Genomic DNA, 461,373 nt, shown 5'->3' on the forward strand with positions numbered 1-461,373 from the left:
GATCGGCCTTCAGTGTCCATGGGGAGAGAGTGGCGAGTAATGCCAAATATATGTAGAACATTCTGTGCCAGTCGATGAATGGTGCGGCCTGAGTACAGGAAAGTAATGATAGTTCATTTGTGTGTCTCTCAACGTTTGTTGTGGCTAAATAATCACCTGTTTCAAAAACTCAGAAGATAGGAACACCTGAGAGCCATGTTCACTGACACGATGCTTTTTTTGTTTCCTTCACCGCCTCTGTTCCCCACTCTGCCCCGGCGTTGATAAGGAACTTCACACAGTCGCTATTGCCCATCTCGATTGCTATGGACAGTGGCGTGGCGCCGTCCGAAGTCCGACAGATGTTGAGATCAGCCCCGGCGTTGCTCAGGAGTTCCACGCAGTCGGTATTGCCTTTCGCAACAGCAACGTGCAGCGGGATGGTGCCAGTCTTAGTTCGAGCGTTGAGATCCGCCCCGGCATTGATCAGGAGTTTCACGCATTTGGTGTTATTTTCGTGTGTAGCGATGAACAGCGCAGTGGTGCCATCCGGCAAGGCGGTGTTGAGATCAGCCCCGGCGTTGATCAGGAGTTCCACGCATTCGATGTTATTTTCTTGGGCAGCGATGAACAGCGGGGTGGTGCCATCCTCAATATGCGCATTGATATCCGCCTTGGCTTCGATCAGGATTTTCAGGCTGTCGATGTTATTTTGCTGAGCAGCCATGAACAGCGGGTTGGCACGATCCGTAATCCTGGCAGTGTTGAGATCCGCCCCGGCGTTGATCAGGAGTTTCACGCAGTCGGAATTGCCCCTCAAGGCCGCGATAAACAGCGAGGTGGAGCCATCCTCGGTCCGTGCGTTGAAATCCGCCCCGGCGTTGATCAGTATTTTCAGGCAGTCGGTATAGCCCTTCAGGGCTGCGATGAACAGCGAGGTGGCGCCATTCTTCGTCCGGGCGCTGACATCTGCCCCGGCGTCGAGAAGGAGTTTCACGCAGTCAATGTTGCCCTTCTGGGCTGCAATGAATAGCGCTGTGGCGCCATCCGACAAGGCGGCGTTGAGATCCGCCCCGGCGTTGATCAGGAGTTCCAGGCAGTCTGTGTTATTTTCCTGGGCAGCGATGAACAGCGGTGTGGCGCCACCCGACATGGCGGCGTTGAGACTCGCCTTGGCTTCGATCAGGGCTTTCACGCAGTCGGTATTGCCTTTTGCCGCAGCTACTAACAGCGGGGTGGAGCCATCTATAGTCCGAGTGGCGTTGAGATCCGCCCCAGCTTCGATCAGGGCTGTCAAGCAGTCAATGTTATTTTCCTGGGCAGCGATGAACAGCGGGGTGGAGCCATCCGACAAGGCGGCGTTGAGATCCGCCCCGGCGTTGATCAGGAGTTTCACGCAGACTATGTTATTTTCCTGGGCAGCGATGAACAGCGGTGTGGCGCCACCCGACATGGCGGCGTTGAGATCTGCCTCAGCTTCGATCAGGATTTTTACGCAGTCGTTGTTATTTTGCTGTGCAGCGATGAGCAGCGGGGTGGCGTTATTCCAAGTCCGGGAGGCGTTGACGTTCGCCCCGGCTGCTATCAGTCGTTGAACGACGGCATTGTTCCCGTTATTGGATGCCAACATCAAAGCAGTGTAATCATAAGCCATAACCGCATTGACATTGACTCCTACTGCCAGTGACCTCTCCACCTGATCCAAATCCCCGTTTAAACAGGCATGATAAAACGTCAGATCGGGGAAAAATGTATCCGGGTGAGATTCACTGGTGTTCTCATTCACCACAGGCATCGGGTCTTGCCGACACATCGCGCAGCGGCGTGAGCCGGTGGGCTGATCAACAAAATACCTCGAAATACAGTCCAGATCGAAGCGGTGACCACAACATTGGGTTTTGACGACCACAGGCGCTACATGACGGTCATGGAAGTGAACTAAACAAATAGGACAGGGATCGGCTTCCAGCGTCCATGGGGAGAGGGTAGCGAGTAATGCCAAAGATAAGAAGAACATCTGTGTTGGTCAATAAGTAGTGTGGGTTGGATACAAAAAAGGAATGCTAGCTCATTTATATGGCTATCAAAGTTTGCTGTGGTCAAACAATCACCTGTTTCAAAAACGCAGAAGATGGGAACACCTGAGAGCCATGGTTACTGGATAGAATGAGGCCTTTCTTCTGTTCTCTTCCCTGCCTCAGTCCCCTTCTTTGCCCCAGCCTCGATCAGGGCTTTCATGCAGTCGGTATTGCCCATCCTGGTTGCGATGGACAGTGGGGTTTTGCCATTTGGAAAGGCAGTGTTGAGATCTGCCCCGGCGTTGATCAGGAGTTTCACGCAGTTGGTATTGCCCTTATAGGCTGCGGCGTGGAGGGGGGTGGCGGCACTCTTAATCCGGCTGTTGAGATCCGCACCGGTATTGATCAGTAGTTTCAAGCAGTCGATATTGCCCTCCCGGGCAGCAACGAACAGAGGCGTGGAGCCATCCGACAAGGCGGCGTCGGTTTTCGCCCCGGCGTTGATCAGGAGTTTCACGCAGTCGGTATTGCCCTTATAGGCTGCGGCGTGGAGGGGGGTGGCGCCACTCTTAATCCGGCTGTTGATATCCGCACCGGTATTGATCAGTAGTTTCAAGCAGTCGATATTGCCCTCCCGGGCAGCAACGAACAGAGGCGTGGAGCCATCCGACAAGGCGGCGTCGGTTTCCGCCCCGGCGTTGATCAGGAGTTTCACGCAGTCGGTATTGCCCTCCTGAGTTGCGATGTATAGCGGGGTGGCGCCATTTTTATTTGGGGCATTGATATTCGCCTTGGCTTCGATCAGGGCTTTCAAGCAGTCGGCATTTCCTCTCGCAGCAGCGGCGAATAGCGGAGTGGCACCATCAGCAGTCCGAGCGGCGTTGACGTCCGCCCCAGCATCGATCAGGAGTTTCAGGCATTCTGTATTGCCTCTCTCAGCAGCGGCGTACAGAGGGGTGATGCCATCCGAAGTTCGGGGATTGATATCCGTCTCGGCGTTGATCAGTATTTTCACGCCGTCGGTGTTATTTTTCAGGGCAGCGATGAACAGCGGGCTAGCGCCATTCCTGGTTCGGGCGTTGGGCTCTGCCCCAGCGTTGGTCAGGAGTTGTATGCAGCCGGTATTGCCTTTCGCAGCAGCAGCGAACAGCGGGGTTGCGCCATCCGAAGTTCGGTTGGCGTTGAGATCCGCCCCGGAGCTAATCAGTATTTTCACGCAGTCGGTGTTATTTTCTTGGGCAGCGATGAATAGCGCGGTAATGCCATCCGACGAGGCGGCGTTGAGATTTGCCCCGGCCTTGACCAGGAGTTTCACGCAGTCGGTATTGCCTCTCAAAGTAGCAACGTGCAGCGGGGTGGCGCCAGTATTAGTGTGAGTGTTGACCTCCGCCCCGGCGTTGATCAGGCGTTTCACGCAGTCGGTATTGCCCTCCTGTGATGCGATGAACAGCGAGGTGACGCCATCCTCAGTCCGAGCGTTGACGTCCGCCCCGGCTTTGATAAGGCGTTCGACGACCTCGTGGTCCCCAATGGATGCCAACATCAAGGGAGTGAAATCATCAGTCATAATGGCATTGACATTGACTCCTTCTGCAAGAGACCTCTCCACCTGATCCAGATCCCCGTTTAAACAGGCAAGATAAAAGGTCTGATCGGGGAAAAATCTATCCGGGTAAGATTCACTGGTGTTCAGGTTCACCATAGGCATCGGGTCTTGCCGACACATCGCGCATTGGCGTGAGCCGATGGGCTGATCAAGAAAACACCTCGAAATACAGTCCAGATCGAAGCGTTGACCACAGCATTGGGTTATGACAACCACAGGCGCTTCACTTCGGCCATGAAAGTGAGCCAGACAAACAGGACAGTGATCGGCCTTCAGTGTCCATGGGAAGAGGGTAGCGAGCAATGCCAGACATAAGTAGAACATCTGTGTTGGTCAAAGCAGTGTGGGTGAGATACAGAAAAGCATATTAGTTCATTTATGTGGCTATCAAAGTTTTCTGCGAATAAATAGTCACTCCTTTGTATGACTCTGAGTCTGGGAACACCTGAACGCTGTTTTTACTGGATAGCAAAATGCCTTTCTTTTGTTCCCTTCCTTTCCCTGGCCTCGATAAGGGCTTTCACGCAGTCGCTATGGCTGCGATAGACAGTGGGGTGGTGCCATCCAAAGTCCTGGCGACGCTGAGATCTGCCTCGGCTTCGATCAGTGCTTTCAGGCATTCGGTATTGCCTTTCTCAGCAGCGACGAACAGCGGGGTGGCGCCATTCGTAGTCCTGGCGGCACATCGCACACCGTCGCGAGCCGATGGGCTGACCAACAAAAGACTTTGAAATACAGTCCAGATCGAAGCGGTGTCCACAACATTGGGTTGTGACGACCACAGACGCTTCACTTCGGGCATGGAAGGGAGCCAAACAAATAGGACATATATCGGCCTCCAGTGCCGACGGGGAGAAGGCAGCGAGCAATGCCATACATAAGTAGAACATCGTATTATCAATGAGTTGTCCGGGTCAGTCACAAAGGAGGTATGATAGTTCATTGGTATGGCTATCAAAGTTTGCTCTGGCTAAATAACCACGCATTGCAAAACTCGGAAGGTGGGAACACCTGAAAGCCCTATTTTGCTCCAGCCTTGATCAAGGCTTCCACGCAGTCGATATTGCCCAGCTCGGTTGCGATGGACAGTGGAGTTTCGCCAGTCAGCATGGCAGCGTTGAGATCCGCCCCGGCGTTGATCAGGAGTTTCAAACAGTCGATGTTATTTTCCTGGGCAGCGATGGACAGCGGGGTGGTGCCATCCGGCAAGGCAGCGTTGAGATCCGCTCCGGCGTGGATCAGGCGTTTCACGCAATCGGTATTACCATAGTTAACAGCGAAGAGCAGTGCAGTGGGACGAGTCGAACCGGCAGCGTCGAGGTTCGCCCCAGCGTTGATCAGGCGTTCGACGACGTCTATGTGCCCCAGGCCGGATGCCAACATCAGGGCAGTGTAATCATCAATCATAACCGCATTGACATTGACTCCTTCTGCCAGAGACCTCTCCACCTGATCCAGATCCCCGAATAAACAGGCACGAAAAAATGTTCGATCGGGGAAAAATGTATCCGGGTGAGATTCACTGGTGTTCTGATTCACCAAAGGCATCGGGTCTTGCCGACACATCGCGCACCGGCGTGAGCCGATGGGCTGATCAGTAAAATATCTCGAAATACAGTCCAGATCGAAGCGTTGGCAACAACATTGGGTTGTGACGACCACGGGCGGTACACTTCGACCATGGAAGGGAGCCAGACAAATAGGACATTGATCGGCCTCTGGTGTCGATGGGAAGAAGGCAGCAAGCAATGCCATACATAAATAGAACATCTGGATTGGTCAAAAGTGTTAAGGGTTAGATACAAAAAAAGTATTTTAGTCCATTGGTATGGCTACCAAAGTTTGCTAAGGCTAAACCATCACGAATTTCAAAAATCCAGAAGATGGGAACACCTTAAAGTCGTGGTTACTGGATAACACAACTCGATGCTTTCATTCCTTTCCCTTGCCTGGCCTCGATAAGGACTTTTTCGCAGTCGTAGTTGCGTCAAATATCCTGAGCCAGTTGCCGTTCTGCCGGATCGTTGCTTGCGCTCAAAAACAGTCAAATAAAATTGCAACAATCGCAAAATCAATTACGCCAGACACAAGATAAATCGTCAAAAGGTGAATTTATCTTGTGGGGTTCAACTACAAAGCTAGCCAAGATTGAAGGCGTAACCAGCCAAACTATGAGGCGCAAGATCGAAAGCGGTCACTACGAAAAAGTGAAGCAAACAAGTGGTGGTCACTTCCGCATATTCATTAACCAGCAGAGGAAGATATGCTATACGAGAGTGAGTTCTGGAAAGCAAAAATCCAGCATCGACACGCAAAAGCGTATCTTACTCAAAGAGCACCCTGATGCAGAATTTATCAGCGACATTGCCAGTGCTTTCAACTTTAAGCGAAAAGGACTGCAAACCATTCTGGAATCAGCGGTGTGCGGAAATCCAACCCATATTGTGGTTGCCACAAAAGATCGCCTTGCCCGATCAGGGTTTGAACTTATCAAGTGGCTTGTTGAATTATCGGGAGGACACATCGAGGTTTTGGATGACCCGGATAACGCCTGTGAGCCATTCGACACCCAAGAGCTTATCGGTTTCATTACCTCATTCTGCAATAGCCACTACGGGAAGCGATCTGCTAAAAGACGCAAAGGACGCAAAGGACGCAAAGAGAGTAGCATCAAAAAAGACCAGGTTTTACCCAGAGAATAAGCAAGCCTATCACGATGCCCTGATGCTCTATCGGAGGTCGTACAACCTTGCTGTTGAGCGTTTCCGCAATGATGACTATAAAGATGCCAGCGGAAAATTCATCAACATGCGACCTGCCATTAAAGCTCAAGTGAAGCAAGAGCAAAAAGGGAGCTAAAGAGGGCTTTGCAGAAATCAGTTTCAAAAGCCGCAAAGGTAGCAGGCACTCATTCTCTATTGACCGTTTGCCAAAGGGATTAAATCCCTGCATACAGGCTCTTGGCAAGATTCACCTGACAGAAGATGTGCCAACAGAAGCGATTGGCAAGTCTTGTGTCATAACCTACGACAAAGGTCGCTGGTTCATTCAGGTTCAACAACATATTGAGCTAAATCCCGAAATCCAAGGGAAGGTTAGATGCGTTGGAGTTGACCCCGGAGTTCGCACCTTTGCCACTTGCTACAGCGAAAAAGAGGCGTTGATAGCGGGTGATAACGTTGCAAAAACAAAGCTGTTCCCACTGATGAAACAAGTGGACTGCTTGATCAGTCAAAAGCAAAAAATCCTGAACACGCGGAAGGGCGTTGAGTTCCACGATATGCCCCAGTGGGCAAGAGATCGGATTATTCATTTCAACAGGGAAATTGACCGGCTGAAATGCAAAAAGGATGACATTGTTCTTGATCTGCATAACCGGCTGGCGTTCGAGTTGGTGTCGAACTACGACGTTGTATTTTTGCCAACCTTTGAGACAAGAGGTATGGTCACACGCAAAGATAAGAAGGTTCGCACCATTCGCCGTAACACCTGCCGCCAGATGCTTGACCTCAATCACTACCAATTCAACAGGCGTTTGACGACATCCATATGACCCTTGCTGGACGCTAACATCAAGGCAGTGAAGCCACTAATCATAACGGCATTGACATTGACTCCTTCTGCCAGTGACCTCTCCACCTGATCTAGATCCCCGTTTATACAGGCACGATAAAATGTCTGATCGGGGAAAAATGTATCCGGGTGAGATTCACTGGTGTTCTGATTCACCACAGGCATCGGGTCTTGACAACCACAGGCGCTAAACTTCGGCCATGGAAGGGGGCCAAACAAATAGGACATACATCGGCCTCCAGTGTCGACGGGAAGAAGGCAGCGAGCAATTCCATACATAAGTAGAACATCTGGATTGGTGAATAATTGGTAAGGGTTAGATACAAAAAAGCATTAAAATCATTCCATCGCTTCCATGATGAATGGTGGTGCTTCCCTGCTCCAAACTATCTGTAAAATATCGTTGAAAGGATATTGCAGCAGAAACCGTCATCAACACTGCAACCAGAGAAATGGTATGTAGAGAAACGCAAGGTCATTTTTATAATGGCGTTCCATGAAGTGTCTTCGCCTGAGGATGGCCACAATGATTGACTGCAAATGCTGATAAAAGCATAGCGACTACAAGAAAACCGGCAACTCCTCCGAGGAATGCGTACAAGGCGGTGTAATCGTTATCAGGACGCACTGGAAAGAATACATTGTTCCAGTTTTCGTTCGCATATTCATTTTTAGTGTGAATTTTAGTCAGCTGATGAATCCCGGCCCCATCAATTCTGTACTCGAGTAAATAGCCATTGCCATCACTGAGTGAAAAATAACCAGGCTCCAGTTCAAGATTTAATATGGCAAGAGTCATGCCCTCTTTATTTTTGATAACAATTTGAGTGCCGACATTTTCGGGAATGGCTTCCGAAGCGTCTGGCATGAATCGTCTCGTTGAGGACAGTATGGATGAGGATGGTGCCGAAGAAGACATTGTTGCTGAAGGGCTGATTGTTGTATACGCCATACCATTATTATCAGACATTGCAACTGACGCTATTGCATCCTCTGATTTCCAAGCCACTTCGATTGAATATTCAAGCTCTTTTTCCAAACTCAGAATGGGTTTGAAGGACTTAAACTCGCGCCCTTTTGGCATTAAACCCTGTAGTCCAGTTGTATTACGGGAAGTCAAATTAGTATTTATAAGAGTGTCGTTTGCAGACAGATCTGAATGAGGTGGTAGAGCCGTGCTATTGGTAGCAGTACCATTGATTGCAGAAGCTGATGTGTCAGACTTGTATAAAACGTCTTTCAACAAGATGGGTGCTGGCGTTGAACTGAAAACAGTATTATCAATAACACTGTCTTCATTGTCCTCATAGTAACCAAGATATAACTTTGAGGAGTCTTCTGGATTTTCGATTAAAATGAGATGAAACAAAGTTTTCAGTGATGCATGCCCCCTGAGTGTGTAGTAAAGAAAATCAGACTCTTTAGTCTGAAAGCGGACTTTTGATTCGATTTTGTTTATTGGCTGACTCCCTCGAGCGGACTTCCCCAGCGGGTTTATGGAGACAGATATTTTTTTAGAGGTGGACAGGGAGTAGCCTTTCATGAATTTTGCAATTTTAACTCTGGCTCTTGATACTGATGATTTTATGTAGCTTGTCACTTTGTGACCGCTTTTTTTTGAACCGCCACCCTTGTGACTGCCACCCTTGTAACTGCCACCCTTGTAACTGCCTCCTTTTGAACCGCTACTTCTTCCACCTCCTGAGGAACCTCCGCCTCTGCGGGCCTCTCTTCTGTCTCTTTGAGAAACTACACCGCCCTTTTCAGGAGCGGCATACTCCTGAGGATCGTATTGCAAAAAGCCATCTGCACTGATCTCATTATTCACAGCCCAAAGGGAAGAACAAAATGGAAGTATCAAGGCCAGAAAAAGGCTTGAAAGTATTTTCATGATTCTATGGACCGCCTGTAGGATAAATACCAAAAGAAAAGGGTAATCCCCGTACCTAACCGATTGCTTGAGAGACCGCCGGAGCAGAGGGAAGCTTAGACATCACATTTTTACCTGTCCAATCAAAACACTTGTAGATTTCCATGGAGTTTATTGAATGGTGCTAATGTTCAATTTTTAAAAATATGATCGTTCGCACAGGTATGGTCGATAAAGCTTGATAGTTCATCTACATCGCTTACAAAGTTTGCTGTGGCTAAATAATCACGCATTGCAAAACTCGGAAGATGGGAACACTTGAAAGCCTTGTTTGTTGGATAGCACAACGCGTTTCTTTTGTTGCCTTCCTTGCCTCAGTTCCCTATTTTGCTCCAGCCTTGATCAGGGCTTCCACGCAGTCGATATTGCCCAGCTCGGTTACGATGGACAGCGGAGTGTCCCCAGTCGGCAAGGCAGCGTTGAGATCCGCGCCGACGTTGATCAGGAGTTTCGCGCAGTCGGTATTGCCCTTCAGGATTGCGATCAACAGCGGAGTCGCGCCCTTCTCATACCGGGCGTTGAGATCCGCCCCGGCGTCGACCAGGATTTTCAGGCAGTCGATGTTATTTTGTTGGGCAGCGATATACAGCGGGGTGGCGCCATTCAGCAGGGCAGCGTTGAGATCCGCCCCGGCGTTGATCAGGAGTGGCAGGCATTCGGTGTTATTTTTTTGGGCAGCGATTAACAACGGGTTGGCGCCATGTTCATTCCGGGCGTTGAGATCCGCCCCGGCGTTGATCAGGAGTTTCAAACAGTCGGTATTGCCTTTTAGAGCTGCGGTATAGAGCGGGGTGGCGCCATTCCTTTTTCGGGCTTCGAGATTCGCCCTGGCTTTGATCAGGGCTTTCAAGCTGTCAGTATTGCCATTCACGGCAGCGACGAAAAGAGGGGTGGCACCATCCGTAATCCTGGCGGCGTTGAGATCCGCCCCGGCTTCGATCAGGATTATCACGCAGTCGGTATTGCCCTCCTGAGCTGCGATGTATAGCGAGGTGGCGCTATTCCTGATCCGGGCATCGGGATTCGCCCCGGCGTTGATCAGGAGTTTTATGCAGTCGGTATTGCCTTTCATAGCAGCAATTTGCAGTGGGGTGGCGCCATCCGAAGTCCTGGCGGTGTTGGGGTCCGCCCCGGCGCTGATCAGGAGTTTCACGCAGTCGATGTTATTTTCCTGGGCAGCTACGAACAGTGCGGTGGCACCAGTCGAACAGGCGGCGTCGAGGTTCGCCCCAGCGCTGATCAGGCGTTCGACGATGGCCTTGTTCCCGTTATTGGATGCCAACATCAAGGCAGTGAAATCATAAGTCATAACCGCATTGACATTGACTCCTTCTGCCAGAGACCTCTCCACCTGATCCAGATCCCCGTCTAAACAGGCACGAAAAAATGTCTTATCGGGGAAAAATGTATCCGGGTGAGATTCACTGGTGTTCTGATTCATCACAGGCATCGGGTCTTGCCGACACATCGCGCAACGTCGCGAGCCGATGGGCTGATTAAAAAAACACCTCGAAATACAGTCGAGATCGAAGCGGTGTCCACAACATTGGGTTTTGACAACCACAGGCGCTTCACTTCGGCCATGGAAGGGAGCCAGGCAAATAGGACAGTGATCGGCCTTCACTGTCCATGGGGAGAGGGTAGCGAGCAATGCCACATATAAGTAGAACATCTGTGTTGGTCAATAAGCAGTACGGGTTAGATACGAAAAAGCATGTTAGTTCATTTACTGAATATCAAAGTTTCCTGTGGCCAAATAATCACCTGTTTTAAGAACTCAGAAGATGGGAGCACTTGAGAGCCGTATTGACTGAACAATATAATGCCTTTCTTTCATTTCTTTTACTGCCTCTGATCCCTACTCTGCCCCGGCGTTGATCAGGAGTTCCACACAGTCGGTATTGCCCATCGCGGTTGCGATGAAGAGCGGGGTGGCGCCAGTCTTAGTCCGGGCGTTGAGATCCGCCCCGGCGTTAATCAGGAGTTTCACGCAGTCGGTATTACCCTCCCCGGCGGCGATGTAAAGCGGGGTGGCGCCATTCTTGGTTCGGGTGTCGAGATTCGCTTTGGCCTTGATCAGGGCTTTCATGCAGTAGGTATTGCCTATTGCAGCGGCGATGAACAGTGGGGTGCTGCCATCCGAAGTCAGGGGGGTGTTGAGATTCGCCCCGGCGTCGATCAGGAGTTGCACGCAGTCGGTATATCCCTCCTGAGCTGCGATGTATAGTGGGGTGGCGCTATCCTCAGTCCGGGCATCGAGATCCGCCCCTGCCTTGATCAGGATTTCCATGCAGTCGCTATTGCCCTTCCAGGCAGCGATGAAAAGCGGTGTGGCGCCATCCAGAGTCGGGAGGGTGTTGACATCTGCCCCGGCATTGATCAGGCGTTTCACGCAGTCGGTATTGCCTCTCGCAGCAGCGGCGAACAGTGGGGTGGCAGCATCCGTAATCCTGGCGGCGTTGAGATCCGCCCCGGCTCCGATCAGGGTTATCAGGCTGTCGGTATTGCCTTTTTGGGCTGCGATGAACAGAGGGGTGGAGCCATTCTCGACCCGGGCGTTGATGTTTGCCCCGGCGTTGATCAGGAGTTTCACGCAGTCGGTGTTATTTTCTTGGGCAGCGATGAAGAGCGGGGTGTCGCCATCCGGACTCAGGGCGGCGTTAACGTCCGCCCCGGCGTTGATCAGGCGTTTCACGCAGTCGGTATTGCCTTTTGCAGCAGCGGCGAACAGTGGGGTGGCAGCATCCGTAATCCTGGCGGTGTTGAGATCCGCCCCGGCTTCGATCAGGATTTCCACGCAGTCGCTATTGCCTTTCCAGGCTGCGATGAAAAGCGGGGTGGCGCCATCCGAAGTCCGGACGCTGTTGACATCCGCCTTGGCGTTGATCAGGAGTTGCAAGCAGTCGGTGTTATTTCTCTGGGCAGCGATGAAGAGCGGGGTGTCGCCATCCGACGAGACAGCGTTGACATCCGCCCCGGCTTTGATCAGGAGTTTCAAACAGTCGATGTTATTTTCCTGGGCAGCGATGGCTAGCGAGGTGGCGCCACCCTCAGAGCGGGCGTTGAGATCTGCCCCGGCGTTAATCAGGAGCTTCACACAGTCGATGTTATTTTCCCGGGTAGCGATGAACAATGGGGTGTTAGCAGTCGAACAGGCGGCACCGTCGAGGTTCGCTCCGGCGTTGATCAGGCGTTCGACGACGGCCTTGTTCCCGTTTTTGGCTGCCAACATCAAGGCAGTGAAATCATGAGTCATAACCGCATTGACATTGACTCCTTCTGCCAGAGACCTTTCCACCTGATCCAAATCCCCGCTTAAACAGGCACAAAAAAATGTCAGATCGGGAAAAAATGTATCCGGGTGAGATGCACTGGTGTTCTGATTCACCAGAGGCATCGGGTTTTGTCGGCACATCGCACACCGGCGTGAGCCGATGGGCTGTTCGACAAAAGACTTTGAAATACAGTCCAGATCGAAGCGTTGACCACAACATTGGGTTTTGACGACCACAGGCGATTCACTTCGGCTATGGAAGGGAGCCAGACAAATAGGACATTGATCGGCCTTTAGTGTCCATGAGAAGAGGGTAGCGAGCAATGCCACACATAAGTAGAACATCTGTGTTGGTCAATAAGCCGTGTGGGTTAGATACAAAAAAGCATGTTAGTTCATTTATATGACTATCAAAGTTTGCTCTGGCTAAATAATCACGCATTGCAAAACTCAGAAGATGGGAACGGCTGAAAGCCGGGTTTACCGGATAGCACTACTGGATAGCACTACTGGATAGCACAACGCCTTTCTTTCGTTGCCTTCCTTGCCTCAGTTTCCTACTTTGCTCCAGCCTTGATCAGGGCTTCCACGCAGTCGATATTGCCCTTCTCGGTTGCGATGGACAGCGGAGTGTCGCCAGCCTCAGTGCGGACGTTGATATCCACCCCGGCGTTGATCAGGAGTTTTACGCAGTCGGTATTGCCAATCAGGGCTGCGATGAACAGCGCAGTGGCGCCATTCTCATTCCGGGCGTTGAGATTCGCCTCGGCTTCGATCAGGATTTTCAGGCAGTCGATGTTATTTTGTTGGGCAGCGATAAACAGCGGGGTGGCAACATTCATGGGAGCGTTGAGATCCGCGCCGGCTTTGATCAGGAGTTTCACGCAGTCGGTATGGCCTTTCCAGACTGCGATGAGAAGCGGGGTGGCACCATCCGTAATCCTGGCGGCGTTGAGATCCGCCCCGGCGTCGATCAGGCGTTTCACGCAGTCGGTATTGCCCTCCTGTGCAGCGATGAAAAGCGGGGTGCTGCCATTCTCACTCCGGGCATTGAGATCTGCCCCGGCGTTGATCAGGAGTTTCACGCAGTCGCTATTGCCCTCCCGTGCAGCGATGAACAGCGGGGTGCTGCCATCCGAAGTCAGGGAGGGGTTGAGATTCGCCCCGGCGTTGATCAGGAGTTTCACGCAGTCGGTATTGCCCTCCTGAGCTGCGATGTATAGCGGGGTGGCGCCATCCTCATTCCGGGCGTCGAGTTCCGCCCCGGCCTTGATCAGGATTTCCACGCAGTCGGTATTGCCTATCCCGGCAGCGATGAAAAGCGGGGTGGCGCCATCCGAAGTCCGGACGCTGTTGACATCCGCCTTGGCGTTGATCAGGAGTTGCAAGCAGTCGGTGTTATTTCTCTGGGCAGCGATGAAGAGCGGGGTGTCGCCATCCGACGAGACAGCGTTGACATCCGCCCCGGCTTTGATCAGGAGTTTCAAACAGTCGATGTTATTTTCCTGGGCAGCGATGGCTAGCGGGGTGGCGCCACCCTCAGAGCGGGCGTTGAGATCTGCCCCGGCGTTAATCAGGAGCTTCACACAGTCGATGTTATTTTCCCGGGTAGCGATGAACAATGGGGTATTAGCAGTCGAACGGGCGGCACCGTCGAGGTTCGCCCCGGCGTTGATCAGGCGTTCTAAGAGGGCCTTGTTCCCGTTTTTGGCTGCCAGCATCAAGGCAGTGAAATCATGAATCATAACCGCATTGACATTGACTCCTTCTGCCAGAGACCTTTCCACCTGATCCAGATCCCCGCTAAAACAGGCACGAAAAAATGTCAGATCGGGAAAAAATGTATCCGGATGAGATTCACTGGTGTTTTGATTCACCATAGGCATCGGGTTTTGCCGACACATCGCGCACTGGCGTGAGCCAATGGGCTGACCGGAAAAACATTTCGAAACACAGTCCAGATCGAAGCGATGGCCACAACATTGGGCTTTGACAATCACAGGCGCTAAACTCCGGCCCTGGAAGGGAACCAGACAAACAGGACAGTGATCAGCCTTCAGTGACCATGGGGAGAGGGTAGCGAGCAATGTCACGTATAAGTAGAACATCTGTGTTGCCCGATAAGCAGCTCGGGTTAGATACAAAAAAGCATGATAGTTCATTTATGTGGCTATCAAAGTTTTCTGCGAATAAATAGTCACTCCTTTGTATGACTCTGAGTCTGGGAACACCTGAACGCTGTTTTTACTGGATAGCAAAATGCCTTTCTTTTGTTCCCTTCCTTTCCCTGGCCTCGATCAGGGCTTTCACGCAGTCGGTATAACCCAACCTGGTTGCGATAGACAGTGGGGTGGCGCCATCCAAAGTCCTGGCGACGCTGAGATCTGCCTCGGCTTCGATCAGTGCTTTCAGGCATTCGGTATTGCCTTTCTCAGCAGCGACGAAGAGCGGGGTAGCGCCACCCGAAGTCGTGGCGGCGTTGAGATCTGCCCCGACGTGGATCAGGATTTCCACGCAATCGGTGCAGCCCCTCCAGGCTGCGATAAATAGCGGGGTGGCGCCATCTATAGTCCTGGCGGCGTTGAGATCCGCCCCGGCTTGGATCAGGATTTCCACGCAATCGGTATAACCTCTCCAGATTGCGGCGACAAGCGGGGTGGTGCCATCCGAAGTTCTGGCGGCGTTGAGATCCGCCCCGGCGTTGCTCAGGAGTTGCACGCATTCGGTGTTATTTTTCTGGGCAGCGATAAACAGCGGGGTGGCACCATTCACCAGGGCAGCGTTGAGAGCCGCCCCGGCGTTGATCAGGAGTTTCACGCAGTCGGGGTTATTTTCCCGGGCAGCGAGGAACAGCGCGGTAGCACCGGTCGAATGGGCGGCATTGAGGTTCGCCCCGGCGTTGATAAGGCGTTCGACGACGTCCGTGTGCCCCCCGTAGGATGCCAACATCAAGGCCGTGAAATCATCAGCCATGACGGCATTGACATTGACGCCTTCTGTCAGTGACCTCTCCACCTGATCCAAATCCCCGTCATAACAGGCATCATAAAACGTATGATCGGGGAAAAATGTATCCGTGAGAGATTCACCGGTGTTTTGATTCAGCAAAGGCATCGGGTTTTGCCGGCACATCGCGCAATGGCGTGAGCTGATGGGCTGATTAAAAAAACACCTCGTTATACAGTCCAGATCGAAGAGTTGGCCGCAACATTGGGTTTTGACGACCTCAGTCGCTGCATCACTGCTACGGAAGTAATCCAGACAAATAGGACATTGATCGGCCTTCAGTGTCCAGGAGAGGGTAGTGAGCAATGCCATCCATAAGTAAAACATCTGTGCTGGCCAATAAGTAGTTCGGGTTAGGTACAAAGAAGCTATGGTAGTTCATTTGTATGGCTATCCAATGTTCCCTACTTTGCCCCGGCCTTGATCAGGAGTCCTACGCAGTCGGTATTGCCATTCAGGGCTGCTGCGGACAGCGGGGTGGCGCCATCTGAAGTCCGGAGGGTGTTGACATCTGCCCCCGCGTCGATCAGCAGTTTCATGGTGTCGGCGTTACCATACTCAGCAGCGATGAACAGTGCGGTGGAACCATTCAAACGGGCCACTTCGAGGTTCGCGCCGGTGTTGATCAGGATTTCCACGCAATCGGTATGGCCCTTCAGAGCTGCAAAGATCAACACGGTGGTGCCATCCGTAGTCCGGGTGTTGAGATTCGCCCCGGCATTGATCAAGAGTTTCATAGAGTCGGCGTTATTTTCCTGGGCTGCGACAAACAGTGGTGGCACACCATTCGGAGTGGCGGCGTTGAGATTTGCCTTGGCTTCAATCAGGAGTTTCAGGCTGTCGATGTTATTGTGTCGGACCGCCACGAGCAAAGCATTGGAGCCAATCTTGTTCTGGGCGTCGAGATCTGCCCCGGCATTGATCAGTATTTTCACACAGTCGGTGTTATTTTTTTGTACAGCCATGTGCAGTGGGGTGTAGCCATTCTGGGCCCGGGCGTTGAGATTCGCCTCGGCTTCGATCAGTGCTTTTACGCAGTCGGTATTGCCTTTTCCGGCAGCGATGAACAGCGGGGTGGCGCCATACTCAGACCGTGCGTTGACATCCGCCCCGGCGCTGATCAGGAGTTTCACGCAGTCGATGTTATTTTCCTGAGCAGCGATGGACAGTGCGGTGGCACCAGTCGAACAGGCGGCGTCGAGGTTCGCCCCGGCGTTGATCAGGCGTTCGACGACGTCCTTGTTCCCGTCACTGGATGCCAACATTAAGGCAGTGAAGCCACCAATCACAACGGCATTGACATTGACTCCTTCTGCCAGTGACCTCTCCACCCGATCCAGATCCCCGTTTATACAGGCTAGATAAAACGCCTGATCGGGGAAAAATGTATCCGGGTGAGGTTCACTGGTGTTCTGATTCACCAAAGGCATCGGGTCTTGCCGACACATCGCGCACCGACGTGAGCCGATGGGCTGATCAGTAAAATATCTCGAAATACAGTCCAGATCGAAGCGTTGGCAACAACATTGGGTTGTGACGACCACGGGCGGTACACTTCGACCATGGAAGGGAGCCAGACAAATAGGACATTGATCGGCCTCTGGTGTCGATGGGAAGAAGGCAGCAAGCAATGCCATACATAAATAGAACATCTGGATTGGTCAAAAGTGTTAAGGGTTAGATACAAAAAAAGTATATTAGTCCATTGGTATGGCTACCAAAGTTTGCTACGGCTAAACAATCACGAATTTCAAAAATCCAGAAGATGGGAACACCTTAAAGTCGTGGTTACTGGATAACACAACTCGATGCTTTCATTCCTTTCCCTTGCCTGGCCTCGATAAGGACTTTTTCGCAGTCGTAGTTGCGTCAAATATCCTGAGCCAGTTGCCGTTCTGCCGGATCGTCGCTTGCGCTCAAAAACAGTCAAATAAAATTGCTACAATCGCAAAATCAATTACGCCAGACACAAGATAAATCGTCAAAAGGTGAATTTATCTTGTGGGGTTCAACTACAAAGCTAGCCAAGATTGAAGGCGTAACCAGCCAAACTATGAGGCACAAGATCGAAAGCGGTCACTACGAAAAAGTGAAGCAAACCAGTGGTGGTCACTTCCGCATATTCATTAACCAGCAGAGGAAGATATGCTATACAAGAGTGAGTTCTGGAAAGCAAAAATCCAGCATTGACACGCAAAAGCGTATCTTACTCAAAGAGCACCCTGATGCAGAATTTATCAGCGACATTGCCAGTGCTTTCAACTTTAAGCGAAAAGGACTGCAAACCATTCTGGAATCACCGGTGTGCGGAAATCCAACCCATATTGTGGTTGCCACAAAAAATCGCCTTGCCCGATCAGGATTTGAACTTATCAAGTGGCTTGTTGAATTATCGGGAGGACACATCGAGGTTTTGGATGACCCGGATAACGCCTGTGAGCCATTCGACACCCAAGAGCTTATCGGTTTCATTACCTCATTCTGCAATAGCCACTACGGGAAGCGATCTGCTAAAAGACGCAAAGGACGCAAAGAGAGTAGCATCAAAAAAGACCAGGTTTTACCCAGAGAATAAGCAAGCCTATCACGATGCCCTGATGCTCTATCGGAGGTCGTACAACCTTGCTGTTGAGCGTTTCCGCAATGATGACTATAAAGATGCCAGCGGAAAATTCATCAACATGCGACCTGCCATTAAAGCTCAAGTGAAGCAAGAGCAAAAAGGGAGCTAAAGAGGGCTTTGCAGAAATCAGTTTCAAAAGCCGCAAAGGTAGCAGGCACTCATTCTCTATTGACCGTTTGCCAAAGGGATTAAATCCCTGCGTAGAGGCTCTTGGCAAGATTCACCTGACAGAAGATGTGCCAGCAGAAGCGATTGGCAAGTCTTGTGTCATAACCTACGACAAAGGTCGCTGGTTCATTCAGGTTCAACAACATATTGAGCTAAATCCCGAAATCCAAGGGAAGGTTAGATGCGTTGGAGTTGACCCCGGTGAACACGCGGAAGGGCGTTGAGTTCCACGATATGCCCCAGTGGGCAAGAGATCGGATTATTCATTTCAACAGGGAAATTGACCGGCTGAAATGCAAAAAGGATGACATTGTTCTTGATCTGCATAACCGGCTGGCGTTCGAGCTGGTGTCGAACTACGACGTTGTATTTTTGCCAACCTTTGAGACAAGAGGTATGGTCACACGCAAAGATAAGAAGGTTCGCACCATTCGCCGTAACACCTGCCGCCAGATGCTTGACCTCAATCACTACCAATTCAAAAAGCGGCTTAAGTGGTACGCAAAAAAGTATGGAAAGCATGTGGTTGATTGCAACGAAGCCTATACATCCAAGACTCGATCATGGAGCGGGACCATTGACGAAAAATTAGGTTCTTCCAAAATTATTAAGGGTGAGGGCTTCATCGTTGATCGTGATATCAACGGTGCCAGAAATGTCTTTCTTAAGTGTTTGACAAGGTAGCTTGAACCTTAGCCATAACAGCGAGTGTTGCGCTCGTTGCGGTTTTAATCAAGAGTAAAGCCCGAAGCGCATTAACTTTATTGTTCATGTCCTCTCTCTGAATCTTGCGATCATAGAATTCTTTCTGCATCCCCATCATTTCCTTGCGATACTGACGGTTCTCTTTGGCATCAATGGCCGAATTGACCAGCCCAAAACCACGGGCAAAGCCCCCGACAAAGGCATCTGTGCTTTGGTAATTCATTTTGATTCCCTTCTGTTATTTGCCTACAGTGGTAGGGCAATGGAGGTATTTTTATGAATAATTTATATAACACTGATTATCATCAATGGCTGAGTCAGCAAGTAACCCTGTTGAAAACTCAAAACTTTAATCAGTTGGATTTAGAAAACCTGATTGAGGATTTAGAGTTGAGCATTAAGCAAGACCTTCGTGTACTGGACAGTCACTTGGTAATTCTTATACTTCATCTTCTCAAAATAGACTACCAAACCAGTGTGTTGAGAGACAGTATAGCTACTGAAAGAGTACTTAAGGGTTGGGTGGTTAGCATATGCAATGCAAGACGTGATATTGATAAATTAATAGAAAAAAATCATTGTCTTACAGCAAAAATTGAAGAGGTTTTAAGTGAGGCTTATCCTGATGCCAAAGAGAGAGCCGTTAAAGAAATGAACATCTACGCCAGTAGCGAAACGCAACGACTGAATGACAGTAGTTTCCCGCCTGAGTGTCCGTGGTCATTTGAACAGATCATGACTGAAGACTGGTATCCCCTTAATGGCGTCAATCTCTACGACAGAAGACTGGCTGCCGGAGGCTGACCATGAGTAACCTATACAATACCGATTACCACCAATGACTGACCCAACAGCGTGAACTGCTGACCAAACGACAGTTTGACCAGCTTGACATTGACAATCTGTTGGAGGCTGTGTAGCACGAAATGGGTAGTATTACAGGCACCATGAAATGTCCAATCGGGGAAAAATGTATCCGGGTGAGATTCACGAATTTCAAAAATCCAGAAGATGGGAACACTTGAAAGTCGTGGTTACTGGATAACACTCCGACTTTCTTTTGTTCCTTTCCTTACCTCATTTCCCTACTTTGCCTCAGCCTCTGTAAGGACTTTCACGCAGTTGGTATTGCCCATTTCGGTTGCGATGGACACTGGGGTGGAGCCATCCAAAGTCGTGGTGGCATTGAGATCCACCCCGACGTGGATCAGGATTTCCACGCAATCGGTATTGCCTTTCCAGGCTGCGATAAAAAGCGGGGTGGCGCCATCCAAAGTCCTGGCGGCGTTGAGATCCGCCCCGGCGTTGATCAGGATTTCCAGGCAATCGGCATTGCCCTTCAAAGCTGCGAGGAAAAGCGGAGAGGTGCCATCCAAAGTTCTGGCAGCGTTGGGATTCGCCCCGGCGTTGATCAGGCGTTCGACGACGTCCGTGTGCCCCCTGATGGATGCCACCATTAAGGCAGTGAGACCCTTAACCATCACGGCATTGACATTGACTCCATCCGCCAGTGACCTCTCCAACTGATCCAAATCCCCGTCATAACAGGCATCATAAAATGTCCAATCGGGGAAAAATGTATCCGGGTGAGATTCATTGGTGTTCTGATTCACCACAGGCATCGGGTCTTGCCGACACATCGCACACCGGCGTGAGCCGATGGGCTGATCAAGAAAACACCTCGTAATACAGTCCAGATCGAAGCGTTGGCGACAACATTGGGTTGTGACGACCACGGGCGGTACACTTCGACCATGGAAGTAAGCCAGACAAATAGGACATTGATCAGCCTTTACTATTGACGGGGAGAGGGTAGTGAGCAATGTCACCCATAAGTAGAACATCTGTGCTAGCCAATAAGTATTATGGGTTAGGTTCAAAGGGAGTATGTTAGTTCATTTTTACGGCTATCAAAGTTTGCTGCGGCTAAATAATCACGAATTTCAAAAATCCAGAAGATAGGAACACCTGAAAGTCGTATTACTGGATAACACAGCACTTTTCTTTTGTTCCCTTGCCTTGCCTCTGTTCCTCATTTTGCCCCAGCCTTCATCAGTGCTATCGCACACTCGTTATTGCCCTTCAGGATTGCGATGGACAGCGGGGTGGCGCCATCACTGGTTCTGGCAGCGTTGAGATTCGCCCCGGCTTTGATCAGGACTTCCAGGCAGCCGGAGTTATTTTCCTGGGCAGCGAGGAACAGCGGGGTGGAACCATCCGGCAAGGCGGCGTTGAGATCCGCCCCATTTTTGATCAGGAGTTTCGTGCAGCCTCTATTGCCCTTAAAGGCTGCGATGAGAAGCAGCGTGTTGCCATCCATAAACCGGGTGTTGAGATCTGCCTCGTCTTTGATCAAGAGTTCCACACACTTGACATAGCCTCTTGAAACAGCGATGAACAGCGGGGTGGCGCCATCCGAAGTCTTGGGGATGTTGCGATCTGCCCCGGCCTTGAGCAGGTGTTTCACGCAGTCGGTATTGGCACTATCAGTAGCAAAGTACAGTGGGGTGACGCCCATAACCGTTCGGGCATTGATATCCGCCCTGGCCTTGAGCAGGCGTTTCACGCAGTTGGTCTTGCCCTGCTGGGCAGCCATCATCAGCGCGGTGGCACCGTCCTCAGTCCGGCTGCTATTGACGTCCGCCCCGGCCTTGATCAGGCGGTCGACGATCACTTCATCTCCCTCATTGGATGCCAACATCAAGGGAGTATCCTTCTTCATGACGGCATTGACATTGACTCCTTCTGCCAGCGCTCTGTACACCTGTTTCCGGTTCCCCATTGAACAGGCATTATAAAACGTCAGATTGGGGAAAAATTTAACCTGGTGAGATTCACCGGTGTTCAAATTCATCACAGGGAACGGGTCTCCCCGGCAATACGCGCACCGGCGGCGGTCTATGGCTACTTCAAGAAATAGCTGCGTAATACAGTCCACATGGTAGCGGTGGCCACATTGGGTTTGAAATACAGGATTGACGCTCACAGCCGTCACATCGCGACCATGGAAATCTTCCAAACAAATAGGACAGGCATCGTTCGTCGACGTTACGTCAGTTCCCACGGGGAAAGGGGAGTGAGTAATGGCATCCACAAGTAAAACCTCCTCGTTATTTTATTCAATGAGTTATCCACATAAGTCTTGGACACCAAAAAAGTACGATAATTCAGTTTTATGGCTAATAAATTTGCTGTGACTAAATAATCTCGCATTGCAAAACACAGAAGCAGGGAATACCTGAAAGCTGTGTTTACCGGGAAACACAACGCCTTTGTTTTGTTCTCTTCCTTGCTTCAGTTCCCTACTTTGCTCCAGCCTTGATCAGGGCTTTCGCGCAGTCGGTGTTGCCTTTCCGGGTTGCGACGGACAGCGGGGTAGTGCCAAGCTCAGTCCGGCTGTTGAGGTTTGCCCCGGCGTTGATCAGTAGTTTCAAGCAGTCGGTATTGCCATTCTGAGCAGCGATAAACAATGCGGTGGCGTCATTCGTGTTGGCGGCGTCGAGATCCGCGTGAGCATTGATCAGGAGTTTCACGCAGTCGGTATTGCCCATCTGGGCAGCGACCATCAGTGCGGTGGCGCCAGTCACAGTTCGTGCGTTGATATTTGCGCTGCCTTCGATCAGGGCTTTCAAACAGTCAGTATTACCATTCTGGGCTGTTATGAACAGCGGGCTGACGTCACGCGGCGTGGCGGCGTTGATATCCGCCCCAGCGCTGATCAGGAGTTTCGCGCAGTCGGTATTGCCCTCTTGGGCAGCAATCCACAACGCAGTGGCGCCACCCTTAGACCTGGTGTTGAGATCCGCTTTGGCTCCGATCAGGGCTTTCAAGCAGTTGGTGTTATTTTTCTGGGCAGCCTGGAGCAGCGGAGTGCCGCCATCCTCAGACCGAGCCGCGTTAAGGTCCGCCCCGGCCTTGATCAGGCGTCCGACGACGTCTATGTGTCCGCCAATGGATGCCAACATCAAGGCAGTGAAGCCTTCATTCATAGCAGCATTGACATTGACGCCTTCTGCCAGTGACCTCTCCACCTGATCCAAATCTCCATTACAACAGGCATCATAAAATGTCCTATCGGGGAAAAATGTATCCGGGTGAGATTCACTGGTGTTCTGATTCACCACAGGCATCGGGTCTTGCCGACACATCGCGCACCGGCGTGAGCCGATGGGCTGATCAGCAAAACACCTCGATATACAGTCCAGATCGAAGCGTTGGCCACAACATTGGGTTTTGACGACCACAGGCGCTTCACTTCGACCATGGAACTCAGCCAGACAAACAGGACATTGATCAGCCTTTACTGTTGTCGGGGAGAGGGCAGTGAGCAATGCCATCCATAAGTAAAACATCTGTGCTAGCCGATAAGTAGTACGGGTTAGGTGCAAAGAAAGTATGGTAGTTCATTTATATGGCTATCAAAGCTTGCTCTGGCAAAATAATTACACATTGCAAAACTCGGGAGATGGGAACACCTGAGAGCTGTGTTTACTGGACAATATAACGCCTTTCTTCTGTTTCTTTCACTGCCTCTGTTCCCTACTCTGCCCCGGCGTTGACCAAGAGTTCGACGCAGTCGGTATTGCCCTTCAGGGCTGCTGCGCAGAGCGGTGTGGCGCCATCCGAAGTCCGGCAGATGTTGAGATTTGCCCCGGCGTTGACCAAGAGCTTCACGCATTCGGTATTGCCCAACTCGGCAGCGATTAACAGTGGAGTGGCGCCATCCAAAGTCCTGGTGGCGTTGAGATTCGCCTCGGCTTCGATCAGTGCTTTCACGCATTCGGTATTGCCTATCGCAGCAGCGGCAAACAACGGGGTGACGCCATTTGGCAAGGCAGCGTTGAGATCCGCCCCGGCGTTGATCAGGAGTTGTATGCAGTCGGTGTTGTTTTCCTGGATAGCCATGAACAGTGCGGTGGCGCCATTCTTCTTACACCGGGCGTTGAGATCCGTCCCGTCCTTGATCAGGGCTTTCACGCAATCGGTATTGCCCAACTGTACTGCCATGGACAGCGGGGTGGCGCCATCCATAGTTCGGGCGGCGTTGAGATCCGCCCCGGCGTTGATCAGGAGTTTCACGCAGGCGATGTTATTTTCTTGTACAGCGATGAACAGCGGGGTGGCGCCATTCTTATTCCGGGCGTTGAGATCTGCTTCGGCTTCGATCAGGATTGCCACGCAATCGGTATTACCCTTCCGGGCTGCAATGTATAGCGGGGTGGTGCCATCCGCAGTCGCGGGGGTGTTGGGGTTCGCCCCGGCTTTGATCAGGATTTTCAGGCAGCCGGTATTGCCCGTCAGGGCCGCGATGAACAGCGGGGTGGTGCCATCTTCATTCCGAGCTACGTTGACGTCTGCCCCGGCGTTGATCAGGCGTTCAACGATGTCCATGTGCCCCTTGCTGGATGCCAACATGAAGGCAGTGAAGCCATCATTCATAGCAGCATTGACATTGACGCCTTCTGCCAGTGACCTCTCCACTTGATCCAAATCTCCATCACAACAGGCATCATAAAATGTCCGATCGGGGAAAAATGTATCGGGGTGAGATTCACTGGTGTTCTGATTCACCACAGGCACCGGGTCTTGCCGACACATCGCGCACCGGCGTGAGCCGATGGGCTGATTAAAAAAACACCTCGATATACAGTCCAGATCGAAGCGTTGGCGACAACATTGGGTTTTGACGACCACAGGCGCTTCACTTCGACCATGGAAGTCAGCCAGACAAATAGGACATTGATCAGCCTTTACTGCTGACGGGGAGAGGGTAGTGAGCAATGCCACCCATAAGTAAAACATCTGTGTTGGTCAATAAGTAGCTTGGGTTAGATACAAAAAAAGTATGGTAGTTCATTTGTATGACTATCACAGTTTGCTGTGACCAAATAATCATGAATATCAAAAAACACGAAGATGGGAACACTTGAAAGCTGTTTTTACTGGATAGCAAAATGCCTTTCTTTTGTTTCCTTCCTTTCTTTGGTCGCAGTAAGGGCTTCCACGCAGTCGGTATGGCCCAACCTGGTTGCGATGGACAGTGGGGTGGCGCCATCCGAAGTCCTGGCGGCGTTGAGATCCGCCTCGGCGTTGACCAGTGCTTTCACACATACGGTATTGCCTTTCTCAGCAGCGGCGAGCAACGGGGTGGCACCATCCGAAGTCCTGGCGGCGTTGAGATCCGCCCCTGCGTTGATCAGGATTTTCATGCAATCGGTATGGCCTTTCCAAGCTGCGAAGAAAAGCGGGGTGGCGCCATTCGAGGTCATGGCGGCGTTGACGTTTGCTCCGGCGTTGATAAGGCGTTCAACGACGTCCGTGTGCCCTCCGGAGGATGCCAACATCAAGGATGTGAAATCATCGGTCATAACGGCATTGACATTGACTCCTTCTGCCAGTGACTTCTCCACCTGATCCAAATCCCCGTCATAACAGGCATCATAAAAGGTCTGATTGGGGAAAAATGTATCCGGGTACGATTCACCGGTATGCCAATGCAAAACAGGGAGAGGGTTTTGTCGGCAATACCCGCACTGGCGAGAGCCTGTGGGCTGAATAACAAATTGCCTCGTAATGCAGTCCAGATGGTAGAAGTGGCGACATCGGGTGATGACGAACACAGTCTCTCTACTACGGCTATGGTAGCGGTAGCAATCCAGACAAATTTCAAGTAGATCGGCCTTCAGTGTCCATGAGAAGAGGGCAGCGATCAATGTGACCTTTAGGTAGAACATCTGTACTAGCCAATAAGCAGCGCAGTTTAGGTCCAAAGTAATCATGATAGTTTATTTGTATGGCTATCAAAGTTTGCTGTGACTAAATAATCACGAATTTCAAAAACTCAGCAGATGGGAACTCCTTAAAGCCGTGTTACAGGATAATGCAGTACCCTTCATTTGTTCTCTTCGGAGTCTTGGCCTTGATAAGGGCCAATGCGCAGTCGATGTTGTCCATCTCGATTGCGATAGACAGCGGGGTGGCGCCATCCGAAGTTCTGGCGGCGTTGAGATCCGCCCCGGCGTTGATCAGGGTTTCCACGCAATTGGTATTGCCTTTCAAAGCTGCGATGAAAAGCGGGGTGGCGCCATCCGAAGTCCTGGCGGCGTTGACATTCGCCCCGCAGTTGATCAGGGTTTCGACGCAATCGGTATTGCCTTTTAAAGCTGCGATGAAAAGCGGGGTGGCGCCATCCGAAGTTCTGGCGGCGTTGAGATCCGCCCCATGTTTGATCAGGAGTTCCATGGTGCCCTTACAGGCTGCAATGAGTAGCAGCGTGTTGCCATCCCTGAACCGGGTGTTGAGATCTGCCTCGTCTTTGATCAAGAGTTCCACGCACTCGACATAGCTTCTCGAAACAGCGATGGACAGAGGGGTGGCGCCATCCGAAGTCTTGGGGATGTTGCGATCTGCCCCGGCATTGAGCAGGAGTTTCGCGCACCCGGTTCTGCCTTTCTCAGCAGCAAAGTACAGTGGAGTGGCGCCCGTCACATTTCGGGCGTTGACATTCGCCCTGGCCTTGAGCAGAAGTTTCACGCAGTTGGTCCTGCCCCGCTGGGCAGCTACCATCAGCGCGGTGGCGCCGTCCTCAGTCCGGGCGGTATTGACGTCCGCCCCGGCCTTGAGCAGGTGGTCGACGATCACTTCATCCCCCTCATTGGATGCCAAGATCAAGGGAGTATCCTTATTCATGACGGCATTGACATTGACTCCTTCTGCCAGCGCCCTGGACACCTGTTCCCGGTTCCCGTTTGAACAGGCATAATAAAACCTCAGATTGGGGAAAAATTTAACCTGGTGAGATTCACCGGTGTTCAAATTCATCACAGGGAACGGGTCTCCCCGGCAATACGCGCACTGGCGGCGGTCTATGGCTACTTCAAGAAATAGCTGCGTAATACAGTCCACATGGTAGCGGTGGCCACATTGGGTTTGAAATACAGGTTTGACGCTCACAGCCGTCACATCGCGACCATGGAAATCTTCCAAACAAATAGGACAGGCATCGTTCGTCGACGTTACATCAGTTCCCATGGGTAAATGAGAGTGAGTAATGGCATCCACAAGTAAAACCTCCTCGTTGTTTTATCTAATGAGTTTTAGACACAAAAAAAGTACGATAATTCAGTTTTATGGCGAATAAATTTGCTGTGACTAAATAATCACGCATTGCAAAACTCGTAAGATGGGAACACCTGAAAGCTGTTTTTAGTGGATAGCAAAATGCCTTTCTTTTGTTTCCTTCCTTTCTCTGGCCTCGGTAAGGGCTTTGACGCAATCGCTATGGCTCAGCATGGTTGCGATGGACAACGGGGTGGCGCCATCTTTAGTCAGGGCGTTGAGATCAGCCCCGGCTTCGAGTAGTGCTTTCAGGCATTCGGTATTGCCTTTTTCAGCAGCGGCGAACAGTGAGGTGGCACCATCTGAAGTCGTGGCGGCGTTGAGATCTGCCCCGACGTGGATCAGGATTTCCACGCAATCGGTGAAGCCCTTCCAGGCTGCGATGAATAGCGGGGTGGCGCCATCCAAAGTCCTTGTGGCGTTGAGATCCGCCCCGGCGTGGATGAGGATTTCCAGGCAATCGGTATTGCCTTTCAAAGCTGCGATGAAAAGCGGGGTGGCGCCATCCGAAGTTCTGGCGGCGTTGAGATCTGCCCCGGCGTTGATCAGGAGTTTCACGCAGTCGGGGTTATTTTCCTGGACAGCGAAGGTCAGCGCGGTAGCACCACATGATCGGGCGGCGTTGGGGCTTGCCCCGGCGTTGATAAGGCGCTCGACAACGTCTGTATGCCCCCCATAGGATGCCATCATCAAGGCCGTGAGATCATCAGAGGTAACGGCATTGACATTGACTCCTTCTGCCAGTGACTTCTCCACCTGATCCAAATCCCCGTCATAACAGGCATCAAAAAAGGTCTGATCGGGGAAAAATGTATCCGGGAGAGATTCACTGGTGTCCAGGTTCACCACAGGCATCGGGTCTTGTCTGCACATCACGCACCGGCGTGAGCCGATGGGCTGATCAGCAAAACACCTCGATATACAGTCCAGATCGAAGCGTTGGCCACAACATTGGGTTGTCACGACCACAGGCTCTTCACTTCGGCCATGGAAGGGAGCCAGACAAACAGGACATATGTCGGCCTCCAGTGTCGTCGGGAAGAAGGCAGCGAGCAATGCCATACACAAGAAGAACATCTGTGCTAGCTAATAAGTAGTAAGGGTTAGGTTCAAAGGGAGTATGGTAGTTCATTTGTATGGCTATCACAGTTTGCTGTGGCTAAATATTCAAGCATTTCAAAAACTCAGAAGGTGGAATCACCCTAAAGCTGTGTTTGCTGGATAACACGATGCCTTTGATGTGTTCTCCTCCTCTCCTCAGTTTCCTACTTTGCCCCAGCCTTGATCAGGGCTTTCACGCAGTCGGTGTTGTCCTTCCGGGTTGCGATGGACAGCGGGGTGGCACCATCCGAAGTTCTGGCGGCGTTGAGATCCGCCCCGGCGTTGATCAGGGTTTCCACGCAATCGGTATTGCCTTTCAGGGCTGCGATGAACAGCGGGGTAATGCCATTCGGCAAGGCAGCGTTGAGATCCGCCCCGGCGGTGATCAGGAGTTGTAAGCAGTCGATGTTATTTTCATAGGCAGCCAAGAACAGTGGGGTGGTGCCATTCTTACCCCGGGCGTTGAGATCCGCCCCGGCGTTGATCAGGGCTTTCACGCAATCGGTATTGCCCATCAGCGCTGCGCTGGACAACGGGGTGGCGCCATCCTTGGCCCGGGCGGCGTTGAGATCCACCCCAGCGTTGATAAGGAGTTTCACGCAGTCGATGTTATTTTCTAGTGCAGCGGTGTACAGCGGGGTGGCGCCATTCTTATTCCAGTCGTTGAGATCTGCTTCGGCTTGGATCAGGATTTTCAGGCAGCCGGTATTGCCCTCATAGGCAGCTATGAATAGCGGGGTGGCGCCATCCGTAGTCCGGGGGGTGTTAGGGTTCGCGCCGGCTTCGATCAGGATTTTCAGGCAGCCAGTATTACCCAACAGGGCAGCGATGAGCAGCGGGGTGGTGCCATCCTCATTGCGAGCGATGTTGACGTCCGCCCCGGCATTGATCAGGCGCTCGACGACGTTCATTTGCCTATAACAGGATGCGAGCATCAAGGCGGTGAAACCATTAGTCATAACGGCATTGACATTGACGCCTTCTGCCAGTGATCTCTCCACCTGCTCCAGATCCCCGTTGGAGCAGGCGATATAAAATGTCTGATCGGGGAAAAATGTATCCGGGTGAGATTCACTGGTGTTCTGATTCATCAAAGGCATCGGGTTTTGCCGACACATCGCGCAACGGCGTGAGCCGATGGGCTGATCAACAAAACACCTCGAAACACAGTCCAGATCGAAGAGTTGGCCGCAACATCCGGTTTTGACGACCACTGGCTCTTCATTACGGTTATGGAAGTTAGCCAAACAGATAGCGCATTGATCGGCTTTTAGCGTCCATGAGTAGAGGACAGCGATCAATGTCATCCATAGGTAGAACATCTGTACTGGCCAAGAAGTCGTGCGGGTTGGGTACAAAGAAATTATGGTAGTTTATTTTTATGGCTACAAAAGTTTGCTGTGACTAAATAATCACCTATCTCAAAAGCTCAGAAGACAGGAACACTTGAAAGCCGTGGTTACAGGATAACGCAGTACCCTTCATTTGCTCTCTTTGCTGCCTCGGCCTTGGCAAGGGCTTCTGCGCAGTCGTTGTTGCCCTTCTCAGTTGCGATGGATAATGCAGTTGCGCCATCCCTATATCTGGCGGCTTTGAGATCTGCTCCAAAGTTGAGCAGGAGTTTCAGGCACTCGACATTGCCCTTCTCGGCTGCGATGAACAGTGGAGTGACACCCTCTGGCAAGGCAGTGTTGGGATTCGCACCGGCGTTGAGCAGGAGTTTCACGCACTGGGTATTGCCCTCTTGAGCTGCCATGTAGAGCGGGGTGGTGCCCTCTGAAGTCCCGGCGGCGTTGAGATCCACCCCGTGTTTGATCAGGAGTTTCACGCACCCGGTGTTATTTTCTTGGGCAGCGAGAAACAACATGTTATAGCCACCGTTAGTCCGGACGTTTAAATCCGCCCCGGCTTTGATCAGGATTTCCGCACAATCGGTTTTGCCTTTCCAGACTGCGATGGACAGTGGAGTGAAGCCATCCGAAGCTCTGGCAGTGTCAAAAGCCGCCCCTTTTTCAATCAGAAGTTGTAAACACTTGGTATTGCCCTTCAGTGCTGCGGTAAACACTGGGGTGGTGCCCCACAAGTCGGTGTTGGGGTCTGCCCCATCGGCAATCATGATTCGCACCTTTTCGGTATTGCCCTTGAGGACTTCGATGAGCAGTGGAGGGATGCCTTTGAGATCCGCCCCTTTGTCGATCAGGAGTTGCGCACACTCGGTATTGCCCTCCAGGACTGCAATAATAAGCGCGGTGGCACCATCCTCAGTTCTGGTAGCGCCGACCTTTGCCCCAGCTTTGAGCTGGCGTTCGACGACTGCGCTGTTCCCACTACAGGATCCCAGCATCAAGGCAGTGAGACCATATTTCATAACGGCATTGATATTGACCCCCTCTGCCAGTGACTTATCCACCTGATCGTAATCCCCTTGAAGACAGGCATCGTAAAACGTCTCGTCGGGGAAAAATTTATCCGGGTAAGATTTACCGATTTTCTTACCCACCACAGGCATCGGGTCTTGCCGGCACATTGCGCACTCGCGTGAGCCGATAGGTTTTGTAAAATACTGACTCGTAAGACAGACCAGATGGAATGTGTGGCCACAATGGGTTAGACATTCGGTTTCGTCGGCGTCCACTGGCGCCATATCGTGGCCATGGAAATTTTCCAAACAAATAGCACAGACATCGTCCTTCGAACTTACGTCAGTACCCATGAGGAAAGGGGAGTGAGTATTGATATTCATAAGTAAAACCTCTGTGTTTTTTTAAGAAGCTATACAGATTTAGATACAAAAAAAGCACGATAGTTCAATTTTATGACTATAAAGTTTGCTGTGACTAAATAATCACCCATCTCAAAAGCTCAGAAGATGGCAACACCTGAGAGCTGCGGTTACCGGATAAAACAACGCCTTTTTTTGCTTCCTTCCTTGCCTCAGTTCCTTACTTTGCTCCAGCCTTGATAAGGGCTTGCGCACACTCGCTATTGCCCATCTCGGTTGCGATGGACAGCGGGGTGGAGCCATCCGAAGTTCTGGCGGCGTTGAGATCCGCCCCGGCGTTGATCAGGATTTCCAAGCAACCGTGATTACCTCTGCGGGCTGCGACGTGAAGCGGGGTGGCGCCATCAGTCCTGGGGAGGTTGAGGTCTGCCTTGGCTTCGATCAGTGCTTTCACGCATTCGGTACTGCCTTTCCAGGCTGCGACGGAAAGTGGTGTGGCGCCATCCGACGTTCTGGCGACGTTGAGATCTGCCCCGGCGTTGATCAGGTGTTTCACGCAGTCGCTATTACCCAAGTAAGCAGCCATGAGCATTGCATTGGCGCCACTCGAAAGGACAGTGTTGACGTTCGCCCCGGCAATGATCAGGCGTTCGACGAGGTCTGTGTCTCCTATAGTGGATGCCAACATCAATGCCGTAAAATCATTAGTCATAGCGGCATTGACATTGACTCCTTCTGCCAGCGACCTCTCCACCTGATCCAGATCTCCAGATAAGCAGGCAAGATAAAACGTCTGATTGGGGAAAAATGTATCCGGGAGAGTTTCATTGGTGTTCTGATTCACCAAAGGCATCGGGTTTTGCCGACACGTCGCGCAACGGCGTGAGCCGATGGGCTGTTCAGAAAAACATTTCGAAATACAGTCCAGATCGAAGCGTTGGCCACAACATTGGGTTGTCACGACCACAGGCTCTTCACTTCGGCCATGGAAGGGAGCCAGACAAACAGGACATATGTCGGCCCCCAGTGTCGTCGGGAAGAAGGCAGCGAGCAACGCCATACATAAGAAGAACATCTGTGCTAGCCAAGTGAGTAGTAAGGGTTAGGTTCGAAGGGAGTATCGTAGTTCATTTGTATGGCTATCACCGTTTGCTGTGACCAAATAATCACCCATCTCAAAAGCTCAGAAGATGGGAACACCTTAAAGCCGTGTTTACAAGATAACGCAGTACCCTTCATTTGCTTTCTCGGCCTCAACAAGGGCTTCTGTGCAGTCGTTGTTGCCCTTCTCAATTGCGATGGACAATGCAGTCGCGCCATCCCTATATCTGGCGGCTTTGAGATCTGCTCCAAAGTTGAGCAGGATTTTCAGGCACTCGACATTGCCCTTCAGGGCTGCGATGAACAACGGAGTGGCACCAGTTGGTAAGGCAGTGTTGGGATTCGCACCAGCGTTGAGCAGGAGATTCACGCACTGGGTATTGCCCTCCTGAGCTGCCATGTACAGCGGGGGGTGCCATCTTTAGTCCTGGGGGTGTTGAGATCGGCCCCGTGTTTGATCAGGGTTTCCGCGCAATCGGTATTGCCTCCCCAGACTGCGGCTAACAGTGGGTTGAAGCCGTCCTGAGCCCTGGCGGTGTCGAGAGCCGCTCCGTTTTCGATCAGAATTTCTACGCACTCGTTATAGCCCTTCATGGCTGCGATTAACAGTGAGGGGGTGCCATCCAACAAGGCGGCGTTGGGATCTGCCTTGTAGCAATCAGGAGTCGCACCTTCTCGGTATTGCCCATCATGGCCGCCATGAAAAGCGGTGTGGCACCATCCGCAGTCCGGGCAAAGTTGACCTTCGCCCCGGCGTTGAGCTGGCGTTCGACGACTGCCCTGTTCCCACTGAAGGATCCCAGCATCAAGGCAGTGACACCATATTTCATAACGGCATTGATATTGACTCCGTCTGCCAGTGACTTATCCACCTGATCGTAGTCCCCTTGATAACAGGCATCGTAAAACGTCTCATCGGGGAAAAACTTATCCGGGAGAGATTCACTGGTTTTCTCTTTCTCCACAGGCATTGGGTTTTGCCGACACATTGCGCACTGGCGTGAGCCGATAGGTTTTCTAAAATATTGACTCGTAAGACAGCGCAGATGGAATGTGTGGCCACAATGGGTTAGACATTTGGTTTCGTCGGCGTCTACTGGCGCCACATCGTGGCCGTGGAAATGTTCCAAACAAATAGCACAAACATCGTCCTTCGAGCTGGCGTCAGTACCCATGGGGAAAGGGGGGGAGTGTTGATATTCATAAGCAAAACCGTGGTTACTGGATAACACAACGCCTTTCTTTCGCTGCCTTCCTTGCCTCAGTTCTCTACTTTGCTCCAGCCTTGATAAGGGCTTGCGCACATTCTGTATTGCCCATCTCTGTTGCGATGGACAGCGGGGTGGCGCCAGTCTTGGTCTGGGCGTTGAGATCTGCCCCGGCGTTGATCAGGAGTTGTACGCAGTCGGTGTTACTTTCTTGGGCAGTGATGAACAGTGCGGTGACCCCACGCTCAGTTCGTGCGTTGAGATCTGCCTTGGCTTCGATCAGGGCTTGCAGGCAGTCGGTTTTATTTTCCTGCGCTGCGAAGAACAGCGGGGTGGCGCCCGTCTTGGTCGGGGTGTTGAGATCCGCCCCGGCGTTGATCAGGGCTTTCACGCAATAGGTATTGCCCATCTGTGCTGCGGCGGACAACGGGGTGGCGCCATCCTCGGTCCGGGCGGCGTTGAGATCAGCTCCGGCGTTGATCAGGCGTTTCACGCAGTCGATGTTATTTTCTTGTGCAGCGGTGAACAGCGGGGTGGCGCCATTCTTAGTCCGGGCGTTGAGATCTGCTTCGGCTTCAATCAGGATTTTCAGGCAGCCGGTGTTGCCTGTTTGGGCAGCTATGAATAGCGGGGTGGCGCCATCCTCATTCCGGGCGATGTTGACGTCCGCCCCGGCGTTGACCAGGCGCTCGACGACGTTCATTTGCCCATAATAGGATGCGAACATCAAGGCGGTGAAACCATTAGTCACGACGGCATTGACATTGACGCCTTCTGCCAGTGACCTTTCCACCTGATCCAGATCCCCATTGGAGCAGGCGCTATAAAACGTCAGATCGGGGAAAAATGTATCAGGGAGAGATTCACTGGTGTTTTGATTTAACACAGGCATCGGGTTTTGCCGACACATCGCGCAACGGCGTGAGCCGATGGGCTGATCAACAAAACACCTCGAAACACAGTCCAGATCGAAGAGTTGGCCGCAACATGCGGTTTTGACGACCACAGGCACTTCATTACGGTTATGGAAGTTAGCCAGACAAATAGCACATTGATCGGCCTTTAGTGTCCATGAGGAGAGGGCAGCGATCAATGTCATCCATAGGTAGAACATCTGTACTGGCCAAGAAGTAGTGAGGGTTGGGTACAAAGAAATTATGGTAGTTTATTTTTATGGCTATAAAAGTTTGCTGTGACTAAATAATCACCTACCTCAAAAGCTCAGAAGATGGGAACACCTGAAAGCTGCGGTTACCGGATAACACAACGCCTTTTTTTCGCTCCCTTCCTTGCCTCAGTTCCCTACTTTGCTCCAGCCTTGATAAGGGCTAGCGCACACTCGGTATTGCCCATCGCGATTGCGATGGACAGTGAGGTGATGCCATCCGAAATCCGAGGGATGTTGAGATCCGCCCCGGCGTTAATCAGGAGCTTCACGCAATTGATGTTATTTTGTTGAGCAGCCATGAACAGTGCGGTGAGCCCATCCTCAGTTTGTGCGTTGAGATCCGCCTCGGCATTGATCAGGAGTTCCAAGCAGTCGGTATTGCCTTTCACAGCAGCGGCCAACAGTGGGGTGGAGCCATCCGAAGTCCGAGGGATGTTGATATCCGCCCCGGCGTTGATCAGGAGTTTTACGCAGTCGGTGTTATTTTCTTGTGCAGCCGCGAAGAGTGGTGTGGTGTCAGTCTTGGTTCGGGCGTTGAGATCCGCCCCGGCGCTGAGATCCACCCCGGCGTTGAGATCCGCCCCGGCGTTGATCAGAAGTTTCACGCAGTCGGTATTGCCTCTCATAGCAGCGGCGAACAGTGGAGTGGCGCCATCCGAAGTCCGGGGGATGTCGAGATCCGCCCCGGCGTTGATCAGTATTTTTACGCAGTCGGTAAAGCCATTCATAGCAGCCAGGAACAGCGAGGTGGTGCCATCCCCATGCCAGGCAGTGTTGACGTTTGCCCCGGAATTGATCAGGCGTTCTGCGACTTCAGCGTGCCTCCAGCGGGATGCCAACATCAAGGCAGTGAGACCATTAGTCATAACAGCATTAACATTAACGCCTTCTGCCACTGACCTCTCCACCTGACCCAGATCCCCGATAGAACAGGCAAGATAAAACCCCTGATCGGGGAAAAATGTATCCGGGTGAGATTCATTGGTGTTCTGATTCACCACAGGCATCGGGTCTTGCCGACACATCGCGCACTGTCGCGAGCCGATGGGCTGTCCAACAAAAGACTTCGAAATACAGTCCAGATCGAAGAGTTGGCCACAACATTGGGTTTTGACGACCACGGGCGCTGCACTTCGGCCATGGAAGTGAGCCAGACAAATAGGACAGTGATCAGCCTTCACTGTCCACAGGGAGAGGGTAGCGAGCAATGCAACACTTAAGTAGAGCATCTTTGTTGGCCACTAGGTCCACTAGGTGGTCCGGGTTAGGTACAAAGAAACTATGGTAGTTCATATATATGGCAATCAAAGTTTGTAGTGACTAAATAGTCACCAATTTCAAAAACTCAGAAGATGGGAACACCTGAAGGCCGTGGTTACTGGATAACACAACGTTTTTTTCCGTTCTCGCATGCCAGCATCAAAGCAGTGATACCATTATTCACAATGGCATCGACATTAATTTTTTCTGCCGATGATTGCTTCACCTGATCCAAATACCCCGCAAAACAGGCTTAAAAAGCGCTCGATCAAGAAAAAAATCATCCGCATAAGATATACCACTGACCTCATTCACCACAGGCGCTGCATCATAGCTCTCGACCATGAAAATCAACCGAGCAAACTGAAGGGAACATGAACAATAGTTGACATTTACTGTAAGCGAACGTAACTTTCAAACGACTGTTTGAAACTGTTGCTATACTTTTGCAATCTGTTTCATGAATAAATATAAGACAACCCAGAGGTACCGTTATGCCAGACTATAAGGCCCCCCTGCGCGATATCCGGTTCGTTCGTGACGAGCTCCTGGGATATCAGGAACATTACGCCAGTCTCCCCGGCGGAGAAGAAGCTAGCCCTGATATGGTAGACGCCATCCTTGAAGAAGGTGCCAAGTTCTGTGAACAGGTTCTGGCCCCTTTGAATCAGGTCGGTGATGAGCAAGGCTGCACCTGGTCCGAGGACGGTGTAAAAACACCAGACGGTTTTAAAGAGGCTTACCTGCAATACGTTGAAGGCGGCTGGCCTTCACTGTCCAGTGATCCAGAATACGGTGGCCAGGGTCTGCCTTACTCTCTGGGTCTGGTTCTCAGCGAACTGATGGGAGAAGCCAACTGGGCCTGGGGCATGTATCCCGGACTCAGTCATGGTGCCATGAATACTTTGGAAGCCCATGGTACTGAAGAACAGAAGCAAGCTTACCTGACCAAGCTGGTATCCGGTGAATGGACAGGTACCATGTGTCTGACCGAGCCTCACTGCGGTTCTGACTTGGGTATGCTGCGAACCAAAGCCGAGCCTGCCGCTGATGGTACTTATAAAATTTCAGGTACCAAGATCTTTATTTCTGCCGGTGAACACGACATGGCAGACAATATTGTCCACATCGTTCTGGCGCGTCTGCCGGGTGCTCCAAAAGGTACCAAAGGAATCTCGCTGTTTATCGTTCCCAAATATCTGCCTGGCAAGCACGGTGAGAGCAATGGCGTAAGTTGTGGTTCCATCGAGCACAAGATGGGGATTCACGGTAACGCCACCTGTGTCATGAACTTTGACGAAGCAACCGGCTTCCTGATTGGTCCGGAAAACCGTGGTCTGCACTGCATGTTCACCTTCATGAATACTGCCCGCCTGGGTACGGGTATTCAGGGCCTGTCCCACGGTGAAATCGCCTTCCAGGGTGCTCTGCGCTACGCCCGCGAACGTCTGCAAATGCGCTCCCTGAGCGGTGCCAAGAACACTGAAGGTCCGGCTGACCCAATTATTGTGCACCCTGACGTACGTCGGATGCTGCTGACCATCAAATCCTTAACCGAAGGCAATCGTGCCCTTCTTTACTACACAGCCAAGAAAGCAGATCTGCTGCACAGTCCTGATGAAGCAGTGCGTGAACAGGCTGATAAGGAACTGGGCTTCCTGACACCTATCGTCAAGGCTTTCCTGACCGAAACCGGTTTTGAGTCCGCCAACCACGCACTTCAGTGCTACGGTGGCCACGGTTATATCAGTGAATGGGGTATGGAGCAGAACGTTCGTGACTGCCGTATCTCCATGCTGTACGAAGGAACTACCGGTATCCAGGCACTGGACCTGCTGGGAAGAAAAATCTTCCAGAGCGGTGGTGAAACCATGAAGCCATTTACCAAGGAAATTCACAAGTTCTGTAAAGCTCACGCTGAAAACGAAGACCTGAAAGCCTTTGTTGAGCCACTGGCTGCCTTGAACAAGGAGTGGGGCGATCTCACCATGCAGCTGGGCCTGAAGGCGATGGAAAATCCTGATGAAGTGGGTGCGGCTTCCGTCGACTTCCTGATGTATTCCGGTTATGCGACTCTGGCTTATATGTGGGCTGATATGGCTCGCCTGGCCAAGGAGAAGCTGGCTGAAGGTACAACTGAAGAAGGCTTCTACAAAGCCAAGATTCAGACTGCACGTTTCTACTTTGAACGTATCCTGCCAAGAACACAGGCTCACAAATCTGCCATGTTGTCAGGCACAGCGAATCTGCTGGATATGGCTGAGGAAGATTTCGGTGAACTCTAATCCCGGATAAGAGTTTTCTGACAGGGGGTTGCTTCGGCAGCCCCTTTTTTTATGTCTGAACACTAGGAGCCTGACCGAGAATAGCGCCCGTCTAGGCGACCCCGTAGCGAGGACGGCAGAAAATTGAGGATGAAAATTCGGTTTTGTGAGGAGAATAGCGAGCTATTTGACGAACAAAAGCGGATTTTCAGACCAATTTGCTGCCGCCGCACGACTGCATGGATGCAGGAGCTAGAGCAACGCAGGAGCAGTTGCCGTGTAGGGCAGTCTATTCTCGGTCTAATGGGATGGTCCGCCCCTCCTAAACGGCTTCAAATGAGCCAAAATGGAGTTAACCATTTAAACAGGATTAACCGGAGCGAACCACCCATGACTATTTCAGCACTTGGTATCGATATTGGCAAGAACAACTTTCACCTAGCATTGAAGGCAGCCGTTGGTGATGCGACGTATTTTAAATCTGGTCGACACCTTGCCGCATGGTTGGGATTAGTTCCAAGACAGCATTCCACAGGCGGTAAGTCAGTCCTGCTGGGCATCAGTAAACGGGGTGATAAATACCTGCGCACATTATTGATACACGGCGCACGTTCGGTACTCCACTGCCTCAAAAATAAGGATGACCGCTGTAAAAAATGGGTTAGCCAACTTAATGAGCGCAGCAATCACAACGTTGCCGCCGTTGGTCTGGCTAATAAAATGGCTCGGATTGTCTGGGTCATCATGACCCGAAATGAAGTTTACAAGGCTGCATAATGAGGTAAAGGCGGCAGCGGCAAAGTAAAGCATAAGCTTAATCAAAGGGGAACCCCCCCGCAGATTGCGATGAGCATGTACAGTTGATGGCAAACAGGTAAAAACCGGCAACCTGAAACCTGATAGGAGTCTTGGCCCTTGAGGCCGTCGGACTGATAAGGCCAGGTTGCGCGGATACCCATCAGGGCCAGAGGGTTAGACCTCATGAATAGGCCGTATATATGATTGCAGTTATCTTTGTTTGCTAATTAACAAAACAGGCTCTTGCAAAACGGGGCGGACCATATAAGGCTCCTAGGAAGTTTCATCGAGAATAACAAAGCTGAGGAGGGTAACGGGAAGAGCGATTAGCATCACAATGTGTATAACCGGATTAATCAGCATTAACAGTCCGGCTGCGATCCAGATGTTTTTGACAATCTTTTTCTTGGCTCGATAAGAGCCAGTCAAGGTTCGACGATAAAAGTGACGGTTATCGGGCAGCTGATCCTGCATCCAGTCTGGCTGCCATGTGATTTTCAGCATCATGCTGATCAGGGTTATAAGATACCGCATAAACATTCCTTTGAAATATGCGCAGTTATTTAATAAAAATGCAGTCTGGTGATTTTTCCAGACACTGTTTTGAGTCTAATGTTTTTTGCCTAACCTCCAACGCTGGTCTATAAAAAACACGGCATTGGTCCTTTTTCAAAGTCCGTGGAGATATAAGTACCTAACCGGAGCTGTATTAGGCGAGGCGATGAGCAAGCAGAAAACACTAATAAATCCCTTATCGGGCTTTTTTAAGCAATCCATTAATTCTTTCTTACAGATATTTCTTCTTTTGATACCCTGCGGCTTGAAAGTGCAAGCGGCTGAAAATAATGAAATGAACTACGAGCTTCGGGCTCATCAGGGGCATTTGCAATGGTTAGAGCCGACAGACATTCTATTGGCTGTTGACACAGACCTTAAAAACTTGCAGATCAGGGATGAGGGCTCGCATGGGAAAGAAGAACTCGTTTCAGTCACTGCAGACACTTCTTTGCCTTATGACAGTTTTAACAAGGAGACAGATTGGGTCGATCAAATTTGGGGTCGTCCTTCCAGAGATCATCTCTACCTGGGCATGTGGACCTTTCATCTTGAGGGTGGTGATGATCAGGAAAGCAACAATAAGCTGATCGCTTTCTCCTATAAAGGCTATTACGGCGCAACTCTCATTAATACCCACTGTGACAGAGTCTGGTCTGGAGGTGTGCAGCGAACTCTGTACCAACAAAAATATGGAGCCTTTGATATAGAGGCAGGGTATCGCGCAGGGATTGTCTATGGATATAAGGAATATCTAAGCCGTGTCTTCCCTCTGGTTCAGGCCGTACTCGACATCGACTATAAGGGGTTTGGTGTTGAGTTATCCTATGCGGCGGTGGTTTTCTCTGCGGGTTTTTATTACCGTTTCTAATGCCCTGAACGTTTGCCACCCTTATCAAAAAATACCACAAATTGGAGATGTCGTTTTTTTGTAGTTAAAAATTCAAACGTTAGTTTAAAACATTCCTTTTAGCCCCTGTTCCTCTGGGGTAAAATGACCGGACACTGATTAAAAACATTAAAATTTCAGGAGTGTCCCCCATGGCAGACTATCAGGCACCTCTCCGTGATATGCGCTTTGTAATGTACGAAGTGTTCAACACCGACAAGCGATGGAGTCAGTGGCCTGCTACCCAGGAAGTGGTTGATCGTGAAACGGCTGATGCTTTCCTGGAAGAAGGTGCCAAACTGGCTGCGAGAACAGTGGCTCCTCTCAACCGGGAAGGTGATGAGGAAGGTTGCCACTGGAGTGAAGAAGGCGTTACCACTCCGAAAGGCTATAAAGAAGCCTATCGGTTGTTTTCAGAAGCTGGTTTGACAGGCATCGCCGGCAATCCCGAGTATGGTGGTATCGGGATGCCAAAAGCACTGAGTGCACAATTTGATGAAATGTTCAGCAGTGCCAGCCTGGCCTTTATCCTCTACCCGAGCCTGACATCCGGTTCTGCGCTGGCGATTGATGCCCACGCCAGCGAAGAGCTTAAGTCCCTTTATCTTCCCAGACTCTATTCCGGCGAATGGACGGGAGCTATGTGCCTGACTGAGTCACACAGTGGAACAGACCTGGGTATAATCAGAACCCGGGCGGAAGATAATGGTGACGGTTCCTACAACATTACCGGCACCAAGATTTTCATTACTGCCGGTGAGCATGATCTGACAGAAAACATCATTTATCTGGTTCTGGCCAAATTGCCCGATGCACCTGCCGGACCCAAAGGTATTTCCATGTTCCTGGTACCCAAGGTAAATGTGAATGAAGATGGGACTCTGGCAGATAGAAACCAGGTTCACTGTGGTTCTCTGGAACACAAAATGGGGATCAAGGGTTCAGCCACCTGTGTCATGAACTTTGATGGCGCCAAAGGTTACCTGGTGGGAGATCTTAACAAGGGTCTTAACGCTATGTTCACCATGATGAACTATGAGCGACTCTTTGTGGGTATTCAGGGACTGGGCACCAGTGAAATGTCTTATCAGTCAGCCCTCGAATATGCTCTGGACAGAGTTCAGGGCCGGGCAGCTACCGGTCCGCAACAGCCCGAAAAGGCTGCCGATCCGATCATTGTGCATGGCGATGTTCGAAGAATGCTGCTTAACATGAAAGCTCTGAACGAGGGTGGGCGAGCTTTTTCAACCTATGTCGCGAATCTGCTGGATACAGCCAAGTTCAGCCCGGATGAAACAGAAAGAAACCAGGCTTCAGATCAGGTGGGCCTGTTGACCCCCGTTGTGAAAGCGTTCCTGACCGATATGGGCCTTGAAAGCTGTGTTTCCGGTCAGCAGGTATTTGGTGGTCATGGTTACATCCGTGAGTGGGGCCAGGAGCAACTGGTCAGGGATGTTCGTATTGCCCAGATTTATGAAGGTACCAATGGCATTCAGGCACTGGATCTGCTGGGTCGCAAGATCGCTATGAATGGTGGTGCCTCATTCAAACAATTTGCCGCTAATATCAGGAGCTTTATTGCTGAGGGACAAAGCGATGAGTTCACTGCTCCTCTGGAAACAGCTCTGGTCAAACTTGAGACCCTGACAGATGATCTGCTGAGTCAGGCTGCCAATGATCCGAATGTGATTAACTCCAGCTGTAATGATTATCTGCATGCATTCTCGTACGTTGCTTACGCCTGGATGTGGGCGATGATGGCAAGAGAAGCTCAAGTCAAGTTGTCAGCAGGCACTCAGGAAGATGATTTTTATCGGGCAAAGATTATTACTGCCCGATACTTTTACCAGCGTTTATTGCCCAGAATGGAAGGTTTACTTGTTTCTGCGGCTTCTGGAACAGAAGCGCTTTATGAATTGTCGGCTGAGCAATTTTGATAGCGAATAATTCCCTTATTTAACCAATAAATAAAGCCTTTCTTCACTCGGGTGTTGAAAGGCTTTTTCATATTAATTCAAGTTTGTAAATCAATTGAAAGACCCATAACGCTATTCTTTATTTCAGCTGATTTTGCATTCTTGGGTAATTGTCTATGATTAAAGTACTGGGCCATTAATCTACATGGAATGTAGATGCAGGGACGCAAAATAATGAGCAGGATGCTCACACGGAGTCAGCCCGGAATTCATTAACCTCGCATTGCGAGGTTTTTTTCTTTGGTGCGCCGAGTATGGCGCGTAGCGCCAACTGGCAGTCGATTCCGGAAAAATTGACTATGGCTCAGAGTGATTTAAGTGCCTCAGTGGTTTTAATCAAAGCCTCTTCGAGTTCAGGGATTAAGTGAATGGCATCGGATAGCTTATTATCTTTACCCATTTTTTCGATTTCCAGTGCAATACCAGCCAGCAAGGATGCACCAAAGTTATTACTACTGGATTTTAAGGTGTGAGCCGCTCGAATCATAATCTGTAAGTCTGCTTCTTTTGAAGCATTTTGAATGTCTTTCAACAGTGATGGGGCGTCTTCAAGATAGCTTTCAACAAGGGTGTCAAATTCCTCTTCCATGATGTCTTTCAGGGTATTCAGGGTGGCCATATCCAGAATCGGGTCTTGATCTTCTGTTTCAAGGCTGTCTTCTGGCTCAAGGCTATCTTCTCGCTCAAGGCTGTCTTCTGTTTCTATCTTTTTGGAAACAGGTTTAATATCTGATTCGAAATCATTGTCATCAAGATCATTAATCAGCCATTGGCTCAGTTTCTCTTTGAGGGTATCGGTCTTAATGGGCTTGCTCAGATAATCGTCCATGCCGGATGCCAGACATTTCTCTCTGTCTCCCTGCATAGCATTGGCCGTCATGGCAATAATGGGAGTGCGTGGCAGGTTATGAAGACTTTCTCGCTTTCTTATCAGACCGGTGGCTTCATAGCCGCTCATTTCCGGCATCTGGCAGTCCATGAGTATCAGATCATATGCCTGATTATGGCTCATACTGACTGCTTCATTGCCATCTGCTGCAATGTCAGTTTGATTTAATCCAATTTTTTTAAGCATACTGACAGCGACTTTCTGGTTAACCTGGTTGTCCTCAACCAGAAGAATTCGGATGTGATGACTGAAGGCATTATCCTCGACAGTCACTTCTGTGTAGTCTTCCGGAGCATGACTGATATTTTCAGGCTCGAGTGTCTGAGAGTCAGATACATTCAGATCCAGAACAAATGAGAACGTGGAGCCCAGGTTCAAGGCACTGGATACTTCGACGTCACTGCCCATCAGCTCCAATAACTGTCTGGATATAGTGAGCCCCAGACCTGTTCCACCAAACTTGCGGGTGGTGCTTCCGTCAGCCTGGGTAAAGGCTGAGAACAGATTGGTCAGTACATCGGGTGCGATACCAATACCGGTGTCTTTTACTGAAAATTCCACTTTGACCCGGTTTTCCCTGGCTTCCAACATATTCAGTCGGACAATCACCTCACCTTCTTCAGTAAACTTGACAGCATTACCCACAAGATTGGTGAGTACCTGTCTCAGTCGTACCGGATCTCCCTGCAAAATAGCAGGTAGATCTACATCGGTATAACAGCTTAAATCCAGACCTTTTTCTCTGGCTTCTCCTGCCAGAAGGGCACAGATATCCTCAGCGATCTCTGCAGGGTTCATGTTAATGGATTCAATATCCATCTTTCCTGCTTCAATTTTGGAAAAGTCGAGGATGTTGTTAATGATCAGCAGCAACACATCTGCGGAGTTATAGGCAGTCTCCAGAAAGTCCTGCTGTGCTGGATTAAGGTGTGTATCTTTTAACAACTCCAGCATACCCAGAACGCCATTCATAGGCGTGCGGATTTCATGACTCATATTGGCGAGAAAAGCGCTTTTAGCCTTGGCTGCTTCAAGGGCTGCTTCCTTGGCTTCATGCAGTTCAGAAATATTATCTTTAAGTTCACGGTTGGCACTGTGTAACTCTCTGGTTCTTTCGGCAACAGAAGCTTCGAGATTTTCGCGATGTTGTTGCAGTCTCTTGTCCCGTTCTTTTATCTGCATCAGCATTTCGTTGAAGCAGTCGTACAGCTGACCAATCTCATCGTTATCAAATTTTTGAACCTGATGATCATACTGTTCGTTTTTGGTCATCTGGGAGATGGTGTTGGCTAGCTCAGTAATGGGTTTAGCCAGTAATCTCTGCAGTTTTGAGGCAAGCATCGAGGTCAGAATGATAGAGATCAGGGCGGCTAACAAGGCTAAAAAAAGATTTTCAGTCAGTTCTATATACAGAGGAGACAGATCACCCTGAATGTAGATAGCGCCAATCAATTGTTGATCGAGAACAATGGGGCGGTACAAGTGCAGACGGGTACTGGTGAAAAGAGTAACCGGACGTTCAGGCTCTTTTATTGAGAAGGCCCAGGGACTTTGATTGGAACGATGATAGGCAGCAATCTCTTCACCGTCAGCACTTAAAAGAAAAGCAGATTGAACATGGGGAGCGCTGCCAAAACCGGTTAACAGTTTTTTGGCAGAGTTTTCATCCCCAAAAAGCAGAGCGGCATGAGCATTGGAACCTACAACTTCTGCCAGGGTTTCCATATGTTCAACCAGAGAGGCCCGAGACTTCATAAGATCGCTGATACTTTGAATGGACAAAGTTACCAGAAGTACCGCATACGCCGTGATGAGCATGGCATAACGCAGTTTTCGCTTGATAGGCAGATTTCTGAACGTCACCATGACTGATTGTTTGACTGAAAAAGGTTTTCATCCCGAATGGGATGAAAACGAGTGATTAATTTTTTTCGTTTGGCTTTTTTACTCAATGACTTTGGCCAGACTTTTTAGTTGAGAGCTGATCTTCAGACCCGATTTATCCACAGAGGATTTGTTGATGGTGAAGTTGATCTTCTTTCCCTTCCGAGCCAAACCAATTAATCCACCCTGCTCAGCAAATGAACGACTGTCACTGATGGTTAGAATAGGCTTGCCATTAAGACTACGGGTCATTTTTGTAGAGGATGCCTGGTCAATGCTGTGGATATACAGAATATCGCACAGCTTATCCACAGGCGCATTCAAATCTTTTCGGGTGACAGAAAGGCGTCTGCCCATACTGTTTTTACGGTTAATTTTTACCAACTCACTATTAATCGAACCTTCTCCAATAATACAGAGAGTGAGGCTTTGCTTTTTCTTCGGCCAGCTCACGAATTTGGTAATTTTATAAACAATGGCTGTTTTGACCCTGTCTTCTGGTGTGCCAGCTTTGACTGCAGTGCTAAAGAACATCCCCGACAAACTGGCCGTTATCAACAGCAGTCTTATGTTTGATTTGATCATGTTGATTGGCATCGGCATGAAGTTATCCTCCTTCATCCGATTAAAATTGCCAGCGAATCTGGGCGTACCATGATTCCTGGGTTTCTGTTGGTGCCATACCACTTAGTGGTTCGTAGAACTCCCGGTGGTGATTCCTGAAGAGATTCTGTCCCACAATTGAGAACTCAAGACCATCCCCAAACTTTTTCGCGACTCGCATATCCAGCGATGTGTTGGCGCCGATATTGGCATTCTTCAAGTTGTCCATGTAGCGGACCCAGAAATCAAAATACCACTGATTAGGCAGGTTCATCGTGGATCGAATGTTTGCTGTGTGGGAGGCGCTCAGATCTTCGACAATTACTTCATTGACTCTCAGGATGCTGGTTCTTTCCTTATTTGGCCATGCATCGACCTGGAGCCAGCTGTAATTAAACTGAAGTTTCCACCAGTCTTTTGCCTGCCAGTCCGCTACAACTTCCATTCCGTAGGTTCTTACATCAAGTCCATTGATGAGAGTGGCCGGGATTTCGAAGAAGCCGAGGGAAGGATCAGTGTTGGAGCACAGGTTTTGCAGTGAAAGGAGTGGAAAGGTAGAGCTACCGTTGGGGCACTGATTAATGTCAACATAGGCAATGATATCTTCGTACTGATTGTAAAACGCAGTAATATCGAGACGAAAGCTATTACTAAATTGTTCACGGTAACCTACTTCCAGAGCGGTCAGTTTTTCTGACTTCAGGTCTGGATTACCTTTGATCGGAATCACGTATTTAACAGGACTGGTATCATCAATCGTAATACCGTCAGTCTGTAATGCGGTCTCACTGATGGAGGGGGTTTTTACCGCCTGAGACAGAGCCGTCCAGAAAGTCCTGTTTTCAGTGGGCTTCCAGGTTAACCGAGCGTTAGGCTGAACCTCATAGCCTGTGAAACTGTTGTGCTCGAAACGTGAGCTGAGGGTGAAGGTCCACTGGTCATTGAGCGTGATGTCATCCTGGATAAAGGCACTGAATAACTCTGTTTTTTTCGAGTCTTTGCCTTCAAGCAGAAACATATAGGGGGTGTTTTCTACCTCGTACCAGGTGGTTCTGTAGCCGAGTCCCCAGACCAGATCGTGCTTGCCCCAGAACTGATAGTAGTGCTGAAACTCAAAATCAACCGTGTCACGTTTTTCAGCAATCCGGTAATCAAAGTTCTGGTAGTTATCGTAGATCGCTCTGAAGGAGAAATCATGAGTTTCACTCAGAGTTCTTTTCCAATAAGCGCCCAGATTTCCACCACGTTGATCCCGACTGAGCCCCTCAACAATAAATCCGTTAGTCAGTTGAGGGAAGAGTGCCTGAGATTGGTCTAACAGGCGCAAGGGAGGTCGGGTGGTTCCCTCGTAAAGGTCTCCCTGAACTGTCATCTCTGAGTCAGAGGTTGTTTTCCACTCTGATTTGAAACCGGCTCTGCGCATATTCCAGTCATCAGAGGTATCTTTACCTTCAGCATCAACCTGACCATCTCGTTCGAAGGCTTTCGCATAAACACGGTAGAAACCGGTTTCCCCAAACTCGCCACCATGACGATAGGCTCCGAAGGTCTTTTCCTGAGTGCCTGCGCCGGCTGAAATCAGGTTCCCCTGGGTGTCTGCTGCTTTCTTGGTAATGACGTTAATGACACCGTTGACGGCATTGGCTCCCCAGAGAGCTGCACCGGGTCCCCGGATAACCTCGATCCGGTCGATGTCTTCCATCATAGTGTCCTGAACATCCCAGTTCACTCCAGAAAACAGCGGCGAGTAAACGGTTCTGCCATCAATCAGAACCAGCAGTTTGTTGGCGAAGATGTAGTTAAATCCGCGGGTACTGATTGACCAGGTATTGGCGTTCAGTTTTGCCACCTGCATGCCCGGCACCATTCTCAGGGCTTCTGGAATGGAAGTGACGCCGCTGCGACGAAGGTCTTCATTGGTGATGACATAGATAGCGGCAGCGGAATCCATCAGACGCTGCTTTTTTCGGGATACCGACGTGACATCTGGAATCTCCATGGAAATCAGCTCTTCAAGGCTGAGTTCAAAAAGATCCTCGTCTTCCTGTGATTCGGCGATAGCCTGACTGCCTGCGAAAATACATGAGGCCAGCAGTGTGGGTAGAAATTTAGTGTTCAAGGTTCCGCTCCGTGGATTTAAATCCCAACACTGCTGAAGTTGAAGATTCAAAAAAAAGGTCTTCTTTAAACCCTAGCTGACCTGTAGAAATTTGAATTGGAAAAGCCGGATTCTACACATTGGGCAGACAAAGGTGCTTTCTAAGGGATAAAGGGTACAGGCCCGACAGGGCCTGCAATTGGCCATTTATTCGTCTCTGGCATCCAGTACAGCAGCACCGGCATTCAGGATACCTGCGCCACAACGACGGGTATTACAGGTGCCACCAGAAAAAGGACGAGCATTGAGTTTAATGATTTCTTCCACTCTGGCCGGTGTGATACTGGGGTTGACTGAGTAGATGAGCGCTGCGACTCCGGCAACATGGGGGGTGGCCATGCTGGTACCCTGATAATACTCGTAATTATCCCGGGTAGCCGATGTGGCACCCGCATTGGCTGTAGAAAGGATACCGTTTCCGTAATAGCGAGTCTCTCCACCAGGTGCTGAAATATCCACATGACTGCCAAAGTTTGAATACCAGCTGCGGTTGCCGCTGCGATTAATAGCACCCACTGTAATCACATTTTGACAGTTGGCTGGCGTGACATAAGCGGCGTTGGTGTTTTCATTACCCGCTGCGACAACGACGGTCACCCCGGCATTGACCACTTCATTGATGGCATTTTGATAACTGCGGGGGCAGCCGTAGGAATAACCACCCAGACTCATATTAAGGACTTTTACCGGGTTGTTATTACGAGTCATGCCGTAAACATCCAGTCCGGCTGCCCAGCGCATGGCATCAATAATATCTGAGGTGTAACCGCCGCATCGGCCCAGGGCGCGCAGAGGCATGATTTTGGCATTCCAGGCAACACCCGCCACGCCAGTGCTGTTGTTTGATTCTGCCGCAATGGTGCCGGAGACGTGGGTTCCATGCCAGCTGCTCTCGGTGGGAGACGATGGCACCGGTTCTCCATTGGCATAGCCACAGGCTCCGGCTGAAGTGACAGCATCGCCTGAATCAGTGGCATTAGTGTCACGGCCGCCACCGTCATTGGCCATCCACGCCTGTGATATGAAATCATGGCCTGATACTACATTGCCATCCAGGTCCTTGTGATAGACGATGCCAGTATCTATAACGCCCACAACAACATTCGCACCTGTTGTCGTATTCCAGGCGGCGGGCAGATTAATGCCTGCTGTGGATTCAAAATAATGCCATTGCTCGTTGTAGCGTGAATCATTGGGCACGCGCATGATTTGCATAATGTAGTCTGGTTCAGCGAAGGCAATCTGAGGATCGTCTTCCAGACCCTCTGCCAGTGCCTGGACCTCATTAATGTTCAGGCTGCTGCCAATCTCAAGAATGTCTTTCTGCTTACCCGCAGCAACACCAAAGGAGCCATAACTGACTCCCTGCTTGATGAATGCCATGGCATTGCCTTCGGTGGGTTTGGGGTGATATTTAACAATGATTCGGTCGGTAACCTGACGGGGAGCTGTCGCGTTTTCTATTTCCTGGCTCGAGGCCATCAGGGGAGTGAATCCGAGAAAAGTCAGTATTAAAGCAATCCTTGCTTTCATGGCGAGATATCCTTACCTCTGGTTATTATTGGCGTGGTTCAAATCAGTATGGTTGAAGATAAACAGCACGACACAGTATCTTCAAAAGAAGTGTCAGCCGCTCTGTAGTTATCTTCATTAATTTCTACTGAGCTTGGAGAGGCCGTTGATAAAGTGGCTGAAGGTTAGCCGACTATTTTTGTAGCTCCATAGATATTCGATTTAGAGATATAAATTCTCCAATAAATGGCAAAAATTACTATATAATTTAACTGAACGGTGCCAGCAGAAAAGCAGCCTTTATCTGGGATTGCAGAAGTTCTCTCAGAGAAGTCTATCGAGTTCTTTTTATCAGTATCTACTCTTTCGACTGGGATGGCTGAATCGGTGCCAGCGATTTCGCTCAACTTTCTTCCTGGTGTTGTATCAACAATGGAAGCATGAGCGGAAGCTTTTCAGGCAATATCCGGATACGGAGTCATTGTCCGCAGGGAGGCGAGGATGATCCGCACTGCTTATTATGAAAATGCCACTGTTTCTAATCCTGAAGCTATTTTTATAGCCTGGTGTGAACGGCATTTTTTGCTCATGGCTGTATTAGCCCTGATGTTACTGTTCAGTTGCAATGCCATTGCTGACAAGAACATTTATACCGGCTGGTTCAGTAATAAAGCCGTCAGTGGTTACGATACGGTAGCTTACTTTACGGAAGCAAAAGCCGTTAAGGGCAACGCCCGGTTCAAATACAAGTACATGGGGGTAGAGTGGTACTTTTCCTCAGAAAAACACCTGAAGATTTTCAAGAAATCGCCCGATAAATATCGGCCTCAATACGGCGGTTACTGTGCCTGGGCTGTCGCTGAGAAAAAGCAAAGAGCACCGGGTGATCCGAATTATTGGAAAATTGTGGATAATAAGTTGTATCTGAATTATGACGCAGACATTCAGGGAAAGTGGCTGAAGGATATACCGGGCTTTATCAAGCTGGGTGATACGAACTGGCCAACAATGATGGCTCATTAATCCAGGCAGCGCATGATTCAACAGCGAGGTCCTGGTATCTCGCTCATTTCTCAAATGCATATCGTCACAGTGTCTTCACATTCTGTTCACTGAATTGTCATCTGCCCTACGGGTGTTGTGAATCAGTCATTGCTTTGGTGGATTCTTCAGTGCGGGCTCGATGCTGTCTGGTGGAGGTAGCTACACCAAAATTGACGGGCAGGCTGACCCCCTCCTGCGTCAGTATCAGGGCGATCAAGGCGAGATGATGGGTGGTATGATTCTGCAGAAAGAGCAGCTCTCTTATAATGCTGCTGCTGGTTTCAATGGGACTTCCCGAGTTCGTGACAGCCACCACTGACACGGTTTCGGGATAATGTGACATATCCTGGCTACCGAGCAGGATGTGGAGATTTTTCAGGTAGTCCATGGCCTGTTCTATTGACTCTTCCAGCAATTGATTCCGGGGACGATTGTCATAATCAATAGCACCGTAATCGAGCCCTTTGAAAAAGCAATGATAGAACTCAATAATGTGCCTGACATGGGTACCTACTGAACTCGACGATAGAGATGTGCTCTTTTTATATTGCTCTACGGAGAGATGGAGGAGCACTGACTCCAGCTCAGAGAGCGTGTTGATATTAAACTGGCGGGCATCGGTCAGTGTCATGATGATTCCAGATTATTTTTATCGCAGATTTGGTTAGTCTGTCATAGTGTCAGGTTCTTTGTATAGGTTCTAAACATGAGTCATGTCAACACAATGTGTTCGTCTTGAATGAAACATTGGCGAAGCCATAGTTTCTGGTTAGAATGCCTACCTTGATAAAAACTACAGCCTTTTCGACTACCTTCCAGATAATTGTGCGTTGCCGTCAGTCAGTGGCCGGCCTTGCGACTGGTAGCCGCTGAAAAGAATCAAATTGTTAAGTGACCAGAGGAGTTTTCGATGAGCAGCATTCCATCCGAACTGCGTTATGTACGTTCCCACGAGTGGATCCGAATCGAAGAAGACGGTACTGCCACTGTCGGTATTACCGATCACGCCCAGGAAGCTCTGGGTGATGTTGTGTTCGTTGAGCTGCCAGAAGTGGGGTCTATTCTGGCTGCTGAAGATGAAGCGGGTGTGGTTGAGTCCGTAAAAGCCGCTTCTGACCTCTATGCACCCATCTCTGGTGAAGTTATTGCCATTAACGAAGCGCTGGAAGAGGCACCTGAAACAGTGAACGGCGCACCCTACGATGAAGGTTGGTTCTTCAAGGTCAAGATCACCGACGAAGGTCAGCTGAGCGAACTTTTGGACGCTGAAGCCTACTCAGAATTCGTAGAGTCCGAGGCCTGATACAGGGCCGGGTTTGACGTTTCAAAATGAATGATGATCAGCTGCTGCGCTACAGCCGACAAATACTTTTGCCTCAGATCGATATTGAGGGGCAGGAGCGCCTGCTCAACGCCCATATAGTGATTGTTGGTATTGGCGGGTTGGGCTGTCCGGCAGCCATGTATCTTGCAGCAGCCGGAATCGGAAGACTGACTCTTATTGACCCGGATGTGGTGGATGCCACCAACCTGCAAAGACAAATTGCCTTCTCTACCGATGATATCGGACAATTTAAAGTGCATGCAGCGGCGGCAAGAATCAGCGCCATGAACCCGGGTGTTGAACTAGACCTCATTCCCAAAAAGCTTACAGAGCAGGAATTACTGAGTCTGCTGGAGAACAGCGATCTGGTTCTTGATGCTACTGATAACTTTGACAGCCGATTCATGGTGAATCGTTGCAGCGTTCGTTTGGGAGTGCCACTGGTCACGGGTGCAGCTATTCGCCTTAATGGCCAGTTAACGGTATTTGATCGCTGGCAGGAAAATGCACCTTGTTATCGTTGCCTTTACCCAGAAAAAGTAGCTGAAGAACTCAGCTGTTCGGAATCAGGCATTCTGGGACCTGTAGTGGGAACGATCGGTACCATGCAGGCACTGGAGGCGGTCAAGCTTCTAACAGGAGCGGGTAAGACATTGAATGGCAGACTGTTGATGTTTGATGCTGCCAGTATGGAATGGCAAAGCCTTCAGCTGATTGCCGATCCGGATTGTCCGGTGTGTGGCCAGGGAGAGAAGAAGGGCTGAGAGTTTCAGCCCTGATAGTTTTTCACTTCACTGAGCAGACGTTTTTTGTGCTCATTGTCCAGTTCATTCCAGTGGGCCCCGATTAAAGCACCTTCCATTGCATAAAGCAGTACTTTTGATACTTTAAAGCCTCTGTCTCTGACTTTGCAGTAGGCTGCCACGGCGCCTACTTCATGAAGCTGTTCAAGAGTTCGAATACCCACAGCGTTAAGCCACTGCACTGAAGTTTTACCAAGATTTTTTAATTCGATCAGGTCAGTTGCCATACCGGTTTTCCAAATCGTCCCAAGCGTCCATGGAGGGTGTGCTTGATATTTTTCTGAAAGTCAGAGGGAAATTTCTTTTAATGAGTTTAATGATAGACGAGTCTTTGAGGCTGCTCAGAAAACGGCAGCCGAAGAGGGAAAAATAGATCAATTCAATTCAATTGAATCGACAGGTCAGTGAGCAGTTTTTCACGCCAATGCTTACAGGTTGTATTGAGTACTATAGTGTGCTCTTTTTCCTGATCCGAGAGCGGTTCCTCCCACTGACGCTGCTGTTTGATCAGACCCAAGGTCGCCTCGGAAGCGTCGGTGTTGTTGAATTGACGTTTAATAATTCGGCGTTTAAGAACATCGTCGGGTGCCATACATTTGACAATAAAATAAGGGTATTGAAGTTCGATGGCAGGCTGGCAACATAACGCCCTTTCCTGAAATTTGAGAGAAGCGCCATCAATAACAACAGAAATACCCTGATTCAACAGAGAGCGAGCGGCTTCCTGAATGGTCAAATAAGTTTTTTGGGTGGCGTCCTGTGTATAAATACTCAGCCCGGCTTCATGGCTCGATGCTTCAGGCTTGAGACCAAATAATCTTTTCCGCTCGATATCTGTTCTCAGCATGATGCAGTTGGCGTGTTTCACCAGTTCCCGACCTGCTGATGTTTTTCCGGAACCCGATAGTCCCTGCATAATGGCAAGAAATGGTTTTTTAGTCTGGCAATAGCTTTCAGCCAAATTGGCATACAGGCGATATTCAGCAAGCGCTTGTGATGTCAGTTGATCGTTAAGATCATCATACGATCGGAGCAAGACGATCCTGGCTTGAACCAGCGCTTGGTAGACCCTGTAAAAACTTAATAAACCCAGGCCCCGAAAGTCCCCGCTGATATCCATATATTTATTAACGACAAAAAAAGTTAACTCAGAGAGCCCTCTGGCATCCATATTCACACAGAGGAAGCCAAGATCAGCCATGGAGTCGGTGCCGCCCTCCCGTTCTCGAATCAGGGGCCGCAATGCTTGATAGCGGTCCGAGGACCACTTTTCCACTCTGGCAAGCTGCGCAATATCTTCTTCCTGATCCAGCAAAGGTCTTATCTGATCGAAGTTTTGAGCTACCGGAAACCAGACGTGCTCTTCAGAGCCAGGGTGCTGATGGGTGGTAATGACTTCAATTTCCTGATGAAAATAAGCCAGTTGCACGGCCATATCCAGCAAAGGTTCGAGAGTTAATTGTCCCGATAAGCTGAGGGCGTCCAGCCAGTTCTCCTTTAGAAATGGGGGCATCGCTATAACATTCGATAGATTGGGAATGGTCACTGAGTATAGACAGAGGGCTTGACTAAAGCCTCAATAAAGGAAAATTAAACGCAGGGGTTGTGGTAAACATCATAACTGGAAGCAATACTTTTTACTGATTGCGCCGTGGGAAAGTAATCCGAGATAAAAACACGGCAAACCATAGAGCTATTGCGGAAAGCTATGGCGTATAATCTCGCACCATGGTCACAAAGAAAAAAACACCGTCCCGAGGCAAGCAGTCGTCAGGACGAAAGAAGAAAGCCCAGAATGCAGGGGGGCTCAGGCGCTGGTTTCCGGTTCTGGTAAAGCTGGGAGTAGTCGGCCTGATTTTGCTTGCTGCCTATTCGGTTTATCTGGACGCTGTTGTTACTCAAAAGTTTGAAGGCAAGAAATGGGCGATTCCTGCCCAGGTGTATTCTCGCCCTCTGGAGCTTTATGAGGGACAGCTCCTCAACCCGAATGAGCTGCAGGCTCAACTTCGCCGCCAGGGTTATCAGGCCGTCAGAGATGTCAGGCGACCCGGTACCTTTGCCCGCTCCGGGAATCGTTTCACTATTTACAGCAGGGGTTTTCATTTCCCGGATGGTGCTGAACCTTCCCGTTATGCCAGTGTCGTATTTTCTGGTAATGAAGTCGTCAGTCTTAGAGGAAAAGCCGCCGAAAATATTCCATTGCTAAGATTGGACCCTCAACTGATAGGAGGCATTTATCCCTCAACCTTTGAGGATCGCATTCTTATCCGAGAATCCCAGGCACCAAAGCATCTGACCAAAGCCTTGTTAGCGATAGAAGACAAGAATTTTTATGACCACTGGGGGATTTCACCGAGCTCGATAGCCAGAGCATTTCTGGTCAATCTGAGAGCAGGAGGGGTCGTACAGGGCGGCAGTACACTGACTCAGCAGCTGGTCAAAAACTTTTATTTGAGCAATGAACGAACCCTGACCCGAAAAATCAATGAAGCGATCATGTCGGTGCTACTGGACTTTCATTATTCTAAAGATGACATTCTGGAAACCTATTTGAATGAAGTATACCTGGGGCAGCACGGTCGGCGGGCTATCCACGGCTTTGGTCTGGCCAGTCATTTCTACTTTGCCCAGCCCATTCAGGAGCTGAGCACTGCCCGTGTTGCTCTGCTGGTGGGGTTGGTGAAAGGTCCCTCCTATTACGATCCAAGACGTTTTCCCGAAAGGGCAAAGGAACGCAGAAATCTGGTACTCGATGTGATGGCAGATGAAGGCGTTGTGTCTCGCTCTGAAGCTGAACGATCCAAAAAACTGCCTTTGGGCGTTGTGACCCGTGAACAGCTTAATACCAGTGCTTATCCCGCGTACATTGATATGGTGAAAAAACAGCTCAGGGAAGATTACGACGAACGTGATCTTACTTCGGAAGGCCTCAGAATTTTTACCAATATGGACCCCATTATCCAGCGTTTTGCCCAGGCAAGTATGACTGATACTGTGGATCAACTTGAAAAAGATAATCCTGATCTGCAGGGAGCCATGGTGGTGACCTCCGCCCAGACCGGCGATCTTCTGGCGGTAGTAGGCGACAAAAATCCGGGTTATGTCGGTTTTAACCGGGCTCTGGATGCACGGCGCCCTGTAGGCTCATTGCTTAAGCCAGCAATCTATCTGACGGGGCTGGAGCAGCCTTCGCGCTATACGTTAACGACACCTGTCAATGATTCTCCTATCCAGGTAGATGACGGACAGGGCGGACTCTGGAAGCCTGCCAATTACGATAGCAAGTCCAGAGGCATAGTGCCTTTGCAAGAGGCACTGAGCAGGTCTTACAATCAGGCGGCAATCCAGACCGGTATGGCTCTGGGTCTGAATAATGTTCTGAACACTATTGAGCGTTTGGGGATTGAGAAAAACCTGCCACCCTATCCCTCCGTCATGTTGGGAGCCGCATCCCTTTCCCTTATGGATGTTGCCTCCATGTACCAGACCATCGCCAGTGGCGGCTTCAGGATGCCATTGCGGGCCATTGATGCGGTAGTGGATGCCCGTGGTCAACCCCTGAGGCGCTACAGTCTCTCGGTTGAGAGAGCTTTCGACTCTGCTCCTATGGAGCTTTTGCGACATGCCATGGGTCAGGTCATGAGAGAAGGTACCGGGCGTCGTGCATACTGGAGTATCAGTCAGGATATTCAGTTAGCAGGAAAGAGTGGCACCACCAATGACCTGAGAGACAGCTGGTTTGCGGGTTTTACCGGAAATCTGATGGCAGTGGCCTGGTTAGGGAATGACGACAACAGTCCGACCAACCTGACTGGCAGTAGTGGTGCTCTCAGAGTCTGGACACGTCTTATGCAACAGGTGCCAATCAAGTCGGTGCAGCCTTTGAACAGTGAACAGATTGAGTACGTCTGGACAAAACCAGCAGAAAATGTAAGAACAGGGAAGCGCTGTGAGGGAGCGGTAAAAGTCCCTTACATTAAGGGTTCAGAGCCTGAGGATTATCAGGGTTGCGGTCGAACCGTGATTGAGCCCGCCAAGACTCTGTTTGATTCTATAAAATCATGGTTTGAGTGAATGCCTGTAGCGAGACAAAAGTGAAACGATTAATACCTCTGCTCTTTGCAGTAATCTTAACAGGGTGTGCTGGTATAAGTCAGGTGACGTATATGCCACCCTCAGATGTAGAAACTACTTCTCCTCATGGGAGTCGAACGGATGCTGTTGGTATTCTGCTGGATCAGGCATCGAGTGCCATGGCGGAAAATGATCTGAACACTGCTGAAAGTTCCCTGTCCAGAGCCATGAGAATCAGTCCAACCGATCCATCGGTGTATTTCCTGTTGGCGCAACTCAGGAAAAAACAGGGACATTATGGTCAGGCCCGAGAGCTGGCAGACAGAGCTCTGAGTCTGGGGCCGGAATCAGGTCTTAGACGACAGATTAGTAGCTTTCTGACTTCACTCGATTAAAGCGAACGTATTCAGGGAAGTCGCGTGCACTTATCGTTTGAATCCACCGTTGCATAACCCTCTTTGGAGCGGAGAGGATGTCAATCAATTTTCATAGTAAAATACGGTTTGGGTTTTCATGGTAAAAGACAGTTGATGAGTACAGAAGTAAGAGAACTATTGATAGCTCTTGAAGCAGAGTTAAAAAGACTGGACTGCTGGCAGGCTTCGCCACCTTCAGCTCAGGCGCTGGCCAGTACAACGCCTTTTTGTATGGATACCATGGGATTTACTCAGTGGCTGCAATGGCTGTTTATTCCCCGGGTCCATGCCATTCTTGATCAGGGGGCTGACTTGCCGAAAGGCTCGAACATCAAGCCTTATGCAGAAGAAGCTCTGATGGTGGAGAAAATAGAAGCCACTCATTTACTGGTGCTGGTGGAGCGGTTTGACTGTTTGATGAATTGATTTGGATCGCAGGTCAGATGAATACAGACAAAGCGGCAGACAGTATTCATCTGAAGGACTTTACACCGTCATCAGTCGTCTGACTTCCTTTTCATTCATCTCACTGCCTGCTCCTGACAGTACCAGTTCACCACGATCCAGTACGGCATATTGATCTGCCAGATCCCGGGCAAATTCAAAGTATTGTTCTACCAGCAGTATGGCCATTTCTCCCCTGTCCCTGAGCATTCCTATGACGGATTGAATATCTTTGATGATGGAAGGCTGAATACCTTCGGTTGGTTCATCAAGAATTAATAACTCCGGTTGGGTGACCAGTGCCCGGGCAATAGCCAGTTGCTGTTGTTGGCCACCCGAGAGGTCGCCTCCACGACGATGTCTCATCTCCAGCAAGACAGGAAAAAGGTCGTATATTTCCCGATCAACTCTACGCTGAGGACGCGGCAGACAGGCAAATCCTGTTTCCAGATTTTCCTGAACCGTGAGCAGAGGGAAAATCTGTCGACCCTGGGGTACGTAAGCAATTCCCTGACGGGCCCGCTGGTGTGAAGTCAGATTATTGATGGACTGACCCTTCCAGAGTATCTGCCCGGACGAGGCTGAAACTCGCCCGGCAACAGTATTCATTAATGTGGTTTTACCCACACCGTTGCGACCCATAATACTGGTGACCTGACCTTTATCCGCTGTCAGGGAGACAGACTTCAGTGCCTGACTGGCACCGTAAAAAACATCTATGTTCTGAACTTCAAGCATATTATTCTCCAGCACAGCGCTGCTTTTTGGCCTCAGGCTATCTCCCCAGATAGACGTCGATGACTTTTTGATCTTGCTGAACATGATCCAGCGACCCTTCTGCCAGGACACTGCCTTCGTGGAGTACCAGAACCTTACAGTCAAGCGCTTTGATAAAGGCCATGTCATGCTCGACGACCACGACGCTTCGCTCTTCAGACAATTCTCGAAGCAGGTCAGCGGTTCTGAAGGTTTCTTCATCTGTCATACCGGCTGCAGGCTCATCAATCAGAAGAAGCTCGGGGTCCTGAAGCAATAACATACCGATTTCAAGCCACTGCTTCTGACCGTGAGACAGGGATGCTCCAATAAAGTCACGGCGATCCTGAAGGCGGATTCTGCCGAGTGTTTTGTCAATCTTTCTATGACCCTCTGCAGAAAGAGCTTTGAACATAGACTCAAAAGGTGAACGACGACCTTTAAGAGCCAGCTCCAGATTTTCCCAGACCGTCAGGCTCTCGATGACAGAAGGTTTCTGAAACTTTCGGCCAATTCCCAGATTGGCCACTTCTGCTTCATCGTGTTGGGTGAGATCGATAGAACCTCTTGAAAGCCTTGAGCGGCTCTTGTTAAGCAGTCTTGAGCGGCTCTTGTTAAGCAGCCTTGAGCGGCTCTTATTAAGCAGCCTTGAGCGGTTTTTATTAAACAGCACCTCTCCGCTATCAGGTCGGGTTTTACCAGTGATGACGTCCATCATGGTGCTTTTACCGGCACCATTAGGGCCAATGATGGCCCTGAGTTCACACTGGTTGATTAAAAAAGACAGGCTGTTCAGGGCTTTGAAGCCATCAAAGCTGACTGTCACATTGTCAAGATAGAGAAGAGTGTTATCCGATATATGTTTATCAACCACGATCGGCTACCTCCTGTTCCCGAGTCCGGGCTGATGGTTTCAAAAACTTTTCACGAACTTGACTGAATAAACCAACAACGCCCTTGGGTAACCAGAGTGTTGTGACGACAAACAGTGCACCCAGTGCAAACAGCCAGGCATCGGGCATCGCTCCGGTAAACCAGGTTTTGGCATAATTAACGAGCAGTGCGCCTATGATTGCACCATAGAGTGTTCCTCTGCCACCAACGGCCACCCAGATCACCAGTTCAATAGAGTTGACGGGGGAGAACTCACCCGGATTAATAATGCCTACCTGTGGCACATAAAGTGCGCCTGCAATGCCGGCCAACACAGCAGAAACCACAAAAGCAACCAGCTTGTAATGTTCAACCCGATAACCCATAAAGCGGGTTCTGCTTTCGGCATCTCTGACAGCCATCAGAACTCTTCCGTAACGGGAATTCACCAGCCATCGACAAATCAGGTAGCCCAGTCCCAGGGCCAGCGCTGAAAACATCAACAGAGCGACACGGGTTGTATCACTTTGCAGGCTGAAGCCCAGAATATCTTTAAAGTCGGTCAGGCCATTGTTGCCACCAAAACCGAAATCATTCTGGAAGAACATCAGCATCAGGGCATAAGTCAGTGCCTGAGTAATGATGGACAGATAGACGCCGGTGACCCTGGAACGGAATGCCAGCCAGCCAAACAGGAAAGCGAGAATGCCGGGAACCACAGCCACCATCACAATAGTAAACAAGAAAGAATCAAAACCCTGCCAGTACCAGGGCAGTTCCTGCCAGCTTAAAAACACCATGAAGTCCGGCAGCTCAGGATTGCCATAGACACCACGGTCACCAATCTGACGCATCAGGTACATCCCCATGGCATAGCCACCGAGGGCAAAAAAGGCACCATGGCCGAGACTGAGGATGCCGCAATAACCCCAGACCAGATCGAGAGCCAGGGCCAGAAGGCCGAGACAGAGATATTTTCCAAGCAGCGTGACGGTATAACTGCTGACATGCAGGGCAGAGCCTTCAGGTGCCAGAAGGTTGAGTCCACAGACCATGATGCTAATGACAAAAACCGCGATCAAAAGCCATTTGCCTGCTGGATCGTCGAGAAGAAAACGACTAAGAGGACCTTTTCCATGCATCTTTTGCCTATGGCTGTTTTTTGGCTCATGGCTCTTTGACGACAATGTTACAGAACTCACGGATCAATCCTCCACCGCACGACCCTTGAGGGCGAACAGGCCTTTGGGTCTTTTCTGAATAAACAGAATAATGAAAATCAGTACCAGGATTTTGGCAACGACTGCACCTGCCCAGGGTTCCAGCAACTTATTGACGACACCCAGGCTCATGGCTGCCACCAGTGTGCCCCAGAGATTTCCAACACCACCAAAGACCACCACCATGAAAGAGTCGATGATGTAGTTCTGGCCGAGATTTGGACCCACATTGGTTAACTGGGACAGGGCAACACCAGCAACGCCGGCAATACCGGAACCAAGGCCAAAGGTCAGTGCGTCAATACGGTGGGTGGGAATACCCATAGAGTTGGCCATGGCGCGATTCTGGGTAACTGCCCGCACATTCAAACCAAATCGGGTGTAGCGCAGGATAAACAACAGAGTCAGAAAGACGGCCAGACTGAAGCCAATGATGTAGACCCGGTTCCAGGTCAGAGATAAAGCTTCATTGATCACCCAGGAGCCGCTTAACCATTCCGGTGTTGAGACTGCCTGGTTCAGGGGAGAGAAGACGGTTCTTACGGCCTGTTGCAGTATCAGACTGATACCAAAAGTGGCTAGAAGCGTTTCCAGTGGGCGACCATAAAGGTGACGTATGACCAGTCGCTCAATCAAAATACCGACGGTACCAGCAACAACAAAGGCGGCAGGAATGGCAATAAACAGAGATTGTTCCAAGAATGATGGAAAAGCTGATTGAATGACAAAAGTCGTATAAGCGCCAAGCATCATCATTTCGCCATGGGCCATGTTGATAACCCCCATAACACCAAAAGTGATCGCCAGACCAATGGCAGCCAGAAGTAATACCGAACCCAGACTCAAGCCAAAGAAAACACTTTCTATTGCGGAGTAGTACTCCTGTCTTCGATCCATGTCGGCCAGTGCGGTGTCTATGCCCAGAAGAATTTCTTTGTTCTTAGTCTCTGTTTTCGCTGATTCCAATACTGAACGAACGAAAGGGTCATCAGACTCAGACAGAATTTCAAGGCTTTGGAGCTTGAGTTCATCACTACCCTGTTGGATCTGATATAAGGCAACCGCTGTTGTCAGAGCTGAATGAACATCCTCATCGGACTCCTTCTCCAGCATGGTTTTGAGAATGGCCAATGTGTCAGCCTGAAGGTTTCTGGATGTTTCCTTAACTGCCTGAAGGCGCTTTTCCGGGTCTTCAGACTTGAGGTCCCAGAGAGCCAGAGCGGTTCTGATGGAGTTTCGCAGCCGGTTATTGATTCTGATTTTTTTCAAGCTGCGCTTTTTGACTTCACCCAGGGCTTCATCGGTAATCGGGTCAGCAATGAGATACAGTCGACCTGACTTATTGCCCGTGACCAGACGACCCGTGCTCTTTTCAATAAACAGTTGGCCAGATAACCAGAGGGTTAACAGTTTCTGGCTTTTATCATCACCTTTGGCAGAGAGATGGGTTACGGTGGTCTCCAGTTTGTCCCATGACTTCTCACTCAATTGTCTGGCCAGCTCTTCATTGCTTGTGGTGTTGCTATTGGCCAGAGCCTGTGAGGATGAGACAAAGACAAAAAGAAGACAGAGGCATACTAAAGGCAATACTTGCCAGAGTCTCCAGGTCATAAAATTTCCAGTGAATAACTATGTGTTGGCCTGTCTTGTATTGGACAGGCGTTTGGTGATGGCATGAAAAAACTAACTTCTCATGCCATGTGATACCAATCGAACTTTCTAACTCCCTATTGCGCTGAAGATTTGGGCTTTAATCCTGCGTTGGCGATCGTCGCCTTGTCTTAAGGCTCAAATCTCCATGCTCATTACGGGAGTTAGAGAGCACTATTGCTATGACTTCAACAAAAGACGACTAATCAGTAGTTCTGACCAGAGCAGACACCTGATTCCAGGTTGTAGTTGCCGCACTTGATCGGGGCTGACCAGTCAGCAACAATTTTCGAGCTTTCGGGCAGATATTGAGTCCAGGCATCACCAATGACGCCCCCTTTGGTTTCCCAGACAATTTCAAACTGGCCATCGTCCTGAATTTCGCCAATCAATACCGGTTTGGTCAGGTGATGGTTGGTGTTCATCACTGCAATACCACCCGTCAGGTTGGGAACAGTGATGCCATACATGGCCGAACGGACGGCATCAACGCTGGTGGTTCCTGCTTTTTCAACGGCTTTTGTCCACATGTTGAAGCCAATATAAGTGGCTTCCATTGGATCATTGGCAACACGCTCTTCATTCTTGGTAAAGGTCTGCCAGGTTTCGATGAACTCATCGTTGATATCACTCTCGGCGCTCATAAAGTAGTTCCAGGCTGCCAGGTGGCCTACCAGAGGTGCAGTATCTATACCTGACAGCTCTTCTTCACCAACAGAGAAGGCAATCACCGGAATCTGTTCAGCAGCAATGCCCTGATTAGCCAGTTCTTTATAGAAAGGTACGTTGGCGTCGCCATTAATGGTGGAAATAACCGCCGTTTTTTGACCAGCTTTACCAAACTTCTTGATATCAGAAACAATGGTCTGCCAGTCAGAGTGACCAAAAGGCGTGTAATTGATCATGATGTCCGACTCTTTGATACCCTTGCTCTTCAGGTAGGATTCCAGAATCTTGTTGGTGGTTCTCGGGTAGACGTAATCAGTACCGGCCAGAACAAAACGTTTGACGCTGCCGCCCTCTGAACTCATTAGATAATCAACCGCAGGAATAGCCTGCTGGTTAGGCGCTGCGCCGGTGTAGAAAACGTTTTTGGATGACTCTTGTCCCTCATACTGAACCGGGTAGAACATCAGGCCGTTTAACTCTTCAACCACTGGCAGAACTGATTTTCTGGATACGGAAGTCCAGCCGCCAAAAATGACATCGACTTTTTCTTTTGCCAGCAGCTCACGCGCTTTTTCTGCAAACAGAGGCCAGTCAGAGGCAGGATCAACAACAACCGCTTCGAGTTTCTTACCCAGTAGTCCACCTTTCTTATTCTGCTCGTCCACCATCATTAAAACAGTGTCTTTTAATGTGGTTTCACTGATCGCCATGGTGCCTGACAGAGAATGTAAAACACCTACCTTGATGGTCTCTGCAGCCTGGGATATGACCGAAAAAGAGAGGGCGGCGGTTGCTGCAGAAGCTACAACCAGGCCCTTCGAGAGTTTTTTGAGGGAGCTCTTCATAGTTTTTATTAATCCTGTTTTTTATCCTTATGTGCGACAGTGTGACAGCAATGTGCATGCCAATATATTAAGTAACTGTCGTTCATTAGGAAAAGCTCTCACTTCTAACAGTTGAGTTAGAGTTAATTTCTTAATATCGTCTTGACAGTAGATGCCTTATTTCAGAACATCCTCGATCACCAATATGGTGCCTATGTATTTTTTTGGTGCTATTTAAGCTGACTTTATGGTCAAGAATGTCAGCAGTCGTATAAAAATAAAATGGAACATCTTTTGCAGGCCAGAGATGACCTTTAACAGTAAGGGCAGAAGTATGGGGCTGGCATTCAATCGACACTCTATCCCGCGATCCAACCCGGATACTGATTCCAATCAGGGTGACGTTGCGTCCGGAGACAGCGGCTGGCGTGCCGGAATTGCTGTGGAGCTGAAATACATGGACGGCCATACCCGCATGGGCCGCACGCGCCATTATGGTCCCCTGCGGATTCAACGTCCGTTCTGGCCAGAAGGTAAAGACCTGGCGCATCTCTATATTCTTCACCCGCCAGGAGGGTTGGTGGCCGGTGATGAGCTGATTCAGAGTTTTGAAGCCCACTCTGGTGCATCCGGACTGGTGACTACTCCTGCTGCAGGGAAAGTCTACTTTAATGGTAATGGCCGTCTTCAGAAACAGCTGACGTCCATGGTCGTTCAAGACAATGCCTGTCTTGAATGGTTGCCTCAGGAAACTATTATTTTCAATGGTGCAGAAGCGGAACTGAATACATCCATTGAGTTGGACGGCAATGGCTGCTACGCAGGCTGGGATATCGTTTGTCTTGGTCGTAAAGCCAGTGGCGAAGCCTTTGAGCAGGGCAGGGTGATCCAGAATCTTCACCTCACTCGTAACGATCAGCCACTTTATCGAGAAAGGCTGGAGCTGGCAGCGGGCTCACCTCTTGCTCAGTCCGTTCTTGGTCTTAATGGCCAGCATGTATTCGGTACACTGCTCATGACCTTTGAACAAGACCCCGGTTGTGATCATCTGCATGAAAGGCTGGAAGCCTGCGGAGGCTCTAAATGTACAGCCATTACCTGGCGAAACGGGGTTTTTATTGCTCGCTATCTGGGCAGCTCACCTGAACAGGCCAGAACACTGTTTACCTGGCTTTGGAATGAGCTCCGTGGCCAATTGAATGGCCGGAAAGGTTGTAAGCCCAGAATCTGGAATACCTGATTGTTGATGCCTATAACCTACCAATAGCGCATTAAAAGACCACAAGGATAAATTGGAGGGCTCTCATGGAGCTGACCCCCAGAGAAAAAGACAAATTGCTGTTATACACAGCGGCACTGGTTGCTGAACGTCGCCTTGGCAGGGGAGTAAAGCTGAATTACCCGGAGTCCATTGCGCTGATTTCGATGCACATAATGGAGGGCGCCAGAGACGGCAAGACAGTTGCTCAGCTGATGAATGAAGGGCGTGAAATCCTGACTCGTGACCATGTCATGGAAGGCATTCCCGAGATGATTCATGAAGTTCAGGTAGAAGCCACCTTTCCGGACGGCACCAAACTGGTGACGGTTCACAATCCCATTGCGTAGAGCAGGAGGTTTTATGATTCCAGGAGAGGTCATTGCCTGCGAAGAGGCAATCGACATTAATAAAGGGCGTGAGACCTGCGTTGTCTCCGTGGCCAATACTGGCGACAGGCCAGTACAGGTTGGTTCTCATTATCATTTCTATGAAGTGAACCCGGCACTGGCTTTTGATCGGGAATCCACTCTCGGTTTCCGGTTGAATATCCCGGCAGGAACCGCTGTCCGTTTTGAGCCTGGTCAGGATCGACAGGTTGAATTGGTGCGTTTTGCCGGAGCAGGCAAAATCTATGGTTTCCGTGGTGATGTCATGGGTGAGCTTGAGCAGGGAGATAAATAATGGCCAGAATGGAACGTCAAACCTATGTGGACATGTTTGGTCCGACTGTAGGCGACAAAGTACGTCTTGGTGACACGGATCTGTTCATCAGTCCGGAGAAAGACTTTACCGTTTATGGCGACGAAGTGAAGTTTGGAGGCGGCAAGGTTATTCGTGACGGTATGGGCCAGAGTCAGAGAACAGGGGCTGATGTTGTGGATACGGTCATTACCAATGCTCTGATTCTGGATCACTGGGGCATCGTAAAAGCGGATATTGGCATTAAAAACGGCCGGATAGAAAAGATAGGCAAGGCCGGCAACCCCGACGTGCAGGCCGGAGTCGACATCATTATTGGTCCCGGCACCGAAGTGATTGCTGGCGAAGGTCAGGTTGTCACTGCGGGGGGGATTGATGCCCATATCCACTTCATCTGCCCCCAACAGATAGAAGAAGCCCTGGCTTCCGGGGTCACCACCATGCTCGGTGGCGGCACCGGACCTGCTACAGGGAGCAATGCGACAACCTGTACACCCGGTGAGTGGCATATGAGTTCCATGCTGCAGGCTGTGGACAGTTTACCTATGAATATCGGTTTTCTTGGCAAAGGCAACGCCAGCATACCCGCAGCACTGGAAGAGCAGGTTCTGGCGGGAGCCATGGGGCTCAAGCTTCATGAAGACTGGGGGACCACTCCAGCCTCTATTGACTGTTGCCTTGGAGTGGCAGAGAAATACGACATTCAGGTAGCTATTCACACCGACACCCTAAATGAATCCGGCTTTGTTGAAGATACTATTGCCGCATTCAAGGGCAGAGTTATCCACACCTATCATACCGAGGGTGCCGGAGGCGGACATGCTCCCGATATTATCAAGGCCTGTGGTGAAGACTTTGTGCTTCCGTCGTCTACCAACCCGACACGTCCATACACCATCAACACGGTTGATGAGCATCTGGATATGCTGATGGTTTGTCACCATCTCGATCCGAACATTCCTGAAGATGTGGCTTTTGCCGACTCCCGCATTCGTCGAGAAACCATTGCAGCAGAAGATATTCTACATGACCTGGGCGCTTTCTCGATGATTGCTTCGGACTCCCAGGCCATGGGGCGGGTCGGTGAAGTGGTTTGTCGTACCTGGCAGACGGCTCATAAAATGAAAGTTCAACGGGGATTATTGCCTGAAGACTCATCGGCGGGTGTGGATAACTTCAGGGCACGCCGTTATGTGGCGAAATACACCATGAATCCGGCAATAACCCATGGTATTTCTCATGAAGTGGGCTCTGTCGAGCCGGGTAAGCTGGCTGACCTGGTGCTTTGGAAACCGGCATTCTTTGGCACTAAACCTTCTCTGGTATTAAAGGGTGGAGCGATTGCCATGGCACCTATGGGTGATCCCAATGCGTCTATCCCGACACCACAACCGGTTCATTACCGACCCATGTTTGGGGCTCTGGGTAAAACCGTTTCTGCTACCTCTCTTTCGTTTGTTTCGCAGGCCGCTTTTGAAAACGACATTGGCCGTAAACTAGGATTGAATAAAGTCGTTTCTGCGGTAAAAAATACCCGAACGATTCGCAAGAAAGATATGTTGCTGAACACCTGGCAGCCCCATATGGAAGTGAATCCAGAGACCTATGAAGTGCGTGCCGATGGCGAGCTGCTGGTCTGTGAACCGGCCAAAGTCGTACCTCTGGCACAGCGCTACTTTCTTTTTTAATCATTTTTTACAATAAATAGCCCAAAGCCAATCAAGCAAAGGAAAATAAGAAATGCTGAAGTTAACCAGGCGCCTGCAGGAAACTGATGTTCAGCACAATGATGAGCTATTGCTGCCATTTGATGAGCGCAAGAGAGGTCGTTTAAAAGCGACCACCCAGGGAGGAAGAGCAGCGGGAATATTCATCGAGCGCGGCGATGTTTTAAGAGACGGCACCCTGCTTCAGGCAGACAGCGGTGAAGTCGTATTGATTCGAGCCAGCGATGAAGAGGTCACAACCGCCAGTTGTGAGAATGCCCTGACGTTTGCCAAAGCCTGCTATCACCTTGGCAATCGCCATGTTCCGTTACAGATAGGTAATAACTGGCTTCGATTCCAGAAAGATCACGTTCTGGATGAAATGGTGATTTTACTGGGGCTGACGGTAGATCACACGGAAGCTCCTTTTGAGCCCGAAAGCGGTGCTTACGCCAGGGGGCATAGTCATCACCATCATCATCACTCTGGTGAGCACAGCCATGAGCCGGTAGAAAACCATGAATACTGAGGCATTACTTGGCCTTTTGCATCTATCCAGTCCAGCCCTGCCTGTTGGGGCTTTTGCTTACTCTCAGGGTCTGGAAACCGCTATTGATCGGCAATGGTGTTTTGATCGTGAGTCCACCTGCCATTGGGTCTCTCAGTTGCTCGGGCAGGGAATGGGTCGTCTTGATGTTCCGGTATTCTTTCGACTTTACGACGCTTTCCGGTCTGACGACAGGCCATCAGTTGAGCACTGGAACCGTCAATTGCTCGCCTTTCGAGAAACTCGAGAGCTTTATGATGAAGACTGTCAGGTGGGCAGGGCATTCAAAACCTGGCTGAAGTCTTTATTCCCGGAAGAATCCAGAGCGGACTGGCTGGAGATACCCTCCCAGGCAGCTATGTTTGCTTTATCGAGTTTATGTCACGGTATGGAGAAAGACATTGCCGCTATCGGGCTGCTTTGGTCATGGTGCGAAAATCAGGTGACAGCAGCAACCAAGGCGGTGCCTCTCGGACAGACCGATGCCCAGAAAATTTTGCACCATCTGGCCAGTGAAATTGGCCCTGTGATCGAGAGCGCCAAGACGATTCATGATCACGAATTGGGGAATAACCTGGTGCATTTCGCCATGGCCAGCAGCTGGCATGAGCACCAGTATTCAAGATTGTTCAGATCCTAGGAAGAAGAAATATGACTAGCAAGCAGACTCAAACCCTCCGCGTTGGTGTCGGTGGTCCTGTGGGGTCCGGTAAAACAGCACTGCTTACCAAACTCTGTGCATCCATGCGCCAGCATTATAATCTGGCAGTGGTGACTAATGATATTTATACGAAAGAAGACGCGCAGTTTCTGATTCGTCATGAGGCGTTGGAAGAAGATCGCATCATTGGCGTTGAAACCGGTGGATGTCCTCATACGGCTATTCGTGAAGATGCATCCATGAATCTGGCAGCAGTGGATGAGCTTTGTCAGAGACATCCGGGACTGGAAATGGTTTTGGTGGAGTCTGGTGGCGATAACCTCAGTGCAACCTTCAGCCCTGAACTGTCCGACCTGACCATCTACGTCATTGATGTTTCCGCAGGAGACAAGATTCCTCGTAAGGGAGGGCCGGGTATTACCCGTTCTGATCTGTTGATCATCAATAAAACCGATCTTGCACCTATCGTTGGAGCCTCTCTGGAAGTCATGGACAGGGATGCAAAAAAGATGCGCGGAGATCGTCCTTTCCTGTTCACCAACCTGAAAGCGGAGCAGGGTGTCCGTGAAGTGATCGACTTTATCGTTGACAAAGGCATGTTGGAAGCGAAAATGCCTGAAAAACAGGATCACGAACCCACTGCCGTGAGCGTATAATTTCGCATATTCACCGTTTGCGGTAATAAAAATAGACAGGAGTAGTACGATATGAAAAAACTGAGAGCTGTTTCTATAGCCACTGCCGCCGTGTTGGTCTCTTCTCAGGCGTTTGCTCATCCGGGAGACCATTCAGAGGGAAGTGTTTTCTCATTGCTGATGCACTTTCTAACTGAGCCCGATCATATGGTCTTTATCGGCGTCACCGGTGCCCTGGCGTGTTTTTCCTACCGTATCTATAAAAAGATTACAGCTAAAAAACGTCAGAGTTAATCAACGAAGCCGGGCAGTTAAGCCTGCCCGGTGGTTATTGTGGCCCTGCTCAGAAACAGAACTGTTTCATTTGCTGATGAATTCTCTCCTTCTCCCTTTCCCGGTCTTCGTCATTCAGTATTTCAAAACTGCCATCGGCTTTGTCCAGACGTACCTGATCATCACTGTCGAGTGTCTCGAGGTTGGCTGAAAGAGTATTACAGTAAGCCAGAACTTCTGGGTTTTGACGGGTTTCAGAAGGATTCTTCGGGGTGGACTCAGATTCAACGGAAGGGGGCGGGTCTTCAGGCTCTTCTTTATGCTCGTTCACCGTTGAAATGATCTCGGTATCAACATTAACCAGTGGCGGTCTGGAGGAGTAGTGAGCTGTGCCCTTTTCATCAATCCACTTGTAAATTTTTTCTGCCTGAACGGGTAGGCTGAGGCAAGCCGTCAGAAGCAGCAAAACCAGGGCTTGTATTGCTTTCATGCTGATTATCCTTAAGTGTTTGATTTATTATTGGAAACATCACCGAGCCCGGCTTTTAGCCTGATGATAGTGAGCTAAAGCTGTTTTTCTGGCTCATGATTGTTTGCAGTCATTACTCTAAATGTAAGCAATTTCTGGCAGAATATTGAAAAAGCTTTAACTTGTTGATTTATTTGAATTGTTTTTATTAAGTAAAACTGTATTTCTATAAATACCCCCTCTGATATACCCTGAAAACCCTCAAAATAGCTCCAAGCCTTTAGAGGCTGTCGCAAAGCTCTGGTTCTCACGCTCCAGAGCGTGTCGCAAAACTCCAACAGCCCGTTTCCATGCTCTGAGGTCGTCATTCCCGCGAAGGCGGGAATCCAGGGCCAACTGTGGATCTCTGCCTTCTCGGGGATCAAGGCCAGGGGGGCACCGGGCAGTGGGGTTCTGGTGGTGAGTCAGTGTGGATTCCCGCCTTCGCGGGAATGACGAGAATGAAGCCGGGAATGACGAGAATGAAGCCGGGAATGACGAGAATGAAGCCGGGAATGACGGGAGTCAACTTGTTCCCACGCTGGAGAGAGTTTTTCGACACCCTCAGAGCATGGGAACGAGTTGTATCTTTGGACTTGAGGTCAAAAGAAGTCGTGAGTTCAAAAAAGTTATAAATCTCTGTGGCCATAAAAAGCTCTTCTGGTAGTAGGAGCTTCTTTGCTGGGGCTTTTCTTGATCTGTCAGTAATATTCCGAGGAATATTCCTGTTTGAGACGGTAAAGCTTTCGGATCGGTTGATCTACCCTTGAACTTTTGGCAGTCAAACTTGTTAAAATTAACCTAATAGGTTATTTTTAGGCTATGGAAAAGAGAACGCCTCACTGTAAGCTCCCTGTCGTTAAATCGTTAATTGAGCCGACTAAAGTACGTTTTACCGGGAGCGCTCTCTCTGGAGCCGCAGGTCTGGGGCTTGATTCCAGTGGTATCATTGATGTGGTGTTAACCCTGAACCCTCGGGATTTCTATAAAAGCATGACAACTTATGGGGATCATCGGGTCTGGCAAGATGTTTACAAACCCATCATACCAGCCGATGAGGTTTGTCTGAAACTGACGGTTACTGATGATGTACTCGTCGTGTCCTTTAAGGAGCTATAGACGATGAAATGTCCAATATGTTCTGGGGCCGATCTGGTGCATGACACTCGTGATTTGCCGCACACTTACAAAGGTGAAAGTACCTCTATCCCGGAGGTTACCGGAGGTTATTGTCCGGCTTGTGGAGAGGTCGTTCTTGACGCCAGAGAATCAGAGCGGGTTAGTGCGGCGATGGTTGCTTTTAATAAACAGGTAAACGCTTCCATAGTCGACCCGGGCTTTATTGCGAATGTCCGTAAAAAGCTGACTCTTGACCAGAAAGAGGCCGGAGAGATTTTTGGTGGAGGGGTTAACGCATTTTCCCGATACGAAAATGGCAAAACCAAACCACCACTTTCACTGGTAAAACTGTTCAGACTGCTGAACAATCATCCAGAGCTTTTGTCTGAAATTCGTAGCTGAAATACTTACTAGTTACTGTGAGACAGCCAAACGTCTTTGCTGGAAACAGGATTTTACCTGGCCGTCACGCAGGATCTCTTCATAGAGCTTTAGGTCACGGCCTCGCTGCTGTATGACACTGTCAGGGTGGGCTAGCAATGTCGTATAAGCTTTGGCCATGCGTATGCTATGGTCGGCCTTTGTGATTTCTCCGAGAGTTGCTTCCCTGCCATGATAGTATGCTTCGTGGTACGGTTGTTAATGATATTATACCGAGTGTGCAGTATATCCCTCAGCTTCGGACGCCGACCGAAGGGCGGTCGGGTGGCAAAGCCACGAATTGGAAGCGTTTGGTATGTTGCGTTTGCACTGTACCCCAAATGATCTACAATGACACTGTACAGAACAATATGACGCATGGGGTACTTAAAAATGAGCAAAAGCGCAATGATCCGAGCCAGAATAGAGCCTGATGTGAAGGAACATGCAGAAGCGATATTCAGGAAACTGGGGCTGAACGCAACAGATGCAATCACCTTGTTTTATAAGCAAGTAGGTTTGTGCAATGGATTACCTTTTGATGTTCGTATACCTAATGAAGAAACCCTTAAAGCCTTTGACGACACAGAGAAAGGAGTAGGTTTAACGCACTACGAAAACGCTCAGGAAATGTACGATGACTTGGATATTTAATGATGCTAAAGCCAGTCAGTACGAATCAATTCAAAAGGGACGTTAAAAAAGCAAAGAAGCAGGGTAAAGATTGCTCAAAATTAAAGAAAGTCACAGATCAGCTCATAGAAGATAGACCACTTCAGCGAGATACAAAGACCATTCCCTGACTGGTAACTATCGCGGCTATCGAGAATGTCACATAGAGCCAGACTGGTTATTAATCTATGCAGTGGTAGAAGATAAAATATTCTTTGAGCGTCTGGGGTCACATTCTGAATTGTTTAGGTAGCAACATAACCTTATGTTAGGTGTCTCTGTGCCAGTCTCTGCTATGCTGGTTACTCCATTCACAACGAGAGTAGTACCGATGTCGTTAGAAGTTAGGATAGAGCAACTTGAGTCACATTTTGACTCTCTGGATAGTGCAGTTCGTAGTCTCATTGAGATCACTGGTGATACACACCAAGAGATACTGGCAACAAGACGGGAGATGCGAGAGTACCAGCAGGAAAATCGGTTGCGCTTTGCACAGCATGACCGTGAACTCTCAGAAATTAAAGCTGCCATTGGTGCTCTTACTGAAGCCACCTATGCAGGCTTTAAACGTAGCGACGAAAAAATAGAACAACTAGAATTACTCATCCGTCAACACCTCCCCAACAACTAACACGCCACCTAACAATAAAATCCAGTGGATTGCATGTCGGCAACTACTGATTTAAGGGGTTATGCGGCTATACTGAGCCCGGCAAGTCAATCCTGTTTATTTTTCATGGCTTGTTTGTAGTTGATCAGGGCATTTATTATGAAAACTTCTTGCCTCTATGTTTTATTACAAATTGTAATTATTAGCTCACAGGCAGTTACCTCATTGCTGCTGATGAGTCTTACCGATCTGTCAATACTACCAAAGATGGAGTTGCAAAATGTCCATCTAACATTTCATTTAGTTTTGAAGGCACTGCTAATGTTTTTTTTGATTGTAAAGATCTAGAGTGGATTGACTGTGAAATGGAATATGCTACATGTTTTGTTCCACGCACACAGACAATATGCGACATATATGTTGATGAATATGGAGTATCTACGAATTGCCCGTCTGGTTGTGTCGGTGTTTCTCAAGATGATTGTAACTGTAAAATTGATTATGGATCTGACAATTTTCTGCCTACGGATCCATGCATTCCGTACGTTAATGACAAAAATTGCCCTGTGTCTTTTTTATACATTAGACATGAAAAATTGACTTGGACGGCTTGTCATGAGGGTAATGCGGTTGGCAATTTTACTAACCCAAAGAATAAAGAAGTTTGTACTGTGGCTGTTGACTCTTGGGGAAGCAGCGGTTGGTTTGTATGCCCATCTTGGGGCGACACTGATTGTCGTTATGGTAGGGGCTATGATGGGTTTCTTGGAATTACTGTAACAAGCGTTACTCGACCGTTGTTACCTAATGACGGATCATGTGTCATTCCGCACTTCATTGAGGTTGAACGTTCGCAGTCGTTCGAGTCTGGATGTTGAGCTAAAGCCAGAGGGTGAGTGACGGGGTGGTGATTATCTTGAATACTTATCTTTACCACTAAAATGTAAGCAATTTCCGTAATTCTGCTCTGTCGGGCTATTGACTCTGCTTCATTGAAGGTAAAGAATGTGTCCTCCTGGGACTACCTGATCAGGTGAACTCAGGGGTTTATGCGACAATCCGGGGGACTTATCCATTCCCTGATAAGAGCATTCCTTGGAATGCTGGCAGATGAGCCTTGCCGGGCGTCATCTGTCAGATTCCTGACCCTACCCATACAGGAATGTTGAGGCCTTGAATACAGTGTGTACTGCTTTGTACGCTGTCAAAAAAGAGAGGCCGGAGTCCCTAACCGCTCAGGCAGCATGGGCTGTAAATGAGCATTAGCTCAGCGGCGTCAAGCCGATTCATTTCTAATAATTAGTACTGCCGAGGGTAAGCAAACGTGGAGCTTTTATCCGGCGCGGACATGGTAGTCCGTTCATTGGCTGATGAAGGGGTAGAGTACATCTATGGGTATCCTGGTGGAGCCCTGTTGCACGTCTATGACGCGATTTTCAGACAAAAAGCAGTCACCCATATTCTGGTGCGCCACGAACAGGCGGCTACCCATATGGCTGACGGCTATGCGCGGGCTACAGGTAAGCCCGGAGTAGCACTGGTGACATCCGGGCCGGGGGCTACCAATACGATTACCGGTATTGCCACAGCCTACATGGACTCTATTCCCATGGTGGTGATTTCAGGTCAGGTGCCATCCACCTTTATCGGGACTGACATGTTTCAGGAAGTGGATATGGTGGGTATTTCCAGACCTATCGTTAAACACAGCTTCCTGGTGAAGAAAGCTGAAGATATTCCGGAGGTTATCCGCAAGGCGTTTCATCTCGCCCAGACTGGACGACCCGGTCCTGTGGTGGTTGATATTCCCAAGGACATCACCGACCTGACTAAAAAATACGAATACAAGTATCCGGAAAAGGTCAAAATCCGTTCTTACAACCCGCCCGCCAAGGGTCATAACGGGCAGATCCGCAAAGCGGTTGAACTGCTTATGAAGGCTCGCAGGCCGGTTATTTATGCCGGTGGTGGAGTGGTTCTGGGTCAGGCTTCAGAGTTGCTGACAGAATTGGTCAAAAAGCTGGACGTACCGGTAACCAATACTTTGAATGGTCTGGGAAGTTTTCCGGGGTCTGATCGTCAGTTTGTCGGGATGCTGGGAATGCATGGCAGCTATTGTGCCAACAAAGCCATGCATGAGTCCGACCTGATTCTGGCGGTGGGTGCCCGTTTTGATGACCGGGTGACCAATAACACTGAAAAGTTCTGTCCGAATGCCAAGATCATCCATATTGATATTGATCCGGCCAGTATTTCCAAAAACGTTGTGGCTGACATCCCCATCGTGGGTCCGGTCGATGCTGTTCTGGAAAACATGCTTGCCCAGATAGACGAATATCAGGGCTCTCAGGACAGTGTTGCTCTTGCCGAATGGTGGGCAAGCGTTGATTCCTGGAGAGAAAAAGGTCTGTTCACTTATGAAAAAAGTGACGGCATTCTCAAGCCCCAGCAGGTCATTGAGTCCCTTTATCAAGTCACCAAAGGTGATGCCTTTGTGACCACCGACGTAGGTCAGCATCAGATGTTTGCTGCCCAGCATTATCGGTTTAACAAGCCAAATCGCTGGATCAGCTCCGGTGGTCTTGGCACCATGGGCTACGGCCTGCCAGCGGCCATGGGTATCAAACTGTCCTTCCCTGAAGAACAGGTTGCCTGTGTGACCGGTGAAGGCAGTATCCAGATGAATATTCAGGAACTGTCAACCTGCCTGCAATACGATTTACACCTGAAGGTGATCAATATCAATAATCAGGCACTGGGTATGGTACGACAGTGGCAGGATATGCAGTATGACAGCCGTTACTCTCACTCCTACATGGAGTCTCTGCCTGACTTCGTTAAACTGGCGGAGTCATACGGCCATGTGGGTATAAGAGTCACCCGCCCGGAGGAGCTGCTGCCTGCGATGGAAAAAGCCTTCTCTCTGAAAGATCGTCTGGTATTCATGGATATTCAGGTAGATCCCGATGAGCATGTCTATCCGATGCAAATCAAGGATGGTGGCATGTGTGACCTCTGGCTCAGCAAGACGGAGAGAACCTGATGAGACGGATTATCTCTGTACTGGTAGAAAACGAACCGGGTGCTCTGTCACGCATTGTCGGGTTGTTTTCCCAGCGTAACTACAACATTGAAACCCTGACCGTTGCACCTACGGAAGATGCGACACTGTCTCGTCTGACAGTGACCACTTCCGGTAATCCACAGGTGATTGAACAGATTACCAAGCAGCTGAACAAGCTCATTGATGTGGTCAAGCTGGTGGATTTGACCGAAGGTCACCATGTTGAACGTGAGCTGATGCTGATCAAGGTTCGTGCAAGCGGTCCGCTGAGAGCTGAAGTGAAACGCACAGCGGATATCTTCAGAGGTCAGATAGTCGATGTCACCAGCTCGGTTTATACCATTCAGCTGGCCGGTACCCAAGAGAAACTGGATGGCTTCATTGCCGCCATCGGCCAGGCTCAGGTGCTGGAAGTGGTTCGTAGTGGTACTACGGGCATTGCCCGTGGCGAGAAAGTTTTGAGTTTGTAACCTTTCTTTTAACTCCTCTCATATTGATAGCTCTCCGGCTCTGACCGGAGAGACTTTCTCTTCTAACCTGTCTTCTTTTTAAAAGCAGCGGTTCTAAAGTTATCTATACTGTCTAGCGTTATAAATCACGAATTGGACCTATTGATGGTCAGAGACCGAATTGGACGGCTGAATATTTTAAAGGTACTTATCGAATGAGCGTAAAACCCCGTACTTTGAGGACGGGGATGAAAGCTCGGCTTGCAGAGCAAACCCCTTGTGCTATTTTGCTATCCGTCAGGTGTTTTTAGCGATTACGCTACCTGACAGGAGAAGTAAAATACCTTCCGCTTTCTGCCCGTGTTTCTTAACAATCCGAAAGGTAGAGCAGATTGTCGAATAAGGTGTATGCCGATATTGGGTAAGGTGTACACTGCGGTCGGGCATGACCGTCTAGCTGTAGGAATCCCCGTCGTTCAGAGGCTGTCGCAAAACTCTAAGGACTCGTTCCCATGCTCTGAGTTCGTCATTCCCGCGAAGGCGGGAATCCAGCGCCAAGTGTGGATCTCTGCCTTCTCGGGGATGACAAGGCCAGGAGGACACCGGGCAGTATGGTTCTGGTGGAGAGTCAGTGTGGATTCCCGCCTTCGCGGGAATGACGAGAATGAAATCGGGGAATGACGGGGGTGAAGGCGGGAACCAGAGTTTTGCGACAGCCTCTTCACGGCGGGGAGGATGTCAAATTTCATCATAGTGAGACCCTTGTCGCCTGGCATCTGGGTACACCCTGGTCATCCAAAAATAAGGTGGTTTCCAGGCGAGTAAAAAACAATCGATTTGAGCTGAACCTGACCGAAGCGTTTGACCTCGACACGACGAACTCAGCCGTTTATAACATCCCCCAGTCGGGATGGTCTGCTCAATTTCAGAGACTCTTTTTCGAGTAGCATTCCTGAACCGTATTCTTTAAACAGAAGTTGTTCTGTAATTATCTATACTGGATGGCATTCTAAATCATGCACTGGAAATATCGATGGCTGGATATCTGGTTGGACGGAAGAATATTTTAAAGGCATTCGTCGTGTTTTTTGCGCTTTCCGGGCACTCTCATCTTCAGGCCGGGATGAGGTTATACAAAGACACTATCGTGGGGCTGGCGATTCTGGCAGGAGTGACAATAGGAATATCGTATTATGTGTTCAGGGAAGATGAATTCATTTTTTATGTCAGTAAAAAACAGGCAGCTACGGGCCACCCTGCCCACCCTTTATTTATAGGCGTGGTAAATTATCAAACTAACCGTTGGATTGTTACCAGTAAGCTGATCGGTAATACAGAAGAACCAGAGTTCGTTAAGCTGTCTGATGTAGAGTACTGGGGGAATGGCCCTAAGGCAGTGATTGAGCAGAGACTGAATAGCCTGTTCAGTCATCTTGAAAAGGATTTTCAGAGATGGAAGAATCTCACTCAGGCCAAACCGGCAGATGTGCCTTCTGGTTTTCTGCACTACTCATCCCTGATCGCCAGCAACTGTGAAGCCATAAATACTGGTAGCAGAACCTTCAAGGCATTCCATAAATCTGCAGACGATTATCTTGATAGCCGCGCGGTCTGTCAGAACTGGCTGGACCGCTTTATTGACTGGCATTCCTATTTTGCCGCCTACTACAATAGCTCAATCCCGGTGGTTCTGGTGCCCGACTGGCGAGAAGCAAAAGGAATTACCTCCGACGAATCGACACCAAGTACAGTCATTGGTGGTCATTTACAAAGCAGTGTCGCTTATCTATTTAATGCCAATTATGACTTTCGCATGTTGAGTTCTCTTTATGGCGACTCTGATCAGGAATTAATAGTGGTAACGGATCAACCCGGTTATAAACTGAAGAGGATTAGTTGGTGGCAGCCGCGGCAATACGACATCTTCCTGCCAGAACATCAGAAGCTTGTCTGGACTGAGCATGTACCTTGCGACTCAGTGACCGGGGGCTGTCGTTTCAAAAATTTTTCCTGGAGTGCAGGACAAGTGACTCCCTACCTTCTGAGTAACCATAATACAGGAAGCAAGATTCTTATATTTCATCACGGAGAGACCCTTGTAGCCTGGTGTCTGGGCAAGCCCTGGATTGCCGAAAATAAAGTGGTCATGAAGAAAGCAAAAAACAATCGATTTGAACTGGACCTGATGGAGGCTTTTGATCTGGACTCAGGCGGGACATCGAACTGATAGGGCTGTTCTCAGAAAATCGACTAAAGCAGCTCCCAGAAGGCCCGAATCAATGGACTTTTGAGTTTCTTGTCCAGCACACAGAGTCCCACATCATAAGCAGCCAGCCAGGGGGTGATATTCAGAATCTTAACCTTGTCAGACAGTGGGCTATTATCCAATACAATCTGCGGTACTACGCCGACTCCAAATCCCAGGCTGACCATGCTGACAATGGCTTCATTACCAGCGACCTGGGCATATATTTTTGGCTTGATGCCTTTGGCTGAAAACCAGTAATCAACCCGCTGTCGCCCAATACCTTTTTCTGACAGGATCATGGGCGTTCTGCTCCACTCTTCAACCGTCCCTGGGGTAGAAATTTCTCCCGAAGCAGGGCCTATGAAGACCAGCGGGGAAAGTCCGATGCTGTGAAACTGAATCTCCGAGGATAAATTATCCGGGCGGGCAGAAATGGCTATATCTTCTTTTCCAGAGGTGATCAGATCAATGGCTGAGTCAGGGTCGCCGGTATGAAGCTTTATTTCAATGCTCGGATAGCGTTGTCGAAAGCGCTTGAGAATGTCATATAGAAAGCTGTAGCTGGCGGTTACGGAGCAATATACACTGATCTCACCCTTCAACTCTTTCGATTCGGCTATCAATTCGTTGCGAATCGCTGACCACTGAATCAGGGTTTCCCGTGCATATCTCTCGAACTTAATGCCTTCTGCGGTAAGGCTGACACTGCGATTGTCCCGTTCAAACAGGTATACCCCCAAATTATTTTCCAGATGCTGAATGCTTCGGCTCAGGGTAGATGGGCTGACATGGCAGGCTGCGCTGGCACGGCCGAAATGGAGCGTTTCAGCGAGACTCAGGAAATGCCTCAGTGGTTTCAGATCCATAATGATCGTTTTTCACCCTCACTTATGGCGGTTTTTCACCTTTGCTCAAGGCTGTTTCGTAATATGAAACGTTATATTGCAAATATATCATTTTACGAAATGATCTGTCTGCTTTAATCTCCAAATCAACGTTTTCAGCCCGGACAAGAAAAGATAATCCAGGGCGTTTTATTCAGGAGTCCATCATGAAAGTTTATTACGATAAAGACTGTGATCTTTCCCTCATCCGTGGTCAGAAAGTATCCATTATTGGCTATGGCTCTCAGGGTCATGCCCATGCCAATAACCTCAAGGACTCCGGGGTAGATGTCACCATTGGTCTGCGTAAGAGCTCCGCTTCTGTTGCCAAAGCCGAATCTGCAGGCCTAAAGGTAATGGACGTGGCTGCTGCAGTCGCCCAGGCTGACCTGGTCATGATCCTGACTCCGGATGAATTCCAGTCTCAGCTGTATAAGAGCGAAATTGAGCCTAACCTGAAGCAGGGTGCAACCTTGGCATTTGCTCACGGTTTCGCTATTCACTACAACCAGGTTGTTCCTCGCGCTGATCTGGACGTTGTCATGATTGCCCCTAAAGCACCGGGTCACACTGTGCGTTCCGAGTTTGTTAAAGGCGGCGGTATCCCTGATCTGGTTGCTATCTATCAGGATGCTTCCGGAAAGGCTAAAGATCTGGCCCTGTCGTACGCCTGTGGCGTAGGTGGTGGTCGTACCGGTATCATCGAAACTACTTTCAAAGATGAAACCGAAACCGATCTGTTTGGTGAGCAGGCTGTGTTGTGTGGTGGTGCGGTAGAGCTGGTTAAGGCCGGTTTCGAAACACTGACCGAAGCAGGTTATGCTCCTGAAATGGCTTACTTTGAATGTCTGCATGAGCTGAAGCTGATTGTCGACCTGATGTACGAAGGCGGGATCGCCAACATGAACTACTCCATCTCCAACAATGCTGAGTATGGTGAGTATGTAACCGGCCCAAGAGTCATCAACGATGAATCTCGTAAGGCTATGCGTGAAGCCCTGAAAGACATCCAGAACGGTGAGTACGCCAAGAAATTCATCACTGAAGGTGCAATGAACTATCCGTCCATGACTGCTTATCGTCGTAACAATGCTGCTCACCCAATCGAAAAGACCGGTGCCAAGCTGCGTGAAATGATGCCCTGGATCACCGAGAATCAGCTGGTTGATAAAGATAAGAACTGATTGTTAAAATCAACTTTTCAAAAAAGGCGCCTTGTGCGCCTTTTTTAGTTTAAAAAGCACAAGTTTTTCTGATTGATGACGCTGTTCGTAAACTAGTCTACTTCGCGACTATGGAAGCTCCCGGGAAACGAACAATGTCTGCCAGGCATAGGAAGCCAGCCATAAATCGATTCATGATCGAATTTTGAATAATGGCTAACGGATGATGATTATTTCGGGCAGAGATACAGTTAAAGCTCTAGTCTCTTTATTTCCGGAGCGCATTTTACAATAGTTGCGATGGTTGTGAATTAAGAGACAGTCGGCAAATTTTCTGGAGCGGTACCTTGAGAAAAAAAATTGCCCATTTGAAGACCCAACCTAACATTGTGGCAATACTGGGGTTGGTCTTAGCGACACTCTGTTGGGGGGGTAACCTGGTTGCGGGCCGGATTAGTGTGGGAGATATCCCTCCCGTCGCGCTGTCATTCTGGCGGTGGGTTCTGACTCTTCTGATCCTGTTTTCGTTTACCGGAAAGAAACTGATTCAGCAGAGAAAGCTGATTTTTCAGAGTCGTTATCAATTACTGATCCTGGGATTCTTCAGCATTACCTGCTTTAACACATTGCTTTATATCGCAGCTCAATCCACACAGGCGGTAAACCTGGGCCTGATACAAATAGCACTGCCCGTGATTACTATGATTCTCGCTATTCCTCTGTTGAAGACTTTTCCTAAAAAAAGGCAGTTGTTTGGTATGGGAATGGCTATTCCGGGACTGTTGACGATTTTCAGTAAGGGAGAATGGTCATCGATGGCCAGCCTGGACTTTGGCAGGGGAGATTTAATCATGCTTTTCGCTACCTGTTGCTGGGGCTCTTATACGGTTTTGCTCAAGCGTTTTGAATTGCCTTTGTCCGGGGCTCATCTGTTGACCATAATGGTCGGGATTGGGGTGGTGATCCTCTTGCCTTTTTACCTTTGGGAGCTATCGATGAGAGGTGGCTTTACCGTGAGTCCGAAAGCACTTTTTCTGATCAGTTACTCAGTTCTTTTTGCTTCATTGGTCGCCTATATGTCATGGAATTTCGGCGTGTCTTTACTCGGGGCAAATAATGCGGCTATGTTCAACTTCCTGATCCCTGTGTTTTCAGCCATGTTCGCTATTCCCATCCTTGGAGAGACGCTTTACCAGTACCACCTGATAGGGGCAGGGTTGATCTTTACAGGATTGTGGATAACCAACAGGAAATATTCTTCAACAGACAGTCCGGGTTAGACTCCCTATGTGAATAGATAAGGGCTTAAGCCAGTGCCAATGATTCAAGAGGTTTAAAAGATCACAGACATATTTTTTTGGAGCAGTAACTTGAGAGAAAAAATCGTCCATTTGATTGCTCATTCTAACATTCTGGCAATACTGGCGGTGGTGTTAGCGACTCTCTGTTGGGCGGGAGAGAATCTTGTTGCAAACCAGATGAGTGTAGAAGGCATTCCTCCCATCGCATTGTCATTCTGGCGGTGGACTCTGGCTTTTCTGATCCTGTTTTCGTTTACCGGCAAGAAACTGATTCAACAGAGAAAGGTAATCTTTCAAGGTCGCTATCAACTGCTGGTCCTGGGGTTCCTCGGCATTTTCTGCGCTAACACACTGCTTTACATCGCTGCTGAATCCACACAGGCAGTGACTTTGGCCTTGATTGAGATGATTCTGCCCGTCATTACAATGATCCTGGCGGTTCCTCTGCTGCATGTTTTTCCTAAAAAAAGGCAGCTTTTCGGTATGGGAATGGCAATTCCCGGACTACTCACGATTTTAAGTAAAGGAGAGTGGTCAATGCTGGTCAGTCTTGATTTTGGCAGAGGAGACATGATCATGTTTCTTGCTATGTGCTGCTGGGGTCTTTATACCGTTTTGCTCAAGCGTTTTGAACTGCCTTTATCCGAGGCTCAGCTGCTAACCACACTAATCGGAATTGGGGCGATGTTCCTTTTGCCCTTCTATCTCTGGGAGCCTGCATCTGAGCGCAGCTTCTCCATTAGCCAGGATGCACTTTATGTAATCATTTACGAGGTTTTGTTTGCTACTCTGGTCGCCTTTCTTTTCTGGAACTTCGGCGTGTCTGTGCTGGGACCAAGCACTGCAGCCATGTTTCACTTTTTGATACCCGTGTTTTCAGCTATGCTCGCTATTCCCATTCTTGGGCAGACGCTTTATCAGTTCCACCTGATAGGGGCAGGATTGATCTTTATGGGGTTGTGGATAAGCAGTAGGTAATATTCTTCAACAGACAGTCCGGGTTAGACTCCCGAGCAATCTTTCCCCACTCAAAGTGAAGCAAGATTGCTTCGATCACTCATGACTGTTGCAAGGTGGCAACGAACTTGCGTGACTCATCAATGGAGCGCTGCATATCTCTTAGCAGGCGATCAATGTCCAGCTTAATGGCACCAAATTCACCCTTGAGTGCCGCAATAGCCCGTGCATTGAGGTTGTGTTTCAGATACAAAACCTGATCCCGGAAGGCATTCAGAACCGGTTGCATGCGCTTTTCTGATTGTTCCATGCTGGCCAGCATTTTTTTGTACTGATGACGGGTTTCATTCAGCTGCAGTTGACTGGCACGACGAAGACTGCCGCTGGAATAGAGTTCCAGCTCTGCTTCCCACTCTTCAAAGAGTGCTTCCGAGACATCTTTAACGTCCCGGATGCGCTTACGAACCTTATCTGCAGAAGCTTCGCTGTCCTCGAACTCAGCATTAAGCTGATCATAAAGCGCCTCCAGATCACCACCATTAAAATTGACGACGCTGCGAAACTGTTCCAACGCTGAGCTGAATTGCTCTTGAGCTTCTTCCTGAGCGGCCTGAGAGCTCTTGATGCGGTCCACCAAAATCTCGCGCTTGTAAACGCCTACCTTTTCCATGGCGCTGTAATAAGTACTCTGGCAGCCTGTCAGAAAGACCGACAAAATAAGCAGCAGGACGGGTATTCCTGCCCGGAATGCTGAGAACATAGCGCTAATCTTCCTGATTTTTAATGGCGTCAATGACTTTCTGGTTGCGCTTGTCTGCCAGGTGACTGTTAACAACAAACAGGGCATGAATGATTCCGGGAATCCAACCCAGCAGGGTCAGAATAATATTAAGGATCATCTGACCCGGCTTGCCACATAAAAGAACGGCTATCGGTGGCAAAAGTATTGCCAGAAAATAACGCATAACGTCTCCCTGAGTGTGTTTTGGTTGCAGCCAGAATATGCGAAACCAACTGGCCAGGTACTTAGTAGTTTATTGCTGAGCAAGAAGATCAAGCAGTCTCAGCACTTCTTCCTGAAGATTTCTGGAGGCCAGGGCCAGGTTGGAAGCGAATTCTTCTGCTGTGCCATGCTTACTGTCCATCAGGTCTGTCACCGATTTTACCGCAACCACTGGCGTCTGGTAATGGGAAGCTACCCAGGCAATGGCTGCGGCTTCCATCTCTTTGTTGACCATAGGTTCCTGACGCAGAATGGCTTCATCGGTCGGACTCATATCGAGAGAGTTGCCGGTGCAGACAACAGAGGTGGGCAAATCCAGTTTTCGGGCCAGATCCACTGCCACTTGGCACTGAAAATTACCGTCGCCGTAGGCTTCGTAATGTTCGCCCATGGGGATACGACGGTCAAAGAAACGAATACGCTCGCCAATATAAACGTCACCAACTTTACAGCCCTTGTCGGAAAAACCTCCACAGGTTCCGGCATTGATGACCAGGTCCGGTGACAAGAGGCGAAGTGCTTCGTATGCCGCCAGGGTTGCTGGCTGGGTACCGACATTTTCTACACCGTGAACTGAGTCGGAACCGTTGGTAATCAGATTGATGTTCAGATTCTTATACTCACCCGCAAAGGTTTTGCAGGGTAGCAGGGGATTTGTGTCGTCTGTTTCGGCCAGGCCCAGTTTCTCAATGAGTGGCGCTGCTTCCTGTTTCATGGCCACAACCATTGTAATTCTTTTCATAGCTATCAATTTGGTTGGTAATGGAATTCTATAGTTTCCTGTTATAAGAAGTTAATTCCAATAAGTAAAACCTTATATTTTTATCTGCCTTCCTCCCCATGCCATTTCGGCATTAATCCTTCGCTTTAGGCATTTCACAAGCTCCCTGGGAGTCGTAATTATATGACCATAGTTTCTAGTGATATTGCTAATCTTGCAGTCACCAATTAAACGGAGTATGTCGTGTTAGGAGTACTGGGCGGAATGGGGCCTCTGGCTACCGTAGACTTTATGCAGAAAATCATTGCTTTGACACAAGCCAGTAAGGATCAGGAGCACCTGCCCATGCTGGTGCATAATGTCCCTCAGATTCCAGATCGCAGTGCCTGCATTCTTGAAGGTTGCGAGGACCCTTTTCCGGCCTTGCTGAGAGGTTTGAGAAGTCTTGAGCGAGGCGGTGCCCAGTGTGCAGTGATTCCCTGTAATACTGCACATTTCTGGTTTGATAAGCTGCACAAACAGGCTCGGATTCCAATGATCAGTATCCTGAGTTGTGTTGAACAACATATCCGACGAAATAATCTGCGCAAAATAGGTGTTATGGCGACCAGCGCTACGGTTTCAGCCATAATGTACCAACGGCAGATAGAGAACGATGGTCGTGAATGTCTGATACCTGAGCAGGGAATGCAAACGCTGATGATGGATGCCATCTACGATATTAAGGCAGGGCGTCTGGAGCAGGGCAGTCAGTGTATGAAAATGGTTTTTGATGATCTGGTTAGTCAGGGCGCTGAAGCGGTTATTCTGGGCTGCACAGAAATTCCTGTAGGTCTTGCCGACGTTGTGAAAACAAATCCCGGACAGTACATTGATGCAACAGCGCTGTTAGCCGGAGCCTGTGTTGACTGGTACAGTCAGCAGGAAGAGAAAGAAGCTGCTTGAGGAGCGGGGGTAAGTTGAACTGAAGTCTGGGAGTCGTGCCTGAATGAATCTGGAAACCAAGTGGCTGGAAGATTTTCTGGCATTGGCCGAGCTGAGAAATTTTTCCCGTGCTGCTGATTTTCGAAACATCACACAACCTGCTTTTGGTCGAAGAGTTCGTTCTCTGGAACAGACGGTCGGTTTTGAGCTGGTAGACAGGGGAACGGTTCCCATCAAACTGACTCCGGAAGGGCGTTTGTTCAGAACAACGGCCAGGAACCTGCTTCGTCAAATGGAAGAGGGTCTGGGTCAGTTACAGGGTGTCGTCTCCGGGCAGGCCATTGACTTTGCTGCAGCTCATTCCCTGTCGGTGACTTTGTTACCGGAATTGATTCAGCAGGTGAGTGAAGATGAGCAATTACTGCAAACCAGAGTAGAAAGCATTGATGTTGATCTCGCGGTAGAGGCGCTGCAGGAAGGTAATTGTGATTTTCTCCTGGCGTTCAATGTTGACGCTTTAATGCAGCCGCCCTTTGAATATCTGAAACTGGGGATGACGCGTCTTTTGCCCGTTTGTCTGCCTGATGCTCAGGGAAAACCAATGTTTTCTGATAGTGATCCTGGCACTGTACCCTTACTCCGATATAGCCCCAATGCTTTTATGGGGCGCAAGGTCAATAGTCTGTTGAGTGCATCGGACGTTCCCGTACTCTTTCAGACGGTAATGGAGTCTTCCCTGACCAACCTGCTCAAGGAAATGGCTCTTAAAGGCAAAGGGGTTGCCTGGTTACCGGATTATTCCGTACAGGATGAGCTGAAGTCTGGTCAGCTGGTTCCCTATTCTGAAAGAGCTGACTGGACGGGCTCTATAGAAATTCTGCTTTACCGAAACACAGTTCGGCTGCATGCCAGAGCTGAAAGGTTATGGACTGAGTTGAGCCAGCGTTGTGAGTCAGGATGGCAACTGATGGAAGTCTATTCCCTGTCAGGCTCCTAGCGGTTATGCAGTATCCATACCTTTCATGATAGAGTGTGTTTTTTTCACCTTTATGTCGATGAGCAGATGCTGAAATGAGCGATAAACCGAAACGACCCGAAAATGAACAAGATGCTGTGGACGGTCTGTTTCCCGTCGATGAGCACTTTGAAGAGGTGGTCGAAGGTGGGGAGACAGTTCGCCACAGAGGCATTTATATACTGCCTAACCTGTTTACAACAGGTAATCTGTTCTGTGGCTTTTACGCCATTATCAGTGCCCAGGCGGGTTTTTTTACCCAGGCTTGTATTTCAGTCTTTGTTGCTATGATTCTGGATGGCCTCGATGGTCGTGTTGCCCGGATGACCAACACCCAGAGCAAGTTCGGTGCGGAGTACGACAGTCTGGCAGATATGGTGACCTTTGGTGTAACGCCTGCCATGGTCGCCTACAGTTGGGCCCTGAATGATCTGGGTAAAGTGGGCTGGATGGTTGCCTTCATTTATGCAGCCTGTGCTGCTTTGCGTCTGGCCCGTTTCAATACTCAGCTGGAAGTAACAGATAGCCGCTATTTCACCGGTCTGGCCAGCCCCGCTGCAGCAGCACTGGTCATTGGTATGGTATGGGCGCTGAGTGATTTTGGTATCGACGGCAACATGATGGGTATTGCATTGCTGGGCGCTCTGATTACAGGTCTGGCTGGTGTGCTGATGGTCAGTAATTTTCAGTACAACAGTTTCAAGAAACTGGACCTGAAAGGACGGGTGCCTTTCATTTTTATGATTGTCATGGTTTTGGCTTTTGCCGTCGTCTTTACCGATCCACCCAGAGTGCTGATGCTGATTTTTCTGAGTTATGCCTGCTCCGGACCCATTATGTTCCTGGTAGGAAAAACCAGAAAACAAACGGCTCCTGAATGACTCAAGAGCCACGCGGTTTTACTCTGGTTCCCATCCTGCAGAGTGTGGCTACAAGTTGATCAGCGCACAGTGGTTCCTTTTCTCTGTCTCTCCTGCCATTGAGTATCCAAATCGACTCGGGCAGAAGACGGAGGCAAGATATCTGCCTCCCGGATGAGGTCTGCCGCCCTCTCCGCCACCATGATCGTAGGGGCATTCAGATTGCCATTGGGAATGGTTGGGAAGATGGAGGAGTCCACTACTCTCAGTCCTTCCAGTCCTTTAACTCTTGTCTTTGGATCGACCACAGACATGTTATCCGTTCCCATCTTGCAGGAGCAGGATGGATGATAGGCACTTTCAACGGATTCCCGAACAAAGGCATCAATCTGTTCATCGGTTTGAATGCTTTCTCCCGGCTGTATTTCTGAGTCTCGGTATTCATCGAACGCCGGTTGGTTGATGATTTCCCGGGTCAGACGAACGCATTGTCTGAAGCCTTCCCGGTCTTCTTCGTGGGACAGATAGTTGAACCGAATACCGGGGTGAACATCTGGATTGGCTGACACCGCTCTCACCCAGCCGCGGCTTTTGGGTTTGTTGTGGCCGATATGAACCTGGAAACCATGTCCGTCAAAAGCACTCCTGCCATCGTAGCGCATCGCAGCTGGCAGGAAGTGGTATTGCATATCAGGCCATTCAACGCCTGCTTTTGAACGGATAAAACCACAAGATTCAAAATGATTGGTCGCACCCAGCCCGTCTCTCATGAACAACCAGCGAGCACCAATGAATAATTTACTGAGCGGGTCGAGTTTGCCGTTGAGAGTAATGGGCTTTTTGCAGCGAAACTGAAAGTAGAATTCCAGATGATCCTGCAAATTTTCACCTACACCAGGCAATTCGTGTTGAACTGCTATATCTGCGTCTTCTAATACCTTGCGAGGGCCTATTCCTGATAATTGAAGAATATGAGGTGAGCCAATAGAGCCTGCCGAAAGAATGATTTCTTTAGTGACCAGCACTTTTTTGATGAGACCTTTATGTTTATATTCGACGCCTGTAGCCTTTTTGCCTTCCAGCAGGACACGCTGAACCTGGGCATGGGTAACCACCGTTAAATGACTTCGTTTCATTGCCGGGCGAAGATAGGCGTTGGCAGTGGACCAGCGTATACCGTTCTTAACAGTCATGTGCATGGCTCCAAAACCTTCCTGTCGAGCACCGTTGCAGTCAGTGGTTTCCAGGTAGCCTGCTTCTACCCCGGCCTTTATAAAGGTGGAGTAGAGAGGGTTTTTCATTTCATTACCATTATTGACCGCTAATGGACCACTGCCTCCCCGATAGTCATCGGCACCGAAAGCCCAGGTTTCTGCTTTACGAAAATAGGGCAGGCAGTGGCGGTAATCCCAGTTGGTAGCTCCGTGCTGATGCCATTCATCAAAGTCTTTAGCGTGGCCCCGAACATAGACCATGCCATTGATGGAAGAAGAACCACCCAGCACCTTACCCCGGGGGCAGTGCATACGACGGTTGTCGAGAAAGGGTTCAGGCCGGGTTATAAACTGCCAGGCATACTTTTCGGTATTCATGGGAATGGACAGAGCCGCAGGCATTCGAATAACGATGCTCTTGTCACTGCCACCGGTTTCAATTAGCAGAACACGACTTTTGCCGTCTTCTGTCAGGCGATTGGCCAGAACGCATCCGGCAGAACCGGCTCCGACTATGACATAGTCATATTTTGTCATGCTCGTGCACCTTGAATGCGAAGTTAAAAAGGACTCTCCAGAGGTGTCATACCGACATACACTGCTTTGACCTGGGTGTAATGCCTCATTGTTTCAACACCATTTTCACGACCTATACCGGACTGCTTATAACCACCTACTGGCATTTCAGCCGGTGAGGTACCGTAATGGTTGATCCAGCAGATACCTGCCTGAAGCTGCCGAATAACCCGGTGGGCACGGGTGATATCCTGAGTAAAGACTCCGGCTGCAAGGCCCAGTTCGGTGTCGTTAGCGCGGGCAATGACCTCTGCTTCATCTTCGAAGGTGAATACCGTCATTACGGGCCCGAAAATCTCCTCGCGGGCAATGGTCATATCATCGTGGCAATCGGTAAAAATGGTGGGTTCAACAAAAAGGCCATCGGCTGCTGTCGAAGGACTGGCTGCTTTGCCTCCGGTCAACAAAGTGGCGCCTTCCATAATGCCCTGGTGGATGTAGTTAAGAACCCGTTGATGGTGTTTTTCTGATATTAGCGCACCCATGTTGGTGCACGGATCCATAGGGTCGCCCAGCACAATATTGCCTTCAGTACGCTGCCGTAGTTTTTCTATAAATTCGGGATAGATACTCTTGTGAACATAAACCCGTGTAGCGTTTGTACAGACTTCGCCCTGGGTATAGAAGTTACCGAGCATGGCTCCGGAGGTGGCATTCTCAAGATCAGCATCCTCAAAGATAATCAGAGGGGACTTTCCGCCCAGCTCCATGGTGACCTCTTTCAATGAAGAGGCCGCACCGGTCATGACTTTTTTACCGGTGCTGACCTCTCCTGTGAAAGAGACCTTGGCAATCTCCGGATGATGAGCCAGCCAGGCACCGACTTCCCCGTCGCCCTGAATGACATTGAAGACGCCAGCAGGCATGCCTGCCTCGACAAATATCTCAGCCAGTTTCAAGGCACCCAGAGGCGTCTCTTCAGAGGGTTTGAAAATCATACTGTTGCCGCAGGCCAATGCGGGTGCAGCTTTCCAGCAGGCAATTTGCAGAGGGTAGTTCCAGGCACCTATTCCGGCACAGATGCCCAGTGCTTCGCGGCGAGTGTAATAAAAGTCATCACCCAGGCACTGCTGATTGCCTTCAAGGGAAGGGGCCAATCCAGCAAAAAACTCAATGGAGTCTGCGCCTGTAACCACATCAACTACGCTGGCTTCTTGCCAGGGTTTACCGGTATCGAAAACTTCAATTCGAGCCAGTTCATCGTTGCGCTCACGCAAAAGACTGACAGCACGTTTCAGGATTCGACTGCGCTCCATACCCGTCATTTCTGACCAGATTTCAAAGCCTTTTTGAGCACTGACAACCGCAGCCTGGCGAATGCTGTTATCGGCTTTCTCCACGGTATAAATGGTTTGACGAGTTGCGGGATTGATCACCGGAAATGTTTCTCCGGTCTCATTGGCCAGGTATTGGCCGTCAACAAAATTCTGATAGCAGGGTGATAACACAGCTAACTCCCTTGTTTATGCAGAGGTGCAAAGTTAAGGACTCTGTAATTCTCAGGGAACGACAGTAGAAACACCGATTTAATTTTATGTGAAAATGACAAAAAAGCTGCTAAGTGATCAAGTGGCTATGGGAATGGAATATTTGCAGCTGATATGACGTCTATATTTTCATTTTCGAAATGTGAATCTGCGCCATTGAAACCAACGTAAATGGTAAAAAAGAGAATTTCCCGGGAGAGTATCGATGCTGATCAAGACCAGAAAGTCAGGAGACATTCGCAGCAGCGAAATAACTTCAGAAAGTGTTTACAGGGAGCGTCGCCGTTTTTTGAAAATGGGTGGGCAGTTTGCCTTTGCCGGTATGGGGCTGGCTCTGACTGGCTGCACTGATGCTGCAGATCCCCGGTCAGCCAGGAAACCAGCGTTTGCAAACCATGATAAGGTTCCACAGCTCTCTGCCCCGGATTGGCTGCAAAAGAAAGTAGCCAGCTATCAATCCAGTCGTTTTACCACCGATGAAGCTTTAACCCCTTATGCCAGCGTGACTGGCTACAACAACTTTTACGAGTTTGGCTATTCAAAAGACGACCCTGCCAAACACGCTAAAAATATGAAAACTGATCCCTGGTCGTTAGTGGTTGACGGAGAGGTTGAGAAACCCGGGAAATACACGCTGGAAGATATGCTCAGACCCCATGATGTTGAAGAGAGAATCTACCGTCTTCGTTGTGTAGAAGCCTGGTCTATGGTCATTCCCTGGATCGGCGTGTCACTGGCCAACATGCTGAAGCGTTTTCAACCTACATCCAGGGCAAAGTATGTTCAGTTCGAAACACTCTATGATCCTGAACAGATGCCGGGTCAACGCTCCCGTTTCAGTTCCATCGAATACCCTTATGTCGAAGGACTGAGAATGGATGAAGCTATGAATCCACTGTCTTTTATGGCGATTGGTGTTTATGGCAAGACTCTGCCACCGCAAAATGGAGCCCCTCTAAGACTGGTTGTCCCCTGGAAGTATGGCTTCAAGAGCATCAAGTCCATTGTCAAAATCCGTTTTACTGAAACCATGCCACAAACCACCTGGGTTAAATCAGGCCCCAGCGAGTATGGCTTTTATGCCAATGTCAATCCCGAAGTCGATCATCCGCGCTGGAGCCAGAAACAAGAGCGCAGATTACCTAACTCCATCTGGGAGCCAAACCAGATTAAAACTCAAAAGTTCAACGGTTATGGCGAAGAAGTGGCCCATCTCTACAAGGGAATGGATCTCAGGAAGTTCTATTAAAGGTGGCGTTATGGACTGGGTTGCAAAGTTAAAGTGGTTTGTTTTTCCACTCTGTCTGGCGCCATTGGTCTGGCTGATCAATGCTGTTATCACTCATCAACTGGGACCCGACCCGGCAAATACGCTGACCCGAGATTTGGGGGAGTGGGCTTTAATCTTCCTTTGCATCAGTCTGGCGGTGACTCCGGCAAGAAAAATCACAGGTGTTAACAAGCTGATCCGGTTTCGAAGAATGTTCGGGCTCTTCTCGCTCTTTTATGCCGTGTTGCATGTGGTGGCTTATGTTGCATTCATGCTGGGCTGGCAGTGGCAAACACTGTTGGAAGATCTATATCAGCGTCCCTATATAATAGTGGGTGCTTTTGCGATTCTGATTCTCTCGGTACTGGGTGTCACATCCACCAGGGGCATGATGCGCCGGTTAGGGAAAAAGTGGGTGAAGCTGCATAAGCTGGTCTATCTGGCTGCAGGTTTGGCGGTTCTGCATTTTGTCTGGCTTTCAAAAAGTGACTATACCGAAGCGGTAATATTTGGTTCTGTAATGGCAGGCCTGATGCTGTTTAGATTGCCCGTCAGGGGCCACCGCTAGTAGCAGGCTTTATACCTTTTATCAATGAAGAAATTTCGCACAGGTCCTTTCGCTATATTGAGAGTTACGGTTACAAAGGATACAGGTGTGATGAAACAGAAATCTCTTCTTGTGCTTCTGATGGTTCTATTCAGTCCTGTTTGTTTGAGTCATCTTATGCCAGGTGACTATGGTCTGACCGAAGAAAGCATCACAAAACCTTATCAGGCGAATGACTTTCTCTGTGGTTCTATTATCGTAGAAGTTAAGGATGGCTGGAGTATTGAGCAGGTAAGGCTCAATAAAGGTACTATTCAAAATCAGTTTCAATTTGCCGAGCAGCAGACTAAAGGGCTGTTTTTTCCAACACAACTTGGAGGTGGATTACTGCACGTCAGGCAATCCACAGGCGTTAACGAGTTCACAAGGTTGTATCCGTTTTCGGATCCTGTCGATTTCGAGTTAACCGTTTCCCAGGCAGGTCAGGTGAATCAGACTAAATATAGAATTACCAAAGGAATCTGCAGCGAAATAAAGCTGGGAGAGGTTAAGGTTGAGTTAAAGGAGGGTAACGATATCAGTTACTACGTTCAACCTGTCGTGCAAGATGATACAACGGGCCGGTTCTGGCAGGCCTGGCGTTTTGAATACTACACACCGGCCTATATGGTCATCCCATCTCCAGAGTGAAAATTAGTTTCTGGCAGCTTCCAAACTTACTCTATATGATTTTTGTCGTGTAGGTAGTTTACGAAGCTTGTCAGCCTCCCTCATCTGCGTATAATGCGCCTCCACTGATCGGGGCATGGCTCTCAAAGAGTACGCAACGATCCATTGCAACAACGTTTAAAACGGTGATTGACAATCGGATCGAACAGCGTAGAATGCACCGCCGCTGAGACAGAAACGCAACGCTCACTGAGTGAACGAATGCGGTCCCGGCAAGTTGAAAAGTGGCTTGAAAAACAGGTGCTTGACAACAACCGGCGCCAAGGTAAGATGAGCGCCTCGCTGAACAGCGCTGACTGCTGGTTCAGCCGGTTAAAACCTTCTTGTTTTAATCCAGTTCTTTAACAAATTATCAGACAATTCGTGTGGGCGCTTGTGTGAATAGCATCGGTCAACAGAGCTTTGCTCTGAAATGATTTAAATGCTGATCAAGCAAGCGAACATACCCTTAAATTCTATGAGAATTTATCTTCTCATAAAGAGTTTCATGTACGTTTAATTGCAAATGATTGAGCAGCGGACTGTTTTCGGACAGGAAGCAAAACGATTTAAACTGAAGAGTTTGATCATGGCTCAGATTGAACGCTGGCGGCAGGCCTAACACATGCAAGTCGAGCGGTAACATTTCCAGCTTGCTGGAAGATGACGAGCGGCGGACGGGTGCGTAACACGTAGGAATCTGCCCGGTAGTGGGGGATAGCCCGGAGAAATCCGGATTAATACCGCATACGTCCTACTCTTTTTCGGAAGAGGGGGGAAAGCAGGGGACTCTTCGGAACCTTGCGCTATCGGATGAGCCTGCGTCGGATTAGCTGGTTGGTGGGGTAAAGGCCTACCAAGGCGACGATCCGTAGCTGGTCTGAGAGGATGATCAGCCACACTGGGACTGAGACACGGCCCAGACTCCTACGGGAGGCAGCAGTGGGGAATATTGCACAATGGGCGCAAGCCTGATGCAGCCATGCCGCGTGTGTGAAGAAGGCCCTAGGGTTGTAAAGCACTTTCAGCGAGGAGGAAAGGTTCAAGGTTAATACCCTTGAGCTGTGACGTTACTCGCAGAAGAAGCACCGGCTAACTCCGTGCCAGCAGCCGCGGTAATACGGAGGGTGCGAGCGTTAATCGGAATTACTGGGCGTAAAGCGTGCGTAGGCGGCTTGTTAAGTTGGATGTGAAAGCCCCGGGCTCAACCTGGGAACGGCACCCAAAACTGGCAAGCTAGAGTGCGGAAGAGGAGTGTGGAATTTCCTGTGTAGCGGTGAAATGCGTAGATATAGGAAGGAACACCAGTGGCGAAGGCGACACTCTGGTCTGACACTGACGCTGAGGTACGAAAGCGTGGGGAGCAAACAGGATTAGATACCCTGGTAGTCCACGCCGTAAACGATGTCTACTAGTCGTCGGGGATCTTGCATTTCTGGTGACGCAGCTAACGCGATAAGTAGACCGCCTGGGGAGTACGGCCGCAAGGTTAAAACTCAAATGAATTGACGGGGGCCCGCACAAGCGGTGGAGCATGTGGTTTAATTCGAAGCAACGCGAAGAACCTTACCTGGCCTTGACATCCTGCGAACTTACTAGAGATAGTTTGGTGCCTTCGGGAACGCAGTGACAGGTGCTGCATGGCTGTCGTCAGCTCGTGTCGTGAGATGTTGGGTTAAGTCCCGCAACGAGCGCAACCCTTATCCTCAGTTACCAGCACTTCGGGTGGGCACTCTGGGGAGACTGCCGGTGACAAACCGGAGGAAGGTGGGGACGACGTCAAGTCATCATGGCCCTTACGGCCAGGGCTACACACGTGCTACAATGGTGCATACAGACGGTTGCCAAGCCGCGAGGTGGAGCTAATCTGAGAAAGTGCATCGTAGTCCGGATTGGAGTCTGCAACTCGACTCCATGAAGTCGGAATCGCTAGTAATCGTGAATCAGAATGTCACGGTGAATACGTTCCCGGGCCTTGTACACACCGCCCGTCACACCATGGGAGTGGGTTGCTCCAGAAGTAGCTAGCTTAACCTTCGGGAGAGCGGTTACCACGGAGTGATTCATGACTGGGGTGAAGTCGTAACAAGGTAGCCCTAGGGGAACCTGGGGCTGGATCACCTCCTTAAACGAAGACCGACCTTCCATAAGCGTTCACACGAATTGTTTGATTATCAGTTGTCAGTTGACGGTGGTCAGTTGGCAGTTGTTAGTTTTGTTCTTTAACAATGTGGAATCCAAACTTAAATAAGCTGAGTTGATTTAAAAGACTTTGGTCTTTTAATGAAATTCTTGCTGAGACACTCTCAAGTGTAGGGCGTATCAGTGGCCGGTTGTCAGTTGACAGTTGCCGGTTACTGAAGATCGTTTAAAGGTAGTTATTGCCTATAACCAACAATTGCCACGAATCGACTGACCACTGGTCACCGACAACTGACAACTGCGATCTCGAAGAGATCGCTTTGGGTTATATGGTCAAGTGACTAAGCGTACACGGTGGATGCCTTGGCAGTCAGAGGCGATGAAGGACGTGGTAATCTGCGAAAAGTCTTGGGGAGCCGATAAACAGGCGTTGATCCAGGAATGTCCGAATGGGGAAACCCACTCACACAAGTGAGTATCCTTAACCTGAATACATAGGGTTTAGGAGGCGAACCCGGGGAACTGAAACATCTAAGTACCCGGAGGAAAAGAAATCAACCGAGATTCCCCCAGTAGCGGCGAGCGAACGGGGAGTAGCCCTTAAGCAATTTTTGGTTTAGCGGAACACTCTGGAAAGTGTGGCCATAGTGGGTGATAGCCCCGTACGCGAAAAGCCAGTTATTGTGAAATCGAGTAGGACGGCACACGTGAAATGTTGTCTGAACATGGGGGGACCATCCTCCAAGGCTAAATACTCCTGACTGACCGATAGTGAACCAGTACCGTGAGGGAAAGGCGAAAAGAACCCCGTTGAGGGGAGTGAAATAGAACCTGAAACCGTGTACGTACAAGCAGTGGGAGTCAGTGGTCAGTTGTCAGTTGTCAGTTGCCAGTAGGCAAGCGACAGCAGATGACTGATTACCAGGTCGTCAAGTTGGAAAATACGGGCAGATTTGCAGAGGTGTTGAAATTGACGCTGAACAAAACTGACCACCGACAACTGACAACTGACAACTGGCCACTGATGACTGCGTACCTTTTGTATAATGGGTCAGCGACTTATTTTCTGTGGCAAGGTTAACCGTATAGGGAAGCCGTAGCGAAAGCGAGTCTTAACAGGGCGTCCAGTCGCAGTGAATAGACCCGAAACCGGGCGATCTATCCATGAGCAGGTTGAAGATCAGGTAACACTGATTGGAGGACCGAACCCACTGTCGTTGAAAAGCCAGGGGATGACTTGTGGATAGGAGTGAAAGGCTAATCAAGCCCGGAGATAGCTGGTTCTCCTCGAAAGCTATTTAGGTAGCGCCTCGTGTCTCACCATCGGGGGTAGAGCACTGTTTGGGCTAGGGGGCCATCCCGGCTTACCAACCCCATGCAAACTCCGAATACCGATGAGTGCAATCACGGGAGACACACGGCGGGTGCTAACGTCCGTCGTGGAAAGGGAAACAACCCAGACCGTCAGCTAAGGTCCCAAAGTAATAGTTAAGTGGGAAACGATGTGAGAAGGCCCAGACAGCCAGGAGGTTGGCTTAGAAGCAGCCACCCTTTAAAGAAAGCGTAATAGCTCACTGGTCGAGTCGGCTCGCGCGGAAGATGTAACGGGGCTCAAACTATTCACCGAAGCTACGGGGTTCAGTTGTCAGTTTACAGTTGTCAGTTGGCAGTATGAGAAGTAAGTATGCAGCGATTTGAAGATTTAGAAGTATTTCAACGGGCCTATAAGCTTTCTTTGAAAGTTCACAAGCTCTCGCTGGAATTTCCGAGAATTGAACAAATGCATGAACTTGCTGATCAGATGCGCAGAGCCAGTAAAGGAATCTGTGCAAATATTGCTGAAGGACATGGGAAACTGATCATCTCAAAAGCAGAGTTTCGAAGGTTCATATTGATGGCTATCGGATCATCTGACGAAATGAGAGTTTGGTTAAGGTACTGCCTTGATCGTCAATTACATTGACGATCAGCAATGGCAAGACCTCAAAACCGAATACAACCAAGTCAGTAAGATGTTGGTTAGTTTGCACGAGAGTTTTAAATAACTCAGTTCAAACTGACAACCGACAACTGCAAACTGACAACTGAACCGGTAGAGGAGCGTTCTGTAAGCCGTTGAAGGTTCACCGGGAGGTGGGCTGGAGGTATCAGAAGTGCGAATGCTGACATGAGTAACGATAAAGGGAGTGAGAGGCTCCCTCGCCGGAAGACCAAGGGTTCCTGCGCAACGCTAATCGGCGCAGGGTGAGTCGGCCCCTAAGGTGAGGTCGAAAGACGTAATCGATGGGAAACAGGTTAATATTCCTGTACCCCTTTTGACTGCGATGGAGTGACGGAGAAGGCTAGGCCGGCAGGGCGATGGTTGTCCCTGTTTAAGGTCGTAGGCTGTGGACCCAGGCAAATCCGGGTTCACAAAGCCGAGAACTGATGACGAACCCACCAAGGTGGGGAAGTGGTTGATGCCAGGCTTCCAGGAAAACCTTCTAAGCTTCAGGTCAAGAGGGACCGTACCCGAAACCGACACAGGTGGTCAGGTAGAGAATACCAAGGCGCTTGAGAGAACCTGGGTGAAGGAACTAGGCAAAATGGCACCGTAACTTCGGGAGAAGGTGCGCCGGCTTTGGTGATCGGGCTTGCCCCGTAAGCTGAGGCTGGTCGAAGATACCAGGTGGCTGCGACTGTTTATTAAAAACACAGCACTGTGCTAACACGTAAGTGGACGTATACGGTGTGACGCCTGCCCGGTGCTCGAAGGTTAATTGATGGGGTTATCTTCGGAGAAGCTCTTGATCGAAGCCCGAGTAAACGGCGGCCGTAACTATAACGGTCCTAAGGTAGCGAAATTCCTTGTCGGGTAAGTTCCGACCTGCACGAATGGCGTAACGATGGCCACGCTGTCTCCACCCAGGACTCAGTGAAATTGAAATCGCTGTTAAGATGCAGTGTATCCGCGGCTAGACGGAAAGACCCCGTGAACCTTTACTACAGCTTCACAGTGGATCTTGATGTTGCTTGTGTAGGATAGGTGGGAGGCTTTGAAGTGTGGACGCCAGTCTGCATGGAGCCAACCTTGAAATACCACCCTGGCAATATTGAGGTTCTAACCCAGGTCCTTTAGCAGGATCGGGGACATTGTGTGGTGGGTAGTTTGACTGGGGCGGTCTCCTCCCAAAGAGTAACGGAGGAGCACGAAGGTTGGCTAAGCACGGTCGGACATCGTGCGGTTAGTGTAATGGTACAAGCCAGCTTGACTGCGAGAGGTACATCTCGAGCAGGTACGAAAGTAGGTCATAGTGATCCGGTGGTTCTGAATGGAAGGGCCATCGCTCAACGGATAAAAGGTACTCCGGGGATAACAGGCTGATACCGCCCAAGAGTTCACATCGACGGCGGTGTTTGGCACCTCGATGTCGGCTCATCACATCCTGGGGCTGAAGCCGGTCCCAAGGGTATGGCTGTTCGCCATTTAAAGTGGTACGCGAGCTGGGTTTAGAACGTCGTGAGACAGTTCGGTCCCTATCTGCCGTGGACGTTGGAAGTTTGAGGAGAGCTGCTCCTAGTACGAGAGGACCGGAGTGGACGAACCACTGGTGTTCGGGTTGTGTCGCCAGACGCATTGCCCGGTAGCTAAGTTCGGACGGGATAACCGCTGAAAGCATCTAAGCGGGAAGCCCCCTTCAAGATGAGACTTCCCTGGCCGCAAGGCCCATAAGAGACGTTGAAGACTACGACGTTGATAGGCGGGATGTGTAAGCGTTGTGAGGCGTTGAGCTAACCCGTACTAATGACTCGAGAGGCTTGACCATATAACGCCAAAGCGATTTGCGCAGCGAAGCTGCCAGCAAAAGCTGGAAGCCTGAAGCTGGAAGCTTGAAGCCGTACACAGTGAACGAGAGTGTTGAGCAAGAATAGACGACACAGCTTAAAAGAGATTTGGATTCCAGAGCCTTAGTTTTCGAGAAACAGCTTCAAGCCTCCAGCTTCAAGCTTCCAGCTCGAGAGCCAACGGCTCGACCAGTTTTGCCTGGTGACCATAGAGTGTTGGAACCACCCGATCCCATCCCGAACTCGGAAGTGAAACGACACATCGCCGATGGTAGTGTGGGGCTTCCCCATGTGAGAGTAGGTCATCGCCAGGCATTGAATATAGCAAAACCCCAGTTGAGAGATCGGCTGGGGTTTTTGCTTTGCCCTATAAAGTTGCAAAAGAACTGGTCGTTGAACGACACATGCCCGGGCTGCATTACCGATGGTAGCGCGAGACTTCCCCATGTAACATAATCGTCGGGAACAATCTGGAAGCCGGTGTTCAGAACCTGTTTGTTGGCACCTTTTAAAAGTAAAGGGCTTTCGTTTATTCGATAAAGCCTGTTCCTAGCATGTGAACCTTGCCAGTCATAATCCATTCTATCCCGGTGCAAAGCAAATCAATGGGTTCGGAAGAGAAATTTGGGTTGCCATTCAGTATCTGTTTTAGTTGAGCTGAGCCAGACTATCCGTAAAAAAACGGATTGTCTGGCTATTCTTTCCGCTCAAACAGTTCATCCATGTCTGAGTTGCTGAGATCCCGGTCTCTGAAAGGATAATCAGAGCGCCCAATCAAGATCGTGTCTGTATGTCAGTGCTTAGATGTACGATTCACTTTCAAGGAGTTAGCCATGAACCTGAACGACTCTGGTCTTTTTAAACAGCAGGCTTACATCAATGGAAATTGGCTCAGCGCCATAGAAACGCTCCCCGTTGATAACCCGGCTACAGGCAAGGTGATTGCCCACATTCCGATGCTGAGCGCTTCAGATGTTCAAAGTGCAATAAAGGCTGCAGAAAAAGCCTTTATTGAATGGCGAGCAAAAACTGCAGCAGAGCGTTCGGGTTTACTTCGCAAGTGGTACCAATTGATTCTGGATAATAAGGAAGATCTGGCCACATTGATGACCGCAGAACAGGGTAAACCGCTGTCAGAATCCAGGAGCGAAGTGGCGTACGGGGCTTCTTACGTAGAATGGTACGCCGAAGAGGCCAAACGAGCTTATGGTGATCTGATTCCTGCTACCAAAAACAGCCAGAGAATTATGGTCAAACGGGAACCGGTAGGCGTGGTCGCTGCAATAACGCCGTGGAATTTTCCCAATGCCATGATCACCCGAAAAGCAGCTCCGGCCCTGGCTGCAGGCTGTACCATTATTATCAAGCCTTCCGAGCTGACGCCTCTCTCGGCTTTTGGCCTGACAGAACTGGCAGAGCGCGCGGGTATTCCAGCAGGTGTCATTAATATTGTCACAGGAGATGCCAAAGCAATTGGTGCTGAGTTAACGGGTAGTTCTGTAATACGAAAACTGTCGTTTACAGGCTCGACAGCTGTGGGCAAGTTATTGATGAAGCAATGCGCCGATTCTGTTAAAAAAATCTCAATGGAGCTGGGTGGTAACGCGCCTTTCATCGTTTTTGATGATGCCAATATTGATCAGGCGGTTCAGGGGGCCATAGCCTCCAAGTATCGAAATTCAGGCCAGACCTGTGTTTGTATGAATCGTCTCTTTGTGCAGGACGGTATCTATGATGAGTTCATTGAAAAGTTTTCCGAGGCAGTCTCCAGACTTACAGTAGGTTCCGCAACGGACGGAGACTTTGATCTGGGGCCATTAATCAACGAGGCTGCAATGCTGAAGATTAGGAGTATTGTCGATGATGCATTGGCCAAAAAAGCTCGATTGCTCACAGGTGGTCGCTCTCATAATCTTGGTGGCCTGTTCTACGAGCCAACTGTTCTCACAGATGCTTCCATAGAGATGAAGTGCTATCAGGAAGAGGTGTTTGGACCCATAGCCCCTGTCTTCCGGTTTCAGTACGAAGAGGACGTGGTCAAAATGGCTAACGATAGTCAATATGGTTTGGCTGCGTACTTTTATGCCAGTGACATTAGTCGTGTATTCAGGGTAGCCGAGGCACTGGAGTATGGTATGGTGGCTGTTAATGAGGGTGTGTTATCCACAGAGGTAGCTCCGTTTGGGGGCATCAAGGAGTCAGGTATTGGTCGGGAAGGGTCAAAGTATGGTCTGGACGAGTATCTGGAAATGAAATATGTACTGTTAGGAGGCATCAACGCTTCCTGAGAGCAGTCAGAAGCCTTACATCATCAAAGGTGGTTTAGAGAAGATTAAGGTGCCAGATCAGGAAGCCCGAGGTTGGCGGTCGGGCTTAAGCCCGATCTGGCAAGAAGTGATTGAATGGATTAATCCATAGTCAATCATGCGGCCACAGCAGCATCGCCTTCAAAACTGTTTCTGATCAGGTAATCAAAAGCACCCAACGAGGCGTTGGCGCCGCTGCCCATAGCAATAATAATTTGCTTGTAAGGTGCGGTTGTCACGTCACCGGCCGCAAAAACACCTGGAATCGATGTTTCGCCCCGGCCATCAACAACAATTTCGCCGCGTGGGGTTAATTCCATTGCTCCTTTAAGGAATTCGGTATTGGGTACCAGACCAATCTGAACAAAAATACCTTCCAGTTCTAAACTGACTTCGTCGTCAGTATTACGATCTTTATAAGTCAGGCCATTTACTTTATTACCGTCGCCCAGTACTTCTTTCGTCAGTGCGCTGGTAATGATAGTGACATTCTTTAGAGAACGCAGTTTGCGCTGGAGTACTTCGTCAGCTCTTAACTGGCTGTCAAACTCAATCAGAGTGACCTGGGCAACAATGCCTGCCAGATCAATAGCCGCTTCAACACCTGAGTTACCACCGCCAATCACCGCAACACGTTTGCTCTTAAAGAGAGGTCCGTCACAGTGTGGGCAGTAAGCGACTCCTTTGCCTCGGTATTCCTGCTCGCCGGGCACATTCATTTCTCTCCAGCGGGCACCGGTTGCCATCAGTACCGTTTTACTTTTCAGGCTTGCGCCACTTTCCAGTTGGATTTCTACCAGTTCTCCGGCACTGCGGTTGTTTTCAATCAGGGCGCTGGCGCGCTGGTTACTCATAACATCCACATCATAGTCAAGAACGTGCTGCTCCAGATTGGCCACCAGTTTCGGGCCTTCTGTTTCCTTAACGGAGATGAAGTTTTCAATGGCCATGGTATCCATAACCTGCCCACCAAAGCGATCGGCCACCAGACCGGTGCGAATGCCTTTGCGAGCGGCATAGATAGCGGCAGCCGCTCCGGCAGGACCGGCGCCTACAATCAGCAGGTCATAAGGATCTTTATTGTTGATGGCCTCTGCTGCAAGTTTTTCAGCGTTCACGTCCAGTTTGGCAACGATTTCTGCGGTACTCATACGACCATGACCAAATGGCTCGCCGTTAACAAATACAGCAGGTACGGCCATTATCTGTTTTCCATCCACCTCATCCTGAAACAAGGCTCCGTCGATCATGGTGTGCTGGATACCAGGATTCAGCACAGCCATCAGGTTGAGAGCCTGCACGACCTCAGGGCAGTTCTGGCAGGAGAGGGAAATATAGGTTTCAAAATTGAAATCGCCTTGCAATTGTTTGATCTGCTCGAGCAAATCAGCTTCCAGCTTGGCTGGATGACCGCCGCTCTGCAGAATCGCCAGTATCAATGAGTTAAATTCGTGGCCCATTGGTAGCCCGGCAAAGCGGATTGCAGGGCGATTGTCCTGACCTTGAATGGCCATGGAAGGTTTTCTTACCAGATCGTTGTCGTTTTTACTTAACGTGATCTGGCTGGAGAGTGATTCTAGGTCTTTAGCCAGTGAAGCCATTTCCTGTGATTTCGCAGAGTCATCAAGAGACACAACGATCTCAACAGGCGTTTTCAGGTTCTGAAAGTAAGCTTCCAATTGCTTTTTGATATTTGCATCTAACATGATTGACTCGCTTGATCGTTTCGATTGGGTTCAGGCTCCCTCTGTTGAGTGATGGCAGGGAGCCCGGGCGTTTTAGATTTTGCCGACCAGGTCCAGGGAAGGTGCCAGTGTTTCTTCACCTGGTTGCCATGCAGCCGGGCATACCTGACCAGGGTTCTCTGCGATGAACTGAGCCGCCTGAATCTTGCGAACCAGGTCTCCAGCGTTACGGCCAATACCTGAATCGTTGGTTTCAACGACTTTGATTTCACCTTCGGGGTTCATAACAAAGGTGCCCCGCAGAGCCAGACCTTCTTCTTCGATCATGACTTCAAAGTTGCGAGTGATCTGACCTGTTGGGTCGCCGATCATTGGGTATTTGATCTTGTTGATGGTCTCAGAGCTGTCGTGCCACGCTTTGTGAGTGAAGTGAGTGTCTGTGGAGACAGAGTAAACTTCAACACCCATGGCTTGAAGCTGTTCGTAGTGGTCGGCCAGGTCGCCCAGTTCAGTGGGGCAAACAAAGGTGAAGTCTGCCGGGTAGAAGAAGACAACAGACCACTTGCCTTTCAGGCTCTCTTCGGTCACTTCAACGAAGTCGCCATTGTGAAAAGCAGTGGCTTTGAACGGCTTGATTTGAGTATTAATGAGAGACATGGTTTATTCCTTCTTACTGATAGTCATTTTGTTTTTTAGTCAGCCGTTTTCGGTGGCGACATGGAAAGAATATGTTGATCTGATTGATTGGTATAATTAATCATTCAAATTTTGTTAATAGTCTTAATCTATTATACGGCTGGCGGGTTATATTTCTTCGCCCGTTCCAGTATCTTTGAAGGAGTCGATTTAAAACAACTCAGGGAAGGCTATGGTGCGACAGGGATGCATGTTGACGCTGATATTGGGATCAGTAAGCGTACTCGGTGCTCAAGATCATCAACCTGGCGAGGTACTCAAAGACTGGCTTAAAACTTATCAGCTATCAGACAGACCCATTGCGGATATTGAAGGGCCCGGGATTCATTCAGACCTCAGTCAACTTGGGAAAAAACTTTTCTTCAGCCCCGATCTCAGCCTTGATGGCAAAGTGGCTTGCTCGACCTGTCATCACCCGAGGCTGGCTGGGGCAGACAGTCTGGCTCTGCCCGTTGGAGTGACCGTTGATGATCCTTTTCTGACCGGGCAGCAGAGATTGGATCAATTAATTAAGCTCAGCCCGGACGACTATGTTCGTCATTTGATTCCACGTAATTCTCCTACGGTTTTCAATGTCTCTCTTTATCGAAAGAATTTGTTCTGGGACGGTAGGGTCCAGTATGTGGATTCTGACGTTTCCAGTCGAAAGATAAAAGTCGGTGGTGGTTATTCCGAACTTCCCACCAGTCGTTATCAGACCCATAGCCTGCTTCAGGCTCAGGCCAGGCTGCCGATGGTGTCACCTTTTGAAATGAAGGGGCTGTCCGATGCCAGTCATAATAACCTGGAGATACATCAGCTCATTGTGAGTCGGCTGGCTTCAAGTGATGAGTGGTGCAGACAATTCAAAAGCGTTTTTTCTCCGCAAGACGCCAATGTTTCCTGTGAAGCGGTGGTTCAAATTGACACATTGACAGAGGCTCTGGCGGCTTTTCAGGCAGACTTGGTATTGATTGAAAACCGCTTCTTTGGATTCCTCAATAATAAAAATAAGCTGTCAGAATCTGAAATGAAGGGCGCCCGACTGTTCTTCACAGCGGTCAGTGAGGGTGGGGCTGGTTGTTCAGGCTGTCATTCAGGGAGTCATTTCTCGGATGAACAATTCTACAATCTGGGCATAGAACCTTCAGGTCCTGGGGTGAATGGCAGGGGATTGGACTACGGTAGAAGCAATATCGAACCTGACACTGACACTTTTTCATTCAGGACGCCGAGCCTTTTGAATATTTCACGGACAGCCCCTTATTTTCACAACGGCAGTGCAGCGACCCTCTCTGAAGCCATTAAAGCTCATATCAGAAACAAGCCTGAAAAGAGCTTGTCTGACAGCAATAAGGGTGACAGTAATAGGAGTGATGTCGCTTATATGAAGCGTTCATTGACGACGATTCGGGAAAAAGCAGCGCAATCTCCCTTTCAGAAGCTTTTACCCGAAGCGCTCTCCGATCAACAAGTAGATCAACTATCAGCCTTCCTGGAGACGCTGACGGACCCCTGTTTGCTCTATGAGTCCTGCTTTCAGGTGTTTATTGATGATCAGCCGATCGTGACGCCTTTTACCAGGCCAGTTTCTTTAGAAGAGTCTTCAGCAGAAAAGTTATCAGCTTTACCCAGACAGACCGTTGAGAAAATCGAAATTCGTACTCCGTCGTTTGAGAAGTGTGTTGCCACTCCGGCGGTTATCCCGGTAGCAAAAACTAATCAGAACAGACTCTGGTTCAGAGAAGCAGGTGCTGAAAAGGGCATTGACCACAGGCGCAAAGTCGGTCTGATAAAGCCTGGATGGATCATGGATGTGATTAACTGGGGAGGAGTGAGCGCCGCAGATTTGAATCGAGACTGTCTGGATGATCTGGTCTTCGCTGATAACGATAATAGAGTTTGGGTTTATTACCAGCAGTCCAATGGCCAGTTCAAGCAGCAAAACATTCTTTTGAAGGGGGCAGAGCTTAAGGGTGTGATTACTCCACTGGTAGGGGATCTTGATGGCGATTACCAACCGGATCTTTTCCTGGGTAATGATGGACGATTTTATCCACAGGTGGTTTATGATTTTACTCGAGCCCCTGAGTCTCTGGTCTTTTCTGACGTCTCGGGACCGACACTGAATGCCAGTTTTGGTGATCTGGATCAGGATGGTGATCTGGATGCCGTGATGGCATTCTGGCGCACTTACAAGTCGGTCAGGCAACCGCAAATATGGCGCAATTCTGGTTATCGTCAGATGCAGCCCGCTGATTCTAAAGTTCCTGAATTAAGAGAAAGTTATGGGCCGATTACTTTAAATGATGGTCTGATTCATCAGAAACATGAAGCGCCAGTATTCGGTGGGGACGACTTTACCTTTACCCCTAATTTTGCTGACGTTAATCAGGATGGTATTTCTGATATTCTGATGACAGCCGACTTTTTTACCACGCAGCTTTGGAAGAATACCGGCACTGAGTTGCAGGATGTCACCGATATCAGGGAGGTCCATGGTAGTTTTGGTATGGGAGCAGCGATTGCGGATTTTGATAATGATGGCGATCTGGACTGGTTTGAAAGCAGTATTTTCAGCCTTAGTCAAAGCAGCAGTTATACGGGCAACCGCTTGTATCAGAATGAAGGTGACTATCAATTCCGGAATGTCACGGAAAATTCCGGCCTTCGCGAAGGCGGTTGGGGCTGGGGAAGCTGTGCGGCGGATTTTAATAATGATGGTCTGTTGGATATCTTTCATGCCACTGGCTACGGTAATATTCCGGAAACAGCGACCTATCCCAGCCAAGATTATAAGACACTGGCCACGCAAATTCTGAATAACCACAGTGAATTTCAACAATCCAGAGCACGACTATTTATTAATTTGGGTGAGATGACCTTTAAAGAACAGGCTCTGGAAGTCGGGCTTGAAAAGGCTATAGATGGCAGGGGAATCAGTTGTTTTGATTACCAGCAAGATGGCGATATTGATATCGTAGTGAGTAACTGGGAAGGTTCTCCCGATTTTTTTGTCAATTCAAATCCGGACAATCATCACTGGCTTTCTGTGCGACTCATCGGCCCTCCCGGTAATACGGAAGCGCTTGGGGCTAAAATAAGGCTGTATAGTCAGGATGGAACACAGTTCCGTGAAGTCCGTTTTGAAAATAACTTCGTTTCTACCAATCCCAGGCAGCAGCACTTTGGATTAAAACAATTAGAAAAGGTAGATCGGTTAGTCATTGACTGGCCAAAGCCTTATTCAGCCAGGACGGTTCTGGAAAACCCCCGAATTAATCAGCGACACCTTGTTTTTCATCCAGTATTAAATCAGTAGCCTCCATCGGGCACGAACAGGTACCCGAGAGACTCAAAAACTTTTCCAGTTATCTTATCTCTCGGTATTCTTTTTAAAAGCAAGTCTAAGAGCAAGTTTTGCGAACAAAAAGATAAGGAAACAACTTTAATTTCTCATCGGCAGTCAGGTTATTCATCTGTTTAATATTTCTATCGGGAATGCCATCGGGGTCCGGGTGGCTGGCCAGGGCCTTTTCAAGACTGTCTTCCCGGATAATATGCAGAAGAGGGTAGGGTGAGCGGTTGGTCAGGTTCTCATCATCATCCGGGTCGGTATCGGCGAAGCAGTAGTTTGGGTGAAAACTAGCTATCTGGAACTGACCTTCCCAGTGGAAGCCGCGAAGCAGGGCATCCACATGATGTAGAAACTGGTTATAGTCATCAAAATCCTGAAGCATGTCCGGAATGACAATCAGGGTGGTTTCCAGTTCACTGGCCGGTGTTTCGGCGGCCAGCGTCAGTTCAGACTGCAACGTCTCCAGCAGGGCTTCTTCCGAGGTATCCCTTGAGAGGGTGATACGAATCTGGTTGTGCTGCTCTGGCCAGGCCGCAAAGGGGCAGAGATCCAGGCCGATCACTACCTCTTTAAGCCACTGGCTGACTGCTTCAATCTCTTTACTCATAAGGTGAAGTCCGGGTTAATGTGTTACGAAGTATGGCAGAAAGCGCGTTTCGGAGCACGAAAGTGGCAGGGATAGACAACAGTGCTGCGCTGTTGATTTCAGTAAAAATACCGTAATGTTGACCAGTAATTATCTAACCTGTGCTGATGAGAGAGCGTGCATGTCTGCAAGTGAAATGGCTGTGGCCATTCTTTTGGTCCTGATCTGTTCTGCATTATCCTGGCTGTTTGCCAGACAGAGAGCGGCTGCCGAATTGGCAAAGCTGGCTGCACAAATGCAGCAGCAGGATCACAGAATTTCTGAACTTGTCGCAGAGCAGGAACAGCATTCCATTGCGAGAGAAAAGCTGCAACAGGACAATCGTGACCTGCACATTTTAAAAGGAAAACTGGAAACTCTGTTGAGTAATGAAAAGCGCAGAGCTGAAGAAAAGGAAGAGCTGCTCAGGAAAGGTCTGCTTAAACAGCAGGATGAGCAGGAGGCCCGGTTCAGTGCAGAAAAGCAGGTCAGGGAGCTGAAGGTCAGGTTGGAGGAGCAGCAGTTGCAAAATGAAAAGTCATTGCGGCAGCTGGAAGACAATAAACAGGCGCTCAAGGAAGAATTTGGCAATCTGGCTAACGAGATTCTGGAAGCCAAGAGTCAATCGGTTTCACAGCAGCATCAGGCAGGTCTGGAAAATCTGCTAAAACCTTTTAAAGAACAACTGGGTGAGTTTCGCAACAAGGTCGAAGAAGCCAGAAAAGCGGATAATGAAGGTCGCGCTGCGCTCAAACAACAGCTGGAAACTCTGCATAATCTGAACCAGAAGATCACCAATGAAGCAGGCAACCTTGCCAGAGCCCTTAAAGGTGATAAAAAGTTACAGGGCAACTGGGGGGAATTGCAGGTTGCAAAGATTCTGGAAAGCAGTGGCCTGATTAGAGGGCAGGAGTTCGAGCGGGAAGCCAATTTCAAGGATGAAGAAGGCCAGAACAAGCGGCCTGACTTTATCGTCTATCTACCGGAACAAAAGCATCTGATCATTGACTCCAAAGTTTCGCTGGTGGACTATCTGAGTTATGTTAATGCCGAAACCGATGCTGAGCGTGAAGTTGCTCTGAAGCGACATATACAAAGCATCCGGAATCACATCCGGAGTCTTAACGAAAAAGATTATCCCTCGCTGCCAGAGGTTAAAGCTCCTGACTTCGTCTTTATGTTCATGCCTGTTGAACCCGCTTTCATGGTGGCCTTCCAGCATGACCAACAACTATTCAATGAGGCTTTTGAGAAGCGTATTGTGGTTGTGACACCCACCACGCTGCTGGCCACGCTCAGGACAGTGTCTAATCTCTGGACGATAGAAAGACAGAATGCCAATGCCCGAAAACTGGCTGACAAGGCTCGTCAGGTGTACGACAAGCTTCGTGTTTTTGTTGAAAAGATGGAAAAGCTGGATCAACAACTGACCAGTGTCAGAAGCACTTATGATGACGCTATGGGAAACTTGAAGCATGGTCGGGGGAATCTGATATCTCAGGCGGATCAGTTCCTAACCCTGGGAGTGCGTGTTAAAAAAGAGCTGCCCAGACAGACGCTGGAAACAGCTGACCTGGGAAGCGATAGAGTCATTGAGTCTGATCAGCAATCTATTCAGGGTGATGAACTCTGATGAAACTGTTTATCGGTTTTCTGCATCGACACCGGATTCGAAAATGCCCAATGTCTGCAACTTTTCATATTCCTTAAGCTGGAAGTTTGCAGGCACGACCAGACAGGCTTGTTCGGTCATGACATCAAGTTGTTATAGATGACCTGCCCGAGATGATTGTTTTCCTGTGGCCGACAGCCGTTTAATAGACCAGAAGCCCCGGTTTATGGAGTGAAGCAATGAAAAATGTACTGATTACCGGCTGTTCATCCGGCATTGGTCTGGCGTTGGCCCTGGAGTTGGATCAGAGGGGTTATAGGGTCTGGGCCACAGCAAGAAAGCTGGAATCAATCAGACATCTGTCAGATAAAAGTATCAGGACAGCAGAGTTGGATGTTACCGATGAAGACCAGGTTGGCAGGATACTGGCAGAGATTCAGGATGAAGAAGGTAAGCTGGATGTTCTGATCAATAATGCAGGCTATGGCGGAATGGGAGCAGTGGCTGAGTTACCCAGAGAAGAACTTCTGAAGCAATTTGAGACCAATGTATTTGCTCCGGTGTTGTTAGCCAATAAAGTTATCAAGGAAATGTGTACTAATAAGGAAGGAACAATCATTAATATTGGCAGTGTTTCAGGAGAAGTTACCACGCCCTTCTCAGGGCTTTACTGTGCTTCAAAAGCTGCCTTCAACGCCTTTTCAGATGCTATGAGGATGGAGCTTCAGCCGTTTGGCATAAGAGTTCTGACCGTATTGCCCGGAGCCATCAAATCCCGTTTTGCAGAGAATGCCAATGAAGCTCTTGACCGGGTTTTTTCAGAAGGCTCTCTGTATTTTCCTATCGAAGAGGGAGTCAGAGCACGAGCGAATGCCTCTCAGGATAGGCCCACCCCTGCCAAAAAAGTAGCATCAGAGATTGCTGCATGGCTGGAGTCATCAAGCCAGCAGGGCATTTTAAGAGTGGGCAATGGCAGTAGGGCGCTGCCCGGGCTCAAAAGATGTCTGCCTGTTTCATGGTTTGAGGCTATTCTCAGACGCAAGTTCGGACTTAGCCGTTTAACAGTTAAGTAATTGTCCTAAAAGTAGAAAAAAAGTGCATTTTGGCTTTGCCTTTCAGACGGTCCTGCTATAAAGTACGGCTCCGTTCGCAGCAACAGATGCGGGCGACGACAATGGTGAGGTGTCCGAGTGGCCGAAGGAGCACGCCTGGAAAGTGTGTATACGGAAACGTATCGAGGGTTCGAATCCCTCCCTCACCGCCAGTGAACAACTTAGTATTACGCGCTCGTAGCTCAGCTGGATAGAGTACCTGGCTACGAACCAGGCGGTCGTAGGTTCGAATCCTACCGAGCGCGCCATCTTCAGAAAGCCCTATTTTTATAGGGCTTTTTGTCGTTTTGGGGATGGGTTTTTCTGGCTCTCTGTTTGTTTGATAATCATCCCCTGTCTTATAACTGCGTACTTGGAAAATTCCTGAAAAAGCCGATTTTTGGCCATTTTTGGGCCGTTTTTTCTCTCTCCTCTCTAAATAACGTACTTCGGCTACTTTGAAGTACGTTACTTGATTTCCTCTTTATAATCAGTGATTTGCAGGTGTTTTTTAGTTTCTGGGACGGGTGTTGGGTTTGCACTTTTATAGCGGTGTGGGCGGGGTGTTGTCGGCGAACTTTTTGATTATTTTTTACTGCTTTTTTTCTCCACAGAGGAACTGTATTTGTTCTAAAGTGTACAATATTTTATACAGAGTGCTAAGCTGTTGGATAACGAAAAGCAGATTTTCTGGATGGGTAGCTCCCTGGAAGACCTGCTTGAATTCCTGGGTATGGCCAAGCGAGAAGCGGGTTATCAATTAAGCCGGGTACAGCATGATCTCGACCCTGAACACTGGAAGGATTTCAAGACAGTGGGAGCGGGTGTCAGGGAAATTATCATCTCGGAAGAAGGTGGTGCTTTTCGAGTGATGTATTTGGCCAAGTTTGAGGAAGCTGTATACGTGCTTCACAGTTTTCAAAAGAAAACCCAACAAACCAGTAAGCACGACAAGCAAGTAGCAGCTCGCCGTTACAAGCAGGTTCTGGCAGAACGGAGCAAAAGGAGGAAGGACGGATGAGTATTAAGAACATCGGACATACGACACCAACAGGTGGCAACGTTTTTGCCGACCTGGGCTTTTCCCCTGAAGAAGCAAAGAAACTGAAAGAGGAAGCTGAGGGTAAAATTAAAGCGGATCTCAAGATTCAACTGATGGTAGAAATTACAAAGGCCATCAGAGATCGCCAGCTGAAGCAGGAAGAAGCTGCACGGTTGTTGAATGTGAGCAGACCCAGAGTCTCTGATGTGATGACAGGGAAGGCCAGCAAGTTCACCATTGATGCATTGGTGGAAATGCTACAAAAACTGGGTCTTTCAGTGACACTCAAAGTCGCTTGAGGCAGGGAGGGAGTGAATCAATCTTCCGATACCCCCAAAGCCTTCTTCTGCTCAGACCAGAGCAAGGGGAAAGGGCTTCATTTTCTATAGAAGTCTGCGCCTATGCTGTATGCCTTTTCGATCACAGGGGCAAAATCCGGCTAAGGCGTTGCCTCATATACTTTACGATTATCTTGAGCTGGTTGACTGGAGTGGGCTTGCAGTCCGATCCGATAAGAAAAGTTCAATCCGATCAGATATCCCACCCATTCTGAGCCGACTGGAAATTGATTCAAATGAATGGCTCAAAACCATGAGATGGAATAACCGCTTCTATCGGGCAGTGGGCAGGCTAGAAGTCATGAAAACTTTTGCTCGGGAAATGGGGCAGCAATGGGTACAGGGGTTGTTTACCTGTAGTCGTTTATTTTCATGGCGTAAGCTGATTGTCCGACTTTTCCGTTGTTAGTTTGTTGCTCCTGTCATCTGGGGAACTCTGCTATTTCTGATTTTTCCCCTTTTTAAGTGATTCGCTTGTTGTTTGTTATGGTAAACGATTAATATCCTCATTTGAGAGGCTGTCAGGGCTTAATGGACTGCTGGGCTCGCGGCTTTTGGGTTGTTGCGGAACATAATCAGCCTTAACCTTCGAGATATAGCTTCACATTTGCTTTTTTTGCAGCTTTCGCCAGTGCATCATCCAGAGTAGCAAGTGGCAGTCCTTCACGAATAGCCAATTCTAAATAGGCTGCATCATAACTACTGAGATTGTAATTTCTGGCAAGCCCCAGTGTTCGACTAAACGCCTGATTAGACGTTAATGGATCGGCGAAAATAGGCAGATTTTCCAGTTGAGCAAGAAAACCTTCAGACAGGGCAATGTCTATATCACCTCTGCGCTCTGACCGAGACACTACATTACACACTTCCAGATGCCAGAGATTTGGGACAATTGCATCAACCGAAGCCAGTGCTGCCATAACATCTTCGGCATACTGCTGATCAGAAGTATCTTCTGTTTTCAATAGCCAGCGCATTGTTACAGAATTGTCCAACACGAAGTCTGTCTTCATCTGCGACCTTCTTCACGAAGAGCTTTCAAATCTACATCAGATATTGTTGGCTTCTTCATCTTTAGTAGATTATTGATGGCTGCTTGAGCCTTCAAACGACTTTTTGCTCGACTGGGGATGAGGTCAGCAATCGGTTTGCCACGGTTTGTTATAGTAAAAGCTTCTCCAGCCTCAACACGGCGAAGAATTTCTGGGAGTTTGGTTTTGGCATCATAAGAGCCAATTTCTTCAAGCATTTGAGTAGCCTCTTTTTTTTGGTTTATATAGACCAGTATACTAGTCTATTAATGTTATGCAATAAAGAAAAAAGAACACCCTTATATTTGACAAATAAGCCAGCTTGCCCAGTTTTTCCCTGTCGCTGATATTTAGTTCCGGCAGGAGAGGTTATTTCTGTGCACGAAGTTCTTTGATCGACCCAGGTTCCACGCCTTATTATCACTGTACAGCTTGATGCGTGTGCAGAGCGTATTTGTGTGGAGAGGATTATTTGACGGGCAAGAACTACGAGCATCGTCGGCAGTGGGTTGTAGATAAGCTGAGGGAACTGGTTTCAATCTTTTCTATAGAAGTCTGTGCCTATGCTGTTATGTCTAATCACTACCATGTGGTTTTGCATATCAATGAGAAACCTGCCAGAGAGTGGGCAAGAGATGAAATTTTGAGTCGATGGACAAGGCTTTTCACAGGGCCGCTTCTGGTTCAGAGGTATCTTGCTGCTGACCAGCTGAGTCACTCGGAACTGACTCGTGTGGACGAATTTGCTGAAGAATATCGAAATCGTTTAACGAATATCAGCTGGTTCATGCGTTGCCTGAACGAATATCTTGCCCGTGAGGCTAACCAGGAAGATGACTGCAAAGGTCGCTTCTGGGAAGGACGGTTTAAAAGTCAGGCGTTGTTGGATGAGGCAGCATTGTTAACCTGCATGGCCTATGTTGACCTGAATCCGCTCCGTGCCGAAATGTCGGAAACTCCAGAAGGATCAGACTACACGTCGATTCAGGAACGAATTGAAAATTTGGCAGGTTCTGATACCCGAAAGCAGCCAGTCACCCTTATGCCTTTTCGATCACAGGGGCAAAATCCGGCTAAGGCGTTGCCTTATATACTTCACGATTATCTTGAGCTGGTTGACTGGAGTGGGCGTGCAGTCCGATCTGATAAGAAAGGTTCAATCCCTTCAGATATCCCACCCATTCTGAGCCAACTGGAAATTGATTCAAATGAATGGCTCAAAACCATGAGATGGAATAACCGCTTCTATCGCGCAGTGGGCAGGCTGGAAGCCATGAAGACTTTTGCTCGGGAAATGGGGCGGCAATGGGTACAGGGGTTGTTTACCTGTAGTCGTTTATTTCATGGCGTAAGCTGGTTGCCCGACTTTTCCGTTGTTATTTGTTGCTCCTGTCATCTGGGGAGCTCTGCTATTTCTGACTTTTCCTCTTTTTGAGTGATTCGCTTGTTGTTTGTTTTGATAAACAATTAATATCCTCATTTGAGTGGCTGTCAGAGCTTAATGGACTGTTGGGCTCGCGGCTTTTGGGCGGTGTTTATTACGGTTTATTTTATATGGATGTCCTATTTTTTTTATATGGATGTCCTATTTTTTGGATGTCCTATTTTTTATTTTTTATCACAATGTTATCAGTCGGGTCTCGGGCATTACTGCCAATCTGGTAGCTCATGATTTTACCGCTGGTAATATCTCCCTGGCACTTCGAGGCAGTGTTATTGAGGCTTCTCGCCGGTGACTGATGAAGCGCAAGAAACCTTTGGTGTGGCGGGTGAATTGATTCCTTTTGAGCATTTACCTGATTTGGATCAGACCATTACGGTAAAAGACAGCCCGGATACCGTATTGGTAGAAGGTGACGACCACCAACTGATGAAATCTGGCATTCAGGTCATTGAAGGTGGTGGTATTGATGACCAGGGCATCAAGGTCAGTTACACCCCACTTAAGGCTAATACGGTACAAGCCCTCGTAGAGTCCGGGCGAGAGTTTACCTTGTTTATGAAAGGGTTGAATGATGCTCAGGAGGGGTTGCCCTTCAATATCAGAGTACATCGAGTGAAGTTCTCTCCGGTACAGAATCTGGGCTTTATCTCGGATGACTTCGCCAGCATTCCCCTACAAGTCGATGTGCTGGCGGATACGTCGATTTCAGGGAATGGGCTGAGTTCTTTCATGCAACTGGATCTGGCGGGCTAGTCGCTAAAATTTCCACGTGTTCCTTTTTGATGGGCAATACAAAATCTGTGTGATAAACGAGGTGCACTTTTCTTTTTTGGTGCTAATATGGTGCATATATGAACCAAGGAGAGAGTCTCATGCCCAGACAGAGCATCACGTTTACCGAGCCCAACGATGAGTGGCTCAAGGCTCAGGTTGACAGCAAAGAATACAGTAGTAAAAGCGATGTCATTAATGACCTGATCAGACAAGCCCGATCCAGAAAAAGTGAACTTGAAGCGATTCGTGAAGCACTGATCAAAGGAGAAAACAGTGGTATCAGCGAATTAACTCCTGAAGACATAGTGACCCAGGTACTGGAGCGAAAACGTAAAAATGGCGAGTTATAAGCTATCAAATGAAGCTGCTTTGGATATAGGACGTATCCTTGAGTTTGGCATTGATAACTTTGGTCTGGATCAGGCAATTCATTACCACGATAGCTTGCAGGCCCGTTTGACAGAATTAGCGAGTTTTCCACTTCACTACCCGGCAGTGGAGCATATCCGCAAGGGATACCGTATGAGTGTGTACGGTTCTCACTCCATTTATTACCAAATTCAGGAAGATTATGTCCTGATTGTTCGGATTATGGGGAGACAGGATATCTCTGAAACATTTCAGGCGTAAGACGGCTATCAGTCTGCAGATCCACACCCACCACCTTTTCACGACACTGATGTCGCTCCTCTAAAAAAAAAAAGATAAAAAATAGTGTTAAAAAATAGGACACCCTTATATTTGACAAAGATAAAAAATAGGACACCCTTATATTTGACAAACAAGCTAGCTAGTCTAGTTTTTCCCTGTCGCTGATATTTAGTTCCGGCAGGAGAGATTATGACCCGTGCACGAAGTTCTTTGATCGACCCAGGTTCCACGCCTTATTATCACTGTATAGCTCGATGCGTACGCAGGGCGTATTTGTGTGGAGAGGATTATTTAACGGGCAAAAACTACGAGCATCGTCGGCAGTGGGTTGTAGATAAGCTGAGGGAACTGGTTTCAATCTTTTCTATAGAAGTCTGTGCCTATGCTGTTATGTCTAATCACTACCATGTGGTTTTGCATATCAATGAGAAACCTGCCAGAGAGTGGGCAAGAGATGAAATTTTGAGTCGATGGACAAGGCTTTTCACAGGGCCGCTTCTGGTTCAGAGGTATCTTGCTGCTGACCAGCTGAGTCACTCGGAACTGACTCGTGTGGACGAATTTGCTGAAGAATATCGAAATCGTTTAACGAATATCAGCTGGTTCATGCGTTGCCTGAACGAATATCTTGCCCGTGAGGCTAACCAGGAAGATGACTGCAAAGGTCGCTTCTGGGAAGGACGGTTTAAAAGTCAGGCGTTGTTGGATGAGGCAGCATTGTTAACCTGCATGGCCTATGTTGACCTGAATCCGCTCCGTGCCGAAATGTCGGAAACTCCAGAAGGATCAGACTACACGTCGATTCAGGAACGAATTGAAAATTTGGCAGGTTCTGATACCCGAAAGCAGGCAGTCACCCTTATGCCTTTTCGATCACAGGGGCAAAATCCGGCTAAGGCGTTGCCTTATATACTTCACGATTATCTTGAGCTGGTTGACTGGAGTGGGCGTGCAGTCCGATCTGATAAGAAAGGTTCAATCCCTTCAGATATCCCACCCATTCTGAGCCAACTGGAAATTGATTCAAATGAATGGCTCAAAACCATGAGATGGAATAACCGCTTCTATCGCGCAGTGGGCAGGCTGGAAGCCATGAAGACTTTTGCTCGGGAAATGGGGCAGAAATGGATACGGGGGTTGTTTACCTGTAGTCGTTTGTTTCATGGCGTAAGCTGATTGCCTGACTTTTCCGTTGTTAATTTGTTGCTCCTGTCATCTGGGGAGCTCTGCTGTTTCTGATTTTTCCCCTTTTTGAGTGATTCGCTTGTTGTTTGTTATGGTAAACGATTAATATCCTCATTTGAGAGGTTGTCAGGGCTTAATGGATTGCTGGGCTCACGGCTTTTGGGCAGTGTTTATTAGGGTTTATTTTATATGGATGTCCTATTTTTCCAATGACCCGTGCACGAAGTTCTTTGATCGACCCAGGTTCCACGCCTTATTATCACTGTATAGCTCGATGCGTACGCAGGGCGTATTTGTGTGGAGAGGATTATTTAACGGGCAAAAACTACGAGCATCGTCGGCAGTGGGTTGTAGATAAGCTGAGGGAACTGGTTTCAATCTTTTCTATAGAAGTCTGTGCCTATGCTGTTATGTCTAATCACTACCATGTGGTTTTGCATATCAATGAGAAACCTGCCAGAGAGTGGGCAAGAGATGAAATTTTGAGTCGATGGACAAGGCTTTTCACAGGGCCGCTTCTGGTTCAGAGGTATCTTGCTGCTGACCAGCTGAGTCACTCGGAACTGACTCGTGTGGACGAATTTGCTGAAGAATATCGAAATCGTTTAACGAATATCAGCTGGTTCATGCGTTGCCTGAACGAATATCTTGCCCGTGAGGCTAACCAGGAAGATGACTGCAAAGGTCGCTTCTGGGAAGGACGGTTTAAAAGTCAGGCGTTGTTGGATGAGGCAGCATTGTTAACCTGCATGGCCTATGTTGACCTGAATCCGCTCCGTGCCGAAATGTCGGAAACTCCAGAAGGATCAGACTACACGTCGATTCAGGAACGAATTGAAAATTTGGCAGGTTCTGATACCCGAAAGCAGCCAGTCACCCTTATGCCTTTTCGATCACAGGGGCAAAATTCGGCTAAGGCGTTGCCTTATATACTTCACGATTATCTTGAGCTGGTTGACTGGAGTGGGCGTGCAGTCCGATCTGATAAGAAAGGTTCAATCCCTTCAGATATCCCACCCATTCTGAGCCAACTGGAAATTGATTCAAATGAATGGCTCAAAACCATGAGATGGAATAACCGCTTCTATCGCGCAGTGGGCAGGCTGGAAGCCATGAAGACTTTTGCTCGGGAAATGGGGCGGCAATGGGTACAGGGGTTGTTTACCTGTAGTCGTTTATTTCATGGCGTAAGCTGATTGCCCGACTTTTCCGTTGTTATTTGTTGCTCCTGTCATCTGGGGAGTTCTGCTATTTCTTACTTTTCCTCTTTTTGAGTGATTCGCTTGTTGTTTGTTTTGATAAACAATTAATATCCTCATTTGAGTGGCTTTCAGAGCTTAATGGACTGCTGGGCTCGCGGCTTTTGTTTTCTCTATTTTTCCATGATTTTTCTATTTCTCTATTATATGGATGTCCTATTTTTAATTGTAAATTTATGGAAGTGCTTTCTGTTGTTAGTGTTTACAGTTTTACTATCTGTTGCTAACGAAAGATTTAGTAAGCCAGATATGTCATTTGTCACTGATGACTATAGACAGTACTACCGTGATATAGAAAAAAAAGATTCTCTTACAGAAGAGGAATTTCAAAAACTTACAGATAGGTCTAACGCTTTTATCGAAGAGTTGAATAAAAAAGAGTCAGTAAATAAAGTTGTTGGCCAAACAGTATTTGTAAAGCTGTTAATTATTCCAATTTCTGCATTATTGTTCTTTTTTGCTCCTTTAGTCCTTAAACTAAGAGGGAGGGGGAGCTTACTTTTTGCAACCATCCATATAGTGGTTATTGTGAGCCTACTAGTGAATATTTTTGAGGCAGTGCTCTATCTAGCCGCTTTCTTGATGGGTAGTAGATTTCAGAATAGAAGGGCTAATGATGGGTTATGATTATTTCTGGTTCTTGAGAAAATAAAAAGGTGGCGGGGCACTATCAGAAAAATATGCTGAAGGTTCCCCGCCCACCGCCAGTGAACAAGTTAGCATTACGCGCTCGTAGCTCAGCTGGATAGAGTACCTGGCTACGAACCAGGCGGTCGTGGGTTCGAATCCTACTGAGCACGCCATCTTCAGAAAGCCCTATTTTTATAGGGCTTTTTGTGGTTCATGGAGTGATTTTTACGGCTCCTTGCCTGTTTGAAAATAATCCAAAGACCTACTCTGTCAACTTTCACCTTCCACGGGTTCTGACCAGGCCTGTTGCATCATTTTTACCTTAATCATCCCATCAGAATAGATATCGCTTTCCACGGGAGCTTTACTTTTTAATTGCTCACTGACTTTGTTGAGAATATTGTCGCTCAAAGCATTCAAGTCATCACGATAGGAAGCTGTCAGGGTTTTAAATGCATTTTTCAGATGGATATCATTTCCAGATAAATCCGGAGCGTATAAAACGATTCTAACCAGTGCTGAAGCGATCAGGTCAGCCGCTTTGTCTGTTTCTTTGTCAGCCATTAAAAAACGGGCTTCTGAAAAACAATGAATGACAGATGTAATAATTTGTACGAGCTGGGTGCGGGCATCCAGCTCTGGTTTTCCAAAGTAGAATTTTTGACGTCGATAAGACTGCGTTAACTCTTCATTGGCAGAATCTGCTGCCATTTGCTCATCCTCGCTATGGGATGCCGCAACATTCAACATGGCCTTGCGGGAATGGGCATAAATTCTTTTTCTGAGAGGATCTGTTGTTCCGAATTCAAAAACATTGGCCAAAAAGTTAGCTATAGACCGCGAAACCAGATCCATGCTGTGGAAATAAGCTTTAATGGACGCCTGCACTACAAAGCCTGCTATACCAAGCATATATTCACCATAAACTGCCCAGGAATCCAGGACATCCTGAGCATATTCTGTATCTTCCTGATCACATTTAATACCCCAGTTATTTAATATATCCAGATAACTATCCTTAATGGCTTTGTCACCATAGTTTGAATCCAGCTCGGCAAGATGAAGTAAAACCTGTCTTGCATAAAGGGGCATCAGATTTTTTTGTTGTAACATGTTCAGAGCATTGCCCAATCGTGCGTTGGCCAGGGCAGAGATGACCTTACTGCTGGTTTTAAATTCCGGATGATAATATCTGAGAGCGTAAGCAGAGTATGCGACAACTCTGGCTGAGTCAGTGTAATTTTTCTCCTGATCCGTCAAGAGGGTGTTCGCCAGTAACCAGCATTTTACCAGCATGGCTTCCATCGTCATCTTATAGGAGCGACTGGTTTGGGCTTCAATACTGAGTTTCCGGTGTACAACATTCACCTTGGCAGCAAGCTCGCTCTGAATCTCCTGATCTTCCGGGTCAAGAATGCCGGTTGTGCTGCCTATCCCGTTTTTAACGACAGTTTGCAGATGCACAATGGCAGGTTCACCCACTGAACGAAGTCCGAACTCTATCATTGAGAACAGGAAATAATAACTAACCAGTCGCCAGAAATGTTTTTGCCCGGTTTTCTTTGGATCAACTTTATCAATGGTTAAAGGTTTGATTAGCCCCATTATCATTGAGTACCCGAGAGCGGCACCATGTATTGTTGCGGTAGTCACGGTCTCTCTGCTGGGCAAATATTGGTAATAAAATGGAGATTCTTCTTCGGGTTCAGTCAATCCCTCGGGTAGACACTCTTCTGCAGGGCAAATGTCAGTCTGGTTGTTGGTTGCCACTGAATGGGATGTAACAGGTTTTGCGCCATCCAAAGAAATCTTTGCCCAGCTTTCGCTGAGTTCCTTGTACCCTTCACAATCAGAACAGGCAGGGTCGAGAGTTATAACCTGTTTATAGATCTTGTTAACCTCTGATACCGATTTAATGGGCTGGTAAGCTATCAAAAGGCTTCTCATAAGTGTGTCCTGGGCGTTGACTTCAACGATCTCCCGATAATTCTGCACCAGGGCACCGGCTAAAATAGGGGCTTTTTCAGAGGGGGTTCTGTAGGCATCCGCAAAGTGAATAATCAGTAACTCCATTGCCCTTTGACTATTTGATCGGGCGAAATTGGGTTGCTCAGCCAGAATCATCCCCGCTTTTTTTTGCAGGGTACTGAAATACTGGTTGCTATAATCGGCGATGCCGGATGTTCTGTTGACCGATGAGCCGGTATTAATAGCACCCCAGTTTTCAAGGGAGCGCCTTGATTGGGAAGCAAAGCGTTCCATATTTTCTTTTGTGGTTGACAGCCCGACTATTTTGGAAAAATGTTTAGTTATCACCTGAATAGCGATATGTTTTTTATCAGCGAAATAAAGGAAAGTTCCGGGTACAGAAACCCCTAAAATAAAAATACTTGTTCTGATTTGATCCTTCGAAACACTTTTTAGCAATGACTTAATAAGCCCTGTTTCCTCAAGGTTAGAATGAGAGGCAAGCACTTTTAACTCATCTATCGCATCGTTTTCATATTGAAGGCAATCAATACTCCCAACTTTCCACTGATTCAGCATATCGCAATACCTGAGACCCATAGTGGCCGAATGTTCCATCAGTGGATCCATAACCTTCAGGTAGTGCGTTACTCGAGATCTGAAGCCAGGATGCTGACGCCAGTCAATCGCCCGGCTGAAGCTGGCGTAAACACTGTCGAAAACATCAAGGGCTGTCGCCTCCGGATGAAGGTAAACCATAGATAGAGCACTAAATGCCATCAATGCTGCAGCGTGATCTTCATCGCCTCTGGACATAGCCAGGCTCGCAGAAGAAGACACTGTATCAATAATGTCGAGTAGCCGGAAATAGGTTTTTCTGGCCTTTTGCGCATGAAGGCTCAATATTGAAAATGTTGATAGTGAGCGGTAGAGCAAATCAGATTGCAGTTCGTCTGTCTTTTTAGTTATATGACTGTCCGATAAAGCTTTATAGCTGATACTTTCGAGGCGGGCACTGATATTATCAGTGAGGTGTTGGCTCATAGCTCTTTGTACATTATTGCTGTGAATCTTTAGTAGCTTATAGAGAAAGTTATAGCCTTTAGAATCCAGATACTTATCAAGAGAAGTGATCGCTACCTCTGAGCCAAGGGGGACCAGCCCCCAGGCGACACCTGTCTTTAAATGATCTGTTATGTAAAATTGATGATTGTCATCATCCTGCTTCTCTGTGCCTAAAGCAGATTGACCAAACAGCACGAACGTGATGATCAAGTTCACCGTGATTTTGTTCATTAGTCACCTGATAGGTTGAAAAAACCAGTTTTAACCATTGGCTGTTGATATTCATAGTAACGTGACTGCCCCCCTACCCTCTCGAAAGTGTTGCGTAAGTTCTGGTTCCCATGCTTTCAAGCCCTGTGGGTTCCATCGGGGAAGCCCATACCTTCACTGAAAGGAATAAAAAATGCGTTCCCACAGAGATCATATTAATGAGTTTTCGAACTTTTGCGAAAACCTCAATTGAGCGAGGGTTTACGGCACTTTTGCAATAACTATAGTTAGAAAAAAGTTGTCGTATTTAACCTTTTCGTCTAGATAAAGTGAGTTTGTCTCAGAATTCACCAGTCACAAGGCGATAAAATGTCAGATAATACTGAATTCAGTAAATGGAGAGCGAGGCTTTGGCCCGTCTACGTTTATGAGCTTAAAAAGCTACTTCCGATGATCCTGATGTTCTACCTGATACTCTTTAACTACACCATATTGCGAGACACGAAAGACACTCTGGTAGTTACTGGTGCTGGTTCAGGAGCGGAGATAATACCTTTTTTAAAATTATGGGTGAATGTACCTTTTGCAATAATATTCACAGTTACATACGCAAAGCTGAGTAATATATTTGAGAGGAGAACTTTATTTTATTTAGTTATATCCAGCTTTCTGTTGTTTTTCTGTTTTTTTTCTCTGGTTCTTTATCCCGCTCGGGATATGCTTCATCCAACAGAGTTTGCAGATTACTTGCAGAGTATTTTGCCGCCCGGATTTATGGGATTGATCGCTGTTATGCGTAACTGGACGTTTTCTCTTTTCTACGTCATGTCTGAGCTTTGGGGAAGTGTCTGCCTCTCTCTGATGTTCTGGGGCTTTGCCAACCATATTACCCGAGTCTCAGAATCCAAACGATTTTATGCGCTTTTCGGCATGATGGGTAATTTGGCATTACCAACGGCAGGACTGTTTGTCTACTTTGCTTCACAGACTCGTGAAAACCTTGCTGAAGGTGTTGACCCCTGGGGTTACTCCCTGAATTTAATGACGGGTGTCCTTACTATTGGTGGCATTTTGATTATGGCGACTTACTGGTGGATCAACCGGTATGTGATGACAGATCCAAGGCTTTATAAACCTGATGAGATAGCAAGCTCCAATAAGGAAAAATTATCCTTATCCCTGAAAGAAAGTTTTATGCATATTATCAATTCAAAATATCTGCTTTGTATTGCCCTTTTGGTTATTGGATATGGTGTCTGTATCAATATTGTTGAAGTCACCTGGAAAAACCAGCTACGCATGCAATATCCAAACCCCCATGAATACAATCAGTTCATGGGATTATTTTCCACCTGCACAGGCATTGTGACTATTTCCATGATGCTGTTTTTTACTAACAATGTTATCCGTCGCTTTGGCTGGACAATAGCTGCACTTTGCACTCCGGTGGTTTTATTAATTACCGGAACTTTGTTTTTTTGTTTTGTTTTATTCAGGGATATCGTACCCGATATTTTATTTCTGGCGCTGGGCACCACTCCATTGATGCTAACCGTCATATTGGGGGGTGTACAAAATATCATGAGTAAATCGACCAAGTACTCCTTGTTCGATCCCACCAAGGAAATGAGCTACATCCCACTTGACCCTGAAGAGAAAGTGAAAGGTAAGGCGGCAGTTGATGTTATTGGCAATCCGACCGGTAAATCAACAGGCTCAGTCATACAGCAAATATTAATAATTTATTTGGGTTCACTGGCGGCTATTGCTCCTTACGTAGCTGTTATCGTTCTGCTTTTTTTTGCTATATGGATTGCCGCAGCCCGCTCATTAGGGCGCCAATTTAATGAACTCTCGAGGGCGAAGAAAAAGCCGCCTGAGGCGCAATCTCAGGAAGCTGCCCCCAGCTCGCAAGCACCTTTGGGCAAAAAACTGGGTCCGGCTGATTACTGAGGCATCTTTCAGAGTGCCTTAGCACCTGACCAATCTTGGCGAAGGTGAAATTGATCCTGGTCGGTCAGTCCGTATTGCCATTAAGCAGGTATGACCGTAATCAAAATGTCAAAAGGTAGCTATTGTGCAATCCACAGTGGCTACATAGCAGGTTTTTATATGCACTTAAAATCAGGTTTGCAGCCATTAATGCTTTTTGCTTCAGGATTTTGGAATACTGCAGTTTTATCGGGTGAATCATTATCAGATAACTCGCGCTTTATTAATAATACGACACTGGGCGGAAAGCTTCGGACTGTCTATTACGATGTACACAACACGGTAAAAGACTCGACATCAGGAGCCTGGACGGGAGGCTTATCGCTTGATTTGCGTTCCGGTTTGGGTGAAATGGTAGGAATAGGAGCCAGTTTGTATAGCGCGGTCAAGTTGTACATGCCCGAAGAGAATACTAATTCATATCAATTGTTGAATAATGCTAACGAAGGCTTCAGTAAGCTGGGGCAAGCTTATGTCGAACTAAAATTACCGTCAACGTTCGAAAACCGATCACTCAGCTTTAAGGCGGGACGACAGAATTTACGTACCGGACTGATTTCCGGCTCCAGCTCAAGAACCGTTCCCAGCAACTGGAATGGGTATAATCTCAAAGGCACGATTGAAAACCTGGAAATCGGTTTTGCTCTGGTTGATCAAATGTCACTTAGAAATCAGGCAGGTTTTCATAGTCTGATGAACTTTTCCGGTGAAAAAATTGATTACATCATAGGTGCTGAAGCGATCTATACACTTCAGTTTTCCAAAGAGCGTGAATTGCAGCTTAAATATCGCAATGCTTTTGCCAAAGAATTTTTAAAGGCACACAATGGCGATATCTTGTTTACCACATACACAGGACAGAATCTCAAAATTAACCTGGGGGGTAGTTATTATCAAACCCAAAAAAGTGGTCGTCTCTGGCAGGGTGCAGGCTGGGGTGGCTCGCCATTATTTGACGATAAAGCCAGTGTTATCAACCTTCACGGGGGCTTGGCTGCTGGTGCATGGCATTTTCGTGCAGGAGTCAGTCATTTTAAGGCACCATCCAGCGTAAAAGCTTCAGGCAATGCTTACACTCCACCCGGTGCTTATTATTATGATTTCGGAGCAAACACCCATGGGTACTGGGATATTAACACTTCAGGTTCTGCAGAAGATATGTTGTATGACGGTGAAACCGCATGGATGATGGGTGTTACTTATCATTTTTCAGAATCCTGGCTCAAAGGGCTGAAAGCAGGTTATTCATTTCATTATGGCTCCGGCATGAAGGTCATCACCCCCGGCGGCCAAAAAATAGCTGTCGCAGAACAGGAACACGACATTCATCTGGTTTATGCCTTTCCGAAGACTGTATTGGAAGGGTTGAAATTTAAACTGAAATACGGTCTTTATCGAGATGATAAGGCATTACGAAAAGCCATTCACAAAGAAGAAAACGATCTGCGTGTCTGGCTTGATTATGATTTCCGGATTTTCTGATTTCAGCCGGAGGTGCTGTCGCCTTATGGAGACTTAATGGCTGCATAAAAGAACCGACAACGTTCCATTTCAGCCTGATATTTTCTTTTAAAGGATGGACTAAGGGCTGACAGCCTTTTCCAGCTCGCTGAAACCATTACTCTGGGATCAACAACCCGGCAACGAAGATTTTCAAAGGTTGTGCTAGCCTCATTTGCATCAGTCGTCTCATAAACCCGGTACCAGGCTGATTTTATTTTTTCGACAAGAGCGGCAACCTTTGTATCTTCGCTGCTTAGCATGGACTGCCATACTTCTCTATCTCCCATCTGGTATTTGATATCTTCCAAAGTCAATTCATTTATAGATATCATGCGTCTGATTGCCTCTGTCGTCCATTGGTAAAGTGTCCGTCCCCAGGCGGTGACAAATATATTCTTGTTGAGCTCCAGGCTGGCATCTGCAAGTAACTGGGCTGAATCCTGACTGCTAAAATACCAGTGGTTAGTTAACGGATCATGGCGAAGGGACTTTATGATCTGATCGACCTGTTCCCGGGTTAAAGTCTTCCTTCTGACTGAGCCTTGTAATATGTAATCCAGCCGATCTGCGCATATATCCGGCAGCTCTCTTTCAAGCATTGTGAATTGAATATTTTCAGGGGCTACGTCGTCAGGCGTTAGACCATGATTTTTCAATATCAGGGCAACCCCGTGCTTTTCTAAAAAACCTCTGAATAGCGAATCATGGTAATCAGGATTCCCTGCAGAGCTTGTAGTAAAAAGGTAATCTGAGACATGACTGAATGTAGTGTGAGATATATCGTGGAGCAACCCGCTGACCTGCTCCTCAAAGGGAGCCCCGAAATAATTCAGAAGATAAAGTACCCCAAGGGAATGGTCATAACGGGTATAAGATTCATTGTTATGCCCCTGAGAGTCAACCAGCTGAATAATTCCATACTGGTTAATGTTCTTCAGTCGTTTAACAGGTTGACTGTTCAACAGTTCTGACAATAAAGGAAACTGGGCACGATTAAACTCCAACAGGCCATAATAGGTTTCTATCTGCTCATGGTCGTTGCTATTGGCTTTGGTCAGGAATCCCAAAACACATAAATGAGCTAAAAGCAGGTACCACGAGAAGCGTCGGAACTGCTGGTGGCCGGACTCAGACAGGGTATGACAGGTTATCATTTGATGCACCTTAAAACACTGGTAAACCAAAGTTAGCTCTAAAGCGGTGTTTGCCAGTATAGTCGCCAGTTCTGCCCTTTTTATCTAAACTGGCTGTTAGTTAAAGAGAGTGTGCAAGTAATCCAGGGGAGCGTAAAATTTCTTCCATAGATTCCATTCCGACTCCATGAGATTTTCTTCAAGTGAGATACAATAAACTGCATTGTTTGAAACGCCATTGATCAAAGCAAGAGCCAATGCAGAAGCGAGGATAATGTCGAGGTTTTTCAATAAATGTTTTGAGTCCAGTTGTGAGCTACCGTTGTAGACTCTTCGTTTATTGTGATTATTGATCCAGTCCGGCTTTCATCGTCTTTAACGGAATTGCAGTCGTATTTGCGACCTTCTACCTGTATTACGGTTTGAGTAGAGCGCGTGATTTGTGCGACAATGCTCTTGCCAATGAGATTAAACAAGAATTATACGAGAATGGACTTCAAGCATGGCAGCATTACTTTTCTATAAAGACCCTGCACCACTCAATCGTGATCTTCACAAGGCACTGAGATACCAATCTTCCGGAGATTATTCATTTACCGATAGTGTAAATTCTGTACCTCTGACGGGTATTGAGTTTTTTGAAGCCAGTCGAGATATGCCTGTGCTTTTCAGCAAAGATGATGAAGGACGTTTTTTTCCTCTGGCGCTGCTTTCACTGATGGATGCCGGCCATAAACAACTGGATGGCGAAGGACGCTGGGAAGACAGTTATGTTCCAGCCTTTGTCAGACGCTATCCTTTTGCTCTCACCGATGAGGGAACGGTTTGTTTTGACAAGGAATCTGCTCAAATTGGTGGTGAAGAGGGTGCGGCACTCTTTAATGACGAAGGTGAAAACTCCGAAACCCTGAACAACATCATCCAGTTTTTGAACAACTACGACCAGCAGTACAAAAACACTCGCGCCTATTGTGATGAATGCAGTGAGCTGGAGCTGTTCTCACCTTTTAATCTTCAGGTCATGGCCGATAAGGATAATCCCCTGAGGCTGGAAGGGCTGTATGTCATCGATGAGAAAAAGCTGGCCGGGTTGCAGGAAGAAAAAATAAACGACTGGTTCAAGGCTGGCTGGCTGGCCTGGAGCTATGCGCACCTGCACTCTCTGGGAGCGCTCAAGCGGTTGCTGAAAAAACAACAGTAAAACTGCAGTCATTGAGAGTTAAAACAGACGGGGGCTTGCCCCCTCTTCTTCGTCTGGGGCGCCTGAAGGACAGCGTCAGGAATAAAAAGAAAAAGGAAAGGGATTCTATGACATGCTTTAATCGCACGCTGTTGTCGACCTCTATTGGCCTGGCTAACAGAGCAACATTCAACAAGGTTCCCTGGCCGGTAGTGACCGGTGCCCTGTTTTCTGCGCCGGCAATGGCAGTGGATAACGACATTCGTGCCGTAGATGGAATCACCTCGGTGTCCAGTTCCGGTAATGTCCATACCATTACTTCCACAAAGCGCTCCAATGCTTCCGCCATCAATGTCTTTGACAAGTTTGTAGTCGGCACATCCCATACCGCTAACCTGACAGTACCTGCTGATGCCAGTAATCTGGTCAATATCGTCAGGGGCTCTGATGCGCCGGAAGTACACGGTATCCTGAACAGCTACAAGAACGGCTCCCTGGGCGGCAATGTGGTATTCGCCAGCTCTGCTGGCTTCATCGTAGGTGAGACCGGTGTCGTCAATGTCGGCAAGCTTTCTATAAAAACACCCGATAGCAGTGAAATCGCTGCGCTTCTGTCCAATGGCGCGCCGGTAGACAGTGAGGTCAGTGATCTCCTCGGTAACAGTTTCAGCGTCTCTTCCTCTGGCCTGGTGAGAATCCAGGGCAAGATCAACACAGCTTCAGGCATAGACATCTACGCCAACACCATTGATGTTGATGAAAAGGCTATCATCATTGCCGGCAATGCAGCGGCTGCCAGCGGTGTCAGCAACTATGGACAAAACAACGATTACACGGCGGTTAACGTCGATGACCTGACTATTCCAAACGAATTAAAGGTCGATGGCGGCACTATTGTTCTCAAGGCTTCCAGCAGCGCAGACGCTGCCATTAACCTTTCCGGTGATCTTTATGCCGATGGTGGATTTACCATCACGGCTGAGAAAATTTCCGTCAACTCGGGTTCCACTCTGGATACAAGAGACGGCGCCAGTCTGGCTTCGTCCGGCAGTATTCAGTTTCAGGCTGACGGTAATACATCTACGACACTGACTCTCAATGGCAGTAGCAATCGTGTACTTCTCCAGAGTGGTTCTGCCGCTTCTCCGGAAACCAATGATTCCGGCATTAACCTGATTGGCAGTGTTCTCTCTGATGGATCAGTGACAGTTGCCGGTGACAAGGTTCAGATGAATTCTGGCAGTTCTCTGGATGCAGAGGGCAGTGTAACGGTCACGGCTGCTACTCAGGCCAGCGTCAGTGGCACTTTGGCTGCGGAATCGGGCATCAGTATTGACTCCAAAGATATAGATCTGAACAGCGGCAGTGTTCTCGATACTCGAAACTCAAGCGACACTGCCCGGGGTGATGTAACACTCACGGCCTCAGCCAGTCAGGATGTCAGCCTGGCTTCCGCCAGCGCGACAACCAACATTGATTTCAGCGGTCAGGTATACGCCGGAAGTCTGACCGCAAGCGCCAAATCGAAAGCTGCCAGCAGCATCAAAGAGGAACCTGGCGTAGCCATGGGCTCCGTGGTGGGTGGTGCCCTTGCCGGAGCGTCATTTTACCTGATGGACGCCGATGCTGAAGCAACAGTCAACGTCAACAGCGGCGCCAATATAAACGCCAGTGGTAATGTTTCTCTGGCATCAGAATCCCATGCCGTTTCCGACGCTTCCGCCATTACCCTGGGCAATGCTCTGCCCGGAGCACTGGCAGCAGTTTACGCCACCAGTGACGCCACCAGTACCACCCACGTGAAGTCAGGAGCTACGATTCAGGCGGGAGGAAACCTGGACGTTTCTGCCCACAACGAGTCCTATGTGGCGGCCACAGCATTCAACCTTATTGCTGAAGATGCCAACAAGGTAGTGATTGCTGCCGCCGTCGGGGAATCCGATGTTGACGCAACCGCCAAGATTGACAGCGGAGTTACCCTGGACGCCAACAACTTGGTGGTCGCCGCAGAGAACCAGAATTACTACCATATCTCTGCTTCTGCCTATGGCCTGAAAGCAACCCGCTATGGTGTTGCGGTTGCTGTGGGTGATTTTGATACCAATGCTACGGCCGAGCTGGGCAGCAGCCTTGGAACCGATCAGGATAAGACGGGAAATGTTACCATCACAGCCCTGGACCGGACTCTGAACCAGAGGGTTCACTCCGGTGTGACAGTGGGCAGTAACCTGTTCATGCGCACCATCGGCTCCAAAGCCATCAGCGGGGTTTCTGCGTTGCAGAATGGTGTCCACAACTTCACCACCAAATACCTCCCGATAGGGCACTCTGCTCCCACCGATGAAACGGGCAAGGTCAGCTTCAAAGGCGGCCTGGCATTTTCCCTCAACCTTTCGGATCACGATGCCTACAGTTTCCTCGGCACCAATGTATCAGGGCAGACGGATGCACCACATATTATTGCGACTGGCAATATTCTGGTTGCCAGCCAGACCGATCTGGGCAGCGATAATCAGGCCGTTGCGGGTGGTAACAACAATGGTGCCCTGGGAGGCGACCAGGGCGGTTACAGAACTTCGGCAGAAGCGGCTGTATCGGCTCCCAAAGAGAATTCCAGTGGCAGCAACCAGACTCCGGCATCGGACAAAAGTCTGGCGCTGGCCCTTAACCTTGCCATTAACGACAGTGACGCGGTAGCAGAAGTCGGCCAGTCGGTACAGATCGATGCGGCTAATCTCGGTGTCATTGCTCTGCAACATATGCCTATTGTCTCCACCTACGACAAGTGGGACACCTTCTCTGATGTCGTCGGCAAATTTAACGGTATCGGCGGGTTACAGAACAATATTCTGACCGGTTTCGCCAATGCCGGTGCGGCTGCAGATAAGGAAGCCTACGGCGGCAGCTTTAATGTCCTGTGGAACGATATGGACACCAAGGCCTGGGTAGGCGACAAAGCCAAAATAACGACGACCGGTACGGGCAACTGGAGTGCGAGCAGAGAACTGAAGGCCAACAGTGAAGTTCCCGGAATTCTGGGTAGCAGCAAGGTCTTTAAAGACGTCACCTATACCTTCTCTTTTGATGATTCGGTAGCGGTCAGGGCCTATAACCTGATGGAAACCGCTACTGTTGCTGGTAATCTCGGTAGTCTGGGGCTGATACCGAACGCCAACGGCACCAATGAGAAAGGTAAGTCGGTTGGCGGCTCCATTTCCTATATCCAGCAGTCCGGTTCAGCCGTGGCGGGTATTGGCAAAGCCACGGTCAATGCCAGTGGCAATGTGGGGGTTTATGCAGAAACAGACGAACGTCACTTCCTGGTGACGCCTTCCTCCGGGCAGTCCAGTGGTATTGGCTTCAGTGGAGTTCTCGGCTTTCTCAATTCGGAAGTGTTGACTCACGCATCCCTGCACAATCAGGCTCAGCTGAGCGCTGATAATCTTGTTATCATTGCTGACCATGAATTTGGCAACTGGGCGGCGGCTGGTGCCTTCAGCTGGTCAGACCAGTCAGCGGTTGGCATCGCTATAGCGGCGAACGTTTCCCAGGGCGATACCAAGGCGTTTATTGGTGACAATTCAAAGGAATACAATAAGGTCAAGTTTCAGGACAAGAACAATAGCGAGACCGATAAGCCTTCCCCAAGTTCGCCAACGGCACCTGATCCAACAAAAGGCATCGTCGTTAATTCGGTAAGCGTGCGTGCCCGTTCAACAGGCACCAACGGATCTCTGGCGGTTGCCGGAGCATTAACCACAGAGCCCAGTGATGAGCCCGGCATTGGCGCCAGGTTCGAGAATTGGTACAACGGCTTGTCTTCAAAGCTGGCTGCGAATTACACCGGCGCTACCGGAAGCAGCAGTGATTCATCGATAGGCAAATCTTCAGAAAGCGGCAAGAACGACGACAGTGGCTCAGGTTCTGGCAAAAGTTCTGCGGAAGTCTCCAAGGAGCAGCTGGGCCTGACAGGGGCGGGCAGCTTTACTGTCTCCGTCAACAATATGGACGCCAAGGCCATTATTGATGGTGCTGCCATCAGCGGTCACCAGAACGGTAACAGCTACAACGATGTCGATGTTGACGTTCAGGCTCTGGAAAAAGTGATCTCGGCTTCTGCGACAGGTTCAGCAGCGCTGTCTATGCTGGGAGCAAATTCGCCTACCAATCAGGATACTATTGCCGGGGCTATCTCCTATCAGATCAGTTTCAATGATGCCCTGGCCTGGATTAAAGACTCTGTCATCACTTATGCCGATGACGTAAATGTTCAGGCATTGCACGGTGGTGAACTGACTTCCGTCGCCCTGGCGCTATCTGTCACCAGGCCGGACTCTTCCTCTGGCCAGACACGTAATGGTGCGCTGTCCATCTCGGGTGCCCAGATATACGACGGCACATCAGCACGGATTGAAGGTTCGTCCATCAGCTCAAATCAGGGGGCGAATAATGATCTTGAAGTCTCCGCCTATAACAACAGTTATGTTGGCGTAGGGGGCGGTACCCTTTACGGCGGCGGCAAGCAGGGGGCCGGTCTGGCCATTACCTTTGCCGAGATTAATGATCCGTCCGCCATTCCCGGAGACGCCAACCCGGATGGCAATAATGTTCTCAGTACCGCCTATGATGAGGATGTTTATGACGGTGCAGCCACCGAAGCCATCGTTGACTTCAGTGGTTCCAACCGGTCTTATCTCAATAACTTTGACCGGGTCGACATCAGTGCCCGCAGCCTGAACCGGATCGGTATTGGCGCCGCAGGTATTGGCTATAACAATAATCAGGAAGATTCCCTGGGCTTCCAGGGCAGCTTTGCCATAGGTTCCATCGGTGCGGACACCAAGGCGCTGATGAAAGGCACCAACATCACTGGGGCGGGTGTCGTTAATCTTAATGCCAGTGGTGAGAAAGACGGCGATCTTGACAAGATTCTCAGTGACCTCGGCTCCAGTAATACTAACAAGGATTACGACTTCAGCGGTGCTGAAGCCATGGACAATACCAACGTCCACACCAGTGAAGACGGTAGCGGCTCGACTTACAACTACTCCTCAGAAGGCAAGCGCATCATTGCTGTGGCTGGTGCTGTTCAAGCTGGTAAAAAGAATCTGGGTATTTCCTACGCCCATGCGGATGTGAAAAGTGAAACCAAAGCCCGCATGGAAGACGTCAATATCAATAAGTCAGGAGCCGGGGCAGACGTTAATATCAATGCCCGTGACAACTCCCTGCTCTACAGTGTTGCCATTGGTGTGGGTGTAGGCACTGGCGGCTTCTCCGGTGTCGGCTCTGTTGCGGTTAACCGCCTGAATAACCAGGTCCTGGCTGAAATTGGTGACTGGAACGGTTCCGATAAGGGGACCATCAACGCCAGTGACTTGTCTGTGGTCGCCCAGAATGACATGGATCTGATTAACGTCGCTGGTTCAGTAGCGGTGGCCAGTGGTCAGGGTGGCGCTATTGCCGGAGGTCTGGCAGTAGCCCTGAATCTTGTAGGTACTGACGAGCATTCAACAAAAGCCAGGGTCAGCAACACCAGCCTTAAGGTGGATGAGGATCTTACCGTCAGGGCGCTCAGCGGAACATCCAATGATCATAATCTGCTGGTGGGCAACGCCATCGCTATAGGTGCCAATCTTGGGCAGAGTGGTATTGGCTTTGCCGGCGCAATTTCTACCAACAATGTCGATCAATCCATCGAAGCCGGTATTAAAGACACCGCCACCAATCGTTCCAGCGCAGCATCTTCAACCAGTGGCGGTGATGTCGTTGTCCAGGGTCAGGATTACAGTGATAGCGTAGCCACAGCCTGGATGGGTGCTGGCTCCGGCAATGGTTCCGCCGGTGGTGTCGCCATTGCTACCAACCGTGTCGATTCAGATGTCACGGCAGAAGTGCTGGGTAACAAAGGCAACCCTGGCAGTACAACGCTCAAGGCGCAGAACGTTACTGTTGACGCTTTCCGCCGTAACTGGCTGTTGACCATCGACGCCGGTGTTGCTGCTTCCAAACAGGTATCCCTGGCGGGCTCAGTGGGAACCGGCGTTATAGACGGCAATGTGACAGCAAGAATTGCCGACGATGCCCGAATAGATGCCTGGAACAATGTCTTGGTCAATGCTGATGCGATGAGCGTCAATCTGGTGGGCAGTGGTGCTGTCGGCATTGGTGTCGATGCAGGCGCTGGTGCTGTCGCCATCTCTACAGCGATGGAATACGGCAAAACAGAAGCCTACATTGACGATGCAGTTGTGATTGCCAGAGGCAAGGGCAGCACTATGCAGGTGGATACCGGTGATCTCAAGGGCTATGGTGATCTGCCGGATCTTTCTACTGCCGGTGACAGTTCCAATCCGGATGCTGTCTCCATGGGTGACCTGACTTCCGGCTTCAACACGTTATCTGTGGAGCGCACCAAAGAATCGGTCAATGGTCTTGTTGTTAATGCAACGTCCAGAACCAAGCAGCGCGCGATTACTGTCGGCGGTGCTGGTGGCAAGGCCGTTGCTATCAATGTCAATGTAGCAACTAACGGCACCTATAACGCTACCAGGGCTTATATCAAGGATGCCACCATTAACTCCGGCGTTTCCGGTGAAGATGGTGCAGATGTCTATGTTCGTGCCAATGCTCATGAAGCGGGACTGGCTGTTTCTGCAGGTGTTGCCGTTTCTGGTGGCGGTGAAGCCGCTGGCGCGGGAGTTGGTGGTTTTGCCACCAATGACCAGAAGCGTTCCAGTGAAGCTACGGTTGAAAACAGTACTGTTAATGCGGATAAAGTAACCATTGACGCCAATACCTCGAAACTGGCTCAGGCCGTTTCAGCGGGTGTGGCAGCCGGGTTAGGCGCAACCGGTGGCCTGGGTGGCGCTGCTTCAGTGGTTATCACTGAACAGGCCGGTAACACGCGTGCCTGGTTACGAGGTGGCACAACCAATGCCAGAGAGGTAGTGGTTGTCTCCGACAGACGTCAGGAAGCCAATGTCGCCGCCGGTGCAGCCGGTATCGGTACGACAGTGGGCGTTGGTATTGGATTGGCCGTCAATATTGTGGGTGGTGATTCGAAAGCCATTATTGGCAATGATCTGGACGATAACGGCGATACCCTGACTACCGCAGTGAACTCAGATACGGTTACAGTGGATGCTGATCGGGTTTCCAGTGCAAAAAGTTATGTCTTTGGTGCTGGACTGGGTGGCGGCTATGGTGTCGCAGCGATGATCAATACTACGGAATTCCGTGGCGAAACACGTGCTGCAATTCATGGTTATCTCAAGAATAGCAACCTCACCACAGACATTCGTGGCAGTGACGGCAGTTCTGCCGCCACTAACGTGACCGTTAATGCTCAAGAACTTCAGGATGCTGATCAGTGGGCTGCGGGTATCGGTGCTGGCGCCAGTTTGGGTGTGGGTGCTGTGGCGAATGTGGTGCTGGGACGTTCCCAGGTCTACAGTGAAGCGGTTGGCTCGGACATTGAAGCGGGCACACTGGATATTGACGCCAATGCCCAGCGCCAGTCCAATCTGATCAGTGTTGCTGGTGCTGCATCCACTAACGCAGCCGCAGCGGTCAGTATCGGTCTTGCTCTTTATGGTCAGGGTGATACGACAGCCGAAGATGGCACCAACGCTGAAGATGAGTTTGATCCAAGCCGAAACGAAGCCAACACGGTTCTGGCTACGGATACTGCCAGCTATAACAGACATTTGTCTGATGAAGAGATCGCTACGCTGGAAGCCGATAACAATGTCACCATAACCCGCAGTCAGACGCCTTCTACTTCAACGACGACAGAATCAGGTAAGTCTCTCAAGCTCAGTGGTGAAAGTGTCACTGCTGCCCGGATCAGTGGCGGCAAGATTGATGTCGATACGCTTAACGTCAACGGTCGTACGCTGCAGCACAGCTACCAGGGGCTGGGCGCAGCTCAGGCCAGTTCTGTGGGTATTGCAGGCGTGGTGGGTATCAGTCGTTCCTATGAAATGAACATCGCCACCGTAGACAGCAATGTCAAGGCAGACAATGCGGTGATCGGCGCAAGCCTGGAGAATGCCAGCAGCGATGACGGCGCTCTTGAAATGAAGAGCTTTATTGTTGGCCTGGGTGGAACCAGCGTCGTTATTAACTACACCGATGCGCGCAGTGAAAACCGGGTTGTGGCCGGAATCAACTCAGCAGAGGGTAACGACACCGGAGATCTTGAAGTTACCGCTACCGATTCCACCGATATTCGTCTTGGGGATGTCAGCAGCGGTAAGCCCTCATCGGTTACCGATGGTTCCCTGAACATCAATATTGGCGCCGGGGCTCTTGGGGTCAGCATTGGCTATGCAGAAAAGGACAGTGACATTGATGCCTGGGTGGGTGAAACAGGCAAGCTGATAGACGGCTATAACAACATCACCGTTTCTGCCCTCAACGAAGGTATGGTGAAGAGCACAGGCTTCGCTCTGGCAGGCGGTTTGTTGGCAGGAGTTCAGGGGGTTGTGACTGACGCCCGCGATGATTCCGATGTAAAAGCGACAGTTTACGGCACCATTGATACCGGCTCTGATTCCAGTGCCGTTAATATCAATGCCCAGTCTGCATCGGAACTTTACTCCAGTGCTTATGGTGTCACCGTTGCGGCGGGTGGTTCCATGGGCGGCTCTTTTGCTTATGCCATTGCTGATACTAAAGCGGAAGCCGAAGTGGCTGACGGAACGGTATTTAACGGCAGTGGTGAAGTTATTGTTCGCTCAGAAACTGGCAGCGGCGCTGACGGTTATCAAAGTGCCTATGCTGCAGCCTTTGCAGCTTCCGGTGGTTTGCTCCTTGGTATTGCAGGCAGTGAAGCCAGGGCCACTAATAAGTCTCAGTCCATTGCCAGAGTGGGCGATGGTGTTTATCTGCCGTATTCTGACTTCACTGTGAATGCCCGTCATACCGGGGTGCAGATTGCTGATGCCGACGGCTACTTCGTTGGTCTGGTGGCCGGAGGCTATCAGACAGGTGTTGCTCAATCTTTCAGCTCAAGCCGGGTTGAGTTTGGCAAGAATCCGATAGCTGCCCTGGAACGTCCGGGTGACCTGACTCTGGACGCCACCAGTTACAACCAGAACCAGAGCTTTACCACCGCAGGCGGTGGCGGCTATTACTCTGGCAGTGCTGCAGAATCGGTTATGGATGCTGGTGATCACAGCAATGGCAATGAGTCCGCTGCGGTCAAGATTGATGACTGGTCTGGCAACTATCGGATTGTTCCTGTCGATGCCGGTGGTGTTTATATTTCTGCCAGCAGTGAGACGGAGTTCTTTGCCGGAACCGATGCTACCACCGTTTCTGTAGTGGGTGGTTCAGGCGCAACTTCTCTGGTCGAGGTGGATACCAATGCCAGGGTGGAGCTGGGCGAGAATGTCAGCTTCTCGGCGCTGGATATTGATATTGACGCCTTCAACAGCGCTTACCAGATTCAGAATCCTTACTTCAATGGCTTTACCTCTTCTATTCACGGCGCGGGCGGTGGTGCCGCCAACGGTACTGCGGGGCTTTCCTACCAGGATCTGAAAAACCTCGCCGCCGAAGTGGTGGTGGGTAAAAACGCTGTGCTGAAGATTTCTGACCTGGCCTGGATGGACAGCACTTACGACCACAACATTATGTTGGACGCCAACACGGATTTCTTTGTCTACGACGAATCCAAGCTGGAAATCGGTGGTGCCTTGCAGGGGGCAGGCGCTGAATCCGATGTGGATGTCAAAACCCGCAACAAAATCTCATTGGGTGAAGGGGCTGAACTTTATAACCCGAGGGGAGAGATTGGTATCGGCACTTACTCCCGGGGCAGTGCCGTGTCCCAGGCTAATGTAACCGTCTGGGCGGCAGCGGGTGTTGCCGGTGGTGTCAGTACCGTTGATCTGGATGTTCTTAACCAGATTGATATTGGTAAAAATGCCATTATCAATGGTTATGGTAATGTCGGAATCTACAGCGGCCGTGGCAGTAATTACTTTCAGGAGAATCAACTGACAGGTAATGCCCTGGCCAACGTCTATAACTGGACAGCTATTCCTATTCCGGCTGGCAACAAGGCAAAATCCAACATCACCCTGAATAACAAGGTGAACTTTGCTGATGGTTTTGACATTGGTTCCGACAGCCATGTGTTTATTGAAGCCAATGAAGGACAGGTCAGTTCCACGCACCGTGGCATTGAAAAGAACCCCTACCTGGAGCTGTTCAGTTCTGAAACCAGCTTTGGCAGCAGTGACTCCAGCACCAGTAATATTCTGACCTTTAACGGCAATGGTAAGGTAGTTGCCGGGCAGTACGCCTATCAGTGGGTGGAAATAGAGTCCGACGGCACCATTAATAAGCAGCTCTACCGTTATGGTACGGCAGCCCGGATGAATGAGAAGTACTCCAGCCGGGCAGAACTGGAAGCCTACATCAAGGATCTTCAGGATCGCGTTGACCTGCTGGAGTCCTGGGACGGTTCCAGCATCCTTATCGATGGGATTACAGTGAGTGATGGCGATGGCGAAGATACCGGCAGCTCATCCGGCACCGGCTCCGAGAGCATCGTCGATGGTGGCACAAACCCTTACCAGGATGAGATCAATGAGCTGAAGTCAGAAATTGTACTGCTGTCGGCTATCGTCAATGATCTGTCTGCGAATCCGAACGATGCCATCAGGGTGGCGGATGTTCAGGCTACAGCAGGGAATATCAACCTGGTGGCAGACACCATTACACTGGCTGGCAGTAACAAACCTGACTTTACTGCCAAAGGCGACGCCTACATCAAAGTGGAGAACAAGACCGATGAACATTTGCTGCTGGAAAACCTGAGCATTACCAATCAGACCGGCGGTAACGTGTTTGTCACTGGCGGTGCCTCGCTGGGCAGCAATTATATCTTTGAGCAGTCCGGCAGTGATTTCACGTCGAAGACTGGCATTGATATCAGCCATGCGCCAACCGGCGCCAACTACCTTGACTCTGACGTTATTATTAATGGTGATATCTCTAACCTGCTGTCCAGTGTCAATATTGATGTGGCAGAAGGCGATCTGATTCAGCAGGCTACCATCGAAGCTAACGCCATTAACCTGAACGTAGAGAACGGCAGCCTGCTGCTGAATTCCAACAAGCCACAAACTTACGGTCGTGATCCCAAGGCGCTGGTCAACTACACTGCTGGCTGGAAACCCTCCGCTGAAGGTTTTGTGCAGCTTTATCTCAACGACAAATACAGCACAGCCATCAATGCTACTGGTATTAATGACTTCAATAACTGGTTTACAGGCCGTGCAATCCGTCATACCGACGACCAGAAGAGTTATTACCAGGGCGGTAGCTACGGCTACGACGAGATGAACATCTACTTCAACTGGGGCTTCAGCGACAGTAAAGAATACAACGGCAGCGATGCAGTAGTATTCGAAATGCGCACCAACAGCAGCAGTCGTGGCGGTAGCAAGTGGAAGTTCAAGCCTGTTCAGAATTTACAGTCCAAACTTGAGCAGAGCGCTACCTACTCTCAGGTGAAAAGCAGTCTCGGCGGCACTGGCACTTCCATTATTGGTGAGAAAGTTGTTATTAATGCCGAGCGTCTGGATATTAACGGCAAGATCATTGTCGGTACCGATAACTCCTGGTCTGTGGATGTGGGTTCAGGCTTTGATGCGACCGTCGCCGATTACATCAGGGACGCCGGGCTTTCTGCCGGCGATGTGATTAATATCAGGCCCGGTGAAACCAAGGCTCTCTGGGTCAGACATCCGTCTCTGCCCGGCCTCAAAACCCTGAAATACTATAACTTTGATGTGTCGTCCAGTAATGGCACCTCCGGCATCGGTCTGACTTATGATGTTGCTACCGGTAAGCTCAGGGCTGATGATATTCCGGTCAGCGGCGGTGGCTATGTGGCTATCAGGGCTAGAATTTCCTCAACCGGCGAAGAAGGTAATATTACCGTTAAGGACGGTCTTGGCCAGATTGACATCAATAACGACTCCAGCAAGCAGCTGGTGCTCGGTACTATCAGTGCCGGAGACGATGCCACTGGTGTTATCCGCATTACCGACCTGAACAAAAGAAAAAATGGCAGCTATTACAGTGAATGGTTCGTTCACTCGCCCGGCAACAAAATCAGACAGTATGAGACCGACGCCTGGGCGGTCAGCTATGACGAATCCAATTATGTGAAGAGCCTTGGCGGCACCGGAACAACGTCGACCATGACCTACAACCCCATGGCCGGACAGCTGTTTTATATCCGTGAAGGGGCGACAGTGGTGCGTAGCTTCGATCCGCCCGGAGACAGCTCTGCGCCTTATGACGGCAAGTCTATTGATGGTTACTTTGCGAAGTATCCGAACACCCTGGGGGACTGGTATTACGAAACCAACTGGAACACTGAAACCAGCTATTACACCACCTGTTCCTACAAGCCGGAAGCCTGTTCCAATGGCACAGCCAGTAATTACCTGACCCAGGTCTATGACCGTGGTGGTGAGTACGTCTGGGGGGTGAAGTGGGGCCTCAGCTACGACAAGTACTACGGCAGTAACATGACCAATGTCGATCCCGTGGTTTACGTTCCCTATCGTATGTGGATGGATGCTCACACCTATGTGAAGGCGGACAACGCGATCAGCTTCCAGTTCACTGGTTCGGCTAATGGCTTTATTGACCTGACCTCAAAATCTTCTATAGAGCTGACCGGTAACGTTTATAACCCCAGTGGCACCACGAATATCAGCACGCTCAATAATCTGATCACTTCGGGGTCCACCGCCATTACCTCTGACGTGACCACCATTGCGGCCAGAGGCAGCATTGGCAGCCAGGATAATGCACTGGCGATCATTACCGACGAGTTGGGCCTGAGCTCCAGTCATGGTTCTCTTTACTTCAACGTGACAGGCGCCGATGGTGATGTCGAACTTCGACATCTGAAAGCCAAATACGACATTGTTGGTGTTGTTGACAAAGGCATTGTGGCCAAAGACAGCAGTACGATTATTCAATCTGACCGTCTGGATCTGACCAGCTCCACCGGTGGCATTGGTAAGGTCGGAACCATTGGCAATACCGGTACCTACCAGTTCGTCAATATTTCCACCACCGGCACAGTGAAACTGAATGCCGCTACTGATATTGCTGTTAATCAGGCCAATGGCGACCTTGAGCTGTACAGCGCCAATGCTAACGAAGAAGTGGTGATCAAGCTGGGTAATGGCCGGATTACCAACGGTATTGGCCGACTGGACAAGACCGATGAAGAGCTGGCTTATGATGCTGCGGTATGGGACAGCCTGAACCTGCTGGATGATGACGCCGGTGCTGTGACTGTGTCGTCTTACGAAAACCAGTTCACGCACAAGTACCATACCTACTGGATGATCAAGCAACGTCTGTCTGACGACAGCGATGCCGGTTTCACCATCGATCCCGCCTTTGTTGAAGCCCTGAAAGTGCGTTACAACACCACTGACGAAGTGGAACTGACCAGTCTGGTGAAGGCCGACTATCAGGGACTTGAACAGTGGTTCGCAGATCAGGTTGCTGCCGCTGATGTTTACGACAAGGCTGAAGACGCCATTGGGATTGAGCAGAAAGGTACTCTCTTCGGTTATGACTATGGCAATCTGCTCACTGGCAGTTACGATCAGAGCTATCGCCTGACTCTGGCGAAAGACTCGAGCTGGTACACCGGCATGGTGGATGGTGCAAAGTGGAAGCAGAGCCAGCTGGATATCAGTATCTCTGCAACAGCGCTGAATGGCGATGCTTCAAGCCAGCTGACCAACAGGGAGGCCAACATCAAGGCTTCCGACATTCACCTGATTGCCAATGGCGGCAGTGTCGGTGAAAACCTGAATGACCTGGTCTTCAGTGTCAGCCGTGATGGTTCCGGAACCATTACCGACGCCCAGAAAGCGGCTCTGCTGGCTGCCGGTGCCGGTGATATTTCAACGACAGTGACCCAGAACAATGTAACGTTCAACGTCAAGCAGGTTGACCCGATCAAGATCGATATGTCCGGGGAGCTCTACGCATCGGCCACCAAAGAGATCTACATCGAGTCCAAATCCGGCCTGACCCTGGGCAGTCTGGCTTCTTCCGGTAACGACATTCGTCTGGTGGTGGATGGTGCCATTGAAGCTAAATCAGGGCTGACCAATATAACTGCCCGTGACCTGTTTATCGCTAATACCCGTGGCGATATTGGCTCGCAAAGCAATGCCGTGAAGCTCAATCTCACAGGAGCGCTCAGACAGGCGGGTGCTGCATCGGATATGTACCTTCAGGGTGTGGGTGGTGATCTCTATCTGGGTTCAATCAGTGCTGGTGGCCTGCTCTCCATAGCCAACGGTAATGATCTTCTGTCGTACAACAACGACAGCTTCCTTGCTGCTGAGTCATTCAATCTGGACGTCAACAGCCACGATCTGGGCAGCAGTTCCGGGGCGTTGAATCTGATTATGACAGGTACGGGTACTTTCCGTGCTGACGCAGGCAATGCCTGGCTGAACGTGAAGGACTCCAGCCTGTTCTCGCTGGGGCAGGTTGATATCGACAAAACCTTGTCCCTCAGCGCAGTGGGCGCCCTGGCTCTGCAGGGGAATATTGACGCTACTGACCTGACTCTGGATGTGGATGGCGCTCTGACCAGCGGTGGTTACACAATGACCGTTGGGAATGACGCTGACATAGATGCCGACAGCATTGACCTGGGCGCCATGAACGTCAGAGTGGGCAGTGCGAATATCTACGCCCAGTCTGGCGGCCTCACTCTGGGTGATGTCACTGCATCCAAAGGTTTGTTGACGCTTCTGGCTAATGGTCAGCTGACTCTGAATGGTGACATTGTCACTCAGGGTGGAAATCTTCTGGCTGACGCCAACAGGATTGCGATGGATTCTCTGGCCTCTGTGACCAGCTCCGGCAATATCACCATGACGGCGTCAGACAGCATGAACCTGTTTAATCTGACAGCCCGCAATGGTGTGATTGACCTGACTGCCAGCAACGGTTTTGATGCTCAACTGGGTTCAATTACCGCGACTCGTCTGGATGCCCGTGAGGTAGACATCGAAACCCAGGCTGACCTGACTCTGATTGACACAGTCGCAACCTCTGCAGGCAATATATTGCTCACCTCAGGTGGCGATATGTTCCTGAATGCGGATATCACCAGTGACCAGGGCTCCATTATTCTCGATGGACAGAAGGGACTGTATGCCACTCGTCGTATAAAGTCTGGCCAGGATCTTCAGATCACCACCAAAGGCAACCAGGAGCTGAGCACTCTGGAGGTTGGCGGCAACCTGGATATTGATCTGGAAGGCGGTTCAACCCTGAGTATTGCCTCTGCTACCGTTGCCGGGCTTGTGGACATTCTCTCCAGTGGCGACCTGACGCTGTCCGGCTCTCTGGCTGCGAGCGATGTGAGTATTGAAACAACCGGTGGCCTGACCTCTGGCGGTTCCATCAGCTCTTCAACAGGTTCCATGACCCTGAAGATGGGCAAAGGTCTGAACGTTCAGGGTGACATCGGTGCTTTCAGCAACATGAATATTGTTGCCGTTGAAGGTGTCACTATGGCAGCCGGCAAGAGTATTACCGCCGGTGGTTACATGGACATTAACGCCGCCTTCATCAATATGAGCGACAACAGCCTGATAAAATCCGGCGCTGACATGAAGCTCTATACACCGGGCTCCATGCTGCTGGGCACTCTGGAAGTGGGTGGTAACCTGGATATCGATATTGAGTCGGGTGCCGAGCTTGCTATCAGCAGTGCGACGGTTGCGGGTATCGTCGACATTCTTTCCAGCGGTGATCTCGATCTGTCCGGCTCTCTGGCAGCCAGTGACGTCACCATTGAAACCGCAGGCGAACTCACTGCCGGTGGTTCCCTCAGTTCTTCAGCTGGTTCCATGACCCTGAAGGTAGGTAAGGGGCTGAATGTTCAGGGTTATATCAGTGCCTTCAATGATATCGACATTGTTGCTGCAGATGGGCTGACAATGGCCTCTGGCCGAAGCATTACCGCTGGTGGCTACATGGACATCAATGCCGCCTTCATCGATATGGGCGACAACAGTCTGATGAAATCCGGTGCTGACATGAAACTCTACACACCGGGCTCCATGTTGCTTGGCGTTCTGGAAGTAGGCGGTAATCTCGATGTCGATATTGAATCAGGCTCCGTGCTTGCCATTGATTCTGCCACAGTTGCGGGAACCGTCGATGTACTGTCCAGTGGCGACCTGACACTGTCCGGCTCTCTGGCTGCAGCGGACGTGAAAATAGAAACCGCAGGTGATCTGACTGCCGGTGGTTCTATCAGTGCTTCTGCAGGCGCCATGACGCTGAAGATGGGCAAGGGGCTGAATGTTCAGGGGGATATCAGCGCTTCCAGCAATATGAATATAGAAGCGGTTGAGGGTGTCCTGATTGCTTCAGGCAGAAGCATGAGCGCGGGTGGCAACCTTGATCTCAAGGCTGCTTTCCTCGAGATGGCAAGTAGCAGAATTCTCTCCGGCGGCAACATGCAACTGACCACCAACGGTCTGATGGATCTTTCCGAACTGGTGGCAGGAGGTAATCTGACCCTGTTCAGTGGATCTGGACCGATTCTGTTCAACAAGTCTGTTACTGCTGGTGGACATACCAACATCAGAACAGGCAGCCCGGTTGTCTTGAGACTGTCTGCGTTTTCAGAGCCAGGCGCAGTGAATCTGGCAGCGGGAGAAAGCATTACCTCAGCCGGTGGCATCTCAATAGACACAGACACTCTGGTGCTGGGTGACAACAGTCGTTTGAATTCCGGGGATGGCGTCACTGTGTTGCTCAACACTTTTGAGATGGGCGACGATGTGGAAATTTCTGCTGTCAATGACATCGACATGACGGTTCAAAGTCAGGTCGTTCTGAATGGCCCGGTAAGTTCCAGCGCGGGTTCCATTCGAATTACCGGCGCTGAAGGTCTCGATATTCTGCACAGCCTCAATGCGGGTCAGGATATTGTTCTGACTGTTCCTGAAACCGTGGTTCTGCCTACCGAAAAACACCTGCTGGCTGGACGCAGCATCCGTGTGACTTCTGACTGGCTGGATCTGCAGGGCAATAACAATCTGCACGCAGGGGCAAACCTGACACTCAGCAATAATGGTATGAGCTTGCCTGACACGACCAGCCTGAGAGCGGGCGGTGATATGGCATTGCTGACCAGTGGTCTGGTCAGATTGAATGGTCAGGTGCAGCAGACAGGAGGCTCTTTCCAGGTCAACACTGACAGTGACATCCAGCTTAAGCAGGACATCAATGCCGGTCGACATATTCTGTTGACTACGCCTGAAGATGTTTATCTGGAAGTGGGTCGCAGCCTGATTTCCGGAGAGGACCTGCGGGTTGAGTCCGACGGCCTGTATCTGGGACGAAACACTGTGCTTGATGCCGGTGGCAACCTGGCGCTTATTAATAATACGCTGTCACTGCCTGACAGTGTGCAGATCAGCGCGGGTGGCGATCTTGAGCTTGAGACCGATGGAAGGCTCTATCTGACCGGTACCATTGGTGATATTGGCGGCTCTCTGCGGATTCGCACCGATGAACTGTATCTCTATCAGGATCTGAATGCCGGCGAGAGCATCGAGCTTGATACCAGCTACCGCATTTATCAGCAATACCGCAGGAATCTGGTCGCTGGAGAAGATATCAGTCTCAGTACTGACCGTTATTACACCGGCTATCGTAGCAGCCTGACGGCCGGGGATGATATTTCTGTGTCTACCCGGGATGGACTCGACTTTTACTACGTCAGCGCCGGTGGTGATTTCGCTGTTGACAGTGCATACGGTGATGTTCACTTCAAGGAGTCTGTCACAGCAGGTGGAGACATGAGTGTTGAGTCTGGCCGTAGTGTCTATCTCTCGTCATGGAAAGACATCACTGCGGGCTCTCTCGCTGTGGGAACGGCCAATCAGTCCGGAGCTTATCGTTTCTCGGTGGGGTATGGCAGCACCATCGAGACAGAGGGCGACCTGCTGGTGAACACCACCTACAGCCAGGACTATCAGGAACTGATCGTTGGCGGTGATTTCACGGCAAGGGCTGAATATGGCTCTATCCATTTCCGGGACTCTGTGACGGCAGGTGGTGCTGTGAACCTCCACTCGGGAAGGGATATCTACCTGTCATCCCACAATGACCTCACAGCGACCTCTCTTTCCGTAGGGTCAGAGAGACAGGTGGGAGCCTACAACTTCTCGGTTGGTCACAGCAGTACCATCAAACTTGATGGTGACCTGTTGGTTCATACCAGACACGATCAGCAGTATCAGGCAACAAACGTCGGTGGCAGTGTTAATGCTGTGGCTGAGCAAGGGCGGATTTACTTTGCTGACTCCGTGATTGCTGCAGGGGATATGCAACTGCAGGCAGGACGTGACATTGACCTTTCAGGCCGTAGTGTCCTCAGCGCCAACTCTCTGACCATTGGCAGTCAGGAGCAGGCCGGGGCATACAACTTCTATGCAGGGTACGACAGCCGTATTGAGATTGCTGACGACATGTTCATACACACCACAAACTACCAGTCTTATCGTGATGTGACGGCTGGCGGTGATTTTGACGCCATTGCACATAGCTGGATCAATTTCAATGGTGATGTAAACGTCGCAGGAGCGATGAATCTTTATTCCGCAAGGGATATCCATCAGGCTTCACACACTGATTTGAAAGCAGGCTCCCTTACCGTTGGTTCAGAAGATTCGGTCGGTGCCTATCGCTTCAGCACGGGCTATGACAGTGTTATAGAAACCGACGGTGATCTTTTCATCAGCACCACGTCTTCCCAGAATTACCGTGCGCTGACTGCAGGAGGCGACTTCACCGCCAGGGCAGGATGGGGAGATATTGACCTGGGTGGATCAGTCATTGCTGAAGGTGCTGTAAGCTTGTTCTCCGAGAGGGACATTAGTCTTTCGGGCTGGACAGACCTTAAGGCGGCCTCACTGACAATAGGTTCCTCTGAGCATTACGGAGCTGATCGTTTCTCAATGGGCTATGAGAGTTCCATTGAAGCCAGTGGCGCGGTAACCATTCATACCCGCGGTAACCAGTATCTCGGCAGTCTGACATCCCACGCTGATGGATTGGCCTTTGCTCTCACCTCTGCACAAGGCGGCATTTACGGAAACAATGAATACAGATTCAGTAAGTGGCGTGATGCCAGTCACCTGACAGCCAGCAACGGAGAGGCTGTTCTTCAGGCTGCTACAGGTATCGGGCATCCGCTGGTGGTTGATCTGCCATGGCTTTCAGCAGAAACTGAGAGTGGCAATATCAACATTCTGGCCCGTGCCGATCTTCAGGCCAGTCTGCTTAAGACGACTGGTGGCAATATCTACATGACAACTCTGGGCTCACTGTCCATTGATGAACTGGAAGGTAACGCCTGGCTGGTGGTGGGTGATCTCCTGTTTGCCGGCAAAATGACCATGGAGCGTGGCTCGATTCGTGCTGAAAATGGCGTGGAGGTTGAAGAACTCAGTCTGACTGGCAGGCATGGCGTCAGCTTTTACGCACCTGATATCCGGGTGACTCAGGTCGATGACGAGGGCACCAGCACGGAAGTCGATACACAGCACTATGCGTATATCAAGCCTGCCTCTGAAAGCCGCAGTTGGGGATGGGGGAGATTTTTCTAGGGTGTAATTGGCCTGTCCAGTGATGGGCAGGCCTGGGAGTAGATGTACTTGGACGGGTATAACAAGAAAAATAATGCTTGCAGAAAGCGACTTTTCTCTAAATTCCATTTCTCGTTGAATGCAGCCGGACTGGCTTTATGCAGTCTCTGGCTGCAATCAACGGTCACTTTGGCCACACAACTACCGCTGCCAGATCCTTCGGGAAATCTCAGCAGAGACATTGAGAAGCAGAAAGAGCGCCTGGTTGAGCCTGAACTGAGAAAAAAGACGCCAACTGTGAAGAAGGATCAGGAGCCGGAAGCGGTTCAGGAAAGCGGTGGTCCAATGCTTCTTTTGCAGGGCATTCGCTTCACAGAATCTAGACACCTGTCCCGAGAGGAATTGCAGTCGCTGGCGGAGCCCTGGCTGGGCAAAGAAGTCAATTATCAGGATTTGCAAACCCTGCTTGGAGCTGTCAATACACTCTACAAGAGCAAAGGCATTTACACGGCTGCTGCAGTGTTTCCGGAACAGAAAATAGAGAACGGGTTGGTCAGTATCAGACTGGTGGAAGGTCGCTTTGGTGAACTGGTTTTTTCTGGCGAAGTGGAAGAGGATGACAGAGCGTATTTTCAGAAGTGGATCAATACAGACTGGCAGAAAGACTCCATCGATGTCGAAGCGCTGGAGCGGGATATCCTGTTTTATAACCGGGTTCACGGCCAGAGATTGCAGTCAGAGCTTAAGGCCGGTCAGGCGTTTGGATTGACCGATGTCGTTGTTCAGATTCCTGAATCGGAAGAAGGAGCGTCGCTCTATTTTGATAACCACGGCACTGAAAACGCCGGAGAAGAGCAGTTAAGTCTGCTCTACCAGAAAACGTCGGTGTTCAGCCACGGCGACAAATTATTGGGCTATGGTCTGACGTCTGATGGACTCAAGTCATTCAGCGCCAGCTACAACCGGGTCTTGGGCGAAGAGGGCTGGAGACTGGGAGGCAGTTTCCAGTACACCGACAGCGAGCTGGAAATCACGACAGTTGACGTCGACGTTACCGGTGACACGACACGTTACACTCTGGATGCCAGTTACCTGTTCTGGTCCGACATTGATGGCTGGCTGAACCTGCTTTTTTCAGCCAGCAGTACTCGTTCGGAAAACGCTGTTGCGGATGAACCTTTGTCGGACTACCGTAATGATCAGCTGCAGTTCGGGCAGGAATTGAATCTGCTGGACGACAACTGGCAGGTTAATGGCCGACTGCTGTTCAGCAGACTGCGCAGCAAGTCCATTCTGAATGACGATGTGCGCTACCTGAGTTTGTTGAACCCGAGCCTGACCCTGATCTACAACTTTGACTCGCCACTCTATGTGCTGTCTTCATGGGAGGCTCAGTGGGCCAGTGAAGCAACTCTGCCTTCGAGCCTTGGCTTTGCTCTCGGAGGGTTGTACAGCATTCGAGGCTATAACAACAGTGCTGTGACCGGCGACAAAGGCTGGCGTCAGCAGACAGAGCTGCACTACTCTGGCCTGTCCTATCGACAGAGCGCAATCGAACCTTTTGTCTTTCTTGATCATGGCGAGACAAGGATGCCCGGTTCCCACGAAAAACTCACCTCCGCTGGCCTGGGGACAAAAGTCTCTGCCGAATGGGGCGCTGTTGAAATCACTGCCGCCCAGACGCTCGAGCCGGTGGGTGTCTCAGGGAATGACTTTCGGGTTTATGCGCGGTTTAGTCTGACCAGCTGGGATTGAGGTGCTCTGATCATCAAACAGGTTGCCACGAGGTTGCCACGCTTGAGCATGGGAGCGAGCCATTATGACTGAATGGTCAGCAATCCATCATTAGTCTCTGTCAGAAATTGATTGATACGACTCCTGTTATTACTGATCAGGGATTCAAGAGCGGGTAGACGAGCGTTACCGATTTTAATGTGGATGACTTTAGGCGGTGGCCCGAACCGACTCCAGAAATCTACGAAGTCTTTATCTTTGGTTAATATGGCCTTATTGTGTGCTTTTGCGTATTCCCAGACCAGCCGATCCGGGGCTCCTTCACCCAGTGATTCGACTCTTGAGACAGCCTGCGTCCCTTTGTAATCAGCTTCTATTCTTGCTGCCAGTTTGTAAGACAGGTTTTCATCAATCAATATCACTACGCAGCATCCCCCTTAGCCAGATTTTGGGCGGCATAACCCAGGGCAGCTCGTATCTTGGTTTCATTCAGGCTGGGAAAGTCCGATATGATTTCGGCGAAGGACATGCCGGAACTCAGCATTTCAAGAATGCTTTCTACAGTGATCCGGGTGCCTTTAACGCAGGGCTTGCCTGTCATGACTTCAGGGTTGCATACAATCCAGATGTTACTGTCAATCACGTTGTATCTCCATTTATTGTGATTTTTCGGTAATTTTAGGCGTTGGGGGCGCTTTCAACAATGTGGCAAGCCATTTGACCCTGTATCCATGCCAACTTACTGAATTTTGAGCATAACAAACCAACACGCTGACCTACATGCCTCCGTTGCTAAGTGCCAGAATCTCAGGACTCCAGCACAGAAACCGACACTGCTTCCTCCGGGCCAATGCTGAGAAACCGAAAGCGGTATTCACAGTCTGCTGCTAACTGATAATTGGCTATTCCGTCTTTTGAGACAGTGTCTGCGTAAGCCATTGGCAGGCTGTCCTGACTGACTTCGGACGACAACTGGCAGGTTAATGGCCGACTGCTGTTAAGCAGACTGCGCAGCAAGTCCATTCTGAATGACGATGTGCGGTACCTGAGTTTGTTGAACCCGAGCCTGACACTGATCTACAACTTTGACTCGCCACTCTATGTGCTGTCTTCATGGGAGGCTCAGTGGGCCAGTGAAGCAACTCTGCCTTCGAGCCTTGGCTTTGCTCTCGGAGGGTTGTACAGCATTCGAGGCTATAACAACAGTGCTGTGACCGGCGACAAAGGCTGGCGTCAGCAGACAGAGCTGCACTACTCTGGCCTGTCCTATCGACAGAGCGCAATCGAACCTTTTGTCTTTCTTGATCATGGCGAGACAAGGATGCCCGGTTCCCACGAAAAACTCACCTCCGCTGGCCTGGGGACAAAAGTCTCTGCCGAATGGGGCGCTCTGGAAATCAGCGCCGCCCAGACGCTTGAGCCGGTGGGTGTCTCAGGGAATGACTTTCGGGTTTATGCGCGGTTTAGTCTGACCAGCTGGGATTGAGATGCTTTGATCATCAAACAGGTTGCCAGGAAGCCTCCCAAAATAATAAGAGGGTGTCACAGTAAAAAAAGCAGTGATGGAAATGAGTATCTATACTTGAGCGTTGGGTTAATTCGGGAATCTGATAAAGCGGAGTACTTCTCTTTCTTCTGCTATCTGATTGACGACATCTTGTCGTTAGTGTCGAGTGAGCTGGTAAAAATCCGACTGGTGACGTTCGTTTGTTTTTCTACAGATGGATAAATGGTGACTGGAATTTTTTATGTGACCTTGGTCTGGTTAAAGCAGCTTCATGATATTCCCGGGTTATAACATCAGAAGAGGCTTTTTTAGTTATGAAAGTTTTAATGGCTATTCCTGTTGGTTTACTCCTTTCCGGTTTCCTGTCCACAGCATCGGCAGCAGAAGTGACATTCAGAGATGAAACGGTGGGGTTAGGCTATGGCTTTAGTGCAGTAGCTGCAGGTTTTCAACATAATGCTTTTAGATATTTCAGGAAGGTGGGTGGCTTGAAGGCCACTTTGGACAGTTTTATTAAGTCTGGTGTTTATCTTCCCATCAGTACCAGTATCAGTCTCCAGAATGTGAACAATGACCTTCATCCCACTGATGCCAGGTATCCCAAGGGGACTGTGGCCTGGTCCCTTGATAGCCCCGATGTTTATAAGCCCACCTATACTTTCTCTGTTTTTGCAGGTGGCATATTTTATTATCCTGATGAGCAGCCGTATATGATTACACTGTCAGTGGATGGAAGGGATTACGGTCCAGTGAAAACAAACAGGGAGAGTAACTGGTCTCCCACTCGCTTTGAGAGAGTACCTTTCTCAGATAGCAGTGATGTGGTTATAACCCTGTCCCCGATAGCTCAAAACGAGCCTCAGAATAATGAACTTTGAGTCTCAAACATTCCGGACAGTTTTTCACTATCGGGTTCATTTCTTCAGGGTGTAGAGCCTGATTATCTTCACGGATGCATAACGAGCCAGAACCCTCGCAGCCTGTAGGACAGTCTTAAGTCCGACAGGCTGCTCGCCCATAACTAAGCGTGATGGGCGGGGAATGGCGCTTAACGCATTTCCGGAACAGCGCTGAGCAGCTTACGAGTGTAATCATGCTGAGGTCTGGTCATTACATCTTCGGTATGGCCCTGTTCGACAATTTTGCCTCCCTTCATCACCGCGACCCGGTGAGCGAGATGAGGAATGATTGAAAGATCGTGAGTTATAAACAGGTACGAGACTTGCAGCTCTCTTTGCAACTCCAGCAACAAATCCATGACTTCTGAGCGGATAGATACATCCAGTGCGCTGGTAGGTTCATCACAAATGATCAGGTCAGGTTCAACCGCAAGCGCCCGGGCGATGGCTATGCGCTGACGCTGACCACCAGAGAACTCGTGGGGATAGCGATAGCGGTGCTCAGGCTCCAGCTGGACCCTCTTTAAAAGCGATTCAACACGTTGCTCCCTTTCAGCTTTGCTCAGACCCATCTGCAGGCTAATCATACCTTCTTCGATAATGTCACTCACCGTCATACGTGGGTTCATGGAAGAATAAGGGCTTTGGAAGATGACCTGGATTTTTTTGCGAAGGGGCAACATTTCCCTGCGGGAAAGCGCGTGAATTTTCCGGTGGTTGTACCAGATCTCACCACCGGTCGCTTTTTCCAGGTTAAGAATGGCACGACCAGTGGTGGATTTGCCACAACCCGATTCGCCTACCAGGGCCAGCGTTTCACCTTTGGCGATGGAGAAGCTGATGCCATTAACCGCTTTGGTGTAATCGTGAACTCTCTGGAGGATTCCCTTACGAATGGGAAAGTGAACTTCCAGATTATCTACCTTCAACAAGGGAGTGGGATGGGTCTGAGGCCGGTAAGCGTCCATGTCAGGCAGGCTGTTAATCAGACGACGGCTGTATTCTTCACGAGGATTCTCAAAGAAATCATCACAGCTGCCTTCCTCAATGATCTCACCCTGATACATAACACCAACACGATCAGCGGTTTCACGAACTACGCCCATATCATGGGTAATCAACAATACCGCCAGGTCACGGCTAATGGTTAATGCTTTTACCAGCTCCAGAATCTGCTTCTGAATGGTGACATCCAGGGCGGTGGTGGGCTCATCCGCCAGCAGAATATCCGGCTCACAGGCCAGAGCCATAGCAATCATAACCCGCTGCTGCTGACCTCCGGACATCTGGTGGGGATACCAGTCTACACGTTTATCCGGGTCAGGAAGGCCGACTTCTTCAAACAGTTGGACAGTGCGTTTTCTGATCTCGTCACCGGTCAGATTGGTGTGTATTTTCAGGGTTTCTGCAATCTGGTCACCCACTTTTTGAACCGGATTCAAAGAGGTCAATGCATCCTGAAAGATCATGGCGATCTTTTTACCACGAACGGAGCCCATTTCCTGCTCGGTCAGGGCAAACAGGTTGGTATCATCTTGCCGGATTATTCCCTGAGTGATTTTCAGAGCATCGGGCAGCAGACGCATGATTGACAACGATGTTACCGACTTGCCACTGCCTGACTCGCCAACCAATGCAAAGACTTCACCCTTGTTCAGTTGGAAACTGACGCCTTTTAGAATCCGGGTATCGGGTTCATGTCTGAGGACAACATTAAGATTGGATACCTGCAGTGCCGGTTCTTTGCTCTCGGCCGTTTTGGCCATGTTCTCCCCTGAGGATTCTGTAATGCTCATATCAGGCAGCCTCCAAATGGGTTTTGGGGTTAAAGGCGTCACTGACGAGGTCCGAGAAAAGGTTGGCTGCCAGCACCAGAACAAACATCAGGGTAAAAGCGCCTGCAAGGTTCCACCAGACGGCGGGTACCCGACTGAGTTCTGCGCTGCTAGTGCTGATCATATTACCCCAGCTGTGCATTGAAGAGTCGACTCCCACACCGATGTAGGCAAGCAGTGCCTCGGCCATTACCAGACCACTGAAGTCGAGAACAAATATGATCAGAATGATATGGGTAACATTGGGCAGAATGTGTTTGCTGATGATTCTGGCATGACTGACGCCGAAAGCATGGGCAGCCTGGACATAGTCAAGTTGACTGATTTTCAAGGTTTCCGCTCTGAGCAGACGACAGAGGGTGGCCCAGCTGGTAACTCCGAGAATAAAGCATAGGCCGATGAATTTGGCATCACCTTTTTCGAGTCCGGTACTAAAGTAATCAGGGTTCAGGTCAATCCATATCTGGAACAGCAGAGCGGAGGCTGCAATCAATAGAAGACCCGGAATAGAACTGAGAGTGGTATACAAATACTGAATAATGTCGTCTACCCAGCCTTTGAAATAACCAGCGGCTATTCCAAGGGAAATGGCAATAGGCATCATGATCAGAGTAGCCAGAGTGCCAATCAACATGGCGGTGCGAATACCTTTGAGGCATTTGTAGAGAACATCGTTACCTCCTTTATCTGTGCCCAGGATGTGATAAAGGCAGCCGATGTGAATCATCCAGGTGAGCAGGCAAATAATAATTGCCAGGGTTATATAGGCCGTTTTCCACGGGTAGATGCTGTTTTTACCTTTCATCCAATAGGCATGGGCAGCAATCAGAAGAGCACTGAACAACAGGCCAGTGAGAAGCGCCTGAAATGATTGCAGGGCAATATCCACAAGCCTGTCATCAGAGGATTCCAGATGCTTACCTGCATGTTTCAAGCTGGCATAATCCCGGTAAGTATTGCCTTGTTCATCTTGCATATTTTCCTTGGAGTATGATTTCAGTGAGAAGGGGGCTGAATAGGTTTTTTCCTTGTCCTCCCCCATTTCGCCCAGCACCAGATCCAGAACACTGTTTATATGACTGGAGTAATAAACGTCACTTTTATACTGACCTTCAAGAGGTTCGATCGCCTTGCGAAAATGCAGTGAATCCAGAACACCTATGACAATGTAGGTAAGAATAATCAGAAAGCAGGACATGCCCAGTCGGGAACGAAAAACTCTGCTCCAGCGTTCACGACTCTCGTTGTTGCGAATGATACTGACAATGAATGCGATCATGGCTGCCAGTAGGATAAACAGCAATGCATCACTCCATAAAATAACCGGTTTCATGGATGTTCTCCTAATTCAGCCTGACACGGGGATCGACCAGTGTGTATGAAATGTCAGTGGCAATCAGGCCTATGATGTAGAGTACTGAGCCAATAAACACCATTGTTCTGACAATGGCGAAGTCCTGGGATTTCAGGGCATCAATCATGTAACTGCCCAGGCCCGGGATGCCAAAGAAGGATTCCATCACCAGGCTGCCCATAAACAGCATTGGAATGACAATCACGATATTGGTCAGAATCGGGATCATGGTGTTGGGCAGAATGTGCCGGAACAGGACGCTGACTTCGCTTACCCCTTTTGCCCTGGCCGTGCGGGCGTAATCCTGATTCGCTTCCTCCAGGAACAGTGTCCGGTAGAGTCGGGCTCCGGCTCCGGTACCGGCAATGACACCAATAACAACCGGAAGAATCAGAAACCTGAAGGAACCCAGTCCGGGCTGGAAACCCGACACAGGCACCAGGTTCCACAAACGGGTGACCAGATACTGGCCACCAATGATGTAAAACAGGTAAGAGACAGACATCAAGCCAACAAAAGAGACCACAAACACTTTCTCAAGTCCGGTATTGCGGATCATAACCACTAAAAGGGCTATGCTGATATTGACCCAGAGTCCGATGAGCAGTGTTGGCAGGGCAAACATGACGCTGGGCCACATGCGCTGGGAAACATCGCTGGTAATATCCCGACCGCTCTCCGACCGTCCAAAGTCGAAGCTGAAGAGACTGATGGATTTGTTGAAAAAGATGGTTTCTGTCAGTGCTTTCAGACCTTCTTCTTCGTGATTGAAAAACAGTGGCTGGTGGTAGCCATTCGTCTCTTTCCAGAGTTCAATGGCTTCCTCGGTGACGTATTTATCCCCCAGCTGAGCTCGTGCCATATCGTCAGGGCTGTTCACCACAAAGAAGAGTAAAAAAGTAATCAGATTGACACCAATAAGAATAGGAATGGCGTAAATCAGTCGTCTGATAATATAAGCAAGCATGGTAGAACGTCCTTAAACCTGAAAATTATTCTTCAGCTTTTTATTAGCTGTCGGTATTTATGACCAGCTTCTGGCGTCGTCTATAGGCGCGAATCGCAGGAATAAACAAAGCGACAAAAACCCCCATGCCTGCCACCAGAGGGACAAGATTGGGTTGGTTCCATTCAGCCTGTTTTTGTTTTCTCACTTCTGAATCGATCTTCAGGTATTTAAGGGTAGCCTTGGAGATGCCATGACGTTTGGTATTAGAAACCCACTGGTTATTCAGGTAATACTCTTTCGGGTATTCGCCAGTAAACCAGGGAGCATCAGCGCGAACCTGATCCAACATTTCGGCGATTAACCGATTTCGCTCAGGACCGGGCTGCATGGTCTTCATCTGCTTGAAAAGCCTGTTATAGCGAGGATTGTTATAGTTGGCATTGTTGTTGCCGTCACATTGACAGGCGACAGGGCTTTGAGGGCCATAGAGCAAGAACAGAAAATTCTCGGGATCAGGGTAATCGGCCAACCAGCCATAGGAGAACATTTGGTGGTTCCCTGTGCTCATTTTCTCTTTATAGCGATTCCAGTCTGTCGCTCTGAGTTCTAACTCTATGCCGAGTTTTTTGAGCTGGCGTTTTTGCCAGTCTTCACGGCTTTTGCTGGTGGCTTGGGCCTGGACATCCAGATAGAGCTTCAAAGGCTTACCTGTTTCAGCATCACGACCATTGGGGTAGCCCGCTTCAGCCAAAAGCTGTTTGGCGTATTCAAGGTCTTTGCGAACGGCCTTGCCATTTTTCCAGTCGTGGGTGAAGGGATTGATGCCTGCCTCTGCTTTCAGAGAACCTTCAATACCGGGAGGAATGGGCCCCATGAAAGGAATGGCGGAGCCGTTTCGGAATATTTCTATATATTCTTCAGAATTCCAGGCAATGGAGATGGCCTGACGCAGCTTTTGCTTTTTCGGGGAGTAACCACCCACCACATTGTCCAGCATATTGAAGCCCATATAGTAGACCGCAGGCTTAACATCCTGGGACAGAGTGATCTGTCTGTCTTGCATTTCGTCGGTAAGCTCTACACCCTCGGGGCCGATGGTCAAGGCCTGGTCAAAGTTTTGGGTGACGTTGCCGTGGTTTTCTCCTGAGCGATCGTAATATCCCTGCAGGAATTTGGTCCACATAGGCAAAACTTCTTTGTCCAGGCTGAAAATGGCTTTATCTATGAAAGGTACCTTTGCTCCGGCATCAGCAAGCAACCCTGCCTCTTTATCACCGGGGGCTCCTTCAGTGGGATAAAAATCATCCCTGAAGTTAGGATTTCGTTCCAGAATGATTTCCCTGTTAGGGTCATTTCTGGTCATCATGTAGGCACCTGTGCCGACTGGATACCAGTCCAGAGTCAGGTTGTTGTCTTTGAACCCGGGGTTGTTATAGAAGCGATCCGCCTCCCAGGGGACAGGTGCAAAAAAGTGCATGGCCAGCCAGTAAGAAAACTGGGGGTAGATGCCTTTTATAGTAATAGAGAAAGTCCGCTCATCAACTCTTTCCAGTCCCCTCATTTTGAATTCACGAAGATCCAGCCACCCGTCTCTTTCAACAGTTTTTAATTCCTCGGTCACTTCACTCATGCCGTCTATATACTGAGCAAGGAAGCCAATTAAGGGTGCTTTATTGTGAGGGTCGGCAATCCTTTTGATCTGATAGAGAAAGTCGTCTGCGTCCAGCCCCCGAGTTGCTGTTTGACCAAAGTCGGAAAGAGCTTTGTAGTTTACGGTTTCACTTTCATCGTTAAAGAGATAGACGTAATCGCCTTTACCGTTTTTGGCGAACGCCGGGTGAGGCTGATAAACAATACCTTCCCTGAGGGTGATGGTGTATCGACTGAAGGCAATGTCAGGGCTATCAAAAGTGGTCTCCTCGTGGTTGGCGTTAAGAAAACGAACCTCTGGCATGGATTCAGCCACCAGAGGTTGCAGTTCATAAGGCCTTTTCAGAAAGTGATAACCAAGAGGAGGCTCGTAGATCTGGTCGATCAGCATACTTTCATCAGTGCTGTACGAAATAGCCGGATCAAAGTGCTGGGGGGGGAGTTGAAAATTGGTGTAGTAGACAGTCTGGTTCTGATGACCAGAACTTTCCTGATGAGGATTATTCCAGGGACCTGAACAGCCCGTCAGCTGAGTGGTAGCTATGAGTGTGGCAGCCAGATATCTGGTTGCTTTCTGGTTCATAATAACTTCATCCCCGTTTTCTAATAATTGTTCGTCGATGTCAGAGTTACTGAGTCATTTTCAAATCAAGGCAGAGACCGCCCTCTGGAGGCGATATAAAGCTTGTACCAGTCTTCCCTGCTTAGATGAACTTCCATCGCCTGAGAGCATGCACGAATACGATCTTTATCCGTTGTGCCAATCACAGGCTGGATGCTGGCCGGGTGCCTCATCAGCCAGGCCAGAGCAATGGCTTCTCCGGAAGTCTGATAGTCTTCAGCCATCTCGGCAACCTGTTTTGCAGTGGCCTGAACGGCCGCTGGTTCCTTACTGGTATCTTTTCCGATGAACAGTCCCTGATCCAGACAGCCCCAAGCCTGAAGCTGAACGTTATTTTTACGACAGTAATCAATCATTCCCGGCGTAAAGCCAGTGTCGGCACTCTCACTCATGGCGACCAGTATCCCGTCTTCCACAAAGTCACAACGGGCAAGACTCATGGGCAACTGGTTGACGATCAAAGGTTGTTCGATGCAGGAGTGAAGGTAGGCGATTTGATGCTGGTTCATATTGGAAACACCAAAGTGTCGTACTTTTCCGCTGTCGTATAAGCGAGTAAACGCTTCGGCGATTAAATCGGGTTCCATCAGCGGGTCAGGGCGATGCAGTAAAAGAATATCCAGATACTCTGTACCCAGCCTTTCGAGAATGCCATTGACACTGAACTCTATCCATTGGGGAGAAAGGTCGTATCGACCGGGGTTGTCGTCGTCGGCAAAGCGAATGCCACATTTGGACTGGATGATCAGGTCCTGGCGAAGTTTTGGCTCCGCTTTAATAACGTTGCTGAATGCCTGTTCTGCTTTGCCCATGGTATAGATATCAGCATGGTCAAAGAAGTTAATGCCACACTCCAGTGCTGTATTCACGGCATTATGGGCCAGAGTGTGGTCGTGATCGGAAATAGGATTATTGTTCCACTCACCTCCCAGGCCCATACAACCATAAATCAGTCGGCTGGCTTTAGGAATGTGAATCTGAAGCGGGAAACGATTCATACTCAGCTCCCTTCTTAAGGACTATTCGGACAGCTCAAGGCTGTTCGGAAAAACTCATGGCTGTGTTGGCATTACTATGGCTGTTTGTTGGGTATTCAGTCAGTATTCAGAGCACTACTTCTTTTGTCTGGCTTCAAAAGCGGCCAGCTGTTCCTCCGATGCGGGCTGCTGATGCTTTTCTTTCCATTGGGAATAGGGCATGCCATAGATACGTTCTCTGGCTTCATTGTCGGACACTTCAACACCCAGATCGTCAGCAGCCGTTTTGTACCACTTGCCCAGGCAGTTCCGACAAAAGTTCGCCAGAATCATCAGGTCAATATTCTGCACCTCTTTATGATCATCGAGGTGCTTCAGCAGGCGGCGAAAAGTAGCTGCGTCGAGTTTGTCCTGAGTTTCCTGATCAATCTGTGTATTCATCACATCTTCCTTATAAGGTTGTCAGGCAGTGTAAGAAATTGTGGGTCAATAAAAAAGCCCCAGAATCTTCGGGGCTTTCTTCCCGATTATTGCTACCAGCTCCGGCACCATCGCACCATCTCTAAGCTGCAAGATTGGCTTGGAATAAACCACCAGAGGTAGCACACTTTTCGTGACTTCACGAAAAGGGTCAGGGCTTTTGACAGGCTTGATGCATATGACTATATTTGTAGCAATTTGTTACAAAAAGTAGGTTTTGAAACATGCCAAGCAGACCCTTACGACTGGATGAAGAGCTGGTGACCGCTGCAACCCTTGTTGGCAAGGTCAAAAAACGCTCGGCGGCAAAACAGGTGGAATATTGGGCCTGCCTTGGCAAGATTGCCAAGGAAAACCCTGATCTGCCCATTAATTTCATTGAAGATATTCTGGAAGCCGAAGAAGAGCGCAAACAGGGACTGGTCTCGGAGTACCGTTTTGGCTAAAGCAGAAACGATACTCCAGACAGCCCGGTTTGCAAGAGCCGTGAAAAAACTCAAGCCCAACCAGAAAGCGGATCTTGATACAGCTATCAGAGCCGTAGCCAATAATCCCGATATTGGCGATAAGAAGAAAGGCGTCCTGAGCCACCTTCAGGTTTATAAATTCAAGATGGCAAAACAATTGACCCTGCTGGCTTATTATTTTGACGACGGCAAGCTGTTACTGGAGCTGATCTCCTTTGGCTCCCATGAAAATTTCTACCGGAACCTTGAGCGGCATGAGCGCCAGTGATGCGGTTAAAAAAATATTGGCTATATGTAGCAAATATTGGCAAGGCCACTTTTTGCCATCCCCATCAACCGAGCAAGGGTCAATAAAAAAGCCCCGAAGAATTCGGGGCTTTTTTTTAGGGGTTATCTGGACTTTTTATTAGCTGAAGGCTTTTTCCGGGCTACCGGCTCTTTGCGGGGTGCTCGGTTATCCCACTGACCACCACGGGCCTTCTGGAATTTTCCCGCAGGCTTTTTGTTGTATGGTCGGCGGTTGTCTTTGCTCTGTTCTTCCGCAGGTACCAGTTGATTGGGGCCATCGCCAATCAGTTCGGAGCGGTTCATCTTTCTCAGGGCGTTACGGAGGACATCCCAGTTTCTGGAGTCGTGATAACGCAGGAAGGCTTTTTGCAGACGACGTTGTTCCAGCTCTTTGGGAATATAAAGTCTGTCACCCTTGTAATTAAGCTTCTTGAGCGGGTTACGACCGGAATAGTACATAGCCGTTGCCAGAGACATAGGCGACGGATAAAAGGTTTGTACCTGGTCGACACGGAATTTGTGACGTTTCAGCCAAAGCGACAGGTTCATCATATCTTCGTCTTCACAACCCGGGTGGGCGGCAATGAAGTAAGGAATAAGATACTGCTTTTTTCCGGCTTCTTTGGAGAACTTGTCGAACATTTTCTTGAAAGCGTCGTAGGTGCCCATGCCGGGTTTCATCATCAGGTCCAGAGTACCTTTCTCGGTATGCTCCGGCGCAATCTTCAGATACCCACCGACGTGGTGCGTGACCAGCTCACGGACGTATTCCGGATCTTCTACTGCCAGGTCATAACGAAGACCCGAAGCAATGGCGATTTTCTTGATGCCGGGAATGGCACGGGCTTTTCTGTACAGCTCTGTCGTTTGCTTGTGTGAGGTTTCCAGATTTTTGCAGATACCCGGGAACACACAGGAAAGACGGCGGCAACTGGCCTGAATCTCTGCACTCTTGCAGTTCAGGTGATACATGTTGGCGGTTGGGCCACCGAGGTCAGAAATCTGACCGGTAAAGCCAGGCACCTTGTCCCTGATCTCTTCCAGTTCCTGCAGGACGGATTCCTGGGAACGACTCTGGATGACCCGACCTTCGTGCTCGGTGATGGAGCAGAAGGTACAACCACCAAAGCAGCCCCGCATGATATTCACGGACGTTTTGATCATGTCGTAGGCCGGAATTTTTGCATCACCATAGGATGGGTGTGGCCTGCGCTGATAAGGCAGGGCAAAGACACCATCAATCTCCGGCGTTTCCAGAGGAATGGGAGGCGGGTTTACCCAGATTTCCCGGTTGCCATGTCTCTGCACCAGCACCCGGGCATTATGGGGGTTGGATTCCTGGTGCAGCACTCGGGAGGCATGGGCGTATAGCGCGGGATCTTTACGCACTTTTTCAAACGACGGCAGACGAATACAGCTTTTGCTGGTATCAAAGTCAGTCTTGCGGTGCAGCGGAAGTGGAACAATGCGGACAGGCTGAATATCCGGCTCCTGTCTTTTTTTGGATTCGCACTCTTCTTCTTGCACATATTCGTATGGGTTGGTGCCATAGGCTTCTTCCAGAGATCCCGGATCTCTTGGCCAGTCGATACGGGTAGAGTCTATTTCGGTCCAGCCTTCTGGTGTGCCAGGCTTAACGACAACCGTACCGCGAATATCATCCATATTTTTGATATTAACGCCCGCAGCCAGTTTGTCCGCCACCTCGGCCATGGCTCGCTCAGCGTTGCCATAGAGGAGGATATCTGCAGTGGAATCCATCAGAACAGAACGGCGCACTTCATTACTCCAGTAATCATACTGGGCAATCCTGCGAAGGCTGGCTTCAATACCGCCAATAACGACGGGCACATCGTTATAGGCTTCTTTACAACGCTGACTGTAAACAATCACCGAGCGATCAGGCCGTTTGCCCGGCTCTGCATCCGGTGTATAAGCATCGTCATTTCGAACTTTCAGGTCGGCGGTGTAGCGGTTGATCATGGAGTCCATGTTGCCACCGGTGACACCGTAAAACAGGTTGGGCTTACCCAGACGCATAAAGTCTGCTGTGTTGCTCCAATCTGGCTGGGCAATAATGCCCACCCTGAAGCCCTGGGATTCCAGGAAACGGCCAATGACTGCCATACCGAAGCTGGGGTGATCTACGTAAGCATCGCCTGTGACAATGATAATGTCGCAGGAATCCCAGCCTAACTCATCCATCTCTGCTCGGGTCATGGGGAGGTAAGGCGCTGTGCCATAGCATTCAGCCCAATACTTTGGGTAGGAAAACAGTTCCTTGGCAGGCAACGGTTGCTGCAGGGAGGAGTGACTCATGAATGTTCTGGTTTTATCTGCTCTTTCTGAAGGGGCACTATTTTTTCAAAAAATGCGTCGCTTTGATAGCACGAATTGCAGCCAGGGGATGAGATGAAACCGAAGTGATGTGGTGATAAACCATCCCTGCCTCGGTATGAACATCATTGATTCATGGCAAAGGCAGGGTGGTCAGGTACTTACACAGAGGTGAAGCGCTTGATCAGGCTCAGTTCACCGTCTGCATCCTTCATGGAAGAGAGCACCTCGTCAGGAACACCGGATATGTCATCGACAAACCTCTTAATATCCTTTGCCTCTGTAAGCTCTTTATCACCGGTTGACGCACTCATGCTGTCTCCGATACTGCTATCCAGTCCCTGAGAGCCCAGAATCTCTTCTGCCAGAGCAGGGTCTCCGCCTTGCAGTGCGTTGATAGCTGCCTCAAGCTTTTTCTTGGCTTCTTCCGATTCAGCCTGTTGCTGGAGAGTCTGGAGCAGAGCCTTTCTTCTCTCAAAGTGATCAAGACCTTCGCTGGCAATCTGAAGGCCTTCAGTGGCATCGCTCACTGGAGAGCCCGATTCATCAAAGGCTTCTTTGCGCTCTTGGGTATCATCGGTTTTTGATGGGTGATTATCGGTTCGTTCAGAGGTGCCGATTTCCACCATGGAAGCTGGCATAATGGGGCTTGCATGTCTGATTAAACTCGCATCGGCCTCCCCGGTCTGCTGCAGCATAAAGTCGATTTCATTTTTAGAAAATATACTTAGATGAGAGTTGTCTTTGCCGGGGTTGACCTCCCGGTCAATCATCAGTGCGGTTTCCCACAGCATGACAGGCGGGAACAGGAAAGACAGGGCTTTCAGGAAAATATTGTCAGGATTGGCTGTAGCTTCGGCACTGGCGCTGTTAGCCTCTTCAATGTGTTCCCGAATACGCTCGATATTACTATCATGCCGCTGTTGAGCATCAAGGGAAGCCATCTCAATCTTGTTTTCAGCGTATTTAACCGAGCTGTCTTCCAGGCTAGCATTGATCTGAGCCAGTATTTCTTCGAGCTTGTCGGCGGTCAGTGTGCCCTCAATATGCTCCATTTGAAGTTGATCTACGGAATCACCAATGTGCTGCATGACCCGAGGAGGGGCTTCCGCCACCCGTGACAGTTTGGCTTCGGTATCCAGAACAGTCTCAGATACCGCCACAGTCATTAACTCTGGTCGGCTACTGGTAATTGAGTTCGGGCTTTCACCAAACATGCCGCCAATCTCGCCTCGCAGTTTGGCTGTGGTTTGTTGGGTTAAATGCTTTTCAAGGTCATCCAGTTGGCCCGCATTCATTGAGTCGGGTTCTGGAATGGAAGGAGCCTCTGAACCACCGGGAGGCAGATCAACCTGACCTTCCCCGGTTCTGACTGATGCCGAGTTCTTGTACTCATAGCCCTGTGAGACCGTGTTAGTCTTCTCAATCTCTTTTAGAGCTTCTGCCTGCGTTGGGACTAAAATAGCTTCATTGCGATTAACTGAATCGACCATCAGGACTGCCCTCCCTTTTCGTCCTCAAAGGTCTGGAGCAGATTCTCGACTCTTTTCAGCTCCAGATGATTAAACTGATGTTTTCTGGCATCTTTCAGGGCGCTTTTATAAATCACTTCAGCAATGCCTCCTTCCTTCAGAGCCAGGTAGCAATCAGCCATATAGACTTTGGCCAGTGGATTACTGATATCCATTCGCGCGGCGTATTCGAGGGTTTTGATGGCCTGACCGTAAGTTTTCAGCATCATCTGACAGGAACCCAGGCAAAGAAAGTTGCGGGCATTCCAGTGGTCATAAAAGCAGAGATATTGGAAGATTTTGGCAGCCTCTTCAAAATGACCATTCTGGTACTGGTTGTAGCCATGGGAATAAATGGACTCAAGGGCCTTCTCACTCATCTGGTTGGCTTCTGCCAGTGTTCCTCCAGTGAGCAGGTATTCGGTGATAGTGGCCAGTTCCTGACTGTGAGGGGCCTGAAAGAGCTGTTTCGACATCGACGGCATCCTTGCTGGTATTTCAAATGACTGTTTCTAAAGGTATAGCATCTGCTTTCAGGAGACTCCTGCCTGTGAAGACGAAAGTTATAAAAAGGCCTAATGAGTGGTTCACGATCGTTTCTTGGACTTATTGCCTGCCTTTTTGGGTTTGGCTTCCTTGGTAAACAACTGGTAATCCTCCTCAAAACCGGATTGAAAGTAATGCTCCATAGAAGCAAACCATTGGTGTTCTTCTCCGGAATAAGTGGGGTATTCCAGATGCAGGTGGGGTTCCGGGTTTGTCCAGAGGTCGAGTTGCTGGGGCCTAACCAGACCTGGCCGAAAGTAGAGCCTGTTGCTCAATGGCAGGTTAGCCTGAACAGGAATGTTCAGAGCATCTGACAGAAAGGTAAAGTCAACGCCAAAGTACCCGGAGTCTTTCAGAAAAGTACCCTGCTTCACTCTTGCCAGCATTGCTTTTACATTCAGCTTCTCAGGCACAGCTTTGCCATCAGGTGTTTTTCCGGTCTCATTGAGCACTTCAAGATAGTCACAGAGCCTTGTCTGGAGTTTCAGGCCCAATTCACCGGGATCGGCATTTTCCTCTTTAACAGCGGTGGCTTGAGGTTCTGTTGGAGCTTTTTCTCTTTGCCCCTGCCGCTTCCCTTTTTTGCCTTTTCTGGATTTTGCAGCGGTCAGATTTTTTTCCTGAACGCTTTCTGAATCGTAGAGTTTCATGGGTGCAATGAGCTTGTGCTCTATGATCGAAAAGCCCAGGGCGACCATCATGTTCTCGGGAATAGGCAGCTTCAGGGGTAGCAAAACCCCATGAGCTTCTTCAATATCAGCAACTGGTGGGGTTTCTATCTCCCCTTCGTCGGAGTCCTTTGAAAACTCAGCAGTAGCTACCGGAGGGGTTGCCATGGATGAGGTTGCCGGTTCGGGCAGAGAGCCCTGTGCAGAATCATTACTAATTTCAGGCGCAGGGCCCGGATCATCAGGGTTCAGGGTCTGCTGCTTGTCTTCAATGGAACCAGGGCTGGTTTTTTCATCCGGCGTCGGGGTGTTTGTTTTCGCGATTGAAAGCGTCTGTCGGAATTGAGCCGCCTGTTCACATGTAAGGGTTTTTTCCAGCATTCCCATACTGGTATCGAGCTTTTTGCCGAGTGCTTCCAGATCCTTGATGTGATCGCTTAGCTCGCGATGTCGTTCTGAGTCACTTCTTAACTCGCTGCGCCGCTGTGAGCCAACTTTTTTAGACAGCTTGTAATGCTGAATCATTTGACCCCGTCGGGCATAAATATCTGGAATGTCCTTGCAGCATTGAATGACGGCTTTTCCCTGTGCAACCAAGTACTCCATGTCATTGTGAAGGTCCACCAGTGCATCAACAAACTCTGGCTGATCTTCATTAAGGCTAAAGAAAATCTCCTGTGCTTCTGTGACGGCCTTATTCATGATCAGGGTGTTGATACTGATTTTCTGCATATTAAGCTTGAACTGCCTCAGTGCTTTCCTGAATTTGATGTCTTTCTCCAGCTCAGGCGGACCCTGATTTTCCAGAGCTTCACTGAAGGCATAAACGGGCTCAATCATTTTGTGAACAGACTCCAGTTGACGCCGAAGCCTGGAAGTCACCATGTCTGCATAACTGTAGTGAGCCTGAGCCTTGTCAAAGCCGCTGACCCGGGGATGTTGAATCACTTTCTTGAAGATGTTGTTCAGAACGCCAATAGGCTCTTTTCGGGCAAACGCCTCGGTAGCCTTGCTCAGAGTACTTTCCAGGTCATAGGGCTTTGGCTCAGGGGGCTCCGGCTTCTTCTCTGCGGCTGCGGCCTGTGTGGCCTGCTTTTTCTGCCATTGGGCCTCCTGTCTCTGTTCTTCTTTTTCCCGACGTTTTTTTGCTCTGGCCTCCAGTTTTTCTTTGATCTGCTTTTGTTCCTCTTCTTCTTCTCTAATCAGGTCGGAAGCTATCTGAACGACCCCTGCTTCGCGCTCACGAAGATCCTTTATTACTAATTGGTAGTCGTTGTTGATCCGCTCAAAAAGGTACACCAGCGCAGCCCATAGGTTGTCAGTTAGCATTTTTTTCTTGTTAATGGTTCTGATCAGGGTTACTAACTCAGTTAACGGAGCTAAAGTCCCTTCCAGCCGTGCTTTAAAGTGGGCCAGTGGTTCAGGGCGGTCATAAAGATAGGCTAGCGATGTAATTAGGGAATGGCAGAGTGAGAAAACATCCTGTGGGGCAAAGTCAGGATTATTTGCTTCCATCTGTTTCCGGAAGAACTGTAAGAAGCGCTCAGCTTGTTTGGGGTTGTCTGCCAGAATGGCGGCATTGATCAGATGCTTGACTCTCCAGCTACACAGCTTCACTACTTGTGGCTGCTCCGGGTCGAAGTCAGTCAGCCACTGGATGAAGCAGCAGGAATGGGTCGCCAGCATTTGACGAAGTTTATCCTTACCGTCAGTGGGCATGTAGTCATCCATGGCCAGATCAGCCAGCATGGCTGCCCCGAAGGCCGCTCTATCGTGGGCATTAAGGCTTTCTTCAAGTTTTGAATATTGTTCAAGCCCCAGCTGACATTGAATGACTTCCTGGTACATTTTCATGCATTCAATGGACTGGGGCAAAAAGTCTTCTATCCTTTGGCGGAAGGTTTCGCTCCCTCGTATGGCATCAAGTTTAGGAATCACTTTGAGAGCTGTGCTAAGGCGTATTCCACAAAGACTGGCATAAAGGAGTATCCGTTTTTTCTCTTGCCAGTACTCCTTGTAGCGTTTGTCAGAATTTCCCAGAATGACGAGGTCTTTCAGGAGATTCTGTTCCTCTTCGCTGACCCGTCGCGATCTGGCAGCTCTTCTGGCGGTGCTTTCCAGTTTTCCATACGCTCTGTAATCCGACTGGAGCACTTGGTACATCCGGTTCACATTAGAAAAATGCGCATCCAGTAACCGTTTCATCTCTACGAACAGGACCTGAGTGGACTCTTTGTAGCCATCGTAAAGTTCACATTTAAGTTCGGGTACCCCTTCATTTAAGCCATTCTCTATTAGAAATGCTGCAATGGCTTTCCGGGACTTTTCGACCTTATAGCCCATTTCGGCCATTTCATCCGGAGTGTATTTCTTCCTGCTGACGCTTCGTTGTGACAACTGCTCGTCCTTGCCAGCTGCAACAGCTGCTCTGGCTACCAGATTTTCGCCGCTGGTGGGAGTGATAGCACGATGATGATGTTCACCTGTGACTTCGCTTTCCTGCTCAGAGCCCATTAAAGATTGAGGAGGGGGAATATTCCCTGTTTGGGGAGAGGGCTCACCCCGGCTTGTTCCGTCCACCGTAACCTGCCATTTTGTTAGTTAGTTTTCTTCAATCAGGAAAGTCTAGCAGATTTGTCAGAATAGGCAGGAAGCTGGCTCACAGGAGCCAGCTTTACGTGAGGGATAGGTCAGATATCCCAGTGCAGACCCAGATTAAAGCCCTTGATGCTTTCATCGTTATAGATGCCCTTGGTGCCATCCATATCGATTTCGTAGAGGCGGTAGCCAGCCTGCAGTTTCAGGCCGACAAACAGGTAAAAACGGGCACCCACTTCCAGATCGTTAAAGTCAGTATCTTCAGAGCGACCTGCGAACAGCTTGCTGTAAAAGCTGATAGTGCTGGCCTGAAACAGCTCCACATCGGCAGTTAACATGGGGATAGTATCGCTGAATGAGGCGTCCCGGTATTTACCGCTGTCAAAGCGACGAACCCCCAGACCCAGGTCCAGGGCAATATTGCCATTATCCAGAATTTCGTAGTAGCCGGAGGCATCGTAACTGTCGAATTTCAGCTTGTCATGATTGAGTTTGCTGTAACCTGCCGCGAGATTGGGGAGCAGTGGGATGGGGTGCTCTATCTGTCCGTAAACAGTGTGAAAGTCACCGTGATCGGCAGTATTCCAATAGTTGTAACCCAGTTTTGCGCCAATAATATCTGCCTGGGCAAGGGTAGAGCTGGCCGCCAGGATGACAGCCGTCAGAATCGATTTTTTCATTTGTCGTTATTGCTTAGATAAAAATAACAAAATTACCGTTTGTGAGCACTGGCTCCCATGCTGACTTTTACCTATAGCCAATGCTCAGTGATATTTCATGTCCCTGAGGGAGAGGATGTGGCGATAAATCCTAACTTCGTCTATATAACTGTGTCTAGAAAAAGATAACTCCAAAAGTTCTAAGGCAGCCGATTCTGAATTATCAATTTTTAGCAGTGGTGAACTCTGATGCGTTTAGTTCGAATGGCTTTATCCAGTCTGACTGGGGCTTTCCTTTCACTGTCTATGGCACATGCGGAAGCAAATAAAGCGTGTTGGCTTTCTACCTATTCCAGCAGCTCGTATAACGTCGATGCCCTCTCTGAAATCATTGAGTCTATTGACGATGTGCCACTTTGTGTGACGAATTCGCCGACACGCTCTGGCATTGAGGTTGGGCATGTGTCTTTTGAGGGGGTAGAAGGCGGCGAGGTTCTGGCCTGCTTGTATATGGATTCCAACGGAAATAGCTCTTACGGTTATGAGTTTCAGTGGCTATTGGCCAATTACACTCAGTTACAGGAAGCAGAAACCTCTAATCCCTATTTGAAGGACCCTGCGGGAATTAGTACTGAACTTTTTCTATCAAAACGTGTTTTTGAGTTTTGTGATCTACCGACAGGTGAGCCCGAGGTTGATGCTAAGGATGGAGAGTATCAGGGAGAATCAACCCCCGGTGGTGGAGACAAACCTACCCAGGAACACGAGCCTGCCACGCAGGGACTCAGGTTCTGTACGGGTAGCGGAACTGAAGAAGTTCGTGGAGAAGAGCGCCGTTACTTCTCTTTTGGTACTAAATCAGCCGATGGCGAGCGCTGTGAGCTGGGTGAGTCTCGTTATTACGAAAATCAGGTTTTCTCAGACCTGGCATCGGAAAATCAGGTATGCAGGTTCCCTGAATATGTTAAAGGCAACATTGATGTCTGCAAGTTTGATATAGGGACTCATAACGGCCATTACTGGATTCGGGACGGTCAGGAAATGAAGCATTCTGCCAGGGATCTGGGTGAGTGTGCCCGTTTCAACTACGAACCAAGGTTCTGCATGGATATGAAGGGTCACTGCATTATTGGCAGAAAAGTCAAACACGATAGTGATCACAACCGCAACTACTGTTATGTCTGCAATGAACAGATAACTCAGGAAGCGAAAAAACTGGACTGGAGCAAGGTCAAGTGTATTACCCCTTGATTTAGGAGGCGGTTTCCAAAGATCCCGGCTCATAACACAAATTGGATGTGTTATGGGCCGTGAGCACTTAAAACACGGGAGTTATCAGAGTCTGCGAACTTTAAACTTCCGGCCCTTAATTCTGCCCTGTTCAAGGCGAGCCAAGGCTTTTCGGGCATTTTCTCTTTTAATGGCCACATAGGCGACAAAATCAAAGATATTGATTTTGCCAACTTGATCTCCCGGAATGCCAGCGTCACCAGTAAGAGCACCCAGAATATCACCAGGGCGCACCTTGTTCTTTTTTCCTCCGTCAATAGCCAGTGTCACCATTGGGGCTTTTGAGGGTGGCTGTGTTGCTGGCTTCAGTGCTCTGTGATCACCAAAAGTCAGTTTCGTCCGCAAGATATCGGCAATAGCATCCAGCTTGTATTGCTCACGGGAGGTGTGCAGGTTTAAGGCCAGCCCCTCCTTGTCGGCACGACCTGTTCGCCCGATTCTGTGGATGTGGACTTCCGGATCCCGACTCAGGTCATAATTGATGACGGCGGCCAGATCATCAATATCCAGACCCCGGGCTGCGACATCAGTAGCAATCAAAATGTCGGCACTCTGGTTTGAAAATCTTACCAGCATCTGGTCTCGTTCTCGCTGTTCCATATCACCATGGAGTACCAGTGGCTTGTAACCCTGATCATAAAGGTATGTTCCAACTTCTTTACAGGTCTGTTTGGTATTACAGAAGATAACAGTAGAAGCGGGCTGATGATGGTTGAGCAGTTTGCGGAGGGTTTCTGATTTATCACTATTCTCAGCTTGATAGAAAAACTGTTGAATGTGCTGGTGAGTATGCACTGACTCAACGGTGACCTCTTCAGGTTCAGACTGGAACTTTTGGCTCAAAGTCCTGATCTGTCTGGGGTAGGTGGCTGAATAAAGCAGCGTCTGCCTGTCTGGCGGGGTGTGATCCAGAATGTTTTCAATGGCATCAATAAATCCCATATCCAGCATACGGTCGGCTTCATCCAATACCACCGTCTTTAGATGCTCGATAGTCAGTGTTCGCTTACGCAAATGATCCTGAATTCTTCCCGGTGTACCGACGACGATATGGGCACCATGGGAGAGTGAGTTGATCTGTGGACCAATAGGTTGCCCACCACACAAGGTAACGACCTTGATGTTCTGGCGGTAGCGAGCCAGTTTTCGAATCTCGTTGGCGACCTGGGTTGCCAGTTCACGAGTCGGGCACAGCACCAGTCCCTGGCAACCAAAAAAGCGTTGATGAATGCCCAGTAGCATAGCAATGGCAAAGGCTGCCGTTTTACCACTGCCGGTTTTGGCTTTGGCAATCAGGTCTCTGCCAGCCATGGCCAGAGGTAAGCTTTTTTGTTGGATAGGGGTCATTTCCCGGTAGCCAATCTGCTCCAGGTTGTGCAGCAGCGCTTCGGGCAGCGGCAAGTCGGAAAAAGGTTGTGTACTCAAGGTTTACTCTCTACCGTGAAAAGTCTGCATCATTCAAATCTGTGCGGCAATGCAGTTTGGGCCCGGATTATAACAGAGCTGAGGAAAAAGCGCGGACGTGGGCTTAGAGATAGATAGGTGCCAGAATAAAAATCTGTATCAGCGGCTTAAACTGGTTGATGATCCAGTCAAACAAGGCACCTATCTCTCTCCTGTCTATGAGGAAGTGCTGTCCTGACAGGCTCAGCATAACATCGCCCGATGCTTCAGGCTGAAAGTTAATCACAGTGACCTGTTGGTCCGGGGTTATCAATTGAGCGATAAAGGGGGTTCGTGCTTCGGTCAGAGCCTCGACATTCTGCAAAGCATCACCTTCAGCTGGATTTTGCTGGAAGCCATAATCTGGCATTGATAGCGCAAGTTTGGCCTGATCCTGAGTCTTTTTAAGTTCCCGTATAGCGCCGGTATGTTCGATAGGAGGATATTCTTGTGAAGAAACCCCCAGTCGTTGGATATATTCGATGATGGCGACTGTTAGAGATTGAGTCAGTATAGCCCCGGCAGTAGCGCCTTCTGATGACGGGGCGGGATCGTCTGGGACAGCCTCGTGAGTAAAAACAGCCAGTTCTGTCACCCCTTCATGGTACACAAAAGCACTTAGAAGGAGGGGCAGGTTTTCGATACAAATGGGCGAACTCTGCAGACCCAGCTCTGTAATAATCAGAGCCTGCTGGTTTTCTACAGGGTGAATATGGATAACCGTGATCATCCCATCTTTTTGGGTCATCCGGATAATAAGGTATTTACTTGAAAGCAAAAGCGACTTGAGATTCAACAGGGATTGAGCTGCAAATTCGATATTAAAATGCGACAACAGTGGGAGCAGGACAGGCAGTTCCACCTTGTCTCTCAGCAGCAACATGGCTTCCCCGGGTGGAAGGGCTGAAGCATGAGTGCCTGATATTCCATAACCTCTCTTTTCAAGTCGTTCAATAAGGTTGTAAGCAATAGATGAACCTTCTGAATCCTGCACAGAAGTCCGCACGGTTTGAAACTCTTCATGACCTCCTTGTTCGGCGGGTTCAATAATATTGTGAGCAACAGATGGAGTGGTTGTCGTTATCATTTCAGCAGGCAATGATTCGACGGCCAGATTTTCGCGGGGGTCATCGTGAGTGGGTAAGCTGGTCTTGTGCTCTGCCGTCCCTTCAAAGCTGTATTTGGCAGTGGCTGGCAGCGATAAACCGGAACGTGAACTCACCATGGCAGAAGAAGAAATATAGCCGCCTGTTGCCTGCCCCGGATCGAGTAACAAACGGGCCCTTTCCATCAGGTCCGCCAGTGAAGAGGTATGATCTCTAACGTTGTAATAGGGGCTTTGTTCAGCTTCTGTCGAAACCGTTTCAGCAGCATAGCCATAGGTTAGCTGAAACTCCATATCATCTTCCAACTTATTGATTTCATCTGACATGCACTGAAGACAGAAGTGCCCCCCGCTGCCGTCCGGTTCCATAGCCATGCTGTGTTTCGAACACACAGGCATGTCACAGGAGGGCCTGTCAGCTGCTTTTGCCTGATACGTTGATGCCGCTAAACACAGCATCAGTACAAAGCTCATAAAGAAAGCAATTCTGACTGAAAAGAGTTTGACAGAAAATAAGGAGTCCATTGCCGTAGTCATTCATAATTTTATTTTGATAATCCGACAAAGCGTAGAATAAAAATTGTCATATTGCTCAGGTAAAAATTGGTCAGAATGACCGTTTGCACACTATGGAAGAGGGCGGTATCTGGATTTTTGGAGGTAGACGGGTGAATAAATCAGGGAATTGACCGACTTATAAACAGAATACTTCCAAGGAACAGACCATGAGCAAACAACCCTCCTCAACAGAGCTGGAAGCGGGGGCTAACCCTTACATCTGGCTGACTGGGCTGATCTCAGGGGGGGCATTGTTTGTGATGACCCTGGTGCTGCCTGCACCTGAGAATATGCCTGTTGCTGCCTGGCAGTGTGCTGGTCTGGCACTGATGATGGCGGTCTTCTGGTCCATGGAAATACTCCCTATTTCAGTGACCGCACTGTTACCTCTTCTGCTGGCTCCGTTAGTTGGCCTGTTATCTCTGGATAAGGTTGCTTCGGCTTATGCACACCCTGTCATCTATCTGTTTATGGGAGGCTTCATGCTGGGTCTGGCTATGGAGCGCTGGAACCTGCATCGGCGGATTGCGCTTTTGACCATGCTGGCTTCTGGCACCGGTGAACGCCGGCAGGTCATAGGGTTCATGCTTACCACCGCCTTTATCAGTATGTGGGTGTCCAATACTGCAACGGCCATAATGATGTTACCCATTGGTATGTCAGTGATCGCAATGATGAAAGAAGAACGGGGTTCTCACGGACACTTTCCTGCGGCTCTGCTTCTGGCTATTGCCTATGGCGCCTCCATCGGCGGCTTTGGCACTTTGATCGGAACACCACCCAATGCCCTGTTGGCAGCTTTTCTCAGCGAACAATACGGCATTGAAATTGGCTTTGCTCAATGGATGCTGGTAGGTATGCCTGCGACGCTGTTAATGCTGCTGGTCACGGGCTGGTGGCTCAGTTCCGGGGGCTATGAGCTTCGTCCGGGAGAAAATGAATCTGTACGCCTGTCTTTAAAAGAGCAATTAGCTGAAATGGGTTCCTTAAGCAGGGCTGAAAAATGGGTGGCAGTAATTTTTACTACGACCGCATTATGCTGGGTTTTCCGACCCTGGCTGTCCGGCTTTTTACCAGACATAAAGCTCACTGACACTGCCATAGCCCTTACTGGTGGGCTGCTGATGTTTATCATTCCCGTCCGCTGGGGTGAAAAGCTCGACTTTCTTCTTAACTGGAAAGATATTCGCAGGTTGCCTTGGGATGTTTTGCTGCTGTTTGGAGGCGGTCTGAGTCTGGCGGCAATTATCCGTAAAACAGGGCTGGCAGAATGGATTGCCAGCAACTTCCAGGTATTGGATGGACTGCCTACCATTGCCGCCATAGCCCTGGTGGTTTCTGTGATTATCTTCCTGACTGAAATTACCAGTAATACAGCGACTACGGCTGCCTTCCTGCCGCCTCTGGGTGCGCTGGCTGTCTCCCTTGGCCTGGACCCGGAAGTTCTGGCTATTCCGGCAGCCATAGCCGCCAGTTGTGCCTTCATGTTGCCCGTTGCCACTCCCCCCAATGCAATCGTGTTTGGTTCGGGGCTGTTATCGATTCGTCAGATGATTCGAAGTGGCCTGATTCTGAATCTGGCGGGTATCGTGATTATTACTGTTTTGTGCGCTCTGCTGGTGGACAGGGTCTTCTAGCCAGAAAATCTGAAGTTTTAGACTTCAGACGCAAAAAGGTAAGCGGTAAATGCTGCCCAGCTCAGAGCCAGTAAAAGCCAGGGCAGCCAATGCTGTCTATAGCGGGTCAATTCCTTAGTGATGGTTTCAGTTTCTGCGGCAGGGTTCTCTACCTGCCTTTTAACTTTTTTCAGGTGTTTGTCGAGTTCTCTGGCTTTGGCTTTTTGCTGCTTTTTATAGTGCTCAATGCCTTTCTGGATGCCCTGGGCGATCAGCCTGGTCTGCTCTTTGCTCTGGCCGGGTCGCTGGGTGGCCCTGGCTACAGACATAGCCTCTTCACGGGTTTTGGATGAATCGGTTTTCTTCCGGGGGCTGGCCATATCGTATAACAATCTCGGGGAAGGGAGAGACGGATAATAGAGCAAGACCCCGACGAAATCAGCTCAGATTTCTATCTTTTGTGTGATGCGCGTTGGATCACATAGAGTTTCATATCAAAGCGGCACTGCAGAGCACCCAGGCTGGCCAGCTTTTCTTTCTGGGAAGGTTTGACATGCCAGTAATGCGGGGTCATTGCCAGTAAGTCCATGATATCTTCTGCTGAGTTCAGCTGCATAATGCCCTGAACCGCTTTTGTTTCTGTCAGGTTAAAACTTTCAGGAAGTTGATCAAGCAGTTTATCCACAGGGTAAGGTCTGACCGTTTCGTAGATAACCTGACGAAGTTCCAGCAAGTGCTTCTCTCCGGGAGACAGTAGCAGAACATGCCCGTCAGGCTTTAACAGTCGCACAAATTCGTTCCAGTCGCATCGTGAAAATACACTTACAATGACGTCAACTTCATGGTCTTTAACGGGAATGTCATTAACACTGGCAACCAGCCACTGGACAGTTTTGCTTCTTTTGCAGCAGGCCATTATGGCAGGCCTGGAGATGTCAATGCCGACTACTGCGGCTCCCGGAAACGCCTGTTGCAGCCTTTCTGTGTAATAGCCTTCACCGCAACCGGCATCAAGAATAGACCGATTACTTTCTGAAAATTTCTCAAGGCTGTCCAGAGTTTTGGCAAGTGAATCAGCCACCGGCTGATAGTAGCCTTTGTCCAGAAAACGGGTTCGGGCCTGAACCATTGTTTTGTCATCGCCGGGGTTTTTGCTGCGTTTTTTATGCCCCGGAAGAAGATTGAAATACCCTTGTCTGGCTCGATCAAACTGGTGATTCCGGATGCAGCCCAGACCCGCACCGGAGGTATGGAATGACTGTGTCAGAGATTCGTGGCAGACGGGGCAGCGCAGAGTCAGGGTCATGATTACCAGTAAAGGTTTTTTTGATAATGCAAATGCAGCGCATCCGGACCTTTAAGCCACTTCCACGATTTGCTGGGAACTGGATTTAGCTCAGAGCTGCTCGAGCCGGGAAGTTTACTGTAATTACTGCTTTTTGCCATGAAAAAAATGTCCGCAGCGCCGAACATTAAATCAGCTATGACTTCTAATGGCCTAATTCAGGGCGCTTATTTCAACAGCGGATGATTTTCTGGCAGTTGGCGAGATATCCACAGCGCCAGTTTGCGCTTCATGCTTTGTTCTGACTCTTCCCCTTTCACCAGAGGTTGTATCAACTTGTCATGAACCAGCAGGCGGTATAGATATTCAATTTTTTGCTTGGCGGAATCTGTCGGTTCAAACTGAGCTACTTTGCGTTTTTGGGCATAAATGGCTCCGACTCTCAGAGCTTCTTTGACCAGTTCGCTTTCATTTTTGAGTTTTTTCATTGGCTTCCAGGTTTTGTTCTCTAAGCAGCCTGTCGGACTTAAGCGTCCGTAGCGAGGATTGCAAGAAATTGAGGATAAAAATCTCTGTTTCTGAGGAGAATAGCGAGCTATTTGACGAAGAAACAGGGATTTTTAGACCAATTTATTGCAACCGCAGTAGGACAGTCTTAAGTCCGACAGGCTGCTAAGGTTCACGGTAAAGGGTACATCATAATAGCTCAAGCGATCTCATGCTCCCGAGTAGTTTGCACTGAGGATCTGCCTGAGGTCAGCAATTCCAGAGTTAATTTGAGTACTATTGGCTAAATCCGGCACCAGACCCTGTTGTTTTTTCTTACCATGGAATAGCCACTCAATGGACTGCAAAGAATGTTTTGGGTTTTTAGAGGGTGTTACCGATAAAAACACCCTGTCAGACCCTTAAATTCCACTTCTTAAAAAGAAAATTCAGACACCAGAGTGGCCCGACCAGCAGAAACTGAATGTCTTCAAAGAAAGAGGGTTTTTTGCCCTCTATCTTGTGGCCGATAAACTGGAAGATCCAGGACACCGCAAAAACAGTAATGCTCAGGGTCAGTAAATACTCACCAAGGCTGGCGGCGATGCAACTCATAACTGCGTATAAGGCAATGATGGCCAGAGATAAAGGCAGAGACAGCATAAAGTAGAAAATCAGGGTCATGGCCATGACCACAATGACCGCAGCAGGGCTGAAAGACCAGACAATGCCAATAATACTGAACATGATTGCCGGAACGCAGATCCAGTGAATCTGTTTGTTGGTGGGGTCCTGGTGACTTTCACCATAGGCTTCGAGCCATTCAGTCAGGGGTCGTATTTGCATAGGGGGCCTCATTCTAATGAAACCTGCTAAAGCAGCGTTTTTGTTATTCTTGTCTTTATTCTGCGTAATGCCTGCTACTGAACCCAGTGGCAGGCATGTCAATGATACCTCGCACCATGGAGTTGTTCACAATGATTTTAAAATGCGTCAGTGTTTTTCAGAGTTAGCCAGTTATCAGGAGCACTGCTTGCCTTACTGACAAGGAGTGTTTCCTGCTGATTCTGATTCATGGCTGCGATCAACGGTTGTGTGGTCTTTTTAAATCGCTTCAATGCATCACCTTGCAAAGGTTCACCGGTTGGCAGTCTCGCGGTCATAGGATCCACTGCCTTGCCATCGATAAACAGTTCGTAATGCAAGTGGGGACCAGTGGACAAACCGGTATTTCCGGTTTTACCAATCAAATCGCCTTTGCGAACCTTTTGCCCTTCTTTCACATGCAGTTTGCTCAGATGAAGGTACCGGGTGACATAGCGACTGCCGTTTCGCATTTCGATAAAGTGACCGGCTGCCGGGTGATTGGTTTTTGCTTTGACGATGACGCCGTCAGCTGGAGCATAAATGGCAGTTCCTACGGGCACAGCCCAATCTGTTCCATTGTGCGGGCGAATCTGGCCGGTGATGGGATGCTTCCTGGCTGGATTAAAACCGGAACTGACCCGGCCCTTTTTACCCAGAGGGTACCGGGAGAAAGAGCTGCCGAGTATTTTTCCTTCCGGTGTATAGTACTTCCCATCGCTGTAGCGAACCGCCGTGTGGATTTCGTCCTTCTGATAGAGTCGGGCAGCCAGAATGACACCGCCAGCTCCCTTCTTGTTTTTCAGGGAATTGTCAGTCAATAGTTTAAAGCGATCACCAGCCTTCAGATCTTTACTGAAATCAATCTTATATCGGAAAATGGCCGCAAACTTATGAATGAATGAGCTTGAAACACCCGCTTTTCGCGCACTCCGGTAAAGGCTCCCCTGAATTTCGCCGGTAAAAGTTTTGAACAGTTCAAAAGCAGCGGGTTCATGCCTGTCAGTGGAATGAGCAAAAGCAATCTTTGAGAAAGACACTGAAAGTATCAGAGCGGCAGGCAAACTGCGTCTGACTTTGATGGTGAATGATTTGCTGGTCGAGCGATGAGGCCTGTCAAACAGTCTGGTGCAGGCTTTATAAAATGAATTGGCAGGCATTCATCAGGACCCCCTGTGGAAAACTGCAGGCAGTATCACAGCCCTCGAAAAAGTGGACTATGGAGGCTTCTCCTTAATAGGTCTGTGATCAGGATAAGCGATAACACTGGCTATCGGGATTTTTACCAGGCCGACATCGGACAGGAAAATAAAAAGGGAACAAACGAAGTGATCGAATGTGGACTTTCGTACAATCGGTTGTTCTTTCCGAGGTTTCTACTTAGAACAAAATCCATCTATCAGTATTTTTATATATCAGTAAGCAATAATTCTGCTTTTCTAACATTTGCACGTCTGTATCATGTGGCCGCTTTAATGGGTGAACGCACTCATCAATAGGCGTTTTCGCCCGTTACCCTGTTGTTCTGGCTCCCGCTATGGGCATGAATCCCTTGTTTACTTTTTTCCTGTAAAAACTCAACTCCGCCAGCCCTCAGAAAGGAGGCTGGCTCTCAAATCTCATGGTTTCTGACGTGGCAGGGTGTTTGAATGTCAGAAGGCTGGCGTGCAGGCGCAAACGGTCAGACGCTGCTCTGGCTTCATCATGAGCGTAAAACTCACAGCCCAGAATAGGGTGTCCCAGCTCAGCCAGGTGAACCCTGAGTTGGTGAGACCGGCCTGTCACGGGCTCCAGCCAGACCCTGCCGTGTTTACCATCACCGGCCATGGAGTAATACCGGGTCAGGGCCTTTTTTCCCTGCTCATGATCCACCTTTTGTCTGGGTCGGTTAGGCCAGTCGCAAATCAATGGCAGGGATATCTCTCCGGAGTCTTGTTCCGGCGTTCCCCAGACTTCTGCAATGTACCCTTTCTCCACTTCCCGATCCTGGAACTGTCGGCTCAGTTCTCTGTGGCTGGCTGCATTCAGGCCGAACACCATGAGCCCGGATGTGGACATATCCAGCCTGTGGACCACCCGGGTTTCCGGCTCAATGGCAAGCAGGCGGGCGTGAGCACTGTCCTTATTGTTGGGTGGACGGCCGGGAACGCTTAACAGTCCCGCAGGTTTAACAACGACCACCAGTTCGGAGTCACGGTACAGCTCAGTCAAAGGTTCCTGACAGTGAGGCGCAATAAAGGTCATGCAAAAAGGTCAATAATGAATGTGCGGGCATTATGCAGGGATTGAGGAGGGGATGAAAAGCAAGACTTCTAATCACTGCTGCTGACACCGGAAAAGCTGACGTTCGTAGTATCCAGCTGAAGGAATCCACCCGATGAAGTAGAACCTGATGTTAAGTTTTCATAGCTCATCTTTTCTTAGTATTATATCTCTTTCACTTGAGCAAATGCTTGAATCTGTCGAGGGCCAAATTTTTTTGTTTTCTTTTAAATTGGAGTCTCTAAAAAATAATCTCTGATTGTGAAGGTAGTAATCAAAATCTTCCCAGCAAATGACTAATTTCCCAGTAGCAATTTTTTTTAACCGTATGTAAGCGGTCATTCTTCCAGGCATTTTTCTTAATTCTTCCAGATTGGTTTCTTTTGTTAAAAAAACACCATTCAAGTCGGGATTTTCAGGGGGAGAAGCTGAAATCCATAAGGCGCTATGACTTAAGATTCCCTCATCTGTTGTTACATTCATAGTGTAGGTCCCATAACTACCATCTCTCATTACATGGCCGATCTCGGTACGTTCATCTTCTTCAGTTCTGTAGAGTATGAACAGTTTTTCAGAAGCGAAGGTGTTTAGTCCATGAAATTCCAGATTGATATGGTCAAGGCTGGCACTCTCACCATTCCATGAGCCCAATAACTCAAAATAATTAATGGTTGGTCTGGCGTAAGAAACCGATGTCAAAAAGATCAATATAGAAAGAAGCTTGATTCTTATCATAAATAAACCTCATTACTTCGAATGCAATTCATTGTAAAAAAGAATTTGCATAATTCCAGAAAACATAACAAAAAAAATCCAGCGGACTGCCAATGGTTATGCACAGGATCAATAATGAATGTGCGAGCATTATGCAGCCCCCCGCTACAACATAGTTGTCGTTTCATGTCACGATACGGCAGTACCGACAATGAACTCAATCACTGGCGACTTTCTTAACGAAGCGAGCGACAAAACGTTCTATAAATTCCGGCACTTTTCTGAAAATAAGGGCACAGATCAGCAGGTTGAGTACACCAAGTGTCAGGAAAAACTGTTCAATGGACAGCTCCAGGAACCCCAGGAATACCATGCCAGACAAGGCACTGACCACCATATAGAGTGCATTCTGAACATTCAGGGCAGCAATCGTCTGTGCACGACGGTTCGCAGGTGTTCTCTGCTGAACCATGGCATACAGAGGAACGATAAACAGGCCGCTGAAAAAACCAATCATGCCCAGATCCAGCAAAACTCTCAGATTCTCACTGTTTTCCATAAAGGCATCAATGGTCAGTAAGTTTGTCGTTGTGGCAGGAGTGACAGCGAAATACAAATCAATTCCGAACAGGCTCAGACCCAGGGCACCAATGGGTACAATACCCGGCTCAATATGACCTTTGGAAAGTCGTCCACAGAACAGCGAACCGGCAGCGACGCCAATGATGAATATCGCCAGCATGACACTGACGACTTGTGGACTGCCTTTCAGGGTCTCGCTGGCCAGGTTGGGAAGCTGTGTCAAATAAGCAGCCCCCAGAGCCCAGAACCAGGAAATGGCAATAATGGATTTGTGAACGCTGTCGTTTGATCGGGTTTTCCGGATTATAGTCAGGGTCTGCTGAAAGAGGTTCCAGTTGATTTTCAGGTCGGGATCAGCCGCTGCAGCCCCGGGTATAAATAGAGACGCCAAATAACCCAGAACGGCAAACAGAACGACAGAAACGGCCACCCAGGCAGTAGCATCAGTCTGTTCAATCAAAATACCTGCACCCAGCGTACCCGACAGTATGGCAACAAAAGTACCCATTTCTACCAGAGCATTGCCGCCAATCAGTTCATTTTCATTCAGGTGCTGGGGAATAATGGCGTATTTAACCGGCCCGAAAAAAGCGCTTTGAACCCCCATCAGGAACAGCAGAACCAACAGGATCAGGTAGTTCTGGGTAATGATAAAGCCGGAAGCGACCGCCATGGTGACAATTTCCAGCAGTTTGACCCGGCGGATAATCATCGACTTTTCATATTTGTCACAGATCTGCCCGGCAGCACTGGAAAAAAGAAAGAAAGGAAGAATAAACAGGCCAGCAGCCAGGTTGATGTATAGATCTGAGTTAAGTGGCAGGTTTTCTGCTGCAGCGAATGCCGCCATCAGTAACAGGCAGTTTTTATAGAGGTTGTCGTTAAAAGCACCCAGAAACTGGGTCAGGAAAAAAGGTAGAAAGCGTCTTTTATCCAGCAGTGCCAGCTGACTCTGTTGCCTCATGTTAAAGCCTCGTTATTTTTTATGACAGGCTCAATGAGTCATAAATTGAGCTCAAATTCACGCTTTTCAAAAACTCATCGGCAATTATCGTCATCTTATCAGATCTGAGTACCAGAGCGTTATTGGCGTTGAGAACCTGCCTTAAGTAGGAGTCCTCAATAGAAGAGTTTGCGGAAGAGCCTTGAACCCTGGACATCATGGCACAGAGCTCTTCTGGTGAAGATGGGGCATGAGAGCCACAGTGGTAATCATTCTTGGGCATGATGGCAGCATCGTCCCAACAATACGTCAGGCAGCCGCCTTTCGAGTGTGTCAATTCATACAGGTAATGGCTGAAGGCCTGCTGAATCGCTTGCCTGCATTTGTCTTTTAAGATGTCAGGAAGATTTTTCTCTTCATCCGACAGCTCTAATGACTTCAGGCTAGCTTGGTAACTCCTGCGAATGGATTCGTGCGTTCTTTTGATAGCAAGCATTCTTCTCCTATATTCTTCTTTTTGAGCTTGATTTTGTTGTTGATCCATGGATGTTTCAAGCTCTTCAATCCTATTTCGCTCAGAGTTGGTGTAATCTTCAAGCGCTGCCGCAGTTTCCTTATATTGATTGATTCTTTCCAATTTTGCCTTCAAGTCCGGATTGTTCTTAACTTTTTGTTGGAACAGAGCCTTGACCTTTTCTTTAATCACTGTGTCGCACCAGAAAGATCCCCCTATGATAATCACCGGACGGTGATTCTTCTTGCCTGAGACTGATTGTGGAAACGCGGGACGGTGTGCCAGCATTCGTTCTATATTGGGAATGCCCTCAGGTTGGTCTGTCCAGGCGTTCTGTATAGATGAGCTGATAATGCTATCTTCCAGGTATCGTGAAAACCCGTCATGACAATGAGTGATGAAAAAGCCATAACCTTCCCTCTCCCGGAAGTGCTCATAAGCCAACCGCCATACCTGACTATTTTTTTCTCTGGACCATAATTTCCTATACCACTTTTTCAGGCAATGGGTAGCTTCGACCTTCAGTTCATCGAACTTTGCCAGCTCCCTCAATAGATCATAATAATAACTGGCCTGTTCAGTATGGCCCCCATTGGTCGGCACTGGGTCCAGCCAACCTGATTTCAGGGCTTCATGGGCAAAGTGAATAACCGCAGGGTCGGTCAAGATACTGCGTTTCAGAATCTCCACTATTGATTTAAACCATTCGTAAGGGTCTGCACCGCCCTGAACAATCATTTTTGAGTACAATAACTTGAGTTGTTCAGTGACCTGATCTCCATCATTATTGAGCAATATTTCTCTGACTGTCGCCGTCATCGGGGACTCAATCCGGGCTAAAAAATAGAACTCTTCGATCAATTTCTTCTCTGCATCGCCCAATGCTTCTTGCTCCAGTAACATTGAGACACCCATGGAAAAACTGGTTAGATCTTTTTGTTTCCAAAGTTTCAAGACCATTTCGGCGGTGCCTGGATTGGTTTCCGGCAATTCACAGTCTGCCTCATCGGCGTTGTCCAGTTCTTCGAGGCTCTCAGCATAGGCACTTTGATGTTTTGCTATAACAGCATCTTTCAAAAGACCTATAAAATTCGCTAACGCAGCGCTGACAGCACTTTTCATTCTGGTGGGCGTGCCAGAAGCATTTGCCATTCTGGTGGAAGTGCCGGAAGCATTTGCCATTCTGGTGGAAGTGCCGGAAGCATTTGCCATTCTGGTGGAAGTGCCGGAAGCATTTGCCATTCTGGTGGAAGTGCCGGAAGCATTTGCCATTCTGGTGGAAGTGCCGGAAGCATTTGCCATTCTGGTGGAAGTGCCGGAAGCATTTGCCATTCTGGTGGAAGTGCCGGAATCATTTGCCATTCTGGTGGGCGTGCCGGAAGCATTTGCCATTCTGGTGGAAGTGCCGGAAGCATTTGCCATTCTGGTGGGCGTGCCGGAAGCATTTTCCTTTCTGGTGCCTGTACCGGAAGGATTACCCTTTCTGGCGGGCGTGCTGGGAGCATTTGCCTTCCTGACAGGCTGGAATTCAGGTTTGATTTCCTTTTCCTCTACAGGTTGCCCGCCAAAAGACTCAGACTCCCAGGTTCGACCTCCATCCACTGAATACTCACCAAAGCCGTGGTTGAGGCTATTTGTTTGCCGACATGGAATCCCGAAATAACGGCAAAAAGCAATAAAAACAGGCACTCGATGACGACAGGAGCCTTGCCGCTGCGTGACGAGGAAGTGAAAGAGATTTTTTTTGCGTTTCGGTTTAGCTTTACCGGAAAACTGTCGGCAATAGTCCGAGATCGCCTTAACTCGTTGTGTTGTGGTTTCTGCGTTTTTTATTGCCCGCAAAATCTGCTGTATTTCCGGCGGGTGATCGGCAATGGTCTTGAACAGTTCGTTCAGTACGGTTTTCATACCTTCTGAGCAGTGGGCATCAAAACGTGCTGATGGATCTGATCCTTCGGATTGGGCTTCATTAGCCAATGTTTTTTTGCCCGGTTTTCTGGATTCCACGACATAGTCGAACTGAATACTCTGATTGGCTCCGGCGCCGGGAATAAACACTGTGTGAAGCCCGGTATACCGATCCCTGATCAGTTTATATGGCAAATTGGGTTCCATACGCAGTGCCACAATATAGTCGTCAGGTGTCAGGCTGGGCAATACATATTGGCCTCTTTGTGGTGGTGTTTTATAGCTTGCCAGTGTTTGATCACTGGTTAATGTCACTGTCTGGTCATGCCCGGGTAACGGGGCTGGTGTGAGGATTTCGACTCCCTTAATGTGTTGATCATTAATATCGATACATTCGATATCACCCTTAGCAGTCACACGAATATTTATCACCTCGTAGCGATACATACTGGGAGGAGGGTTCTCAGTATTGAAGATTTTATGCTCTTCCACTGTTGGCTTCTTTAGTCTCTCAAAGTCCGTTTCCCGACCCAATGCCCGATTCACCGTCGTTTTGTTACCATCATTCGCAGCCAGGCCGCAAAAGTCCGTTTCTTCAGCCAATGCCTTAACCTGCGTCTCTTCGTTAATAGAATCGTTCAACATTTGGTTCGGCAGGTCACTCATCTGATGCCAGAATGCAGGCCAAAATTGAATGTCACGGGCATTCCATGTCTCTATCAGCTTATCAGCCTCCCGAAGATAAGGCTGGCAGGCCGGTGTTTTCAGGGTTTGTTCCTCTTCTTTCGTCATGGAGAATACATCATCGGCCTTCACGCCGGTGCGGCCAAACTCATCATTAAACCAGCGTTGCTGCCAGTGTCGGTAAAGTGCCCGGGTGAGAATATCGCCGGACTGATACGGCTTCAGGGAGAGACCAGATGCCTGCCATTTAGCCTGAGCCACCCTCCTGATGATTTCCGCTTTGACTTCCTCTTCATTCGGACGCGCCTTAATACGAATTTCGTGGTTTTTTTCATCAATACTGTCGAGGTTACTTTTTCGTATCAACCACGGCCGATCAATGTTGGGTACGCTTTGGATGAACCATTCGCAAAGTCCGGAATCAAACTTACTTTTACCCATGGCGAGAGCGGGTGGTTCTGGCAGTGTCTCCAGCGACAGTTCGGCTGCCATCAGATAAAGCCGGTAGTGCTTATCGAGGCATTGAAGCAGTGCTTTTTCGGTAAAATCGCCCCCTTTGTCAACCGCTCTGGCGACATTCTGTAAATCAAGGCTGGTCGGTTGCAACGGCAGGTTATCCCGTTGCAGGCAGGCCCTTAATCGACAGTGTTGCTCAGTCAGCTTTTTAGCTGCGGTTTTCCCTTCTGGAGTCAGTGGCAACACTTTCTCGGCAATGGTCTGCAATTCGGTCTGATTGTACTGTCGGATCGGCAAATGTCGAAAACGCCCTTTCAGAGCCGGTGATAAGGGTTTTCGTCCGCTGTACTCGGGTGGGTTGATGGTGGCAAACAAATGGAAACCCGGATGGGCATCACCGGCCAGAATATCATTTAACTCACCTTCCAGATGCTGGCTGTCGATCAGATTCATTTCCGAAATAACTACGATGCCGCCCTTTACTTTTGCTTTCTGGATCACTTCACACAGTTGCTCCCAGGAACAATCACAGGCATTCAGGGGAAAGACCTCTGGCATGGTTTTTCCCCGTTCTTCAGCTTGCTGTTTAACACTTTTGATCAGCAGGTTCAGCGTGGCATCCTTACCCCGTCCAGCCGGGCCTTCAATCAGCGTTGCCTGACGGCCGCCGTGTTTTCTGTCGTGATGATAAGCCTGCTGACAGCGGCTTAAATCCTGTCCCAGATGTTGCACCAGATCAATGACTGCCGATCCGGAGGTATCAAACTCAGGTCGGAATTCTTTGGTGAATGCTTCGAAGTCCCGCTGAATATCCGGCAAGGTGTGGTTATGAACTCTGTCGCGCAGGGTGTGGTCCGGTTGGTAGCGGGCAGCAAACCAGATTTCCAGTGCCGAAAGGGCATCCTGTTGAGTCTCGCTGATTTCGGGACCCAGTAGATCCCGGAAACTTTGCTGGATCAAACTGTTCACTTGCTCACAGCTGGCACTGTCGCCTTCGGACAACGCTCGATCCAGATACCAACCCACCCAGCTGCAGATATCGGTTAAATCCCTGGGGGTAAACTCATGGTCGGGCAACAGCTCCTGATAATATTGCCACAGTGCCATCACACTTTTGCTGGCCCTGTGTGCAATGTCGTTTATTTTGTGGCGCTGTAAATGATTGAGCAAAGCCGGTTCTACTACTCTGTCCCGAAGGAAAGCCTGATCCAGACGTGGGTAGTAAGCCTTGGGCAGTTTCTCTTTCAGGGTCGGGTCCATTTGGCGCCCGGAGTAATGATCGGGGTTGCCGGTGAGAATTACCCGGTGTTTTTCGCTGACTTTGGCAGGATGACCATTCACGTAGATGCAGGGTTCCGGTTCCCATAAGCCGTTCAGTGACGCCAGCAATCCGGCTTCGGCCAAGTTAGCCTCATCCAGCACCAGGGTAATGTATTCTCCGTCTTTGTCGGATTTGGTATTGGCCCATTCCATCAATGCCCGGTTTTGTTCCGCCATAGAGCGGTCGCCATCGCCGTGTTGTTGCCACTGCCAGCGTTTCATCAGGGTCTGTTCGCTGTCGGAAGGTCCAAGGGAAATGACTGAAGCTTGTCCCGAAGCCTTGGCCAATTTGGCAGAAAAGTAACTTTTCCCTGTGCCGGTTTCCCCCTGCAGGAATATAACGGGAGAGTCTGTCAGCCGGTCATGGAGCCGGGATAAACGACGGCTTTCACGATCTTCCTGACTCATCTCGCCATAATAAAGATCCCTGGCCAGTGCAGACAGGGGCTCATCAGCGGAACCCTGCCATTTCAGTAATTCAGAGAGTCGATGTTTTATACGTTCAATGCCTTCTGCCTCCGCATTCGCTGTTTTGGATATGTGAAAACAATCGGTGGCCAGCGCGTGAATGGTATTGGATCGGGTCTGCCCCGATGGCAGAAGTAACTGCCAGCCAGAAGCCAGTGCATCTTGCAAACGTTTAATCTGTCTGGTTGGCTTGATGGCTAGGGATTGCCAGGGCTTTGTTGCCGCCGGATCGACTGCCAGCTGATAGGCTATAGCATCCCGTTGTTTTTCAGGCGCATGGGCCAGGATCATGGCACAGAGCCTGTCCATAACGTCTTTTTCACCTTGCTCTGGAAATGGACTTTTATAGGACAGTTGTAATTGGATACCTTTAAAGACTGCCGGGTCAAAGGCTCGGGCCAGTGGCCACAGGTTCTGTTCCACAAACACTCTATTCAATGGCAGGGCACTGTTGATGATGGCGTTTAACCGATCCGGGTCTACCGAGGCGGCTTGATCCTGGTCCGGCGTCTTATCCGGTAACAGGTGCCAACAGGCTACTTTCATAAAATCCCGCACTGAAGGATGCTGTCGGGTGCCATGGGTGATGACGCTATTGATGGCCTTGCGCCAGTGGCAGGACAGGAGCTGTTTGGAGTGGTCAACCTGCTGTGCCCGGCGGGCAGCCAGTATCAGGTTATTCAACAACTCTTCGGTTATTTCAGGCAGAGGGTTACAAAGGTGGGCAGGTACGCTTTCAAACGCTTCGTAAAGTTTAGCAATTGCCTGTTCTGGCAGCTCAGTCTGCGGGATTTGATGCTTGCGAGCATTAATATGCCAGAGATCGACCTCAGGACAGGGTTTACCCATGGCGACCATCAAATTGACTACTGAAGACGGACTCTTCGCAGACTCAGGCCAAAGCAGGGTGACATGTGCTTGTGGGTACGCCTGTAATTGGCCATTCACTAACAGAGGTTGCCCTATAATCAGGGGTTCCAGAAGCTGCGCAAGTGTTGGACTAGTCTCCATTCCCAGGAATACAACCGGCTTGCCAGAGGTTAATGCCTTCTGCAACTGACTCTGACGTTGTCCAAAATACGCCTTTTGTTCGGAAGTAATATGAATGTTATCAAATAGCTGGCTGAAGCTGGTCTGTTCATTGACTTGAATGACCAGAGGCACTTCCTGCTGACTATTTATCCAGTGACTGGTCTGGGCATGATGCTGATACGTCAGGGTACTAAAAGCGCGTTGATCTTTGATTTTTTGCTGCAGCTGACAGCTGCTGGACGAAGAGTGCTTATCGTTTTCTGCCAATCCCAGGGCTTCTGGCTGCCGTTTTGAATCAGCCACCTGAAGCCGGGGCTTCAGGCCTGTTGTTTCGAGAATAGTTTGCAGTGAGCCCAGCAAACGGAACCAATCTGCCTCAGTGAGGGCAGACGTTACGGTGACTGCACCACCTGCCTGAATTTGTTCCAACAGACGGATGTTAGGGACTGCGTAGCCTTCCGGGGCAATGGCAATCGGGCTCAGCCAGTCCCTGATATTACTCTGGTTAATAATGATCGGTTTTTCTGATGTGCACTCGCTATCGTCACCCTCTTTGACAGAAGAGTGGGACAGACTTTGGAACAGTGAATGAAGCTCGTTATCCCCTACCGGCATCTGATAAAACTGAACATCGTCGGGTAACGGACAGATCTTCCCATTGCTCTCAAAGCACTGTTGCGCCAGCATCTGACGAATGCTCTGTTCAAAGGCCAGATCTTTCCAGTCAGCCCCCTTCAGAATCACCCGTTGCCCGGTCTTCAATGACTCAAGCCTGCCGGGGATGTGCCGGATTCGCCCCTGTTTATCCACGCCAGGGCCGCCGAGCAGCAACGGTCGCCAGTGACTGTGCAGGTGGCAGTCAATAAGAACGGTATTGTCGTCATCCGTGGTACTTTCAGCAGAGGGGAGTTCAGCCAATAGCGAAGGAAGCTCGTCGATCTCTATCGATGAGTCATAGTCGGTCTGTGCTTCGAACTGCCAGGTATTGCCCGGTCGATTAATTCGCCGCCAGAAATCAGCACCGGGTGCGTCTTCACGCCGGCCAACCAATGCCAACTGTTCAGGGTCTGCCAACACCAGCAGAGCAACGTGTTCGCCCAGAGGGCGTTTCTTCTGGCTGACATTATCGAACAGACAGGGGTTATCCGGGTCCAGTAGATCGTTAAGTTTAGGCAGTTCCTCACTGGTGAGCTTTCGGATATCGATCACCAGGGTCAATGGCTGTGAACTTTCAAAGAGCTTGCCCGGACTCAGAGTGTGGCGGCCCTCTTCGGAAATGCTCAACCGGCTCACCAGGTTGGCCTGTGAGAGGTCGTCGGGGTGAGAAATAACCGTAACATCCTGATGTTCATCGCAGGTTCTGGCAACCAAAAGCTGTCGAACCTCGTCATCACTGTCGACAAAACGAAAATCGAAGGAATGAGTCGCCTTTTGGAGCGAGGAATCCGTTGCGGAGATGGTTCTCACTTTATCAGGCAAGGTCTCCGAAGAGGGCGATCTATTTAGTCTGGACCTTACTTCAGAGCAGATTTCTACATCCTGCTTTTCCTTTGACGATACATCCAGCTTTGCCATCTTGGCTGCCATGCCATCATCAAGCAGGCCAGGATCAGAAACGCGTTTTTTGGTACTTCCAGCAATCTGGCCATCCATAGTCAATCTCCCTCTCAACTGTCATTTGAAGTTATTGAAATTGTTTAGTGGTTAGACCTTAAGGTGTGATTAAAGTTCCATTTTAACGATCTCGAAAAACTGATCATGACCAAACGGTTATCAGGTATCCAGTGACTCAGAGAGTGAATTCAAATTCACGCTGTTCAAAAACTCTTCGGCAATGGCTGTCAGCTCAGCGGATTTGAGTATCAGAGCGTTATTGGCGTTGAGTGCCTGCCGCAGGTAGGCATCCTTAACAGAATTCTGAAACGTTAAAGAGCTATGAAAACTACACATCATGACTAACAGCTCTGCTGGTGAAGACGGATCATGAGCGCCATAGTAACGTTGATCCTCGCAGTCCCCGAAGAGAGCATCTCCCCAACAATAGGTTAAACAACCACCTTTCGAGTGTGTTACTGAATACAGGTATTGAATGAAAGCCTGCTCAATCATGGGCTTGGATTTAGTTTTTATATCATCCAGAAGCTTTTGGTCATCCCACGACACCCCGTGGGGATTTAGTTTGATTTCTTCCAATAACGGTTTCAGGTAAGGGCTGTTATTGATTATTCGTTGATACAGGGTATCAGCCTTTTCATTAAACACCGTATTGCCCCAGCGAGGTTGCCCCATGATAATCACCGGACGGTGGTTCGCCTTGCCTGAGGTTAGCTTCACAAACGCAGGATGATGCACCAGCATTCGTTCTATATTCGGAATGCCCTCAGGTTCGTCTGTCCAGGCGTTCTGTAGAGATGAGCTGACAATTTTATCTTCCAGAAATGCTGAAAAACCTTCATAACAATGAGTGATGGACAAGAAGGCATTACCATTTTTTTCCTGGTAGCGTTGATAAGCCATCCGCCACTTCTGGCTATTTTTTTTCAACGAAAATAACTGCTTATACAACTTTTTCAGGCAATGGGTGGCGCCGACCTGCAATTCATCGATACCTTCCAGACGCACCAAAAGGTCGTGGTGTATATTGGCTCCCATAATCTTGCTATCGTAGTCCGGCACAGGATCCAGCCAACCCCATGCCATGGCTTTACGGGTCAATTGAAGAATCGAAGGCCTGGTCAGGTCACTTTCATGAAGTAGATGAACCATTGTAGTCAGCCAATTGTAAGGGGGGAGGCCGACCTGAAGAATAATTTTTGAATGGAGTGACTTGAGTTGTTCACTGACCTGATCTTCATCACTGTTGGACAATATTTGATGGATTGCCTCCGATATGGGTTTAAATTTCAAATTGAAATGATCCAACTCTTCTCTCCCCAGTGACTCGATCACTGAGGCAGCCATGGAAAAAGCGGATAAACTTTTTTCCTTAAAAAGGTTATTTAATAATTCGGGAATACCTGGATTGCTTTCTGGCAATGCACTGTCTGTCTCAAGGTTTTTTTTCAGTTCCTCAAGGCTTATTCCAGAGGCTGCAGCCAACGTTTGCTGTTGTGCTAAATCAGCTCCTTTCAGGAGATTCTTAATCTTCTTTGATGCAGTGCTGGCACTACGGACCTTCCTGATGAGCTGGAATTGAGGAGTGATTGCTTTTGGCCGTATTGGCGCTCCGCCTAAATCCACTGATTCCCAGGTTTGGCGTTCATCCACCGAGTACTCGGCAAAGCAGTGGATACGGTTATTAATTTGCCGACATGGAATCCCGAAATAACGACAAAAAGCAATAAAAACAGGCACACGATGACGGCAGCTACCTTGCCGGTGTGTTACGAGGAATGCAAAGAAATTTTTAGCACTCTCTGGTTGAGACGCACCGGAAAACTGTCGGCAATACTCAGTGATTGCCTCAATGCGTTGCCTGGTGTCTCCAGCATTTTCTATTGACCGCAAAGGCTCCTGTATTTCGATTGGTTGTTGTTCAATGCTCTTAAACAGTTTCTCCAGTACAGTAATCATACCTTCTGAACAGTGGGTGTCTAACCATGTTGATTGTTCTGGCCGGGCTTCTTTTCCACCCGGTTCTCTGGGTTCTACGATATAAGCAAATTGAATACTCTGTTCAGCATTGATCCCGGAAACAGACATCCCGGAAACAAACAGTGTGTGTAGCCCGTTATATCGGTCTCTGATCAGGGTATATGGCAAATCGGATTCTATACGAAGGGCCACGATATGGTCGTTGGGCGTCAGGCTGGGCAATGCAAACTGGCCATTCTTTGATGACAGGGTAAAGGTCGCCAGCGTTTGCTTGCTGGTTAATGTCACTTCCTTGTCAGGCCCCGGTAACCGCGCAGGTATGAGGGTTTCGACCCCCAGAATGTGTATACCATCAAGACTGATCTGTTTGATATTACCCTCAGCAGTTACGTAGGTATCCACTGCCCGCCAGCGATACATCGCAGCAGAATGGCAGCGCGAATTAAAAACCTCATAAACGTCAACTTTTGGTTTCTCCAGACATTCATAGTTTGTTATCTGGTCCAGTGTCTTAGCCTCTTTCTCGAGGACTTCTGGATTGTATTTTTCAGAATTGTCCATCCAATGGTTTGGCAGATCACTTATCTGATGCCAGAACGCAGGCCACCATTGAACTTCATCGGCTTTCCATGCCGTTATCTGCTTATCAGCCTCGCGCAGATAAGGCTGGCAAGTCGGCATTTTCAGGGTTTGTTCCTCTTCTTTCGTCAGGGGAAATATAAGATTAGCTTTCACGCCCGTCCGGCCAAACTCACGATCAAACCAGCTTTGCTGCCAGTGTCGGTACAGTGCCCGGGTGAGAATATCGTCCGACTTGTCTGGCTCCAGGGAAAAACCGGATGCCAGCCATTTTGCCTGAGCCACCATCCCGATAATTTCTGTTTTGGCTTCGGCTTCATTCAGATTGGCCTCAATACTTATTTCATGGCGCTCTTCATCAATGCTTTTGTGATCAGAGTTTCGTATCAACCACGGGCGGTTAATTCCCTTTACTGTCTGGTTGAACCAATTGCAAAGTTCAGAAGCAGGCTCTCCTTTACCTGTGGTCAGAGCCGATGGCTCTGGCAGTTTCTCCAGCGACAGGTCTGCTGCCATCAGGTAAAGCCGGTAGTGCTCATTGAGGCATTGATGAACGGCTTTTTCGCTAAAATCGCCTCCTCTGGTGATAGCCCTGGCAACATTCTGTAAATCAAGGCTGGTCGGTTGCAATGGCAGTTTTTTGAGTTGCAGGTGAGCCCTTAAACGACAATGTTTTTCTGTTAGAATCTTGGCGGCGAATGTCCCTTGTGAGGACTCTGGCAACACTTTTTCGGCAATGGTCTGTAATTCGGTCGCGTTGTACTGCCGGATGGGCAAATGTCGAAAACGCCCTTTCAGTGCCGGTGATAAGGGTTTTCGCCCGCTGTACTCAGGCGGGTTGATGGTGGCAAACAGGTGGAAACCCGGATGGGCTTCACCGGCCAGAATATCGTTCAATTCACCTTCCAGATGCTGGCTGTCGATCAGATTCATTTCTGAAATCACCACTATGCCGCCTTCCAGCTTTGCCTTCTGGATCACTTCACACACTTTGTCCCAGGAACAATCACAGGCATTCAGGTAAAAGACTTCCGGCATGGATTCTTGCCGTTTTTCAGCCTGCTGTCTGACACTTTCAATCACCAGGTTCAGCGTGGCATCCTTGCCCCGTCCGGCCGGACCTTCAATCAGTGTCGCCTGACGACCGCCGTGTTTTATTTTGAGATGATAAGCCTGCTGACAGCGGTTTAAATCCTGCCCAAGCCGTTGTGCCAGTTCACGGACTGCCGATCCCGAGGTATCAAAGTCTGGTCGGATTTCTCTGGTGACTGCACTGAAGGTTTGCTGAATATCTGACAGGGTCTTGTTATGAACTCTGTCGCTCAGGGTGTTCTCCGGTTCGTAACGGGTAGCAAACCAGGTTTCCAGTGCCGACAGGGCCTCCTGATGAGTTTCGGTGATTTCCGGCCCCAGTACATCCCGAAAACTGTGTTGAATCAAACTGTTTATTTGCTTACAGGTCACACTGCCGCAAGCGGGCAGGGCACGATCCAGATACCAACCCACCCAACTGCAGATATCGGTTAAATCCCTGGGAGTAAACTCATGCTCGGGCAGCAGTTCCTGATAATATTGCCAGAGTGTCATCACAGCTTTGGTGGCACTGTGTGCAATGTCGTTTATTTGCTGCTCCAGCAGATGCCGTTGTAAATGCTTGGCCAGAGCCGGTTCCACCACCCTGTCCCGAAGGAATGCCTGATCCAGGCGGGGGTAGTAAACTCTGGGCAGTTTCTCTTTCAGGGCCGGGTCCATTTGGCGCCCGGTGTAATGACCCCCGTTACCGGTGAGAATCACCCGGTGTTTCGGGCCGACCTTGACAGGATGACCATTCACATAAACGCAGGGTTTCGGTTCCCATAAGCCATTCAATGAAGCCAGCAATCCGGTCTGGGCCAGGTTGGCTTCATCCAGAACCAGAGTTATGTACTCTCCTCCAATACAGCCTCTGTCTTTGTCGGATTCGGTCTTGGCCCATTCCATCAGCACCCGGTTTTGCTGCACCATAGAGCGGTCGCCATCGGCGTGTTCTTGCCACTGCCAACGTTTCATCAGGGTCTGTTCGCTGTCGGAAGGTCCAAGAGAAATGACTGAAGCTTGTCCTGAAGCTCTTGCCATTTTGGCGGAAAAGTAACTTTTCCCGGTGCCGGTTTCTCCCTGCAGGAATATAACGGGAGAGTCTGCGAGCCGTTCGTGGAGTCGGGATAATCGGCGACTTTCACGATCCTTCTGACTTATCAAACCGTGATAAAGATCCCGGGCCAGTGCTGACAAGGGCGAACTGATAGAACCCTGCCATTGCAGTGATTCAGCCAATCGGTGTTCTATGCGTTCAATGCCTTCTGCCTCAGAATTCGCTGTTCTGGCTCTATGAAAACAATCAGTGGCCAGAGCGTGAATGACCTCGGATCGGGTCTGCCCGGATGGCAAAAGTAACTGCCAGCCAGAAGCCAGTGCATCCTGCAAACGTTTAATCTGTCTTGATGGCCTGATGGCTGATAGTGAGTAAGGCTCTGTTGATTCCAGATCGACTTGCAACTGATAGGCTATGGCATCTCGTCGTTTTTCAGGTGCATGGGCCGTGATCATGGCACAGAGCCTGTTCAGAAATTCTTCTGCACCAAACTCCGGGAATGGACTTTCATAGGACAACTCTAATTCTTCATTAAATAATCCCACGTCAAAAGCTCTGGCCAGTTGCCAGAGGTTCTGTATTACAAAGCCTCTATCCACCCACAAGGCACTGTTGATGATGGCAGTTAAGCGATCCGGATCTACCGAGGCGGCTTGATCCTCATCCGGCTTGTTATGAGCATCCGGCGTCTTATCCGGCAACAAGAGCAAACAAGCCACTTTCATAAAATCCCGCACTGGTGGACACTGCCGGGTGCCGTGGGTGATGACGCTATTGATAGCCTTGCGCCAGTGGCAGGGGCGGAGTTGTGGCGAATGGTCAACCTGTTGTGCCTGCCGGGCAGCCAGTATCAGGTTATTCAACAACCCTTCGGTTATTTCAGGCAAGGGTTTACAAAGGTCGGCAGGTACGGTTTCAAATGCTTCATAAAGTGTGTGAAGCGCTTGTTCTGGCAGCTTGGCCCGGGGGATACCATGCCTGAGGACATTGATATCCCAGACACCAACCTCAGGACACGGGTTGCCCGTTTCAACCATCGAATTAACTATTGAAGATCGACTTCTCGCAGACCTGGGCCAGAGTATTGTGATATGAGCTTGTGGGTACGCCTGCAATTGGCCATTCACTAACAGAGGTTCGCCAACAAACAGAGGCTCCAGAAGCTGCTGAAGCGTTGGATTAGTCTCCAGTCCCAGGAATACAACCGGCTTGCCAGCGGTCAATGCCTTCTGCAACGCACTCTGACTGCGTTCAAAATGTGCCTTTTGTTCCGAGGTGATATGGATATTATCAAAGAGTTGGCTAAAGCCGGTCTGTTCACTGACCCGAATCACCAGAGGTGCTTCCTGCTGATTATTTAGCCAATAACTTGCCTCGACATGTTGCTGATAAGTGACAGTATCAAAGGCTGCGTGATCTCTGACTTTTTTCTGTAGCTGAAGGCTCTTGAACAGAGATTGCTCATGGTTTTCTGCCAATCCCAGGGCTTTCGGCTGCCGTCTTGAATAAGCCACCAGCAGTTGCGGGTTCAGGCCTGTCGTCTCGCGAATAGTCTGCAATGAACCCAGCAAACGAAACCAATGTGCCTCAGTGAGGGGAGACGTTACGGTGACTGCCCCCCCCGCCCTAACCTGCTTCAACAGGCAGGTGTTAGGGACTGCATAGCCTTCCGGGGCAATAGCAATAGGGCTCAGCCATTCCGAGATATTACAGCGGTTAATGATGATCGGGTTTGCGTGTGCCTGCTTTTTATCAAGTTCTTTGTTACTTTCTTTGTCAGAAGAGTGAGACAGACTTTGGAAGAGTGAATAAAGCTCGTCATTCCTCACTGGCATCCGGTAAAACTGAACATCATCGGGTAACGGGCAAATCTTCCCATTGCTCTCAAAGGACTGTTGCGCCAGCATCTGCCGAATCGTCTGTTCAAAGGTCAGGTCCTTCCAATTGGCCCCTTTCAGAATCACCCGCTGTCCGGCCCTCAGAGATTCAAGCCTGCCGGCGATGTGCCGGATTCGCCCCTGTTGATCCACACCGGGGCCGCCCAGAAGTAACTGTCGCCAGTGACTGTGCAAGTGGCAGTCAATAAGAACCGTATTCTTGTCATCCATGGCGCTTTCGGAGCAGGGCAGTTCAGTCAATACCGGGGAAACTTTGTCGATCTTCTTCGATGGATCATTGCCGGTCTTTGCGTCGAACTGCCAGGTATTTCCAGGTCGATTGATTCGCCGCCAGAAATCAGCGCCCGGAGCATCGGCCCCGAAGGCGTCGTCATGCTGGCCAACCAATGCCAGCTGTCTGGGGTCTGCCACGACCAGCAGGGTAACATGCTCCCCCAGAGGGCGCTTTTTCTGGCTGACTTTGTCGTAAAGACAGGGGTTAGCCGGGTCCAGTAGATCGTTAAATTTTGGCAGATCCTCGCTGGTGAGCTTTCGGATATCGATCACCAGAGTGAGTGGCTGGGAACCTTCAAACAGCTTGCCTGAACCCAGAACCTGGCGGCCATCGTCGAAAATGCTCAACCGGCTCAGCAGATTAGCCTGCGAAAGGTCATCGGGATGGGAAATAAGGGTGACATCCCGATGTTCATCGCAGGTTTGGGTAACTAAAAGTCGTCGAACCTCATCATCACTGGCGACAAAACGGAAATCGAAGGCATGGGAAGCCTTTTGCAGCGAGGAATCCGTCAAGGATACGGTTCTCGCTTTCTCTGGCTTCATCATTTGAGTTGACGATATATTGAGTTGCTCATTGAGACCAGAGCAGATGGCTATTATCTTTGAAGATGAATCAACCAGCTTTTTTGTTTTCTTGGCTGGCACGCTAATTTCGCTAATTTTTAGAGCATTGGCATCAATTTTTCTATCAATAGGATAACCATCCATAGTCAAACTCCCTCCTGTCAAATTAAGGACTGCATCGAAATTGTTATATCATTCGACCTTCAGACAGGATGAGAGTTCAAAAAAAATAATAACGAAAAAAAAGACACCCATTAAAATGAAAAAGACACCCATTGAAAAAGAAAAAGACACCCATTAAATAATTAAGACATCTAAAAACTGTATTCCCAAAAAGGATCTAAAAACCTATCTTCGAATAGCCTATCAGCGAGCCATACAGAAGCATCCCAAGAACAGAGGCTGCTCAGGCCATGATTCAGACAACACAAACCTATTCCGACTTAAAGTCGAAGAGAGATGAAGAGAAAGTGTTTAATTTCTTAACTGCCTTCTACACTAACCTGTCAGGTACAAACGACTACAGACATTTAAACCTCGAAGCCACTTCTGTCCGGCTTCAAATGCATAAGCCTTCATCGCCTCCAGACGGCCAACTGCCCGATAAAAACGATTATTCCATTGCATGGTTTTCAGCCACTCATCCGGATCAATTTCCAGTCTTTCAAGAATACGAGGGATATGCGACGGGATGGAACCTTTCTTATCTGTTCTGACAATGCGACCACTCCAGTCAACCAGTTCCAGATAGTCGTGAAGAAGGTAGGGAAGGGCAACGTCCGTATTCTGGCCCTGCGAACAAAAAGGTTTCAGGGTCAGCGGCTGCTTTTTAGTCTCAGAATGTGTAACCTGCTCCACGCGTTCCTGAATCGACGTGTAGTCTGATTCTTCCGGTGTTTCCACCTTTCCAGCCCGAATCGGATTCAAGTCAACATAGGTCATGCAGGTCAGTAAGGCTGCTTCGTCCAGCAATGCCTGGCTTTTAAAACGACCTTCCCAGAAGCGTCCTTTACACTGGTCTTCTTTGTTGGCCTCACGAGCAAGATGTTCATTCAGGCAGCGCATAAACCAGCTGATATCCGTTAAACGACGCCGGTATTCCTCAGCATATTCATCAATACGGGCCAATTCAGCGCTGCCCAGTTTGTCAGCGGCCAGATGCCTTTGCACCAGAAGTGGACCTCTGAACAAGGTCGTCCAACGATGCAGCACTTCATTCCGTGACCAGCTCCTGGCAGATGACTGATTGATGTGCAAAACCACGTGATAATGATTCGACATGACAGCGTAAGCGCAGACTTCGATAGCAAAGACTGAAACCAACTCCCGGAGTTTATCCACCACCCATTGGCGGCGATGCTCGTAGTTCTTGCCAGTCAGGTGGTTCTCTCCACAGAGGTAAGCCTGACGAACACATCTTGCCATGCAGTGGTAATAAGGCGTTGAGCCGGGGTCAATCAGAGTATTGCGGGCCTGAGCCATGAACTCACCTGTCTGGGTAAAAAATCAGTGATGGGTGAAAAAGTAGACCAGGTTGATGGTAAAAAAAATTTATGGGTGTCTTTTTTTATTTTATTATGGGTGTCTTTTTTTCTCTTTTTTTCTTTATCAGGTCTCTAATGACTCATAAAGCGAGATCAAATTCACGCTGCTCAAAAATTCTTTGGCGATGGCTTCCAGCTTACTGGGTTTGAGCACCAGAGCATTACTGACGTTGAGTGCTTGCCTTAAGTAGGCATCTTTAAACCTGTGCTCACATTCGCGAGAGCTATCAATTTCAGACATCATGGCGTATAGCTCTTTTGGTGAGGATGGAGCATGAGTGCCATAGTTGTCGCTCTCCTGAGTCTCAGACCCTACGCGAGCTTCGGCCCAACAATACATTAAGCTACTGCCTTTCGAGTGTGTTACTCCATACAGGTAATGACAGAAGGCCTGTTGAATCGCTTTCTTGCATTTGTCTTTTAAATGATTCAAAAGTTCTTCGTCCTTTGATGACGAATTAAGGGTCTTTAAGCTAAGGGTGTATTTATCCATGAGTTCATCCCGTTTTTTCTCATATTCCTCTTTTTGAGCCTGAGATTGCGTATTGCCCCCAGCTTCCCTGAATGCTTTGCCCAATGCTTGCAGGTTATGGGCGCATTGATCACGGTTTGCATGATTTTTATTGATTCTTTCCAATGCCGCCTTCAAATCGGGGGTGTTCTTGATTTTTAGTTGAAACAGGGCTTCGATTTTTTCATTACTCACACTGTCTCGCCAGGAAGGTTGCCCCAGGATAATTACCGGACGGTGGTTTGTCTGCCCTGAGATGAACTTCGAAAATGCGGGTTGTTGCGCCAGCATTCGTTCTATATCAGGAACTCCCTCAGGTTGTTCCGTCCAGGCACTTTTTACAGATTGACTGGCAATGTTCTTTTCAAGCAGTCGCGAAAACCCGCCATGACGATGTTCGACGAACATGACATCACCTTCTCTCTCCAGGAAGTCTTTATAAGCTAACTGCCATACCTGGTTATTTTTTTCCCTGGACAAAAGTTCCTGATACCACTTTTTCAGGCAACGGGTGGCTTTAACCTTCAGTGCATCGATATTTTGCAGACGCACCAACAGATCGTGATGTTCATGAGCCCCCACCATATCGGTCGGCAGTGGATCCAGCCAACCCAATGTCAGCGCTTCATGGGCAAGGCGAATAGTCGAACTATTTATACAAGGGAATTTCAGTATATCCACTATTGCACTCAACCACTTTTGTGGGCTTACTCCGGCCTGATCAATCAATTTTGAATGGAGTGACTTGAGTGGTTCAGTGACCTGATCTTCATGCCTGTAGATCAATAATCTTTTTACTGCTTCTGACACAGGTTTAGGGTTATGCCTATCGCCGCGAATAATATGACTGGGAGGCAGATCCTCGTGACCAGTCCAAAGACTATTAATGAGAGATTTATCGTCGTAGTCGAACCAAGGCTTACTATCGGGAAATCCATTCTTGCGATTGGGGTGAGTCTCACTACTGAGCAATTCATGCTTGACATCGCTCAATTCTTTTGTATCCAGCGACTCAATCATTGCGACGCCCAATGAAAAACTGGCTAAATCTTTTCGCCTCCAAAGTTCCTTTAGTACTTCGAGAGTGTCTAGTTGGGATACCGGCAATGTAGTGTCTTGCTCAAGGGCTTTGCTCAATTCCTCAGGGCTCAAACCAATGGCTTGAGCCAGAGCTGCCTTTTGTGCTAAATCAGCATCTTTCAGGATATCCTTGATTTTCTTCGACTGAGTGCCAGAACCACTGACCTGCCTGCGAGGCTGGAACTTGGACAGGATGTTTATATCCCGAGTAGGCGCTCCGCCCAAATCCACTGACTCCCAGGTTTGGCCTCTATCTGCGGAAAACTCTGCAAAGGCATGGGTATAGCTTTCAATTTTCCGACATGGAATCCCAAAATAACGACAAAGAGCAACAAACACAGGCACACGATGACGACAGCGCCCCTGCCGTTGTGTTACCAGGAAGTGAAAGTAATTTTCCGTTTTTTTCGGCTCAGCCTTACCGGAAAACTGTTTACAATAGTCCCTGATCGCCTTAATGCGTTGCTTTGTATTTTTGGCGTCTTTTATGTTCTGCAAAGGTATCTGTACTTCGGTTGGTTGCCCCTTAATGTTATCAAACACTCCCTTCAGTACGCTTCTCATCCCTTCTGAACAGCGGGTGTCAAAACGTGTTGATTGTGCGGGTCGGACTTCTTCAACAGGTGTTTTTTTGCCCGCTTTTCTGGATTCTACGATATAAGCCAATTCAATATTCTGGTTGTCTTTGGCTTCCGGAATAAACAGTGTGTGAAGTCCGGTATATCGATCCCTGAGCAGGGTATATGAAAAACCGGGTTTTATACGCAGGGCCACGATATAGTCTTTAGTCGTCAGGCTGGGCAATTTAAGTTGACCATTCTTTGATGGCCAGGTAAAAGTTGCCAGCGTTTGATCTCTGGCCAATATCACTTCCTGGTCAGGCTCTGGCAACCTTGCAGGTACGAGGACTTCGGCTCCCTGTATGTGTTGATCATTAATACTGATCTGTTTGACATTGCCCTCAGGAGACACATAAACATCCTCTGCCCACAGGCGCATCATTGCGGAAGGAAACTGCGTCGTATCAAAAATTTTATATTCCTTAACGGTTGGCCTTTCCTGGTTCTCATAATTCGTTTTCTGGTCCAATTTCGGAGCCTTTTCCAGGTGGGCCTCTGGAAGGTATTTTTCAGGAGTTTTATCAGCGCTGGCAGCCAACGTTTTGTTAACAGGTTGTGGTTCATGGTTCGTTCTCTGATCCAGTGCCGGAGCCTGTTGCTCCTGAACTTTTGGCATGTTTTGTTCAGGCGCTTTATCAGAGCTGATAGTCGATACTTCATTAACGGGTTGTGGCTCACGGTTCGTTCTCTGATCCAGTGCCGAAGCCTGTTGCTCCTGAATTTTTGGCAAGTTTTGTTCAGGCGCTTTATAAGCGCTAACAGCTGGAGTTTCGTTAATAAAATCGTCTACCAAATGGTTCAGCAGACCACTGATTTGACGCCAGAATGCAGGCCACCATTGAACTTCACCGGCTTCCCATGCTTCTATCCGCTGATCAGCTGTCTGAAGATAAGGCTGGTTAATAGACAATTTCAGCGTTTGTGACTCTTCTTCCGTCAGGGGGAATAGGCTACTGGCGTCCACGCCCGACTGGCCAAACTGACGATCAAACCAGCATTGCTGCCAGTGTCGGTAAAGTGCCCGGGTGAGAATGTCGTCCGACTCGTCCGGCTTCAGGGAAAGACCGGATGCCTGCCATTTTGCCTGAGCTATCCCCTTGATGATTTCCGTTTTGGCTTCCTCCGGAGTCAGTTGGGTCTTAATACGAATTTCATGGTTTTTTTCATCAATACTGTTGCAATCACTTTTTCGTATCAGCCACGGACGACTAATGCCCGATACCGTTTGATTGAACCAACGGCAAAGTCCGGAACTAAATTCACTTTTCTCCATGGCAAGAGCCGGTGACTCGTGCAGTTTCTCCAGTGATATATCGGCGGCCATCAGGTAAAGCCGGTAGTGCTGATTGAGGCATTGATGAACGGCTTTTTCGCTAAAATCGCCTCCTGCGAGGACGGCCCTGGCGACATTTTGTAAATCGAGGCTGGTCGGCTGCAATGGCAGTTTTCTGCCTTGCAGATGAGCCCTTAAAAGACAATGTTTTTCTGTTAGCTTTTTAGCGGCGGATGTCCCTTCTGAGGACTCTGGCAACACTTTCCCGGCGATGGTTTGTAATTCTGCCGGGTTGTATTGCCGGATGGGCAAATGTCGAAAACGCCCTTTCAGCGCCGGTGATAAGGGTTTTCGCCCGCTGTATTCTGGCGGGTTGATGGTGGCGAACAGGTGGAAGCCCGGATGGGCGTCACCGGCCAGAATATCGTTTAACTCACCTTCCAGATGTTGGCTGTCGATCAGGTTCATTTCTGAAATCACCACGATGCCGCCTTCCAGTTTTGCTTTCTGGATTACCTCACACAGTTGCTCCCAGGAACAATCACAGGCATTCAGTAGATGGACCTCTGGCATGGGTTCTTGCCGTAGTCTGGCCTGCTGTTTGGCGCTTTCAATCACCAGATTCAGCGTGGCATCCTTACCCCGTCCGGCCGGGCCTTCAATCAGGGTCGCCTGACGGCCGTCGTGTTTTATCTTGCGATGATAAGCCTGCTGACAGCGACTTAAATCCTGTCCAAGCTGTTGCGCCAGTTCAATGACTGCCGATCCGGAGGTATCAAACTCAGGTCGGTTTTTGTCGGTGTATTCCATGAAGGGCTGCTGTATATCATTCAGGTTCTGTGTACGAACTTTGTCGTTCAGGGTGTTGTCCAGTTGATAACGGGCAGCAAACCAGATTTCCAGTGCCAAAAAGGCATCCTGATGAGTCTCGGTGATTTCGGGACCCAGCACATCCCGAAAACTTTGCCGGATCAGACTGTTCACTTGCTTACAGCTAACACTGTCTCCTTTAGATAATCCACGGTCCAGATACCAGCCCACCCAACTGCAGATATCCGTTAGATCCCTGGGGGTAAACTCATGCTCGGGCAACAGTTCCTGATAGTACCGCCAAAGTGCCATCACACTCTCGGTGGCTTCATGTGCAATCTTGTTGATTTGGTCGTAGTCCTGCAGATGCCGTTGTAGCTGCCTGACCAGAGCCGGTTCCACTACTCTGTCCCGAAGGAAAGCCTGGTCCAGGCGGGGATAGTAAGCCCTGGACAGTTTCTCTTTCAGGGCCGGGTCGAGCTGGCGCCCGGCGTAATGATTCGGGTTACCGGTGAGAATCACCCGGTGTTTTGGGCCGACCTTGACAGGTTGACCGTCTATATAGATACAGGGTTCTGGTTCCCATAAGCCATTCAATGATGCCAACAACCCTGCTTTGGCCAGGTTGGCTTCATCCAGTACCAGGGTGACATAGTGTCCGTCTTTGTCGGACGGGGTATTGGCCCATTCCATCAGAGCCCGGTTTTGCTGTGCCATAGAGCGATCGCCATCGGCGTACTTTTTCCAGTACCAGTGTTTCATCAGGGTCTGTTCGCTGTCGGAAGGTCCAAGGGAAATGACCGCAGCCTGTCCTGAGGCCTTTGCCATTTTGGCGGAAAAGTAGCTTTTCCCGGTGCCGGTTTCTCCCTCAAGGAATAGAACGGGAGAGTCCGTAAGCCGGTCATGGAGCCGGGATAATCGACGGATTTCACGATCCTCCTGACTCATCTCGCCGTGATAAAGATCCTGGGCCAGTGCTGACAATGGCCTATAAGCAAAACCCGGCTGTAGCGAATCGGACAGTCGATTTTCTATGCGTTCAATGCGTTCTGCGGGATTCTCTGTGACATATTCTCCTCTGGCAATGTGGAAACAATCGATGGCCAGGGCGTGAATGGCATCGGATCGGGTCTGCCCCGGTAGTAAAGGTAAGTGCCAGCCGCAAGCCAGTGCATCTTGCAAACGTTTAATCTGCCTTGCTGGCCTGATGGCCAACGATTGCCAGGGCTTTGCTGCCGCCGGACTTATTTCCAACTGATACGCTATGGCATCTCGTTGATGTTCGGGCACATGGGCCAGAATTATGGCAGAGAGCCTGTCGAGAACGTCTGCTTCACTCCACTCTGGAAATGGACTTTTATAGGACAGTCGTAATTCGTTACCTTTAAATACTGCCGGGTCAAAGGCTCTGGCCAGTGACCACAGGTTCTGTTCCACAAACACTCTATTCAATGGCAGGGCACTGTTGATGATGGCGTTTAACCGATCCGGGTCTACCGAGGCGGTTTGATCCTTATCCGGTTTCTCATCAGCATCCGGCATCTTATCCGGTAACAACTGCCAGCAAGCCACTTTCATAAAATCACGCACGGACTGATGCTGGCGGGTGCCATGGGTGACGACGCTATCGATGGCCTTGCGCCAGTGGCGAGGTAAAAGCTGTGAGGCATGGTCAACCTGCTGTGCTCGTTGGGCTGCCAGTATCAGGTTATTCAACAACCCTTTGGTCATTTCAGGCAAAGGGTTACAAAGGCCGCAAGGGACGGTTTCAAACGCTTGGTAAAGTTGCTTAAGCGCTTGTTCTGGCAGTTCAGTCCGAGAGATACCATGCTTGTGGGCATTGATATCCCAGAGATCGACCTCGGGACACGGCTTACCCGCAGCAACCAGCGAACGAAATACTGGCGATGGGCTTATCGCAGACTCAGGCCAGAGCAGGGTGACATGAGCCCGGGGGTAGGCCTGTAATTGGCCATTGACCAGCAGAGGCTGCCCCATCATCAGAGGTTCCAACAGCTGCGCCAGGGATGGATTTTGTTCGAGCCCCAGGAATGCCACTGGCTTGCCAGCAATTAATGCCTTCTGCAAGTTACTCTGGCGTCGTTCAAAATACGCCTTTTGTTCTGAGGTGATATAGAGATTATCAAATAGCTGACTTAAGCAAGTCTGTTCATTGACCCGGATGACCAGAGGTGCTCCCCGGTGATCATTGATCCATTGGCTTGCCTCGGCATGTTGCCGATAAGTGACTGCTTCAAAGGCATCATGATTTTTGATTTTTTTCTGTTGCTGTTGGCTCCCGGACCAAGGGCGCTCATCTTGTTCTGTCAATCCCAGGGCTTTCGGCTGCTGTTTCCAGTGGGCTACCTCAAGTCCGGGCTTCAGGCCGGTGGTCGCGCGAATAGTCGCCAATGAGCCCAGTAAACGAAACCAGAGTGCCTCAGTGAGGGGAGAGGTTACGGTGACGACACCACCCGCTCGAACCTGTTCCAACAGACAGGTGTTAGGTACTGCATAGCCTTCCGGGGCAATGGCAATGGGGTTCAGCCATTGGGCAATATTACTCTGGTTAATAATGATCGGTTTTCCTGGTGCGTTCTCTCTATTGTCATCTTCTTTGGCGCCTTCTCTGATACGAGAGTGGGACAGACTTTGGAACAGTGAATGAAGCTCGTCATTTCCTACCGGCATTTGATAAAACTGAACATCGTCGGGTAACGGACAGATCTTGCCATTGCTTTCAAAACACTTTTTCGCCAGCATCTGCCGAATCGTCTGTTCAAAGGCCAGATCACGGCAGTTGGCCCCTTTCAGAATCACCCGTTGTCCAGCTTTCAAACACTCAAGCCTGCCGGGGATGTGCCGGATTCGCCCCTCTTGATCCACTCCGGGACCGCCCAGGAGCAACTGTCGCCAGTGACCGTGTAAATGACAGTCAATTAAAACGGTATTGTCGTCTTCCATAGCACTTTCGGCAGAGGGGAGTTCAGTCAATACCGGAGGAACTTTATCGATATCCATCGATGGATCATTGCCGGTCTGTGCCTTGAACTGCCAGGTATTTCCCGGACGATTAATTCGCCGCCAGAAATCGGCACCCGGAGCGCCGGCCGCCGATGCGCCGTCAAGCCTGCCAACCGACCTCAACTGTTCAGGGTCTGCCAGGACCAATAGAGAAACATGCCCGCCAAGGGGGTGTTTTTTCTGGCTGATTTTGTCGTACAGACAGGGGGTATCCGGGTCCAGTAAATCGTTGAATTTGGGCAGTTCTTCGTTGGTGAGCTGTCGGATATCCATCACCAGAGTGAATGGCTGTGAACCTTCAAACAGCTTGCCCGAGCGCAAAGTATGACGACCCTCTTCGGAAATGCTCAGCCGACTCACCAGGTTAGCCTGTGAGAGGTCATCGGGGTGGGAAATAACAGTAACATCTTCATTACAGGTTATGGCAGTCAAAAGCTGCCGAACTTCATCATCACTGGCGACAAAACGAAAATCGAAGGAATGAGTCGCCTTTGGCAGCGAGGAATCCGTTAAAGAAACGGTTCTGACTTTGTCAGGCACCGTCTCCAAAGATGGCGATCTTTTTAGTTTGGACCTTACTTCAGAGCAGCTTCTTACAGTCTTCTCTTGTTCTGATAATAAATCCAGCTTTGCTCTCTTGGCTGCCACGCCATGCCCGCCATGATCAAGAAGGTTAGGATCCAGAGCGTGTTTTTTTGTACCTTCATCAATCTGACCATCCATAGTCAATCTCCTTACTGCGATCTGAAGAACCAAGTTGAAGTTGTTATATAATTTGACCTTAAGATTAAACGTAAGTTCCATTTAAATAGAGAGCCGCAACCATGGCAGATGCGACGGCCTCACCTGATTCAGTGCAGCCGAACAGCAGGCTGGGCAACCCTATAGAGGGGTAACAGTCAAAATCGAACTTTAATCCCATCCTAAGGTCAAACAATCAATCAGTTTCAATACAGTTCTTCAAAAGACATCAGGAAGGGAGATTGACCATGGATGGTGGAATAAGGGAAATAAACAAATCGGTTTTTGATAGTGGCTCTGATACTGGCGTACCATCCAAGAAACCAAAGCTGGAATTATCAGCAAATGATGTCGGGATCTGCTCTGATGTCATGGCCAAACTCAATGTATCATCACCTCAGATTCAGTCACCTGACACGGCAAGAACCGTATCCTCAACGGATTCCTCATTCTGCAAGACCCCTCATGCCTTCGATTTTCGTTTTGTCACCAATGATGATGACGTTCGTCAGCTTTTAGTGGCCCGGACCTGCGATGAACATCGGGATGTCACCCTTATTTCCCATCCCGATGACCTCTCACAGGCTAACCTGGTGAGCCGTTTGAGCATTTCCGGCGAGGGTCGCCACACCCTTTATCCGGGCAAACTGTTTGAAGGTTCGCAGCCACTCACCCTGGTGATCGATATCCGAAAGCTCACCAGCGAGCATCTGCCCAAATTTAACGACCTGCTGGACCCGGATAACCCCTGTCTGTACGACAGAGTCAGCAAGGAGAAGCGCCCCCTGGGCGAGCATGTTGCTCTGCTGGTGCTGGCAGACCCTGAACAGTTGAGGTCGGTTGGCAGGCTTGACGACGCACCGGGGGCTGACTTCTGGCGGCGAATTAATCGACCGGACAATACCTGGCAGTTGGACGCAAAAACCGGCAATGACCCATCGTTGGAGATCAACGAGGTTCCACCGCTACTGGCTGAACTCCCCTCTGCCGAAACTGCCATGGACGACAATACCTTTCTAATTAACTGCCACTTGCACAATCACTGGCGACAGTTGCTGCTGGGCGGCCCCGGTGTGGATAAACAGGGGCGAATCCGGCATATCCCCGGCAGGCTTGAGTCATTGAGGAGCGGACAGCGGGTGATTCTGAAAGGGGCCGACTGGGGAGACCTGGCCTTTGAACAGACCATTCGACAGATGCTGGCGCACCAGTGCTTTGAGAGTAATGGGGAGATCTGTCCATTACCCGACGATGTTCAGTTTTATCAGATGCCGGTTGGCGATGACGAGCTTTATTCACTGTTCCAAAACCTGTCACACTCTCATGAAAAAAACTGTGAAAAAGAACTTTATAAAAAGCACGCACCTCAAAACCCGATCATCATTAACCGGAATAATATCAGGGACTGGCTGAGCCCCATTGCCATTCACCCGGAAGGCATTGCAGTTCCTAATACCAGCCTGCTGGAACAGGTTCGGGCCGGTGGTGCAGTTACCGTCACCTCTCCCCTGACTGAGGCTCTCTGGTTTCGTTTGCTGGGTTCATTAAAGACGATTCGCGAAACAACCGGCGAAGAGCCGCTGCTTCAGGTAGTTCATTCAAAACGTCAGCCGAAAGCTCTGGGATTGGCAGAAGATGAGCAGCCTCTGTCTTACCTGCAGGAAAAAATGAGGGCTCACTCCGCCTTTAATACCTTTACCTATCAGCAAGCTGCCCAGGCCAGTCACTGGCTCAATAATCATCCGGAAGCCCCTTTGGTGGTTCGGGTCAATGAACAGACCAGTTTCAGCCAGCTATTTGATAATATCCATATCAGCTCGGAACAAAAGGCCTATTTCGGACGCCGTCAGAGTAAATTGCAGGAGGCATTGACCGCTGGCCAGCAGGTGCTATTGCGGGGGCTGGAAACTAATCCAATTCTTCAGCAGCTTCTGGAGCCTCTGGTTGCTGGCCAACCTCTGTTGGTCAATGGCCAATTACAGACCTATCCACAAGCTCATGTCACAATGCTCTGGCCTGAGTCTGTAAAAAGCCCATCTTCAATATTTCGTTCGATGGTTGCCAAGGGTAAGCCCTGTCCTGAGGTGGATCTCTGGGAGATCAATGCCGTCAAACATAAAATCTCCCGGGCTGAGCTGCCAGAACAGGCGCTTAATAAACTTTACCAGGCGTTTGAAACCGTACCTGCTGACCTTTGTAACCCGCTACCAGAAATGACCGAAGGGTTGTTGCATAACCTGATACTGGCTGCCCGGCGGGCACAGCAGGTTGACCAGTCCTTACAGCTTTTACCCCGCCACTGGCGCAAGGCCATCGATAGCATCCTCACCCATGGCACCCGGCAGAACCCATCAGTACGGGATTTTATGAAAGTGGCCTGTTGGCACTTGTTACCGGATAAGACGCCAGATGAGGATCAAACGGCTTCGGTGGACCCGGATCGTTTAAACGCCATCATCAACAGTTCCCTGCGGTTGGATAGAAAGTTTGTCAGGCAGAACCTGTGGCAACTGGCCAGAGCCTTTGATCAGGCAGTATTTAAAGGCATCGAATTACAACTGGCCTATGAACATCCATTTCCAGCATGGGGCGAAGAAAACGTTCTCGACAGGCTCTGTGCCATGATCCTGGCCCATAGGCCTGAAAAACAACGAGATGCTTTAGCCTATCAGTTCGAAATTGATCCGAAGGCAGCAGAAGAACATCCACCGTTAGCCATCAGACCATCAAGACAGATTAAACGTTTACAGGATGCACTGGCTTCTGGCTGGCAGTTAATTTTGCCATCGGGGCAGACCCGATCTGATGCCCTTCATGCTTTGGCCAGCGATTGTTTTCATGGGGCCAGAACAGCGAATTCCAAGACAGAAGACATTGAACGTATAAAACGTCGACTGTCTGAATCACTGATATGGCAAGGCTCCGCCGATATGCCCTTGTCAGCACTGGCCCGGGATCTTTATCACGGCGAGATAAGTCAGAAGGATCGTGAAAGTCGTCGATTATCCCGACTCTATGACCGGCTTACCGACTCTCCTGTTATCTTCCTGCAGGGAGAAACCGGCACCGGGAAAAGTTACTTTTCCGCCAAAATAGCGAAAGCTTCAGGACAGGCTTCGGTGATTTCTCTTGGACCTTCCGACAGCGAACAGACCCTGATGAAACGCTGGCAGTGGCAACAACATGCCGATGGCGACCGCTCTATGGTGCAGCAAAACCGGGCGTTGATGGAATGGGCCAGTACCGAATCCGACAAAGACGCAAGCTGTATTGGAGGAGAGTACATTACTCTGGTTCTGGATGAAGCCAACCTGGCCCAGACCGGATTGCTGGCATCATTGAACGGTTTATGGGAACCGCAACCCTGCATCTATGTGAATGGTCATCCTGTCAAGGTCAGCCCAAAACACCGGGTGATTCTCACCGGTAACCCCGATCATTACGCCGGGCGCCAGATGGACCCGGCCCTGAAAGAGAAACTGCCGACAGCTTACTACCCTCGCCTGGACCAGGCATTCCTTCGGGACAGAGTGGTGGAACCAGCTCTCGTCAAGCATTTACAACGGCACCTGCTGGAGCATCAAATAAACGACATTGCACACAGAGCCAGCAACAGCTTGATGGCGCTCTGGCAATATTATCAGGAACTCTTGCCCGAGCATGAGTTTACCCCCAGGGATTTAACCGATATCTGCAGTTGGGTGGGCTGGTATCTGGATCGTGCCCTGCCCGCTCGCGGCAGTGTGACCTGTGAGCAAATAAACAGTTTGATCCAACACAGTTTTCGGGACGTACTGGGGTCGGAAATCACCGAAACTCATCAGGATGCCCTGTCGGCACTGGAAATCTGGTTTGCTGCCCGTTACCAAACGAACAATACCCTGAGCAACAAAGTTCATGACCACACCCTGCAAGATATGCAGCAAACCTTCAGTACAGTCAGCAGAGAAATCCGACCAGACTTTGATGCCTCCGGATCGGCAGTCTGTGAGCTGGTGCAATGGCTTGGACAGGATTTAAGCCGCTGTCAGCAGGCTTATCACCTCAACAGAAAACACGGCGGTCGTCAGGCAACACTGATTGAAGGCCCGGCGGGACGGGGCAAGGATGCCACGCTCAACCTGGTGATTGAAAGTGTCAGACAGGAGGCTAAACGACAGGGAGAGTCCATGCCGGAAGTCTATTACCTGAATGCCTGCGATTGTTCCTGGGACAAAGTGTGTGAAAAGATCCAGAAGGCCAAAATTGAAGGCGGCATCGTGGTGATTTCGGAAATGAACCTGATCGACAGCCAGCACCTGGAAGGTGAGTTAAACGATATTCTGGCCGGTGACGCCCATCCGGGTTTCCACCTGTTTGCCACCATCAACCCGCCTGAGTACAGCGGGCGAAAACCCTTATCACCGGCGCTGAAAGGGCGTTTTCGACATTTGCCGATCCGACAGTATAACCCGACAGAATTGCAGGCCATTGTTGAGAAAGTGTTGCCAGAGACCCTGAAGGGGAAAGACTTGGCTGAAAAGCTGACTCAACAACATTGCCGATTAAGGGCTTGCTTGCAAAGGTACAACCTGCCGTTGCAACCAACCAGTCTTGATCTGCAGAATGTCGCCAGAGCGCTTAACAGAGGAGGTGATTTTAGCGATAAAGCACTCCATCAATGCCTCAATCAGCACTACCGGCTTTATCTGATGGCCGCCAACATCTCTCTGGAGGAACTGCCAAAATCATCGGCTCCTGCCATAAGTAAAGGATCGCTTGATCCTGAGCTGAGCGAATGGTTCCACCAAACGGTATCAGGCGTTGATCGTCCGTGGTTGATACGACAAAGTGACCGCAACAGCATTAATGAGAAGCGCCATGAAATTCGTATTAATACCCTTCTGGATAAAGAGGACGCAAAAACAGAACTTATCAAGAGGGTGGCCCAGACCAGGTGGCAGGCATCCGGTCTTTCCCTGAAGCCGCGTGAGTCGGACGATATTTTCATACAGGCACTTTACAGACACTGGCAGCAATGCTGGTTCGCTTGTGAGTTTGACCTTACGAACGTGGACGTTAATAGCGTATTTCCCCTGACGAAAGAGCAGGCACAAACGCTGAAAATGCCGACTTACCAGCCTCATTTTCAGGAGGCCGATAAGCAGATACAGGTATGGAATGCCCATGACGTTGAATGCTGGCCCGCATTTTGGCATCAGATCAGTGATCTGCCGAACCGTTGGGTAAACGATTTTATTAACAAAGCATCCGCTATTAGCGGTGACGACGCTCCTGAACCATACGACCCGGAAGTCGAGGAACAAAAAGCCCCGGCATTGGACCGAAGCACGAACTATGAGGATAAGGAGATAACAAAGGTTGAATATTGTAAAATTTTTGATTCGCTGCATCACCCTAAGATGTATCGCTGGGAGGCATGGGATATTCGTGTCACTGCCAGGGGTGAAATCAAAGAGATCAATCTTGATGGTAAGCACCTTCTGGGAGTCGAAACCCTCACACCTGGGCGGTTGCCAGGGAATGACAGGAAAGTGACATTAACCAGAAATCAAACGCTGGCAACCCTTGAGATATCACCAAAGAACGGTCAATGTCCATTGCCCAGCCTGACGGCCAGTGACTCTATCGTGGCCCTGCATATAGAACCCTGTTTACCATTTAAACTGATCAGGGACCAGTATACCGGGCTTCATACACTGTTTATTCCTCTGGCCGCAGTCGGCCAGAGTTTTCAATGTACTTATGTCGTAGAACCCGCAAAGCCGAGCGGTAAAACGGGTGCTAAAAAAGCCCTTTTTGACGTCCAGTGTTCAGAAGGCATGAAGTCCGTACTGAAGGAGCTGTTTGATAACATCAACGAACAACCCGCCGAAATACAGGCACCGTTGCACACAATAATAAACGCTAAAGACGTCAGGCAACGAATTAGCGCAATCACGGAATACTGCAAACAGTTCTCCGGTGCAGCTAAACCGGAAGAGAGTGAAAATTTCTTTCGATTCCTGGTAACAAAGCGGCAAGGTAGCTGTCGTCATCGTGCGCCTGTTTTTGTTGCTTTTTGTCGCTATTTCGGGATTCCCAGTCGGCAAATAGAGAGCCTCACGCACGTCTTTGCCGAGTATTCCGTGGATGGAGGCCAATCCTGGGAGTCAGTGGATTTGGGCGGGGCGCCCGTGGAGGCAACAGTAATTATACCTCGCTACAGGAAGCTCAATGATTGGAGCATTAAATCAGAGAAGCTTAAGGATCTCCTGAAAAGTGCTGATTTAGCCCAACAGCAAGCTCTGGCCAGGGCCCTTGAGATGAACCTTGAGGAACTGAAAAAATCCCTTGAGACAAATCGTGCATTACCGCAAGCCAATCTGACTGTTTCCGAAATGGTAAGTAAACTTTTTAAGCAAAAAGATTTAGCCGGTTTTTCCATGGGCGTGTTAATGGTGGAGTCGTTGGATACAGAAGAATTAGGCGCTGACGAGAAAGCATTGGCCTGTTCCGGGTCTGAAAACTTATTTACCAGAAGTCAGATGTGGGAAGCAGTAAAAGCAATATTGTCCAACAATGATGGAGATCAGGTCACTGAATCACTCAAATCATTACACTCAAAAATGATTGTTCAGAGCGGAGTGAGCCCACACCAATGGCTGAGGTCAATGCTGAATATATTGAATACCAACTTAACCGGACCTTCGGTTATTCGCTTTGCCCGTGAAGCCATGGTATCGGGTTGGCTGGACCCACTGCCGAACGATAAGAATTATTCTCATCTGGATTCTGATCTTCATCGGCTATTGGTGCATCTGAAAGGCATCGATGAACTGAAAGTTGAAGCCGCCCATTGCCTGAAAAAGTGGTATCAGGCGTTCTTGTCCAGGGAAAAAAACAGCCAGTCATGGCAATTCTTTTATAAAAGCTTACAAGAGAAAAGAAGTGATACCGCTACCCTTTTCATCACTCACGGTCATGAAGGGTTTTCGTCATTCCTTGAAGGTAAAATTGCCAACTCCTCTTTAGAGACGCACTGGACGAATGAACCTGAGGGCATTCCGAATATAGAACGAATGCTGGTACACAACCCTGCATTTGCGCAGTTCATTTCCGGCAAGGCAAACCATCGTCCGGTGATTATCATAGGAAAACCTGAGTGGTACAACAACGTGATCCATTACAAGGTCGAAGCTCTTCTTAAACAAAAAGTTAATAAACGCCCAGACTTGCAGCCGCTAGAGAAGGAAACACCTATGGATAATTTAAACAAGTGCAGGCAAGCGATTCAGCAGGCCTTCAGTCATTATCTGTATGAATTAACGCACTCGAAAGGCGGTAGTTTAACGTATTGCTGGATCAATGCTTTCAAATGGGGGACCCTGGACAGAGGCAACCATGGCGCTCACGATCCCTCTTCACCGGGAGAGCTCTACACCATGATGTCAGAAATAGATGCCAATTCCCTCATACATGAATGTATTGAGGTTACCTACCTGAAGCAGACATTCAACGCCACTAACGCTCTGATACTCCAATCCAATGAGCTGACAAAAATTGCCGAAGAGTTTTTAAACAGCATGAATTTAAATTCGCTCTGTGACGCATTTGATATCTGAATGATTCCCGGCTTCACTCCCGTCATTCCCGCAAAGGAGGCTGGACAACCCTACAGAGGGGTAACCGTTAAAATGGAACTTTAAACCCATCCCAAGGTCAAATGATTAAGTAATTTCAATACAGTCCCCAAAGGGACATCAGGAAAGGAGATTGACTATGGATGGTCGGATCAGGGAAATAAACAAATCGGTTCTTGATAGTGGCGAGTCTGACGCTATCGTACCAGCCAAAAAACCAAAGCTGGAATTACCAGCAAATGATGTCGAGATCTGCTCCGATGTCATTGTCAAACTCAATGTATCGTCACCCCGGATTAAGTCACCTGACCGTGCCAGAACTGTATCTTTAACGGATTCCTCAGTCCGCAAAAACTCTCATGCCTTCGATTTTCGTTTTGTCACCAATGATAATGAGGTTCGTCAGCTTTTAGTTGCCCAGACCTGCGATGAACGTCGGAATGTCACCCTTATTTCCCATCCCGATGAACTCTCACAGGCTAACCTGGTGAGCCGGCTGAGCATTTCCCAAGAGGGTCGCCACACCCTTTATCCGGGCAAACTGTTTGAAGGTTCACAGCCATTGACCCTGGTGATCGATATCCGAAATCTCACCAGCGAGGATCTGCCCAGATTTAACGACCTGCTGGACCCGGATAACCCCTGTCTGTTCGACAAAGTCAGCAAGAAGAATCGCCCCTTGGGCGAGCATGTTGCTCTGCTGGTCCTGGCAGACCCTGAACAGTTGAGATCGGTTGGCAGCCCTGACGACGCATCGGCGGCCGGCGTACCGGGGGCTGACTTCTGGCGGCGAATTAATCGCCCGGACAATACCTGGCAGTTCGACGCAAAAACCGTCAATGACCCAGCGATGGAAATCGACGAAGTTCCTCCGCTACTGGCTGAACTCCCTTATGCCGAAAGCGCAATGGACGACGACAATACCCTTCTTATTGACTGTCATTTGCACAACAACTGGCGGCAGTTGCTGCTGGGCGGCCCCGGCGTGAATAAACAGGGACGCATACAGCATATCCCCGGCAGGCTTGAGTCATTAAGAAGCGGACAACGGGTGATTCTGAAAGGGGCCGACTGGCAAGATCTGGCCTTTGAACAGACAATACGACAGCTGCTGGCGCAACAGTGCTTTGAGAGCAATGGCAAGATCTGTCAGTTACCGGACGCTGTTCAGTTTTATCAGATGCCGGTAGGGAATGACGAGCTTCATTCACTGTTTCAAAGCCTGTCTCACCCTCGTGAACAAGAGGGTGTCACAAAATCTGATAAAGAACAGGCACCTGGCAACCCGATCATCATTAACCAAAGTAATATTGCCCAATGGCTGAGCCCGATTGCCATCGCCCCGGAAGGCCATGCAGTACCCAATACCTCCCTGCTGGAACAGGTTCGGGCCGGTGCTGCCGTCACCGTGACGTCTCCCCTTACTGAGGCTCTCTGGTTTCGTTTGCTGGGTTCATTGCAGACGATTCGCGAGACCACCGGCCTGGAGCCCCGACTTCAGGTAGCTCATTCAAAACAACAGCCGAAAGCCTTGGGATTGGCAGAAAACGATGAAGACTCTCTGGCCAGTAAACGTCACCTGGAGGAAAAAATCAGGGCTCAAACTGACATTAATACCCTCATTTATCAGCAACCTGACGAGGCAAATTATTGGGTTTATCGTTACTGGAACACACGTCTGGTCATTCAGGTCAATGAACAGACCCGCTTCAGCCAGCTATTTGATAATATCCATATCGCCTCGGAACAAAAGGCGCATTTTGGACGATGTCAGAGTGACTTTCAGAAGGCATTGATTTCTGGCAGGCCGGTGGTATTCCGGGGGCTGGAAACTAATCCAACCCTTCAGCAACTTCTGGAACCTCTGTTTGCCGGGCAACCTCTGCTGGTGAATGGCCAATTACAAGCCTACCCGAAAGCCCGTATGAAAATACTCTGGCCTGAGTCTGCAAAAAGCCCATCTTCAGTATTTCATTCGATGATTGCCACCGGTGAGACCTGTGGTGAAGTCGGTCTCTGGGGTATCAGTACCGTCAGGCATAATATCTCCTGGGCTGATCGGCCAGAACAGGCGCTTCATAAACTTTACGAAGCGTTTAAAACTGTACCTGCCGGCCTTTGTAACCCGCTACCAGAAATGACGGAAGGGTTGATGAACAACCTGATACTGGCTGCCCGGCGGGCACAGCAGGTTGACCAGTCCTTACGACTCCTGCCCTGCCACTGGCGCAAAGCTGTCAATAGCGTCATCACCCATGGCACCCGGCAGAATCCATCAGTACGGGATTTTATGAAAGTGGCCTGTTGGCACTTGTTTCCGGATAAGACGCCGGATGAGAATCAAGTCGCCTCGGTAGACCCCGATCGGTTAAATGCCATTATTAATAGTGCCCTGCCGTTGGATAGAGCGTTTGTGGAACAAAACCTGTGGTCATTGGCCAGAGCCTTTGACCCGGCAGTATTTAAAGGTACCGAATTACAGCTGTCCTATAAAAGTCCGTTTCAAGGATGGGTTGAAGAAAAAGCTCTGGACAAGCTCTGTGCCATAATCATGGCCCATGCACCTGAAGAACATCGAGAGGCAATAGCCTATCAGTTGGAAATCGATCCGGCAGCAGCAACGCCCTGTTTGGCCATCCGCCCAACGGCACAGATTAAGCGTTTGCACGCGGCACTGGCTTCTGGCTGGCAGTTAACTCTGCCATTGGGGCAAACTCGATCCGATGCCATCCTCGCCCTTGCCAGCGATTGTTTTCGCAAGGCCAGACCAGCGAATTCTGAGGCAGAAGGCATTGAACGCATAAAACATCGACTGTCTGAATCACTGGCATGGGAGGGCTCCGCTGATATGCCTTTGTCAGCACTGGCCCGGGATCTTTATCACGGCGAGATAAGTCAGAACGATCGTGAAAGTCGTCGCTTATCCCGACTCCATGACCGGTTTGCGGACTCTCCCGTTATCTTCCTCCAGGGAGAAACCGGCACTGGGAAAAGTTACTTTTCCGCCAAAATGGCGAAGGCTTCAGGACAGGCTGCGGTCATTTCTCTTGGACCATCTGACAGCGAACAAACCCTGATGAAACGCTGGCAGTGGCAACAACACGCCGATGGCGACCGCTCTATGTTTCAGCAAAACCGGGCGTTGATGGAATGGGCCAACACTCCATCCTACGAGGATGGACACTATGTCACTCTGGTTCTGGATGAGGCCAACCTGGCCAAAACCGGATTACTGGCATCATTAAACGGCTTGTGGGAACCAGAACCCTGCATTTACGTGAATGGTCATCCTGTCAAGGTCGGCCCAAAACACCGGGTGATTCTCACCGGTAACCCGGATCATTACGCCGGGCGCCGAATGGACCCGGCCCTGAAAGAGAAACTGCCCAGAGCTTACTACCCCCGCCTGGATCAGGCATTCCTTCGGGACAGGGTAGTGGAACCCGCTCTGGCCAATCATTTACAACGGCATCTGCTGGAGCAGCAAATAAACGACATTGCACACAGTGCCAGCAAAAGTGTGATGGCGCTCTGGCAATATTATCAGGAACTCTTGCCCGACCATGAGTTTACTCCCAGAGATTTAACCGATATCTGCAGTTGGGTGGGTTGGTATCTGGATCGTGCTCAGCCCGCACGTGGCAGTGTGACCTGTGCGCAAATAAACAGTTTGATCCAACATAGTTTTCGGGACCTACTGGGGCCGGAAATCACTGAAACTCATCAGGATGCCCTGTCGGCACTGGAAATCTGGTTTGCTGCCCGTTACCAACCGGAGAACACCCTGAGCGACAGAGTTCGTAACAAGACCCTGTCAGATATTCAGCAGACATTCGGAACAGTCAGCGAAAAAATCCGACCAGACTTTGATACCTCCGGATCGGCAGTTCGTGAACTGGCGCAACGGCTTGGGCAGGATTTAAGCCGCTGCCAGCAGGCTAATCATCACGACAAAAAACACGGCGGCCGTCAGGCAACACTGATTGAAGGCCCGGCGGGAAGGGGCAAGGATGCGACGCTGAACCTGTTGATTGAAACTGTCAGAGAGGAGGCTAAACGACGGTGTGAGTCCATGCCGGAAGTCTATTACCTGAATGCCTGTGATTGTTCCTGGGACAAACTGTGCGAAAAGATACAGACGGCAAAAATTAAAGGCGGCATCGTGGTGATTTCAGAAATGAATCTGATCGACAGCCAACATCTGGAAGGAGAGTTAAACGATATTCTGGCCGGCGACGCCCATCCCGGCTTCCACCTGTTCGCCACCATCAATCCACCTGAGTACAGCGGGCGAAAACCCCTATCACCGGCGCTGAAAGGGCGTTTTCGACATTTGCCGATCCGGCAGTACAACCCGGCAGAATTACAGACCATTGCCGAAAAAGTGTTGCCAGAGTCCTCACAAGGGACATTCGTCGCTAAAAAGCTGACAGAAAAACATTGTCTTTTAAGGGCACACCTGCAAGGCAAAAAGCTGCCGTTGCAGCCCACCAGCCTCGATTTACAGAATGTTGCCAGGGCTATCAACCGAGGTGGCGACTTTAGCGAACAAGCACTCCATCAATGCCTCAATCAGTACTACCGGCTTTACCTGATGGCCGCCAATATCTCGCTGGAGGAACTGCCAGAATCATCGGTTCCTGTCATGGGTAAAGGAGCGCTTGAAACTGAGCTGAGTCAATGGTTCTACGAAACGGTATCGAGCATTGATCGTCCGTGGTTGATACGTCAAAGTGATCACAACAGCATTAATGAAAAACGCCATGAAATTCGTGTCAATACCCTTCTGGATAAAGAGGAAGCCAAAACAGAAGTTATCAAGAGGGTGGCCCAGGCCAGGTGGAAGGCATCCGGCCTTCCCCTGAACCCGGATCAGTCGGACGATGTTCTCACCCGGGCACTTTACCGACACTGGCAGCAAAGCTGGTTTGTTCATGAGTTTGACCAGACTGGCATTGACGCCAATAGCGTATTTCCCCTGACGGAAGAAGAGGAACAAACGCTGAAATTGCCCGCTTCCCAGCCTTATCTTCAGGAGGCTAGGAAGCGCATAAACAAATGGAAATCCGATGTCGTTCAATTGTGGCCAGCGTTTTGGAATCAGATAAGTGTTCAGCCGAACCGCAGGGTTGATTATGCTGAAGAATACCAGTCGGCAGTCCACTGGAAAGATGTTTTTACATTGAAGTGGAACACGAACTATGAGAACTGCGAGCCAAGACATCATGAAAACCATATAGTTTTTGCTACGAAGAAACTTTCTTCCACTATGTATCGCGTTTGGTTAGATGATATTAATGTGACTGCTGAGGGTGACATCGAACTGTTAGAGATCAGTGATCAACAGCTACAGAGGGTTGAAACCCTCATGCCTGCAAAGTTGCCGGAGTATGGCCAGGAAGTCACATTAGCCAGCAATCAAATACTAGCGACTTTTAAATGGCCATCGAAGAATGGCGAATTTGCATTGCCCAGCCTGACGCCTAACGACCATATCGTCGCCCTGCGTATCGAATCCGATTTGGCATTTACCCTTGTCAGGGGTGGCTATACCGGGCTTCACACACTCTATATTCCGGAGGCCAGAGCCAACCAGAGTATTGAGGTGGCTTATGTCGTAGAAACCAGAGAACCGGACAAAAAATCATCGGTTAAAGAAGCCCGAAGAGAACGATCAGTAAGGTTTGACACCCACTGTTCAGAAGGGATGAAAAAAGTACTGGACGGAGTGTTTACGGCCATTGACGAACAACCATCCGAAATACGTGAGCCATTGCGGAAAATAGCAGACGCCCATGGCACGAAACAACGCATTGAGGCAATCACTGAGTATTGCAAACAGTTTTCCGGTAAATCTAAACCAAAGCGCACAGAAAATTTCTTTCAATTCCTGGTAACACAGCGGCAAGGTGACTGTAGTCATCGTGCGGCTGTTTTTGTAGCCCTTTGTCGATATTTTGGGATTCCATGTCGGAAAGTTAGAAACTATATTCACAGCTTTGCCGAGTATTCCCTGGATAAAGGCCGAACCTGGGAGTCGGTGTCTTTGGGCGGGTCAAAATCAAAGAAAACAGAAATCACCTACAATTTCCAGCCCATCATCCAGCTCGATGATCCCGGCACTGTTTCAAGGAAGATTAAAGGACACCTGAAAGCCCTCCTGAAAGGTGCTGATTCAACACAACAGCAAGCTCTGGCTAAGGCTTGTGTTATGAGCCCCGGGGAACTGAAAAAAAACCTTGATACGCACACTGCCTGGCCAGAAGCGAATCTGAGTTTCTCCAACATCATCAGGAACCTCTGGGAGAGAAATGATTTAACCGGTTTTTCCATGGGCGTCTCGTTGATAGAGTTGCTGGGGACAGACGCACTGAGCTATTTCGAGAAGCCATGGCGCGATAATGTGACTGACAACGAATGGCATATTTATCAATCGATGTCGGAGGCGGTCAAACAAATATTGTCCAACAGTGATGAAGATCAGGTCACTGAACCGCTCAGGTCGATCCACTCAAAAATGATTGATCGGGCCGGAGCAAACCCTCACCAGTGGCTGAGATCAATAGTGAAGATACTGGAAGACAGTGACTTAACCAAACCTTCGGTCATTAACTTCGCCCGTGAAGCCATGGAATCGGGTTGGCTGGACCCACTGCCGATCAATGAGTACATCTCTTCACTGCCCCGTGAGCTTCATCAGCTATTGGTGCGTCTGGAAGACGTCGATGAACTGAAGGTTAGAGCCGCCCATTGCCAGAAAAAGTGGTATCAGGAGTTCTTGTCCAGGGAAAAAAATAGTCAGGATTGGCAGTTGTATTATAAAACCTTACAAGGGGCAAGAAGTGGTAACTATGGCGTTTTCATCACTCAGGGCCATGATGGATGTTCGTCATTCCTTAAACGTAAAATGGCCGATTCATCTTTACAGGAAGCCTGGACGGAAGAGCCTGACGGCATTCCGAATATAGAACGAATGCTGTTGCACAACCCTGCATTTAAGCAGCTAATCTCGGGCCAGGCGAACCACCGTCCGGTCATTGTCATGGGGAAACCTCTCTGGAATGACACAGCAATGTATGAAAAGACCCGAGCCCTGCTTCAACATAAAATGGAGAATAGCCCGGGCTTGAAGCAGTTATCGAAAAAAATCAATCAATATGAGGCGCTCAAAAAAGAAAATAACCTCCGTTGTGAGCAATTTTTTAATGATTTGCAAAATCAGCTGAACACACTTTTTCTTTCCGGTGGCCCATCAACTCCAGACGCAATAATGAATATGGTTGAGCAAAAACAGAATGGTCTCTTTAGAGACTACAAATCCAATGCAGAGTCCCATGAAATATCAGAGGAGGAGAAAAAACTTGTTGATAATTTAAAACACCAGTGCGAGAAAAAAATTAAGCAGGCCTTCAGTTATTTTCTGTACGAATTGACTCACTCGAAAGGGAGTTGTTTATCGTATTGTTGGGCCAATTCCTGCCTCTGGGGAGATCTTCATCATAGAGGCAATTATGGCGCTCATGATCCCTCCTCACCAGAAGAACTGCATACTATGATGTCTCAAACGATAAACGATCCCTTGTTTGAGAAATCCATTAAGGATGACTACTTGCGGCAGACACTCAACGTCAGTAACGCTCTGGTGCTCAGATCTGATGAGCTGACAAAAATTGCCGAAGAGTTTTTGAACAGTGTGAATTTGAATTCGCTCTGTGACGCATTTGATATCTGAATGATTACCGGCTTCACTCCCGTCATTCCCGCGAAGGCGGGAATCCACACTGACTCTCCACCAGAACCGTACTGCCCGGCACTCGCCCTGGCCTTGTCATCCTCGAGAAGGCGGTGTCCCACTGTTGGTCCTGGATTCCCGCCTTCGCGGGAATGACGAGTTCCTTCGCGGGAATGACGAGCTCCTTCGCGGGAATGGAAACATTAACTGAGCACCTGATTCAGTGCAGCCGAACAGCAGGCTGGACAACCCTGCAGAGGGGTAACAGTTAAAATGGAACTTTAAACCCATCCCAAGGTCAAATAATTAAGTAATTTCAATACAGTCCTCCAAGGGACATCAGGAAAGGAGATTGACTATGGATGGTCGGATCAGGGAAATAAACAAATCGGTTCTTGATAGTGGTGCGTCTGACGCTATCGTACCAGCCAAAAAACCAAAGCTGGAATTACCGGCAAATGATGTCGAGATCTGCTCCGATGTCATTGCCAGACTCAATGTATCCTCACCCCGGATTAAGTCACCTGACCGGGCAAGAACCGTTTCCTTAACGGATTCCTCACCCCGCAAAACCCCTCATGCCTTCGATTTTCGTTTTGTCACCCGTGATAATGAGGTTCGTCAGATTTTAGTTGCCCAGACCTGCGATGAACGTCGGGATGTCACCCTTATTTCCCATCCCGATGAACTCTCACAGGCTAACCTGGTGAGCCGGCTGAGCATTTCCGAAGAGGGTCGCCACACCCTTTATCCGGGCAAACTGTTTGAAGGTTCACAGCCATTAACCCTGGTGATCGATATCCGAAATCTCACCAGCGAGGATCTGCCCAGATTTAACGACCTGCTGGACCCGGATAATCCCTGTCTATACGACAAAGTCAGCCAGGAGAAGCGGCCTCTGGGCAAGCATGTTGCTCTGCTGGTCCTGGCAGACCCTGAACAGTTGAGATCGGTTGGCAGCCCTGACGACGCATCGGCGGCCGGCGTGCCGGGGGCTGACTTCTGGCGGCGAATTAATCGCCCGGACAATACCTGGCAGTTCGACGCAAAAACCGGCAATGACCCAGCGATGGAAATCGACGAAGTTCCTCCGCTACTGGCTGAACTCCCCTCAGCCGAAAGCGCAATGGACGACGACAATACCCTTCTTATTGACTGTCATTTGCACAGCAACTGGCGACAGTTGCTGCTGGGCGGCCCCGGCGTGAATAAACAGGGACGCATACAGCATATCCCCGGCAGGCTTGAGTCATTAAGAAGCGGACAACGGGTGATTCTGAAAGGGGCCGACTGGCAAGATCTGGCCTTTGAACAGACAATACGACAGATGTTGGCGCAACAGTGCTTTGAGAGCAATGGCAAGATCTGTCAGTTACCGGACGCTGTTCAGTTTTATCAGATGCCGGTAGGGAATGACGAGCTTCATTCACTGTTTCAAAGCCTGTCTCACCCTCGTGAACAACAGGGTGTCACAAAATCTGATAAAGAACAGGCACCTGGCAACCCGATCATTATTAACCAAAGTAATATTGCCCAATGGCTGAGCCCGATTGCCATCGCCCCGGAAGGCCATGCAGTACCCAATACCTCTCTGCTGGAACAGGTTCGGGCCGGTGCTGCCGTCACCGTGACGTCTCCCCTTACTGAGGCTCTCTGGTTTCGTTTGCTGGGTTCATTGCAGACGATTCGCGAGACCACCGGCCTGGAGCCCCGACTTCAGGTAGCTCATTCAAAACAGCAGCCGAAAGCCTTGGGATTGGCAGAAAACGATGAAGACTCTCTGGCCAGTAAACGTCACCTGGAGGAAAAAATCAGGGCTCAAACTGACATTAATACCCTCATTTATCAGCAACCTGACGAGGCAAATTATTGGGTTTATCGTTACTGGAACACACGTCTGGTCATTCAGGTCAATGAACAGACCCGCTTCAGCCAGCTATTTGATAATATCCATATCGCCTCGGAACAAAAGGCGCATTTTGGACGATGTCAGAGTGACTTTCAGAAGGCATTGATTTCTGGCAGGCCGGTGGTATTCCGGGGGCTGGAAACGAATCCAACCCTTCAGCAACTTCTGGAACCTCTGTTTGCCGGGCAACCTCTGCTGGTGGATGGCCAATTACAGGCCTACCCCAAAGCCCGTATGAAAATACTCTGGCCTGAGTCTGCAAAAAGCCCATCTTCAGTATTTCATTCGATGATTGCCACCGGTGAGACCTGTGGTGAAGTCGGTCTCTGGGGTATCAGTACCGTCAGGCATAATATCTCCTGGGCTGATCGGCCAGAACAGGCGCTTCATAAACTTTACGAAGCGTTTAAAACCGTACCTGCCGGCCTTTGTAACCCGCTACCAGAAATGACGAAAGGGTTGATGAACAACCTGATACTGGCTGCCCGGCGGGCACAGCAGGTTGACCACTCCCCACAGCTCCTGCCCTGCCACTGGCGCAAGGCTATCAATAGCGTCATCACCCATGGCACCCGGCAGCATCCGTCAGTACGGGATTTTATGAAAGTGGCTTGTTGGCACTTGTTACCTGACAGGAATCGAGCCGCCTCGGTAGACCCGGATCAGTTAGCTGCCATCATCAATAGCGCCCCGCAGTTAGATAGAACGTTTGTGAAGCAGAATCTGTGGTCACTGGCCCGGGCCTTTGATCCGGCAGTGTTTAAAGATGCCGAATTACAACTGTCCTATGAAAATCCATTTTCAGAGCAAGGTGAAAAAGACGTTATGGACAGGCTCTGTGCCATGATCCTGGCCCACGCGCCTGAAAAACAACGAGATGCTATAGCGTATCGGTTGGCAGTTGATCCGGCGGCAACAAAGCCCTGGCAATCCTTAGCCATTGAGCCAACAAGACAGATTAAACGTTTGCAAGATGCACTGGCTTGCGGCTGGCAGTTACCTTTGCACTCAGAGCAGACCCGATCCGATGCCATCCACGGCCTGGCCAGCGATTGTTTTCACATAGCCAGAACAGCAAACTCTAAAGCAGAAGGCATTGAACGCATAGAACATCGCCTGTCTGAATCACTGAAATGGACGGGTTCCGCTGATAAGCCCCTGTCTGCACTGGCCAGGGATCTTTATTATGGCGAGATGAGTCAGGAAGATCGTGAAAGCCGTCGTTTATCCAGGCTCCATGACCGGCTGACAGACTCTCCCGTTATATTCCTTGAGGGAGAAACCGGCACCGGGAAAAGTTACTTTTCCGCCAAATTGGCGAAGGCTTCGGGACAAGCTTCAGTGATTTCCCTTGGTCCTTCCGACAGCGAACAGACCCTGATGAAACGCTGGCAGTGGCGACAACACGGTGATGGCGACCGCTCTATGGTGCAGCAAAACCGGGCGTTGATGGAATGGGCCAAGACTCCGTCCAACGAGGATGGACACTATGTCACCCTGGTTCTGGATGAAGCCAACCTGGCTAAAACCGGATTGCTGGCATCATTGAACGGCTTATGGGAACCGGAGCCCTGTATTTACGTGAATGGTCATCCTGTCAAGGTCGGCCCAAAACACCGGGTGATTCTCACCGGCAACCCGGATCATTACGCCGGGCGCCACATGGACCCGGCCCTGAAGGAGAGACTGCCCAGAGCTTACTACCCAAAACTGGACCAGGCTTTTCTTCGCGACAGAGTGGTGGAGTCGGCTTTGCTCGAGCATTTACAACGGCATCAAATAAACGACATTGCACACATTGCCAGCAAAAGTGTGATGGCACTCTGGCAGTATTATCAGGAACTCTTGCCCGACCATGAGTTTACCCCCAGGGATTTAACCGATATCTGCAGCTGGGTGGGTTGGTATCTGGATCGTGCTCAGCCCGCACGCGGCAGTGTGACCTGTGCGCAAATAAACAGTTTGATCCAGCAAAGTTTTCGGGATGTACTGGGTCCCGAAATCGCCGAAACTCATCAGGATGCCCTGTCAGCACTGGAAATCTGGTTTGCTGCCCGTTACGACCTGAAGAACACTCTGAGCGAAAGCGTTCGCAACAAGACCCTGTCAGATATTCAGCAGACCTTCGGAACAGTCAGCAGAAAAATCCGACCAGACTTTGATACCTCCGGATCGGCAGTCCGTGAACTGGCGCAGCAGGTTGAGCAGGATTTAAACCGCTGTCAGCAGGCTTGTCATCACGACAGGAAACACGGCGGTCGTCAGGCGACACTGATTGAAGGCCCAGCCGGACGAGGTAAGGATGCCACGCTGAACCTGGTGATTGAAAGTGTCAGAAAGGAGGCCAGGCGACGGGGAGAGTCCATGCCGGAAGTCTATTACCTGAATGCCTGTGATTGTTCCTGGGACAAACTGTGCGAAAAGATACAGACGGCAAAAATTAAAGGCGGCATCGTGGTGATTTCAGAAATGAATCTGATCGACAGCCAACATCTGGAAGGAGAGTTAAACGATATTCTGGCCGGTGACGCCCATCCCGGCTTCCACCTGTTCGCCACCATCAACCCGCCTGAGTACAGCGGGCGAAAACCCCTATCACCGGCGCTGAAAGGGCGTTTTAGACATTTGCCGATCCGGCAGTACAACCCGGCAGAATTACAGACCATTGCCGAAAAAGTGTTGCCAGAGTCCTCACAAGGGATATTCGTCGCTAAAAAGCTGACAGAAAAACATTGTCTTTTAAGGGCTCACCTGCAAGGCAAAAAGCTGCCGTTGCAGCCCACCAGCCTTGATTTACAGAATGTTGCCAGAGCTATCAACCGAGGTGGCGACCTTAGCGAAAAAGCCGTTCATCAATGCTTTAAACAGCACTACCGGCTTTACCTGATGGCCGCCAATATCTCGCTGGAGGAACTGCCAGAGTCATCGGCTCCTGTCATGGCTAAAGGAGCGCTTGATCCTGAGCTGAGCGAATGGTTTTACCAAACGGTATCGGGCATTGATCGTCCGTGGTTGATACGACAAAGTGACCGCAACAGCATTAATGAAAAACGCCATGAAATTCGTATTAACAGGCTTCTGGACAAAGAGGAAGCGAAAACGGAAATCATCAAGAGGGTGGCCCAGGCCAGGTGGAAGGCATCCGGCCTTCCCCTGAACCCCGATCAGTCGGACGATGTTCTCACCCAGGCACTTTACCGACACTGGCAGCAAGGCTGGTTTGTTCATGCCTTTGACCAGATTGGTATTGACGCCAATAGCGTACTTCCTCTGACGGAAGAAGAGGAACAAACGCTGAAATTACCCGCTTCCCAGCCTTATCTTCAGAAGGCTGATCAGTGGTTAAGCAAATGGAAATCCGATGTCGTTCAATTGTGGCCTGCGTTTTGGAATCAGATGAGTGGTCAGCGGAACCACAGGGTTGACGATTCTGAAGAATACGATCCGGCAGTCTACTGGAAACACGTTTCACCGTTGAAATGGGACACGGACTATGAAAACTGCGAGCCAAGACATCATGAAGACCATATAGTTTTTGAAACGGAGAAAACTTCTTCCGATATGTATCGCTTTTGGTTAGATGATATTAATGTGACCGCCAAGGGCGACATCGAAAAGCTCGAGATCAGTGATCAACAGATGCAGAGGATTGAAACCCTCATGCCTGCAAGGTTGCCGGGACATAATCAGGAAGTGACATTAGCCAGCAATCAAACGCTGGCGACTTTTAAATGGTCATCGAAGAATGGCGAATTTGCATTGCCCAGCCTGACACCTGACGACTATATCGTCGCCCTGCGTATCGAAGGCGATATGGCATTTACTCTGGTCAGGGGTGGCTATACCGGACTTCACACACTGTACGTTCCGGAGGCCAGAGCCAACCAGAGAATTGAGGTGGCTTATGTCGTAGAAACCAGAGAACCGGACAAAAAATCATCGGTTAAAGAAGCCCTGAGAGATCCACCAACAAGGTTTGACACCCACTGTTCAGAAGGAATGAAAAAAGTACTGCACGGAGTGTTTACGGCCATTGACCAACAACCATCCGAAATACGTGAGCCATTGCGGAAAATAGCGGACGCCCATGACACGAAACAACGCATTAAGGCAATCAAGGAGTATTGCAAACAGTTTTCCGGTAAGGCCAGACCAGAGGAAAATGAAAATTTCTTTCGATTCCTGGTAACACAGCGGCAAGGTCGCTGTAGTCATCGTACGGCTGTTTTTGTAGCTCTTTGTCGTTATTTCGGAATTCCATGTCGGTATGTTAGAAACTACACTCACGGCTTTGCCGAGTATTCCCTGAATAAAGGCCAAACTTGGGAATCGGTGTCTCTGGGCGGGGCAAAAGGGGTTACGACAAAAATCACCTATAATTTCCAGCCCACCAGGCAGGTCGATGATCCCGGCGCTGTTTCAAGAAAGATTAAAGGACATCTGAAAGCTCTCCTGAAAGGTGCTGATTCAGCACACCAGCAAGCTCTGGCTAAGGCTTGTGTTATGAGCCTCGGGGAACTGAAAAAAAACCTTGATAACCTCAGTGCCTGGCCAGAAGCAAATCTGAGTTTCTCCAACATCATCAGGAACCTCTGGGAGAGAAATGATTTAACCGGCTTTTCCATGGGAGTCTCCTTGATAGAGCTGCTGGGGACAGACGCACTGAGCTATTTCGAGAAGCCGTGGGACCTTAATGTGATTGACAACGATTGGTATATTTATCAATCGATGTCAGAGACGGCCAAACAGATATTGTCCAACAGCGATGAAGACCAGATCACTGAACCGCTCAGGTCGCTCCACTCAAAAATGATTGATCAGGCCGGAGCAAACCCACACCAGTGGCACAGATTCATAGTGAAAATACTGGAAGACAGTGACCTAACCAAACCTTCGTTTATTCACTTTGCCCGTGAAGCCATGGAATTGGGTTGGCTGGACCCACTGCCAATCGATAAGAAGAACTTTTCGCTGCCCCGTGAGCTTCATCAGCTATTGGTGCGTCTGGAAGACGTCGATGAACTGAAGGTCAAAGCCGCCCACTGCCGGAAAAAGTGGTATACGGAGTTCTTGTCCAGGGAAAAAAATAGCCAGGAATGGCAGTTGTTTTATAAAGGGTTACAAAAGGCAAGAAGTGGTACCACTAACTTTTTCATCACTCAGGGTTATGATGGATGTTCGTCATTCCTTAAACGTAATATTGCCGATTCATCTTTACAGGAAGCCTGGACGGACGAACCTGAGGGCATTCCGGATATAGAACGAATGCTGTTGCACAACCCTGCATTTAAGCAGCTAATCTCGGGCCAGGCGAACCACCGTCCGGTAATTGTCATTGGGAAACCTCTCTGGGACGACACAGCATTTGCTGAAAAGACCCAAGCCCTGCTCCAACATAAAATGGAGAATAGCCCGGGCTTGAAGCAGTTATCGAAAAAAATCAATCAATATGAAGCGCTCAAAAAAGAAGAAACCCACCATCGCAAGCAATTTCTGAATGATGTGCAAAATCAGATGAAGACGCTTTTTCTTTCCGGTCGCCTATTAACTCCAGAGGCAATTAACAATCTAATTGAGCAAAAAGAGGCTGAGCTTAATAGCGAATACAAATCCATTGCAGAGTCCCATAAAATATCAGAGGAGGAGGAAAAACTTGTGGATAATTTAAAACACAAGTGCGAGGAAGCAATTACGCAGGCCTTCAGTTATTTTCTGTACGAATTGACACACTCGAAAGGGGGTTGTTTATCGTATTGTTGGGCCAATTCAAACTTCTGGGATATCTATTTTAGTAGAGGCAATTATGGCGCTCATGATCCCTCCTCACCCGAAGAGCTGGATACCATGATGTCTGAAACGAATCACGCTCCCTTGTTTGAGAAATCCATTAAGGATGACTACTTGCGGCAGGCACTCAACGTCAGCAACGCTCTGGTGCTCAAATCCGATGAGCTGACAAAAATTGCCGAAGAGTTTTTGAACAGCCTGGACTTGAATTCGATGAGTGACGCATTGGATACATGATAACCGTTTGACCATGTTGACACCCTCCCCAACACCCTCGAAGGAGGGTGTGGCAAAGCTCTGGTTCCCGCCTTCACCCCCGTCATTCTCGCGAAGGCGCAAATCCACACTGACTCACCACCACTGTTGGCAATCGTTGACAGCGTTTAATCGTCACGGCTGACCGCCAAAAAGGAACTTCCGTACTGTCTAAAGGTCAAATAACTTAACAACTGCAATTCAGTTCTGCAGGTGGCAGTTGGGAGATTGGTTATGGATGGTCGTATCGGTGAGAAAATAAACAACAACCCCGTTCCTGGTTTTGCCCTGTCTGAGAGTGGTGAAAAGAGCGGCGTGCCAGCCAGGAAAGCAGAGCTGGATTCATCATCAAAGAAAGCAAAAGCCTGTTCTTTTGTAACTCCTGAACTCAATAAACCCTTTCCTCCGAGGACGTTGCCTGACAGAGCGAGAAGCGTATCCCCAATAGATTCATCACTCCAAAAGGTCACTCATGCCTTCGATTTCCGTTTTGTCGCCAGTGATGATGAAGTTCGACAGCTTTTAGTTGCCCAGACCGGCGATGAACATCGGGAGGTCACTGTTATTTCCCATCCCGATGACCTCTCACAGGCTAATCTGGTGAGCCGGTTAAGCATTTCCGAAGAGGGTCGTCACACTCTGCGTTCAGGTAAGCTCTTTGAAGGTTCAAAGCCATTAACCCTGGTGATAGATATCCGAAAAATCACCAGCGAGAATCTGCCCAAATTTAACGATCTGCTGGACCCGGATAACCCCTGCCTGTACGACAAAGTCAGCCAGAAGAAACGCCCTCTGGGAGAGCATGTTTCTTTATTAGTCCTGGCAGAGCCTAAACAGCTGGCATCGGTTGGCCAGCATGAAGATGCGCCCGCAGTCGGCGCACCGGGGGCCGACGCACCGGGGGCCGACGCACCGGGGGCCGACGCACCGGGGGCTGATTTCTGGCGACGAGTTAATCGACCGGGCAATACCTGGCAGTTTGACGCACAGGCCGGCAATAACCCATCGATGGAGATCGACAAGGTTTCCTCCTTATTGCCTGAATTCACCCGTGCCAAAAGTACTATGGAAGACGACAATACCGTTTTAATTAACTGCCACTTGCACAGTCACTGGCGACAGTTACTGCTGGGTGGACCCGGAGTAGATAAACAGGGGCGAATCCAGCACATCCCAGGCAGGCTTGAATCATTGAAGGCCGGACAACGGGTCATTCTGAAAGGAACCAACTGGGAAGATCTGGCCTTTGAACAGACGATTCGACAAATGCTGGCGCAGAAGTGTTTTGAGAGCAATGGCAAGGTCTGTCCGTTACCCGACGATGTTCAGTTTTATCAGATGCCGGTTGGGTATAACGAGCTTTATTCGCTGTTCCAAAGTCTATCCCGTGCTCTTGACAAAGAAGGTGACAAAGAGCACGCATTACGCAAACCCATCATCATTAACCAGAGTAATATTGCCCAATGGCTGAGCCCTATTGCCATTGCACCGGAAGGCTATGCAGTCCCTAACACCCGACTGTTGGAACAGATTCGGACGGGGGGATCAGTCACCGTAACGTCACCCCTTACTGAGGCACTCTGGTTTCGCTTGCTCGGCTCACTGCAGATGATTCACGAGACCACCGGCCTGGAGCCCCGACTCCGGGTGACTGATTCAAAACATCAGCCGAAGGCCCTGGGTTTGGTAGAAAAGGATGAGGTCTCTCTGTCCTGCCCACAGGAAAAAACCAGAGATCACGCCCCGGTGAGTACCGTCACTTATCAGCAACCTGCCCAGGCCAGTCATTGGATCAGGAAGCAGCCGGATTCACCTCTGGTCATTCAGGTCAATGAACAGACCCGATTCAGCCAGCTATTTGATAATATCCATATCACCTCGGAACAAAAGGCCCATTTTGGACATCGTCAGACTGGGTTGCAGGAGGCACTAACCGCTGGCAAGCCGGTCGTATTCCGTGGGCTGGAGAGTAATCCAACGCTTCAGCAGCTTCTGGAACCCCTGATTATCAGGCAACCTCTGTTGGTGAATGGCCAATTGCAGGCCTATCCAAAAGCTCATATCAAAATACTCTGGCCTGAGTCTGCAAAAAGCATATCTTCAATATTTCATTCGATGGTCGCCAGGGGTGAGCCGTGCCCTGAGGTCGATCTCTGGGGTATCAGTGCCCGCAAGCATGGTATCGCCCGGACTGACCTGCCAGAACAAGCGCTTCACTCACTTTACCAAGCTTTTAAAACCATACCTGGCAACCTTTGTAGCCCTCTGCCAGAAATGACCGAAGGGCTGTTGAATAATCTGATACTGGCTGCCCGGCGGGCACAGCAGATTGACCACTCCCTACAGCTCCTGCCCTGCCACTGGCGCAAGGCCATCAATAGCGTCATCACCCATGGCACCCGACAACATCCGTCCGTGCGTGATTTTATGAAAGTGGCCTGTTGGCACTTGTTACCGGACAGGGATCAAGCCGCCTCGTTAGACCCGGATCAGTTAGCTGCGATCATCAGTAGCGCCCCGCAATTGGATAGAAAGTTTGTCAGGCAGAACCTGTGGCCACTGGCCCGAGCCTTTGACCCGGCAGTCTTTAAAGGTATCGAATTACAACTGTCCTACAAAAGTCCATTTCCAGAGCAAGTTGAAAAAGAAGCTATGGACAGGCTCTGTGCCATGATCCTGGCCCACGCGCCTGAAAAACAACGGGATGCCATAGCCTATCAGCTGGCAGTCGATCCGGCGGCAACAAAGCCCTGGCAATCCCTGGCCATCAAGCCAACCAGACAGATTAAACGTTTGCAAGATGCACTGGCTTCTGGCTGGCAGTTACTTCTGCCATCGGGGCAGACCCGATCCAATACCATTCACGCGCTGGCCACCGATTGTTTTCACATATCCAAAACAGCGAATGCGGAGGCAGAAGGCATTGAACGTATAAAACATCGACTCTCTGAATTACTGAAATGGCAGGGTTCCGCTGATGAGCCCCTGTCTGCACTGGCCAGGGATCTTTATTATGGCGAGATGAGTCAGGAAGATCGTGAAAGCCGTCGTTTATCCCGGCTCCATGACCGGCTGACAGACTCTCCCGTTATCTTCCTGCAGGGAGAAACCGGCACCGGGAAAAGTTACTTTTCCGCCAAAATGGCAAAGGCTTCAGGACAGTCTGCGGTCATTTCCCTTGGACCTTCTGACAGTGAACAGACCCTGATGAAACGCTGGCAGTGGCAACAACAAGACAACGGCGACCGCTCTATGGCGCAGCAAAACCGGGCATTGATGGAATGGGTCAATACCAAATCCGACAAAGGCGGAGAATACATTACCCTGGTGCTGGATGAGGCTAACCTGGCCCAGGCCGGATTGCTGGCGTCACTGAACGGCTTATGGGAACCGGAACCCTGCATCTACGTAAATGGTCATCCTGTCAAAGTCAGCGAAAAACACCGGGTGATTCTCACCGGCAACCCCGATCATTACGCCGGGCGCCAAATGGACCCGGCCCTGAAAGAGAAACTGCCCAAGGCTTACTACCCACGTCTGGATCAGGCTTTCCTTCGGGACAGAGTAGTAGAACCGGCTTTGCTCAATCATTTACAGCGCCACAAAATAAACGACATTGCACACAGGGCCAGCAAAAGTGTGATGGCACTGTGGCAATATTATCAGGAGCTGTTGCCCGACCATGAGTTTACCCCCAGGGATTTAACCGATATCTGCAGCTGGGTGGGTTGGTATCTGGATCGAGCGTTGTCCGAAGGCGACAGTGCCAGCTGTGAGCAAGTGAACAGTTTGATCGAGCAAAGTTTCCGGGATCTACTGGTTCCCGAAATCAGCGAGACTCAACAGGATGCCCTTTTAGCACTGGAAATCTGGTTTGCTGCCCACTACCACCCGGACAACACCCTGCGCGACAAAGTTCATAACCACACCCTGCCAGATATACAGCGGGACTTCGAAGCATTCACCAAAGAATTCCGACCTGAGTTTGATACCTCCGGATCGGCAGTCATTGATCTGGTGCAACATCTGGGACAGGATTTAAGCCGCTGTCAGCAGGCTTATCATCACGACAGAAAACACGGCGGCCGTCAGGCAACGCTGATTGAGGGTCCGACCGGACGGGGTAAGGATGCCACGCTGAACCTGCTGATCAAAAGTGTTAAACAGCAAGCTGAAGAACGGGGAGAAACCATGCCAGAGGTCTTTCCCCTGAATGCCTGTGATTGTTCCTGGGAGCAACTGTGTGAAGTGATCCAGAAAGCAAAAGTCGATGGCGGCATCGTAGTTATTTCGGAAATGAACCTGATCGACAGTCAACACCTGGAAGGTGAGTTAAACGATATTCTGGCCGGTGACGCTCATCCGGGCTTCCACCTGTTTGCCACCATCAACCCGCCTGAATACAGTGGGCGAAAACCCTTATCACCGGCGCTGAAAGGACGTTTTCGGCATTTGCCGATCCGCCAGTATAACTCGGCAGAATTGCAGACCATTGCCGGGAAAGTGTTGCCAGACTCCCCAAAAGGGAAATTCGTCGCTAAACAGCTGACTGAAAAACATTGTCGTTTAAGGGCCTGCCTGCAACGGAAAGACCTGCCGTTACAGCCCACCAGTCGCGATTTACAGAATGTCGCCATGGCTGTCAAAAAAGGAGGCGATTTTAGCGAAAAAGCACTTCATCAATGCCTCAATCAGCACTACCGGCTTTACCTGATGGCCGCCAACCTGTCGTTGGAGGAACTGCCCGAATCATCGACTCTTGCCATGGATAAAAGGGCACTTGATTCCGGACTTTGCAAATGGTTCAACAAAACGCTACCGGACATTGATCGTCCGTGGTTGATACGACCCGGTAACCTCGACAGTATTGATGAAAAAAACCATGAAATTCGTGTTAAGGCTCGTCCGAATAAAGAGGAAGTCAAAGCGGAAATCATCAAGAAGGTGGCTCAGGCCAGATGGCAGGCATCCGGTCTTTCCCTGAGGCCGGATGAGTCGGACGATCTGCTCATCCAGGCAATCTACCGACACTGGCAGCAACGCTGGTTTGCACATAAGTTTTGCGAGACGGGTGTGGATGCTAATAGCGTATTTCCACTGACGCAAGCACAGGAACAAGCGTTGAAATTACCGGCTTCCCAACCTTATCTTCGAGAGGCGGATCGGCGGATAGAGGCATGGAACTCTGACGCAGTTCAACTATGGCCTGCGTTCTGGCATCAGATAAGTAATCTGCCGAGCCATCAGGTTGACGATCATAGTAAAGAAGCTTTAGCGGTTGGTAATGATAACGCTCCTGAAAAATACCGTCCGAAAGCCCGCTCGAACCTGGCTAACACATTGAAATGGATAAAAAGCTATATAGACCCACCTTCCAGGAACCGGCCTGATCATCAGGCATTAGACCGGAGAACAAACAATAGAGGCCCTGTGAGTGGAACATCTCCTGTCAGCCAGCCTGATCATCAGACATTGGACCGGAGAACCATCGATAAGAGCCCGCTGAACAGAGTGTCCGGTCAGTCTGATCTTCTGGTATTGGACCGTACAACGAATTATGAGAAGCTGAAGCTGCCAGAAGTTAAAGACTATAACGTTTTTAATACACAGAAGTATCCTTCCTTTATGCATCGCTGGGATGTATTGAATATTGATGTGACTGCCAAGGGTAATGTCAAAAAGGCCTTTCTTGAGGTGCAATGCCTTGAGGGGTTCGAAACCCTCACACCGGACCCGTTACCAGGACGTTACCACATGACACTAGCCAGCAATCAAACGATGGCAAGCATTTTGTTATCATCGAAAGCTAATCTTTTTTCATTGCCCAGCCTTACGTTTAACGACTACGTCGTTGCCCTGCGTATATCAACCGATTTGCCATTCACCCTGTTCAGGGATCGATATACCGGGCTTCACATAGTGCTGATTCCAAAGGCCAAAGCCCACCAGAAAATTAAATTTGATTATGTCGTAGAAACCAGAAAACCGGGCAGAAAAACAGCTCCGCAATCAACCCGACCAGAACGACCAACACAGCTTGACGCCCGGTGTTCAGAAGGTATGAAAACCATACTGGACCCACTGTTTATGACCATTAAAGAACAACCGACCGAAATACAAGAGCCTTTGCAGAAAATAAAAGACGCCAAAAACACTGAGCAACGAATTGAGGCGATCAGGGAATATTGCCGACAGTTTTCCGGTAAGGCTAAACCATCGAGACATGAGAATTTCTTTAAATTTCTGGTAACACAACGGCAAGGGGGCTGCCGTCATCGTGCGCCTGTTTTTGTTGCTTTTTGTCGTTATTTCGGGATTCCATCCCGGCAAGTGAATAGCCAAATCCACGCCTTTGCTGAATATTCCGTTGATGAAGGCCAAACCTGGGTGTCAGTGAATCTGGGCGGGGCGCCTGTCGAGAGAATAGATTTCAAACCTGACGTCCAGCCCAGTACCAATGTCAGTAGTACCAGCACTGAGTTAAAGAAGCATAAGGCTTTCCTGAAAGATTTCCTGAAAGGTGCTGATTTGTCACAACAGCAAACTCTGGCTAAAGCCTGTGATATGAGCCTTGAGGAACTGAACAAAGCCCTTGATAAAAACAGCGCATTGCCAGAAGCCAGGCTAATTATTTCCAACATAACCGGGAACCTTTGGGAGCAAAGAGATTTAATCAGTTTTTCCCTGGCTGTCTCAATAATAGTGTCGCTGGGGAAAGAGGTATTGGACAATTGCCAAGGGCAACAACTTAAACAAATATCGGAGGCGGTGAAAGAAATATTGTACGACGGTGATGAAGGGCAGGTCATTGAACAACTCAAGTTACTCCATCCAAAAATAATTAATGAGGACGAACTGGACGCTATAAGTTGGTTTTTTTCAATGGTAGAAATACTGAAAGATAGTGACCTGACCAAGTCATCGGTTATTCGCTTTGCCCTTGAAGTCCTGAAATTGGGTTGGCTGGATCCAATGCTGGCCGATGAGTACTCTTCTATATACGCCCAAAATCATAACCTATTGGTGCGTCTGAAAAGCGTCGATGAACTCAAGGTTGAAGCCACTCATTGCCAGAAAAAGTGGTATAAACAGTTATTTTTCAGGGAAAAAAATAGTCAGTTATGGCAGAAAGCTTATGAAGACTTCCAACGGAGACAAGGCACCTCGTTCGTCGATCATTGTTATGATGGCTTTTCATCATTCCTTGAATATGAAATCACCAATCGACTCTTACAGAACGCCTGGACCGACACACCTGAGGGCATTCCCAATATAGAACGAATGCTGGCGCACCAGCCCGCTTTTCCGAATGTAACCTCAGGCAGGGGGAACCACCGTCCGTTGATTATCCTGGGGAAACCTTCCTGGCAGTTCGCACAGATTAATACTCATGTCGGATTCATGATTGATCAAAAAACCAGGGACAGGGGCAATCGGGAATTAAGTCGGAGAAAACGTGATTCATTACGCAACCAATCCGCGCTGGCGATCCAGAAGGCCTTCACTCATTATCTGTATCAATTGACAAACACAAATGGCGGCTGCTTAACCTATTGTTGGGCCGAGGCTTCCTTCGAATCGTGCTACGAGCGACACTCCTATGGTGCTCATGACCCATCCTCACCAGAAGAACTCTATGCCATGATGTCTGAAATTCAGAGCTCTGAAGACTTTGAGAACTCTCTGAATGATGACTACTTACGACAGGCACTCAACGCCGATAACGCACTGGTGCTCAGATCCCGTGAGCTGACAACTATTGCCAAAGAGTTTTTGCGCAGTGTGGATTTGTTTTCGCTTTGTAACCTGTTGAAAATCTGATTGCTGTCCGGTCATGATGAATTTTTCGAGATCGGTGATTGCCTTCAAGGGTCACGGCTGACTGTCAAAAAGGAACTTTCGTACTATCTAAAAGTCTAATAATTAAACAGCTTCAATTCAGTTCTTCAGATAGCAGTTGGGAGATTGACTATGGATGGTCGTATTGGTGAGAAAATAGACAACAACCCTGTTCCTGGTTTTGCCCTGTCTGAGAGTGGTGAAAAGAGCAGCGTGCCAATCAGGAAAGCAGAGCTGGATTCATCATCAAAGAAAGCAAAAGCCTGTTCTGTTGTAACTCCCGAACTCAATAACCCCTTTCCTTCGAGCACGTTGCCTGACAAAGCGAGAAGCGTATCCCCAATAGATTCATCACTCCAAAAGGCCCCTCATGCCTTCGATTTTCGTTTTGTCGCCAGTGATGATGAGGTTCGACAACTTTTAGTTGCCCAGACCAGCGATAAAAATCGGGATGTCACCCTTATTTCCCATCCCGATGACCTCTCACAGGCTAATCTGGTGACCCGGTTGAGCATTTCCAAAGCGGGTCGCCATACTCTGCGTTCAGGCAAGCTCTTTGAAAGTTCAAAGCCACTGACCCTGGTGATGGATATCCGAAAACTCACCGGTGATGAACTGCCCAAATTTAACGATCTGCTGGACCCGGATAACCCCTGCCTGTACGACAAAGTCAGCCAGAAGAAACGCCCTCTGGGTGAGCATGTTTCTCTATTAGTCGTGGCAGACCCTGCACAGTTGAAATTCGCTGGCCGACGTGAAGATGCGCCCGCAGCCCGCGCTCCGGGTGCTGATTTCTGGCGACGAATTAATCGACCGGGCAATACCTGGCAGTTCGACACTCAGACCGGCAATAGCCCATCGATGGAGATCGACAAGGTTCCTCCCTTATTGCCTGAATTCACCAGTGCCAAAAGTGCTATGGAAGACGACAATAGCATTTTAATTGATTGCCACTTGCACAGTCACTGGCGACAGTTACTGCTGGGTGGCCCCGGAGTGGACAAACAGGGGCGAATCCAGCACATTCCCGGCAGGCTTGAATCATTAAGGGCCGGACAGCGGGTGATTCTGAAAGGAGCCAACTGGGAAGATCTGGCCTTTGAACAGACGATTCGACAGATGCTGGCGCATAAGTGTTTTGAGAGCAATGGCAAGATCTGTCCATTACCCGACAATGTTCAGTTTTATCAGATGCCGATTGGGGATAACGAGCTTCGTTCACTGTTTTTCAGTCTGTCCCCTTCTCTTGAAAAAGAACAAGCATCACGCAACCCCATTATTATTAACCAGAGTAATATTGCCCAATGGCTGAGCCCCATTGCCATTACCCCGGAAGGCTATGCAACCCCTAACACCTGTCTGTTGGAACAGATTCGGGCGGGGGGATCAGTCACCGTAACGTCTCCCCTCACTGAGGCACTCTGGTTTCGCTTGCTGGGTTCACTGCAGACAATTCGTAAGACCACCGGCCTGCAGCCCCGACTTCAGGTGGCTGATTCAAAACATCAGCCGAAAGTCCTGGGATTGACAGAAAACGATGAGGTCTCTCTGTCCTGCCCACAGGAAAAAAACAAAGATCAGATCGGGTTCAGCACCCTCACTTATCAGCAATCTGCCCAGGCCAGTCATTGGATCAATAAGCAGCCGGACTCACCTCTGGTCATTCAGGTCAATGAACAGACCCGATTCAGCCAGCTATTTGATAATATCCATATCACCTCGGAACAAAAGGCCCATTTTGGACATCGCAAGACTGCGTTGCAGGAGGCATTAACCGCTGGCAAGCCGGTCGTATTCCGGGGGCTGGAGAGTAATCCAACGCTGCAGCAGCTTCTGGAACCCCTGATTATTGGGCAACCTCTGCTGGTGAATGGCCAGTTGCAAGACTATCCAAAAGCTCGTGTGACAATACTCTGGCCTGAGTCTGCAAAAAGCTCATCTTCTGTATGGAGCTCGATGGTTGCCAGGGGAAAATCCTGTCCTGCGTTCGATATCTGGGATATCAATGCCCGCAAGCATCGTATCTCACAGGCTGATCTGCCGAAACAAGTACTTCACTCCCTTTACGAAGCCTTTAAAACCGTACCTGGCAACCTTTGTAGCCCTCTGCCAGAAATGACCGAAGGGCTGTTGAATAATCTGATACTGGCTGCCCGGCAGGCACAGCAGGTTGACCACTCCCTGCAGCTCCTGCCCCGCCACTGGCGCAAGGCCATCAATAGCGTCATCACCCATGGCACCCGACAGCATCCGTCCGTGCGGGATTTTATGAAAGTGGCTTGTTGGCACTTGTTACGGGATAAGACGCTGGATGAGGATCAAACCGCCTCGGTAGACCCGGATCAGTTAGCTGCCATCATCAATAGCGCCCAACGTTTGGATAGAAAGTTTGTCAGGCAGAACCTGTGGCCACTGGCCCGAGCCTTTGACCCGGCAGTGTTTAAAGATGCCGAATTACAACTGTCCTATGAAAGTCCGTTTCCAAAGCAGGGGAAAAAAGACGTTATGGACAGGCTCTGTGCCATGATCCTGGCCCACGCGCCTGAAAAACAACGGGATGCTATAGCCTATCAGCTGGCAGTCGATCCGGCGGCAACAAAGCCCTGGCAATCCCTGGCCATCAAGCCAACCAGACAGATTAAACGTTTGCAAGATGCACTGGCTTCTGGCTGGCAGTTACTTCTGCCATCGGGGCAGACCCGATCCAATACCATTCACGCGCTGGCCACCGATTGTTTTCACATATCCAAAACAGCGAATGCGGAGGCAGAAGGCATTGAACGTATAAAACATCGACTCTCTGAATTACTGAAATGGCAGGGTTCCGCTGATGAGCCCCTGTCTGCACTGGCCAGGGATCTTTATTATGGCGAGATGAGTCAGGAAGATCGTGAAAGCCGTCGTTTATCCCGGCTCCATGACCGGATGACAGACTCTCCCGTTATATTCCTGCAGGGGGAAACCGGCACAGGGAAAAGTTACTTTTCTGCCAAATTAGCCAAGGCTTCGGGACAAGCTTCAGTCATTTCCCTTGGACCTTCCGACAGCGAACAGACCCTGATGAAACGCTGGCAGTGGCAACAACACGGCGATGGCGACCGCTCTATGGCGGAACAAAACCGGGCATTGATGGAATGGGCCAATACCAAATCCGACAAAGACGGAGAATACATTACCCTGGTGCTGGATGAGGCTAACTTGGCCGAAGCCGGATTGCTGGCGTCACTGAACGGCTTATGGGAACCGGAACCCTGCATCTACGTGAATGGTCATCCTGTCAAAGTCAGCGAAAAACACCGGGTAATTCTCACCGGCAACCCCGATCATTACTCCGGGCGCCAAATGGACCCGACCCTGAAAGAGAAACTGCCCAAGGCTTACTACCCACGTCTGGATCAGGCTTTCCTTCGGGACAGAGTAGTAGAACCGGCTTTGCTCAATCATTTACAGCGCCACAAAATAAACGACATTGCACACAGGGCCAGCAAAAGTGTGATGGCACTGTGGCAATATTATCAAGAGCTGTTGCCCGACCATGAGTTTACCCCCAGGGATTTAACCGATATCTGCAGCTGGGTGGGTTGGTATCTGGATCGAGCGTTGTCCGAAGGCGACAGTGCCAGCTGTGAGCAAGTGAACAGTTTGATCCAGCAAAGTTTCCGGGATCTACTGGGTCCCGAAATCAGCGAGACTCAACAGGATGCCCTTTCGGCACTGGAAATCTGGTTTGCTGCCCGCTACCAACCGGACCACACCCTGCGCGACAGAGTTCATAACCACACCTTGCCGGATATACAGCGGGACTTCGAAGCATTCACCAAAGAATTCCGACCTGAGTTTGATACCTCCGGATCGGCAGTCATTGATCTGGTGCAACGGCTGGGACAGGATTTAAGCCGCTGTCAGCAGGCTTATCATCACGACAGAAAACACGGCGGCCGTCAGGCAACGCTGATTGAAGGCCCGGCTGGGCGGGGTAAGGATGCCACGCTGAACCTGCTGATCAAAAGTGTTAAACAGCAAGCTGAAGAACGGGGAAAAACCATGCCAGAGGTCTTTCCCCTGAATGCCTGTGATTGTTCCTGGGAGCAACTGTGTGAAGTGATCCAGAAAGCAAAAGTAAAGGGCGGCATCGTAGTTATTTCGGAAATGAACCTGATCGACAGCCAACACCTGGAAGGTGAGTTAAACGATATTCTGGCCGGTGACGCTCATCCGGGTTTCCACCTGTTCGCCACCATTAACCCACCTGAGTACAGCGGGCGAAAACCCTTATCACCGGCGCTGAAAGGACGTTTTCGACATTTGCCGATCCGCCAGTATAACTCGGCAGAATTGCAGACCATTGCCGGGAAAGTGTTGCCAGACTCCCCAAAAGGGAAATCCGTCGCCAAACAGCTGACTGAAAAACATTGTCGTTTAAGAGCCTGCCTGCAACGGAAAAACCTGCCGTTACAGCCCACCAGTCGCGATTTACAGAATGTCGCCATGGCTGTCAAAAAAGGAGGCGATTTTAGCGAAAAAGCACTTCATCAATGCCTCAATCAGCACTACCGGCTTTACCTGATGGCCGCCAACCTGTCGCTGGAGGAACTGCCGGAGTCATCGACTCTTGCCATGGGTAAAGGAGCACTTGATGCCGGACTTTGCAAATGGTTCAATCAGGCAGTACCGGACATTGATCGTCCTTGGTTGATACGATCCGGTAACCTCGACAGTATTGATGAAAAAAACCATGAAATTCGTGTTAAGGATCGTCCGAATAAAGAGGAAATCAAAGCGGAAATCATCAAAAGGATGGCTCAGACCAAGTGGCAGGCATCCGGTCTTTCCCTGAAACCGGATGAGTCGGACGATGTACTCATCCAGGCACTCTACCGACACTGGCAGCAACGCTGGTTTGCACATAAGTTTTGCGAGACAGGCGTGGATGCTAATAGCGTATTTCCACTGACGGAAGAACAGCAACAAACATTGAAATTACCGGCTTCCCAGCCTTATCTTCAGGAAGCCGATCAGCGGATAGAGGCATGGAACTCCGATGCAGTTCAATTGTGGCCTGCGTTCTGGCATCAGATAAGTAATCTGTCGAGCCAACAGGTTGAGGATCATAGTAACGAAGCTTTAGCGGTTGGTAGTGATAAGGCTCCTGAAAAATACCGTCTGAAAGCCCGCTCGAAACTGGCTAAGTTATTAAAACGGAGAAAAAGCCTTAAAGGCCCGGAGAGCAGAACGCCTCCCAACAAAGAGCCTGATCCTCAGGCATTGAAACAGAGAAAGAACAATAAAGGCCCGGTGAGCAAAACATCTCCCGTCAGACAGCCTGATCCTCAGGCATTGAAACAGGGAACGAACGGCAAAGGTCTGGTGAGCAAAACATCTCCCATCAAAGAGCCTGATCCTCAGGCATTGAAACAGGGAACGAACGGCAAAGGTCTGGTGAGCAAAACATCTCCCATCAAAGAGCCTGATCCTCAGGCATTGAAACAGAGAACGAACGATAAAGGCCCGATGAGCAGCACTCCTCCAACCGACCAGTCTCCTCCTGGGGTACTGGACAAAAGAACGAACTATGAGAATCTGGAGCTGCGACAAGTTAATCGTTATAAAATTTTTAAACCGCAAAACCAGCCTTCCCATATGTATCGCTCGGCGGTGTGGGATGTCAAAGTGAATGCCTGGGGTGATGTCGAACTGACCTTTCTTGAGGTTAAATACATTGAGGGTGTCGAAACTCTCAGACCGGATCCATTAACAGAGTGCGACCAGGAAGTGACCTTAGCCAGCAATCAAACGCTGGCAAGATTTTCGGTATCATTGTGTAAGGATCGTCTGGCAGTATTGCCCAGCCTGACGTTTAACGACTATATCGTTGCCTTGCGTATAAAACCCGGATTGTCATTTACGCTGGTCAGGGATCAATATACCGGGCTTCACATATTATGGATTCCGGAGGCCGAAGCCAACCAGAGTTTTGCCTTTGATTACGTCGTAGAACACAGAGAACCGGGCAGAAAAACACTTCCTGAAGAAGCCCGGCCAGAACGATTAACAAACCTTGACGCCCGGTGTTCAGAAGGTATGAAAAACGTACTGGGCAAAATGTTTATGACCATTAAAAAACAACCGACCGAAATACAGGTGCCTTTGCAGAAAATAAAAAACGCCAAAGACACAGAGCAACGAATTGAGGCGATCACGGAGTATTGCCAACACTTTTCCGGTAAAACCACACCAGCGAGCCATAAGAATTTCTTTAAATTTCTGGTAACTCAACGGCAAGGGAGCTGCCGTCACCGTACGCCTGTTTTTGTTGCTTTCTGTCGTTATTTCGGGATTCCATCCCGGATAGTGAATAGTGATATCCACAGCTTTGCTGAATATTCCGTGGATGAAGGTCAAACCTGGGTGCCTGTGGATCTCGGCGGTGCGCCCGTCGAGCAAACAGAGATCGAGTCTGTCTACCAGACCATCACAAATGTCAGTCATTCCAGCACTGAGTTAAAGAAGCATAAGGCTTTCCTGAAAGATCTCATGAAAGGTGCTGATTTGTCACAACAGCAAACTCTGGCTGAAGTCTGCGATATGAGCCGTGAGGAACTGAACCAGGCCCTTGAGACAGACAGTGCATTGCCAGAAGCTAAGCTAATTATTTCCAACATAATCGGGAACCTTTGGGAACAAAGAGATTTAATCAGTTTTTCCCTGGCCGTCTCAATCATCGTGTCGCTGGGGAAAGAAGCATCGGGCGATTACAAGAAGCAACTTGAACCGATATCGAAGGCAGTGAAACGAATAATATTGTACCGCGATGATAAACAGCGTGTCATTGAACAACTCAAGTTACTCCATTCAAAAATAATTAATCAGGATGACCTGAGCGCTCACCATTGGTGTTCCTCAATGGCAGGAATACTGGAAGGTAGCGACCTGACCAAGCCATCGGTTATTCGCTTTGCCCTTGAAGTCCTGAAATCGGGTTGGCTGGATCCAATCCTGAACGATGAGACATATATAAAAAACGCCGATAAACATCATAGGCTATTGGTGCGTCTGAAAAGCGTCGATGAGCTCAGGGTTGAAGCCACTCATTGCCTGAAAAAGTGGTATAAGCAGTTGTTCTTCAGGGAAAAAAATAGTCAGTTATGGCAGAAGACTTATGAAGACTTCCAACGGAGAAAAGGTACCTCGTTCGTCGATCATTGTTATGATGGGTTTTCATCATTCCTTGAATATGAAATTACCCATCGACTCTTAAAGAACGCCTGGACAGACGAACCTGAGGGCATTCCCAATATAGAACGAATGCTGGCGCAGCAGCCCGCTTTTCCGAGGTCAATCTCTGGCAGGGGGAACCATCGTCCGGTGATTATCCTGGGGAAACCTTCCTGGGAGTTCACATCGATTTACAAAAAGGCCGGAGATCTCTTGCAAAGTCAATATGCGGTCATTTTGAAACGTAATGGGATAAAAGACCCGCTGCTTTTAAATAAAGAATTCGAGGATTTGATTCAAAAGGCCTTCAGTCATTATCTGTATCAATTGACACACTCAAAAGGCGGCTGCTTAACCTATTGTTGGGCCGATGCTTACATCAAATGTTGCAACGAGAGATACTCCTATGGTGCTCATGATCCATCCTCACCAGAAGAGCTGTATGTCATGATGTCTGAAATTGACGGCTCTAAATGGTTTATGGACTCTCCATCCAGATTGTTTGTGGACTCTCTAAAGGGTGACTATTTACGGCAGGCACTCAACGCCGATAACGCACTGGTGCTCAAATCCGATGAGCTGACAATCATTGCCGAAGAGTTTTTGAACAGCGCTAATTTTGATTCGCTTTGAGGCGTGATGGATTTCTGGTAGTAGTCTGTTCATGATGAATTTTTCGAGATCGGTAATTACCTTCAATGATCACGGCTCACTGTCAAAAAGGAACTTTCGTATTGTCTAAAGGTCAACCCACTAAACAACTTCAATTTATTTCTTCAGATGACAGTTGGGAGATTGGCTGTGGATGGTCGTATTGGTGAGAAAATTGACAACAACCCTGTTTTTGATATTGGCCTGTCTGAGAGTGCTGAAAAGAGTGACATGCCAGCCATTAGAGCAGAGCAGGGTTTACCGTTAAAGATTACAAAGGTCAGCTCTGGTATCACCTCCAAACTCAATAAATCGTCACCTTCGACAACCTTTCCAGACAAAGCAAGAATCGTTTCCGCAACAGATTCCTCGCTCCAAAAGACCCCTTATGCCTTCGATTTTCGTTTTGTCGCCAGTGATGATGAGATTCGACAGCTTTTAGTTGCCCAGACCAGCGATAAAAATCGGGATGTCACCCTTATTTCCCATCCCGATGACCTCTCACAGGCTAATCTGGTGACCCGGTTGAGCATTTCCAGAGAGGGTCGCCACACTCTGCGTTCAGGCAAGCTCTTTGAAAGTTCAAAGCCATTAACCCTGATGATAGATATCCGAAACCTCACCGGTGATGAACTGCCCAAATTTAACGATCTGCTGGACCCTGATAACCCCTGCCTGTACGACAAAGTCAGCCAGAAGAAACGCCCTCTGGGAGAGCATGTTTCTCTATTAGTCGTGGCAGACCCTGCACAGTTGGAATTCGTTGGCCGACGTGAAGATGCGCCCGCAGCCGGCGCTCCGGGCGCTGATTTCTGGCGACGAATTAATCGACCGGGCAATACCTGGCAGTTCGACACTCAGACCGGCAATAACCCATCGATGGAGATCGACAAGGTTCCTCCCTTATTGCCTGAATTCACCAGTGCCAAAAGTGCTATGGAAGACGACAATAGCATTTTAATTGATTGCCACTTGCACAGTCACTGGCGACAGTTACTGCTGGGTGGACCCGGAGTGGACAAACAGGGGCGAATCCAGCACATCCCCGGCAGGCTTGAGTCATTAAGGGCCGATCAACGGGTCATTCTGAAAGGAGCCAACTGGGAAGATCTGGCCTTTGAACAGACGATTCGACAAATGCTGGCGCAGAAGTGCTTTGAGAGCAATGGCAAGATCTGTCCATTACCCGACAATGTTCAGTTTTATCAGATGCCGGTAGGGAATAACGAGCTTCGTTCACTGTTCCAAAGTCTGTACCCTTCACTTGACAAAGAACAAGCATCACGCAACCCCATCATCATCAACCAGAGTAATATTGCCCAATGGCTGAGTCCCATTGCCATTACCCCGGAAGGCTATGCAACCCCTAACACCTGTCTGTTGGAACAGATTCGGGCGGGGGGATCAGTCACCGTAACGTCTCCCCTCACTGAGGCGCTCTGGTTTCGCTTGCTGGGTTCACTGCAGGCGATTCGCGAGACCACCGGCCTGGAGCCCCGACTTCAGGTGACTGATTCAAAACGTCAGCCGAAAGTCCTGGGATTGACAGAAAGCGATGAGGTCTCTCTGTCCTGCCCACAGGAAAAAAACAAAGATCAGATCGCGTTCAGTACCCTCACTTATCAGCAATCTGTCCAGGCCAGTCACTGGATCAATAAGCAGCCGGAATCACCTCTGGTCATTCAGGTCAATGAACAGACCCGCTTCAGCCAGCTATTTGATAATATCCATATCACCTCGGAACAAAAGGCCCATTTTGGACACCGTCAAACTGCGTTGCAGGAGGCATTAACCGCTGGCAAGCCGGTCGTATTCCGGGGGCTGGAGAGTAATCCAACGCTTCAGCAGCTTCTGGAACCCCTGATTGTTGGGCAACCTCTGTTGGTGAATGGCCAGTTGCAAAACTATCCACAAGCTCGTGTGACAATACTCTGGCCTGAACCTGTGAAAAGCCCCTCTTCAATATTTCATGGGAGGGTCGCCATGGGTGAGCCGTGTCCTGAGGTCGATCTCTGGGATATCAATGCCCGCAAGTATGATATCGCCCGGACTGAGCTGCCAGAACAAGCGTTTAAACAGCTTTACAAAGCCTTTAAAACCGTACCTGCCCACCTTTGTAGCCCTCTGCCTGAAATGACCGCAGGTTTGCTGAATAACCTCATAATGGCTGCCCGCCGGGCACAGCAGGTTGACCACTCCCTGCAGCTCCTGCCCCGCCACTGGCGCAAGGCCATCAATAGCGTCATCACCCACGGCACCCGACAGCATCCTTCAGTGCGGGATTTTATGAAAGTAGCTTGTTGGCACTTGTTACCGGATAAGACGCCGAACGAGGATCAAGCCGCCTCGGTAGACCCGGATCAGTTAGCTGCCATCATCAATAGCGCCCAACCTTTGGATAGAAAGTTTGTCAGGCAGAACCTGTGGCCACTGGCCCGAGCCTTTGACCCGGCCGTGTTTAAAGATGCCGAATTACAGCTGTCTTATGAAAGTCCGTTTCCAGAGCGGGGTGAAAAAAAAATTATGGACAGACTCTGTGCCATGATTCTGGCCCACGCGTCTGAAAAACAACGAGATGCTATAGCCTATCAGTTGGCCGTCGATCCGGCGGCAACAAAGCCCTGGCAATCCTTAGCCATTGAGCCAAGAGAACAGATTAAACGTTTGCAAGATGCACTGGCTTGTGGCTGGCGGTTACCTTTGCTGCCGGGGCAGGCCACCCGATCCGATGCCATTCACGCCCTGGCTACCGATTGTTTTCACATTGCCAGAGGAGAATATGTCACAGAAAATTCTGCCGCAGAACGCATTGACCGCATAGAAAATCGACTGTCTGATTCACTGCAATGGCCGGGTTCTGCTGATAGGCCATTGTCAGCAATGGCCCGGGATCTTTATCACGGCGAGATGGGTCAGGAGGATCGTGAAAGCCGTCGATTATCCCGACTCCACGACCGGCTGACAGACTCTCCCGTTATATTCCTTGAGGGGGAAACCGGCACCGGGAAAAGCTACTTTTCAGCGAAGATGGCAAAGGCTTCAGGACAGTCTGCGGTCATTTCTCTTGGACCTTCTGACAGCGAACAGACCCTGATGAAACGCTGGCAGTGGCAACAACACGCCGACGGCGACCGCTCCATGGTGCAGCAAAACCGGGCATTGATGGAATGGGCCAATAGCGAATCTCACAAAGACGGAGAATACATCACCTTGGTGCTGGATGAGGCTAACCTGGCCGAAGCCGGATTGCTGGCGTCATTGAACGGCTTATGGGAACCGCAACCCTGCATCTATGTGAATGGTCATCCTGTTAAGGTCAGCGAAAAACACCGGGTGATTCTCACTGGCAACCCCGATCATTACGCCGGGCGCCAAATGGACCCGACCCTGAAAGAGAAACTGCCCAGGGCTTACTACCCACGTCTGGATCAGGCTTTCCTTCGGGACAGGGTGGTGGAACCGGCTTTGCTCAATCATTTACAGCGGCATCAAATAAACGGTATTGCACATAAGGCCAGCAAGAGTGTGATGGCACTGTGGCAATATTATCAGGAGCTGTTGCCCGAGCATGAGTTTACTCCCAGGGATTTAACCGATATCTGTAGCTGGGTGGGCTGGTATCTGGATCGAGCGTTGTCCGAAGGCGACCGTGTTAGCTGTGAGCAAGTGAACAGTTTAATCCAGCAAAGTTTCCGGGATGTGTTGGGTCCCGAAATCAGCGAAACTCAACAGGATGCCCTTTCAGCACTGGAAATCTGGTTTGCTGCCCGTTACGAACTGGACAACACCCTGCGCGACAAAGTTCATAACCACACCCTGCCAGATATTCAGCGGGACTTCAAAGCATTCACCAAAGAATTCCGACCTGAGTTTGATACCTCCGGATCGGCAGTCATTGATCTGGTGCAACATCTGGGACAGGATTTGAGCCGCTGTCAGCAGGCTTATCATCGCAAGATAAAACACGGCGGCCGTCAGGCAACGCTGATTGAAGGCCCGGCTGGACGGGGTAAGGATGCCACGCTGAACCTGTTGATTGAAAGTGTCAGAAAGCAGGCTAAGCAACGGGGAGAGTCCATGCCGGAAGTTTTTCCCCTGAATGCCTGTGATTGTTCCTGGGACAAAGTGTGTGAAGCGATCCAGAAAGCAAAAGTAGAGGGCGGCATCGTAGTGATTTCGGAAATGAACCTGATCGACAGCCAGCACCTGGAAGGTGAGTTAAACGATATTCTGGCCGGTGACGCTCATCCGGGCTTCCACCTGTTTGCCACCATCAACCCGCCTGAGTACAGCGGTCGAAAACCCTTATCACCGGCGCTGAAAGGACGTTTTCGGCATTTGCCGATCCGCCAGTATAACTCGGTAGAATTGCAGACTATTGCCGGGAAAGTGTTGCCAGACTCCCCAAAAGGGAAATTCGTCGCCAAACAGCTGACTGAAAAACATTGTCGTTTAAGGGCCTGCCTGCAACGGAAAGGCCTGCCGTTACAGCCCACCAGTCGCGATTTACAGAATGTCGCCATGGCTGTCAAAAAAGGAGGCGATTTTAGCGAAAAAGCACTTCATCAATGCCTCAATCAGCACTACCGGCTTTACCTGATGGCCACCAACCTGTCGCTGGAGGAACTGCCCGAATCATCGACTCTTGCCATGGCTAAAGGAGCACTTGATGCCGGACTTTGCAAATGGTTCAACAAAACGCTACCGGACATTGATCGTCCCTGGTTGATACGACCCGGTAACCTCGACAGTATTGATGAAAAAAACCATGAAATTCGTGTTAAGGCTCGTCCGAATAAAGAGGAAGTCAAAGCGGAAATCATCAAGAGGGTGGCTCAGGCCAAGTGGCAGGCATCCGGTCTTTCCCTGAGGCCGGATGAGTCGGACGATGTACTCATCCAGGCACTCTACCGACACTGGCAGCAACGCTGGTTTGCACATAAGTTTTGCGAGACAGGCGTGGATGCTAATAGCGTATTTCCACTGACGGAAGAACAGCAACAAACACTGAAATTACCGGCTTCCCAGCCTTATCTTCAGGAAGCCGATCAGCGGATAGAGGCATGGAACTCCGATGCAGTTCAATTGTGGCCTGCGTTCTGGCATCAGATAAGTAATCTGTCGAGCCAGCAGGTTGACGATCAAAGTAACGAAGCTTTAGCGGTTGGTAATGATAACGCTCCCGAAAAATACCGTCTGAAAGCCCGCTCGAAACTGGCTAAGGTATTAAAACGGAGAAAAGGCCATAAAGGCCCGGTGAGCGGAACATCTCCCATCAGACAGCCTGATCCTCAGGTATTAAAACGGAGAAAAGGCCATAAAGGCCCGGTAAGCGGAACGCCTCCCATCAAAGAGTCTGATCCCCAGGCATTGAAACAGAGAACGAACAATAAAGGTCTGGTGAGCAGAACATCTCCCATCAGACAGCCTGATCCTCAGGCATTGGACCGGAGAACGAACGATAAAGGCCGGGTGAGCAGCACTCCTCCAACCGACCAGTCTTCTCCTGCGGTATTGGACCAGATAACGAACTATGAGAATCTGGGGCTGCGACAAGTTAACGATTATAAAATTTTTAAACCGCATAACCAACCTTCCCATATGTATCGCTCGGCGGTGTGGGATGTCAAAGTGAATGCCTGGGGTGATGTCGAACTGACCTTTCTTGAGGTTAAATACATTGAGGGTGTCGAAACTCTCAGACCGGATCCATTAACAGAGTGCGACCAGGAAGTGACCTTAGCCAGCAATCAAGCGCTGGCAGCCTTTGGAGGACCATTGATGAAGGATCGTCTAATTGTATTGCCCGGCCTGACGTTTAACGACTATATCGTTGCCTTGCGTATATTACCCGGTTTGTCATTTACCCTGGTCAGGGATCGATATACCGGGCTTCACATATTATTGATTCCGCAGGCCGAAGACAGGCAACACTTTAACTTTACTTATGTCGTAGAACACAGAGATCCGGGCAAAAAAACACCTCCTGAAGAAGCCCGGCCAGAACGATTAACAAGCCTTGACGCCCGGTGTTCAGAAGGTATGAAAACCGTACTGAACAAACTGTTTAAGACCATTAAAAAACAACCGACCGAAATACAGGTGCCTTTGCAGAAAATAAAAGACGCCGAAGGCACAGAGCAACGAATTGAGGCGATCACGGAGTATTGCCAACAGTTTTCCGGTAAAACCACACCAGCGGGCCATAAGAATTTCTTTAAATTTCTGGTAACACAACGGCAGGGGAGCTGCCGTCATCGTACGCCTGTTTTTGTTGCTTTCTGTCGTTATTTCGGGATTCCATCCCGGATAGTGAATAGTGATATCCACAGCTTTGCTGAATATTCCGTGGATGAAGGTCAAACCTGGGTGCCTGTGGATCTCGGCGGTGCGCCCGTCGAGCAAACAGAGATCGAGTTTGTCTACCAGACCATCACAAATGTCAGTCATTCCAGCACTGAGTTAAAGAAGCATAAGGCTTTCCTGAAAGATCTCATGAAAGGTGCTGATTTGTCACAACAGCAAACTCTGGCTGAAGTCTGCGATATGAGCCGTGAGGAACTGAACCAGGCCCTTGAGACAGACAGTGCATTGCCAGAAGCTAAGCTAATTATTTCCAACATAATCGGGAACCTTTGGGAGAAAAGAGATTTAATCAGTTTTTCCCTGGCCGTCTCAATCATCGTGTCGCTGGGGAAAGAAGCATCGGGCGATTACAAGAAGCAACTTAAACCGATATCGGAGCCAGTAAAAAAAATATTGTCCGACGGTGATGAAGGGCAGGTCATTGAACAACTCAAACTACTCCATCCAAAAATAATTAATCAGGACGACCTGAGCGCTCACTATTGGTTTTCTTCAATGATAGGAATACTGAAAGACAGTGACCTGACCAGGCCATCGTTTAATCGCTTTGCCCTTGAAGTCCTGAAATCGGGTTGGCTGGATCCAATGCTGACCGATGAGTACTCCATTATATGCGCCCAACATCATGACCTATTGGTCCGTCTGAAAAGCGTCGATGAGCTCAGGGTTGAAGCCACTCATTGCCTGAAAAAATGGTATAAGCAGTTGTTCTTCAGGGAAAAAAATACTCAGTTATGGCAGAAGGCTTATGAAGACTTCCAACGCAGAGAAGGCACCTCGTTCGTCGATCATTACGATGGGTTTTCATCATTCCTTGAATATGAAATTACCAATCGACTCTTAAAGAACGCCTGGACGGACGAACCTGAAGGCATTCCCAATATAGAACGAATGCTAGCGCAGCAGCCCGCTTTTCCGAGGTCAGTCTCTGGCAGGGGGAACCATCGTCCGGTGATTATTCTGGGGAAACCTTCCTGGAAGTACACATCGATTAAAAAAAAGGCCATAGAGCTGTTTTATAATCGATATGCGCAAATGTTGAGACGTAGTGGATTAGAATCAGGAGCTCTGGAGTATTTAGAAAACAAATGCCTGGAGTTGATTAAGCTGGCCTTCAGTCATTATCTGTATCAATTGACACACACAAAAGGCGGCTGCTTAACCTATTGTTGGACCGAAGCTTTCATCGACTGTTGCAAAGAGCCACACTCCTATGGTGCTCATGATCCATCTTCACCAGAAGAACTCTATGCCATGATGTCTGAAATTCAGAGCTCTGAATCTCTTGAGAACTCTCTAAAGGATGACTACTTACGGCAGGTACTCAACGCCGATAACGCACTGGTGCTCAAATCCCGTGAGCTGACAACCATTGCCAAAGAGTTTTTGGACAGCGTGGATTTAGTATGAATTTTTCGAGATCGGTGATTGCCTTCAAGCGTCACGGCTGACCGTCAAAAAGGAACTTTCGTACTATCTAAAGGTCTAATAATTAAACAACTTGAATTCAGCTCTTCAGATAGCAGTTGGGAGATTGACTATGGATGGTCGTATTGGTGAGAAAATAGACAACAACCCTGTTCCTGGTTTTGCCCTGTCTGAGAGCGGTGAAAAGAGCAGCGTGCCAATCAGGAAAGCAGAGCTGGATTCATCGTCAAAGAAAACAAAAACCTGTTCTGTTGTAACTCCCGGACTCAATAAATCCTTTCCTTCGAGGACGTTGCCCGACAGAGCGAGAAGCGTATCCCCAATAGATTCATCACACCAAAAGGTCTCTCATGCCTTCGATTTCCGTTTTGTCGCCAGTGATGATGAAGTTCGTCAGCTTTTAGTTGCCCAGACCGGCGGTGATACTCGGGATGTCACGCTTATTTCCCATCCCGATGACCTCTCACAGGCTAATCTGGTGACCCGGTTAAGCATTTCCGAAGAAGGTCGCCACACTCTGCGTTCAGGCAAGCTCTTTGAAAGTTCAAAGCCACTGACCCTGGTGATGGATATCCGAAAACTCACCAGTGATGAACTGCCCAAATTTAACGATCTGCTGGACCCGGATAACCCCTGCCTGTACGACAAAGTCAGCCAGAAGAAACGCCCTCTGGGAGAGCATGTTTCCCTATTAGTCGTGGCAGACCCTAAACAGCTGGCATCGGCTGGCCAGCATGAAGATGTGCCCGCAGCCGATGCACCGGGGGCTGATTTCTGGCGACGAATTAATCGACCGGGCAATACTTGGCAGTTTGACGCACAGACCGGCAATGACTCATCAATGAGCATCGACGAGGTTCCTCCAGTAGTGCCTGAATTCACGGGTGCCGAAAGTGCTATGAATGATGACAATACCGTTTTAATTGACTGCCACTTGCACAGTCACTGGCGACAGTTACTGCTGGGTGGCCCCGGAGTCGACAAACAGGGGCGAATCCAGCACATCCCCGGCAAGCTTGAATCATTAAGGGCCGGACAGCGGGTGATTCTGAAAGGAGCCAACTGGGAAGATCTGGCCTTTGAACAGACGATTCGACAGATGTTGGCGCAGAAGCGTTTTGAGAGCAATGACAAGACCTGTCCATTACCCGACAATGTTCAGTTTTATCAGATGCCGGTAGGGAATAACGAGCTTCGTTCACTGTTCCAAAGTCTGTACCCTTCACTTGACAAAGAACAAGCATCACGCAACCCTATCATCATCAACCAGAGTAATATTGCCCAATGGCTGAGTCCCATTGCCATTACCCCGGAAGGCTATGCAACCCCTAACACCTGTCTGTTGGAACAGATTCGGGCAGGGGGATCAGTCACCGTAACGTCTCCCCTCACTGAGGCACTCTGGTTTCGCTTGCTGGGTTCACTGCAGGCGATTCGTAAGACCACCGGCCTGGAGCCCCGACTTCAGGTGGCTGATTCAAAACATCAGCCGAAAGTCCTGGGGTTGACAGAAAACGATGAGGTCTCTCTGTCCTGCCCACAGGAAAAAAACAAAGATCAGATCGCGTTCAGCACCCTCACTTATCAGCAATCTGCCCAGGCCAGTTATTGGATCAATAAGCAGCCGGATTCACCTCTGGTCATTCAGGTCAATGAACAGACCCGCTTCAGCCAGCTATTTGATAATATCCATATCACCTCGGAACAAAAGGCTCATTTTGGACATCGCAAGACTGCGTTGCAGGAGGCATTAACCGCTGGCAAGCCGGTCGTATTCAGGGGGTTGGAGAGTAATCCAACGCTTCAGCAGCTTCTGGAACCCCTGATTGTTGGGCAACCTCTGTTGGTGAATGGCCAGTTGCAGGCCTATCCACAAGCTCATATCAAATTACTCTGGCCTGAGTCGACGGAAAGCTCATCTTCGATATTTCATTCGACGGTCGCCACAGGTAAGCCCTGTCCTGAGGTCGATCTCTGGGATATCAATGCCCGCAAGTATGATATCGCCCGTACTGAGCTGCCAGAGCATGCGCTTAAACAGCTTTACAAAGCCTTTAAAACTGTACCTGCCCATCTTTGCAGCCCTCTGCCTGAAATGACCGCAGGTTTGCTGAATAACCTGATAATGGCTGCCCGCCGGGCACAGCAGGTTGACCACTCCCTGCAGCTCCTGCCCCGCCACTGGCGCAAGGCCATCAATAGCGTCATCACCCATGGCACCCGACAGCATCCTTCAGTGCGGGATTTTATGAAAGTAGCCTGTTGGCACCTGTTACCGGATAAGACGCCGGACCAGGATCAAGCCGCCTCGGTAGACCCGGATCGGTTAAACGCCATCATCAACAGTGCCCTGCCATTGAATAGAGTGTTTGTGGAACAGAACCTGTGGCCACTGGCCCGAGCCTTTGACCCGGCAGTCTTTAAAGGTATCGAATTACAACTGTCCTATAAAAGTCCATTTCCAGAGCAAGGTGAAAAAGACGTTATGGACAGGCTCTGTGCCATGATCCTGGCCCATGCGCCTGAAAAACAACGGGATGCTATAGCCTATCAGCTGGCAGTCGATCCGGCGGCAACAAAGCCTTGGCAATCCTTAGCTATCGAGCCAGCCAGACAGATTAAACGCTTACAAGATGCACTGGCTTGTGGCTGGCAGTTACCTTTGCACTCAGGGCAAACCCGATCCGATGCCATCCACGGCCTGGCCAGCGATTGTTTTCATAGGGCCAGAACAGCGGGTTCTGAGACAGAAGGCATTGAACGTATAAAAAATCAGCTGTCTGAATCACTGAAATGGCAGGGTTCCGCTGATGAGCCCCTGTCTGCACTGGCCAGGGATCTTTATCATGGCGAGATGAGTCAGGAAGATCGTGAAAGCCGTCGTTTATCCCGGCTCCACGACCGGCTTATGGACTCTCCCGTTATCTTCCTGCAGGGAGAAACCGGCACCGGGAAAAGTTATTTTTCAGCGAAGATGGCCAGGGCTTCGGGACAAGCTTCAGTCATTTCCCTTGGACCTTCCGACAGCGAACAGACCCTGATGAAACGCTGGCAGTGGCATTACCACGCCGATGGCGACCGCTCTATGGCGGAACAAAACCGGGCGCTGATGGAATGGGCCAATACCAAATCCGACAAAGACGGAGAATACGTAACCCTGGTTCTGGATGAGGCTAACCTGGCCGAAGCCGGATTGCTGGCATCACTGAACGGCTTATGGGAACCGCAACCCTGCATCTATGTGAATGGTCATCCTGTCAGGGTCAGCGAAAAACACCGGGTGATTCTCACTGGCAACCCCGATCATTACGCCGGGCGCCAAATGGCCCCGGCCCTGAAAGAGAAACTGCCCAGGGCTTACTACCCACGTCTGGATCAGGCTTTCCTTCGAGACAGAGTAGTGGAACCCGCTTTGCTCAATCAGTTACAACGGCATCAAATAAACGACATTGCACACAGTGCCAGCAAGAGTGTGATGGCACTCTGGCAATATTATCAGGAGCTGTTGCCCGAGCATGAGTTTACCCCCAGGGATTTAACAGACATTTGCAGTTGGGTGGGTTGGTATCTTGATTGTGCTCAGCCAGCAGTTGGCAGTGTTACTCCTGAGCAAATCAACAGTTTGATCCAGCAAAGTTTTCGGGATGTGTTGGGTCCCGAAATCAGCGAGACTCAACAGGATGCACTTGCGGCACTGGAAATCTGGTTTGCTGCCCACTACCACCCGGACAACACCCTGCGCGACAAAGTTCATAACCACACCCTGCCAGATATACAGCGGGACTTCGAAGCATTCACCAAAGAATTCCGACCTGAGTTTGATACCTCCGGATCGGCAGTCATTGAGCTGGTGCAACGGCTGGGACAGGATTTAAGCCGCTGTCAGCAGGCTTATCATCGCGATATAAAACACGGCGGTCGTCAGGCAACGCTGATTGAAGGCCCGGCCGGACGGGGTAAAGATGCCACGCTGAACCTGTTGATTGAAAGTGTCAGAAAGCAGGCTAAGCAACGGGGAAAAACCATGCCAGAGGTCTTTCCCCTGAATGCCTGTGATTGTTCCTGGGAGCAACTGTGTGAAGTGATCCAGAAAGCAAAAGTAAAGGGCGGCATCGTAGTGATTTCGGAAATGAACCTGATCGACAGCCAGCATCTGGAAGGTGAGTTAAATGATATTCTGGCCGGAGACGCTCATCCGGGCTTCCACCTGTTTGCCACCATTAACCCGCCTGAGTACAGCGGGCGAAAACCCTTATCACCGGCGCTGAAAGGACGTTTTCGACATTTGCCGATCCGCCAGTATAACTCGGCAGAATTGCAGACCATTGCCGGGAAAGTGTTGCCAGACTCCCCAAAAGGGAAATCCGTCGCCAAACAGCTGACTGAAAAACATTGTCGTTTAAGAGCCTGCCTGCAACGGAAAGACCTGCCGTTACAGCCCACCAGTCGCGATTTACAGGATGTCGCCATGGCTGTCAAAACAGGAGGCGATTTTAGCGAAAAAGCCCTTCATCAATGCTTCAATCAGCACTACCGGCTTTACCTGATGGCCGCCAACCTGTCCCTGGAGGAACTGCCCGAATCATCGACTCTTGCCATGGCTAAAGGAGCACTTGATTCCCGACTTTGTAAATGGTTCAACAAAACGGTACCGAACATTGATCGTCCCTGGTTGATAAGAGCCGGTGACCTCGACAGTATTGATGAAAAAAACCATGAAATTCGTGTTAAGGCTCGTCCGAATAAAGCGGACGTCAAAGCGGAAATCATCAAAAGGATGGCTCAGGCCAGATGGCAGGCATCCGGTCTTTCCCTGAAGCCGGATGAGTCGGACGATTTGCTCATCCAGGCACTGTATCGGCACTGGCAGCAACGCTGGTTTGCGCATAAGTTTTGCGAGATGAGCATGGACGCTAATAGCGTATTTCCACTGACGGAAGAACAGCAACAAACCCTGAAATTAACGGCTTCCCAGCCTTATCTTCAAGAGGCGGATCGGCGGATAGAAGCATGGAACTCCGATGCAGTTCAATTGTGGCCTGCGTTCTGGCATCAGATAAGTAATCTACTGAGCCATCAGGTTAACGATCATAGTAACGAAGCTTTAGCGGTTGGTAATGATAACGCTCCTGAAAAATACCGTCCGAAAATCCGCTCGAAGCTGGCTAAGGCATTGAAATGGAGAAAAAGCCATATAGGCCCGGTCAGCAAAACGCCTTCCAGCAATCGGACTGATCGTCAGGCATTGGGCCAGAAAACGAACAATAAAGGCCCGGTGAGTAGTAATCTTCCTATCAACCAGTTTTATTCCGAGGTATTGGACCGGGGAACGAACTATGAAAATCTGGAGCTGCAACAAGTTAATGATTTTAAAATTTTTAAGACGGATCACCATCCTTCCTCTATGTATCGCTGTGAGACGCGGGATATTAATGTGACTGCCTGGGGTGACGTCGAACTGAGCAATCTGGAGACTGAATGCATTGGGGGGGTTGAAACCCTCATACCGGACCCGTTACCAGAGCATGAACAGCAAGTGACCTTAGCCAGCAATCAAACGCTGGCAAACTGTTCAATGACATTGTTGGATGGTCGTCTAAATCGATTGCCCAGCCTGACGTTTAATGACTATATCGTTGCCCTGCGTATAACACCCGCTTTGCCATTTATACTGGTCAGGGATCGATATACCGGGCTTCACACAGTCTTTATTCCGAAGGCCAAAGACAATCAGGTTTTTACATATACTTATGTCGTAGAACACAGAAAACCGAACAGAAAAACACCTCCTGAAGAAGCCCGGCCACAACGATTAACACAGCTTGACGCCCAGTGTTCAAAAGGTATGAAAACCGTACTGGACAAGCTGTTCAAGACCATTGAAAAACAACCGACCGAAATACAGGTGCCTTTGCAGAAAATAAAAGACGCCAAAGGCACAGAGCAACGAATTGAGGCAATCACGGACTATTGCCGACAGTTTTCCGGTAAAGCCAAACCAAAGAGCCATAACAATTTCTTTAAATTTCTGGTAACACGACGTCAGGGGAGCTGCGCTCATCGTACGCCTGTTTTTGTTGCTTTCTGTCGTTATTTCGGGATTCCATCCCGGATAGTGAATAGCAAAATCCACAGCTTTGCTGAATATTCTGTGGATGAAGGCCAAACCTGGGTGTCAGTGGATCTGGGCGGGGCGCCTGTCTCGTCAACAGACATCCAATCTTATTTTCAGCCCACCATAAATGCCAGTCATTCCAGCACTGAGTTAAAGAAGCATAAGGCTTTCCTGAAAGATCTCATGAAAGGTGCTGATTGGTCACAACAGCAAACTCTGGCTGAAGCCTGTGGTATGAGCCTTGAGGAACTGAAAAATGCCCTTGAGACAGACAGTGCATTGCCAGAAGCCAAGCTAATTATTTCCAACATAATCGGGAACCTTTGGGAGAAAGGAGATTTAATCAGTTTTTCCCTGGCCGTCTCAATCATCGTGTCGCAGGGGAAAGAAGCATCGGGCGATTACAAGAAGCAACTTGAACCGATAATGGAGGCAGTGGTAAAAATATTGTCCGACGGTGATGAAGGGCAGGTCATTGAACAACTCAAGTTACTCCATTCAAAAATAATTAATCAGGATGACCTGAGCGCTCACCATTGGTGTTGTTCAATGGTAGAAATACTGGAAGACAGTGACCTGACCAAGCCATCGGTTATTCGCTTTGCCCTTGAAGTCCTGAAATCGGGTTGGGTGGATCCAGTACTGAACGATGAGGAATATATAGAAGAAGCCGATGAACATCATACGCTATTGGTGCGTCTGGAAAGCGTTGATGAGCTCAGGGTTGAAGCCACTCATTGCCTGAAAAAGTGGTATACGCAGTTGTTCAGGGAAAAAAATAGTCAGTTATGGCAGGAGGCCTATGAAAGATTCCAACAGAGAGAAGGTGATACCTCGTTCGTCAGTCATTGTTATGACGGTTTTTCATCATCCCTTGAGTATGAAATTACCAATCAATTATTACAGAACGCGTGGACAGACGAGCCTGAGGGCATTCCCAATATAGAACGAATGCTGGCGCAGCAGCCTGCTTTTCCGAGGTTAATCTCGGGCAGTGGCAACCACCGTCGGTTGATTATCCTGGGAGCACCTGATTGGGAGTACACATGGATTGACATAAAGGCCGAACTCCTGTTTCAAGCTAAATATGGTGACATTTTGAAACCTGAACAGCAGATAGATGTGGAGGATTTAGAAAACAAATGCACGCAGGCGATTCAGCTGGCCTTCTGTCATTATCTGTATAAATTGACACACACAAAAGGCGGCTGCTTAACCTATTGTTGGAGCGATGCTTCCATCCAATGTTGCGGCGAGCTTCACTCCTATGGTGCTCATGACCCATCTTCACCAGAAGAACTGTATGCCATGATGTCTGAAATTAAGGACTCTGAATTGTCTGTGGACCCAAAGGAAGACTACCTACGGCAGGCACTGAACGCCGGTAACGCACTGGTGCTCAGTGCCGGTGAGCTGACAAAGATTGCCGAAGAGTTTTTGAAAAGCGTGGATTTGGTTTCACTTTCTTACGCGTTGTGAACCTGATAGTAATCTGGTCATGATGAGTTTTTCGAGATCGGTGATTTCCTTCAATGATCACAGCTGACTGTCAAAAGTGAACTTTCGTATTGTCTAAAGGTCAAACTACCAAACAACTTCAATTCAGTTCTTCAGATGGCAGTTGGGAGATTGGCTATGGATGGTCGTATTGGTGAGAAAATTGACAACAACTCTTTTCTTGGTATTGCCGTGTCTGAGAGCGGCGAAAAGAGCGACGAAAAGAGTGTCGAGCCAGCCAGGAAAGCAGAGCAGGATTTACCGTTAAAGGTTGTAAAGGTCTACCCTGGTATCGCCTCCAAACTCAATAAATCATTACCTTCGACAACCTTTCCAGACAAAGCAAGAATCGTTTCCGCAACAGATTCCTCGCTCCCAAAGACCCCTTATGCCTTTGATTTTCGTTTTGTCGCCAGTGATGATGAGATTCGACAGCTTTTAGTTGCCCAGACCAGCGATAAAAATCGGGATATCACCCTTATTTCCCACCCCGATGACCTCTCACAGGCTAATCTGGTGACCCGGTTGAGCATTTCCAAAGAGGGTCACCACAGTCTGCGTTCAGGTAAGCTCTTTGAAAGTTCAAAGCCACTGACCCTGGTCATTGATATCCGAAAACTCACCGGCAATGAACTGCCCAAATTTAACGATCTGCTGGACCCGGATAACCCCTGTCTGTTCGACAAAGTCAACCGGGAGAAACGCCCTCTGGGTGAACATGTTTCTCTGCTGGTCGTGGCAGGCCCTGCACAGCTGACATCGGTTGGCAGGCGTGACGACGCGCCTGGCGCTGATTTCTGGCGACGAATTAATCGACCGGACAATACCTGGCAGTTTGACACTCAGACCGGCAATAACTCATCAATGAGCATCGACGAGGTTCCTCCAGTAGTGCCTGAATTCACCCGTGCCAAAAGTACTACGGAAGACGACAACACCGTTTTAATTGACTGCCACCTGCACAGTCACTGGCGACAGTTGCTGCTGGGTGGTCCCGGGGTAGATAAACAGGGGCGAATCCAGCACATCCCCGGCAAGCTTGAATCATTAAGGGCCGGACAGCGGGTGATTCTGAAAGGAGCCAACTGGGAAGATCTGGCCTTTGAACAGACGATTCGACAAATGCTGGCGCAGAAGCGTTTTGAGAGCAATGACAAGACCTGTCCATTACCCGACAATGTTCAGTTTTATCAGATGCCGGTAGGGAATAACGAGCTTCGTTCACTGTTCCAAAGTCTGTACCCTTCACTTGACAAAGAACAAGCATCACGCAACCCCATCATCATCAACCAGAGTAATATTGCCCAATGGCTGAGTCCCATTGCCATTAGCCCGGAAGGCTATGCAGTCCCTAACACCTGTCTGTTGGAACAGGTTCGGGCGGGGGGATCAGTTACCGTAACGTCTCCCCTCACTGAGGCGCTCTGGTTTCGCTTGCTGGGTTCACTGCAGGCGATTCGCGAGACCACCGGCCTGGAGCCCCGACTTCAGGTGACTGATTCAAAACATCAGCCGAAAGTCCTGGGATTGACAGAAAACGATGAAGTCTCTCTGTCCTGCCCACAGGAAAAAAACAAAGATCAGATCGCCTTCAGTACCCTCACTTATCAGCAATCTGCCCAGGCCAGTCATTGGATCAATAAGCAGCTGGATTCACCTCTGGTCATTCAGGTCAGTGAACAGACCCGCTTCAGCCAGCTATTTGATAATATCCATATCACCTCGGAACAAAAGGCTCATTTCGGACATCGCAAGACTGCGTTGCAGGAGGCATTAACCGCTGGCAAGCCGGTCGTATTCCGGGGGCTGGAGAGTAATCCAACGCTGCAGCAGCTTCTGGAACCCCTGATTATTGGGCAACCTCTGTTGGTGAATGGCCAGTTGCAGGCCTATCCACAAGCTCATATCAAATTACTCTGGCCTGAGTCGACGGAAAGCTCATCTTCGATATTTCATTCGACGGTCGCCACAGGTAAGCCCTGTCCTGAGGTCGATCTCTGGGATATCAATGCCCGCAAGTATGATATCGCCCGTACTGAGCTGCCAGAACAATCACTTCACTCACTTTACAAAGCCTTCGATACCTTACCTGGCTACCTGTGTAAACCCCTGCCGGAAATAACCGCAGAGTTATTGAATAACCTGATACTGGCTGCCCGACGAGCACAGCAGGTTGACCATTCCTCACAGCTTTTACCCCGCCACTGGCGCAAAGCCATCAATAGCGTCATCACCCATGGCACCCGGCAGAATCCGTCCGTGCGTGATTTTATGAAAGTGGCCTGTTGGCACTTGTTACCGGATAAGACAACGGATGAGGATCATACCGCCACGGTAGACCCGAATCAGTTAGCTGCCATCATCAATAGTGCCCCGCGACTGGATAGAAAGTTCGTGAAGCGGAACCTGTGGCCACTGGCCCGGGCCTTTGACCCGGCAGTCTTTAAAGGTATCGAATTACAACTGTCCTATGAAAGTCCGTTTCCAAAGCGGGGGAAAAAAGCCGTTATGGACAGACTCTGTGCCATAGTCGTGATCCATGGCCCTGAAGAACAACGAGATGCTTTAGCGTATCAGTTGAAAGTCGATCTGGCGGCAGCAGAGCTCTATCAATCGTTAGCTATCAGGCCAACAGGACAGATCAGACGTTTGCAAGACGCACTGGCTTCTGGCTGGCATTTACCTCTGTCACCGGGGCAGACCCGATCCGATGCTATTCACGCGCTGGCCAGCGAATGTTTTCACAGGGCCAGAACAGCGAATTCTGAGGCAGAACCCATTGAACATATAAAACACCGACTGTCTGAATCACTGAAATGGCAGGGTTCCGCTGATATGCCTTTGTCAGCACTGGCCCGGGATCTTTATCACGGCGAGATAAGTCAGAAGGATCGTGAAAGTCGTCGATTATCCCGACTCCACGACCGGCTTACAGACTCTCCCGTTATCTTCCTGCAAGGGGAAACCGGCACAGGGAAAAGCTACTTTTCCGCCAGAGTGGCGAAAACTTCAGGACCGACTTCGGTCATTTGCCTTGGGCCTTGTGACAGCGAACAAACCCTGATGAATCGCTGGCAGTGGCTGGAGCACACCGATGGCGACCGCTCTATGGCCCTGCAAAACCGGGCGCTGATGGAATGGGCCAGTACCGAATCCAACAAAGACGGAGAATACATAACCTTGGTTCTCGATGAAGCCAATCTGGCCAAAGCCGGATTACTGGCATCATTGAACGGCTTATGGGAACCGCAACCCTGCATCTATGTGAATGGCCATCCTGTCAAGGTCAGCGAAAAACACCGGGTGATTCTCACCGGCAATCCCGATCATTACTCCGGGCGCCAAATGGACCCGGCCCTGAAAGAGAAACTGCCCAGAGCTTACTACCCACGCCTGGATCAGGCATTCCTTCGGGACAGGGTGGTGGAACCCGCTCTGGTCAGGCATTTACAACGGCATTTGCCGGAGCAGCAAATAAACGACATTGCACACAGGGCCAGCAAGAGTGTGATGGCACTGTGGCAATATTATCAGGAGCTGTTGCCCGGGCATGAGTTTACCCCCAGGGATTTAACCGATATCTGCAGCTGGGTGGGCTGGTATCTGGATCGTGCGTTATCCAGAGGCGACGGTGTTAGCTGTGAGCAAGTGAACAGTTTGATCCAGCAAAGTTTCCGGGATCTGTTGGGTCCCGAAATCAGCGAGACTCAACAGGATGCCCTTTCGGCACTGGAAATCTGGTTTGCTGCGCGCTACCACCCGAACAACACCCTGCGCGACAAAGTTCATAACCACACACTGCCAGACATTCTGCAGGACTTCAGAACATTAACCAAAGAAATCCGACCTGAGTTTGATAATTCCGGATCGGCGGTCATTGAGCTGGCGCAGCGGCTTGGACAGGATTTAAGCCGCGCTCAGCAGGCTTATCATCTCAACATAAAACACGGCGGACGACAGGCGACGCTGATTGAAGGCCCGGCTGGGCGCGGTAAGGATGCCACGCTGAACCTGCTGATCAAAAGTGTTAAACAGCAAGCTCAAGAACGGGGAGAAACCATGCCAGAGGTCTTTCCCCTGAATGCCTGTGATTGTTCCTGGGAGCAACTGTGTGAAGCGATCCAGAAAGCAAAAGTCGATGGCGGCATCGTAATCATTTCAGAAATGAATCTGATGGACAGCCAGCACCTGGAAGGGGAGTTAAACGATATTCTGGCCGGAGACGCCCATCCGGGCTTCCACCTGTTTGCCACCATTAACCCGCCTGAGTACAGCGGGCGAAAACCCTTATCACCGGCACTGAAAGGACGTTTTCGACATGTGCCGATCCGGCAGTACAGCTCGACCGAATTGCAGACCATTGCCGGGAAAGTCTTGCCAGAGAACGAGCAGGGAAAAACCGTGGCTAGACGGTTGACTGAAAAACATTGTCGTTTAAGGGCTTACCTGCAACGGAAAAACCTGCCATTGCAGCCCACCAGCCTCGATTTACAGAATGTTGCCAGGGCTATCAACAGAGGGGGCAATTTTACCGAAAAAGCCGTTCATCAATGTCTTACTCAGCACTACCGGCTTTATCTGATAGCCGCCAACCTATCGCTGAAGGAACTGCCCGAGTCAACGGCTCTTGCCATGAGCAAAGGAGCAATTCATTCCGGGCTTTGCCAATGGTTCAACCAGGTGGTACCTGGTATTAGTCGTCCATGGTTGATAAGAAGCAGTGATCGCAACAGTGTTGATGAAAAAAAACATGAAATTCATATCGACACTGATCTGATTGAAGAGGAAGCCAAAACGGAAATAATCAGGATGGTGGCTAAGGCAAGGTGGCAGGCATCCGGTCTTTCCCTGAACCCCAATAAGTCGGACGATATTCTCACCCGGGCGCTTTACCGACACTGGCAACAATGCTGGTTTGATCGTGTGTTTGGCCAGATGGGTGTGGAAGCCAGTAGCGTATTTTCCCCGACCGAAGAAGAGATACACACGCTGAAAATATCAATTAACCAGCCTTATCTTCAGGAGGCTGATTTGCGGATAAGGGGGTGGAAAGCCGAGGACGTTCGGTGTTGGCCTGAGTTCTGGCATCAGATCAGGGATCTGCTGAACCATTTTGTTGGCGATTATATTAACAAAACCTCAGTGGTTGCTGGTGATAAGGCTTCCGGGCAATCCCTGCCACAAGTCCACGAGAAACAGGCACCGGCATTGGCTCAGAGAAAGAACCATAAGCCAGAGTCGGCCAGGGCATTGGACTGGGAAACAGATTATGAAAACCATGAGAAGCGACACTTTCACGATTATAGAGTTTTTGATAACCAGAACTTTCCTTCCTGGAATTACCGCTGGTTGGCAAGGGATATTTATATCTCTCCCGAAGGCAATATCGAACGGACCATTATTAATTATCAACACGTACAGGGGGTCGAAGTTCTCATACCTGCCCGATTGCCACAGGATGACCAGGAAGTAACATTAGCTAGCGATCAAACACTGGCGACCTTGGTGGTGACACCAAACAATGGTCTGTATGCTTTACCCAGCCTCACGGTCAACGACTATATCGTAGCCCTGCGCATGGAATCCAGGTTGTCCTTTGTTCTGCTCAGGGATCGCTATACCGGTCTTCATACAGTGTCTGTTCCAGATTGCAGAGCCAATCAGAGTATTAAATTTGCCTATGTCGTAGAGTCCAGAAAAGCGAGCAAAAAAAAACCTGCTGAAGAAGCCCAACCAGCACAGTCAAAACGTTCTGACGCTCGCTGTTCAAAAGGTATGAAAACAGTACTGGAGGAAGTGCTCACGAACATTAAAGAACAACCACACGAAGTGCAGGAGCCATTGCAGAGAATAAAAAGTGCTATAGACACGACGCAACGCATTGAAGCAATCAGGGACTATTGCCGAGGGTTCACCGGTGTTGCCATACCAGCAGAGCACAATAAAAATTTCTTTCACTTTCTCGTCACACAGCGACAAGGGCGCTGTCGTCATCGTGCGCCTGTTTTTATGGCTTTTTGTCGTTATTTTGGCATTCCATGTCGAACAATATCTAATCTTCTCCACACCTTTGCGGAGTATTCCCCGGATCAAGGCCAAACCTGGGAGTCAGTGGACTTGGGCGGGGCGCCTGCCGATACAACAAAACACACATCTGCATTCCAGCTCACCCGTCGGCTCAGAGGTTCTGGCACTGAGTTGAAGAAGAGCAGGGACCTCCTTAAGAATGTCCTGAAAGACGCTGATTTAGCACAACTACAAACTCTGGCCAAAGCCTATGGTATAAGCCTCGAGGAACTGAACAAAACCCTTGAGACAGACCATGCCTTGCCAAAAAAAAATCTGAGTACTTTCGAAATAGTAAAGAACCTCTGGGAGGAAAAAGAGTTAACCGGTTTTGCCATGGGCGTCTCAATCTTGCAGTCGCTGGAGACAGAAGTATTGAGCGAGGACGATAAGGCATTGGTCGGTAAAGTGATTGGAGGTGGAAACCCCCCCTATAAACCAATGTCGGAGGCACTCAAACCAATATTGTCCAACAGTGATGAAGATCAGGTCACTGAACTACTCAAGTCACTCCATTCAAAAATGATCGACCAGGCCGGAACAAGCCCTGACCAGTGGTTGTGCTCAATAGTGGACGTATTGGCAAACAGTGATTTGACCCGTCCTTCAGTTATTCACTTTGCCCGTGAAGCCCTGGAATCGGGTTGGCTGGATCCAGTGCCGACCTATGGCAAATATGTTATGACGACCGTTGAACATCATAAATTATTGATGCGTCTGGAAGCTGTCGATGAACTGAACATTAAAGCCGCACATTGCTTGAAAAAGTGGTATGAGGAAGTGATGTCCGGGGAAAAAAATAACCAGCAATGGCAATCGGCTTATGAAACCTTCCAGGAGGGAAAAGAGAATGCCTTCTTCATCACTGATCCTCATAACGGGCATTCGCCATTCCTTAAAAATATAATGGCCAGTCCATCCGTCGAGATTGCCTGGACGGACAAACCCGAGGGCGTTCCGAATATAGAACGACTGCTGTTGCACAACCCTGCCTTTGTGCAGTTAAACTCGGGCAAAGGCAACTACCGTCCGGTGATTATCCTGGGGAACATCTCACTGAACAGCAAAGTGATTAATGAAAAGGCCGAAGCCCTACTTCAACGGAAACTTGAGAACAACCCGTACTTGAGGCAGATATTGGAAAAAATCAATCAATATGAAGCAATGGATCGACGATGCTTTAATGCTCTGAAAGCAACGGATAGTCAGAAAGAAAGGCTTGATATCATCAGCAAGTACCAATCCACCCTGAAGTCCCTTGAGGTACCATCCAGGGACAAAGTCCTGGTGTTTGACTTAAAAAACCAATGCCGGAAAGCAATTCAACAGGCCTTCATTTATTACTTGTATGAAATGACACATTCGAAAGGGGGGGGCTTAACCTATTGTTGGGCCGATGCTTTCATCCTGGCGGAAGACGATGATGGCCACTGTGGTGCTCATGCTCCATCCTCACCAGAAGAACTGTATGCCATGATGTCTTTAATCAAGAGCTCTGACTGGTCGCAGGAAGCTATTAGGGATGACCACTTGCGGCAAACACATAACGTCAGTAACGCCCTGATTCTCAAAACCAATGAACTGACAAAAATTGTCGAAGAGTTTTTAAACAGCCTGAATTTGAGTTCGCTTTGTGATGCTTTGGATACCTGATAACCGTTTGGTCATGTTGAGTGCTTCACTCCCGACACTCCCGGCTTCATTCTCGTCATTCCCGGCTTCATTCTCGTCATTCCCGGCTTCATTCTCGTCATTCCCGGCTTCATTCTCGTCATTCCCGGCTTCATTCTCGTCATTCCCGGCTTCATTCTCGTCATTCCCGGCTTCATTCTCGTCATTCCCGGCTTCATTCTCGTCATTCCCGACTTCATTCTCGTCATTCCCGCGAAGGCGGGAATCCACAGTGACTCACCACCAGAACCATACTGCCCGGTGCCCCCCTGGCTTTGTCATCCCCAAGAAGACAGAGATCCACCGTTGGCGCTGGATTCCCGCCTTCGCGGGAATGACGACCTCAGAGCATGGGAATCAGAGTTTTGCGACACCCGCCTTCGCGGGAATGACGACCTCAGAGCATGGGAATCAGAGTTTTGCGACACCCTCCTTCGCGGGAATGACGACTTCCTTCGCGAACATCAGGCTGGACAACCCTGCAGACGGGTAACAGTTAAAATGGAACTTTAATCTCATCCTAAGGTCAAACGATTAATCAGTTTCAATGCAATCCTTCAAGGGACATCAGGAAAGGAGATTAATAGTGGATGTTCAGATCAGGGAAATAAACAAATCGGTTCTTGATAGTGGCGCGTCTGACAATATCGTACCAGCCAAAAATCCAAAGCTGGCATTACCGGCAAATGATGTCGAGATCTGCTCTGATGTCACTGCCAGGCTCAAGGTATCGTCACCACTGATTTCGTCGCCTCACCAGGCGAGAACCGTATCCTCAACGAATTCCTCGCTCCCCGGGGCTCCTCATGCCTTCGATTTTCGTTTTGTCGCCAGTGATGATGAGATTCGACAGCTTCTGGTTGCCCGGACCTGCGATGAACATCGGGATGTCACCCTTATTTCCCATCCCGATGACCTCTCTCAGGCTAATCTGATGAGCCGGTTGAGCATTTCCGAAGAGGGTCAGCACGCGCTTTATCCGGGCAAACTGTTTGAAGGTTCGCAGCCATTGACCCTGGTGCTGGATATCCGAAAACTCACCAGTGCTGAACTGTCAAAATTTAACGATCTGCTGGACCCGGATACCCCCTGTCTGTACGACAGAGTCAGCCAGAAAAAACGCCCTCTGGGCAAGCATGTTTCTCTATTGGTTCTGGCAGACCCGGCACAGTTGGCATTGGTTGGCAGCAATCATGAGGCACCAGGAGCTGATTTCTGGCGGCGAATTAATCGACCGGGCAATACCTGGCAGTTCGACGCACAGACCGGCAATGACTCATTAATGAGCGTCGCCGAGGTTGCTCCGGTAGTGCCTGAACTCTCCTGTGCCGAAAGTGCTGAGGATGGCGACAATACCGTTTTAATTGACTGCCACTTGCACAGTCACTGGCGACAGTTACTGCTGGGTGGCCCCGGAGTCGATAAACAGGGACGTATCCAGCACATACCCGGCAGGCTTGAGTCATTGAGGCCCGGCCAACAGGTGATTCTGAAAGGGGCCAACTGGAAGGACCTGGCCTTTGAACAAACGATTCGACAGATGCTGGCGCAAAGGTGTTTTGAGAGTAACGGGAAAGTCTGTCAGTTACCGGACGATGTTGAGTTTTATCGGATGCCGGTAAGGAATGACGAGCTTCATTCACTGTTTCAAAGTCTGTCCCACTCTGATGCAGAAGGACTTTCCCACAACGTACCACCAAACCCGGTCATCATTAACCAGAGTAATATCAGGGAATGGCTGAGCCCGATTGCCATTAACCCGGAAGGTTATGTCGTCCCTGACAACTGTCTGTTGGAACGGGTTCGGGCGGGTGGTGTCATCACCATAACGTCCCCCCTCAATGATGTACTTTGGTTTCGTTTGCTGGGTTTACTGCAGACTATCCACAAGACGACAGGTCTGGTGCCCCGGCTTCAGGTGACTCATTCAAGACAGCAGCCGAAAGCGCTGGGACTGACAGAAAATAATGAGTGCCCTCTGCCCGGGAGCCATCAGCAAGATAAAAAAGACAGGGACCAGACCTCCTTTAGTATCGTCACTTATCAACAACATGCCCAGGTAAGTCATTGGATCAAAGATCACCTGGAAGCCCCTTTGGTCATTCAGGTCAATGACCAGACCAGCTTCAGCCAGCTGTTTGATAATATCCATATCACCTCGGAACAAAAGGCCCATTTTGAACGAAGTCAGAGCGAGTTGCAGAAGGCATTAATCGCTGGCAAACCGGTTGTATTTCTGGGGCTGGAGAGCAATCCAACACTTCAGCAACTTCTGGAACCCCTGGCTATTGGTCAGCATCTGTTGGTGAATGGCCAATTACAGGCCTATCCGCAGGCTCATGTCACTCTGTTCTGGCCTGAGTCTGCGAAGAGCCCATCGCCAGTATTTCGTTCGATGGTCGCCACAGGGAAGCCTTGTCCTGAAGTTGATCTCTGGGATATCAATGCCCGCAAGCATGATATCCCTCGGACTGAGTTGCCAGAACAAGCACTTAATAAACTTTACGAAGCGTTTAAAACCGTACCTGGCGGTCTTTGTAACCCCCTGCCAGAAATGACCGAAGGTTTGCTGAATAACCTGATCCTGGCTGCCCAACAAGCACAGCGGGTTGACCACTCCCTGCAGCTCCTGCCCTGCCACTGGCGCAAGGCCATCAATAGCGTCGTCACGCACGGCACCCGGCAGAGTCCGCCCGTGCGTGATTTTATGAAAGTGGCTTGTTGGCACTTGTTACCGGATAAGGATCAAGCCGCCTCGGTAGACCCGGACCGGTTAACTGTCATCATCAACCGTTCCCGGCGGTTGGATAGAAAGTTTGTGAAGCAGAATCTGTGGCTACTGGCCCGAGCCTTTGACCCGGCAGTATTTAAAGGCACCGAATTAAAACTGTCCTATGAAAATCCATTGTCACTGCGGGCTGAAAAAGAAGTTCTGGACAGGCTTTGCGCCATAATTGTGGCCCATGCGCCTGAAGCACAAAGGCAGGCGATAGCGTACCAGTTGAAAGTTGATTCGGCGGCGGCAGAGCAATATCAAGCGTTAGCCATCAGGCGAGCAAGTCAGATTAAACGTTTGCAGGATGCACTGGCTTCTGGCTGGCAGCTAAAGCTTCCATCAGGTCAGACCCGATCCGACGCCATTCACGCTCTGGCCAGCGATTGTTTCCACATTGCCAGGGGAGAATATGTCACAGAGAATCCCGTCGCAGAACGCATTGAACGCATAGAAAAACGACTGTCTCAATCAATGCAATGGCCGGGTTGCACTGATCAACCCCTGTCAGCACTGGCCAGGGATCTTTATCACGGCGAAATGAGTCAAAAGGATCGTGAAAGCCGTCGATTATCCCGACTCCACGACCGGCTTAGCGACTCTCCCGTTATCTTTCTGCAGGGCGAAACCGGCACCGGGAAAAGTTACTTTTCCGCCAAAATGGCGAAGGCTTCAGGACCAGCTTCAGTCATTTCCCTCGGACCTTCTGACAGTGAAGAGACCCTGATGAAACGCTGGCAGTGGCAAGAACACGCCGATGGCGACCGCTCTATGGTGCAGCAAAACCGGGCGTTGATGGAATGGGCCAATACCAAATCCGACAAAGATGGAGAATACATAACCCTGGTGCTGGATGAGGCTAACCTGGCCAAAGCCGGATTGCTGTCGTCATTGAACGGCTTGTGGGAACCGGAACCCTGCATTTATGTGAATGCTCATCCTGTCAAAGTCAGCGCAAAACACCGGGTAATTCTTACCGGCAACCCGGATCATTACGCCGGGCGCCAGCTGGACCCGGCGCTGAAGGAGAAACTGCCCAGAGCTTACTACCCTCGTCTGGACCAGGCTTTCCTTCGGGACAGAGTGGTGGAACCGGCGCTGCTCAATCAGTTACAACGGCATCTGACAGGACCTCAAATAAACAAAATTCTACCCGATGCTACCGGGAGCGTGATGGCACTGTGGCAATATTATCAGGAACTGTTGCCCGAGCATGAGTTTACTCCCAGGGATTTAACCGATATCTGCAGTTGGGTGGGCTGGTATCTGGATCGTGCGTTATCCGAAGGAGAGAGTGTTAGCTGTGAGCAAATGAACAGTTTGATCCGGCAAAGTTTCCGGGATCTACTGGGTCCCGAAATCAGCGAGACTCAACAGGATGCCCTTTCGGCACTGGAAATCTGGTTTGCCGCCCGTTACCCACTGGACAACACCCTGCGCAACAAAGTTCATAACCACACCCTGCCAGATATTCAGCGGGACTTCGAAGCATTCACCAAAGAATTCCGACCTGAGTTTGATACCTCCGGATCAGCAGTCATTGAGCTGGTACAAGGGCTGGGACAGGATTTAAGTCGCTGTCAGCAGGCTAATCATCGCGAGATAAAACACGGCGGCCGTCAGGCAACGCTGATTGAAGGCCCGGCTGGACGGGGTAAGGATGCGACGCTGAATCTGATGATCAACAGTGTCAAACAGCAGGCTGAGAAAAAGAGAGAAACCATGCCAGAGATATTTCTCCTGAATGCCTGTGATTGTTCCTGGGATAAAGTGTGCGAAGCGATCCGGAAAGCAAAAGTGGAAGGCGGCATCGTGGTGATTTCAGAAATGAACCTGATCGACAGCCAGCATCTGGAAGGTGAGTTGAACGATATTCTGGCCGGCGATGCCCATCCGGGTTTCCATTTGTTTGCCACCATCAACCCACCCGAGTACAGCGGACGAAAACCCTTATCACCGGCTTTGAAAGGGCGTTTCAGACATTTGCCGATCCGGCAGTACAACCAGACCGAATTGCAGACCATTGCCGAGAAAGTGTTGCCACTGACTCCAGAAGGGAAAGCTGCGGCTGAAAAGCTGACTCAGAAACACTGTCGCTTAAGGGCTTACCTGCAACGAAAAAACCTGCCGTTGCAGCCGACCAGCCTTGATCTGCAGAATGTTGCCAGGGCTGTTATCAGAGAGGGCGATTTTGGCGAAGACAGCCTTAATCAATGCCTCGGTAAGCACTACCGGCTTTACCTGATGGCAGCCGACCTATCCCTGGAGAAACTGCCAGAATCATCGGCTCTTGCCATGGATAAAAGTGAGCTGGATTCCGGGCTTTGCAAATGGTTCAACCTGACGGTATCGGACATTAGTCGTCCGTGGTTGATACGACCCGGTGATGGCAACAGTATTGATGAAAAACACCATGAAATTCGTTTTGAACCTGGCTTGACTAAAGAGGAAACCAAAACGGAAATCATCAAGATGATGGCTCAGACCGGGTGGCAGGCATCCGGCCTTTCTCTCAAGCCGAATCAGTCGGACGATATTCTCACCCGGACACTTTACCGACACTGGCAGCAAGGCTGGTTTAATCGTGTGTATGGACGGACGGGGGTAGACGTCAATAGCGTCTTCCCCCTGACCAAAGAAGAGAGACAAATGCTGAAAACACCCGCTTCCCAGCCTTATCTTCGGGAGGCTGATCGACAGATAGGGTTATGGAACTCCAATTCAGTTAAATGGTGTCGTGCGTTTTGGCATCAGATAAGTGATCTGCCGAAACGTGGGTTGGACAACTACGTTAACGAAGGGAAACAGACCAAGACATTGGATCGGAGGACCGGCTACGAGGGCCTGAAGAAGCCACAGGTCAACGATTGTAAAATTTTTGATACGAAGTACATTACTTCCAGAATGTATCGCTTCTGGGCAAGTGATTTTGATGTCACTGCCGAGGGTGAGATCAATCAGTTCGTTATTAATGATCGACACATTCAGGGATTCGAAGCCCTCACACCGGCCCCGTTACCTGGGCGTGACCAGTCAGTAACATTAGCCACAAATCAAACACTGGCGACCTATGAATTGTCATCGAAGAATGGCCAATATGCATTGCCCAGCCTGACGCCTGACGACTATATCGTGGCCCTGCGCATAGAACCGAATATGCTATTTACCCTGGTCAGGGACCGATATACCGGACTTCACACACTGACTATTCCAGAAGCCAAAGCCAACCAGAAAATTCTGTGTGCTTATGTCGTAGAACCCAAAAAACCGGGGAAAAAAACAACGGCTGAAGAATCTCAATCAGAAGGATCAGATCGATCAGTACGTTTTGATGCCCTCTGCTCAGAAGGTATGAAAACCGTACTAAAAAAACTGTTTATGGCCATTGAAGACCAGCCATCTGAAATACAGCAGCCTTTGGAGGCAATAAAAAACGCAGAAAACAGGACGCAACGAGTTAAAGCGATTAAGGACTATTGTCTACAGTTTTCCGGTAAGGCTAAACCAGCGCCCAGTGAACACTTCTTTCAATTTCTGGTAAAAAAGCGGCAAGGTAGCTGTCGTCATCGTGTGCCCGTTTTTGTGGCTCTTTGCCGTTATTTCGGAATTCCATGCCGACAAATTAATAACCTCATCCACAGCTTTGCCGAGTACTCCCTGGATGGCGGCCAAACCTGGGAATCAGCGGATTTGGGCGGAGCTCCAGTGCTGCCAATAGAAATCAGACCTGACTTCCAACACAACAGGAAGGTGGGTGCCCCCGACACTGAGTTAGAAACGGTCAAGAATCTCCTTAAAGGTGCTGATTTAGCAAAACAGCCAACTCTGGCTGAGGCCTCTGTTGTGAACTCCAGAGAACAGTACAACACACTTGAGACAAAGAGTGCATTGCCAGAAACCGATCCAAGTCCTTATGAAAGGGTACTGGAGCTCTGGAAGATAAAAACTTTAGGCCCTTTTTCCATGGGTGTCTCAATGTTAGCGTCGATGGACACAGAAGCATTGGGCGAAGAGGAGAAGAGTTTAATCGGAACAGTGTTCGATGGTCGATGGCTTCGTAAACCGATGTCGGAGGCAGTATGTACGATGTTGAACTACTACGGTGAAGGAGATCAGGTCGCTCAGCAACTCAAATTATTGTACTCAAAAATGATTGATCAGGCCGGAGCAGACTCTCGACAATGGTTGGGTTCGATAGTGGATATACTGGCAAAATGTAACTTTCACAGAGCTTCGGTTGTTCGCTTTGCCCATGAAGCACTGGCATCGGGCTGGTTGGATCCAATGCCAGAATACGAAACTATTATTGTATCGGCCACAGATCATTATAAGCTATTGATGCGTCTGAAAGATTTCGATGAGCTGAGGGTCAAAGCCACCCATTGTCTGAAAAAGTTTTATAAGCAGTTATTGTCCAGAGAAAAAAATATTCAGTTCTGGCAGTCGGCTTGTAAATACCACCATATAATAAAAGGCAATGACTTTTTCGCCACCCATAGCCATGATGGGTTTTCGCCATTTCTGGAAGCTAACATTCTCTGCACATCGTTAAAGAATGCCTGGACAAACCAACCTGACGGCACGCCGAATATAGAACGAATGCTGGTGCACCAGCCTGCGTTTCCGAAATTAGCCTCGGGCAAGGATAATCACCGTCCGGTGATTATCCTGGGGCAACCTGTCTGGAGCAACACACTGGTTGAGGAGAAGGCCGAAGAACTGTTTCAACTAAAAGTTGAGAACACCCCGTACTTAAAGCAGTTATTAGAAATAGTCAGTATATCTAGGGCCAGGTTAGAACAGTTCGACGATGAACTGCAAGAGCTCAGTGCATCCAGAGAGAAAGCACTGCGAAAATTGAAAGACGAATATATGAAAGCATTGCATACTGCAGATGATCCTGCAGGTTGCACTGGTTCATTACCTCTTCATGAAAAACGTCGGCTTGCAGAAGAAGTCTATAACGAAAAAACATCTGATATCGAAATGAGATACAAAAACATAAAAGACTCTGTTAAAGAGTTGAAAAAGGGTGTGGAATTTGGGGTTACTTTAAAAAGTAACTGCAATCAATTGATTCGGCAGGCCTTTAGTCATTACCTCTATGAATTGACACACTCAAAAGGTGGTCGCTTAACCTATTGTTGGGGCGATGCTAACGGGGTGAGTGAGCTTGTCAGTAATCAAGCCTTTGGCTCTCACGAACCGTCCTCACCAGAAGAGCTATATACCATGATGTCTGCTATTTCAAGCTCTTCCGATTTTCAGCGCTCTGTTAATGATGCCTACTTAAAACAGGCACAGGACGCCAGCAACGCTCTGGTGCTCAAAAACGCTGAACTGACAAAAATTGCCAAAGAGTTTTTGAACAGCATGAATTTGAATTCGCTTTATAACTCATTAGATGCACGTTGACAGCCTGATCATAGTAAGTTTTTCGAGATCGGTATTCCCTTCAATGGTCACGGGTAACCATTGAAATCGAACTTTCCTCCTGTCTGAAGGTCAAATGACCAAACAACTTCAATGCAGTCATGCAGATGGCAGGAGAGATATTGACTATGGACGGTCGGATTGATGGTTCTGAGATAAAAAAAACCTTTCTTGATTGTGGCGTACCGGCCAAGAAAGCAAAGCGGGATGCATCAACGTCGGAGATTGCAGGAGTCTGCCCTGATGTCACTGCCAGGCTCAAGGTATCGTCACCACTGATTTCGTCGCCTCATCAGGTGAGAACCGTATCCTCAACGGATTCCTCGCTCCAAAAGGCTTCTCGTTCCTTCGATTTTCGTTTTGTCGCCAGTGATGATGAGATTCGACAGCTTCTGGTTGCCCGGACCTGCAATGAACATCGGGATGTCACTCTTATTTCCCACCCCGATGACCTGTCACAGGCTAACCTGGTGACCCGCTTGAGCATTTCCGGCGACGGTGGCCACACGCTGGGTTCGGGCAAGCTGTTTGAAGGTTCACAGCCCATGACTCTGGTGCTGGATATCCGAAATCTCAACAGCGAGGATCTGCCAAAATTTAACGATCTGCTGGACCCCGATAACCCCTGCCTGTACGACAAAGTCAGCCAGCAGAAACGCACTCTGGGCGAACATGTTGCTCTACTGGTGGTGGCAGATCCTGAACAGTTGGCATCGGTTGGCCAACGCGAAGATGCACCCGGTGCTGATTTCTGGCGGCGAATTAATCGCCCGGGCAATACCTGGCAGTTCGACGCACAGACCGGCAATGCTTCGGCAATGGACATCGACCAGGTGCCTCCGGTATTGGCGGAACTCTCCGCTGAAAGCGCCATGGATGACGACAATACCCTGGTTATTGACTGTCACCTGCACGGTCACTGGCGACATTTGTTGCTGGGTGGTCCCGGCGTAGATAAACAGGGACGAATCCAGCACCTCCCCGGCAGGCTTGAGTTATTGAGGGTCGGTCAACGGGTGATTCTGAAAGGGGCCAACTGGCAGGATCTGGCCTTTGAACAGACGATTCGGCAAATGCTGGCGCAGCAATGCTTTGAGAGCAATGGCAAGGTCTGTCGGCTACCCGACAATGTTCACTTTTATCAGATGCCGGTAGGGAATGACGAGCTTAGTTCACTGTTTCAAAGCCTGTCCTGCTCTTTTGAAAAACAAAATGACAAACAAGGCGCCAATGGACTTAATCAAGAGCAACCACCACAAAATCCGGTCATCATTAACGAGAGTAATATCAGCGAATGGCTGAGCCCGATTGCCATCGCCCCGGAGGGTTATGCAGTCCCTAACAGCTGTCTGTTGGAACAGGTTCAGGCGGGCGGTGCCGTCGCTGTTACGTCTCCCCTCAATGAGGAAAACTGGTTTCGTTTGCTGGGCTCACTGCAGACTATTCGCGAAACCACTGGCCTGGAGCCCCGACTTCGGGTGGCTCATTCAGGACGGCAGCCAAAAGCCCTGGGATTGATAGAAAACGTTGAGCACCCTATACCCGGGAGCGTTCAGTTACCGAAAAAAGTCAGCGATCAGGCAGCCATTGACACCTTTACTTATCAGCAACATGCCCAGGTCAGACACTGGATCAATCAGCAGCCGCAAACACCTCTGGTCATCCAGGTCAATGAACAGACAGGCTTCAGCCAGCTATTTGATAATATCCATATCACCTCGGAACAAAAGGCGTATTTTGGACGACGCCAGAGTAAATTGCAGGAGGCATTAACCGCTGGCGAGCCTGTGGTATTCCTGGGACTCGAGCGTAGTCCAGCGCTTCAGCAACTGCTGGAACCTCTGGTTGTGGGACAACCTCTGTTGGTGAATGGTCAATTACAGGCCTACCCAAAAGCTCGCGTCACATTGCTCTGGCCTGAGTCTGCAAAAAGCCCCTCTTCAGTATTGAACTTGATGCTTGCCACAGGTAAGCCCTGCCCCGAGATCGATCTCTGGGATATCACTGCCTCCAGGTATGAGATACCGCGGACTGAACTGCCTGAACAAGCACTTAATGAACTTTACGAAGCCTTTAAAACCGTACCCGCCCACCTGTGTAACCCTTTGCCTGAAATAACCGAAGGGTTATTGAATAACCTGATACTGGCGGCCCGACGGGCACAGCAGGTTGACCAGTCCCCAGAGTTCCTGCCCCGCCACTGGCGCAAGGCCATCAATAGTGTCATCACCCATGGCACCCGGCAGAATCCGTCCGTCCGTGATTTTATGAAGGTGGTTTGTTGGCAGTTGTTACCGGATAGGACGCCAGATGCTCACAGGAAGCCGGATGAGGATCAAACTGCCTCGGTAGATCCGGACCAGTTAAATGAAGTCATCAATAGTGCCCCGCAGTTAAACAGAGAGTTTGTAAAGCAGAACCTCTGGCCACTGGCCAGAGCCTCTGACCCGAAAATCTTTAAGCAAGCAAAACTCTACTATCAAAGTTCATCTCCGGAATGGGATGTAGAAGAAATTCTGGACGGGCTCTGTGCCCTGATCGTAGCCCATACGTCTGCAGAACAACAAGACGCAATGGCCTGCCAGTTGAAAGTCGATCCGGCAGCAACAGAGACCTTTCAATCGTTAACCATCAGGCCATCAAGACAGATTAAACGTTTGCAGGATGCGCTGGCTTGCGGATGGCAGTTAAACCTTGCGTCTGGTCAGATCCGATCCGATGCTATTCAGGCTCTGGCCAGCGATTGTTTTCATATTGCCAGAACCGCGAATACTGTCAAAGCAGGTATTGAAGAGATAGAAAATCGTCTGCCTGAATCACTGGAATGGACGGGTTCCGCTGATAATCCTTTGTCAGCACTGGCCCGGGATCTTTATCACGGCGAGATAAGCCAGAGAGATCGTGAAAGCCGTCGATTATCCCGACTCCATGACCGGCTTTCGGACTCTCCCGTTATCTTCCTGCAGGGGGAAACCGGCACCGGAAAAAGTTACTTTTCCGCCAAAATGGCGAACGCTTCAGGACTGGCTGAGGTCATTTCCCTTGGACCTTCCGACAGCGAACAGACCCTGATGAAACGCTGGCAGTGGCAAGAGCATACCGATGGCGACCGCTCTATGGCGCAGCAAAACCGGGCGCTAATGGCATGGGCCAATACCAAATCCGACAAAGACGGAGAATACATCACCCTGTTGCTGGATGAGGCTAATTTGGCCAAAGCCGGATTACTGGCGTCATTGAACGGCCTGTGGGAACCGGAACCCTGCATCTATGTCAATGGTCATCCTGTCAAGGTCGGCCCAAAACACCGGGTAATTCTCACCGGTAACCCGGATCATTACACCGGGCGCCAAATGGACCCGGCCCTGAAAGAGAAGCTGCCCAGGGCTTACTACCCACGTCTGGACCAGGCTTTCCTTAGGGACAGAGTGGTGGAACCGGCTCTGCTCAATCAGTTACAACGGCATCTGCCGGATTCTCAAACAAGCAGGATTGCGCAGAGTACCACCGGGAGTCTGATGGTGTTGTGGCAATATTATCAGGAACTGCTGCCAGACCATGAGTTTACCCCCAGGGATTTAACCGATATCTGCAGTTGGGTGGGTTGGTATCTGGATCGTTCGTTATCCGCCGGTGACACGGTTACCGGCAAGCAAATGAGCGCTTTGATCCAACAAAGTTTTCGGGATCTACTGAGCCCTGAAATCACCGAAACAAATCAGGATGCCCTGTCAGCACTGGAAAGCTGGTTTGCTGCCCGTTACCAGTCGGAGAACACCCTGAGCGACAGGGTTCGTAACAAGACCCTGGAGGAAATGCAGAAGACCTTCAGAACAGTCAGCGAAAAAATTCGACCAGACTTTGATACCTCCGGATCGGCAGTCCGTGAACTGGCGCAACGGCTTGGACAGGATTTAAGCCGCTGTCAGCAGGCTTATCATCGCAAGATAAAACACGGCGGTCGTCAGGCGACACTGATAGAAGGTCCGGCCGGACGGGGTAAAGATGCCACGCTGAGCCTGGTGATTGAAAGTGTCAGACAGCAGGCTGAACAACGGCAAGAATCCATGCCGGAAGTCTTTTACCTGAATGCCTGTGATTGTTCCTGGGACAGAGTGTGTGAAGCGATCCAGAAGGCAAAAATTAAAGGCGGCATCGTGGTGATTTCGGAAATGAATCTGATCGACAGCCAGCATCTGGAAGGTGAGTTAAACGATATTCTGGCCGGTGACGCCCATCCCGGCTTCCACCTGTTTGCCACCATCAACCCGCCTGAGTACAGCGGACGAAAACCCTTATCGCCGGCACTGAAAGGACGTTTCCGGCATTTGCCCATCCGGCAGTATAACCCGACAGAATTACAGACCATTGCCGAAAAAGTGTTGCCAGAGTCACCAGAATGGACATTAGTCGCTAAAAAGCTAACAGAAAAACATTGTCTTTTAAGGTCTTGCCTACAACGCAAAAACCTGCCTTTGCAGCCGACCAGCCTTGATCTTCAGAATGTCACCAGGGCTGTCTTCAGAAAAGGCGACTTTACCGATAAAGCACTTCATCAATGCCTCACTCAGCACTACCGGCTTTATCTGATGGCCGCCAACCTGTCGCTGGAGGAACTGCCGGGGTCTTCGGCTCTTGCCATGGGGAAATGTGAATTTAATTCCGAACTTTGCCATTGGTTCAATCAGACAGTACCGAAAATTGATCGTCCATGGTTGATACGAAGCAGTCATCTCAGCAGTGTTGATGAAAAAAAACATGAAATCCGTGTTAACACTGAGCTGGATGAACAGGAAGCCAGAACGGAAATCATCAAGAGCGTGGCTCAGGCAAAGTGGCGGTCATCAGGCCTTCCAATGAAGCCCTATGACTCGGACGACATACTCACCCAGACACTTTACCGACACTGGCAGCGAAGCTGGTTTAATCATAATTTTGGCCACACCGGCGTGCACGCTGATAGCGTATTTTCCATGACGAAAGAACAGAAACTGACGCTGATCTTATCAGCTAACCAGCCTTACTTTCGTGAGGCTGATCGGCGAATCAGTGCATGGAGTGTCGATGGTGCACAATGTTGGCCTCTGTTCTGGCATCAGATCAGTGATCTGCCGAAGCATCTGGTCGATGATTTTATGAACGAAACACCACAGGACATGCCAAAAGTCCGGGAGAAACAGGCACCGACATTGGATCAAGGCACCAACCCTGAGCCACAGTCTGTTCACCAGGCATTGGCTATTGACAGTGGTAAGGCCTATGAAAAATACAATCCCGAAGCCCTCGAAAAAGAGGCTCCAACATTGGACCGCATGACGGACTACCAGAACAAGAGTAAACCAAAAATCAAGCGTTATATGATTTTTGACACTAAGGACTTTTTTCCCGCTCATTATCGGTGGCGGGCAAGAGATATTTTTGTATCTGCTGCGGGCGACATCAAATGGATCGATATTAATGATCGTCACATGCAGGGAGCCGAAGTCCTCATACCGGGTCGGTTACCGGAACCTGACCAGGAAGTGACATTAGCCAGCGATCAGACGCTGGCGACTTTTGAGCGGCCATCGAACACTTGTCGATATGCCTTGCCCGGCCTGAAGCCTGACGACCGAATCGTGGCCCTGCGCATAACACCAGCATTGCCATTTACCCTGATCAGGGACCGATATGCCGGGCTCCATACACTCTATGTTGCGAAGGCCGAAGATAACCAGACTATTCAATTTGCTTATGTCGTAGAACACAGAGAAGCGGGTGAAAAAACACTTGCTGAAAAAGTCCGACCCGCACAATCAACTCGGTTTGACGTCCACTGTTCAGAAGGTATGGAAGCAGTACTGAAAAAAGTATTTACCCGAATTGACCTGCAGCCAACCAAAGTACAGGCGCCTTTGCAGACAATAAAAAACGCTAAAAACAGCAGGCAGCGCATTGAGGCGATCAAGGACTATTGCCGGGGGTTTTCCGGTGGTGATATGCCAGAGGGTAATAAAAATTTGTTTCAATTCCTGGTAACACAGCGGCAAGGGAGCTGTCGTCATCGTGCGCCTGTTTTTGTTGCTCTTTGCCGTTATTTTGAGATTCCATGTCGGCTAATTGCTAACAAAAACCACGCCTTTGCAGAATGTTCCATAGATAGCGGTCAAACTTGGGAGTCAGTGGATTTGGGCGGGGCACCTGTTGAGGCAATAGAAATCTGGCCTGACTTCCAGCCCAACAAGCGGATCAGCGGTTCCGGCACCCATTCAAAGAAAATCAGGGATCTGCTGGAAGGAGCTGATTTAGCACAACAGGAAGCTATAGCTAAAGCCCTGGGAATGAGCCTGGAGGAGCTGAAAAAAGCCCTTGAGGCAAACACTGCATTGTTAGAAGCCGATCTGACACCTTTCAAATTAGTAGTGAGGCTTTGGAGGAAAAAAGATTTGGCCGGCTTTTCCATGGGCGTCTCAATCCTGGAGTCGCTGGAGACAGACGAATCAGACTATGCCGAGCAGGCATTGATCGGTAATATAGATGTCCGAGGAGATAATCCGATGTCGGAAGCCGTAATGCAAATATTGTCCGACAGTGATGAGGATCAGGTCTCTGATCAACTTAAATCCCTCTATTTAAAAATGATTGTTCATGGCGGAGCAGAGCCGCTCGATTGGTTGAATTCAATAGTGAAAATACTCAATGGCAGCGACTTGACCAAACGTTCGGTTATTCAATTTGCCAGTCAAGCCCTGAAATCGGGTTGGCTGAATCTATTGCCATTACAAAAATACAAAAGTAAGAAGGAAGTTAAACACCATCAGCTATTGCTGCGACTGGAAAGCGTCGATGAACTGAAGGTTGATGCCAGCCGTTGTCTGAAACAGTGGTATAAGGGATCATTCTCCAGGGAAAAAAATAGCCATCTCTGGCAGTTCCTACATAGCTACTTCCAAACAAAGAAAAAGTATGCCTTGCTCGTCACTCACAGTCATGACGGGGTTTCGCCATTCCTGCAAAGTAAAATTGCCAGCTCGTCTTTGCAAAAAACCTGGACAGACGAACCTGAGGGTATTCCGAATATAGAACGAATGTTGGTACATGATCCGGCCTTTGAGCAGTTAAGCTCGTTCAAGGCGAACCACCGTCCGGTAATTATCATGGGGCAACCTTCCTGGGACGAAACAGTGTTGGATAAAAAGGTCGAAGCCCTGTTGCAGCGAATTATTGCCAACAGCCCGGACGACCTGGAGCCGTCGGATGAGGAGCGAAGGCTGGAAAGTGATTTAAAAAACAAATGCATTCAGGCAATTCAGCAGGCCTTCAGTTATTACCTGTATGGACTGGCAAACTCGAAAGGCGGTTACTTAAAGTATTGTTGGGCTGACGCTGTCATCGGGCCTTATAAAAGCAGCGACCACCATGGCGCTCACGATCCATCCTCACCGGGAGAGCTGTATGCCATGATGTCCTGGATTTATAGCTCTTACGAGTTCCAGGGATCTGTTGAAGATGCCTACTTACGGCATGCGTACAACGCCAGCGATGCTCTGGTGCTGAAATCCGTCGAACTGACAATTATCGCCGAAGAGTTTGTAAACAGCGTGAATTTGAATTCGATTTATGACGCATTGAAGAGCTGATAACCCTTTGGTCATGATGAATTTTTAGCAAAATCGTCGTAAACCCTCGCCCAATCGAGGGTGTCGCAAAAGGTCAATTAAAACGCTTCAAGCTTCAAACCGTCATCTCCGCGAAGGCGGAGATCCACTGTTCGTGGTGGGTTCCCGCCTGCGCGGGAACGACGATCTTGATATATCCTGCTGACCATACCCTTTTGCGACACCCTCGACAAGGCGGGGAGTGTCACAGTGATTTCCATCAATCATTACGGCTAACTTTCCAAGCGGAACTTTAGTCCTATCTTACGGTCAAATAATTAAACAGTTTCAATTTAATCCTTCAGATGGCAGTAGGGAGATTAGCTATGGATAGTCGTATTGGTGGTGAAAAAAACAACCTCGTTTCTCTTTGTGACGTGCCTGTCAGTGACATGCCTGATAGCGCAGTGCCAAGCAAGAGAGCAACGCAGGGTTTACCATCAAAGATTACAAAGGTCTGCTCTGGTATCGCTTCCACACTCAATAAATCATCACCTTCGGTAAACTTTCCTGACAAAACCAGAACCCTGGCCTCAACCGATTCCTCACTCCACAAGGCCCCTCATGCCTTCGATTTTCGTTTTGTCACCAGTGATGATGAGCTTCGAAAGCTTCTGGTTGCCCAGACCTGCGATGAACATCGGGATGTCACCCTTATTTCCCACCCCGATGACCTGTCACAGGCTAACCTGGTGACCCGCTTGAGCATTTCCGGTGACGGTCGCCACACCCTGGGTTCGGGCAAGCTGTTTGAAGGTTCACAGCCCATGACTCTGGTGCTGGATATCCGAAAGCTCTCCAGCGAGGATCTGCCAAAATTTAACGACCTGCTGGACCCGAATAACCCCTGTCTATACGACAAAGTCAGCCAGAAGAAACGCTCTCTGGGTGAACATGTTGCTCTGCTGGTGGTGGCAGACCCTGACCAGCTGGCATCGGTTGGCCAGCGTGAAGATGCACCCGGTGCTGATTTCTGGCGGCGAATTAATCGACCGGGCAATACCTGGCAGTTCGAGGCACAGACCGGCAATGCTCCGGCAATGGACGCTGACGAGGTGCCTCCGGTATTGGCGGAACGCTCCGCTGAAAGCGCCATGGATGACGACAATACCCTTGTTATCGACTGTCACCTGCACAGACACTGGCGACAGTTGCTGCTGGGTGGCCCTGGCGTAGATAAACAGGGACGAATCCAGCACCTCCCAGGCAGGCTCGAGTTATTGAAGGCCGGACAACGGGTGATTCTGAAAGGGGCCAACTGGCAGGATCTGGCCTTTGAACAGACGATTCGGCAAATGCTGGCGCAGCAGTGCTTTGAGAGCAATGGCAAGGTCTGTCGGTTACCCGACAATGTTCAGTTTTATCAGATGCCGGTAGGGAATGACGAGCTTCGTTCACTGTTTCAAAACCTGTCCTGCTCTTTAGAAAAACAAGGTGACAAACAAGACGACGAAGGACTTGTTCAAGAGCAACCACCACAAAATCCCATCATCATTAACGAGAGTACTATCAGGGAATGGCTGAGCCCGATTGCCATTGCCCCGGAAGGCTATGCAGTCCCCAACAGCTGTCTGTCGGAACAGGTTCAGGCGGGGGGTACCGTCACCGTTACGTCTCCCCTCAATGAGGAAAACTGGTTTCGTTTGCTAGGCTCGCTGCAGACTATTCGCGAAACCACTGGCCTGAAGCCCCGACTTCAGGTGGCTTATGCAAAAGGACAACCAAAAGCCCTGGGATTGACAGAACAGGATGGGCACCCTTTGCCCGGGTTACCGAAAAAAGTCAGCGATCAGGCTGCCATTAACACCGTCACTTATCAGCAACATGCCCAGGTCAGACACTGGATCAATCAACAGCCGCAAACACCTCTGGTCATTCAGGTTAATGAACAGACCAGCTTCAGCCAGCTATTTGATAATATCTATATCACCTCGGAACAGAAGGCGTATTTTGGACGCCGTCAGAGTAAGTTGCAGGAGGCATTAACCGCTGGCAAGCCAGTGGTATTCCGGGGACTCGAGCGTAATCCAGCGCTTCAGCAACTGCTGGAACCTCTGGTTGCAGGACAACCTCTGTTGGTGAATGGTCAATTACAGGCCTACCCACAAGCTCGTGTCACAGTGCTCTGGCCTGAGTCTGCAAAAAGTCCCTCTTCAGTATTGAGCTCGATGCTTGCCACGGGTAAACCCTGTCCCGAGATCGATCTCTGGGATATCAGCGCCTCCAGGTATGAGATCCCCCGGACTGAACTGCCTGAACAAGCACTTAATGAACTTTACCAAGCCTTTGAAACCGTCCCCGTCGACCTGTGCAACCCTTTGCCTGAAATAACCGAAGGGTTATTAAATAACCTGATACTGGCGGCCCGGCAGGCACAGCAGGTTGACCAGTCCTTGAGGCTTTTACCCCGTCACTGGCGCAAGGCCATCAACAGCGTTATCACCCATGGTACCCGGCAACATCCGTCCGTGCGTGATTTTATGAAAGTGGTTTGTCGGCAGCTATTGCCAGATGAGAATCAAACCGCCTCGGTAGACCGTGATCGCTTGAACGCCATCATCAAAAGTGCCCTGTCGTTAGATAGAGAGTTTGTGAAGGAAAACCTGTGGCCTCTGATCAGAGCCTTTGACCCGAAAGTCTTTAAACAGTCACAACTGTCTTATCAAGGTTCATCTCTGAAATGGGATCAGGAAGAAGTTCTGGACAGGCTCTGCGCCCTGATCGTGGCCCATGCGTCTGAAGAAAAACGAGGTGCAATGGCCTGCCAGCTGGAAGTCAGTCCGGCAGCAGCAAAGACCCATCAATCGTTAACCATCAGGCCATCAAGACAGATTAAACGTTTGCAGGATGCATTGGCTTCTGGCTGGCAGTTAACCTTGCCATCAGAACAGATCCGATCCGATGCCATTCAAGCGCTGGCCACTGATTGTTTTCATATTGCCAAAACAGCAACTTCTGAGGCAGCAGGCATTGAACGCATAGAACTTCGGCTGTCTGAATCACTGAAATGGACGGTCTCCAATGATATGCCTTTGTCAGCACTGGCCCGGGATCTTTATCACGGCGAGATAAGTCAAAAGGATCGCGAAAGCCGTCGATTGTCCCGACTCCATGACCGGCTTACGGACTCTCCCGTTCTGTTCCTGCAGGGAGAAACCGGCACCGGGAAAAGTTACTTTTCTGCCAAAATGGCCAGGGCTTCGGGACAAGCTTCAGTCATTTCCCTTGGACCTTCAGACAGTGAACAGACCCTGATGAAACGCTGGCAGTGGCAACAACACGCCGACGGCGACCGTTCTATGACACCGCAAAACCGGGCGTTGATGGAATGGGCCAAAACCGAATCCGACAAAGACGGAGATTACATTACCCTGGTTCTGGATGAAGCCAACCTGGCCCAAGCCGGATTACTGGCGTCATTGAACGGCTTATGGGAACCACAACCCTGCATCTATGTGAATGGTCATCCTGTCAAGGTCAGCCTGAAACACCGGGTGATTCTCACCGGCAATCCCGATCATTATGCCGGGCGCCAACTGGACCCGGCCCTGAAAGAGAAACTGCCCAGGGCTTACTACCCTCGCCCGGATCAGTCATTCCTTCGGGACAGGGTGGTAGAACCGGCTCTGGTCAGGCATTTACAAGAGCATCTGACGGAGCAGCAAATAAACGACATTGCACGCAGTGCCAGCAAAAGTGTGATGGCGCTCTGGCAACATTATCAGGAGCTGCTGCCAGAGCATGAGTTTACCCCCAGGGATTTAACGGACATCTGCAGTTGGGTGGGCTGGTATCTGGATCGTGCTCAGCCCGCTTGCGGCAGTGTGACCTGTGAGCAAATAAACAGTTTGATACAACTTAGTTTTCGGGATGTACTGGGCCCTGAAATCACCGAAACACATCAGGACGCCCTGTCAGCACTGGAAATCTGGTTTGCTGCCCGCTACGAATCGGAGAACACCCTGAGCGACAGAGTTCATAACAAGACCCTGCAGGAAATGCAGCAGACCTTCAGTACAGTCAGCGAAAAAATCCGACCAGACTTTGATACCTCCGGATCGGCAGTCCGTGAACTGGCGCAACGACTTGGACAGGATTTAAACCGCTGTCAGCAGGCTTATCATCACGAAAGAAAACACGGCGGTCGTCAGGCGACACTGATTGAAGGTCCAGCCGGACGGGGCAAGGATGCCACGCTGAACCTGGTGATTGAAAGTGTCAGAAAGCTGGCTGAAGAACGGCAAGAATCCATGCCGGAAGTCTATTACCTGAATGCCTGTGATTGTTCCTGGGACAAACTGTGCGAAAAGATCCAGAAGGCAAAAGACGATGGCGGCATCGTGGTGATTTCGGAAATGAATCTGATCGACAGCCAGCATCTGGAAGGTGAGTTAAACGATATTCTGGCCGGTGACGCCCATCCCGGCTTCCACCTGTTTGCCACCATCAACCCGCCTGAGTACAGCGGGCGAAAACCCTTATCGCCGGCACTGAAAGGACGTTTTCGACATTTGCCCATCCGGCAGTACAACCCGACAGAATTACAGACCATTGCCGAAAAAGTGTTGCCAGAGTCCTCACAAGGGACATCAGCCGCTATAAAGCTGACAGAAAAACATTGTCTTTTAAGGGCTCACCTGCAAGGCAAAAAACTGCCATTGCAGCCCACCAGCCTTGATTTACAGAATGTTGCCAGAGCTATCACCAGAGGTGGCGATTTTAGCGAAAAAGCCGTTCATCAATGCCTCAATCAGCACTACCGGCTTTATCTGATGGCCGCCAATATATCGCTAGAGGAACTGCCTGAGTCTTCGGCTCTTGCCATGAGGAAAAGTGAATTTAATTCCGGACTTTGCCAATGGTTCAATCGGACGGTATCGGACATTGACCGTCCGTGGTTGATTCGAAACAGTCATCTCAACGGTGTTGATGAAAAAAACCATGAAATTCGTATCAAGACTGGTCCGACTGGAGAGGAAACCAAAACGGAACTTATCAGGATGGTGGCTCAGAAAAAATGGCAGGCATCCGGTCTTTCCCTGAATCCGGATCAGTCGGACGATATTTTCACACAGGCACTTTACAGACACTGGCAGCAACGCTGGTTCGCTGATGATTTTAGCCTTAGCGAAGTGGACGCTAATAGCGTATTTCCCCTGACCAAAGAACAGGCACAAACACTGAAAATGTGGGGCTGCAAGCCTTATCTTAGGGAGGCTAATAAGCAGATACGGGCATGGAACTCCCGTGACCTTCAATGCTGGCCCGCATTTTGGCATCAGATCAGCGCTCTGCCGAACCGTTTGGTAAACGATTTTATTAAGAAAGCATCAGCCATTAGCGGTGATGGCGCTCCTGAACCATACAATCCAGAAGTCGAGGAAGAAAAAGCTCCGGCATTGGATCGAGGAACGAACTACGAGGATCGGGATAATTCAGTGACTAAGTTTCACAAAGTTTTTAATACGCAGCATCACCCTAGTATGTATCGCTGGCAGGCAAAAGATATTCGTGTCACCGCCGGGGGTGAAATCAAAGAGATCGATCTTGATGGCAAACACTTTCTGGGGGTCGAAACCCTCACTCCTAAACGGTTGCCAGGGAAAGACCAGAAAGTGATATTAACCAGAGATCAAGCGCTGGGGACCCTTGAGGTATCACCAAAGAATGGTCAATGTCCCTTACCCAGCCTGACGGCCAGTGACACTATCGTGGCCTTGCGTTTAGAACCCAATGTGCCATTTAAACTGACCCGGGACCAATACACCGGGCTTCATACACTGTTTATTCCTCTGGCCAAAGCCTACCAGAGTTTTCAGTGTACTTATGTCGTAGAACCCCGAAAGCCGGGCGAAAAAACGGCTGCTAAAGAAGCCTTTTTTGACGTCCAGTGTTCAGAAGGCATTAAGTCCGTACTGAAGGAACTGTTTGATAACATCAACGAACAACCCGCCAAAATACAGGCACCGTTGCGCAAAATAATGGACGCTAAAAACATCAGGCAACGAATTAGCACAATCACGGAATACTGCGAACAGTTCTCCGGTGCAGCTAAACCAGATGAGAGTGAAAATTTCTTTCGATTCCTGGTAACAAATCGGCAAGGTAGCTGTCGTCATCGTGCGCCTGTTTTTGTTGCTTTTTGTCGCTATTTCGGAATTCCCAGTCGGCAAATTGACAGCCTCAAGCACGCCTTTGCTGAGTATTCCGTGGATGGAGGCCAAACCTGGGAGTCAGTGAATTTGGGCGGAGCGTCTGGTGAGTCTACAGTAATCACACCTGACTTCCAGCACAGCAGCAAGGCCGGTAGTTCCAGCAGCAGGCCTAATTTCGGAATTCCCGGTTGGGAAATCAGTAGCGGTATCCACAGCTTTGGCGGGTTTTCCGCAGATGGAAGCCAAACCCTGGGGTCAGTGAATTTGGGCGCAGCGCCTCGCAAGTCTACAGAAATCGCACCTGACTTCCAGCACAGCAGCAAGGCCGGTAGTTCCAGCAGCTGGCCAAACAAGATTAACATTAACAATCTCCTTAAAGATGCTGATTCAGCACAACAGCAAGCTCTAACTGATGTTTTGGAGATTAGCCAGAAGGCGCTAAAAAAAGCCCATAAGACAAACACTGCATGGTTAGAAACCAAACTAAAACCTTTCGAAATGGTACTGAAACTTTGGAAGAAAAAAGATTTGGCCAGCTTTTCCATGGGCGTCTCAATCTTAGATTCGCTAGAGACAAAAGCATTGAACGATTCAGGGCTGGAATTGATCGGTAATGTGTATGGCGAAAATAATCGAAGATATAATCCAATGACGGAAGCCGTAATACAAATATTGTCTGACAGTGATGAAGATCAGGTCTCTAACCAACTCAAATCACTCTATGTAAAAATGATTGTTCAGGGCGAAGCACTCCCTGAATATTGGTTGAGATCAATAGTGAAAATACTGAACGGCAGTGACTTAAGCAAACGTTCGGTTATTCAATTTGCCGGTGAAGCCCTTAAATCGGGTTGGCTGGATCTGGTGCCGGTAAAAATATTCCAGGGGCAGGAGAAAATTGAACATCATAAGCTATTGGTCTGTCTGGAAAGCGTCGATGAACTGAAGGCTGATGCCAGTCATTGTCTGAAACAATGGTATAAGGAATTATTGTCAAGGGAAAAAAACAACCACAGGTGGCAATTCCTTTATAGCAGCTTCCAAACGAATAAAAATTATGCCTCACTCGTCTCTCATGGTCATGATGGGGTTTCGCCATTCCTTCAAGGTAAAATTACCAGCTCGTCTTTGCAAAAATCCTGGACACACCAACCTGAGGGTATTCCGAATATAGAACGATTGCTGGTACATGATCCCGCGTTTGAGCAGTTAAGCTCGGTCAGGGTGAACCAACGTCCGGTGATTATCCTGGGACAACCATACTGGAGCGACACAGCGATGGATGAAAAGGTCGAAGCCCTTTTGCAACGAATTATTGCCAACAACCCGGACAACCTGAAGCCGCTTCTAGAAAAAAGAAATCAATATAATCAGATAAAAAAACAATTTGACGATGATATGGAAGCACTGAAGAAAGAACATAGTTATAGAGAATGCAGGTACTCCGGGTTTCGTGATGAGCGATATGAAAGTGAAAAAAATGACTATGAGAAAAAAAGGCTTGAGATTGAAAACAGGTATAACTCTGCTATGAAGCTCATTAAGCTGTCGTATGAGGAGCAAAAACTGCAGACTGATTTAGTAAACAAATGCATTAAGTCAATTCAGCAAGCCTTCAGTTTCTACCTGTATGGATTGGCAAACTCGAAAGGCGGTTACTTGAAGTATTGTTGGGCCGATGCTGCTATTGGGCCTCATGCTGTCAAAGGGCCTAATAATGGCAATTGCTGCCACTATGGCGCTCACGATCCATCCTCACCAGAAGAGCTGTATGCCATGATGACCTGGATTAGAAGCTCTGACGAGTTCCAGGAGTCTGTTGAATATGCTTACTTACGGCAAGCGCAAAACGCCAGCGATGCTCTGGTGCTGAAATCCGGTGAGCTGACAACCATCGCCGAAGAGTTTTTGAACAGCATGAATTTGAATTCGCTTTCTGACGCATTGGAGAGCTGACAACCTCAATATCCCAAAAGTCCATCCCATTTGTGATGGATACGGGTAATACCAATCGTATTTTCTAACTCCCGCAATGAGCATGGAGATTTGAGCCTTAAGACAAGGCGGCGTGAGGAGTCATAGCCTTAGCTATGGCGACGATCGCCAACGCAGGATTAAGGCACAAATCTTCAGCGCAATAGGGAGTTAGAAAGTTCGATTGGTATAACTATCCTGACGGAACTTCCATCCTGTCTGAAGGTCATACCATTAAACAATGGCAATGCTGTCCTTCAGATAACAGGTAGGAGATTCACTATGGATGGTCGTATTGTTGGGCAAAAATGCAAACCTTCTGCTGAAAATAGTTTACCTCCAGCCAAGAGACAGGGAGGATATTCATCATCTAAGATTGCAGAGGTCTGCTCTGGTGTCACTCCCCAAACCAAGACATCATCAAATCCGTTGATGTTGCCTGACAGAGCGAGTTCCGTATTCTCTATGGATTGCACGCTCCCAAAGGCCCCTTATTCTTTCGATTTTCGTTTTGTCGCCAGTGATGATGAGGTTCGACAGCTTTTAGTTGCCCGAACCGGCGATGAGAATAGGGATGTCACCCTTATTTCCCACCCCGATGATCTTGCACAGGCTAACCTGGTGAGCCGCCTGAGCATTTCCGCCGATGGTCGCCACACTGTGAGTTCGGGCAAGCTGTTCGAAGGTTCACAGCCACTCACTCTGGTGATGGATATCCGAAAGCTCACCAACGAAGAGCTGCCAAAGTTTAATGATCTGCTGGACCCGGATACTCCCTGTCTGTTCGACAAAGTCATTCAGAAGAAACGCCCTTTGGGCGAGCATGTTTCGCTATTGGTCCTGGCCGACCCTGAGCAGTTGGCATCGGTTGGTCTGCGTGAAGATGCACCCGCGACCGGCGCTCCGGGTGCTGACTTCTGGCGGCGAATTAACAGGCCGGGAAATACCTGGCAGTTCGAGGCGCAAACCGACAATGCCCCATCAATGGACGTAGACAATGTTTCTCCGCTATTGGCTGAACTCCCCTGTGCCGAAAGTGCTATGGATGACGACAGTACCGTTTTAATTAACTGCCATAGGCACACCAGCTGGCGACAGTTGCTGCTGGGCGGGCCGGGAGTGGATCAACAGGGGCGAATCCGGCACATCCCCGGCAGGCTTGAGTGTTTGAGGGCCGGGCAACGGGTCATTCTGAAAGGGGCCAACTGGCAGGACCTGGCTTTTGAACAGACGATTCGACAGATACTGGCGCAGCACTGCTTTGAGAGCAATGGCAAGATCTGTGGGTTACCCGACGATGTTCAGTTTTATCAAATGTCGGTAGACAGTAATGAGCTTCACTCACTGTTTCAAACCCTGTCCTGCCAGGGTGACGCTTCAGGACACCCGATCATCATTAACCAGAGTAACATTAGTGAGTGGCTGAACCCGATTGCTATTTCCCCGCAAGGCTATGCAACCCCTAACAACTGTTTGTTGGAACAAATTCGGGCGGGTGGTGTAGTCACTGTAACCTCTGCCCTTAATGAGGCACTATGGTTTCGTTTGCTGGGTTCATTGCAGACTATTCGCGAAACGAGTGACCTGGAGCCCCGACTTCAGGTGATGCACTCAAAACAACAGCCGAAAGCCCTTGGATTGCCAGAAAACGATGGGCAGCCTGTGTCCAGCCTGCAGGACAAAACCAGAGAGCACACTGCCTTTGATATCGTCACTTATCATCAACAGGCCCAGGCAAGCCACTGGATCAATTATCTGCAGGAAGCACCTCTGGTCATCCAGATCAATGAACAGACCAGCTTCAGCCAGCTTTTTGATAATATCCATATCACTTCGGAACAAAAGGCTCATTTTGGGCGACGTCAGAGCGGGTTGCAGAAGGCATTAATCGCTGGCACGCCGGTTTTATTGCGGGGATTGGAAACTAATCCAATGCTTCAGCAACTTCTGGAACCCCTGGCTGTAGGGCAACCTCTGTTGGTGAATGGCCAATTACAGGCCTTCCCAAAAGCCCTTGTCGCAATACTCTGGCCCAAGTCCGTGATGGGCTTCTCTTCGGTATTGGATTCGATGGTCGCCACGGCTGACCCATGTCCTGACTTCGATATCTGGGATATCAATGCGGACAGGCATGATATCCCCCGGACTGAATTGCCAGAACAAGCACTTTACTCAGTTTACAATGCGTTTAATACCGTACCTGCTCACCTTTGTAACCCTTTGCCTGAAATTACCGAAGACTTGTTGAATAACCTGATACTGGCTGCCCGACGGGTACAGCAGGTTGACCAGTCACCACTGCTTTTACCCGGCCACTGGCGCAAGGCTATCAATAGCGTCATTACCCATGGCACCCGGCAGCATCCGTCCGTGCGCGATTTTATGAAAGTGGCTTGTTGGCATTCACTGCCCGATGTTCATACGACGCCGGTTAAGGATCAAACCACCTCGGTAGACCCGGATCAGTTAGCTACCATCATCAATGGTGCTCTGCGGTTGGATAGAACGTTTATGAAGCAGAACTTCTGGCAACTGGCCCGAGCCTTTGATCCGGCGGTATTTAAGGACAGTGAATTACAAGTGTCCTATGAAAGTCCATTTCCAGTGCAGGGTGAAAAGGAAGCTCTGGACAGATTCTGTGCCATTGTCCTGGCCCATGCGCCTGAAGAAAAACGCCAGGCAATGGCCTATCAGCTGGCAGTCGACCCGGCGGCGGCAGAGCCCTGGCAATCGTTAACCATCAGACCCACAAGACAGATTAAACGTTTGCAAGATGCACTGGCTTCTGGCTGGCAGTTAGCTTTGTCACCAGGGCAGACCCGATCCCATGGCATTCAATCTCTGGCTGGCGATTGCTTTTACATAGCCAGAACAGCCAATTCTGACGCAGCAGGCATTGAGCACATAAAAAATCGACTGTCTGAATCACTGGCATGGACGGGGTCCACGGATAAGCCCTTATCCGCACTGGCCGATGATCTTTATCACGGCCTGACGAACCAGAAGGATCGTGAAAGCCGACGATTATCCCGACTCCATGAACGCTTTGCGGATTCTCCCGTTATCTTCCTGCAGGGAGAAACCGGTACTGGAAAAAGTTACTTTTCCGCCAAAATGGCGAATGCTTCAGGACAGGCTGCGGTCATTTCACTTGGGCCTTCTGACAGCGAACAAACCCTGATGAAACGCTGGCAGTGGCAAGAGCACACCGAGGGTGACCGTTCCATGACACTGCAAAACCGGGCGCTGATGGAATGGGCCAACACTCCGTCCGGGAAGGATGGACACTATGTCACTCTGGTTCTGGATGAAGCCAACCTGGCCAAAGCCGGATTGCTGGCATCATTGAACGGCTTATGGGAACCGCAACCGTGCGTATACGTCAATGGTCATCCTGTCAATGTCGGCCCGAAACACCGGGTGATTCTCACCGGTAACCCGGATCATTACGCCGGGCGCCAAATGGGCCCGGCCCTGAGAGAGAAACTGCCCAGAGCTTACTACCCACGGTTAGACCAGGCATTCCTCCGGGACAGGGTGGTGGAACCGGCTCTGGTCAGGCATTTACAACGGCATCTGCCGGAGCAGCAAATAAACGACATTGTACACAGTGCCAGCAACAGTGTGATGGTACTCTGGAAATATTATCAGGAACTCTTGCCCGGGCATGAGTTTACCCCCAGGGATTTAACCGATATCTGCAGCTGGGTGGGTTGGTATCTGGATCGTGCCCAACCCGCTCGCGGCAGTGTGACCTGTGAGCAAATAAACAGTTTGATCCAACAGAGTTTTCGGGATGTACTGGGGCCGGAAATCACCGAAACTCATCAGGATGCCCTGTCGGCACTGGAAATCTGGTTTACTGCCCGATTCCAACCGGAGAACACCCTGAGCGACAGAGTTCGTAACCAGACCCTGTCAGATATTCAGCAGACCTTCATTACAGTCACCAGAGAAATCCGACCTGAGTTTGATACCTCTGGATCAGCAGTCATTGAACTGGTGCAAAGACTGGGACAGGATTTAAGCCGCGCTCAGCAAGCTTATCATCTCGGCATAAAACACGGCGGCCGTCAGGCAACGCTGATTGAAGGTCCGGCCGGGCGGGGTAAAGATGCCACGCTGAACCTGGTGATTGAAACTGTCAGACAGCAGGCCAGGCAACGGGGAGAATCCATGCCTGAGGTCTTCCCCCTGAATGCCTGTGACTGTTCCTGGGACAAACTGTGTGAAGCGATCCAGAAGGCAAAAGTCGATGGCGGCATCGTAGTGATTTCGGAAATGAATCTGATCGACAGCCAGCATCTGGAAGGTGAGTTAAACGATATTCTGGCCGGTGACGCTCATCCGGGCTTCCATCTCTTCGCCACCATCAACCCGCCTCAGTACAGCGGGCGCAAACCCTTGTCACCGGCACTGAAAGGGCGTTTCAGACATCTGCCCATCCGGCAGTATAACCCGACAGAACTGCAGACCATTGCCGGGAAAGTATTGCCACAGAACCCGGAGGGGAAAATCGTGGCTAAAGAGCTGACTCAGCAACACTGTCGATTAAGGGCTTACCTGCAACAGCAAAACCTGTCGCTGCAGCCGACCAGCCTTGATCTGCAGAATGTCGCCAGGGCGGTTGCAAGAGAGGGCGCCTTGACCGACAAGAGACTTCTTCAATGCTTCAATCAGCACTACCGGCTTTATCTGATGGCCGCCAAAATATCGCTGGCGGAACTGCCCGGGTCATCGCTCCCGAATTTAGGTGAAGGAGCGCTGGAGTCTGATCTTTGCCATTGGTTCAATGAAACGGTATCGGGCATTGATCGCCCCTGGTTGATACGACACAGTGACCGCAACAGTATTGATGAAAAAAACCATGAAATTCGTGTTAACACTTGTCTGCATCCAGAAAAAGTCAAAACTGAAATCATCAAGAGGGTGGCTCAGGCAAAATGGCAGGCGTCCGGTCTTCCCCTGAAGCCTCAACAGTCGTACGACATACTCACCCGGGCACTCTACCGACACTGGCAACAAAGCTGGTTTGGTGTTCAATTTGGCCAGACGGGCGTGGACGTTAATTGCGTCTTCTCCATGACGAAAGAAGAGCAACAAACGCTGAAAGCACCGGCTTCCCTGTCTTATGTCCGCAAGGCTGATCAGCGGATAGCTGCATGGAACGCCAATGAAGTTCAATTTTGGTCCGGGTTCTGGCATCAGATCAGTGATCTGCCGAACCAATGGGTTGACGACTCTGAAAGATACAACCCGGAAGTCGAGGAGAAAAAAGCCAAGACATTGGACCAAATGACGAATTATAAGGATCTGAAGATAGAGCTTAACGATTATAAAATTTTTGATACGCAGGACCATTCTTGCCACATGTATCGCTGGCAGGCAACTGATAATTATGTGACGGCTAAGGGGTATGTCAAACTGATCGATCTTGATGATGAACATCTTCAGGGGTTCGAAACCCTCATACCAACATCGTTACCCGGGCGTGACCAGACAGTGACATTAGCCAGAGATCAAACGCTGGCGACCCTTGAGCTGTCATCAGAGAATGCTAATGGTGAATATCCATTGCCCAGCCTGAGGGCTAACGACTATATCGTGGCCCTGAGTCTGGAACCCAATTTGGCATTTACCCTGGTCAGGGGTCGATATACCGGGCTTCACATACTGTCTATTAAAGAGCCCAGAGCCAACCAGAGTATTCAGTGTACTTATGTCGTAGAACCCAGAGAATCGAACAACAAAACAGCTGCTAAAGGAGTCCGGCCAGAACAATCAACACATTTTGATATCCACTGTTCAGAAGGTATGAAAACAGTACTGGACAGATTGTTTGAGACCATTGAAGACCCGCAAGACCCAACCGAAGAACAGCTGCCTTTATGGAAAATAAAAAACGCTAAAAACACGACGCAGCGCATTGAGGCGATCAGCGAATATTGCCGACAGTTTGCCGGAGATGCGCAACCAGAGAGCAATAAGAACTTCTTTGAATTCCTTGTTACACAGCGGCAAGGTAGCTGTCGTCATCGTGTGCCTGTTTTTGTTGCTTTATGTCGTTACTTCGGGATTCCCTGTCGGCAAATTAATAGCCGGGCCCACGCCTTTGCCGAGTATTCTCCGGATGAACGGCAAACCTGGGATTCAGTGGATTTGGGCGGAGCGCCCGCAAATACAACAGAGATCGAATCTGTCTTCCAGACCACCAGAAGGATCAGTGTTTCCAGCACTGAGTCAAAGAAGATTAAGGATCTTCTGAAAAGAGCAAATCTGGCACAACTGCAAGCTTTGGCTAAAGCCCTTGACATAAATTTTGAGGAACTGAAAGAAGCGCTTGAGACAAACAGTGCATTGCCAGAAACCCATCTGAGTCTTCCTGAATTGGCAAGGAAGCTCTGGGAGCAAGGAGATTTAACCAGTTTTTCCCTGAGTGTCTCAATCATAGAGTCAATGGAGACAACAACATCAGGCCATCTCATCAAGCAGCTGACCGATGTTCTTGATGGCACCGGTGAGCATACCGGTAAAAGGATGTCGGAGGTGATAGCACAAGCATTGTCCGAGAGTAATGAAGATCAGGTCATTGAACCACTCAAATCGTTACACTCACAAATGATTGTTCAGGGCAAAGCAAACCCTCGGCAGTGGTTGAGTTCAATGGTGGATCTGCTGAAAAACAGCGACCTGAGCAAGCCTTCGGTGATTCACCTTGCCCGTGAAGCCCTGAAATCGGGTTGGCTGGACCCACTGCCAACCTCTGACGGCGAAATTATAGATGCTGACGAACATCATGAACTATTGGTGAGTCTCGAAGGTATCGATGAGTTTAAGTTTAAAGCCGGACATTGCCTTAAAAAGTGGTACAAGGAATTATTGTCCGCAGAAAAAAATAGCCAGCTATGGCGGTTAACTTATGAAAGCTTCGTAAAGAGAGAAGGTACTGACTTGATCGTTGATCATTCTCATGATGGCGTTTCGTCACTCCTTGAAAATAAAATAGCCAGCCCATCTATACAGATCTCCTGGACAGACGAACCTGAGGGAGTTCCGGATATAGAACGAATGTTGCTGCAACATCCCGCGTTTGGGCAGTTAATCTCGGGCAATACTAACCACCGCAGGGTGATTATCCTGGGGGAACCTCACTGGGCAGAGACAATGATTGTTGAAAAGAGCAAAGTCCTGTTTCAACGAGTCGTTGAGAACAGCCCGGAATTGCAGCAGTTATCGGAACAAATCAAAACAAAGTCCCCTGGTGTGCCCTATGAAGACGAAAGGCTTGAGGAATTAAAACGCAGATGCTTCCCGATAATTCAGCAGGCCTTCAGTCATTACCTCTATAAAGTGACACACTCAAAAAACGCCAGTTTGACGTATTGTTGGGTGAATGCTCACATCAGGAGGTCCCAATACAATTACAACTATGGCACCCATGATCCATCCTCACCAGAAGAGCTGGATACCATGATGGGTGAAATTGATAGCGATTATAAGTTTGAGAAATCGATTAAGGATGACTGCTTACGACAGGCACTCAACGCCGATAATGCTCTGGTGCTCAGAACCGACGATCTGACAAAAATTGCCGATGAGTTTTTGAACACCGTGAATTTGAATTCGATGTTTGACTCAGAATATTTATTCCTCTGATGATAGCTGCCCATAAATGTTCCATAAGGCCATCCTGACAACTCGTTCCCACGCTCCTTCGAGGCTGTCGCAAAACTCTAACAGCTCGTTCCCACGCTCTGAGGGTGTCGCAAAACTCCAACAGCTCGTTCCCATGCTCTGAGTTCGTCATTCCCGCGAAGGCGGGAATCCAGCGCCAACGGTGGATCTCTGCCTTCTCGGGGATGACAAGGCCAGGGGAGCACCGGGCAGTATGGTTCTGGTGGTGAGTCAGTGTGGATTCCCGCCTTCGCGGGAATGACGAGAATGAAATCGGGAATGACAGGAGTGAAGGCGGGAATGACAGGAGTGAAGGCGGGAATGACAGGAGTGAAGGCGGGAACCAGAGTTTTGCGACAGCCTCTCCTTCGCGGGAATGACGGGAGAATTGTCCCCTGTAGAGTGGATTTGGGTAACTGTCCTTACGGAACTTCCATCCTTTCTGAAGGTCTTACGCTTAAACAATTTCAGTACAGTCCTTCGGATAACAGGTGGGAGATTGACTATGGATGGTCGTATTGTTGGGCAAAAAAGCAAAGCTTTTCCTGATAATAATAATGTTCCGCCCGCCAAGAAAGCGAATCAGTACGCATCGGCAAAGATTGCAGAGGTCTGCTCAACCCCCCAACTCAATAGATCCTTACCTCCGATAATCTTGCCTGACAGGACGACAAGTCTTTTCTCAGCCAATTCCCCGCCCCCAATAACCCCTCATTCCTTCGATTTTCGTTTTGTTGCCAGTGACGATGAGGTTCGACAGCTTTTAGTTGCCGAAACCGGCGATAAATATCGGGATGTCGCCCTTATTTCTCATCCCGATGACCTCTCAAAGGCTAACCTGGTGAGCCGGTTGAGCATTTCCGGCGATGGTCGCCACACTCTGCGCTCAGGCAAGCTGTTCGAAGGTTCGCAGCCATTAACTTTGGTGATGGATATCAGAAAACTCACCAGCGCTGAACTGCCGAAATTTAACGATCTACTGGACCCGGATAATCCTTGTCTGTACGACAAAGTCAGGCACAGGAAACGTCCTCTGGGCAAGCATGTTTCTCTATTGGTGCTGGCGGCTCCTGAACAGTTGAGATCGGTTGGCAGACGTGGGGAAGCACCGGGGGCCGATGCACCGGGGGCCGACGCACCGGGGGCCGACGCACCGGGGGCCGATTTCTGGCGGCGAATTAATCGACCGGGAAATACCTGGCAGTTCGATACTCAGACCGGCAATACCCCATCAATGACCAGCTGCAAGGCTCCCCCGATATTGCCTGAATACCCCAGTGCCGAAATTGCTCTGGATAATACCGTTCTTATTGACTGTCACTTGCACAATAACTGGCGACAGTTGCTTCTGGGCGGCCCCGGAGTGGATCAACAGGGGCGAATCCGGCACATTCCTGGCAGGCTTGAATCATTGAGGACCGGACAAACGGTGATTCTGAAAGGGGCCAACTGGCAGGATCTGACCTTTGAACAAACGATTCGACAGATACTGGCGCAACAGCGCTTTGAGAGCAATGGCAAGGTTTGTCAGTTATCCGACAATGTTCAGTTTTATCAAATGCCGGTAGGGAATGACGAACTTCATTCACTGTTCCAAAGCCTGTCCCGCTCTCGCGACAAAGAAGGTGACAAAGAAGCTGACAAAGGATCTGATAAAAAGCACGCACCACCAGGCCCGATCATTATTAACCAGGTTAATATCAGAGAATGGCTGAGCCCGATTGCCATTGCCCAGGGAGGCTATGCAGCCCCTAATACCTGTCTGTTGGAGCAAATTCAGGCGGGTGCTGCAGTGACCATAACGTCTCCCCTCACTGAGGCTCTCTGGTTTCGTTTGCTGGGTTCACTGCAGACTATTCGCGACACAACCGGCCTGACGCCCCGACTTCAGGTGGCTCATCCGGGACAGCAACCAGAAGCCCTGGGATTGGCAGAAAACCATGAACAACCTCTGTTCAATATCAGAGATCAGTCTGCTTTTAATGCAGTCACTTATCAGCAACAGGCCCAGGTAAGTCACTGGATCAATCATTACCCGCAAGCCCCCCTGGTTATTCAGGTGAATGAACAGACCAGCTTCAGCCAGCTTTTTGATAATATCCGTATCACCTCGGAACAAAAGGCACATTTTGGACGACATCAGAGTGGCTTGCAGCAGACATTAACCGCTGGCAAGCCGGTGGTATTGCGCGGGCTGGAGACTAACCCAACACTTCAGCAACTTCTGGAACCCCTGGCGGTTGGGCAACCTCTGTTGGTCAATGGCCAATTACAGGCCTACCCGCAGGCTAATGTCACCCTACTCTGGCCTGAGTCTGTGCAGAGCCCCTCTTCAATATTTAATTCGATGGTCGCCACGGCTAACCCCTGTCCTGAGGTCAATCTCTGGGATATCAATGCCCTCAGGCATGATATCTCCCGCACTGAACTGCCGGAACAGGCACTGCACTCACTTTACGAAGCGTTTGAAACCGTACCTGCCCACCTGTGTAACCCTCTGCCAGAAATGACCGAAGGCCTGTTGAATAACCTGATACTGGCTGCCCGACGAGCACAGCAGGTTGACCAGTCTCCTCAGCTCCTGACCCGCCATTGGCGCAAGGCCATCAACAGCGTCATCACCCATGGTGCCCGGCAGAATCCGTCAGTGCGGGATTTTATGAAAGTGGCTTGTTGGCACTTGTTTCCGGACAAGACGACGGATGCCCATAAAAAGCCGGATGAGAATCAAGCCGCCTCGGTAGACGCGGATCTGTTAGCGACCATCATCAGTAGCACCCCGCGACTGAATAGAAAGTTTGTCAGGCAGAACCTGTGGCAGCTGGCCCGGGCCTTTGACCCGGCAGTCTTTAAAGATGCCAAATTACAACTGTCCTATGAAAGTCCATTTCCAGTGCAGGGTGAAAAAGAAGTTATGGACAGGCTCTGTGCCATAATCCTGGCCCACGCACCGGAAAAACAACGAAATGCTGTAGCCTATCAGCTGGCAGTCGATCCGGCGGCAACAAAGCCCTGGCAATCCTTAGCCACCAGACCAACCAGACAGATTAAACGTTTGCAAGATGCACTGGCTTCTGGCTGGCAGTTACTTCTGCCACCGGGGCAGACCCGATACGAAGCCATCCACACTCTGGCCAGCGATTGTGTTCACATGGCCAGAACAGCGAATTCTGAGGCAGAACCCGTTGAACGCATAGAAAATCGGCTGTCTGAATCACTGAAATGGTGGGGTTCTGCCGATGTGTCCCTGTCCGCACTGGCCCGGGATCTTTATCACGGCAAGATGAGTCAGGAGGATCGTGAAAACCGTCGATTATCCCGACTCCATGACCGGCTTAAAGACTCTCCCGTTATATTCCTCGAGGGGGAAACCGGCACCGGGAAAAGCTACTTTTCCGCCAAAATGGCGAGGGCTTCAGGACAGGCTGCGGTGATTTCCCTTGGACCTTCTGACAGCGAACAAACCCTGATGAAACGCTGGCAATGGCAACAACACGCCGACGGCGACCGCTCTATGGCGCAACAAAACCGGGCATTGATGGAATGGGCCAATACCGGAACTCACAAAGACGAAGGCTGTGTTGGAGGAAGCTATATCACCCTGGTGCTGGATGAGGCTAACCTGGCCCGGGCCGGATTGCTGGCGACATTGAACGGCTTGTGGGAAGCGCAACCCTGCATTTATGTGAATGGTCATCCTGTCAGGGTCAGCGAAAAACACCGGGTGATTCTCACCGGCAACCCGGATCATTATGCCGGACGCCAGCTGGACCCGGCCCTCAGGGAAAAACTGCCCAGGGCTTACTACCCACGCCTGGATCAGGCTTTCCTTCAGGATAGAGTGGTGGAACCGGCTCTGGTCAATCAGTTGCAACGGCATCTGCCAGAGCAGCAAATAAACGACATTGTACGCAATACTGTCGGAACTGTGATGGTGCTCTGGCAACATTATCAGGAGCTGTTGCCTGAGCATGACTTTACCCCCAGGGATTTAACGGATATCTGCAGTTGGGTGGGCTGGTATCTGGATCGTGCGCTGCCCGCAGATGACCCCGTTACCTCCGGACAAATCAACAGTTTGATCCAACAGGGCTTTCTGGATGTACTGGGTCCCGAAATTACCGGGACTCATCAGGATGCCCAGCTGGCACTGGAAATCTGGTTTGCTACCCGTTACGAACCGGAGAACAGCCTGAGTGACAAAGTTCATAATCACACCCTGTCAGATATTCAGCAGGCCTTCAAAACATTCAGCCAAGAGATCCGACCTGAGTTTGATACCTCCGGATCGGCAGTCATTGAACTGGTACAACGGCTTGGACAGGATTTAAGCCGCTGTCAGCAGGCTTATCATCTCAACATAAAACACGACGGAAGACAGGCGACACTGATTGAAGGACCGGTCGGACGGGGTAAAGATGTCACACTGAACCTGGTGATCGAAAGTTTCAGACAGCAGGCTGAACGACGGGGAGAATCCATGCCGGAGGTCTTTCCCCTGAATGCCTGTGATTGTTCCTGGGACAAGGTGTGTGAAGCGATCCAGACGGCAAAAGTCCATGGCGGCATAGTGGTTATTTCGGAAATGAATCTGATCGGCAGCCAGCATCTGGAAGGTGAGTTAAACGATATTCTGGCCGGTGACGCTCATCCGGGTTTCCACCTGTTCGCCACCATCAACCCTCTTGAGTACAGTGGGCGAAAACCTTTATCACCGGCCCTGAAAGGGCGTTTTCGACATTTGCCCATCCGGCAGTATAACCGGGCCGAATTGCAGACCATCGCTGAGAAAGTGTTGCCACAGACCCCAAAAGGGAAAATGGTGGCTGAATGGCTGACTCAGCAACATTGTCGATTGAGGACTTACCTGCAACGCAATAACCTGCCGTTACAGCCCTCCAGCCTTGATTTACAAAATGTCGCCAGGGCTGTTATCAGAAGGGGCGACTTTAGCGAAAAAGGACTTTATCAATGCCTCGATCAGCACTACCGACTTTATCTGATGGCCGCTGACCTGTCAGTGGAGAAACTGCCTGAGTCATTGGCTCTTGCCATGGGTAAAAGTGAGCCTGATTTCAGACTTTGCCAATGGTTCAACCAAATGGTATCGGGCATTGACCGTCCGTGGTTAATACGACGCAGTGATCTCAACAGTATTGATGAAAAACGCCATGAAATTCGTTTCAAGGCTCGTCTGACTGAAAAGGCAGCCAGAACGGCAATCATCAGGATGATGGCTCAGGCAAAGTGGCTGGCATCTGGTCTTTCCCTGAAGCCCGATCCGTCGGACGATATTTTCACCGGAGCACTGTACCGATACTGGCAGCACCGCTGGTTTAATCATGAGTTTGGCCGGACAGGTGTAGACGCTGATAGTGTATTTCCCCTGACCGAAGAGGAAAAACAAACGTTGAAATTACCGGCATCCCAGCCTTATCTGCGAGAGGCCGATCAGCGGATAGTCCCATTGAACGCCCACGAAGTTCAGTTATGTCCCGGGTTTTGGCATCAGATAAGGGATCTGCCAAACCATTGGGTGGAGAGGTCTATGAGCGAAGCGTTCGAAACCGGCGATGATAAGGCTCCTGAACAATACGATCCGGAAGTCCAACAGAAACAGACTCCGACATTGGACCAGGACACGAACTATGAAAATCAGGAGAAGTCACCCGTTAACGTCCATAAAATTTTTAATACGCAGACCCCTTCTTTCCATATGTATCGCTGGTGGGCAAAGGAGATTTACGTGACTGCTGAAGGTGATGTCAAACGGATCGTCATTAATGACAAACCCACTCTTGGGATTGAAACCCTCATACCTGCCCGGTTACCAGGGCATGATCAGGAAGTGACATTAGCCGAAGATCAGACGCTGGCGACCCTCAAGAGATCATCCTGCAACGGTCAATTTGACTTGCCCAGCCTGACGCCTGACGACTATATCGTGGCTTTGCGTATCGAACCCGATTTGCCATTTACCCTGGTCAGGGATCGATATACAGGGCTTCACTCACTGACTATTCCAGAGGCCAGCGCTTGGCAGAGTATTCAATTTTTTTACGTCGTAGAACCCAGAAAAACGAGCACTAAAGGAACCCGGCCTGAACGGTCAATAGATTCCGACAGCCAGTGTTCAGAGGCTATGAAAAATGTACTGGATGAGCTGTTTACGACCACTGACCAATACCCAGCCGAAGTAGAGGCGCTTTTACAGACAATGAAAAGCACTGAGGACACGAGGCAACGCATTAAGGCGATCACTGACTATTGCCAGCAGTTTTCTGGTAAGGCCCGACCCGAGAGTAGTGACAATTTCTTTCAATTCCTCGTCACACAGCGGCAAGGTAGCTGTCGTCATCGTGTGCCTGTTTTTATCGCTTTTTGTCGTTATTTCGGGATTCCATGTCGGCAAATAAGCAACCTTGTCCACAGCTTTGCTGAGTATTCTGTGGATAGAGGCCAAACCTGGGAGCCAGTGGATTTGGGCGGTGAGCCTGTGCAGACAACAGAAATCACACCTGACTTCCAGCCCACCCGGAAGAGCGGTAGTTCCGGCACTGCATCAAAGAAAATTAAGGATCTCCTGAAAGGAACTGATTCAGCACAACAGCAAGCTCTGGCCAAAGCCTGCGGTATCAGTTTTGAGGAACTGAACAAAGCCCTTGAGAGAAACAATGCATTACCAGACACAAATCCAGGTACTTTCGAAATGGTTAAGAATCTCTGGAAAGAAAAAGATTTAGCCGGTTTTTCCATGGGTGTCTCAATGTTGGAGACAAAAACATTGGGCCATCTGGAAAAGCAATTGATCGGTGATGTGCATGACCCCGATGGGTATACCTGGAAACCGATGTCGGAGGCAGTCAAACCAATCTTGTCCGGCAGTGATGCAAATCAGGTCATTGAACCACTCAAGTCATTGCACACAAAAATGATTATTCAGTGCGGAGCAGACCCCTGCCAGTGGCTGAGTTCAATGGTGGATATACTCAAATACAGTGACTTGGACAACCCTGCGGTTATTCACTTTGCCTGGGAAGCACTGCAATCGGGTTGGCTGGATCCATTGTCTGTCTACGAACACCATATTGTGGGAGCCCATGAACATCATGATCTATTGGCGTGTCTGGAAGGCATCGATGAACTCAAGGTTAATGCCGCCCACTGCCTGAAAAAGTGGTACAGGGAATTGTTGTCCAGGGAAAAAAATAGTCAGGTATGGCGTCTGGGTTATAAAGACTTCCAAAGTGAAGAGGGTAATGTCCCGTTCATCACTCATTGTCATGGCGGATTTTCACCATTCCTTGAAGATAAAATGGCCAGTCCATCTTTACAAAACACCTGGACGGACGAACCTGAGGGCATCCCGAATATAGAACGAATGCTGGAGCAGCTCCCCGCATTTGTGAAGTTAACCCCGGGCACTGCGAACTGCCGTCCGGTGATTATTATGGGAAGACCTTCCTTCCGCAGCGAAGTGATGGATAAAAAGATCGAAACCCTGTTAGCCAGGAACAACCCCGACTTGAAGCAGTTATTGGAAAAGATCAATCAATATGAGGCAAAGGAAAAACAACTCCAACATGAGCTGGATGCAGTGGATAGTTCTTATCCTGATAGTGAAATGGATGTTGACTGCATGGAGAAAAAAAAACGTGCCATCAAGCGCAGTTACGAACCCACTCTGAAGTCCCTTGAGGTGTCATGGGAGGACAGAAAGCTTTTGCATGTTTTAAAATTCAAATGTACGCAAACGATTGAGCAGGCTGTCATTCATTACCTGTATGAAGTGACACACACAAAAGGCAGTTGCCTGACGTATTGTTGGGCCAATGCTTACATCGGGGACTCCAGGGACCCCGACTACTATGGCGCTCATGACCCGGCTTCAGCAGAAGAGCTGTTTTTCATGATGTGTAATATTGATAGTTCTTTATCGTTTCAGAAATCTATCAAGGATAGCTGTTTAAAACAGGCACTCAACGCCAATAACGCTCTGGTACTCAAATCCGATGAGCTGTTAAAAATTGCCGAAGAGTTTTTGAATCGCATGAATTTGAACTCGATCTATAAATCGTTGAATATGTGTTAGGTGTCTCTGTGCACCAAACAACTCGCTTGTCGGGGACTGGCTTTGCCAGCCCGTCAGCTCTGGTGTTAGCGGCTACCCAAGATTTTAACTGGGAAGATAGAAGAACATATTTATCGGTCGGAGTCTTTTGTAGAGCTTATCGAAGACGCAGTTGAATTTATGATAAATACGCCGTTTGAAAAACTTCCACCGGAGGTCAAATTCGCAGGCGGTGGCGTATATGCACTTTATTACAAAGGGGATTTTCCACAGTACAGAAAGATCTATAGCAAAACTCCAGATCTTCCAATTTATGTGGGTAAAGCAGTACTGCCGGGATGGAGGCAAGGTCGGGGTAGTCTTAAAGAAAATGATTCCGCTTTATACAGAAGGTTAAACGAGCACGCGAGAAGCATTAATGCTGCGGAGAATCTTCAGATTGAAGATTTTTCATGCAGGTTTATCGTGTTACAAGATCAGGAAGCTGACCTTATAAGTACTGTGGAAGCGGCGATGACTCGCAGGTATAATCCTCTTTGGAACTCTCATATAGATGGGTTTGGCAATCATGATCCCGGTAAGGGGAGGTATGAGCAAGCAAAATCTGAATGGGACGTGCTTCATCCCGGCAGAGTTTGGGCTGATCGACTAAAAGGTACGCCACCGAATGAGAATAAAGTTGAAGAAAAAATAGGTATTTATCATGTCCAAAAATCAACCTAACTCAGTCGAGCTATTTTCTGGAGCAGGCGGGTTAGCTTTGGGGTTGGCAAACAGTGGCTTTAAGCATGAAATGCTCGTTGAATTTAATAAAGATGCTGTAAACACACTGTTAAAGAATCATGATGAGGGACAAGCTCAAATAAAAAGCTGGGATATCCAGCATGAAGATGTAAGAAATATATCATTCCAAAAATATAGAGGCAGTCTTTCTCTCGTTGCAGGTGGCCCTCCCTGCCAACCATTTTCTTTAGGTGGAAAGCACAAGGCGTTTAACGATAACAGAGATATGTTTCCTCAAGCTGTTCGAGCAGTAAGAGAGTCAAGGCCTGACTCTTTTATATTTGAAAATGTTAAGGGATTGCTGAGAAAAAATTTCAGCACATATTTTGAATACATAATATTGCAATTATCTTACCCAAATATCTCTAAGGCAGATGGCGAAGACTGGGAGAGTCATTTAGCGCGACTCGAAGAAACTCACACGAAAGGCAAATATAGAGGTCTTAAATACAATGTCGTGTACAGACTTCTGAATGCTGCAGATTATGGTGTTCCTCAAAAAAGAGAGCGAGTTTTCATTGTTGGCTTCCGTAATGATTTAAATGTCGAGTGGAGTTTTCCCAAGGCTACTCACTCTCAAGATGCATTGCTATGGGATCAATGGGTTACTGGAGATTACTGGAAGCGCCTCAAGGTTTCTAAATTCGATAGGCCAAAACTAAATCAAAACCCAGAGAAAATTGCTTCACGTCTTCAAAAAAAGTATGGGCTATTCCAACCTGAAGAAAAACCATGGGTTACTGTCAGGGAAGCTATACAAGATTTACCTTCGCCTAAAAGAAAGAATGATTTTAACAACCATGTATTTAAAGATGGTGCCAAATCATATCCTGGTCACACAGGAAGTCCCATCGACGAGCCTTCTAAAACATTAAAAGCGGGAGATCATGGTGTCCCCGGCGGGGAAAATATGGTTCGCTTTAATGATAATTCAATTAGGTATTTCACCGTACGTGAGGCTGCAAGAATTCAAACATTTCCTGATGATTATCATGTTGCCGGAGTATGGAGTGAGTGCATGAGGCAAATTGGTAACGCCGTTCCCGTCACACTAGCTGAAGTAGTAGCAAAGAGTGTCTATCAAGTCATTGCCCCTAACAAGTCAAAGCACTCGGTGGCAGCATAGCTGCGCCGGTGTTTTCGGCGCTATGCATATTGGCAAACTCTTCAGTAAGCTTATCTTCGTTATTCGTTCCGACATCTGTATCTATCTGAAATTAAAACAAAAAGCTCTTTACACATAACTGTGTATGGAAAGGTTTGCTTGCAGTGTGTGTGCGTGTGTATACTTCTGTTATGCAAGTTTAGGGAGGTCGAATGACTTCGGACGAACTAAGAAAAGAACTTGAAGCCAGGGGTTGCAGGTTCTTAAGGCAAGGCAAAGGCTCTCATGAGATATGGATAAACAAGGAAGGGAAAAGAACTTCCGTTCCTCATCCGAAAAGGAAACTTGGAAAGGGGCTTGTAACAAAGTTGCTGAAATGGGCAGGGGAGTGATCTCCCCCTCAGAATCGATAAAGAAATTATATTAATGTGAGGCAAGACATGTTATTTAAAATTGGTATAGAAAAAGCGGAAGACAATAACACAGCCTATGGTATTGTAATTCCTGCTCTGTGCAATGATAAATACTCAGCCTATTCTGCAGCTGATGAGTTTGATGATATTGTAAAAAATGCAAAAGATGCCGCATTTACAGTTATGGAAGAGATGGCTCTTAATGGAGAATTAGATCTATCTCAAATTGCATTATCAAACAAACAAGATTATTCGAATAATCCTGATTATGAAGATTTTACCGAATGGGCTTTTATAGATATTGAAGTAGATGAAGTTCTGGGAAAGCAAAAAAGAATCAATGTCAGCATGTCTGATCTTCTTATTGCTCATATAGATCAAATCGTTAAGAGTGGTGGAAAGTACAAAGATCGAAGTGATTTTTTGACGCAAGCAGCATTACATCAAATAACTGGTGCAACCTTATAACAAGTAAAACCATCTCCTGACAAACGACATGTACACGGACAAAAAATAGAACGCGCATAACGAACTCGCTTGGCGGGGTCAGCTACGCTGCCCGTCAGCACTGGGATATCAGTTCATGATGCGTTTTTTGAGATCGCTGACTTTCTTCTCCGCTGACTTTCTTTCCTCACCAGGGATAATCATCAAAACGGAACTTTAGTACTTTCTTAAGGTCAAATAATTAAACAGCTTTAATTTATTCCTGCAAATGACTGTAGGGAGGAAGATTGACTATGGATGGTCGTATTGGTGAGAAAATAAATTACCCCGTTCCTGATGGTGGCATGCCAGCCAGGGGAGCAAGTCTGTATTTATCGTCAAAAAATACGGATGTCTGCCCTGGTGTAACGCCCAAACTCAATGGATCGGCACCTCCGGTTGCTTCGCCGGACAGAGTGAGAACCGTATCTTCAAAGGACTCCGCGACTCAAAGGCCCCCTCACGCCTTCGATTTTCGTTTTGTCGCCAGTAATGATCAGGTGCGACAGCTTTTAGTTGCCCAGACCCGCGATGAACATCGGGAAGTCACCCTTATTTCTCATCCCGATGACCTCTCACAGGCTAACCTGGTGAGCCGACTGAGCATTTCCGGTGATGGTCGCCACAGGCTGTATCCGGGCAAACTGTTTGAAGGTTCACAGCCATTTACCCTGGTAATAGATATCCGAAAGCTCGCCAGCAAAGCACTGCCAAAATTTAACGACCTGCTGGACCCCGATAACCCCTGTCTGTACGACAAAGTCAGCCGTAAGAAACGCCCCCTGGGCAAGCATGTTTCTCTATTGGTCGTGGCAGACCCTGCACAGTTGGCATCAGTTGGCCAGTGTGAAGGCGCTCCGGCGGCCGACGTTCCGGGGGCTGATTTCTGGCGGCGAATTAATCGACCGGGCAATTCCTGGCATTTCGATGCTCAGACCGGCAATGCCCGGGCAATAAACATCGACAGTGTTCCTCCGGTATTGGCTGAATTCTCTCCCGCTGAGAGCACCATGGATAACGACAATACCCTTGTTATTGACTGTCACCTGCACAGCCACTGGCGACAGTTGCTTCTGGGCGGCCCCGGAGTGGATGAAAAAGGGCGAATCCAGCACCTGCCCGGCAGACTTGAGTCATTAAAGGCCGGACAACGAGTGATTCTGAAAGGCGCCAACTGGGATGATCTGGCCTTTGAACAGACGATTCGACAGATGTTGGCGCAACAGAGCTTCGAGAGCAACGGCAAGATTTGTCAGTTACCCGACAATGTTCAGTTTTATCAGATGCCGGTAGGGAAGGACGAGCTTCATTCATTGTACCAAAGCCTGTCTCACTCTTATAAAGAAGATGACAAAGGACTTGATAAAAAGCACGCACCACGAAACCCGATCATCATTAACGAGAATAATATCACGGATTGGCTGAGCCCCATTGCAATTGCTCCCGGAGGCTATGCCACCCCTAACACCTGTCTGTTGGAGCAAGTTCGGGCGGGTGGTACCGTCACCGTCACGTCTCCCCTCACTCAGGCAGAATGGTTTTGTTTACTGGGCTCACTGCAGACTATTCGCGAAACGACTGGTCTGGAGCCCCGACTTCAGGTGGCGCATTGGAAAAAGCAGCCGAATGCCCTGGGATTGACAAAAAACGATGAGCACCCTTTGCCCGGGAGCCAACAGCCACAGAAAAAAGTTAAAGATCATGCTGCTTTTAATACCTTCACTTATCAGCAACATGCCCAGGCAAGTCATTGGCTGAATAATCAGCGGGGAGCACCTCTGGTTATTCAGGTCAATGAACAAACCAGCTTCAGTGAGCTATTTGATAATATCCATATCACCTCGGAACAAAAGGCCCATTTTGGACGACGTCAGAGTAAATTGCAGGAGGCATTAATCGCTGGCACGCCGGTTATTTTTCGGGGACTGGAGAGTAATCCGGAGCTTCAGCAGCGTCTGGAACCTCTGGTGGTTGGCCAGCCTCTGTTGCTCAATGGCCAATTGCAGGCCTACCCACAAGCTCATATCACAGTACTCTGGCCTGATTCTGCAAAAAGCCCGTCTTTGGTATTTCGTGCAATGGTTGCCAGGAGTAAGCCGTGTCCCAAGGTTGATCTTTGGGGTATCAGCGTCTCCAGGCATGGTATCGCCCGAACCGAGGTGCCAGAACAAGCACTTGATAAACTTTACGAAGCGTTTAAAACCGTACCTGTTGGCCTTTGTAATGCTCTGCCTGAAATCACCGAAGGGTTGTTGAATAATCTGATACTGGCTGCCCGGCGGGCAAAACAGGTGGACCAGTCCCAACAGCTTTTACCCCGCCACTGGCGCAAAGCCATCAATAGCGTCATCACCCATGGCACCCGGCAAAATCCATCCGTGCGTGATTTTATGAAAGTGGCTTGTTGGCACTTGTTACCGGATAACACGCCGGATGCTCATCAGAAGCCGCAAGAGGCTCAGGCCGCCTCGGTAGACCCGGATCAGTTAACTGCCATCATCAACAGTGCCCGGCATTTGGATAGAGAGTTTGTGGAGCAGAACCTATGGCCACTGGCCCGAGCCTTTGACCCGGCAGTATTTAAAGGTACCGAATTACAACTGTCCTATAAAAGTCCGTTTCCACAATCGGCTGACAAAAAAGCTCTGGACAGGCTCTGTGCCATGATCCTGGCTCATGCGCCTGAACAACAACGACAGACCATAGCCTATCAGTTGGAAGTTGATCCGAAGGCAACAGAGCAATATTCATCGTTAACCATCAGGCCAGAAAGACAGATCAAACGTTTGCAGGACGGACTGGCTTGCGGCTGGCATTTACCTTTGTCACAAGGGCAGATCCGATCCGATGCCATTCAGGCTCTGGCCACCGATTGTTTCCACATGGCCAGAACAACGAATTCCGAGGCAGAGCGCATTGAACGCATTGAAAATCGACTGTCTGAATCACTGAAATGGCAGGGTTCCGCTGATATGCCCCTGTCAGCACTGGCCCAGGATCTTTATCACGGCAAGATAAGTCAGAAAGATCGTGAAAGTCGTCGATTATCGCGACTTCATGACCGGCTTACGGACTCTCCCGTTATATTTCTGCAAGGAGAAACCGGCACCGGGAAAAGTTACTTTTCAGCAAAGATGGCAGAGGCTTCAGGACAGGCTAAGGTCATTTCCCTTGGACCTTCCGACAGCGAACAGACCCTGATGAAACGCTGGCAGTGGCGGGAGCATACCGATGGCGACCGCTCTATGATGCAACAAAACCGGACTCTGATGGAATGGGCTACTATCCCAGAGGACACAGATGGAGAATACATTACTCTGGTTCTGGATGAAGCCAACCTGGCTAAAACCGGATTACTGGCGTCATTGAACGGCTTATGGGAGCCAAAGCCTTGCATCTATGTCAATGGTCACCCTGTTCCGGTCAGCCCAAAACACCGGGTGATTCTCACCGGCAATTCGGATCATTACTCCGGGCGCCAGCTCGATCCGGCCCTGAAAGAGAAACTGCCCAGGGCTTATTACCCACGCCTGGATCAGGCTTTCCTTGAGGACAGGGTGGTGGAACCGGCTCTGGTCAATCATTTATCACAACGGCATCTGCCGGAGCAGCAAATAAACGACATTGCACGCAGTGCCACCAAGAGCCTGATGGCTCTGTGGCAATATTATCAGGAGCTGTTGCCCGAGCATGAGTTTACTCCCAGGGATTTAACCGATATCTGCAGCTGGGTGGGTTGGTATCTGGATCGTGCGTTGTCGGAAGGCGACAGTGTTAGCTGTGAGCAAGTGAACAGTTTGATCCAGCAAAGTTTTCGGGATGTACTGGGTCCCGAAATCAGCGAGACTCAACAGGATGCCCTTTCGGCACTGGAAATCTGGTTTGCTGCCCGTTACCACCCGGACAACACCCTGCGCGACAAAGTTCATAACTACACCCTGCCAGATATTCAGCGAGACTTCGGAGCATACACCAAAAAATTCCAACCTGAGTTTGATGCCTCCGGATCGGCAGTCATTGAACTGGTGCAAGGGCTGGGACAGGATTTAAGCCGCTGTCAGCAGGCTTATCATCACGACAGAAAACACGGCGGACGACAAGCGACGTTGATTGAAGGCCCAGCCGGGCGGGGTAAGGATGCCACGCTGAACCTGATGATTGAAAGTGTCAGACAGCAGGCCAGGCAACGGCAAGAATCCATGCCAGAGGTCTCTCTCCTGAATGCCTGTGATTGTTCCTGGGATAAAGTGTGTGAAGCGATCCAGAAAGCAAAAGTGGAAGGCGGCATCGTGGTGATTTCGGAAATGAATCTGATCGACAGCCAGCATCTGGAAGGTGAGTTAAACGATATTCTGGCCGGTGACGCCCATCCGGGTTTCCACCTGTTTGCCACCATCAACCCACCTGAGTACAGCGGGCGAAAACCCTTATCACCGGCGCTGAAAGGACGTTTTCGGCATTTGCCGATCCGCCAGTATAACTCGACAGAATTGCAGAACATTGCCAAGAAAGTGTTGCCAAACTCCCCAAAAGGGAAATTCGTCGCCAAATGGCTGACTGAAAAACATTGTCGTTTAAGGGCCTGCCTGCAACGCAAAGACCTGCCGTTACAGCCCACCAGCCGCGATTTACAGAATGTCGCCATGGCTGTCAAAAGAGGAGGCAATTTTAGCGAAAAAGCACTTCGTCAATGCCTCAATCAGCACTACCGGCTTTACCTGATGGCTGCCAACCTGTCGCTGGAGGAACTGCCGAAGTCACCGGCTCTTGTCATGGGTAAAGGAGCACTTGATTCCGGACTTTGCAAATGGCTCAACGAAAGGGTATCGGGCATTAGTCGTCCATGGTTGATACGACGCAGTGATCGCAACAGTATTGATGAAAAACACCATGAGATTTGTTTCAAGACCGGTCTGACTGGAAAAAAAACCAAAACAGAAATCATCAGGATGGTCGCTCAGTCACAATGGCAGGCATTCGGTCTTTCCCTGAATCCGGACCCGTCGGACAATGCTCTCACCCGGGCACTGTACCGACACTGGCAGCAAAGCTGGTTTGATCGTAAGTTTGACAAGACGGGCATTGACGCCAATAGCGTATTTCCCCTGACGGAAGAAGAGAAAAAAACGCTAAAATTACCCGCTTACCGGTCTTGTCTTCAGGAAGCTGATCAGCGGATAAGCACATGGAACGCCAATGCAGTTCAATACGGGTCTGCGTTTTGGCACCAGATAAGTGATCTGCCGAACCAGCAGGTGAGCGATTATGCTAACAAAGCCTCAGCTATCAATGCTGATGAGGCTCATGAAAAATTCATCGAGGAACTCTCCGAGAAAGATTTCATAGGCCTGGAACGAGACACGGACTATGAGTGCGAGGAGAAGCCACGAATTAAGGATGAAATAGTTTTTAAAACTCAGCACCATCCTTCCCATATGTACCGTTGGCGGGCAAGTGATGTTTGTGTGTCTGACACGGGTAATATTAGAACGGTCGATATTAATGACCTGCACTTCCTGGAGGTCGAAACTCTCACACCTGACCCTTTACCAGGAGGGCGTGATCAGGAATTGATCTTAGCCAGCAATCAAACCCTGGCGACCCTCAAGATGTCATCAGAAGGATGATGAATATAAATTGCCCAGCCTGACGCCTGATGACTATATCGTGGCTCTGCGTATAGAACCCGATTTGCCATATACCCTGAAAAGAGACAAATATACCGGGCTTCACACGCTGTTTATTCCAAAGGCCAACGCTAATAAGGGGCGGCGTATTCAAATTTCTTATGTCGTAGAATCCAGAGAACCGGACTTGGAAGCATCGACTAAAGAAGCTCGCTCAAAACGATCGATATGGTTTCACACCCGCTGTTCAAAAGGGATGAAAAAAGTGCTGAAAGGACTGTTTACAAACATTGACCAACAACCACCTGAAATACGGGAGCCTTTGCGAAAAATTGCAAACGCTCGAGACATGACCGAACGCGTTCGGGCAATCAAGGAGTATTGCCGACAGTTTTCCGGGGTGACTAAACCAAAGCGCGGGGAGAATTTCTTTAAATTCCTGGTAACACAGCGGCAAGGGCGTTGTCGTCATCGTGCGCCTGTTTTTGTCGCTCTTTGCCGTTATTTCGAGATTCCATGTCGGCAAATGTTTAACAATACCCACGCCTTTGCCGAGTGTTCAGTGGATAGAGGCCAAACCTGGCTGTCAGTGGATTTGGGCGGGGCGCCCACAAAGAACACAAAAGTGATACCAAAATTTCAGCGCACCAGAACGTTGCAAAGTTCCAGCGCTGCGTTAAAGACAATTAAGAATCTCCCGGAAGGGGCAGATTTATCACAACAGCAAACTCTGGCCAGAGCCATGAGTACGAGCCCCGAGAAACTGAGCAAACATTTTCTGACAAACAGTGCATTGCCAGAAAGAATTCCAAGCATTTTCGAGATAGTAAAAAAACTTTGGGGAGAAAAAAATTTAACCAGTTTTGCCATGGGTATCTCAGCGTTATCAGAGACAAAAGCGTTGAGCAATGACGAGAAGAAATTGCTCGGTACTGTGACTCGCGACGATCAGGATGAGAACAGTAAAAGTCATAATGATAAACCGATGTCGAAGGCTCCGTTAAAAGGCCTCATAGACGCGAGGTATGAATTCGATTCTGTGCAAATCGACGAATCGTACAGGAGGAATCGCGACTATGAACCGATGTCGGAGGCAGTCATACAAATCTTGCTCGACAATGATGAAGATCAGGTCACTGAACAACTCGAGTCATTGTACTCAAGAATGATTATTCAGGGCGGAGCAAATCCTAACAAGTGGTTGAGATCAATGGTGTCTATATTGGGTCAGAGCGAACTGACCAAACCGTCGGTTATTCACTTTGCACTTAAAGCCATGGAATCGGGTTGGCTGGATCCAGTGCCAAATTATGACATAAATATTATCAGTGCCTCTGAACATCATGAGCTACTGGAAGCTCTGGAAGGCATCGATGAGCTGAAGGTTAAAGCCACCCATTGTCTGAGAAAGTGGTATGACGCATTGTTGTCCAGGGAAAAACACAGTAGGGTGTGGCGTTTGAATTATGAACACTACCAGAGGCAAGAACGTGACACCTTGTTCGTCACTCATTGCCATGACGGGTTTTCGTCATTCCTTGAAAATCAAATTGCCCATCATTCTATAGAAGACGTCTGGACGAACAATCCTGAGGGCATTCCTGATATAGAACGAATGCTGGTGCAACTGCCTGCTTTTTCACAGTTAAACTCGGGCAGGGAAAAACACCGTCCGGCAATTATTATCGGTTGCCCCAAATGGGACGAAATTGCAATTAAGGAAAAGGTTCAAGCCCTGCTGCAACGAAAAGCAGAGAACAGGCCGGAGTTGAAGCAGATATTGGAAAAAGCCAATCAGATTCTGCCCCCCCTCAAGGTGTCGGACGAGGAGAAAAAAATTCTTGATGACTTCACAAACAAATGCGAGCAAGCGATCAGACATGCCTTCAGTCATTATCTTTACGAAGTGACACAGTCAAAAGGCGGTCGCTTAACGTATTGTTGGGTTGACGCTGTCATGCATTCTCACAGAAACCGTGACAGCGATAACTTTGACTATGGCGCTCATGATCCATCCTCACCAGAGGAGCTGTTTGCCATGATGTCTGATATTTGTAGCTTTAGCCATCGAGAGAAACTTGTTAAGGACGCCTACTTGCGACAGGCACAAAACGCCAGTGATGCCCTGGTACTGAGGTCCGATGAGCTGACATTCATTGCCAAAGAGTTTTTGAGCAGCATGAACCTGAATTCGATGGCTGACTCATTGGATATCAGAACATAGTCTGGTCACGATGAGTTTTTCGAGGTCGTTGACTTGCTTCAATGGTTACAGGCAACTGTCCAAATGAAACTTTCATCCAATCTCAAGGTCAAATAACTTTACAGTTTCAAAACACTCCTTCAAAGGAAAGCAGTAGAGGAGATTGGCTATGGATGGTCAGATCAATGGAAAAACAAACAACCCTGTTTTTAAGACTGAAAAGCCTGATGGCGGCATACCATCCAAAAGAGCAAAGCTGGATTTAAAACCAGAGATTGCAGAGGTCACCGGTGTAACTGCCAGACTCAATATATCGCCAACTTCGAGAGGCCTGCCTGACAAAACGAGAATCGTATCCGCAACGGATTCGTCGCTCCAAAAGGCTCCTCATGCCTTCGATTTTCGTTTTGTCGCCAGTGATGATGAGGTTCGACAACTTCTGATTGCCAGGACCTGCGATAAACATCAGGATGTTACTGTTATTTCCCACCCCGACGATCTCTCACAGGCTAATCTGGTGAGCCGGTTGAGTATTTCCGAAGAGGGTCGCCACACTCTGAGCTCTGGCAAGCTCTTTGAAAGTTCTCAGCCATTAACACTGGTGATAGATATTCGAAAACTCACCGGTGAAGAACTGCCAAAGTTTAACGATTTACTGGACCCGGATAACCCCTGCCTGTACGACAAAGTCAGCAACAAAAAACGTCCTTTGGGCGAGCATGTTTCGCTATTGGTGTTGGCAGACCCTGCACAGTTGGCATCAGTTGGCCGACGTGACAAGGCATCGGGGGCCGAGGCACCCGGTGCTGATTTCTGGCGGCGAATTAATCGACCGGGCAATACCTGGCAGTTCAACGAAACGACCGGCAATGCCTCATTAATGGATATCGACGAGGTTCAGTTATTGGCTGAACTCCCCTCTGCCGAAAGTGCTATGGATGACGAAAATACCCTTCTTATTAACTGCCACTTGCACAGCAGCTGGCGGCAGTTATTGCTGGGTGGCCCCGGAGTGGATCAACAAGGGCGAATCCGACACATCCCCGGCAAGCTTGAGTCGTTAAAGGCCGGACAACGGGTGATTCTCAAAGGCGCCAATTGGCAGGATCTGGCCTTTGAACAGACGGTTCGACAGATGTTGGCGCAACAGTGTTTTGAGAGCAACGGGAAGATCTGTCCATTACCCGACGATGTTCAGTTTTATAAGATGCCGTTAGGGAATGACGAGCTTCATACACTGTTCCAAAGTCTGTCTCACTCTGATAATGAAGAAGGTGACCAGGAACTTGATAAAGCCCAGGCATCAGCAAACCCGATCATCATTAACCAGAGTAATGTCAGGGAGTGGCTGAGCCCGATTGCCATTGCCCCGGAAGGCTATGCAATCCCTAATACCAGTCTGTTGGAACAAATTCGGGCAGGTGGTGTAGTCACCGTAACGTCTACCCTCACTGAGGCACACTGGTTTCATTTGCTGGGTTCACTGCAGACGATTCGCGAGACGACCGGCCTGGAGCCCCGGCTTCAGGTGACTGATTCAAGACAGCAACCAAAAGCACTGGGATTGACAGAAAACAATGAACAGCCAATCACAGATCAAGCCACTTTTAATACCGTTACTTATCAGCAACATACCCAGACAAGTCATTGGCTAAATAATCAGCAGGAAGCCCCTTTGGTCATTCAGGTCAGCGAACAGACCGGCTTTAGTCAGCTCTTTGATAATATCCATATCACTTCGGAACAACAGGCGCATTTTGGGCGACAGCCGAGTAAATTGCAGGAGGCATTGAGCGCTGGCGAACCGATTGTATTCCGAGGACTCGAGCATAACCCAAGGCTTCAGCAGCTTCTGGAGCCCCTGTTTATTGGGCAACCTTTGTTGGTGAACGGTCAATTACAAGCCTACCCACAGGCTTGTGTCACCTTACTCTGGCCTGAGTCTGCGAAAAGTCCGTCTCCGGTCTTGCATTCGCTGGTCGCCAAGGGTGAACCCTGTCCCGAGGTTGATCTCTGGGCTGTCAATGCCGACAGGCATGAAATCCCCCGGGCTGAGCTGCCAGAACAAGCGCTTAATAAACTTTACCAGGCGTTTAAAACCGTACCTGCCGACCTTTGTAACCCTCTGCCTGAATTGAACGAAGGCTTATTGAATAACCTGATAATGGCTGCCCGGCGGGCACAACAGGTTGATCAGTCCTCATCGCTTTTACCCCGCCACTGGCGCAGGGCCATTAATAGCGTCATCACCCATGGCACCCGGCAGAATCCACCCGTGAGGGATTTTATGAAAGTGGCTTGCCGGAGCTTGTTACCGGATAGGACGCCGGATAAGGATCAGCCTATCTCGGTAGACCCGGATCAGTTAACGGCCATCATCGACAGTGCCCCGCAGTTGAATAGAGCGTTTTTGGAGCAGAACCTGTGGCCATTGGCCAGAGCCATTGATCTGACAGCATTCAAGAACGGTAAATCTAAAGGATTACTGTTGTCCTATGAAGAACCAGTTTCCGTTTGGCATAAGGAAAATTTTCTGGACAAGCTCTGTGCCCTGATTGTGGCCCCTTTGCCTGATGAACTTCGTCAGGCCATGGCGTATCAGTTGAAAGTCGATCCGGAGGCAGCGAAACGCTATCCACCGTTAACCATCAGGCCATCAAGACAAATTAAACGTTTGCAGGATGCACTGGCTTCTGGCTGGCAGTTACGTTTGCCACCAGAGCAGACGCGATCCGATGCCATTGAGGCTCTGGCCACCGATTGTCTTGATAAAGCCATAACAGCGAATTCTGAGGCAGAAGGCATTGAACGCATTGAACACCGACTGGCTGAATCACTTATATGGGCAGGCTCCACAGACAATCCCCTGTCAGCACTGGCCGGGGATCTTTATCACAGCGAGATAAGTCAGAAAGATCGTGAAAGCCGACGATTATCCCGACTTCATGACCGGCTTACCGACTCTCCCGTTATCTTCCTGCAAGGGGAAACCGGCACCGGGAAAAGTTACTTTTCTGCCAAAATGGCCAAGGCTTCGGGACAGGCTTCAGTCATTTCCCTTGGACCTTCCGACAGCGAACAGACCCTGATGAAACGCTGGCAGTGGCAACAATACGCTGATGGCGACCGCTCTATGGTGGAGCAAAACCGGGCATTGATAGAGTGGGCCAAGACCAAATCCGACAAAGACGGAGAGTACATCACTTTAGTGCTGGATGAAGCCAACCTGACCCAAGCCGGATTACTGGCATCATTGAACGGCTTATGGGAACCACAACCCTGCATCTATGTGAATGGTCATCCTGTTAAAGTCAGCGAAAAACACCGGGTGATTCTCACCGGTAACCCGGATCATTATGCCGGGCGCCAACTCGACCCGACCCTGAAAGAGAAATTGCCCAGAGCTTACTACCCTCGCCTGGATCAGGCTTTTCTCAGGGACAGGGTGGTGGAACCGGCTCTGGTCAATCACTTACAAGAGCATCTGACAAAGCATCAAATAAACGACATTGCACACAGTGCCAGCAAAAGTGTGATGACACTCTGGCAACATTATCAGGAACTGCTGCCCGAGCATGAGTTTACCCCCAGGGATTTAACGGACATCTGCAGTTGGGTGGGTTGGTATCTCGACTGTGCTCAGCCCGCTCTTGGCAGTGTGACCTGTGGGCAAATAAACAGTTTGATACAACACAGTTTTCTGGATGTACTGGGCCCTGAAATCACCGAAACGCATCAGGATGCCCTGTCGGCACTGGAAATCTGGTTTGCTGCCCGTTACCAAGCGGAGAACACCCTGAGCGACAGAGTTCGTAACAAGACCCTGTCAGATTTTCAGCAGACCTTCAGTACAGTCACCCGAGAAATCCAACCGGACTTTGATACCTCCGGATCGGCAGTCCGTGAACTGGCGCAGCAGCTTGGGCAGGATTTAAGCCGCTGTCAGCAGGCTCATCATCACGACAGAAAACACGGCGGCCGTCAGGCAACACTGATTGAAGGTCCGGCCGGGCGGGGCAAGGATGCCACTCTGAACCTGGTGATTGAAAGTGTCAGACAGCAGGCCGAAAAACGGCAAGAATTGATGCCGGAAGTCTATTACCTGAATGCCTGTGATTGTTCCTGGGACAAAGTGTGTGAAAAGATCCAGAAGGCCAGAATTGAAGGCGGCATCGTGGTGATTTCGGAAATGAATCTGATCGACAGCCAGCATCTGGAAGGTGAGTTAAACGATATTCTGGCCGGAGACGCCCATCCGGGTTTTCACCTCTTTGCCACCATCAATCCACCTGAGTACAGCGGGCGAAAACCCTTATCACCGGCCCTGAAAGGGCGTTTTCGACATTTGCCCATCCGGCAGTACAAAGCGACCGAATTACAGACCATTGCCGCGAAAGTGTTGCCAGAGTCTTCACAAGGAACATTCGCCGCTGAGATGCTAACAGAAAAGCATTGTCGTTTAAGGGCTCACCTGCAAAGCAAAAAACTGCCATTACAACCGACCAGCCTTGATTTACAGAATGTTGCCAGGGCTATAAACAGAGGTGGTGATTTGAGCGAAAAAGCCGTTCATCAATGCCTCAATCAGCACTACCGGCTTTACCTGATGGCTGCCAACCTATCGCTGGAGGAACTGCCCGAGTCTTCGGCTCTTGCCATGGAGAAAAGTGAATTTGATTCCGGACTTTGCCGTTGGTTCAATGAAACGGTATCGGGCATTGATCGTCCGTGGTTGATACGAAGCAGTCATCTCAACAGTGTTGATGAAAAAAAACATGAAATCCTTGTTAACACTCAGCGGGATGAAAAGGAAGTCAGAACGGAAATCATCAAAAGTGTGGCTCAGGCAAAGTGGCAGTCATCAGGCCTTCCCCTGAAGCCGGACGAGTCGGACGATATTCTTACCGGGGCACTCTACCGACACTGGCAGCAACGCTGGTTTAGCAATCATTTTGGCCGGACGAACGTAGACGTTAACAGCGTATTTCCCCTGACGGAAGAACAGCAACAAACGCTGAAAATGTCTGCTAACCAGCCTTATCTTCAGGCCGCTGATCAGCAGATAGGGGCGTGGAAAGCCGATGAAGTTCAATGGTGGCCTGTGTTCTGGTATCAGATCAGTAATCTGCTGAACCATCTGGCAGACGATTTTATCAACGAAGCATCCGCTATTGGTGGTGATCAGGCTCCTGAACAAGACAAGCCAGAAGTCCACGAGAAACAGGCTTGGGCATTGGATCAGAGAACGGAGCCTGCGCCACAACCTGTTAACGAAGTCTTGACCACCAGTAGTGATAAAGTTCCGCCACAAGTCCACGAGGTGCAAGCTCCGGCATTGGATCAGAGAGCGAACCTCGAGACACAACCTGTTAATAAAGCGTTGACTGTTTACTGTGATAGCACTCCAGAAAAATACATTCCGGAAGTCCATGAGAAAGAGGCTCCGGTATTGGACCGAAGAACGGACTATGAGAATGAGAAAGAGAGCGAGCGACAACTTGACGATTATATAATTTTTGATGACCCGGACCATTTTCCCGGGATTTATCGGTCATTGGCAGAGGATATTTATGTATCACTTGAGGGCAAAATCAAAAGGATCAGTATTAATGATAAACACATGCAGGGAGTCGAAGTCATCATACCTGCACGGTTACCAGAGCATGACCGGGAAGTGACATTAGCCAGCGACCAAACACTGGCTACCTTTTACATGTCATCAAAAAATGGTCAATTTATATTGCCCAGCCTGACAGTTAAGGACTACATCGTGGCACTGCGCATAGAACCCCATCTGGCATTTACACTGCTCAGGGACCGATATACCGGCATACACACACTATTTATTCCAGAAGCCAAAGCCGACCAGAGCATTAAATTTGCTTATGTCGTAGAACCCAGAGAAGTGGGCAAAAAAACATCGGCTGAAAAAGTCCGGCCAGCACAATCAAGACGTTTTGACGCCCACTGTTGCCAGGGTATGAAAACAGTACTGGACGACGTGTTTCAGAAGATTGAGAAACAGGCATCCAAAGTAAGGAAACCTTTGCAGAAAATAGCAAAGGCTGAAGACACGGAGCAGCGCATTAGGGCAATCCAGGATTATTGCGAAGACTTTTCCGGTGTCGCTGTACCAAAGCGCAATAAAAATTTCTTTCACTTCCTGATAACACGCCGACAAGGCAGCTGTCGTCATCGTGTGCCTGTTTTTATTGCTTTATGTCGTTATTTTGGCATTCCATGCCGACAAATATCCAATGATACCCATGCCTTTGCAGAGTGTTCGCTGGACGGTGGCCAAACCTGGAAATCGGTGGATTTGGGCGGAGCGCCTGTCGAGGTAACAGAAATCCTCCCTGAGTTCCAGGACACCAAAAGAGTCAGTGTTTCTGGCACTGAATTAAAGAAGACCAGAGATCTGCTGAATGGGCGTCTGAAAGGTGCTGATTTAGCACAACAGCAAACTCTGGCTGAAGCCTGCGGAACAAGTCCTGAAGAACTGAACAAGGCCCTTGAGGCAGGCTGTGAATCGCCGGAAACCCTTCCAGATATTTTCGAAATAGTAAAGAAACTCTGGCAGACAAAAGATTTAACCGGCTTTTCCATGGGTGTCTCAATATTTGTGTCGCTGGAAACAAAAGCATTAGACTTTGACGAAGTGGAGTTGATTTGTATTGTCTTTAGCAAAAAAGGCCCGATGTTGAAGGCAGTCAAACACATCTTGTCCAACAGTGATAGAAATCAGGTCACTGAACCCCTCAAGTTATTGCACTCAAAAATGATTATTCATGGCTCATCAGAACCTGAGGACTGGTTAATCCTGATGCTGAGTATTCTGAGTGACATTGATCTGACCCCCGCAGTTATTGACTTTGCCAGGGAAGCCCTGGCATCGGGTTGGCTGGATATACCGCCGACCTATGCAGGCCAGATCGTAGAGGCCCATGAACACCATAAGCTATTGGTTCGTCTGCAAGGTGTCGATGAACTGAAGGTTCAAGCCAGCCATTTACTGAAAAAGTGGTATAAGAAATTATTCTTCAGAGAGAAAGATAGCCAGACATGGCAAAGGGCTTACCATTCCTTCCAAACAAGTAAATTAGGGGCCTTTTTTGTCACTCGTTGTCATCATGGTTTATCGCCATCTCTGGAAAAAAACATTCTCACCTCATCTGTACGCAACGCTTGGACGGACCAACCCGAGGGCATTGCGAATATAGAACGAATGCTGGTTCACCATCCTGCATTTCCGAAATTAATCTCGGGCAAAGCGAACCACCGTCCGGTGATTATCATAGGGAAGCCTGACTGGATATCCGGCTTGAAAGTGATGGATAAAAAGGTCGCAGCCCTATTACAACGAATCGCTGAGAACCGCTCAGACCTGAAACATTTGTTGGAAAAAAGCAGTCAATTTATGGCAAGAAAAAAAGAACTCGATCTGGCTCTGTTTGCATTGGACAGAGACTACAGCGTGGGATCACCAAATCATAGAGAGGAATATAGGAAAAAAAGGTCTGATATCTTAGGAAGCTACCAATCCATCGTGGAGCCTCTCAGGTTATCTTCAGGGGAGGTAGATCTCATAAATGATTTAAAAAACAAATGTGTGGTGGCGCTTAAGCAGGCCTTCAGTCATTATCTGTATGAAGTGACACACCTGAAAGGCGGTTGCCTGACCTATTGCTGGGGCGATGCCCACATAGATGGATGCTGGAATAGCAACAGGTATGGCGCTCATGACCCATCCTCACCAGAAGAACTGAATGCCATGATGTTTGCAATCAGAAATGAAGAGCTTGAGAAATCTATTCAGGATGACTACCTACGGCAGGCACTTAACGCCAGTGATGCTCTGGTGCTCAAAACCAATGAGCTGAATACCATCGCCGAAGAGTTTTTGAACAGCGTGAACTTGAATTCGCTTTGTGAGGCATTGGATACCTGATAACCGTTTGGTCATGATGCGCTTTTCGAGATCGGTAACTCCACTCCCGTCATTCCCGGCTTCCCTCCCGTCATTCCCGGCTTCCCTCCCGTCATTCCCGGCTTCCCTCCCGTCATTCCCGGCTTCCCTCCCGTCATTCCCGCGAAGGCGGGAATCCACACTGACTCACCACCAGAACCATACTACCCGGTGCCCCCCTGGCCTTGTCATCCCCGAGAAGGCAGAGATCCACCGTTGGCGCTGGATTCCCGCCTTCGCGGGAATGACGACCCTTTAGTGCCGCACAGGCCCAAAGACTCTATAACAGCAGGTTGGACACCCCTACAGAGGGGTAACAATTAAAATGGAACTTTAATCACACCTTACAGGTCTAACCATTTAACAATTTCATTAAGTACCTGGCCAGTTGGTTTCGCATATTCTGGCGAGTGGATTTTTTCATCCTTCAAGACGCAACGACGGGCGCGTAGCCACAGCTACGCAACCAGAGTTGGAACGCAGAATGATGGAAAAAGCCGCCGTCCAGAATATGCGAAACCAACTGGTTAGGTACTTCAGTCCTTCAAATGACAGTTGAGAGGGAGATTGACTATGGATGGTCAAATTGCCGGAGGTACCAAAAAACGCGTTCATGATCGTAGCCTGCATGATCATGACGTGGCAGCCAAGATGGCAAAGCTGGGTATATCGTCAAAGGAAAAGCAGGATGTAGAAATCTGCTCTGAAGTAAGATCCAGACTAAAGAGATCGCCAACTTCAGAGACCTTGCCTGACAAAGTGAGAACCCTCTCCGCAATGCATTCCTCGCTCCAAAAGACGACTCATTCCTTCGATTTTCGTTTTGTCGAAAGTGATAACGAGGTTCGCCAACTTTTGGTTGTCAGGACCTGTGATGAACATCAGGATGTTATTGTTATTTCCCACCCCGACGACCTCTCACAGGCTAACCTGGTGAGCCGGTTGAGCATTTCCGAAGAGGGTCGCCACACTCTGAGTTCAGGCAAGCTGTTTGAAGGTTCACAGCCATTGACTCTGGTAATTGATATTCGAAAGCTTACCAGTGAAGAGCTGCCAAAATTTAACGATCTGCTGGACCCGGATAACCCTTGTCTGTACGACAAAGTCAGCCAGGAGAAGCGCCCTCTGGGCCAGCATGTTTCTCTATTGGTTCTGGCAGACCCGGCACAGCTGGCATCGGATGGCAGGCGTGATGATGCGCCTGCGGGCGGCGCACCCGGTGCTGATTTCTGGCGACGAATTAATCGGCCGGAAAATACCTGGAAGTTCAACGCGCAGACTGACAATGACCCATCGATGGAGATCGACAAGGTACCTCCGTTATTGGCTGAACTCCCCTCTGCCGAAAGTGTTATGGACGACGACAATAGTGTTTTAATTGACTGCCATTTGCACAACAACTGGCGACAGTTGCTGCTGGGCGGCCCCGGAGTGGATAAACAGGGGCGAATCCGGCACCTGCCCGGCAGGCTTGAGACATTGAGGACCAGACAACGGGTGATTCTGAAAGGGGCGGATTGGGCAGATCTGGCCTTTGAACAGACGATTCGACAGATGCTGGCGCAACAGTGTTTTGAGAGCAACGGGAAGATCTGTCCATTACCTGACGATGTTCAGTTTTATCAGATGCCGGTGGGGAAAGACGAGCTTAATTCAATGTTCCAAAGTCTGTCGCACTCTTGCGACGAAAAAGACTCCGCTCCACGACCCCCGATCCTTATTAACGAGAGCAATATCAGTGAATGGCTCAACCCGATTGCTATTGCCCCGGAAGGCTATGCAATCCCTAATACCAGTCTGTTGGAACAAACTCGGGCAGGTGGTGTAGTCACCGTAACGTCCACCCTCACTGAGGCACACTGGTTTCATTTGCTGGGTTCACTGCAGACGATTCGCGAGACGACCGGCCTGGAGCCCCGGCTTCAGGTGACTGATTCAAGACAGCAACCAATAGCACTGGGATTGGCAGAAAACAATGAACAGCCAATCACAGATCAAGCCACTTTTAATACCGTTACTTATCAGCAACATGCCCAGACAAGTCATTGGCTGAATAATCAGCAGGAAGCCCCTTTGGTCATTCAGGTCAGCGAACAGACCGGCTTTAGTCAGCTCTTTGATAATATCCATATCACTTCGGAACAACAGGCGCATTTTGGGCGAGAGCCGAGTAAATTGCAGGAGGCATTGAGCGCTGGCGAACCGATTGTATTCCGGGGACTCGAGCATAACCCAAGGCTTCAGCAGCTTCTGGAGCCCCTGGTTATTGGGCAACCTCTGTTGGTGAACGGTCAATTACAAACCTACCCACAGGCTCATGTCACGCTACTCTGGCCTGAGTCTGCGAAAAGTCCGTCTCCGGTCTTGCACTCGCTGGTTGCCAAGGGTGAACCCTGTCCCGAGGTCGATCTCTGGGCTATCAATGCCAACAGGCATGAAATCCCCCGGGCTGAGCTGCCAGAACAAGCGCTTAATAAACTTTACCAGGCGTTTAAAACCGTACCTGTCGGCCTTTGTAACCCTCTGCCTGAATTGAACGAAGGCTTACTGAATAACCTGATAATGGCTGCCCGGCGGGCACAACAGGTTGATCAGTCCTCAACGCTTTTACCCCGCCACTGGCGCAGGGCCATTAATAGCGTCATCACCCACGTCACCCGGCAGAATCCGCCCGTGAGGGATTTTATGAAAGTGGCTTGCTGGCAATTTTTACCGGATAAGGATCACCCTCCCTCGGTAGACCCGGATCAGTTAACGGCCATCATCAACAGTGCCCCGCAGTTGGATAGAGCGTTTTTGGAGCAGAACCTGTGGCCACTGGCCAGAACCATTGATCTGACAGTCTTGAAAGACAGTAAATCTGAAGGATTATCGCTGTCCTATAAAGAACCAGTTTCATTTTGGCATAAGAGAAATTTTCTGGACAGGCTCTGTGCCCTGATTGTGGCCCACGAGCCTGAAGAACATCGTCAGGCAATGGCGTATCAGTTAAAAGTCGATCCGGAGGCAGCGAAACGATATCCACCCTTAACCATCAGGCCATCAAGACAAATTAAACGTTTGCAGGATGCGCTGGTTTCTGGCTGGCAGTTACGTTTGCTACCAGGGCAGACGCGATCCGATGTCATTCAGGCTCTGGCCACCGATTGTTTCCACATCGTCAGGACAGCCAATTCTGAAGCAGAAGGCATTGAACGTATAAAACGTCAACTGTTTGAATCAATGGCGTGGCAAGGTTCCACTGATATGCCCTGGTCAGCACTGGCCCGGGATCTTTATCACGGCGAAATAAATCAGAAGGATCGTGAGAGTCGTCGATTATCCCGACTCCATGACCGGCTTACGGACTCTCCCGTTATCTTCCTGCAGGGAGAAACCGGCACCGGGAAAAGTTACTTTTCTGCCAGAATGGCGAAGACTTCAGGGCAGGCTTCGGTGTTGTCTCTTGGACCTTCTGACAGCGAACAGACCCTGATGAAACGCTGGCAGTGGCAACGACATGCCGATGGCGATCGCACTATGATGCAGCAAAACCGGGCATTGATGGAATGGGCCAATACCAAATCCGACAAAGACGGAGAGTACATCACTTTAGTGCTGGATGAAGCCAACCTGACCCAAGCCGGATTACTGGCATCATTGAACGGCTTATGGGAACCACAACCCTGCATCTATGTGAATGGTCATCCTGTCAAGGTCAGCCCAAAACACCGGGTGATTCTCACCGGTAACCCGGATCATTACGCCGGGCGCCAGCTCGATCCGGACCTGAAAGAGAAGCTGCCCAGGGCTTACTACCCACGTCTGGACCAGGCATTCCTTGGGGACAGGGTGGTGGAACCGGCTCTGGTCAAGCATTTACAAGAGCATCTGACAAAGCATCAAATAAACGACATTGCACACAGTGCCAGCAAAAGTGTGATGGCGCTCTGGCAATATTATCAGGAACTCTTGCCCGACCATGAGTTTACCCCCAGGGATTTAACGGACATCTGCAGTTGGGTGGGTTGGTATCTGGATCGTGCTCAGCCCGCTCGCGGCAGTGTGACCTGTGGGCAAATAAACAGTTTGATACAACACAGTTTTCGGGATGTACTGGGGCCGGAAATCACCGAAACGCAACGGGATGCCCTGTCGGCACTGGAAATCTGGTTTGCTGCCCGTTACCAGGCGGAGAACACCCTGAGCGACAGAGTTCGTAACAAGACCCTGTCAGATATTCAGCAGACCTTCAGTACAGTCACCCGAGAAATCCGACCGGACTTTGATACCTCCGGATCGGCAGTCCGCGAACTGGCGCAGCGGCTTGGGCAGGATTTAAGCCGCTGTCAGCAGGCTTATCATCACGACAGAAAACACGGCGGCCGTCAGGCAACACTGATTGAAGGTCAGGCCGGACGGGGCAAGGATGCCACGCTGAACCTGGTGATTGAAAGTGTCAGACAGGAGGCCGAAAAACGGCAAGAATTGATGCCGGAAGTCTATTACCTGAATGCCTGTGATTGTTCCTGGGACAAAGTGTGTGAAAAGATCCAGAAGGCCAGAATTGAAGGCGGCATCGTGGTGATTTCGGAAATGAACCTGATCGACAGCCAGTATCTGGAAGGGGAGTTAAACGATATTCTGGCCGGTGACGCCCATCCGGGTTTTCACTTGTTTGCCACCATCAACCCGCCTGAGTACAGCGGGCGAAAACCCTTATCACCGGCGCTGAAAGGGCGTTTTCGACATTTGCCCATCCGGCAGTACAACGCGACCGAATTACAGACCATTGCCGAAAAAGTGCTGCCAGAGTCCTCACAAGGGACATTCGCCGCCAAGACGCTAACAGAAAAACATTGTCGTTTAAGGGCTCACCTGCAAAGCAAAAAACTGCCATTGCAACCGACCAGTCTTGATTTACAGAATGTTGCCAGGGCTATCACCAGAGGTGGCGATTTGAGCGAAAAAGCCGTTAATCAATGCCTCAATCAGCACTACCGGCTTTATCTGATGGCCGCCAATATATCGCTGGAGGAACTGCATGAGTCTTCGGCTCTTGCCATGGGGAAAAGTGAATTTGATTCCGGACTTTGCCGTTGGTTCAATGAAACGGTACCGGGCGTTGATCGTCCGTGGTTGATACGAAGCAGTCATCTCAACATTGTTGATGAAAAAAAACATGAAATCCTTGTTAACACTCAGCGGGATGAAAAGGAAGTCAGAACGGAAATCATCAAAAGTGTGGCTCACGCAAAGTGGCTGTCATCAGGCCTTCCCCTGAAGCCGGACGAGTCGGACGATATTCTTACCGGGGCACTTTACCGACACTGGCAGCAACGCTGGTTCAGCAATCATTTTGGCCGGACGCACGTAGACGCTAACAGCGTATTTCCCCTGACGGAAGAACAGCAACAAACGCTGAAAATGCCAGCTAACCAGCCTTATCTTCAGGCCGCTGATCAGCAGATAAGGGCGTGGAAAGCCGATGAAGTTCAATGGTGGTCTGTGTTCTGGTATCAGATCAGTGATCTGCTGAACCATCTGGCAGACGATTTTATCAACGAAGCATCCGCTATTGTTGGTGATCAGGCTCCTGAACAAGACAAGCCAGAAGTCCACGAGAAACAGGCTCAGACATTGGATCAGAGAACGGAGCCTGCGCCACAACCAGTTAACAAAGTCTTGACTATTGGTAGTGATAAAGCTCCTGCATTGGATCAGAGAACGAACCAGGAGCTACAGCCTGTTAATAAAGCCTTGACTGTCTACGGTGATCGCACTCCAGAAAAATACATTCCGGAAGTCCATGAGAAAGAGGCTCCGGTATTGGACCAAAGAACGAACTATGAGAAAGAGAGCAAGCCACGAATTGACGATTATATAATTTTTGATAAGCCGGGCCATTTTCCCGGGATTTATCGGTCACTTGCAGAGGATATTTATGTATCTCCTGAGGGCAAAATCAAACAGATCAGTATTAATGATAAACACATGCAGGGAGTCGAAGTCGTCATACCTGCACGGTTACCAGAGCATGACCGGAAAGTGACATTAGCCAGCGACCAAACACTGGCTGCCTTTTATATGTCATCAAAAAATGGTCAATATACATTGCCCAGCCTGACAGTTAACGACTATATCGTGTCACTGCGCGTAGAACCCAATCTGGCATTCACGCTGCTCAGGGACCGATATACCGGTATACACACACTATTTATTCCAGAAGCCAAAGTCGGCCAGAGCATTAAATTTGTTTATGTTGTAGAACCCAGAGAAGTGGGCAAAAAAACATCGGCTGAAAAAATCCTGCCCGCACAATCAAGACGTTTTGACGCCCACTGTTGCGAAGGTATGAAAACAATACTGAACGACCTGTTTGAGAACATTGAGAAACAGGCATCCGAAATAAAGAAACCTTTGCAGAAGATAGCAGAGGCTACAGACACGGAGCAACGCATTAAGGCAATCAAGGACTATTGCGAACACTTTTCCGGTGTTGATGTACCAGAGCGCAATAAAAATTTCTTTCACTTCCTGGTAACACGCCGACAAGGCAGCTGTCGTCATCGTGTGCCTGTTTTTATTGCTTTATGTCGTTATTTTGGCATTCCATGCCGACAAATATCCAATGATACCCACGCCTTTGCAGAGTGTTCGCCGGACGGTGGCCAAACCTGGAAATCGGTCGATTTGGGCGGAGCGCCTGTCGAGGCAACAGAAATCCGCCCTCACTTCCAGGACACCAAAAGAGTCAGTGTTTCCGGCACTAAATTAAAGAAGACCAGGAATCTGCTGAATGGGATCCTGACAGGTGCTGATTTAGCACAACAGCAAACTCTGGCTAAAGCCTCTGGTATGAGTCCTGAAGAACTGAAACAGGCCCTTGAGGCAGGCTGTGAATCGCCGGAAACCCTTCCGGGTAGTTTCGAAATGGTAAAGAATCTCTGGGGGAGAAAAGATTTACCCGGCTTTTCCATGGGTGTCTCAATATTATTAGTGTCGCTGGAAACAGAAGCACACAACTTTGACGACATTCTATTGGTTTGGAGTGTTTTTCACGAAAATAAACTGATGTTGGAGACAATCAAACACATCTTGTCCAACAGTGATAAAGATCAGGTCACTGAACCCCTCAAGTTATTGCGTTCAAAAATGAGTATTTGCGGCGTAGCAGGCCCTGAGGACTGGCTAAACCCAATAATGAAAATTCTGAATGACATTGAACTGACTCCTTCGGTTATTGACTTTGCCCGGAAAGCCCTGGCATCGGGTTGGCTGGATATACCGCCGACCTATACGGGCCTCGTAAAGGCCCATAAACACCATGAGCTATTGGTACGTCTGCAAGGTGTCGATGAACTGAAGGTTCAAGCCAGCCATTTACTGAAAAAGTGGTATAAGAAATTATTCTTCATAGGGAAAGGTAGCCAGTTATGGCAAAGGGCTTACCATTCGTTCCAAACAACAAAAGCCGGGGCCTTTTTTGTCACTCATTGTCATCATGGTTTATCGCCATTTCTGGAAAAAAATATTCTCAGCTCATCTATACGCAATGCCTGGACGGACCAACCTGAGGGCATTGCGAATATAGAACGAATGCTGGTTCACCATCCTGCATTTCCGAAATTAATCTCGGGCAAAGCGAACCACCGTCCGGTCATTATCGTGGGGAGTCCTGACTGGAGCTATGGCCTGGAAGCGATGGATAAAAAGGTCGAAGCCCTGTTACAACGAATCGCTGAGAACCGCTCAGACTTGAAACATTCGTTGGAAAAAAGCAGTCAATTTGTGGCAAGAAAAAAAGAATTCGATCTGGCTCTGTCAGCATTGGACAACGACTACTCGGCGGGATCACCTTGGCTAAATAAAGATCGTAGAGAGGAATATTGGAAAAAAAGGTCTGATATCTCAAGAAGCTACCAATCCATCCTGAAGCCTCTCAGGCTATCTTCAGAGGAAGAAGTTCTCATAGGTGATTTAGAAGGCAAATGCATCAGAGCGCTTGAGCAGGCCTTCAGTCACTATCTGTATGGAGTGACACACCTGAAAGGCGGTTGCCTGACGTATTGCTGGGTCAATGCCGACATAGATAGATGCTGGGATAGCAACAGGTATGGCGCTCATGACCCATCCTCACCAGAAGAACTGCATGCCATGATGACTGCAATCAGAAATGAAGAGCTTGAGAAATCTATTCAGGATGACTACCTACGGCAGGCACTTAACGCCAGTGATGCTCTGGTGCTCAAAACCAATGAGCTGAATACCATTGCCGAAGAGTTTTTGAACAGCGTGAATTTGAATTCGCTCTTTGAGGCATTGGATACCTGATAACCGTTTGGTCATGATGCGCTTTTCGAGATCGGTAACTCCACTCCCGTCATTCCCGGCTTCCCTCCCGTCATTCCCGGCTTCCCTCCCGTCATTCCCGGCTTCTCTCCCGTCATTCCCGCGAAGGCGGGAATCCACACTGACTCACCACCAGAACCATACTACCCGGTGCCCCCCTGGCCTTGTCATCCCCGAGAAGGCAGAGATCCACCGTTGGCGCTGGATTCCCGCCTTCGCGGGAATGACGACCCTTTAGTGCCGCACAGGCCCAAAGACTCTATAACAGCAGGTTGGACACCCCTACAGAGGGATAACAATTAAAATGGAACTTTAATCACACCTTAAGGTCTAACTATCAGACAATTTTAATAAAGTCCTTCAAATGACAGTTGAGAGGGAGATTGACTATGGATGGTCAGATTGCCAGAGGTACAAAAAAACACGTTCCTCATCCTGGCCTGCCTGATTATGGCGTGGCAGCCAAGATGGCAAAGCTGGATGTATCGTCAAAGGAAAAGCAGGATGTAGAAATCTGCTCTGAAGTAAGGTCCAGACTAAAGAGATCGCCCTCTTCGGAGACCTTGCCTGACAAAGTGAGAACCCTCTCCGCAATGCATTCCTCGCTCCAAAAGACGACTCATTCCTTCGATTTTCGTTTTGTCGAAAGTGATGACGAGGTTCGCCAACTTTTGGTTGCCAGGACCTGTGATGAACATCAGGATGTTACTGTTATTTCCCACCCCGACGACCTCTCACAGGCTAACCTGGTGAGCCGGTTGAGCATTTCTGAAGAGGGTCGCCACACTCTGAGTTCAGGCAAGCTGTTTGAAGGTTCACAGCCATTGACTCTGGTAATTGATATTCGAAAGCTTACCAGTGAAGAGCTGCCAAAATTTAACGATCTGCTGGACCCGGATAACCCTTGTCTGTACGACAAAGTCAGCCAGGAGAAGCGCTCTCTGGGCCAGCATGTCTCTCTATTGGTTCTGGCAGCCCCTGCACAGCTGGCATCGGTTGGCAGGCGTGATGATGCGCCTGCGGGCGGCGCACCCGGTGCTGATTTCTGGCGACGAATTAATCGACCGGAAAATACCTGGCAGTTCAACACACAGACTGGCCACGACCCATCAGTGGAGATCGACAAGGTACCTCCGTTATTGGCTGAACTCCCCTCTGCCGAAAGTGTTATGGACGACGACAATAGTGTTTTAATTGACTGCCATTTGCACAGCAACTGGCGACAGTTGTTGCTAGGTGGCCCCGGAGTGGATAAACAGGGGCGAATCCGGCACCTGCCCGGCAGGCTTGAGTCATTGAGGACCGGACAACGGGTGATTCTGAAAGGGGCGGATTGGGCAGATCTGGCCTTTGAGCAGACCATTCGACAGATGCTGACGCAACAGTGTTTTGAGAGCAATGGCAAGATCTGTCAGTTACCCGACGATGTTCAGTTTTATCAGATGCCTGTAGGGAAGTACGAGCTTCATTCACTGTTGCAAAGTTTGTCCCACTCTCATAACAAACAGGGTGACAAAAGACTTGATAAAGAGCAGGCACCAGCAACCCCTATACTCCTTAACGAGAGTAATATTGTTCAATGGCTGAACCCAATTGCCATCGCCCCGGAAGGCTTCGCAGTTCCTAATACCTGCCTGTTGGAACAGGTTCGTGTCGGTGGTGTCGTCACCGTAACGTCTCCTCTTACTGAGGCAGACTGGTTTTGTTTGCTGGGCTCACTGCAGACGATTCAGAAGACAACCGGCCTGGAGCCCCGGCTTCAGGTGGCTCATGCAAAAGGACAACCAAAAGCCCTGGGTTTGACAGAAAACGATAAATACCCTCTGCCCAAACCACCGGAAAAAGTCAGAAATCGCGCTGCCTTTGATACCGTGACTTATCAACGATCTGCCCAGGCAAATCATTGGATCAATGGTCTCCCGCAAGCCCCCCTGGTCATTCAGGTCAATGAACAGACCAGTTTCAGCCAGCTATTTGATAATATCCATATCACCTCAGAACAAAAGGCCCGTTTTGGACAAGGTCGGAGTGCGTTGCAGGAGGCATTAACCGCTGGCAAGCCGGTGGTATTGCGGGGGCTGGAGACTAATCCAACGCTTCAGCAGCTCCTGGAACCCTTGATTATTGGACAACCTCTGTTGGTGAATGGCCAATTACAGGCCTATCCAAAAGCTCATGTCACCCTGCTCTGGCCTGCGTCTGCAAAAAGCACGTCGTCAATAGTTAATCTGATGATCGCCAAAGGTAGCCCGTGTCTTGAGGTCGATCTTTGGGATATCAATGTCGTCAGGCATGGTATCCCACGGACTGAACTGCCAGAACAGGCGCTTTATAAACTTTACGAAGCGTTTAAAACCGTACCTGCCCGGCTTTGTAACCCACTGCCGTCAATAACTGAAGGGTTGTTAAACAATCTGATACTGGCTGCCCGGCAAGCACAGCAGGTTGACCAGTCCCTGCAACTCCTGCCCTGCCACTGGCGAAAGGCTATCAATAGCGTCATCACCCATGGCACCCGACAGAACCCGACTGTGCGTGATTTTATGAAAGTGGCTTGTTGGCAATTGTTACCGGATAAGAATCAGGCCGCCACGGTAGACCCGGATCAGTTAACGGCCATCATCAACGGTTCCCGGCGGTTGGATAGAAGGTTTGTGAGGCAAAACCTCTGGCCGCTGACCCGGGCCCTTGATCCGGCAGTCTTGACGGATAACCCGTTTGAAGGATTACAACTGTCCTATGAAAGTCCACTGCCCGGGTGGGCTCAAAAAGAAGTTCTGGACAAGGTCTGCGCCCTGATCGTGGCCCATGGGCCTGAGGAACAACGACAGGCCATGGCGTATCAGTTGAAAGTCGATCCGGAGGCAGCGAAACTTTATCCACCCTTAACCATCAGGCCATCAAGACAGATTAAACGTTTGCAGGATGCACTGGCTTCTGGCTGGCAGTTAAACTTGCCATCGGGGCAGACCCGGTCCGATGCTATTCATGCGCTGGCCAACGATTGTTTCTACATCGTCAGGACAGCCAATTCTGAAGCAGAAGGCATTGAACGCATAAAACATCGACTGTTTGAATCAATGGCATGGCAAGGTTCCACTGATATGCCCTTGTCAACTCTGGCCCGGGATCTTTATCACGGCGAGATAAGTCAGAAGGATCGTGAAAGTCGTCGATTATCCCGACTCCATGACCGGCTTACCGACTCTCCCGTTATCTTTCTGCAGGGAGAAACCGGCACCGGGAAAAGTTACTTTTCTGCCAGAATGGCCAAGACTTCAGGGCAGGCTTGGGTGCTGTCTCTTGGACCTTCTGACAGCGAACAGACCCTGATGAAACGCTGGCAGTGGCGACAACATGCCGATGGCGACCGCTCTATGGTGCAGCAAAACCGGGCACTGATGGAATGGGCCAAGACCGAATCCGACAAAGGCGGAGGCTGTGTTGGAGGAGAGTACATAACCCTGGTGCTGGATGAAGCCAATCTGGCCAAAGCCGGATTACTGGCATCATTAAACGGCTTATGGGAACCGCAACCCTGCATCTATGTGAATGGTCATCCTGTCAAGGTCAGCGAAAAACACCGGGTGATTCTCACCGGCAACCCCGATCATTACGCCGGGCGCCAAATGGACCCGGCCCTGAAAGAGAAACTGCCCAGGGCTTACTACCCTCGCCTGGATCAGGCATTCCTTAGGGACAGGGTGGTGGAACCGGCTCTGGCCAATCATTTACAAGAGCATCTGACGGAGCAGCAAATAAACGACATTGCACACAGTGCCAGCAACAGTGTGATGGCACTCTGGCAATATTATCAGGAGCTGCTGCCAGAGCATGAGTTTACTCCCAGGGATTTAACAGACATCTGCAGTTGGGTGGGCTGGTATCTGGATCGAGCTCAGCCCGCTCACGGCAGTGTGACCTGTGGGCAAATAAACAGTTTGATACAGCAAAGTTTTCGGGATGTACTGGGCCCTGAAATCACCGAAACGCATCAGGATGCCCTGTCAGCACTGGAAATCTGGTTTGCTGCTCGTTACCAACCGGAGAACACCCTGAGCGACAGAGTTCATAACAAGACCCTGTCAGATTTTCAGCAGACCTTCAGAACAGTCAGCGAAAAAATCCGACCAGACTTTGATACCTCCGGATCGGCAGTCCGTGAACTGGCGCAACGGCTTGGGCAGGATTTAAGCCGCTGTCAGCAGGCTTATCATCACGACAGAAAACACGGCGGCCGTCAGGCAACACTGATTGAAGGACCGGCTGGACGGGGCAAGGATGCCACGCTGAACCTGGTGATTGAAAGTGTCAGACAGCAGGCCGAACAACGGCAAGAATTGATGCCGGAAGTCTTTTACCTGAACGCCTGTGATTGTTCCTGGGAGAAACTGTGTGAAAAGATCCAGAAGGCAAAAGTCGATGGCGGCATAGTGGTGATTTCAGAAATGAATCTGATTGACAGCCAGTATCTGGAAGGTGAGTTAAACGACATTCTGGCCGGTGACGCCCATCCGGGTTTCCACCTGTTTGCTACCATCAACCCGCCTGAGTACAGCGGGCGAAAACCCTTATCACCGGCGCTGAAAGGGCGTTTTCGACATCTGCCCATCCGGCAGTACAATCCGACAGAATTACAGACCATTGCCGAAAAAGTGTTGCCAGTGTCCTCAGAAGGGACATTCGTCGCTAAAAAACTAACAGAAAAACATTGTCTTCTAAGGGCTCACCTGAAACGCACAAAACGACCGTTGCAACCGACCAGCCTTGATTTACAGAATGTTGCCAGGGCTATCACCAGAGGAGGCGATTTTAGCGAAAAAGCCGTTCTTCAATGCCTCAATCAGCACTACCGGCTTTATCTGATGGCCGCCAACCTATCGCTGGAGAAACTGCCCGGGCCTTCGGCTCCTGTCATGGGGAAGAATGAATTTAATTCCAGACTTTGCCAATGGTTCAATGGGACGGTATCGGACATTGATCGTCCGTGGTTGATTCGAAACAGTGATCTCAGCAGTGTTGATGAAAAAAACCATGAAATTCGTATCAAGACCCGTCTGACTGAAGAGGAAACCAGAACGGAACTCATCAGGATGGTGGCCCAGACCAGATGGCAGGCATCCGGTCTTTCCCTGAAGCCGGATCGGTCGGACGATATTCTCAGACAGGCTCTCTACAGACACTGGCAGCAACGCTGGTTCGCTGATGATTTTAGCCTTACCGAAGTGGACGCTAATAGCGTATTTCCCCTGACCAAAGAACAGGCACAAATACTGAAAATGCCGGCTTGCCAGCCTTATCTTCAGGAGGCTGATAAGCAGATACAGGTATGGAAGGCCCATGACGCTCAATGCTGGCCCGCATTTTGGCAGCAGATCAGTGATCTGTCGAACCATTGGGCAAAGGTTTTTATCAACCAAGCATCAGCTATTAGCGGTGACAGCGCTCCTGAACCCTATGATCCGGAAGTTGAGGAGAAAGAAGCACCGGCATTGGATCGAAGAACGAACTATGAGGATCAGGAGATACCGAAGATTGAACTTTGTGAAGTTTTTGATTCGCAGCATCCCCCTAAAATGTATCGCTGGCAGGCAATAGATATTCGTATCACTGCCAGAGGTGAAATCAAAAAGATCAATCTTAATGGTAAATACCTTCTGGGGGTCGAAACCCTCACACCTAAACGGTTGCCAGAGAATGACCAGAAAGTCACATTAACCGGAGATCAAACGCTGGCGACCCTTCGGGTATCGCCAAAGAATGGTCAATGTCCATTGCCCAGCCTGACGGCCAGTGACTCTATCGTGGCCCTGTGTATAGAACCTAATTTGCCATTTAAACTGATCAGGGACCACTATACCGGGCTTCATACACTGTTTATTCCTCTAGCCGCTGCCGACCAGAGTTTTCAATGTACTTATGTCGTAGAACCCGGAAAGCCGGGCAAAAAAACGGCTGCTAGAGAAGCCTTTTTTGACGTCCAGTGTTCAGAAGGCATGAGGTCCGTACTGAAGGAAATATTTGAAAACATCGGCGAACAACCAGCCAAAGTACAGGCACCGTTGCAGAAAATAATAGACGCTAAAAACATCAGGCAACGAATTAGCGCAATCACGGAATACTGCCAACAGTTCTGCGGTGCAGCTAAACCAGAAGAGAGTGAAAATTTCTTTCGATTTCTGGTAACAAATCGGCAAGGTAGCTGTCGTCATCGTGTGCCTGTTTTTGTTGCTTTTTGTCGCTATTTCGAGATTCCCAGTCGGCAAATTGAGAGCCTCAAGCACGTCTTTGCTGAGTATTCCGTAGATGGAGGCCAAACCTGGGAGTCTTCGGATTTGGGCGGGGCGCCGGTGAAGGTAACAAAAACTACACCTTTCTACCAGGCTGCCGGGAAGGCCGGGAAAGCCAGGAAGGCCGAAAAGGTCAGAAAGGCTGGTGATTTCAGCACTGAATTAAAAAACCTGTACGATGCTGACTTAGCACAACAGCAAGCTCTGACTAAAGCTTTTGGTATGAGCCCTGAGGAACTGAACAAAGCCCTTGAGACAAACAGCGCATTACCCAATCCAAGTACTTCCGAAGTTGTACAAAATCTTTGGAGGGAAAAAAATTTAGCCGGTTTTTCTATGGGTGTCTCAATATTAATAGAGACAAAAGAACTGAGCGCTTCAGAAAAGAAATTGATCGGTAATGTGCCCAACCAATATGGGAAGCCCCATAATCCGATGTCGTCGGCAGTAAGACAAATATTGTTAGACAATGATGCAGATCAGGTCATTGAACTACTCAGGTCATTGCACTCAAAAATGGTAGTTGAGGAAGAAGCAAGCCCTCTGAAGTGGTTGGGTTCAATGAATAAAATACTGCTGTACAGTGACTTAACCAACCCTTCGGTTAGACACTTTGCCAATAAAGCCCTGCAATTGGGTTGGCTAGATCCACTGTCGTTCTACAAAGAAAAAACTATCAGAGCCGGTGAACACCATCGTCTGTTGAAGAGACTTGAAGACGTCGATGAACTGAAGGTTGCAGCCACAGATTGCCTGAAAAAATGGTATCAGACCCTGTTGCACAGGGGAAAAAACAGCAAGCAATGGTGCAATTTTTATAGCGACCATCAAGAGAATAATCTCGATGCCTTGTTTATTACTCACTGTCATGATGGTTTTTCAAAATCCCTTGAAAATAAAATCGCCCACCGAGCTCTAAACAGCCGCTGGACCGACCAGCCCGGGGGCATTCCGAATATAGAACGAATGCTGGTGCATCAACCTGCTTTTGAGCAGTTGATCTCGGGCAGGGCGAACCACCGTCCGGTAATTATCGTGGGAGGCAATTTTTGGTGCAACACAGTGATTGATGAAAAGGCCGAAGTCCTGCTCCAACGAAAAGTTGAGAGCAATCCGGAATTGAAGACATTATCGGAAAAGGTCAAAAAATATAAGGCGATAGAACTGGAACGCACCAGAGCTCTGGCCGACTTGTATGAAGAAAGAGAAAACGCCCAAAAACTCAGTTTTTCTTGTTGGCAATATCAAAATAAATTAAAAGAAATCGTGAAAAAACAGCTTGAAATCGAAAGCAGATACCGACGCATTCTGGAGACCCTTGGGGTATCAAATAAAGAGAAGTCCCTTCTGAGAGGTATAGAACTCGAATACTCAGAAGCGATTCGTCAGGCCTTCAGTCGTTATCTCTATGGAGTGACACACTCAAAAGGCAGCTCTTTGACCTATTGCTGGGTCGACGCTTCCTTAGGGAATTCATGCTACAAAAACTCCTATGGTGCTCATGAGCCATCCTCACCACAAGAGCTGTATGACATGACGCGTCATATTAACAGCTCTTTATCGTTTCAGAGTTCTGTAGAGGATACCTACTTAAAGCAGGCACAAAACGCCAGTAACGCTCTGGTGATCAAATCCTGTGACTTGACCAAAATTGCCAACGAGTTTTTGCACACTGTGAATTTAAATTCGCTGTATGAGTCATTGGATACCTGATAAGTACTTAACCATTTGGCCGTGATGAGTTTTTTGAGATCGGTGATTTCCTCCAATAGTCAGGGCTGTCTCTTTAAATGGAACTTTCGTTCATTTCTAAAGTCTAAACATTAAACACTTTCAATTTAATCCTTCAGATGTCAGGAGGCGGACTATGGATGGTCGTATTTGTGGTAAGAAAATAAAGGCGCCCGTTCACGATACTGCCACGCCTGCCAACACGCCTGCCAAAAGAGCAAAGCTGGATTTACCGCTAAGTATTGCCAAGGTCACCAGTGTAACTGCCAGACTCGATAAATTGTCAATTCCGGGTGTGATGTCTGCTAAACCGAGAAGGGTATCCTCAACGGACTCATCGCTTCAAAAGATCTCTAATGCCTTTGATTTTCGTTTTGTCGCCAGCGATGACGAGGTTCGACAGCTTTTGGTTGCTACTGACGGTGATGAACATCGTGATGTTGCCCTTATTTCCCATCCCGATGACCTTTTACAGGCTAACCTGGTGAGCCAGTTGAGTATTTCCGAAGAGGGTCGCCACACTCTGGGTTCAGGCAAGCTGTTCGAAGGTTCACAGCCATTGACTCTGGTGATGGATATTCGAAAGCTCACCAGCGAAGAGCTGCCCAAATTTAACGATCTGCTGGACCCGGATAACCCCTGTCTGTACGACAAAGTCAGCCAGAAGAAGCGCCCTCTGGGCCAGCATGTTTCTCTATTGGTTCTGGCAGACCCTGCACAGCTGGCATCAATTGGCCATAGTGGCAATGCCCCCGGTGCTGATTTCTGGCGACGAATTAACCGACCGGAAAATACCTGGCAGTTCAACCCACAGACTGGCCATGACCCATCGATGGAGACCGACAAGTTACCTCCGTTATTGGCTGAACTCCCCTCTGCCGAAAGTGCTATGGACGACGACAACACCGTTGTTATTGAATGTCACTTGCACAACAACTGGCGACAGTTGCTGCTGGGCGGCCCCGGAGTGGATAAACAGGGGCGAATCCAGCACCTCCCCGGCAGGCTTGAGACATTGAGGGCCGGACAACGGGTGATTCTGAAAGGGGCCGACTGGGAAGATCTGGCCTTTGAACAGACCATGCGACAGATGCTGGCGCAACACTGTTTTGAGAGCAATGGCGAGGTCTGTCAGTTACCCGACGATGTTCAGTTTTATCAAATGCCGGTAGGGAATGACGAGCTTCCTTCACTGCTGCAAAGTTTGTCCCACTCTCATAACAAACAGGGTGACAAAGGACTTGATAAAGAGCAGGCACCAGCAAACCCCATCCTCATTAACGAGAGTAATATTGTTCAATGGCTGAACCCGATTGCCATTGCTCCGGAAGGCTTCGCAGTTCCTAATACCTGCCTGTTAGAACAAGTTCGTGCCGGTGGTGCCGTCACCGTAACGTCTCCTCTCACTGAGGCAGATTGGTTCTGTTTGCTGGGCTCACTGCAGACTATTCAGAAGACAACCGGTCTGGAGCCCCGGCTTCAGGTGGCTCATGCAAAAGGACAACCAAAAGCTCTGGGTTTGACAGAAAACGATAAATACCCTCTGCCCAAACCACCGGAAAAAGTCAGAAATCCTGGTGCCTTTGATACAGTGACATATCAGCAAGATGCTCAGGCAAATTATTGGATCAATGGTCTCCCGCAAGCACCTCTGGTCATTCAGGTCAATGAACAGACCAGTTTCAGCCAGCTATTTGATAATATCCATATCACCTCAGAACAAAAGGCCCGTTTTGGACAAGGTCGGAGTGCGTTGCAGGAGGAATTAACCGCTGGCAAGCCGGTGGTATTGCGGGGGCTGGAGACTAATCCAACGCTTCAGCAGCTCCTGGAACCCTTGATTATTGGACAACCTCTGTTGGTGAATGGCCAATTACAGGCCTATCCAAAAGCTCATGTCACCCTGCTCTGGCCTGCGTCTGCAAAAAGCACGTCGTCAATAGTTAATCTGATGATCGCCAAAGGTAGCCCGTGTCTTGAGGTCGATCTTTGGGGTATCAATGTCGTCAGGCATGGTATCCCACGGACTGAACTGCCAGAACAGGCGCTTTATAAACTTTACGAAGCGTTTAAAACCGTACCTGTTCACCTTTGTAACCCACTGCCAGAAATAACTGAAGAGTTGTTGAACAATCTGATACTGGCTGCCCGGCGAGCACAAGAGGTTGACCAGTCCTTGCAACTCCTGCCCTGCCACTGGCGAAAGGCTATCAATAGCGTCATTACCCATGGCACCCGACAGAACCCGACTGTGCGTGATTTTATGAAAGTGGCTTGTTGGCACTTGTTACCGGATAAGAATCAGACCGCCACGGTAGACCCGGATCAGTTAACGGCCATCATCAAAGGTTCCCGGCGGTTGGATAGAAGATTTGTGAAGCAGAACCTCTGGCGGCTGACCCGGGCCTTTGATCCGGCAGTCTTGATGGAGAACTCGTTTGAAGGATTACAACTGTCCTATGAAAGTCCACTGCCCGGGTGGGCTCAAAAAAAAGTTCTGGACAAGGTCTGCGCCCTGATCGTGGCCCATGGGCCTGAAGAACATCGACAGGCAATGGCTTATCAGTTGGCGGTGGACCCGCAGGCAGCGAAACACTGTCTACCCTTAGCCATCAGGCCATCAAGACAGATTAAACGCTTGCAGGATGCGCTGGCTTCTGGCTGGCAGTTACACTTGCCATCGGGGCAGACCCGGTCCGATGCCATTCAGGCGCTGGCCAGCGATTGTTTTTACATGGCCAGAACGGCGAATTCTGAGGCAGAAGGCATTGATCGTATAGTACTTCGGCTGTCTGAATCATTGAAATGGACGGTCTCCACTGATATGCCTTTGTCAGCGCTGGCCAGGGATCTTTATCACGGCGAGATAGATCAGAAAGATCGTGAAAGCCGACGATTATCCCGGCTCCATGAACGCCTTACGGACTCTCCTGTTATCTTCCTGCAGGGAAAAACCGGCACCGGGAAAAGTTACTTTTCTGCCAAAATGGCCAGGGCTTCAGGACAAGCTTCAGTCATTTCCCTTGGACCTTCCGACAGTGAACAGACCTTGATGAAACGCTGGCAGTGGCGACAACAGGCCGATGGCGACCGCTCGATGGTGCAGCAAAACCGGGCGTTGATGGAATGGGCCGGTACCCAATCTGACAAAGACGCTGAATACATTACCCTGGTTCTGGATGAAGCCAACCTGGCCCAGACCGGAATACTGGCATCATTGAACGGCTTATGGGAACCGCAACCCTGCATCTATGTGAATGGTCATCCTGTCAAGGTCAGCCTGAAACACCGGGTGATTCTCACCGGCAACCCGGATGATTACGCCGGGCGCCAACTGGACCCGGCCCTGAAAGAGAAACTACCCAGGGCTTACTACCCTCGCCTGGATCAGGCATTCCTTCGGGACCGGGTGGTGGAACCGGCTCTGGTCAAGCATTTACGAGAGCATCTGACGGAGCAGCAAATAAACGACATTGCACACAGTGCCAGCAACAGTGTGATGACGCTCTGGCAATATTATCAGGAACTCCTGCCCGACCATGAGTTTACCCCCAGGGATTTAACAGACATCTGCAGTTGGGTGGGTTGGTATCTGGATCGTGCTCAGCCCGCTCGCGGCAGTGTGACCTGTGGGCAAATAAACAGTTTGATACAACACAGTTTTCGGGATGTACTGGGCCCTGAAATCACCGAAACGCATCAGGATGCCCTGTCAGCACTGGAAATCTGGTTTGCTGCCCGCTACGAACCGGAGAACACCCTGAGCGACAGAGTTCATAACAAAACCCTGGAGGAAATGCAGCAGGCCTTCAGTACAGTCAGCGAAAAAATCCGACCAGACTTTGATACCTCCGGATCGGCAGTTCGTGAACTGGCGCAACGACTTGGACAGGATTTAAGCCGCTGTCAGCAGGCTTATCATCGCAAAATAAAACACGGCGGTCGTCAGGCGACACTGATTGAAGGTCCGGCGGGGCGGGGCAAGGATGCCACGCTGAACCTGGTGATTGAAAGTGTCAGACAGCAGGCTGAACAACGGCAAGAATCCATGCCGGAAGTCCATTACCTGAATGCCTGTGATTGTTCCTGGGACAAACTGTGCGAAAAGATCCAGACGGCAAAAATAAAAGGCGGCATCGTGGTGATTTCGGAAATGAATCTGATCGACAGCCAGCATCTGGAAGGGGAGTTAAACGATATTCTGGCCGGTGACGCCGATCCGGGTTTCCACCTGTTTGCCACCATCAACCCGCCTGAGTACAGCGGGCGTAAACCCTTATCACCGGCGCTGAAAGGGCGTTTTCGACATTTACCCATCCGGCAGTACAACGCGGCAGAATTACAGACCATTGCCGAAAAGGTGTTGCCAGAGTCCCCGGAATGGATATCAGTCGCTAAAAAGCTAACAGAAAAACATTGTCGTTTAAGGGCTTACCTGCAACAGAGAAAACTGCCATTGCAGCCGACCAGTCTTGATCTTCAGAATGTTGCCAAGGCTGTCTTCAGAGGAGGCGACTTTACCGATAAAGCACTTCATCAATACCTCACTCAGCACTACCAGCTTTTCCTGATGGCCGCCAATCTATCGCTGGAGAATCTGCCCGGGTCATCAGCTCTTGCCGTGGAGAAAAGTGAATTTAATTCCGGACTTTGCCAATGGTTAAATCGGGCAGTATCGGACATTGATCGTCCGTGGTTGATACGAAGCAGTCATCTCAGTGGTGTTGATGAAAAAAACCATGAAATTCGTATCAAGACTCGTCCAGCTGAAGAGGAAACCAAAAGGGAACTCATCAGGATGGTGGCCCAGACCAGATGGCAGGCATTCGGTCTTTCCCTGAATCCGGATCAGTCGGACGATATTTTCACACAGGCACTTTACAGACACTGGCAGCAATGCTGGTTCGCTGGTGTGTTTGACCTTACGGACGTGGACGCTAATAGCGTATTTCCCCTGACCAAAGAGCAGGCACAAACACTGAAAAGGCCTGCTTTCCAGCCTTATCTTCTGGAGGCTGATAAGCAGATACAGGCATGGAGGGCCAATGACGTTCAATGCTGGCCCGTATTTTGGCATCAGATCAGTGATCTGCCGAACCGCTGGGTAAACGACTTTATTAACACAGCATCAGCTATTGGCGGTGACGACGCTCCTGAACCCTACGACCCGGAAGTCGAGGAACAAAAAGCTCCGGCTTTGGACCGAGAAACGAACTATGAGGATGAGGAAACGCAAAAGGTTGAACTTTATAAAGTTTTTGATTCGCAGCATCTCCCTGAGATGTATCGCTGGCAGGCATGGGATATTCGTGTCACTGCCAGGGGTGATATCAAAAAGATCAATCTTGATAGTAAACACCTTCTGGGGATCGAAACCCTGACATCTGACCAGTTGCCAGGGAATGACCAGGAAGTGATATTAACCAGAAATCAAACGCTGGCGACCCTTGAGATATCACCAAAGAACGGTCAATGTCTATTGCCCAGCCTGACGGCCAGTGACACTATCATGGCCCTGCATATAGAACCCTGTTTGCCATTTAAACTGATCAGGGACGACTATACCGGGCTGCATACACTGTTTATTCCTCTGGCCGCAGTCGGCCAGAGTTTTCAATGTACTTATGTCGTAGAACCCACAAAGCCGGGCAAAAAAACGGCTGCTAAAGAAGCCCTTTTTGACGTCCAGTGTTCAGAAGGCATGAGGTCCGTACTGAAGGAACTGTTTGATAACATCAACGAACAACCCGCCGAAATACAGGCACCGTTGCACAAAATAATAAACGCTAAAGACGTCAGGCAACGAATTAGCGCAATCACGGAATACTGCGAACAGTTCTCCGGTGGCGCTGCACCAGAAGAGCATGAAAATTTCTTTCAATACCTGGTAACACAGCGGCAAGGTAGCTGTCGTCATCGTGTACCTGTTTTTGTAGCTTTCTGTCGTTATTTCGGGATTCCCTGTCGGGAAATTACTAGCCGCATCCACAGCTTTGCCGAGTATTCCGTGGATGGAGGCCAAACCTGGGGGGCAGTGGATTTGGGCGGGGAGCCCATGGACATAATAGAAATTACACCTGACCGGCAGTCTTCCGGGGAGGTCGTAACGTTTAGCACTGATTCAAAGATCGGGGATCTGATTAAGAATCTCCTGAAAGATGCTGACTCAGCACAACAGCAAGCTCTGGCTGAAGCCTGTTATAAGAGCTTCGAGGAACTGCAAAAAGTCCTTGAGACAAACAGTACATTCCTCGATACATATCTAAGTACTGGCGGATTGGTAGAAAATCTTTGGAAGCAAAGAGATTTAGTCGCTTTTTCTATGGGTGTCTCGATCTTGATATCTATGGGTGTCTCGATCTCGATCTCGATCTCGATCTTCTCGACCTTGATAGAGACAAAAGCATTGCGCCCTTCAGAGGAGCAATTGGTCGGTGATGAGTTCGACCACTATGGGAATCCCCTTGATCGGATGTCGGATGCAGTAATAAAGATATTGATGGGCCATGATGCAGATCAGGTCATTGAACAACTCAAGTCATTGCACTCAAAAATGATTGTTGAGGGCGGAGCAAGTCCCCTGCAGTGGTTGGCTTCAATGAATAAAATACTGCGATGCAGTGACTTAACCATCCCTTCGGTTATTCACTTTGCCAAAGCAGCCATGCAATTGGGTTGGCTAGATCCACTGTCGTTCTACAAAGAAAAGATTATCAGGGCCGATCAACACCATTATCTGTTGGAGTCACTTGAAAAAGTCGATGAACTGAAGGTTGCAGCCACAGATTGCCTGAAAAAATGGTATCAGACCCTGTTGCACAGGGAAAAAAATAGCAAGATATGGTGTGATTTTTATAGCCACGAAAAGAATGAACGCGGTGCCTGGTTCATTACTCACTGTCATGATGGTTTTTCAAAATCCCTTGAAAATAATATCCCCGAGCGATCTTTACAGATCCGCTGGACCGACCAACCCGGGGGCATTCCGAATGTAGAACGACTGCTGTTGCGCCAACCTGCGTTTGAGCAGTCGATCTCGGGCAGGGTGAACCACCGTCCGGTATTTATCATGGGAAATATTTTATGGCACAACACAGTGATTAATGAAAAGGTCGAAGCTCTGTTGCAACAAAAAGCTGAGAACAATCCGGAATTGAAGACATTATCGGGAAAAGCCAAAAAATATCAGGCGATAGAACTGGAACTCAACAGAGCGCTGGCCGACTTGGGTAGTAAGCGAGGTCAAATTGAATTAGAAGAATTCAAGAAAAAACAGCTTGAAATCAAAAGCAGCTACCAACAGATTCTGGAGCCCTTTAAGCTATCAATTAAGGAGCAGATCCTTCTGGAGAAATCAGAAAAAAAATGCAAAGAGGCGATTTATCAGGCCCTCAGTCATTACCTGTATGGAGTGACACACTCAAATGGCGGCTCTTTGGCGTATTGCTGGATCGAGGCTTTCTTAGGGTGTTCCTACCATACAGACTCCTATGGCGCTCATGATCCATCTTCACCAGAAGAGCTGTGTTGTATGTTGTCTTCAATCCAAAGTAATTCTCTGTTAATTCAGTCTCTTAAGGATGACTACCTACGACTTGCACAAAACGCCAATAACGCTCTGGTGCTCAAACCCACTGAGTTGACAAAAATTGCCGACGAGTTTTTGAACACTGTGAATTTAAATTCGCTGTTTGAGTCATTGGATACCTGATAACCAACTGGTTAGGTACTTAACCATTTGGCCATGATGAGCTTTTTGAGATCGGTGATTTCCTCCAATAGTCAGGACTATCGGAACTTTTTTCCAACCCTAAGGTCAAATTACTGATGACTTTCAATATCAGTTTTTTAATGACAGCAAGGAGATGGACTATGGATGGTCAGATTGGTACAGGTACAACAAAACGCGCTCTTGATCTTAGCCTGCCTGATGATGGCGTAGCAGCCAAGATAGCAAAGCTGGATTTAGCGTCAAAGGAAAAGAAGGATGTAGGAATTTGCTCTGAAGTAAGGCCCAAACTGGAGAGATCATCGTCTTCGGAGAGGTTGCCTGCCAGAGCGAGAACTCTATCCTCAACGGACTCCTCCCTGCCAAAGCCCACTCATGCCTTCGATTTTCGTTTTGTCGCCAGTGATGATGAGGTTCGACAGCTTTTGCTTGACCAGACCCGCGACAAAAGCCGGGACGTCACCCTGATTTGCCATCCCAATGACCTCTCCGAGGCTAACCTGCTGAACCGATTGAGCATCTCCGCTGATGGTCGCCACCTTCTGCGTTCGGGCAAGCTCTTTGAAGGTTCGCAGCCATTGACCCTGGTGCTGGATATCCGAAAACTCAGCAGCGATGAACTCCCCGTATTTAACGATCTACTGGACCCGGATAACCCCTGTCTGTTCGACAAAGTCAGCCAGAAGAAACGCCCTCTGGGCGAGCATGTTGCCCTGCTGGTGCTGGCAGACCCTGCACAGTTGAAATCAATTGGCAGCTCAGACGAGGTGCCGGGAGCCGATTTCTGGCGGCGAATTAATCGCCCGGGCAATACCTGGCAGTTCGATGCTCAGAGCGACAATAAAACCGATAATAAAACCGATAATAAAACCGATAATAAAACCGATAATGTCCCATCGATGGCCATCAATAAGGTTCCTCCACTGTTGCCAGAATTGCCCAGTGCCGAAAGCGCCATGGACGACGACAATACCGTTTGTATTGAATGTCACTTGCACAGCCACTGGCGACAGTTGCTGTTGGGTGGTCCCGGAGTGGATCAGCAGGGGCGAATCCAGCATATCCCCGGCAGGCTTGAGTCATTGAGAGCCGGGCAACGGGTCATTCTGAAAGGTGCCAACTGGCAGGATCTGGCCTTTGAGCAAACGATTCGACAGATGCTGGCGCAACAGAGCTTTGAGAGCAATGGCAAGCTCTGTCGGTTACCCGACGATGTTCAGTTTTATCAAATGCCAGTGGCGGAGGATGAGCTTCATTCACTGTTTCAGACCCTGTCCCGCTCCAGTGACAAAGGGTTTGGTAAAGGGCAGGCACCACAAAACCCGATCATTATTAACCAGAGTAATATTGCCCAATGGCTGAGCCCGATTGCCATTGGTCCGGAAGGCTATGCAGTCCCCGACACCTGTCTGTTGGAACAGCTTCGGGCAGGAGGTGTGGTCACCGTAACCTCTCCTCTCTCTGAGGCACACTGGTTTCGTTTACTGGGTTCTCTGCAGACTATTGGCGAGACCACAGACCTGAAGCCCCGACTTCGGGTAGCTCATTCAAGACAACAGCCGAAAGCTCTGGGACTGACAGAAAACGATGCGTACTCTCTGGCCAATAAGCGTCACCTGCAGGAAAAAATCAAAGAGCAAACCGACATTAAAGCCTTCATTTATCAGCAACCTGCCTTTGCAAATTATCATGTCAATAATTTCTTGAGAGCACCTCTGGTCATTCAGGTCAATGAACAGACCAGCCTCGGCCAGCTATTTGATAATATCTATATCACCTCGGAACAAAAGGCACATTTCGGACGCAGTCAGAGTGACTTGCAAAAGGCATTGACCACTGGCAATCGGGTGGTCTTCCGGGGGCTGGAGAGCAATCCAACCCTTCAGCAGCTTCTGGAACCCCTGATTATCGGGCAACCTTTGCTGGTGAATGGTCAATTACAGGCCTATCCGAAAGCTGATGTGACAATACTCTGGCCTGAGTCTGTGAAAAGCCCATCCTCAGTATTTCGTTTGATGGTCGCCAAGAGTAAGCTGTACCCAGAGCCCGACCCCTGGGATATCAATGTCCTCAAGCATCATATCCGCCGGGAAAAACTGCCAGAGAAAGCCCTTCACTCACTTTACAAAGCGTTCAATACCGTACCTGGATACCTGTGCAAACCCCTGCCAAAAATGACCGCAGGGTTGTTGAGTAACCTGATACTGGCTGCCCAACGAGCAAAGCAGGTTGACCATTCCTCAGAGCTTTTACCCCGCCACTGGCGCAAGGCCATCAATAGCGTCATTACCCATGGTACCCGTCAGCATCCGGCGGTGCGTGATTTTATGAAAGTGGCTTGTTGGCACTTGTTACCGGATAAGGATCAGGCCGCCTCGGTAGACCCGGATCAGTTAGCGGCCATCCTCAATAGCGCCCCGCGACTGGATAGAAAGTTTGTCAGGCAGAACCTGTGGCCACTGGCCCGAGCCTTTGACCCGGCCGTGTTTAAAGATGCCGAATTGCAGCTGTCCTATAAAAGTCCGTTTCCAGAGCGGAGTGAAAAAGACTTTATGGACAGGCTCTGTGCCATGATCGCGGCCCATGGGCCTGAGGATAAACGAGAGGCCATAGCCTATCAGTTGGCAGTCGATCCGGCGGCAACAAAGCCCTGGCAATCCCTGGCGATCAGACCAACCAGACAGATTAAACGTTTGCAAGATGCTCTGGCTTGTGGCTGGCAGTTACTTTCGCAATCAGGGCAGACCCGATCCGATGCCATTCACGCTCTGGCCTCCGACTGTTTAGACATTGCCAGAGGAGAATATGTCACAGAGAATCACTCAGAACGCATTGAACGCATAGAAAATCGACTGTCTGATTCACTGCGATGGCCGGATTCTGGTGATAGGTCATTTGTCACAGAGAATCCTGACCCGAAACGCATTGAACAAATAGAAAATCGACTGTCTGATTCATTGCAATGGTCGGGTTCTGGTGATAGGCCATTGTCAGCAATGGCCCGGGATCTTTATCACGGCGAGATGGGGCAGGAGGATCGTGAAAACCGTCGATTATCCCGGCTCCATGACCGGCTTAAAGACTCTCCCGTTATATTCATTGAGGGAGAAACCGGCACCGGAAAAAGTTACTTTTCAGCGAAGATGGCAAAGGCTTCAGGACAGGCTTCGGTCATTTCCCTTGGACCTTCTGACAGCGAACAGACCCTGATGAAACGCTGGCAGTGGCAACAACAAGACGACGGCGACCGCTCTATGGTTCAGCAAAACCGGACATTGATGGAATGGGCCAATAGCGAATCCGACAAAGATGGAGAATACATCACCCTGGTGCTGGATGAAGCTAACCTGGCTGAAGCCGGATTGCTGGCATCATTAAACGGCTTATGGGAACCGCAACCTTGCATCTATGTGAATGGTCATCCTGTCAAGGTCAGCGAAAAACACCGGGTAATTCTCACTGGCAACCCCGATCATTATGCCGGGCGTCAGCTGGACCCGACCCTGAAGGAAAATCTGCCCAGGGCTTACTACCCACGCCTGGATCAGGCTTTCCTTCGGGACAGGGTGGTGGAACCGGCTTTGCTCAATCATTTACAACGCCATCAAATAAACGGTATTGCACATAAGGCCAGCAAGAGTGTGATGGCACTGTGGCAATATTATCAGGAGCTGTTGCCCGACCATGAGTTTACCCCCAGGGATTTAACCGATATCTGCAGCTGGGTGGGCTGGTATCTGGATCGTGCGTTGTCCAAAGGCGACAGTGTTAGCTGTGAGCAAGTGAACAGTTTGATCCAGCAAAGTTTCCGGGATGTACTGGGTGCCGAAATCAGCGAGACGCATCAGGATGCCCTTTCGGCACTGGAAATCTGGTTTGCTGCCCGTTACGAACTGGACAATAGCCTGCGCGACAAGGTTCATAACCACACCCTGCCAGATATTCAGCGGGACTTCGAAGCATTTACCAAAGAATTCCGACCTGAGTTTGATACCTCCGGATCGGCAGTCCGTGAACTTGCGCAACAGCTTGGGCAGGATTTAAGCCGCTGTCAGCAGGCTTATCATCACGACAGAAAACACGGCGGTCGTCAGGCAACGCTGATTGAAGGCCCGGCTGGACGGGGTAAAGATGCCACGCTGAATCTGCTGATCAAAAGTGTCAAACAGCGAGCTGAAGAACGGGAAGAAATCATGCCAGAGGTCTTTCCCCTGAATGCCTGTGATTGCTCTTGGGACACAGTGCGTGAAGCGATCCAGAAGGCAAAAGTCAATGGCGGCATCGTGGTGATTTCGGAAATGAATCTGATCGACAGCCAGCACCTGGAAGGTGAGTTAAACGGTATTCTGGCCGGTGACGCGCATCCGGGTTTCCATCTCTTCGCCACTATCAACCCACCTGAATACAGCGGTCGAAAACCCTTATCACCGGCGCTGAAAGGACGTTTCAGACATTTGCCGATCCGGCAGTACAACCCGACCGAATTACAGACCATTGCCGAAAAAGTGTTGCCACAGAACACCCAGGGGAAATTCGCGGCTGAAAAGCTGACCCAGCTACATTGTCGCTTGAGGGCTGACCTGAAACAGAAAAACCTGCCGTTACAGCCCAGCAGCCGTGATTTACAAACTGTCGCCAAGGCTGTTACCAGAGCGGGCGATTTTAGCGACAACGGACTGCATCAATGCCTCAATCAGCACTATCGGCTTTACCTGATAGCCGCCAGTACATCGCTGGAGGAACTGCCAGAGTCATCAACGCTTGCCATGGATAAAGGAGTCTTCGATTCCGGACTTTGCGAATGGTTCAACAAAACAGTACCCAACATTGATCGTCCGTGGATGATACGACTCGGTCACCTCGACAGTATTGATGAAAAAAACCATGAAATTCGCATTAAGGTTCGTCCGAATAACGAGGAGGTCAAAGCGGAAATCATCAGAAGGGTGGCTCAGGCCAAGTGGCAGGCATACGGTCTTCCCCTGAAGCCGGATCAGTCGGACGATATGCTCATCCAGGCACTTTACCGACACTGGCAACAACGCTGGTTTGCTCATGAGTTTCGCGAGACGGGCGTGGCTGCTAATAGCGTCTTTCCCCTGACGGAAGAACAGGAACAAACGCTGAAAATGTCAGCTAACCAGCCTTATCTTCAGGAGGCTGTTCAACGGATAGGGGCATGGAACTCAGACCCAGTCCAATTGTGGCCTGCGTTTTGGCACCAGGCAAGCGGTCAGCCGAACGACAGTCTTGACGATTCTGAAAAACACATCCTGAGAGCCCTCAGGAATAAGGATACGATGTTGGACCGGATAACTAACTATGAGCATCTGGAGACGCCACAGCCTTATAACTATAAAGTTTTTGATATCGAGTCCCCTGCACCCGTGATGAATCGCTGGTGGGTAAAGGATATTAATGTGACTGCCCGGGGTGATGTCGAACGGCTCGATATCAATGATCAGGACATTGAGGGGTTTGAAACCCTGACACCGTCGCAGCAACTGCCAGAGACATTAACCAGAGTTCAAACACTGGCGAAATTTAAAACGACATCGAAGAATGGGCAGTATCTATTGCCCAGCCTGACGCCTGACGAGTCTATCGTGGCCCTGCGTATACTACCCGAGATGGCATTTACCCTGATCAGGGGCCGATATACCGGACTTCACGTGCTGTCGGTTCCAGAGGCCAAAGCCGATCAGTTTATTCACGTGACTTATGTCGTAGAGCCGAGAGCACCGGGCAAAAAAACACCGGCTGAAGCAGTCCGTGCAGGACGATCAACACGGCCTGACGTCTACTGTTCAAAGGGTATGAAAACGGTACTGAATGAATTGTTTAAGAACATTGCCGATCAGCCATCCGAAATTCGGGAGGGCTTGAAGACAATAAAAAAAGCTAAAAACACAAAGCAACGTATTAAGGCGATCACGGACTATTGCACACAGTTTTCCGGCGAGACTCAGCCAGATAGCGGTGAAAATTTCTTTAAATTCCTGGTCACACAGCGACAAGGTAGCTGTCGTCATCGTGTGCCTGTTTTCGTTGCTTTTTGTCGCTATTTCGGGATTCCATGCCGGCAAATCACCAACCCTGCCCATTGCTTTGCTGAGTATTCCGTGGATGACGGTCAAACCTGGAAATCGGCGAATTTAGGCGGTCCAGTTGTAGGGTCAAGAGAAATCAACTGTGACTCCCGGCCCATCTGGAAGTTGAGGAATTCCAATCATGTGTCAGCGAAGATTAAGGATCTCCTGAAAAGGGCTGATTTTGCACAACAGCAAGCTCTGGCTGAAGCTTCCGGCATGAGCCTCGGGGAACTGAACAAAGCCCTTGCTTCAGAAAGTGCGTGGTCTGCAACGAATCCGGGTCCTTCCAGTATTCTGAAGAACCTCTGGGAGAGAAAAGATTTAGCCGGTTTTTCCATGGCTGTCTCGGTGATCGAGTCTCTGAAGACAGATGCATTGGCCTGGGGCAAGAATGAATTTAAAGCAATATCGGAGGCAGCCAGACATATACTGTCCAACAGTGATGAAGATCAGGTCACTGAGCTTCTCAAGTCACTCCGTTCAAAAATAATGGGTCAGGCCGGAGCAAGCCCTCATCAGTGGTTGAATTTAATAACGGACATACTGGTAGACATAGACTTAGCCAAACCTTCGCTGATTCACTTTGCCTATGAAGCCATGGAATCAGGTTGGCTTGAACCACTGCCGGTCAATGTGAAACATCCTGCACTGACCACGAAACTTCATCTGTTATTGTTGCTCCTGGAAAACGTAGACGAGCTGAAAGTTAAAGCCGCCCATTGCCTGAAAAACTGGTATCAGACATTTTATTCCGGGGAAAAAAATAGCCAGGCATGGCAGTTGTTTTATAAGCGTTTCCAGGAGAATAAAGATGATACCCGCGCCTTCATCACTGATAGTTATGATGGGTTTTCGTTATCCCTTGAAAAAAGTATTGTCGACTCATCTTTACAGGAGGCCTGGACGGACCAACCCAATGGCATTCCCAATATAGAACGAATGCTGACGCATAATCCTGCATTTGTACAGTTAATCTCGGGTAAGGCAAACTGCCGCCCGGTGATTATCCTGGGGCAACCTTGCTGGTTTACCACAGTGATTGATGAAAAGGCTAAAGCCTTGCTTTATCAGGAAGTTGAGAACAGTCCGGTATTGAAGCCGTTAATGGAAAAAATCGATCAATATCTGATAAACGAAAAAGAAAAACGCCACTATCTTGGGCAAGAATTAGACGAGATCTTTGCACAGTTAATAGGAATGAGTGTTCGCAGCAACATTACAAACATGGACGAATTACTGCTTCAAGTTAAGGAAACACCAATTGCTACGCAAAACAAATACGAAGCCGAGCCCTCTAAGTTATCACCTGAGGAGCAAACACTTGTGGATAACTTAAAAAGCAAGTACTCCCGGGCGCTTCGTCAGGCCTTCAGTCATTATCTGTTTGGATTGACACACTCGAAAGGCGGCTCCTTAACGTATTGTTGGTGCGATTCTGCCGCCCTGGCCAAGATCTCGGTTAGCGGTTCCCATGGCGCTCATGATCCCTCCTCTCCGGAAGAGCTGAATGCCATAATGGAAGAATTGGATCCCTCTCTGACTCGGGAAAGTCTCAATGATGACTACTTACGACAGGCACAGGACGCCAGTAACGCTCTGGTGCTGAGATCCGCTGAGCTGACAGCAATGGCCGATGAGTTTTTAAACAGTGTGAACCTGAACTCGCTTTATGAGTCATTGGACACCTGGTAACCGTTTGGTCTTGATGAGTTTTTCGAGATCGACTACTTCCTCCAATGGTGACGGCTAACTATTCAAGCGGAACTTCCATCCTGTCTGAAGGTCATATCATTAAACATTTTCAATGCGGTCCTTCAGATGACAGGAGAGAGATTGATTGTGGATGGTCGGATTAATGAGAAAATAAACAACTCCGTGGTTAACACTGGTGTACGAGACAATGGCGCAAAACTGGATTCATGGTCAAAGGCTGTACAAACCTGCCCTGAAATAACCGCCAAACTCAACAGATCGTCAACTCCGATAACATCGCCTGATAAAGCGAGAACCGTATCCTCACACTCAAAGACCCCTCATGCCTTTGATTTTCTTTTTGTTGCCAGTGATGATGAGGTTCGTCAACTTTTGTTTACCCGAACCGGTGATGAGCATCAGGATGTCACCCTTATTTCCCATCCCGATGATCTCTCACAGGCTAATCTGGTGACCCGGTTGAGCATTTCCGACGATGGTCGCCACGCCCTTCGTTCAGGCAAGCTGTTCGAGGGTTCAAGACCATTAACACTGGTGCTGGATATCCGAAAGCTCACCAGCGGGGATCTGTCAAAATTCAACGATCTACTGGATCCGGATAACCCCTGTCTGTACGACAATGTCAGCCAGAACAAACGTCCCCTGGGGGAGCACGTTTCCTTGCTGGTTCTGGCAGACCCCACACAGTTAACATCGGTTGGGCAGCGTGACGAAGCACTGGGGGCCGATGCACCGGGGGCTGATTTCTGGCGCCGAATTAATTGCCCGGAAAATACCTGGCAGTTCAACGCACAAAAAGCCAAAGTCCCTCCTGTATTGGCTGAGCTCCCCCCTGCTGAAAGCGCTGTGGATGACGACAATATCCTTCTTATTGATTGTCACCTGCACAGCAGCTGGCGACAGTTGCTGCTGGGCGGCCCTGGAGTGGATAAAAGGGGACGAATCCGGCACATCCCCGGCAAGCTTGAATCATTAAAGATCGGACAACGGGTAATATTGAAAGGAGCCAACTGGAAGGATCTGGCATTTGAACAGACGATGCGACAAATGCTGGCGCAAAAGTGCTTTGAGAGCAATGGCAAGATCTGTCATTTACCCGACGATGTTCAGTTTTATCAGATGCCGGTAGGGGATGAAGAGCTTCATTCACTGTTCCGGGCCCTGTCCCGCCCTGATGAGGCAGGACTTTCCCATAACCCACCGGGAAACCCGATCATTATTAACCAGAGTAATATTAGCGAATGGCTGAGCCCCGTTGCCATTAACCCGGAAGGTTATGCTGCGCCTAACACCCGCTTGCTGGAACAGGTTATGGCGGGCGGTGCAGTCACCGTAAGCTCAGCTCTTAATGAAGCCCTCTGGTTTCGTTTGCTGGGTTCACTGCAGACGATTCGCGAGACAACAGGTCTGGAGCCCCGACTTCAGGTGGCTCATTCAAGACAGCAGCCGAAAGCCCTGGGATTAGCAGAAAACGATGAGCAGCCTCTGTCCATCCCACAGGAAAAAACCGGAGACCAGGCTGCCTTTGAAACCGTCATTTATCAGCAAAATGCCCAGGCACGCCATTGGATCAATGATCACCCGAAAGCACCTCTGGTCATTCAGGTCAATGAGCAGACAAGCTTCAGCCAGCTATTTGACAATATCCATATAACCTCGGAACAAAAAGCCCATTTTGGGCGATGTCAAAGTGATTTCCAGAAGGCATTAACCGCTGGTAAGCCGGTAGTAATCCTGGGACTCGAGAGTAATCCCGCACTTGCGCAGCTTCTGGAGCCCCTGGTTGTTGGGCAACCTTTGTTGGTAAGTGGCCAATTACAGGCCTACCCGGACGCTCATGTCACCCTACTCTGGCCTGAGTCTGCGAAAAGCCCCTCTTCAGTATTGAGCTTGATGGTTGCCATGGGTAAACCCTGTCCTGAGGTTGATATCTGGGAGAGCAATGCCCTCAGGCATGGTATCCACCGGGCTGAGCTGCCAGAACAAGTGCTTAATGAAGTTTACGAAGCCTTTGAAACCGTACCCGGCGGCCTTTGTAAACCTCTGCCTGAAATCACCGAAGGCTTGTTGAATAACCTGATACTCGCTGCCCGCAGAGCACAACAGGTTGACCAGTCGACACTGCTCCTGCCCTGCCACTGGCGAAAGGCCATCAACAGTGTCGTCACTCATGGCGCCCGGCAACATCCATCTGTGCGTGATTTTATGAAAGTGGCTTGTTGGCACTTGCTACCGGATAAGACGCTGGATATCAATAAAAAGCCAAATGAGAATCAAGCTGCATGGGTAGACCCGGATCGCTTGTATGAGATCATCATTAGTGCCCCACGGTTGGATAGAGAGTTTGTGAAGGAAAACCTTTGGCAACTGGCCAGAGCCTTTGACCCGGCAGTATTTAAAGCCCAGCAATTACGACTGAGATATGGCAGTCCATTTCCACTGAGCAATCAAGAAGAAGCTCTGGACAGACTCTGTGCCCTGATCGCGGCTCACGGGCCTGAAGAAAAACGGGATGCAATGGCGTATCAGTTGGAAGTCGATCCGGCTACAGCAGAGCTCTCTCAACCCTTAGCCATCAGGCCAGCAAGACAGATTAAACGTTTGCAGGATGCACTGGCTTGTGGCTGGCTGTTAATTTTGCCAGCGGGGCAGATCCGATCCAATGTCATTCACGCCCTGGCCACTGATTGTTTCCATATTGCCAGGGGAGAATATGTCACTGAGAATCCTGACGCAGAGCGCATTGAACGCATAGAAAATCGACTGTTTGAATCAATGAAATGGACGGGTTCCAATGATCAGTCCCTGTCAGCACTGGCTCATGATCTTTATCACGGCGAGATGGGTCAGAAGGATCGTGAAAGTCGTCGATTATCCCGACTCCATGACCGGCTTACTGACTCTCCCGTTATATTCCTGCAGGGGGAAACCGGCACCGGAAAAAGTTACTTTTCTGCCAAAGTGGCCAAGGCTTCAGGCCAGGCTGCGATCATTTCCCTTGGACCTTGTGACAGCGAACAGACCCTGATGAAACGCTGGCAGTGGCAGAAGCACGCCGATGGCGACCGCTCTATGAAGCTGGAGAACCGGACGTTGATGGAATGGGCCAGGACCCGATCCGACACAGACGAAGGCTGTGTCGGAGGAAACTTTATCACCCTGGTGCTGGATGAAGCCAATCTGGCCAAAGCCGGATCGCTGGCGTCATTGAACGGTTTGTGGGAACCGCAACCCTGCATCTATGTAAATGGTCATCCTGTCAGGGTCAGCGCAAAACACCGGGTAATTCTCACCGGCAACCCGGATCATTATTCCGGGCGCCAGCTGGACCCAGTCCTGAAAGAGAAACTGCCCAGGGCTTACTACCCTCGGTTAGACCGGGCATTCCTTCGGGACAGAGTGGTGGAACCGGCTCTGTTCAATCAGTTACAACGACATCTGACAGGACCTCAAATAAACAAAATTCTACCCAGTGCTGCCGGGAGTGTGATGACACTCTGGCAATATTATCAGGAACTGTTACGAGAGCATGAGTTTACCCCCAGGGATTTAACCGATATCTGCAGTTGGGTGGGCTGGTATCTGGATCGTGCGTTATCCAAAGGAGACCGTGTTAGCTGTGCGCAAGTGAACAGTTTGATCCAGCAAAGTTTCCGGGATCTACTGGGTCCCGAAATCAGCGAGACTCAACAGGATGCCCTTTCGGCACTGGAAATCTGGTTTGCTGCCCGTTACCCACTGGACAACACATTGAGCGACAACGTTCGTATAAAAATCCTGAACGATATACAGCAGCCCTTCATGCAATTCGCTGAAAAAAACCGACCTGAGTTTGATACCTCCGGATCGGCAGTCTGTGAGCTGGTGCAACGGCTGGGACAGGATTTAAGTCGCTGTCAGCAAGCTTATCATCGCAAGATAAAACACGGCGGCCGTCAGGCGACGCTGATTGAAGGCCCGGCTGGACGGGGTAAAGATGCGACGCTGAACCTGATGATCGAAAGTGTTAAACAACAGGCTGAGAAAAAGGGAGAAACCATGCCAGAGATATTTCTCCTGAATGCTTGTGATTGTTCCTGGGATAAAGTGTGTGAAGCGATCCAGAAAGCAAAAGTGCAAGGCGGTATTCTGGTAATTTCGGAAATGAATCTGATCGACAGCCAGCATCTGGAAGGTGAGTTGAACGATATTCTGGCCGGTGATGCTCATCCGGGCTTCCATCTGTTTGCCACCATCAACCCGCCTGAGTACAGCGGGCGAAAGCCCCTATCACCGGCTCTGAAAGGCCGTTTCAGACATTTGCCGATCCGGCAGTATAAGCAGACCGAATTGCAGACCATTGCCGAAAAAGTGTTGCCTCAGACCACGGAGGGGAAATTCGCGGCTGAAAGACTGACTCAGTTACATTGCCGATTAAGGGCTTACCTGCATCGAAAAAACCTGCCGTTGCAGCCGACCAGCCTTGATCTGCAGAATGTTGCCAGGGCTGTTACCAGAGGGTGCGATTTTAGTGAAAACGGACTGCATCAATGCCTTGATAAGCACTACCGGCTTTACCTGATGGCAGCCAACCTGTCGCTGGAGAAACTGCCAGAATCATCGGCTCTCGTCATAGGTAAAAGCAAGCTTGATTCTGAACTTTGCTATTGGTTCAACCAAAGGGTACCGGGCATTAGTCGTCCGTGGTTGATACGACGCAGTGATATCAACAGTATTGATGAAAACAATCATGAGATTCGTATTGAGGCTGAGCTGAGTAAAGAGGAAGCCAAAACGGAAATTATCAAAAGGGTGGCCAGAGCCAAATGGCAGGCATCCGGTCTTTCCCTGAAGCCGGATGAGTCGGACGATATTCTCACCCGTGCACTTTACCGACACTGGCAGCGACGCTGGTTTACTCGTGAGTTTGGTCGCACGGGCGTGGACGCCAATAACCTGTTCCCTCTGACAGGAGAACAGGAACAAACGCTGAAAATATCGGCTTGCCTGCCTTATGTTCGGAAGGCTGATGAGCTGATAAGGGCGTGGAACGCCAATGAAGTTCAATCATGGCCTGCGTTTTGGCAACAGATAAGTGATCTGCCGAACCATTGGCTTGACAGTTCTGAAAAATACAATCCGGAAGTCCATGAGAAAGAGGCTACAGCATTGGACCAGAATACGAACTATTCGTACCTGGAACAGCGGCAAGTTGTCGATCATAAAATTTTTGATACAGAGAGCTTTCCTACCAATATGTATCGCTGGCAGGCAGAAGATATTTATGTGACCGCCGAGGGTGATATCAAACTGATCGATATTAATGATCAACATATTCAGGGAGTTGAAACCCTGATACCTGACAGTTTACCGGGGCCTGACCAGGAAGTGACACTAGCCGGCGATCAAACACTGGCGACCCTGATCATCCCATTGCACAAGGGTCGATGTACCTTGCCCAGCCTGAGGGCTAACGACTATATCGTCACCCTGCGTATAAAACCCGAGTTGCCATATAATCTGACCAGGGATCGATATACTGGTCTCCACACACTGTCTGTTCCTGAGGCCGAACCCTTCCAGAGTATTGAAGCTGCCTATGTCGTAGAACCCAGAGAAGCGGGCATGAAAACACCCGCCAAAGTAGCCCTCCCGAAACAGGCAACACGCTTTGACGCCCACTGTTCAGAAGGTATGAAAACTGTACTGGACCGATTGTTCAAGACCATTGAAGGCCTGCAACAACCAACCGCAGAACAGCTGCCTTTATGGAAAATCAAAAACGCTAAAAACACGACGCAACGCATTGAGGCGATCAAGGACTATTGCCAACAGTTCTCCGGTAACGCCGTAGCAGAGAGCAATGAAAATTTCTTTCAATTCCTGGTAACAAAACGGCAAGGAAGCTGTCGTCATCGTGTGCCTGTTTTTGTCGCTTTATGTCGCTATTTCGGGATTCCGTGTCGGCAAATTGGCAACCTTACTCACGCCTTTGCCGAGTGTTCCATGGATAGCGGCCAAACCTGGGAGTCAGTGAATTTGCTCGGGGCGCCTGCCGAGGTGACAGAAACCCCGTCTGTCTTCCAGCCTACCAGGAGGGTCAGTGGTTCTGGCACTGAGTCAAAGAAACTGAAGGAGCTCCTGAAAGGTGCTGACCTGGCACAACAGCAAGCTCTGGCTAGCTCCTGCGGCATCAGCATTGGGGAACTGAACAAAGCCCTTGAGACTAACGGTGCATTGCCAAAAGGCAGTCTAAGCAGCTCCGATATGGTAGACAAACTTTGGCAGGAAGGAGATTTAGCCAGTTTTTCCATGGGTGTCTCAATATTATTGGAAAAAGAAGCATTAAGATATCGCGACAGGATTTTGATCGCTGAGGTCTATAACAATGATGAGAATGAACATACAACGATGTCGGATGCAGTAAGAAAAATATTGTCCAACGATAATGCCGATCAGGTCATTGGACAACTCAAGTTATTGTACTCAAAAATAGTTGCTCAGGGTGGATCAATCCCAACAAGGTGGTTGAGATCAATGAATAGTTTATTGGATAGCAAATCCCTGGCCATACCTCCGTTTATTCGCCTTGCCCATGAAGCCCTGGTATCGGGTTGGTTGGATCCACTGCCGATCTACTATAACCATGTTATGAATGCCGCTCAGCATCATCAGCTATTAGCGCGTCTGGAAAGCATCGATGAATTGAAGGTAAATGCTAACCATTGCCTGAAAAAGTGGTATACGGAATTATTCTCCAGGGAAAAAAACAGCCATGAATGGCGATACATTTTTGGCTATTTACAAAACTACGAAGATTATTCCTTTTTCGTCACTCATTGTCATGGTGGGTTTTCGCCACTCCTTGAAAATAAAATGGCCCACTCATCCTTACAGACCGCCTGGACGGACGAACCTCAGGGAGTTCCGAATATTGAACGAATGCTGGTGCATCAGCCCGCCTTTGCGCGGTTAAACCCTGGCACGGCGAACCACCGTCCGGTGATTATGCTGGGGCGACCTTTATGGTTCGACTGCGGGTTAATTGAAAAGGCCGGGGCTCTGATCCAACTAAAAGCTGAGAATAGCCCGAGCTTGAAGCAGTTATTGGAAGACATCAAAGAAAAACCTGATGAGGAATCATCTGACCTTTTGGAAAATTTTAAAAAACAATGCTGGGAAGCAATTAAGCAAGCCTTCAGTCATTATCTGTATGGAGTGGCAAACTCGAACGGCGGTTGCTTAACGTATTTTTGGACCAATGCTTACGCCGGGCCACACTCCTGTGGCGCTCATGATCCATCCTCTCCAGCAGAGCTGCATGCCATGATGTTAGAAATTGGTACCAACTTCTTTTTTCAGAAATTTATCAGGGATGACTACATAAGGCAGGCACTCAACGCCAGTAATGCCCTGGTCCTGAAACCCAATGAACTGACAAAAATTGCCGGAGAGTTTTTGGACAGCCTGAATTTGAATTCGTTGTCTGAATCTTTTTAAAAGCCTTGACATCACACCCTCGAATGGAGGGTGTCGCAAAACTCTCTCCAGCGTGGGAACGAGTTGACTCCCGTCATTCCCGGCTTCATTCCCGTCATTCCCGGCTTCATTCCCGTCATTCCCGGCTTCATTCCCGTCATTCCCGTCATTCCCGGCTTCATTCCCGTCATTCCCGTCATTCCCGGCTTCATTCTCGTCATTCCCGGCTTCATTCTCGTCATTCCCGCGAAGGCGGGAATCCACACTGACTCACCACCAGAACCATACTGACCGATGTCCCCCTGGCCTTGTCATCCCCGAGAAGGCAGAGATCCACCGTTGGCGCTGGATTCCCGCCTTCGCGGGAATGACGACCTCAGAGCATGGGAACGAGTAGAGTTTTTGGACAGCTTGAATTTGAATTCGTTGTCTGAATCATTTTAAAAGCCTTGACATCACACCCTCGAATTGGAGGGTGTCGCAAAACTCTCTCCAGCGTGGGAACGAGTTGACTCCCGTCATTCCCGGCTTCATTCTCGTCATTCCCGGCTTCATTCTCGTCATTCCCGGCTTCATTCTCGTCATTCCCGGCTTCATTCTCGTCATTCCCGCGAAGGCGGGAATCCACACTGACTCACCACCAGAACCATACTGACCGGTGTCCCCCTGGCCTTGTCATCCCCGAGAAGGCAGAGATCCACCGTTGGCGCTGGATTCCCGCCTTCGCGGGAATGACGACCTCAGAGCATGGGAACGAGTAGAGTTTTTGGACAGCTTGAATTTGAATTCGTTGTCTGAATCATTTTAAAAGCCTTGACATCACACCCTCGAATGGAGGGTGTCGCAAAACTCTCTCCAGCGTGGGAACGAGTTGACTCCCGTCATTCCCGGCTTCATTCTCGTCATTCCCGGCTTCATTCTCGTCATTCCCGGCTTCATTCTCGTCATTCCCGCGAAGGCGGGAATCCACACTGACTCACCACCAGAACCATACTGACCGGTGTCCCCCTGGCCTTGTCATCCCCGAGAAGGCAGAGATCCACCGTTGGCGCTGGATTCCCGCCTTCGCGGGAATGACGACCTCAGAGCATGGGAACGAGTAGAGTTTTTGGACAGCTTGAATTTGAATTCGTTGTCTGAATCATTTTAAAAGCCTTGACATCACACCCTCGAATTGGAGGGTGTCGCAAAACTCTCTCCAGCGTGGGAACGAGTTGACTCCCGTCATTCCCGGCTTCATTCCCGTCATTCCCGGCTTCATTCTCGTCATTCCCGCGAAGGCGGGAATCCACACTGACTCACCACCAGAACCATACTGACCGGTGTCCCCCTGGCCTTGTCATCCCCGAGAAGGCAGAGATCCACCGTTGGCGCTGGATTCCCGCCTTCGCGGGAATGACGACCTCAGAGCATGGGAACGAGTTGTTGGGCTTTTGCGACACCCTCAGAGCATGGGAACGAGTTTTACGAGTTGTTGGAATTTTGCGACAGCCTCGAATGACGGGAGTGAAACTGGGAATGATGGTTGCGGCTGCCTATTTAAATGGAACTTACGATCAATTTAAAGGTCAAATTATCAGATAACTTCAACTTGATTCTTCAGATAGCAGTGGGGAGATTGACTATGGATGGTCAGATTGACGAAGGTAGAAAAAAAAACGCTCTGGATCCAAACCTCCTTGATCATGGCGCGGCAGCCAAGATGGCAAAGCTGGATTTATCATCAAAGCAAAAGAAGGCTGTAAGAAGCTGCTCTGAAGTAAGGTCCAGAATAAAGAGATCGCCATCTTCGAAAACCTTGCCTGACAGACCAAGAACCGTATCCTTATTGGATTCAAGGCTCCAAAAGCCCCCTTGTGCCTTCGATTTTCGTTTTGTCACCAGTGATGATGAAGTTCGACAGCTCCTGATTGCCAGGACCTGTGATGAACATCAGGATGTTACTGTTATTTCCCATCCCGATGACCTCTCACAGGCTAACCTGGTGACCCGGTTGAGTATTTCCGACGATGGTCGCCACAGTCTCTATCCGGGCAAACTGTTTGAAAGTTCCCAGCCACTGACTCTGGTGATGGATATCCGAAAGCTCACCGGCGAAGAACTGCCTGAATTTAACGACCTGCTGGACCCGGATACCCCCAGTCTTTACGACAAACTCAGCCAGAAGAAACGCCCTCTGGGTGAGCATGTTTCTTTGCTGGTCCTGGCAGACCCTGCACAGTTGATATCGGTTGGCCAGTGTGAGAACGCATCGGGGGCCGATGCACCGGGGGCTGATTTCTGGCGGCGAATTAATCGACCGGAAAATACCTGGCAGTTCAACGCACAAACTGGCAATGGCCCGTCAATGGATATCGACGAGATTGCTCCGCTATTGCCTCAACTCCCTGCTGCTGAAAGCGCTACGAACGAAGACAATACCCTTGTTATTGACTGTCACTTGCACAGCCACTGGCGACAGTTGCTGCTGGGCGGTCCCGGTGTCGATCAACAGGGACGAATCCGGCACCTCCCCGGCAGACTAGAGCTATTGCGGGCCGGACAACGGGTCATTCTGAAAGGAGCCAACTGGCAGGATCTCGCTTTTGAACAGACGATTCGACGGATGCTGGCGCAACAGTGCTTTGAAAGCAATGGAAAGATCTGTTCTTTACCCGACAATGTTCAGTTTTATCAGATGCCGGTAGGGAGCGACGAGCTTTATTCACTGTTCCAAAGCCTGTTCCATTCTCCTGACAAAGAAGGCGACAAGGAAGGTGAAAAAGCACTCGATAAGGAGCCCGCATCAGGCAACCCGATCATTATTAACCAGAGTAATATTAGCCAATGGCTGAATCCTGTTGCTATTGTTCCACAAGGCTATGCAGTCCCTAACACCCTTCTTGTGGAACAGGTTCGGGACGGTGGAACTGTCACCATAACTTCTCCCCTCACTGAGGCACTTTGGTTCTGTTTGCTGGGCGCACTGCAGACTATTGGCAAGACGACCGGCCTGAAACCCCGACTTCAGGTGGCCCATACAAGACAGCAGCCGAAGGCACTGGGATTGAAAGAGAGCAATGAACATCCTTTGTTCAGAAGCCATCAGCCACAGAAAAAAGTCAGAGATTATCCTGCCTTCAGAACCTTCACTTATCAGCAATATGCCCAGGCAAGTCATTGGATCAATCATCACCAGAAAGCAGCTCTGGTGATTCAGATCAATGAGCAGACGAGCTTCAGTCAGTTATTCGATAATATCCATATCAGCTCGGAACAAAAGGCACATTTTGGACGACAGCAGAGTCCATTGCAGGAGGCATTAACCGCTGGGAAGCCGGTCGTTTTGCGGGGGCTGGAAAGCAATCCAACGCTTCAGCAGCTTCTGGAACCCCTGCTGGTTGGACAGCCTCTGTTGGTGAATGGCCAATTACAGGCCTACCCGGACGCCCGTGTCACCCTGCTCTGGCCCGAGTCTGCGAGAAGCTCCTCTTCACTATTTAACACAATGGTCGCCACGGCTGACTGCTGTCCTGAGGTCGATTTCTGGGAGATCAATGCCCGCAAAAATGGTCTCTCCCGGACTGAGCTGCCGGAACGAGCGCTTAATCAACTTTACGAAGCGTCTAAAACCGTACCTGGCAACCTTTGTAACCCTCTGCCTGAAATGACCGAAGGCTTGTTGAATAACCTGATACTGGCTGCCCGGCGGGCACAGCAGGTTGACCAGTCGAAACAGCTTTTACCTTGCCACTGGCGCAAGGCCATTGATAGCGTCATCACTCATGGCACCCGTCAGCATCGGCCAGTGCGGGATTTTATGAAAGTGGCTTGTTGGCACTTGTTACCGGATAAGGCAGCGGATGCTCATAGGAAGCCGGATAAGGATCAAGCCGCCTCGGTAGACCCTGAACAGTTAAATGCCATCATCAACAGTGCCCCGAAGTTGGACAGAGCGTTTGTGAAGCAGAACTTCTGGCAACTGACCAGAGCCATTGATCCGACAGTATTTAATGACACTGAATCCAAAGGATTACTTCTGTCCTATGGAAGTCCAATTTCATCGTCAGATAAGAAAGGAGTTCTGGACAGACTTTGTGCCCTGCTTGTGGCCCATGGTCCTGAAGAACATCGACAGGCAATGGCGTATCAGTTGGGAGTCAATCCGGCGGCAGCAAAGCGATATAGACAGTTAGCCATCAGACCATCAAGACAGATTAAACGTTTGCAGGATGCATTGGCTTGTGGCTGGCAGTTAACTTTGCCGTTGGGGCAGACTCGATCCGATGCCATTCAGGCTCTGGCCAGCGATTGTTTTCACAGGGCCAGAACAGCGAATTCCAAGACAGAAGGCATTGAACGCATAGAACATCGACTCTCTGAATCACTGAAATGGACGGGCCCCACTGATAAGCCCTTGTCAGCACTGGCCCGGGATCTTTATCGCGGCAGGGTGAGTCAGAAGGATCGCGAAAGCCGTCGATTGTCACGACTCCATGACCGGCTTACAGACTCTCCTGTTATCTTCCTGCAGGGGGAAACCGGCACCGGAAAAAGTTATTTCTCAGCGAAGATGGCGAACGCTTCAGGACAGGCGTCAGTGATTTCCCTTGGACCTTCTGACAGCGAACAAACCCTGATGAAATGCTGGCAGTGGCAGGAACACGCCGATGGCGACCGCGCTATGGTGCAGCAAAACCGGGCGCTGATGGAATGGGCCAAGACCAAATCCAACAAACACGCTGAATACATTACCCTGGTTCTGGATGAAGCCAACCTGACCCAAGCCGGATTACTGGCCTCATTGAACGGCTTATGGGAACCGCAACCCTACATCTATGTGAATGGTCATCCTGTCGGGGTCAGCCCAAAACACCGGGTGATTCTCACCGGTAACCCGGATCAATACTCCGGGCGCCAAATGGACCCGGCCCTGAAAGAGAAACTGCCCAGAGCTTACTACCCACGCCTGGATCAGGCATTTCTTCGGGACAGGGTGGTGGAACCGGCCCTGGTCAGGCATTTACAACGGCATCTTTCGGGGCATCAAATAAACGACACTGCACACGACGCCAGCAAAAATGTGATGGCACTCTGGCAATATTATCAGGAACTCTTGCCCGACCATGAGTTTACCCCCAGGGATTTAACGGATATCTGCAGTTGGGTGGGTTGGTATCTGGATCGTGCGTTATCCAAAGGAGACAGGGTTACCTGTGAGCAAATAAACAGTTTGATCCAACATAGTTTTCGGGACGTACTGGGGCCGGAAATCAGCGAAACTCATCAGGATGCCCTGTCAGCACTGGAAATCTGGTTTGCTGTCCGTTACGAACCGGAGAACAGCCTGAGCGACAGAGTTCGTAACAAGACGCTGTCAGATATTCAGAAGGCCTTCAGAACAGTCAGCAAAACAATACGACCAGACTTTGATACTTCCGGATCGGCAGTCTGTGAACTGGCGCAACGGCTTGGCCAGGACTTAAACCGCTGTCAGCAGGCTTATCATCTCGACAGAAAACACGGCGGTCGTCAGGCAACACTGATTGAAGGCCCGGCTGGACGGGGTAAGGATGCCACGCTGAACCTGATCATTGAAAGTGTCAAACAGCAGGCTGAACAACGGCAAGAATTGATGCCGGAAGTCTTTTACCTGAATGCCTGTGATTGTTCCTGGGACAGAGTGTGTGAAGTGATCCAGAAAGCCAAAGTGCAGGGTGGCATCGTGGTGATTTCGGAAATGAATCTGATCGACAGCCAGCACCTGGAAGGCGAATTGAACGATATTCTGGCCGGTGACGCCCATCCGGGCTTCCACCTGTTTGCCACCATCAACCCGCCTGAGTACAGCGGGCGAAAACCCTTATCACCGGCGCTGAAAGGGCGCTTTCGACATTTGCCCATCCGGCAGTACAACCCGACCGAATTACAGAACATTGCCGAAAAAGTGTTGCCAGAGTCTTCTCAAGGGAAATTCGCCGCTAAAAAGCTGACAGAGAAACATTGTCTTTTAAGGGCTTACCTGCAACAGAAAAACCTGCCATTGCAGCCTACCAGCCTCGATTTACAGAATGTCGCAAAGGCTATTACCAGAGGGGGCGATTTTACCGAAGACAGTCTTCATCAATGCCTCAATAAGTACTACCGGCTCTATCTGATGGCCGCCAGAATATCGCTGGAGGAACTGCCCGAGTCCTCGGCTCTTGTCATGGATAAAGGAGAGTTTGATTCTGAACTTTGCCGTTGGTTCAACGAAACGGTACCGGGCATAGATCGACCCTGGTTGATACGGGGCAGCGACCACAACAGTATTGATGGAAAACATGAAATTCACATCAAGACTGATCTGACTGTAGAGGAAGCCAGAGCGGAAATTATCAAGGAAGTGGCTCAGGCCAGATGGCAGGCATCTGGTCTTTCTCTGGAGCCGAAGAAGTCGGACGATATTCTCACAAGGGTACTGTACCGACGCTGGCAGCAATGCTGGTTTGAAGGTGTGTTTTGCCAGATGGGTGTGGGCGCTGATAGCGTATTTCAACTGACGGAAGAAGAGAAACAAACGCTGACATTATCGGCTTCCCGTCCTTACCTTCATGAGGCTGACAGGCAGATAAGTGCGTGGAACGCCAATGCCGTTCAATATTGGCCTGCGTTCTGGCATCAAATCAGTCATCTGTCGAAGCATGGTGTGGACGATCATACTAAAAAAGCGGTAGCCATCGGCGGTAATAAGGCTCCTGAAAAACGCATTCCAGATATAAGCGGGGAACAGACTGAGTTCCTGGACCGGCGCACGAACTATAAGCACCTGAAGAAGTCACAAGTTGACGATCATATGATTTTTAATACCCATTACCCCACTTCCCCAATGTATCGCTGCCAGGCAAAGAATATTGATGTGACTGCTGAGGGTGATATCGAAGTGAGCGAGATCAGTAAGAACATTCTGGGGGTCGAAACCCTAACGCCTGAACGGTTACCGGGGCCTGACCAGGAAGTGACGTTAACCAGCAAGCAAACACTGGCCACCTTCATAGCGTCGTCAAACGATGGTCAATATGTATTACCCAGCCTGACGCCTGACGACTATATCGTGGCCCTGCGTGTTGAACCCGATCTGGCATTGAGCTGGCACAACTGGGCAATGAGTTTCTTCAGTCAACCTGTAGAACCCGAATATACCCTGCTCAGGGACCGATATACCGGACTTCATACACTGTCTATTTCAGAGGCCAAAGGCAAAAACACTCTTCGCATTGCTTATGTTGTAGAACCCGGAAAGCCTGGCGAAAAAACAGCGGCTAAAGAATTCCGACGAGCACAATCAACACTGTTTGACAGCCACTGTTCAGAAGGTATGAAAACAGTACTGGACAAATTCTTTGAGACTGTTGGGACTATTGGTGGAAGTATTAGTGGACACCCACACAAAATAGAGAAGCTTTTACGGACCATAAGAGACACTAAAGACACGACACAACGCATTAAAGCGATCACAAAGTATTGTCAACAGTTTTCCGGTGAGGCTAAGGCAGAGAGCGGTGAAAATTTCTTTAAATTCCTGGTAACAAAGCGGCAAGGGAGCTGCCGCCACCGTGTGCCTGTTTTTATTGCTTTTTGTCGTTATTTCGGGATTCCCTGTCGGCAAATTGATAGCTTCGTCCACAGTTTTGCCGAATATTCTGTCGATAAAGGCCAAACCTGGGAGACAGCGGATCTAGGCGGGGCACCTGACGAGAACAAAGAAATCCTGTCTCACTTCCAGCCCACCAGGAAAGTCCCAGGTTCCAGCACTGCAACAAAGAAGATTAAGAAACTCATGAAAGGGGCTGATTTAGCACAACAACAAACCCTGGCTAAAGCCTGTGGCATGAGCCTTGAGAAACTGAACAAAGCCCTTGAGAAAAAAAGTGTATTGCCAGAAACCCATCTAAGTATTCCCGAAATACTGCAGAAACTTTGGCAGGAAAAAGATTCAACTGGTTTTTCCATGGGCATGTCAACGATCGCTTTACCAGGAGAAAAAGCGTTGGACTATTACAGGGAGCCATTTAATCCGATATTGGAGGCAGTCAAACGCATGTTGTCCAACAATGATGAAGATCTGGTGATTGAACAGCTCAAGTCATTCCATTCAGAAATGATTGATCAGGGCGGAGAAAGAGCCCAAAAGTGGTTGAGCTTAATAGTGAATTTACTGAAACGCAGTAACTTAACCAGGCGTTCGGTTATTCACTTTGCCCGTGAAGCACTGGCATCGGGCTGGCTGGACCCACTGCCGGTCTACTCAGGGGATACTATAGAGGCCCATCAACATCACGATCTATTGCTGCTTCTGGAAGGAGTCGATGAACTGAAAGATAAAGCCGCTCTTTGCCTGACAAAGTGGTATAGAGAATTATTGGCCAGAGAAAAAAATAGTCAGTTATGGCGGCTGGCTTATCAACGCTTCCGGCAAGTAAAAAGTAATGCCTTTTTCATCACTCATTGCCATGAAGGTTTTTCATCATTCCTTGAAGACAAAATCACCCGCTCATCCCTAAAGAAAACCTGGACGGATGAACCTAAGGGAATTCCGAATGTAGAAAGAATGCTTTTGCACCAGCCCGCATTTGAGCAATTAAACTCGGGTAAAGTGAACCACCGTCCGGTGATTATACTGGGAAGACTAAAGAACATTCGAGCGATACGTGAAAAGGCCGAAGCTCTGTTTCAACGGAAAGTTGAGAACAGCCCGAATCTGAAGCAGATGCTAGAAAAACTCAATCAATTCAATGAGGAGACACAACGACTCCAACATGAACTGGATAGTCCTTGTCCCGAAAGAGATCGTGACAAAAACGTGCCTTATGATGTTTCAGGCGATGATCTTATTGATAGCGATGATCTTATTGATAGCGATGATCTTGTTGATAGCGATATCGACAGCAATAGCGATATTGACTGTGTGGATATGGACGATAGTTCAAGGGACTCGTCAGGTGAGCAAGTTCAAGATCAGTCGTCATGGAAGAAAAAAGAGCTTCTGGGTCATTCTAAGGACAAATGCACACAGGCGATTATGCAGGCCTTCAGTCATTACCTTTATGAAGTGACACACTCGAACGGCGGTAGCTTAACCTATTGTTGGGTCGATGCTTACTTCGAGAATGATTTCAACTTGGGTCGCACCTATGGTGCTCATGATCCATCTTCACCAGAAGAGTTGTTTGCCATGATGTGTTGTATTCGTGGCGGATTCCTTAGCGAATCCGTTCAGGAAGCTGTTAAGGATACCTACTTGAGGCAGGCACTCAATGCCAATAACGCTCTGGTGCTCAGAACCGATGAGCTGACAAAAATTGCCGAAGAGTTTTTCAACACCCTGAATCTGGATTCGCTCTGTGACTAACTCATGTAAACCCGGGGTGTGTTTTCCTCTCAGATGACCAGTATCCATGCATATCTCATGAGGCTATCGCATCTGCCATAGTTGCGGCTGCCTGTTTAAATGGAACTTACGATCAATCTGAAGGTCAAATTATTAAACAACTTCAATTTGGTTCTTCAGATTGCATTGGAGGAGATTGACTATGGATGGTCAGATTGATAGAGGTAGAAAAAAACACGCTCTGCATCCTGGCTCCCTTGATCATGGCGTGGCAGCCAAGATAGCAAGGCTGGATGTATCGTCAAAGCAAAAGAAGACTGTAAGAAGCTGCTCTGAAGTGAGGTCCAGACTAAAGAGATCATCATCTCCGGAAACCTTGCCTGACAGACTGAGAACCGTCTCTTCAATGGATTCCACGCTCCAAAAGGCGACTCATTCCTTCGATTTTCGTTTTGTCGCCAGTGATGATGAAGTTCGACAGCTCCTGATTGCCAGGACCTTTGATGAACATCAGGATGTTACTGTTATTTCCCACCCCGATGACCTCTCACAGGCTAACCTGGTGAGTCGGCTGAGCATTTCCGGCGATGGTCGTCATACTCTGCGCTCAGGCAAGCTGTTTGAAAGCTCACAGCCGCTGACTCTGGTGATGGATATCCGACATCTCAGCAGCGATGATCTACCTAAATTTAACGATCTGCTGGACCCGGATAACCCCTGCCTGTACGACAAAATCAATCGCAGGAAACGCCCCCTGGGCGGGCATGTTTCTCTGCTGGTCGTAGCAGATCCTGCCCAGCTGGCATCGATTGGCGAGCGTGATGACGCACCCGGCGCTGATTTCTGGCGGAGAATTAATCGACCGGGAAATACCTGGCAATTCGAGGCACAGACCGGCGATGACCCAGTAATGGATATCGACGAGGTTCCTCCGGTATTGACTGAACTCCCCTCTGCCGAAAGCGCCATGGATGACGACAATACCGTTTTGATTGACTGCCATTTGCACGCTCACTGGCGACAGTTACTGCTGGGCGGCCCCGGTGTGGATAAACAGGGGCGAATCCGGCACATACCCGGCAGGCTTGAGTTATTGAGAGCTGGACAACGGGTGATTCTGAAAGGGGCTAACTGGCAGGATCTGGCCTTTGAACAGATGATTCGACAGATGCTGGCGAAAAAGTGTTTTGAGAGCAATGGCAAGATCTGTCCGTTACCCGACGATGTTCAGTTTTACCGGATGCCGGTAAGGAATAACGAGCTTCACTCATTGTTCAAGAGTCTGTTCCACTCTCGTTTCAAAAAAGGTGACAAGAGAAAGAACGCATCAAGAAGCCCGATCATTATTAACCAGAGTAATATTACCCAATGGCTGAACCCCATTGCCATTGCCCCGGAAGGCTATGCAATACCTAACACCCGTCTGTTGAAACAGATTCGAGCGGGTGGTGTCGTCACTGTAACCTCCCCCCTCACGGAGGCACTCTGGTTTCGTTTGCTGGGTTCACTGCAGACGATTCGCGAGACGACCGGCGTCAAGCCTCAACTTCAGGTGGCTGATTCAAGACGTCAGCCGAAGGCATTGGGACTGGCAGAAAACAATGAACAACCAATCAGAAATCACGCCGCCTTTGATACCATAACTTACCAGCGACCTGTCCAGGCAAGTTATTGGATCAATAATCAGCCGGAAACCCCTCTGCTCATTCAGGTCAATGAACAGACCAGCTTCAGCCAGCTATTTGATAATATCCATATCACCTCGGAACAAAAGGCGCATTTTGGGCGACGTCAGAGTAAGTTGCAGATGGCATTAACCACTGGCAAGCCGGTGGTATTCAGAGGGCTGGAAAGTAATCCAACCCTGCAGCAGCTTCTGGAACCTCTTGCTGTCGACCAACCTCTGTTGGTCAATGGTCAATTACAGGCCTACCCAAAAGCTCATTTCACCCTGCTCTGGCCTGAGACTGCGAAAAGCCCCTCCTCAGTATGGAGTGCAATGATTGCCAAGGGTAAGCCGTGTCCTGAGGTCGACCCCTGGGATATCAATGCCCACAAGCACGATATCTGCCGGACTGAACTGCCAGAACAGGCGCTTAATGACCTTTACAAAGCGTTTGAAACCGTACCTGCTCACCTGTGTAACCCTCTGCCAGAAATAACCGAAGGGTTGTTGAATAACCTGATACTGGCTGCCCGAAGGGCAAAGCAGTTTGACCATGCCGCACAGCTTCTACCTCGCCACTGGCGCAAGGCCATCAATAGCGTCATCACCCATGGCACCCGGCAGCATCCGCCCGTGCGTGATTTCATGAAAGTGGCCTGTTGGCACTTGTTACCGGGTAAGATATTAGACACCCATAAAAATAAGATACTAGACACCCATAAAGTTCTAGAAATTCTAGACACCCATAAAAAAAATAAGATACTGGACACCCATAAAGTTCTTGAAGTTCTAGACACCCATAAAATTCCGAATGTGGATCAAACGGCCTCGGTAGACCCGGACAGGTTAAATAAGATACTGGACACCCATAAAAATCCGAATGCAAAGATACTAGACACCCATAATAAGAAGATACTAGACACCCGTAAAATTCCGAATGTGGATCAAACGGCCTCGGTAGACCCGGACAGGTTAAATGCCATCATCAATAGTGCCCTGCAATTGGATAGAGCGTTTGTGAAGCAAAACCTTTGGCAACTGGCCAGGGCATTTGACCCGGTAATATTTAAGGACACCGGGTTTCAGCTGTCCTATGAAAGTCCAATGCCAGGGTGGGCCCAAAAAAAAACTCTGGACAGGCTCTGTGCCATAATCGTGGCCCACAGGCCTGAAGCACAACGAGATACAATGGCGTATCAGCTGGAAATTGACCCGGCAACAGCGGAACCCTGTCAATCATTGACCATCTGGCCAAGCAGACAGATTAAACGTTTGCAAGATGCACTGGCTTCTGGCTGGCAGTTGGCCCTGCCACCGGGGCAGACCCGATCCGATACCCTTCATGCTCTGGCCACCGATTGTTTTCACAGGGCCAGAACAGCGAATTCTGAAGCAGAAGGCATTGAACGCATTGAACATCGACTGTCCGAATCACTGAAATGGACGGGCTCCGCTGACAGACCCTTATCAGCACTGGCCCGGGATCTTTATCACGGCAAGATCAATCAAAAGGATCGAGAAAGCCGTCGATTATCGCGACTCCATGACCGGCTTGCGGACTCTCCCGTTATCTTCCTGCAGGGGGAAACCGGCACCGGGAAAAGTTACTTTTCTGCCAAAGTGGCGAAAGCTTCAGGACAGGCTGCGGTGATTTCCCTTGGACCTTCTGACAGCGAACAGACCCTGATGAAACAATGGCGGTGGCAGGAATATGCCGATGGTGACCGTTCTATGGCACAGCAAAACCGGGCGCTGATGGAATGGGCCAGTATTAAACCCGACGAAAATGACAAATTCGTCACTCTGGTGCTGGATGAAGCCAACCTGGCTAAAACGGGATTACTGGCGTCATTGAATGGCTTATGGGAGCCGGAGCCCTGTATCTATGTAGGCGGTCAACCTGTTCCGGTCGGCACTAAACACCGGGTAATTCTCACCGGCAACCCGGATCATTACGCCGGACGCCAACTGGACCCGGCTCTGCAAGAAAAGCTGCCCAGAGCTTACTACCCTCGTCTGGATCAGGCTTTCCTTCGGGACTGCGTGGTGGAACCGGCTCTGGTCAATCAGTTACAACGGCATCTGCCGGAGCCTGAAATAAACGACATTGCACACAGTGCCACACAGAGCGTGATGGTGCTCTGGCAATATTATCAGGAGTTGTTGCCTGAGCATGAGTTTACCCCCAGGGATTTAACGGACATCTGCAGTTGGGTGGGTTGGTATCTGGATCGTGCGCTACCCACAGCTGCCCCTGTTACCTCTGAGCAAATCAACAGTCTGATCCAACAAGTTTTTCGGGATCTTCTGGGTCCCGAAATCAGCGAGGCCCATAAGGATGCCCAGTTAGCATTGGACATCTGGTTTGCTGCCCGTTTCGAACCGGACAACACACTGAGCGACAAAGTGCATAACCAGACCCTGCCGGATATTCACCAGGCCTTCATAAATTTCACCGAACAAACCCGACCTGAATTTGATACCTCCGGATCGGCAGTCCGCGAACTGGCAAAACGGCTTGGACAGGACTTAAGCCGCTGTCAGCAGGCTTATCATCTCAACAGAAAACACGACGGTCGTCAGGCGACTCTGATTGAAGGCCCGGCTGGACGGGGTAAGGATGCCACGCTGTACCTGATGATTGAAAGTGTCAAACAGCAGGCAGAAGCACGGCAGGAATCCATGCCGGAAGTCTTTTACCTGAATGCCTGTGATTGTTCCTGGGACAAACTGTGTGAAAAGATCCGGACGGCAAAAATTAAGGGCGGCATCGTGGTGATTTCGGAAATGAATCTGATCGATAGCCAGCATCTGGAAGGTGAGTTAAACGATATTCTGGCCGGTGATGCCCATCCGGGCTTCCACCTGTTTGCCACCACCAACCCGCCTGAGTACAGCGGGCGAAAACCGTTATCACCGGCGCTGAAAGGGCGTTTCAGACATTTGCCGATCTGCCAGTACAGCCCGGCAGAATTACAGACCATTGCCGGGAAAGTGTTGCCAGAAACCCGGGAAGGGAAAATCCTGGCTAAAAAGCTGACGCAGCTACATTGTCGCCTGAGGGCTTACCTGCAACGGAAAAACCTGCCGTTGCAGCCTACCAGTCTTGATTTACAGAATGTGGCCAGAGCCGTCATCCAGGGAGACGATGATACCGAAAAAGGCCTTCATCAATGTTTTAATCAGTATTACCGGCTTTACCTGATGGCCGCCAACATATCGCTGGAGGAGCTGCCCGAGTCATCGTCTCTTGCCATGGGTAGAAGAGAGTTTGCTCTTGAACTGAGCAAATGGTTCAACCAGGCACTGCCGGACATGAATCGCCCGTGGCTGTTACGACTCAGTAATCTCAACAGTCTTGATGAAAAATGCCATGAAATTCGTATTAATGCAGATCTGAATGACAAGGAAGCCAGAACGGAAATCATCAGGATGGTGGCTCAGGCCCGTTGGCAGGCATCCGGTCTTTCCCTGAATCCAGACGGGTCCGACGATATTCTCAACCAGGCACTGTACCGGCACTGGCAACAATGCTGGTTTGCCCGGGAATTTGACCAGGCAGGCGTGAATGCGAACAGTGTATTTCCCCTGACGGAAGATGAGGAACAAACGCTGAAATTACCGGCTTCCCAGCCTTATCTTCGCGATGCTGAGCAGCAGATCGAGTCATGGAACGCCAAGGCATCTCAGTTATGGCCTGCGTTTTGGCAGCAGATAAGAAGACTGCCGAACCCTGTTAACAAAGCGCTGGCTATCAGCGTTGATAAAGCGGCTGAAAAATACGACCCGGAACTCCACGAGAAAGAGTTTGAGGCATTAGACCAAATGACGAACTATCAGTATCAGGAGAAGCCACAAATTGATGATCATATCGTTTTTGATACCCGGGACTTTCCTTCCGAGACGTATCGTTGCTCGGCAAACGACATTTTTGTGTCTGCCAAGGGTGATATCACACCGATCGAGCTTAGTAATAAACACCCTATGGGGATCGAAATACTCACGCCGGACCCGTTACCAGAGCATAACCAGCCAGTGGTATTGGCCGACAATCAAACGCTGGCGACCTTGAACGTGACACCGGACAATGGTCAATATGCATTACCCAGCCTGACGCCTGACGACTATATCGTGGCACTGCGTATAGAGCCCGATTTGGCATTTACCCTGGTCAGGGACCAATATACCGGGCTTCACACACTCTCTGTTCCTGAGGCGAAAGCCAACCAGAGTATTCGAGTGACGTATATCGTAGAACCCCTGGAACCGGGCGAAAATACATCGGCTGAAGGATCCCGATCAGAACGATTTGACGCCTGCTGTTCAGAAGGTATGAAATCAGTACTGGACAAAGTGTTTGAGAATATTGACGAACAATCAGGCAAAGTACGGTTTCTTCTGCAGAAAATAAAAGACTCTAAAAACACAAAACGACGAATTAAGTTAATCACGCGTTATTGCCAGCAGTTCTCCGGTGATGCCATACCAGAGCGCAAGCAAAACTTCTTTGAATTTCTCGTAACAAAAAGGCATGGCAGCTGTCGTCATCGTGTGCCTGTTTTTATTGCTTTTTGTCGTTATTTCGGAATTCCCTCACGGCAAATGAATAGCAGTTTCCACAGTTTTGCTGAGTATTCCCTGGATGAAGGCCAAACCTGGAAGTCTGTGCATTTGGGCGGGTCGCCTGTTCTGAAAACAGAAATCCCATTTAATTCCGAGCCCACCGGGAAGGAAAATGATTCCGGCACTGAGTCAAAGATGAGTATGGATCTGCTGAGAAAGATTATGAACGAGGCAGATTTAGCACAACAACAAGCTCTGGCTGAAGCCTGTGACATAAGTCTTGAGGAACTGAACAAAGCCCTGCAGACAAACAGTGAATTGCCAGAAAAAAATCCAAGTACTTCCGAAATACTAAACAAACTCTGGAAGAAAAAAGATCTACCCGCTTTTGCTATGGGCGTTTCAATAATCAAGTCGCTGGAGACGGGGGCATTGGGATATTACGAGAAGGAATTTAAACCGATATCGGAGGCATTGAAAAAAATATTGTACAAAAGTGATGAAGATCGGATCACTGAACGACTCAAGTCGCTTCATTCAAAAATGATTATTCAGGACGGAGCATGCGTTCAACGGTGGTTGGGCTTAATAGTAGTGGCAACACTGGAAGGCAGTGACCTGAACAAACCTTCAGTTATTCATTTTGCTCGTGAAGTCCTGGAATCGGGTTGGCTTGATCCAGTGCCGAACTATAATAAATCTGTCGTAGGAGCCTTTAAACATCATCGGCTATTGCTGCGCCTGGAAAATGTCGATGAACTGAAGGTTAAAGCCAGCCATTGCCTGAAAAAGTTTTACAAGCAGTTATGGTCCAGAGAAAAAAATAGTCAGGTATGGCGTTTGGCTTATGAACGCTACCTGGAGATAGAAGATGATGACTTCCTCGTCACTCATTGCCATGATGGTTTTTCGCAGTACCTGGAAAATAAAATTGTCAGCTCATCTCTACAGTTCACCTGGACGAAAGACCCTGAGGGCATTCCAAATATAGAACGAATGCTGACGCAAGATCCCGCGTTTCTGAAACCAGACTCGGGCAAGGTCAATCACCGTCCGGTGATTATCATGGGACAGATTTTCCGGAACGATGAAGTGACTGGTAACAAAGTCGAAGCCCTGTTTCAAAAGATTGTTGAGAAGAGCCCGGAATTAAAGAATACATTACAAAAAATCAATACCCGTATGGCAATGAAAAAACAACGCTTCAATACTCTGAAGGCATTGAAAAAAATGAAGAAAAAGTTTCAAGATGATTTAAAGCATAAATGTGCGCAAGCGATTGAGGAGGCGTTCTGTCATTATCTGTATGGATTGACACACTCGAAAGGTGGTTACTTAACGTATTGTTGGGCCGAAACTTGCCTTGAGAATTCCGCAAACTCAGACTACTGCGGTGCTCATGAACCATCTTCACCGGATGAGCTGTATATGATGATGCAAGATTTTAATAGTTCTTCAGCATTTCAGAAATCTGTTAAGGATGCCTACCTGCGGCAGTCACTCAACGCTAATAACGCTTTGGTGCTCAAAGACGATGATATGGGCAAAATTTACCAAGAGTTTTTCAACACGGTGAATCTGGATTCGCTTTCTGACTCTCTGGTCTATGAAGGTGACCAGCCCGTCACCAACAAAGCATAGTTTCTTTCAGCGCACTCAAAATGGCGTCATTCAGTGACAGCAAGCAATGAATCATACCTTCGCAGTTCAGTGATTTTCACCGAATGGTCGCTGGAGGCAGTTACCACAAGGCGACTATCGATACTGAAGTTGGCCGATAAGACCCAGTCATTATGGTAAATGCAGGCTTTTTCTGACCATAACCCATCGGTGCCCAGACCAATGATTTTCGCTGTTCCGTCCCTGCTGGCAGTCACCACATGGCGGCCATCAGGACTAAAATTGGCTGATAAAACTCCGTCTTTATGGTAAATATTCACTTCTTCTCGTTCCCATGATCCATTCGCTGTCTGGCGATAGATTCTTGCTGTGTCATCTTCACTGGCCGTCACCAGATAACGGCCATCGGGGCTAAAGACGGCTGAGTGGACGAAGTCACCATGGCGAATGGTCTTTTTTGGTTCCCATGATCCATCGGCCTTTTGAGCAAAGATTTTCGCTGTGTTATCCCTTCCGGCAGTCACTAAATGACGGCCATCGGAGCTGAAGTTGGCTGATAAGACCCATCTATGACGTTCTGTGCTGGTTTTTTCTGAACGGGATCCATCGCCCTTGGGGCCACAGATTTCTGTCGTTTTATCGCCAGTGTCGGTCATACGAACGGCGGGGTTAAAGCTGACTAATTTGATCGGACCATTTGGGCGAACAGTAGTTTCCCTTTCCCATGATCCATCGTCCCTGAGGCCATAGACTTGCGCTGTTCCATCATTACTGGCAGTCAGCACATGGCTGCCGTTGGCGCTGAAGGTGGCTGAATAAACAAGGTCACTATGGGAAATAGTGCGAACTGTTTTCCATGACCCATCTTTCTTATAGCCATAAATTATCGCCCTGCCATCATTACTGGCGGTCACCACATAGGAACCATCGGGGCTGAAGCTGGCTGAATTGACCTTGCTGGTATGGCGAATGATGTCTATCAATTCCCATGATCCAGCAGCCGTTTTAACGTAGATTTTTGCGGTGCCATCGTCGCTGGCGGTGACCAGGTGGCGTCCATCGACACTGAGGCTGGCTGAGTTTACACAATTCGCTTCGTTAATAGTGGTTGTATCTAAAACAAATGTCTCACATTCAGACATCAGCCTGGACAGGGTGAAAAATAACAGAGCCGGCACATAAACCCTGTCCGTTTTGCGATCTGTGATTGACTTCACTAATGCCTGATCATTCGTGAACGACCTAAACCAATCACAAAGTTGGTCAACATTTTTTGTATTGATGGTTGTCCTTAGTTGATACTGCAATGGTGAAGGAAACCGGCGATACCATGCTTTTGCCAGAGCATTATCTTGATGGATACCATTGCGAAGGCGTTTACATACCCGTTTTAAAATGACAACATCCCGAAGTCGCAAACGGCTGAAAATCATGGGGCTTGATAAAATAGAAAAATATTGAAATGAAGGTCTGTTCTTTTTTTCTTGATCAGCAACAGCGACGGATCTAGCCGCACTGACACGAGATAATGCACGTTCCAGTTCGGCTTGCCCGGTTGGTGGCGGGTTAGGTTGTGCAATGCTGGTGTTATTATCTATTCCATGCATCCCTGAATTCTCCAGAATAGGTATTTATCTTCGATCAACAAGGAACATTCAATGTTGATGCTGAGCTATATGGAAAATTGGAGTCAGTTTTAAAATGAAAGTTCATAACATGTTGTTAAGTGCAACTAACAGAGTTTCTGTCTTTCAGCGCACTCAAAATGGCGTTACCCAGTGACAGCAAGCAATGAATGATTGCTTGGTAGTTCAGTGATTTTCACTGTGCATCACGCTAATCACCTGATTCTCTATAGAGGAAAAGTGAATTTCTTTATCAAGCAGTCAGGTGGCAGTTTGATAAAACGGAGATGCAGTACGCTATATATTGCGATAAGTAAAGTGACGCGCTATCTTTACTATACGAAAAATGTAAAGAAATAAACCTATGCCTAAACTCAGTGCCAAACGGCAAATCACTATCCCTGCCGGTCAGTGTGAAGAACTTGGCATCCAGCCAGGAGATGAAATCGACAGCTTTATCGTCGATGGTCGGATTACCTTGATCAAGAGGCATAAAGGGGCAGCAGAAGGGTTTCTGAAGCACGTCAAGACCAAGCAGGACATCTCAGACGACGATTCACTTCAGAGTGGTTTGTAGTGATAGTCATTGATAGCAATATCCTGCTCCGATACTTGCTGAACGATGATGAGAAGCAGTCAGCACAGGCCGCCCGGTTGATTCAGGGAGAAGAAAAGGTTCTGGTGACTGATGCTGCTCTGGTTGAGACAGTCTGGACGCTGAAGGGTAAAAAATACCAGCTTGCCAAACCTGAAATCATTGAGACCGTTTTGCAGCTTTTTCAGGAAACCAACCTCTACTTTGAGGAAGGCCAGGTTGTTTGGAAAGCCCTGAGTGACTTCAAGAACGCAAAGCCTGTAAAAGGCAAGGAAGCCGACTTTGCTGATGCACTTATTGTGTGCAAAGGTCGAAGCGTGATTGAGAAGCAGAAAGAGGTATTCAATGGCTCCTTCACTTTTGACAAAACTGCACAAAAACTACCTGGAGCCAAGGCTCCGAAGAATTAGAATCAGGGATTATCTACAGCTCGTCTTAGAGCTCGTCATTTAGTGTTGCAGGCCTGCACCATGGTTTATCTTCGCATAATCCACCTACGCACCTTTCAGAACCGCAGAAGGTGTCATCCGGGCATGGATCCCAGTATGTAAATGCTGAGCATTTGAAGGCGCCACAGCCATTACCATTACAATTGTGACAATGGGTGGTGACCGCATCGGAAGGACATGAATCCGGCAAAGCATTGAGTTCAATAAATGGTGAGCTGTGGTCTTGTGGTCTTTTTGCGCAGTTTATTCTTTCGTAACTGTGATCATAGACAGCTTTGACGAGATCCCGTTTTCCACATGTCGTACTACCATTGTCGTTTTGCTCATAACCAAAGGATATTTTACCTTCTTGTTTGTCGACATATGCACACATTGGTTCGTTAACCCTAGAACAGTTTTCAGGCGTTCTCATAACGTAATAATAATTTTTTGAGCCCGGGATAGTGACTTCTGTTGTATGGATATGCATGAAACCATCAATGGTATAGAAACCTGCGTCCAGCCAATCATAGTTTGTGAACTCTTCTTGCATAGAACCATTTGCATGATATCTGCAGACATGTGTGCTGGATTTTTCTGATGTTATCGTAGTGACATAACCAATATGCTCTTTACACTCTTCAGGTTTGCCGGGGTCGTTGGATAGGTTGTCAGCATTTTCAACATTGCTGACGAAACATAACAAAACTGTTGGCTTCAACTTGCTGATATCCTCAGGAAGCATGCTGGGTGGCCTTCGGTATTCGTGGATAGAATCATTCTTAGCCAGTGTCTGAAGAGAAAGAACAGAGACCAAAAACAGGGCTAATGACCCTGTTTTTTTCAGTGAGTTGAATAACATCAGACATTCACTCTTTCAGGAGGTGAAATTCAGTTATAGACAAGGATACAAAGAATGACAAACGCTCGATTTAAACGTCGGGAGAATAGAGACCATCGCATCTGCCACGGTTGCGGCTCTCTATTTAAATGGAACTTATGTTTAATCTGAAGGTCAGAATATAAAACAACTTCAACTTGGTTCTTCAGATAGCAGTAGGGAGATTGACTATGGATGGTCAGATTAATGGAGGTACAAAAAAACACGCTCTGGATCCTAACCTTCTTGATCATGGCGGGCATGGCGTGGCAGCCAAGATAGCAAAGCTGGATTTATTATCAGAACAAGAGAAGACTGTAAGAAGCTGCTCTGAAGTAAGGTCCAAACTAAACAGATCGCCATCTTTGGAGACGGTGCCTGACAATGTCAGAACCGTTTCTTCAACGGATTCCTCGCTGCCAAAGGCGACTCATTCCTTCGATTTTCGTTTTGTCGCCAGTGATGATGAAGTTCGGCAGCTTTTGACTGCCAGAACCTGTAATGAAGATGTTACTGTTATTTCCCACCCCGATGACCTCTCACAGGCTAACCTGGTGAGTCGGCTGAGCATTTCCGAAGAGGGTCGTCATACTTTGCGCTCGGGCAAGCTGTTTGAAGGTTCACAGCCATTCACTCTGGTGATGGATATCCGCAAGCTCACCAGCGAAGAACTGCCCAAATTCAACGATTTACTGGACCCGGATAACCCCTGTCTGTATGACAAAATCAACCGGAAAAAACGCCCCCTTGGCGGGCATGTTTCTCTGTTGGTCCTGGCAGACCCTGCACAGTTGGCATCCATTGGTCAGCGTGATGACGCGCCCGCAGCCAGCGCTCCCGGTGCCGATTTCTGGCGGCGAATTAATCGGCCGGGAAATACCTGGCAGTTCAACGCACAGACTGACAATGACCCATCGATGGAGATCGACAAGGTACCTCCGTTATTGGCTGAACTCCCCTCTGCCGAAAGTGCTATGGACGACGACAATACCGTTCTTATTGACTGCCACTTGCACAACAACTGGCGACAGTTGCTGCTGGGCGGCCCCGGAGTGGATAAACAGGGGCGAATTCAGCACCTGCCCGGCAGGCTTGAGCTATTGAAGGCCGGACAACGGGTGATTCTGAAAGGGGCCGACTGGCAAGATCTGGCCTTTGAACAGACCATTCGGCAGATGCTGGCGCAACAGTGTTTCGAGAGCAACGGGAAGATTTGTCCGTTACCCGACGATGTTCAGTTTTATCAGATGCCGGTGGGGAAGGGCGAGCTTCATTCACTGTTCCATAGCCTGTCCCACTCTCTTGCCAAAGAAGGTGTAATAGAAGGTAACAATAAAGACTCTGCTCAACGAATCCCGATCATTATTAACGAGAGTAATATCAGTGAATGGCTGAGCCCGATTGCCATTGCCCCGGAAGGCTATGCAGTCCCTGAAAACTGTCTGTTAGAACAGATTCGGGCAGGTGGTGCAGTCACGGTAACCTCTCCCCTCACTGAGATTCTCTGGTTTCGTTTGCTGGGTTCACTGCAGACTATTCGCGAGACCACTGGTCTGGAGCCCGGACTTGAGGTGGCTTATTCAAGACGACAGCCGGAAGCTCTGGGCCTGACAGAAACCGATGACTATCCTCTGTCCAAACTTCAGGAAAAAATGAGCAAGCACCTGGCCTTTCGTGCTGTCACTTATCAACAACCTGTTCAGGCAAGTTATTGGATTAATAAGCAGCAAGCCCCTCTGGTCATTCAGGTCAATGAACAGACCCGCTTCAGCCAGCTCTTTGATAATATCCATATCACCTCGGAACAAAAGGCTCATTTTGGCAGAAGTCAGAGTAAACTGCAGGAGGCATTAATCGCTGGCAGGCCGGTGGTATTGAGAGGGCTGGAAACTAATCCAACGCTTCAGCAGCTTCTGGAACCCCTGGTTGTCGGGCAACCTCTGTTGGTGAATGGCCAATTGCAGGCCTACCCAAAAGCTCATATCACCCTGCTTTGGCCCAAGGCTGCAAGAAGCCCATCTTCACTGGTTAATTCAATGGTTGCCATGGGTAATCGGTGTCGCCGGGTCGATCTCTGGGATATTAATGCCCACAAACATGATATTCCCCGGACTGAGCTGCCAGAACAGGCGCTTGATGAACTTTACGAAGCCTTTAAAACCGTACCTGCCGACCTTTGTAACCCTCTGCCTGAAATGACCGAAGGATTGTTGCACAACCTGATAATGGCCGCCCGGCGAGCACAGCAGGTTGACCATTCCCCACAGCTTTTACCCCGCCATTGGCGCAAGGCCATCAATAGCCTTATCACCCATGGTACCCGGCAGAATCCTTCAGTGCGTGACTTTATGAAAGTGGTCTGTTGGCACTTGTTACCGGATAAGACGCCGAATGCCCATGAGAAGCCGGATGAGAATCAGACCGCCTCGGTAGACCCTGATCGGTTAAATGACATCATCACCAGTGCTCCACGGTTGGATAGAGCCTTTGTGGAGCAGAACATCTGGCCACTGGCCAGAGCTTTTGACCCGGGAGTACTTAATGAAGAATTAAAACTGCGCTACGTAAGTCCATTGCCATCGAGGGATGAAGAAAAAGAAGAAGTTCTCGGCAGGCTCTGTGCCATGATTGTGGCCCATGCTCCTGAACAACAACGGCAGGCAATGGCACAAGAGTTGGCAGTCGATCCGGAGTCAACAAAGCATTATCAATCCTTAGCCATCAGGCCATCGAGACAGATTAAACGTTTGCAGGATGTACTGGCTTCTGGCTGGCAGTTACCTTTGCCGTCAGGGCAGACCCGATCCGATGCCATTCAATCTCTGGCCACCGATTGTTTTCATATTGTCAGAACAGCCAATTCTGACGCAGCAGGCATTGAGCTCATAGAAAATCGACTTTCTGAATCACTGAAATGGACGGATTCCGCTGATACCTCCTTGTCAGCACTGGCCCGGGATCTTTATCACGGCGAGATAAGTCAGAAAGATCGTGAAAGTCGTCGATTATCTCGACTCCACGACCGGCTTACAGATTCTCCTGTTATCTTCCTGCAGGGAGAAACCGGCACCGGCAAAAGTTACTTTTCTGCCAAAATGGCAAAAGCTTCAGGACAGGCTGCGGTCATTTCCCTTGGACCTTCCGACAGCGAACAAACCCTGATGAAACGCTGGCAGTGGCAAGAGCACACCGATGGTGATCGCTCCATGACACTGCAAAACCGGGCGCTGATGGAATGGGCCAACACTCCGTCCGGGAAGGATGGACACTATGTCACTCTGGTTCTGGATGAAGCCAACCTGGCCAAAGCCGGATTGCTGGCATCATTGAACGGCTTATGGGAACCGGAGCCCTGCATTTACGTGAATGGTCACCCTGTCAGGGTCGGCCCAAAACACCGGGTTATTCTCACCGGCAACCCGGATCATTACGCCGGGCGTCAAATGGACCCGGCCCTGAAAGAGAAACTGCCCACAGCTTACTTCCCTCGCCTGGATAAGGCATTCCTTCGCGACAGAGTGGTGGAACCGGCTTTGGTCAAGCATTTACAACGGCATCTGCCGGAGCAGCAAATAAACGACATTGCACACAGTGCCACCCAAAGTGTGATGGCACTTTGGCAATATTATCAGGAACTCTTGCCCGACCATGAGTTTACCCCCAGGGATTTAACCGATATCTGCAGTTGGGTGGGCTGGTATCTGGATCGAGCCCTGCCCGCTCGCGGCAGTGTGACCTGTGGGCAAATAAACAGTTTGATACAACATAGTTTTCGGGATGTACTGGGGCCGGAAATCACCGAAACTTATCAGGATGCCCTGTCAGCAGTGGAAATCTGGTTTGCTGCCCGTTACCAACCGGAGAACACCCTGAGCGACAGAGTTCATGAACACACTCTGCAGGAAATGCAGCAGACCTTCAGTACAGTCAGCGAAAAAATCCGACCAGACTTTGATACCTCCGGATCGGCAGTTCGTGAGCTGGCGCAACGGCTTGGACAGGATTTAAACCGCTGTCAGCAGGCTTATCATCTCAATAGAAAACACGGCGGTCGTCAGGCGACACTGATTGAAGGTCCGTCCGGACGGGGCAAGGATGCCACGCTGAACCTGGTGATTGAAAGTGTCAGACAGGAGGCTAAGCGAAAGGGAAAGTCCATGCCAGAAGTCTTTTACCTGAATGCCTGTGATTGTTCCTGGGACAAACTGTGCGAAAAGATCCAGACGGCAAAAATAAAAGGCGGCATCGTGGTGATTTCGGAGATGAACCTGATCGACAGCCAGCATCTGGAAGGAGAGTTAAACGATATTCTGGCCGGTGACGCCCATCCGGGTTTCCACCTGTTTGCCACCATCAACCCGCCTGAGTACAGCGGGCGAAAACCCTTATCACCGGCGCTGAAAGGACGTTTTCGGCATTTGCCCATCCGGCAGTACAAACCGGCAGAATTACAGACCATTACCGAAAAAGTGTTGCCAGAGTCCTCAGAAGGGACATTCGTCGCTAAAAAGCTGACAGAAAAACATTGTCGTTTAAGGGCTTACCTGCAACAGAAAAACCTGCCGTTGCAGCCGACCAGTCTTGATCTACAGAATGTCGCCATAGCCGTTAACAGAGGGGGTGATTTTAGCGATAAAGCACTCCATCAATGCCTCAATCAGTACTACCGGCTTTACCTGATGGCCGCCAAACTATCGCTGGAGGAACTGCCAAAATCATCGGCTCCTGCCATGGGTAAAGGATCGCTTGATCCTGAGCTGAGCGAATGGTTCTACCAAACGGTATCAGGCATTGATCGTCCATGGTTGATAGGGCGCAGTGATCGTAGCGCTATTGATGAAAAACACCATGAAATTCGTATTAACGCTCATCTCGATAAAGAGGAAGCCAAAACGGAAATCATCAAGGAAGTGGCTCAGGCCAGATGGCAGGCATCCGGTCTTTCCCTGAAGCCGGATGAGTCGGACGATATTCTCACCCGGGCACTGTACCGATACTGGCAGCAATGCTGGTTTAAGCATGAGTTTGTCCAGACGGGCGTGGACGCCAACAGTCTGTTTCCGATGACGGAAGAAGAGGAACAAACGCTGAAAATGCCGGATTCCCAACCTTGTCTTCGGGAGGCTGATCAGCGGATAAACACATGGACATCCAATGCCGTTCAATTATGGCCTGAGTTTTGGCATCAGATAATTGATCTGCCAGACTATTGCATTGGCAATGATAACGCGCCTGAAAAATACGATCCTGAAGTCTTCGAGAAACAAGCTCCGGCATTGGACCGGAGAACGAACTATGAGGTTCTGACGACACCAGATCCTGAGGATCATATAGCTTTTGATACGGATAAGAATATTTCCCATATGTATCGGTGTTCGGCACTGGATGTTTACGTAACTTCTGAGGGTAATATCAAACTGATCGATCTTAAGGATATACACATCAGGGGGGTCGAAACCCTCATGCCTGAACGCTTACCCGGGCCTGACCAGACACTGATATTAGCCAGCAATCAAACGCTGGGAACCCGGGAGTTGTCATCGGACAATGGTCAATATGCATTGCCCAGCCTGACGCCCAACGATTATATCGTGGCCCTGCGTATGGAACCCGATTTGCCATTTACTCTGGTCAGGGACCAATATACCGGGCTTCACACACTGTCTGTTCCTGAGGCCAAAGTCGGCCAGAGTATCAGAGTGGTTTATGTTGTGGAACCGAGAGAGCCGGGCAAAGCCACGCGCGCCAGACAAACCAGACCTGCAACAGATTTGGACACCCACTGTTCAGAAGGCATGAAAACAGTACTGGACAGGGTGTTTACGACCACTGACCAACAGCGTCGAGCCAAAGAACGGGAGCCTTTGCAGACCATAAAAGACGCCAAAGACACTGAGCAACGAATCGAGGCGATCAGGAAGTATTGCCGACAGTTTTCCGGTAAGGCAAAGCCAAAGCGCACGGAAAATTTCTTTGAATTTCTCGTAACACGACAACAGGGTAACTGTCGTCACCGTGCTCCTGCTTTTGTTGCATTATGCCGTTATTTCGGGATTCCATGCCGACAAGTCGCAAGCTTTGTCCACTGCTTTGCTGAGTATTCCGGGGATGGTGGACAAACCTGGAAGTCAGTGGATTTAGGTGGGGAGCCCGGAGAGACAGTAGAAACGACAACTGAGTTCCAGACCACCACAAAGATCAATGATTCCAGCAATAAATCAAAGAGAATTAAAGCTCTCCTGAAGGATTTCCTGAAAGGGGCTGATTTAGCACGACAACAAACTCTGGCTAAAGCCTGTGACATGAGTTTGGAGGAACTGAACAAAGCCCTTGAGACAAACAGTGTATTCACGAAAGTCAATCTAAGTATTTCCAAAATAGTCAGCAACCTTTGGGAGGAAAGCAATTTAACCAGTTTTTCCGTGGGCGTCTCATTGCTGATGTCCCTTGAGACAAAAGAATTAGGCTGGGACGAGATTGTATTGACTGGTACTAAGGAAGGCGAAGATGGGAATACCTACAGCCCAATGTCGGAGGCGGTAAGAAAAATATTGTCCAAGAGTGATGAAGATAAAATCACTGAACAGCTTAAGTTACTTTATTCAAAAATGATTGTTCAGGCTGGAGCAAGCCCTCGCCAGTGGCTGAGTTCAATAATTATAATACTGATGGACAGTGACTTAACTAAACCTTCGGTTATTCACTTTGCCAGTGAAGCCTTGAAACTGGGTTGGTTGGATCCACTGACGGCCTCTGGCTCCTATGGGGTCACTATCAATGCCTATAAATTTCATCAGCTATTGGTGAGCCTGGAAGCTGTCGATGAACTGAAGGTTAAAGCTGCCCATTGTCTGAAAAACTGGTACAAGGCCTATTTGTCCAGGGAGAAAAATAGCTATTCATGGCTGTCAGTCCCTGAGTACTTCCAAAAGAAATTAACCAGGACTACGTTGGTCACACACGAACATGATGGGTTTTCGCCATTCCTTAAAGGTGAAATAGCCTGCCTATCTTTACAAAGCTTCTGGTCGGACGAACCTGAGGGCATTCCGGATATAGAGCGAATGCTGGTGCACCATCCTGCGTTCAGGAAATCAAGCTCGGGCAAGGCAAACCACCGACCCGTGATTATCCTGGGGCAACCTTCCTGGGACAGCACGGTGATTAAGGAAAAAGCCGAGGCTCTGTTTCAACGAAAAGTTGAGAACAGCCCGGATCTTAAGCTGTTACTGGAAAAAACCAAACTGAAGTCCTTCAAGGTGTCATTGAAAGATCAAAGGCGTTTAGATAATTTAAGAAACAAATACCAGCAAGCGATTCAGCAGGCCTTCTGTCATTACCTGTATGGAGTGACGCACTCGAAGGGCGGTAGCTTATTGTATTGTTGGGCCGAGGCTCAAATGCAGGAGTCCCTGAGTCAAGATTTCTATGGCGCTCATGAGCCATCCTCAGCAAAAGAGCTGTTTGACATGATGCGTTATATTAATAGCTCTTTATCCTTTCAGAATTCTATTAAGGATGCTTATTTAAAGCAGGCACAAGACAGCAGTAACGCTCTGGTGCTCAAATCCAGTGAGTTGACAAAAATTGCCGAAGAGTTTTTGAGTACCGTGAATTTGAATACGATTTATGAGGCATTGGATACCTGATAACGACCATCCGGAAAACCTGAATCAGCTACTGAATTTCATAAACTTCAGCGACTCAGACAAGGCTTCCCAAAGCAAACTTTATTTTTCTTCTTTCTATTGCTTGCTTCAGGTCGACGGTGAACTTTATACAGGTATTATTGTCTAAAAAACTAGAGGTACTTTATTTATGCGTTAGCGATTAAATCATGGATGAGCATTAGTAGGATAGGGGGTGTCAAAATGTTAAATTCCAATTTTGGTGACTCAAAGCTCCAAATCCCGACGACGAATTCAAACCAGGATACCTGGTCTGGCAGTCCAACCAATCAGTCTGAAAGTGAATCCAAAAGACATTTTGATCCTGGTGGCGTTCCGGCCATCGAAATGCCTTTAGCCAAGCGTCTCTGTCGTTTGTCTGTTCCAGATCAGGTTGGCACACTCCGGGAACAACTTGGGGGCAAGGGAATGTTTTTGCAGCGGATGAAGGACGCCGGTCTGAATGTTCCACCATTTAAATGTGTGACAACCCAGGTTGTGAATGCGCTTGAACAACAGCCTCTGAATCCCCGTTCTTTAGCCCGTTATCTTCCCGATATCGCCTATGAGCCGGGTGCTCAGGCCAGTCTGGCGCACATCAGGGAATACCTTGATACTTTGTCATCTTCAGACGCCAAAAGAACCGGGGTGCTGAAGGGGCTGGCGGAATTTATTGCCGGCGATGACTTTTACCAGCAGATTAAAGAGTCTGAAGCGGCCCAACAAATCAGGGATCTACGTCATCAGTTGGACAAACCCTCTCTATCAACACCGGTTATCGTCCGCAGTTCTGGCATCAACGAAGATAATTACGGCGATGCCCAGGCGGGCAAGTACCTCTCTATAGTTCAGGAAGAAGACGATGTTTTGCGAACCTGTCTCAAGGTCATGGCTTCAGGTTACCACCCTGAAGTCTGTCCCGCAGGCGTACCACAACCCATGGCACTGATCATCCAGGAGTGTATTGACTGTCAATACGGCGGGGTCATCATGAGCTTTAAATCTTTTCGGGATGGTACCATCGGGGTTGAGTTCACCCGCGGTCAACCCAGAGGTGTGGTTGCAGGGCAGTCGGGTAATACGCCTCACCGCATCGATATTTCTGACGAGGAAGGCCCTGACAGCTATCAATATTTTCCCGGTACGATCTCAAGTCATTTTGTCCTGCGCAAAAGCACTAACGGCTATTCAGAAACAAGAATTGAAAATGCAGACACCCATAAAGACGACGTTAGTCATATAGTTAATGATAAAATGGTTGCAGATATCAGGACGATGCTGACAACACTGGAAAGCTTACTGCTCTGCCCTGTGGATGCGGAGTTCGCCATCAATCCTGAGGGTGACCTGTTCCTGTTGCAGGTGCGTCCTGTTACCCAACTCTCTGGCGATATGGACTTTGCCATGCCCATGCCCAAAAAGACCATTGCTATTGGTGCGGGTGTCAGCGAAGGCTTTTGCACCGGATCACTTTGGCTGGCCAGACGACCAGAGGCAGACTCTATGCCGGATGGAGCCATTGTCGTAGCTGACCACGTTGAAGACTGGATGCTTGAGCCTGAGTTCCTGAAACGGGTTGGCGGTTTTGTCATTGCCAAAGGAGGATTCAATGATCATGTGGCGATCCTTATGAAACAGGAGCAAAAAACTTTGATGCTGGCCGGTGATCAGTTTGAAGCGCTGTCTGTTCAGGCTGGCCAACAGGCGACACTGGTCTGCGCTTGCTTTAATGATGAGCCTGGTGCCTTTATTGTTGCCGGTGATCTTAGCGGAAAACTGGCCAGTTGCAGAAAGCTGTCCTCAGCTGTTCCTGATGTGTCGTTAGCCAAAGCCATCCCCTCACTGGATGATTTATCCTTTCCTGAAGGCACATTCCTTGAGGTTGCCAGCGGTTTCAAATGGCTCACGGATCAAAATGCCCGCCTGCTGGCATTATTTGCCCCCGGTGCCGGACTGAATGGTCTGGCCAACCCGGTAAAACTGAGCATGTCACCACAACGATCCAGAATACTGGCAGAGACTGAAGACAGCGTAAATCGGCTGGTTTATGGGGCCGAAGCCCTGTTGCAGGGTTACCAGGCCTTCTTACAGCTGGCGGGTGAGAAAGGTTCACCCGAGGTTCAGTTATTGCGGGATGAATTGCCGCAACTGACCAGCCGGTTCGAGACGTTGCAAAAGACCATCAAATCAAGGCTGGAGCGTATCATTCTGCTCATGCAAGCTGCTGAAAAAGGGCGACCATCCCCGGCTAACTTTCGTCAATGGCTGGCCGATTGCCATAAGCTACAATCCGATCTTCAAGCGCTCAACCCCGGGCAAGCTGAGCAGGTCCGAAGTGTCCATGAGCTGATTTTTGCCCTGCATCAGCGCTTTGTAAACGCACTGGCACCGGTCACTCTGGCTTCGGGCCAGGGCAGGATATCTAAGGAAAAGAAAATCACCTATGTCGATTGCACGACCTCGGGTGGCTCGGTAGAAAAAGCGCCACTACTGAGGCCGTCCGACAAAGTATTCATCGAAGAAGCAGGGAAATCAGGGACTGTCGTCAGTACGGATGATGCCTTGATTGTTAACCTGAAACTTGGAGTTCATATGAGCGTTATCGAGCTACTTGAACAGGCAGATGGGGGGAAAGGACGAACCCTGCGGCTGAAATTATCTGACGAGTTTAATAACCCTGATGAAGGATTTAAATCCGGTAAGTTAAAGCGTATGTGGTTTCTGGCACAGTTTCTAAAAGCGATCGAACTGGATGAAAACTCTGACCCCATGAAGATAAGTTGCAACGCCGCAGCGGGTGAAATAACCATTGAATGCCCCCAAATGAAATCACGTAAAACCATGCAGAATGCCTTTGAACAACTGCTCATTGTGATAAATGGTATGTTTGGTCTGGATACACGCCTTGAGGAGATAGCCATTTTTGGAAGAGATCAGTGGGACTTTAATGTACTTGCACAACATCTTAATTGCGATGTCACGACAGAAGCTGATAGATTCGCCTTTCAACACAGCCTTTTCTCAATCTTTTATATTCACTCTCTTCGTAGTATTCCTCCTTGCTACAAGTTATTAAGCAACCACCAACAGTTTATTCATCATGCTCATCGGTTGGGAGTGTGTCATTTTTTAATATCCTTCAAGAAAGAATCGAAGGGTAATTTTCGGGAAATGTTTATGAGTGATGAGATGAGTGAGGATATCCGCAGGGAAATCTTACAGCATCTTGTGTTGTTAGATCCCAAAAGGGCTACACGATTGTATGAGGATGTCTACCCCGATTTAAAAGATAAATACTTTGTTATCACTCCAACACACGACTACAGGCCAGACTTTGTTGTTCAACCCGTTGAGCCCTATAGGGAGCATAATGAACAATTCGCGCAAACCCTGCTGAAGCATGGGCTGAAATATGCGAGCAAACGGGCTCGGAGCGATTACTCTTACCTGGGGATTCGTGACCGTTCCCTCGAAAAACGCATCATGACCAAACCGTTATCAGGTAGCCATTGACTCATAAATCGAATCCAAATTCACGGTACTCAAAAACTCTCCGGCAATTTTTGTCATCTCGTCGTTTCTGAGAACCAGAGCATTGCTGGCATTATGTGTCTGTCGTAAGTAAGCATCCTCAATAAGTTCCTGACACTCGCGAGGGTTAGCAATATGCAACATCATGGCATACAACTCTACCGGTGAGGATGGGTCATAAGTGCCACATTCTTTACTCATAAAAGCACCTGCCCAGCAATAGCTTAAGCAACCGCCTTTCGAGTGTGTCACTTCATAAAGGTAATGACAGAAGGCCTGCTGAATTGCTTGTTTGCATTGCTTTTTTAACTTCTCCAAGGGCGTTTCTGCTTCCAATACCAGAGGGTAGGACTTTGATTTGAGCATTTCCAATACCGGCTTCCAGTTAGGGCTGCCATTAACTTTTCGCTGATACAGGGCTTCGGCTTTTTCTTCAATCACTGTCTTGTTCCAGGCAGGCTGCCCCATGAGAATCACCGGACGATGGTTCGCCCTGCCCGAGGTTAACTGCGGAAATGCGGGCCGTTGCTCCAGTATTCGTTCTATATTCGGAATGCCCTCAGGTTGGTCTGTCCAGGCGTCTTCTATAGATGGATTGGCAATTTCACCTTCAAGAGATGACGAGCGCCCATCATGACAATGAGTGACGAAAAAGGCATTCTTTTTTTCCTCATGGATGGTGGCATTAACATTGCACGTCCGATTATCTTTTCCCCTGGAGAAGAATGTCTTATACCACTTTTTCAGGCAATGGCTGGCGTCAACCTTCAGTTCATCGACGTTGACCAGACGCACCAGTAGCTCATGATGTTGAAGCGGCATGATACTACCGTTCTGATTGTTGGACACGGGATCCAACCAACCTGATAGCAGAGCTTCACGGGCAAAGCGAATAAACGAAGGCTTGGCCAAGTCAGTGTTCACAATATCCACCATTGAACGCAACCACTCGTAAGGGTATTCTCCGTTCTTTTTAACCATTTTTGAATGAAGTAGCCTGAGCGGTTCAGTGACCTGAACTTCATCACTGTCGGACAATATTTGAATGACTGCCTCCGACATTGGTCTATAATCAGGCTTGCCGAAATCAAACACTCTACCGATCAGTCGATCCCTAGGATAGTTAAATGCTTCTGTCTTCAGCGACTGTAACAGCGAGACACCCAGGGAAAAACCGGCAAAACTTTTTTCTACCCAAAGCCTCTTTACTATTTCGATAATAAATCGATCGACTTGTGTAATAAATGGTAATAAACCGCCTTTCTCAACGGCTTTCTTCAGTTGCTCAAGGCTCATGTTAAAGGCTCTGGCCAGAGCTTGAATTTGTTCTGAATCAGCCTCTTCCAGAAGGTCCTGAAGATGCTTTGATGCAGCGTTCAAATCACAGAACTTCCCGGAATCAGGTGTAATTTCTGTCACCTCCCCGGGCGCTCCGCCCAAATCGGAATCAGGTGTAATTTCTGTCACCTCCAAGGGCGCTCCGCCCAAATCTACTGACTCCCAGGTTTGGCCTCCATCCAGGGAATACTCGGGGAAGCAGTGAACATTGCTATCAATTTGCCGACAGGGAATCCCGAAGTAACGGCAAAAAGCAATAAAAACAGGCACCCGATGACGACAGCTACCTTGTCGCTTGGTTACGAGAAATTCAAAGAAATTCTTACCAGGCTCTGGTATAGCCTTACCGGAGAACTGTTCGCAATATTCCGTGATTGCGTTAATTCGTTGCCTGGTGTCTTCAGGGCTTGCTATTGTCTGCAAAAGTGCCTGTATTTTGGGTGGATGTTCGCCAGTGTTATTAAAGTTATTAAGCAGTTCTTTCATTACGGACTTGATACTTTCTGTACAATCGACGTCAAAATGTATTGATCGTTCTGTTCGGGTTGCTTCAGTACCCGTTTTTTTGCCCGGCTTTGCGGGTTCTACGACATAAGTACATTGAAAACTCTGGAAGGCTTCGGCCTGAGGAATAAACAGTGTATGAAGCCCGGTGTATTTGTCCCTGATCAGTTTATGCGGCAAATAGGGCTCTATACGCAGGGCCACGATAGAGTCACTGGCCGTCAGGCTGGGTAAGGGATATTGGCCGTTCTGTGATGATATCTTAAGGGTCGCCAGCGTTTGATCTCTGGTTAATCTCACTTCATGGTCATTACCTGATAACCGCTCAGGTTTGAGGGTTTCGAATCCCAGAAGGTGTTTACCATCAAGATTGATCTGTTTGATTTCACCTCTGGCAGTGACACGAATATCTAATGCCTGCCAGCGATACATCGTAGGGGGATGCTGCGAATCAAAAACTTTAAATAGTGAAGCCTTTGGCGTCTTCTGATCCTCATAGTTCGTTCTTTGGTCCAGTGCCGGAGCTTCTTCCTCCTTAACTTCCGGGTCATACGGTTCAGGAGCGTCATTACCGCTAATAGCTGATGCTTCGTTAATAAATTCGTTTACCAAGTGATCTGGCAGAGCGCTGATCTGATGCCAGAATCCAGGCCAGCATTGAATGTCGTGAGCGTTCCATGCCTGTATCTGCTTATCAGCCTCTTCAAGATAAGGATGGTAAGCCGACGTTTTCAGCGCCTGTGCCTGTTCTTTGGTCAGGGGGAATACACTATTAGCGTCCACTTCCGTAAGGCTAAAATTATGTGCGAACCAGCATCGCTGCCAGTGTCTGTAAAGAGCCTGTGTGAGAATATCGTCCGACTGATCCGGCTTCAGGGTAAGACCGGATGCTTGCCACCTGACCTGGGCCAGCCTCTTGATGATTTCCGTTTTGGCTTCCTCTTTATCCAGACGAGTGTTAAAACGAATTTCGCGGCGTTTTTCATCAAGACTGTTGCGATGACTGCCTCGTATCAACCATGGGCGATTAATACCGGATACCGTTTGGTAGAACCATTCGCTCATTTCAGGGTCAAGCGCCTCTTTATTCATGGCAATAGCCGATGACTTTGGCAGTTCCTCCAGCGATAGTTTGGCGGCCATCAGATAAAGCCGGTAGTGCTGATTGAGGCATTGATGAACGGCTTTTTCGCTAAAATCGCCACCTCTTTTGATAGCCCTGGCAACATTCTGTAAATCAAGGCTGGTGGGCTGCAACGGCAGTTTTTTGCGTTGCAGGTGAGCCCTTAAAAGACAATGTTTTTCTGTTAGCTTTTTAGCGGCCAATTTCCCTTCTGAGGACACTGGCAACACTTTTTCGGCAATGGCCTTTAATTCGACTGGGTTATACTGCCGGATCGGCAAATGTCGAAAACGCCCTTTCAGCGCCGGTGATAAAGGTTTTCGCCCGCTACACTCAGGCGGGTTGATGGTGGCAAACAGGTGGAAGCCGGGATGGGCGTCACCGGCCAGAATATTGTTCAATTCACCTTCCAGGTGCTGGCTGTCGATCAGATTCATTTCAGAAATCACCACTATACCGCCATCCAGTTTTGCCTTCTGGATCACTTCACACACTTTGTCCCAGGAACAATCACAGGCATTCAGGTAAAAGACTTCCGGCATAGATTCTCCCCGTCGCTTAGTCTCCTGTCTGACACTTTCAATCACCAGGTTCAGCGTGGCATCCTTACCCCGTCCTGCGGGGCCTTCAATCAGTGTCGCCTGACGACCGCCGTGTTGTATCTTGCGATGATTAGCCTGCCGGCAGCGGCTTAAATCCTGCCCAAGCCGTTGCGCCAGTTCACGGACTGCCGATCCGGAGGTATCAAAGTCTGGTCGGATTTTTTCGGCGACTGCTCTGAAGGTCTGTTGCATATCCCGCAGGGTGTGTTCATGAACTCTGTCGCTCAGGGTGTTCTCCGGTTGGTAACGGGCAGCAAACCAGATTTCCAGTGCCGACAGGGCCTCCTGATGCGTTTCGGTGATTTCCGGCCCCAGTACATCCCGAAAACTTTGTAGTATCAGACTGTTTATTTGCTCACAGGTCACACTGCCGCGAGCGGGCAGGGCACGATCCAGATACCAGCCCACCCAACTGCAGATATCGGTTAAATCCCTGGGGGTAAACTCATGCTCGGGCAACAGCTCCTGATAATGTTGCCAGAGTGCCATCACACTCTTGCTGGCACTGTGTGCAATGTCGTTTATTTGATGCTCCAGCAGATGCTCTTGTAAATGCTTGACCAGAGCCGGTTCCACCACCCTGTCCCGAAGGAAAGCCTGACCCAGGCGTGGGTAGTAAGCTCTGGGCAGTTTCTCTTTTAGAGCTGGGTCCATTCGGCGCCCGGCGTAATGATCGGGGTTGCCGGTGAGAATCACCCGGTGTTTTGGGCTGACTTTGACAGGATGACCATTCACGTAAATGCAGGGTTGTGGTTCCCACAAGCCGTTTAATGATGCCAGTAATCCGGTTTTGGCCAGGTTGGCCTCATCCAGAACCAGAGTGACATAGTGTCCATCCTCGTAGGATGGAGTGTTGGCCCATTCCATCAATGCCCGGTTTTGCTGCACCATAGAGCGGTCGCCATCGGCGTCTTGTCGCCACTGCCAGCGTTTCATCAGGGTCTGTTCGCTGTCGGAAGGTCCAAGGGAAATGACTGAAGCCTGTCCCGAAGCCCTGGCCATTTTGGCAGAAAAGTAGCTTTTCCCGGTGCCGGTTTCTCCCTGCAGGAATAGGACGGGAGAGTCCGAAAATCGGTCGTGGAGTCGGGACAGTCGACGATTTTCACGATCTTTCTGGCTTATCTCGCCGTGATAAAGATCCCGGGCCAGCGCTGACAAAGGCCTATCAGCAGAACCCTGCCATTTCAGCGATTCAGACAGTCGATGTTCTATGCGTTCAATGCCTTCTGCTTCAGAATTCGCCGTTCTGGCCCTGTGAAAACAATCGTAGGCCAGCGCGTAAACGGCATCGGATCGGGTCTGTCCAGGCGGATGGGTTAATTGCCAGCCAGAAGCCAGTGCATCTTGCAAACGTTTAATTTGTCTGGCTGGCCTGATGGCTAACGATTGTCGGGACTCTGCTTGCGCAGGATCGACTTTTAACTGATACGCCAATGCATCTTGTTTTTTTCCGGGTGCATAGGCCACGATCAAGGCACAGAGCCTGTCGAGAGTTTCTTTTTCATCCTGCCATGAAAATGGTCTTTCATAGGACCGTTGTAATTTTTCATTAAATACAACCGGGTCAAAGGCTCTGGCCAGTGACCACAGGTTCTGTTCAACAAAGGCTCTGTCTAACGGCAGGGCAGTGTTGATGATGGCATTTAAGCGATCCAGGTCTACCGAGGCGGTTTGATTCTCATCTGGCAATAGCTGCTGACAAGCCACTTTCATAAAATCACGCACGGACGGATGCTGCCGGGTACCATGGGTGATAATGCTGTTAATGGCCTTGCGCCAGTGACAGGGCAGGATCTGCAGGGACTGGTCAACCTGCTGTGCCCGCCGGGCAGCCAGTATCAGGTTATTCAATAACCCTTCGGTTACTTCAGGCAGAGGGTTACACAGGTGGGAAGGTGCGGTTTTAAAGGCTTCGTAAAGTTCATTAAGTGCTTGTTCAGGCAGCTCAGCCCGGGAGATTTCATGCTTGACGGCATTGATATCCCAAAGATCGACTTCGGGACACGGCTTGCCAGTGGCAACCATCGAACGAAATACTGAAGACCGGCTTTTTGCAGACTCAGGCCAGAGCAGTGTGACACGAGCTTTTGGGTAGTCCTGTAATTGACCATTCACCAGCAGTGGCTGCCCTGCAACCAGAGGTTCCAGAAGCTGCTGAAGGGTTGGGTTGCTTTCCAGCCCCCGCAATACCACCGGCTTGCCAGCGGTCAATGCTTCCTGCAACCCACTCGGACGTTGTCCAAAATGGGCCTTTTGTTCCGAGGTGATATGGATATTATCAAATAGCTGGCTGAAGCTGGTCTGTTCATTGACCTGTATGACCAGAGGAGCTTGCGGGAGATCATTGATCCAATGATTTGCCTGGGCAGATTGTTGATAAGTGGCGGTATCAAAGGCAGCGCGATTTCCGACTTTTTCCAGTGGGGTGGGCAGAGGGTATTTATCGTTTTCTATTAAACCCAGGGCTTTTGGTTGTCCTTTTGCGTGGGCCACCTGAAGCCGGGGTTCAAGGCCGGTCGTCTCGCGAATAGTCTGTAATGAACCCAGCAAACGAAACCAGAGTGCTTCAGTGAGAGGAGACGTTACGGTGACCACACCTCCCGCCTGAACCTGTTCCAGCAGACGGGTGTTAGGAACTGCGTAGCCTTCCGTGGTGATGGCAATCGGGTTTAGCCATTGAACAATATTACTCTCGTTGATGATGATCGGGTTTGCTGGTGCCTGCTCTTTATCAACTTCTTTTTCAGGAGAACGGGACAGACTTTGGAACAGTGAATGAAGCTCATTATTTCCCAGCGGCATCTGATAAAACTGAACATCGTCGGGTAACGGACAGACTTTCCCATTGCTCTCAAAGCACTGTTGCGCCAGCATCTGCCGAACGGTCTGTTCAAAGGCCAGATTTTGCCAGTCGGCTCCTTTCAGAATCACCCGCTGTCCGGCCCTTAATGACCCAAGCCTGCCGGGAAGATGCTGGATTCGCCCCTGTTTATCCACTCCGGGGCCACCCAGCAACAACTGTCGCCAGTTACTGTGCAAGTGACAGTCAATAATAAGAATATTGTCGTCGTCCATAGCATTTTCGGCGCCGGGAATTTCTTCCAATAGTGGAGGAATTTCGTCGATGTTCATTGATGGGTCATTGCCGTTCTGCGCGTCAAACTGCCAGGTATTTTCCGGTCGATTAATTCGCCGCCAGAAATCAGCTCCCGGCGCCCTGTTGTGCTGGCCAGCCGCTGCCAACTGCCCAGGATCTGCCACCACCAGCAGAGAAACATGTTGGCCCAGAGAGCGTTTCTCCTGACTGACTTTGTCGTACAGACAGGGGTTATTCGGGTCCAGTAAATCGTTAAATTTGGGCAGTTCTTCGGCGGTGAGCTTTCGGATATCCAGCACCAGAGTTATGGGCTGCGAACCCTCAAACAGCTTGCCTGAACGCAGAGTCTGACGACCATCGTCGGCAATGCTCAACCGGCTCACCAGGTTAGCCTGTGAGAGGTCATCGGGGTGGGAAATGAGGGTGACATCCCGATGTTCATCGCAGGTTTGGGCAACTAAAAGCTGTCGTACCTCATCATCACGGGTGACAAAACGGAAATCGAAGGTTTGAGGAGGCTTGCAGAGTGAGGAATCCGTTGAGGATACGGTTCTTGCCCGGTCAGGTGACTTAATCTGAGGCGACGATGCATTGAGTTTGGCAATGACTTCAGAGCAGATTGTTACAGCATTCGGCAGTAATTCCAGTTTTGGTTTCTTGAAGGGGGTGGCGGTATCAGACGCGCTACTATCAAGAATCGATTTGTTTATTTCTTTGATTTGACCATCCATAATAAGGCTCCCTTCCCGATGTCCTTTGAAGGACTGCATTTAAGGCGTTTAATAACTTAGATCTTAAAATGGGATGAAAGTTCCATTTTAACTGTCACCTCTCTTCAGGGGTGTTCAGGCTGTTGTTCGGCTGCACTGAATCAGGTGCTCAGTTAATGTTTCCATTCCCGCGAAGGAGGTCGTCATTCTCGCGAATGACGGGAGTGCATGATCTTCCAGAGCGAAAAAACCTCTTGCTCTCTGACATGGTCATGAGTAGGGCGCAAACTGGTGACTTGAAGGGTGCGGCTGCACGGGCTGAAGCAAAATTTTTCAATCCTGCCTTCTGTTTGCAAACGGGTCCTTTCCACCCAGCTCCCGTCTGCCGTCAACCCGAACAGAATCAGGCTTTGTGTACACGTACTGGGAACTAAAGCCAGAAGGCAACCTTCCTGATTGAAATCTGCTTTTACGATGGAAAACCCGATGCGTTGATTGACCCACTCAACGTCGGCGGGTTCACTGAATGGCTGACCGAAAGATTCAGCAAAAGGCTTGCGTTGATAGAGATCAGTGTGGCCAGAAGGATCGTTACAAACAATAGTTTCACCGCTGGGACTGGCTACTACCAGGGCCTCAGCCGGAAAGGTTTGTGTCTCGCCCCAGATTCCCGACGCTGCCTTGCGCCAGATCGTTACACTGCGCCCGCTTCTTCTGATGAATTCACAAGGGTCCACAGAAAAATAAAAATCACCACCGCCACCCTGGGACTCCTCCCGATAAGAGAGTTGCCATTTGTCGTCAGTATCCAATTCCCAGATATTAAAACTTTTTTCGGAGGTGATAATCAGAAGCCGACCATCCTGGCTAAATTCAGGTTTGATAAAGAAATACCGCATTGGCCAGTCACAGTATTCAATGATTCTCTTTTTTTCATGCCACTGCCCTTGCGGATCACAGGCAAAAATGACGACAAAGAAATAGTCCCGTTCAATTGCACCAAGATTGCTATCATCGCCGGCATCCTCAAACCATGTAACAAAATGGCGGTTATCCGGGCTGAATTTCACATCGAGATCAAAGTCAAAGTCGCTCACTGTTTCGCCACTGGGCGTTTTTTTCAGATCATCAGCAGGATCTGTAACAACAATGTCGCCCGTTTGTGACCAGGATTTATCCTCTGCCCGACTCATCAAAGTAATGTATGATCCGTCATAAAGCAGAAGATGATTGTTGTCGGCACTGAACAGCAAATGATGATTTCGGCCTGTGTTAATCTTGCCTCTATTGACCCACTGCCCATCAGCCCCCCGACCGAGAATAGCACCGGCTTCCCCATTGTGAATACAGACCAGTGAACTGGCATCAGGTGACAAGTGCATCTCATTCATGTACTTGTTCTCATCTTGAGGAAAAACATCACCCGTCGTCAGTTGTTGCTCAACCCACGAATCTTTCTTGCGTTCAAAAACAGACAGTAAATGCTCTTTGCCGGTGTATTGGTGGCTAAGGGGTCCCCTTCGCATAAGACCTCGGGGAACGCGATGCAGGACAAATAAAATATGGTCGGCCCATTGATGACCATAACTGACACGGTCATTGTGTTTGATTTCAGCTTCCCTGACCCATTGACCGTCAGGATCCGGAGCCAGAATATCACTGTAGTTCTCCGACTTTCTCTCAATGATAATGGGAATATGATCACGCAGATGATGGTGATAATGAACATCCAGGCTGCCAATGGGTATAAAGGTCAATGCGGCCCCATCAAGAATCTGCTGGCGCAAATGGCTGGCATAACAGGAGTAATAGGCCGGGCCCAGTTGCGCAGGGAAGTGGCGATCAGAAAATATGGGCAATGTTCTGAGATACTCAAGGAGCAAATGACTGGACTGAATGATTGCCCGGCACGAAGACTGCCTTTGCCTGGTCAGGGAGAGAAAGTAATGGACCTCATCCAGGCCGCATGACCTCAGACGATGGCCCATTGTTGGCGATGTTTGCCCAAAATGATTGATATCGTTGATGGATAAATAGCTGGCGATTCTGTTGAACACTTCCACGGGCAAGCTAACCAGTCGGCTATCGGAGCAAGTCGTAGCCGTTGCTGAAACCGTTGCGGATACGGTTCTCGTCTTGTCAGGCATCCTGGCCGGAGTTGGCCATGGACTGAGTTTGGGAATGACATCAGAGACCTCTGTAATGTTTGACGCTACATCCTGATTTGCTCTGTTGGCTGGTGGCTCACTACCTGGAAAGGGAGTGTTTCTTTTCTCATTAATCCGACCATCCATCGTGAACTTCTCTCCTGTCATCTAAAGGACTGCATTGAAATTGTCTGGTTAGGTACTTATGACCTTCAGAAAGGAGAAAAGTTCTATTTGGATGGTTACCCGCAACCAGTGGAAGAAATCGGTAATGGTTGTCAACTCATCGGATTTCAGTACCAGAACATTACTGAACACCGCCAGCGGCAGGGCGTAAACTGGTGACCTGGAGAGTGTGGCTGTACGGGTTTAAACATCAAATTCTGGGGCAGCTTTCTCTTCACATGAATGCCGTGTAGATTGAGAGCATTGAAAATTCATAGGATGTAATAAGAACCTTTGTATTTGATAAGCAGGGGAGTAATTTTCTTTAACAACTTCATATCGGACTGCTGTCAGATACCAGGGGTTCTGTTATCACAGACGCATGAATCACTGCTGGATAGTTGGATTTGAGTGTCCATTAAAACGGAAGAGATTGTTTTTTTTATGCCTATACTAGTGCCTGTCCGAAAATTATCAGGCTCCTGGGGTCAGGCAATTCTGAGCTTTTTTATCTAGAATGGTGCTTTTATCTCTTGGAGCTTAGTTATTTGTAATGAAGAATATCTGCTGCGCCTTTGTTGCTGTCGGCGTTTTTTTGTCAGTTATTAGTCAGGCTGAAGTTCCTTATGCTTCATTATTGGTCTCTGGCAATGGTGTCGATGAAATTCTTTCCTCTTTTTTATCTGACCCTATTCGTTTACCTAAGTCTGGGATTGTTCTGCTGTCTCTGTTAAAGAAGGGAAAAAAAGATTCAATAATCACTTCGCCTTTTTCTGAAGGGGAAGGGTTACAGCCAGATAAAGGAACGGTGTTTACTGGCTATTCATTCGAATTAAACCGTTATGGCGACGAAAACAAGGAGCAATCTAAAACCGACGGTAAATCTCCGCCGCCGCAGCAAGAGCAACAAAGTAAAAAACAAAGTACGAAAGAGCAGGGCATTTCTGGCTCTTCGGGTTCATCAGGCTCTGGTGCAGCGTCAGCATCGGCTTCCGGTAATGATAAGAGTCATGCCAGGCATCTTGAAAAACTGAAAGAAATTCTTAAGGCTGCTGAAAAGTCATTGAAAACAGTAGATCAGAAAAAAAATATTGATGATTTTAATGCAGAATTGGAAAAATTGTATGAGGCAAACCCCGATATTTTGGCAGAAAAAGGAGCTCTGGAAAACAAACAACACCGTGGTAAAGCGATTCTAAGGGTACTTCAACTTTACTTTCCTGGAAAGCTGGAAAGAGGTGAAATGATACATGTTTTACTTGACTATCCAGGGCTTAGGATATTTTCAATACATATAATCAAATTATTTGCCAAAGTTCTGTTACCTCAAATTGAGTTACCCGAAGGTCTGACCGATCACGAGTTTGTTTACAGGCTTGAGGAAGCAGCTAATCTGGATATGAGAAAACTCATGCATGCTTACCTTGGCTCCTATCATTGTCTTCATCAGCTACTTGCATTGTTTATAACCCAGCTGCCATTAATGACAGCAGAAGAAACAAAAAATTATATTTTTCAGGATAAATCAGGTCACGTCAGTGTTGTTTCTATCAGGAGGAATAGCAAAGGGCATTATCGGTTTTTTTTTGTTGATAGTCTAAGGACTTTTAAGCGCTACCCAGAACAAACTTATTCACCCATGTCGCACCTTGTCGGTTTAGTGCTGACACTGGCGATAAAATATCACGGCTTTACTGATTCCCGGTTTTTCTTTCTGCCTGGACGTCAAGTCAATGACTTTGGTTGTGAGTCATTTATGTTGCACGATCTGAAAACATTGTTGGAATCCCCTATGTTGCCTCAAAACGGTTATTATGTGGACAAAGAAGCCCTTAATGAAGACACCATGATGACGTTTTTTTTGCAGATAATGTATTTAGAGGGGGCCGAACAACTGGGGCGATTGGTAGTCAATGGGGAGGCTAAGGACTTTATCAAAGCAGCAGACAAACCTGCCTTTAATGCGCAAGACCTGGACTTCTTTATTGCTACGGCGATCCGAACCTGGAAGGAATCAGGGCTGGAACAAGATTTGGTTAATTTGTATCAGTTGCGCCAGTTTCCTCTGAGGTTTGCACATCTGACCCAGGGACAGAGGAATCTAAAACGGTTGCTGGATGAATTCCCTGAAGAAAGCCAAGAGGAGGTGAATCAGGTGATCGATGAAACTCGGGGTTTGTTAACCGTCAATGATGGAGCCTGCCATAACGTGAACCTGGCTGCTACTCTGCTGTGGATGAAAATGAATATTGATTTGCTGGATATGAACGGCCACGGTCAGGAAAAATAAATCTGTTCGGACGCTATCCCTGCAACTGCTTCAGCAGATGCAGGCGCTGTTGGTGAAACGGGACCAGAAGCTCGCCGCCCTTGAACACCAGCTGGCCTGGTTTAAACAACAGCTGTCTGGTGAAAATCTGAAAAGCGCCTGATCGAGAACCCTGACCAGTTGTCACCAGGAGCCTGACCGAGATAAGCAAGCACTAGTGCAGCTAAGCTCTGATATCCATACACCCCTCGTTCCCACGCAACAGAGGGTGTCGCAAAACCCGTTCCCCTCCCGTCATTTCCGGCCTCACTCCCGTCATTCCCGCGAAGGCGGGAATCCACACAGACTCATCACCAGAACCATACTGCCCGGTGTCCCCCTGGCCTTTTCATCCGCGAGAAAGCAGAGACCCGCTGTTGGCGCTGGATTCCCGCCTTCGCGGGAATGACGACCTCAGAGTATCGGAACGAGTGGCCTGTATGGATATCAAGGCTTGGCTGCACTAGCTATTGGAAGACTGAAAGATACACTTGCCCTAATAGCTTCAATGAACAATCATACTGGTTATATTTTCCCAGTTTTGATTGTTCCTATGGGAGAAGATAAAGGTCGAATCCAAGATGCAGTAGATAGTTGCTATGAAAGTCATTCTGGATTGAAAATTACTGTTTCTCGTCCAATTAATTATGATCCTGAGAATTTCGAAAAAGCCCTTACTTAATGGCAAGTTCGTTTGGGAGTATCCCGGTTGTGAGTACATAAAGGGCATCCTGAGTACATAAAGGACATCCTGCAGGAAGCTGTCAATAGCATATAGGAGCGCACCAATGAGCAACAATAGCAAATTTGTAGACGAGGCTCTCTCAGATATAGATGATTTAGTTGATAATAATGAGAGCGTCATTAAAATAAAATTGACTGAGCAGCAGATAGAAATGGCAAAAAAATTACAAGCTGCTTTGCATTTTTCAAAACATGTGTTTTTTAATACTCTTGCCAACTATGGGGCATACTCTTGTTCCAAAGATGACTTTGATGAAACCGAATTTCCATCATCAATGGAAGGAGTAGAAATCGACTTTAATGTGTCAACTGAATCAGAAACTGAATTGGAAAAACATCCAGAATATATGAATGAACTTATAACTGTTTTCGGCTTAATCAAAATGAGCCAAAGTTTGTTATGATTACTCTCAACAAGGCTCAAGCAATTAATTTAGCTGACTCAATCGTTTCATTAGATAGTAGAGGCAAACAAGAAATTGGTCGTAGGTTTGCCTACCGGCTGGGGTTCACACCTGGCCCTCTTGGGCCTGATGATGGCATAGATGGTGAGTTTTTACATAATGGATTATTTTGCCATTTTCAATCTAAAATGAGTCGCACACCCTTAGATAAAGATGAAGCAAGGAAATACTACTCAGATATAAAAGCTCATAAAGCAGAATGGAGTATCATGTTATCTGGTATTGGTTTCAAAGATACTTTTTATTCCAGGTTAGATATGCACGATGACTTGCAAAGGGAGAAGATATACCTTCTTAACTTTGGTAGATGTTTTTACTAAAAGTGAATTATTTTTACAAGCAGCTAATAATATCCCGCCTCTATTCAATATCACTTCCATTGATTGGAGTAACTATTAAAGAGAAGCCGAAAGCCATTGCATTGGGTCTGATCTGCCAGAGCGAAAAAACTTCTTGCGCTCTAACACCGCCAGAAGCAGGGCGTAAACTGGTGACCTGGAGATTGCGGCTGCAGGGGCTGAAACAAAATTTCTTAATCCTGCCTTCTGTCGGCAAACGGGCTCTTTCCAGCCAGCTCCCGTCTGCCGTCAATCCGAACAGAATCAGGCTGTGCTCAGCTGTTTTAGGAACCACAGCCAGAAGGCAACCTTCCTGGTTGAAACCTGCTTTCATGATAGAAAAACCGATGCGTTGATTGACCCATTCAACGGCGGCGGGTTCAACGAATGGCTGACCGAAAGATTCAGCAAAAGGCTGACGTTGATAGAGATCAGTATGTCCGGCAGGATCGTTACAAACAATGGTTTCACCGCTGGGACTGGCTATTACCAGGGATTCAGCCGGAAATGTTTGTGTCTTGCCCCAGATTCCGGACGCTGCCTTGCGCCAGATTGCTACGCCGTGCCTGCTTTTTCTGATGAATTCACAAGGGTCCACAGAAAAATAAATCTTACCGCCGCCACACCGGGGCTTCTCCCGTTCAGATCGCTGCCATTTGTCGTCAGTCAATTCCCAGATATCAATACTGTTCTCGGTGGTGATAATCAGAAGACGACCATCGGGGCTAAATTCAGGTTTAAGATCGAAATACCGGGTTGGATGATGACAGAATTCAATGATTCTCTGTTTTTCACGCCACTGCCCTTGCGGGTCACAGGCAAAAATGACGACAAAGAAATAATCCCGCTCAATATCAAACTCACCGGAGTCTTCATCGGCATCTTCAAACCATACGACAAAATGACGGTTATCCGGACTGAATACCACATCAAAATCAATCTCAAAGTTGCTCAATTTTTCGCCACTGGGCGTTTGTTTCAGATTATCAGCAGGATCTGTAACAAAAATGTCACCCGTTTGTGACCAGGATCCATCCTCTGCCCGACTCATCAACGTCATGTATGAGCCACTATAAATCACAAGATGATTGCTGTCGGCACTGAATAGCTGGTAACGATTACGGTGTGCATTAATGTTGCCTTTATTGACCCACCGCCCATCGGCATCCTGACCGAGAATAGCAACGGTGTGCCCCCATTTGGTACAGACCAGTGACCTGGCATCAGGTGACAGTAGCATTTTAGAGATGCGCTTATTCTTACATTCAGGAAAAACCTCATCCGATGTCAGTTGTTGCTCAACCCAGGAATCGTTGTTGCATTCATAAACAGACAGAAAGTGCTCTTTGCCACTGTATTTTTGGCTAAGAGGTTCCGTTCGCTCAGGGGCTGGTGTAACGGGTTGCGGGACAAATAAAATATAGTCGGCCTGCTGACCGCCATAACTGACCAGTTTTTCGTGTTTGATCTCAGCTTTCCTGACCCAGTGACCATCAGGGTCCGGAGCCAGAATATCACTGAAGTTCTGCGCCTTTTCCTCAATGATAATGGGAATATAATCACGCAGATGATGACGATATTTATGAACATTTAAACTGCCACCAGGTATAAGAGTCAATGCGACCCCATCAAGAATCTGCTGGCGCAAATGGCTGGCATAACAGGCGTAAAAGGCCGGGCCCAGTTGTGCAGGGAAGCGGCGATCAGAAAATATAGGCAATGTTCTGAGATACTCAAGGAGCAAATGACTGGACTGAATGATTGCCCGGCACTGAGTCTGCCTTTGCCTGGTCAGGGAGAGGAAGTGATGGACCTCTTCCAGACCGCATGACCTCAGGCGATCGCCCATTGTCGGCGATGTTTGCCCGAAATGATTGATATCTTCGATGGCTAAATAGCTGGCGATTTTCTCGAGCACTTCCAGAGGCAAGCTGGCCCACTGGCGGTCGAAACAAGTCATAGCCGTTGCTGAATCCGCTGCGGATACGGTTCTCGTCTTGTCCGGCATCCTGACTGGAGTTGACGATGGACTGAGTTTGGGAATGGCATCAGAGACCTCTGCAATGTTTGACGGTGCATCTTGCTTTGCTCTGTTGGCTGGTGGCTCAGTGTCTGGAAAGGGAGTGTTGCTTTTCTCATTAATCCGGCCATCCATCGTAAACTTCTCTCCTGTCATCTAAAGGACTGCATTGAAATTGTCTGGTGGTATGACCTTCAGAAAGGAGAAAAGTTCCATAGACTTTGGCACCAAAGCCTAGTCTGAAAAGTCATCCCGCCCTGCGAAAGCCAGTTCATCGGGCATGATCTGCCAGAGCGAATAAAACTCTCGCCTTCTGGCACAGCTGTCAGGGCGCAAACTGGTGACTTGAATGGAGCGGCTGCACGGGCTGAAGCAAAATTTGTAAATCCTGCCTTCTGTTTGCAAACGGGCCCTTTCCAGCCAGTTCCCGTCTGCCGTCAACCCGAACAGAATCAGGCTGCGCGTATCCGTCTTGGGAACCACAGCCAGAAGGCAACCTTCCTGATTGAAATCTGCTTTTACGATAGAGAACCCGATGCGTTGATTGACCCACTGAACGGCGGCGGGTTCACCGAATGGCTGACAGAAAGATTCAGCAAAAGGCTGACGTTGATAGAGATCAGTGTGTCCGGCAGGATCGTTACAAACAATGGTTTCACCGCTGGGACCGGTTACCACCAGGGACTCAGCCGGAAATGTTTGTGTCACGCCCCAGATTCCGGACGCTGCTTTGCGCCAGATCGTTACCTCACGCCCGCTTCTTCTGATGAATTCACAAGGGTCCACAGAAAATTGAATTTCACCACCGCCGTCTTCGGGCTTCTCCCGTTTAGATCGCCGCCATTGTTCGTGAATTAATTCCCAGATATCAATACTTTCCTCGGTGGTGATAATCAGAAGCCGACCATCGGCGCTAAATTCAGGTTTAAGCTGGAAATACCGGGTTGGCTGGTCACAGTATTCAATGATTCTCTGTTTTTCACGCCACTGCCCTTGAGGGTCAAAGGCAAAAATGACGACAAAGAAATAATCCCGTTCAATATCACCGTGACGGGAATCATTGCCGGCATCCTCAAACCATGCGGCAAAGTGACGGTTATCCGGACTGAATACCACGCGAAGATCACACCCAAAGTTGCTCACTTTTTCGCCACTGGGCGTTTCTTTCAGATCATCAGCAGGATCTTTAATAGTAATGTTACCCGTTTCAGACCAGGATCCGTCGTCTGCCTTGCTCATCAGCCTGATGCGTGAGTTACTACCGTAAAGCACAAGATGATTGCTGTCGGCACTGAATAGCCGATCAAGAAGACGTGTATTAATGTTGCCTTTATTGATCCACTGACCGTCAGCACCCCGACCCAGAATAGCTACAGCCCGCCACTGGTTAATACAGACCAGTGACCTGGCATCGGGTGACAGGCAGATGCTGGAGATATGCTTATCCTCACATTCAGGAAAAACCTCACCTGTTGTCAGTTGTTGCTCAATCCACGAATCCTTCTTGCGTTCATAAACTGACAGAAAATGCACTTTGTCGCTGTTTTTGTCGCTAAAAGATCCCGTTGGCATAATATCTCGCGGAAAGGGTTGCGGGACAGATAAAATATGGTCGGCCTGCTGATGACCATAACTGAACAGATTACCGTGTTTGATCTCAGCTTCCCTGAGCCAATGGCCATCAGGGTCCGGAGCCAGAATATCACTATAGTTCTCCGCCTTGTTCTCAATGATGATGGGAATATGATCACACAGGTGATGTTTAAGGCTATGAACATTTATGCTGTCAGTGGGTATAAGGGTCAGTGTGACCCCATCAAGAATCTGCTGGCGTAAATGGCTGGCATAAAAGGAGTAAAAGGCCGGACCCAGTTGCGCGGGGAAATGGCAAACAGAAAATATGGACAATGTCCTGAGGTACTCAAGGAGTAAATGACTGGACTGAATGATTGCCCGGCACTCAGTCTGCCTTTGTCTGGTCAGGGAGAGGAAGTGATGAACCTCTTCCAGACCGCATGACCTCAGGCGATCGCCCATTGTCGGCGATGTTTGCCCGAAATGATTGATATCTTCGATGGCTAAATAACTGGCGATTTTCTCCAGTACTTCCAGAGGCAAGCTGGCCCACTGGCGGTCGCAGCCAGTCATAGCCGTTGCTGAATCCGTTGCGGATACGGTTCTCGCCTTGTCTGGTATCCTGACCGGAGTCGACGATGGACCGAGTTTGGGAACGACATCAGAGACTTCTGCAATGTTTGACGGTGCATCTTGCTTTGCTCTGTTGGCTGTCGCGCCACAATAAGGAACGGGTTCGTTTATCTTCCCGCCAGTCAGACCATCCATAGTTAACCTCTCTGCTCTCATTCGTGAGACTGTCTTGAAATTGTTTAATGATTTGACCTTCAGACAGGAGAAAAGTTGCATTTGGATGCTTTCCCGTAACCATATAGGAAAGTCAATGATCTTGAAAAACTCATCACGGTCAAACGCTTATCAACTACCCAATGACTCATAAATCGAATTTAAATTCACGCTGCTCAAAAACTCTTCGAGAATGGTTGTCATCTCCCGGGATTTGAGTATCAGAGCATTATTGGTATTTTGTGCCCGCATTAAGTAGGCATCCTTAACAGACTTCTGAAACAAAAAAGAGCTGTTAATATTACACATCATGTCAAACAGGATCTCTGGTGAAGATGGATCATGAGCGCCGTAGTAGCCCTGATTATCGGAGTCCATGACGCAGGCATCGCCCCAACAAAAATTTAAACAACCGCCTTTCGAGTGTGTCACTTGATACAGGTAATAAGTGAAGGCTTGCAGAATCGCGCTCATGCATTTGTTTTTTAAATCATCCAAAAGCTTTTGGTCTTCTGGCTGCACCTCAACGGACTCTGGTCTCATTTTTTTCAACGACCGCTGCAGTTTAGGGCTGTTCTTAACTTTTCGTTGAAACAGGACATCGGTCATTTCATTAAGCTCTGCACTGTAACAGTCAGGTTGCCCCAGGATAATCACCGGACGATGGTTATTCTTGCCTGAGGATAACTGTACAAACGCAGGCTGGTGCAACAGCATTCGTTCTATATTCGGAATGCCCCCGGGTTGATCCGTCCAGGCGGTCCGTATAGATGAGCTGACAATGTTACCTTCCAGAAATGGCGAAAAACCATCATGAGAATCAGTGATGAAAAAGATACTGCCTTCTTTCTCCCGAAGTCTTTTATGAGCCAGCAGAAACGCCTGACTATTTTTTTCCCTGGACAAAAAATGCTCATACCACTTTTTCAGACAACGGGCGGCCTCAACCTTCAGTTTATCAATGCCTTCCAGACGCACCAATAGCTCATGATAATTATGGACCAATACTAAATGGCTTTGTGAGAACGGCACTGGATACAGCCAATTCAATGCCATGGCTTTACGCGCAAACTGAAGAACTGAAGGCTTGGTCAAGTCACTGCACTCCAGTACAAATACTATTGCAAGCAGCCATTGGTCATGAGTTACCCCGGCCTGATCAATCAATTTTGAATGGAGTATCTTGAGTGGTTCAGTGACCTTATCTTCATCACTGTTGGACAATATTTGTATGATTGCCCCCGATATCCATTTAAATGTCTCCTCGAAAGAGCCCAATACTTCTGTTCCCAGTGACTCAACCACTGAGATGCCCATGGAAAAGGCGGTTAAATTTTTTTCCTTCCAAAGGTTATTTAATAGTTCGGAAATACTTAGATTGGTTTCTGGCAATACGCTGTTTGTCTCAAGGGCCTTTTTAAGTTCCTCAAGGTTTATGCCACAGGCTTTGGCCAGAGTTTGCAGTTGTGCTGAATCAGCCCGTTTCAGGAGATTCTTAATCTGCTTTAATGTACTGCTGGAACTGGGAAACTTAATGTTGGGCTGAAAGGCAGGTGTGATTTTTGTTGGCTCTACAGGCGCTCCGCCCAAATCCACGGACTTCCAGGTTTGGCCGTCATCCCCGGAGTATTCGGCAAATCTATGGATGCGGTTATCAATTTGCCGACATGGAATCCCGAAATAACGACAAAAAGCAATAAAAACAGGCACACGATGGCGACAGCTGCCTTGCCGCTGTGTTACGAGAAATTCAAAGAAATTCTTACCAGGCTCTGGTGCAGCCTTACCGGAAAACTGTCGGCAATAGTCTTTTATCGCCTCAATGCGTTGCTCCGTGTTTTTAGCGTCTTTTATTGTCTCCAACAGCACCTTTACTTCGGATGTTTGTTCGCCAGTGGTCTCAAACAATTTGTCCAGTACTGTTGTCATACCTTCTGAACAACTGTGGTCAAAAAGTATTGATCGTTCTGGTCGGGCGCCTTTAGCCGATGTCTTTTTGTCGGGTTCTACGACATAAGTCACTTGAATACTCTGCCTGGCTTTTGCCTCTGGAATAGTCAATAAGTGAAGCCCGGTGTATCGGTCCCTGATCAGGGTGAATGCCAAATCGGGCTCGATACGCAGGGCTACGATGTAATCCTCAGGCGTCAGGCTGGGCAATGCACATTGACCATTCGCCGGTGACACCTTCAGGGTTGCCAGCGTTTGATTGCTGGTTAATCTCACTTCCTGGCCTTGCCCCGGCAATCGTGCAGGCATCAGGGCTTCGACCCTTTGAATGTGTTTATCACTGATCTCGATCAGTTTGATGTCACCCTCAGGAGTTACATGAATATCCTTTGCCCGCCAGCGATACATCCGGGAAGAGGGCGTCTGCGTATTAAAAACTTTATAGTCTTCAACGACAGGCTTCTTCTGGTTCTCATAGTTTGTGCTCCAGTCCAATACCTCAGACTGTTTCTCGAAGGCTTGTGGGATGTATTTTTCAGAATCGTCAGCCCGATGGTCCGGTTGCGCACTTATCTGCTGCCAGAACGCAGGCCACCATTTAACGGCATTGGAATTCCACGAGTTTATCTGCTGGTCAGCCTCCTGAAGATAAGATTGGTTAGCTGGCATTTTCAGTGTTTGTTCCTCTTCTTTTGTCAGGGGGAATACACTGTTGGCGTCCACGTCCGAGCCACCAAACTGACGATCAAACCAGCTTTTCTGCCAGTGTCGGTAAAGTGCCCGGGTGAGAATATCGTCCGACTGGTCCGGCTTCAGGGGAAGACCGGATGCCCGCCATTCTGCCTGAGCCACCCTCCTGATGATTTCCGTTTTGACTTTCTTTTCATGCAGATGAGTGTTGATACAAATTTCATGTTTTTTTTCATCCATACTGTTGCGGTTACTCTGTCGTATCAACCACGGGCGATTAATGCGCGTTACTGTCTGGTAGAACCAATGGCACAGTACAGGATCAAGCGCTCCTTCATCCATGGCAAGAGTCGATGACTCAGGCAGTTGCTCCAGTGACAGGTCGGCGGCCATCAGATAAAGTCGGTAGTGCTGATCGAAGCATTGATGAAGTCTTTTTTCGCTAAAGTCGCTCCTTTTCATAACAGCCCTGGCGACCTTCTGTAAATCAAGGCTGGTGGGCTGTAACGGCAGGTTTTTGCGTTGCAGGTCGGCCCTCAATCGACAATGTTGCTCAGTCAGCTTTTTAGCCGCGAATTTACCCTCCGTGGTCTCTGGCAAGACTTTTTCGGCAATGGTCTGCAATTCGGTCTGGTTATACTGGCGGATCGGCAAATGTCTGAAACGTCCTTTCAGCGCCGGTGATAAGGGTTTTCGCCCACTGTACTCAGGCGGGTTGATGGTGGCGAACAGATGGAAACCCGGATGGCTGTCACCGGCCAGTATATCGTTTAACTCACCTTCCAGATGCTGGCTGTCGATCAGATTCATTTCCGAAATCACCACGATGCCACCGTCGACTTTTGCCTTCCGGATCGCTTCACACACTTTGTCCCAGGAACAATCACAGGCATTCAGGAGAAAGACTTCCGGCATGGATTCTCCCCGTTGCTCAGCCTGCTGTCTGACACTTGCAATCATCAGGTTCAGCGTGACATCCTTACCTCGTCCAGCCGGGCCTTCAACCAGCGTCGCCTGACGGCCGCCGTGTTTTCTGCCGAGATGATAAGCCTGCTGACAGCGGCTTAAATCCTGCCCAAGCCGCTGCACCAGCTCAATGACTGCCGATCCGGAGGTATCAAACTCAGGTCGGGTTTGTTCGGTGAGTTGTATGAAGGGCTGCTGTATATCCTCCAGGTTCTGTGCACGAACTCTGTCGCTCAGGGTGTTGTCCGGGTGGTAGCGGGCAGCAAACCAGATCTCCAGTGCTGACAGGGCATCCTGATGAGTCTCGCTGATTTCGCTACCCAGTACATCCCGGAAACTTTGTTGGATCAAACTGTTCACTTGCTCACAGCTAACACTGTCTCCTTTGGATAACGCACGATCCAGATACCAGCCCACCCAACTGCAGATATCCGTTAAATCCCTGGGAGTGAACTCATGTTCGGGCAATAGTTCCGGATAATATTGCCAGAGTGCCATCACACTCCTGGTGGCAGTGTGTGCAATGTCGTTTATTTCAGGCTCCGACAGATGTCGCTGTAACTGATTGACCAGAGCCGGTTCCACCACTCTGTCGCGAAGGAAAGCTTGATCCAGGCGTGGGTAGTAAGCCCTGGGCAATTTCTCTTTCAGGGTCGGGTCCATTTGGCGTCCGGCGTAGTGATCGGGGTTGCCGGTGAGAATCACCCGGTGTTTTGTGCTGACCGGAACAGGATGACCGTTCACATAGATGCAGGGTTCCGGTTCCCACAAGCCATTCAATGACGCCAGTAATCCGGTTTTGGCGAGGTTGGCTTCATCCAGAACCAGTGTGACATAGCCTCCGTCTTTGTCGGATTCGGTATTGGCCCATTCCATCAGCGCCCGGTTTTGCTCCGCCATAGAGCGGTCGCCATCGTCGTGTTCTTGCCACTGCCAGCGTTTCATCAGGGTCTGTTCGCTATCAGTAGGTCCAAGGGACAACACCGAAGCCTGCCCTGAAGCCTTCGCCATTGTGGCAGAAAAGTAACTTTTCCCAGTGCCGGTTTCTCCCTCAAGGAAGATAACGGGAGAGTCCGTAAGCCGGTCATGGAGTCGGGATAAACGACGACTTTCACGATCCTTCTGACTCATCTCGCCGTTATAAAGATCCCAGGCCAGTGCTGACAGAGACCTATCGGTGGAGCCCGACCATTTCAGTGATTCAGACAGTTGATGTTTTATGCGTTCAATGCCTGCTGCCTCGGAATTTGTTGTTCTGGCAATGTGAAAACAATCGCTGGCCAGTGCGTGAATGGCATCGGATCGGGTTTGTCCTGATGGCAAAGGCAATTGCCAACCGGAAGTCAGTGCATCTTGCAAACGTTTGATCTGTCTTGCTGGCCTGATGGCTAACGGTTGATATTGCTCCGCTGCCTCCGGATCGACTTGCAACTGATGTGCCATTGCCTCTCGAAGGTGTTCAGGCACATGGGCAACGATCATGGCACAGAGCCTGTCCAGAGCTTCATTATTTTCCTGTCGAAATGGACTTTCATAGGACAGTTGTAATGCTCCATTAAATACTGCCGGGTCAAAGGCTCTGGCCAGTTGCCACAGGTTCTGCTCCACAAACGCTCTATTCAGCCGCAGAGTACTGTTAATGATGTCATTTAAGTGATCCGGGTCTACCGAGGCAGTTTGATTCTCATCCGGCGTCTTATCCGGTAACAAGTGCCAGCAAGCCACTTTCATAAAATCACGCACGGACGGATGTTGCCGGGTGCCATGGGTGATGACGCTGTCGATGGCCTTGCGCCAGTGGCGGGGCAGGAGTTGCAGGGAGCGGTCAACCTGCTGTGCTCGCCGGGCAGCCAGTATCAGGTTACTCAACAGGCCTTTGGTCATTTCCGGCAAAGGGTTACACAGGTGGGCAGGTACGGTTTCAGACGCTTCGTAAAGCAAGTGCAGAGCCTGTTCAGGCAGTCCAGCGCGGGAGATATCATATTTGAGGGCATTGATATCCCAGAGATTGACCTCAGGACACGATTTTCCCCTGGCAATCATCGAACGCAATACTGAAGAGGCGCTGTTTCCGGACTCAGGCCAGAGTAGAGTGACATTAGCCTGTGGGTAGGCCTGTAATTGGCCATTGACCAACAGAGGTTGTCCAAGCATCAGGGGTTCCAGAACCTGCTGAAGCTTTGGGTTAGTTTCGAGTCCCCGGAATACCACCGGCTTGCCAGCGCTTAATGCCTTCTGTAAGTCACTCTGACGTCGTCCAAAATGAGCCTGTTGTTCCGAGGCGATATAGATGTTATCAAACAGCTGGCTAAAGCTGGTCTGGTCATTGACCTGAATGACCAGAGGTGTTTCCTGATGACTATTGATCCACTGACTGGCCTGGGCGTGCTGCTGATAATTGACTGCACTGAAGGCAGACTGATCTCTGACATTGAGCAGAGGATGCTCATCCTTTTCTGACACTCCCAGAGCTTTCGGCTGCTGTTTTGAATGAGTTACCTGAAGCTGTGGCTGCAAATCTGTCGTCTCGCGAATCGTCTGCAGTGAACCCAGTAAACGAAACCATAGTGCCACAGTGAGTGGGGACGTTACTGTAACTGCACCACCCGCCCGAATTTGCTCCAACAGACAGGTGTTAGGAGCTGCATAACCTTCCGGGACAATGGCAATCGGGCTCAGCCATTCCGCGATATTACTCTGGTTAATGATGATCGGGCCTGGTGCTGTGTGCTTTTTATCAGGTCCTTTGTCAGCTTTTTTGTTGCCTTCTTTGTCGCCTTCTTTGTCACAAGAGCGGGACAGGCTTTGGAACCGTGAACGAAGCTCTTCATTCCGTACCGGCATCTGATAAAACTGAACATCGTCGGGTAACTGACAGATCTTCCCGTTGCTCTCGAAACATTGTTGCGCCAGCATCTGTCGAATTGTTTGTTCAAAGGCCAGATCCTGCCAGTTGGCTCCTTTCAGAATCACTCTTTGTCCGGCCCTTAATGACTCAAGCCTGCCGGGGAGGTGCCGGATTCGCCCCTGTTGATCCACTCCGGGGCCGCCCAGCAGCAACTGTCGCCAGTGACTGTGCAAGTGGCAGTCAATAAGAACAGTATTGTTGTCATCCGTCGTGCGTTCGGAGTAGGGGAGTTCAGTTAATACCGGAGGAACTTTGTCGATCTTCATCGATGGATCATTGCCAGTCTTTGCATCGAACTGCCAGGTATTTTCCGGTCGATTAACTCGCCGCCAGAAATCAGCCCCCGGCGCATCGGCCCCCGGTGCCTCGTCAATCCTGCCAAACGATACCAGCTGGGCAGGGGCTGCCAGGACCCATAGAGAAACATGCTCGCCCAGAGGGCGTTTCTTCTGGCTGACTTTGTCATACAGACAGGGATTATCCGGGTCCAGCAGATCGTTAAATTTTGGCAGTTCATCACTGGTGAGTTTGCGGATATCCATCACCAGTGTCAGTGGCTTTGAACTTTCAAAGAGCTTGCCAGACCCCAGAGTGTAGTGACCATCGTCGGCAATACTAAACCGGCTCACCAGGTTAGCCTGTGAGAGGTCATCGGGGTGGGCAATAAGAATGACGTCCCTGTGTTCATTAGAGGTTTGGGCAACTAAAAGCCGTCGAACCTCATCATCATTGGCGACAAAACGGAAATCGAAGCAATAAGGGGCCTTTTGGAGCGAGGAATCCACTGTGGATACGGTTCTCTCTTTGTCAGGCAAGTCAATTGGAGGTGAAGATCTAGTAAGTTCGGGAGTGACAATGGGACAGATAGCCAAATTCTCTGACGATGAAGCCAGATTTGCTCCTGTGGCTGGCACGCCACTGTGTGTGTCTGGAAAAGGTTTGCTGATTTCTACTTTAATCTGGCCATCCACAGTCAATCTCCCTACTGCCATTTGAAGGACTACATTGAAATTGTTTGAATATTTGACCTGCAAAATGGATGAAAGTTCTATTTGAATTTTGCCGGTCAAGACTGACGGTCAAGATTGAGACACCCATAGAAAATTACTTCAGTGCAGATTCCTGCATCATTATTTGCCTCTGATGATAAATCCTGCTTTGCTAACCTGGCTGCAAAGTCATTATGAAAAAGATTATCATCAAGGGCGTGTTTGTTTGTAGCTGGAACAATCCGACCATCCATAGTCAGTTTCCCTCCTGTTATCTGACAGGCCTTTATTAAAATTGCTTAATGATTTGGCCTTCAGACAGGAGGAAAGTTCAATTTGGTTTAGAAGTCACCAAAGTCGAAAAAATCCATCATAATCAGACTCTAATGCCGTATCCAGTGAGTCATAAAGCGAATTCAAATTCATGCTGTTCACAAACTCTTCGGCAATTTTTGTCAGCTCATTGTTTTTGAGAATCAGAGCGTCACTGGCGTTATGTGCATGTCTTAAGTAGTCATCCTTAATAGCTTCCTGCGACCAGTCAGAGCTCCCGATCAAAGACATCATGGCATATAGCTCTCCCGGTGAGGATGGATCATGAGCGCCAAAGCTGCGATCATTTTCCCTCCAGTCGCTAGGATAGGCCCAACAATAGGTTAAGCTCCCACCGTTCGAATGTGTCATTCCATACAAGTAATGAATAAAGGCCTGTTGAATCGCTTTCTTGCATTCTTTTTTATAGCGAGACACCAGAAGTTTTTCCCTGGATGTGACCTCATTGGACTTCAGGAAGGATTGGTACTTGCTGTTGATATCACGCTTTTCTTTCCTGCTATCCGTTGCCATTAAAGCATCACGTTGTCGTTTTTCCATTGCCTTACATTGATTGATTTTTTCGAACATCTGCTTAAAATCCGGGCTGTTCTCAAGTTTCCTTTGAAACAGAGCTTCGGCCTTTTCATTAATCGCTTTGTTCCTCGGGGAGATTTGTCCCAGAATAATCACCGGACGGTGGTTCCCCTTACCCGAGTTTGACTGCATAAAGGCAGGTTGTTGCAACAATATTCGTTCTATATTCGGAACGCCCTCTGGTTTGTTTGTCCAGGAAATCTCTATGCTTGGACTGGCAATTTTATTTTTAAGGAATGGCGAATGCCCGTCATGATGATGGGTGATGAAGAGAGTGTTCTTTTTACTCTTTTGGAAGCTTTCATAATCCTGCTGCCATTGCTGGTTATTTTTTTCCCTCGACATCAATACCCCATACCACTTTTTCAGGCAATGAGCGGCTTTAATGTTCAGTCCATCGACACTTTCCAGACGCACCAATAGTTCATGATGTACAGAGGCCTCTATAAGCTCTGTTATATAGGTCAGCACTGGATCCAGCCAACCCGATTCCAGGGCTTCACGGGCAAAGTGAATAATTGCAGGACGGGTCAAATCACTGTTTGCCAGTACGTCCGCTATTGAACACAACCACTGTTCAGGAGGTGTTCCGACCTGATCGATCATTTTTGAATGGAGTGACTTGAGTTGTTCACTGACCTGATCTTCATCACTGCTGGACAATATTATTTTGAGAGCCTCCGCCATCGGTTTATATTGACTTCCGTATTCAAACACTTTACCGACCAATGCTTTCTCGTCTTCGCCGAATGCTTCTGTCTCCAGCGACTGAAGCATTGAGGCGCCAATGGAAAATCTGGTTAAATCTCTTGCCTCCCAAAGGTGCTTCACTATTTCGAAAGTACCTGGAATTTTTTCTGGCAATGCACTGCCTGTCTCAAGGACTTTGTTCAGTTCCTCAAGGCTCATACCAGAGGCTTCAGCCAGAATTTGCTGTTGTGCTAAATCAGCATCTTTCATGACATTTTTCAGGAGAACCCTGGCCTGCCTTGACTCATTACCAGAGCAAAGGACCCTGTTGACAGGCTGGAACTGAGGTAAGATTTCAGTTAACTTGCCAGATGTTCCGCCCAAGTTCACTGTCTCCCAGGTTTGGCCTCTATCCGGAGAACACTCGGCAAAGGCGTGGACAGGGTTATTGATTTGCCGACATGGAATGCCAAAATAACGACAAAAAGCAACAAATACAGACGAACGATGTGTACAGTTACCTTGCCGCTGTGTTACGAGGAAATGAAAGAAATTTTTATTGTGCTCTGGCAAAGCATCACAGGAAAATCCTCGGCAATAGTTCTCGATCGCCTCAATGCGTTGCATCGTGCTTTTAGCGTTTTTTATTCTCTGCAAAGGCACCTGTACTTCGGTTGGTTGTTGCTCAATGTTATCAAGCACTCCCTTCAGTACTGTTTTCATAGTTTCTGAACAGCGGACGTCAAAACGTGTTGATTGTGCTGGTCGGACGTCTTCAGCAGGTGTTTTTTTGCCCGTTTGTCCGGACTCTACGACATAAGTAAATTCAATACTCTGGTTGGCTCCGGAGTTTGGAATAAACACTGTGTGAAGCCCGGTATAGCAATCCCTGAACAGGGTAAACGACGAATGGGGTTCTGTACGCAGGGCCAGGATACAGTCGTCAGGCGCCAGGCTTGGCAATGGGTATTGACCATTGTTTGATGTCATCTTAATGGTTGCCAGCGTCTGGTTGCTGGCTAATGTCACTTCCTGGTCACGTTGTGGTAACCGGTCTGGTATGAGAACTTCGACCCCCTGCATGTGTTGATCACTAATATTGATCCATTTGACATCGCCTTGAGCAGACACATAAACATCCCATGCGCACCAGCGATCCATCCGGGAAGAAGGGTTCTGCGTACGAAAAACTATATGCTCTTCGAAGTGTGGCTCCTCCTGGTTATCGTAGTCCGTGCTCCGTTCCAATGTTTTAGCCTGTTCCTCGTAGGCTTCTGCAATGTATTTTTCAGGCGCCTTATCAGCGTAAACAGTCAACGTCTGATCAACAGGTTGTGACTCATGGTTTTTTCTCTGATCCAGTGGCGAAGCCTGTTTCTCGTGGACTTCTGGCTTGTCTTGTTCAGGCGCCTTATCAGCGTAAGCAGTCAACGTCTGGTCAACAGGTTGTGACTTATGGTTTTTTCTCTGATCCAATGGCGAAGCCTGTTTCTCGTCGACTTTGATAAAATCGTCTACCAGATGGTTCGGCAGATCACTGATCTGGTGCCAGAACGCAGGCCGCCATTGGACTTCACCGGCTTTCCACGCCCTTATCTGCTGATCAGCGGCCTGAAGATAAGGCTGGTTAGCTGACATTTTCAGCGTTTGTTGCTGTTCTTCCGTCAGGGGAAATACGCTGTTAGCGTCCACGTTCGTTCGGCCAAAATGATTGCTAAACCAGCTTTGCTGCCAGTGTCGGTAGAGTGCCCCGGTGAGAATATCGTCCGAATTCAGGGGAAGGCCTGATGACTGCCACTTTGCCTGAGCCATGCTCTTGATGAGTTCCGTTCTGGCTTCCTTTTCATCCAGCTGAGTGTTAACAAGGATTTCATGTTTTTTTTCATTAACACTGTTGAGATGACTGCCTCGTATCAACCACGGACGATCAATGCCCGATACCGTTTCATTGAACCAACGGCAAAGTCCGGAATCAAATTCACTTTTCCCCATGGCAAGAGCTGAAGACTTGGGCAGTTTCTCCAGCGTTATGTTGGCAGCCATCAGATAAAGTCGGTAGTGTCGATTGAGACATTGATGAACGGCTTTTTCGCTAAAATCACCACCACTGGTGATAGCCATGGCAACATTCTGTAAATCAAGGCTGGTGGGCTGCAACGGCAGTTTTTTGCGTTGCAGGTGAGCTCTTAGACGACAATGCTTTTCTGTTAGCATTTTAGCGGCGAATGTCCCTTCTGAGGACTCTGGCAACACTTTTTCGGCAATGGTCTGCAATTCGGTCGGGTTATACTGCCGGATGGGCAAATGCCGAAAACGCCCTTTCAGCGCCGGTGATAAGGGTTTTCGCCCGCTATACTCTGGCGGGTTGATAGTAGCAAACAGGTGGAAACCCGGATGAGCATCACCGGCCAGAATACCGTTTAACTCACCTTCCAGATGCTGGCTGTCGATCAGATTCATTTCCGAAATCACCACGATGCCGCCTTCCTCTTTTGCCTTCCGGATCGCTTCACACACTTTGTCCCAGGAACAATCACTGGCATTCAGGAGATAGACTTTGGGCATGGATTCTTGCCGTTGCTCAGCCTGCCGTTTGACACTTTTGATCAGCAGATTCAGAGTAGCATCCTTACCTCGCCCGGCTGGGCCTTCGATCAACGTCGCCTGTCGTCCGCTGTGTTTCCTGTCCAGGTGATAAGCCTGCTGACAGCGACTAAAATCCTGCCCAAGCTGTTGCACCAGTTGACTGACTGCCGATCCGGAGATATCAAACTCAGGTCGGATTGCTTTGGTTAATGTTTCGAAGTCCTGCTGAATATACGGCAGGGTATGGTTATGAACTTTGTCGCGCAGGGTGTTGTCCACTTCGTAATGGGCAGCAAACCAGATTTCCAGTGCCTGCCGGGCATCCTGATGAGTCTCGTTGATTTCGGGGCCCAGAAGATCCCGAAAACTTTGCTGGATCAAACCGTTCACTTGCTTGCAGGTAACATTCGCATCTGCGGGCAGCGCACGATCCAGATACCAGCCCACCCAACTGCAGATATCCGTTAAATCCCTGGGGGTAAACTCATGCTCGGGCAAGAGTTCCTGATAATATTGCCACAGTGCCATCACGCTCTCGGCGGTAATTCGTGCAATGTCGTTTATTTCAGGCTCCGACAGATGTCCCTGTAACTGATTGACCAGAGCCGGTTCCACTACGCTGTCGCGAAGGAAAGCCTGATCCAGACGTGGGTAGTAAGCCCCGGGCAATTTCTCTTTCAGGGTCGGGTCGAGCTGGCGCCCGGCATAATGATCCGGGTTACCGGTGAGAATCACCCGGTGTTTTGGGCTGACTTCGACAGGATGACCATTCACGTAAATGCAGGGTTGTGGTTCCCATAAGCCGTTCAATGATGCCAGTAATCCGGTTTTGGTGAGGTTAGCTTCATCCAGAACCAGGGTGACATAGCCTCCATCTTTGTCGGATTTGGTATTGGCCCATTCCATCAGCGTCCGATTTTGCTGTGTCATAGAACGGTCGCCGTCGGCGTCTTGTTGCCAATGCCAGCGTTTCATCAGGGTCTGTTCGCTGTCAGAAGGTCCAAGGGAAATGACCTCAGCCAGCCCTGCAGCTTTGGCCATTTTGGCAGAAAAGTAACTTTTCCCGGTGCCGGTTTCTCCCTGCAGGAATATAACGGGGGAGTCTGTGAGCCGGTCGTGGAGTCGGGATAACCGACGACTTTCACGATCCTTCTGACTTATCTCGCCATGACAAAGATCTTTGGCCAGTGCTGACAGGGGCTTATCAGCGGAACCCTGCCATTTCAGTGATTCAAACAGCCGACTTTCTATGCGTTCAATGCCTTCTGTCTCAGAATTCGCTGTCCTGGCAATCTGAAAACAATCAGTGGCCAGTGTCTGAATAGCATCGGATCGGGTCTGCCCCGGTGACAGAGGTAAATGCCAGCCAGAAGCCAGTGCATCTTGCAAACGTTTAATCTGTCCTGTTGGTCTGATGGCTAACGATTGCCAGGGCTTCGCTGCCGCCGGTTCGACTTGCAACTGGAACGCTAAAGCGTTTCGCTGTTGCTCAGGCCCACAGGCCACGATGATGGCACAGAGCCTGTCCAGAATTTCTTTTGCATCCCTGTATGGCAATGGATTTTCATAGGACAGTTGCAATCCTTTAATCAATCCAGCGGCCCTTAATACCTCCGGGTTAAAGGCTCTGGCCAGTTGCCACAGGTTTTGCTTCACAAACGCTCTATCCAACTTCGGGGCACTATTGATGACGGCATTTAACCGATCCGGGTCTACCGAGGGAGGTTGATCCTTATCCGGTAACAAGTGCCAGCAGGCCACTTTCATAAAATCACGCACGGACGGATTCTGTCGGGTACCATGGGTGATAACACTATTGATGGCCCTGCGCCAGTGGCAGGGCAGCAGTCGTGAGGACTGGTCAACCTGCTGTGCTCGCCGGGCAGCCAGTATCAGGTTGTTCAATAACCCTTCGGTTATTTCAGGCAGAGGATCACACAGGTTGGCAGATACCGTTTTAAAGGCTTTGTAGAGTTCATTAAGTGCCTGTTCCGGCAGCTCAGACCGGGAGATTTTATGCTTGTCCGCATTGAGATCCCAGAGATCGACCTCTGAACAAGGTTTACCTTTGGCGACCATCGAATTAAATACTGAAGAGGGGCTTTTCACAAGCCCGGGCCAGAGTACGGTGACATGAGCCTGTGGGTAGGTTTGTAATTGGCCATTCAGCAACAGAGGTTGCCCAATAATCAGGGGTTCCAGAAGCTGCTGAAGTGTTGGATTAGTTTCCAGCCCTCTGAATACCACCGGTTTGCCAGCGGTCAAAGCCTTCTGCAAGTCACTCGGACGTCGTCCAAAATGCGCCTTTTTTTCCGAGGTGATGTGGATATTATCAAACAGCTCGCTGAGGCCGGATTGTTCATTGATCTGAATGACCAGGGGGGCTTGCGGTTGATGACTAATCCAATAACTTGCCTGGGCATGTTGTTGATACGTCACCGTGTTAAAGGCACGGTGATCGCTGACTTTTTCCTGTGGCTCGGGCAGAGGGTATGCATCGTTTTCTTGCAGCCCCAGGGCTTTGGGCTGCTGTTTTGAATGAGCCACCCGAAGTCCGGGTTCAAGGCCGGTCGCCTCACGAATCGCCTGCAGTGAGCCCAGCAAATGAAACCAATGCGCCTCAGTGAGGGGAGAGGTTACGGTAACGGCACCACCGGCCCGAACCTGTTCCAACAGACAGGTGTTGGGGACTGCATAGCCCTCCGGGGCAATGGCAATCGGGCTGAGCCATTGGGCAATATTACTCTCGTTAATGATGATCGGGTTGTCTGATAAAGAATGGGACAGACCCTGGAACAGTGAATGAAGCTCGTCCTTCCCTACCGGCATCTGATAAAACTGAACATCGTCGGGTAATGGACAGATTTCCCCATTGCTCTCAAAGCACTTCTGCGCCAGCATTTGCCGAATCGTCTGTTCAAAGGCCAGATCCTGCCAGTTGGCTCCTTTCAGAATCACTCTTTGTCCGGCCCTTAATGACTCAAGCCTGCCAGGGAGGTGCTGGATTCGCCCCTGTTGATCCACTCCGGGGCCACCCAGCAGCAACTGTCGCCAGTTGCTGTGCAAGTGACAGTTAATAATAATGGTATTGTCGTTTATAGCACTTTCGGCACTGGTGCATTCAGGTAATAAGGGAGGAACCTCGTCGATCTCTATTGATGGGTTCTTGCCGGTTTGCGCATCGAATTGCCAGGTATTTCCCGGTCGGTTAATTCGTCGCCAGAAATCAGCACCGGGTGCCTCGTCGCTCTGGCCAAACGATGCCAGCTGGGCAGGGTCTGCCAGGACCAATAGAGAAACATGTTCGCCCAAAGGGCGTTTCTTCTGACTGACTTTGTCGTACAGACAAGGGTTATCCGGGTCCAGCAGGTCGTTAAACTTTGGCAGATCCTCGCCGGTGAGTTTTCGGATATCCATCACCAGCGTCAGTGGCCTTGAACCTTCAAAGAGCTTGCCAGAACCCAGAGTGTGGCGACCGTCGGTGGCAATGCTCAACCGGCTTACCAGATTAGCCTGTGAGAGGTCATCGGGATGGGAAATAACAGTGACATCACGATGTTCATCGCCGGTCTGGGCATCTAAAAGTTGTCGAACTTCATTATCACTGTCGACAAAACGGAAATCGAAGGAATGAGTCGCCTTTTGGAACGTGGAATCCGTCGAGGAGACGGTTCTCTTTTTGTCAGGCATCTTCTGCGAAGATGGCGATCTCTTTAGTTGGGACCTGACTTCAGTGCAGATTCCTGCATTATTATTTGCCTCTGATGATAAATCCAGCTTTGCTAACCTGGCTGAAAAGCCACTATGAAGAGGGTTATCATCAAAGGCGTGTTTGATTGTAGCTGGACCAATCCGACCTTCCATAGTCAGTCTCCCTCCTGTTATCTGACAGGCCTGTATTAAAATTCCTTAATAATTTGACCTCCAGACAGGACGGAAGTTCCCTTTGGATGGACTATGGAAGCAAGTGTCCAATCTCGAAAAACCCGGGGTCACGCATCCAATGAGTCACAGAGCGAACTCAAATTTACATTGCTCAAAAAGTCTTCGACGACGGTTGTCAGCTCATCGGATTTGAGTATCAGAGCGTTACTGGCGTTTTGTGCCTGTTTTAAATAGGACCCCTTAACAGAACTCTGAAATTCGGAAGAGCTACTTATATCAGACAACATGGCGAACAGCTCCAGTGGTGAGGATGGATCACGAGCGCCATTGTGGGCGTGCATGGCGGTAGAATCGGCCCAACAATAACTTAAAGAACCGCCTTTCGAGTGTGTAACTTCGTACAGGTAATGACTGAAAACCTGCTGAATCACCAGGCGGCATTTGTCTTTTAAATGACGCAAACGGTTCTGAAGATGGAGGCTTCCAAGTGAATATTCAGGGGCTAGTCTGATGTCTTCCAATAACTGCTGCCAGTGAGGGCTACTCTCAACTTTTCTTTGATACAGGGCTTCGATCTTTTCATTGATCACTCTGCTCTTCCAGTCAGGTTTTCCCAGGATAATCACCGGACGGCGGCTTGCCTTGCCTGAGTTTAACTGCACAAATGCGGGATGGTGCAGTAATATTCGCTCTATATTCGGAATGCCCTCAGGCTTGTCCGCCCAGACGTCCTGTATAGATGGGCGAGCCATTTTAGCTTCCAGGAGTGGCGAAAACCCATCATGACAATGAGTGATGAACAATGTCTCACCTCTTAGCTGCAGGATGCGACCGTAATCAAACTGCCAAAACGAACTGTTTTTTCCCCTGGACAACAAATTCTTATACCACTTTTTCAGGCAATGGGTGGCTTTAACCTTCAGCTCATCGACACCTTCCAGGCGCAGCAATAGCTGATGATGTTTAGTGGACTTTAAAGTTGAACTGTCGTAGGACGGCGTTGGGTCCAGCCAGCCCAATGCCATGACTTTACTGGCAAAACGAATAACCGAAGGTTTGGCCAGGTCGCAGCCATTCAGTATACGCACTATTGAACCCAACCATTCGAGAGGGTCTGCTTTGCCATGGACAATCATTTTTGAATGCAATAACGTGAGTTGTTCAGTGACCTGATCTTCATCACCATTGGACAATATGTGTATTACTGCCTCTGACATCGGGCTATAACGACCCCTTTTCGAACCCTCTCTCGTAATTCTGCTCCTACCCCAATTTCCATTTGGCAGACTACCGACCAATTCTATCTCGTGACGGTCGAATGCTCCTTTCTCGAGTAACACTGAGACACCCATGGAAAAACTGGTTAAATCCTTTCTCTCCCAGAGGTTCACTACTGTTTCGAAACTGTTTAGATCGGTTACTGGCAATGTACTGTTTGTCTCAAGGGCTTTGCTCAATTCCTTGAGGCTCATACCAGTGGCCTCAGCCAGAGCCTGCTGTTGTGCTAAATCAGCTTCTTTCAGGAGGTTCCTGAGCTTTCTTGATTCAGTACCAGACCCAGTGACCCGCCTGGTGAGCTGGAAGGCAGGCCAGATTTCTATCGGCTCACTAGGTACCCCGCCTAAATCCACTGACGTCCAGGTTTGGCCGTCATCCGGGGAAAACTCTGCAAAGGTGTGAATACTGTTACCGATTTGCCGACATGGAATCCCGAAGTAACGACAAAAAGCGATAAAAACAGGCACACGATGACAGCATCTCCCTTGCCGTTGTGTTACGAGGAATTGAAAGAAATTGCGTTTGCGCTCCGGTACAGAAACACCGGAAAACTGTTTGCAATAGTCCACGATCGCCTTAATGCGCTGGGTCGTGTTTTTAGCGTTTTCTATTTTCCTCAACGGCCCCTTTATTTCCGATGCTTGTTCTTCAATGTGCTCAAGCACGTCCTGCAATACTGCTCTCATACCTTCGCAACAGCGAGCGTCAAAACGTGTTGATTGTTCAGGCTGGGCTCTTCTGGCAGGTGTTTTTTTGTCTGGTTGCCATGGTTCTACGACATAAGTTACTCGAATAGTCTGTAAGGGTTTGGCCCCCGGAACAGACAGTGTGTGAAGCCCGGTATATCGGTCCCTGATCAGGGTAAATGGCAAATCGGGTTCTATGCGCAGGGCTACGATATAGTCGTTAAGCGTCAGGCTGGGTAATGTATATTGACCATTGTGGGATGAGATATCCAGGGTCGCCAGCGTTTGATCGCTGGCTAATGTCGCTTCCTGATCATGCCCGGGTAACTGGTCAGGTATCAGGACTTCGGCCCCCTGCATGTGTTGATTGGTAATATTTATCACCTTGACAGCGCCCTTGGCAGTCACATAAATATCTTCTGCCCCCCACCGATAGTTTTCGGGAAGATGGTCCTGCGTGTCAAAAATTACAAGCTCTTTAGCCTGTAACATCCCTTTATTCTCAAAGTCCGTTGTCCGGTTCAATGCTTCAGCCTCTTTCTCACGGGCTTCTGGAATGTATTTTTCAGGAGCCTTATCACCGCCAATAGTCATCGCTTCGTTAACTGGTTGTGGCTTATGGTTAGTTCCCCGGTCCAATGCTGAAGCCTTTTTTCCGTGGCCCTCTGGAAGGTATTTTTCTGAAGCTTTATCACCGTCAATAGTCATCGCTTCATTAACTGGTTGTGGCCTGTGGTTTGTTCCCCGGTCCAATGCTGAAGCCTGTTTTTCGTGGCCCTCTGGAAGGTATTTTTCAGGGGCCTTATCACCGTCAATAGTCATCGCTTCGTTAACAGGTTGTGGCTTTTGGATCGTTTTCTGAGCCAATGCCAGGGCTTGTTCCCCGTTGACGTCTGGCATGTCTTGATCAGGAGCCTTATCACCCTCAACAGCTGAGGCTTCGTAAATATAATCGTCAACCAGATGGTTCGGCAGATCACTTATCTGAGCCCAAAACGCAGGCCATAATCGGACTTCATGGATGTTCCATGCATTTATCCGCTGATCAGCTTCCCTGAGATAAGGCTGGCAAGCCTGTAATTTCAGCGTTTGTTTCTGTTCTTCCGTCATCGGAAATACGCTGTTAGCGGCCACGCCCGTCTGGCCAAACTTACGACCAAACCAGCATTGCTGCCAGTGTCGGTAGAGTGCCCCGGTGAGAATATCGTCTGACTGATCCGGCTTCAGGGAAAGGCCTGATGCCTGCCACTTTGCCTGAGCCACCATCCTGATCACTTCCGCTTTGGCTTCCTCTTTATTCGGACGATCCTTAAAACCAATGTCATGGCATTTTTCATCAATACTGTTGCGATCACTGCGCCGTATCAACCACGGACGATCAATGCCCGATAGCGTTTGGTTGAACCATTTGCAAAGTCCGGAATCAAGCTCACCATTGCTCATGGTAATAGCCGACGACGCTGGTAGTTCTTCCAGCGACAGGTCGGCTGCCATCAGATAAAGCCGGTAGTGCTGATGGAAGCATTGGTGAAGGCCGTTATCGCTAAAATCACCCCCTCTGATAACAGTCCTGGCGACATTCTGTAAATCAACACTGGTCGGCTGCAAGGGCAGGTTTTGCTTTTGCAGGTAAGCCCTCAATCGACAATGTAGCTGAGTCAGCTTTTTAGCCAGGATTTCCGGCTGTGCAGTTTGTGACAATACTTTCCCGGCAATGGTCTGTAACTCGGTTGGGTTATACTGCCGGATTGGCAAATGTCGAAAACGCCCTTTCAGCGCCGGTGATAAGGGTTTTCGCCCGCTATACTCTGGCGGGTTGATAGTGGCAAACAGGTGGAAACCCGGATGAGCATCACCGGCCAGAATACCGTTTAACTCACCTTCCAGATGCTGGCTGTCGATCAGATTCATTTCCGAAATCACCACGATGCCGCCTTCCTCTTTTGCCTTCCGGATCGCTTCACACACTTTGTCCCAGGAACAATCACATGCATTCAGGAGATAAACTTCCGGCGTGGACTCTCCCCGTCGCTTAGCCTGCTTTCTGACACTTTCAATCACCAGGTCCAGCGTGGCATCTTTACCCCGTCCAGCCGGGCCTTCAATCAGCGTTGCCTGACGACCGCCGTGTTTTATGTTGAGATGATAAGCCTGCTGAGCGCGGGTTAAATCCTGTCCAAGCCGTTGCGCCAGCTCAATGACCGCCGATCCGGAAGTATCAAACTCAGGTCGGATTGTTTTGGTGAATGTTTCGAAGGCCTGCTGAATATACGGCAGGGTATGATTATGAACTTTGTCGCGCAGGGTGTTGTCCACTTCGTAATGGGCAGCAAACCAGATGTCCAGTGCCTGCTGGGCATCCTGATGAGTCTCGTTGATTTCGGGGCCCAGAAGATCCCGAAAACTTTGCTGGATCAAACCGTTCACTTGCTTGCAGGTAACATTCGCACCTGCGGGCAGCGCACGATCCAGATACCAACCCACCCAACTGCAGATATCCGTTAAATCCCTGGGGGTAAACTCATGCTCGGGCAAGAGTTCCTGATAATATTGCCACAGTGCCATCACGCTCTCGGCGGTAATGCGTGTGATGTCGTTTATTACAGGCTCTGACAGATGTCGCTGTAACTGATTGACCAGAGCAGGTTCCACCACTCTGTCGCGAAGGAAAGCCTGATCCAGGCGTGGGTAGTAAGCCCTGGGCAATTTCTCTTTCAGGACCGGGTCGAGCTGGCGCCCGGTGTAATGATCCGGGTTACCGGTGAGAATCACCCGGTGTTTTGGGCTGACTTCGACAGGATGACCATTTACGTAAATGCAGGGTTGTGGTTCCCATAAGCCGTTCAATGATGCCAGTAATCCGGTTTTGGCGAGGTTGGCTTCATCCAGAACCAGAGTAATGTATTCTTTTTCAACACAGCCTCCGTCTTTGTCGGATTTGGTATTAGCCCATTCCATCAGCGTCCGATTTTGCTGTTTCATAGAACGGTCGCCATCGGCGTCTTGTTGCCACTGCCAGCGTTTCATCAAGGTCTGTTCGTTGTCAGAAGGTCCAAGGGAAATGACCTCAGCCAGCCCTGAAGCCTTCGCCATTTTGGCAGAAAAGTAACTTTTCCCGGTGCCGGTTTCTCCCTGCAGGAATATAACGGGAGAGTCTGTGAGCCGGTCATGGAGTCGGGATAACCGACGACTTTCACGATCCTTCTGACTTATCTCGCCATGACAAAGATCTTTGGCCAGTGCAGACAGGGGTTCATCAGCAGAACCCGTCCATTTCAGCGATTCAGACAGTCGATGTTCTATGCGTTTAATGCGTTCTGCCTCCGAATTTGCTGTTCTGGCCCTATGAAAACAGTCGGTGGCGAGCGCCTGAAGAGTATCGGATCGGGTCTGCCCCGATGGCAGAAGTAACTGCCAGCCAGAAGCCAGTGCATCCTGCAAACGTTTAATCCGTGCTGTTGGCCTGATGGCTAACGATTGACAGGTTTCTGCCGCCGGATCGACTTCCAACTGATAGGCTAAAGCATCTCGTTGTTCTTCAAGCCCATGGGCCACGATGATGGCACAGAGCTTGTCCAGAATTTCTTTTGCACCCCTGTATGGCAATGGATTTTCATAGGTCAGTTGCAATCCTTCAAATCCGGTGCCCTTGAATACTGCCGGGTTAAAGGCTCTGGCCAGTTGCCACAGGTTTTGCTTCACAAACGCTCTATCCAACTGCGGGGCACTATTGATGACGGCATTTAACCGATCCGGGTCTACCGAGGGAGGTTGATCCTTATCCGGTAACAAGTGCCAGCAGGCCACTTTCATAAAATCACGCACGGACGGATTCTGTCGGGTACCATGGGTGATAACACTATTGATGGCCCTGCGCCATTGGCAGGGCAGCAGTTGTGAGGACTGGTCAACCTGCTGTGCTCGCCGGGCAGCCAGTATCAGGTTATTCAATAACCCTTCGGTTATTTCAGGCAGAGGGTTACAAAGGTTTGCAGGTACGGTTTTAAAGGCTTTGTAAAGTTCATCAAGCGCCTGTTCCGGCAGCTCAGACCGGGAGATTTTATGCTTGTCCGCATTGAGATCCCAGAGATCGACCTCGGGACAGGGTTTACCTTTGGCAACCATCGAATTAAATACTGAAGAGGGGCTTTTCACAAGCCCGGGCCAGAGTACGGTGACTTGAGCCTGTGGGTAGGTTTGTAATTGGCCATTCAGCAACAGAGGTTGCCCAATAATCAGGGGTTCCAGAAGCTGCTGAAGTGTTGGATTAGTTTCCAGCCCTCTGAATACCACCGGTTTGCCAGCGGTCAAAGCCTTCTGCAAGTCACTCGGACGTCGTCCAAAATGCGCCTTTTTTTCCGAGGTGATGTGGATATTATCAAACAGCTCGCTGAGGCCGGATTGTTCATTGATCTGAATGACCAGGGGGGCTTGCGGTTGATGACTAATCCAATAACTTGCCTGGGCATGTTGTTGATACGTCACCGTGTTAAAGGCACGGTGATCGCTGACTTTTTCCTGTGGCTCGGGCAGAGGGTATGCATCGTTTTCTTGCAGCCCCAGGGCTTTGGGCTGCTGTTTTGAATGAGCCACCCGAAGTCCGGGTTCAAGGCCGGTCGCCTCACGAATCGCCTGCAGTGAGCCCAGCAAATGAAACCAATGCGCCTCAGTGAGGGGAGAGGTTACGGTAACGGCACCACCGGCCCGAACCTGTTCCAACAGACAGGTGTTGGGGACTGCATAGCCCTCCGGGGCAATGGCAATCGGGCTGAGCCATTGGGCAATATTACTCTCGTTAATGATGATCGGGTTGTCTGATAAAGAATGGGACAGACCCTGGAACAGTGAATGAAGCTCGTCCTTCCCTACCGGCATCTGATAAAACTGAACATCGTCGGGTAATGGACAGATTTCCCCATTGCTCTCAAAGCACTTCTGCGCCAGCATTTGCCGAATCGTCTGTTCAAAGGCCAGATCCTGCCAGTTGGCTCCTTTCAGAATCACTCTTTGTCCGGCCCTTAATGACTCAAGCCTGCCAGGGAGGTGCTGGATTCGCCCCTGTTGATCCACTCCGGGGCCACCCAGCAGCAACTGTCGCCAGTTGCTGTGCAAGTGACAGTTAATAATAATGGTATTGTCGTTTATAGCACTTTCGGCACTGGTGCATTCAGGTAATAAGGGAGGAACCTCGTCGATCTCTATTGATGGGTTCTTGCCGGTTTGCGCATCGAATTGCCAGGTATTTCCCGGTCGGTTAATTCGTCGCCAGAAATCAGCACCGGGTGCCTCGTCGCTCTGGCCAAACGATGCCAGCTGGGCAGGGTCTGCCAGGACCAATAGAGAAACATGTTCGCCCAAAGGGCGTTTCTTCTGACTGACTTTGTCGTACAGACAAGGGTTATCCGGGTCCAGCAGGTCGTTAAACTTTGGCAGATCCTCGCCGGTGAGTTTTCGGATATCCATCACCAGCGTCAGTGGCCTTGAACCTTCAAAGAGCTTGCCAGAACCCAGAGTGTGGCGACCGTCGGTGGCAATGCTCAACCGGCTTACCAGATTAGCCTGTGAGAGGTCATCGGGATGGGAAATAACAGTGACATCACGATGTTCATCGCCGGTCTGGGCATCTAAAAGTTGTCGAACTTCATCATCACTGTCGACAAAACAAAAATCGAAGGAATGAGTCGCCTTTTGGAACGAGGAATCCGTTGAGGAGACGGTTCTCTTTTTGTCAGGCATCCTCTGCGAAGATGGCGATTGCTTCAGTTGGGGTCTTACTTCAGTGCAGATGCCTGCATCATTATTTGCCTCTGATGATAAATCCAGCTTTGCTAGCTTGGCTGCAAAGCCGCTATGAAGAGGGTTATCATCAAGGGCGTGTTTGTTTGTAGCTCGATCAATCCGACCATCCATAGTCAATCTCCCTTTTGTTATCTGACAGGTCTCTATTAAAATTCCTTAATAATTTGACCTTCAGACAGGACGGAAGTTCCCTGTGGATGGACTATGGAAGCAAGTCACCAATCTCGAAAAACTCATGACGAACAAACCAGGATCACGTATCCAATGAGTCATAAAGCGAATTTAAATTCACGTTGCCCACAAACTCTTCGGCAATTTTTGTCAGTTCATGGGATCTGAGGATCAGAGCGTTACTGGCGTTTTGCACCTGCCTTAAGTAGTCATCCTTAACAGATTCCTGAAAACAGTGAGAGTTGTTAATTTTCTTCATCATGGCATACAGCTCTTCTGGTGAGGATGGATCATGAGCACCGAAGTAGTCCAGCCTGCCGGATTCGCCCCAACAAAAGGTTAAACAACTGCCTTTCGAGCATGTCACTCCATACAGGTAATGAATGAAGACCTGCTCAATCGCTCGTGAGCATTTGTCTTTTAAATCATCCAAAAGGCTTTCTTCCTCCGGTGAAACCTCAAAGGGCTCCAGTTTGTGTTTTTCCAATAACTGCTTCAAGTCGGGTCTGGTATCAACTTTTCTTTGAAACAGAGCTTCGGCCTTTTCCTGTAATTTTCTGCTCCGCTGGCAAGCTCCCAGGATAATCACCGGTCGGTAGTCCGCTTTGCCCGAGTTTGACTGCACAAACGCGGGGTGGTGCACCAACATACGTTCTATATTCGGAACCCCACCGGGTTCATCCGTCCAGGTGATCTGTAAAGATGTATTGACCAGGTTAGTTTCAAGGGTTGGCGAAAACCCGCCATGACAATGAGTGACGAAAAAGCCACCAACATTTTCCTTTTTGAAACGTTGATAAGTAAGTTGCCATGCCCGACTATTTTTTTCCCTGGACAACAATTCCCTGTACCACATTTTCAGGCAACGGGTGGCTTTAACCTTCAGCTCATCGACGCCTTCCAGACGCACCAATAGCTCATGATGTCGAATGACCTGAATAAAATAACCCATTCTGGGAGGCAGTGGATCCAGCCAACCCGATTTCAGGGCTTCATGGGCAAAGCGAATAACCGAAGGATTCGACAAGTCACTGTCTGTCAATATATTCACTATCGAATGCAACCACATGTGAGGACATGCTCCGGACTGATCAATCATTTTAGAATGGAGTGACTTGAGTAGCTCAGTGATCTGATCTTCATCACTGTTGGACAATATTTGTTTTACTGCCTCAGACAACCGCTTGCTGTCGGACATACAGTCAAGCATGCCTCTGACAAGTCGCTTCTCGCAATCGTCCACTGCTTCTATCTCCAGTAACATTGAAACCCCCATGGAGAAACCGATTAAATCTTTTCTCTCCCAAAGCTTTTCTACCCGCTTGTAAGTACTCAGATATAGGTTTGGTAATGCCCCCTTTGTCTTAAGGGCTTTGTTGAGTTTACCAGGGCTGATGCCGCAGGTTTCAGCCAGTACTTGCTGTTCTGTTAAAGAAGACCCTTTCAGGAGATCCCGGATCTTCCTTAACTCAGTGCCAGAATCTCTGACGCTTCTGTTGGGCTGGAAGCCAAATTTGATTTTTGTTGCTTCGATAGGCGACCCGCCCAAGTCCACTGGCTCCCAGGTTTGGCCGCCATCCGGGGAATACTCTGCAAAGCTGTGGATATGATTAGATATTTGTCGGCATGAAATGCCAAAATAACGACAAAAAGCGATAAAAACAGGCACACGATGACAGCATTTGCCTTGCCGCTGCATTACGAGGAATTGAAAGAAATTTTTATTGCGCTCTGGTACAGCAACACCGGAAAACAGTTTGCAATAGTCCCTGATTGCCTGAATGCGTTGCTTTATGTCTTCAGCGTTTTCTATTGTCTCCAAAAGCCGCTTTACTTTGAGTGGTTGTTCGTTAATGGATACAAACACTTTGTTCAACACTGTTTTCATACCTTCGCAACAGTGGGCGTCAAAACGTTTTGATGGTGCTGGTCGGACTTCTTTAGCAGGTATTTTTTTACCCGCTTCTCCGGGTTCTACGACGTAAGCAATTCTTATGCTCTGGTCGGCTTTGGCTTCTGGAACAAATAGTGTGTGAAGACCGGTATATCGGTCCCTGAGTAGTGTGAAGGCCAGGTTGGGTTCTATGCACAGGGCCAGGATACGGTCGTTAGCTGTCAGGCTGGGCAATGGATATTGACCATCTTTTGATGTCATATAAAAGGTTGCCAGTGTTTGGTTGCTGGCTAATATCACTTCCTGGTCCTGCCTTGGTAACCGGGCAGGTATAAGGACTTCGGCTCCCTGCAAGTGTTTATCATTAATGCTGATCGTTTTGACTTCGCCCCCGGCAGTCACATAAATATCCTCTGCAATCCACCGATAGGTCCCGGTAAAGAGGCCCGGCTTGTCAAAAATAACATAATCGTCATATTTTGGTTTTGCCAGCCTCTGATAGTTTGTTAATGTGTCCAATGCTGGAGCCTTTTTCTCATGGACTTCCGGAACGTATTTTTCAGGAGCATTATCACTGTAAATAGCCAACGCGTTATTAACTTGCGGCTCGTGGTTACTCTTCTGAGCCAATGCCGAAGCCTGTTTCTCGTGGACTTCTGGCTTGTCTTGTTGAGGAGCCTTATCACCGTCAATAGCGGATGCTTCGTTGATAAAATCGTCGACCAGGTGGTTCGGCAGATCACTGATCTGATGCCATAACGCAGGCCACCATTGAGCTTCATTGGTTTTCCACGCCCTTATACGCTCATCAGCCGCCTTAAGATAAGGCTGGTTAGTTGACAATTTCAGCGTTTGTTTCTGTTCTTCCGTCAGGGGGAATACGCTGCTAGCGTCCACGCCCGTCCGGCCAAAATCACTCGTAAACCAGTGTTGCTGCCAGTGTCTGTATAGTGCCTGTGTGAGAATGTCGTCTGACTGCTTCGGCTTCAGGGGCAGACCTGATGCTCGCCACCTGACCTGAGCCACCCCCTTGATGATTTCCGCTTTGGCTTTCTCTTTATCCAGACGAGTGTTAAAACGAATTTCATGGCGATTTTCATCAACACTGTTGTGATCACTGTGTCGTATTAACCACGGACGATCAATGCCCGATACCCTTTGGTAGAACCATTCACTCATTTCAGGGTCAAGCGCTGCTTTATCGATGGCAATAGCCGATAGCCCGGGCAGTTCCTCCAGCGATAGGTTGGCGGCCATCAGATAAAGCCGATAGTGCTGATTGAGGCATTGATGAATGGCTTTTTCGCTAAAATCGCCAGCACTGGTGATAGCTCTGGCAACATTCTGTAAATCAAGGCTGGTGGGCTGCAACGGCAGGTTTTTGCTTTGCAGGTGAGCCCTTAAACGACAATGTTTTTCTGTTAGCATCTTAGCGGCGAATGTCCCTTGTGAGGACTCTGGCAACACTTTTTCGGCAATGGTCTGTAATTCGGTCGCGTTGTACTGCCGGATGGGCAAATGCCGGAAACGCCCTTTCAGCGCCGGTGATAAGGGTTTTCGCCCGCTGTACTCAGGCGGGTTGATGGTGGCAAACAGGTGGAAACCCGGATGGGCGTCACCGGCCAGAATATCGTTTAACTCCCCTTCCAGATGCTGGCTGTCGATCAGGTTCATTTCCGAAATCACCACGATGCCGCCATCGACTTTTGCTTTCTGGATCTTTTCACACACTTTGTCCCAGGAACAATCACAGGCATTCAGGAGATAAACTTCCGGCATGGGCTCCCCCCGTTGCTTAGCCTGCTTTCTGACACTTTCAATCACCAGGTCCAGCGTGGCATCTTTACCCCGTCCAGCCGGGCCTTCAATCAGCGTTGCCTGACGACCGCCGTGTTTTCTGTCGTGATGATAAGCCTGCTGACTGCGGCTTAAATCCTGCCCAAGCCACTGCACCAGTTCACGGACTGCCGATCCGGAGGTATCAAAGTCTGGTCGGATTTTTTTGCTGACTATACCGAAGGTCTGCTGCATATCCTGCAGGGTGTGGTTATATACTTTGTTGCTCAGGGTATTGTCCGGGTGGTAGCGTACAGCAAACCAGGTTTCCAGTGCCGACAGGGCATCCTGATGAGTTTCGGTGATTTCGGGCCCCAGTACATCCCGAAAACTTTGTTGGATCAAACTGTTTATTTGCTCACAGCTGGCACTGTCTCCTTTGGATAACGCACGATCCAGATACCAACCCACCCAACTGCAGATATCCGTTAAATCCCTGGGGGTAAACTCATGCTCGGGCAAGAGTTCCTGATAATATTGCCAGAGTGCCATCACGCTCTCGGCGGTAATGCGTGCAATGTCGTTTATTTCAGACTCCGACAGATGCCGTTGTAACTGATTGACCAGAGCCGGTTCCACTACCTGGTCCCGAAGGAATGCCTGATCCAGACGTGGGTAGTAAGCTCTGGGCAGTTTCTCTTTCAGGGTCGGGTCCATTTGGCGCCCGGCGTAATGATCGGGGTTACCGGTGAGAATCACCCGGTGTTTCGGGCTGACTTTGACAGGATGACCATTTACATAGATGCAGGGCTGCGGTTCCCATAAGCCGCTCAATGATGCCAGTAATCCGGTTTTGGCAAGGTTGGCTTCATCCATAACCAGGGTGATGTATTCTTTTCCATCACAGCCTCCGCCTTTGTCGGATTTGGTCTCGGCCCATTCCATCAGCGCCCGGTTTTGCTGCACCATAGAGCGGTCACCATTGGCGTGTTGTTGCCATTGCCAGCGTTTCATCAGGGTCTGTTCGCTGTCGGAAGGCCCAAGGGAAATGACCATAGCCTGCCCTGAAGCTTTCGCCATTTTGGCGGAAAAGTAACTTTTTCCGGTGCCGGTTTCCCCCTGCAGGAATATGACAGGAGAGTCCGTAAGCCGGTCATGGAGTCGGGATAAGCGACGACTTTCACGATCCTTCTGACTTATCTCACCGTGATAAAGATCCCGGGCCAGTGCTGACAAGGGCATATCAGTGGAACCCTGCCATGCCAGTGATTCAGCCAGTCGATGTTTTATACGTTCAATGCCTTCTGTCCTGGAATTCGCTGTTCTGGCTATGTGAAAACAATCGCTGGCCAGAGCCTGAATGGCATCGGATCGGGTCTGCCTCAATGGCAAAGTTAACTGCCAGCCGTTAGCCAATGCATCCTGCAAACGTTTAATTTGTTTTGATGGTCTGATGGCTAACTGTCTATATCGCTTTGCTGCCGCCGGACTGACTCCCAACTGATGCGCCATTGCCTGTCGATGTTCGTCAGGCCCATGGGCCAGAATCAGGGCACAGAGTTTGTCTGGGACTTCTCCTCCATGCTGCAATGGAAATGGATTTTTATAGGACAGTTGGAATAGTTTAAATACGCTCGGGTCAAAGGCTCTGGCCAGTGGCCACAGGTTTTGTTTCAGATACTTTCTATCCAACCGCAGAGCACTATTGATGATGGCAGTTAACTGGTACGGATCTACCGATGCGGTCTGATCCTCATGAACATCGGGCAGTAACTGCCAACAAGCCACTTTCATAAAATCACGCACTGACGGATTCTGCCGGGTACCATGGGTGATAACGCTGTTGATAGCCTTGCGCCAGTGGCAGGGCAGCAGCTGTGGGGACCGGTCAACCTGCCGTGCTCGCCGGGCAGCCAGTATCAGGTTATTCAGCAATTCTTCGGTTATTTCAGGCAGAGGGTTGCAAAGGCCGGCAGGTACCGTTGCAAATGCTTCATAAAGTCTATGAAGCGCTTGTTCTGGCAGATCGGCCCGGGGGATATCATGCCTGATAGCATTGATATCCCAGATATCGACCGCAGGACAGGGCTTACCCGTGGCGACCATCGAACCAAATACTGAAAAGGGTTTTTGCAAGGACTCAGGCCAGAGTATTGTGACCTGAGTCTTTGGGTAAGTCTGTAATTGGCCATTTACTAAAAGAGGTTGGCCTACGGCCAGGGGCTCCAGAAGCTGCGCAAGTGTTGGATTGCTTTCCAGCCCCAGGAGTACCAGCGGCTTGCCAGCGGTCAACGCTATCTGCAATGCACTCCGACGTTGTCCAAAATGCGCCTTTTGTTCCGAGGCGATATGGATATTATCAAATAGCTGACTGAAGCGGGTCTGTTCATTGACCTGAATGACCAGAGGTGCTTCCGGCTGATTATTGATCCAGTGACTGGCTTGGGCAGCTTGCTGGTAACTGACGATACTAAACGCGGCCTGATCGCTGATTTTTTCTTCTGGGCAGGACAGGCAGGACAGAGAGTGCTCATCGTTTTCTGCCAGCCCCAGGGCTTTTGGCTGCTGTTTTGAATGAGCTACCTGAAGTCGGGGCTCAAGGCCGGTTGCTTCGCGAATCGTCTGCAGTGAGCCCAGCAAACGAAACCAATGTGCCTCGGTGAGGGTAGACGTCACAGTGACCAAACCACCCGCCCGAATTTGTTCCAACAGACAGGTGTTAGGGACTGCATAACCTTCCGGGGCAATGGCAATCGGGCTCAGCCATTCCCTGATATTACTCTGGTTAATGATGATCGGGTTTGCTGGCACCTTATGGGAAAGTCCTTCCTCATCAGAGTGAGACAGGCTTTGGAACAGCGAATGAAGTTCGTTATTTCCTACCGGCATCTGATAAAACAGAACATCGTCGGGTAACTGACAGATCTTCCCGTTGCTCTCAAAACACTGTTGTGCCAGCATCTGTCGAATCGTTTGTTCAAAGGCCAGATCCTGCCAGTTAGCCCCTTTAAGAATCACCCGTTGTCCTGCCCTTAATGACTCGAGCTTGCCGGGGAGATGCCGGATTCGCCCCTGTTGATCCACTCCGGGGCTGCCCAGAAGTAACTGTCGCCAGTTGTTGTGTAAGTGACAGTCAATAAGAACAGTATTGCCGTCATCCATAACACTTTCGGCCGGGAATTCAGTCAATACCGGAGGAATCTTGTCGATGTTCATCGATGGGTCATTGCCGGTCTGTGCATCGAACTGCCAGGTATTTTCTGGTCGATTAATTCGCCGCCAGAAATCAGCACCGGGTGCGCTGACCGCCGGAACGCCGACCGCCGGGGCCTCGTCGCTCTGGCCAACCGATGCCAGCTGGGCAGGGCTTGCCAGCACCAATAAAGAAACATGCTCACCCAGAGGGCGTTTCTTCTTGCTGACTTTGTCGTACAGACAGGGATTATCCGGGTCCAGCAGGTCGTTAAACTTTGGCAGGTCGTCGCTGGTGAGTGTTCGGATATCCATCACCAGCGTCAGTGGCTTTGAACCTTCAAAGAGCTTGCCTGAACGCAGCGTGTGGCGACCCTCTCTGGAAATGCTCAACCGGCTCACCAGGTTAGCCTGTGAGAGGTCGTCGGGGTGGGAAATAAGGGTGATATCGCGATTTTTATCGCGGGTCTGGTCAGCCAAAAGCTGTCGAACCTCATCATCACTGGCGACAAAACGGAAATCGAAGGCATGAGGGGTCTTTTGGAGCGAGAACCCCGTTGCTGATACGGTTCTTGCTTTGTCAGGCAAGTTCACCGGACAGGGTGAAATCTTTAGTTTGGCGCTTACTTTTGAGCAGATTCCTACATCCTTCGTTTCCTCTGAAGATAAATCTGGCTTTGCTATCTTAACCGGCACGCCACTCTCAGGACCGAGTTTATATATTTTTACATCAATACGACCGTCCATAGTCAATATTTCCCCACTGTCATTTGAACAACTAAAGTGAAACTGATTAGTTATTGGACTTTCAGTTAGTATGAAAGTTCCGTTTTAGTGGTAATAAAGGCCGGGTCCGGTTGCGCAGGGAAATGGTAAACAGAAAATATGGACAATGTCCTGAGGGGCTCAAGGAATTAAAGGGATGGTTTGGTGACGAACTAGGAATCGCCGTCCTTTACAGGATGTCGCAAAACTTCAACAGCTCGTTCTCACGCTCTGAAGTCGTCATTCCCGCGAAGGCGGGAATCCAGCGCCAACAGTGGGTCTCTGCCTTCTCGGGGATGACAAGGCCAGGGGGGCACCGGGCAGTATGGTTCTGGTGGTGAGTCAGTGTGGATTCCCGCTTTCGCGGGAATGACGAGAATGAAGCCGGGAATGACGGGAGTCAACTCGTTCCCACGCTGGAGCATGGGAGCCAGAGGTTTTGCGACACCCTCTTTAGGGCGGGGAGGATGTCAATGTGTATCCAGTGACTCATAAAGCGAATTCAAATTCACGCTGTTCAAAAACTCTTCGGCAATTTTTGTCAGCTCACCGGATTTGATTATCAGAGCGTTGCTGTCGTTGAATGCCTGGCGCAAGTAGGCATCCTTGCCATATTCCTGAAACCAGGAAGAGCTGTTGATTTCAGACATCATGGCATACAGCTGTTTCGGTGAGGATGGATCACGAGCTCCATATTTGTATGGGTCATCAATTTTAGGCTTCACGGTAGCATCGACCCAACAATACGTTAAGCTACCGCCTTTCGAATGCGTTACTTCATACAGGTAGTGACTAAAGGCCTGCTGAATTGCCTGCCTGTATCTGGCTCTTGAATCATCTAAAAGCTTCTGATCCTGCCTTGATAATTCCGGGCTATTCTCAACTTTTTGTTGCAACAGGGCTTCGACCCTTTCATTAATCACAGTGCTGTTCCAGGAAGGCTGCCCCATGATAATCACCGGACGGTGGTTCGCCTTGCCCGAGATTAACTTTGGAAACGCAGGTGAGTGCATCAGCATTCGTTCTATATTCGGCATACCCTCAGGTTCGTTCGACCAGCCGGTCCGTAAAGACCGAACGATAATGATATCTTCAAAAGATTGCGAAAACCCGTTATGACAGTGAGTGACCAATAAGGCATCACCTTCTCTCTCCCGGAAGTTCCTGTAAGCCAACCGCCATGCAGGACTACTTTTTCTCCCGAAAAATACATACTTATACCATTTTTTCAGGCAATCAGCGGCTTTAACCTTCAGTTCGTCGACGCCTTCCAGACGCACAAATATCTGGTGATATCTATCAAACCCCCAGAAACGGTTGTCAAAGTGCACTGGATCCAGCCAACCCAATTTCATGGCTCCAAGTGCCAGGTGGATAGCCGAAGGTCTGGTTATGTCGATGTCTTGCAATATGTGCAGCAATGTCATTATCCACTTTAAACTGCTTGCTTCGGCCTGATCAATCACTGTCGCATAGATTGACTTGAGTCGTTCAATGACCTGATATTCAACACTGTTGCACAATATGTGCATTAATGCCTCTCTCATCAGTTTAAAGTCCATTTCCTGATCGACCAGTGCTTTGGTTTCCAATGTCTCCAGCATTGAGACTCCCATGAGAAAACCGGCTAAATTGTTTTCCTGCTGAGGGCTCTTTACTATTTCGGAATTACCTGAATGGGTTTCCAGCAATGCACTGTTTTCCTCAAGGGCTTTGTTCAGCTCCTCCAGACTCACGCCAAGGGTTTTAGCCAGAGCTTGCTTTTGGGCCAAATCAATCCCTTTCAGGAAAGCCTCAATCTTCTTTGACTCATCGCTGGAACAACTGATCTTTCTGTTGGGCTGGAAAGCATAGAGGATTTCTGTTGTCTTGGAAGGTGCTCCACCCAAATCCACGGATTTCCAGGTTTGGCCATCATCCAGGGAGTACTCGGCAAATGAGTGGATAGCGTTTTGAATATTTCGACAGGGAATCCCGAAATAACGACAAAAAGCAATAAAAACAGGCACACGATGAAGACAGTGCCCTTGCCGCTGTGTTACGAGGAATTTAAAGAAATTTTCATGGCGCTCTGGTTGAAGCTTACCCGAAAACAGTCGGCAATAGTCCGTGATCGCCCTGATTCGTTGCAGCGTGTTTATAGGGGATTTTATTTTCCGCAACAGTATCTTTACTTCGGATGGGTGGTCAGTTTTCGCAAACAGTTCATCCAGTACGGTTTTGATACCTTCTGAACAGTGGCTATCAAACCATGTTGATCGTTCCGGACGGGTTCCTTTGGCAGGCGTTTTTTTGCCCGGCTTTCTGGATTCTACGACATAAGCCACGTGAATACGCTGGTTGGCCTGAACCTCATTAACAGACAGTGTATGAAGACCGGTATATTGGTTTCTGACCAGGGTAAATGGCACATCAGGTTTTAAACGCAGGGCCACGATATAGTCATTAACCGTCAGGCTGGGCAATGCATGTCGACCATTGCCCGATATCCAGTTAAAAGTCGCCAGCGTTTGATCTCTGGTTAATTTCAGTTGCTGATCAGGCCCCGGCAACCGGGCCGGTATGAGGTTTTCGAAGCCATCAATGTCTTTATCATTAAGATCGATCTCTTTAACCTCACCCTCAGCAGACACATAAATATCCTTTGCCCACCAGCGATACATATGGGAAGGGCTCTCTGTCTCAAAAATTTTATAATCCTCAAGTTGTGGTATCTCCTGGCATTCATAGTCCGTTGTCCGATCCAATGTCGGAGCCTGATTCTTGTGGACTTCCGGATTGTAGGGTTCAGGAGCGTTATCACCGCCAACAGCTGACACTTGGTTACTGCAACCGTCAACCCGAAGGTTCTCCAGACCGCCCATCTGATGCCAAAATGCAGGCCATAGTTTAACGTCATGGTCATTCCATGCCGCTATCCGCTGTTCAGCGTCCTGAAGATAAGGCTGGGAAGCTGATAATTTCAGCGTTTGTTCCTGTTCTTCCGAGAGGGGAAAGACGCTATTGGCGTCCATGCCTGTCTGGCAAAAGTTACGATTAAACCAGCGTTGCTGCCAGTGTCGGTAGAGTGCCTGGGTGAGGATATCGTCCGATTCATCCGGTTTCAGGGAAAGACCGGATGCCCGCCACCGGGCCTGAGCCAGTCTTTTGATGATCTCCGTTCTGGCTTCCTTTGCATTCAGATCAGCGTCAACAAGCATTTCATGGCGTTTTTCATCCGTACTGTTGAGATAACTGCGTCGTATCAACCACGGACGATCAATGTCCGATATTGTTTGGTTTAACCATTTGCAAAGTCCGGAATCAAGCTCACTATTACTTGTGGCAATAGCCGATGGATCTGGCAGTTCCTCCAGCGATAGTTTGGCGGCCATCAGGTAAAGTCGGTAGTGCTGATTGAAGCATTGACGAAGTGCTTTTTTGCTAAAATCGCCTTTTCTGTTAACAGCCATCGCGACATTCTGTAAATCGCGACTGGTCGGTTGTAACGGCAGGTCTTTCCGTTGCAGGCAGGTCCTTAAACGACAATGTTTTTCAGTCAACCGTTTAGCCACGATTTTTCCCTGCTCATTCGCTGGCAAGACTTTTTCGGCAATGGTTTGCAATTCGGTCGAGCTGTACTGCCGGATCGGCAAATGCCTGAAACGCCCTTTCAGTGCCGGTGATAAGGGTTTTCGCCCGCTACACTCAGGCGGGTTGATGGTGGCAAACAGGTGGAAGCCCGGATGAGCGTCACCGGCCAGAATATCGTTTAACTCACCTTCCAGATGCTGGCTGTCGATCAGGTTCATTTCCGAAATAACAACGATGCCGCCATCGACTTTTGCCTTCTGGATGGCTTCACACACTTTGTCCCAGGAACAATCACAGGCATTCAGGAGAAAAACTTCCGGCATGGACTCTCCCCGTTGCTTAGCCTGCTTCCTGACACTTTCAATCACCAGGTTCAGCGTGGCATCTTTACCTCGTCCAGCCGGGCCTTCAATCAGCGTTGCCTGACGACCGCCGTGTTTTCTGTCATGATGATAAGCCTGCTGACTGCGGCTTAAATCCTGCCCAAGCTGTTGCACGAGCTCAATGACCGCCGATCCGGAGGTATCAAACTCAGGTCGGATTTCTTTGGTCAATGTTCTGAAGTCCTGCAGAATGTCTGGCAGGGTGTGGTTATGAACTCTGTCGCGCAGGGTGTTGTTCGGGTGGTAGCGCGCAGCAAACCAGATTTCCAGTGCCGAAAGGGCATCCTGTTGAGTCTCGCTGATTTCGGGACCCAGTAGATCCCGGAAACTTTGCCGGATCAAACTGTTCAATTGCTCACAGTTGACACTGTCTCCTTTGGATAACGCACGATCCAGATACCAACCCACCCAACTGCAGATATCGGTTAAATCCCTGGGAGTAAACTCATGCTCGGGCAAAAGCTCCTGATAATATTGCCACAGTGCCATCACACTCTTGCTGGCACTGTGTGCAATGTCGTTTATTTGCTGCTCCGGCAGATGCCTTTGTAAATGCCTGACCAGAGTCGGCTCCACTACCCTGTCCCGAAGGAATGCCTGGTCCAGGCGTGGGTAGTAAGCTCTGGGCAGCTTCTCTTTCAGGGCCAGGTCCATTTGGCGTCCCGAATAATGATCGGGATTGCCGGTAAGAATTACCCTGTGTTTTTTGCTGACCCTGACAGGATGACCATTCACGTAGATGCAGGGTTGCGTTTCCCACAAACCGTTCAATGATGCCAGCAATCCGGTTTTGGCCAGATTGGCTTCATCCAGAACCAGGGTAATGTACTCTTTTCCAACACAGCCTCCGTCTTTGTCGGATTCGGTCTTGGCCCATTCCATCAAGGCCCGGTTTTGCTGCACCATAGAGCGGTCGCCGTCGGCATGTTGTTGCCACTGCCAGCGTTTCATCAGGGTCTGTTCGCTGTCAGAAGGCCCAAGGGAAATGACCTTAGCCTGTCCTGAAGCCCTGGCCATTTTGGTGGAAAAGTAGCTTTTCCCGGTGCCGGTTTCCCCTTCAAGGAATATAACGGGAGAGTCTGTAAGCCGGTCATGGAGTCGGGATAATCGACGGCTTTCACGATCCTTCTGACTCGTCTCGCCGTGATAAAGATCCCGGGCCAGTGCCGACAATGGCTTATCAAAGGAGCTGGTCCATTTCAGTGATTCAGACAGTCGCTGTTCTACACGTTCAATGCCTTCTGTTCTGGAATTTGCTGTTCTGGCTATGTGAAAACAATCGCTGGCCAGAGCCTGAATGGCATCAGATCGGGTCTGCTCCAATGGCAAAGTTAACTGCCAGCCACAAGCCAGTGCATCCTGCAAACGTTTAATCTGTTTTGTTGGCCTGATGGCTAGTGATTGACAGGGCTCTGATGCCGCTGGATCGACTTCTAACTGATACGCCATTGCATCTCGTTTTTCTTCAGGTGCATGGGCGACGATCATGGTACAGAGATTGTCCAGAACTTCTTTTTCATTCTGCTCTGAAAATGGACTCTTATAGGACAGTTGTAATTTTTCATTAAAGACAGCCGGGTCAAAGGCTCTGGCCAGTGACCACAGGTTCTGCTTCACAAACTCTCTATCCAGGCGCAGAGAATTGTTGATAATGGCATTTAAGTGATCCGGGTCTATCGAGGCGGTTTGATTCTCGTCCGGCGTCTTATCCGGTAACAAGTGCCAACAGGCCACTTTCATAAAATCCCTCACAGTCGGGTGCTGCCGGGTACCATGGGTGATGACGCTATTGATGGCCTTGCGCCAGTGGCAGGGCAGGAGCTGCGCGGACTGGTCAACCTGCTTTGCCCGCCGGGCAGCCAGTATCAGGTTATTCAACAACCCTTCGGTCATTACAGGCAGAGAGTTTTTAAGGCCGACAGGTACGGTTTTAAACGCTTTGTAAAGTTTATCAACTGCTTGTTCTGGCAGCTCAGTTCCGGGGATATGATGCTTGTCGCCATTGATAGCCCAGAGATCGACTTCAGGGCACCGTTTACCTGTGGTGACCAGCGAATTAAATACTGAAGACGGGCTCTTGGCAGACTCAGGCCAGAGCAGGGTGACATGAGCTTGTGGGTAGGCCTGTAATTGGCCATTCACCACCAGAGGTTGCCCGGCAGCCAGAGGTTCCAGCAGGTGCTGAAGCGTTGGATTACTCTCCAGCCCAAGGAATACGACCGGCTTGCCAGCGGTTAATGCCTTCTGCAACTCACTCTGACTTCGTCCAAAATGGGCCTTTTGCTCCGAGGTGATATGGATATTATCAAATAGCTGGCTGAAGCCGGTCTGTTCATTGACCTGAATGACCAGAGGTGCTGGCTGGTGATTATTGATCCAATGGCTTGCCTGGGCATGTTGCTGATAAGTGACTGTTTCAAAGGCAGCGCGATTTCTGGTTTTTTCCAATGGGATGGGCAGAGGGTATTCATCGTTTTCTGCCAAGCCCAGGACTTTCGGCTGCCGTTTTGAATGAGCCACCTGAAGCCCTGGCTGCAAACCTGTCTTCTCGCGAATCCTCTGCAGTGAACCCAGCAAACGAAACCAGAGCGCCTCACTGAGGGGAGAAGTTACGGTGACGACTCCCCCCGCCTGAACTTGTTCCAACAGACAGGTGTTTGGGGCTGCATGGCCATCCGGGGCAATGGCAATGGGGCTCAGCCATTCATTGATATTACCCTGGTTAATGATGATCGGGTTTCCTGGTGCCTGCTCTTTATCAAGTCCTTTTTCACCTTCTGTGTCACCTTCTCTGTCGCAGGAGCAGGAAAGGCTCTGGAACAATGAACGAAGCTCATCATTTCCTACCGGCATTTGATAAAACTGAACATTGTCGGGTAACGGACAAATATTCCCGTTGCTCTCAAAACATTGTTGCACCAGCATCTGACGAATCGTCTGTTCAAAGGCCAGGTCCTGCCAGTTGGCCCCTTTCAGAATGACCCGTTGTACGGCTTTTAATGACTCAAGCCTGCCGGGGAGGTGTCGGATTCGCCCCTGTTGATCCACTCCGGGGCCGCCCAGAAGTAACTGTCGCCAGTTGTTGTGTAAGTGACAGTCAATAAGAACAGTATTGCTTTCATCCAAAACACTTTCGGCGGGGAATTCAGTCAATACCGGAGGAATCTTGTCGATGTTCATTGATGGGTCATTGCTGGTCTGAGCATCGAACCACCAGGTATTTTCCGGTCGATTAATTCGCCGCCAGAAATCAGCACCCAGTGCGCCGGCCGCAGGCGCTTCGTAGCTCTGGCCAACCGATGCCAGCTGCGCAGGGCTGGCCAGGACCAATAGAGAAACATGCTCACCCAGAGGGCGTTTCTTCTGGCTGACTTTGTCGTATAGACAGGGATTATCCGGGTCCAGCAGATCGTTAAACTTTGGCAGCTCGTCGCTGGTGAGTTTTCGGATATCCATCACCAGCGTTAGTGGCTTTGAACCTTCAAAGAGCTTGCCTGAGCTCAGAGTGTGGCAACCGTCGGCGGCAATACTCAACCGGCTCACCAGATTAGCCTGTGAAAGGTCATCGGGGTGGGAAATAAGGATGACATCCCGACCTTCATCGCCGGTTCGGGCAGCCAGAAGCTGTCGAACCTCATCATCATTGGCAACAAAACAGAAATCGAAGGAATAAGGGGCTGCCTGTGAGGAATCGGTTGAGGAAAGGGTACCTGCTCTGTCAGACAAGGTCATCGAAGTTGACGATACATAAGCTTTGACAGTGACAACAGGGTTGATGCCTTCAATCTTAGGCGGTGAACCGAACTGTGATCTCCCTGTTGGCATGCCATTATGGGATACGCCATTGTTACAAAAGGAGGGGGTTATTTCTCCGCCAATCTGACCATCCATAGCCACTTCTCCTGTCCTTTGAGAGATTAAGTTGAAATTGTTTGATCATTTGACCTTCGGATTGAAGAGAAGTTCATTTGGATCGTTATGTTTTGCCATTGAAGGAAGTCATCTATGATCACATTCTTAATGACTCACAAAGCGAATTTAAATTCATATTGCTCAAAAATTCATCAGCAATTTTTGTCAGCTCATTGGGTTTGAGTATCAGTGCATTACTGGTGTTGAGTGCCTGCCGTAGGTAGTCATCCTTAACAGAGTTCTCAAAAGAATAAGAGCTGAAAACAGAAGCCATCATGGCATACAGCTCTTCTGGTGAGGATGGGTCATGAGCGCCATATTCCGGCCTGTTGGCATCACCGCCCCAACAATAGGTTAAACAATCGCCTTTCGAGCGTGTCACTCCGTAAAGATAAAGACTGAAGGCCTGTATTAACGCATGCAAGTATCTCTCTTTTGAATCACTCAAAAAGCCTGCATCCTCAGGAGATATCCCAAGGTGGGCTAGTTCGTTTATTTGCGACAGTTGCTTCGAGTTCAGGCTATTCTCAACGGCTGTTTGAATCAGAGCTTCGATCTTTTCATAGAGCACATCGCCGTACCAGTGAGGTTGCCCCACGATAATCACCGGACGGTGGTTTGCCTTGCCCGAGTTTAACTTCACAAATGCAGGATGGTGCAGCAACATTTTTTCTATATTCGGAGTGCCCTGAGGTTCGTCCGTCCAGACGGTCTTTATGGATGAGCAGATCAATTTTTCTTCAAGCAGTGGCGAAAACCCTTCATGACAATGAGTGACAAACAAGGTATCACCATGTTCCCGTTGGAAGCGTTTATAATTGCGTTGCCATGCCAGGCTATTTTTTCCCCTGGTCAATAATCGCCGGTACCACATTTTCAGGCACTGGGCGGCTCTGGCCTTCAGTTCATCGACGCCTTCCAGACGCACCAAAAGCCGATGATGTTCAATGGCTTTCATAACAAGGCTCTTATAGTCCGGCAGTGGATCCAGCCATCCCGATTTCAGGGCTTCATAGGCAAAGTGAATAACCGAAGGGTTGTCCAGGTTACTCTCTTTCAATATATGCGTTATTGAATTCAACCAGTCTTCAGGGTCGGCCCCAGCCTGATTTATCATTTTTGAGTGCAGTAACCTGAGTTGTTCAGTGACCTGATTTTCATCACTTTTGGGCAATATCTGTTTGACCGCCTCTGACATTGGCCTGTGACGACCTTTACTGTCATCCAGTTCGCCGATCAATTTCCTCTCAAAATAGCCCAATGTTTCTGTCTCCAGTAATATTGAGACACCCATGGCAAAACCGGTTAAATCTCCTCTCGCCCAGAGATTCAATACCGTGTTGTAAGTGCTCAGGTTCGTTGCTGGCAATGCACTGCCTGTCTCAAGGACGTTGTTCAATTCCTCAAGGCCCATACCCATGGCCTCAGCCAAAGCTTGCCGTTGTGCTGAATCAGCCTCTTTCAGGAGATCACCGATCTTCTTCGACTCAGAACCAGAACCGCTGACCCTTCTGTTGGGCTGGAAGAAAGACAGGGTTTGTGTTGCCTCGACAGGCGACCCGCCCAAATCTACTGACTCCCAGGTTTGACCACCATCCACAGAACACTCTGCAAAGGCATGGGTACGGTTAGATATTTGCCGACATGGAATACCAAAATAACGACAAAAAGCGATAAAAACAGGCACACGATGACGACAGCTGCCTTGCCGCTGTGTTATGAGGAAGTGCAAAAAATTGCCACTTTGCTCTGGCATAGCTGCACCGGAAAACTCTCGGCAATAGTCCCCGATTGCATCAATGCGTTGTCTCGTGTTTTCAGCGCTTTTTATTCTCTGCAAAGGCAGTTGTATTTCGGGTAGTTGTTGGTCAATGTTCTCAAGCAGTCCCTTGAGTACTGTTTTCATACCTTCTGAACAGTGGCTGTCAAAACCTGTTGATCGTTCGCGGCGGGCTTTTCCGGCAGGTGTTTTTTGGTCCGCTTTTCTGTGTTCTACAACATAAGCAAATCGGATACTCTGGTTGGCTTTGGCCTCTGGAGCAGAGAGTATGTGAAGCCCGGTGTATCGATCCCTGATGAGGGTGAATGGCAAATGGGGTTCTGTTCGCAGGGCCACGATATAGTCGTTAACTGTCAGGCTGGGCAATGCAAATTGACCATTGTTGGATGAGATGTCCAGGGTTGCCAGGGTTTGATCGCTGGCTAATATCAGTTCCTGATCCTGTTCTGGCAACCGGGCAGGTATGAGGACTTCGGCCCCCTGTATGAACTGATGACTAATATTGATCCTTTTGATTTCACCCTCAGCAGATACATAAATATCCTTTGCCCACCATCGATAAATCCCGGGAAAATGGTTCGGCAAATCAAAAATTATATAGCGGTAAATTTGTGGCTTTTGCAGAGCCTCATAGTTCGTTTTCCGGTCTAATGCCGGAGCCTTTTCCTCACGGTCTTCCGGGAGGTATTTTTCAGGAGCCTTATCACCGTCAATAGTCAACGCCCGGTTTAGAGGTTGTGGCTCTTGGTCGGTTCCCTGAGCCAATGCCGGAGCCTGTTGGTCATGGACTTGTGGTATGTCTTGTGATGCGTCGTTAATAAAATTGTCTACCAGATGATTCGTCAGATCACTTAGCTGGTTCCAAAATGCAGACCACCCTTGAAGGTCAGGAGCGTTCCATGCACTTATCTGCCGATCAGCCTCCTGAAGGTAAGGCTGGCAAGCCGATAGTCTCAGCGTTTGTTTCTGTTCTTCCGTCATGGGAAAAACACTATTGCCGTCTACGCCTGCCCAGCCAAACTGGCGATCAAACCAGCGTTGCTGCCAGTGTCGGTATAGTGCCTGGATGAGCGTATCGTCGGACTCATCCGGCTTCAGGGATAGACCGGATGCCTGCCATTTTGCCTGAGCTACCCTCTTGATGATTTCCTTTTTGGCGTCCTCTTCATTCAAAAGAGTGTTGAAACAAATTTCGTGGTTTTTTTCATCAACACTGTTGTGATCACTGCGTCGAATCAGCCATGGACGATCAAAGTCCGGTACTGTCCGGTTGAACCATTCGCACAGGCCGGAATCAAGCTCACCTTTATCAAGGGCAAGAGCCGAAGATTCGGGCAGTTCATCCAGCGATAGGTTGGCAGCCATCAGGTAAAGCCGGTAGTGTTGATGGAGGCATTGATGAAGTGCTCTGTCAGTAAAATCGCCGCCTCTGAAGACAGCCCTGGCGACATTCTGTAAATCACGGCTGGTGGGTTGCAATGGCAGTTTTTTGCGCTGCAGGTAAGCCCTTAAAAGACAATGTTTTTCTGTTAGCTTTTTAGCGACGAATGTCCATTCCGGGGACTCTGGCAACAGCTTTTCGGCAATGGTCTGTAATTCTGCCGGGTTATACTGCCGGATGGGCAAATGCCGAAAACGTCCTTTCAGCGCTGGTGATAAGGGTTTTCGCCCACTGTACTCAGGCGGGTTGATGGTGGCAAACAGGTGGAAACCCGGATGGGCGTCACCGGCCAGAATATCGTTTAACTCACCTTCCAGGTGCTGGCTGTCGATCAGATTCATTTCTGAAATCACCACGATGCCGCCATCGACTTTTGCCTTTTGGATCTTTTCACACAGTTTGTCCCAGGAACAATCACAGGCATTCAGAAGATAGACTTCCGGCATGTATTCATCCTGTTGCTCAGCCTGCTTTTTAATAGCTTCAATCACCAGGTTCAGCGTGGCATCTTTACCTCGTCCCGCCGGGCCTTCAATCAGTGTTGCCTGACGACCGCCGTGTTTCCTGATGAAATGATAAGCCTGCTGACAGCGGTTTAAATCCTGTCCAAGTCGTTGCACTAGCTCACAGACTGCCGATCCGGAGGTATCAAAGTCTGGTCGGATTTTTTCGCTGACTGTGCTGAAGGTCTGCTGAATATCTGACAGGGTCTTGTTACGAACTCTGTCGCTCAGGGTGTTCTCTGATTTGTAACGGGCAGCAAACCAGATTTCCAGTGCGGACAGGGCATCCTGCTGAGTCTCGGTGATTTCAGGCCCCAGTACATCCCGAAAACTTTGTTGGATCAAACTGTTTATTTGCTCACAGGTCACAGTGCCGCGAGCGGGCAGGGCATGATCCAGATACCAGCCCACCCAACTGCAGATATCCGTTAAATCCCTGGGGGTAAACTCATGCTCTGGCAACAGCTCCTGATAATATTGCCAGAGTGCCATCACACTGTTGCTGGCACTGTCTGCAAAGTCGTTTATTTGATGCTCCGGCAGGTGCTCTTGTAGATGCTTGAACAGAGCAGGTTCCACCACTCTGTCCCGAAGGAATGCCTGATCCAGGGGAGGGTAGTAAACTCTGGGCAGTTTCTCTTTCAGGGCCGGGTCCATTTGGCGCCCGGAGTAATGATCCGGGTTGCCGGTAAGAATCACCCGGTGTTTCGGGCCGACCCTGACAGGATGGCCATTGACGTAAATGCAGGGTTGCGGTTCCCAGAGGCCGTTCAATGATGCCAGCAATCCGGCTTTGGCCAGGTTGGCTTCATCCAGAACCAGGGTGACATAGTGTCCATCCTTGTCGGACGGAGTTTTGGCCCATTCCATCAATGCCCGGTTTTGCTGCACCATCGAGCGGTCGCCGTCGGCGTGTTGTTGCCACTGCCAGCGTTTCATCAGGGTCTGTTCGCTGTCAGAAGGTCCAAGAGAAATGACCGCAGCCCGTCCTGAAGCCCTTGCCATTTTGGCGGAAAAGTAACTTTTCCCGGTGCCGGTTTCTCCCTCAAGGAATAGAACGGGAGAGTCTTTAAACCGGTCATGGAGCCGGGATAATCGACGGCTTTCACGATCCTCCTGACTCATCTTGCCGTGATAAAGATCCTGGGCCAGTGCTGACAATGGCCTATAAGCAGAACCCCTCCGTAGCGAATCAGACAGTCGATTTTCTATGCGTTCAATGCGTTCTGCGTCAGGGTTTTCTGTGACATATTCTCCCCTGGCAATGTGTAAGCAGTCGCAGACCAGAGCGTGAATGGCATCGGATCGGGTCTGCCCCAGTGGCAAAGACAACAGCCAGCCAGAGGCCAGTGCGTCTTGCAGACGTTTGATCTGTCTTGATGGCCTGATGACTAACGATTGATATTGTTCTGCTGCCGCCGGATCGACTGCCAACTGATACGCCATTGCCTGTTGTTTTTCTTCAGGAGCATGGGCCAGGATCATGGCACAGAAACTGTCCGGGACTACTCTTTTACCCCATTCTGGAAATGGATTGTCATAGGACAGTTGTAAGTCGCCATTAAACACTGCCGGGTCGAAGGCCCGGGCCAGTTGCCAGGGGTTCTGCTCCACAAACTCTCTATCCAGCCGCAGGGCACTGTTGATGACGCCATTTAACCGATCCGGGTCTACCGAGGCGGCTTGATCCTTGTCCGGTAACAAGTACCAGCAAGCCACTTTCATAAAATCACGCACTGACGGATTCTGCCGGGTGCCGTGGGTGATAACACTGTTGATGGCCTTGCGCCAGTGGCAGGGCAAGAGTTGTGGGGACTGGTCGGTCTGCCGTGCTCGCCGGGCAGCCAGTATCAGGTTATTCAATAACCCTTCGGTCATTTCAGGCAGAGGGTTACAAAGGTCGCCAGGTACGGTTTTAAAGGCTTCGTAAAGTGAGCAAATTGCTTGTTCTGGCAATTCAGTCCGGGAGATATCATGCCTGTCGGCATTGATATCCCAAAGATCGACTTCAGGACAGGGCTTACCCGTGGAAACCAGCGAATTAAATACTGAAGATGAGCTTTTCAAAGACTCAGGACAGAGTAGTGTGACACGAGCTTGTGGGTAGGCCTGTAATTGACCATTCACCAACAGAGGTTGCCCAACCATCAGGGGTTCCAGAAGCTGCTGAAGCGCTGGATTAGTCTCCAGTCCCAGAAGCACAACAGGCTTACCCGCAGTCAATGCCTTCTGCAACTTACTTTGACTTCGTCCAAAATGGGCCTTTTGTTCCGAGGCGATATGGATATTATCAAATAGCTGGTTGAAGCCGGTCTGTTCATTGACCTGAATGACCAGAGGGGCTTCCGGCTGATGATTGATCCAGTGATTTGCCTGGGCATTTTGCTGGTAAGTGGCGGTATTAACGGCGACAGTATCTCTGATTGTATTTTGTAGCCTGGACAAAAGGCATTCGTCGTGTTCATTCAACCCCAGAGCTTCCGGCTGCTGTTTCGAATGAGCCACCTGAAGTTTGGGTTGCAGGCCGGTTGTGTCGCGAATCGTCTGCAGTGAACCGAGCAAACGAAACCAGAGTGCCTCAGTGAGGGGAGAGGTTACGGTGACGACCCCCCCCGCCATAACCTGTTCCAACAGACAGGTGTTAGGTGTT

The 461,373-nt window shown here is 49.3% G+C and carries 211 protein-coding genes, 3 tRNA genes, 3 rRNA genes and 3 pseudogenes (2 of these 220 running past the window's edge); 117 read left to right on the forward strand and 103 right to left on the reverse strand.

Annotation, left to right across the window (positions count from 1 at the left end):
- From ACO6V5_RS22190 to ACO6V5_RS22215, 6 genes are all read right to left on the reverse strand, one after another.
- Positions 1–61 carry the 5' end (the start) of an ankyrin repeat domain-containing protein gene (locus ACO6V5_RS22190; protein ID WP_422135606.1) on the reverse strand. It extends 2,108 nt beyond the left edge of the window, so the window shows 61 of its 2,169 coding nt (coding positions 1–61); the start codon lies at positions 59–61; the stop codon falls past the left edge of the window.
- A 138-nt stretch (positions 62–199) separates the two neighbouring features.
- On the reverse strand, positions 200–1,996 hold the full coding sequence (locus ACO6V5_RS22195) for an ankyrin repeat domain-containing protein (protein ID WP_422135605.1): 1,797 nt from the start codon (positions 1,994–1,996) through the stop codon (positions 200–202).
- A 137-nt stretch (positions 1,997–2,133) separates the two neighbouring features.
- On the reverse strand, positions 2,134–3,927 hold the full coding sequence (locus ACO6V5_RS22200) for an ankyrin repeat domain-containing protein (protein ID WP_422442625.1): 1,794 nt from the start codon (positions 3,925–3,927) through the stop codon (positions 2,134–2,136).
- Positions 3,928–4,123: 196 nt separating this feature from the next.
- On the reverse strand, positions 4,124–4,294 hold the full coding sequence (locus ACO6V5_RS22205) for an ankyrin repeat domain-containing protein (protein WP_422414058.1): 171 nt from the start codon (positions 4,292–4,294) through the stop codon (positions 4,124–4,126).
- A complete protein-coding gene (locus ACO6V5_RS22210) occupies positions 4,239–4,493 on the reverse strand; it encodes an RING finger domain-containing protein (RefSeq protein ID WP_422414060.1) in 255 nt (84 codons plus the stop codon). Before ACO6V5_RS22210 ends, ACO6V5_RS22205 begins: the two co-directional genes overlap by 56 nt.
- Before the next feature lie 130 nt (positions 4,494–4,623).
- Positions 4,624–5,373, reverse strand: a complete 750-nt coding sequence (locus tag ACO6V5_RS22215; RefSeq protein ID WP_422135602.1) for an ankyrin repeat domain-containing protein — start codon at positions 5,371–5,373, stop codon at positions 4,624–4,626.
- 254 nt (positions 5,374–5,627) lie between these two features.
- Here ACO6V5_RS22215 and ACO6V5_RS22220 point away from each other — a divergent pair, with 254 nt between their 5' ends.
- Positions 5,628–6,305 carry an IS607 family transposase gene (locus tag ACO6V5_RS22220; RefSeq protein WP_422492159.1) on the forward strand — a complete coding sequence of 226 codons (678 nt, stop codon included), beginning with the start codon at positions 5,628–5,630 and terminating at the stop codon, positions 6,303–6,305.
- 224 nt (positions 6,306–6,529) lie between these two features.
- Positions 6,530–7,156 carry a hypothetical protein gene (locus ACO6V5_RS22225; protein ID WP_422442628.1) on the forward strand — a complete coding sequence of 209 codons (627 nt, stop codon included), beginning with the start codon at positions 6,530–6,532 and terminating at the stop codon, positions 7,154–7,156.
- On the opposite strand, the gene ACO6V5_RS22230 is transcribed toward ACO6V5_RS22225, so the two are convergent.
- The 7 genes from ACO6V5_RS22230 to ACO6V5_RS22260 form a co-directional block, all read right to left on the reverse strand.
- A complete protein-coding gene (locus tag ACO6V5_RS22230) occupies positions 7,120–7,404 on the reverse strand; it encodes an ankyrin repeat domain-containing protein (protein WP_422413550.1) in 285 nt (94 codons plus the stop codon). The genes ACO6V5_RS22225 and ACO6V5_RS22230 overlap by 37 nt on opposite strands.
- Positions 7,405–7,657: 253 nt before the next feature.
- Positions 7,658–9,004, reverse strand: coding sequence for a hypothetical protein (locus tag ACO6V5_RS22235; protein WP_422413548.1), 1,347 nt, complete (start codon positions 9,002–9,004; stop codon positions 7,658–7,660).
- A 424-nt stretch (positions 9,005–9,428) separates the two neighbouring features.
- Complete coding sequence (locus ACO6V5_RS22240; RefSeq protein ID WP_422135600.1) at positions 9,429–10,778, reverse strand: ankyrin repeat domain-containing protein; 1,350 nt, start codon at positions 10,776–10,778, stop codon at positions 9,429–9,431.
- Between the two features lie 186 nt (positions 10,779–10,964).
- Positions 10,965–12,725 carry an ankyrin repeat domain-containing protein gene (locus tag ACO6V5_RS22245; RefSeq protein ID WP_422135599.1) on the reverse strand — a complete coding sequence of 587 codons (1,761 nt, stop codon included), beginning with the start codon at positions 12,723–12,725 and terminating at the stop codon, positions 10,965–10,967.
- Positions 12,726–12,937: 212 nt separating this feature from the next.
- The gene (locus ACO6V5_RS22250; protein WP_422413545.1) at positions 12,938–14,488 is read right to left on the reverse strand and encodes an ankyrin repeat domain-containing protein; all 1,551 of its coding nucleotides are present in this window, start codon (positions 14,486–14,488) and stop codon (positions 12,938–12,940) included.
- A 136-nt stretch (positions 14,489–14,624) separates the two neighbouring features.
- Positions 14,625–15,713: an ankyrin repeat domain-containing protein gene (locus ACO6V5_RS22255; RefSeq protein ID WP_422135597.1), complete on the reverse strand. Its 1,089-nt coding sequence runs from the start codon at positions 15,711–15,713 to the stop codon at positions 14,625–14,627.
- Between the two features lie 77 nt (positions 15,714–15,790).
- Positions 15,791–17,038 carry an ankyrin repeat domain-containing protein gene (locus tag ACO6V5_RS22260; RefSeq protein ID WP_422135596.1) on the reverse strand — a complete coding sequence of 416 codons (1,248 nt, stop codon included), beginning with the start codon at positions 17,036–17,038 and terminating at the stop codon, positions 15,791–15,793.
- Positions 17,039–17,385: 347 nt separating this feature from the next.
- Between ACO6V5_RS22260 and ACO6V5_RS22265 the strand changes: the two genes are divergently transcribed.
- Both ACO6V5_RS22265 and ACO6V5_RS22270 read left to right on the forward strand, forming a co-directional pair.
- Complete coding sequence (locus tag ACO6V5_RS22265; RefSeq protein WP_422442630.1) at positions 17,386–17,961, forward strand: IS607 family transposase; 576 nt, start codon at positions 17,386–17,388, stop codon at positions 17,959–17,961.
- 417 nt (positions 17,962–18,378) lie between these two features.
- Complete coding sequence (locus ACO6V5_RS22270) at positions 18,379–18,861, forward strand: zinc ribbon domain-containing protein (protein ID WP_422135594.1); 483 nt, start codon at positions 18,379–18,381, stop codon at positions 18,859–18,861.
- Here the strand turns inward: ACO6V5_RS22270 and ACO6V5_RS22275 are convergent.
- Positions 18,842–19,105, reverse strand: a complete 264-nt coding sequence (locus tag ACO6V5_RS22275; protein ID WP_422135593.1) for a hypothetical protein — start codon at positions 19,103–19,105, stop codon at positions 18,842–18,844. The genes ACO6V5_RS22270 and ACO6V5_RS22275 overlap by 20 nt on opposite strands.
- A gap of 53 nt (positions 19,106–19,158) precedes the next feature.
- Here ACO6V5_RS22275 and ACO6V5_RS22280 point away from each other — a divergent pair, with 53 nt between their 5' ends.
- The gene (locus ACO6V5_RS22280; RefSeq protein ID WP_422135592.1) at positions 19,159–19,686 is read left to right on the forward strand and encodes a DUF29 domain-containing protein; all 528 of its coding nucleotides are present in this window, start codon (positions 19,159–19,161) and stop codon (positions 19,684–19,686) included.
- Positions 19,687–19,967: 281 nt separating this feature from the next.
- Here ACO6V5_RS22280 and ACO6V5_RS22285 read toward each other — a convergent pair whose 3' ends face one another.
- The 15 genes from ACO6V5_RS22285 to ACO6V5_RS22355 form a co-directional block, all read right to left on the reverse strand.
- On the reverse strand, positions 19,968–20,726 hold the full coding sequence (locus ACO6V5_RS22285; RefSeq protein ID WP_422135591.1) for an ankyrin repeat domain-containing protein: 759 nt from the start codon (positions 20,724–20,726) through the stop codon (positions 19,968–19,970).
- 188 nt (positions 20,727–20,914) lie between these two features.
- The gene (locus ACO6V5_RS22290) at positions 20,915–21,976 is read right to left on the reverse strand and encodes an ankyrin repeat domain-containing protein (RefSeq protein WP_422412656.1); all 1,062 of its coding nucleotides are present in this window, start codon (positions 21,974–21,976) and stop codon (positions 20,915–20,917) included.
- A 208-nt stretch (positions 21,977–22,184) separates the two neighbouring features.
- The gene (locus ACO6V5_RS22295; protein WP_422412654.1) at positions 22,185–23,234 is read right to left on the reverse strand and encodes an ankyrin repeat domain-containing protein; all 1,050 of its coding nucleotides are present in this window, start codon (positions 23,232–23,234) and stop codon (positions 22,185–22,187) included.
- A gap of 187 nt (positions 23,235–23,421) precedes the next feature.
- A complete protein-coding gene (locus ACO6V5_RS22300; protein WP_422412652.1) occupies positions 23,422–24,684 on the reverse strand; it encodes an ankyrin repeat domain-containing protein in 1,263 nt (420 codons plus the stop codon).
- 137 nt (positions 24,685–24,821) lie between these two features.
- Positions 24,822–25,616 carry an ankyrin repeat domain-containing protein gene (locus ACO6V5_RS22305; protein WP_422135587.1) on the reverse strand — a complete coding sequence of 265 codons (795 nt, stop codon included), beginning with the start codon at positions 25,614–25,616 and terminating at the stop codon, positions 24,822–24,824.
- 136 nt (positions 25,617–25,752) lie between these two features.
- Entirely contained in the window at positions 25,753–26,943 is a 1,191-nt protein-coding gene (locus ACO6V5_RS22310) for an ankyrin repeat domain-containing protein (RefSeq protein ID WP_422135586.1), read from the reverse strand.
- 144 nt (positions 26,944–27,087) lie between these two features.
- Positions 27,088–28,077 carry an ankyrin repeat domain-containing protein gene (locus ACO6V5_RS22315; RefSeq protein ID WP_422135585.1) on the reverse strand — a complete coding sequence of 330 codons (990 nt, stop codon included), beginning with the start codon at positions 28,075–28,077 and terminating at the stop codon, positions 27,088–27,090.
- 188 nt (positions 28,078–28,265) lie between these two features.
- Positions 28,266–29,423 (reverse strand): ankyrin repeat domain-containing protein, encoded by a 1,158-nt coding sequence (locus ACO6V5_RS22320; protein ID WP_422412649.1) that lies wholly within the window; start codon positions 29,421–29,423, stop codon positions 28,266–28,268.
- Between the two features lie 137 nt (positions 29,424–29,560).
- Positions 29,561–30,844: an ankyrin repeat domain-containing protein gene (locus tag ACO6V5_RS22325; protein WP_422412647.1), complete on the reverse strand. Its 1,284-nt coding sequence runs from the start codon at positions 30,842–30,844 to the stop codon at positions 29,561–29,563.
- Between the two features lie 199 nt (positions 30,845–31,043).
- Positions 31,044–31,898 (reverse strand): ankyrin repeat domain-containing protein, encoded by an 855-nt coding sequence (locus tag ACO6V5_RS22330; RefSeq protein WP_422412645.1) that lies wholly within the window; start codon positions 31,896–31,898, stop codon positions 31,044–31,046.
- A 138-nt stretch (positions 31,899–32,036) separates the two neighbouring features.
- Entirely contained in the window at positions 32,037–32,324 is a 288-nt protein-coding gene (locus tag ACO6V5_RS22335) for an ankyrin repeat domain-containing protein (protein WP_422135581.1), read from the reverse strand.
- Positions 32,291–32,551, reverse strand: a complete 261-nt coding sequence (locus ACO6V5_RS22340) for an ankyrin repeat domain-containing protein (protein WP_422412643.1) — start codon at positions 32,549–32,551, stop codon at positions 32,291–32,293. Before ACO6V5_RS22340 ends, ACO6V5_RS22335 begins: the two co-directional genes overlap by 34 nt.
- On the reverse strand, positions 32,527–33,156 hold the full coding sequence (locus ACO6V5_RS22345; protein WP_422412641.1) for an ankyrin repeat domain-containing protein: 630 nt from the start codon (positions 33,154–33,156) through the stop codon (positions 32,527–32,529). The genes ACO6V5_RS22340 and ACO6V5_RS22345 overlap by 25 nt, the downstream gene beginning before the upstream one ends.
- A 37-nt stretch (positions 33,157–33,193) precedes the next feature.
- The gene (locus tag ACO6V5_RS22350; RefSeq protein WP_422412639.1) at positions 33,194–34,246 is read right to left on the reverse strand and encodes an ankyrin repeat domain-containing protein; all 1,053 of its coding nucleotides are present in this window, start codon (positions 34,244–34,246) and stop codon (positions 33,194–33,196) included.
- 188 nt (positions 34,247–34,434) lie between these two features.
- Entirely contained in the window at positions 34,435–35,529 is a 1,095-nt protein-coding gene (locus ACO6V5_RS22355; RefSeq protein ID WP_422412637.1) for an ankyrin repeat domain-containing protein, read from the reverse strand.
- Positions 35,530–36,054: 525 nt separating this feature from the next.
- On the opposite strand from ACO6V5_RS22355, the gene ACO6V5_RS22360 reads away from it, so the two are divergent.
- Both ACO6V5_RS22360 and ACO6V5_RS22365 read left to right on the forward strand, forming a co-directional pair.
- Positions 36,055–37,845, forward strand: a complete 1,791-nt coding sequence (locus ACO6V5_RS22360; RefSeq protein WP_422139081.1) for an acyl-CoA dehydrogenase C-terminal domain-containing protein — start codon at positions 36,055–36,057, stop codon at positions 37,843–37,845.
- A gap of 420 nt (positions 37,846–38,265) precedes the next feature.
- Positions 38,266–38,601: pseudogene (locus ACO6V5_RS22365) on the forward strand (transposase); the annotation flags it as partial.
- A gap of 294 nt (positions 38,602–38,895) precedes the next feature.
- Here the strand turns inward: ACO6V5_RS22365 and ACO6V5_RS22370 are convergent.
- On the reverse strand, positions 38,896–39,156 hold the full coding sequence (locus ACO6V5_RS22370; RefSeq protein ID WP_422139080.1) for a hypothetical protein: 261 nt from the start codon (positions 39,154–39,156) through the stop codon (positions 38,896–38,898).
- A 316-nt stretch (positions 39,157–39,472) separates the two neighbouring features.
- Between ACO6V5_RS22370 and ACO6V5_RS22375 the strand changes: the two genes are divergently transcribed.
- The gene (locus ACO6V5_RS22375) at positions 39,473–40,048 is read left to right on the forward strand and encodes a hypothetical protein (RefSeq protein ID WP_422135574.1); all 576 of its coding nucleotides are present in this window, start codon (positions 39,473–39,475) and stop codon (positions 40,046–40,048) included.
- 170 nt (positions 40,049–40,218) lie between these two features.
- On the forward strand, positions 40,219–42,003 hold the full coding sequence (locus ACO6V5_RS22380; RefSeq protein WP_422139079.1) for an acyl-CoA dehydrogenase C-terminal domain-containing protein: 1,785 nt from the start codon (positions 40,219–40,221) through the stop codon (positions 42,001–42,003).
- 343 nt (positions 42,004–42,346) lie between these two features.
- On the opposite strand, the gene ACO6V5_RS22385 is transcribed toward ACO6V5_RS22380, so the two are convergent.
- The 5 genes from ACO6V5_RS22385 to ACO6V5_RS22405 all read right to left on the reverse strand — a co-directional run bounded on the left by ACO6V5_RS22385 (position 42,347) and on the right by ACO6V5_RS22405 (position 49,495).
- A complete protein-coding gene (locus ACO6V5_RS22385; protein WP_422139078.1) occupies positions 42,347–44,797 on the reverse strand; it encodes an ATP-binding protein in 2,451 nt (816 codons plus the stop codon).
- A gap of 78 nt (positions 44,798–44,875) precedes the next feature.
- Positions 44,876–45,418 carry a YfiR family protein gene (locus ACO6V5_RS22390; protein ID WP_422412364.1) on the reverse strand — a complete coding sequence of 181 codons (543 nt, stop codon included), beginning with the start codon at positions 45,416–45,418 and terminating at the stop codon, positions 44,876–44,878.
- 22 nt (positions 45,419–45,440) lie between these two features.
- A complete protein-coding gene (locus tag ACO6V5_RS22395) occupies positions 45,441–47,537 on the reverse strand; it encodes a TonB-dependent receptor plug domain-containing protein (protein WP_422139076.1) in 2,097 nt (698 codons plus the stop codon).
- Between the two features lie 186 nt (positions 47,538–47,723).
- Complete coding sequence (locus tag ACO6V5_RS22400) at positions 47,724–49,109, reverse strand: S8 family peptidase (RefSeq protein ID WP_422135569.1); 1,386 nt, start codon at positions 49,107–49,109, stop codon at positions 47,724–47,726.
- A gap of 164 nt (positions 49,110–49,273) precedes the next feature.
- Entirely contained in the window at positions 49,274–49,495 is a 222-nt protein-coding gene (locus ACO6V5_RS22405; RefSeq protein ID WP_422412362.1) for a hypothetical protein, read from the reverse strand.
- A gap of 94 nt (positions 49,496–49,589) precedes the next feature.
- Here ACO6V5_RS22405 and ACO6V5_RS22410 point away from each other — a divergent pair, with 94 nt between their 5' ends.
- The gene (locus ACO6V5_RS22410) at positions 49,590–50,111 is read left to right on the forward strand and encodes a YHS domain-containing (seleno)protein (protein ID WP_422139075.1); all 522 of its coding nucleotides are present in this window, start codon (positions 49,590–49,592) and stop codon (positions 50,109–50,111) included.
- Between the two features lie 106 nt (positions 50,112–50,217).
- On the opposite strand, the gene ACO6V5_RS22415 is transcribed toward ACO6V5_RS22410, so the two are convergent.
- Positions 50,218–50,763, reverse strand: coding sequence for a DinB family protein (locus ACO6V5_RS22415; protein WP_422135566.1), 546 nt, complete (start codon positions 50,761–50,763; stop codon positions 50,218–50,220).
- 279 nt (positions 50,764–51,042) lie between these two features.
- Between ACO6V5_RS22415 and gcvH the strand changes: the two genes are divergently transcribed.
- Together gcvH and ACO6V5_RS22425 are read left to right on the forward strand one after the other, a co-directional pair.
- Positions 51,043–51,435 carry a glycine cleavage system protein GcvH gene (gcvH, locus tag ACO6V5_RS22420; protein ID WP_422135565.1) on the forward strand — a complete coding sequence of 131 codons (393 nt, stop codon included), beginning with the start codon at positions 51,043–51,045 and terminating at the stop codon, positions 51,433–51,435.
- Between the two features lie 26 nt (positions 51,436–51,461).
- The gene (locus tag ACO6V5_RS22425; RefSeq protein ID WP_422412359.1) at positions 51,462–52,220 is read left to right on the forward strand and encodes a HesA/MoeB/ThiF family protein; all 759 of its coding nucleotides are present in this window, start codon (positions 51,462–51,464) and stop codon (positions 52,218–52,220) included.
- Between the two features lie 5 nt (positions 52,221–52,225).
- Here ACO6V5_RS22425 and ACO6V5_RS22430 read toward each other — a convergent pair whose 3' ends face one another.
- Entirely contained in the window at positions 52,226–52,486 is a 261-nt protein-coding gene (locus tag ACO6V5_RS22430; protein ID WP_422135563.1) for a TfoX/Sxy family protein, read from the reverse strand.
- 152 nt (positions 52,487–52,638) lie between these two features.
- Positions 52,639–53,772: an AAA family ATPase gene (locus tag ACO6V5_RS22435; RefSeq protein ID WP_422412356.1), complete on the reverse strand. Its 1,134-nt coding sequence runs from the start codon at positions 53,770–53,772 to the stop codon at positions 52,639–52,641.
- A 215-nt stretch (positions 53,773–53,987) separates the two neighbouring features.
- On the opposite strand from ACO6V5_RS22435, the gene mrcB reads away from it, so the two are divergent.
- The 3 genes from mrcB to ACO6V5_RS22450 all read left to right on the forward strand — a co-directional run bounded on the left by mrcB (position 53,988) and on the right by ACO6V5_RS22450 (position 57,175).
- Entirely contained in the window at positions 53,988–56,333 is a 2,346-nt protein-coding gene (mrcB, locus tag ACO6V5_RS22440; protein WP_422412354.1) for a penicillin-binding protein 1B, read from the forward strand.
- A 92-nt stretch (positions 56,334–56,425) separates the two neighbouring features.
- Positions 56,426–56,728 carry a tetratricopeptide repeat protein gene (locus ACO6V5_RS22445; protein ID WP_422135560.1) on the forward strand — a complete coding sequence of 101 codons (303 nt, stop codon included), beginning with the start codon at positions 56,426–56,428 and terminating at the stop codon, positions 56,726–56,728.
- Between the two features lie 135 nt (positions 56,729–56,863).
- Positions 56,864–57,175, forward strand: coding sequence for a YqcC family protein (locus tag ACO6V5_RS22450; RefSeq protein WP_422135559.1), 312 nt, complete (start codon positions 56,864–56,866; stop codon positions 57,173–57,175).
- 60 nt (positions 57,176–57,235) lie between these two features.
- Here ACO6V5_RS22450 and urtE read toward each other — a convergent pair whose 3' ends face one another.
- The 5 genes from urtE to urtA form a co-directional block, all read right to left on the reverse strand.
- Entirely contained in the window at positions 57,236–57,931 is a 696-nt protein-coding gene (gene urtE, locus ACO6V5_RS22455) for an urea ABC transporter ATP-binding subunit UrtE (RefSeq protein WP_422135558.1), read from the reverse strand.
- A 37-nt stretch (positions 57,932–57,968) separates the two neighbouring features.
- Positions 57,969–58,823, reverse strand: coding sequence for an ABC transporter ATP-binding protein (locus ACO6V5_RS22460; protein ID WP_422139071.1), 855 nt, complete (start codon positions 58,821–58,823; stop codon positions 57,969–57,971).
- Positions 58,816–59,964, reverse strand: coding sequence for an urea ABC transporter permease subunit UrtC (gene urtC, locus ACO6V5_RS22465; RefSeq protein WP_422137041.1), 1,149 nt, complete (start codon positions 59,962–59,964; stop codon positions 58,816–58,818). Before urtC ends, ACO6V5_RS22460 begins: the two co-directional genes overlap by 8 nt.
- A 63-nt stretch (positions 59,965–60,027) precedes the next feature.
- On the reverse strand, positions 60,028–61,653 hold the full coding sequence (gene urtB, locus ACO6V5_RS22470; RefSeq protein WP_422139070.1) for an urea ABC transporter permease subunit UrtB: 1,626 nt from the start codon (positions 61,651–61,653) through the stop codon (positions 60,028–60,030).
- A 245-nt stretch (positions 61,654–61,898) separates the two neighbouring features.
- Positions 61,899–63,206: an urea ABC transporter substrate-binding protein gene (urtA, locus tag ACO6V5_RS22475; protein ID WP_422139069.1), complete on the reverse strand. Its 1,308-nt coding sequence runs from the start codon at positions 63,204–63,206 to the stop codon at positions 61,899–61,901.
- Positions 63,207–63,492: 286 nt separating this feature from the next.
- Here urtA and ACO6V5_RS22480 point away from each other — a divergent pair, with 286 nt between their 5' ends.
- The 8 genes from ACO6V5_RS22480 (at position 63,493) to ACO6V5_RS22515 (ending at position 68,988) form a co-directional block, all read left to right on the forward strand.
- Positions 63,493–64,425 carry an urease accessory protein UreD gene (locus ACO6V5_RS22480; RefSeq protein ID WP_422139068.1) on the forward strand — a complete coding sequence of 311 codons (933 nt, stop codon included), beginning with the start codon at positions 63,493–63,495 and terminating at the stop codon, positions 64,423–64,425.
- Positions 64,426–64,490: 65 nt separating this feature from the next.
- A complete protein-coding gene (locus ACO6V5_RS22485) occupies positions 64,491–64,793 on the forward strand; it encodes an urease subunit gamma (protein WP_422135553.1) in 303 nt (100 codons plus the stop codon).
- A 13-nt stretch (positions 64,794–64,806) separates the two neighbouring features.
- Positions 64,807–65,127: an urease subunit beta gene (locus ACO6V5_RS22490; RefSeq protein ID WP_422411641.1), complete on the forward strand. Its 321-nt coding sequence runs from the start codon at positions 64,807–64,809 to the stop codon at positions 65,125–65,127.
- Positions 65,127–66,833: an urease subunit alpha gene (gene ureC / locus ACO6V5_RS22495; RefSeq protein WP_422139067.1), complete on the forward strand. Its 1,707-nt coding sequence runs from the start codon at positions 65,127–65,129 to the stop codon at positions 66,831–66,833. Before ACO6V5_RS22490 ends, ureC begins: the two co-directional genes overlap by 1 nt.
- Positions 66,834–66,885: 52 nt before the next feature.
- A complete protein-coding gene (gene ureE, locus ACO6V5_RS22500) occupies positions 66,886–67,380 on the forward strand; it encodes an urease accessory protein UreE (RefSeq protein WP_422411639.1) in 495 nt (164 codons plus the stop codon).
- Positions 67,370–68,038, forward strand: coding sequence for an urease accessory protein UreF (locus tag ACO6V5_RS22505; RefSeq protein ID WP_422135549.1), 669 nt, complete (start codon positions 67,370–67,372; stop codon positions 68,036–68,038). The genes ureE and ACO6V5_RS22505 overlap by 11 nt, the downstream gene beginning before the upstream one ends.
- Before the next feature lie 11 nt (positions 68,039–68,049).
- Positions 68,050–68,715, forward strand: a complete 666-nt coding sequence (ureG, locus tag ACO6V5_RS22510; RefSeq protein WP_422135548.1) for an urease accessory protein UreG — start codon at positions 68,050–68,052, stop codon at positions 68,713–68,715.
- Between the two features lie 51 nt (positions 68,716–68,766).
- Entirely contained in the window at positions 68,767–68,988 is a 222-nt protein-coding gene (locus ACO6V5_RS22515; protein ID WP_422135547.1) for a HupE/UreJ family protein, read from the forward strand.
- A 49-nt stretch (positions 68,989–69,037) separates the two neighbouring features.
- Here the strand turns inward: ACO6V5_RS22515 and ACO6V5_RS22520 are convergent, their stop codons facing one another.
- The 3 genes from ACO6V5_RS22520 to ACO6V5_RS22530 form a co-directional block, all read right to left on the reverse strand.
- Entirely contained in the window at positions 69,038–69,457 is a 420-nt protein-coding gene (locus ACO6V5_RS22520) for a DUF4124 domain-containing protein (protein WP_422135546.1), read from the reverse strand.
- Positions 69,458–69,697: 240 nt separating this feature from the next.
- Positions 69,698–69,832, reverse strand: a complete 135-nt coding sequence (locus tag ACO6V5_RS22525; protein WP_422135545.1) for a hypothetical protein — start codon at positions 69,830–69,832, stop codon at positions 69,698–69,700.
- A gap of 25 nt (positions 69,833–69,857) precedes the next feature.
- Positions 69,858–70,124 (reverse strand): hypothetical protein, encoded by a 267-nt coding sequence (locus ACO6V5_RS22530; RefSeq protein WP_422139065.1) that lies wholly within the window; start codon positions 70,122–70,124, stop codon positions 69,858–69,860.
- A gap of 173 nt (positions 70,125–70,297) precedes the next feature.
- On the opposite strand from ACO6V5_RS22530, the gene ACO6V5_RS22535 reads away from it, so the two are divergent.
- From ACO6V5_RS22535 to ilvN, 7 genes and pseudogenes are all read left to right on the forward strand, one after another.
- Positions 70,298–70,594 carry a type II toxin-antitoxin system MqsR family toxin gene (locus ACO6V5_RS22535; RefSeq protein WP_422411634.1) on the forward strand — a complete coding sequence of 99 codons (297 nt, stop codon included), beginning with the start codon at positions 70,298–70,300 and terminating at the stop codon, positions 70,592–70,594.
- A gap of 3 nt (positions 70,595–70,597) precedes the next feature.
- Positions 70,598–70,996, forward strand: coding sequence for a type II toxin-antitoxin system MqsA family antitoxin (locus tag ACO6V5_RS22540; RefSeq protein ID WP_422139064.1), 399 nt, complete (start codon positions 70,598–70,600; stop codon positions 70,994–70,996).
- Positions 70,997–71,407: 411 nt separating this feature from the next.
- Positions 71,408–71,668 (forward strand): type II toxin-antitoxin system RelB/DinJ family antitoxin, encoded by a 261-nt coding sequence (locus ACO6V5_RS22545; RefSeq protein WP_422135541.1) that lies wholly within the window; start codon positions 71,408–71,410, stop codon positions 71,666–71,668.
- Between the two features lie 2 nt (positions 71,669–71,670).
- Positions 71,671–71,939, forward strand: a pseudogene (locus tag ACO6V5_RS22550) (type II toxin-antitoxin system YafQ family toxin).
- Between the two features lie 78 nt (positions 71,940–72,017).
- Positions 72,018–72,317 carry a hypothetical protein gene (locus ACO6V5_RS22555; RefSeq protein ID WP_422135540.1) on the forward strand — a complete coding sequence of 100 codons (300 nt, stop codon included), beginning with the start codon at positions 72,018–72,020 and terminating at the stop codon, positions 72,315–72,317.
- A 1,303-nt stretch (positions 72,318–73,620) separates the two neighbouring features.
- Complete coding sequence (locus tag ACO6V5_RS22560) at positions 73,621–75,339, forward strand: acetolactate synthase 3 large subunit (protein ID WP_422411631.1); 1,719 nt, start codon at positions 73,621–73,623, stop codon at positions 75,337–75,339.
- A complete protein-coding gene (gene ilvN, locus ACO6V5_RS22565) occupies positions 75,339–75,830 on the forward strand; it encodes an acetolactate synthase small subunit (RefSeq protein WP_422135537.1) in 492 nt (163 codons plus the stop codon). Before ACO6V5_RS22560 ends, ilvN begins: the two co-directional genes overlap by 1 nt.
- A gap of 432 nt (positions 75,831–76,262) precedes the next feature.
- Here the strand turns inward: ilvN and ACO6V5_RS22570 are convergent, their stop codons facing one another.
- Entirely contained in the window at positions 76,263–76,412 is a 150-nt protein-coding gene (locus ACO6V5_RS22570) for a hypothetical protein (RefSeq protein WP_422139051.1), read from the reverse strand.
- Between the two features lie 74 nt (positions 76,413–76,486).
- On the opposite strand from ACO6V5_RS22570, the gene ACO6V5_RS22575 reads away from it, so the two are divergent.
- Both ACO6V5_RS22575 and ACO6V5_RS22580 read left to right on the forward strand, forming a co-directional pair.
- Entirely contained in the window at positions 76,487–76,756 is a 270-nt protein-coding gene (locus ACO6V5_RS22575) for a hypothetical protein (RefSeq protein WP_422139050.1), read from the forward strand.
- Positions 76,757–76,842: 86 nt separating this feature from the next.
- A complete protein-coding gene (locus ACO6V5_RS22580) occupies positions 76,843–78,036 on the forward strand; it encodes a hypothetical protein (RefSeq protein WP_422135535.1) in 1,194 nt (397 codons plus the stop codon).
- A 23-nt stretch (positions 78,037–78,059) separates the two neighbouring features.
- Here ACO6V5_RS22580 and ilvY read toward each other — a convergent pair whose 3' ends face one another.
- Complete coding sequence (gene ilvY, locus ACO6V5_RS22585) at positions 78,060–78,923, reverse strand: HTH-type transcriptional activator IlvY (RefSeq protein ID WP_422135534.1); 864 nt, start codon at positions 78,921–78,923, stop codon at positions 78,060–78,062.
- A 185-nt stretch (positions 78,924–79,108) separates the two neighbouring features.
- On the opposite strand from ilvY, the gene ilvC reads away from it, so the two are divergent.
- From ilvC to ACO6V5_RS22600, 3 genes are all read left to right on the forward strand, one after another.
- Positions 79,109–80,125, forward strand: coding sequence for a ketol-acid reductoisomerase (ilvC, locus tag ACO6V5_RS22590; RefSeq protein ID WP_422135533.1), 1,017 nt, complete (start codon positions 79,109–79,111; stop codon positions 80,123–80,125).
- A gap of 326 nt (positions 80,126–80,451) precedes the next feature.
- Positions 80,452–81,384, forward strand: a complete 933-nt coding sequence (locus ACO6V5_RS22595; protein WP_422135532.1) for a DMT family transporter — start codon at positions 80,452–80,454, stop codon at positions 81,382–81,384.
- 90 nt (positions 81,385–81,474) lie between these two features.
- Positions 81,475–82,383, forward strand: coding sequence for a DMT family transporter (locus tag ACO6V5_RS22600; protein ID WP_422135531.1), 909 nt, complete (start codon positions 81,475–81,477; stop codon positions 82,381–82,383).
- 79 nt (positions 82,384–82,462) lie between these two features.
- On the opposite strand, the gene ACO6V5_RS22605 is transcribed toward ACO6V5_RS22600, so the two are convergent.
- The 3 genes and pseudogenes from ACO6V5_RS22605 to ACO6V5_RS22615 form a co-directional block, all read right to left on the reverse strand.
- Positions 82,463–83,122 (reverse strand): DUF2959 domain-containing protein, encoded by a 660-nt coding sequence (locus ACO6V5_RS22605; protein WP_422135530.1) that lies wholly within the window; start codon positions 83,120–83,122, stop codon positions 82,463–82,465.
- Positions 83,123–83,192: 70 nt separating this feature from the next.
- Positions 83,193–83,327: pseudogene (locus ACO6V5_RS22610) on the reverse strand (YqaE/Pmp3 family membrane protein); the annotation flags it as partial.
- 69 nt (positions 83,328–83,396) lie between these two features.
- Positions 83,397–84,107 carry a hypothetical protein gene (locus tag ACO6V5_RS22615; protein ID WP_422135529.1) on the reverse strand — a complete coding sequence of 237 codons (711 nt, stop codon included), beginning with the start codon at positions 84,105–84,107 and terminating at the stop codon, positions 83,397–83,399.
- A 222-nt stretch (positions 84,108–84,329) separates the two neighbouring features.
- Here ACO6V5_RS22615 and ACO6V5_RS22620 point away from each other — a divergent pair, with 222 nt between their 5' ends.
- From ACO6V5_RS22620 to pssA, 3 genes are all read left to right on the forward strand, one after another.
- The gene (locus ACO6V5_RS22620; protein ID WP_422411624.1) at positions 84,330–85,031 is read left to right on the forward strand and encodes an aspartate/glutamate racemase family protein; all 702 of its coding nucleotides are present in this window, start codon (positions 84,330–84,332) and stop codon (positions 85,029–85,031) included.
- Positions 85,032–85,074: 43 nt separating this feature from the next.
- The gene (locus tag ACO6V5_RS22625) at positions 85,075–86,007 is read left to right on the forward strand and encodes a LysR substrate-binding domain-containing protein (RefSeq protein WP_422135527.1); all 933 of its coding nucleotides are present in this window, start codon (positions 85,075–85,077) and stop codon (positions 86,005–86,007) included.
- 74 nt (positions 86,008–86,081) lie between these two features.
- Entirely contained in the window at positions 86,082–86,906 is an 825-nt protein-coding gene (gene pssA, locus ACO6V5_RS22630; RefSeq protein ID WP_422135526.1) for a CDP-diacylglycerol--serine O-phosphatidyltransferase, read from the forward strand.
- Positions 86,907–86,965: 59 nt separating this feature from the next.
- Here pssA and betA read toward each other — a convergent pair whose 3' ends face one another.
- Together betA and betB are read right to left on the reverse strand one after the other, a co-directional pair.
- Entirely contained in the window at positions 86,966–88,636 is a 1,671-nt protein-coding gene (gene betA / locus ACO6V5_RS22635) for a choline dehydrogenase (protein ID WP_422135525.1), read from the reverse strand.
- 23 nt (positions 88,637–88,659) lie between these two features.
- Entirely contained in the window at positions 88,660–90,123 is a 1,464-nt protein-coding gene (gene betB / locus ACO6V5_RS22640) for a betaine-aldehyde dehydrogenase (RefSeq protein WP_422135524.1), read from the reverse strand.
- A 244-nt stretch (positions 90,124–90,367) separates the two neighbouring features.
- On the opposite strand from betB, the gene msrP reads away from it, so the two are divergent.
- From msrP to ACO6V5_RS22675, 7 genes are all read left to right on the forward strand, one after another.
- Positions 90,368–91,411 (forward strand): protein-methionine-sulfoxide reductase catalytic subunit MsrP, encoded by a 1,044-nt coding sequence (gene msrP / locus ACO6V5_RS22645; RefSeq protein WP_422135523.1) that lies wholly within the window; start codon positions 90,368–90,370, stop codon positions 91,409–91,411.
- Between the two features lie 10 nt (positions 91,412–91,421).
- Positions 91,422–92,000 (forward strand): sulfite oxidase heme-binding subunit YedZ, encoded by a 579-nt coding sequence (locus ACO6V5_RS22650; protein WP_422411621.1) that lies wholly within the window; start codon positions 91,422–91,424, stop codon positions 91,998–92,000.
- 90 nt (positions 92,001–92,090) lie between these two features.
- Positions 92,091–92,669 carry a hypothetical protein gene (locus ACO6V5_RS22655; protein WP_422135521.1) on the forward strand — a complete coding sequence of 193 codons (579 nt, stop codon included), beginning with the start codon at positions 92,091–92,093 and terminating at the stop codon, positions 92,667–92,669.
- A gap of 589 nt (positions 92,670–93,258) precedes the next feature.
- A 16S ribosomal RNA gene (locus tag ACO6V5_RS22660) occupies positions 93,259–94,815 on the forward strand.
- Positions 94,816–95,160: 345 nt separating this feature from the next.
- A 23S ribosomal RNA gene (locus ACO6V5_RS22665) occupies positions 95,161–98,635 on the forward strand.
- A 217-nt stretch (positions 98,636–98,852) separates the two neighbouring features.
- Positions 98,853–98,968: ribosomal RNA gene (gene rrf, locus ACO6V5_RS22670) — 5S ribosomal RNA — on the forward strand.
- The 16S, 23S and 5S rRNA genes sit together here, the layout of an rRNA operon.
- A gap of 519 nt (positions 98,969–99,487) precedes the next feature.
- Positions 99,488–100,942: an NAD-dependent succinate-semialdehyde dehydrogenase gene (locus ACO6V5_RS22675; protein WP_422135520.1), complete on the forward strand. Its 1,455-nt coding sequence runs from the start codon at positions 99,488–99,490 to the stop codon at positions 100,940–100,942.
- A gap of 134 nt (positions 100,943–101,076) precedes the next feature.
- On the opposite strand, the gene ahpF is transcribed toward ACO6V5_RS22675, so the two are convergent.
- Positions 101,077–102,666, reverse strand: a complete 1,590-nt coding sequence (gene ahpF / locus ACO6V5_RS22680) for an alkyl hydroperoxide reductase subunit F (RefSeq protein WP_422135519.1) — start codon at positions 102,664–102,666, stop codon at positions 101,077–101,079.
- A gap of 72 nt (positions 102,667–102,738) precedes the next feature.
- Entirely contained in the window at positions 102,739–103,302 is a 564-nt protein-coding gene (gene ahpC / locus ACO6V5_RS22685) for an alkyl hydroperoxide reductase subunit C (RefSeq protein WP_422135518.1), read from the reverse strand.
- A gap of 229 nt (positions 103,303–103,531) precedes the next feature.
- Here ahpC and ACO6V5_RS22690 point away from each other — a divergent pair, with 229 nt between their 5' ends.
- Positions 103,532–106,642, forward strand: a complete 3,111-nt coding sequence (locus ACO6V5_RS22690) for a cytochrome c peroxidase (RefSeq protein WP_422135517.1) — start codon at positions 103,532–103,534, stop codon at positions 106,640–106,642.
- 85 nt (positions 106,643–106,727) lie between these two features.
- On the opposite strand, the gene ACO6V5_RS22695 is transcribed toward ACO6V5_RS22690, so the two are convergent.
- Complete coding sequence (locus tag ACO6V5_RS22695; RefSeq protein WP_422135516.1) at positions 106,728–107,285, reverse strand: DUF1415 domain-containing protein; 558 nt, start codon at positions 107,283–107,285, stop codon at positions 106,728–106,730.
- 160 nt (positions 107,286–107,445) lie between these two features.
- Here ACO6V5_RS22695 and rmuC point away from each other — a divergent pair, with 160 nt between their 5' ends.
- The 7 genes from rmuC to ACO6V5_RS22730 all read left to right on the forward strand — a co-directional run bounded on the left by rmuC (position 107,446) and on the right by ACO6V5_RS22730 (position 111,795).
- On the forward strand, positions 107,446–108,936 hold the full coding sequence (rmuC, locus tag ACO6V5_RS22700; protein ID WP_422413093.1) for a DNA recombination protein RmuC: 1,491 nt from the start codon (positions 107,446–107,448) through the stop codon (positions 108,934–108,936).
- A gap of 218 nt (positions 108,937–109,154) precedes the next feature.
- On the forward strand, positions 109,155–109,988 hold the full coding sequence (locus ACO6V5_RS22705) for an SDR family oxidoreductase (RefSeq protein ID WP_422413095.1): 834 nt from the start codon (positions 109,155–109,157) through the stop codon (positions 109,986–109,988).
- A gap of 103 nt (positions 109,989–110,091) precedes the next feature.
- Positions 110,092–110,179: transfer RNA gene (locus ACO6V5_RS22710), tRNA-Ser, on the forward strand.
- Positions 110,180–110,198: 19 nt separating this feature from the next.
- Positions 110,199–110,275, forward strand: a tRNA-Arg gene (locus ACO6V5_RS22715).
- A gap of 425 nt (positions 110,276–110,700) precedes the next feature.
- The gene (locus ACO6V5_RS22720) at positions 110,701–111,027 is read left to right on the forward strand and encodes a type II toxin-antitoxin system RelE/ParE family toxin (RefSeq protein ID WP_422413097.1); all 327 of its coding nucleotides are present in this window, start codon (positions 110,701–110,703) and stop codon (positions 111,025–111,027) included.
- Positions 111,024–111,347 carry a helix-turn-helix domain-containing protein gene (locus tag ACO6V5_RS22725; protein ID WP_422413099.1) on the forward strand — a complete coding sequence of 108 codons (324 nt, stop codon included), beginning with the start codon at positions 111,024–111,026 and terminating at the stop codon, positions 111,345–111,347. Before ACO6V5_RS22720 ends, ACO6V5_RS22725 begins: the two co-directional genes overlap by 4 nt.
- Positions 111,348–111,495: 148 nt before the next feature.
- Entirely contained in the window at positions 111,496–111,795 is a 300-nt protein-coding gene (locus ACO6V5_RS22730) for a hypothetical protein (RefSeq protein WP_422492161.1), read from the forward strand.
- A 172-nt stretch (positions 111,796–111,967) separates the two neighbouring features.
- Here ACO6V5_RS22730 and ACO6V5_RS22735 read toward each other — a convergent pair whose 3' ends face one another.
- Positions 111,968–112,399, reverse strand: a complete 432-nt coding sequence (locus ACO6V5_RS22735; RefSeq protein ID WP_422138997.1) for a type II toxin-antitoxin system VapC family toxin — start codon at positions 112,397–112,399, stop codon at positions 111,968–111,970.
- Positions 112,396–112,635: a type II toxin-antitoxin system Phd/YefM family antitoxin gene (locus tag ACO6V5_RS22740; RefSeq protein WP_422138996.1), complete on the reverse strand. Its 240-nt coding sequence runs from the start codon at positions 112,633–112,635 to the stop codon at positions 112,396–112,398. The genes ACO6V5_RS22735 and ACO6V5_RS22740 overlap by 4 nt, the downstream gene beginning before the upstream one ends.
- A 254-nt stretch (positions 112,636–112,889) precedes the next feature.
- On the opposite strand from ACO6V5_RS22740, the gene ACO6V5_RS22745 reads away from it, so the two are divergent.
- The 9 genes from ACO6V5_RS22745 to ACO6V5_RS22785 all read left to right on the forward strand — a co-directional run bounded on the left by ACO6V5_RS22745 (position 112,890) and on the right by ACO6V5_RS22785 (position 118,533).
- A complete protein-coding gene (locus ACO6V5_RS22745; protein WP_422138995.1) occupies positions 112,890–113,852 on the forward strand; it encodes a transposase in 963 nt (320 codons plus the stop codon).
- A gap of 157 nt (positions 113,853–114,009) precedes the next feature.
- Positions 114,010–114,153 carry a hypothetical protein gene (locus ACO6V5_RS22750; RefSeq protein ID WP_422138994.1) on the forward strand — a complete coding sequence of 48 codons (144 nt, stop codon included), beginning with the start codon at positions 114,010–114,012 and terminating at the stop codon, positions 114,151–114,153.
- Positions 114,150–114,614 carry a hypothetical protein gene (locus ACO6V5_RS22755; protein ID WP_422138993.1) on the forward strand — a complete coding sequence of 155 codons (465 nt, stop codon included), beginning with the start codon at positions 114,150–114,152 and terminating at the stop codon, positions 114,612–114,614. Before ACO6V5_RS22750 ends, ACO6V5_RS22755 begins: the two co-directional genes overlap by 4 nt.
- Before the next feature lie 119 nt (positions 114,615–114,733).
- The gene (locus ACO6V5_RS22760; RefSeq protein ID WP_422138992.1) at positions 114,734–114,985 is read left to right on the forward strand and encodes a ribbon-helix-helix domain-containing protein; all 252 of its coding nucleotides are present in this window, start codon (positions 114,734–114,736) and stop codon (positions 114,983–114,985) included.
- A gap of 19 nt (positions 114,986–115,004) precedes the next feature.
- Positions 115,005–115,265: a type II toxin-antitoxin system RelE/ParE family toxin gene (locus tag ACO6V5_RS22765; protein ID WP_422138991.1), complete on the forward strand. Its 261-nt coding sequence runs from the start codon at positions 115,005–115,007 to the stop codon at positions 115,263–115,265.
- 210 nt (positions 115,266–115,475) lie between these two features.
- A complete protein-coding gene (locus ACO6V5_RS22770) occupies positions 115,476–116,462 on the forward strand; it encodes a transposase (protein WP_422442605.1) in 987 nt (328 codons plus the stop codon).
- Between the two features lie 302 nt (positions 116,463–116,764).
- Positions 116,765–117,667, forward strand: a complete 903-nt coding sequence (locus tag ACO6V5_RS22775; protein WP_422442603.1) for a transposase — start codon at positions 116,765–116,767, stop codon at positions 117,665–117,667.
- 255 nt (positions 117,668–117,922) lie between these two features.
- The gene (locus ACO6V5_RS22780) at positions 117,923–118,357 is read left to right on the forward strand and encodes a hypothetical protein (protein WP_422138987.1); all 435 of its coding nucleotides are present in this window, start codon (positions 117,923–117,925) and stop codon (positions 118,355–118,357) included.
- 99 nt (positions 118,358–118,456) lie between these two features.
- A tRNA-Arg gene (locus tag ACO6V5_RS22785) sits at positions 118,457–118,533 on the forward strand.
- 97 nt (positions 118,534–118,630) lie between these two features.
- Here ACO6V5_RS22785 and ACO6V5_RS22790 read toward each other — a convergent pair.
- Positions 118,631–121,624 carry a hypothetical protein gene (locus ACO6V5_RS22790; protein WP_422135464.1) on the reverse strand — a complete coding sequence of 998 codons (2,994 nt, stop codon included), beginning with the start codon at positions 121,622–121,624 and terminating at the stop codon, positions 118,631–118,633.
- Positions 121,625–121,972: 348 nt separating this feature from the next.
- Between ACO6V5_RS22790 and ACO6V5_RS22795 the strand changes: the two genes are divergently transcribed.
- Together ACO6V5_RS22795 and ACO6V5_RS22800 are read left to right on the forward strand one after the other, a co-directional pair.
- Complete coding sequence (locus ACO6V5_RS22795) at positions 121,973–123,556, forward strand: NTP/NDP exchange transporter (protein WP_422135463.1); 1,584 nt, start codon at positions 121,973–121,975, stop codon at positions 123,554–123,556.
- A gap of 159 nt (positions 123,557–123,715) precedes the next feature.
- Positions 123,716–125,077: an OprD family outer membrane porin gene (locus tag ACO6V5_RS22800; protein ID WP_422410676.1), complete on the forward strand. Its 1,362-nt coding sequence runs from the start codon at positions 123,716–123,718 to the stop codon at positions 125,075–125,077.
- A 23-nt stretch (positions 125,078–125,100) separates the two neighbouring features.
- Here the strand turns inward: ACO6V5_RS22800 and ACO6V5_RS22805 are convergent, their stop codons facing one another.
- Positions 125,101–126,252 carry an HD domain-containing protein gene (locus ACO6V5_RS22805; RefSeq protein WP_422135461.1) on the reverse strand — a complete coding sequence of 384 codons (1,152 nt, stop codon included), beginning with the start codon at positions 126,250–126,252 and terminating at the stop codon, positions 125,101–125,103.
- Positions 126,253–126,733: 481 nt separating this feature from the next.
- On the opposite strand from ACO6V5_RS22805, the gene ACO6V5_RS22810 reads away from it, so the two are divergent.
- From ACO6V5_RS22810 to ACO6V5_RS22820, 3 genes are all read left to right on the forward strand, one after another.
- Complete coding sequence (locus tag ACO6V5_RS22810) at positions 126,734–127,432, forward strand: SapC family protein (protein ID WP_422410673.1); 699 nt, start codon at positions 126,734–126,736, stop codon at positions 127,430–127,432.
- 107 nt (positions 127,433–127,539) lie between these two features.
- Positions 127,540–147,120, forward strand: coding sequence for a leukotoxin LktA family filamentous adhesin (locus tag ACO6V5_RS22815; RefSeq protein ID WP_422410671.1), 19,581 nt, complete (start codon positions 127,540–127,542; stop codon positions 147,118–147,120).
- Between the two features lie 48 nt (positions 147,121–147,168).
- Positions 147,169–148,854: a ShlB/FhaC/HecB family hemolysin secretion/activation protein gene (locus tag ACO6V5_RS22820; RefSeq protein ID WP_422135458.1), complete on the forward strand. Its 1,686-nt coding sequence runs from the start codon at positions 147,169–147,171 to the stop codon at positions 148,852–148,854.
- Between the two features lie 62 nt (positions 148,855–148,916).
- On the opposite strand, the gene ACO6V5_RS22825 is transcribed toward ACO6V5_RS22820, so the two are convergent.
- The 3 genes from ACO6V5_RS22825 to ACO6V5_RS22835 all read right to left on the reverse strand — a co-directional run bounded on the left by ACO6V5_RS22825 (position 148,917) and on the right by ACO6V5_RS22835 (position 149,856).
- Positions 148,917–149,255, reverse strand: coding sequence for a DUF5615 family PIN-like protein (locus ACO6V5_RS22825; protein ID WP_422135457.1), 339 nt, complete (start codon positions 149,253–149,255; stop codon positions 148,917–148,919).
- On the reverse strand, positions 149,255–149,476 hold the full coding sequence (locus ACO6V5_RS22830) for a DUF433 domain-containing protein (protein WP_422135456.1): 222 nt from the start codon (positions 149,474–149,476) through the stop codon (positions 149,255–149,257). Before ACO6V5_RS22830 ends, ACO6V5_RS22825 begins: the two co-directional genes overlap by 1 nt.
- Before the next feature lie 164 nt (positions 149,477–149,640).
- Positions 149,641–149,856 (reverse strand): hypothetical protein, encoded by a 216-nt coding sequence (locus ACO6V5_RS22835; protein WP_422135455.1) that lies wholly within the window; start codon positions 149,854–149,856, stop codon positions 149,641–149,643.
- Between the two features lie 13 nt (positions 149,857–149,869).
- On the opposite strand from ACO6V5_RS22835, the gene ACO6V5_RS22840 reads away from it, so the two are divergent.
- Positions 149,870–150,319 carry a ShlB/FhaC/HecB family hemolysin secretion/activation protein gene (locus ACO6V5_RS22840; RefSeq protein ID WP_422135454.1) on the forward strand — a complete coding sequence of 150 codons (450 nt, stop codon included), beginning with the start codon at positions 149,870–149,872 and terminating at the stop codon, positions 150,317–150,319.
- Between the two features lie 335 nt (positions 150,320–150,654).
- A complete protein-coding gene (locus ACO6V5_RS22845) occupies positions 150,655–151,218 on the forward strand; it encodes a hypothetical protein (RefSeq protein WP_422135453.1) in 564 nt (187 codons plus the stop codon).
- Between the two features lie 170 nt (positions 151,219–151,388).
- Here ACO6V5_RS22845 and ACO6V5_RS22850 read toward each other — a convergent pair whose 3' ends face one another.
- From ACO6V5_RS22850 to ACO6V5_RS22875, 6 genes are all read right to left on the reverse strand, one after another.
- Positions 151,389–153,035: an ABC transporter ATP-binding protein gene (locus ACO6V5_RS22850; protein WP_422410667.1), complete on the reverse strand. Its 1,647-nt coding sequence runs from the start codon at positions 153,033–153,035 to the stop codon at positions 151,389–151,391.
- A 1-nt stretch (position 153,036) separates the two neighbouring features.
- Positions 153,037–154,407, reverse strand: coding sequence for an ABC transporter permease (locus ACO6V5_RS22855; RefSeq protein WP_422410665.1), 1,371 nt, complete (start codon positions 154,405–154,407; stop codon positions 153,037–153,039).
- 10 nt (positions 154,408–154,417) lie between these two features.
- Positions 154,418–155,395: an ABC transporter permease gene (locus tag ACO6V5_RS22860; protein ID WP_422410663.1), complete on the reverse strand. Its 978-nt coding sequence runs from the start codon at positions 155,393–155,395 to the stop codon at positions 154,418–154,420.
- A 43-nt stretch (positions 155,396–155,438) separates the two neighbouring features.
- On the reverse strand, positions 155,439–157,610 hold the full coding sequence (locus ACO6V5_RS22865) for an ABC transporter substrate-binding protein (protein WP_422135449.1): 2,172 nt from the start codon (positions 157,608–157,610) through the stop codon (positions 155,439–155,441).
- Positions 157,611–157,675: 65 nt separating this feature from the next.
- Positions 157,676–158,647: an aldo/keto reductase gene (locus ACO6V5_RS22870; RefSeq protein ID WP_422135448.1), complete on the reverse strand. Its 972-nt coding sequence runs from the start codon at positions 158,645–158,647 to the stop codon at positions 157,676–157,678.
- Positions 158,648–158,761: 114 nt separating this feature from the next.
- On the reverse strand, positions 158,762–159,067 hold the full coding sequence (locus tag ACO6V5_RS22875) for a DUF1244 domain-containing protein (protein WP_422135447.1): 306 nt from the start codon (positions 159,065–159,067) through the stop codon (positions 158,762–158,764).
- 263 nt (positions 159,068–159,330) lie between these two features.
- Between ACO6V5_RS22875 and ACO6V5_RS22880 the strand changes: the two genes are divergently transcribed.
- Together ACO6V5_RS22880 and ACO6V5_RS22885 are read left to right on the forward strand one after the other, a co-directional pair.
- Positions 159,331–159,552, forward strand: coding sequence for a TA system antitoxin ParD family protein (locus tag ACO6V5_RS22880; RefSeq protein ID WP_422135446.1), 222 nt, complete (start codon positions 159,331–159,333; stop codon positions 159,550–159,552).
- On the forward strand, positions 159,545–159,841 hold the full coding sequence (locus ACO6V5_RS22885; RefSeq protein WP_422135445.1) for a type II toxin-antitoxin system RelE/ParE family toxin: 297 nt from the start codon (positions 159,545–159,547) through the stop codon (positions 159,839–159,841). The genes ACO6V5_RS22880 and ACO6V5_RS22885 overlap by 8 nt, the downstream gene beginning before the upstream one ends.
- Before the next feature lie 122 nt (positions 159,842–159,963).
- Here ACO6V5_RS22885 and ACO6V5_RS22890 read toward each other — a convergent pair whose 3' ends face one another.
- The 5 genes from ACO6V5_RS22890 to ACO6V5_RS22910 all read right to left on the reverse strand — a co-directional run bounded on the left by ACO6V5_RS22890 (position 159,964) and on the right by ACO6V5_RS22910 (position 168,201).
- The gene (locus ACO6V5_RS22890) at positions 159,964–162,180 is read right to left on the reverse strand and encodes a YgiQ family radical SAM protein (protein ID WP_422410659.1); all 2,217 of its coding nucleotides are present in this window, start codon (positions 162,178–162,180) and stop codon (positions 159,964–159,966) included.
- 179 nt (positions 162,181–162,359) lie between these two features.
- Entirely contained in the window at positions 162,360–163,691 is a 1,332-nt protein-coding gene (locus ACO6V5_RS22895) for a hypothetical protein (RefSeq protein ID WP_422410657.1), read from the reverse strand.
- Positions 163,691–164,185 (reverse strand): SycD/LcrH family type III secretion system chaperone, encoded by a 495-nt coding sequence (locus ACO6V5_RS22900; protein ID WP_422135442.1) that lies wholly within the window; start codon positions 164,183–164,185, stop codon positions 163,691–163,693. The genes ACO6V5_RS22895 and ACO6V5_RS22900 overlap by 1 nt, the downstream gene beginning before the upstream one ends.
- A 111-nt stretch (positions 164,186–164,296) precedes the next feature.
- On the reverse strand, positions 164,297–167,503 hold the full coding sequence (locus ACO6V5_RS22905) for a hypothetical protein (RefSeq protein WP_422442601.1): 3,207 nt from the start codon (positions 167,501–167,503) through the stop codon (positions 164,297–164,299).
- Between the two features lie 110 nt (positions 167,504–167,613).
- Positions 167,614–168,201 (reverse strand): hypothetical protein, encoded by a 588-nt coding sequence (locus tag ACO6V5_RS22910; RefSeq protein ID WP_422135440.1) that lies wholly within the window; start codon positions 168,199–168,201, stop codon positions 167,614–167,616.
- Positions 168,202–168,429: 228 nt separating this feature from the next.
- Between ACO6V5_RS22910 and ACO6V5_RS22915 the strand changes: the two genes are divergently transcribed.
- On the forward strand, positions 168,430–169,431 hold the full coding sequence (locus ACO6V5_RS22915; protein ID WP_422413799.1) for a hypothetical protein: 1,002 nt from the start codon (positions 168,430–168,432) through the stop codon (positions 169,429–169,431).
- Between the two features lie 84 nt (positions 169,432–169,515).
- Here the strand turns inward: ACO6V5_RS22915 and dbpA are convergent, their stop codons facing one another.
- On the reverse strand, positions 169,516–170,895 hold the full coding sequence (dbpA, locus tag ACO6V5_RS22920) for an ATP-dependent RNA helicase DbpA (protein WP_422135438.1): 1,380 nt from the start codon (positions 170,893–170,895) through the stop codon (positions 169,516–169,518).
- Between the two features lie 103 nt (positions 170,896–170,998).
- Entirely contained in the window at positions 170,999–172,312 is a 1,314-nt protein-coding gene (locus ACO6V5_RS22925; protein WP_422413300.1) for a hypothetical protein, read from the reverse strand.
- A 431-nt stretch (positions 172,313–172,743) separates the two neighbouring features.
- Here ACO6V5_RS22925 and ACO6V5_RS22930 point away from each other — a divergent pair, with 431 nt between their 5' ends.
- The gene (locus tag ACO6V5_RS22930; RefSeq protein WP_422135436.1) at positions 172,744–174,213 is read left to right on the forward strand and encodes an SLC13 family permease; all 1,470 of its coding nucleotides are present in this window, start codon (positions 172,744–172,746) and stop codon (positions 174,211–174,213) included.
- A 17-nt stretch (positions 174,214–174,230) separates the two neighbouring features.
- Here the strand turns inward: ACO6V5_RS22930 and ACO6V5_RS22935 are convergent, their stop codons facing one another.
- From ACO6V5_RS22935 to ACO6V5_RS22990, 12 genes are all read right to left on the reverse strand, one after another.
- Entirely contained in the window at positions 174,231–174,572 is a 342-nt protein-coding gene (locus ACO6V5_RS22935) for a DUF2956 domain-containing protein (RefSeq protein ID WP_422138974.1), read from the reverse strand.
- Positions 174,573–174,643: 71 nt separating this feature from the next.
- Positions 174,644–175,498, reverse strand: coding sequence for a methyltransferase domain-containing protein (locus ACO6V5_RS22940; RefSeq protein WP_422413303.1), 855 nt, complete (start codon positions 175,496–175,498; stop codon positions 174,644–174,646).
- A gap of 206 nt (positions 175,499–175,704) precedes the next feature.
- Positions 175,705–175,965, reverse strand: coding sequence for a DUF5062 family protein (locus tag ACO6V5_RS22945; protein ID WP_422135433.1), 261 nt, complete (start codon positions 175,963–175,965; stop codon positions 175,705–175,707).
- A gap of 412 nt (positions 175,966–176,377) precedes the next feature.
- On the reverse strand, positions 176,378–176,809 hold the full coding sequence (locus ACO6V5_RS22950) for a DUF962 domain-containing protein (RefSeq protein WP_422135432.1): 432 nt from the start codon (positions 176,807–176,809) through the stop codon (positions 176,378–176,380).
- A 137-nt stretch (positions 176,810–176,946) separates the two neighbouring features.
- Complete coding sequence (locus tag ACO6V5_RS22955) at positions 176,947–177,987, reverse strand: peptidoglycan DD-metalloendopeptidase family protein (protein WP_422135431.1); 1,041 nt, start codon at positions 177,985–177,987, stop codon at positions 176,947–176,949.
- A 433-nt stretch (positions 177,988–178,420) separates the two neighbouring features.
- Positions 178,421–179,071, reverse strand: coding sequence for a pseudouridine synthase (locus ACO6V5_RS22960; protein WP_422413305.1), 651 nt, complete (start codon positions 179,069–179,071; stop codon positions 178,421–178,423).
- A 159-nt stretch (positions 179,072–179,230) separates the two neighbouring features.
- The gene (locus tag ACO6V5_RS22965) at positions 179,231–179,824 is read right to left on the reverse strand and encodes a hypothetical protein (RefSeq protein WP_422135429.1); all 594 of its coding nucleotides are present in this window, start codon (positions 179,822–179,824) and stop codon (positions 179,231–179,233) included.
- Between the two features lie 196 nt (positions 179,825–180,020).
- Entirely contained in the window at positions 180,021–181,349 is a 1,329-nt protein-coding gene (locus ACO6V5_RS22970; protein WP_422413307.1) for an MFS transporter, read from the reverse strand.
- Positions 181,350–181,368: 19 nt separating this feature from the next.
- The gene (locus tag ACO6V5_RS22975) at positions 181,369–189,363 is read right to left on the reverse strand and encodes an AAA family ATPase (protein ID WP_422492163.1); all 7,995 of its coding nucleotides are present in this window, start codon (positions 189,361–189,363) and stop codon (positions 181,369–181,371) included.
- A gap of 120 nt (positions 189,364–189,483) precedes the next feature.
- Positions 189,484–196,896: an AAA family ATPase gene (locus ACO6V5_RS22980; protein ID WP_422412142.1), complete on the reverse strand. Its 7,413-nt coding sequence runs from the start codon at positions 196,894–196,896 to the stop codon at positions 189,484–189,486.
- Positions 196,897–197,250: 354 nt separating this feature from the next.
- Positions 197,251–198,234, reverse strand: coding sequence for a transposase (locus tag ACO6V5_RS22985; protein WP_422412140.1), 984 nt, complete (start codon positions 198,232–198,234; stop codon positions 197,251–197,253).
- 126 nt (positions 198,235–198,360) lie between these two features.
- Entirely contained in the window at positions 198,361–206,337 is a 7,977-nt protein-coding gene (locus tag ACO6V5_RS22990; RefSeq protein ID WP_422412138.1) for an AAA family ATPase, read from the reverse strand.
- Between the two features lie 266 nt (positions 206,338–206,603).
- Here ACO6V5_RS22990 and ACO6V5_RS22995 point away from each other — a divergent pair, with 266 nt between their 5' ends.
- The 8 genes from ACO6V5_RS22995 (at position 206,604) to ACO6V5_RS23030 (ending at position 268,490) form a co-directional block, all read left to right on the forward strand.
- Entirely contained in the window at positions 206,604–213,959 is a 7,356-nt protein-coding gene (locus ACO6V5_RS22995) for an AAA family ATPase (RefSeq protein WP_422442597.1), read from the forward strand.
- Between the two features lie 157 nt (positions 213,960–214,116).
- On the forward strand, positions 214,117–221,709 hold the full coding sequence (locus ACO6V5_RS23000) for an AAA family ATPase (protein ID WP_422413552.1): 7,593 nt from the start codon (positions 214,117–214,119) through the stop codon (positions 221,707–221,709).
- 358 nt (positions 221,710–222,067) lie between these two features.
- Positions 222,068–229,642 (forward strand): AAA family ATPase, encoded by a 7,575-nt coding sequence (locus ACO6V5_RS23005; protein ID WP_422413450.1) that lies wholly within the window; start codon positions 222,068–222,070, stop codon positions 229,640–229,642.
- 252 nt (positions 229,643–229,894) lie between these two features.
- Positions 229,895–237,481: an AAA family ATPase gene (locus ACO6V5_RS23010; protein ID WP_422492164.1), complete on the forward strand. Its 7,587-nt coding sequence runs from the start codon at positions 229,895–229,897 to the stop codon at positions 237,479–237,481.
- A 150-nt stretch (positions 237,482–237,631) separates the two neighbouring features.
- The gene (locus tag ACO6V5_RS23015; protein ID WP_422492165.1) at positions 237,632–245,347 is read left to right on the forward strand and encodes an AAA family ATPase; all 7,716 of its coding nucleotides are present in this window, start codon (positions 237,632–237,634) and stop codon (positions 245,345–245,347) included.
- A 168-nt stretch (positions 245,348–245,515) separates the two neighbouring features.
- Positions 245,516–253,141, forward strand: coding sequence for an AAA family ATPase (locus ACO6V5_RS23020; protein WP_422413337.1), 7,626 nt, complete (start codon positions 245,516–245,518; stop codon positions 253,139–253,141).
- A gap of 130 nt (positions 253,142–253,271) precedes the next feature.
- Positions 253,272–260,753, forward strand: a complete 7,482-nt coding sequence (locus ACO6V5_RS23025; RefSeq protein WP_422442445.1) for an AAA family ATPase — start codon at positions 253,272–253,274, stop codon at positions 260,751–260,753.
- Positions 260,754–260,909: 156 nt separating this feature from the next.
- Complete coding sequence (locus ACO6V5_RS23030; protein ID WP_422412885.1) at positions 260,910–268,490, forward strand: AAA family ATPase; 7,581 nt, start codon at positions 260,910–260,912, stop codon at positions 268,488–268,490.
- Here the strand turns inward: ACO6V5_RS23030 and ACO6V5_RS23035 are convergent.
- Positions 268,443–268,739, reverse strand: coding sequence for a hypothetical protein (locus ACO6V5_RS23035; protein ID WP_422442446.1), 297 nt, complete (start codon positions 268,737–268,739; stop codon positions 268,443–268,445). The genes ACO6V5_RS23030 and ACO6V5_RS23035 overlap by 48 nt on opposite strands.
- 30 nt (positions 268,740–268,769) lie before the next feature.
- Here ACO6V5_RS23035 and ACO6V5_RS23040 point away from each other — a divergent pair, with 30 nt between their 5' ends.
- From ACO6V5_RS23040 to ACO6V5_RS23170, 27 genes are all read left to right on the forward strand, one after another.
- Positions 268,770–269,021, forward strand: coding sequence for a hypothetical protein (locus tag ACO6V5_RS23040; protein WP_422442448.1), 252 nt, complete (start codon positions 268,770–268,772; stop codon positions 269,019–269,021).
- A gap of 73 nt (positions 269,022–269,094) precedes the next feature.
- The gene (locus tag ACO6V5_RS23045; RefSeq protein WP_422442449.1) at positions 269,095–276,696 is read left to right on the forward strand and encodes an AAA family ATPase; all 7,602 of its coding nucleotides are present in this window, start codon (positions 269,095–269,097) and stop codon (positions 276,694–276,696) included.
- A gap of 146 nt (positions 276,697–276,842) precedes the next feature.
- On the forward strand, positions 276,843–284,333 hold the full coding sequence (locus ACO6V5_RS23050; protein WP_422413403.1) for an AAA family ATPase: 7,491 nt from the start codon (positions 276,843–276,845) through the stop codon (positions 284,331–284,333).
- A gap of 344 nt (positions 284,334–284,677) precedes the next feature.
- Positions 284,678–292,462, forward strand: a complete 7,785-nt coding sequence (locus ACO6V5_RS23055) for an AAA family ATPase (protein ID WP_422442450.1) — start codon at positions 284,678–284,680, stop codon at positions 292,460–292,462.
- A gap of 300 nt (positions 292,463–292,762) precedes the next feature.
- Positions 292,763–300,136: an AAA family ATPase gene (locus tag ACO6V5_RS23060; protein ID WP_422410442.1), complete on the forward strand. Its 7,374-nt coding sequence runs from the start codon at positions 292,763–292,765 to the stop codon at positions 300,134–300,136.
- Between the two features lie 254 nt (positions 300,137–300,390).
- The gene (locus ACO6V5_RS23065; protein WP_422413414.1) at positions 300,391–300,534 is read left to right on the forward strand and encodes a hypothetical protein; all 144 of its coding nucleotides are present in this window, start codon (positions 300,391–300,393) and stop codon (positions 300,532–300,534) included.
- A gap of 125 nt (positions 300,535–300,659) precedes the next feature.
- Positions 300,660–308,246 (forward strand): AAA family ATPase, encoded by a 7,587-nt coding sequence (locus tag ACO6V5_RS23070; RefSeq protein WP_422413412.1) that lies wholly within the window; start codon positions 300,660–300,662, stop codon positions 308,244–308,246.
- 159 nt (positions 308,247–308,405) lie between these two features.
- Positions 308,406–308,948, forward strand: coding sequence for an Eco29kI family restriction endonuclease (locus ACO6V5_RS23075; RefSeq protein WP_422413410.1), 543 nt, complete (start codon positions 308,406–308,408; stop codon positions 308,946–308,948).
- A complete protein-coding gene (locus ACO6V5_RS23080) occupies positions 308,929–310,134 on the forward strand; it encodes a DNA cytosine methyltransferase (RefSeq protein ID WP_422413408.1) in 1,206 nt (401 codons plus the stop codon). Before ACO6V5_RS23075 ends, ACO6V5_RS23080 begins: the two co-directional genes overlap by 20 nt.
- A gap of 191 nt (positions 310,135–310,325) precedes the next feature.
- Positions 310,326–310,505 carry a type II toxin-antitoxin system HicA family toxin gene (locus ACO6V5_RS23085; protein WP_422135406.1) on the forward strand — a complete coding sequence of 60 codons (180 nt, stop codon included), beginning with the start codon at positions 310,326–310,328 and terminating at the stop codon, positions 310,503–310,505.
- Positions 310,506–310,553: 48 nt separating this feature from the next.
- On the forward strand, positions 310,554–310,994 hold the full coding sequence (locus ACO6V5_RS23090) for a type II toxin-antitoxin system HicB family antitoxin (protein ID WP_422138947.1): 441 nt from the start codon (positions 310,554–310,556) through the stop codon (positions 310,992–310,994).
- A gap of 272 nt (positions 310,995–311,266) precedes the next feature.
- Positions 311,267–316,639, forward strand: coding sequence for an AAA family ATPase (locus tag ACO6V5_RS23095; RefSeq protein WP_422492166.1), 5,373 nt, complete (start codon positions 311,267–311,269; stop codon positions 316,637–316,639).
- Positions 316,640–316,649: 10 nt separating this feature from the next.
- Positions 316,650–318,863 (forward strand): transglutaminase-like domain-containing protein, encoded by a 2,214-nt coding sequence (locus ACO6V5_RS23100; protein ID WP_422492168.1) that lies wholly within the window; start codon positions 316,650–316,652, stop codon positions 318,861–318,863.
- A gap of 148 nt (positions 318,864–319,011) precedes the next feature.
- Entirely contained in the window at positions 319,012–326,790 is a 7,779-nt protein-coding gene (locus tag ACO6V5_RS23105) for an AAA family ATPase (RefSeq protein ID WP_422492170.1), read from the forward strand.
- Between the two features lie 591 nt (positions 326,791–327,381).
- Complete coding sequence (locus tag ACO6V5_RS23110) at positions 327,382–335,121, forward strand: AAA family ATPase (protein WP_422412523.1); 7,740 nt, start codon at positions 327,382–327,384, stop codon at positions 335,119–335,121.
- A gap of 407 nt (positions 335,122–335,528) precedes the next feature.
- Positions 335,529–343,142 (forward strand): AAA family ATPase, encoded by a 7,614-nt coding sequence (locus ACO6V5_RS23115; protein ID WP_422442458.1) that lies wholly within the window; start codon positions 335,529–335,531, stop codon positions 343,140–343,142.
- Positions 343,143–343,296: 154 nt separating this feature from the next.
- On the forward strand, positions 343,297–350,871 hold the full coding sequence (locus tag ACO6V5_RS23120) for an AAA family ATPase (RefSeq protein WP_422442460.1): 7,575 nt from the start codon (positions 343,297–343,299) through the stop codon (positions 350,869–350,871).
- A gap of 161 nt (positions 350,872–351,032) precedes the next feature.
- Positions 351,033–358,673: an AAA family ATPase gene (locus tag ACO6V5_RS23125; protein WP_422411950.1), complete on the forward strand. Its 7,641-nt coding sequence runs from the start codon at positions 351,033–351,035 to the stop codon at positions 358,671–358,673.
- Positions 358,674–358,820: 147 nt separating this feature from the next.
- Positions 358,821–366,173: an AAA family ATPase gene (locus ACO6V5_RS23130; RefSeq protein WP_422411948.1), complete on the forward strand. Its 7,353-nt coding sequence runs from the start codon at positions 358,821–358,823 to the stop codon at positions 366,171–366,173.
- Positions 366,174–366,236: 63 nt separating this feature from the next.
- A complete protein-coding gene (locus ACO6V5_RS23135) occupies positions 366,237–366,443 on the forward strand; it encodes a hypothetical protein (RefSeq protein WP_422492171.1) in 207 nt (68 codons plus the stop codon).
- Positions 366,444–366,446: 3 nt separating this feature from the next.
- Positions 366,447–366,596 (forward strand): hypothetical protein, encoded by a 150-nt coding sequence (locus ACO6V5_RS23140; protein ID WP_422442464.1) that lies wholly within the window; start codon positions 366,447–366,449, stop codon positions 366,594–366,596.
- 64 nt (positions 366,597–366,660) lie between these two features.
- Entirely contained in the window at positions 366,661–366,807 is a 147-nt protein-coding gene (locus ACO6V5_RS23145) for a hypothetical protein (RefSeq protein WP_422492172.1), read from the forward strand.
- A gap of 3 nt (positions 366,808–366,810) precedes the next feature.
- Positions 366,811–366,960 (forward strand): hypothetical protein, encoded by a 150-nt coding sequence (locus ACO6V5_RS23150; RefSeq protein WP_422442464.1) that lies wholly within the window; start codon positions 366,811–366,813, stop codon positions 366,958–366,960.
- Positions 366,961–367,023: 63 nt separating this feature from the next.
- Entirely contained in the window at positions 367,024–367,149 is a 126-nt protein-coding gene (locus ACO6V5_RS23155; protein ID WP_422492173.1) for a hypothetical protein, read from the forward strand.
- A 3-nt stretch (positions 367,150–367,152) separates the two neighbouring features.
- Positions 367,153–367,302, forward strand: coding sequence for a hypothetical protein (locus tag ACO6V5_RS23160; RefSeq protein ID WP_422442464.1), 150 nt, complete (start codon positions 367,153–367,155; stop codon positions 367,300–367,302).
- 474 nt (positions 367,303–367,776) lie between these two features.
- Positions 367,777–375,522, forward strand: coding sequence for an AAA family ATPase (locus ACO6V5_RS23165; protein ID WP_422411005.1), 7,746 nt, complete (start codon positions 367,777–367,779; stop codon positions 375,520–375,522).
- 181 nt (positions 375,523–375,703) lie between these two features.
- Entirely contained in the window at positions 375,704–383,371 is a 7,668-nt protein-coding gene (locus ACO6V5_RS23170; protein ID WP_422411007.1) for an AAA family ATPase, read from the forward strand.
- 26 nt (positions 383,372–383,397) lie between these two features.
- On the opposite strand, the gene ACO6V5_RS23175 is transcribed toward ACO6V5_RS23170, so the two are convergent.
- The gene (locus ACO6V5_RS23175) at positions 383,398–384,957 is read right to left on the reverse strand and encodes a WD40 repeat domain-containing protein (RefSeq protein WP_422411009.1); all 1,560 of its coding nucleotides are present in this window, start codon (positions 384,955–384,957) and stop codon (positions 383,398–383,400) included.
- 382 nt (positions 384,958–385,339) lie between these two features.
- Between ACO6V5_RS23175 and ACO6V5_RS23180 the strand changes: the two genes are divergently transcribed.
- On the forward strand, positions 385,340–385,552 hold the full coding sequence (locus ACO6V5_RS23180; RefSeq protein ID WP_422135386.1) for an AbrB/MazE/SpoVT family DNA-binding domain-containing protein: 213 nt from the start codon (positions 385,340–385,342) through the stop codon (positions 385,550–385,552).
- Positions 385,552–385,980, forward strand: coding sequence for a PIN domain-containing protein (locus tag ACO6V5_RS23185; RefSeq protein ID WP_422411012.1), 429 nt, complete (start codon positions 385,552–385,554; stop codon positions 385,978–385,980). Before ACO6V5_RS23180 ends, ACO6V5_RS23185 begins: the two co-directional genes overlap by 1 nt.
- A gap of 25 nt (positions 385,981–386,005) precedes the next feature.
- On the opposite strand, the gene ACO6V5_RS23190 is transcribed toward ACO6V5_RS23185, so the two are convergent.
- Positions 386,006–386,860 (reverse strand): hypothetical protein, encoded by an 855-nt coding sequence (locus tag ACO6V5_RS23190; protein ID WP_422442469.1) that lies wholly within the window; start codon positions 386,858–386,860, stop codon positions 386,006–386,008.
- A gap of 209 nt (positions 386,861–387,069) precedes the next feature.
- On the opposite strand from ACO6V5_RS23190, the gene ACO6V5_RS23195 reads away from it, so the two are divergent.
- Positions 387,070–394,527, forward strand: coding sequence for an AAA family ATPase (locus ACO6V5_RS23195; protein ID WP_422411014.1), 7,458 nt, complete (start codon positions 387,070–387,072; stop codon positions 394,525–394,527).
- Positions 394,528–394,749: 222 nt separating this feature from the next.
- A complete protein-coding gene (locus ACO6V5_RS23200) occupies positions 394,750–398,058 on the forward strand; it encodes a PEP/pyruvate-binding domain-containing protein (RefSeq protein WP_422411016.1) in 3,309 nt (1,102 codons plus the stop codon).
- Here ACO6V5_RS23200 and ACO6V5_RS23205 read toward each other — a convergent pair.
- Positions 398,044–405,471 carry an AAA family ATPase gene (locus ACO6V5_RS23205; protein WP_422411018.1) on the reverse strand — a complete coding sequence of 2,476 codons (7,428 nt, stop codon included), beginning with the start codon at positions 405,469–405,471 and terminating at the stop codon, positions 398,044–398,046. The two genes, ACO6V5_RS23200 and ACO6V5_RS23205, sit on opposite strands and share 15 nt — an antisense overlap.
- Before the next feature lie 182 nt (positions 405,472–405,653).
- Positions 405,654–407,744 carry a hypothetical protein gene (locus ACO6V5_RS23210; RefSeq protein WP_422411020.1) on the reverse strand — a complete coding sequence of 697 codons (2,091 nt, stop codon included), beginning with the start codon at positions 407,742–407,744 and terminating at the stop codon, positions 405,654–405,656.
- A gap of 571 nt (positions 407,745–408,315) precedes the next feature.
- On the opposite strand from ACO6V5_RS23210, the gene ACO6V5_RS23215 reads away from it, so the two are divergent.
- The 5 genes from ACO6V5_RS23215 (at position 408,316) to ACO6V5_RS23235 (ending at position 411,598) form a co-directional block, all read left to right on the forward strand.
- A complete protein-coding gene (locus ACO6V5_RS23215; RefSeq protein WP_422135379.1) occupies positions 408,316–410,052 on the forward strand; it encodes a hypothetical protein in 1,737 nt (578 codons plus the stop codon).
- A 350-nt stretch (positions 410,053–410,402) separates the two neighbouring features.
- Positions 410,403–410,537: a hypothetical protein gene (locus ACO6V5_RS23220; RefSeq protein WP_422135378.1), complete on the forward strand. Its 135-nt coding sequence runs from the start codon at positions 410,403–410,405 to the stop codon at positions 410,535–410,537.
- On the forward strand, positions 410,525–410,752 hold the full coding sequence (locus ACO6V5_RS23225) for a hypothetical protein (protein ID WP_422135377.1): 228 nt from the start codon (positions 410,525–410,527) through the stop codon (positions 410,750–410,752). The genes ACO6V5_RS23220 and ACO6V5_RS23225 overlap by 13 nt, the downstream gene beginning before the upstream one ends.
- 106 nt (positions 410,753–410,858) lie before the next feature.
- A complete protein-coding gene (locus ACO6V5_RS23230; protein WP_422135376.1) occupies positions 410,859–411,218 on the forward strand; it encodes a hypothetical protein in 360 nt (119 codons plus the stop codon).
- On the forward strand, positions 411,215–411,598 hold the full coding sequence (locus ACO6V5_RS23235; RefSeq protein ID WP_422135375.1) for a hypothetical protein: 384 nt from the start codon (positions 411,215–411,217) through the stop codon (positions 411,596–411,598). Before ACO6V5_RS23230 ends, ACO6V5_RS23235 begins: the two co-directional genes overlap by 4 nt.
- A 40-nt stretch (positions 411,599–411,638) precedes the next feature.
- On the opposite strand, the gene ACO6V5_RS23240 is transcribed toward ACO6V5_RS23235, so the two are convergent.
- The 10 genes from ACO6V5_RS23240 to ACO6V5_RS23285 form a co-directional block, all read right to left on the reverse strand.
- Positions 411,639–413,771 (reverse strand): hypothetical protein, encoded by a 2,133-nt coding sequence (locus ACO6V5_RS23240; RefSeq protein WP_422135374.1) that lies wholly within the window; start codon positions 413,769–413,771, stop codon positions 411,639–411,641.
- A 99-nt stretch (positions 413,772–413,870) separates the two neighbouring features.
- Entirely contained in the window at positions 413,871–415,979 is a 2,109-nt protein-coding gene (locus ACO6V5_RS23245) for an F-box protein (protein WP_422412526.1), read from the reverse strand.
- Positions 415,980–416,129: 150 nt separating this feature from the next.
- Positions 416,130–423,482 carry an AAA family ATPase gene (locus ACO6V5_RS23250; RefSeq protein ID WP_422412528.1) on the reverse strand — a complete coding sequence of 2,451 codons (7,353 nt, stop codon included), beginning with the start codon at positions 423,480–423,482 and terminating at the stop codon, positions 416,130–416,132.
- A 95-nt stretch (positions 423,483–423,577) separates the two neighbouring features.
- A complete protein-coding gene (locus ACO6V5_RS23255) occupies positions 423,578–423,754 on the reverse strand; it encodes a hypothetical protein (RefSeq protein WP_422135371.1) in 177 nt (58 codons plus the stop codon).
- A 94-nt stretch (positions 423,755–423,848) separates the two neighbouring features.
- Positions 423,849–431,549, reverse strand: coding sequence for an AAA family ATPase (locus tag ACO6V5_RS23260; protein WP_422442472.1), 7,701 nt, complete (start codon positions 431,547–431,549; stop codon positions 423,849–423,851).
- A gap of 128 nt (positions 431,550–431,677) precedes the next feature.
- On the reverse strand, positions 431,678–439,444 hold the full coding sequence (locus ACO6V5_RS23265) for an AAA family ATPase (protein ID WP_422442474.1): 7,767 nt from the start codon (positions 439,442–439,444) through the stop codon (positions 431,678–431,680).
- Positions 439,445–439,586: 142 nt separating this feature from the next.
- Positions 439,587–447,113: a transglutaminase-like domain-containing protein gene (locus tag ACO6V5_RS23270; protein WP_422492174.1), complete on the reverse strand. Its 7,527-nt coding sequence runs from the start codon at positions 447,111–447,113 to the stop codon at positions 439,587–439,589.
- Between the two features lie 242 nt (positions 447,114–447,355).
- On the reverse strand, positions 447,356–447,535 hold the full coding sequence (locus tag ACO6V5_RS23275) for a hypothetical protein (protein ID WP_422135367.1): 180 nt from the start codon (positions 447,533–447,535) through the stop codon (positions 447,356–447,358).
- A 66-nt stretch (positions 447,536–447,601) separates the two neighbouring features.
- A complete protein-coding gene (locus tag ACO6V5_RS23280; protein WP_422411703.1) occupies positions 447,602–454,978 on the reverse strand; it encodes an AAA family ATPase in 7,377 nt (2,458 codons plus the stop codon).
- Between the two features lie 118 nt (positions 454,979–455,096).
- Positions 455,097–461,373 carry the 3' portion of an AAA family ATPase gene (locus ACO6V5_RS23285; RefSeq protein WP_422411705.1) on the reverse strand. 1,181 nt of this gene lie beyond the right edge of the window, so the window shows 6,277 of its 7,458 coding nt (coding positions 1,182–7,458); its start codon lies off the right edge, out of view; it ends in the stop codon at positions 455,097–455,099.

Origin of the sequence: Endozoicomonas sp. ALD068 (assembly GCF_049310145.1) — a bacterium.
Taxonomy (GTDB): Bacteria; Pseudomonadota; Gammaproteobacteria; order Pseudomonadales; family Endozoicomonadaceae; genus Endozoicomonas_A.

Excerpts from the sequence above, each read along its gene's own strand:
- ACO6V5_RS22195 (WP_422135605.1), bottom strand. The coding sequence starts at position 1,996 with ATGTTCTTCTTATCTTTGGCATTACTCGCTACCCTCTCCCCATGGACG.
- ACO6V5_RS22200 (WP_422442625.1), bottom strand. The coding sequence starts at position 3,927 with ATGTTCTACTTATGTCTGGCATTGCTCGCTACCCTCTTCCCATGGACA.
- ACO6V5_RS22210 (WP_422414060.1), bottom strand. The coding sequence starts at position 4,493 with ATGTTCTACTTATGTATGGCATTGCTCGCTGCCTTCTCCCCGTCGGCA.
- ACO6V5_RS22215 (WP_422135602.1), bottom strand. The coding sequence starts at position 5,373 with ATGTTCTATTTATGTATGGCATTGCTTGCTGCCTTCTTCCCATCGACA.
- ACO6V5_RS22230 (WP_422413550.1), bottom strand. The coding sequence starts at position 7,404 with ATGTCCTATTTGTTTGGCCCCCTTCCATGGCCGAAGTTTAGCGCCTGT.
- ACO6V5_RS22240 (WP_422135600.1), bottom strand. The coding sequence starts at position 10,778 with ATGTTCTACTTATATGTGGCATTGCTCGCTACCCTCTCCCCATGGACA.
- ACO6V5_RS22245 (WP_422135599.1), bottom strand. The coding sequence starts at position 12,725 with ATGTTCTACTTATGTGTGGCATTGCTCGCTACCCTCTTCTCATGGACA.
- ACO6V5_RS22250 (WP_422413545.1), bottom strand. The coding sequence starts at position 14,488 with ATGTTCTACTTATACGTGACATTGCTCGCTACCCTCTCCCCATGGTCA.
- ACO6V5_RS22255 (WP_422135597.1), bottom strand. The coding sequence starts at position 15,713 with ATGTTTTACTTATGGATGGCATTGCTCACTACCCTCTCCTGGACACTG.
- ACO6V5_RS22260 (WP_422135596.1), bottom strand. The coding sequence starts at position 17,038 with ATGTTCTATTTATGTATGGCATTGCTTGCTGCCTTCTTCCCATCGACA.
- ACO6V5_RS22275 (WP_422135593.1), bottom strand. The coding sequence starts at position 19,105 with ATGAATTACCAAAGCACAGATGCCTTTGTCGGGGGCTTTGCCCGTGGT.
- ACO6V5_RS22280 (WP_422135592.1), top strand. The coding sequence starts at position 19,159 with ATGAATAATTTATATAACACTGATTATCATCAATGGCTGAGTCAGCAA.
- ACO6V5_RS22285 (WP_422135591.1), bottom strand. The coding sequence starts at position 20,726 with ATGTTCTACTTATGGGTGACATTGCTCACTACCCTCTCCCCGTCAATA.
- ACO6V5_RS22295 (WP_422412654.1), bottom strand. The coding sequence starts at position 23,234 with ATGTTTTACTTATGGATGGCATTGCTCACTGCCCTCTCCCCGACAACA.
- ACO6V5_RS22300 (WP_422412652.1), bottom strand. The coding sequence starts at position 24,684 with ATGTTTTACTTATGGGTGGCATTGCTCACTACCCTCTCCCCGTCAGCA.
- ACO6V5_RS22305 (WP_422135587.1), bottom strand. The coding sequence starts at position 25,616 with ATGTTCTACCTAAAGGTCACATTGATCGCTGCCCTCTTCTCATGGACA.
- ACO6V5_RS22315 (WP_422135585.1), bottom strand. The coding sequence starts at position 28,077 with ATGTTCTTCTTGTGTATGGCATTGCTCGCTGCCTTCTTCCCGACGACA.
- ACO6V5_RS22320 (WP_422412649.1), bottom strand. The coding sequence starts at position 29,423 with ATGTTCTACCTATGGATGACATTGATCGCTGTCCTCTACTCATGGACG.
- ACO6V5_RS22325 (WP_422412647.1), bottom strand. The coding sequence starts at position 30,844 with ATGAATATCAATACTCACTCCCCTTTCCTCATGGGTACTGACGTAAGT.
- ACO6V5_RS22330 (WP_422412645.1), bottom strand. The coding sequence starts at position 31,898 with ATGTTCTTCTTATGTATGGCGTTGCTCGCTGCCTTCTTCCCGACGACA.
- ACO6V5_RS22335 (WP_422135581.1), bottom strand. The coding sequence starts at position 32,324 with ATGGCAGCTCAGGAGGGCAATACCCAGTGCGTGAATCTCCTGCTCAAC.
- ACO6V5_RS22350 (WP_422412639.1), bottom strand. The coding sequence starts at position 34,246 with ATGTTCTACCTATGGATGACATTGATCGCTGCCCTCTCCTCATGGACA.
- ACO6V5_RS22355 (WP_422412637.1), bottom strand. The coding sequence starts at position 35,529 with ATGCTCTACTTAAGTGTTGCATTGCTCGCTACCCTCTCCCTGTGGACA.
- ACO6V5_RS22360 (WP_422139081.1), top strand. The coding sequence starts at position 36,055 with ATGCCAGACTATAAGGCCCCCCTGCGCGATATCCGGTTCGTTCGTGAC.
- ACO6V5_RS22370 (WP_422139080.1), bottom strand. The coding sequence starts at position 39,156 with ATGCGGTATCTTATAACCCTGATCAGCATGATGCTGAAAATCACATGG.
- ACO6V5_RS22375 (WP_422135574.1), top strand. The coding sequence starts at position 39,473 with ATGAACTACGAGCTTCGGGCTCATCAGGGGCATTTGCAATGGTTAGAG.
- ACO6V5_RS22380 (WP_422139079.1), top strand. The coding sequence starts at position 40,219 with ATGGCAGACTATCAGGCACCTCTCCGTGATATGCGCTTTGTAATGTAC.
- ACO6V5_RS22385 (WP_422139078.1), bottom strand. The coding sequence starts at position 44,797 with ATGGTGACGTTCAGAAATCTGCCTATCAAGCGAAAACTGCGTTATGCC.
- ACO6V5_RS22390 (WP_422412364.1), bottom strand. The coding sequence starts at position 45,418 with ATGCCGATGCCAATCAACATGATCAAATCAAACATAAGACTGCTGTTG.
- ACO6V5_RS22400 (WP_422135569.1), bottom strand. The coding sequence starts at position 49,109 with ATGAAAGCAAGGATTGCTTTAATACTGACTTTTCTCGGATTCACTCCC.
- ACO6V5_RS22410 (WP_422139075.1), top strand. The coding sequence starts at position 49,590 with ATGATCCGCACTGCTTATTATGAAAATGCCACTGTTTCTAATCCTGAA.
- ACO6V5_RS22415 (WP_422135566.1), bottom strand. The coding sequence starts at position 50,763 with ATGACACTGACCGATGCCCGCCAGTTTAATATCAACACGCTCTCTGAG.
- gcvH (WP_422135565.1), top strand. The coding sequence starts at position 51,043 with ATGAGCAGCATTCCATCCGAACTGCGTTATGTACGTTCCCACGAGTGG.
- ACO6V5_RS22425 (WP_422412359.1), top strand. The coding sequence starts at position 51,462 with ATGAATGATGATCAGCTGCTGCGCTACAGCCGACAAATACTTTTGCCT.
- ACO6V5_RS22430 (WP_422135563.1), bottom strand. The coding sequence starts at position 52,486 with ATGGCAACTGACCTGATCGAATTAAAAAATCTTGGTAAAACTTCAGTG.
- ACO6V5_RS22435 (WP_422412356.1), bottom strand. The coding sequence starts at position 53,772 with ATGCCCCCATTTCTAAAGGAGAACTGGCTGGACGCCCTCAGCTTATCG.
- mrcB (WP_422412354.1), top strand. The coding sequence starts at position 53,988 with ATGGTCACAAAGAAAAAAACACCGTCCCGAGGCAAGCAGTCGTCAGGA.
- ACO6V5_RS22445 (WP_422135560.1), top strand. The coding sequence starts at position 56,426 with ATGCCACCCTCAGATGTAGAAACTACTTCTCCTCATGGGAGTCGAACG.
- ACO6V5_RS22450 (WP_422135559.1), top strand. The coding sequence starts at position 56,864 with ATGAGTACAGAAGTAAGAGAACTATTGATAGCTCTTGAAGCAGAGTTA.
- urtE (WP_422135558.1), bottom strand. The coding sequence starts at position 57,931 with ATGCTTGAAGTTCAGAACATAGATGTTTTTTACGGTGCCAGTCAGGCA.
- urtC (WP_422137041.1), bottom strand. The coding sequence starts at position 59,964 with ATGCATGGAAAAGGTCCTCTTAGTCGTTTTCTTCTCGACGATCCAGCA.
- urtB (WP_422139070.1), bottom strand. The coding sequence starts at position 61,653 with ATGACCTGGAGACTCTGGCAAGTATTGCCTTTAGTATGCCTCTGTCTT.
- urtA (WP_422139069.1), bottom strand. The coding sequence starts at position 63,206 with ATGAAGAGCTCCCTCAAAAAACTCTCGAAGGGCCTGGTTGTAGCTTCT.
- ACO6V5_RS22480 (WP_422139068.1), top strand. The coding sequence starts at position 63,493 with ATGACCTTTAACAGTAAGGGCAGAAGTATGGGGCTGGCATTCAATCGA.
- ACO6V5_RS22485 (WP_422135553.1), top strand. The coding sequence starts at position 64,491 with ATGGAGCTGACCCCCAGAGAAAAAGACAAATTGCTGTTATACACAGCG.
- ACO6V5_RS22490 (WP_422411641.1), top strand. The coding sequence starts at position 64,807 with ATGATTCCAGGAGAGGTCATTGCCTGCGAAGAGGCAATCGACATTAAT.
- ureC (WP_422139067.1), top strand. The coding sequence starts at position 65,127 with ATGGCCAGAATGGAACGTCAAACCTATGTGGACATGTTTGGTCCGACT.
- ureE (WP_422411639.1), top strand. The coding sequence starts at position 66,886 with ATGCTGAAGTTAACCAGGCGCCTGCAGGAAACTGATGTTCAGCACAAT.
- ACO6V5_RS22505 (WP_422135549.1), top strand. The coding sequence starts at position 67,370 with ATGAATACTGAGGCATTACTTGGCCTTTTGCATCTATCCAGTCCAGCC.
- ureG (WP_422135548.1), top strand. The coding sequence starts at position 68,050 with ATGACTAGCAAGCAGACTCAAACCCTCCGCGTTGGTGTCGGTGGTCCT.
- ACO6V5_RS22515 (WP_422135547.1), top strand. The coding sequence starts at position 68,767 with ATGAAAAAACTGAGAGCTGTTTCTATAGCCACTGCCGCCGTGTTGGTC.
- ACO6V5_RS22520 (WP_422135546.1), bottom strand. The coding sequence starts at position 69,457 with ATGAAAGCAATACAAGCCCTGGTTTTGCTGCTTCTGACGGCTTGCCTC.
- ACO6V5_RS22530 (WP_422139065.1), bottom strand. The coding sequence starts at position 70,124 with ATGGCCACAGAGATTTATAACTTTTTTGAACTCACGACTTCTTTTGAC.
- ACO6V5_RS22535 (WP_422411634.1), top strand. The coding sequence starts at position 70,298 with ATGGAAAAGAGAACGCCTCACTGTAAGCTCCCTGTCGTTAAATCGTTA.
- ACO6V5_RS22540 (WP_422139064.1), top strand. The coding sequence starts at position 70,598 with ATGAAATGTCCAATATGTTCTGGGGCCGATCTGGTGCATGACACTCGT.
- ACO6V5_RS22545 (WP_422135541.1), top strand. The coding sequence starts at position 71,408 with ATGAGCAAAAGCGCAATGATCCGAGCCAGAATAGAGCCTGATGTGAAG.
- ACO6V5_RS22555 (WP_422135540.1), top strand. The coding sequence starts at position 72,018 with ATGTCGTTAGAAGTTAGGATAGAGCAACTTGAGTCACATTTTGACTCT.
- ilvN (WP_422135537.1), top strand. The coding sequence starts at position 75,339 with ATGAGACGGATTATCTCTGTACTGGTAGAAAACGAACCGGGTGCTCTG.
- ACO6V5_RS22575 (WP_422139050.1), top strand. The coding sequence starts at position 76,487 with ATGACGGGGGTGAAGGCGGGAACCAGAGTTTTGCGACAGCCTCTTCAC.
- ACO6V5_RS22580 (WP_422135535.1), top strand. The coding sequence starts at position 76,843 with ATGGCTGGATATCTGGTTGGACGGAAGAATATTTTAAAGGCATTCGTC.
- ilvY (WP_422135534.1), bottom strand. The coding sequence starts at position 78,923 with ATGGATCTGAAACCACTGAGGCATTTCCTGAGTCTCGCTGAAACGCTC.
- ilvC (WP_422135533.1), top strand. The coding sequence starts at position 79,109 with ATGAAAGTTTATTACGATAAAGACTGTGATCTTTCCCTCATCCGTGGT.
- ACO6V5_RS22605 (WP_422135530.1), bottom strand. The coding sequence starts at position 83,122 with ATGTTCTCAGCATTCCGGGCAGGAATACCCGTCCTGCTGCTTATTTTG.
- ACO6V5_RS22615 (WP_422135529.1), bottom strand. The coding sequence starts at position 84,107 with ATGAAAAGAATTACAATGGTTGTGGCCATGAAACAGGAAGCAGCGCCA.
- ACO6V5_RS22625 (WP_422135527.1), top strand. The coding sequence starts at position 85,075 with ATGAATCTGGAAACCAAGTGGCTGGAAGATTTTCTGGCATTGGCCGAG.
- pssA (WP_422135526.1), top strand. The coding sequence starts at position 86,082 with ATGAGCGATAAACCGAAACGACCCGAAAATGAACAAGATGCTGTGGAC.
- betA (WP_422135525.1), bottom strand. The coding sequence starts at position 88,636 with ATGACAAAATATGACTATGTCATAGTCGGAGCCGGTTCTGCCGGATGC.
- msrP (WP_422135523.1), top strand. The coding sequence starts at position 90,368 with ATGCTGATCAAGACCAGAAAGTCAGGAGACATTCGCAGCAGCGAAATA.
- ACO6V5_RS22650 (WP_422411621.1), top strand. The coding sequence starts at position 91,422 with ATGGACTGGGTTGCAAAGTTAAAGTGGTTTGTTTTTCCACTCTGTCTG.
- ACO6V5_RS22655 (WP_422135521.1), top strand. The coding sequence starts at position 92,091 with ATGAAACAGAAATCTCTTCTTGTGCTTCTGATGGTTCTATTCAGTCCT.
- ACO6V5_RS22675 (WP_422135520.1), top strand. The coding sequence starts at position 99,488 with ATGAACCTGAACGACTCTGGTCTTTTTAAACAGCAGGCTTACATCAAT.
- ahpF (WP_422135519.1), bottom strand. The coding sequence starts at position 102,666 with ATGTTAGATGCAAATATCAAAAAGCAATTGGAAGCTTACTTTCAGAAC.
- ahpC (WP_422135518.1), bottom strand. The coding sequence starts at position 103,302 with ATGTCTCTCATTAATACTCAAATCAAGCCGTTCAAAGCCACTGCTTTT.
- ACO6V5_RS22690 (WP_422135517.1), top strand. The coding sequence starts at position 103,532 with ATGTTGACGCTGATATTGGGATCAGTAAGCGTACTCGGTGCTCAAGAT.
- ACO6V5_RS22695 (WP_422135516.1), bottom strand. The coding sequence starts at position 107,285 with ATGAGTAAAGAGATTGAAGCAGTCAGCCAGTGGCTTAAAGAGGTAGTG.
- rmuC (WP_422413093.1), top strand. The coding sequence starts at position 107,446 with ATGTCTGCAAGTGAAATGGCTGTGGCCATTCTTTTGGTCCTGATCTGT.
- ACO6V5_RS22705 (WP_422413095.1), top strand. The coding sequence starts at position 109,155 with ATGAAAAATGTACTGATTACCGGCTGTTCATCCGGCATTGGTCTGGCG.
- ACO6V5_RS22720 (WP_422413097.1), top strand. The coding sequence starts at position 110,701 with ATGGGTAGCTCCCTGGAAGACCTGCTTGAATTCCTGGGTATGGCCAAG.
- ACO6V5_RS22725 (WP_422413099.1), top strand. The coding sequence starts at position 111,024 with ATGAGTATTAAGAACATCGGACATACGACACCAACAGGTGGCAACGTT.
- ACO6V5_RS22735 (WP_422138997.1), bottom strand. The coding sequence starts at position 112,399 with ATGAAGACAGACTTCGTGTTGGACAATTCTGTAACAATGCGCTGGCTA.
- ACO6V5_RS22740 (WP_422138996.1), bottom strand. The coding sequence starts at position 112,635 with ATGCTTGAAGAAATTGGCTCTTATGATGCCAAAACCAAACTCCCAGAA.
- ACO6V5_RS22760 (WP_422138992.1), top strand. The coding sequence starts at position 114,734 with ATGCCCAGACAGAGCATCACGTTTACCGAGCCCAACGATGAGTGGCTC.
- ACO6V5_RS22770 (WP_422442605.1), top strand. The coding sequence starts at position 115,476 with ATGACCCGTGCACGAAGTTCTTTGATCGACCCAGGTTCCACGCCTTAT.
- ACO6V5_RS22790 (WP_422135464.1), bottom strand. The coding sequence starts at position 121,624 with ATGAACAAAATCACGGTGAACTTGATCATCACGTTCGTGCTGTTTGGT.
- ACO6V5_RS22795 (WP_422135463.1), top strand. The coding sequence starts at position 121,973 with ATGTCAGATAATACTGAATTCAGTAAATGGAGAGCGAGGCTTTGGCCC.
- ACO6V5_RS22800 (WP_422410676.1), top strand. The coding sequence starts at position 123,716 with ATGCACTTAAAATCAGGTTTGCAGCCATTAATGCTTTTTGCTTCAGGA.
- ACO6V5_RS22805 (WP_422135461.1), bottom strand. The coding sequence starts at position 126,252 with ATGATAACCTGTCATACCCTGTCTGAGTCCGGCCACCAGCAGTTCCGA.
- ACO6V5_RS22810 (WP_422410673.1), top strand. The coding sequence starts at position 126,734 with ATGGCAGCATTACTTTTCTATAAAGACCCTGCACCACTCAATCGTGAT.
- ACO6V5_RS22815 (WP_422410671.1), top strand. The coding sequence starts at position 127,540 with ATGACATGCTTTAATCGCACGCTGTTGTCGACCTCTATTGGCCTGGCT.
- ACO6V5_RS22835 (WP_422135455.1), bottom strand. The coding sequence starts at position 149,856 with ATGGACTTGCTGCGCAGTCTGCTTAACAGCAGTCGGCCATTAACCTGC.
- ACO6V5_RS22845 (WP_422135453.1), top strand. The coding sequence starts at position 150,655 with ATGAAAGTTTTAATGGCTATTCCTGTTGGTTTACTCCTTTCCGGTTTC.
- ACO6V5_RS22850 (WP_422410667.1), bottom strand. The coding sequence starts at position 153,035 with ATGAGCATTACAGAATCCTCAGGGGAGAACATGGCCAAAACGGCCGAG.
- ACO6V5_RS22855 (WP_422410665.1), bottom strand. The coding sequence starts at position 154,407 with ATGAAACCGGTTATTTTATGGAGTGATGCATTGCTGTTTATCCTACTG.
- ACO6V5_RS22860 (WP_422410663.1), bottom strand. The coding sequence starts at position 155,395 with ATGCTTGCTTATATTATCAGACGACTGATTTACGCCATTCCTATTCTT.
- ACO6V5_RS22865 (WP_422135449.1), bottom strand. The coding sequence starts at position 157,610 with ATGAACCAGAAAGCAACCAGATATCTGGCTGCCACACTCATAGCTACC.
- ACO6V5_RS22870 (WP_422135448.1), bottom strand. The coding sequence starts at position 158,647 with ATGAATCGTTTCCCGCTTCAGATTCACATTCCTAAAGCCAGCCGACTG.
- ACO6V5_RS22875 (WP_422135447.1), bottom strand. The coding sequence starts at position 159,067 with ATGAATACACAGATTGATCAGGAAACTCAGGACAAACTCGACGCAGCT.
- ACO6V5_RS22880 (WP_422135446.1), top strand. The coding sequence starts at position 159,331 with ATGCCAAGCAGACCCTTACGACTGGATGAAGAGCTGGTGACCGCTGCA.
- ACO6V5_RS22890 (WP_422410659.1), bottom strand. The coding sequence starts at position 162,180 with ATGAGTCACTCCTCCCTGCAGCAACCGTTGCCTGCCAAGGAACTGTTT.
- ACO6V5_RS22895 (WP_422410657.1), bottom strand. The coding sequence starts at position 163,691 with ATGGTCGATTCAGTTAATCGCAATGAAGCTATTTTAGTCCCAACGCAG.
- ACO6V5_RS22900 (WP_422135442.1), bottom strand. The coding sequence starts at position 164,185 with ATGTCGAAACAGCTCTTTCAGGCCCCTCACAGTCAGGAACTGGCCACT.
- ACO6V5_RS22910 (WP_422135440.1), bottom strand. The coding sequence starts at position 168,201 with ATGAAAAAATCGATTCTGACGGCTGTCATCCTGGCGGCCAGCTCTACC.
- ACO6V5_RS22915 (WP_422413799.1), top strand. The coding sequence starts at position 168,430 with ATGCGTTTAGTTCGAATGGCTTTATCCAGTCTGACTGGGGCTTTCCTT.
- ACO6V5_RS22925 (WP_422413300.1), bottom strand. The coding sequence starts at position 172,312 with ATGGAGTTTCAGCTAACCTATGGCTATGCTGCTGAAACGGTTTCGACA.
- ACO6V5_RS22930 (WP_422135436.1), top strand. The coding sequence starts at position 172,744 with ATGAGCAAACAACCCTCCTCAACAGAGCTGGAAGCGGGGGCTAACCCT.
- ACO6V5_RS22935 (WP_422138974.1), bottom strand. The coding sequence starts at position 174,572 with ATGGCCAGCCCCCGGAAGAAAACCGATTCATCCAAAACCCGTGAAGAG.
- ACO6V5_RS22940 (WP_422413303.1), bottom strand. The coding sequence starts at position 175,498 with ATGACCCTGACTCTGCGCTGCCCCGTCTGCCACGAATCTCTGACACAG.
- ACO6V5_RS22945 (WP_422135433.1), bottom strand. The coding sequence starts at position 175,965 with ATGAAAAAACTCAAAAATGAAAGCGAACTGGTCAAAGAAGCTCTGAGA.
- ACO6V5_RS22950 (WP_422135432.1), bottom strand. The coding sequence starts at position 176,809 with ATGCAAATACGACCCCTGACTGAATGGCTCGAAGCCTATGGTGAAAGT.
- ACO6V5_RS22955 (WP_422135431.1), bottom strand. The coding sequence starts at position 177,987 with ATGCCTGCCAATTCATTTTATAAAGCCTGCACCAGACTGTTTGACAGG.
- ACO6V5_RS22960 (WP_422413305.1), bottom strand. The coding sequence starts at position 179,071 with ATGACCTTTATTGCGCCTCACTGTCAGGAACCTTTGACTGAGCTGTAC.
- ACO6V5_RS22965 (WP_422135429.1), bottom strand. The coding sequence starts at position 179,824 with ATGATAAGAATCAAGCTTCTTTCTATATTGATCTTTTTGACATCGGTT.
- ACO6V5_RS22970 (WP_422413307.1), bottom strand. The coding sequence starts at position 181,349 with ATGAGGCAACAGAGTCAGCTGGCACTGCTGGATAAAAGACGCTTTCTA.
- ACO6V5_RS22975 (WP_422492163.1), bottom strand. The coding sequence starts at position 189,363 with ATGGATGGCCAGATTGCTGGAAGTACCAAAAAACGCGTTTCTGATCCT.
- ACO6V5_RS22980 (WP_422412142.1), bottom strand. The coding sequence starts at position 196,896 with ATGGATGGTTATCCTATTGATAGAAAAATTGATGCCAATGCTCTAAAA.
- ACO6V5_RS22985 (WP_422412140.1), bottom strand. The coding sequence starts at position 198,234 with ATGGCTCAGGCCCGCAATACTCTGATTGACCCCGGCTCAACGCCTTAT.
- ACO6V5_RS22990 (WP_422412138.1), bottom strand. The coding sequence starts at position 206,337 with ATGGATGGTCAGATTGATGAAGGTACAAAAAAACACGCTCTGGATCCT.
- ACO6V5_RS22995 (WP_422442597.1), top strand. The coding sequence starts at position 206,604 with ATGGATGGTGGAATAAGGGAAATAAACAAATCGGTTTTTGATAGTGGC.
- ACO6V5_RS23000 (WP_422413552.1), top strand. The coding sequence starts at position 214,117 with ATGGATGGTCGGATCAGGGAAATAAACAAATCGGTTCTTGATAGTGGC.
- ACO6V5_RS23005 (WP_422413450.1), top strand. The coding sequence starts at position 222,068 with ATGGATGGTCGGATCAGGGAAATAAACAAATCGGTTCTTGATAGTGGT.
- ACO6V5_RS23010 (WP_422492164.1), top strand. The coding sequence starts at position 229,895 with ATGGATGGTCGTATCGGTGAGAAAATAAACAACAACCCCGTTCCTGGT.
- ACO6V5_RS23015 (WP_422492165.1), top strand. The coding sequence starts at position 237,632 with ATGGATGGTCGTATTGGTGAGAAAATAGACAACAACCCTGTTCCTGGT.
- ACO6V5_RS23025 (WP_422442445.1), top strand. The coding sequence starts at position 253,272 with ATGGATGGTCGTATTGGTGAGAAAATAGACAACAACCCTGTTCCTGGT.
- ACO6V5_RS23030 (WP_422412885.1), top strand. The coding sequence starts at position 260,910 with ATGGATGGTCGTATTGGTGAGAAAATTGACAACAACTCTTTTCTTGGT.
- ACO6V5_RS23050 (WP_422413403.1), top strand. The coding sequence starts at position 276,843 with ATGGACGGTCGGATTGATGGTTCTGAGATAAAAAAAACCTTTCTTGAT.
- ACO6V5_RS23055 (WP_422442450.1), top strand. The coding sequence starts at position 284,678 with ATGGATAGTCGTATTGGTGGTGAAAAAAACAACCTCGTTTCTCTTTGT.
- ACO6V5_RS23060 (WP_422410442.1), top strand. The coding sequence starts at position 292,763 with ATGGATGGTCGTATTGTTGGGCAAAAATGCAAACCTTCTGCTGAAAAT.
- ACO6V5_RS23070 (WP_422413412.1), top strand. The coding sequence starts at position 300,660 with ATGGATGGTCGTATTGTTGGGCAAAAAAGCAAAGCTTTTCCTGATAAT.
- ACO6V5_RS23075 (WP_422413410.1), top strand. The coding sequence starts at position 308,406 with ATGATAAATACGCCGTTTGAAAAACTTCCACCGGAGGTCAAATTCGCA.
- ACO6V5_RS23080 (WP_422413408.1), top strand. The coding sequence starts at position 308,929 with ATGTCCAAAAATCAACCTAACTCAGTCGAGCTATTTTCTGGAGCAGGC.
- ACO6V5_RS23085 (WP_422135406.1), top strand. The coding sequence starts at position 310,326 with ATGACTTCGGACGAACTAAGAAAAGAACTTGAAGCCAGGGGTTGCAGG.
- ACO6V5_RS23090 (WP_422138947.1), top strand. The coding sequence starts at position 310,554 with ATGTTATTTAAAATTGGTATAGAAAAAGCGGAAGACAATAACACAGCC.
- ACO6V5_RS23095 (WP_422492166.1), top strand. The coding sequence starts at position 311,267 with ATGGATGGTCGTATTGGTGAGAAAATAAATTACCCCGTTCCTGATGGT.
- ACO6V5_RS23105 (WP_422492170.1), top strand. The coding sequence starts at position 319,012 with ATGGATGGTCAGATCAATGGAAAAACAAACAACCCTGTTTTTAAGACT.
- ACO6V5_RS23110 (WP_422412523.1), top strand. The coding sequence starts at position 327,382 with ATGGATGGTCAAATTGCCGGAGGTACCAAAAAACGCGTTCATGATCGT.
- ACO6V5_RS23115 (WP_422442458.1), top strand. The coding sequence starts at position 335,529 with ATGGATGGTCAGATTGCCAGAGGTACAAAAAAACACGTTCCTCATCCT.
- ACO6V5_RS23120 (WP_422442460.1), top strand. The coding sequence starts at position 343,297 with ATGGATGGTCGTATTTGTGGTAAGAAAATAAAGGCGCCCGTTCACGAT.
- ACO6V5_RS23125 (WP_422411950.1), top strand. The coding sequence starts at position 351,033 with ATGGATGGTCAGATTGGTACAGGTACAACAAAACGCGCTCTTGATCTT.
- ACO6V5_RS23140 (WP_422442464.1), top strand. The coding sequence starts at position 366,447 with ATGTCCCCCTGGCCTTGTCATCCCCGAGAAGGCAGAGATCCACCGTTG.
- ACO6V5_RS23165 (WP_422411005.1), top strand. The coding sequence starts at position 367,777 with ATGGATGGTCAGATTGACGAAGGTAGAAAAAAAAACGCTCTGGATCCA.
- ACO6V5_RS23170 (WP_422411007.1), top strand. The coding sequence starts at position 375,704 with ATGGATGGTCAGATTGATAGAGGTAGAAAAAAACACGCTCTGCATCCT.
- ACO6V5_RS23175 (WP_422411009.1), bottom strand. The coding sequence starts at position 384,957 with ATGCATGGAATAGATAATAACACCAGCATTGCACAACCTAACCCGCCA.
- ACO6V5_RS23180 (WP_422135386.1), top strand. The coding sequence starts at position 385,340 with ATGCCTAAACTCAGTGCCAAACGGCAAATCACTATCCCTGCCGGTCAG.
- ACO6V5_RS23190 (WP_422442469.1), bottom strand. The coding sequence starts at position 386,860 with ATGTTATTCAACTCACTGAAAAAAACAGGGTCATTAGCCCTGTTTTTG.
- ACO6V5_RS23195 (WP_422411014.1), top strand. The coding sequence starts at position 387,070 with ATGGATGGTCAGATTAATGGAGGTACAAAAAAACACGCTCTGGATCCT.
- ACO6V5_RS23200 (WP_422411016.1), top strand. The coding sequence starts at position 394,750 with ATGTTAAATTCCAATTTTGGTGACTCAAAGCTCCAAATCCCGACGACG.
- ACO6V5_RS23205 (WP_422411018.1), bottom strand. The coding sequence starts at position 405,471 with ATGGATGGTCAAATCAAAGAAATAAACAAATCGATTCTTGATAGTAGC.
- ACO6V5_RS23210 (WP_422411020.1), bottom strand. The coding sequence starts at position 407,744 with ATGGATGGTCGGATTAATGAGAAAAGAAACACTCCCTTTCCAGGTAGT.
- ACO6V5_RS23215 (WP_422135379.1), top strand. The coding sequence starts at position 408,316 with ATGAAGAATATCTGCTGCGCCTTTGTTGCTGTCGGCGTTTTTTTGTCA.
- ACO6V5_RS23230 (WP_422135376.1), top strand. The coding sequence starts at position 410,859 with ATGAGCAACAATAGCAAATTTGTAGACGAGGCTCTCTCAGATATAGAT.
- ACO6V5_RS23235 (WP_422135375.1), top strand. The coding sequence starts at position 411,215 with ATGATTACTCTCAACAAGGCTCAAGCAATTAATTTAGCTGACTCAATC.
- ACO6V5_RS23240 (WP_422135374.1), bottom strand. The coding sequence starts at position 413,771 with ATGGATGGCCGGATTAATGAGAAAAGCAACACTCCCTTTCCAGACACT.
- ACO6V5_RS23245 (WP_422412526.1), bottom strand. The coding sequence starts at position 415,979 with ATGGATGGTCTGACTGGCGGGAAGATAAACGAACCCGTTCCTTATTGT.
- ACO6V5_RS23255 (WP_422135371.1), bottom strand. The coding sequence starts at position 423,754 with ATGGATGGTCGGATTGTTCCAGCTACAAACAAACACGCCCTTGATGAT.
- ACO6V5_RS23260 (WP_422442472.1), bottom strand. The coding sequence starts at position 431,549 with ATGGAAGGTCGGATTGGTCCAGCTACAATCAAACACGCCTTTGATGAT.
- ACO6V5_RS23265 (WP_422442474.1), bottom strand. The coding sequence starts at position 439,444 with ATGGATGGTCGGATTGATCGAGCTACAAACAAACACGCCCTTGATGAT.
- ACO6V5_RS23270 (WP_422492174.1), bottom strand. The coding sequence starts at position 447,113 with ATGGACGGTCGTATTGATGTAAAAATATATAAACTCGGTCCTGAGAGT.
- ACO6V5_RS23280 (WP_422411703.1), bottom strand. The coding sequence starts at position 454,978 with ATGGATGGTCAGATTGGCGGAGAAATAACCCCCTCCTTTTGTAACAAT.